This is a genomic window from Sphingobium fuliginis, assembly GCF_015074805.1.
GTDB lineage: Bacteria > Pseudomonadota > Alphaproteobacteria > Sphingomonadales > Sphingomonadaceae > Sphingobium > Sphingobium fuliginis.
In genome coordinates, this window is record NZ_CP060035.1 from 1,311,404 (window position 1) to 1,758,651 (window position 447,248).

Annotated in this window: 442 protein-coding genes, 11 tRNA genes and 1 pseudogene (2 of these 454 running past the window's edge); 224 read left to right on the top strand and 230 right to left on the bottom strand. The window is 64.7% G+C overall.

Features of this window, described 5'->3' with window-relative positions:
• Positions 1–927 carry the 3' portion of an amidophosphoribosyltransferase gene (purF, locus tag H5V43_RS06115; RefSeq protein WP_025547430.1) on the top strand. 534 nt of this gene lie to the left of the window's left edge, so only the last 927 of its 1,461 coding nucleotides appear in the window; the start codon falls outside the window, past its left edge; it ends in the stop codon at positions 925–927.
• Between the two features lie 81 nt (positions 928–1,008).
• Entirely contained in the window at positions 1,009–1,734 is a 726-nt protein-coding gene (locus tag H5V43_RS06120) for an SDR family NAD(P)-dependent oxidoreductase (RefSeq protein ID WP_025547432.1), read from the top strand.
• A 201-nt stretch (positions 1,735–1,935) separates the two neighbouring features.
• Here H5V43_RS06120 and H5V43_RS06125 read toward each other — a convergent pair whose 3' ends face one another.
• Positions 1,936–3,201, bottom strand: coding sequence for an SAM-dependent methyltransferase (locus H5V43_RS06125; protein ID WP_025547434.1), 1,266 nt, complete (start codon positions 3,199–3,201; stop codon positions 1,936–1,938).
• A gap of 35 nt (positions 3,202–3,236) precedes the next feature.
• Positions 3,237–4,613 (bottom strand): cryptochrome/photolyase family protein, encoded by a 1,377-nt coding sequence (locus H5V43_RS06130; RefSeq protein WP_099185979.1) that lies wholly within the window; start codon positions 4,611–4,613, stop codon positions 3,237–3,239.
• Positions 4,614–4,808: 195 nt separating this feature from the next.
• Between H5V43_RS06130 and H5V43_RS06135 the strand changes: the two genes are divergently transcribed.
• The 9 genes from H5V43_RS06135 (at position 4,809) to H5V43_RS06175 (ending at position 14,842) form a co-directional block, all read left to right on the top strand.
• Positions 4,809–5,294 carry an RNA pyrophosphohydrolase gene (locus H5V43_RS06135; RefSeq protein WP_044663162.1) on the top strand — a complete coding sequence of 162 codons (486 nt, stop codon included), beginning with the start codon at positions 4,809–4,811 and terminating at the stop codon, positions 5,292–5,294.
• 44 nt (positions 5,295–5,338) lie between these two features.
• The gene (locus H5V43_RS06140; protein WP_025550074.1) at positions 5,339–6,238 is read left to right on the top strand and encodes a DUF481 domain-containing protein; all 900 of its coding nucleotides are present in this window, start codon (positions 5,339–5,341) and stop codon (positions 6,236–6,238) included.
• Between the two features lie 63 nt (positions 6,239–6,301).
• Positions 6,302–7,525, top strand: coding sequence for a hydrolase (locus H5V43_RS06145; RefSeq protein ID WP_025550073.1), 1,224 nt, complete (start codon positions 6,302–6,304; stop codon positions 7,523–7,525).
• Positions 7,522–8,541 carry an arginine N-succinyltransferase gene (locus H5V43_RS06150; protein ID WP_173676444.1) on the top strand — a complete coding sequence of 340 codons (1,020 nt, stop codon included), beginning with the start codon at positions 7,522–7,524 and terminating at the stop codon, positions 8,539–8,541. The genes H5V43_RS06145 and H5V43_RS06150 overlap by 4 nt, the downstream gene beginning before the upstream one ends.
• Entirely contained in the window at positions 8,538–9,821 is a 1,284-nt protein-coding gene (locus tag H5V43_RS06155; RefSeq protein WP_025550072.1) for an N-succinylarginine dihydrolase, read from the top strand. The genes H5V43_RS06150 and H5V43_RS06155 overlap by 4 nt, the downstream gene beginning before the upstream one ends.
• Before the next feature lie 24 nt (positions 9,822–9,845).
• Positions 9,846–10,064 (top strand): hypothetical protein, encoded by a 219-nt coding sequence (locus H5V43_RS06160; protein ID WP_025550071.1) that lies wholly within the window; start codon positions 9,846–9,848, stop codon positions 10,062–10,064.
• Positions 10,065–10,101: 37 nt separating this feature from the next.
• Positions 10,102–11,553 (top strand): cobyric acid synthase, encoded by a 1,452-nt coding sequence (locus tag H5V43_RS06165; RefSeq protein WP_025550070.1) that lies wholly within the window; start codon positions 10,102–10,104, stop codon positions 11,551–11,553.
• A 187-nt stretch (positions 11,554–11,740) separates the two neighbouring features.
• Positions 11,741–13,453 (top strand): type I secretion system permease/ATPase, encoded by a 1,713-nt coding sequence (locus H5V43_RS06170; RefSeq protein WP_099185766.1) that lies wholly within the window; start codon positions 11,741–11,743, stop codon positions 13,451–13,453.
• A 6-nt stretch (positions 13,454–13,459) separates the two neighbouring features.
• The gene (locus H5V43_RS06175) at positions 13,460–14,842 is read left to right on the top strand and encodes an HlyD family type I secretion periplasmic adaptor subunit (RefSeq protein WP_025550068.1); all 1,383 of its coding nucleotides are present in this window, start codon (positions 13,460–13,462) and stop codon (positions 14,840–14,842) included.
• Positions 14,843–14,851: 9 nt separating this feature from the next.
• Here H5V43_RS06175 and pelF read toward each other — a convergent pair whose 3' ends face one another.
• From pelF to H5V43_RS06215, 8 genes are read right to left on the bottom strand one after another with little or no spacing between them, the layout of a single operon-like run.
• A complete protein-coding gene (pelF, locus tag H5V43_RS06180; RefSeq protein ID WP_025550067.1) occupies positions 14,852–16,345 on the bottom strand; it encodes a GT4 family glycosyltransferase PelF in 1,494 nt (497 codons plus the stop codon).
• On the bottom strand, positions 16,342–17,211 hold the full coding sequence (locus H5V43_RS06185) for a hypothetical protein (RefSeq protein WP_025550066.1): 870 nt from the start codon (positions 17,209–17,211) through the stop codon (positions 16,342–16,344). Before H5V43_RS06185 ends, pelF begins: the two co-directional genes overlap by 4 nt.
• Entirely contained in the window at positions 17,208–18,155 is a 948-nt protein-coding gene (locus H5V43_RS06190; RefSeq protein WP_025550065.1) for a hypothetical protein, read from the bottom strand. The genes H5V43_RS06185 and H5V43_RS06190 overlap by 4 nt, the downstream gene beginning before the upstream one ends.
• On the bottom strand, positions 18,155–19,675 hold the full coding sequence (locus H5V43_RS06195; protein WP_193666792.1) for a hypothetical protein: 1,521 nt from the start codon (positions 19,673–19,675) through the stop codon (positions 18,155–18,157). The genes H5V43_RS06190 and H5V43_RS06195 overlap by 1 nt, the downstream gene beginning before the upstream one ends.
• Complete coding sequence (locus H5V43_RS06200) at positions 19,672–21,411, bottom strand: tetratricopeptide repeat protein (protein ID WP_025550064.1); 1,740 nt, start codon at positions 21,409–21,411, stop codon at positions 19,672–19,674. Before H5V43_RS06200 ends, H5V43_RS06195 begins: the two co-directional genes overlap by 4 nt.
• A complete protein-coding gene (locus tag H5V43_RS06205; RefSeq protein WP_025550063.1) occupies positions 21,408–22,271 on the bottom strand; it encodes a glycoside hydrolase family 191 protein in 864 nt (287 codons plus the stop codon). The genes H5V43_RS06200 and H5V43_RS06205 overlap by 4 nt, the downstream gene beginning before the upstream one ends.
• Complete coding sequence (pelG, locus tag H5V43_RS06210; protein ID WP_025550062.1) at positions 22,268–23,677, bottom strand: exopolysaccharide Pel transporter PelG; 1,410 nt, start codon at positions 23,675–23,677, stop codon at positions 22,268–22,270. Before pelG ends, H5V43_RS06205 begins: the two co-directional genes overlap by 4 nt.
• 16 nt (positions 23,678–23,693) lie before the next feature.
• Complete coding sequence (locus H5V43_RS06215; RefSeq protein WP_025550061.1) at positions 23,694–27,989, bottom strand: cadherin domain-containing protein; 4,296 nt, start codon at positions 27,987–27,989, stop codon at positions 23,694–23,696.
• Between the two features lie 619 nt (positions 27,990–28,608).
• Between H5V43_RS06215 and H5V43_RS06220 the strand changes: the two genes are divergently transcribed.
• Positions 28,609–29,469 carry an endo alpha-1,4 polygalactosaminidase gene (locus tag H5V43_RS06220; protein WP_274599458.1) on the top strand — a complete coding sequence of 287 codons (861 nt, stop codon included), beginning with the start codon at positions 28,609–28,611 and terminating at the stop codon, positions 29,467–29,469.
• A 28-nt stretch (positions 29,470–29,497) separates the two neighbouring features.
• Here H5V43_RS06220 and H5V43_RS06225 read toward each other — a convergent pair.
• Positions 29,498–29,574: transfer RNA gene (locus H5V43_RS06225), tRNA-Arg, on the bottom strand.
• 145 nt (positions 29,575–29,719) lie between these two features.
• Positions 29,720–29,796: transfer RNA gene (locus H5V43_RS06230), tRNA-Arg, on the bottom strand.
• A 139-nt stretch (positions 29,797–29,935) separates the two neighbouring features.
• On the opposite strand from H5V43_RS06230, the gene H5V43_RS06235 reads away from it, so the two are divergent.
• Positions 29,936–30,433 (top strand): hypothetical protein, encoded by a 498-nt coding sequence (locus H5V43_RS06235; RefSeq protein WP_025550164.1) that lies wholly within the window; start codon positions 29,936–29,938, stop codon positions 30,431–30,433.
• A gap of 38 nt (positions 30,434–30,471) precedes the next feature.
• On the opposite strand, the gene ppdK is transcribed toward H5V43_RS06235, so the two are convergent.
• The 3 genes from ppdK to H5V43_RS06250 form a co-directional block, all read right to left on the bottom strand.
• Positions 30,472–33,174, bottom strand: coding sequence for a pyruvate, phosphate dikinase (gene ppdK, locus H5V43_RS06240; RefSeq protein WP_025550163.1), 2,703 nt, complete (start codon positions 33,172–33,174; stop codon positions 30,472–30,474).
• Positions 33,175–33,319: 145 nt separating this feature from the next.
• Positions 33,320–35,413 (bottom strand): glycine--tRNA ligase subunit beta, encoded by a 2,094-nt coding sequence (glyS, locus tag H5V43_RS06245; protein WP_025550162.1) that lies wholly within the window; start codon positions 35,411–35,413, stop codon positions 33,320–33,322.
• Between the two features lie 97 nt (positions 35,414–35,510).
• A complete protein-coding gene (locus H5V43_RS06250; RefSeq protein WP_025550161.1) occupies positions 35,511–36,383 on the bottom strand; it encodes a glycine--tRNA ligase subunit alpha in 873 nt (290 codons plus the stop codon).
• A 179-nt stretch (positions 36,384–36,562) separates the two neighbouring features.
• On the opposite strand from H5V43_RS06250, the gene H5V43_RS06255 reads away from it, so the two are divergent.
• The 10 genes from H5V43_RS06255 (at position 36,563) to H5V43_RS06300 (ending at position 45,992) form a co-directional block, all read left to right on the top strand.
• Entirely contained in the window at positions 36,563–37,477 is a 915-nt protein-coding gene (locus H5V43_RS06255; protein ID WP_025550160.1) for a TraB/GumN family protein, read from the top strand.
• Between the two features lies 1 nt (position 37,478).
• The gene (locus H5V43_RS06260) at positions 37,479–38,363 is read left to right on the top strand and encodes a TraB/GumN family protein (RefSeq protein ID WP_025550159.1); all 885 of its coding nucleotides are present in this window, start codon (positions 37,479–37,481) and stop codon (positions 38,361–38,363) included.
• 122 nt (positions 38,364–38,485) lie between these two features.
• Complete coding sequence (locus H5V43_RS06265) at positions 38,486–39,100, top strand: 50S ribosomal protein L25/general stress protein Ctc (RefSeq protein WP_025550158.1); 615 nt, start codon at positions 38,486–38,488, stop codon at positions 39,098–39,100.
• Positions 39,101–39,244: 144 nt separating this feature from the next.
• The gene (gene pth / locus H5V43_RS06270; RefSeq protein ID WP_025550157.1) at positions 39,245–39,814 is read left to right on the top strand and encodes an aminoacyl-tRNA hydrolase; all 570 of its coding nucleotides are present in this window, start codon (positions 39,245–39,247) and stop codon (positions 39,812–39,814) included.
• A gap of 122 nt (positions 39,815–39,936) precedes the next feature.
• Positions 39,937–41,565 (top strand): alpha-D-glucose phosphate-specific phosphoglucomutase, encoded by a 1,629-nt coding sequence (locus tag H5V43_RS06275; protein WP_025550156.1) that lies wholly within the window; start codon positions 39,937–39,939, stop codon positions 41,563–41,565.
• 204 nt (positions 41,566–41,769) lie between these two features.
• A complete protein-coding gene (locus tag H5V43_RS06280) occupies positions 41,770–42,447 on the top strand; it encodes a DUF2490 domain-containing protein (protein WP_193666793.1) in 678 nt (225 codons plus the stop codon).
• Positions 42,448–42,523: 76 nt separating this feature from the next.
• Positions 42,524–43,624: a redox-regulated ATPase YchF gene (gene ychF / locus H5V43_RS06285; RefSeq protein ID WP_025550155.1), complete on the top strand. Its 1,101-nt coding sequence runs from the start codon at positions 42,524–42,526 to the stop codon at positions 43,622–43,624.
• 6 nt (positions 43,625–43,630) lie between these two features.
• Positions 43,631–44,155, top strand: coding sequence for a DNA-deoxyinosine glycosylase (locus H5V43_RS06290; protein WP_025550154.1), 525 nt, complete (start codon positions 43,631–43,633; stop codon positions 44,153–44,155).
• Positions 44,156–44,201: 46 nt separating this feature from the next.
• A complete protein-coding gene (locus H5V43_RS06295) occupies positions 44,202–45,476 on the top strand; it encodes an alkaline phosphatase family protein (RefSeq protein ID WP_099185761.1) in 1,275 nt (424 codons plus the stop codon).
• A 51-nt stretch (positions 45,477–45,527) separates the two neighbouring features.
• The gene (locus H5V43_RS06300; protein WP_025550153.1) at positions 45,528–45,992 is read left to right on the top strand and encodes a MaoC family dehydratase; all 465 of its coding nucleotides are present in this window, start codon (positions 45,528–45,530) and stop codon (positions 45,990–45,992) included.
• A 1-nt stretch (position 45,993) separates the two neighbouring features.
• Here the strand turns inward: H5V43_RS06300 and H5V43_RS06305 are convergent, their stop codons facing one another.
• Together H5V43_RS06305 and mutL are read right to left on the bottom strand one after the other, a co-directional pair.
• Positions 45,994–46,500, bottom strand: coding sequence for a hypothetical protein (locus H5V43_RS06305; RefSeq protein WP_025550152.1), 507 nt, complete (start codon positions 46,498–46,500; stop codon positions 45,994–45,996).
• Between the two features lie 87 nt (positions 46,501–46,587).
• Positions 46,588–48,360: a DNA mismatch repair endonuclease MutL gene (gene mutL / locus H5V43_RS06310; protein WP_025550151.1), complete on the bottom strand. Its 1,773-nt coding sequence runs from the start codon at positions 48,358–48,360 to the stop codon at positions 46,588–46,590.
• 146 nt (positions 48,361–48,506) lie between these two features.
• On the opposite strand from mutL, the gene H5V43_RS06315 reads away from it, so the two are divergent.
• The 7 genes from H5V43_RS06315 to H5V43_RS06345 all read left to right on the top strand — a co-directional run bounded on the left by H5V43_RS06315 (position 48,507) and on the right by H5V43_RS06345 (position 54,493).
• Positions 48,507–49,553, top strand: a complete 1,047-nt coding sequence (locus tag H5V43_RS06315; RefSeq protein WP_007685698.1) for a rod shape-determining protein — start codon at positions 48,507–48,509, stop codon at positions 49,551–49,553.
• A gap of 9 nt (positions 49,554–49,562) precedes the next feature.
• Entirely contained in the window at positions 49,563–50,480 is a 918-nt protein-coding gene (gene mreC / locus H5V43_RS06320; RefSeq protein WP_025550150.1) for a rod shape-determining protein MreC, read from the top strand.
• Positions 50,477–51,004 carry a hypothetical protein gene (locus tag H5V43_RS06325; protein WP_025550149.1) on the top strand — a complete coding sequence of 176 codons (528 nt, stop codon included), beginning with the start codon at positions 50,477–50,479 and terminating at the stop codon, positions 51,002–51,004. Before mreC ends, H5V43_RS06325 begins: the two co-directional genes overlap by 4 nt.
• Positions 51,001–53,070, top strand: coding sequence for a penicillin-binding protein 2 (mrdA, locus tag H5V43_RS06330; RefSeq protein WP_025550148.1), 2,070 nt, complete (start codon positions 51,001–51,003; stop codon positions 53,068–53,070). The genes H5V43_RS06325 and mrdA overlap by 4 nt, the downstream gene beginning before the upstream one ends.
• Positions 53,067–54,179, top strand: a complete 1,113-nt coding sequence (rodA, locus tag H5V43_RS06335; RefSeq protein WP_044662416.1) for a rod shape-determining protein RodA — start codon at positions 53,067–53,069, stop codon at positions 54,177–54,179. Before mrdA ends, rodA begins: the two co-directional genes overlap by 4 nt.
• A 124-nt stretch (positions 54,180–54,303) precedes the next feature.
• Positions 54,304–54,379: transfer RNA gene (locus H5V43_RS06340), tRNA-Lys, on the top strand.
• Between the two features lie 38 nt (positions 54,380–54,417).
• Positions 54,418–54,493, top strand: a tRNA-Lys gene (locus H5V43_RS06345).
• Positions 54,494–54,564: 71 nt separating this feature from the next.
• Here H5V43_RS06345 and H5V43_RS06350 read toward each other — a convergent pair.
• A complete protein-coding gene (locus H5V43_RS06350; RefSeq protein WP_025548786.1) occupies positions 54,565–55,035 on the bottom strand; it encodes an Lrp/AsnC family transcriptional regulator in 471 nt (156 codons plus the stop codon).
• A 161-nt stretch (positions 55,036–55,196) separates the two neighbouring features.
• Here H5V43_RS06350 and H5V43_RS06355 point away from each other — a divergent pair, with 161 nt between their 5' ends.
• The 17 genes from H5V43_RS06355 (at position 55,197) to H5V43_RS06435 (ending at position 73,037) form a co-directional block, all read left to right on the top strand.
• Positions 55,197–55,430, top strand: a complete 234-nt coding sequence (locus H5V43_RS06355) for a hypothetical protein (RefSeq protein WP_025548787.1) — start codon at positions 55,197–55,199, stop codon at positions 55,428–55,430.
• A gap of 281 nt (positions 55,431–55,711) precedes the next feature.
• The gene (locus tag H5V43_RS23570) at positions 55,712–57,103 is read left to right on the top strand and encodes a sugar transferase (protein WP_025548789.1); all 1,392 of its coding nucleotides are present in this window, start codon (positions 55,712–55,714) and stop codon (positions 57,101–57,103) included.
• A 269-nt stretch (positions 57,104–57,372) separates the two neighbouring features.
• The gene (locus H5V43_RS06365) at positions 57,373–57,570 is read left to right on the top strand and encodes a hypothetical protein (protein WP_128830729.1); all 198 of its coding nucleotides are present in this window, start codon (positions 57,373–57,375) and stop codon (positions 57,568–57,570) included.
• A 301-nt stretch (positions 57,571–57,871) separates the two neighbouring features.
• Positions 57,872–59,047 (top strand): hypothetical protein, encoded by a 1,176-nt coding sequence (locus H5V43_RS06370; RefSeq protein WP_025548790.1) that lies wholly within the window; start codon positions 57,872–57,874, stop codon positions 59,045–59,047.
• Positions 59,048–59,074: 27 nt separating this feature from the next.
• Positions 59,075–59,890, top strand: coding sequence for a polysaccharide biosynthesis/export family protein (locus tag H5V43_RS06375; protein ID WP_025548792.1), 816 nt, complete (start codon positions 59,075–59,077; stop codon positions 59,888–59,890).
• Positions 59,887–61,314, top strand: a complete 1,428-nt coding sequence (locus H5V43_RS06380) for an ATP-binding protein (RefSeq protein ID WP_025548793.1) — start codon at positions 59,887–59,889, stop codon at positions 61,312–61,314. Before H5V43_RS06375 ends, H5V43_RS06380 begins: the two co-directional genes overlap by 4 nt.
• Before the next feature lie 2 nt (positions 61,315–61,316).
• Positions 61,317–62,669 carry a GNVR domain-containing protein gene (locus H5V43_RS06385; protein WP_226870245.1) on the top strand — a complete coding sequence of 451 codons (1,353 nt, stop codon included), beginning with the start codon at positions 61,317–61,319 and terminating at the stop codon, positions 62,667–62,669.
• Positions 62,666–63,583, top strand: coding sequence for a P-loop NTPase family protein (locus H5V43_RS06390; protein WP_025548797.1), 918 nt, complete (start codon positions 62,666–62,668; stop codon positions 63,581–63,583). Before H5V43_RS06385 ends, H5V43_RS06390 begins: the two co-directional genes overlap by 4 nt.
• Positions 63,580–64,404 (top strand): WecB/TagA/CpsF family glycosyltransferase, encoded by an 825-nt coding sequence (locus H5V43_RS06395; RefSeq protein ID WP_025548798.1) that lies wholly within the window; start codon positions 63,580–63,582, stop codon positions 64,402–64,404. The genes H5V43_RS06390 and H5V43_RS06395 overlap by 4 nt, the downstream gene beginning before the upstream one ends.
• A complete protein-coding gene (locus tag H5V43_RS06400) occupies positions 64,397–65,686 on the top strand; it encodes a polysaccharide biosynthesis protein (RefSeq protein WP_099185748.1) in 1,290 nt (429 codons plus the stop codon). Before H5V43_RS06395 ends, H5V43_RS06400 begins: the two co-directional genes overlap by 8 nt.
• Complete coding sequence (locus H5V43_RS06405; RefSeq protein WP_025548799.1) at positions 65,656–67,053, top strand: O-antigen ligase family protein; 1,398 nt, start codon at positions 65,656–65,658, stop codon at positions 67,051–67,053. Before H5V43_RS06400 ends, H5V43_RS06405 begins: the two co-directional genes overlap by 31 nt.
• Positions 67,046–67,975 carry a glycosyltransferase family 2 protein gene (locus tag H5V43_RS06410; protein ID WP_025548801.1) on the top strand — a complete coding sequence of 310 codons (930 nt, stop codon included), beginning with the start codon at positions 67,046–67,048 and terminating at the stop codon, positions 67,973–67,975. The genes H5V43_RS06405 and H5V43_RS06410 overlap by 8 nt, the downstream gene beginning before the upstream one ends.
• The gene (locus H5V43_RS06415; protein ID WP_025548802.1) at positions 67,972–68,928 is read left to right on the top strand and encodes a glycosyltransferase family 2 protein; all 957 of its coding nucleotides are present in this window, start codon (positions 67,972–67,974) and stop codon (positions 68,926–68,928) included. The genes H5V43_RS06410 and H5V43_RS06415 overlap by 4 nt, the downstream gene beginning before the upstream one ends.
• The gene (locus tag H5V43_RS06420) at positions 68,928–69,896 is read left to right on the top strand and encodes a glycosyltransferase family 2 protein (protein ID WP_025548804.1); all 969 of its coding nucleotides are present in this window, start codon (positions 68,928–68,930) and stop codon (positions 69,894–69,896) included. The genes H5V43_RS06415 and H5V43_RS06420 overlap by 1 nt, the downstream gene beginning before the upstream one ends.
• Positions 69,893–71,020, top strand: a complete 1,128-nt coding sequence (locus tag H5V43_RS06425; RefSeq protein ID WP_025548805.1) for an endo-1,4-beta-xylanase — start codon at positions 69,893–69,895, stop codon at positions 71,018–71,020. Before H5V43_RS06420 ends, H5V43_RS06425 begins: the two co-directional genes overlap by 4 nt.
• On the top strand, positions 71,017–72,102 hold the full coding sequence (locus tag H5V43_RS06430) for an acyltransferase family protein (protein WP_025548807.1): 1,086 nt from the start codon (positions 71,017–71,019) through the stop codon (positions 72,100–72,102). The genes H5V43_RS06425 and H5V43_RS06430 overlap by 4 nt, the downstream gene beginning before the upstream one ends.
• On the top strand, positions 72,102–73,037 hold the full coding sequence (locus H5V43_RS06435) for a glycosyltransferase family 2 protein (RefSeq protein ID WP_025548808.1): 936 nt from the start codon (positions 72,102–72,104) through the stop codon (positions 73,035–73,037). Before H5V43_RS06430 ends, H5V43_RS06435 begins: the two co-directional genes overlap by 1 nt.
• Here H5V43_RS06435 and H5V43_RS06440 read toward each other — a convergent pair.
• A complete protein-coding gene (locus H5V43_RS06440) occupies positions 73,022–74,167 on the bottom strand; it encodes a glycoside hydrolase family 16 protein (protein WP_065845992.1) in 1,146 nt (381 codons plus the stop codon). The genes H5V43_RS06435 and H5V43_RS06440 overlap by 16 nt on opposite strands.
• A 43-nt stretch (positions 74,168–74,210) precedes the next feature.
• Here H5V43_RS06440 and H5V43_RS23575 point away from each other — a divergent pair, with 43 nt between their 5' ends.
• A complete protein-coding gene (locus tag H5V43_RS23575) occupies positions 74,211–74,459 on the top strand; it encodes a hypothetical protein (protein WP_128830730.1) in 249 nt (82 codons plus the stop codon).
• 213 nt (positions 74,460–74,672) lie between these two features.
• On the opposite strand, the gene H5V43_RS06445 is transcribed toward H5V43_RS23575, so the two are convergent.
• Together H5V43_RS06445 and H5V43_RS06450 are read right to left on the bottom strand one after the other, a co-directional pair.
• Positions 74,673–76,016, bottom strand: coding sequence for a UDP-glucose dehydrogenase family protein (locus H5V43_RS06445; RefSeq protein ID WP_025548811.1), 1,344 nt, complete (start codon positions 76,014–76,016; stop codon positions 74,673–74,675).
• Positions 76,017–76,334: 318 nt separating this feature from the next.
• The gene (locus tag H5V43_RS06450) at positions 76,335–79,388 is read right to left on the bottom strand and encodes a TonB-dependent receptor domain-containing protein (RefSeq protein ID WP_025548813.1); all 3,054 of its coding nucleotides are present in this window, start codon (positions 79,386–79,388) and stop codon (positions 76,335–76,337) included.
• 391 nt (positions 79,389–79,779) lie between these two features.
• Between H5V43_RS06450 and H5V43_RS06455 the strand changes: the two genes are divergently transcribed.
• Positions 79,780–81,165 carry an MFS transporter gene (locus tag H5V43_RS06455; protein ID WP_037482288.1) on the top strand — a complete coding sequence of 462 codons (1,386 nt, stop codon included), beginning with the start codon at positions 79,780–79,782 and terminating at the stop codon, positions 81,163–81,165.
• A gap of 10 nt (positions 81,166–81,175) precedes the next feature.
• A complete protein-coding gene (locus H5V43_RS06460; protein ID WP_037482292.1) occupies positions 81,176–82,651 on the top strand; it encodes an aldehyde dehydrogenase family protein in 1,476 nt (491 codons plus the stop codon).
• 122 nt (positions 82,652–82,773) lie between these two features.
• On the opposite strand, the gene H5V43_RS06465 is transcribed toward H5V43_RS06460, so the two are convergent.
• Positions 82,774–82,965 (bottom strand): ferredoxin, encoded by a 192-nt coding sequence (locus H5V43_RS06465; protein WP_025548817.1) that lies wholly within the window; start codon positions 82,963–82,965, stop codon positions 82,774–82,776.
• A gap of 13 nt (positions 82,966–82,978) precedes the next feature.
• Positions 82,979–84,205, bottom strand: a complete 1,227-nt coding sequence (locus H5V43_RS06470) for a cytochrome P450 (RefSeq protein WP_025548819.1) — start codon at positions 84,203–84,205, stop codon at positions 82,979–82,981.
• Between the two features lie 267 nt (positions 84,206–84,472).
• Between H5V43_RS06470 and H5V43_RS06475 the strand changes: the two genes are divergently transcribed.
• From H5V43_RS06475 to H5V43_RS06505, 7 genes are read left to right on the top strand one after another with little or no spacing between them, the layout of a single operon-like run.
• Positions 84,473–85,654, top strand: coding sequence for an acyl-CoA dehydrogenase family protein (locus H5V43_RS06475; protein ID WP_025548821.1), 1,182 nt, complete (start codon positions 84,473–84,475; stop codon positions 85,652–85,654).
• Positions 85,655–85,686: 32 nt separating this feature from the next.
• Positions 85,687–86,832, top strand: coding sequence for an acyl-CoA dehydrogenase family protein (locus H5V43_RS06480; protein WP_025548823.1), 1,146 nt, complete (start codon positions 85,687–85,689; stop codon positions 86,830–86,832).
• Between the two features lie 10 nt (positions 86,833–86,842).
• Positions 86,843–87,859 (top strand): NADP-dependent oxidoreductase, encoded by a 1,017-nt coding sequence (locus tag H5V43_RS06485; RefSeq protein WP_025548824.1) that lies wholly within the window; start codon positions 86,843–86,845, stop codon positions 87,857–87,859.
• A 6-nt stretch (positions 87,860–87,865) separates the two neighbouring features.
• Complete coding sequence (locus tag H5V43_RS06490) at positions 87,866–89,074, top strand: CoA transferase (protein WP_025548825.1); 1,209 nt, start codon at positions 87,866–87,868, stop codon at positions 89,072–89,074.
• Positions 89,071–89,895 (top strand): HTD2 family dehydratase, encoded by an 825-nt coding sequence (locus tag H5V43_RS06495; protein ID WP_025548826.1) that lies wholly within the window; start codon positions 89,071–89,073, stop codon positions 89,893–89,895. The genes H5V43_RS06490 and H5V43_RS06495 overlap by 4 nt, the downstream gene beginning before the upstream one ends.
• 25 nt (positions 89,896–89,920) lie before the next feature.
• Entirely contained in the window at positions 89,921–91,075 is a 1,155-nt protein-coding gene (locus H5V43_RS06500; protein ID WP_025548828.1) for an acyl-CoA dehydrogenase family protein, read from the top strand.
• Positions 91,076–91,100: 25 nt separating this feature from the next.
• Positions 91,101–92,297 carry an acetyl-CoA C-acetyltransferase gene (locus H5V43_RS06505; RefSeq protein ID WP_025548829.1) on the top strand — a complete coding sequence of 399 codons (1,197 nt, stop codon included), beginning with the start codon at positions 91,101–91,103 and terminating at the stop codon, positions 92,295–92,297.
• A 71-nt stretch (positions 92,298–92,368) separates the two neighbouring features.
• On the opposite strand, the gene H5V43_RS06510 is transcribed toward H5V43_RS06505, so the two are convergent.
• Entirely contained in the window at positions 92,369–93,130 is a 762-nt protein-coding gene (locus H5V43_RS06510) for a competence/damage-inducible protein A (protein ID WP_025548830.1), read from the bottom strand.
• An 80-nt stretch (positions 93,131–93,210) separates the two neighbouring features.
• Here H5V43_RS06510 and map point away from each other — a divergent pair, with 80 nt between their 5' ends.
• The 4 genes from map (at position 93,211) to H5V43_RS06530 (ending at position 97,484) form a co-directional block, all read left to right on the top strand.
• Positions 93,211–94,041: a type I methionyl aminopeptidase gene (gene map / locus H5V43_RS06515; protein WP_025548831.1), complete on the top strand. Its 831-nt coding sequence runs from the start codon at positions 93,211–93,213 to the stop codon at positions 94,039–94,041.
• Between the two features lie 242 nt (positions 94,042–94,283).
• Positions 94,284–94,622, top strand: coding sequence for a P-II family nitrogen regulator (locus tag H5V43_RS06520; RefSeq protein WP_007685085.1), 339 nt, complete (start codon positions 94,284–94,286; stop codon positions 94,620–94,622).
• A 96-nt stretch (positions 94,623–94,718) separates the two neighbouring features.
• Positions 94,719–96,131 carry a type I glutamate--ammonia ligase gene (gene glnA, locus H5V43_RS06525; protein WP_025548834.1) on the top strand — a complete coding sequence of 471 codons (1,413 nt, stop codon included), beginning with the start codon at positions 94,719–94,721 and terminating at the stop codon, positions 96,129–96,131.
• Positions 96,132–96,431: 300 nt separating this feature from the next.
• Positions 96,432–97,484, top strand: a complete 1,053-nt coding sequence (locus H5V43_RS06530) for an NAD(P)H-dependent flavin oxidoreductase (protein ID WP_025548835.1) — start codon at positions 96,432–96,434, stop codon at positions 97,482–97,484.
• On the opposite strand, the gene H5V43_RS06535 is transcribed toward H5V43_RS06530, so the two are convergent.
• Both H5V43_RS06535 and H5V43_RS06540 read right to left on the bottom strand, forming a co-directional pair.
• Positions 97,481–98,134, bottom strand: coding sequence for a histidine phosphotransferase family protein (locus tag H5V43_RS06535; RefSeq protein ID WP_044662436.1), 654 nt, complete (start codon positions 98,132–98,134; stop codon positions 97,481–97,483). The two genes, H5V43_RS06530 and H5V43_RS06535, sit on opposite strands and share 4 nt — an antisense overlap.
• A gap of 81 nt (positions 98,135–98,215) precedes the next feature.
• The gene (locus tag H5V43_RS06540) at positions 98,216–98,617 is read right to left on the bottom strand and encodes a M67 family metallopeptidase (RefSeq protein ID WP_025548837.1); all 402 of its coding nucleotides are present in this window, start codon (positions 98,615–98,617) and stop codon (positions 98,216–98,218) included.
• 17 nt (positions 98,618–98,634) lie between these two features.
• Between H5V43_RS06540 and H5V43_RS06545 the strand changes: the two genes are divergently transcribed.
• The 3 genes from H5V43_RS06545 to mtgA all read left to right on the top strand — a co-directional run bounded on the left by H5V43_RS06545 (position 98,635) and on the right by mtgA (position 101,491).
• Positions 98,635–99,600, top strand: coding sequence for an RluA family pseudouridine synthase (locus H5V43_RS06545; protein ID WP_025548838.1), 966 nt, complete (start codon positions 98,635–98,637; stop codon positions 99,598–99,600).
• 75 nt (positions 99,601–99,675) lie between these two features.
• Positions 99,676–100,590, top strand: a complete 915-nt coding sequence (rpoH, locus tag H5V43_RS06550) for an RNA polymerase sigma factor RpoH (protein WP_025548839.1) — start codon at positions 99,676–99,678, stop codon at positions 100,588–100,590.
• 205 nt (positions 100,591–100,795) lie between these two features.
• Positions 100,796–101,491: a monofunctional biosynthetic peptidoglycan transglycosylase gene (gene mtgA, locus H5V43_RS06555; protein WP_025548841.1), complete on the top strand. Its 696-nt coding sequence runs from the start codon at positions 100,796–100,798 to the stop codon at positions 101,489–101,491.
• A 48-nt stretch (positions 101,492–101,539) separates the two neighbouring features.
• Here the strand turns inward: mtgA and H5V43_RS06560 are convergent, their stop codons facing one another.
• The 6 genes from H5V43_RS06560 to H5V43_RS06585 all read right to left on the bottom strand — a co-directional run bounded on the left by H5V43_RS06560 (position 101,540) and on the right by H5V43_RS06585 (position 109,536).
• Positions 101,540–104,026: a TonB-dependent receptor gene (locus H5V43_RS06560; protein ID WP_099185746.1), complete on the bottom strand. Its 2,487-nt coding sequence runs from the start codon at positions 104,024–104,026 to the stop codon at positions 101,540–101,542.
• 364 nt (positions 104,027–104,390) lie between these two features.
• Entirely contained in the window at positions 104,391–105,659 is a 1,269-nt protein-coding gene (gene clpX / locus H5V43_RS06565; protein WP_007685071.1) for an ATP-dependent Clp protease ATP-binding subunit ClpX, read from the bottom strand.
• A 135-nt stretch (positions 105,660–105,794) separates the two neighbouring features.
• On the bottom strand, positions 105,795–106,430 hold the full coding sequence (clpP, locus tag H5V43_RS06570; protein ID WP_007685070.1) for an ATP-dependent Clp endopeptidase proteolytic subunit ClpP: 636 nt from the start codon (positions 106,428–106,430) through the stop codon (positions 105,795–105,797).
• 113 nt (positions 106,431–106,543) lie between these two features.
• Positions 106,544–107,521 carry a glycosyltransferase family 2 protein gene (locus H5V43_RS06575; protein WP_099185744.1) on the bottom strand — a complete coding sequence of 326 codons (978 nt, stop codon included), beginning with the start codon at positions 107,519–107,521 and terminating at the stop codon, positions 106,544–106,546.
• Positions 107,522–107,768: 247 nt separating this feature from the next.
• Positions 107,769–109,382, bottom strand: a complete 1,614-nt coding sequence (gene tig, locus H5V43_RS06580) for a trigger factor (protein WP_099185743.1) — start codon at positions 109,380–109,382, stop codon at positions 107,769–107,771.
• 69 nt (positions 109,383–109,451) lie between these two features.
• Positions 109,452–109,536, bottom strand: a tRNA-Leu gene (locus H5V43_RS06585).
• A gap of 145 nt (positions 109,537–109,681) precedes the next feature.
• On the opposite strand from H5V43_RS06585, the gene H5V43_RS06590 reads away from it, so the two are divergent.
• The 3 genes from H5V43_RS06590 to H5V43_RS06600 all read left to right on the top strand — a co-directional run bounded on the left by H5V43_RS06590 (position 109,682) and on the right by H5V43_RS06600 (position 111,568).
• Positions 109,682–109,873 (top strand): hypothetical protein, encoded by a 192-nt coding sequence (locus tag H5V43_RS06590; RefSeq protein ID WP_044662444.1) that lies wholly within the window; start codon positions 109,682–109,684, stop codon positions 109,871–109,873.
• Positions 109,874–110,019: 146 nt separating this feature from the next.
• Positions 110,020–110,625: a sigma-70 family RNA polymerase sigma factor gene (locus tag H5V43_RS06595; RefSeq protein WP_048575718.1), complete on the top strand. Its 606-nt coding sequence runs from the start codon at positions 110,020–110,022 to the stop codon at positions 110,623–110,625.
• Positions 110,543–111,568 (top strand): FecR family protein, encoded by a 1,026-nt coding sequence (locus H5V43_RS06600; RefSeq protein ID WP_025549202.1) that lies wholly within the window; start codon positions 110,543–110,545, stop codon positions 111,566–111,568. Before H5V43_RS06595 ends, H5V43_RS06600 begins: the two co-directional genes overlap by 83 nt.
• Before the next feature lie 169 nt (positions 111,569–111,737).
• Here the strand turns inward: H5V43_RS06600 and H5V43_RS06605 are convergent, their stop codons facing one another.
• Positions 111,738–112,436 carry an NAD-dependent deacylase gene (locus tag H5V43_RS06605; protein ID WP_025549201.1) on the bottom strand — a complete coding sequence of 233 codons (699 nt, stop codon included), beginning with the start codon at positions 112,434–112,436 and terminating at the stop codon, positions 111,738–111,740.
• 187 nt (positions 112,437–112,623) lie between these two features.
• On the opposite strand from H5V43_RS06605, the gene dapB reads away from it, so the two are divergent.
• The 4 genes from dapB to H5V43_RS06625 all read left to right on the top strand — a co-directional run bounded on the left by dapB (position 112,624) and on the right by H5V43_RS06625 (position 114,675).
• Positions 112,624–113,388 (top strand): 4-hydroxy-tetrahydrodipicolinate reductase, encoded by a 765-nt coding sequence (dapB, locus tag H5V43_RS06610; protein WP_025549199.1) that lies wholly within the window; start codon positions 112,624–112,626, stop codon positions 113,386–113,388.
• 6 nt (positions 113,389–113,394) lie between these two features.
• Positions 113,395–114,045, top strand: coding sequence for an endonuclease III (gene nth, locus H5V43_RS06615; RefSeq protein WP_025549198.1), 651 nt, complete (start codon positions 113,395–113,397; stop codon positions 114,043–114,045).
• Between the two features lie 95 nt (positions 114,046–114,140).
• Positions 114,141–114,524, top strand: coding sequence for a hypothetical protein (locus H5V43_RS06620; protein WP_025549197.1), 384 nt, complete (start codon positions 114,141–114,143; stop codon positions 114,522–114,524).
• Positions 114,525–114,598: 74 nt separating this feature from the next.
• Positions 114,599–114,675: transfer RNA gene (locus H5V43_RS06625), tRNA-Arg, on the top strand.
• A 14-nt stretch (positions 114,676–114,689) separates the two neighbouring features.
• Here H5V43_RS06625 and H5V43_RS06630 read toward each other — a convergent pair.
• From H5V43_RS06630 to H5V43_RS06645, 4 genes are all read right to left on the bottom strand, one after another.
• Entirely contained in the window at positions 114,690–115,175 is a 486-nt protein-coding gene (locus tag H5V43_RS06630) for a methylated-DNA--[protein]-cysteine S-methyltransferase (RefSeq protein WP_025549195.1), read from the bottom strand.
• Between the two features lie 81 nt (positions 115,176–115,256).
• Positions 115,257–116,657 (bottom strand): efflux transporter outer membrane subunit, encoded by a 1,401-nt coding sequence (locus tag H5V43_RS06635; protein ID WP_099185728.1) that lies wholly within the window; start codon positions 116,655–116,657, stop codon positions 115,257–115,259.
• 5 nt (positions 116,658–116,662) lie between these two features.
• On the bottom strand, positions 116,663–119,839 hold the full coding sequence (locus H5V43_RS06640; RefSeq protein WP_025549194.1) for an efflux RND transporter permease subunit: 3,177 nt from the start codon (positions 119,837–119,839) through the stop codon (positions 116,663–116,665).
• Positions 119,840–119,842: 3 nt separating this feature from the next.
• Entirely contained in the window at positions 119,843–121,003 is a 1,161-nt protein-coding gene (locus tag H5V43_RS06645) for an efflux RND transporter periplasmic adaptor subunit (RefSeq protein ID WP_099185727.1), read from the bottom strand.
• Positions 121,004–121,121: 118 nt separating this feature from the next.
• On the opposite strand from H5V43_RS06645, the gene H5V43_RS06650 reads away from it, so the two are divergent.
• Together H5V43_RS06650 and H5V43_RS06655 are read left to right on the top strand one after the other, a co-directional pair.
• Positions 121,122–121,709 carry a TetR/AcrR family transcriptional regulator gene (locus H5V43_RS06650; protein ID WP_025549192.1) on the top strand — a complete coding sequence of 196 codons (588 nt, stop codon included), beginning with the start codon at positions 121,122–121,124 and terminating at the stop codon, positions 121,707–121,709.
• A 131-nt stretch (positions 121,710–121,840) separates the two neighbouring features.
• Positions 121,841–122,005, top strand: coding sequence for a hypothetical protein (locus tag H5V43_RS06655; RefSeq protein ID WP_165363355.1), 165 nt, complete (start codon positions 121,841–121,843; stop codon positions 122,003–122,005).
• A gap of 13 nt (positions 122,006–122,018) precedes the next feature.
• On the opposite strand, the gene H5V43_RS06660 is transcribed toward H5V43_RS06655, so the two are convergent.
• The 3 genes from H5V43_RS06660 to H5V43_RS06670 form a co-directional block, all read right to left on the bottom strand.
• On the bottom strand, positions 122,019–124,910 hold the full coding sequence (locus H5V43_RS06660) for a M16 family metallopeptidase (RefSeq protein ID WP_193666794.1): 2,892 nt from the start codon (positions 124,908–124,910) through the stop codon (positions 122,019–122,021).
• Positions 124,911–125,046: 136 nt separating this feature from the next.
• On the bottom strand, positions 125,047–126,432 hold the full coding sequence (locus H5V43_RS06665; RefSeq protein ID WP_025549191.1) for a DEAD/DEAH box helicase: 1,386 nt from the start codon (positions 126,430–126,432) through the stop codon (positions 125,047–125,049).
• A 249-nt stretch (positions 126,433–126,681) separates the two neighbouring features.
• A complete protein-coding gene (locus tag H5V43_RS06670; RefSeq protein WP_025549190.1) occupies positions 126,682–127,152 on the bottom strand; it encodes a pyridoxamine 5'-phosphate oxidase family protein in 471 nt (156 codons plus the stop codon).
• A gap of 114 nt (positions 127,153–127,266) precedes the next feature.
• Here H5V43_RS06670 and H5V43_RS06675 point away from each other — a divergent pair, with 114 nt between their 5' ends.
• From H5V43_RS06675 to H5V43_RS06720, 10 genes are all read left to right on the top strand, one after another.
• On the top strand, positions 127,267–127,839 hold the full coding sequence (locus H5V43_RS06675) for a NifU family protein (protein ID WP_025549188.1): 573 nt from the start codon (positions 127,267–127,269) through the stop codon (positions 127,837–127,839).
• A gap of 100 nt (positions 127,840–127,939) precedes the next feature.
• Complete coding sequence (gene tsaB, locus H5V43_RS06680; RefSeq protein ID WP_025549187.1) at positions 127,940–128,569, top strand: tRNA (adenosine(37)-N6)-threonylcarbamoyltransferase complex dimerization subunit type 1 TsaB; 630 nt, start codon at positions 127,940–127,942, stop codon at positions 128,567–128,569.
• Positions 128,566–129,045: a GNAT family N-acetyltransferase gene (locus H5V43_RS06685; RefSeq protein ID WP_025549186.1), complete on the top strand. Its 480-nt coding sequence runs from the start codon at positions 128,566–128,568 to the stop codon at positions 129,043–129,045. The genes tsaB and H5V43_RS06685 overlap by 4 nt, the downstream gene beginning before the upstream one ends.
• A 112-nt stretch (positions 129,046–129,157) precedes the next feature.
• Positions 129,158–129,583 carry a Ros/MucR family transcriptional regulator gene (locus H5V43_RS06690; RefSeq protein WP_025549185.1) on the top strand — a complete coding sequence of 142 codons (426 nt, stop codon included), beginning with the start codon at positions 129,158–129,160 and terminating at the stop codon, positions 129,581–129,583.
• A 123-nt stretch (positions 129,584–129,706) separates the two neighbouring features.
• The gene (locus H5V43_RS06695) at positions 129,707–130,129 is read left to right on the top strand and encodes a Fur family transcriptional regulator (RefSeq protein WP_025549184.1); all 423 of its coding nucleotides are present in this window, start codon (positions 129,707–129,709) and stop codon (positions 130,127–130,129) included.
• 6 nt (positions 130,130–130,135) lie between these two features.
• Positions 130,136–130,894 (top strand): lysophospholipid acyltransferase family protein, encoded by a 759-nt coding sequence (locus H5V43_RS06700; RefSeq protein ID WP_025549183.1) that lies wholly within the window; start codon positions 130,136–130,138, stop codon positions 130,892–130,894.
• A 9-nt stretch (positions 130,895–130,903) separates the two neighbouring features.
• Positions 130,904–132,253: a tRNA (N6-isopentenyl adenosine(37)-C2)-methylthiotransferase MiaB gene (gene miaB / locus H5V43_RS06705; protein ID WP_025549182.1), complete on the top strand. Its 1,350-nt coding sequence runs from the start codon at positions 130,904–130,906 to the stop codon at positions 132,251–132,253.
• Positions 132,254–132,375: 122 nt separating this feature from the next.
• Positions 132,376–133,380, top strand: a complete 1,005-nt coding sequence (locus H5V43_RS06710) for a PhoH family protein (RefSeq protein WP_025549180.1) — start codon at positions 132,376–132,378, stop codon at positions 133,378–133,380.
• Positions 133,381–133,520: 140 nt separating this feature from the next.
• The gene (gene ybeY / locus H5V43_RS06715; RefSeq protein ID WP_025549179.1) at positions 133,521–134,021 is read left to right on the top strand and encodes an rRNA maturation RNase YbeY; all 501 of its coding nucleotides are present in this window, start codon (positions 133,521–133,523) and stop codon (positions 134,019–134,021) included.
• Positions 134,022–134,124: 103 nt separating this feature from the next.
• Positions 134,125–135,072 (top strand): hemolysin family protein, encoded by a 948-nt coding sequence (locus H5V43_RS06720; RefSeq protein WP_025549178.1) that lies wholly within the window; start codon positions 134,125–134,127, stop codon positions 135,070–135,072.
• Positions 135,073–135,145: 73 nt separating this feature from the next.
• Here H5V43_RS06720 and H5V43_RS06725 read toward each other — a convergent pair whose 3' ends face one another.
• Positions 135,146–135,520 (bottom strand): hypothetical protein, encoded by a 375-nt coding sequence (locus H5V43_RS06725; RefSeq protein WP_025549176.1) that lies wholly within the window; start codon positions 135,518–135,520, stop codon positions 135,146–135,148.
• Between the two features lie 411 nt (positions 135,521–135,931).
• Between H5V43_RS06725 and H5V43_RS23580 the strand changes: the two genes are divergently transcribed.
• Positions 135,932–137,419, top strand: a complete 1,488-nt coding sequence (locus H5V43_RS23580) for a DUF2142 domain-containing protein (RefSeq protein ID WP_025549175.1) — start codon at positions 135,932–135,934, stop codon at positions 137,417–137,419.
• A 51-nt stretch (positions 137,420–137,470) separates the two neighbouring features.
• Here the strand turns inward: H5V43_RS23580 and H5V43_RS06730 are convergent.
• The 4 genes and pseudogenes from H5V43_RS06730 to H5V43_RS06745 all read right to left on the bottom strand — a co-directional run.
• A pseudogene (locus H5V43_RS06730) lies at positions 137,471–138,052 on the bottom strand (phosphatase PAP2 family protein); the annotation flags it as partial.
• A complete protein-coding gene (gene lpdA, locus H5V43_RS06735) occupies positions 138,009–139,406 on the bottom strand; it encodes a dihydrolipoyl dehydrogenase (protein WP_025549172.1) in 1,398 nt (465 codons plus the stop codon). The gene lpdA and the pseudogene H5V43_RS06730, both read right to left, overlap by 44 nt.
• A gap of 10 nt (positions 139,407–139,416) precedes the next feature.
• Positions 139,417–139,821, bottom strand: a complete 405-nt coding sequence (locus H5V43_RS06740) for an acyl-CoA thioesterase (protein WP_025549171.1) — start codon at positions 139,819–139,821, stop codon at positions 139,417–139,419.
• Positions 139,821–141,119 carry a pyruvate dehydrogenase complex dihydrolipoamide acetyltransferase gene (locus H5V43_RS06745; protein ID WP_025549170.1) on the bottom strand — a complete coding sequence of 433 codons (1,299 nt, stop codon included), beginning with the start codon at positions 141,117–141,119 and terminating at the stop codon, positions 139,821–139,823. The genes H5V43_RS06740 and H5V43_RS06745 overlap by 1 nt, the downstream gene beginning before the upstream one ends.
• A 203-nt stretch (positions 141,120–141,322) precedes the next feature.
• Here H5V43_RS06745 and H5V43_RS06750 point away from each other — a divergent pair, with 203 nt between their 5' ends.
• Complete coding sequence (locus H5V43_RS06750) at positions 141,323–141,778, top strand: universal stress protein (RefSeq protein WP_025549169.1); 456 nt, start codon at positions 141,323–141,325, stop codon at positions 141,776–141,778.
• Positions 141,779–141,991: 213 nt separating this feature from the next.
• Here H5V43_RS06750 and H5V43_RS06755 read toward each other — a convergent pair whose 3' ends face one another.
• From H5V43_RS06755 to H5V43_RS06770, 4 genes are all read right to left on the bottom strand, one after another.
• Positions 141,992–142,762 (bottom strand): ABC transporter permease, encoded by a 771-nt coding sequence (locus tag H5V43_RS06755; RefSeq protein ID WP_025549167.1) that lies wholly within the window; start codon positions 142,760–142,762, stop codon positions 141,992–141,994.
• Complete coding sequence (locus H5V43_RS06760; protein WP_025549166.1) at positions 142,759–143,691, bottom strand: ABC transporter ATP-binding protein; 933 nt, start codon at positions 143,689–143,691, stop codon at positions 142,759–142,761. Before H5V43_RS06760 ends, H5V43_RS06755 begins: the two co-directional genes overlap by 4 nt.
• A gap of 67 nt (positions 143,692–143,758) precedes the next feature.
• Positions 143,759–144,388 carry a class I SAM-dependent methyltransferase gene (locus tag H5V43_RS06765; RefSeq protein ID WP_025549165.1) on the bottom strand — a complete coding sequence of 210 codons (630 nt, stop codon included), beginning with the start codon at positions 144,386–144,388 and terminating at the stop codon, positions 143,759–143,761.
• Positions 144,389–144,458: 70 nt separating this feature from the next.
• A complete protein-coding gene (locus H5V43_RS06770) occupies positions 144,459–145,373 on the bottom strand; it encodes a LysR family transcriptional regulator (RefSeq protein WP_025549163.1) in 915 nt (304 codons plus the stop codon).
• A gap of 111 nt (positions 145,374–145,484) precedes the next feature.
• On the opposite strand from H5V43_RS06770, the gene H5V43_RS06775 reads away from it, so the two are divergent.
• From H5V43_RS06775 to mmsB, 3 genes are all read left to right on the top strand, one after another.
• Entirely contained in the window at positions 145,485–146,627 is a 1,143-nt protein-coding gene (locus tag H5V43_RS06775; RefSeq protein WP_025549162.1) for an acyl-CoA dehydrogenase family protein, read from the top strand.
• Between the two features lie 28 nt (positions 146,628–146,655).
• Positions 146,656–147,714, top strand: coding sequence for an enoyl-CoA hydratase/isomerase family protein (locus H5V43_RS06780; protein ID WP_025549161.1), 1,059 nt, complete (start codon positions 146,656–146,658; stop codon positions 147,712–147,714).
• Between the two features lie 77 nt (positions 147,715–147,791).
• Entirely contained in the window at positions 147,792–148,676 is an 885-nt protein-coding gene (mmsB, locus tag H5V43_RS06785) for a 3-hydroxyisobutyrate dehydrogenase (RefSeq protein WP_025549160.1), read from the top strand.
• 218 nt (positions 148,677–148,894) lie between these two features.
• Here the strand turns inward: mmsB and H5V43_RS06790 are convergent, their stop codons facing one another.
• The 3 genes from H5V43_RS06790 to folE all read right to left on the bottom strand — a co-directional run bounded on the left by H5V43_RS06790 (position 148,895) and on the right by folE (position 151,208).
• Positions 148,895–149,671: an enoyl-CoA hydratase-related protein gene (locus H5V43_RS06790; RefSeq protein ID WP_025550998.1), complete on the bottom strand. Its 777-nt coding sequence runs from the start codon at positions 149,669–149,671 to the stop codon at positions 148,895–148,897.
• 89 nt (positions 149,672–149,760) lie between these two features.
• Positions 149,761–150,603, bottom strand: coding sequence for an SDR family oxidoreductase (locus tag H5V43_RS06795; RefSeq protein ID WP_025550996.1), 843 nt, complete (start codon positions 150,601–150,603; stop codon positions 149,761–149,763).
• Positions 150,600–151,208, bottom strand: coding sequence for a GTP cyclohydrolase I FolE (gene folE / locus H5V43_RS06800; protein WP_025550994.1), 609 nt, complete (start codon positions 151,206–151,208; stop codon positions 150,600–150,602). The genes H5V43_RS06795 and folE overlap by 4 nt, the downstream gene beginning before the upstream one ends.
• A gap of 153 nt (positions 151,209–151,361) precedes the next feature.
• Here folE and H5V43_RS06805 point away from each other — a divergent pair, with 153 nt between their 5' ends.
• Positions 151,362–151,952, top strand: a complete 591-nt coding sequence (locus H5V43_RS06805) for a nucleotidyltransferase family protein (RefSeq protein WP_025550993.1) — start codon at positions 151,362–151,364, stop codon at positions 151,950–151,952.
• A gap of 4 nt (positions 151,953–151,956) precedes the next feature.
• Here the strand turns inward: H5V43_RS06805 and H5V43_RS06810 are convergent, their stop codons facing one another.
• Positions 151,957–153,627, bottom strand: a complete 1,671-nt coding sequence (locus H5V43_RS06810) for an MFS transporter (RefSeq protein ID WP_099185977.1) — start codon at positions 153,625–153,627, stop codon at positions 151,957–151,959.
• A 205-nt stretch (positions 153,628–153,832) separates the two neighbouring features.
• Here H5V43_RS06810 and H5V43_RS06815 point away from each other — a divergent pair, with 205 nt between their 5' ends.
• From H5V43_RS06815 to pgl, 5 genes are all read left to right on the top strand, one after another.
• Positions 153,833–155,041: an acetyl-CoA C-acetyltransferase gene (locus H5V43_RS06815; RefSeq protein WP_025550992.1), complete on the top strand. Its 1,209-nt coding sequence runs from the start codon at positions 153,833–153,835 to the stop codon at positions 155,039–155,041.
• Positions 155,042–155,175: 134 nt separating this feature from the next.
• A complete protein-coding gene (locus H5V43_RS06820; RefSeq protein ID WP_025550990.1) occupies positions 155,176–157,353 on the top strand; it encodes a 3-hydroxyacyl-CoA dehydrogenase NAD-binding domain-containing protein in 2,178 nt (725 codons plus the stop codon).
• A gap of 139 nt (positions 157,354–157,492) precedes the next feature.
• A complete protein-coding gene (gene galE / locus H5V43_RS06825) occupies positions 157,493–158,512 on the top strand; it encodes a UDP-glucose 4-epimerase GalE (protein WP_025550988.1) in 1,020 nt (339 codons plus the stop codon).
• A complete protein-coding gene (locus tag H5V43_RS06830) occupies positions 158,509–158,997 on the top strand; it encodes a YbaK/EbsC family protein (RefSeq protein ID WP_025550986.1) in 489 nt (162 codons plus the stop codon). Before galE ends, H5V43_RS06830 begins: the two co-directional genes overlap by 4 nt.
• A 5-nt stretch (positions 158,998–159,002) precedes the next feature.
• Entirely contained in the window at positions 159,003–159,692 is a 690-nt protein-coding gene (gene pgl, locus H5V43_RS06835) for a 6-phosphogluconolactonase (protein WP_025550984.1), read from the top strand.
• Positions 159,693–159,694: 2 nt separating this feature from the next.
• On the opposite strand, the gene H5V43_RS06840 is transcribed toward pgl, so the two are convergent.
• A complete protein-coding gene (locus H5V43_RS06840; RefSeq protein ID WP_025550982.1) occupies positions 159,695–159,958 on the bottom strand; it encodes a hypothetical protein in 264 nt (87 codons plus the stop codon).
• 54 nt (positions 159,959–160,012) lie between these two features.
• Here H5V43_RS06840 and H5V43_RS06845 point away from each other — a divergent pair, with 54 nt between their 5' ends.
• Positions 160,013–161,158, top strand: coding sequence for an aminotransferase class I/II-fold pyridoxal phosphate-dependent enzyme (locus tag H5V43_RS06845; RefSeq protein WP_025550980.1), 1,146 nt, complete (start codon positions 160,013–160,015; stop codon positions 161,156–161,158).
• Positions 161,159–161,436: 278 nt separating this feature from the next.
• On the opposite strand, the gene H5V43_RS06850 is transcribed toward H5V43_RS06845, so the two are convergent.
• From H5V43_RS06850 to H5V43_RS06895, 10 genes are all read right to left on the bottom strand, one after another.
• Positions 161,437–161,521 (bottom strand) — tRNA-Leu (locus H5V43_RS06850).
• 34 nt (positions 161,522–161,555) lie between these two features.
• Complete coding sequence (locus H5V43_RS06855; protein WP_025550978.1) at positions 161,556–162,695, bottom strand: tyrosine-type recombinase/integrase; 1,140 nt, start codon at positions 162,693–162,695, stop codon at positions 161,556–161,558.
• A 3-nt stretch (positions 162,696–162,698) separates the two neighbouring features.
• Entirely contained in the window at positions 162,699–163,016 is a 318-nt protein-coding gene (locus H5V43_RS06860; protein WP_025550976.1) for a helix-turn-helix domain-containing protein, read from the bottom strand.
• Between the two features lie 258 nt (positions 163,017–163,274).
• Positions 163,275–163,535, bottom strand: coding sequence for a hypothetical protein (locus H5V43_RS06865; protein WP_025550974.1), 261 nt, complete (start codon positions 163,533–163,535; stop codon positions 163,275–163,277).
• The gene (locus tag H5V43_RS06870; protein WP_193666795.1) at positions 163,532–165,166 is read right to left on the bottom strand and encodes a tail fiber domain-containing protein; all 1,635 of its coding nucleotides are present in this window, start codon (positions 165,164–165,166) and stop codon (positions 163,532–163,534) included. The genes H5V43_RS06865 and H5V43_RS06870 overlap by 4 nt, the downstream gene beginning before the upstream one ends.
• 48 nt (positions 165,167–165,214) lie before the next feature.
• The gene (locus H5V43_RS06875) at positions 165,215–165,640 is read right to left on the bottom strand and encodes a DUF4376 domain-containing protein (protein ID WP_128830846.1); all 426 of its coding nucleotides are present in this window, start codon (positions 165,638–165,640) and stop codon (positions 165,215–165,217) included.
• Positions 165,641–165,748: 108 nt separating this feature from the next.
• A complete protein-coding gene (gene istB / locus H5V43_RS06880) occupies positions 165,749–166,609 on the bottom strand; it encodes an IS21-like element helper ATPase IstB (protein ID WP_013041154.1) in 861 nt (286 codons plus the stop codon).
• Entirely contained in the window at positions 166,606–167,868 is a 1,263-nt protein-coding gene (gene istA, locus H5V43_RS06885; RefSeq protein ID WP_013041153.1) for an IS21 family transposase, read from the bottom strand. Before istA ends, istB begins: the two co-directional genes overlap by 4 nt.
• 242 nt (positions 167,869–168,110) lie before the next feature.
• Complete coding sequence (locus H5V43_RS06890) at positions 168,111–168,869, bottom strand: hypothetical protein (RefSeq protein ID WP_157846883.1); 759 nt, start codon at positions 168,867–168,869, stop codon at positions 168,111–168,113.
• Positions 168,796–169,248, bottom strand: coding sequence for a hypothetical protein (locus H5V43_RS06895; protein ID WP_128830860.1), 453 nt, complete (start codon positions 169,246–169,248; stop codon positions 168,796–168,798). The genes H5V43_RS06890 and H5V43_RS06895 overlap by 74 nt, the downstream gene beginning before the upstream one ends.
• A gap of 82 nt (positions 169,249–169,330) precedes the next feature.
• On the opposite strand from H5V43_RS06895, the gene H5V43_RS06900 reads away from it, so the two are divergent.
• A complete protein-coding gene (locus tag H5V43_RS06900) occupies positions 169,331–169,531 on the top strand; it encodes a hypothetical protein (protein WP_025551370.1) in 201 nt (66 codons plus the stop codon).
• On the opposite strand, the gene H5V43_RS06905 is transcribed toward H5V43_RS06900, so the two are convergent.
• Complete coding sequence (locus H5V43_RS06905) at positions 169,528–171,108, bottom strand: hypothetical protein (protein WP_037483868.1); 1,581 nt, start codon at positions 171,106–171,108, stop codon at positions 169,528–169,530. The genes H5V43_RS06900 and H5V43_RS06905 overlap by 4 nt on opposite strands.
• Complete coding sequence (locus H5V43_RS06910) at positions 171,105–172,688, bottom strand: hypothetical protein (RefSeq protein ID WP_193666796.1); 1,584 nt, start codon at positions 172,686–172,688, stop codon at positions 171,105–171,107. The genes H5V43_RS06905 and H5V43_RS06910 overlap by 4 nt, the downstream gene beginning before the upstream one ends.
• 530 nt (positions 172,689–173,218) lie before the next feature.
• On the opposite strand from H5V43_RS06910, the gene zwf reads away from it, so the two are divergent.
• From zwf to H5V43_RS06935, 5 genes are all read left to right on the top strand, one after another.
• Complete coding sequence (gene zwf / locus H5V43_RS06915) at positions 173,219–174,679, top strand: glucose-6-phosphate dehydrogenase (RefSeq protein ID WP_025551376.1); 1,461 nt, start codon at positions 173,219–173,221, stop codon at positions 174,677–174,679.
• Complete coding sequence (gene edd / locus H5V43_RS06920) at positions 174,672–176,513, top strand: phosphogluconate dehydratase (protein ID WP_099185724.1); 1,842 nt, start codon at positions 174,672–174,674, stop codon at positions 176,511–176,513. The genes zwf and edd overlap by 8 nt, the downstream gene beginning before the upstream one ends.
• 101 nt (positions 176,514–176,614) lie before the next feature.
• Entirely contained in the window at positions 176,615–177,580 is a 966-nt protein-coding gene (gene glk / locus H5V43_RS06925; protein WP_025551378.1) for a glucokinase, read from the top strand.
• On the top strand, positions 177,580–178,197 hold the full coding sequence (gene eda, locus H5V43_RS06930) for a bifunctional 4-hydroxy-2-oxoglutarate aldolase/2-dehydro-3-deoxy-phosphogluconate aldolase (protein WP_037483871.1): 618 nt from the start codon (positions 177,580–177,582) through the stop codon (positions 178,195–178,197). Before glk ends, eda begins: the two co-directional genes overlap by 1 nt.
• 37 nt (positions 178,198–178,234) lie before the next feature.
• Positions 178,235–178,747, top strand: coding sequence for a hypothetical protein (locus tag H5V43_RS06935; protein WP_025551382.1), 513 nt, complete (start codon positions 178,235–178,237; stop codon positions 178,745–178,747).
• Between the two features lie 21 nt (positions 178,748–178,768).
• On the opposite strand, the gene H5V43_RS06940 is transcribed toward H5V43_RS06935, so the two are convergent.
• From H5V43_RS06940 to H5V43_RS06950, 3 genes are read right to left on the bottom strand one after another with little or no spacing between them, the layout of a single operon-like run.
• A complete protein-coding gene (locus H5V43_RS06940; protein WP_025551384.1) occupies positions 178,769–179,353 on the bottom strand; it encodes a gamma carbonic anhydrase family protein in 585 nt (194 codons plus the stop codon).
• Positions 179,354–179,355: 2 nt separating this feature from the next.
• Positions 179,356–180,351 (bottom strand): porphobilinogen synthase, encoded by a 996-nt coding sequence (gene hemB, locus H5V43_RS06945; protein WP_025551386.1) that lies wholly within the window; start codon positions 180,349–180,351, stop codon positions 179,356–179,358.
• A 49-nt stretch (positions 180,352–180,400) separates the two neighbouring features.
• Positions 180,401–181,981: a M28 family metallopeptidase gene (locus tag H5V43_RS06950; RefSeq protein WP_025551388.1), complete on the bottom strand. Its 1,581-nt coding sequence runs from the start codon at positions 181,979–181,981 to the stop codon at positions 180,401–180,403.
• A gap of 119 nt (positions 181,982–182,100) precedes the next feature.
• Here H5V43_RS06950 and H5V43_RS06955 point away from each other — a divergent pair, with 119 nt between their 5' ends.
• The 3 genes from H5V43_RS06955 (at position 182,101) to H5V43_RS06965 (ending at position 185,332) form a co-directional block, all read left to right on the top strand.
• Positions 182,101–182,802, top strand: a complete 702-nt coding sequence (locus H5V43_RS06955) for a GIN domain-containing protein (RefSeq protein ID WP_025551390.1) — start codon at positions 182,101–182,103, stop codon at positions 182,800–182,802.
• 392 nt (positions 182,803–183,194) lie between these two features.
• On the top strand, positions 183,195–184,463 hold the full coding sequence (locus tag H5V43_RS06960; RefSeq protein ID WP_025551281.1) for an ammonium transporter: 1,269 nt from the start codon (positions 183,195–183,197) through the stop codon (positions 184,461–184,463).
• A gap of 2 nt (positions 184,464–184,465) precedes the next feature.
• Positions 184,466–185,332, top strand: a complete 867-nt coding sequence (locus H5V43_RS06965) for a glycosyltransferase family A protein (RefSeq protein ID WP_025551283.1) — start codon at positions 184,466–184,468, stop codon at positions 185,330–185,332.
• A gap of 98 nt (positions 185,333–185,430) precedes the next feature.
• Here the strand turns inward: H5V43_RS06965 and H5V43_RS06970 are convergent, their stop codons facing one another.
• Positions 185,431–186,762 (bottom strand): MFS transporter, encoded by a 1,332-nt coding sequence (locus tag H5V43_RS06970; protein WP_025551285.1) that lies wholly within the window; start codon positions 186,760–186,762, stop codon positions 185,431–185,433.
• Between the two features lie 187 nt (positions 186,763–186,949).
• Here H5V43_RS06970 and cyoA point away from each other — a divergent pair, with 187 nt between their 5' ends.
• From cyoA to H5V43_RS07010, 8 genes are read left to right on the top strand one after another with little or no spacing between them, the layout of a single operon-like run.
• Complete coding sequence (gene cyoA / locus H5V43_RS06975) at positions 186,950–188,083, top strand: ubiquinol oxidase subunit II (RefSeq protein WP_025551287.1); 1,134 nt, start codon at positions 186,950–186,952, stop codon at positions 188,081–188,083.
• A 5-nt stretch (positions 188,084–188,088) separates the two neighbouring features.
• Positions 188,089–190,092, top strand: coding sequence for a cytochrome o ubiquinol oxidase subunit I (gene cyoB / locus H5V43_RS06980; RefSeq protein ID WP_025551289.1), 2,004 nt, complete (start codon positions 188,089–188,091; stop codon positions 190,090–190,092).
• 5 nt (positions 190,093–190,097) lie between these two features.
• Positions 190,098–190,721 (top strand): cytochrome o ubiquinol oxidase subunit III, encoded by a 624-nt coding sequence (cyoC, locus tag H5V43_RS06985; protein WP_025551291.1) that lies wholly within the window; start codon positions 190,098–190,100, stop codon positions 190,719–190,721.
• Entirely contained in the window at positions 190,718–191,155 is a 438-nt protein-coding gene (gene cyoD / locus H5V43_RS06990; protein WP_025551292.1) for a cytochrome o ubiquinol oxidase subunit IV, read from the top strand. The genes cyoC and cyoD overlap by 4 nt, the downstream gene beginning before the upstream one ends.
• The gene (locus H5V43_RS06995) at positions 191,152–191,877 is read left to right on the top strand and encodes an SURF1 family protein (protein ID WP_025551293.1); all 726 of its coding nucleotides are present in this window, start codon (positions 191,152–191,154) and stop codon (positions 191,875–191,877) included. Before cyoD ends, H5V43_RS06995 begins: the two co-directional genes overlap by 4 nt.
• Positions 191,874–193,196, top strand: a complete 1,323-nt coding sequence (locus H5V43_RS07000; protein ID WP_025551295.1) for an ATP-binding protein — start codon at positions 191,874–191,876, stop codon at positions 193,194–193,196. The genes H5V43_RS06995 and H5V43_RS07000 overlap by 4 nt, the downstream gene beginning before the upstream one ends.
• Positions 193,193–193,723, top strand: coding sequence for a response regulator transcription factor (locus tag H5V43_RS07005; protein WP_025551297.1), 531 nt, complete (start codon positions 193,193–193,195; stop codon positions 193,721–193,723). The genes H5V43_RS07000 and H5V43_RS07005 overlap by 4 nt, the downstream gene beginning before the upstream one ends.
• Positions 193,724–193,774: 51 nt before the next feature.
• Positions 193,775–193,924: a hypothetical protein gene (locus H5V43_RS07010; protein ID WP_157846882.1), complete on the top strand. Its 150-nt coding sequence runs from the start codon at positions 193,775–193,777 to the stop codon at positions 193,922–193,924.
• On the opposite strand, the gene H5V43_RS07015 is transcribed toward H5V43_RS07010, so the two are convergent.
• Together H5V43_RS07015 and H5V43_RS07020 are read right to left on the bottom strand one after the other, a co-directional pair.
• Positions 193,890–193,963, bottom strand: a tRNA-Gly gene (locus tag H5V43_RS07015). The genes H5V43_RS07010 and H5V43_RS07015 overlap by 35 nt on opposite strands.
• Positions 193,964–194,025: 62 nt before the next feature.
• Positions 194,026–194,988: a sugar kinase gene (locus H5V43_RS07020; protein WP_025551298.1), complete on the bottom strand. Its 963-nt coding sequence runs from the start codon at positions 194,986–194,988 to the stop codon at positions 194,026–194,028.
• Positions 194,989–195,162: 174 nt separating this feature from the next.
• Here H5V43_RS07020 and H5V43_RS07025 point away from each other — a divergent pair, with 174 nt between their 5' ends.
• The 3 genes from H5V43_RS07025 to H5V43_RS07035 all read left to right on the top strand — a co-directional run bounded on the left by H5V43_RS07025 (position 195,163) and on the right by H5V43_RS07035 (position 199,240).
• Positions 195,163–197,124 carry a hybrid sensor histidine kinase/response regulator gene (locus H5V43_RS07025; RefSeq protein ID WP_025551299.1) on the top strand — a complete coding sequence of 654 codons (1,962 nt, stop codon included), beginning with the start codon at positions 195,163–195,165 and terminating at the stop codon, positions 197,122–197,124.
• Between the two features lie 138 nt (positions 197,125–197,262).
• Positions 197,263–198,135, top strand: coding sequence for an alpha/beta fold hydrolase (locus H5V43_RS07030; protein WP_025551301.1), 873 nt, complete (start codon positions 197,263–197,265; stop codon positions 198,133–198,135).
• A gap of 344 nt (positions 198,136–198,479) precedes the next feature.
• Positions 198,480–199,240 (top strand): IS5 family transposase gene (locus H5V43_RS07035; protein ID WP_099185988.1). Its coding sequence is split into 2 segments (ribosomal slippage): positions 198,480–198,804 and positions 198,804–199,240, totalling 762 coding nucleotides; the frame shifts between segments, so codons are not numbered across the junction.
• 81 nt (positions 199,241–199,321) lie between these two features.
• Here H5V43_RS07035 and H5V43_RS07040 read toward each other — a convergent pair.
• From H5V43_RS07040 to epsC, 3 genes are all read right to left on the bottom strand, one after another.
• Entirely contained in the window at positions 199,322–200,254 is a 933-nt protein-coding gene (locus H5V43_RS07040) for an NAD(P)H-dependent flavin oxidoreductase (protein WP_044662490.1), read from the bottom strand.
• 295 nt (positions 200,255–200,549) lie between these two features.
• A complete protein-coding gene (locus tag H5V43_RS07045; protein WP_025550037.1) occupies positions 200,550–200,909 on the bottom strand; it encodes a DUF2794 domain-containing protein in 360 nt (119 codons plus the stop codon).
• Complete coding sequence (epsC, locus tag H5V43_RS07050; protein ID WP_061935260.1) at positions 200,909–201,619, bottom strand: serine O-acetyltransferase EpsC; 711 nt, start codon at positions 201,617–201,619, stop codon at positions 200,909–200,911. The genes H5V43_RS07045 and epsC overlap by 1 nt, the downstream gene beginning before the upstream one ends.
• A 160-nt stretch (positions 201,620–201,779) precedes the next feature.
• Here epsC and H5V43_RS07055 point away from each other — a divergent pair, with 160 nt between their 5' ends.
• Positions 201,780–202,553 (top strand): sulfite exporter TauE/SafE family protein, encoded by a 774-nt coding sequence (locus H5V43_RS07055; protein ID WP_044662493.1) that lies wholly within the window; start codon positions 201,780–201,782, stop codon positions 202,551–202,553.
• A gap of 39 nt (positions 202,554–202,592) precedes the next feature.
• The gene (locus H5V43_RS07060) at positions 202,593–203,519 is read left to right on the top strand and encodes a hydrogen peroxide-inducible genes activator (RefSeq protein ID WP_025550038.1); all 927 of its coding nucleotides are present in this window, start codon (positions 202,593–202,595) and stop codon (positions 203,517–203,519) included.
• An 81-nt stretch (positions 203,520–203,600) separates the two neighbouring features.
• Here the strand turns inward: H5V43_RS07060 and H5V43_RS07065 are convergent, their stop codons facing one another.
• From H5V43_RS07065 to pgsA, 3 genes are read right to left on the bottom strand one after another with little or no spacing between them, the layout of a single operon-like run.
• Positions 203,601–204,041, bottom strand: coding sequence for a molybdenum cofactor biosynthesis protein MoaE (locus H5V43_RS07065; RefSeq protein ID WP_025550039.1), 441 nt, complete (start codon positions 204,039–204,041; stop codon positions 203,601–203,603).
• Positions 204,038–204,298 (bottom strand): molybdopterin converting factor subunit 1, encoded by a 261-nt coding sequence (gene moaD, locus H5V43_RS07070; RefSeq protein WP_025550040.1) that lies wholly within the window; start codon positions 204,296–204,298, stop codon positions 204,038–204,040. Before moaD ends, H5V43_RS07065 begins: the two co-directional genes overlap by 4 nt.
• A gap of 3 nt (positions 204,299–204,301) precedes the next feature.
• The gene (pgsA, locus tag H5V43_RS07075; protein WP_025550041.1) at positions 204,302–204,865 is read right to left on the bottom strand and encodes a CDP-diacylglycerol--glycerol-3-phosphate 3-phosphatidyltransferase; all 564 of its coding nucleotides are present in this window, start codon (positions 204,863–204,865) and stop codon (positions 204,302–204,304) included.
• 155 nt (positions 204,866–205,020) lie between these two features.
• Here pgsA and H5V43_RS07080 point away from each other — a divergent pair, with 155 nt between their 5' ends.
• Entirely contained in the window at positions 205,021–206,316 is a 1,296-nt protein-coding gene (locus H5V43_RS07080) for an MFS transporter (protein ID WP_025550042.1), read from the top strand.
• Between the two features lie 24 nt (positions 206,317–206,340).
• Here H5V43_RS07080 and H5V43_RS07085 read toward each other — a convergent pair whose 3' ends face one another.
• On the bottom strand, positions 206,341–206,541 hold the full coding sequence (locus tag H5V43_RS07085) for a hypothetical protein (RefSeq protein ID WP_025550043.1): 201 nt from the start codon (positions 206,539–206,541) through the stop codon (positions 206,341–206,343).
• Positions 206,542–206,650: 109 nt separating this feature from the next.
• On the opposite strand from H5V43_RS07085, the gene H5V43_RS07090 reads away from it, so the two are divergent.
• From H5V43_RS07090 to H5V43_RS07125, 8 genes are all read left to right on the top strand, one after another.
• Entirely contained in the window at positions 206,651–208,729 is a 2,079-nt protein-coding gene (locus tag H5V43_RS07090; RefSeq protein ID WP_025550044.1) for a transglycosylase domain-containing protein, read from the top strand.
• Positions 208,730–208,847: 118 nt separating this feature from the next.
• The gene (locus H5V43_RS07095) at positions 208,848–209,270 is read left to right on the top strand and encodes an iron-sulfur cluster assembly scaffold protein (RefSeq protein WP_025550045.1); all 423 of its coding nucleotides are present in this window, start codon (positions 208,848–208,850) and stop codon (positions 209,268–209,270) included.
• Positions 209,270–211,090: a monovalent cation:proton antiporter-2 (CPA2) family protein gene (locus tag H5V43_RS07100; RefSeq protein ID WP_025550046.1), complete on the top strand. Its 1,821-nt coding sequence runs from the start codon at positions 209,270–209,272 to the stop codon at positions 211,088–211,090. The genes H5V43_RS07095 and H5V43_RS07100 overlap by 1 nt, the downstream gene beginning before the upstream one ends.
• Positions 211,087–211,413, top strand: coding sequence for a DUF423 domain-containing protein (locus tag H5V43_RS07105; protein WP_025550047.1), 327 nt, complete (start codon positions 211,087–211,089; stop codon positions 211,411–211,413). The genes H5V43_RS07100 and H5V43_RS07105 overlap by 4 nt, the downstream gene beginning before the upstream one ends.
• A 52-nt stretch (positions 211,414–211,465) precedes the next feature.
• Positions 211,466–211,936 carry a Fur family transcriptional regulator gene (locus H5V43_RS07110; protein ID WP_025550048.1) on the top strand — a complete coding sequence of 157 codons (471 nt, stop codon included), beginning with the start codon at positions 211,466–211,468 and terminating at the stop codon, positions 211,934–211,936.
• Positions 211,937–212,042: 106 nt separating this feature from the next.
• A complete protein-coding gene (gene dxs, locus H5V43_RS07115; protein ID WP_193666797.1) occupies positions 212,043–213,977 on the top strand; it encodes a 1-deoxy-D-xylulose-5-phosphate synthase in 1,935 nt (644 codons plus the stop codon).
• A 65-nt stretch (positions 213,978–214,042) separates the two neighbouring features.
• Positions 214,043–214,498: an SRPBCC family protein gene (locus H5V43_RS07120; protein ID WP_025550050.1), complete on the top strand. Its 456-nt coding sequence runs from the start codon at positions 214,043–214,045 to the stop codon at positions 214,496–214,498.
• On the top strand, positions 214,485–214,814 hold the full coding sequence (locus tag H5V43_RS07125) for an ArsR/SmtB family transcription factor (RefSeq protein ID WP_025550051.1): 330 nt from the start codon (positions 214,485–214,487) through the stop codon (positions 214,812–214,814). Before H5V43_RS07120 ends, H5V43_RS07125 begins: the two co-directional genes overlap by 14 nt.
• A gap of 16 nt (positions 214,815–214,830) precedes the next feature.
• Here H5V43_RS07125 and H5V43_RS07130 read toward each other — a convergent pair whose 3' ends face one another.
• From H5V43_RS07130 to gpmA, 8 genes are all read right to left on the bottom strand, one after another.
• Complete coding sequence (locus tag H5V43_RS07130; RefSeq protein WP_025550052.1) at positions 214,831–215,241, bottom strand: DUF3035 domain-containing protein; 411 nt, start codon at positions 215,239–215,241, stop codon at positions 214,831–214,833.
• Positions 215,241–215,756, bottom strand: coding sequence for a signal peptidase II (gene lspA, locus H5V43_RS07135; RefSeq protein ID WP_025550053.1), 516 nt, complete (start codon positions 215,754–215,756; stop codon positions 215,241–215,243). Before lspA ends, H5V43_RS07130 begins: the two co-directional genes overlap by 1 nt.
• A 58-nt stretch (positions 215,757–215,814) precedes the next feature.
• Positions 215,815–218,712 carry an isoleucine--tRNA ligase gene (ileS, locus tag H5V43_RS07140; protein ID WP_025550054.1) on the bottom strand — a complete coding sequence of 966 codons (2,898 nt, stop codon included), beginning with the start codon at positions 218,710–218,712 and terminating at the stop codon, positions 215,815–215,817.
• Positions 218,713–218,834: 122 nt separating this feature from the next.
• Entirely contained in the window at positions 218,835–219,773 is a 939-nt protein-coding gene (locus H5V43_RS07145; RefSeq protein ID WP_044662502.1) for a bifunctional riboflavin kinase/FAD synthetase, read from the bottom strand.
• 8 nt (positions 219,774–219,781) lie between these two features.
• Positions 219,782–220,309 (bottom strand): dihydrofolate reductase, encoded by a 528-nt coding sequence (locus tag H5V43_RS07150; protein WP_025550055.1) that lies wholly within the window; start codon positions 220,307–220,309, stop codon positions 219,782–219,784.
• Positions 220,310–220,441: 132 nt separating this feature from the next.
• A complete protein-coding gene (locus tag H5V43_RS07155) occupies positions 220,442–221,512 on the bottom strand; it encodes a 5-(carboxyamino)imidazole ribonucleotide synthase (RefSeq protein ID WP_025550056.1) in 1,071 nt (356 codons plus the stop codon).
• A 1-nt stretch (position 221,513) separates the two neighbouring features.
• A complete protein-coding gene (purE, locus tag H5V43_RS07160) occupies positions 221,514–222,008 on the bottom strand; it encodes a 5-(carboxyamino)imidazole ribonucleotide mutase (protein WP_037483210.1) in 495 nt (164 codons plus the stop codon).
• Positions 222,009–222,107: 99 nt separating this feature from the next.
• A complete protein-coding gene (gene gpmA, locus H5V43_RS07165) occupies positions 222,108–222,794 on the bottom strand; it encodes a 2,3-diphosphoglycerate-dependent phosphoglycerate mutase (protein ID WP_025550058.1) in 687 nt (228 codons plus the stop codon).
• 155 nt (positions 222,795–222,949) lie between these two features.
• Here gpmA and sppA point away from each other — a divergent pair, with 155 nt between their 5' ends.
• On the top strand, positions 222,950–224,851 hold the full coding sequence (gene sppA / locus H5V43_RS07170) for a signal peptide peptidase SppA (protein ID WP_025550059.1): 1,902 nt from the start codon (positions 222,950–222,952) through the stop codon (positions 224,849–224,851).
• A gap of 362 nt (positions 224,852–225,213) precedes the next feature.
• Positions 225,214–227,523, top strand: a complete 2,310-nt coding sequence (rnr, locus tag H5V43_RS07175; RefSeq protein ID WP_025551393.1) for a ribonuclease R — start codon at positions 225,214–225,216, stop codon at positions 227,521–227,523.
• 156 nt (positions 227,524–227,679) lie between these two features.
• Here rnr and H5V43_RS07180 read toward each other — a convergent pair whose 3' ends face one another.
• The 5 genes from H5V43_RS07180 to H5V43_RS07200 all read right to left on the bottom strand — a co-directional run bounded on the left by H5V43_RS07180 (position 227,680) and on the right by H5V43_RS07200 (position 231,116).
• Complete coding sequence (locus tag H5V43_RS07180; protein ID WP_025551395.1) at positions 227,680–228,000, bottom strand: hypothetical protein; 321 nt, start codon at positions 227,998–228,000, stop codon at positions 227,680–227,682.
• 101 nt (positions 228,001–228,101) lie between these two features.
• On the bottom strand, positions 228,102–229,478 hold the full coding sequence (locus H5V43_RS07185) for an MATE family efflux transporter (protein ID WP_025551397.1): 1,377 nt from the start codon (positions 229,476–229,478) through the stop codon (positions 228,102–228,104).
• Positions 229,479–229,481: 3 nt separating this feature from the next.
• A complete protein-coding gene (locus H5V43_RS07190; RefSeq protein ID WP_025551398.1) occupies positions 229,482–230,411 on the bottom strand; it encodes a DUF808 domain-containing protein in 930 nt (309 codons plus the stop codon).
• Positions 230,412–230,529: 118 nt separating this feature from the next.
• Positions 230,530–230,778 carry a hypothetical protein gene (locus tag H5V43_RS07195; protein WP_025551399.1) on the bottom strand — a complete coding sequence of 83 codons (249 nt, stop codon included), beginning with the start codon at positions 230,776–230,778 and terminating at the stop codon, positions 230,530–230,532.
• Positions 230,775–231,116, bottom strand: a complete 342-nt coding sequence (locus tag H5V43_RS07200) for a hypothetical protein (protein WP_025551401.1) — start codon at positions 231,114–231,116, stop codon at positions 230,775–230,777. The genes H5V43_RS07195 and H5V43_RS07200 overlap by 4 nt, the downstream gene beginning before the upstream one ends.
• Before the next feature lie 132 nt (positions 231,117–231,248).
• Here H5V43_RS07200 and H5V43_RS07205 point away from each other — a divergent pair, with 132 nt between their 5' ends.
• The gene (locus H5V43_RS07205) at positions 231,249–231,554 is read left to right on the top strand and encodes a plasmid stabilization protein (protein ID WP_193666798.1); all 306 of its coding nucleotides are present in this window, start codon (positions 231,249–231,251) and stop codon (positions 231,552–231,554) included.
• Positions 231,555–231,581: 27 nt separating this feature from the next.
• On the opposite strand, the gene H5V43_RS07210 is transcribed toward H5V43_RS07205, so the two are convergent.
• Genes H5V43_RS07210 through H5V43_RS07225 form a run of 4 tightly spaced genes read right to left on the bottom strand, consistent with a single transcriptional unit; the run spans position 231,582 to position 235,369 of the window.
• Positions 231,582–232,214 carry a trimeric intracellular cation channel family protein gene (locus H5V43_RS07210; protein ID WP_025551404.1) on the bottom strand — a complete coding sequence of 211 codons (633 nt, stop codon included), beginning with the start codon at positions 232,212–232,214 and terminating at the stop codon, positions 231,582–231,584.
• A 16-nt stretch (positions 232,215–232,230) separates the two neighbouring features.
• Positions 232,231–232,770, bottom strand: coding sequence for a glutathione peroxidase (locus tag H5V43_RS07215; RefSeq protein ID WP_025551406.1), 540 nt, complete (start codon positions 232,768–232,770; stop codon positions 232,231–232,233).
• Positions 232,771–232,805: 35 nt separating this feature from the next.
• Complete coding sequence (locus H5V43_RS07220; protein ID WP_044662513.1) at positions 232,806–233,531, bottom strand: VIT1/CCC1 transporter family protein; 726 nt, start codon at positions 233,529–233,531, stop codon at positions 232,806–232,808.
• Between the two features lie 59 nt (positions 233,532–233,590).
• Positions 233,591–235,369 carry an ABC-F family ATP-binding cassette domain-containing protein gene (locus H5V43_RS07225; RefSeq protein ID WP_099185721.1) on the bottom strand — a complete coding sequence of 593 codons (1,779 nt, stop codon included), beginning with the start codon at positions 235,367–235,369 and terminating at the stop codon, positions 233,591–233,593.
• 139 nt (positions 235,370–235,508) lie between these two features.
• Between H5V43_RS07225 and H5V43_RS07230 the strand changes: the two genes are divergently transcribed.
• The gene (locus tag H5V43_RS07230) at positions 235,509–236,249 is read left to right on the top strand and encodes an SIMPL domain-containing protein (protein WP_025551408.1); all 741 of its coding nucleotides are present in this window, start codon (positions 235,509–235,511) and stop codon (positions 236,247–236,249) included.
• 100 nt (positions 236,250–236,349) lie between these two features.
• On the top strand, positions 236,350–237,615 hold the full coding sequence (locus tag H5V43_RS07235) for a DUF445 domain-containing protein (RefSeq protein WP_025551410.1): 1,266 nt from the start codon (positions 236,350–236,352) through the stop codon (positions 237,613–237,615).
• 227 nt (positions 237,616–237,842) lie between these two features.
• Here H5V43_RS07235 and H5V43_RS07240 read toward each other — a convergent pair whose 3' ends face one another.
• From H5V43_RS07240 to acnA, 5 genes are all read right to left on the bottom strand, one after another.
• Entirely contained in the window at positions 237,843–238,196 is a 354-nt protein-coding gene (locus H5V43_RS07240) for a YbaN family protein (RefSeq protein WP_025551412.1), read from the bottom strand.
• Positions 238,196–239,500, bottom strand: coding sequence for a sensor histidine kinase (locus H5V43_RS07245; RefSeq protein ID WP_025551414.1), 1,305 nt, complete (start codon positions 239,498–239,500; stop codon positions 238,196–238,198). Before H5V43_RS07245 ends, H5V43_RS07240 begins: the two co-directional genes overlap by 1 nt.
• Positions 239,501–239,602: 102 nt before the next feature.
• Positions 239,603–240,268: a response regulator transcription factor gene (locus H5V43_RS07250; protein ID WP_044662519.1), complete on the bottom strand. Its 666-nt coding sequence runs from the start codon at positions 240,266–240,268 to the stop codon at positions 239,603–239,605.
• 38 nt (positions 240,269–240,306) lie between these two features.
• Positions 240,307–240,645, bottom strand: coding sequence for a hypothetical protein (locus H5V43_RS07255; RefSeq protein WP_025551820.1), 339 nt, complete (start codon positions 240,643–240,645; stop codon positions 240,307–240,309).
• A 229-nt stretch (positions 240,646–240,874) separates the two neighbouring features.
• The gene (acnA, locus tag H5V43_RS07260) at positions 240,875–243,544 is read right to left on the bottom strand and encodes an aconitate hydratase AcnA (RefSeq protein ID WP_025551821.1); all 2,670 of its coding nucleotides are present in this window, start codon (positions 243,542–243,544) and stop codon (positions 240,875–240,877) included.
• A 415-nt stretch (positions 243,545–243,959) separates the two neighbouring features.
• Between acnA and H5V43_RS07265 the strand changes: the two genes are divergently transcribed.
• The gene (locus H5V43_RS07265) at positions 243,960–244,226 is read left to right on the top strand and encodes a hypothetical protein (protein WP_044662520.1); all 267 of its coding nucleotides are present in this window, start codon (positions 243,960–243,962) and stop codon (positions 244,224–244,226) included.
• A gap of 21 nt (positions 244,227–244,247) precedes the next feature.
• Here H5V43_RS07265 and H5V43_RS07270 read toward each other — a convergent pair whose 3' ends face one another.
• From H5V43_RS07270 to H5V43_RS07300, 7 genes are all read right to left on the bottom strand, one after another.
• Positions 244,248–244,451, bottom strand: coding sequence for a DUF5818 domain-containing protein (locus H5V43_RS07270; RefSeq protein ID WP_193666799.1), 204 nt, complete (start codon positions 244,449–244,451; stop codon positions 244,248–244,250).
• A 3-nt stretch (positions 244,452–244,454) separates the two neighbouring features.
• Positions 244,455–244,643: a DUF1328 domain-containing protein gene (locus H5V43_RS07275; protein ID WP_025551823.1), complete on the bottom strand. Its 189-nt coding sequence runs from the start codon at positions 244,641–244,643 to the stop codon at positions 244,455–244,457.
• 77 nt (positions 244,644–244,720) lie between these two features.
• Positions 244,721–245,635, bottom strand: coding sequence for a copper resistance protein B (locus tag H5V43_RS07280; RefSeq protein WP_025551825.1), 915 nt, complete (start codon positions 245,633–245,635; stop codon positions 244,721–244,723).
• On the bottom strand, positions 245,632–247,386 hold the full coding sequence (locus H5V43_RS07285; protein ID WP_037484133.1) for a copper resistance system multicopper oxidase: 1,755 nt from the start codon (positions 247,384–247,386) through the stop codon (positions 245,632–245,634). Before H5V43_RS07285 ends, H5V43_RS07280 begins: the two co-directional genes overlap by 4 nt.
• A gap of 30 nt (positions 247,387–247,416) precedes the next feature.
• Positions 247,417–247,998 carry an RNA polymerase sigma factor gene (locus H5V43_RS07290; RefSeq protein WP_025551829.1) on the bottom strand — a complete coding sequence of 194 codons (582 nt, stop codon included), beginning with the start codon at positions 247,996–247,998 and terminating at the stop codon, positions 247,417–247,419.
• Positions 247,995–248,450: a periplasmic heavy metal sensor gene (locus tag H5V43_RS07295; RefSeq protein ID WP_025551831.1), complete on the bottom strand. Its 456-nt coding sequence runs from the start codon at positions 248,448–248,450 to the stop codon at positions 247,995–247,997. Before H5V43_RS07295 ends, H5V43_RS07290 begins: the two co-directional genes overlap by 4 nt.
• Positions 248,451–248,470: 20 nt before the next feature.
• The gene (locus H5V43_RS07300) at positions 248,471–248,749 is read right to left on the bottom strand and encodes a hypothetical protein (protein ID WP_025551832.1); all 279 of its coding nucleotides are present in this window, start codon (positions 248,747–248,749) and stop codon (positions 248,471–248,473) included.
• A gap of 202 nt (positions 248,750–248,951) precedes the next feature.
• Between H5V43_RS07300 and copC the strand changes: the two genes are divergently transcribed.
• Both copC and copD read left to right on the top strand, forming a co-directional pair.
• Positions 248,952–249,344 (top strand): copper homeostasis periplasmic binding protein CopC, encoded by a 393-nt coding sequence (copC, locus tag H5V43_RS07305; RefSeq protein ID WP_025551834.1) that lies wholly within the window; start codon positions 248,952–248,954, stop codon positions 249,342–249,344.
• Positions 249,345–249,349: 5 nt separating this feature from the next.
• Positions 249,350–250,198, top strand: a complete 849-nt coding sequence (gene copD / locus H5V43_RS07310) for a copper homeostasis membrane protein CopD (RefSeq protein ID WP_025551835.1) — start codon at positions 249,350–249,352, stop codon at positions 250,196–250,198.
• Positions 250,199–250,472: 274 nt separating this feature from the next.
• On the opposite strand, the gene H5V43_RS07315 is transcribed toward copD, so the two are convergent.
• On the bottom strand, positions 250,473–251,471 hold the full coding sequence (locus tag H5V43_RS07315; protein ID WP_025552184.1) for a 2-hydroxyacid dehydrogenase: 999 nt from the start codon (positions 251,469–251,471) through the stop codon (positions 250,473–250,475).
• A gap of 118 nt (positions 251,472–251,589) precedes the next feature.
• Here H5V43_RS07315 and H5V43_RS07320 point away from each other — a divergent pair, with 118 nt between their 5' ends.
• Positions 251,590–252,060 (top strand): SH3 domain-containing protein, encoded by a 471-nt coding sequence (locus tag H5V43_RS07320; RefSeq protein WP_061935501.1) that lies wholly within the window; start codon positions 251,590–251,592, stop codon positions 252,058–252,060.
• Between the two features lie 6 nt (positions 252,061–252,066).
• On the opposite strand, the gene H5V43_RS07325 is transcribed toward H5V43_RS07320, so the two are convergent.
• Positions 252,067–253,587 (bottom strand): peptide MFS transporter, encoded by a 1,521-nt coding sequence (locus tag H5V43_RS07325; protein WP_025552186.1) that lies wholly within the window; start codon positions 253,585–253,587, stop codon positions 252,067–252,069.
• A 138-nt stretch (positions 253,588–253,725) separates the two neighbouring features.
• Between H5V43_RS07325 and H5V43_RS07330 the strand changes: the two genes are divergently transcribed.
• Positions 253,726–254,304 carry a nitroreductase family protein gene (locus tag H5V43_RS07330; protein WP_025552188.1) on the top strand — a complete coding sequence of 193 codons (579 nt, stop codon included), beginning with the start codon at positions 253,726–253,728 and terminating at the stop codon, positions 254,302–254,304.
• Positions 254,305–254,376: 72 nt separating this feature from the next.
• Positions 254,377–254,721, top strand: a complete 345-nt coding sequence (locus H5V43_RS07335; protein WP_025552190.1) for a GntR family transcriptional regulator — start codon at positions 254,377–254,379, stop codon at positions 254,719–254,721.
• 290 nt (positions 254,722–255,011) lie between these two features.
• Here the strand turns inward: H5V43_RS07335 and prsR are convergent, their stop codons facing one another.
• The 7 genes from prsR to H5V43_RS07365 all read right to left on the bottom strand — a co-directional run bounded on the left by prsR (position 255,012) and on the right by H5V43_RS07365 (position 262,086).
• Positions 255,012–256,376, bottom strand: coding sequence for a PEP-CTERM-box response regulator transcription factor (prsR, locus tag H5V43_RS07340; protein WP_025549515.1), 1,365 nt, complete (start codon positions 256,374–256,376; stop codon positions 255,012–255,014).
• Positions 256,376–258,445 carry an XrtA/PEP-CTERM system histidine kinase PrsK gene (gene prsK, locus H5V43_RS07345; RefSeq protein ID WP_025549516.1) on the bottom strand — a complete coding sequence of 690 codons (2,070 nt, stop codon included), beginning with the start codon at positions 258,443–258,445 and terminating at the stop codon, positions 256,376–256,378. The genes prsR and prsK overlap by 1 nt, the downstream gene beginning before the upstream one ends.
• Entirely contained in the window at positions 258,442–259,830 is a 1,389-nt protein-coding gene (locus H5V43_RS07350; RefSeq protein ID WP_025549517.1) for a TIGR03013 family XrtA/PEP-CTERM system glycosyltransferase, read from the bottom strand. Before H5V43_RS07350 ends, prsK begins: the two co-directional genes overlap by 4 nt.
• A 161-nt stretch (positions 259,831–259,991) precedes the next feature.
• Positions 259,992–260,243, bottom strand: coding sequence for a hypothetical protein (locus H5V43_RS07355; RefSeq protein ID WP_025549518.1), 252 nt, complete (start codon positions 260,241–260,243; stop codon positions 259,992–259,994).
• Between the two features lie 48 nt (positions 260,244–260,291).
• Positions 260,292–260,948, bottom strand: coding sequence for a sigma-70 family RNA polymerase sigma factor (locus tag H5V43_RS07360; protein WP_025549519.1), 657 nt, complete (start codon positions 260,946–260,948; stop codon positions 260,292–260,294).
• Positions 260,949–261,064: 116 nt separating this feature from the next.
• Positions 261,065–261,199: a hypothetical protein gene (locus tag H5V43_RS23765; RefSeq protein WP_025549520.1), complete on the bottom strand. Its 135-nt coding sequence runs from the start codon at positions 261,197–261,199 to the stop codon at positions 261,065–261,067.
• Between the two features lie 92 nt (positions 261,200–261,291).
• Positions 261,292–262,086, bottom strand: coding sequence for a response regulator (locus H5V43_RS07365; protein ID WP_025549521.1), 795 nt, complete (start codon positions 262,084–262,086; stop codon positions 261,292–261,294).
• 95 nt (positions 262,087–262,181) lie between these two features.
• Between H5V43_RS07365 and H5V43_RS07370 the strand changes: the two genes are divergently transcribed.
• From H5V43_RS07370 to H5V43_RS07380, 3 genes are all read left to right on the top strand, one after another.
• A complete protein-coding gene (locus tag H5V43_RS07370) occupies positions 262,182–262,403 on the top strand; it encodes a hypothetical protein (RefSeq protein ID WP_128830766.1) in 222 nt (73 codons plus the stop codon).
• Positions 262,404–262,439: 36 nt separating this feature from the next.
• On the top strand, positions 262,440–262,694 hold the full coding sequence (locus tag H5V43_RS23585) for a NepR family anti-sigma factor (RefSeq protein WP_044662533.1): 255 nt from the start codon (positions 262,440–262,442) through the stop codon (positions 262,692–262,694).
• A 231-nt stretch (positions 262,695–262,925) separates the two neighbouring features.
• Positions 262,926–264,434 (top strand): sensor histidine kinase, encoded by a 1,509-nt coding sequence (locus tag H5V43_RS07380; RefSeq protein ID WP_025549522.1) that lies wholly within the window; start codon positions 262,926–262,928, stop codon positions 264,432–264,434.
• A gap of 21 nt (positions 264,435–264,455) precedes the next feature.
• Here the strand turns inward: H5V43_RS07380 and tgt are convergent, their stop codons facing one another.
• Both tgt and H5V43_RS07390 read right to left on the bottom strand, forming a co-directional pair.
• Positions 264,456–265,586 carry a tRNA guanosine(34) transglycosylase Tgt gene (gene tgt, locus H5V43_RS07385; protein WP_025549523.1) on the bottom strand — a complete coding sequence of 377 codons (1,131 nt, stop codon included), beginning with the start codon at positions 265,584–265,586 and terminating at the stop codon, positions 264,456–264,458.
• Between the two features lie 53 nt (positions 265,587–265,639).
• A complete protein-coding gene (locus H5V43_RS07390; protein WP_025549524.1) occupies positions 265,640–265,819 on the bottom strand; it encodes a hypothetical protein in 180 nt (59 codons plus the stop codon).
• A gap of 238 nt (positions 265,820–266,057) precedes the next feature.
• Here H5V43_RS07390 and H5V43_RS07395 point away from each other — a divergent pair, with 238 nt between their 5' ends.
• Positions 266,058–267,014 (top strand): crotonase/enoyl-CoA hydratase family protein, encoded by a 957-nt coding sequence (locus tag H5V43_RS07395; protein ID WP_025549525.1) that lies wholly within the window; start codon positions 266,058–266,060, stop codon positions 267,012–267,014.
• Positions 267,015–267,016: 2 nt separating this feature from the next.
• Here H5V43_RS07395 and H5V43_RS07400 read toward each other — a convergent pair whose 3' ends face one another.
• Positions 267,017–268,960: a putative bifunctional diguanylate cyclase/phosphodiesterase gene (locus tag H5V43_RS07400; protein WP_025549526.1), complete on the bottom strand. Its 1,944-nt coding sequence runs from the start codon at positions 268,958–268,960 to the stop codon at positions 267,017–267,019.
• A 215-nt stretch (positions 268,961–269,175) separates the two neighbouring features.
• On the opposite strand from H5V43_RS07400, the gene H5V43_RS07405 reads away from it, so the two are divergent.
• On the top strand, positions 269,176–269,856 hold the full coding sequence (locus tag H5V43_RS07405) for a GNAT family N-acetyltransferase (protein ID WP_025549527.1): 681 nt from the start codon (positions 269,176–269,178) through the stop codon (positions 269,854–269,856).
• A 259-nt stretch (positions 269,857–270,115) separates the two neighbouring features.
• On the opposite strand, the gene H5V43_RS07410 is transcribed toward H5V43_RS07405, so the two are convergent.
• The 23 genes from H5V43_RS07410 to thiE form a co-directional block, all read right to left on the bottom strand.
• Positions 270,116–270,376 carry a DUF1467 family protein gene (locus tag H5V43_RS07410; protein WP_025549528.1) on the bottom strand — a complete coding sequence of 87 codons (261 nt, stop codon included), beginning with the start codon at positions 270,374–270,376 and terminating at the stop codon, positions 270,116–270,118.
• 11 nt (positions 270,377–270,387) lie between these two features.
• Complete coding sequence (locus H5V43_RS07415) at positions 270,388–272,025, bottom strand: ribonuclease J (RefSeq protein WP_025549529.1); 1,638 nt, start codon at positions 272,023–272,025, stop codon at positions 270,388–270,390.
• Complete coding sequence (locus H5V43_RS07420; RefSeq protein ID WP_025549530.1) at positions 272,022–272,804, bottom strand: type III pantothenate kinase; 783 nt, start codon at positions 272,802–272,804, stop codon at positions 272,022–272,024. Before H5V43_RS07420 ends, H5V43_RS07415 begins: the two co-directional genes overlap by 4 nt.
• Before the next feature lie 15 nt (positions 272,805–272,819).
• Entirely contained in the window at positions 272,820–273,527 is a 708-nt protein-coding gene (locus H5V43_RS07425; protein ID WP_255308888.1) for a biotin--[acetyl-CoA-carboxylase] ligase, read from the bottom strand.
• Positions 273,524–274,960, bottom strand: coding sequence for an NADH-quinone oxidoreductase subunit NuoN (gene nuoN, locus H5V43_RS07430; protein ID WP_025549532.1), 1,437 nt, complete (start codon positions 274,958–274,960; stop codon positions 273,524–273,526). Before nuoN ends, H5V43_RS07425 begins: the two co-directional genes overlap by 4 nt.
• Positions 274,960–276,516 (bottom strand): NADH-quinone oxidoreductase subunit M, encoded by a 1,557-nt coding sequence (locus H5V43_RS07435; protein ID WP_025549533.1) that lies wholly within the window; start codon positions 276,514–276,516, stop codon positions 274,960–274,962. The genes nuoN and H5V43_RS07435 overlap by 1 nt, the downstream gene beginning before the upstream one ends.
• Positions 276,516–278,615, bottom strand: a complete 2,100-nt coding sequence (nuoL, locus tag H5V43_RS07440; protein WP_025549534.1) for an NADH-quinone oxidoreductase subunit L — start codon at positions 278,613–278,615, stop codon at positions 276,516–276,518. The genes H5V43_RS07435 and nuoL overlap by 1 nt, the downstream gene beginning before the upstream one ends.
• Before the next feature lie 6 nt (positions 278,616–278,621).
• Complete coding sequence (gene nuoK / locus H5V43_RS07445) at positions 278,622–278,927, bottom strand: NADH-quinone oxidoreductase subunit NuoK (protein WP_004211745.1); 306 nt, start codon at positions 278,925–278,927, stop codon at positions 278,622–278,624.
• Positions 278,924–279,535 (bottom strand): NADH-quinone oxidoreductase subunit J, encoded by a 612-nt coding sequence (locus tag H5V43_RS07450; protein WP_025549535.1) that lies wholly within the window; start codon positions 279,533–279,535, stop codon positions 278,924–278,926. Before H5V43_RS07450 ends, nuoK begins: the two co-directional genes overlap by 4 nt.
• A gap of 30 nt (positions 279,536–279,565) precedes the next feature.
• Complete coding sequence (nuoI, locus tag H5V43_RS07455; protein ID WP_007684868.1) at positions 279,566–280,051, bottom strand: NADH-quinone oxidoreductase subunit NuoI; 486 nt, start codon at positions 280,049–280,051, stop codon at positions 279,566–279,568.
• Positions 280,048–281,097: an NADH-quinone oxidoreductase subunit NuoH gene (gene nuoH, locus H5V43_RS07460; RefSeq protein ID WP_025549536.1), complete on the bottom strand. Its 1,050-nt coding sequence runs from the start codon at positions 281,095–281,097 to the stop codon at positions 280,048–280,050. Before nuoH ends, nuoI begins: the two co-directional genes overlap by 4 nt.
• Entirely contained in the window at positions 281,094–283,100 is a 2,007-nt protein-coding gene (nuoG, locus tag H5V43_RS07465) for an NADH-quinone oxidoreductase subunit NuoG (protein ID WP_025549537.1), read from the bottom strand. Before nuoG ends, nuoH begins: the two co-directional genes overlap by 4 nt.
• Positions 283,101–283,102: 2 nt before the next feature.
• Positions 283,103–284,419, bottom strand: coding sequence for an NADH-quinone oxidoreductase subunit NuoF (nuoF, locus tag H5V43_RS07470; protein ID WP_025549538.1), 1,317 nt, complete (start codon positions 284,417–284,419; stop codon positions 283,103–283,105).
• Positions 284,416–285,084, bottom strand: a complete 669-nt coding sequence (gene nuoE / locus H5V43_RS07475) for an NADH-quinone oxidoreductase subunit NuoE (RefSeq protein ID WP_025549539.1) — start codon at positions 285,082–285,084, stop codon at positions 284,416–284,418. The genes nuoF and nuoE overlap by 4 nt, the downstream gene beginning before the upstream one ends.
• The gene (locus tag H5V43_RS07480) at positions 285,084–286,319 is read right to left on the bottom strand and encodes an NADH-quinone oxidoreductase subunit D (RefSeq protein ID WP_025549540.1); all 1,236 of its coding nucleotides are present in this window, start codon (positions 286,317–286,319) and stop codon (positions 285,084–285,086) included. The genes nuoE and H5V43_RS07480 overlap by 1 nt, the downstream gene beginning before the upstream one ends.
• Positions 286,319–287,155, bottom strand: coding sequence for an NADH-quinone oxidoreductase subunit C (locus H5V43_RS07485; RefSeq protein WP_025549541.1), 837 nt, complete (start codon positions 287,153–287,155; stop codon positions 286,319–286,321). Before H5V43_RS07485 ends, H5V43_RS07480 begins: the two co-directional genes overlap by 1 nt.
• 1 nt (position 287,156) lies before the next feature.
• Positions 287,157–287,711, bottom strand: a complete 555-nt coding sequence (locus H5V43_RS07490; protein WP_013847137.1) for a NuoB/complex I 20 kDa subunit family protein — start codon at positions 287,709–287,711, stop codon at positions 287,157–287,159.
• Positions 287,702–288,076 (bottom strand): NADH-quinone oxidoreductase subunit A, encoded by a 375-nt coding sequence (locus H5V43_RS07495; protein WP_025549542.1) that lies wholly within the window; start codon positions 288,074–288,076, stop codon positions 287,702–287,704. Before H5V43_RS07495 ends, H5V43_RS07490 begins: the two co-directional genes overlap by 10 nt.
• Positions 288,077–288,206: 130 nt before the next feature.
• Positions 288,207–289,019, bottom strand: a complete 813-nt coding sequence (locus H5V43_RS07500) for an inositol monophosphatase family protein (protein WP_025549543.1) — start codon at positions 289,017–289,019, stop codon at positions 288,207–288,209.
• A 151-nt stretch (positions 289,020–289,170) separates the two neighbouring features.
• The gene (gene efp / locus H5V43_RS07505; protein ID WP_025549544.1) at positions 289,171–289,734 is read right to left on the bottom strand and encodes an elongation factor P; all 564 of its coding nucleotides are present in this window, start codon (positions 289,732–289,734) and stop codon (positions 289,171–289,173) included.
• 99 nt (positions 289,735–289,833) lie between these two features.
• Positions 289,834–290,394, bottom strand: coding sequence for a M23 family metallopeptidase (locus H5V43_RS07510; protein WP_025549545.1), 561 nt, complete (start codon positions 290,392–290,394; stop codon positions 289,834–289,836).
• Complete coding sequence (locus H5V43_RS07515) at positions 290,391–291,470, bottom strand: L,D-transpeptidase family protein (RefSeq protein ID WP_025549546.1); 1,080 nt, start codon at positions 291,468–291,470, stop codon at positions 290,391–290,393. Before H5V43_RS07515 ends, H5V43_RS07510 begins: the two co-directional genes overlap by 4 nt.
• A 70-nt stretch (positions 291,471–291,540) precedes the next feature.
• Entirely contained in the window at positions 291,541–292,236 is a 696-nt protein-coding gene (gene thiE, locus H5V43_RS07520; protein WP_025549547.1) for a thiamine phosphate synthase, read from the bottom strand.
• 75 nt (positions 292,237–292,311) lie between these two features.
• Between thiE and H5V43_RS07525 the strand changes: the two genes are divergently transcribed.
• Positions 292,312–293,034, top strand: a complete 723-nt coding sequence (locus H5V43_RS07525; protein WP_099185717.1) for a DUF72 domain-containing protein — start codon at positions 292,312–292,314, stop codon at positions 293,032–293,034.
• Between the two features lie 97 nt (positions 293,035–293,131).
• Here the strand turns inward: H5V43_RS07525 and H5V43_RS07530 are convergent, their stop codons facing one another.
• From H5V43_RS07530 to tkt, 4 genes are all read right to left on the bottom strand, one after another.
• A complete protein-coding gene (locus H5V43_RS07530; protein WP_025552067.1) occupies positions 293,132–294,028 on the bottom strand; it encodes a fructose bisphosphate aldolase in 897 nt (298 codons plus the stop codon).
• 125 nt (positions 294,029–294,153) lie between these two features.
• Positions 294,154–295,356: a phosphoglycerate kinase gene (locus tag H5V43_RS07535; RefSeq protein WP_025552065.1), complete on the bottom strand. Its 1,203-nt coding sequence runs from the start codon at positions 295,354–295,356 to the stop codon at positions 294,154–294,156.
• Between the two features lie 75 nt (positions 295,357–295,431).
• Positions 295,432–296,442, bottom strand: a complete 1,011-nt coding sequence (gap, locus tag H5V43_RS07540) for a type I glyceraldehyde-3-phosphate dehydrogenase (RefSeq protein WP_025552063.1) — start codon at positions 296,440–296,442, stop codon at positions 295,432–295,434.
• Between the two features lie 28 nt (positions 296,443–296,470).
• The gene (tkt, locus tag H5V43_RS07545; RefSeq protein ID WP_099185715.1) at positions 296,471–298,438 is read right to left on the bottom strand and encodes a transketolase; all 1,968 of its coding nucleotides are present in this window, start codon (positions 298,436–298,438) and stop codon (positions 296,471–296,473) included.
• Positions 298,439–298,611: 173 nt separating this feature from the next.
• On the opposite strand from tkt, the gene H5V43_RS07550 reads away from it, so the two are divergent.
• The 4 genes from H5V43_RS07550 to H5V43_RS07565 all read left to right on the top strand — a co-directional run bounded on the left by H5V43_RS07550 (position 298,612) and on the right by H5V43_RS07565 (position 300,161).
• Positions 298,612–298,818 (top strand): hypothetical protein, encoded by a 207-nt coding sequence (locus tag H5V43_RS07550; protein ID WP_244968675.1) that lies wholly within the window; start codon positions 298,612–298,614, stop codon positions 298,816–298,818.
• The gene (locus H5V43_RS07555; protein ID WP_025552059.1) at positions 298,811–299,146 is read left to right on the top strand and encodes a cell division protein ZapA; all 336 of its coding nucleotides are present in this window, start codon (positions 298,811–298,813) and stop codon (positions 299,144–299,146) included. The genes H5V43_RS07550 and H5V43_RS07555 overlap by 8 nt, the downstream gene beginning before the upstream one ends.
• Positions 299,147–299,343: 197 nt before the next feature.
• Positions 299,344–299,922 (top strand): 5-formyltetrahydrofolate cyclo-ligase, encoded by a 579-nt coding sequence (locus H5V43_RS07560; protein ID WP_025552056.1) that lies wholly within the window; start codon positions 299,344–299,346, stop codon positions 299,920–299,922.
• Positions 299,919–300,161 carry a DUF2842 domain-containing protein gene (locus H5V43_RS07565; RefSeq protein ID WP_025552055.1) on the top strand — a complete coding sequence of 81 codons (243 nt, stop codon included), beginning with the start codon at positions 299,919–299,921 and terminating at the stop codon, positions 300,159–300,161. The genes H5V43_RS07560 and H5V43_RS07565 overlap by 4 nt, the downstream gene beginning before the upstream one ends.
• A 201-nt stretch (positions 300,162–300,362) precedes the next feature.
• Here the strand turns inward: H5V43_RS07565 and H5V43_RS07570 are convergent.
• From H5V43_RS07570 to H5V43_RS07580, 3 genes are all read right to left on the bottom strand, one after another.
• Positions 300,363–300,439: transfer RNA gene (locus H5V43_RS07570), tRNA-Asp, on the bottom strand.
• Positions 300,440–300,521: 82 nt separating this feature from the next.
• A tRNA-Asp gene (locus H5V43_RS07575) sits at positions 300,522–300,598 on the bottom strand.
• Between the two features lie 41 nt (positions 300,599–300,639).
• Positions 300,640–301,794, bottom strand: coding sequence for an AI-2E family transporter (locus tag H5V43_RS07580; RefSeq protein WP_025550918.1), 1,155 nt, complete (start codon positions 301,792–301,794; stop codon positions 300,640–300,642).
• A gap of 173 nt (positions 301,795–301,967) precedes the next feature.
• Here H5V43_RS07580 and H5V43_RS07585 point away from each other — a divergent pair, with 173 nt between their 5' ends.
• On the top strand, positions 301,968–302,435 hold the full coding sequence (locus tag H5V43_RS07585; protein ID WP_025550920.1) for a hypothetical protein: 468 nt from the start codon (positions 301,968–301,970) through the stop codon (positions 302,433–302,435).
• A gap of 74 nt (positions 302,436–302,509) precedes the next feature.
• Here H5V43_RS07585 and H5V43_RS07590 read toward each other — a convergent pair whose 3' ends face one another.
• Entirely contained in the window at positions 302,510–303,256 is a 747-nt protein-coding gene (locus tag H5V43_RS07590; protein WP_025550923.1) for a glutaminyl-peptide cyclotransferase, read from the bottom strand.
• The gene (ygfZ, locus tag H5V43_RS07595; RefSeq protein ID WP_044662556.1) at positions 303,253–303,990 is read right to left on the bottom strand and encodes a CAF17-like 4Fe-4S cluster assembly/insertion protein YgfZ; all 738 of its coding nucleotides are present in this window, start codon (positions 303,988–303,990) and stop codon (positions 303,253–303,255) included. Before ygfZ ends, H5V43_RS07590 begins: the two co-directional genes overlap by 4 nt.
• 62 nt (positions 303,991–304,052) lie before the next feature.
• Between ygfZ and H5V43_RS07600 the strand changes: the two genes are divergently transcribed.
• On the top strand, positions 304,053–305,378 hold the full coding sequence (locus H5V43_RS07600; protein ID WP_099185713.1) for a dihydroorotase: 1,326 nt from the start codon (positions 304,053–304,055) through the stop codon (positions 305,376–305,378).
• Here H5V43_RS07600 and rarD read toward each other — a convergent pair.
• Entirely contained in the window at positions 305,375–306,241 is an 867-nt protein-coding gene (gene rarD / locus H5V43_RS07605; protein ID WP_076605722.1) for an EamA family transporter RarD, read from the bottom strand. The genes H5V43_RS07600 and rarD overlap by 4 nt on opposite strands.
• A 41-nt stretch (positions 306,242–306,282) precedes the next feature.
• The gene (locus H5V43_RS07610; RefSeq protein WP_025550926.1) at positions 306,283–306,504 is read right to left on the bottom strand and encodes a hypothetical protein; all 222 of its coding nucleotides are present in this window, start codon (positions 306,502–306,504) and stop codon (positions 306,283–306,285) included.
• Positions 306,505–306,664: 160 nt separating this feature from the next.
• Between H5V43_RS07610 and H5V43_RS07615 the strand changes: the two genes are divergently transcribed.
• Entirely contained in the window at positions 306,665–307,360 is a 696-nt protein-coding gene (locus tag H5V43_RS07615) for a hypothetical protein (RefSeq protein WP_025550927.1), read from the top strand.
• 57 nt (positions 307,361–307,417) lie between these two features.
• On the opposite strand, the gene H5V43_RS07620 is transcribed toward H5V43_RS07615, so the two are convergent.
• The 4 genes from H5V43_RS07620 to thyA all read right to left on the bottom strand — a co-directional run bounded on the left by H5V43_RS07620 (position 307,418) and on the right by thyA (position 312,107).
• The gene (locus tag H5V43_RS07620; protein WP_025550929.1) at positions 307,418–308,704 is read right to left on the bottom strand and encodes a dihydrolipoamide acetyltransferase family protein; all 1,287 of its coding nucleotides are present in this window, start codon (positions 308,702–308,704) and stop codon (positions 307,418–307,420) included.
• Between the two features lie 9 nt (positions 308,705–308,713).
• Positions 308,714–309,718 carry an alpha-ketoacid dehydrogenase subunit beta gene (locus H5V43_RS07625; protein ID WP_025550931.1) on the bottom strand — a complete coding sequence of 335 codons (1,005 nt, stop codon included), beginning with the start codon at positions 309,716–309,718 and terminating at the stop codon, positions 308,714–308,716.
• Positions 309,719–309,768: 50 nt separating this feature from the next.
• The gene (locus H5V43_RS07630; protein WP_025550933.1) at positions 309,769–311,064 is read right to left on the bottom strand and encodes a 3-methyl-2-oxobutanoate dehydrogenase (2-methylpropanoyl-transferring) subunit alpha; all 1,296 of its coding nucleotides are present in this window, start codon (positions 311,062–311,064) and stop codon (positions 309,769–309,771) included.
• A 107-nt stretch (positions 311,065–311,171) separates the two neighbouring features.
• On the bottom strand, positions 311,172–312,107 hold the full coding sequence (gene thyA / locus H5V43_RS07635) for a thymidylate synthase (protein ID WP_025550934.1): 936 nt from the start codon (positions 312,105–312,107) through the stop codon (positions 311,172–311,174).
• A gap of 156 nt (positions 312,108–312,263) precedes the next feature.
• Between thyA and H5V43_RS07640 the strand changes: the two genes are divergently transcribed.
• From H5V43_RS07640 to H5V43_RS07655, 4 genes are all read left to right on the top strand, one after another.
• Positions 312,264–312,557, top strand: a complete 294-nt coding sequence (locus H5V43_RS07640) for a JAB domain-containing protein (protein WP_025550936.1) — start codon at positions 312,264–312,266, stop codon at positions 312,555–312,557.
• Positions 312,558–312,661: 104 nt separating this feature from the next.
• A tRNA-Pro gene (locus tag H5V43_RS07645) sits at positions 312,662–312,738 on the top strand.
• Between the two features lie 58 nt (positions 312,739–312,796).
• The gene (locus H5V43_RS07650) at positions 312,797–313,291 is read left to right on the top strand and encodes an Lrp/AsnC family transcriptional regulator (protein WP_025550938.1); all 495 of its coding nucleotides are present in this window, start codon (positions 312,797–312,799) and stop codon (positions 313,289–313,291) included.
• A 66-nt stretch (positions 313,292–313,357) separates the two neighbouring features.
• Positions 313,358–314,404, top strand: coding sequence for a LacI family DNA-binding transcriptional regulator (locus tag H5V43_RS07655; protein WP_025550940.1), 1,047 nt, complete (start codon positions 313,358–313,360; stop codon positions 314,402–314,404).
• Positions 314,405–314,530: 126 nt separating this feature from the next.
• On the opposite strand, the gene purB is transcribed toward H5V43_RS07655, so the two are convergent.
• The gene (gene purB / locus H5V43_RS07660) at positions 314,531–315,844 is read right to left on the bottom strand and encodes an adenylosuccinate lyase (RefSeq protein WP_025550942.1); all 1,314 of its coding nucleotides are present in this window, start codon (positions 315,842–315,844) and stop codon (positions 314,531–314,533) included.
• A gap of 255 nt (positions 315,845–316,099) precedes the next feature.
• On the opposite strand from purB, the gene H5V43_RS07665 reads away from it, so the two are divergent.
• On the top strand, positions 316,100–316,489 hold the full coding sequence (locus tag H5V43_RS07665; RefSeq protein WP_025550944.1) for an EF-hand domain-containing protein: 390 nt from the start codon (positions 316,100–316,102) through the stop codon (positions 316,487–316,489).
• 109 nt (positions 316,490–316,598) lie between these two features.
• Here H5V43_RS07665 and H5V43_RS07670 read toward each other — a convergent pair whose 3' ends face one another.
• From H5V43_RS07670 to ku, 3 genes are all read right to left on the bottom strand, one after another.
• Positions 316,599–316,787 carry a hypothetical protein gene (locus tag H5V43_RS07670; protein WP_025550946.1) on the bottom strand — a complete coding sequence of 63 codons (189 nt, stop codon included), beginning with the start codon at positions 316,785–316,787 and terminating at the stop codon, positions 316,599–316,601.
• Positions 316,788–316,949: 162 nt separating this feature from the next.
• Positions 316,950–319,445 (bottom strand): DNA ligase D, encoded by a 2,496-nt coding sequence (gene ligD, locus H5V43_RS07675; RefSeq protein ID WP_099185683.1) that lies wholly within the window; start codon positions 319,443–319,445, stop codon positions 316,950–316,952.
• A gap of 3 nt (positions 319,446–319,448) precedes the next feature.
• Positions 319,449–320,351, bottom strand: a complete 903-nt coding sequence (gene ku, locus H5V43_RS07680) for a non-homologous end joining protein Ku (protein ID WP_025548903.1) — start codon at positions 320,349–320,351, stop codon at positions 319,449–319,451.
• 138 nt (positions 320,352–320,489) lie between these two features.
• Here ku and H5V43_RS07685 point away from each other — a divergent pair, with 138 nt between their 5' ends.
• Genes H5V43_RS07685 through pyrF form a run of 7 tightly spaced genes read left to right on the top strand, consistent with a single transcriptional unit; the run spans position 320,490 to position 326,605 of the window.
• Positions 320,490–321,614, top strand: coding sequence for a fumarylacetoacetate hydrolase family protein (locus H5V43_RS07685; RefSeq protein ID WP_025548902.1), 1,125 nt, complete (start codon positions 320,490–320,492; stop codon positions 321,612–321,614).
• Entirely contained in the window at positions 321,611–322,369 is a 759-nt protein-coding gene (gene xylB / locus H5V43_RS07690) for a D-xylose 1-dehydrogenase (RefSeq protein WP_025548900.1), read from the top strand. The genes H5V43_RS07685 and xylB overlap by 4 nt, the downstream gene beginning before the upstream one ends.
• A 4-nt stretch (positions 322,370–322,373) precedes the next feature.
• A complete protein-coding gene (locus tag H5V43_RS07695; RefSeq protein ID WP_025548899.1) occupies positions 322,374–323,246 on the top strand; it encodes an SMP-30/gluconolactonase/LRE family protein in 873 nt (290 codons plus the stop codon).
• Between the two features lie 22 nt (positions 323,247–323,268).
• Positions 323,269–324,681, top strand: coding sequence for a sugar porter family MFS transporter (locus H5V43_RS07700; protein WP_025548897.1), 1,413 nt, complete (start codon positions 323,269–323,271; stop codon positions 324,679–324,681).
• A gap of 14 nt (positions 324,682–324,695) precedes the next feature.
• Positions 324,696–325,568 (top strand): aldose 1-epimerase, encoded by an 873-nt coding sequence (locus tag H5V43_RS07705; protein ID WP_025548896.1) that lies wholly within the window; start codon positions 324,696–324,698, stop codon positions 325,566–325,568.
• Between the two features lie 30 nt (positions 325,569–325,598).
• On the top strand, positions 325,599–325,934 hold the full coding sequence (locus tag H5V43_RS07710) for a lipopolysaccharide assembly protein LapA domain-containing protein (RefSeq protein WP_025548894.1): 336 nt from the start codon (positions 325,599–325,601) through the stop codon (positions 325,932–325,934).
• Complete coding sequence (gene pyrF / locus H5V43_RS07715) at positions 325,931–326,605, top strand: orotidine-5'-phosphate decarboxylase (RefSeq protein ID WP_025548893.1); 675 nt, start codon at positions 325,931–325,933, stop codon at positions 326,603–326,605. The genes H5V43_RS07710 and pyrF overlap by 4 nt, the downstream gene beginning before the upstream one ends.
• 23 nt (positions 326,606–326,628) lie before the next feature.
• On the opposite strand, the gene H5V43_RS07720 is transcribed toward pyrF, so the two are convergent.
• The 7 genes from H5V43_RS07720 to H5V43_RS07750 all read right to left on the bottom strand — a co-directional run bounded on the left by H5V43_RS07720 (position 326,629) and on the right by H5V43_RS07750 (position 336,509).
• Entirely contained in the window at positions 326,629–327,048 is a 420-nt protein-coding gene (locus tag H5V43_RS07720) for an acyl-CoA thioesterase (protein WP_425281075.1), read from the bottom strand.
• Between the two features lie 81 nt (positions 327,049–327,129).
• Entirely contained in the window at positions 327,130–327,783 is a 654-nt protein-coding gene (locus H5V43_RS07725) for an outer membrane protein (RefSeq protein ID WP_025548890.1), read from the bottom strand.
• Between the two features lie 172 nt (positions 327,784–327,955).
• The gene (locus tag H5V43_RS07730) at positions 327,956–329,350 is read right to left on the bottom strand and encodes an L-serine ammonia-lyase (RefSeq protein ID WP_025548888.1); all 1,395 of its coding nucleotides are present in this window, start codon (positions 329,348–329,350) and stop codon (positions 327,956–327,958) included.
• Between the two features lie 2 nt (positions 329,351–329,352).
• Positions 329,353–333,534 carry a translocation/assembly module TamB domain-containing protein gene (locus H5V43_RS07735; RefSeq protein ID WP_025548886.1) on the bottom strand — a complete coding sequence of 1,394 codons (4,182 nt, stop codon included), beginning with the start codon at positions 333,532–333,534 and terminating at the stop codon, positions 329,353–329,355.
• A complete protein-coding gene (locus H5V43_RS07740) occupies positions 333,534–335,597 on the bottom strand; it encodes an autotransporter assembly complex protein TamA (RefSeq protein WP_025548885.1) in 2,064 nt (687 codons plus the stop codon). Before H5V43_RS07740 ends, H5V43_RS07735 begins: the two co-directional genes overlap by 1 nt.
• A gap of 146 nt (positions 335,598–335,743) precedes the next feature.
• Positions 335,744–336,214: a DUF1465 family protein gene (locus H5V43_RS07745; protein WP_025548883.1), complete on the bottom strand. Its 471-nt coding sequence runs from the start codon at positions 336,212–336,214 to the stop codon at positions 335,744–335,746.
• A gap of 115 nt (positions 336,215–336,329) precedes the next feature.
• Positions 336,330–336,509 carry a YdcH family protein gene (locus tag H5V43_RS07750; RefSeq protein ID WP_037482328.1) on the bottom strand — a complete coding sequence of 60 codons (180 nt, stop codon included), beginning with the start codon at positions 336,507–336,509 and terminating at the stop codon, positions 336,330–336,332.
• A gap of 191 nt (positions 336,510–336,700) precedes the next feature.
• On the opposite strand from H5V43_RS07750, the gene H5V43_RS07755 reads away from it, so the two are divergent.
• Positions 336,701–336,859 (top strand): YdcH family protein, encoded by a 159-nt coding sequence (locus tag H5V43_RS07755; protein ID WP_007684009.1) that lies wholly within the window; start codon positions 336,701–336,703, stop codon positions 336,857–336,859.
• A gap of 146 nt (positions 336,860–337,005) precedes the next feature.
• On the opposite strand, the gene H5V43_RS07760 is transcribed toward H5V43_RS07755, so the two are convergent.
• Together H5V43_RS07760 and dksA are read right to left on the bottom strand one after the other, a co-directional pair.
• A complete protein-coding gene (locus H5V43_RS07760) occupies positions 337,006–337,371 on the bottom strand; it encodes a PilZ domain-containing protein (RefSeq protein WP_025548880.1) in 366 nt (121 codons plus the stop codon).
• A 65-nt stretch (positions 337,372–337,436) separates the two neighbouring features.
• On the bottom strand, positions 337,437–337,901 hold the full coding sequence (dksA, locus tag H5V43_RS07765) for an RNA polymerase-binding protein DksA (RefSeq protein WP_193666811.1): 465 nt from the start codon (positions 337,899–337,901) through the stop codon (positions 337,437–337,439).
• A gap of 429 nt (positions 337,902–338,330) precedes the next feature.
• Between dksA and H5V43_RS07770 the strand changes: the two genes are divergently transcribed.
• A complete protein-coding gene (locus H5V43_RS07770) occupies positions 338,331–339,161 on the top strand; it encodes a hypothetical protein (protein ID WP_025548878.1) in 831 nt (276 codons plus the stop codon).
• A 64-nt stretch (positions 339,162–339,225) separates the two neighbouring features.
• Here H5V43_RS07770 and H5V43_RS07775 read toward each other — a convergent pair whose 3' ends face one another.
• Positions 339,226–339,666, bottom strand: coding sequence for a host attachment family protein (locus tag H5V43_RS07775; protein ID WP_025548877.1), 441 nt, complete (start codon positions 339,664–339,666; stop codon positions 339,226–339,228).
• 97 nt (positions 339,667–339,763) lie between these two features.
• Here H5V43_RS07775 and serS point away from each other — a divergent pair, with 97 nt between their 5' ends.
• The 4 genes from serS (at position 339,764) to rimO (ending at position 344,495) form a co-directional block, all read left to right on the top strand.
• Positions 339,764–341,041: a serine--tRNA ligase gene (gene serS, locus H5V43_RS07780; RefSeq protein ID WP_025548875.1), complete on the top strand. Its 1,278-nt coding sequence runs from the start codon at positions 339,764–339,766 to the stop codon at positions 341,039–341,041.
• A gap of 34 nt (positions 341,042–341,075) precedes the next feature.
• Positions 341,076–341,849 (top strand): 5'/3'-nucleotidase SurE, encoded by a 774-nt coding sequence (gene surE, locus H5V43_RS07785; RefSeq protein ID WP_025548874.1) that lies wholly within the window; start codon positions 341,076–341,078, stop codon positions 341,847–341,849.
• Positions 341,850–342,017: 168 nt separating this feature from the next.
• Complete coding sequence (locus tag H5V43_RS07790; RefSeq protein WP_025548872.1) at positions 342,018–343,076, top strand: potassium channel family protein; 1,059 nt, start codon at positions 342,018–342,020, stop codon at positions 343,074–343,076.
• A 36-nt stretch (positions 343,077–343,112) separates the two neighbouring features.
• On the top strand, positions 343,113–344,495 hold the full coding sequence (gene rimO / locus H5V43_RS07795) for a 30S ribosomal protein S12 methylthiotransferase RimO (RefSeq protein WP_025548871.1): 1,383 nt from the start codon (positions 343,113–343,115) through the stop codon (positions 344,493–344,495).
• 92 nt (positions 344,496–344,587) lie between these two features.
• Here rimO and H5V43_RS07800 read toward each other — a convergent pair whose 3' ends face one another.
• On the bottom strand, positions 344,588–345,442 hold the full coding sequence (locus H5V43_RS07800; protein ID WP_025548869.1) for a DUF4163 domain-containing protein: 855 nt from the start codon (positions 345,440–345,442) through the stop codon (positions 344,588–344,590).
• On the bottom strand, positions 345,442–345,645 hold the full coding sequence (locus H5V43_RS07805; RefSeq protein ID WP_007684028.1) for a hypothetical protein: 204 nt from the start codon (positions 345,643–345,645) through the stop codon (positions 345,442–345,444). The genes H5V43_RS07800 and H5V43_RS07805 overlap by 1 nt, the downstream gene beginning before the upstream one ends.
• A 139-nt stretch (positions 345,646–345,784) precedes the next feature.
• On the opposite strand from H5V43_RS07805, the gene H5V43_RS07810 reads away from it, so the two are divergent.
• From H5V43_RS07810 to argC, 4 genes are all read left to right on the top strand, one after another.
• Entirely contained in the window at positions 345,785–347,182 is a 1,398-nt protein-coding gene (locus H5V43_RS07810) for a leucyl aminopeptidase family protein (protein ID WP_025548867.1), read from the top strand.
• A gap of 61 nt (positions 347,183–347,243) precedes the next feature.
• Complete coding sequence (locus H5V43_RS07815) at positions 347,244–347,651, top strand: MarR family winged helix-turn-helix transcriptional regulator (RefSeq protein WP_025548865.1); 408 nt, start codon at positions 347,244–347,246, stop codon at positions 347,649–347,651.
• On the top strand, positions 347,611–348,519 hold the full coding sequence (locus H5V43_RS07820; RefSeq protein ID WP_025548864.1) for a C40 family peptidase: 909 nt from the start codon (positions 347,611–347,613) through the stop codon (positions 348,517–348,519). The genes H5V43_RS07815 and H5V43_RS07820 overlap by 41 nt, the downstream gene beginning before the upstream one ends.
• The gene (gene argC, locus H5V43_RS07825; RefSeq protein ID WP_025548862.1) at positions 348,516–349,460 is read left to right on the top strand and encodes an N-acetyl-gamma-glutamyl-phosphate reductase; all 945 of its coding nucleotides are present in this window, start codon (positions 348,516–348,518) and stop codon (positions 349,458–349,460) included. Before H5V43_RS07820 ends, argC begins: the two co-directional genes overlap by 4 nt.
• Before the next feature lie 94 nt (positions 349,461–349,554).
• Here argC and H5V43_RS07830 read toward each other — a convergent pair whose 3' ends face one another.
• Positions 349,555–349,758 (bottom strand): hypothetical protein, encoded by a 204-nt coding sequence (locus H5V43_RS07830; RefSeq protein WP_037482318.1) that lies wholly within the window; start codon positions 349,756–349,758, stop codon positions 349,555–349,557.
• A gap of 227 nt (positions 349,759–349,985) precedes the next feature.
• Between H5V43_RS07830 and H5V43_RS07835 the strand changes: the two genes are divergently transcribed.
• Together H5V43_RS07835 and H5V43_RS07840 are read left to right on the top strand one after the other, a co-directional pair.
• Positions 349,986–350,159, top strand: coding sequence for a hypothetical protein (locus H5V43_RS07835; protein WP_165363299.1), 174 nt, complete (start codon positions 349,986–349,988; stop codon positions 350,157–350,159).
• 60 nt (positions 350,160–350,219) lie between these two features.
• Positions 350,220–351,548 (top strand): PQQ-dependent sugar dehydrogenase, encoded by a 1,329-nt coding sequence (locus tag H5V43_RS07840; protein ID WP_025548860.1) that lies wholly within the window; start codon positions 350,220–350,222, stop codon positions 351,546–351,548.
• Between the two features lie 229 nt (positions 351,549–351,777).
• Here H5V43_RS07840 and H5V43_RS07845 read toward each other — a convergent pair whose 3' ends face one another.
• On the bottom strand, positions 351,778–352,596 hold the full coding sequence (locus H5V43_RS07845; RefSeq protein WP_025548859.1) for an ATP-binding protein: 819 nt from the start codon (positions 352,594–352,596) through the stop codon (positions 351,778–351,780).
• 111 nt (positions 352,597–352,707) lie between these two features.
• Here H5V43_RS07845 and H5V43_RS07850 point away from each other — a divergent pair, with 111 nt between their 5' ends.
• Entirely contained in the window at positions 352,708–353,664 is a 957-nt protein-coding gene (locus H5V43_RS07850) for an L-threonylcarbamoyladenylate synthase (RefSeq protein ID WP_065846747.1), read from the top strand.
• Positions 353,665–353,761: 97 nt separating this feature from the next.
• On the opposite strand, the gene H5V43_RS07855 is transcribed toward H5V43_RS07850, so the two are convergent.
• The 7 genes from H5V43_RS07855 to H5V43_RS07885 form a co-directional block, all read right to left on the bottom strand.
• Positions 353,762–354,028: a hypothetical protein gene (locus H5V43_RS07855; protein WP_025548857.1), complete on the bottom strand. Its 267-nt coding sequence runs from the start codon at positions 354,026–354,028 to the stop codon at positions 353,762–353,764.
• 74 nt (positions 354,029–354,102) lie between these two features.
• Positions 354,103–354,639 carry a peptide-methionine (S)-S-oxide reductase MsrA gene (msrA, locus tag H5V43_RS07860; protein WP_025548856.1) on the bottom strand — a complete coding sequence of 179 codons (537 nt, stop codon included), beginning with the start codon at positions 354,637–354,639 and terminating at the stop codon, positions 354,103–354,105.
• Between the two features lie 43 nt (positions 354,640–354,682).
• Positions 354,683–356,389: a long-chain-fatty-acid--CoA ligase gene (locus H5V43_RS07865; protein WP_025548855.1), complete on the bottom strand. Its 1,707-nt coding sequence runs from the start codon at positions 356,387–356,389 to the stop codon at positions 354,683–354,685.
• Between the two features lie 137 nt (positions 356,390–356,526).
• Positions 356,527–357,210 carry a DUF1013 domain-containing protein gene (locus tag H5V43_RS07870; protein WP_025548854.1) on the bottom strand — a complete coding sequence of 228 codons (684 nt, stop codon included), beginning with the start codon at positions 357,208–357,210 and terminating at the stop codon, positions 356,527–356,529.
• 126 nt (positions 357,211–357,336) lie between these two features.
• Entirely contained in the window at positions 357,337–358,365 is a 1,029-nt protein-coding gene (locus tag H5V43_RS07875; protein ID WP_025548853.1) for a glycosyltransferase family 4 protein, read from the bottom strand.
• 14 nt (positions 358,366–358,379) lie between these two features.
• Positions 358,380–359,243: a UDP-2,3-diacylglucosamine diphosphatase gene (locus H5V43_RS07880; protein WP_025548852.1), complete on the bottom strand. Its 864-nt coding sequence runs from the start codon at positions 359,241–359,243 to the stop codon at positions 358,380–358,382.
• A gap of 336 nt (positions 359,244–359,579) precedes the next feature.
• Positions 359,580–360,596 carry an NAD(P)H-quinone oxidoreductase gene (locus H5V43_RS07885; protein WP_025548851.1) on the bottom strand — a complete coding sequence of 339 codons (1,017 nt, stop codon included), beginning with the start codon at positions 360,594–360,596 and terminating at the stop codon, positions 359,580–359,582.
• Positions 360,597–360,693: 97 nt separating this feature from the next.
• On the opposite strand from H5V43_RS07885, the gene H5V43_RS07890 reads away from it, so the two are divergent.
• The 3 genes from H5V43_RS07890 to H5V43_RS07900 all read left to right on the top strand — a co-directional run bounded on the left by H5V43_RS07890 (position 360,694) and on the right by H5V43_RS07900 (position 364,212).
• Positions 360,694–360,891: a DUF1192 domain-containing protein gene (locus tag H5V43_RS07890; protein ID WP_025548849.1), complete on the top strand. Its 198-nt coding sequence runs from the start codon at positions 360,694–360,696 to the stop codon at positions 360,889–360,891.
• Between the two features lie 157 nt (positions 360,892–361,048).
• Positions 361,049–363,367, top strand: coding sequence for an ATP-dependent Clp protease ATP-binding subunit ClpA (clpA, locus tag H5V43_RS07895; RefSeq protein WP_044662585.1), 2,319 nt, complete (start codon positions 361,049–361,051; stop codon positions 363,365–363,367).
• A 215-nt stretch (positions 363,368–363,582) separates the two neighbouring features.
• Positions 363,583–364,212, top strand: coding sequence for a glutathione S-transferase family protein (locus H5V43_RS07900; protein WP_099185680.1), 630 nt, complete (start codon positions 363,583–363,585; stop codon positions 364,210–364,212).
• A 70-nt stretch (positions 364,213–364,282) separates the two neighbouring features.
• Here the strand turns inward: H5V43_RS07900 and H5V43_RS07905 are convergent, their stop codons facing one another.
• On the bottom strand, positions 364,283–365,020 hold the full coding sequence (locus H5V43_RS07905; protein WP_025548846.1) for a Bax inhibitor-1/YccA family protein: 738 nt from the start codon (positions 365,018–365,020) through the stop codon (positions 364,283–364,285).
• 120 nt (positions 365,021–365,140) lie between these two features.
• On the opposite strand from H5V43_RS07905, the gene thpR reads away from it, so the two are divergent.
• Entirely contained in the window at positions 365,141–365,689 is a 549-nt protein-coding gene (gene thpR / locus H5V43_RS07910) for an RNA 2',3'-cyclic phosphodiesterase (protein ID WP_099185679.1), read from the top strand.
• 31 nt (positions 365,690–365,720) lie between these two features.
• Here the strand turns inward: thpR and H5V43_RS07915 are convergent, their stop codons facing one another.
• The 11 genes from H5V43_RS07915 to H5V43_RS07965 form a co-directional block, all read right to left on the bottom strand.
• A complete protein-coding gene (locus H5V43_RS07915) occupies positions 365,721–366,269 on the bottom strand; it encodes a superoxide dismutase family protein (RefSeq protein ID WP_099185678.1) in 549 nt (182 codons plus the stop codon).
• Between the two features lie 369 nt (positions 366,270–366,638).
• Positions 366,639–367,697, bottom strand: coding sequence for an OmpA family protein (locus H5V43_RS07920; protein ID WP_193666800.1), 1,059 nt, complete (start codon positions 367,695–367,697; stop codon positions 366,639–366,641).
• Between the two features lie 190 nt (positions 367,698–367,887).
• Positions 367,888–368,391, bottom strand: coding sequence for a DUF2793 domain-containing protein (locus tag H5V43_RS07925; protein WP_025551972.1), 504 nt, complete (start codon positions 368,389–368,391; stop codon positions 367,888–367,890).
• 33 nt (positions 368,392–368,424) lie between these two features.
• Positions 368,425–370,620 (bottom strand): phage tail protein, encoded by a 2,196-nt coding sequence (locus tag H5V43_RS07930; protein WP_025551973.1) that lies wholly within the window; start codon positions 370,618–370,620, stop codon positions 368,425–368,427.
• An 8-nt stretch (positions 370,621–370,628) separates the two neighbouring features.
• Entirely contained in the window at positions 370,629–370,988 is a 360-nt protein-coding gene (locus H5V43_RS07935; RefSeq protein ID WP_013039658.1) for a hypothetical protein, read from the bottom strand.
• 8 nt (positions 370,989–370,996) lie between these two features.
• The gene (locus H5V43_RS07940; RefSeq protein WP_025551975.1) at positions 370,997–371,815 is read right to left on the bottom strand and encodes a DUF2163 domain-containing protein; all 819 of its coding nucleotides are present in this window, start codon (positions 371,813–371,815) and stop codon (positions 370,997–370,999) included.
• A complete protein-coding gene (locus H5V43_RS07945; protein ID WP_025551977.1) occupies positions 371,812–374,139 on the bottom strand; it encodes a DUF2460 domain-containing protein in 2,328 nt (775 codons plus the stop codon). Before H5V43_RS07945 ends, H5V43_RS07940 begins: the two co-directional genes overlap by 4 nt.
• A complete protein-coding gene (locus tag H5V43_RS07950) occupies positions 374,136–374,678 on the bottom strand; it encodes a tail tape measure protein (protein WP_099185676.1) in 543 nt (180 codons plus the stop codon). The genes H5V43_RS07945 and H5V43_RS07950 overlap by 4 nt, the downstream gene beginning before the upstream one ends.
• A gap of 82 nt (positions 374,679–374,760) precedes the next feature.
• Complete coding sequence (locus H5V43_RS07955; protein WP_099185675.1) at positions 374,761–374,958, bottom strand: phage tail assembly chaperone; 198 nt, start codon at positions 374,956–374,958, stop codon at positions 374,761–374,763.
• Positions 374,955–375,281: a gene transfer agent family protein gene (locus tag H5V43_RS07960; RefSeq protein ID WP_229742428.1), complete on the bottom strand. Its 327-nt coding sequence runs from the start codon at positions 375,279–375,281 to the stop codon at positions 374,955–374,957. Before H5V43_RS07960 ends, H5V43_RS07955 begins: the two co-directional genes overlap by 4 nt.
• Complete coding sequence (locus H5V43_RS07965; RefSeq protein ID WP_025552304.1) at positions 375,278–375,685, bottom strand: phage tail tube protein; 408 nt, start codon at positions 375,683–375,685, stop codon at positions 375,278–375,280. Before H5V43_RS07965 ends, H5V43_RS07960 begins: the two co-directional genes overlap by 4 nt.
• Before the next feature lie 58 nt (positions 375,686–375,743).
• Here H5V43_RS07965 and H5V43_RS07970 point away from each other — a divergent pair, with 58 nt between their 5' ends.
• Positions 375,744–376,073: a hypothetical protein gene (locus tag H5V43_RS07970; protein WP_025552306.1), complete on the top strand. Its 330-nt coding sequence runs from the start codon at positions 375,744–375,746 to the stop codon at positions 376,071–376,073.
• Between the two features lie 245 nt (positions 376,074–376,318).
• Here H5V43_RS07970 and gp17 read toward each other — a convergent pair whose 3' ends face one another.
• The 9 genes from gp17 to H5V43_RS08015 form a co-directional block, all read right to left on the bottom strand.
• Positions 376,319–376,714: a tail completion protein gp17 gene (gp17, locus tag H5V43_RS07975; protein WP_025552241.1), complete on the bottom strand. Its 396-nt coding sequence runs from the start codon at positions 376,712–376,714 to the stop codon at positions 376,319–376,321.
• The gene (locus H5V43_RS07980; RefSeq protein ID WP_025552243.1) at positions 376,711–376,914 is read right to left on the bottom strand and encodes a hypothetical protein; all 204 of its coding nucleotides are present in this window, start codon (positions 376,912–376,914) and stop codon (positions 376,711–376,713) included. The genes gp17 and H5V43_RS07980 overlap by 4 nt, the downstream gene beginning before the upstream one ends.
• Positions 376,915–376,933: 19 nt before the next feature.
• Complete coding sequence (locus H5V43_RS07985) at positions 376,934–377,419, bottom strand: head-tail connector protein (protein WP_025552245.1); 486 nt, start codon at positions 377,417–377,419, stop codon at positions 376,934–376,936.
• Positions 377,420–377,543: 124 nt separating this feature from the next.
• Positions 377,544–378,656, bottom strand: a complete 1,113-nt coding sequence (locus tag H5V43_RS07990; RefSeq protein ID WP_099185674.1) for a phage major capsid protein — start codon at positions 378,654–378,656, stop codon at positions 377,544–377,546.
• A 128-nt stretch (positions 378,657–378,784) separates the two neighbouring features.
• A complete protein-coding gene (locus tag H5V43_RS07995) occupies positions 378,785–379,177 on the bottom strand; it encodes an HK97 family phage prohead protease (protein WP_044662600.1) in 393 nt (130 codons plus the stop codon).
• A complete protein-coding gene (locus H5V43_RS08000) occupies positions 379,170–379,490 on the bottom strand; it encodes a DUF6127 family protein (RefSeq protein ID WP_025552246.1) in 321 nt (106 codons plus the stop codon). The genes H5V43_RS07995 and H5V43_RS08000 overlap by 8 nt, the downstream gene beginning before the upstream one ends.
• A gap of 23 nt (positions 379,491–379,513) precedes the next feature.
• Entirely contained in the window at positions 379,514–380,644 is a 1,131-nt protein-coding gene (locus H5V43_RS08005) for a phage portal protein (protein ID WP_099185673.1), read from the bottom strand.
• A 113-nt stretch (positions 380,645–380,757) separates the two neighbouring features.
• Positions 380,758–381,096, bottom strand: coding sequence for a hypothetical protein (locus H5V43_RS08010; RefSeq protein ID WP_044662602.1), 339 nt, complete (start codon positions 381,094–381,096; stop codon positions 380,758–380,760).
• A 126-nt stretch (positions 381,097–381,222) separates the two neighbouring features.
• Positions 381,223–382,548, bottom strand: coding sequence for a DNA-packaging protein (locus H5V43_RS08015; RefSeq protein WP_025552161.1), 1,326 nt, complete (start codon positions 382,546–382,548; stop codon positions 381,223–381,225).
• Between the two features lie 65 nt (positions 382,549–382,613).
• On the opposite strand from H5V43_RS08015, the gene H5V43_RS08020 reads away from it, so the two are divergent.
• On the top strand, positions 382,614–383,060 hold the full coding sequence (locus H5V43_RS08020; RefSeq protein WP_037484348.1) for an acetyltransferase: 447 nt from the start codon (positions 382,614–382,616) through the stop codon (positions 383,058–383,060).
• 121 nt (positions 383,061–383,181) lie between these two features.
• The gene (locus H5V43_RS08025; protein WP_128830892.1) at positions 383,182–383,529 is read left to right on the top strand and encodes a hypothetical protein; all 348 of its coding nucleotides are present in this window, start codon (positions 383,182–383,184) and stop codon (positions 383,527–383,529) included.
• A 181-nt stretch (positions 383,530–383,710) separates the two neighbouring features.
• On the opposite strand, the gene H5V43_RS08030 is transcribed toward H5V43_RS08025, so the two are convergent.
• From H5V43_RS08030 to H5V43_RS08045, 4 genes are all read right to left on the bottom strand, one after another.
• Complete coding sequence (locus tag H5V43_RS08030; RefSeq protein WP_128830893.1) at positions 383,711–384,259, bottom strand: hypothetical protein; 549 nt, start codon at positions 384,257–384,259, stop codon at positions 383,711–383,713.
• Positions 384,260–384,389: 130 nt separating this feature from the next.
• Positions 384,390–384,953: a hypothetical protein gene (locus tag H5V43_RS08035; protein ID WP_044663186.1), complete on the bottom strand. Its 564-nt coding sequence runs from the start codon at positions 384,951–384,953 to the stop codon at positions 384,390–384,392.
• A gap of 161 nt (positions 384,954–385,114) precedes the next feature.
• The gene (locus tag H5V43_RS08040) at positions 385,115–385,903 is read right to left on the bottom strand and encodes a hypothetical protein (RefSeq protein ID WP_173676438.1); all 789 of its coding nucleotides are present in this window, start codon (positions 385,901–385,903) and stop codon (positions 385,115–385,117) included.
• Positions 385,904–385,947: 44 nt separating this feature from the next.
• Positions 385,948–386,190, bottom strand: coding sequence for a hypothetical protein (locus tag H5V43_RS08045; protein WP_025551538.1), 243 nt, complete (start codon positions 386,188–386,190; stop codon positions 385,948–385,950).
• A gap of 90 nt (positions 386,191–386,280) precedes the next feature.
• Between H5V43_RS08045 and H5V43_RS08050 the strand changes: the two genes are divergently transcribed.
• From H5V43_RS08050 to H5V43_RS08085, 8 genes are all read left to right on the top strand, one after another.
• Positions 386,281–386,802 carry a GNAT family N-acetyltransferase gene (locus H5V43_RS08050; RefSeq protein WP_025551536.1) on the top strand — a complete coding sequence of 174 codons (522 nt, stop codon included), beginning with the start codon at positions 386,281–386,283 and terminating at the stop codon, positions 386,800–386,802.
• 12 nt (positions 386,803–386,814) lie between these two features.
• On the top strand, positions 386,815–387,450 hold the full coding sequence (locus tag H5V43_RS08055) for a YqaA family protein (protein ID WP_025551535.1): 636 nt from the start codon (positions 386,815–386,817) through the stop codon (positions 387,448–387,450).
• An 11-nt stretch (positions 387,451–387,461) separates the two neighbouring features.
• Entirely contained in the window at positions 387,462–389,105 is a 1,644-nt protein-coding gene (gene lnt / locus H5V43_RS08060) for an apolipoprotein N-acyltransferase (RefSeq protein WP_025551533.1), read from the top strand.
• 60 nt (positions 389,106–389,165) lie between these two features.
• Positions 389,166–390,371 (top strand): methionine adenosyltransferase, encoded by a 1,206-nt coding sequence (gene metK / locus H5V43_RS08065; protein WP_025551531.1) that lies wholly within the window; start codon positions 389,166–389,168, stop codon positions 390,369–390,371.
• Between the two features lie 245 nt (positions 390,372–390,616).
• On the top strand, positions 390,617–391,327 hold the full coding sequence (locus H5V43_RS08070) for a methyl-accepting chemotaxis protein (protein WP_025551529.1): 711 nt from the start codon (positions 390,617–390,619) through the stop codon (positions 391,325–391,327).
• A 126-nt stretch (positions 391,328–391,453) separates the two neighbouring features.
• Positions 391,454–391,633, top strand: a complete 180-nt coding sequence (locus H5V43_RS08075; protein WP_025551528.1) for a hypothetical protein — start codon at positions 391,454–391,456, stop codon at positions 391,631–391,633.
• Between the two features lie 221 nt (positions 391,634–391,854).
• Positions 391,855–392,550 carry a tRNA (guanine(46)-N(7))-methyltransferase TrmB gene (gene trmB / locus H5V43_RS08080; RefSeq protein WP_025551526.1) on the top strand — a complete coding sequence of 232 codons (696 nt, stop codon included), beginning with the start codon at positions 391,855–391,857 and terminating at the stop codon, positions 392,548–392,550.
• Between the two features lie 257 nt (positions 392,551–392,807).
• Positions 392,808–394,349 carry a right-handed parallel beta-helix repeat-containing protein gene (locus H5V43_RS08085; protein ID WP_025551525.1) on the top strand — a complete coding sequence of 514 codons (1,542 nt, stop codon included), beginning with the start codon at positions 392,808–392,810 and terminating at the stop codon, positions 394,347–394,349.
• A gap of 266 nt (positions 394,350–394,615) precedes the next feature.
• Here H5V43_RS08085 and H5V43_RS08090 read toward each other — a convergent pair whose 3' ends face one another.
• The 3 genes from H5V43_RS08090 to H5V43_RS08100 all read right to left on the bottom strand — a co-directional run bounded on the left by H5V43_RS08090 (position 394,616) and on the right by H5V43_RS08100 (position 396,245).
• Entirely contained in the window at positions 394,616–395,164 is a 549-nt protein-coding gene (locus H5V43_RS08090; protein WP_025551523.1) for a hypothetical protein, read from the bottom strand.
• A 504-nt stretch (positions 395,165–395,668) separates the two neighbouring features.
• On the bottom strand, positions 395,669–395,920 hold the full coding sequence (locus tag H5V43_RS08095) for a hypothetical protein (protein ID WP_025551521.1): 252 nt from the start codon (positions 395,918–395,920) through the stop codon (positions 395,669–395,671).
• Positions 395,921–395,999: 79 nt separating this feature from the next.
• Entirely contained in the window at positions 396,000–396,245 is a 246-nt protein-coding gene (locus H5V43_RS08100; RefSeq protein ID WP_229742423.1) for a hypothetical protein, read from the bottom strand.
• A 161-nt stretch (positions 396,246–396,406) separates the two neighbouring features.
• Between H5V43_RS08100 and H5V43_RS08105 the strand changes: the two genes are divergently transcribed.
• Complete coding sequence (locus tag H5V43_RS08105) at positions 396,407–397,516, top strand: sensor histidine kinase (RefSeq protein WP_025551518.1); 1,110 nt, start codon at positions 396,407–396,409, stop codon at positions 397,514–397,516.
• A gap of 268 nt (positions 397,517–397,784) precedes the next feature.
• Positions 397,785–398,528 (top strand): LytR/AlgR family response regulator transcription factor, encoded by a 744-nt coding sequence (locus H5V43_RS08110; RefSeq protein WP_025552126.1) that lies wholly within the window; start codon positions 397,785–397,787, stop codon positions 398,526–398,528.
• Positions 398,529–398,693: 165 nt separating this feature from the next.
• On the opposite strand, the gene H5V43_RS08115 is transcribed toward H5V43_RS08110, so the two are convergent.
• The 3 genes from H5V43_RS08115 to H5V43_RS08125 form a co-directional block, all read right to left on the bottom strand.
• Positions 398,694–399,014 (bottom strand): UrcA family protein, encoded by a 321-nt coding sequence (locus tag H5V43_RS08115; protein ID WP_037484333.1) that lies wholly within the window; start codon positions 399,012–399,014, stop codon positions 398,694–398,696.
• Between the two features lie 364 nt (positions 399,015–399,378).
• Complete coding sequence (locus H5V43_RS08120; protein WP_157846890.1) at positions 399,379–399,543, bottom strand: hypothetical protein; 165 nt, start codon at positions 399,541–399,543, stop codon at positions 399,379–399,381.
• Positions 399,544–399,559: 16 nt separating this feature from the next.
• Positions 399,560–400,132, bottom strand: a complete 573-nt coding sequence (locus H5V43_RS08125) for a septal ring lytic transglycosylase RlpA family protein (RefSeq protein WP_044662614.1) — start codon at positions 400,130–400,132, stop codon at positions 399,560–399,562.
• 163 nt (positions 400,133–400,295) lie between these two features.
• Here H5V43_RS08125 and uvrA point away from each other — a divergent pair, with 163 nt between their 5' ends.
• The 10 genes from uvrA (at position 400,296) to H5V43_RS08175 (ending at position 408,215) form a co-directional block, all read left to right on the top strand.
• A complete protein-coding gene (gene uvrA, locus H5V43_RS08130) occupies positions 400,296–403,208 on the top strand; it encodes an excinuclease ABC subunit UvrA (protein ID WP_193666638.1) in 2,913 nt (970 codons plus the stop codon).
• A gap of 52 nt (positions 403,209–403,260) precedes the next feature.
• Positions 403,261–404,646 carry an AAA family ATPase gene (locus H5V43_RS08135; RefSeq protein ID WP_102999744.1) on the top strand — a complete coding sequence of 462 codons (1,386 nt, stop codon included), beginning with the start codon at positions 403,261–403,263 and terminating at the stop codon, positions 404,644–404,646.
• Entirely contained in the window at positions 404,630–405,124 is a 495-nt protein-coding gene (locus H5V43_RS08140; RefSeq protein WP_128830804.1) for a hypothetical protein, read from the top strand. Before H5V43_RS08135 ends, H5V43_RS08140 begins: the two co-directional genes overlap by 17 nt.
• Before the next feature lie 21 nt (positions 405,125–405,145).
• Positions 405,146–405,340, top strand: coding sequence for a hypothetical protein (locus tag H5V43_RS08145; RefSeq protein WP_025550210.1), 195 nt, complete (start codon positions 405,146–405,148; stop codon positions 405,338–405,340).
• A gap of 112 nt (positions 405,341–405,452) precedes the next feature.
• Positions 405,453–405,629, top strand: coding sequence for a type II toxin-antitoxin system RelB family antitoxin (gene relB / locus H5V43_RS08150; protein ID WP_025550211.1), 177 nt, complete (start codon positions 405,453–405,455; stop codon positions 405,627–405,629).
• Positions 405,630–405,732: 103 nt separating this feature from the next.
• Complete coding sequence (locus H5V43_RS08155) at positions 405,733–406,731, top strand: hypothetical protein (RefSeq protein WP_025550212.1); 999 nt, start codon at positions 405,733–405,735, stop codon at positions 406,729–406,731.
• A gap of 170 nt (positions 406,732–406,901) precedes the next feature.
• The gene (locus H5V43_RS08160) at positions 406,902–407,114 is read left to right on the top strand and encodes a cold-shock protein (protein WP_007684722.1); all 213 of its coding nucleotides are present in this window, start codon (positions 406,902–406,904) and stop codon (positions 407,112–407,114) included.
• Positions 407,115–407,176: 62 nt separating this feature from the next.
• Complete coding sequence (locus tag H5V43_RS08165; protein ID WP_165363300.1) at positions 407,177–407,353, top strand: hypothetical protein; 177 nt, start codon at positions 407,177–407,179, stop codon at positions 407,351–407,353.
• A gap of 128 nt (positions 407,354–407,481) precedes the next feature.
• Positions 407,482–407,700 carry a hypothetical protein gene (locus H5V43_RS08170; RefSeq protein WP_025550213.1) on the top strand — a complete coding sequence of 73 codons (219 nt, stop codon included), beginning with the start codon at positions 407,482–407,484 and terminating at the stop codon, positions 407,698–407,700.
• Positions 407,701–407,870: 170 nt separating this feature from the next.
• Entirely contained in the window at positions 407,871–408,215 is a 345-nt protein-coding gene (locus tag H5V43_RS08175; RefSeq protein ID WP_025550214.1) for a glycine zipper 2TM domain-containing protein, read from the top strand.
• A gap of 57 nt (positions 408,216–408,272) precedes the next feature.
• On the opposite strand, the gene H5V43_RS08180 is transcribed toward H5V43_RS08175, so the two are convergent.
• The 4 genes from H5V43_RS08180 to H5V43_RS08195 form a co-directional block, all read right to left on the bottom strand.
• The gene (locus tag H5V43_RS08180) at positions 408,273–409,205 is read right to left on the bottom strand and encodes an electron transfer flavoprotein subunit alpha/FixB family protein (protein ID WP_025550215.1); all 933 of its coding nucleotides are present in this window, start codon (positions 409,203–409,205) and stop codon (positions 408,273–408,275) included.
• Entirely contained in the window at positions 409,202–409,951 is a 750-nt protein-coding gene (locus tag H5V43_RS08185; RefSeq protein WP_025550216.1) for an electron transfer flavoprotein subunit beta/FixA family protein, read from the bottom strand. The genes H5V43_RS08180 and H5V43_RS08185 overlap by 4 nt, the downstream gene beginning before the upstream one ends.
• A 126-nt stretch (positions 409,952–410,077) precedes the next feature.
• Positions 410,078–411,277 carry an ADP-forming succinate--CoA ligase subunit beta gene (gene sucC, locus H5V43_RS08190; RefSeq protein WP_025550217.1) on the bottom strand — a complete coding sequence of 400 codons (1,200 nt, stop codon included), beginning with the start codon at positions 411,275–411,277 and terminating at the stop codon, positions 410,078–410,080.
• 140 nt (positions 411,278–411,417) lie between these two features.
• Positions 411,418–411,750, bottom strand: coding sequence for a hypothetical protein (locus H5V43_RS08195; protein ID WP_025550218.1), 333 nt, complete (start codon positions 411,748–411,750; stop codon positions 411,418–411,420).
• A gap of 70 nt (positions 411,751–411,820) precedes the next feature.
• On the opposite strand from H5V43_RS08195, the gene H5V43_RS08200 reads away from it, so the two are divergent.
• The gene (locus H5V43_RS08200; RefSeq protein WP_025550219.1) at positions 411,821–412,219 is read left to right on the top strand and encodes a low affinity iron permease family protein; all 399 of its coding nucleotides are present in this window, start codon (positions 411,821–411,823) and stop codon (positions 412,217–412,219) included.
• Here H5V43_RS08200 and H5V43_RS08205 read toward each other — a convergent pair.
• Positions 412,216–412,395: a hypothetical protein gene (locus tag H5V43_RS08205; protein WP_025550220.1), complete on the bottom strand. Its 180-nt coding sequence runs from the start codon at positions 412,393–412,395 to the stop codon at positions 412,216–412,218. The two genes, H5V43_RS08200 and H5V43_RS08205, sit on opposite strands and share 4 nt — an antisense overlap.
• A gap of 93 nt (positions 412,396–412,488) precedes the next feature.
• Here H5V43_RS08205 and H5V43_RS08210 point away from each other — a divergent pair, with 93 nt between their 5' ends.
• The 5 genes from H5V43_RS08210 to H5V43_RS08230 are packed head-to-tail and all read left to right on the top strand — an operon-like array spanning position 412,489 to position 416,955.
• Entirely contained in the window at positions 412,489–412,746 is a 258-nt protein-coding gene (locus H5V43_RS08210) for a hypothetical protein (protein ID WP_128830805.1), read from the top strand.
• A gap of 40 nt (positions 412,747–412,786) precedes the next feature.
• A complete protein-coding gene (locus tag H5V43_RS08215) occupies positions 412,787–414,175 on the top strand; it encodes a glycosyl transferase family protein (RefSeq protein ID WP_025550222.1) in 1,389 nt (462 codons plus the stop codon).
• The gene (locus H5V43_RS08220) at positions 414,172–415,233 is read left to right on the top strand and encodes a hypothetical protein (RefSeq protein ID WP_025550224.1); all 1,062 of its coding nucleotides are present in this window, start codon (positions 414,172–414,174) and stop codon (positions 415,231–415,233) included. The genes H5V43_RS08215 and H5V43_RS08220 overlap by 4 nt, the downstream gene beginning before the upstream one ends.
• 49 nt (positions 415,234–415,282) lie before the next feature.
• On the top strand, positions 415,283–416,197 hold the full coding sequence (locus tag H5V43_RS08225) for a sulfite exporter TauE/SafE family protein (RefSeq protein WP_025550226.1): 915 nt from the start codon (positions 415,283–415,285) through the stop codon (positions 416,195–416,197).
• On the top strand, positions 416,194–416,955 hold the full coding sequence (locus H5V43_RS08230; protein ID WP_025550228.1) for a TIGR02186 family protein: 762 nt from the start codon (positions 416,194–416,196) through the stop codon (positions 416,953–416,955). Before H5V43_RS08225 ends, H5V43_RS08230 begins: the two co-directional genes overlap by 4 nt.
• On the opposite strand, the gene H5V43_RS08235 is transcribed toward H5V43_RS08230, so the two are convergent.
• Positions 416,952–417,422, bottom strand: coding sequence for an Lrp/AsnC family transcriptional regulator (locus H5V43_RS08235; protein ID WP_025550230.1), 471 nt, complete (start codon positions 417,420–417,422; stop codon positions 416,952–416,954). The two genes, H5V43_RS08230 and H5V43_RS08235, sit on opposite strands and share 4 nt — an antisense overlap.
• Before the next feature lie 117 nt (positions 417,423–417,539).
• Here H5V43_RS08235 and alr point away from each other — a divergent pair, with 117 nt between their 5' ends.
• From alr to H5V43_RS08275, 8 genes are all read left to right on the top strand, one after another.
• Positions 417,540–418,682 carry an alanine racemase gene (gene alr, locus H5V43_RS08240; RefSeq protein WP_099185659.1) on the top strand — a complete coding sequence of 381 codons (1,143 nt, stop codon included), beginning with the start codon at positions 417,540–417,542 and terminating at the stop codon, positions 418,680–418,682.
• Positions 418,679–419,932 carry a D-amino acid dehydrogenase gene (locus H5V43_RS08245; RefSeq protein ID WP_025550232.1) on the top strand — a complete coding sequence of 418 codons (1,254 nt, stop codon included), beginning with the start codon at positions 418,679–418,681 and terminating at the stop codon, positions 419,930–419,932. The genes alr and H5V43_RS08245 overlap by 4 nt, the downstream gene beginning before the upstream one ends.
• A gap of 19 nt (positions 419,933–419,951) precedes the next feature.
• Positions 419,952–420,302, top strand: a complete 351-nt coding sequence (locus H5V43_RS08250) for a RidA family protein (protein ID WP_025550234.1) — start codon at positions 419,952–419,954, stop codon at positions 420,300–420,302.
• 170 nt (positions 420,303–420,472) lie between these two features.
• Positions 420,473–422,572 carry a TonB-dependent siderophore receptor gene (locus H5V43_RS08255; RefSeq protein ID WP_025550236.1) on the top strand — a complete coding sequence of 700 codons (2,100 nt, stop codon included), beginning with the start codon at positions 420,473–420,475 and terminating at the stop codon, positions 422,570–422,572.
• Between the two features lie 8 nt (positions 422,573–422,580).
• Positions 422,581–423,159: a hypothetical protein gene (locus H5V43_RS08260; protein WP_128830806.1), complete on the top strand. Its 579-nt coding sequence runs from the start codon at positions 422,581–422,583 to the stop codon at positions 423,157–423,159.
• Complete coding sequence (locus tag H5V43_RS08265; RefSeq protein ID WP_025550240.1) at positions 423,156–424,502, top strand: PepSY-associated TM helix domain-containing protein; 1,347 nt, start codon at positions 423,156–423,158, stop codon at positions 424,500–424,502. The genes H5V43_RS08260 and H5V43_RS08265 overlap by 4 nt, the downstream gene beginning before the upstream one ends.
• Before the next feature lie 104 nt (positions 424,503–424,606).
• On the top strand, positions 424,607–425,446 hold the full coding sequence (locus H5V43_RS08270; protein ID WP_025550241.1) for a shikimate 5-dehydrogenase: 840 nt from the start codon (positions 424,607–424,609) through the stop codon (positions 425,444–425,446).
• A 134-nt stretch (positions 425,447–425,580) separates the two neighbouring features.
• On the top strand, positions 425,581–426,588 hold the full coding sequence (locus H5V43_RS08275) for a class 1 fructose-bisphosphatase (protein WP_025550243.1): 1,008 nt from the start codon (positions 425,581–425,583) through the stop codon (positions 426,586–426,588).
• A 234-nt stretch (positions 426,589–426,822) separates the two neighbouring features.
• On the opposite strand, the gene H5V43_RS08280 is transcribed toward H5V43_RS08275, so the two are convergent.
• The 7 genes from H5V43_RS08280 to H5V43_RS08310 all read right to left on the bottom strand — a co-directional run bounded on the left by H5V43_RS08280 (position 426,823) and on the right by H5V43_RS08310 (position 436,278).
• Complete coding sequence (locus H5V43_RS08280; RefSeq protein ID WP_025551712.1) at positions 426,823–427,863, bottom strand: rod shape-determining protein; 1,041 nt, start codon at positions 427,861–427,863, stop codon at positions 426,823–426,825.
• A 114-nt stretch (positions 427,864–427,977) separates the two neighbouring features.
• Positions 427,978–428,358, bottom strand: a complete 381-nt coding sequence (locus H5V43_RS08285; RefSeq protein ID WP_025551710.1) for a TadE/TadG family type IV pilus assembly protein — start codon at positions 428,356–428,358, stop codon at positions 427,978–427,980.
• Complete coding sequence (locus H5V43_RS08290) at positions 428,355–428,828, bottom strand: TadE/TadG family type IV pilus assembly protein (RefSeq protein ID WP_025551708.1); 474 nt, start codon at positions 428,826–428,828, stop codon at positions 428,355–428,357. Before H5V43_RS08290 ends, H5V43_RS08285 begins: the two co-directional genes overlap by 4 nt.
• Entirely contained in the window at positions 428,825–430,081 is a 1,257-nt protein-coding gene (locus H5V43_RS08295) for a pilus assembly protein TadG-related protein (RefSeq protein ID WP_025551706.1), read from the bottom strand. The genes H5V43_RS08290 and H5V43_RS08295 overlap by 4 nt, the downstream gene beginning before the upstream one ends.
• Before the next feature lie 287 nt (positions 430,082–430,368).
• Complete coding sequence (locus tag H5V43_RS08300; protein WP_099185658.1) at positions 430,369–433,950, bottom strand: error-prone DNA polymerase; 3,582 nt, start codon at positions 433,948–433,950, stop codon at positions 430,369–430,371.
• Complete coding sequence (locus tag H5V43_RS08305; protein ID WP_037484011.1) at positions 433,947–435,536, bottom strand: Y-family DNA polymerase; 1,590 nt, start codon at positions 435,534–435,536, stop codon at positions 433,947–433,949. Before H5V43_RS08305 ends, H5V43_RS08300 begins: the two co-directional genes overlap by 4 nt.
• Positions 435,433–436,278, bottom strand: a complete 846-nt coding sequence (locus H5V43_RS08310) for an ImuA family protein (protein WP_025551703.1) — start codon at positions 436,276–436,278, stop codon at positions 435,433–435,435. The genes H5V43_RS08305 and H5V43_RS08310 overlap by 104 nt, the downstream gene beginning before the upstream one ends.
• 223 nt (positions 436,279–436,501) lie before the next feature.
• On the opposite strand from H5V43_RS08310, the gene H5V43_RS08315 reads away from it, so the two are divergent.
• Genes H5V43_RS08315 through H5V43_RS08340 form a run of 6 tightly spaced genes read left to right on the top strand, consistent with a single transcriptional unit; the run spans position 436,502 to position 441,397 of the window.
• Complete coding sequence (locus H5V43_RS08315; protein ID WP_025551701.1) at positions 436,502–437,371, top strand: cytochrome c oxidase subunit II; 870 nt, start codon at positions 436,502–436,504, stop codon at positions 437,369–437,371.
• Positions 437,371–439,101, top strand: coding sequence for a cytochrome c oxidase subunit I (locus tag H5V43_RS08320; protein ID WP_099185657.1), 1,731 nt, complete (start codon positions 437,371–437,373; stop codon positions 439,099–439,101). The genes H5V43_RS08315 and H5V43_RS08320 overlap by 1 nt, the downstream gene beginning before the upstream one ends.
• Positions 439,098–439,673 (top strand): cytochrome c oxidase subunit 3, encoded by a 576-nt coding sequence (locus tag H5V43_RS08325; protein WP_193666639.1) that lies wholly within the window; start codon positions 439,098–439,100, stop codon positions 439,671–439,673. The genes H5V43_RS08320 and H5V43_RS08325 overlap by 4 nt, the downstream gene beginning before the upstream one ends.
• Positions 439,674–439,685: 12 nt before the next feature.
• On the top strand, positions 439,686–440,372 hold the full coding sequence (locus H5V43_RS08330) for a heme-copper oxidase subunit III family protein (RefSeq protein ID WP_025547800.1): 687 nt from the start codon (positions 439,686–439,688) through the stop codon (positions 440,370–440,372).
• A gap of 8 nt (positions 440,373–440,380) precedes the next feature.
• Entirely contained in the window at positions 440,381–440,719 is a 339-nt protein-coding gene (locus H5V43_RS08335; protein WP_025547798.1) for a cytochrome C oxidase subunit IV family protein, read from the top strand.
• A 3-nt stretch (positions 440,720–440,722) separates the two neighbouring features.
• Positions 440,723–441,397 carry a c-type cytochrome gene (locus H5V43_RS08340; protein ID WP_025547796.1) on the top strand — a complete coding sequence of 225 codons (675 nt, stop codon included), beginning with the start codon at positions 440,723–440,725 and terminating at the stop codon, positions 441,395–441,397.
• 101 nt (positions 441,398–441,498) lie between these two features.
• Here the strand turns inward: H5V43_RS08340 and H5V43_RS08345 are convergent, their stop codons facing one another.
• Positions 441,499–441,738: a hypothetical protein gene (locus H5V43_RS08345; RefSeq protein ID WP_025547794.1), complete on the bottom strand. Its 240-nt coding sequence runs from the start codon at positions 441,736–441,738 to the stop codon at positions 441,499–441,501.
• 153 nt (positions 441,739–441,891) lie between these two features.
• Here H5V43_RS08345 and H5V43_RS08350 point away from each other — a divergent pair, with 153 nt between their 5' ends.
• A complete protein-coding gene (locus tag H5V43_RS08350) occupies positions 441,892–444,216 on the top strand; it encodes an arylsulfatase (protein ID WP_025547793.1) in 2,325 nt (774 codons plus the stop codon).
• Positions 444,217–444,331: 115 nt separating this feature from the next.
• Here the strand turns inward: H5V43_RS08350 and H5V43_RS08355 are convergent, their stop codons facing one another.
• A complete protein-coding gene (locus H5V43_RS08355; RefSeq protein ID WP_025547791.1) occupies positions 444,332–445,024 on the bottom strand; it encodes a TetR/AcrR family transcriptional regulator in 693 nt (230 codons plus the stop codon).
• Positions 445,021–446,604, bottom strand: a complete 1,584-nt coding sequence (locus H5V43_RS08360) for a Na+/H+ antiporter (RefSeq protein ID WP_025547789.1) — start codon at positions 446,602–446,604, stop codon at positions 445,021–445,023. Before H5V43_RS08360 ends, H5V43_RS08355 begins: the two co-directional genes overlap by 4 nt.
• Positions 446,605–446,916: 312 nt before the next feature.
• Here H5V43_RS08360 and H5V43_RS08365 point away from each other — a divergent pair, with 312 nt between their 5' ends.
• A protein-coding gene (locus H5V43_RS08365) for a TonB-dependent receptor (RefSeq protein WP_397586986.1) crosses the window boundary here: on the top strand, positions 446,917–447,248 show its 5' end (the start). It continues 2,446 nt past the right edge of the window; the window shows 332 of its 2,778 coding nt (coding positions 1–332); the start codon lies at positions 446,917–446,919; its stop codon lies off the right edge, out of view.

Here is a 447,248-nt window from a genome sequence, read left to right on the forward strand (position 1 = left end):
ACGCCCGAAGGCATGGTAGCCTGCCGCGACCCGCTGGGCATCCGGCCGCTGGTCATGGGCAAGCTGGGCGATTCGATCATCTTCGCCTCTGAAACCGTCGCCTTCGACGTGGTGGGCGCGGAGCATGTCCGCTCCATCGAACCGGGCGAACTGGTCATCGTCACCCATGACGGCGAGGTGCGCAGCCACCGTCCCTTCGGCGACACCCATGCCCGGCCCTGCATCTTCGAACATGTCTATTTCAGCCGTCCCGATTCGGTCGTGGACGGCTCCAGCGTCTATTCGGTCCGCAAGGCGATCGGCGCGCAACTGGCCATCGAAAATCCGGTCGAGGCGGACTTCGTCATCCCCGTGCCCGACAGCGGCGTTCCGGCAGCAATCGGCTATGCCCAGCAATCGGGCATTCCCTTCGAGCTGGGCATCATCCGCTCGCACTATATCGGGCGCACCTTCATCCAGCCGGGCGACAAGGTCCGCCATCTGGGCGTGAAGCTGAAGCATAACTCCAATCGCGCCCTGATCGAGGGCAAGCGGATCGTCCTGATCGACGATTCGATCGTGCGCGGCACCACTTCGCTCAAGATCGTGCAGATGATGCGCGAGGCAGGCGCCAAGGAAGTGCACATGCGCATCGCCAGTCCGCCGACCAAGCATAGCTGCTTCTATGGCGTCGACACGCCGGAACGGACCAAGCTGCTGGCGCACCGTCTGGACATTGGCGGGATGCAGGACTTCATTCATGCCGACAGCCTGTCCTTCATCTCGATCGACGGCCTGTACAAGGCCTTGGGCGAGGCGAAGCGCGCCGACATACGGCCGCAATATTGCGACGCCTGCTTCACCGGCGACTATCCCACCACTCTGACCGACCAGGACGAAGCCGTGGTTCAGAACCAGCTCGAACTGCTGGCCGAACGAGTGGTCTGAACGCCTTTCCTACCGCTGGACGGACAGCCCGACGCTTTGCGGCCTCGGGCTTGCTCCTTCCTGACCCCATGAGGGACATTCATGTCGACCCAACCCCTTTCCGGCCAACCCCTTTCCGGTAAGCTCGCCCTCGTCACCGGAGCGAGCCGCGGCATCGGCGCCGCCACGGCGGAAGCACTCGCCGCCGCCGGCGCCCATGTCATCCTGACCGCCCGCACCACTGGCGGGCTGGAAGAGGTGGAGGATCGCATTCACGAGGGCGGCGGCAATGCGACCATCGCGCCGCTGGACCTCATCGACGGCGAAAGCATCGGACGATTGGCGCATGCCATTTCGGGTCGCTGGCAGGCGCTGGACATATTGGTCCTGAACGCGGCGACGCTGGGCAGCCTGGCTTCGGTTCCAGCCATCGACGCCAAGGAATTCGCCCGGTTGCTGACGCTCAATGTTGCCGCGCCCCAGGCGCTGATCGCGGCGTTCGACGGCATGCTGCGGGCGAGCGGCGATGCGCGCGTGGTGGCGATCACCTCTTCGGTCGGCGCGACGCCGCGCGCTTATTGGGGCGCCTATGGCGCTTCGAAGGCGGCGCTCGAAACCCTGGTCGGCGCCTATGGCGAGGAAGTGAAGAACATTTCCGCCATCCGCACCCATATCGTCGATCCCGGCGCCACCCGTACAGCGATGCGGGCGCGGGCCTTTCCGGGTGAAGACCCGGCGACGCTCAAGGAACCGGCTGCCGTGGGTCAGGCGATTCTCGACCTGGTGATTGCGGACACGCCCGACGGATACCGGACGCGTATCGATTAGAGGCTGAGCCCTGGGGATGACTGGACTGGCCGGTTGCGGGCATAGCACTTCCCCCATCCACCCGCCAAGGCCGCTAGAGCAGATTCCGATCCGATTGCATCGGCTCGACTGCTCTAAATTTTTGTTTTGTCGCGTTTTCCGGGTCAGCAGATGATCCCATCTGCTTGGAAAACGCTCTAGCCGAACCGAATTCCTCCCGCCCTAAGCCGGCTTCACCAGCGTGACCTGCGCGACATCGATGGTGCCGCCGCGAAAGCCGCCTTCGCAATACATCAGATAATAGCGCCATAGATCGACGAAATGCTGGTCGAAACCGGCCGGCAACCATCCCCTGTCGACCGCCCGATCGAAGCGTTCGCGCCACCGCCGCAGCGTTTCGGCATAGTGCAGGCCGAAGCGGCGTACATCACGCCACTCCAAACCACTCGCTTCGGCCAAGGCCCGGAAACGGCTTTCCGAAATCAGCATGCCGCCTGGGAAGATATAGGTCTGGATGAAATCCGCGCCCCGGGCGTAGCCTTCGAAGATCGCGTCATCGATCAATATATATTGTATGGCTGCCCGCCCACCGGGCTTGAGCAGACGCTCGATCGCCCCGACATAGGCCGGCCAGTAACGTTGCCCGACTGCCTCCACCATTTCCACGCTGGCAATGGCGTCATATTGCCCCTGCGCGTCGCGATAGTCGCGCAATATGATGTTCGCTCCCGACCCCAGGCGGTCACGTGCGAAATGCGCCTGTTCCACAGACAGGGTCAGCCCGTCATAACGGATCGGGCAACGCGCCATCGCCTGTTCGGCCAAGCCGCCCCAGCCGCAGCCGATTTCCAGCAGCGAATCGCCATCGCCGATGTCGAGCCGGTCGAGAATGGCGTCGACCTTCCGCTGCTGCGCCCGCTCCAGGCTTTCGATCCGGTCGTCCGGGTCGCGGAACAGGCCGCTGGAATAATGCATGCCCTTGTCGAGCCATGGCTGGTAGAAATCATTCCCCAGATCATAATGATAGGCGATGTTGCGCCGCGAACCCTTGCGGCTGTTGCGGCGCGCCCAATGGAACGCGCGCCCGATCCAGCGTGCCGGCCCATGCGGCCGGGCGACATTGCCCAGGCTGGCTGCATTGGCCATGAACAGGGCGAAGAGCGGAACCGGATCGGGACTGGTCCACTCTCCCCGGGCCCAGGCCCTGTACCAGCCGGCCGATCCCCCGGCGATCAGGCGAATCAGCGCCCGCCAGCGCAGCAGATGAACCTCGCATTCCGGTCCCGCTGCGCGGCCGCCGAGCAGGCGCTGGCTGCCGTCCGGCAGAATGGCGAGCAAAGAACCCTGTTCGAGCCCAAGGTCGATGCGGTCGAGCAATTTGTGGAACTGCCGGGCGGCGAGACGATCCGGCCAGCCATGGCTGCGGCGCTCCAGCGGTCGCCTGACCGGCACTGCGGCCCGGCCACGACGGGGTTCAATGGCGTTCATGCTTCCACTCTGCCCGATGGTTTAACGCGTCGCAATCATGGCCTGATCCCGCGCCATGCGGCGAGAGCCCGTTCACGCCCCTCCCGATGACCGATGCACTTGGCCGGATAATCGGACGGACGCGCGTCATGCGCTTCGGGGTCGTGAATGATGTCATCGTTCAGATGCGCCAGTTCCGGCACCCAGGCCCTGATATAGTCCGCGGCGTCGAACTTTCCCGACTGGGTCAGGGGCGCCATGATCCGCGAGAAGATATTGGCATCGACGCCGCTGCCTGCAACCCATTGCCAGTTGACGCTATTATTGGCGTAGCTCGCATCGACCAGCGTATCCCAGAACCAGCGCGCCCCATGCCGCCAGTCGATCAGCAGATGCTTGATCAGGAAGCTGGCCGCGATCATGCGCACCCGATTATGCATCCAGCCCGTCGTCCAGAGCTGCCGCATGCCGGCATCGACAATGGGATAGCCCGTGCGCCCTGTCTTCCACGCCTTGAAATCGGCACCAGCCTCGCGAAGATCGCGCCAGGGCATCGCGTCGAAGGCTGGCCGCGCATTTTCCGATCCATAGGCGGGCATGGCCCATATCTGCGTATGGGCATAGTCGCGCCAGATCAGTTCCTTGAGGAAGGTCGTCGCATCGCCGGGCGCTCCGGCAACCCGGCGCCAGACATAGGCGGGGGAGACCTCCCCGAAATGGAGGTGCGGCGACAGGCGAGAGCTCCCCTCCAGCGAGGGCAGGTTCCTGGCCCTGTCATAATCCGCCACCTGGTCGAGAAAGGCGGCGACATTGGCCCGCGCCCCCGCTTCCCCAGGAGTCCAGTCGCGTGAAAAGGCCCTGGCCCAATCGGGCTTGGTCGGCGAAAGGCCCCATCGGTCCAGCGAATCGCTTTTCGGCCAACGTCCTGGCGCATCGATGCGCGAAGGCGCGCGAACCGGTTCGGCCGGCGGCATATGCTCCATCACGGCGCGGGCGAAGGGGGTATAGATCCGATAGCTGTTTCCTTCGCCCGTCCGCACCGCGCCGGGCGGCAGCAGCAATGCGCCGTCATGCAGGCACAGCTCCAGCCTTTTGACGAGCGCCTTCTCCGCATTGCGCCACCAGGGTTCGTAATGATGCAGGGCATGCACGCGCCGGGCGCCCGTTTCCTCAGCGATCTGGACGATCTGATCGATGCAGTTTCCCTGCCTCAGGATCAGGCGCGATCCCTTCTCCCGAAGATTTTCGTCCAGGCTCTTCAGGCTATGGTGCAGCCACCAGCGCGACGCTCCGCCCACCTTCCATTGGCGCGGCGCCTGATCGTCCAGCACATAGACGGGAATCACCGGCCCTTCCTGCACGGCGGCTGCCAGTGCGGCCTGATCGGCAAGGCGCAGGTCCTGACGAAACCAGAGAATTACGGGGTCTGACATGCGATCGGGCATGCCATGGGCCGCCCGATGTTCCAAGCCCCCGCCCATTTGAAGCGATGCACAGCACAAATCGCCGCGTCAGGATTTTTCCGGCATGGACGCGCCGCCCCGCCCCGCTTATTCTTGCACTGCACAAAGCGACGGGCGGGCTGGAGCCTCCGGACGGCTTGTCGGGATTAACGACCAGGGACTATGATGGCTTCGATGCCGAATGATTCAGAACTCGCCTACCGGCCATGCGTCGGTGTCATGCTCGTCAACATGGATGGCAAGGTTTTCGTCGGTCAGCGGATCGATAATGCGGTGGAAGCCTGGCAAATGCCACAGGGCGGCATCGACGACGGCGAAGATATGAAGGCGGCCGCCCTTCGGGAACTGAACGAGGAGACCGGCATCGTTCGCGAGCATGTGGAGATCATCGCCAAGGCGCGCGAAGAGCATTTCTACGATCTGCCGCCGGAACTGATCGGCAAGCTGTGGGGCGGCAAATATCGCGGCCAGCGGCAATATTGGTTCCTTGCGCGTTTCCTGGGGTCGGATGAGGACATCGACATCCAGACGGCGCATCCTGAATTCCGCGAATGGAAATGGACGGAGCCGGAGAGCCTGCCTGACCTGATCGTGCCGTTCAAGCGCAAGCTGTATCGGGATATTTTGCAGGAATTCAGGGATTTGATCTGAAAACAAGGGTTAAAATCCGCCGCCATGCCAGTATGAGAAGGCGCATGCGTTACTGGCTGGCCGTTCTGCCCCTCTTCCTCTCCACCCCGGCGCTCGCCGATTACCCCGTGCTCCTGCCGCCATCGGTGCGGGAAATGCTGGAGGCGGCCATCGCCAACGGCAATGAGACCGAGATCGCGACCGTCGCGAAGATCGCCAAGCAGACCAATCCCGGTTCCGCCGACGAGATTCAGCGCATGGTCAACAGTTGGAAGGAACGGACCAGGGCGACGCAGGAAACTGTGATCCGCGAGGCGCGCTTCACGGAATTGTGGACGGGCAAGATCGAAGCGGGCGGCTTCCGCTCCACCGGCTCCACAAGCGAAATCGGCATCAGCGCCAGCGCAGCGGTCAAGCGCACCGGCATCCAATGGTCGCACAAGCTGGCCGCCAGCGTCGATTACCGGCGCGCCAACGGCGTGACCTCGCGCGAACGCTATACCGCCAGCTATGAGCCGCGCTACGAATTCGATCCACGGGGCTTCGCCTATGGATTGACGCAGTTCGAGCGGGATACGTCGATCGGCTATGACGCGCGCTACACCGCCTCGGCCGGCATCGGTTACAAGCTGATCGTCAGCGATCCGGTCGACCTCTCGCTGGATGCCGGTCCTTCGATCCGCCACGCCAAATATGTGACGGGAGAGCGGGAGACCAAATTGGGCGCCCGTGCGTCCATGGACTTCGCCTGGCGCCTGACCCCTGCGCTGACCTTCAGGCAGACAGCCTCCGGCTATGCCGAAAGCGACGTCTATACGCTGAATTCGCTGACCTCGCTGGTGACGAAGGTGGGAACACGCTGGTCGGCTGCCTTTTCCTACAATGTGCAATATGAATCGGAGACGCTGCTTTCAGCGCGGGATTCGGACACGATGAGTCGCCTGACCCTCACTTATGATTTCTAGGCGGTCGCCGACTTTCAGGACCAGGGGTGGAGGCGCGCCCTCCGCTCTGATAGGGTCGTTAGGATGAGAGGCATTTCGTCGTTCGAACGGAGCGTCATGGAAAGCGCCGCCGACGCGCCCATGCTCGCCCAGACTGAAAAATGGGCGGCGGTGAACAGCGGGTCGCGCAATCTTCCCGGTCTTGCGGCCATGGCGGCCATGCTTGCCGATGCCTTCGCCGGCCTGCCGGGCGCGATGTCCCTTGTCGATCCAGAGCCGGTGGAAACCGTCCGGCCCGACGGTCGTCTGGCGATGGTCGCGCATGGCAGCCACCTGCGCCTCTCGGTCAGGCCGGAGGCTCCGGTGCAGATCCTGCTCACCGGGCACATGGATACGGTCTTCCCCGCCGACCATGGCTTTCAGGCGCTGCGGTGGGTCGATCCTGCGACGCTGAACGGACCGGGCGTCGCGGACATGAAGGGCGGGATCGCCGTCATGCTGGCCGCCCTGCGCGCGGTGGAAGCCGCACCGGATGCAAGGCGGCTGGGCTATGACGTCATCATCAACAGCGATGAGGAGGTCGGCAGCCCTTCCTCGGCGGCGCTGTTGCGGCAGGTTGCGACGGGAAAGATCGCGGCCTTCACCTATGAACCGGCCCTGCCCGACGGCACGCTGGCCGGGGCCCGCGCCGGCAGCGGCAACTTCGCCATCGTCGTCACCGGACGAAGCGCCCATGCCGGGCGCAATCCGCAGGATGGCCGCAACGCGTTGCTCGCGGCCGCCGACCTGGCGTTGCGGCTGAAGGCGGCGAGCGGCGGCGGCTTTTCCTGCAATCCCGCGCGGATCGAGGGCGACAGTCCCAATAATGTCGTGCCGGACCACACGGTTCTGCACGTCAATTTCCGTCCGAAGACGCCTGCCGACGAGCAGGCCGCGGACGAACTGCTGAAGGACGCCATGGCGCGGATCGCCCTGGAGCATGAGGTGACGCTTCATCGGCATGGCGGCTTCGGCCGGCCGCCCAAGCCGATGGATGGGCGGGCGGAAGCCTTGTTCGGGCTAGTCCGGCAATGCGGCGCGGACCTGGGCCTTTCCATCGCCTGGCGGGATACCGGCGGGGTGTGCGACGGCAATAATATCGCGGCCTGCGGCGTGCCCGTGGTCGACACCATGGGCGTGCGGGGCGGCAACATCCACAGCGATTCGGAATATCTGATCGTCGACAGCCTGGCCGAACGGGCGCAACTATCGGCCCTGGCGCTGCTCCGCATCGCCCAGGGGCATTTCACCGGGGGGATGAAGGCGTGAGTTTTTTCATGCGCACGGCGCGCGCCGACGATTTGCAGACCCTTTATGAAATGGCGAAGCTGACCGGGGGCGGGTTCACCAACCTGCCGCCGGACCGGAAGTCGCTTGCCGCCAAGCTGGAGCGGACGGAACAGGCGCTGGCCCGGCAAGGCGAAGGGGTCGAGGACGAACTGATCGTCATGGTGCTGGAAAACAGCCAGACGGGTCAGGTCCGCGGCACTTGCCAGATATTCAGCAAGGTCGGGCAAAGCTGGCCCTTCTATTCCTATCGGCTGGGCGTTCTCACCCAACATAGCCGGGAGCTTTCGCGCACCTTCAGGGCGGAGATGCTCTCGCTTGTCACCGATCTCGAAGGGTCGACGGAAGTGGGCGGCCTGTTCCTTCACCCCCGCGAGCGTGCGGAGGGGCTGGGTCTGCTGCTGGCGCGCAGCCGCTATCTCTATATCCGCAACCATCGCGCCCGCTTCGGAGAGCGGATCATCGCGGAACTGCGGGGCGTGATCGACGAGGCAGGCGGTTCCCCCTTCTGGGACGGCCTCGCGGGGCGCTTCTTCGGCATGAGCTTTCAGGAGGCGGACGAGTTCAACGCGGTGAACGGCAACCAGTTCATTGCCGACCTGATGCCGAAGACGCCGATCTACACCGCCATGCTGACCGACACCGCGCGCGGCGTCATCGGCATGCCCCACCCCAATGGCCGCGCGGCCATGCGCATGCTGGAGACGGAGGGCTTCACCAATCCCGGCTATGTCGACATATTCGACGGCGGACCGACGATGGTGGGGCAAATCAATTCGCTGCGCACCATCGCCCATGCCTCCGACGCGGTGCTGGGCGCGGTGCACGAGAAGGGCGGAGACAAGATGCTGGTGACCACCGGACGGCTCGCGGATTTCCGCTGCACCTATGGCTTCGTGACGGAACGGGAGGATGGCGGCATATCGCTCGACCGGGCTTCCGCGGAACTGCTGGGGGTGGAACCGGGACAGACATTCACCATGGCGGAACGGGCATGACGGCAAGGGAGATCAATTTCGACGGCCTGGTGGGTCCCAGCCACAATTATGCGGGCCTCAGCCTGGGCAACCTTGCCTCCGCGCGCAACGCGGGCGCCATCTCCTATCCCCGAGCGGCGGCGCTCCAGGGGATAGAGAAGATGCGGTCCAACCTTCGCCTCGGGCTGCCGCAGGGGCTGTTCCTGCCCCAGTGGCGGCCGGATGGCGCCTGGCTGTCAGCTCTCGGGACCGATGTCGGCAATGCGGAGCCGCATATCCGCGCCGCCGCCATGTCGGCCTCCTCCATGTGGGCCGCCAATGCCGCGACCGTTTCGCCGGCCGCCGATACGGCCGATGGGCGCACGCACCTGACCGTCGCCAATCTCGTCACCATGCCGCATCGCAGCCATGAATGGCCGCAGACGCTGGCCCAGTTGCGCCTTGCCTTTTCCGACCGGAACGCCTTCGCCGTGCATGGCCCTGTCCCCGCCCCCTTCGGCGACGAGGGCGCGGCCAATCACATGCGCCTGTGCGACAGCCATGGCGAGGCAGGCGTCGAGGTGTTCGTCTATGGCCAGTCCGGCGGCCCCTTTCCCGCCCGCCAGCATGTCGAGGCGAGCAAGGCCGTCGCCCGGCTGCACCGGCTCGATCCGGATCGCACGCTGTTCGTCATGCAGTCGGAGGAAGCGATCGCGGCGGGCGCCTTCCACAATGACGTGGTCGCCGTCGCCAACGAACGCGTGCTCTTCACGCATGAACATGCCTTTGCGGACAAGGAGCGCTTCTACGCCGATCTCCGCGCCAGGCTGCCGTCGGTGGAGATCGTGGAGGTTCCCGCCAGCGCCATCAGCCTGTCAGACGCGATCCGCAGCTATATCTTCAATGCGCAGCTCGTCACCTTGCCCACGGGCGACCCTTCGAATTTGCCCGGGACAGGCATGGCGCTGATCCTGCCGACGGAGGCGCGGGATATGCCCGCCATCTGGAACTGGCTGGAGAAGATGGTCGCGGGCAACGGCCCCATTCGCAAGCTCGTGCCCGTCGACGTTCGCCAATCCATGGCCAATGGCGGCGGTCCTGCCTGCCTGCGCCTGCGCGTGGTGGCCGATCCTGCCAATATCGATCCCCGCTTCCTGGTGGACGAGGCGAAGCTGGACGGCATTGCCGACATCGTCCGCAACTATTGGCCAGAAGCCATAGCGCCAGAGGATCTGGCCGATACCCGGCTGATCGCCCGCATCGAACAATCATGGTTAACGGTTGTTGACCATTTGCAACTTTCAGGCGATCTAATCCCCTGACGGCGGGCAAGCCGAGTGGGACCGATGGAACGGATCAAGCGCCTCTTCACGATCAAGACCAAGTTCGAGGCGTTTCTGGTGATTTACGCCCTGGCCCTTGGCGCGACCGAGCGCGGCTTCGTCTACATGCAGCAATATCCCGGCACCGGGGGGCATTTGCTGGCGCTGGCCTGCACCGGCAGCGTCTTCATGGCCGGCGGCATGATCCTGGACGCCGTGGAGATGCGGCACAGCGCCATTTAACTTGTATCTGCCGCCCGCTCCATGCAGGAGCGGCGTCATGGCTGCGATCATGCTTCAGGGAACGGGTTCGGACGTCGGCAAATCCTTGCTGGTGGCGGGCCTTTGCCGCGCGCTGGTGCGGCGCGGATACAGCGTCCGGCCCTTCAAGCCGCAGAACATGTCCAACAATGCCGCCGTCACCGCCGATGGCGGAGAAATCGGGCGGGCGCAGGCTCTTCAGGCCATGGCGGCAGGAATCGAACCGCATACGGACATGAACCCGGTGCTGCTGAAGCCGCAGGCCGACCGCACGTCCCAGCTTGTCGTCCATGGCCAGGTGCGCGGCAAGCTGGGCAGCGAAAATTTCCGGTCTGCGCGCGGCGAATTGCTGGAGGCCGTGCTGACCAGCTACCGCCGCTTGCAGGCGCAATGCGACATTGTCGTGGTGGAGGGCGCCGGATCGCCCGCAGAGGTGAACCTGCGCGCCGGCGACATCGCCAATATGGGCTTTGCGCGGGCCGCGAATGTGCCGGTGATCCTGGTGGGCGACATCGATCGCGGCGGCGTGATTGCGGCCGTCGCCGGAACAAGGACAGTCATCGATCCCGCCGATGCGGCGATGATCCGGGGATTCCTGATCAACAAGTTCCGGGGCGACCCCGCGCTGTTCGAGGACGGTTATCGCCATATCGAGCAGTTGACCGGCTGGAAGGGCTTTGGCGTCATCCCCTGGCTGCGACAGGCCAGCCGCTTACCCAGCGAGGATGCCGTGGTGCTCGAACGCCGACAGGGCGGCGGCCACGAAAAGCTGCTGATCGCCTGCCCCATCCTGCCCCGGATCGCCAATTTCGACGATCTGGACCCGCTGAAACTGGAGCCGGGCGTCGAAGTCATGATGGTGCCGCCGGGCCAGCCCATTCCGGCGGAGGCCGCGCTCATCATCCTGCCGGGTTCCAAGGCGACGATCGCCGACCTGCAGGCGGTCCGCGATCAGGGATGGGACATCGACATTCTCGCCCATCGCCGGCGCGGGCGGCCGATATTGGGGATATGCGGCGGTTACCAGATGCTGGGCCGCAGGATAGACGATCCGGACGGAATCGAGGGGCCGCCCGGCGGCATCGAGGGGCTTGGCCTGCTAGACGTGGAAACCCGGCTGACACAGGTCAAGACATTGGAAAGGACCGGCGGAACCGCCATGGGCCGGGCCTTTTCGGGCTATGAGATGCATGTCGGACGGACGGACGGCGCCGATTGCGCGCGCCCGTTCGCCATGCTGGAGGGCGGTCGTCCCGATGGCGCATCGAGCGGAGACGGCGCGGTGATGGGCACCTATGTCCACGGCCTGTTCGCCAGCACCGCGCTGCGCGCCGCCCTTCTGTCCCGCCTGGGGCATGAAGCCGCATCGGAGGATTATCAGGCTTCGGTGCATGAAGCGCTGGACCAGATCGCAATGCAGTTGGAAGAGCATGTCGATGTGCAGGCGCTGATCCGGATCGCCACCGCCTGACCCGGTTGGAGCCTTGCCGGCGGGCCGGGCCATTACGGCACGCATGCGCACCTATGCTATTGGTTATATTTACCGAAAATCAGCAGGATAGTATAAGCAAAGCATAGGACATAGCGCCGACAGTATGGCGCGACATGGGGGCGAGGCGGAACTTATGTTGCGTGACCTTCATAAACCATCCGCTCCGATGAAGGCTGCCCTGTTATCATGCAGGCGCCACTTTCTTTCTTCCTTGATATTCAGCGCATTGATGAACGTCCTTTATATCGGACCCGTTCTCTACATGCTGCAAATCTATGACCGGGTCGTGACGGGACAGGGCAGACTTACCCTGTTCTTCCTGACAATCATCATCATCTTCGTGATCGGCACGCTCGCCCTGCTGGAGCAGGTGCGCTCCCGCCTGCTGGTGCGGGCCAGCATCCGCTTCGACCGGCAGCTTTCGGGGCTGCTGCTCGACACGACGCTCAGTGGACGCGGCTCGACGGGCGAGGCGATGAACCGACAGGCCCTCCGGGAATTCGACACGCTCCGCCAGACGCTGACCGGGCCGACGATCCTGTCGATCTTCGATTTTCCCTGGAGCCCCATCTATGTCGTCGTCTGCTTCCTGATCCATCCGGCCATTGCAGCCATGGCGGTGGCCGGCGGCGGCGCGCTCCTCTTCATCGCGCTTTGCAATGAAAGGCGGACAAATTCGCCGCTGAAGCAGGCCAATGACGCCGCCAACAAGGCCTATGTCAGCCAGGAACAGACGATCGCGGGCGCGGAGGTGATCCGCGCGCTCGGCATGCGGAACGCGCTGGTCCGGCGGCACCTGCTCGAACGCCGGGCGATGCTGAACCTTCAGGCCCATGCCAGCTTCGCGGGCGGGCATTATGTCGCCATCAGCAAGTTCATCCGCCTCGCCCTGCAATCGCTGGCGCTGGGCCTGGGCGCGTGGCTGGCGATCAACGACCAGATTTCGGCGGGCGCGATCTTCGCTTCCTCCTTTCTGGTCGGCCGGGCGCTGGCGCCGATCGACCAATTGCTGGGCGCGTGGCGCAGCGTCGTCCATGCGCGGGCGAGCTATGCGACGCTCAACGATCTGCTGGCCGCGAGGGATGCCGACATCGCCCTCACCCGGTTGCCCGCGCCGAACGGCCATATCGCGGTCGAACATCTGACCTGTTTCAACCCAGGCCAGGAAAGACCTGTGCTGGCCGACATCAGCTTCACGGTGGAGCCGGGGGAGGTCATCGCCATTGTCGGACCCAGCGGCGCGGGCAAATCGACCTTGCTGCGCATGCTGTCCGGCGCGGCGCGGCCGCTGCGCGGATCGATCCGCTATGACGGCGCGGACATCCAGGACTGGGAATCGGAACGACTGGCGAGCTTCGTCGGCTATCTGCCGCAGGACACGTCCCTGTTCGCAGGGACCATCAAGGAGAATATCGCCCGCTTCGGCAATTTCCTGTCGGACGATGAGGAAGCGATAGACAATGCCGCCATCGAAGCCGCCCGGCTGAGCGGCGCGCATGACATGATCCAGCATCTGCCGGGCGGCTATAATCTGACGCTCGGCTGGGGCGGACGCGGCCTTTCCGCCGGGCAGGCGCAGCGCGTCGGTCTTGCGCGGGCGCTCTACGGTGCGCCGCCGCTGGTCTTTCTGGACGAACCCAATGCGCATCTCGACGCGGAGGGAGAGGTGCGGCTGGTCGCGACGCTGGCCGACCTCAAGAAGAGGAATGCGTCCGTCATTATCGTCGCCCATCGCATGGGGATATTGGGCGTGGTCGACAAGATCATGGTGATGCGTGACGGAAGGGTCGAGGCCTTTGGCGCACGCGACGACGTGCTGGGCCGTTTGAAGGCGATCCGGTCGGAAGAACGTCCCGCTCCCCAGACGGCGGAGGGGTAAGGCGCCATGGGAACTATTCAGATCAGGGATGCGGCAGGCGCCGTCGAGCTTTACTATCCCGCCGGAAACGGCGCGGAGATCATCGATGATCGGCCTGAGCGCGACATGCGCGCCGGCATGATCATCGCGGCGCTGTTCTTCGTCCTGTTTCTCGGCTGGGCGGCCTTTGCGCGGCTCGATGCGGCCGCCTATGCGCCAGGGCGGCTCACCGTGTCGGGCCAGCGGCAATCGGTGCAGCATCGCGACGGCGGCGTGGTGGGCGCGATCTTCGTGAAGGAAGGCCAGCATGTCAGCCAAGGCCAGCCGCTGATGGAACTGGCCTCCGCCGAGGTGCGGGCGCAGGCGCGCATATTCGGCGCGCAATATATCGAGTTGAAGGCGCAGCGGGCCAGGCTGATTGCCGAGCAGCTTGGCGCAAGCCATGTCCTGTGGCCTGCCGAATTTGCGATGCTGAAGGGACAGGAGAAGGCGGATGCGGAGGAGGCGATCCGCCTTCAGCTGACCCAGTTCAACGCGCGTAGCTCCGTACTGGCGGCGCAGACCGGCGTGCTGCGCCAGCAGGCCAGTCAGGTGCAGCAGACGGCGCGCGGCTATCGTTCGCAACTGGCGGCCTCGTCAGAGCAGGCCCGTCTGATCGGAGAGGAACTGGAGAGCCTGCGCGGCGTGGCGGAAAAGGGGTTTGTGTCCCAATCCCGGATCAGGGCCCTGGAACGCGCAAGGGCCGATCTTCAGGGACAGGAGGGGCAATTTTCCGCCAGCATCGCCCGGTCCGGGGCGGAAGCGGGGGAAAACCGGCTGAAGGCGCTCGAAGCGGAAAAGGCCTATAAGGAACGCGCCTCATCGGAATTGCGCGACGTCGAATTCTCGCTCAACGAAGTGCTGCCCAAATATCGCGCCGCCAAGGATCAGCTTGCCCGGCTGCAAATCCGCGCACCCGCCACCGGCACCATCGTCGGCCTCAACGTCTTCACTGTCGGCGGCGTCATTTCCGCCGGCCAGAAGCTGATGGACATCGTTCCCGACCGGGCGGGCCTCGTCATAGAGGCGCGGATTTCGCCGGAAGACATTGACGACCTGAAAGTGGGGCAGCAGGCGCAGATCAAGTTCAGCAGCCTGCATGAACGCGACCTGCCGATCATGGACGGCCGGATCACGCGGCTTTCGGCCGACAGCTTCCAGGATGAAAAGGCGGGAGTCTCCTTCTACACCGCAGAGGTGATGGTGCCGCCGATGGAACTGGACAGGATCAGGAGCGTGCGGGGGAAGGATTTCAGCCTGAAGGCGGGGATGCCGGTGCAGGTTCTGGTGCCGCTGCGGCGGCGGACTGCGCTCCAATATGCGCTGGAACCGCTGACCCAGTCGCTCTGGCTGTCCTTCCGGGAGCATTGAGCCAGACGGTCATTGCAGTTCGGAAAAGCGGACCCGCGCGCCCAGCGCCTCGTAGATGTGCCGATATTCGGCGATGATGGCGCTACGGTCATAATCCCGCACGACCCGCTCGCGCAGCGCTTCGCCCATCGCCCGGCGCAAGGAAGGCGAGCGCAGCAGGTGCAGGATCGCCGCCGCCGTGCCCTCCGGGTTGACCAGTTCGGTGACGATGCCGCCCGGCCGGTCGATCCCAGGCGCCCGCCCCTCGATCATTTCCCGGCAACTGCCGACATCGGGCGCGACCACCGGCACCCCGCACGCGCCCCCTTCCAATATGACGAGCGGCTGGGCTTCCGACAGGCTGGTGAGGACGATCAGGTCGATCCGGGGCAGCCATTCCGCGACATTGACCCGCCCGGCAAATTGCACCGCATTGCCGATGCCCAATTCAGCGACCAGCGCCTCGCAATCCGCGGCATAGTCAGCATCCTCATCGAGCGGCCCCAATATGGCGAAGCGGACTTCAGGCATGTCCGTCAGGACCAGCGCCGCCGCCCTGATGAAGGTCTTGACGTCCTTGATCGGCACGACCCGGCCGATCAGCGTCACCAGCGGCCGGGCGGGATCGCAGGCGCGCTCCATCGACGCGAAGCGCTCCGCGTCGATGCCGTTGGGAATGACTCGCAGCCGTTCCTGCCGGGCGCCCAGGCGGCGCTGCGTCTGGTTGTTGGCTCCGTACAGCGCGATGATCGGGTCGCAGGCGTCGTAACAGGCGCGGGTATAGGTCTGGAAGACCGCCAGCCACAGGTCGCGCAGATCATGCCCTTCCCGGTCGAGCGTCAGCCCGGTTTCGATCTGGTCCCCGATCCAGTCGGCCATCATGATCTCTATCTGCCGTTCCAGCATGTAGATTCCATGTTCGGTGATGAAGGCGGGATGGCCGGTCTCATAAGCGGCCCGTGCAGCCAGCAGGCCCGCAAAGCCGGTGGATATGGTGTGATAGACACGCGCTTTCGGCAAGGGCGCGAGCAGCATCTTGAGCAGCCCGCCCAGCAGCACCCGCATCGCCCAGAAGAAATGATGGAAGGAGGCCGAGCGGAAAGCCGTGTCGTAATAATGGGTGAAGAGGTCGAATATCTCCGGATTGGAGAGGAGATCGCCCGCGCCGGGGCACGGCTTCAATCCTTCCAGCGCCTGCCGCAGACGGATCAGTTCATCCTTGCCGCCCGTCGACAGGAAGGCGAGCAGCAGGCGGCCGATCCGCTTCATCTGCGACGCCGGATAGCGGCGCGGCAGGCAGGGTTCGATCAGCAGCGGGATTTCCACCACTTCGACGACATTGGGCGGCGGCGCCATGCGCCAGGGCTGCGCGCCATTGCCCGCCTTGATGGCGACGAGCGAAAATCGCAGGTCGGGCATGCTGAGGATCAGGTCCTGCAACCAGCTGGAAACGCCCCCGACCACAAATGGATAAGCGCCTTCGACGATCAGGCATATGTCGCTGTCCTGCCCCTCGGACATCATGACGCCGGCTCCACGTCCCCCCTACGCGTGGGCCGGGCTTTGCCTGCCAGATGCCGTTCCAGCGCGCGCCTTATCCGGGCGCGCGCCGCCTGCAATGACCGACGCCTTATGTCACCGCTCTTCAGCAAGCCGGCAATCTCATCCAGCTTCCTGTTCGCGTCCTGACAGAGCCGAAGCCTCTGCCCCTGCGGCAGCAACTGGTTGAAGCAGCCATGATCGGCCAGCAGCATGGCAAGGGCATAGCGATCGTCCAGATGCTGGGCGGGGGCGATCCTCGCCTGCAATTCGCTGCGTTGCTGCGCCAGATTATAGCTGACCTGCGCGGCCGCAGCGGCGGCGAGCGCCCGGATGGTCTGGTCCTCGTCCGACAGGGCCATGACGATGAGGGGGGACAATCGCGGCTCGAAAGAGATCACGGCGGTTTCCAGGGCCCGATAGCGGGCCTGCAGATTTCCGTAGCGGAGCATGGTGGCCAGTGAACCGATCTCGTCGCTTTCGGGATAACGCACACGATCGTCGAGTATCCGGCCCAGCCGCTCTACCGGCGACAGGTCGTTGACGTCCCGCCGCTTACTCGTTCGGACGTCCCGATAGGCAATCTGCCTTTTCCGTCTCGACGGCCGGACCAGCGGGGCCAGAATCAGGCAGGCCAGCATACCGGCAGGCCCAATGGCGGCACCGATCGGCAGGGCGAAACGCTGGCGCACGCCCAGCCCATCCAGCCCTTTCATCATGATCAGCAGCGCGGCGCAGGAGAGCGCCAGATGGATGGGCGCGAACCAGAGGATGCTCCCCTCTCCCACCGCCAAACCGGTGAACAGCAGGAACAGATCGGCAGCCGAAAACAGGATGAGCAGGGCGATCAAGCCACTTTTCCTTCCGGGACCAGCCATTTCGGCGCAAAGGCCTGTTCACGCCCGAACAGCGCCGGGCATTTGCCGAGCAGGTCTGCAACCTGTAGCAGTTGCGCCACATAGGCCTCCGTGATCCTGATCCCGGCGGCGCTGTGGACGAGAATGATGGCCGCCAATCCTTCCTCCGCCCCCGCGACCGGCACGGCCAGAAGACCCCATTCCGACAGCAGCGGCCGGTCGGCGGCACGATCGGCCCGCAACGGCCTGGGCGTCGCCAGCATCGCCTGCGCCATCGGCGAGCGCGAAAGGTCCGGGGCCTGCCCCTGGGCCGCCTTGCCGCCGAAGCGCGCCGTCACCTGGGCGCCGCGCACATCGTAGAAGGTGAAATCCTCCGTCTGCGCGGCGAGCGCGATCAGGCGGGCGACCGCGTCGGCCTGGCTTTCCGGATCGGGTTTGGAAAGGTCGAGGCCGGCAGCCATGGCCTGTACGATCGTGCGCTGCCCGATGGCGATCCGGACCTGCAGCTTGCGGTTGGTGTCGGTAAGACGGGCGATGATTTCCGCCAGCTTCTTCCAGTTGCGGTCCATCGCCTGATGCTGCCGTTCCTGATCGGCAATGCGGTTCCTGCGGCTCGCGGTCACCTCGCCCGTCACCAGGGCCGTCACCATCCACAGCATGGGCTGGATGGAGAGGCGCAGCTGCTGTTCGATATGATCCGTCGCGCCCGACCATGGGTTCGACCAGCGGAACCAGATGGCGGAGGCGATCGCGGCGGCGGCTAGCCCCGATCCGGTGCCATAGGTCGTCGCCATGACCAGCACCGGCAGCCAATAGGGATTGGGGTTGATGTCGGAAAAGGCATTGCCGCTCATCAATCCCTGGTCGATCGCCATCAGCGTGGCGAACAGGATCAGCATTTCCGCGCATTGCAGCAGGATGGGCCGCTTCTTCAGCATCAATGCCTCCCAAGAAAGCGAGTGAGCGCCACGCGCAGATAGAGTTGGCGTCCCGAAATGCCGGGCCGGCTGATCGAACTGATCCCGCCGCTCGCCTGAAGGCGCCAGCCCTCGCTCAGCCGCCCGGTCGCGCTGACGTTCGCGGTGGGACCGTCGGTCTTGCCCTTGCGGTCGAAGGTCCAGCCTGCCGCGCCGCTGAGCTGCCAACCTGTCCAGGACATGCCGGACAGCAGTTGGAAGCTGTGATTTTCCCTGTCGCTGAGAGGGATATAGGCAAGGCCATTGGGCCGCAGCGCCCTGCGGCCGACATATTCCGCATCCAGCCGGTAGCTGACCGCCAGCGATGGCGATCCGCGGCGGAGCAGATAATCGAGGCCGCCCGCCACGGTGATGCTGCGCGTCCGGACGCCGGTGCCGGTCAATCCATAGCCATTCCAGCCGCCATCCGCCTGCACCGCCAGTTCCGGCGTCAGGCGGATCGTCCCCCCGATCCCCACGCGGCTGATATGACCGCCGAAGGTCGATTGTTCCGGCGTGGCGAGATCCGGCAGGCGGTAGGCGAGGACCAGCCTTCCCTGCCTTTCGGGAGGACCGGTGAACAGCCGAAGGCCGGCGCCCGCCACCTTTTCGTCCAACTGGGCACTGCCCTGAAACTCGATGCGGGAAACCGCGCCGAGATTGACGGTCGCGAACAGGTCCCCGATGGCGGAGCGGGACGTGCGGTTGGCAAGAATGCCGTTGGCGCCATGGACGGTGTCCGCTTCGGAGCGGAACCAGCGGACGCCAGCGCCGAGCGAGAGGCGGTTGTTGAACGGCACCAGCGCATTGAGGCCTGCCTCCGCCTGCCAGAAGACCTTGCCGCCGCGCGCCGTCACGGCCCCGGCGACATTGCCGCCCGATTCGGCCAATGTCTGCCGGGCGAAGGGATCGTCCGCGGCGAGATTGCGATAACGGGCCGCGCCAAGGGCCAGCGCGCCCTCCGCAACCTCCATGTCGCCCAGCAGGCGCTGGATTCGCTTGTCGCCGGGATATGCCGCCGCCAGCGGAGCAAGCCGCCGCCGCGCCAGGTCGGGATAACCGGCGGCGGCATCGGCTTGCGCCCGGGCGATGGCGAGTTCGACGTCGAGATGCGACGTTTGCGGTTCGCCTGCGATGGGGGAGACAGGCGCTGGCTCCCCATCGGGCAGGAAACGCACGTGCAGCCCATGCTTGTCCGCCACCGCCTCCAGCTTCCGCCCCTCGGCGGCGCGCAGAACCAGACTCTCGTCATTCCAGCGCAAATCCGCCAGGTCCGCCCCGGCGTCGGCGGCGAAGTCCTTGAGGACGGCATCGGCAATCGGCCGGTCGAACCGGACGACCAGCTCATAGCCGCTGTCTTCCAGTTCGAGATGCACGTCCCCGCTCCATTGCAGGTCCACAGTCCTGACTTCCGATGCCGTCACATCCGTGTCGGGCGGCAATGCCGCGACCATGAGCGGCGGCGGCCCCATCAGCAGCAAGGCGGCGGCCAGTGGCGTCATGGCCGCAACACCTTGCGCGCGCGTCCCGGATCACCCGAAGCGATAAGCAAGCGGGCCAGCATGATGTCGAGCTTGCGGTCTGCCGGAGTGGCCCGGCGCAGTGCTTCGACCATGGCCGTCGCCTCCGACGTCCGGCCCAGCCGGGTCAGCAGTTCCGCCCGCTCCACCGAAAGCGGCGGGGTGAGCGCCAGCGATCTTTCGATCCAGGGGCGGGCCCCGGCTTCGCCCTTCAGCTTCGTCTGCGCATCGGCCATCAGGCTCAGCGCTGCCCGGTCGTCGGGACGTTCGCGAAGATAGAAATTCAACTGGTCGGCGGTCGCCCGCGCATCCCCCCTGTTCCAGCCGTCCCAGGCAAGGCGAAGGCGATCCGACGGCTCAGCGGCGCTGTTGGCGACGCGGGCGTTCGCAAGCGCCAGATCATAATAGGCCGCTCTATCGGGCGGAACCTGCGCGCCGGCTGCCGCCTTCAACTGCTGGGCGGAAAGGGTGCGGCCGTCGAGCAGCCGGTCGAGCGCCCGCGCCGCCGCCGCCCTGTCGCGCGCCGCATTGGCCAGTGCGATGCGCTGGACCAGCATGTCGCTGCTGTCGGCGGCGTCAGTCGCTTCCAGAAACGCCAGCGCGTCCGCAGGCCTTGCGCGCTCGACATAGGCCTGCGCCCATTTCGGATCGGCCAATGCCCGCGCCTTCAACCAGGCAAGGTCCTGCGCGACAGGGCGCGGCCCCATGAGGTACAGCATGCGCGCGTCGGATGGGTCATCGCTTTTGGCCGTCGATTGCTGCCGAAGCAGCGCGATGGCGTCCGACCGGAAACCCTTCTCCAGCAGGCGTTGCGCGATGGCGGGGCGGTCGGCGCCTGTCTCGGCCGCCCGACCCAGCAGCCATTGCCGTATTGCATCCCTGTTTCCGGAGCCCATGATGATGCTTTCCCGCGCAGCATCGCGCCCCGTCAGCAGCATTGCGGCATAGCGAAGCGCCGAACGGATGTCGCCGGACCGCTGCGCCAGCGTCATGGCAAGCCAGGGGTTCCGGTCGCGCCAGCCCGGCGTCCCGGACCGGTCGATCCGAGCAATGAGGTCATAGCGCCCCGCCCCACTCGCCCAGGACGCCAGATCGAGCGACTGTGCCGGGTCGAGCGGCGCTATGGCGCCATGCTCCGCCGCCAGGATCAGCAGATCGGGCTGGCAGAGCGCATAGCTGGCCTCGACCAGATCCTTGGCCGGAGCCGTTCCGGGATTCATGGCCGCCGCCCGAACCATGTCGGCGGCACCCTGCGCGTCTCTGGCCTTGCGACGCAGGTCGAAGCGGAGGCGCCAATGGGCGGGGGCGGCGTGGTCCGGACGGCCCTCCAGAAAGGCAAGCGCGACCTCCGGACGGCCGCCCGCCATGATGTCATAGGTCAGCCTTGCGCTCGGAACCGGCGCGCCCTTCCCCGCCAGCGCATCCGCAAGCTGCCCCAGAACCTTCGCGTCGGCCGTCGTCACGGAAGCGTTCAACAACCGTTGAAGGTCCGGAGGAGAAAGCCTTTTCCCTTGCGCGAAGCGCTGCATCAGCATGGCCGCATCGGGTGGAGGCAAGGGGATGGCGACCGGCGGCGGCGCGAATGTCGCTCGCCGGATCGCATCGGCAATCTGCCAGTGGCTGGGCATCAGCAGCACCGCAGCGGCGAGCAGCAGCCCACCTCCCGCGATCGGTCCGATGACCGCCATGTTCGGGTGGCGCAGCGCTTCGATCTTCATGACAGGGGCTCCGGTATGAGCCGGTCGAGGGCCAGGGTGGACACATAGGGCTGGAATCCGGCGGCGCGCTCCCGCGCATAGAGGCTGGCGATGGTGGCCTTGTCGCGCGGGTCCCAATAGTCGAGCGTGGCAAGCCCCAGACGGGGATTGATCCGCCGGGCTGCGAAAAGATGGTCCGCCTGCCATTGCCAGTCGTCGGCGGAGGTCATCTCATAGCGCCCCTCCGCGAAGTTCCAGCGCGACGCCATGGCTTCCGCCAGCACGAGGTCGATCTGACCCGCAACCTGCGGCAGCAGGGCATAGCCCCGGTTCATCATGATCGCCATGTCCGGGAAGCGCGTGCGAATGGCCTGCACCAGCCGCGCGGCGCCGGCCACCATGCCCTTGTTGCGGTCGGCATCCTGCCGCTCCAATGCCTCCGCATTGTCGAGCGTGTCCATGAAGATGCCGTCATAGCCCTTGCGCAATATGGCGGGGATCAGGCGATCGACCACAAAGGCGGTCCAGGCCGGATCGCGCAGGTCGACAAGCCGCGCCTGCGGCCAGTTCGGATTGGCCTGCCGCAGCGCGCCCGCCTTTTCCAGTTCTGCGGCGAAGGGACGACCGTCATGGACCTCCCCCAGGCTGATATAGCCCAGCAGGCGGCTGCCGGGGCCACGCAGCGGGGCAAGCGGGCGGGCGAAGTCGGGCTCCAGCACCAGAAGGCCGAAGCGGCGGGCGATGGCGGGATCGGTCGCTTCGCCATAATCCACCCCCCAGGCGTTGGCCCCGCCGATTTCGGGCAGGGCGCGGGCCGAAAGGCCGAACACCATGAGGGACAGCGCCAGCAGATCGCGGCGGCGGAAGGGAAGAACGCTCATGGCCAGAATCTCGCCCACAGGCCGCTATTGCCCGCCACCGCCGGATTATTGCCGACGAAGAGCAGATAGGTGAGCTTGCCCGTCGCCTCCGCCACCAGCGCGACGGCGAGCGAGGCTGCCGTCACCGCACCCGCCAGATAGCCGAAGCCGAAGCCCGCGAAGCCGCTGTCGCGAAACAGCAGCGTGCCCGCCGCGCTCGCCAGCAGGAAGCTGCCCCAGACCGCCACGATCCGGCCGGCAAGGTCATAATAGGACAGGATGATGCTCATCTGGATCGCGACGAGGTGAAAGACGACGCCCACCGCGGTCAGCCGAAAGCCGAATATGCCGCGCGCGTTCATGTCGAGCAGGCGGATGATCTCCGGCGCGAGAACCCAGCAGAAGCCGGCCAGGATCGCCTGCTCGACCATCAACAGGCGCAGGTCCAGCCGGATCGTCATGCCGACCTTCTGCCGCGCCTTTTCGATCCGGCGCCGGTTGGCCGTGCCCATGCAATGGCTCATCAGCGCCGCAAAGGCCCGGTCGAACCGCGTCTCCGTCGTGACGAGGATCAGCGTCAGGCCGGGAATCATCGTGAGCAGGCCGAGGAAGCTGGCCTGATCGTTGACCGGATTGACCCGCAGGGCGCCAACGGCCTGGACGCTGCCCGGCGCCCACCAGAGCAGCCATTTGTCGATCCAGATCGCCAGCGCGTTGGTCAACCCCGCCGCGCCCAGCGCCAGGACGCCGGGCGTCCTGCCGATCCAGCCCGGCCGCCATTCGGGACTGTTGGGAAAATCATCCCGAATCGCGGCGATCAGCAGCGCCAGCGTCACGATCAGACCCGCCGCGATCGCCGCAAGGACAGCGGCGGGCGCGGTCGGCCGGACCAGCGCCAGGCACAGGGCCACCATCGCGATCCCGCAAAGATAGGCCAGGAATATCGGCCGGTGCCGCCATGTCGCGTGCAGGAAGGGACTGGCGATCCAGATTTGCGAGAACAGCGTCAGGATCGCGGTGGCCAGCAGGAACAGGTCCGGCCGCATCCCGCCGGCAAGGCCGAACAGCAGGCCCCCCGCGATCAGCGACGCCAGCGTCGCCCAGACCAGCGCCGCCAGCAGGATGGCGGGGATCGCGTCGCGTTCCCCCAGGTAGAAGCGATCCGACGCCATGCGGGTCGCGATCATCGCCAATGGCGCGGTGATCACCGTTGAAACGCCGAAGGCATAGACCAGGCTGGTCTGGATGATCGCATGATCGGCCGCAACCATGGTGGACCGCGTCCAGCCCTGTAGCAGGAAGACCGCGAGCGCGGTCATCAGCCACGGGCCGGAACTGACAACGGCCCCGTGGAAGGCGGCATTGGCGATCCCGCCCAAGCCGTCCTCCCGGGCTATCCGGTCCAGTCTGAAGCCGATGCCAGCCATTCCCCCGGCCCCGTCGCTAAAGCAGGAAGTCACTCGCGGTCAGGTTGTGCACCCCGATCAGCCTGATCGCGAAATCCACCGTCGCCGGATTATTGTCGACATTCGCCTCGACAAAGCTGTCCGTACCGTTGGAATAGACATGAAGCTGGCCCGGCCCTGAAAAGGCCGCATTGCCGATGAAGCTGAAGGCCTGGTTTCCCGACAGCGCCGGCATGGCATCGATTGCGGACAGGTCGATCCGGTCGATCCCCTGCTGGAAATCCATGATCCGATCCATGATCGCAGGCGTGCTGTTGCCTGTGGCGTTATAGATGAACAGGTCGGCATCGGCGCCGCCGGTCAATATGTCCGCGCCCGCCCCTCCCGTGATGCGGTCGGCGCCTGCCCCGCCATCGATAATGTCGTTGCCGCCCGCGCCGTTCAGCGTGTCGGACCCGCCATTGCCGATCAGCGTGTCGTTGCCGCCGGCGCCCCTCAGCGTGTCTTCCTCCCCCTGACCGATGAGCGTCGATCCACCGCTTGCCGCCGTCAGCGACAGGCCGGAGACATTGTTGACGACGACCGTCAGGTTCTGGGAATCCTGCGCGCCCAGGCTATCCGTGGCCAGCACCTGCACCTGATAGCGGTTGTCCAGGTTGGAATCTGCGGGCGCCTCGAAATCCGGAGCGCTCTTGAAGGTCAGGACGCCGGTCTGGGGATCGATGGAAAAGAGTGCGCCGTCAACGGCTGACCCCAGCGAATAGGTGATTGTCTGGCCCAGATTGACGTCCGTCGCCACGACCTTCGTCACGGCCGTGCCGTTTTCGGCCATTCGGATGGTTGCGGACGCGCCTCCGCCATTCGAGATGATGATCGGCGCGGCGTTGAGGATGGTGACGGTGACGGCGATGGCCTGGTCGTCATAGAATGTTCCGTCGGACGCGCGGACGATGACGTCATAGACATTGTCCTTGCCGGTGTCCGTCGGCAGCAGATAATTGGGCGTGTTGACGAAGTTGAGCTGCCCTGTCGAAGCGTTGATCGTGAATTTGCTCGCATCCACGCCGCCCGCAATGGAATAGGCCAGCGTCGTGTTGGCATCCGGATCGACCGCCGTCACCTTCATCACCGGCCGCGTGCCGGTGGAGACGGAAACGGCAGCCGTATCGCCGCCGCCGCCGGAAGTGATCACCGGCGCATGCTCGTTCACATTGGTGACGGTGACGTTGATGGCCTGATCGTCGAACAGCGCGCCGTCGGACACCCTTACCGTCAGGCTATAGACATTGTTCGCGTTCGCATCGCCGGGCAGGTCGTAATTGGGCGGGCTGAGGAAGGCGAGCGCGCCGGTCGATGCATCGATCGAGAAAAGCGCGCGATCGGGTCCGCCGACGATCGAATAGGCGAGAACCGTAGCCGCATCGGGATCGGTCGCGGTCACGCTGGTCACGGCGGTTGTGTTTTCGGCGACGGAAATAGCCGCGGACGCGCCACCGCCGTTGGAGGTTATGACCGGCGCCTCGTTCACATTGGTGATCGTGACCGCGATCGCCTGATCATCGTACAGCGTGCCGTCGGACGCACGCACCACGACGTCATAGACATTGTTCGTCCCGGCATCGGTAGCCGCTTCGAAATTCGGCGCGGTGAGGAAAGCCAAAGCGCCCGTCGCGCTGTCGATCTTGAATTTCGCGGCGTCCGCTCCGCCGGAGATGGAATAGCCGATCACCGTTCCGACATCCGCGTCGGTCGCGACAACGGTCGTCACCGCGGTGCCGTTCTCCGCCATGGAAAGCGCCGCTGTCGGACCGCCGCCACCGGAGACGATCACCGGCGGATTCTTATATTCCAGCGTGACATTGTGCAGGCCATAGCCGCCCAGATCGACCGTCACGATCTCCCCGACCCGGCTATAGCCCAAGGCTCCGGTGACGACGATCCCGTCCGTGCCCGGATTGGCGATGTCGATGACGACCTTCCCCTCCCCCTGAACGGAAAAGGCAAGATTGTGACCGTCGCCGGCGACGCTCAGCAGCACGGCCCGCATCGGCAGGTCGGTGATGTGCGTCACATCGTCCGCCGCTGCTCCCAGATTGATCCTGAAGGTTCCGCCGCTCTGGGGAAGGAAGACGCTGTCGCTGTCATAGGCGTACCAGCCGGTCACATTCTGGATGACCAGAGCGCCTTGGCGGTCGACGTCCAGCGACAGATTGCCGACATTGGCGCCGCCGACGCTGGCGGTGATGCTGTTGCCCGCCACCGTGGTCGTGATCGTCGCATTCCTGACCGCCGTCATGCGCGCGGCCAGATCGTCCAGGGTGACGAACTCCATGTTCGCCGCCACCGCATGCTGCAACCAGCTCGCGAACATCGAAATATCATAGGGACTGTCCACCGTCGGGCTGCCCGACAGGAAATCCGCAGCGCCATAATCATGCCAGGGCCAGACGATCACCGGCGTCTGCGCATTGGCGACCAGCTTGTCGAACTCCCCGATCCAGGCGGCTGTCGCCTCCGCCACGGTCTTCTTCTGAAATTCGATGAGTGTGTAGTCGAAGGAGGTGTTGGGCGCGAAATAGATCTGGTTCTGATTGTCCGGCGTCAGATAGCCGAAGGCATTGGGATAGCCCGCCCCCTGCGCCGCATAGCCGCCGGTCAGATAGTCCGACACATATTTCATGATCTCCTGCGAGGTCGGCAGCAGTTCCGGCGCGCCGGGCACGGCCGCGCCCGTGATCTGGAACGGCTGGTTCAGATAGGCGCCGATCTGCTGGTTGAGGATCGTGATGCTGTTCTGGAATTCGGTCTGGATCTGCTGCGCGCTGAGCAGGTTGGTGTTTTCCGGATGCGTCAGGCTGTGCGTGCCGATCTCATTGCCAAGGTCCAGCAGCGCCTTGTAATAAGGCAGGGACACCGCCCAGTCGGTACCGGTGCCGTTCGTGCCGTCGCCGACGTTCAGATAAAAGCTGCCGACGAAATTATAATCCGCCTTCCACTGCGTCAGGATGGGCAACAGCTTGTCGTAGATGCCGGGCGTGCTGCCCGCGGGATTGACGTCTTCCAGTTCCTGGCTCTGGTCCATGTCGACGCGGGCCGCGACGATGCCGGAATCTCGCGACAGGTGCAGGCCGACCGACAGGCCGGTGCCGTTCGTCGCATAGGAGATCGCCTGCTGCAGCATATTGGCATCGGCCATGATGCCTTCGCTGGAGAACAGAATGTTGCGCGCCGCCCCGGTCTGCGTCGCGAGCGCGGCCGAATAGACGGAGCCGCCATCGATGGTCTCGGTCGCGATCTGGTGGCCCGTGCCGCTGACGCTGGTAAAGGCGTTCCAGCCGACGCCGGTGTAGCTGTTCACCTGCTGGCCATTGGCATAATGGTCGAGGACGAGGCCTGTCGCGTCGGTCGCATTCACCACCACATTGCCGGTGCCTCCGGTGACGCGGGTTGCGTCGAACAGCAGCTTCATCTGCGCATAGGGATCGCCGGGCAGCGGATCGCCGCCGATCGTGCCGCCCTGCACATGGGGCTGGTTCGTCATGAACTCGCCCGCCGTGACCAGGCCGATGCCCAGTTGTTTGCTCGCCATTTCCAGCGTGTGGGAAATCGCCTCCACCTTGTCGACGGGCACGTTGCGGAAGGACGGGAACACCAGCGCATCGTAATGGGACAGCTTGGCAAGGTCGGTCAGGTCCGCTTCCGTCAATATGTCGAAGGGGATGCCGGCCTGGATCGCCTGCGCCTGAACCGACATGAATAGCTGCGAATAGGCGGTGGGGCTGAAATAGGCGTCGGCTGTCGTCTGGGAGAAGACGATGCCGATCCGCATGTCAGGCGCCTGCGTTGCGGTCGTCTGGTTGAAGACCGTGAACGGCGCCGACAGATAATTGGACGGCATGAAGCTGTTCGACAGGTTGTTGATGTCGTAATAGGTGTACATCGCCGCCGGATTGCCCACCGCCGAAGTGGGGAGGCGGAATTCGACCGTGGTCCGGTCAGCCGACCAGGCCGCCTGCAGCCCGGACAGCACCAGCGTCTCCCCCGCTGCGCCAGTGTAGAGGTTCACCGTGCCGTCCGCCGCGAAGTTCACATTATATTCGGCGCCGCCGGCAAAGCCGAAAATCTGATAGCCCGTGGCGGTCCTGCCGTCCGTGTTCAGCCAGACGGTGGTGTCCGCGCCTATGGCGACCGGGGCCGTCAGGGCGAAGACGAAGGCGTCATTGTCCAGGGTCGCATAAACCTGATAGCCGGGGGCGCTGTTGTCGTCGATCCGGTCGGTTGCGAGCCAGTCATTCAGAGAGCCGTCGATGGTGACGCTGTGGCCATAGGTCATGACAAACCCCCAAACTTATGGATGCCGAAATCATTTCATAAGTTTGCGACCGAATATCTTTTGGTTTTTCCAAGTAAAAACCAGCCACGCCTGCACATCGGGTAATGAAGCACAACGCTTTTGCCCGATACCCAAGACAAAGGATGCCGTTCCGGGTCATGCCCAGCCATTATCCATGTCGATGAGGCTGTATCAGGGTATAGAAGTCATCTTCTCATGCCCGTAGCAGTTCCCATGACCGGGATTCCGCCCAAGGCTACAGTCACACCGCGCATCTATCTGGGGCGACTCGGTTTTTGAAGTTTTTACCCATGGTTAATTTGCGGTTAGGCATGTTCCAATGTCAACTTCAATGAACAGAATCTCCGGAAAAATCCAAAATAACGGCAAATATGACGACAATTAACGACGTTACTTCGTTAAGTATAGCTGACGGTTTATATCCATAGCCATATCCCTACCTTCTTTATTTTACTTTATACCGCTTCCGCTTCGACCACCTGTCCCGCCGGAGGCCGTTCATCAGATCGGGATCGATGTTCCGCGAGAAGGGACTGGGATTGTGCTTGGGGCGTGCGAAAAACTATCGTCGATCGGCCTTCTTGCCGTCGCAACGCTGATGCTGGCTGCATGTGGAGGCGGAGATGAAGGTTCGCCAACCCCCGCACCCACGCCGACCCCGGTCCCGACACCATCACCCTCCCCCAGCCCTTCCCCCACGCCCACGCCCACTCCGGCGCCCGCGACGCTTTCCAGTTGGGACTGGATATTGCAGAGTCAGGGCCTGCCCCCGGCGCCGCCTGCCGTTGCCTATCTCGACGTCGACGGGTTCGACACGGCCGCATCCTATGTGGCGCTGGCCAAATCCCGTGGAACCAGGACGATCTGCTATCTCGATGTCGGATCGGCGGAGAGCAACCGGCCCGACTATGCCAGCCTCTCGGCCATATCCGGACTATTGGGCAACAGCTATCCCGGCTTTGCGGGCGAACGTTATATCGACATTCGCCGCTACCCCGAATTCATCCAGATCATGGACGACCGGCTGCGCATGTGCCGGGACAAGGGTTTCGACTATGTCGAATTCGACGTGATGGATGCGTTCGAGGATGGAGCCGCGACGACGGGGTTCAACCTAACCGAACAGGACATGATCGCCTATGTGACCGCCCTGTCCGCCCGGGCGCGCGGCTATGGACTGAAACCGGTGCAGAAGAACGCCAGCGGTTCGTCCGCGGCGCTGGTGCCGCTGTTCGACGCCATATTGTTCGAAGGATGCGTGCTGGGCGATTTCTGTGCCGACAGCGCGCCCTATGTTACGGCGGGCAAGCCGGCGTTCAATGCCGAATATCCGGAGGAATGGCCCGCCGGAACCTTCGACCGCGCCAGAACATGCAGCGTGTCCGCCAGCGCCACCGTCTCCACGATCATCACCGTCGTGGACCTGGACAGGCCCGCACCGGACCGCTGCGTTCCTTGAAACGGGTTTCGCAGGAATGTGAAGGGAATGGCGCACCCGGAACGATTCGAACGTCCGACCCTCAGATTCGTAGTCTGATGCTCTATCCAGCTGAGCTACGGGTGCGTTGTGGAGGGGCAGATAGAAGGGGGCGGGCAGTCTGGCAACCCCTAAACTGGACAATCTTGAATTTAAAAGATGCCGTGCGACCGAGCCTGAAGACAAGCGGCTTCACGCCCGTGCGAGCAAGGGAAAACGGAATTTGGGGAAATGGCGCACCCGGAACGATTCGAACGTCCGACCCTCAGATTCGTAGTCTGATGCTCTATCCAGCTGAGCTACGGGTGCGTTGGAGTGGCGCAGATAGAAGCGGCCAGACATTTGGGCAAGCCCTTTTTACACTTTTTTGGCGGACTGCCTGATCGAAGGCGCCGTACCGCAACCTTGTCCCGCTCCGGTCGTTCGAGAGGCAGGAAAGGATGCTGAGATGACCTTCACTCCCAACGAAATTGCGCTGCTGGTGATCGCGCTGCTGATCGGGCTGCTTCTGGGCCTCATCATGAGCGGACGCGGCAAATATAAGCGCTACTGGCGTGATGAGCAGCTTGCCCACGCCCAGGCGGTCAAGGACCGCGACGCCCGCCTGACGGCGGCGCAGGAGCGGATTGCCGAACTGGAACGTCAGTCGGTTCCTCCACGCTCCGCCACCCTTGGGACCGCCGGAAGCGCGCATGAGCGGGATGATTTCAGCCGCATCCGGGGCATCACCCCTCAGGACGAGATCGCGCTCAATCAGGCGGGCTATCATCGCTACGATCAGATCGCGGCGATCAGCAGCGAGCAGGAGGCAGCGCTTGAAACGCGCCTCGGCCTGCGAAGCGGCGTGATTTCCCGGGAGGAATGGCGGGAACAGGCCCGCCTGCTGGATGCGCGTCAGGATCATGAACATGCGCGGCTCTACGACCAGCGCGCCACGCCTGTCTGAAAATGAAGGGGGCGGGATAATCTCCCGCCCCCTTCCTGTCATTTCCGGTTCGCCAGCGCCGCCTGAGCCGCAGCCAGTCGCGCGATCGGCACGCGATAGGGCGAGGCCGACACATAATCGAGACCGGTCTTCTCGCAAAAGGCGATGGAGGCCGGGTCGCCGCCATGTTCCCCGCAAATGCCGAGCTTGATGCCTTCGCGGGTCGCTCGACCGCGTTCGGCGGCCAGTTCGATCAGTTCGCCAACGCCTTCCACGTCGATGCTGACGAACGGGTCGCGGGCGAAGATGCCCTTGTCCACATATTGCGTCAGGAAGCGGCCGGCATCGTCGCGACTGATGCCGATGGTGGTCTGCGTCAGGTCGTTGGTGCCGAAGGAGAAGAATTCGCCCACTTCCGCGATCTCGCCTGCCTTCAGCGCGGCGCGCGGCAGTTCGATCATCGTGCCGACCAGATAGTCGACGCTGGCGCCCTGCTCCTCGAAAACCTGCTTGGCTACGCTGTCGACGATCGCCTTCATCAGTTCCAGCTCTTTCTTCGTGGCAACGAGCGGGATCATGATTTCGGGGATCGGCGCCTCGCCGCTGCGCTGCTTGATGATCAGCGCGGCTTCGAAGATGGCGCGGGCCTGCATCTCGTAGATTTCAGGATAGGTGACGCCCAGACGGCAACCGCGATGGCCAAGCATCGGGTTGAATTCGTGCAGTTCGGCAGCGCGGCGCTTCAATGCTTCCACGCCGACGCCCGCAGCCTTGGCCACTTCCTCGAACTCCGCTTCGCCATGCGGCAGGAATTCGTGCAGCGGCGGATCGAGCAGGCGGATGGTGACGGGCAGGCCCGCCATCACCATGAAGATCTGCGCGAAGTCGTCGCGCTGTTCCGGCAGCAGCTTGTCGAGCGCGATGCGGCGGCCCTTTTCCGTGTCCGCGAGGATCATCTCGCGCACGGCGGTGATGCGGGCCGCGTCGAAGAACATATGCTCGGTACGGCAGAGGCCCACGCCTTCAGCACCGAAATCGCGGGCGGTCTGGCAATCCAGCGGCGTTTCGGCATTGGCCCGGACCTTGAGGCGGCGGACCTTGTCGGCCCAGCCCATCAGCGTGCCGAAGTCACCCGCCAGTTCCGGCTGCACGGTCGGCACTTCACCCGCCATCACCTCACCGGTCGAACCGTCGATGGTGAGGATGTCGCCTTCCTTGAGCGTGCGGCCTTCGATGCGCAGCGTCTTGGCGGCGTTGTCGATCGACAGGCTGCCCGCGCCGGAAACGCAGGGACGGCCCATGCCGCGCGCCACCACGGCCGCGTGGCTGGTCATGCCGCCGCGCGCGGTCAGGATGCCCTTGGCCGCATGCATGCCGTGAATGTCCTCCGGAGAGGTTTCCACACGAACGAGGATCACCGAATCGCCCAGCTCGTTGCGGCGCTCCGCAGTGTCGGCGTCGAACACGATGGCGCCCGAAGCCGCGCCCGGAGAGGCGGGCAGGCCCTTGGTCAGCACATCGCGCGGCGCCTTGGGATCGAGCGTCGGATGCAGAAGCTGGTCAAGCGCAGCGGGATCGACGCGGGCGACGGCTTCTTCCTCGGTGATCAGGCCCTCATTCGCCATGTCGACCGCGATCTTGAGCGCGGCCTTGGCGGTGCGCTTGCCGGAGCGGGTCTGGAGCATCCAGAGCTTGCCCTGCTGCACCGTGAACTCGATGTCCTGCATGTCGCGATAATGGGTTTCGAGGATCTGGAACACCCGCGCCAGTTCGGCATAGGTTTCCGGCATCGCCTCTTCCATCGACAGCGGCTTGGCCCCTGCCCGCTCGCGCGCCTGCCTGGTAAGGTATTGCGGCGTGCGAATGCCCGCCACCACATCCTCGCCCTGCGCATTGATCAGATATTCGCCATAATAGGCATTCTCGCCGGTCGCCGGGTCGCGGGTGAAAGCGACGCCGGTGGCGGAAGTATCGCCCATATTGCCGAACACCATCGCCTGCACGTTGACGGCCGTGCCCCAATCATGGGGAATCGAGTTCAGGCGGCGATAGACCTTGGCCCGGTCGGCCTGCCAGCTGCCGAAGACGGCGCTGACCGCGCCCCAGAGCTGGTCGTTCACATCCTGCGGAAAGGGCTTGTTCCAAAGTTTTGAAACAAGGCCCTTATATTCGGTGACGAGCGCCTTCCAGTCGTCGGCGGTCATTTCCGTGTCGAGCGTGTAGCCCTGGTCTTCCTTGGCGACTTCCAGCGCTTCCTCGAACGCGCCATGGTCGAGTTCCAGCACCACGTCCGAATACATCTGGATGAAACGGCGATAGCTGTCCCAGGCGAAACGTTCGTCGCCGGAAGCGGCAGCCAGACCCAGCACGGTTTCGTCGTTGAGGCCGAGGTTCAAGACCGTGTCCATCATGCCGGGCATCGAGATGCGCGCGCCGGAACGAACGGAAACCAGCAGCGGGTCGGCCTTGTCACCGAACTTCTTGCCGGTGATGCCCTCGATATGGGCGATGCCGTTGGCGACTTCCGCTTTCAGGCTTTCAGGATAGACCCCGCCGTCCTGATAATAGCGGGTGCACATCTCCGTGGTGATGGTGAAGCCCGGGGGCACCGGCAGGCCGATCGCAGCCATGCCGTCCAGATTCGCACCCTTGCCGCCGAGAAGATTCTTGTCCCCTTTGCCGCCATCATCGACGCCGCCGCCGAAACGATAAACATAACGGGTTGCGGTCGTGCTCATGCTGGCCTCTTCCATTGTCAACATAATCGCGGCTCTCCTGCACTGATTGCCGTGTATTTGTGCGATGCAACAAAACTTAAACAACAGGCGGGCGACAAACGCACCCGCTTTTACGACGATTGCTCTCCGATTCCACTGATTTTCCCGCTTGTGCGGGTATGTTTTGGTATTAGCCCGTAATTTTCGAGAAGTCGGCCACCGCGTGGACGGCGTTCCGCACCCGCGCAAGCAGCGCGAGGCGAGCGGAACGTTTCGCCGGATCGGCATCGTTGACGGTGACGGTTTCGAAAAAGGCGTCGATCGGCGCCCGCAATGTTGCAAGTGCTGCCATGGCCCCTTCGAAATCTTCCGCCGCCAGAGAGGCGTCAGCGCGAGGCTCCGCGGCGTCCAGCGCGGCGATCAGATCCGCCTCCGCCTGTTCGGGGGCATGGGAGAGTTCGACCTGCCCGGCTGTTTCGGCGCCTTCCTTCTTGAGGATGTTTGCCGCACGCTTGTAGCCGGCGAGGAGGTTGGCGCCGTCGTCCGTGGCGATGAAGGACTGGAGCGCCTTCACGCGGGCTAGCAGACGGACCAGATCGTCTTCGCCGCCCAATGCGAATATGGCGTCGATCAGGTCATGGCGGACGCCGGCTTCACGCTGCTGGACCTTCAGACGGTCCGCGAAGAAGTCGAGCAATTCACCCTCCGCCACGGACAGACGCAAATTATTGGCGGTGACGATCTGGATGACGCCCAGCGCTGCCCTGCGGAGGGCGAAGGGATCGCGCGAGCCGGTAGGCTTCTCATCGATGCCGAAGAAGGAGCGGAGCGTATCCAGTTTGTCGGCCAGCGATACAGCCACGGTCAGCGGCGCGGTCGGGACTTCATCTCCCTGCCCGACCGGCTTGTAATGGTCGCGGATGGCATCTGCCACGCCATCGGGCAGGCCTTCGGCCCGGGCATAGTAGCCGCCCATGATGCCTTGAAGTTCGGGGAACTCGCCTACCATTTCGGTGACAAGGTCGGCCTTGGCGAGACGGGCAGCCTGTTCGGCCAAGTCCGCCAGCGCCTTTTTCCCTTCGTTATTCCCACGCAGGCGGGAATCCATCGCCGATGTTGCGTCCGGGTGAGAGGTCTGGGGATGGGCCCCCGCCTTCGCAGGGTCGACGATGCCTTCTTCCACCAACCGGCGCGCCAGCTTTGCGACACGCTCCACCTTATCGGCCACGGTGCCGAGCTTTTCGTGGAAGGTGATGCGTTCCAGCTTCTTTGCGTGATCCTCCAGCTTCGTCCTGCGATCCTGCTCCCAGAAGAAGCGGGCATCCGACAGGCGGGCGGCGAGAACCTTGCGGTTGCCCGCCACGATCGCCGCGCCGCCATCCTTCGCCTCGATATTGGCGGTGCAGATGAAGGCCGGGGCCAGCTTGCCGTTCGCGTCGCGCAGGACGAAATATTTCTGGTTGATACGCAGGGTTAGCTGAATGACTTCAGGCGGCACCTCAAGGAAGGCCGGGTCGAAATCGCCCAAGAGCGGGACCGGCCACTCGGTCAGCCCCGCATTTTCCGCGACGAGGCCCTTGTCCTCGATCACCGCGTAGCCGCGGGCTGCTGCGGCTTCGGCAGCCCTTGCCTCGATGATCGACTGGCGTTCCTGATGGCTGGCGATCACATGGTATGCGCGCAGCTTTTCGGCATAGTCATGCGCGCCGCCGATGGTGATCTCGCCGGGATGGTGGAAGCGGTGTCCCAGCGTTGCGTAGCCGCTGCGGATGCCTTCGATTTCGATGTCGACCAGATCTTCGCCCAGGATCGCGACGATGCCTTGCAGCGGGCGGACCCAGCGCAGGCTTTCCGTAGTCTGCGACGCGGGGCCCCAGCGCATCGACTTGGGCCAGGGGAAGCTGCGGATAATGGCAGGGACGGCTTCGGCCAGAACCTCGGCAGTGGCGCGGCCGGGCTTGTTGACCGTGGCGAACCAGACGCCGTCACGATCCTCAAGCTGATCCTGGGTCAGGCCGGTCTTGCGAAGGAAGCCCTCCAGCGCCTGCGCGGGCGCCGAGGTGCGGGGCCCCTTGAATTCTTCGCTGACAGCGGCGGTTTCCAGCGGCAGGTTGCGGGCTATCAGGGCCAGGCGGCGGGGGGTGACGAAGCTGTCGATTCTTTCAGGCTGCAGGCCGGACCTTGCCAGTTCCTCGGTGAAGAGGCGGGCAAGGTCTTCCGACGCCTTGATCTGCATGCGCGCGGGGATTTCCTCGCAGCGCAGTTCGAGGAGGAAATCAGTCATGCGGCTTCCTCCAGGTTGGGCGCGCCGCGCCGCAAGTGGGACGCCGCCGGGTCCGAAATCCCGGCTTTGGTGGGCATGGCGGAGATAACCGAGTCCATCATGCGGCCCACCCGTTCACTTCCATCCACTTTTCGCAGGCGCCCTTGGCGAGGTCGCGAACGCGGCCGATATAGCTGGCACGTTCCTGCACCGAGATGACGCCACGCGCTTGCAACAGGTTGAAGACATGGCTCGCCTTGATCGCCTGATCATAGGCGGCGAACGGAACGCCTGCCTCCAGCGAAGCCTTGCACTCCGCCTCCGCATCCCTGAACCAGCGGAACAGCTTTTCGGTATCGGCTATCTCGAAATTCCATTTCGACATCTGCCGCTCATTTTCCAGGAACACTTCGCCATAGGTGACGCCCGCATCGTTGAACTTCAGGTCATACACGCTGTCGACGCCCTGGATGTACATGGCGAGGCGTTCCAGGCCATAGGTCAGCTCACCCGCGACCGGCTTGCAGTCGAAACCGCCCATCTGCTGGAAATAAGTGAACTGGGTGACTTCCATCCCGTCGCACCACACTTCCCAGCCAAGCCCCCAGGCGCCCAGCGTCGGGCTTTCCCAATCGTCCTCGACGAAGCGGATGTCGTGGACCAGCGGATCGATGCCGATCTCCGCCAGCGAACCCAGGTAAAGTTCCTGGAGGTTTGCCGGGCTGGGCTTCATGATGACCTGATATTGATAATAATGCTGGAGACGGTTCGGGTTCTCGCCATAGCGGCCATCGGTCGGACGGCGGCTGGGCTGGACATAAGCGGCGTTCCAGGCATTGGGGCCAAGACTGCGCAGCGTCGTCGCGGGGTGGAAGGTGCCCGCGCCCACTTCCATGTCATAGGGTTGCAGGATCACGCAGCCCTGCCGTCCCCAATAGGCATGCAGGGTCAGGATCAGGTCCTGAAAGGAAAGCGCTTTACTTGTCGCCACCGGTGGTCCCCAGAAATCACGGCTTTAAGAAAATGACGGATCGATTGCGGCGCGCCTTGGCGCAGCGAGGGCGCAGGGTCAAGGGAAAGAGGGCGGGCTTAACCGTAAATCCGCTTGCTCTGGCGGCCGGTGGCCCGCATGGAAGGGAAAACCCTTAAGGAAACGGACCCGCAATTCAGATGAGATGGCCCTCTTTCCGCTGGCTGGCCCCCGCCATGATGCTGCTTGGCGGATGCGCGCTGGAACAGCCCGCCGCCGCCCGCGGTGCGGCGACGCGCTCCGCCTATGTGACGCCGGCCCTGTGGGAGGTGAAGGACGCCGACACCACCATCTACCTGTTCGGCACCGTCCATGTGATGAAGCCGGGGGTCGACTGGTTCAAGGGCGGGGTCAGATCGGCCTTCGATCAGTCGGACGAGCTGGTGCTGGAGATCGTCGAGCCGGAAGATCCCAATGGGCTGGCGTCCACCATGGCGGGCGCGGCGCTTGCGCGGGACGGCGTGAAGCTGTCGGACCGCCTGGGCGCGGACGACCGCGCCAAATATCAGGCGGCGATGAGCACGAACGGGCTTCCCTGGCAGGCCTTCGAGATGTTCAATCCCTGGATGGCGGGCATGGCGCTGTCGGTGAAGCCCCTGGAAGCGCTGGGCTACAAGTCGGACCTGGGCGCGGAGAAGGTGCTGACGTCGGCGGCCAGGGCTTCGGGCAAGAAGGTCGGCGCGCTGGAGACGGTGGAACAGCAGCTCGGCTATTTCGCCGGCCTGCCGATGGAGCAGCAGGTGAACTTCCTGACCGCGACCATAGAGGGCCTGCCGGACATGGACCGGGAGTTCGCCAGCCTGGTCGCGCACTGGCAGGGCGGGGAGCCGGACAAGCTGGCGGCGGAGATGAACGAATCGCTGGAGGCGACGCCGGAACTGGCCCAGGTGCTGCTGATCCAGCGCAACGCCAACTGGGCGAAATGGATCAAGCGGCGGCTCGACCAGCCGGGCACCCTGTTCATTGCCGTCGGCGCCGGGCATCTGGCGGGCAAGGGCAGCGTGCAGGACCAGTTGGCGGCGCTGGGCATCGCGTCGGCAAGGGTGAAACAATAGGATGATCGGCCTTCTGGCGCGCTGGCTGGGGCTGGCCGTCCTATGCCTGATTGCCGCTTGCAGGGAGAATCCCCCTGCCCCGCCGCCCGGTGGAGGGCCCGCGCTCTGGCGGGTGGAGGGCAAGGGCGTCGACGGCTGGCTGTTCGGCACCATCCATATATTGCCGGGCGGCGTGGAATGGCGGACCGGGCCGATCGGGGAGGCGATCGGACGAGCGGACAGGCTGGTGCTGGAATCGGCCGGAATACAGGATCAGGCGGGCACTTTGGCGCAGTTCGAGAGGATGGGGCGCAGTCCGGGGCTGCCCCTGCTGGAGACGCGCGTTCCGGCGGGAGACAAGGCGACGCTGGAGGAGATCGTCGGGAATGGCGGCACCAATATGCAAACTCTCTCCGCTTATAAGGATTGGGCGGCGGCGATGCTGCTTTCGGCGGCGGCGCAACAGGCCCTGCATGTCCGCCAGGATCATGGCGTTGAGCCCGCGCTGATCGCGATATTCGGAAAGGCGGGCAAGCCCATAAGCGGGCTGGAGACTGTGGAGCGGCAGTTTCGGGCCTTCGATACGCTCCCCCCGGATGCGCAGCGGCGGCTGCTGGTCGATACGGTGCGCGAGGCGAAGGAGATGCGGCGGCTTTACGATCATATCCTCAACGCCTGGATCAGGGGCGATCTCGCCACCCTTGCGCGGGACGGCAGGTTGGGCGAGACGCCCGATCCAGTGGTGGAACAGGCGGTGCTGGTGGACCGGAACCGTGACTGGGTGAAGTCGGTGGAGACGCTCAAGGGGCGGCCCTTCATCGCGGTGGGCGCTGGACATCTGGCGGGCAAGGACAATCTGGTCGACCTGCTTCGGGCCGGTGGATACAGGGTGACGCGGATGCAGTAGCACCCATCCCGCTTCCCGGCCCTTGCTTTCCAGCGCCTTTCTGCTATTGGGCCGCGGTCCCGACATGGTCATCCCTGGAGGCGTGGCGGGCACCTACATCAATTTGCTTTTGGAGACACGCAATGAGCGAGCAGCTTACGCTGTCGGCAGAGGCACGCGATCGGGCAGGCAAGGGAGCCTCCCGCGCTCTCCGCCGTGAGGGCCGCGTACCCGCCGTCATCTATGGTAACAATGAAGAACCGCAGTCGATCCACGTCGAGGAAAAGCTTCTCAACAAGCTGCTCGGCACCGGCCATTTCTTCAATTCGGTCGTCTTCGTCGAAGTGGGCGGCAAGAAGGTCCGCACCCTCGCCAAGGATGTGGCTTTCCACCCCGTGACCGACCGTCCGCTGCACGCCGACTTCCTGCGCGTTTCGGAACATGCCACCGTCCACGTCAACGTGCCGGTTGTCTTCAGCAATGAAGACGCTTCGCCCGGCCTGAAGAAGGGCGGCGTGCTCAACATCGTCGCGCACGAGATCGAACTGATCGTCGATGCGGCCGAGATTCCGGACGATGTCGTCGTCGACCTGACCGGCCTGGATGTCGGTGAGTCGATCCACATCGGCGCCGTGAAGCTGCCCAAGGGCGCCAAGGCTGCCCATGACGAAACCGACTTCACCGTCGCGACCATCGTTGCCCCCTCGGCTCTAAAGAGCGCCGAAGGCGACAATGAGACGCCGGCTCAGGGCGAATAAGCCCCTAGTCTGGCTGGCCGTTTATCGGTTCGCTCAACCCCCGTTCGGGCTGAGCTTGTCGAAGCCCCGTTCTTTTCGAAGAAGTGAGGCCGTTCGACAGGTTCAGGACGAACGGGGGTTTGTCTTATCGGGAGTATCGACGCGATGCAGATCTGGGTGGGCCTGGGCAATCCCGGAACCCAATATGCGATGAACCGGCATAATGTCGGTTTCATGGCGGTCGACCTGATCGCGGACATGCATCGCTTCTCTCCGCCGAAGAAGCAGTTCCAGGGCTGGGCGCAGGAAGGACGCATCGGCCCTGAGAAGATCGTCCTGCTGAAACCGGCAACCTTCATGAACGAGAGCGGACGCTCGGTTGGGGAAGCCATGCGCTTCTACAAGCTGACGCCGCAGGACGTGACGGTCTTTCACGACGAACTGGACCTTGCGCCCATGAAGGTCAAGGTGAAGCGCGGCGGCGGCAATGCGGGACATAACGGCCTGCGTTCGACCGATGCGCATATAGGGGCGGAGTTTCGCCGGGTGAGGATCGGCATCGGCCATCCGGGGCACAAGGACCGGGTGCACGGCTATGTGCTGGGCAATTATCACAAGAGCGAGATGGACGCGCTGGCCGATATGCTGGGCGCGATCGGGGCGGAGGCGGAGTGGCTCGCCAAGGGAGAGGATGCGCGGTTCATGAATGAGGTGGCGCTGCGGCTGGCGGACTGAGACGGGCGAATTGCGCGTCCGTCCGCCCTGCCCTCACGGTGAAATGGCCAGGGTGGATTGCGGACTGTCGCAGTCCCACGCCATAGAGTAGGCCTGACTTTCCACTGACCAAGGGGATCCGGGTGATACAGACCTTCGCGACGCAGCCTTTCGACGACCAGAAGCCGGGCACGTCCGGCCTGCGCAAGAAGGTGCGGGTCTTCCAGCAGCCCCATTATGCCGAAAATTTCGTCCAGTCGGTCTTCGACAGCCTTGAAGGGTACGAGGACCAGACGCTGGTGGTCGGCGGCGACGGCCGCTACCTCAATCGGGAGGTTATCCAGACCGTTTTGAAGATGGCGGCCGCCAATGGTTTCGGCCGTGTTCTGGTGGGACGGGACGGAATTCTCTCCACTCCGGCGGCCTCGCATCTGATCCGGTCGTCGGGGGCCTTTGGCGGACTGGTTCTGTCCGCCAGCCACAATCCGGGCGGGCCAGACGAGGATTTCGGGATCAAATATAATGTCTCGAACGGCGGCCCGGCGCCGGAGAAGGTGACCGACGCCATTCATGCGCGGACCCTGGCCATCGACAGCTATCGCTTTTTCGAGGCGAACGATGTCGACATCGACACGCTGGGCAGCACGACCCTGGGCGACATGACCGTCGAGGTGGTCGATCCGGTCGCGGGCTATGTCGAACTGATGGAGACGCTGTTCGACTTTACCGCGATCCGGGCGATGATCGCGGACGGCTTCACCCTTTCCTTCGATTCGATGAGCGCGGTGACAGGCCCCTATGCCGTCGAGATTTTCGAAAAACGGCTGGGCGCGCCTGCGGACACCGTGCGCAACGCCACCCCCCTGACCGACTTCGGCCATCATCATCCCGATCCCAATCTGGTTCACGCCAGGGAGCTGTACGACCGGATGATGGCGCCGGACGCGCCGGATTTCGGCGCCGCTTCGGATGGCGATGGCGACCGCAACCTGATCATCGGGCGACATTGTTACGTCACCCCTTCGGATTCGCTCGCCGTGCTGGCGGCCAATGCGCATCTGGCGCCAGGCTATGCGGCGGGCCTCAAGGGCATTGCGCGCTCGATGCCGACCAGCGGCGCGGCCGATCGCGTGGCGGAAAAGCTGGGCATTCCGCTCTATGAAACGCCGACGGGATGGAAATTCTTCGGCAATCTGCTGGATGCCGGCATGGCAACCATCTGCGGGGAGGAAAGCGCCGGCACCGGGTCCGACCATGTGCGGGAAAAGGACGGCATCTGGGCGGTGCTGCTGTGGCTCAACATCCTGGCCGTCCGGCGGCAAAGCGTGGCGCAGATCATGGCCGAACATTGGGCGACCTATGGCCGCAACTATTATGCGCGGCATGATTATGAAGCGATTGCCAAGGACAGGGCCGATGCGCTGATGGCGGCGCTGCGGGACCGACTGGAGGCGCTGCCGGGCACGACAAACAGCGGCGGCACGGTGCAAAGCGCCGACGATTTCGCCTATAGCGATCCGACCGACCAGTCCGTCAGCCGGAACCAGGGCGTGCGCGTGCTGTTCGAGGATGGTTCTCGGGTGGTGTTCCGGCTTTCGGGGACGGGCACGGAAGGCGCGACCCTGCGCGTCTATATCGAGCGCTATGTGGGCGCGGATGGCGATCTGGCGCTGGAGACGGGCGAGGCGCTCGCACCGCTGATGAAGGCGGCGCAGGAAATTGCCGACATTTCGGGCTTTACCGGGATGGAACGGCCGAGCGTGATTACCTGAGGATAGTCGCCAAAGCTTACCATGGGGAAATGGACCGGAAATGAGGGCACGCTAAAGGGCGGGCAATCGACCGACGCTCTTCGTGCTTCTGCGAAGGCAGTAGCCCAGTCCGGCCATTTGGAAGACGAATAACCGTCTGAACTGGACTCCTGCCTTCACAGGAGCAGCATCATCAAGAGCGGCGCTTTTTTTTGCGAGGACGTGATGCGTCGCCTGTTGCCTGCCCTCTCCTGCGCGCTGATCGCCATGGCCGCCCCTGCCCAGGCCCGGACGGCGGAGGATGAGCAATTCTGGCTGAACCTCACCGCCATGGGCCCGATCTCCGGCGATCTCGTCTATTTCGCGGAGATTCAGCCACGCTTCGGGGATGGCGTTTCAGGGGTCGATCAGACCATCCTGCGCGGTGGCCTGGGCTGGAAACTGTCCCACCGCGTGACTGTCTATCAGGGCTATGCCCATGTCGTGCTGCCGGTCGACAATGGGCGCGACGTCAATGAGGAGCGAAGCTTCCAGCAGGTCAACTGGACCATCGGCAAGCCCTGGGGCGGCGAGCTTTCGTCGCGGACCCGGCTGGAGCAGCGCTGGCGTTCCGACGGCGACGACATGGGCTGGCGACTGCGGGAGATGCTGCGCTACGAAAAGCCGCTGGGCAGCAAGGCGGTGAGCGCTCTCGTCTATGGCGAGGGCTTCGTGGCGCTCAACAGCACCGACTGGGGCGCGAAGGGCGGGTTCGATCAGTTGCGCAGCTTCATCGGGGCCGAGATCGCGCTGGGCGGCGCATCCACGGCCGAGATCGGCTATCTGAACCAGTGGATCGACCGGCGCGGCGGCAATGCGCGCGTGAACCATGTCGCTTCCGTCACGCTCTTCTTCCGTCATTGAGACCGCACGGACTCTGGCCAAGCCGCCGGGAAAGCGCTATCGGCGCGGCCATCGGATTTGACGTGAAGGCAGTATCATGGGTTTTCGTTGCGGTATCGTCGGGCTTCCCAATGTGGGCAAGTCCACCCTGTTCAATGCGCTGACGGAGACGCAGGCGGCGCAGGCGGCGAACTATCCCTTCTGCACGATCGAGCCCAATGTCGGGCAGGTCGCCGTGCCCGACCAGCGCCTGCAGACGATCGCGAAGATCGGCGGTTCGGCCAAGATCATCGAGACGCAGCTTGCCTTCGTCGACATTGCGGGGCTGGTGCGCGGCGCGTCCAAGGGCGAAGGCCTGGGCAACCAGTTCCTGGCGAACATCCGCGAGGTGGACGCCATCGTCCATGTGCTGCGCTGCTTCGAGGATGACGACATCACCCATGTCGAGGGCAAGGTGGACCCCATTGCCGACGCCGAGACGGTCGAGACCGAGTTGATGCTGGCGGACCTCGAATCCCTTGAAAAGCGCGTGCCGAACTTCGCCAAGAAGGCGGCGCAGGGCGACAAGGAGGCGAAGGCCGCGGCGTCCGTGCTGGGCAAGGCGCTGGACCTGCTGCGCGAGGGCAAGCCGGCGCGGCTGACCCGGCCGGGCGACGATGAGGAGGAGCGCATCTTCCGCCAGGCGCAACTGCTGACGGCCAAGCCTGTCCTCTACGTCTGCAATGTCGAGGAAGAAAGCGCGGCACAAGGCAACGCCCATTCGGCCCGCGTGTTCGAAAAGGCGGCGGCGGAAGGTGCGAAGGCGGTGATCGTCTCGGCCGCGATCGAAGCCGAACTCATCACCATGCCGGTCGAGGAACGGGCTGAATATCTGGAGGCTCTGGGGCTGGAGGAAGCCGGCCTCGCCCGCATCATCCGCGCCGGTTATGAACTGCTTGGCCTCATCACCTTCTTCACCGTTGGACCGAAGGAGGCGCGCGCCTGGACAGTGGCCAAGGGATCGAAGGCGCCCCAGGCGGCAGGGGCGATCCATACCGATTTCGAAAAGGGCTTCATCCGGGCGGAAACCATGGCCTATGCGGATTACGTCCAGTATAATGGCGAGGCCGGGGCCAAGGAAGCGGGCAAGTGGCGTTCCGAAGGCAAGGAATATGTGACGCAGGATGGCGACATCATGCTGTTCCGGTTCAACGTCTGAGGGCCGATGCTGCGTCCGGGACAGATGGCTGCGCGACGCAAGGCGGCCTTTCCCCCCAGCGTAGACGAAGCGACGCGGCTGCTGATCCTGGGCAGCCTGCCGGGTGACGTATCGATCAGGCAGGGCGAATATTATGCGCATCGCGGCAACGCCTTCTGGGCGCTGATGGGCGATGTGCTGGGCGAGGATCTGCGCGGCCAGCCCTATGCGATGCGGTTGAAGCGGCTGAAGGCAAGGGCAGTGGGCCTTTGGGACGTGATCGAAAGCGCTGACCGGGAGGGCAGCCTGGACAGCGCGATCCGGGGCGCGGAGTTGCGCGACCTGTCGGCCTTCGTGGATCGGCTTCCCGCGCTGGAGGCTGTGGCCTTCAACGGCAAGACCGCCGCGCTGCATGGGCGGCGCCAGATCGGTGCGCGACCGGGACTGGCTCTGATCGACCTCCCCTCCTCCAGCGGCGCTTTCGCCAGCATGTCGCGGGAGGCGAAGCGGAACGCCTGGATGGCGATGATGCCCTATGTGAGCGGGGCATAGGGCGCTCGTCACTTTACCGTCATGGTCCTTCTGCTAAGGCAGGGGCATGTTTTTCCGCCGCTTTTCCTTCGCCGGCCTTCTCCTTCTACAGGTGCTCGGCGGCTGCGCGCGACCGGACGAGCGGCTGGTGTCCAGTTCCGCACTGGCCGAGCGGCGGGAAGCGGTCACGATATTGATATCCATCGACGGCTTTCGCCCGGATTATCTGAAACGAGGCGTAACGCCGCATTTGTCCACGCTGGCCGCGAGCGGGGTCGAGGCAGCGATGCGCCCCTCCTTCCCCACCAAGACCTTCCCCAATCATTGGGCCATAGTGACCGGCCAGCGTCCCGACCGCAGCGGCATCGTCGCCAACAGGATGGAGGATGCGGCGCGCCCCGGTGAGACCTTCACCATGGCGACCGACGATCCCTTCTGGTGGAACGGGGCCGAGCCGATCTGGGTGACGGCGGAGAAGGCCGGCGTACGGACGGGGACATTGTTCTGGCCCGGGTCCAACGTGGCCTGGGGCGGGACGGAAGCGGCGGAGTGGCCGCACAGGATCAGCGGCGGCACCCGGCCGGGCGACTGGGCACAGTTCAACCAGGAGATTTCGGGGACGCAGCGGGTGAACGGCGTGCTGGACCTGTTGCGGCGGCCGGCGGCGATCCGCCCGCGCTTCCTGACGCTCTATTTCGATGCGGTGGACACGGCGGGCCATGCAGCCGGACCGGAAGCGGCCGAGACGACGCAGGCGGCAGCGGAGGTCGATGGCGAGATCGGCATGCTGGTCGACGGGCTGAAGGCCATGGGCCAGCCGGCCAATCTCGTGATCCTGTCCGACCATGGCATGGCGCAGAAATCGAGCGAGCGGGTGGTCGCGCTGGACAAGGTGGCGGACCCGGCTGACTACCGCATCGTCGAAAGCGGACCTTATGCCAGCCTGGCTGCGCAACCGGGTCATGAGGCGGCGCTGGAAGCGGACCTGCTGAAGCCCCATGCGCATATGCAATGCTGGCGGAAAAGCGCGATCCCAGCGCGTTTCCATTATGGCGCGCATCGGCGCATCCCGCCTTATTTCTGCCTTGCCGAGACCGGCTGGGTGATACAGCCGAGCGGTCCCGTCAAACCGTTCGTCGGCGGCGATCATGGCTGGGACAATCAGGCGCCGGAAATGCAGGCCCTGTTCATCGCCAATGGCCCGGCTTTCGACAGAGGGTTCACGCCGCCTTCGGGTTTCGACAATGTCGACATCTATCCGCTGCTCGCAACGATTCTGGGAATCGCGCCCCGCCCGGGCGACGGCAATTCCGCCACATTGGCAGGTCTTGTCAGGCATTGACGTTCGCGTAAACGGAAACTACTCCTTCACCCGTTGCGGAAGGAAACGGGCATGAGCGAGATCGTCTATTTCGAAGATGTGCAAGTAGGTGACAGGAACGAATTCGGTCCGCTCACCATCAGCCGGGAGGAGATCGTCGCCTTTGCCAGCGAATTCGACCCTCAGCCCTTCCATCTGTCCGACGAGGCTGCGGCGGGCACGCATTTCGGCAGCCTGGCCTCCAGCGGGTGGCATACCACGGCCCTGTCGATGAAGATGATGGTGGCGGAATGGCAGCGCAATCCGGGCATTCAGGCCGCCAGCCTGGGTGCGATGGGCGTGGATGAACTGCGCTGGTTGCAGCCGGTTCGTCCGGGCGACACGCTGCGCGGCGTTTCCGAGGTGATAGAGGTCAAGGCGTCGCGCAGCCGCCCCGAAATGGGGATCGTGAAGACCCACATCACGCTCTTCAACCAACGCGACGAGCCGGTGCTGTCGATGAAGCCGATCGCCATGTTCCGGACGCGCCCGACTTGAGTCAACGGGGCTGGTTGGCGCGGGCGTCGGCGGCCATGATGCGGATCGAAGGCTTTAAGGCGCTGGCGATCTGGATGGTGTGAAGGCCCGGCGACAGGTCGAACCACAGGATCTTGCGGATGCCGGAACAGGCCGGCCCATGCTCATGGGCGACGGAGGTCAGCGCGGTCGTGCCGGTGGCGGCGTCCACCCAGGCCCCTTCCGACAGAGCGATGCCAATGCGCGCCGCATCCTTCACGGCCAGGGTGAAGAGGCCGGCATGGCTTTTCGGAAGGGACTTGCCGGGCGGGACGATGAACTGAACCTGCCGACCGGGTCGCAACTCAGCGACGACAGGCTTGCCCAGGATGATGCGCGGCGCGGTGGATGCCGTCGCGCCCGCGGTCACGGTGCCGCTCTGGGTCCAGCTTGTCCAGGGTTCCGGCAGGGATGGCGCACCGGCGCAGGGATCAGCTGCGGCTTGGGCGTGTAGCGGGGCGAGGGCAAGAAGGAGGAGAAGCCGCTTCATCGGTGCTTCCTTCACAGGCGATGGGATGGCGTCCGGACCGGATTTATCGCGCGCACGCATTGCGCTGAATGGTCGATCCCCGTCATCCTATTTCCTCCCGAACAGCTTTTCTATGTCGCCATGGCCCAGCTTCACCCAGGTCGGGCGGCCATGATTGCATTGGCCGCTGCGGGGGGTGATCTCCATCTCGCGGAGCAGGGCGTTCATCTCCGTGACGCTCAGCACCCGCCCGGCGCGGACGGAGCCATGGCACGCCATGGTGGCGGCCACCAGATCCAACCGTTCCTTCAGGGAGAGCGCACTGTCATAGGCGGCGAGGTCGTCGGCCAGATCGGACACCAGTCCCTGCACATCCCCCTGCCCCAGCATCGCAGGCGTTGCGCGCACCAGCATGGCGGCGGGACCGAAGCGCTCCAGTTCCAGCCCGAATTCCTTCAGTTCCTCGATCCGCGCCTCCAGCCGGTCGCAGGCGGGCTCGTCCAGTTCGACCACTTCGGGCAGCAACAGCGTTTGGGCGGCGACCCCCTGCCCTTCCATGGCGCGGCGCATGCGTTCGAGGGTCAGCCGTTCATGCGCGGCATGCTGGTCGACGATGACCAGCCCATCCTCTGCTTCCGCGACGATATAGGTGCGGGCGACCTGCCCACGGGCGACGCCCAGCGGAAAGCTGGTTCCTTCAGGCGCGGGTGCGGCGGCAGGTTCGGCGCGGGCCTGCGGCGGGGGCGTCAGGAAGCCGGGACGGCGCTCGGCCACAGAATAGGTCGGAACGGACGCGCCGGCGGCTTCGAATATCGGCATGGCGCCGATCGACGTGGGGGAAACCGGTTCGGGCTTCCATGCCGAAAGGCCGGCGGGGTCGGCATGCTGGACAGCGCGGAAACCCTCCGCATCCAGCGCGCGGCGCAGGCCGGAGACGATCATGCCCCGGATCAGCGCCGGATCGCGAAAGCGGACCTCCGTCTTGGCGGGATGGACGTTGACGTCCACCTCCAGCGGCGGAACGTCAAGGAACAGCGCCACCACCGGATGCCGATCCCGCGCCAGCATGTCGGCATAGGCGCCCCTCACCGCTCCGACCAGCAGCCGGTCGCGCACCGGACGGCCGTTCACGAACAGGAACTGATGATCGCCCACCCCCCGATTATAGGTCGGCAGCGAGGCCACGCCCGACAGGCGCACCCCCTCTCTTTCCAGCGCCACGATGACATGATTGTCGGCCAGCGCCCGGTCGGTGAGCGCGGCGACGCGATCCTCCCGCGCCTCCCCCGCCTGCACGCCCAGCACGCGCCGTCCGTCATGCTCCATGCTGAAGGCCACGGAAGGATGCGCCATGGCAAGGCGACGGATGACATCGAGGCAGGCGGCATATTCCGCCTTGGCGGAGCGCAGGAACTTGCGGCGGGCGGGGACGCGGGCGAAAAGCTGTTCGACCGTGACGCGCGTGCCGGGGGGCAGCGCGGCGGGGCCTTCGCTCACCACCACGCCATTGTCGACTGTTCGGTTCCAACCGTCCTGCCCCTGCGGCCGGCTGTCGATGGAAAGACGCGCGACGCTGGCGATGGAGGGCAGCGCTTCGCCCCGGAAACCCAGCGTTGCGACATTTTCGATGGCGTCGTCGGGCAGTTTGGACGTGGCGTGGCGTTCCAGCGCCAGCGCCATATCATCCCGGGTCATGCCGCAGCCGTCGTCGCTCACCTCCATCCGGTCGAGCCCGCCATTGGAGATGCGGATGGCGATCCGGAGAGATCCGGCATCCAGCGCATTTTCCACGATTTCCTTGAGCGCGCTGGCGGGCCTTTCGACCACTTCGCCCGCGGCGATGCGATTGACCAGATGTTCGGGCAGACGGCGTATTGACATTGATTAGTGACTAGCCCAAGCGAGCGCTTTCCGCGAGACACAAGCCTTATAAAAATTGACATCCAGGGGGCGGGTGGAACGTGGGGCGAACTTTCCGACTGTCCCGGTTCGCTTCGCCGGGGCATGCGGGCTGAACAGGAACAGGCATGTCGATCTTCTCGCGTCTCTTCAAACTCTCCTCCCAGGACATGGCCATCGACCTCGGCACGGCCAACACCGTGGTCTATGTGCGGGGCCGCGGCATCGTGCTCAACGAACCGTCCGTGGTGGCGGTCGAGACGCTGAACGGCGTGAAGCGGGTGAAGGCGGTCGGCGACGACGCCAAGCTGATGATGGGCAAGACCCCCGATTCGATCGAGGCGATCCGTCCGCTGCGGGACGGCGTGATCGCGGACATCGACGTGGCGGAGCAGATGATCAAGCATTTCATCACCAAGGTGCACGGCGGCAAGTCGCGGCCGTGGCGCTTCCCGGAGATCGTGATCTGCGTGCCTTCGGGTTCGACCAGCGTCGAGCGCCGCGCGATTCGCGATGCGGCGAGCAATGCGGGCGCATCCCAGGTCTTCCTGATCGAGGAACCCATGGCGGCCGCCATCGGCGCCGACATGCCGGTGACGGAGCCCATCGGTTCGATGGTGGTCGACATCGGCGGCGGCACGACCGAGGTCGCGGTGCTGTCGCTGCGCGGTCTGGCCTACACCACTTCGGTTCGCGTCGGCGGCGACAAGATGGACGAGGCGATCGTCTCCTTCGTGCGCCGTCATCATAATCTGCTCATCGGTGAAGCGACCGCCGAGCGGATCAAGAAACAGTTCGGCGTCGCTCAGCCGCCCGAAGACGGCGTGGGCGAGACGATCCATATCAAGGGCCGCGACCTGGTGAACGGGGTTCCCAAGGAAATCTCGATCAACCAGGGCCAGATTGCCGACGCGCTGGCGGAGCCGATCAGCACCATTGTCGAGGGCGTGCGCATCGCGCTGGAGAATACCGCGCCGGAACTGGCGGCGGACATTGTCGACCAGGGCATCGTTCTGACCGGCGGCGGCGCGCTGCTCAAGGGGCTGGACGACGAGCTGCGCGACGAGACCGGCCTGCCCGTCACCATCGCTGAAGATCCGTTGACCTGCGTTGCGATCGGCACCGGCCGCGCAATGGAGGATCCGATCTTCCGGGGCGTGCTGCAAACCGCTTAAGGGGACAAGATGGCGCGGCCACCCAGCCGACGCCCCGGGCATAACCGGAAGGCGCAATATAGCCTCTTCGCCAGCTATGTCGTGGCGATGACGGGCGCCGCCGTGGGCCTGCTTCTGGTGGTCGTCGCCATTTTCGATCCCACCGGCTTCGCCGCGATCCGCATCGCGACGGCGGAGATTACGCGCCCCGCGTCGGTGACGCTCAAGAATATGGTGAGCGGCGTCGCCTCCATCGACGAAGTGCTGGCCAGCTACTGGCGTGCCGGTTCCCAGAACGTCGCGCTGCGGCGGCAGGTGGAGGCCGACCGCAACCGCATCATAGAGGCGAAGGCGGTGGCGCAGGAAAATCTGCGCCTCAAGAAGCTGTTGAAGCTGGTCGAGGATGACGGCAGCGAATTGCTGACCGCGCGGCTGATCGCATCCTCCTCCACCAGCACCCGTCGGCTGGCGCGGCTGAACGCGGGACGCTGGCAGGGCGTGCGGCCGGGCATGCCGGTGCGCGCGCCGGAAGGGCTGATCGGGCGCATCCATACCACCACGCCCAACACGGCCGAAGTGCTGCTGCTGACCGACACCAGCAATATCGTGCCGGTGCGGCGGGCCAATGACAGCGTACCCGCGATTTCGACGGGACTTGGCGACGGCACGCTGGAGGTCCGCGCGCTGGCGGCCGGGCGTAATCCGTTCAAGCCGGGCGACCTGCTCGTCACCTCCGGCGTCGGCGGGGTCTATCAACCCAATATTCCCGTGGCGGTGATCGTGCGCATCGCGGGCGAGATCGCCTATGGCGTGCCGCTCGCCAACCCCTCCAGAGTGGATGCGGTTGTGGTGGAGCGCTCCTTCGAGGAGGCTGTGACCCGGCCGGAGGGCAATGGCCCGCCGGCTCCTGTCGAACCGGGCGCCGCGCAGAATTCGGTCACGCCATGATCGATCCCCATTTGCAGCATGTGCCGCGCCTTGGCCGTCATCCTTCGCGATTTCGGCTGGCGGGAACCCCGGTCATCACGGTGATGCTGGGATCTCTGGTGACGACGCTGCCGGTGATCGCGCAATCGCCGGTCATGCCGCCCTTCGGCCTGTTGCTGCTTCTGTCCTGGCGGCTGCTGCGCCCCGAATTATGGCGCACCTGGATCGGCGTGCCGCTCGGCCTGTTCGACGACATCGCCAGCGGCCAGCCCATCGGATCGGCCATGTGCCTGTGGACCGTCACGCTGATCGGCATAGACGCCATCGAACATCGCATGGTCTGGCGCAGCTATCGGCAGGACTGGTTAATCGCCTCCTTCGCGATTATCTTCTGCATCGCCGGCGGCGTTTTCTTCGCGCGGATCACCGGCGGAGGAGACATCAAGCTGCTGTTGGTCGCGCCGCAAATTCTCTGGACGGTCCTGCTCTTTCCCTTTGTCGTCCGGCAATGCGCCCGGATCGACCGTTGGCGCGTGATGGCATGAAGCTGCCCCTGCTCAAGAAGAAGACCGTCACCGAAGCCTCCTTGTCCTTCACCTTCACGCGCCGGGCGATGGTGGTGGGGGGCCTGCAAGGGGCGATCGGGGCGCTGCTGGTCGGGCGCATGGGCTGGATCAGCGTCGCCGAGAATGAGAAATATAATCTGCTGTCGGAAAGCAATCGCGTCAACCTGACGCTGATTCCGCCGCGACGCGGGTGGATCATCGACCGCAACGGACGGCCGCTGGCGAACAATCGCACGGACTTCCGCGTCGACCTGATCCCGGAGCGGGCGACGGACGCGGAGAACACCATCCGCAGCCTCGCTCATCTGCTGGCGCTCAGCGATGACGAAGTGGATCGGATCAAGGAGGAACTGGACAAGTCGGCAGGTTTCCGCCCGGTGCAGGTGGCGGAAAAGTTGACCTACGATCAGTTCGCGGCGGTCAGCGTCCGGCTGCCCGACCTGCCGGGCGTGGCCCCGAGCCAGGGCTTTTCCCGCAATTATCCGGCAGGTGCGACCGTCGGGCACCTGCTCGGCTATGTCGGCGCAGCGTCGGCCAAGGACTATGAGGAGCGCAAGGACCCGCTGCTGATCACGCCCGGCTTCAAGGTCGGCAAGGACGGGCTGGAGCGGTCTTTCGACAAGGAACTGACAGGCAAGCCCGGCGCGAAACGGGTGGAGGTGACGGCGCGGGGCAAGATCGTGCGGGAACTCACCACCCGGCCCGACACGCCGGGCAACGCGATCAAGCTGACCATCGACGCGGGCCTCCAGGAATATGCCGGGCGGCGGCTGGCGACGCAGAGCGGGTCGGTGGTGGTGATCGACTGCCATAATGGCGACGTGCTGGCCATGGCGTCCATGCCCAGTTTCGATCCGAACAGCTTTTCCGACGGCATCAGCCATCTGGAATGGGACATGCTGTCGAAGGACGACCATGTCCCGTTGCGCAACAAGACGTTGCAGGGGCTGTACCCGCCGGGATCGACGGTGAAGCCGATGGTGGCGCTCGCACTGCTGGAGGCGGGAGTTTCACCCATGGAGACGGTGAACTGCGCGGGTGCGATCCGGGTCGGCAACACGCTGTTCCACTGCCATAAACGGCGGGGCCATGGCGGGCTCAACATGCGGGGCGCCATTGCCCAAAGCTGCGACATCTACTTCTACCAGATGGCGCAGCGGATCGGCATGGACCGGATCGCCAGCATGGCGCGGCGCGTGGGCATGGGGCAGAAATTCGCCCTTCCCTTCCCCAGCCAGAGTTTCGGCACCGTTCCCGATCCGGCGTGGAAGCTCAAGAAATACAATCAGAAATGGCAGGTCTACGACACGGTCAACGCGACCATCGGCCAGGGCTATATGCTCATCAACCCGTTGCAGATGGCTGTAATGGCGGCGCGGCTGGCGACGGGCCGGCAGTTGATGCCCAACTTCATCTTCGGCGCGCAGCGGCCCACGCCTGCGTCCGTGGGGGTGAATGAGGAGCATCTGGTGACCATCCGCGACGCGATGAGCGCGGTGGTGAACGGCGGCGGCACGGGCGGCGCGGCCCGCATCCCCCTGCCCGGCGTGATGATGGCCGGCAAGACCGGCACGGCGCAGGTCCGCCGTATCACCATGGCCGAACGCGGGGGCGGCGTGCGCAGCAACGCATCGCTGCCGTTCAAGCTGCGCGACCATGCGCTGTTCCAGGGCTTCGCGCCGTTCGACAATCCCCGCTATGCCATTGCCTGCATCATCGAGCATGGCGGCCACGTCAACCGCATCGAGGACGCTCCCATGATCGCGGCGGACACCATGACTTTCCTGTTCGACCAAGCGAAGGCTGTCGAGAAGCTGGAGACCATCGAAAAGGACTGGGGCGGTCCGCCGGCCGAACGGCTGGCGCGGCAGATGGCGGCCTACAGGCTGGCGAAGGCGATCGAGAAGGGCGAGGCGCCTCTTCCCGAAGCCGCCAATGCGATGAACGCATCCACCGGCAATGGCGCGACCGCGACCGCCGCCCCGCCTCCGGCACCGGCTGCCGAAGCGGACGACGCCCCGCCCCCGGCGGACAGCGCGCCATGAGCATCGTTCCCGAACCCCTGACCGAATTCCCCTGGCGCGTGCTGGGCATATTGCTCGCCATCGCCGGGTTCGGGACGTTGGTGCTCTACAGCGCCGCCGGCGGCAGCATCACCCCCTGGGCGATCAACCAGGGCGTTCGCTTCGTCATCTTTTCGGGCATGGCGCTGGTGCTGAGCCGGATACCGCTGGAGACCTTCGCACGCCTCGCCTTCCCGGCCTATGGCGTCGTGCTGACCGCTCTGTTCCTGGTCGAACTGATCGGCGGGGTGGCGGGTGGCAGCCAGCGATGGATCAACCTTGGCTTCATGCAGTTGCAGCCTTCCGAGTTCATGAAGCCGGTGATCGTGCTGGCGGTCGCGCGCTTCTACGCGCTGCTTCCGGTGGGGGAGATCAGGCGCTGGAACGCGATCTGGCCGGCGCTGGTGCTGATCGGCATTCCCTGGGCGCTGGTGCTGGTTCAGCCTGACCTCGGCACCGCGACCATGATCGCCGCGGGCGGGGTGACGGTGATGTTCCTCGCCGGTCTGCCGCTGCGGCTGTTCGTGGGATCGGGACTGACGCTGGCCGCCATCGTGCCCATCGCCTTCAGCTTCCTGCACGATTATCAGAAGAACCGCGTCCTCATCTTCCTGGACCCGGAAAGCGATCCGCTGGGCGCCGGCTATCATATCAGCCAATCGAAGATCGCCATCGGGTCCGGAGGCATTTTCGGCAAGGGATTCCTCAAGGGGACGCAAAGCCATCTGGACTATCTGCCGGAGGGGCATACCGATTTCGTCTTCGCCACCATGGCGGAGGAATGGGGGCTGATGGGCGGCGTGCTGCTGATCGGGGCCTTCATGCTGCTGTTCCGCTGGGGCATCGGCGTGTCTCTCCGCGCGCAGGACAAATATGCGCGGCTGGTGGCGGCGGGGCTGACCACGACGATCTTCTTCTATGTCGCGATCAACCTGATGATGGTCATGGGACTGGCGCCGGTGGTCGGCATTCCCCTGCCCTTCATGTCCTATGGCGGGTCGTCCATGCTGACGGTCATGCTGTGCGTCGGAATCATCATGGCCATTGAGCGTTCGGGCCGGCGGCGCAGCCGGCCGGGAAACTGGGGATGAAACAGGCTTGCGCGCAAAAATTTGCCGGCAGACGCGATTTCCTGTTTGCAAAGTCCGATGCGGCTGCTAACAGCCCGCCCACGCCAAAGCGACGGCCCATCCGGGACTAGCCGAAAGCGGATGTGGACGCATAGCTCAGTTGGTAGAGCAGCTGACTCTTAATCAGCGGGTCCTAGGTTCGAGCCCTAGTGCGTCCACCAAATTCCCGGCGATCGAGGCACAAGCCGAAAGCGGGCGTGGACGCATAGCTCAGTTGGTAGAGCAGCTGACTCTTAATCAGCGGGTCCTAGGTTCGAGCCCTAGTGCGTCCACCAAAAAACTGCGTCCACCAGATCCTCCCCACCCTTGATGCATCGCCGCACGGCTTCTCCCGTCGCCCTCAAGGTCAGACCGGCAGGGCGGTGGTGAACTTCGTCATGGACAGGGCGAAGTGCGACGCAGCACCGGCGACCGAGGGATGCCCCAAAAGGGTCATCATCAGGAAGCGATTATAGTCCGCGACATCCGCGACCACGATGCGCATCAGATAGTCCCATTCCCCCGACATCGAAAAGCATTCGACGATTTCCGGACGACCCTCGACAAACTGCTCGAAGGCGCGGCGGGCCTCCTGAGCGTGGCTTCGCATGCGGATGTTGCAAAGGACGTTGACGCCCCGCCCGACCTTTTCCGGATCGACCAGCCTGACCGTCCCGGCGAGAACGCCCGCGGCCTCCAGCGCCTTGATCCGACGCCAGCAGGAAGCGCTGGAAGCCCCAACCCGCTCCGCCAGCTCGGCATGGCTGAGCGTCGCATCCTCCTGAAGGGCTGCGATGATCTTTCGGTCGACGGCATCGATCTGTCGGTCCTGTTTCATGAGGGGCAGGATAATCGCCGCATCCCTTTCATCCAAGCGTCCAGTTGAACGATCCGACGCGGATGATTTTGCCGAAACGAAAAGCCTGAATCCGCTTTCCTTTTCGGCCAACCGGGCTATTCTGTCGACAGGTCGCATCAGGGATGGTTGGGACTGCGGACATGATCGACCTTTCTCCCCAACCACAGGACAAGGGCAGCGGCGCAAAAGCCGCTCCTGCCGCGCCCCAGCATGATCCTGTGCAGACGAACAGCCGGGAGGATGGAAATCCTGCTTCCTGGTGGCATGTTCCGCAAGAGCAGATGGAGGGCGCGATCCAGCGCCTGTCGCGCTGGGCAGGCCCCTTCGCGCTGCTCGCCACGCTGTTTTTGCTGGGGTGGTGGATAATAGGCTGATCCTGCTGGTGATTCGGATCGGGCGGCGTTCTTCGCGCCCCGAAAGCGCCGCATGGCAACGCTCGCCATTTCAGGTCGTCGCAAATCTGGGGCAGAGCATCTTCCAGGAGAAACGGATCATCGGAAAAGCGGGTCCGCGCACCCCAAGCCCGATTGTCAGTCCACGGCATTTATGCCCTGCTGCTGCGCAACATAAATCAAAACGCTGCGGATGTCTGATGGTTAACACACTGCCGCGCGGCGGTGCCCGGCTTGACGTCAAGACATAAAAAGGGTTGCAGATGTCGAAAATTGATCTGGCGATCGAAGGTGTTCCCAGTCGCCAGCCCGCTACGGCCTCAGGGCAGCGGAATGCGCGGCTTTGGCTGTGCCTGCTCCTGCTGGTTGCCGATATGGCCGCGCTTGCCACGGGCTTCGCCTTCGGGCTGCGCGCCGCCGGCCTGCAATGGCTGGCGGACGGGCAGTGGCAGCCGCTGGCGGGCGGCATGATCGTTTACGCGGTTCTGGCTTTCCATAACCAGGCCTATAATCCCCATTGCCTGATGCGCATGACGCAGTCCTGCCGCAGCGCCACCATGGCTTTCGCAGGAACATTGCTGATCTTCCTGCTGGTTGTCTTTTCGCTGAAGGCGACGGGACAATTGTCGCGGCTTGGCATTTCGGCCGGTATCTTGTGCAGCGGCACCTTGCTCGTCCTACAGCGGCTGATGATCGTTCATATGGTGCGCCGCAACTTTGCCGACGGCCTGTTCGCCCAGCTCCTGATCATCGATGACGGCGCCATTCCCGACGACGTCAGTGGCATGGTGATCGTCGATGCGGCGGCCATCGGGCTGAAGGCCGATCTGGACGATCCCTATATGCTGCATCGCCTGGGCACCCTGCTCCGCGACTATGATCGCGCGGTGATCTCCTGCCCAGCCGAACGCAAGGCGGATTGGGCCCAGATGCTGAAAGGCGGCAACATATTGGGTGAGATCATCGTGCCCGAACTGGACCCGATGGCGCCGCTGGCGGTCCAGTCTTACCGCGGCACGCCCACGCTGGTGGTGTCGCGCGGGCCGTTGAACCTCGCCAACCGAGCCAAGAAGCGCCTGCTGGACATCGCCTTGACCGTACCTGTGCTGATCCTTCTCGCGCCGCTGATGGCGGTGGTGGCGATCCTCATCAAGCTGGACTCCCCGGGCCCCGTCTTCTTCAAGCAGGAACGGATCGGGCGCGGCAACATGCTGTTCCACATCCTGAAATTCCGCAGCATGAAGGTGGAGCAGTGCGACAGCGCGGGCGCGACTTCGACGCAGCGGGACGACAATCGCATCACGCGCGTCGGCGCATTCATCCGCAAGACCAGCATCGATGAACTGCCGCAGCTCATCAACGTATTGCTGGGAGAGATGAGCTTGGTCGGCCCCCGCCCCCACGCCCTGGGATCGACGGCGGAGGAACAGCTATTCTGGCAGGTGGACCGGCAATATTGGCACCGCCATGCACTGAAGCCGGGGATCACCGGCCTGGCGCAGATCCGCGGCTTCCGGGGTGCGACGGAAACGCGCCGCGACATATTGAACCGGGTCGAGGCAGATCTGGAATATCTGCATGGCTGGAGCCTGACCCGCGACATTGCGATCCTGTTCGGAACGCTGAACGTGCTGGTCCACAAGAACGCTTATTAGCGCCCGCCGAATGCGAAATCTGGAGCGCGAATCGGCGGAGCGGCCAAGACGCGGGAGAGCGAAAAAGGTTCCGCCGAAAAAATGATATTTGCGACGAAATGTCGCCGAAAACGCTTCGTCGCAAAAAATCTTATCCCAGGTTAAGAATTTGGCGCTGTCGCATGGTCATATGCGACGAATCGATGTCAGCAGGCCTTCCTTCCCAACTATTTGTTAACCGCAAAATCGGATATTAACCCCATCACCAATCGGGCGGCGGGAATATCGACGTGGCGGAAGAATTTGCAGCAGTTGCGACGGCACCCTCTTTGATCGAGACGGCGGAGTTGCGCCGTGAGCTTCCCGCTCGCATCGACGGCATGACTTTTGCCGATCATGCCGAAAGCGGCGTACAGCTCCTGTCACGTTGGGCCGGCATCGTGGCCTTTGTCGGCGCGGTCGCAGCCATCGCCTGGCTGATCTTCTGACCGGACTCGCAAGGCTCAAGCTTTCTCCCAGATTAACAGCTGCAGGGTGCGCCGGGACTGGTCCCGCCGCGCCCTGTTTGCGATGAACCGAGCCGTTGTTTTGACGCGACAAGCTGCTTTCCGGGCAGTGGTTTTACGTAGAAATACTTCTAGCATGCCTTGATTGCTGCAATGCAATAAGGGTCGATTGGTTTTGAACAAATATAATAATCCGCGATTGCGGGGCCGCATTTCCGCGCCCTGCGATCGACAGACTTCATGGTCGCGCACCTGTTTTGCGGCAGCGCTAAGTGGTGCCGCAATGGTCGCGGCCATGTCGACAGTTTCGCAGGCGCAGGATAATGACGGTACGACTGAGCCAAAGCGCGTCAGCAATGCCATGGAGCAGAAGCGGATCAGGGATTACGGTCTTCATCTGACAGCCGGCCTCGATCTACTCTATGACGACAATGTCTATCGCGTGGACGACCGCGTCGAAAACCCCACCGACGACCTGATCGTCACGCCCTCTCTGGAGGCGACCTATGGCATGCCGGTGGGCCGTCACGACATCCTGCTGCGGGGGAAGATCGGCTATGACCGTTTCATTTCCGAAGGACAGCGGAGCAAGTTGCGTCTGGATACGGAGGCGAAGGCCAATATCCGCTTCGGCGCGACCTGCCTGATCACCCCTCGCGCCTCCTATCGCCAACAGCGCGCTGATTATGGCGACATCAATTCCGCGACCGAAAACCTCCAGAAGTTCGCCACGGTCGGCGCGGATTTCACCTGCGAGCGCCCGGGGCTGTTCCCTGTGGCGAGCTATGAGCATGACAGGACGCGCAATGCCGACCAGTTCGACTATGCCGACCAGACCAGCGATATGTTCATGGGCGGGATCGGCTATGCCATGCCCAGTCTTGGCACGCTGACCGCTTATTATGAGCGGGTGAACAGCAAGCGCGACACGCTGGGCATAGAGAACCGCATCAACAGCTATGGCCTGCGGTTCCAGCGCGCGGTGACGCCGATCACGCAGATCGACGCGGATGTCCGTTGGCTCGACGTCAGCAGCGACAGCGCGGCGGTGGGCGGCTATGACGGGCTGGGCTGGAAAGTCAGCCTGTCGACGCAAGCCATTCCGCGCCTGAAGCTGACGGCCATGACAGAGCGCGCCATCGTCAACGACAGCCTGATCGCCAGCGGTTTCGCCATCGATACCAGCTACCGCATCCAGGGCGAATTTTCGATTTCCGAACTGACGTCCGCCGGCCTTTATGCGGAATGGGACCGCAGAAAGTTCCGTCAGGATGCGGCGCTTCGTCCCTATTCAATAACGGCCGACCGCAATCGTCGCTTTGGCGGGCTGTTGACCAGGAAACTTTCGGATCGTTTCGATCTTACGCTGGATGCCCAGCATTACACCCGCAGAACGGACACCAGCGTCTCCAACTATAGCGGCACGCAAGTAACGTTGGGCGCTGCCCTGCATTTCTAGACCCTCAATATATTGGGAGCATGAGCTGTGAAAGCCGATACTCTCCTGAAATCCATCTCGACCCTGCTCATCATTGCAGGTCCGATGGCTGCGACTGCCCAGACCGCCGCCGGAAACGCGGCGGCGACTGCAACTGCCGCGCAGGCGGCCAGCGCAGGCTATCAGCTCGGTCCGAATGACGAGCTGAAAATCTCCGTCTTCGGACAGCCCGACCTGTCGACGACCACGCGTATCAAGGAGGACGGCACCGTCCTGCTCGCGCTGGTCGGGCCGGTTTCCGCCAAGGGGAAGACGACCTCGCAACTGGCGCAGGACATTGCGGCCGGCTACGCCAGCGGCGGCTATCTGACCAAGCCGTCCGTCAGCGTGGAGGTCAGCAATTATGTCAGCCGGTTCGTCACCGTGCTCGGCAATGTGCCGGAAGCGGGCAATTATCCGCTCGACCGGGATTATACGGTGGCGTCGATGCTCGCCAAGGCCGGCGGTTCGACCAAGGACGGCGCCAATGCCGTCATCCTGACGCCTGCGGACGGCAGCGGGCCAGTACGCATTTCGCTGGCCGATATGGGCGCGGGCGCGATGCGGCCGCTGAAGGCGGGCGACACGCTGTTCGTGCCGCCGGCGGAAAAAGTCTATGTCTACGGCCAGGTCCAGCAGCCCGGCGCCTTCTCCTATGTGCCGGGGCAAAGCTTCCGGCAGGCATTGGCGTTGGCGGGCGGACCGACGCTGGCGGGTTCGACCAAAAGGATAAAAGTCCGGCGGGAGGGGAAGGAAATACAGGCCAAGCTGGACGATCCGGTCAAGCCTGAAGACGTCCTCATCATCCGGGAGAAGCTGTTTTGACGACACTCGATCAAGGCTTCGCGCACTCACGCTCCAGCCAGAAATCCGGTATTTTCGACAGGTTTCTGTCCCTTACGCGCAGCGGCGAAAAGCGCAACGAGCGCGTCATACCCGACGACGTGCCGTTGCATCTGGACGTGCCCGCCCTGCCCGGCTTCCGGCATGACGCGCCGGAAGCGCAGCCGGAGGAAGCGGCGCACCGGCCGCTCTCCATGAGCGCCATGGCCGCGCCGATCAAACCCATCAGCCTGCGCCGCGACAGCATCTATGCGGCGTTCAACACCGCCATGCCGGTGACCGACCGCCATGGACTGGCAGGGCGCAACAGCGAACTGGAAAAGCTGGTCGAGGCGATCGTCGTGCAACGCAAGCATGCCGTGATCTTCGGCACCCGCGGATCGGGCAAGACCTCGCTCGCCCGCGTGTTCGGGGATCTGGCGGACGAGGCGGGATGCGTCGCGCTTTATGCATCCGCCAATGGCGAAGCGGATTTCGACTCCCTCTTCCGTCCCTTCCTGACCGAATTGCCGATGAGCAGCGCGGGACAGGAACGGGCACGCAAGATGATGAGCGAGCCGCTGGACGTGTCCCGCCTCTCCGCCCTGCTGGTGGAGGAAGTGCGGGAGCGTTCCATCCTCATCATCGACGAATATGACCGGGTGCAGTCGGAAACGGCCAAGCAGGACGTCGCGACGCTGCTGAAGCTGCTGACCGACATCCACTCGCCGGTACAGGTCGTGCTGGTCGGCATCGCCAGCGACATTGACGGGCTGATTGCCGCCCACCCCTCGCTGCGCCGCCATCTGGTGCCGCAGCGGGTCGCGCCGATCCCCAAGCCGGAGCTGGAGCGGCTGCTGCTGTCCTGCGCCTCCAACGCCCGGCTTTCCATCGACGAGGATGCGCTCGACGCATTGTCGAGCGCGGCCATGGGATCGCCCTATCATGCGCGGCTGTTCGGCATGTCGGCCGCGCTGGTGACGGAATCGGCCGCGCGCGACCGGATGCTGCTGTCCGATGTCGAGCAGGGGCTGCTCTCCGCGCTGGAGGATTGGGAGGAAATGAGCGGCCAGACCCATGCGCTGTTCCGCCGCATCCTGTGGGAAGCCGGGTCCACGCGGCGGATGATCGCTCTTGCCGCCGTCGTCGCCTCCCAAATGTCCGCCATCAGCTATGAGCGGCTCGTGAAGCTCGGCCATGAGGTGCTGGGTGGCGGGTCGGTGAACGAAGGCCAGGCGCGCGACGCGATGATGCGGCTGCAACCCGCGCTGGTGGCGACGCCCAATGGTGAGCTCTGGATGTTCGAGGATACGCTGGCGCCGCAATTTCTGCTGCTGATGGCGAAGCAGCCGGTGCAGAGCGCACCGCCTGTGCAATCGCCCGCGGAGGAGATGCGCGCGCTGCTCAAGGGAGTGGACGGGCTATGACCATGAACCCGATGGATTTGCTGGCGGCGCTTCAGGCGCGCTGGCGCACGGCGGCGATGATCGGGGGCATATTGTTCCTGCTCGTCGCGATCACCGCTTTTCTGCAACCGCGGCAATATATGGGCACGGCGTCGCTGCTGCTCGACCTTTCGCAGACCGATCCGACCGACACCAATACGGCGCAGGGGCCCAAGCCCGACACGGATTCCATCCTGGGCACGCAGACGGACATCATCCGCAGCGGCAAGGTGATGAACGCCGTGGCAAGGGAAGCGGGCTTCGTCGATGCGATGCCGACGGACATGCCCGCCGATGCGCGGGTGCAGGCGGCAGCCGCCACGGTCGCGAAGAACATGACCATCACCACCGGCCGGCAGAGCAACGTGCTCCAGATCCAGTATCTGGACGCCGATCCGCAGGTCGCCGCAAAGGTCGCCAACCTGATCGCCCGGATCTACATGCGCGAACAGGTGGAACTGCGCGCCTCCCCGGCGCGCGGATCGGCCAAATGGTTCGACGAGCAGACGGAGGAAGTGCGCCGTCGCTATGAGATCGCGCAAAAGAAGCTGTCGGACTTCCAGCGGGCGCACGACATCATCGGCATCAACCGCATGGACCTTGAGGCGGAGAAGCTGAAGAACCTGTCCTATCAGCTTACCCAGGCGCAGGCGGAAGCGGCGGCCGCACGGTCCAAGGCCGGTGCGGGCAGCGTTTCCGACATCGAAGGATCGCTGATCGTCCAGAATTTGCAGGAACAGGTGGCGGCGCAGTCCGCCAGGGTATCCGAACTGCAAAAGACCCTGGGCCCCAATCACCCGACCATGGCGGCGGCCGCCGCCCAGCTGTCCGAACTCCAGTCCAAGCTGGCGGCGGCGCGCGCCAGCCAGGCCGGCGCGGTCAGCGCCAACAGCGTGGCGGCCAGCCGGCGGGAGGGCGACCTCAAGTCCAACATGGCGGGGCAGGAGGATCGCATGATCCGCATGTCGGACGTTCAGGACCAGCTCATGGTCCTCCAGCGCGACGTGGATGCCGCGCGGCAGACCTATGACACGGTGCGGCAGCGCTTCAACGAGGCGGTGCTGAAGAGCCAGATATCCCAACCCAATGCCAGTCCGCTGGATGAGGCCACCGTGCCCCTGCTGCCTGCCAAGCCCAATATCATGCTGTGGCTGATCGGCGGGATCGCGCTTGGCCTGGTCGGCGGCGTAGCTGCCGTCATCCTGATGGAGATCGTCCATCCCCGCGTTCGTTCCGCGGCGGGCGTCGCCCGCGCCACCGAGGTCGATGTCATCACCGAACTGGTGCCGGTCCCTGCGCGCCAGGCCAAGTTCTTCAAGCAACAGGAGGCCGCATGAGACTGCGTTCCACGGCGGGCGCCCCGCATCAACTGGCCTCGGGCGGCATGGCAGGCGGCGGCGCCGCGCTGCGTCCCCGCGCCCGCGACAGCCATAATTTCGCCCGACTGGCGGTGGAGCACGGTTTCCTGGCCGAAGCCGATGTGCACAAGGTCGAGGCGCATGCCCGATCCCAAGGGCTGGCGCTGCATGACGCGGCGGTTGACCTGGGGCTGCTGAACCCGGAGGATGCGGGCATGCTCGCGGCCTTGCAGGGCGGCTTCGCCCTGCTGCCGGAGGGCGACCAGCGGGTCGATCCGCTGGTGGTCGCGGCCTTCGACCCCGCCAATGCCTATGCCGCCAAGGTGCGGACGATCCGCGCCAAGATGCGCGCCGCGGCCAAAGAGGGCGATCCCGCTGCCCTGCGGCTGGCGGTGCTGGCCATAGAGGCAGGCGACGAGGCCGCGATCATGGCGGCGAACCTTGCCGTCGTGCTGGCCCAGATGGACGGGCAGACGATGTTGATCGACGTCGACATGGGCCGGCCTTCGCTCGACCGGCTGTTCCGCATCGCGAACAAGGCAGGACTGGCAGAGCAATTAATGGGCAGCGCCGCGCTGCTGCCCGCGGCCAGGACGGCGGTGGAGGGCCTGTGGCTGATGACCGCCGGTCGCGCATCCGGCAGCGCGGCGAGCCTCGTGACGCGCGGCCCGCTGGCGGAAACGGCCAATGGCTGGGGCCTGCGCGACACGTCGATGCTGTTCTACCTTGCGGAGCGGAAGGGCGACCAGACGCCCTATGGCAGCATATTGGCGGGCTTCGACGCCGTCGTGATCGTCGCGCGGCGCGGCGATACCGCCATTGCCGACATGCGCCGGGTCATCGACGATCTGGACCGGCATGGCGTACCGATCGCCGGGACGGTGATTGCATGAGCGCCGAACAAGCGCTGGCGCGTCCCCAGCCCCTTCCTTCCCCCGGCATCGGTCCGGGCATAGGGAATGAAGCCCCCGTCGCGCATGTCGGCGGCCTGCCCGTATCCACCCTGTCGCTGGATGCGCTGATCGCGAAGATGCTGGTGGAAGCGCCCCTGCGCCGCAGCCTGGAGCAGCAGCCGTCGCTGGTGTTCGACGCCAACGGCCAGGGCCTGTCGATGAACGCCACCGATCCGGACTTCCGCGCCAATCTGGCGCAGGCGGACCTGATCCATGCCGACGGACAGATCATCGTCGCGGCCTCCCGCTGGTTCGGCGGACCGCAGATCGCGGACCGCTCCAGCACGACGGACATGTTCATCGACAGCCTGAAACCGGCGGCGGAGGCCCAGGTCAGCTATTATCTGCTCGGCGGCGAGGAGAAGGTGAACGCCGCCTGCGCGAAGGAGATCCTCGCGCTGGCGCCGGGTCTTCAGCTCGCCGGACGGCGCAACGGCTTCTGGAAGCCGGAGGAAGAGGATGCGGTGATCGACGCGATCAATGCCGCCGCGCCCGACGTCCTCTGGGTCGGCACCGGCAAGCCGCGCGAGCAGGCCTTTTGCGTGCGCAATCGCGACCGGATCAAGGCCGGCTGGATCGTCACCTGTGGCGGCCTGTTCAACTATATCACCGGCGACTATCCGCGCGCGCCGCTCTGGATGCAGAAGTCCGGTTTCGAATGGCTGCACCGCATGGCGACGCGGCCCAAAGAACTGGCCTGGCGCTACATCACCACCAATCCGCACGCCCTCTGGCTGATCTGGAAACATCGCCATGGCTGAAGCCCAGGTGGCTGAAAATCTTCCGACGGGCCGCGTCCGGCGCCTTGGCAGCCTGTTCGGCCGCTTCGGGCTGGCGAGCCTGTCGTCGGCGATCGTCTCGGTCAGCCATCTGCTGGTCCAGCTCTTTTCCATCCACCATCTGGAAACGGCGGCCATCGGCACGCTGGCATTCCTGCTGGTGATCATCCAATTCGGCTATGGCCTGTCCAATGCGCTGGTGTCGACGCCCTATACCATCGCAGTGAACCAGGGAGACGATGCCGATGCCCGGAGCTTCGACTTCTTCTTCCCGGTCAACCTGATGCTGGCGGCCAGCCAGGGACTGATCTGCGCCGCCATCGCCTGGGCAACCGCCTCTCCCGCCGCAGCCCTGCTGTTCGGGATGGCGGGCATGCTGTCGCTGATCCGCTGGTTCGGGCGCTCCAATGCCTATGCGCATCATGCTCCGGCAAGGGCTGCACGATCGGACCTCGCCTATGCAGGGACGATCCTGGCGGGACTTTTGATCGCGATGCGGACCGGCGCGGACATGCCCGCCATCGGCGGCATGCTGGTGGCGGCCAGCCTGGTCGGACTGCTCCCCTTCGGCCTCGCCTATCTGCGGCGGCACTTCGCCATGGCGCCCGCCCGCGCGCTGGGCGCCTATCGCCCGGTGTGGAAGGAGCAGTCGGCCTGGACGCTGGTCGGCGTGCTGTCGACGGAGGCGACCTCCAATTCGCACAGCTATATCGTGACGCTGCTCGCCGGGCCGACCGCCTTTGCGCCGATCGCCGTGGGGATGCTGTTCTTCCGCCCGGTCAATGTCTGCATCACCGCCCTCACACAGTTGGAGCGGCCCCGCATGACCCGGGCCGTGGCGCGCGGCGATCATGACGCGGCGATCAGGTCGGAACGGGTCTTCATGGCCGCGCTGGTCATGCTGTGGCTGGCGACCTGCGCGGTGGCGGCGATTGCCCTCTATGCCTTTCCAGGCCTGATCCTGAAGCCCACGCTGGACCACCGGCTGGTGATGATCGCGGTCGGCCTCTGCGCCCTCCTCTCCCTCGTCCAGTGCGTGCAGACGCCGATGAGCGTGATGACCCAGGCGCGCAAGGCCTTCCGCCCGCTCGCCGCACAGAGCATGCGCAGTTGCGGCGTCGGGCTGGTCGCCGTGACGCTGCTGGTGCTGGGCACCGCGCCCGTCCTTTCCATCGGCGGGGTCGTGCTGTCGCAGCTCGTCATGATGCTCGGCATCTGGCAACTCGACCGCAAATGGCGGCGCGATCAGCGGGGAGCCGCCTGACCATGGCGACAAGCTGGCATCGCGGCGGTGTCGCCGCCATCCCCGCACAGACGGGCGGCGGCCAGAGCATGCGCATGATCTGGATCACCCAGATCTTCTATTTCGTCTTCCTGATGATGGTCTTCATCGGCCAGCAACCCTTCGCCTCCCGCACGCAGGACGAGCTGGTGGCGATGGCGCAGGAAAATGACGGGTCGGACCTGTTCAAGCAGATGCTGTTCATCGGCTTCGCCCTGCTGCTGACCGGCGTGCAGATCATCCGCAAGCATCCGCTGCAATATAGATTCACCTTCTGGCCGCTGGCGATCATGCTGGTCTGGTTCTTCATTTCCTGCACCTGGGGCGTGGACCCGTTCGTGTCCTTCAAGCGGGCGATGCAGCAGCTCATCGTGATCTACATCACCTTCTGCGCGCTCTCCCTGATGGGGCCGCAGCGGCTGTTCGACGCGCTGCGCGCGGCGCTGATCGTCTCGCTGATCATCTGCTGGGTGTCGCTGCCGCTGACACCCGCCGCCGTCCATCCACCGACCGAAAGCGACAAGGCGCTGATCGGCGCATGGCGCGGTTTCTTCTTCCACAAGAATATCGCCGGGGCCGTCATGGCGCTGACCTTCATCGTCTGCGGCAATGCATGGATCGACCGGCGCAAATGGTATTATGCGCTGTTCGCGGTCATGGCGTTCGTCTTCGTGATCGGGACCAAGAGCAAGACTTCGCTCGCGCTGTGCGTCGGCATGCTGGCGATCAGCAACATCTATCGGGCGCTGAGCGACAACACGCAGAAGCGCGCGATATTGCTGCTGATGCTGGGTTTCGGCATGGTGGGTTTCCTGGCGCTCTACATCGCCTATCAACCGACCATCGAGCGGCTGTTCGCCGATCCGACCAGCTTCACCGGACGGGTATCGATCTGGCGGGTGGTGTTCGATTATCTGGCCGATCATCCCTACCTGGGCGCGGGCTTCGGCGGCTTCTGGCAGGTGGGCGTGAACAGCCCCGCGCATGACTATCTGAACCAGCAATTCCAGATGCTGACCGCCCATTCGCATGACGGCTATCTGGAAATCTGGGTGACGACCGGGCCGCTGGGCCTCATCATGCTGCTGGTCAGCTTCCTTGCCTTGCCCGCCTATTGGTTCCTGACCGGCTCGACCAGGGAGAACCAGGCGCTGATGGTGCCCGCTTTCGCCATCTGGGTGTTCGTCATGTACCAGAACCTGCTGGAAACCAGCTTTTTCGACAAGGATCGCCAGGTCTGGGTGATCTTTCTCGCGGCCATCGCGGCCGCCCACGCCACTTTCAAGGCCAAGCCGCGCCCGCAATGGACCCGGCGCCACCATCTCCAGCAGGAGAGCGTCCATGGCTAATATCATCGTCTGCATCGCCACCTGCAACCGGCCACAGGGATTGCGCCGGACCCTGGAATCCCTCGCTGCGCAACAAACGCGGCACCATCTTGAAGTGCTGGTGGCCGACAATGACGCGGCCCGTCAGGAAGGGCTCGCCGTGGTCGAGCAGCTCGCTTCCCAAGGCTATCGCTGGCCGATCGAAGCCCTGCTGGTTGCGGAACGCGGCATTCCGCTGGTGCGCAACGCGCTCGTCGCCGCCGCGCTGGCGCGGCCCGGCGCGACCCATGTCGCCATGCTGGACGATGACGAGGCCGCTTCCCCCGGGTGGATCGACGCCATGGCCGATACGGCGCAGCGCTGGGAGGCGGACGTGGTCGGCGGCGCCGTGCTGCGGGAGATGGACAGCGCCATCGCTCCCTGGGCGGCGCGCCATCCCCTGCTCGCCCCCAAGCAACGCGGGCAGTCCGGCCCGGTCGCGCTGGTGGACAGCACCGCCAATGTGCTGATCGCCGCCACGGCCCTGCGCGCCATGGGGGAGCGCCCCTTTGACGAGCGCATGGCGCTGACCGGCGGGTCGGACAAGCAACTGTTCACCCGCATGCAGCGCGCCGGCTTCCGCTTCGCCTGGTCGGAGGAGGCGGTCGTGACCGAACTCATCCCCGCCAGCCGCGTCACCGCCCGATGGCTGCTGATGCGCGGCTATCGCGTCGGCATGACCGACATGATGGTCGAGCGTTTCCACAAGGGCCGCCTGCGCACGCTGCTGGGCGAAGCGCCGCGCATTGTCGCGGGATTCCTCGTCGGATCAGTGGGCGCTGCCGCCACGTTCGACCGGGGCAAGCGGGTCGAACGGCTCGGCAAGCTTTATCGCGCGGCCGGCAAGATCGCCGGGCTCGCCGGATTCCACTATGAAGAATATCGAAAGGTGCATGGCGCATGAGCGATGCCGCGCTGGGCAAGCAACCCTTTTTCTCCGTCGTCATCCCGCTCTACAACCGTGCGGAAATCGTCGGCGACACCATCCGGTCCGTGCTGGCGCAGGACTGGCAGGATTTCGAGGTCGTCGTGATCGACGACGGTTCGCGGGACAATCCCGGCCCCGTGATCGACGCGATAGGCGATCCCCGCGTCCGCTATATCCGGCAGGATAACGCCGGCGGCGGCGCGGCGCGCAATGCCGGCATCATGGCGGCCGACGGGCGCTATATCGCCTTTCTGGACTCCGACGACCTGTTCCTTCCGCGCAAGCTTTCCATCATGGCGAAGGCGCTGGCGGGAGATGACGGGCGAACGGTACTCTATTCCCGCATGAAAGTGGACCGGGGCGTCGACCGCTACTGGATCAGGCCCGACCGCGGCATTCGCGAGGGCGAGGATGTCGGGGAATATCTGTTCTGCGCCAATCAGTTCATGCAGACCAGCACCATGGTCGTGCCGACCGGCATGGCCCAGCATGTGCTGTTCGACCCGGCTTTGAAGAAGGGACAGGATCTCGACTTCTGCGTCCGGCTCCAGGGCGCGGGGGCCCGGTTCCGGATGATCGACCAGCCGCTGACCATCTGGCTCGACGCGACGGAGGCGGGCCGGACATCCTATGTGAAGGGCTATGAAACCTCGCTCGACTGGCTCGACCGCTGCGGCCACATGCTCACCAACCGGGCGCGGCGGGGCTATCGCGCAACCGTGCTGGCCTATCATATGGCGCCGATCAGGCCGGTGGTGGCGATCAAGGATCTGGCGGTGGGCATGGTGGCGGGCGGCGTCCCTCCCCGCGTGATCGCCCGGCAGGTGCTGCGATCCTATCTGCCCAAGCCGCTCTACCGATCGCTGGTCAACGGCTTCGTCCTGCGCTTCGGCAAGGCCGAGGCCGCCACAAGTGGAGCCGGTTCGTGATGACCGCCTGGCAACCTCCGTCCAGCCTGAAGGCTGCCACCGCCGCGCCGCTGTTTTCCGTGGTGATCCCCACCTATCAGCGGCGCGACGCGGCGGTGGCCGCCGTCATGTCCGCCCTTGAACAGACGGTCGCGATCATCGAGGTGATCGTGGTCGTGGACGGATCGACGGACGGGACGGAAGTTGCCCTGGGCGCGATCAACGATCCGCGTCTCAAGGTCATCGTGCAGGAAAATCGCGGTGCGGCGGCCGCGAGGAACAAGGGCATCGACCATGCCCGCGGGCGCTATATCGCCTTTCTCGACTGCGACGACCGGTTCCTGCCGCACCATCTTGCCGACCTGCTGCCCCTGTTGCAGGAGAGCGAGGATGTCGTCGCCTATGGCCAGGTGCTGGCCGACCGTGGCGAAGGACGCAATTTCCTCAAGCCGCCGCGCGCCATCGCCCATGGGGAAACCATGGACCGCTATCTGATGTGCGATCGCGGCTTCATCCAGACCAGCAGCATGGCCCTCAGCCGGACGCTGGCTGAGAAGGTGCGCTATCGCGAGGATGTGAAATTCGGCGACGATACCGACTTCGCCCTGCGCCTGTCGCTGGCCGGGGCGCGCTTCCTGATGACGGAACGGCCCGGCACCATATGGGCCGACCGCGATGCCGACGACCGGCTTTCGCAGGTGCGCGGCAGCATCGGCAGCCTGACCTGGCTGCGGGACCTGCGCCCCCATATCAGCCCGCGCGCCTTTTCCGCCTATATGGGCTGGCACGCCGCGAAAAGCATCTGGCCGACCAGCAGGCGGCAGGCGATGCGCTACTATCTGGGCGCCGTCTGCCGGGGCGCCTTCGGTCCCCGGCTGGCGGCGACCGTGCTGTTGCAGATCGTGATGCCCGACCCGGTCTATCGCCGCATTTCCGACCGCTGGATCGACCTGTCCCACATGCTCGCCGGCAAGGGGCAGAGGCTGTGAGGCGGCGTGAATTCCTGGCGGGCGCGGCGGCGCTTTCCGCCTGCTCCCCCATCCAGCCGAGCGCCGCGCAGGTCGGCGGCACGGCAGGGCTGGCCGCCCATGCCCGCAAGTCGGGCCGCTATTTCGGCGCGGCGATCAAGTCGCGCCAGTTGCGCGAAGACCCCGATTTCACCGCCGCCGTCGCCCGGGAGTGCGACATGGTCGTCCAGGAATATGAACTGAAGCGCGGCACGACCGAGCCGAAACCCGGCAAATATGATTTCAGCGGCGCCGACCAGATCATCGCCTTCGCACAGCAGCATGGCATGCGCGCGAGGGGGCATGCGCTGGTCTGGTACGCCGCGCAACCGCCTTGGCTGGAACCGGCGTTGAAGGCCGCCGGCCGTGCCGAACGCGAAACGCTGATGACCAGCTATATCGACACCGCCATGCGCCGTTACGCAGGCAAAATCCGCGAATGGGACGTCGTCAACGAAGCCATCGAGCCCAATGACGGCCGCGCCGACGGCATGCGCGCCAAAAGCATGTGGATGGATGCGCTGGGCGAGGATTATATCGACATCGCCTTCCACCATGCGCGGGAAGTCGATCCCCGGCCCATGCGGTTCCTGACCGATTTCGGGATAGAACATGACTCCCCCCGCTGCGAGCGCCGCCGCACTGCTCTGTTGAAGCTGCTCGACCGGTTGATGGCGCGCAACGTGCCGGTGGACGCGGTGGGCATACAAGGGCATCTGAAGCCCTATAGGGAAGGTTTCAACCAGGCCCTGTTCGCGCGCTTTCTGGAACAGCTCAGCGGCTATGGGCTGGCCCTCTCCATCACGGAATTCGACGTCGCGGACCGGGGTGGGCCACCCAATCCGGACAAACGGGACAAGGAGGTCGCCTCCGTCGCCAAGGCCTTTCTGGACGTGGCGCTGGACAATCCGGCGATGCGGTCGGTGCTCTGCTGGGGGCTGTCGGACCGCTATAGCTGGCTGTCCAGTTTCAAGGATTACAAGTGGCCCGACGGCCAGTTGTCGCGCGGCCTGCCGCTGGACGGCGGGATGCGCCGCAAGCCGCTGTGGGACGCCATAGCCGCCGCCTTCGACGCGGCCCCCGCCATGAGGAGCGCAGGCGCATGAGAATTTCCTCGCTGACCGGCCTTCGCGGCGTGGCGGCGGTGTCGGTGCTGCTGTACCACATCCCGCATAATCCGGCGTTCGAGGCGTTTCGCCTGCCGCTTTTTTCCCGCGCCTATCTGGCGGTCGACCTGTTCTTCATCCTGAGCGGCTTCGTCATCTCCTTCGGCTATCACGACCGGGTGGTGAACCATCTGGGACGGGCAAGCTATGTCGACTTCCTCATCAACCGCATGGCGCGCGTATGGCCGCTGCACCTGATCGTGACGCTGGTGTTCATGGCGCGCATCGTCCTGAACATCTCCGGCAGCCAGGCGATCGCGCTCGATGCGCCGAACATCCTCACCAACCTGCTGATGGTGCAGAGCTGGGGTTGGGGAACGGAGCCGATCGCAGGCAACAGCTGGTCCGTCAGCACGGAGGTCGCGGCCTATCTCATCTACCCGCTGATCGCCATCATCGCCTTCTCGCGATGGGCGTGGGTGCAGGGGTTGCTGTGCGTCGGAATATTGGGCCTGGTGGCGCTGTCGGGCCGGGGTTCCAGCGGTCCGCTGGACGTCAATGACAGCGACAGCGTGCTCACGCTGCTGCGCTGCCTCGCCGGTTTCTCGTTGGGCGTTCTCAGCTATCGCTGCGCAGAGAAGGCGTGGTGCCGGCGGCTCATCGACCGGACGGGCGCATTCGCCATGATCTGCGGGCTCATCGCGCTCGCGCTGCTGCTGCCTGGAAAGGCCGATCTGCTGGTGGTCTGCCTGATGCCGGCGCTGGTGCTGAGCTGCTATTATAACGGCGCTGCGGCGCGGGCGGTGATGGCCAATCCGGTCAGCTTCCATCTGGGCCTGATCAGCTATTCCATCTATCTCTGGCATCCGCTGGTGCGCGACGTGTTCGCCCGCGGCATGGGCGTGGCGCACAGGCATGGGATCACCGGCTCCGACGGACTGATCGTCCTCGCCATGCTGGTATCGACCTGGCTGCTCTGCTGGGCGAGCTATGCGCTGGTGGAGGTGCGCGGGCACCGCTTCATCAAATGGCTCCAGCGCGGCGGACGGAGCCGCAAGCCCGTGGTCGAGGCTGCCGCCTGATGCCCGCGGTCTGGATCGCCATTCCCACCTTCCGCCGGCCCGAACAGCTCCGCCACCTGTTGGAGGTCCTGCCCGGCGTGACCGACCGCCATGACGTGATGGTGCTGGTGGCGGACAATGATCCGGTCCGGCAGGAGGGGGCAGCCGTGGTCCGGTCGCTGCTGGCGGAGGGATATGGCCTGCCCGTGACGCTGCTGACGGTGGCGCAGCCAGGGCTCTGCGCAGTTCGCAATGCCATCGCCGCCGCCGCTCTGGACGACCCGGCGATGCGTTTCCTGGCGATGATCGACGATGATGAGTGGCCGCAACCCGGCTGGCTCGACGCGCTGCTGATCTGTCAGGCGCAGGTGGGCGCGGATGTCGTTGCCGGGCCGGTGGACAGTTGCTTCGTGGGGCAGCCGCCGCGATGGGCGCGCGAAACGCTGGTCTTCCGCGCGGAGGAACGCCCATGGGGGGCGACCGGCATGCTCTGGGCCAGCAACAACCTGCTGGTCGGCCGGCGCGCCTTTACAATGATCGGCGTGCCCTTCTTCGATCCGCGCTTCAACCGCAGCGGCGGAGAGGATCTGGATTTCCTGGCCCGGCTGCATGAGGCAGGCGCCCGCTTCGGCTGGTCGCCCGATGCACGGGTCAGCGAATGGGTGCCGGCGGAGCGGGCGCGCCTTTCATGGGTGCTGAAACGCATGTGGCGCATCGGCTGCACCGAAACCATGGCGCGGCGCAAGGCCCTGCCCGGCCGCATCGGCGCCGCGAAGCTGCTGGCCCGGTCGATTGCGATATTGGGACTGCGGACCGCAGGACTGGCGGCCCTGTTTCTGCCCGGCGCGCGTCGGGTGGACATCGCCGGACAGTGGGTCAAGAGCTGGGCGCGCCTCTATGCCCTGGCAGGAGGCGCGCGCAGCTATTACGGGGCGAGCCATTATGGCGCGCTGTAGATTTTGAAGCTCTTGACCACCATGTCGCCCGACCCGTCATCATAAGCGCCATCGGTCTTCACCGCGACGTCCATGATGGGATAGAAGCGGAAGCCCCGGAAGGGATTGACCGACTGATAGGTTTCCACCCCATCCACGAACCAGGTGATGTAATCGCGCTGGATGTCCACGGCGAAACGATGGAAACCCTGGGAATAGCCGCTGAGGCCATAGGCCTGCTGCGTCTGGATCGTGACGCCCCGCTGATCGTAACGGGTGCCGTTGGCCCCGATATGCAGGGTATGGGCGACATGGCGGTCGAAATCCCAATAGCTTTGATAGCCGAACCCTTCATAAATATCGATCTCGGGCGGCCAGCCGCTGGTCGAAACCAGCCAGAAGGCAGGCCATGACCCGCGCCGGCTGGGCATTTTGGCTTCCCATTCATATTGGCCATAGCCGATCTGCGTCGCCAGGAAATTGCGCCCGTCGAGCACCGACGATCCATAATACCATGTCTGGCCGCCATAGCTGATCGGCGTCTTCAGCTTTTGCGTATGCAGGACGAGTCCGTTCGTCCCCCAATAGACCGGCCCTTCGATGCCGGGGAAAATGCTGGAATCGAGATAGAGACCGGTTTCCCCATTGGCGATCTGCGTCCGGCCATGGGCAAGCGAAGTCGCCCACCGGTCCCAACCGCCATCGGGGGACCGCCTATGCGTGTCCTTGAGCAGTTCGAACTGAAGCGTACCGGTCGCCGCGAAGCTGCGCGGCTCGCGAAACATACCCGTCGCCCTGGCGGTTGCGATGGCCGTGCTGCTGGCCATGATCGTCGCGGTCGATTGACCCTGAAGGCCGCCCCACGGCGCCTCCCGCAGCTTGACCTGGAACTGCTGGCCTTCCGTGGCGCCGATGATCGGCACCGCGACGGTCTGCACCAGCGGATCGCCGGGGCGGAAGATCACCACCGTGTCGACCGTCTGGTAATTATAGCCCGACAGTGCGCGATAGGTGCCCGATCCGTTGACCGTGATGATCCGCGCGATCACCGTATTGGGCGTCGGCCGATCCAGCGTCACCGGCACATAGGCCACGCTGCTGCCCGGACGAAAGCTCGCATTGCCCAGCGACAGCGTCGCCTTTGCCGGCAGCTTCGTCCCATTGGCGAAGTCGAAATCGGAAAAATCAGAGACAATGTTCATCGTCGTGGAACCGCTGATCGTCGACGACGTTATCGTTGTGGAGTTCGTGGCGGAAAGAGGCTGCGAACTGGTGCTGGTTGCGGTCGACGTCATATTCGATGTCGACCCCCCAGTCATGATCGTAGCGGCTCCCGCTGCGAAAATACAAAGCATTCCGGCTCCAAAAATGGAGCCAGTCATTTTGACAGGCATGGTTGCGACCCCCGCAGTTATCCCCGATAGGGTCTCCCAAGAAGGTTAACAAAAACTTCGGGTCAACGACGACTCGTCGTATCCTTTCGGAATTTGCGACGAGTTGTTGGTGGACATGCCGGAAACTGGCTGAACCTGGCCATGTTTTCGGAATCGATATGACCCGGGATTTCCACGCCGGAAATGAAAAGCGCTCCCGACACAAGGCCGGGAGCGCGCCTGTTCCAGCCCTTCCCGCGAGGGAAGGGATTTCGGTCGCGGCTTATTCCGCCGCCTGAACCAACTCTTCTATCTCGGGCGTGGCGCCGCGGCCGACGCTGACATAGGCGAAGCCGGCCGCCTCGGCATCGGCCGGACGATAGATGTTGCGCAGGTCGACCAGACCGTCACCGCTCATGATGCCCTTGAGGCGCGGCAGATCGAGCGCCCGCAGCGCATCCCATTCCGTGACGATGACGACCGCCGCAGCCCCCTGCGCCGCGACATAGGGATTATCGCAGAATTCGACATTGGCCATCATCGTACGGGCGGCATCCATCCCCTCCGGATCATAGGCCCGCACCTGCGCGCCTCCGTCCTGCAGGGCCTGGATGATGGCGATCGACGGTGCATCGCGCATGTCGTCGGTATTGGGCTTGAAGGTCAGGCCCAGCACGGCGATCGTCTTGCCGCGCACCGACCCGTTGCAGACCGCGACCACCTTCCGCGCCATGGCCCGCTTGCGGCTTTCGTTGATCGCCACGGTCGTTTCGATCAGGCGGATCGGCGCGCCGGCGTCTTCGGCCGTCTTGACCAGCGCCAGCGTATCCTTCGGGAAGCAGGAGCCGCCATAGCCCGGCCCGGCATGAAGGAATTTCGAACCGATCCGGTTATCGAGACCGATGCCGCGCGCCACCTGCTGGACGTCCGCGCCGACATTCTCGCACAGTTCGGCAATTTCGTTGATATAGGTGATCTTCATCGCCAGGAAGGCGTTGGCGGCATATTTGATGAGTTCGCTTGTCCGGCGGCCGGTGAACTGGATCGGCGCCTGGTTGAGGTAGAGGGGGCGATAGACCTCCTCCATCACCGGGCGGGCGCGCTCATCCTCTATGCCGACGACGATGCGGTCAGGACGCTTGAAATCCTGGATCGCCGCACCCTCGCGGAGGAATTCGGGGTTGGAGGCGACGGCGAACTGCGCATCGGGATTGGTTTCGCGGACAATACGGTCGACCTCGTCCCCCGTACCGACCGGAACGGTGGACTTGGTGACGATGACGGTGAACCCGCTCAGATTGGAAGCGATCTCCTGGGCGGCGGCGTAGACATAGCTGAGGTCCGCATGCCCATCGCCTCGCCGCGCGGGGGTGCCGACGGCGATGAACACCACATCGGCCTGGCTAACCGATCCGGCAAGATCGGTGGTGAATGTCAGGCGACCCGCCTTCACATTGCGCGCAATCAGATCGGCAAGGCCCGGCTCGTAGATCGGAACGCCCCCGCCCTGCAACAACTCGATCTTGCGCGCGTCCTTGTCCACGCAGATGACATCATGGCCGAAATCCGCGAGACACGCGCCGGATACCAGGCCGACATAGCCCGAGCCGGTCATAACGATCCGCATCACTATTCTCCTTCTTCAAACGGCTTTCGACCGACGGCCAACCGATCATGAAAGGACGCAGGAATCCATTCCGGGAAACCCCGGATGCACGGACCCTCATCCCTCATCATGGGTTGGGCGCCAGGCGACCGAGCCCGATGCCCAATTGGCCGGAACCAGCCGGCGATTGACGCAGCGCAGCATACCGTCCTGCGCGGGCTGGATGCAACGCAGCCTGCCGCTCTTCCCACACATATGGGCGCGGATCAGGCGCTTAGCCCATGGAAAAGGGCGGGAGCATCGCTGCTCCCGCCCCTCGCCCTCGCCCTGAGGAACCGGTCAGAATTTGACGCGCACGCCGGCCGTGAAGGCGCGGCCGACAATGTCGTACACCGCGATATTGGTCGGCGGGTTGACGCCCGGCACGGTGCCGGGAATCAGCGGCGGCTTCTTGTCGAACAGGTTGTTGACCGTCGCGAAGAATTCGAAATTGCCGCCATCGCCATGCGGAATGGTGTAGCGCATCGTCAGGTCGGTGTACCAGACCGGCTTCACCTTGGGATTGACGAACTGGATCGGCGTCGCGCCGCCCGGAATATCGAGCCGCATCTTGCCGATATATTGTTCGCCGATGGTGAGGCCGAAGGGGCCATTGGTATAGTCCACCGTCAGGTTGCCGCGCCAGCGCGGAAAACCCTGCGGGTTGCTGGTGACGACGCTGACGCCCGCATAATGGGCGATCGGCGCGCCCGCATATTGCTGGGCATCGAACTTGTCGAGATAGTTGAGGTAGAGCCGCACGCCCAGCCCGCCATTGCCGACCGCCGTGCGATAGGTGAAGTCGAAATCGATGCCCGCCGTCTTCAGGAAGGCGATGTTCGCAGGGGTCAGACGAATCAGCGACGGGAAGCTGGTCGGGCTCGCGCGCTCGATCAGATTGCATTCCGCAACGCCCGATCCGCCGGCATTAAGGCAGTTGGTCAGGATCTGCTGCGCCGACAGGGAGTCGATCAGCTTGTCGACCTTGATGTTGTAATAGTCGATCGAGGCCGAGAAACCGCGCAGGAAGCTGGGCGAGAACACTGCGCCGAAGGTGTAGGTGTCCGCCACTTCCGGCTTCAGATTGGGATTGCCCGACGTCACCGTGTTGGCATTGACGTTCTGGCCGCTGCCATAGCTCCCGTCCGCACTCCTGACGTCATTGACGATGCCGATGCCGCTCTGCGCGCCGGCATAAAGTTCGAACAGATTGGGCGCGCGGATGTCATGCGAATAGGTGCCGCGCAGCAGCAGGTCGTCCACCGGCTTCCAGGTGCCGCCCACCTTCCAGGTCTTGACCGTGCCGGAGGTGGAGTAATCGGTCACACGGATCGCGCCGTTCACGCTCAATTCGCGGAAGAAGGGCGTGTCCTTCAGGATCGGCACCGCAAGTTCGGCATAGGCCTCCTTGACGTTCAGCTTGCCCGCTGCCGATCCGACATTGGTCAGCCAGTAGAAGAGCGTGTTGATCGAGCCGGTAGGATAGGGAACCGTTGCCGATTCCGCCCGAGGGACGCCGCGCAAGCCGGCGAAATAGGCTTCCCGCTCCGCATCCGTGTCCAGCAGCGACGGATCGGCATTGCTGGTGAGGCGCAGGGACTGGCGCCGATATTCCACGCCCACCGCGATGTCGACCGGGCCTGCCGGCAGTTCGAACAGGCTGCCGCTGATATTGGCGGCGATCGCATCCTGCTTGAAGCGCGCCCGATAGCTGGAGGTGCCGGTCGCATAGGCATAGCCCTCCGGCGTCGATTTCGAGGGATCGCCATGCATCACGTCGATCGGCTTGCACCCGGCATATTGGCTGGCATAGGTCGGGTTCAGCAGCACGCGGCAGGTGACCTGCCCGGTCGAGGGATCGCGCACGGCGTCGAGCGCGGCATAGAGCTTCTGGTTGTCGTACAGCCCCACATTGTCCATCGAATGCTTCGAATCGCCGTGGCTGTAGGTCACCTGCCAGTTGAAGTCGTCGAACTTGCCCGCAAGGCCGGTCGTCGCCGTCCAATAATCGGTCTTTTCATAGGCGATCGGCTTGGGCTGGCCTGCATCCTGCTGACCGACGACATAATAATCGTTCGCGCCTGTCAGCGCGCCGTCGAGCGCAGTGGAGAGATAAGGATTGCCCTTGTAGATGCGCGCCGATTGCGTCGCCGGAATCAGCGAATTGCCCTGTGTGAAATAATGATATTTGCTGCGGGCGTAGAGCCCCTGGACGAAGAAATTGATGTCGTCCGTCAGGTCGTAGCTGACCCGGCCGAAACCGTTATAGTTGGTGAGCGGCGAAATCGCATTGGTGTCGTCGGGAATCTTGTAGCCGTCGCCGCCCTGCTGGAAGCCGGTGGTACCGACCACGGTCCCCAGGTTGAACGGGCGGGTGGAGCCGTCATTGTTGATGACCCGTCCGACGAACGGATTGCCGGCCACGCTGGACCCCACGATACGGCCGTTGGCGGCCAGGGCGGAGATGCGGATGTCCGGCGCAACCACATAGGGATTGGCAACCGTGCCCGGCGCCGCCGTGCAGGTGCGCGACTGGCCGTTGGCGGAAAGAGCGCAGGTGGATGTCACGCTGCCGACGAAATTATAGCCCTGCGTCGCGAAGTCGCGGTCCTGCCGCAACATGCCGTCGCTGTTGGAATATTCCGCGCTCAGCAGCACATGGCCGCGGCCGCCGGCGAAATCCGCGCCGAATGCGCCGCCCAGCCGCTGGTTGCCGTTATTGCCGCGCTGGTCCACGCCGGCCTGGGCCACGCCCTTGAAGCCCGTGAACTTCTTGTCGAGGATGAAGTTGACGACACCCGCGACCGCATCCGAACCCCATTGGGCCGAAGCGCCCCCCGTCACCACGTCGACGCGCTGCATCAGCAGTTGCGGCAGGACGTTGGTATCGATGGTGCCGACATATTCGGTGGGCGAAACCCGCATCCCGTCGAACAGGATCAGCGTACGCAACGGACCCTTCGGATTGTTGCTGGGCGTGCCGAGGCCGCGCAGGTTCAGAACATTGCCGTGGATCGGCAGGTTGGAGAAATTATTCGCCGACTTGGACGGGCTCAGCGAATTGTTGAACTGGGGCAGCTTGTTGAGCGCGTCGGCCACGCCCGAGGGCGTGGTCTTGGCCAGTTCCTCCGTCGATGCGACCGTCACCGGAGTCGGCGCGGTATAGCCGTCGCGCACGATGCGCGACCCCGTCACGACGATGTCGGCATTGCTCGCGGGCGCCGCGGCCTGGGGCACGGCATCTTCCTGCGCGGGCGCCGCCGCGGCCATTTCCTGCGCCCAGGCGGGCACTGCCATTGCGATGATGCTGGCGCCGACGGCCAGCGACGATATGAACAGCCTGTCCTTCGTCATCTTTCCTTTTCCTCTCCCTGCACGATCTTTGTCCGGCAACGTCACCGGGCGCGATCATTATTATCCCCGTGTGCACTTTTATAGTTATCCCAGCCAACGCCGATGTCAATAAATTTTGCACTAGTGGGAAAAGTTAATTGCAGATATTCCTCGCCCTCCTTCACCGGAATCCCCCGGCATAATTTCCCCGCGCCGCCCCGGCGGTCCGACGTTTCCGCGCACATGCCACGAACATATATTGACCCACTGTGCAGAAATGTGCGTTATAATGGCTGGAGCGGCAGTGCGCCGGCAGACCTTGCCGGCCGCTACAGGGCCGAGAGATAGGGAGAGTGGCCTTGCCGCACGATCGTCAGTCAGACAGCGCCATTTGCGCCCGGGCAGCGCAACCATGACGCAGATTTCCGCGACGATGGCGTCATCGTCAGGATCAGGCGGCGCGCACGGAGATGTCGAAGCCACCATCGCCTCACCTCTCCCCGAACAGGCCGCCTATCCTTCGCCCCTGATGGGCTGGCTGACCGTGGCGATCCTGTTCCTGCTGTACATATTATCACTGACCGACCGAAACATCATGGCCCTCATGGTCGGGCCGATCAAAAAGGATCTGGGCCTGTCGGACCTCCAGATCAGCCTGTTGCAAGGACCGGCCTTCGCCATTCTCTTCTGCCTGTGCGCGATTCCGCTAGGCATGGCGCTGGACCGCTTCAGTCGCCGAGTCGTCCTTTATCTGTCGGTGACGGTGTGGAGCATCGCGGCGGCGAGTTGCGGCCTTGCCGGCAGCTTCGCGGCGCTCGCCATGGCACGGGCAGGCGTCGGCGCGGGCGAGTCGGGCTTCGGCACCGGCAGCTATTCGGTGGTCGGGGACAGCTTCCCGCCGCACAAGGTTTCGCTCGCCATGTCCGTCTTCATCATGGGCGGGGTGATGGGCGCGGGCATCGTGTTCCTGTTCGGCGGCCCGATCGTCGCCGCCGCGATGAAGGCTGGCCCCGCCGTCTGGCCGGTCTTCGGGTTGCTGCAACCCTGGCAACAGGTGTTCATCATGACCGGCGCGCCCGGCATAGCGCTCGCCTTCCTGGTCTTCGCCTTCCGCGAACCGCCCCGGCGCAGGGCGATCAGCGCGGGCGCGGGCTATGGCGAGGCATGGGCTTTCATGCGCGAATATAAGCCGCTCTATCTGGCGACCTTTGTCGGCTTCGGCCTGGCCTATGCCGCCACCATCGGTTTCCAGCTGTGGACGCCAGTCTATCTTGCGCGGGTTCATGGTTGGGAACCGGGACGGATCGGGCCGGTCATCGGCCTCGCCCAGATCGGGGCGGCGGCGATGATCCCTCTGCATGGCTGGACGGTCGACCGGCTCTATCGCCGGGGGAGGCGCGACGCCCATCTGTTCTGGTGCCTGCTGACGGTGCTGGCCTCGGCGCCCTTCGGCATCGCCGCCTTTCTGGTCAGCAGCCCCTGGACGACCGTCGCCTGCTACTGGTGCTTCATGGCGCTGATCCTCTCCACCTCCAGCATGGGGCCTGCCACGGTGCAGGTGGTGACGCCGCAATATCTGCGCGGGCGCGTGTCGGCGCTCTATGTGCTGGCGTCCGGCCTGATCGCCATGGCGGGCGGGCCCGCCTTCATCGGCCTTGTCACCGACAAGTTGCTGGGCGACGAGATGAAGGTCGGCCTGTCGCTCGTCATCAGCGTGTTCTGCGTGCTGCTGCCCGCCGCGCTTCTTTTCGCCTTCGGTCGCGCCTCGATGCGGCGCGCCCATGAAGCCATTGCTTGAGGATGATCCGATGATCGAGACACGCCGCCCCACCTTCATCGACGGCAAGCCCAAAAAGCTGCTGATCGACGGCAAGCCTGTCGACGCCCTGTCCGGCGAGACGTTCCAGAGTTTCAGCCCATCGACCGGCGAACTGGTGGCCGAACTGGCGCTGGCGGGCGCGGAAGATGTGGACCGCGCCGTCCGCGCCGCCCGCGCCGCCTTTGAAGGGCCATGGAGCCGTTTCAAACCGGCCGAGCGGCAGGCTGTGCTGTTGAAGCTGGCCGATCTGGTGGATGCGGAGTTCGACGATCTCGCCCTGCTCGACTGCATCGAAATGGGCCGCCCGATCACGGCTGCTCGTGGATTGCGGGGCATGCTGCAACGTTCGCTGCGTCATTTTGCGGGCGCTGCAACGGCGATCCATGGGGAGACGTTGTCCAACAGCTTCCCGGTGGACCTGCTGTCCTACACGCTGCGCGAGCCGGTGGGCGTGGTGGGTGCGATCATCCCATGGAACGGCCCGCTGTTCAGCGCGGCGTGGAAGGTCGGGCCTGTACTCGCGACCGGCTGCACCATCGTCCTGAAACCCGCAGAAGATGCATCGCTCAGCCCGCTCCGCTTCGGGCAACTGTGCCTGGAGGCGGGTGTGCCGCCGGGCGTCGTCAATGTCGTGACCGGCGCGGGCGAAACCGGAGGCGCCCTCTCCGCGCATCCCGATGTGGACAAGATCGCCTTCACCGGCTCCTGCGAGACCGGCCAGAGGATCATCGCCGCATCCGCCGGGACTGTGAAGAAGGTGACGATGGAACTGGGCGGCAAGTCGCCCAACATCATCTTCGCCGATGCCGATCTCGACATGGCTACGCCAGCAGCGGCGATGGGGGTATTCAACAATTCGGGTCAGGTCTGCGCGGCCGGCACGCGACTGTTCGTGGAACGTCCTGTCTATGAGGAGATGGTCCAGCGCATCGCCGCCTTCGCGAAGGCCCTGAAGATCGGCCCCAGCCTCGACACCGACACCCAGATCGGTCCGCTGGTGTCGGCCAAGCAATATGCCCGCGTCTCCTCCTATCTCGAACTGGGGCCGACGGAAGGCGCGCGGCTCGTGACGGGCGGCGGACGCGTGACGGGCGGCGCCTTCGACAAGGGCCACTGGGTCGCGCCCACCATCTTTGCCGATGTGAAGGATGAGATGCGGATCGCGCGGGAGGAGATTTTCGGCCCCGTCTCCTGCATAATGCCGTTCGACGATTTCGATGAAGTGATCGCTCGCGCCAATGCGACGCGCTTCGGCCTGGCGGGCGGCGTGTGGACGAAGGACATCGGCAAGGCCATGGCGGCGGTGAAGCGCATCCGGGCGGGGTCGATCTGGGTCAACCATTATTTCGCGATGGACCCGTCCGTCCCCTTTGGCGGCTACAAGATGAGCGGTTTCGGACGGGAGGGCGGCGCCGAACATATCGACGCCTATTTGCAGACCAAGGGCGTGTGGATCAGGACATAAGCTGGAGCCCCTTCCCGCTCCCGCGAAGGCATTGGAGCGAGATGGGGGGCTCGCGGCAGCCCAGTCCTGTCGCCGGAACTGCCCCCTGCCTCAGCAGGAGCGCCCCCTTCCCTGCCTCGTGTTCACTTGCCGATTTCCAGCGCCCTTTCCGGGCAGGATTTCGCACCCTTCCAGGCAAGCTTCTCATCCGCCTCCGCCACGTCGATGTCGCCGGGCTTGATATAGCCCTCATCGTCCAGCTCGAAGATATTCGGCGCCATGGCCCAGCAACGCGCATGGCCCTGGCATTTGTCATTGTGCACGATGATTTTCATGGAAAGTCCCTCCTCAGGACCAGTCGAGGACCAGATTTTCGATGCCGAACACATGCCCGCCGAAAGTGACCGGCGCCGTGCCTTGCTTGATGCGGAAGGGCGGAATGCGCTTCAGCCATTCCTCCAGCCCGACCACGATCTCCCGCCGGGCGAGATGCGATCCCAGGCAGCGGTGCGGGCCATAGGCGAAGGCGGTGTGGCGATTATCCTCCCGCGCCAGGTCGATCCTTTCGGGATGCGGGAATTCCAGCGGGTCGCGATTGGCGATCATCGTCGCGCAGGACACATAGTCGCCCCGGCGGATCGGCGCGCCTTCGAAATCGATGTCCCGGGTCGCCACGCGGATCATCTGCACGGTGGGATAGGCGCGCAGCAGTTCCTCCGCCGCCAGCACGATCCGAGACGGATCGCTGCGCAGCAATTGCTGGTCGTCCATATGCCGCGCCAGATAGTTGAGGTCGAAGCCTATGGCGGCTGCCACCGTATCCAGCCCTGCGATGAACAGCAGCACGCCGGTACCGCGAATTTCCATGTCGGTCAGCGGCCGGTCATCGATCTTCGACTGCACCAGGAAGGACATGAAGTCATCGACCGGCCGCCTGCGCCGTTCGGCGGACAATTCGTCGATGAAGCCGATGATGGTCCGCGCGGCGGCGGGACGCTGCACATTGTCGCCATGCAGCAGTTCGTTCGCCCAGCGGACGAATTCATCCAGCCGGTCGTCGGACAGCCCAAGGAAGCGCAGAAAGATGTTCACCGCGAAGGGAAAGGCGAAATCCTCCATGACGTGGCAACTGGTGCCCGCCGCCGCGATCCTGTCGATCAGGAAGATCGCACGTTCCCGCACGGCGCTTTCCAGCGCCATCACCCGCTTGGGCGAGAGCAGCGGGTTGAGCAGCGAGCGGAACTTGCCATGGTCCGGCGGGTCCAGTTCCAGCGGGATCATCGGCCAGCTTTCCCCCAGTGCGGAGGCGAAGATGCTGCGATGGCTGGAGAAGGTTTCCGGGTCCTGCAACACCTTCCGCTGGTCCTGCGCGCGGGTGATGACCCATGTGCCGCGCCCGTCGCGGGTATTGACCGGCGAATAGAAGATGCGCGGACCCTGATGCACGACGGCGGCGGCCGCCTGCGGATCGCCATTGGGCGTCGGCTGCATGCCGGGCGAGGAAAACAGGCTGAAATCGCCGACCATATCGGGCGGAACATGCGCCGGAATGGGTCGGGCCGCGAAGGTCTCCATATGCGCGCTCTCCTATGTACGAGCCGCCCGCCGCCGAATCGCAAGGCTGCGGCTGATCTTATCAATTTTGCATTTGAGTATAGTTTATGACCTGTGGCAAAGCTGTCAACCATCACGGTCATGATCGATGAAGATGCGACTAATTTTACCCACCTGTGCAATTTATACCTAGCCAGCGGTGCAGAATTGGCATAAGGATTCGGTCATGGAGGCGGGATGCTCCATCGGAAGGCCGCGTGGCTTTTGCGGGAAACAGGGACAGGGTGCATGGCCGAGTGGGATGGAATGGAAGCGCAGTCGTTCCGGCAGGAAGCGCGCGCATGGCTGCGGGCGAATTTCCCGCCTTCGCTGACCAATGCTCCATCCATTCACTTCGTCAGCGACCGGCATGCGGCGGAATCCAATGCCGACTGGCGCCTGTGGCGCGAACGCATGGCGGAAAAGCGGTGGGGCGTGCCCACCTGGGAACCGCGCTATGGAGGCGCCGGCCTTAGCGAGGCGCAGGCCAAGATCATCGGGCAGGAACTGGCTGCGATCGGCGGTTTCAATCCGATCCGCAGCTACGGTACGATGATGCTGGGCCCGACGTTGCTGGAATATGGCAGCGAGGAACAGAAGCTGGAGCATCTGCCCTTCATCGCCACCAATGAACGGCGCTGGTGCCAGGGATTTTCGGAACCGGGCGCTGGGTCCGACCTTGCTTCGCTCCAGACCAAATGCATCGACATGGGCGATCATTGGCTGGTCAACGGGCAGAAGATCTGGACATCGGGCGCCGACCAGGCCGACTGGTGCTTCGCCCTCGTCCGCACCGACACCAGCCGAAAGCAGGGCGGCATCAGCTTCCTGCTGATCGACATGAAATCGGAGGGGATCGAAACCCGCCCTATCGTCCTCATCAGCGGATCGACCCATTTCTGCGAAGTCTTCTTCAACGATGTGAAAGTGCCCAAGGGCCATCTGGTTGGCGAAGTCAATCAGGGCTGGGCCATCGCCAAGCGCCTGCTCCAGTTCGAACGCAACAGCCTGTCGGATGTGAAGGCGGAGATTACGCCGCTGGCGCCGCTGGCTCATGAATATTGCGGCACGGACAGCATGGGACGGATCGACAATCCCGACCTCAGGGTGCGCATGGTCCGCAACGCCATGCGGCACGAAGCCTATCTGGCGACGGTTGCGCGCCTGACGCGGGAGGCGAAAAGCGGCGGCCCCAGCAATGGGGTCTCGGCCCTCAAGAATCTCTGGTCCGGGATCATCCAGGAAAGGGCCGAACTGCTGGTCGAGCTGATGGGCGCGAACGGACTCGGCTGGTCGGGCGAACATTATACCGACGCGGAACGGGAAGCGACGCGCGCTTGGCTGCATAGCAAGGCCTTCTCGATCTACGGCGGCAGTTATGAAGTCCAGAACAACATCACGGCGAAGCGCACGCTGGAACTGCCGGCCTGACAAAAGAGACGAATAAGGATGGGATCGGGAGGATGCTGAACGAAGAACAGCAGATGCTGAGGGACATGGCGGCGGAATGGGTGCGTGATCGCCTGCCCTTGACGGCGCTGCGGTCGCTCTATGGCCATGATGGCGGCGGCCGGCCGGATGCGGAAGGTTTCGATCCGGCGGCCTGGGCCGAAATGGCCCAGATGGGCTGGACTGGCATTTTGGTGCCGGAGGCGCAGGGCGGCTCCGATTTCGGCTGTCGCAGCATGGGACTGGTGCTGGAGGAACTGGGTCGGACATTGGGCGCTTCGCCGCTGCTGAGTTCGGCGCTGGTGGCGGCATCGGCGCTGCGGCTGGGCGGGACGGAGGCGCAACAGGCGCGCTGGCTGCCGGGCATTGCCGACGGATCGGCCATAGGCACGCTCGCGGCGGAGGAAGGGGCGCAGCATGAGCGCGAGAAGATCGCGCTCGCCGCCATGGCGGTGGGCGACGGGTGGGTGCTGAACGGCATCAAGCGGCCCGTGCAGGATGGCATGGCGGCGACCTTCGCCATCGTCGCGGCGCGCACCCATGGCCTCCCCGGCGACAGGGACGGGATCACCCTGTTCCTGGTGGAAAGCGATACGCCCGGCCTCTCGCGGGAAGCGCTGGACCAGATCGATGCGCGGCGGCCCGCTCTCTTCAGCTTCGACAATGTGCCGGTGAGCGCTGACGCCGTATTGGGCGAAGTGGGCAAGGGCATCGACCTGCTCGACAGCTTGTTCGACCGGGCGGCCATCGGCCTGGCGGCGGAAATGCTGGGCAATGCATCCCAGGCCTTCGACACCACGCTCGATTATCTCAAGACGCGGGTGCAGTTCGGCGCAATCATCGGCTCCTTCCAGGCCTTGCAGCATCGCGCGGCGGAGATGTTCGGGGAATTGCAGCTCGCCCGATCGGCTGTGGAGGCGGCGCTGGACGCCATGGACGCGAACGATCCCGCCCTCCCCGCCCTCGCCTCCCTGGCCAAGGCGACCGTTGGGGAAACGCTGCACGGTATTTCATCCCAGATGGTCCAGCTTCACGGCGGCATCGGCATGACCCATGAGCATGATGCGGGACTTTATCTGAAGCGGGCGCGGGTGGCGGCGCAATGCTATGGCTCGACCGCCTGGCATCGCGAGCGCTGGGCGCGGCTCAACGGCTATTGAGGCGACCGGCATGCAATCGCGTGAAATCCACCTGAAGCGCCGCCCGATCGGCACGCCGGTCGCGGAAGACTTCGCCATGGTCACGGTCGACGCACCGCCGCCCAGTCCGGGCGAAGTGCAGGTCCGCAACCTGTGGATGGCGGTCGATCCCGCCATGCGCGGGCGGATGAGCGACGCCAAGAGCTATGTCCCGCCCTTCGCGCTCGATGCGCCGATGGAGGGGCCGGCGATCGGAGAGGTCATCGCTTCCAATGATCCGGCCTTCGCGCCGGGCGATCTCGTCTTCTCCCGCCTTGGATGGCGGGAGGTTTTCAGCGCCCCTGCCAGTGCGCTTCAGCAGCGGGACAGGAGCGCCCTCCCCACCCAGGCCTGGCTCTGTTTCGCCGGGATGCCGGGCCTGACGGCCTATGCCGGGCTGATGCGGATCGCACGGCTGCAACCTGACGAGGTCGTATTCGTCTCGGCAGCGTCCGGTGCGGTCGGCTCGATAGCCTGCCAGATCGCCCGCAACATCGGATGCAAGGTAATCGGATCGGCGGGCGGCCCGGAAAAGACCGCCTTCCTGCGCGATGTGCTGAAGGTCGACGCCGCCATCGATTACAAGGCGGAGCCGAACCTCACCAAAGCGCTCGCCCGTGAGGTCAAGGCGATCGGCGCGACGGGCATCGACGTTTATTTCGAAAATGTCGGCGGCGATCATTTGCAGGCCGCGCTGTCGCTAGCTCATAATTTCGCCCGTTTCGCGGTGTGCGGGATGATCTCCCAATATAACGTCACCGATGCGCCGGTCGTACCGCGCAACCTTACCATGATCATGACCAAGCGCATCCGCATGGAAGGCTTCATCGCACTCGACCATATGGACCTTGAGACCGAGATGGTGGAGCGGATGACGGCCTGGAACGCCGCAGGGCAAATGGCTTCGGCGGAAACGGTCTATGAAGGGATCGACAAGGCGCTGGATGCCTTTTGGGGTCTGTTCACCGGTGCGAATATCGGCCGGACCCTTGTCGGATTCCTGGGGTGAAACTGCATGTATGATTTGCTGAAAGGCCTGCGCGTCGTCGAAGGCGCCGCCTTCATAGCCGGGCCATCCTGTGGCCTGCACCTCGCTCAGATGGGCGCGGAAGTGATCCGCTTCGACGCCATCGGCGGCGGTCCGGACTACCGCCGCTGGCCGGTCGCGCCCAGTGGGGACAGCCTCTATTGGGAGGGGCTGAACAAGGGCAAGAAATCCATCGCCATCGACCTTGGCCGTCCCGAAGGCCGCGAACTGGCCGTGGCGCTGGCGACGGCGCCGGGCGACAATGCCGGGCTGTTCCTCACCAACTATCCGGTAAAGGGTTTCCTCAGCCATGAAGCGCTGGCGGCGAGGCGCGCCGACATCATCACCGTCCGGGTGATGGGCTGGGCTGACGGATCGCCAGCGGTCGACTATACGATCAACGCGGCGGTCGGCGTACCGCAGATGACGGGGCCGGCCGATGACGAACGGCCCGTCAACCATGTGCTGCCGGCGTGGGATTTGCTGGGCGGAGCCTATGCCGCCTTCGCGCTGACATCGGCCCTCCTCCGCCGCAGGATCAGCGGCGAGGGCGCGGAAATCCGCATTCCCCTGTCCGATCTGGCGGCGTCCAGCCTGTCGCATCTGGGTTCGGTGGCGGAAGTGCTGTCCGCCGGAGACCGCCCCCGCATGGGCAATGACCTGTTCGGCGCCTTCGGACGCGATTTCGTGACGGCGGACGGCAAGCGGCTGATCGTCGTCGCCATCACGCCGCGCCAGTGGAGCGGCCTGCTCAAGACGCTGGACCTTAGCGATGCGGTCGGCGCCATCGAAACGGAACTTGGGACCAGCTTCGCCAGGGATGAAGGCGCCCGCTTCACCCACCGCGCCCGCCTCTTCCCGCTGTTCGAGGCTGCCTTCGCAAGCCGCACGGCCGAAGCGCTGAAACCCGCCTTCGACGCGGGCGGCGTCACCTGGGGCGAATATCAGACGCTGCATCGGGCGGTGACGACCGACGCGCGCCTGTTCACCGCCAATCCGCTGTTCGAGACGCTGACCCATCCGAGCGGCCTCAGCTATCCGACATCCGGTCCGGCGGGCACGCTGGCGAACGAAGCGCGCGGTACCGTCGCCATCGCGCCGAAACTGGGGCAACATACCGACGAAGTGCTCGCCACTGTGCTGGGCCTGGACAGCGGCGCGATCGGACGGCTGCATGATGAAGGGCTGGTGGCATGACCGTGACCGAAGCCGACATCGCCCATTGGCGCAGCTGGATCGGCAAGACAGAAAGCCGCACTGAAATTCTGGATAGTCAGGCGCTCACCCGCTTTGCCGCCGCCATAGGCGAACCGCTGAACGTCGGGGAAATCCAGCCGTCCCTCGCTCATTGGGCCTTCTTCCTGCCCGTCGCCGCAGCGGACCGGATCGGTCCCGACGGCCACCCCAGACGTGGAGGCTTCCTGCCCCCGGTCAGCCTGCCCCGCCGCATGTTCGCGGCATCGGACATGGCATTCGGTCCCTCTCTGCTGCTCGACAGAGAGGCGACCCGCATCTCCACCGTGCGCGATGTCGCGCATAAATCGGGACGCAGCGGCGAGCTGATCCTGCTGACCGTGGACCATCGCATCGTCCAGGGGGACGATGAATGCGTGCGCGAGACCCAGACCATCGTCTATCGCGATGCAGGCGGCGCGACTCCCGCCATCGTTCCGGCCCCATTCCCCCCGGGGGAGAAGGACGCTGTCTGGACGCCGTCCACGGTCGATCTGTTCCGCTTTTCCGCCGTGACCTTCAACAGCCACCGCATCCATTACGACCTGCCCTATGCTTGCGCGGACGAAGGTTATCCGGGGCTGGTGATCCACGGTCCCTTCACCGCCGCCAAGCTGTTCGGCCAAGCCCGCAACGGAGGGCGCAAGCCCAGCCGCTTCTCCTTCCGCGCCGTCGCCCCGGTCTTTTGCGGCCAGAGCGTGCTGCTGCGCGAGGATGAGGGCGGTCGCTTCCGCGCCATTCGCTGTGACGGCATGGACGCCATGGTGGCGGACGTCGCTTATTGAAGTTCTGAGAGAGGAGTTTTTCGAGATGGACGCCGAGACGTTCGACCTGTTCCGCACCACCGTCCAGCGCTTCGTCGCGGAAAAGCTGATCCCCGCCGAAGATGCGGTCGAGGAGGCCGACGCCGTACCCGAAAGCATCATCCAGCAGATGCGCGACATGGGCCTGTTCGGCCTTTCCGTGCCGGAGGAATTTGGCGGCCTTGGCTGCACCATGGCGGAGGAAGCGGCGATCATCCGGGAGATCACCCGTGCCTCGGTCGTGTTCCGCTCGGTCATCGGCACCACGGTCGGCATCGGCAGCCAGGGCATCGTCATGGACGGCACCGAGGAGCAGAAGCGCGAATGGCTGCCCAAATTCGCGACCGGCGAAGCCATCGCCAGCTTCGGCCTGACAGAGCCGGAGGCGGGTTCCGACGCGGGTTCGCTGCGCACGGTCGCGATCAGGGACGGCGACAATTACCGCATCAGCGGCACCAAGCGCTACATCACCAATGCCCCCCGCGCGAGCGTCTTCACGCTGATGGCGCGCACGGAGCCCGATGTGAAGGGCGCGGCGGGCATCTCCGCCTTCATCCTGCCCGCCAGCACGCCCGGCATCAGCTTCGGCAAGCCCGACAAGAAGATGGGGCAGAAGGGGTCGATCACCACGGACGTCATCCTGGACGATGTGGTCGTGCCAGCGAGCGCCATCATCGGCGGCGTGCCCGGGCGCGGCTTCAAGACCGCGATGAAGGTGCTGGATCGCGGACGCATCCACATCGCGGCCGTCTCGCTCGGCATGTGCCAGCGGCTGATCGACATGGCGCTCTCCTACGCGCTGGAGCGCAAGCAGTTCGGCCAGCGCATCGCCGACTTCCAGCTTGTCCAGGGCATGCTGGCCGACATGAAGGTCGACATGCTGACCACCGAAGCGCTGATGCAGTCGGTCGCGGCGAAGTTCGACGCGGGCGAGCCCGTCAGCCTGGAATGCGCCGCGCTCAAATATCATGCATCTGAAGCTGTGGGCCGGATCGCGGACCGCGCCGTGCAAATCTATGGCGGCGCCGGCTATATGGCCGAATATAAGGTGGAGCGCTTCTATCGCGATGTCCGTCTGCTGCGCATCTATGAGGGCACCAGCCAAATCCAGCAGACCATCATCGCCAGGCAGATGATCCGCCAGGCCGAATCCGCCCGCTGATTTTTCATCCGAAGGACTTATCCCCATGCGCAGAGCCGCCATCGTCGCCCCCATCCGCACCGCCGTCGGCAAATATGGCGGGTCGCTCAAGTCGATGACGGCGGGCGATCTGGGCGCCATCATCATCAAGGCGCTGGTGGATCGCACCAGGATCGACCCCGAGCGGATCGACGACGTGGTGTTCAGCCAGGGCTATGGCAATGGCGAGGCGCCCTGCATCGGCCGCTGGTCGGCGCTGGCGGCGGGGCTGCCCGAATCCATTCCCGGCGTGCAGCTCGACCGGCGCTGTGGCTCCGGACTTCAGGCGGTGATCGACGCCGCCATGCGTATCCAGACCGGCGCCGCGGACATGGTGATCGCGGGCGGCGTGGAAAGCATGTCGAACGTCGAATATTATTCGATCGATCATCGCTGGGGCGCCCGGTCCGGCTCGACCCAGTTCCACGACCGCCTGACGCGGGGCCGGGTGATGTCCCAGCCGATCGAACGCTATGGCATCATCAGCGGCATGATCGAGACGGCGAACAATCTCGCCAAAGACTATGACATCTCGCGGGAAGCCTGCGACGAATATGCCGCGATGAGCCACCAGCGCGCCGCCGCCGCATGGGAAGCGGGCAAGTTCGACGACGAACTGGTTCCCGTTCCAGTGCCGCAGCGCAAGGGCGAGCCCCTGATGTTCGTGAAGGATGAGGGCATCCGCGCCGACGCCACGCCGGAATCGCTGGCCCTGCTGAAGCCCATCGAGAAGGACGGCGTCGTCACCGCCGGCAATGCCAGCCAGCAGAATGACGCGGCGGCGGCCTGCCTCGTGGTGGCGGAGGACAAGCTCAGCGAACTCGGCCTGGAGCCCATGGGCTATCTGCATAGCTGGTCGGCGGCGGGCTGCGACCCCTCGCGCATGGGCATCGGGCCGGTTCCGGCGGTCGAACGGCTGTTCGCACGCACCGGCCTCGGGTGGAAAGACATCGATCTGGTCGAACTCAACGAAGCCTTTGCGCCACAGGTGCTCGCCTGCCTCAAGGGCTGGAACTGGGACGACCGGGACAAGCTGAACGTCAATGGCTCGGGCATTTCGCTGGGCCATCCCATCGGGGCTACGGGCGGACGGATTCTCGCCAATCTGCTGCGCGAATTGCAGCGACGCGATGGACGCTATGGACTGGAGACGATGTGCATCGGCGGCGGCCAGGGTCTGGCCGCCATATTCGAGCGAGCCTGACAAAGGAGCATGGCCGCCCAAGGGGGAGCGTCAATGTCCGCTCCCCATCCGAAGCACCTATGGGACGCGGCTCAAATTCCGCCGGCCACCACCGGCCAGCCGCCCTGCTCCAACCCGGCGCTCAAGTCCGCCACGCACCGATCCAGCCCTTCCGCGTCGACTGAGCGGATCACGAAATTAGCGCCCGTCCTCCCCTCGCGGAAGAAGGGATAGCTGCCGATCTGGCAACCCTCATGCGCCCGTTCCGTCGCGCCGAGAAGGTCGGCGATCTCGCTTTCCGCCACCCAGCAACCGATGGTGGCGGACAGCACCGGCAGCCCCCCCTCCAGCTTCCCCGTCAGGCTATCCAGCATCCCGGCGGTGATGTGCGGCACGCCGGCCATGATGAAGATATTGCCATGCCGAATGCCCGGAGCGCCCGACATGCGATTTTCGATCAGGCTTGATCCGGCAGGTGCGCGGGCCATGCGCAGACGCGCCTCGGTCAAGCCTCCGCGCGTTTCATAATAGGCCGACAGCATCGCCTGCGCCTCGGGGTGGATTTCAACGTCGACGCCCAGCGCCGCGGCAATGGCGTCCACGGTAATATCGTCGTGGGTCGGCCCGATGCCGCCGGTCGTGAACAGATAATCGTTGCGTGCGCGAAGCGCATTCACCGCTTCCACAATTGCGTCGCTGTCATCGGCGACCACCCGCACTTCGCGCAGGCGGATGCCCTGCACATTCAGCCATGTCGCAATCTGCGACACATTCTTGTCCTGGGTCCTGCCCGAGAGAATCTCGTCGCCGATCACGATCAGCGCTGCGGTCCATATGCGGGTCGGGTCGGCCATAGGCTGGCCATAGCTTCTGCCGCGCGCCCTGCCTAGCCGCCCTCTCGCATTATGCGGCATCCCCGCCTATAATCACGTCCATGACCGAATATATGACGATGACGGCGGACGCGCCGATTTCCCGCTCGACCGCGATCAAGCTCTATGACGCGGCCGGTTTCGAAGGCATGCGCAAGGCCGGGCGGCTGGCCGCGGAGATACTGGACGCGCTGGTGCCCCACGTCGTGCCGGGCGTCACGACCGGAGAGCTGGACGACATCGTCCGCCGCATGACGCTGGACGGCGGCGGCGTACCCGCGACTTTGGGCTATCGCGGCTATACCCATAGCTGTTGCATCTCGCTCAACAATGTCATCTGCCACGGCATTCCCGGCGATCAGAAGCTGAAGGAAGGCGACATATTGAATATCGATGTGACGCCGCTGGTCGATGGCTGGCACGGCGACAGCAGCCGCATGTATATTTGCGGCGAAGCCCCGATCAAGGCGCGGCGCCTGGTCGAAGTCACCTATGAATGCCTGATGCTGGGCATTGAGCAGGCTAAGCCCGGAAATATGCTGGGCGACATCGGCCATGCCATCCAGCGTCATGCGGAAAAACACCGCTATGGCGTCGTGCGCGATTTCTGCGGCCACGGCCTGGGCCGCGTGTTCCATGACAGCCCGGAGGTGGTCCATGTCGGCCGCCCCGGCACCGGCCCGGAACTCAAGCCCGGCATGTTCTTCACCATCGAACCGATGATCAATATTGGCAAGCCGGGCGTGAAGATGCTGGAGGATGGCTGGACGGCGGTCACGCGCGACCGTACCCTGTCCGCGCAGTTCGAACACAGCATCGGCATCACTGAAACCGGTTGCGAGATATTCACCAGAAGCCCTGCGGGTCTCGACGCGCCGCCCTATCAGCGTTGATCATATCAGCCATGCCTAAAAAATGGGCAGCTCATCATGATATTGCCCGGAATCCGGGCAATATGGACAAAAGTTGCTGCATCGCAGAAAGCAGTTTCCAGCGATTCGCTATTTGGCACGGTAATTGATTAGGAAGAGAGGCGGCTCTTGCCTTCGGGGGGCATGACGGTCGTCGCTCGATCAGGACGAAGGGCGGGATCATACCCGCCATTTGGCGCGCGTTTGAGTTGGGATATCTAGAGATGAAGAAGATCGAAGCGATCATCAAACCGTTCAAGCTCGACGAAGTGAAGGAGGCCCTGCACGAAGTGGGCGTGTCGGGCATCACCGTCACCGAAGCCAAGGGTTTCGGCCGCCAGAAGGGCCATACGGAACTTTATCGCGGCGCCGAATATGTGGTGGATTTCCTGCCCAAGGTGAAGCTGGAGGTCGTGGTGGACGATTCGCTCGCCGAACGGGTGGTGGAGGCGATCTCTGCCGCGGCGCAGACCGGCCGCATTGGCGACGGCAAGATCTTCATTTCCAATATCGAGGGTGCGGTGCGCATCCGCACCGGCGAGCGCGACAGCGACGCCATCTGATTTTCACCAAACTTCTCGCCGGCTTCAGCGGTCTGGCGGCTGACCACATCAACTTACCCCTTCGGGGGGGTATCATGAAAGAAGGGCAAGGTTCACATGGCTAACACGCCTAAAGACATCCTGAAGATGATCGAGGAAAAGGAGATCGAATGGGTCGATGTCCGTTTCACCGATCCCAAGGGCAAGTGGCAGCACCTGACCATGGTGTCTTCGGTGCTGGGCGAGGATGAACTGACCCAGGGCCTGATGTTCGACGGTTCGTCGATCGAAGGCTGGAAGGCGATCAACGAGTCGGACATGATCCTGAAGCCCGACCTGGACGCCGTCTATGTCGATCCGTTCAGCGCCACGCCGATGCTCATCATCTTCTGCGACATCGTGGAACCCGATACCGGCGAACTCTACAGCCGCGACCCGCGTTCGACCGCGAAGCGCGCCGAAGCCTTCGTCAAGTCGGCCGGTTTCGGCGACACCGTCTATGTCGGCCCGGAAGCCGAATTCTTCATGTTCGACGATGTCCGCTTCAACTCGGACTATAATGAATCCTTCTTCAAGATCGACGATGTCGAGCTGCCGACGAACACCGGCAAGGAATATGAAGGCGGCAACCTTGCCCACCGTCCGCGCGCCAAGGGCGGCTATTTCCCCGTCGCGCCGGTCGATCCCTGCACCGACATTCGCGCCGAGATGGTGTCGACCATGCTGGAAATGGGCCTGCCCTGCGACAAGCACCACCATGAAGTGGCCGCTGCCCAGCACGAACTCGGCCTGACCTTCGGTACGCTGGTCCAGACCGCCGACCGCATGCAGATTTACAAATATGTCGTGCAGATGGTCGCCCAGGCCTATGGCAAGACGGCGACCTTCATGCCGAAGCCGATCGCGCAGGACAACGGTTCCGGCATGCACACCCACATGTCGATCTGGGAAGGCGGCAAGCCGCTCTTCGCGGGCGAAGGCTATGCCGGCCTCAGCGAAACCTGCCTCTACTTCATCGGCGGCGTCATCAAGCACGCCAAGGCCCTGAATGCCTTCACCAACCCGACCACCAACAGCTACAAGCGCCTGGTGCCGGGCTTCGAAGCCCCGGTTCTGCTGGCCTATTCGGCCCGCAACCGCTCGGCCTCCTGCCGTATTCCCTACGGCGCGGGCGCCAAGGCGAAGCGCGTCGAATTCCGCTTCCCCGACGCGATGGCCAACCCCTATCTGTGCTATTCGGCGCTGCTGATGGCCGGCCTTGACGGCATCGAGAACAAGATTCATCCCGGCGCCGCGATGGACAAGAACCTGTACGACCTGCCGCCGGAAGAACTGAGCCAGGTGCCGACCGTTTGCGGTTCGCTACGTGAAGCGCTGAACTCGCTGGCCGCCGACTACGACTTCCTGCTGAAGGGCGACGTGTTCACCAAGGACCAGATCGAGGCCTATCTCGAACTGAAGTGGCCCGAAGTGTACCGCTGGGAAATGGCTCCCTCGCCGGTGGAATTCGACATGTACTACAGCGCCTGAGCCATTCGGGACTGTTGGAAAGGGGCTCGGTCGCACAGGCGACCGGGCCCTTTTCATTTGGGATGTGGGAATGGACGGAAGCAGAACGCCATTATCCGATCCAACCGGGCCATGCTCCTCCGAAAGCCGACGCACAGCTCAAACGATGTTCAAGCGCCGGACAGAGCCCTCATGAGCCACTTGCCTCATTCCGCTGCCTTTGCAGAAGCATGATGCGCTTGATGGCGACAATTGGCGAATTCAGCTTCAGCCCAGATCCGCCCATTGCCCGCCTGCCGCAAAACTCCGACAATCGATCCCATGTCGATCATCGAATCGCTGGGCCTGTCCCATCCCATCATCCAGGCGCCGATGGCCGGTGTCTCTACGCCCGCCATGGCGGCAGCCGTCTCCAATGCAGGAGCGCTTGGTTCCATTGCCGTGGGCGCCACCGACGCGGCGGGTGCCCGCGCCATGATAGAAGCCGTCGGCGCCCAGACCAGCCGTCCCTTCAACGTCAACCTTTTCACCCATCGGCCCGCGCGCAGCGACCCCGTCAGGGAAGCGGCCTGGCTCGCTGCACTGACGCCACTGTTCCAGGCCTATGATGCCCAGCCTCCGACCGGCCTCCGCGAAATCTACCGCAGCTTCGTGGAGGACGACGCGATGCTCGCCACCTTGGTCGAACTTGCGCCGCCGGTCGTCAGCTTCCATTTCGGATTGCCCGATCCAACCAGCATCGCGGCGCTCAAGCGAGCCGGATGCCTTCTCCTCGCAACCGTCACCAGTCCGGTCGAAGCGCGGGCTGCGCGGGAAGCGGGCATCGACGCCATAGTCGCACAGGGATATGAGGCAGGAGGCCATCGAGGCGCCTTTGATCCCGAAGCGCCTGACGACCAGCTCGGCACCTTCGCCCTCACTCGCCTGCTTGCAGTCCAATGCGACCTGCCCGTGATCGCAGCGGGCGGCATCATGGACGGGCAAGGCATTCGTGCCGCGCTCGCCCTCGGCGCGGTCGCGGCACAACTGGGCACAGCCTTCATCGCCTGCACGGAAAGCAGCGCCGACGCAGCCTATCGCGCCGCCCTCACGAGCCCCGCTGCCCATCACACCGCGATGACCCGCGCCATTTCAGGTCGTCCGGCCCGCTGCCTTGCCAATCGCTTCACCGCCTGGGGCGCCGAGGCAGCATTGCAGCCGCCCGCCTACCCCATCGCCTATGATGCGGGCAAAGCGCTGAACGCCGCGGCAAAGGCCAAGGGCGAAGGCGGCTTCGGCGCGCAATGGGCCGGCCAGGGTGCACCGCTGGCTCGCGCCCTCCCCGCCGCCGAGCTGATCGGCCTTCTGGCGAGGGAAATGCAGGAAAGCGCTTAGCGCGCGTCGGGAATGGACGCCCCGAACAGCAAGATCGGCTCGCCAGCAGGCGACAGCGCAATCTCCCCGCCGACGCTCGTCACCAGGGTGCGCACCATCCATGCCGCCGACGTGCGCGAAGCCAGCCCCTCCGGCGGCAAAGTCCCCGCCAGCGCGGCGCGCAGGTCGGGATCAAGCACCAGTTTCGGCCCTTCCGCCCGCACGACGATCTCCGTCACGCCCGGCCGCTTTTCCGCCCCGATGTCGAGCTGGCCGCCCCGCACCAGCGCATCGCCCGCGATCAGCGCCAGGTTCAGCAACACCTTCACCGGCAGCTTTTCCAGCATGTCGTCCTCGACCAGCCAGCCGATCTTCACCCGGCCCGAAGCCGCGAACATACCCTCGATCGCGACCCGCGCCTCATGCGTCGGCACGGCATCGCCAAAGCCGCCCGCCGAACCGAAGGCCAGGCGGAAGAATTTGAGCTTGTTCGCAGAGGTCTTCGCGCTGTCCGCCAACAGGTCCAGACAACGCTGACGCATTTCCGGGTCCGTTTCGTCCGCCATCAGCTCAAGCCCGTTGTTGAGCGCGCCGACCGGGCTCAAAAGGTCATGACAAAGGCGCGAGCAGAGCAGGCTGGCAAAATCGATGCTGTCGATCGGATTGGTCATGAAGGTTCGCTGCCGCCGGAGAAATGAACAGGAAGGAATGAACGGCTAATGCGCTGCCCTGCATCGCGATGCAACCCTCACTCACATGATGTCGAGCAAAGCCTCGACAAATTGCACCTGTCCGTCTCTCCCCGCCTTGGCAAGCCACAGGCGGGCCGCGCCGCCGCCGACGATCAGCCAGAGGCTGCCGTCGGGCGTCGCGCAGGCCGCGTCGGTTTGGGATGGCACGGCCTGACCGCCCGGGTGCGAATGATAATGGCCGACGATCGCCGCCCCGCCCGCCCGCGCCGCGCGATGGGCAGCGATCAGTTCGACCGGGTCCAGTTCGAAATGCCGCGCCGGATCGGCGGCGACATTGGCGGCGGGCCGAACCGCCTCGATCCGGCCCGCCTTCCCCAGCAGCAGCCCGCAGACCTCATGCCTGTTCGCCGCCGCTTCGGACATGATTTGTTCCAGCAGCCCTCTTGAAATCCCAACCCTCATTCCTACATTCCTACCCAATGGGTTCGGGGGTTTCCATCATTGAAGCGACAATCGGTGAAGCGCAGGCTGGCATGCGGCTAGACAAGGCGCTTGCCGAGTTGGTTCCCCATCTTTCGCGCGAGCGGCTGAAGGCGCTGATCGTCGAAGGCCAAGTGACGGAAGACCCGGGCAAGGGGGGTGCGCGATCTCCCAATCCTTCCATGAAGGTCGCCGCAGGACAGGCTTTCGCCATCACCCTTCCGCCACCCGTCGAGGCCGAGGCCGTGCCGCAGGACATCCCGCTGGTCGTGGTGTATGAAGACGCAGACCTGATCGTCATCGACAAGCCGGCGGGCCTGGTCGTCCACCCGGCGGCGGGCAATCTGGACGGCACGCTTGTCAACGCGCTGCTCCATCATTGCCAGGGCCAGCTTTCCGGCATCGGCGGGGTGGCGCGGCCAGGCATCGTCCATCGCATCGACAAGGATACTTCGGGGCTGTTGGTCGTTGCCAAATCCGACCGCGCGCATGAAGGGCTCGCGCAGCAGTTCAAGGCACATTCGATCGATCGGCTCTACGCCGCGATCGTCTATGGCGTGCCGCAGCCGGCGACGGGCACCATCGACACATGGATCGGCCGCTCCGACGCCGATCGAAAGAAGATGGCGGTTCATCGGGAAGGGCGCGGCAAACATGCCGTGACGCATTACCGGACGATGGAAAGGCTGCGCGGCGCGGCCATGGTTGAATGCAGGCTGGAAACCGGACGAACCCATCAGGTCCGCGTCCATATGGCGCATCTGGGACACCCCTTGATCGGCGACCCGGTTTACGGTAAAGAGAGAAAAGGTTTCAAATCGATACTGGAAACGCTGGGTTTCGAAAGGCAGGCATTGCACGCGAAAAGGCTGGGGTTCATACATCCGTTAACGGGTGAGGCGCTCAGCTTCGACAGCAAACTCCCTGTCGATATGCAGGAACTGTTAAGCGAGCTTCACGTATAGTTTTGGACAAGTTTGCGACGGCGCCTTGGACGCCTCTTCTGGGTCCCGCCGCGCATGAAAGGGAAAGGTGACGACATGGCTGATAAAAGCAATGTCCCCGCGGTTCCGGCGCTGGGCGGTGAAGCCAGCCTCAACCGCTATCTGTCGGAAATCCGCAAATTTCCGATTCTGACGCCCGAGCAGGAATATATGCTCGCGAAGCGCTATGCCGAGCATGCGGATTCCGAAGCCGCTGCCCAGCTCGTGACCTCGCATCTGCGCCTCGTGGCGAAGATCGCCATGGGCTATCGCGGCTATGGCCTGCCGGTCAGCGAGCTGATCAGCGAAGGCAATATCGGCCTGATGCAGGGCGTGAAGAAGTTCGAGCCGGATCGCGGCTTCCGTCTGGCGACCTATGCCATGTGGTGGATTCGCGCATCGATCCAGGAATTCATCCTGCGGTCCTGGAGCCTCGTGAAGATGGGCACCACCGCTGCGCAGAAGAAGCTGTTCTTCAACCTGCGCCGGATGAAGAACAATATCGAAGCGTTCGAAGATGGAGACCTGCACCCCGACGACGTCAGGAAGATCGCGACCGATCTGGGCGTTACGGAGGAGGATGTCATCTCCATGAACCGCCGCATGGCGATGGGCGGCGACACGTCGCTCAACGTGCCGATGCGCGAGGATGGCGAGGGCCAGTGGCAGGATTGGCTGGCTGACACCGATCCGCTCCAGGACGAACGCGTCGCCGACCAGCAGGAGAGCGAACTGCGCCACGACATGCTGGTGGAGGCAATGGACGACCTCAACGATCGGGAGAAGCATATTCTGGCCGAACGGCGCCTGGCGGAGGAACCCAAGACGCTCGAGGAACTCTCGCAGGTCTATGGCGTCAGCCGGGAGCGCGTCCGCCAGATCGAGGTCCGCGCTTTCGAGAAGCTGCAAAAGGCGATGATGCGGATTGCAGGCGACAAGCTGGGCAAAATCTCCCGCCTCGCTGCTGTCTGACCGGATGGCAAAACGCAAAGGAGCCCCGGAGTGAAATCCGGGGCTTTTTTTTTCGCTCACCCACTCAATAATCATTCGTGATCCGCGCTAAACCGGGATCTCAGGCAGCAAAAGTGCACCTGGCGTCATGAGCCCGGCTTTCGTCGGCACGAAGAGTGGCCTTCTCCCATCTTGAACCGCCCGGCATCCGCGCTACCACGGCAGTATGAACGCCAAGTCCGCTTCCCCTCGCCGCCGCTCCCGCTGGATCGGGATCATCCTCAAGATCATCGGTGGTTTCGTTGCCCTCTCTCTGTTGATGGTGGTGATTTATCGCTTCGTGCCGCCGCCCGTGACATGGACGATGTTGCTGGACCCCAACGGCATCACCAAGGATTGGATGAGCCTGGACAAGATGGACCCGGACATGGCGCGCGCCGCCATCGCCGCGGAGGATAGCCGCTTTTGCAGCCATCATGGCTTCGACGCCGTCGCCATCGCTCAGGCCATGCGGCACAATGCGAGCGGCGGCCGCATCCGCGGCGGATCGACCATCAGCCAGCAGACCGCAAAAAATGTTTTCCTGTTCCAGGGCGGCAGTTTCGTCCGCAAGGGGCTGGAGGCCTGGTTCACGCTCCTGATCGAAGCGATCTGGGGCAAGCGCCGGATCATGGAGGTGTATCTGAATGTCGCGGAAACCGGCATCGGCACTTATGGCGCGCAGGCTGGCGCGATCCGCTATTTCCACCACGGCGCCCAGCGACTGACCCGTGCAGAGGCCGCCCGCATCGCCGCAGTCCTGCCTCTTCCCAAGAAGCGTAAAGCCATCGACCCCCATGGCTTCACCCGCCGCTATGGCAACAGCATCACCGCCCGCATCGGTATTGTCCAGCGCGACGGGCTGGATAGCTGCCTGAAATGAAAAGGGCGCGGATCTCTCCGCGCCCTTTCTTCCATAAGGTACCAAACCTTAGAAGCTGACGACCAGCGATCCCACGAAGGTCCGCGGCGCGCCAATCTGCGCGAAGGTGATGCTCGTATTCGACAGGGTGCCATCGAAACCGCCCACATAGAGCTTGTCGAACACATTGGTCACGTTCAACTGAACCGCGACGCCGGGCGCACCGAATTTCTCCAACGAATAGCGCGCGTCGAGATCGATGAGCGTATAGCCGGGCGCCTTGGCACCATAGACCTGCGCTCCGTTCTGGAATACCGGCAGGTTCTGGTCGTTCACATAACGTGAGCCGGTGCGCTTCGCCTGAACACCCAGACGAACTCCTTCGATCTCGCCCTGAATGCGGCCGCCGAGCGTATAGATGGGAGCACCCGATTCACGTTTCCCCGAGGTTTGCGCCTGGGTGGTCGCCGTCAGTTCGACATCATCCTTGATCTTCGACTTCAGGTAGGAACCGAAGACATAGAACATCAGCTCCGGCATCGGCTGATATGTAATGCTGCCATCTATGCCATATTTATCGACACGACCCAGGTTGCGATAGATGGTGGTGTCCAGATCGCGATCATAAGCGGATGCGAGGCGATCCTTATAGATCGTGTACCAACCCGACAGCTGCGCCTGTAGCGTAGCCGTCCGATAACGAATGCCAAGGTCGAAATTATCCGTTGTTTCAGGCGAAGGATTGGCGTTGGGATTTGCCGGATCGTAATAGAAGGACTGATAGAGGTTGTCGGTCCCCGGGACCTGGAGGCCCTTTGAATAGTTGCCGAAAATGTCCAGCGCCTGGTTGGCGTTGAAAACGAAACCAGCGTTCGGCAGCAGTTTGTCATATTTGAAGATGCGCTGCTGCGGTCCCTGCACTGTTGGGTTCGCAACCGCATAGGCAGCCTCGATCGACGATCCCGGCTCGAAACAGCGAAGGTTGCCCGACGCACTCTGAGTGAAGCAGTAGTTGTTAAGGTCGCGCTTGAAGAAAGGCGCCCGCAACCCGACATTGACAGTGAAGGCATTGAATTTGCCGCGATATTCACCCGAAACCTGATGCAGGATGGCATAGGACAAGCGATTGCGCTTCTCCACCGCCGCACCGTTTACGTCCTTGATCGGATGATTGACGGGAAAAGGTTCGGCGCCGAAGCCGATCGTCTGAAGATAGCCCGCTTCGCCGGTCTGCCGATGCCGGCCACGATCATAGCTGTAGGCCACGCGCAACGTGTTGTTGTCATCCAGATCGTAGCGAAGCGAAGCGATCAACCCATAGCGATGGGTCTGCGTCTGGCTGGGCGAATGAACACGAACGGTGTCGCGCATATCACCATCGCCATTCAGGTCGCGCCCGAAATAATATTGGGTTGAGCTCGACGAACCCTGAATGAAGCCGACCGCGCCTGCAATGCCCGAGCTTGCCGGGGTAAGACCTTCAGAAGCGATGCTGGTACCGCCGCCGTTCGCCTTTGTATATTGGTAGCTGGGATCGACGGTAAGGATCAGTCCGTCCGCCAACGTAAAGCGTGAATTGATGCGGATGTTGCCTGTATTGGACGGGTTGTATCGATACTCATAATCGGAACCACAGGAACTGGCGGTATCGACTGCACCAGTAACTCCGGCCGGAATGGTACAACGAGCGGTTTCGTAAAAGCGTTCATCCTTCGTGATTGGAAAACGGTTGGCGCTCGCGCTGCCAGCCACTCGCCCGCCGTCTACCCGCAAGGGAACTGAGCCAAAAAAATTGTTCCGATTTTCATTATAGTGCCCGGCGAGGGAGATGAAGTCGCCATTGCTGCCGATCGGCTGGTAAATTTTGGCGTTATATTGCTGCTTGTCGATTTCACCTATACCGCCGTAGATGGCATTGTTTGTCGCACGGCTGGCAGAAACGAATGCACGAGTGCCCCACGGCGTGAGATTGCCCGTCTGAACCATGCCAAACAGACGAAAGAAGCTGAAATCCCCAACGGAAGCGACCATCTTCGCGCCAAAATCTTCGCTTGGCGTGATCGAACGGTAATTTACCGTTGAACCGCTGGCAGCAGCCGTTGGGCTGTCCACATCGGTAGAACCTAAGTTCACGTTCACTTGGTCGATGATTTCAGGATCGAGCTGCTGGTTCGAATAGATCGAGTAACCGCCCGTGTCGTTGAGGGGAAGACCGTCGAAGGTTTGGGAAATGCGGCTGTCGTCGAAGCCGCGGATTGTCATGGTGCCGCCAGCAGAACCAAAGGGATCGTTATTCTGGAAGCTAACGCCCGGAAGCTGGTTGATCACCTCGTTGATCGACTGGCCGGGTGTCTGGGCTTGGATGAACTCAGCGCCGAGCACGGCCTTGGCCTTGCTGGTATCAGGTACGATTACGCCGCCTAGGCCCTTGTCCACACTAGCGCCAGTCACAACGATTTCATTTTCAAAGTCGATCGACCCCGTCGACTGCGCAAACGCGGCAATGGGCGCAGCCACGGCGACAAGCGCAGCGCTACACATAAGAAGCTGTTTCATCTGATTTTTGTCCCTTTGAAAGTTTGGCGCGTCGCGCCTGCTTTATTTTGCTCTGTGGAGCTGGCGCCGCCTGTGGCGGCCGATGGCGACGGCCCTGTGATGCTCTGATTGCAATTTTACTACAATATAACAGCATTCACGTGACGGCCGCGCATGCAGCATGGACAATGCTTACAAGGGACGTTGCAAGATGACATCAAGCTATTGATTTATATAGAATAACTGATCTCTCGGAGCAGCTATTTGACAGTGGTGCAATTTTGCAACGCAGCAAGAATTTTTACCGAGCCAATATTAAGACGCGAAAAAGGCCAGCGAAACTCGCTGGCCTCTCCCTGATTTAACCTGTTGCAGCGCGCGAAAGTCAGGCCGCGTCTTCGGCCCGCTTGTCCTTTTCGCTGAACACGCGAATCGGCTCCTTGCTGCCGGCGACCACATCCTTGTCGACCACCACTTCTCCCACGCCCTCCATCGAAGGCAAGTCGAACATGGTGTCGAGCAGGATGGCCTCCAGGATCGAGCGAAGCCCGCGCGCGCCCGTCTTCCGCTCGATGGCCTTCTTGGCAATGGCGGTCAGGGCATCGTCCGTGAAGCTGAGTTCGACATTCTCCATGTCGAACAGCTTGGCATATTGCTTCACCAGTGCGTTCTTCGGCTCAACCAGAATCTTGACCAGCGCAGCCACGTCCAGATCTTCCAGCGTCGCTATCACCGGCAGACGACCGACGAACTCAGGGATGAGCCCGAATTTCAGCAGATCCTCCGGCTCGCTCTGGCGCAGCAGTTCGCCGGTCTTTCGCTCCTCGGGCGCGGCGACATGAGCACCGAAGCCGATCGACTTGGCCTCCAGACGGTCGCCGATGATCTTTTCCAGGCCTGCGAACGCGCCACCGCAGATGAAAAGGATGTTGGTCGTATCGACCTGGAGGAACTCCTGCTGCGGATGCTTGCGCCCGCCCTGCGGCGGAACCGAAGCCGTCGTACCTTCCATCAGCTTCAGCAGCGCCTGCTGCACGCCCTCACCCGACACGTCGCGCGTGATCGACGGATTTTCGGCCTTGCGGCTGATCTTGTCGATCTCGTCGATGTAGACGATGCCGCGCTGCGCCTTCTCGACATTATAATCCGACGCCTGGAGCAGCTTGAGGATGATGTTCTCCACATCCTCGCCCACATAGCCCGCCTCGGTCAGCGTGGTCGCGTCGGCCATGGTGAAGGGCACGTCGAACGTCTTGGCCAGCGTCTGCGCCAGCAGCGTCTTGCCGCAGCCGGTCGGACCGACCAGCAGGATGTTGGACTTGGCCAGTTCCACCTCGCCCGGCTTGGTGCCGTGGTTGAGGCGCTTGTAATGGTTGTGGACGGCAACCGACAGGACGCGCTTCGCCCGGTTCTGGCCGATCACATAATCGTCCAGCACATCGCAGATTTCCTGCGGGGTCGGCACGCCGCCATCCTTCTTGCCGACGAGACCGCCCTTGGTCTCCTCCCGGATGATGTCGTTGCACAGTTCCACGCACTCGTCGCAGATGAACACGGTCGGCCCCGCGATCAGCTTACGCACCTCATGCTGCGACTTGCCGCAGAAGGAGCAGTAAAGCGTGCTTTTAGAATCGGAGCCCGTAAGCTTAGTCATTCGCCAATCTCTCTTCCCTCTTTTGAGGCGAACAGCCGCCCCATGCCGAGGGATATTCTGGTCCTAGGATCATCCTAGACCGCGACGCGCCCGTTTCACAAGGGGAGAAAAGGGCGCGTGCGGTAAACATAGGTTTTAGCCCTCGGGGGTTTCCGCCATGGCCGGCCGGCGGTCGAACACTTCGTCGACCAGACCGAAGGCCTTGGCTTCCTCCGCCTCAAGGAAGGTATCGCGGTCCATGGCGCGCTCCACTTCCTCCAGCGAACGCCCGGTATATTGGACGTAGAGGTTGTTGAGGCGGCTGCGGATGCGCAGGATTTCCTTGGCCTGGATTTCGATGTCCGACGCCATGCCCTGCGCGCCGCCCGATGGCTGGTGCACCATGATGCGCGCGTTGCTGAGCGCGATGCGCTTGCCCGGCTCGCCTGCCGCGAGCAGGAAGCTGCCCATGGAGGCAGCCTGGCCGATGCACACGGTGCCCACCTGTGGACGGATATATTTCATCGTATCGTGGATCGCCATGCCGGACGTCACCACCCCGCCGGGCGAGTTTATGTACATCCAGATGTCCTTCTTCGGATTTTCCGACTCAAGGAACAGCAACTGGGCGACGATCAGCGAGGCCATATGATCCTCGACCTGGCCGGTGACGAAGATGATCCGCTCCCGCAGCAGGCGCGAATAGATGTCGAAGCTGCGCTCGCCCCGGTTCGACTGTTCGATGACGATAGGGACCAGAGCGGCCATGGGATCGGACATGATATCGGTCATTTTGCTCTTTCAGGGTGTGTTGCTTTTGCCCGTTCTCTACATCGGCACAAAAAGCGGACTGTTCAAGGGGTCGCGTGAAACGCGGTCTGTTTACCCGGCCGAACGGGGCGCAATCAGTCGCGCCGGGCGAAGTCGGATGGCGCCTTGAAGGCGAGATAGGCAAGCCGGCGAACCTCCCGCCGCCCGCGCACCACGGTGTCCAATATAAGGCCGCACATGCCCGAAAGCGTCGCGAGGATCATGAGGCCCGTCACCAATATGGCGGTCGGAAAGCGCGGCACAAGCCCCGTTTTCATATAGGTGAGGATCAGCGGCGCTGCCAGGACCAGTCCCGTCAATGCCAGCAGGGCGGCGATGATGCCGAAGAACAGGATCGGCCGTTCGATGCGATAAAGGGTGATGATCGTCCGCAGGATGCGCCAGCCGTCGCGATAGGTGCTGAGCTTGCTGACCGATCCTTCCAGCCGCGCGCCATAGGCGGTGACCACCTCCGACACGGGCATGGCGAGTTCCAGCGCGTGGACGCTGATCTCCGTCTCGATCTCGAACCCGGCGGAAAGGACGGGAAAGCTCTTGACGAACCGTCGGGAGAAGACACGGTATCCGGAAAGTATGTCCGTGAAGCTGCGTCCGAACAGCCGCTTGAGTAGGCTGGTCAGCGCCCAATTGCCGAAGCGATGCCCGCGCCGATAGGCCTCCTCTATCTCGCTCCGCCTTGCGCCCACGACCATGTCGAGATTATCTTCCAGCATTGCCGCCACCATCTTTGGAGCGGCCGCAGCCTCGTAGGTCGCATCGCCATCCGCCATGATGTAGATATCGGCATCCACGTCCGCGAACATGCGGCGCACCACATGGCCCTTGCCCTGTTGCGCCACGCGGCGGACGATAGCCCCAGCCCCAGCTGCCAGTTCGCGGCTGCCGTCCGTGCTGTTGTTGTCGAACACGTAAATTTCGGCGGAGGGGAGCGCCCGGCGGAAATCCCCCACCGTCCGAACGATCGCACCGGCCTCATTATAGCAGGGCAGGATGACGGCGATCCTCGGCGTGGCAACGCCCTCCCCGCTTTCCACTGCCGGAAATTCCTTCATCGACCCGAAACCTTTTTAGCGCCGCCGCATCACCTCGGAAACACGGCATGTTCCTGCGAAGGCAGGACCCAATTCAAACGGCGGGACTGGAATCCTGCCTTGGCAGGAGTTCGACTCCCCCCGATCCTGCCCCCTCTCGACATGAACGGACCTCATTAACATTTCGTCTGCCATGCCGCGCCCGAAATGAAAAGCGCCCGGGCTTCCTTGCGAAGCCGGGCGCTTGTCCAGTCAGACCGAAAAGGCCTTATTCAGCCTTGGTGGCAGCCTTCTTGGCCGGAGCTTTCTTGGCCTTGGGCTTCTCCTCGGCAGCGGCTTCCTCAGCCACGGCCTCATCCTTCTTGGCGGCGGCCTTCTTGGCCGGAGCCTTCTTGGCCGGGGCCTCTTCGGCGGCAGCCTCGGCCGGAGCCGCTTCCTCGGCCTCGGCAGCCTTCTTCTTCGGCGCAGCCTTCTTCGCCTTGGGCTTTTCGTCATGATCATGGTCATGATCATGACCACAGCCCGGACCGTGGACGTGCGGCTTCAGATCGCCATCCTCAGCCTCGATCGCGGCTTCCAGCTCTTCCCGGCTGACGGCCCGGTCGGTGATCTCCGCCTTCTCGAACAGGAAGTCCACCACCTTGTCCTCATAGAGCGGCGCACGGAGCTGCGCGGCCGCCATCGGGTCCTGACGCACATATTGCACGAAGCGCTCGCGGTCCTGCGGGCTGTACTGCTGGGCTGCCTGCATGATCAGGCGGTTCATTTCCTGATCGCTGACGACAACGCCATTGGCCTGGCCGATTTCCGAAAGCAGCAGGCCCAGGCGGACGCGGCGCACGGCGATGGCGCGATAGTCTTCCTTCTCCGCTTCCATCTCCTTGAGGGCCGCTTCGGGGTCTTCCTCATGGCTGGCTTCGTGCTGGAGCTGCGCCCAGATCTGGTTGAACTCGGCCTCGACCATGCTCGGCGGCACGTCGAAATCGTGGGCAGCGGCGAGCTGGTCGAGCAGCTTGCGCTTCATATGGGTGCGGGTCAGGCCATTATGTTCCTGCTCGATCTGGCCCTTCAGCAGTTCCTTGAGCTTGTCCAGACCCTCCAGGCCCAGCGACTTGGCGAAATCATCGTCCAGCTTGGGCTTGTCGGCATTCAGGATCGCCTTGACGGTGATGTCGAAGGTCGCTTCCTTGCCGGCGAGGTGCGCAGCGCCATAATCTTCCGGGAAGGTGACGGTGATGGTCTTCTCGTCACCCTTCTTGACGCCGGCAAGCTGCTCCTCGAAGCCCGGGATGAACTGGCCCGAGCCGATCTTGAGCTTCACGTCCTCGGCCGAACCGCCCTCAAAGGCCTCGCCGTCGATCTTGCCGACGAAATCGATGGTCAGCGTATCGCCGTCCTTCGCCTTGTGGCTGGCGGCATGCTCTTCCAGCGCGCCCTGCTGGGTCGCGATGCGGCCAGCGGCTTCATCCACCTGCGCATCAGCGACCTCGACGGTCAGACGCTCCAGCTTCAGCCCTTCGATGCTCGGCGCCGCGATCTCGGGCAGCACTTCCAGCTCGACCTTCACCTCGGCGTCCTTGCCGAATTCGAAGGCCTCGTCCAGCTCGACCGAAGGCTGCATCGCGGGGCGCAGCTTCTGGTCAGCGATCAGCTTCTGGATGCTGTCCTGGATCGAGCTGTTGAGCGCATCGCGCTGCAGCGATTCGCCATGCATCTTCTTGACGAGGTTGGCGGGCACCTTGCCGGGGCGGAAGCCGGGCATGCGGACCTGCGGCGCGATGGCGGCCACTTCCTTTTCCACGCGGGCGTCGATGTCCTTCGACGTGATGGTCACGGTGTAGGCGCGCTTCAGGCCCTCGTTCAACGTCTCGACAGTCTGCATCTCTTCTCTCAAACGCTTTCTAAAGCTGAATTTCGTTGGCGCCTGCGCATCCTATAGAGTCTGGCGCACTGGTGCGGGCGAAGGGACTCGAACCCCCACATCTTGCGATACCAGAACCTAAATCTGGCGCGTCTACCAATTTCGCCACGCCCGCATCGGTCGCCGGTCGGCGCGGCATAGAGAAAAGCGACCCATGAAGCAAGGCCCAGAGGTCCAGCCTGTGGATAACCGGTGGATAAGTCCGAACGGAACCCATCCGCCCGGCCGGGCGTAACCCCTCATATCAAGGAGAGACAGCCATGGCCACCCACCCCGACCCGGCGCCCGACGGCGTGCCGCCCCCCGACAGGATCGACCCTCAATCGCCGCCGGAAACCCCTGCGCCCCTCACGCCCGACGAAACCCCCGCCGGCGAGCCGCCGGAAATCGTGCCCAATGGTCCCGATTTCGACCAGCCGGACAGCGCGCCGCCCGAACTCCCTCCCGTCTGATCGACATTTTGGTCACAGACCGCGGGTTTTCCACAGAAACGGGAAATAATGCCTGCGCAATCGCTGGACAGGCCCCTGCATCCATGATTGAACTATGACAAACAGATGAATTCGGGAGAGGCGCGGCTGACAGCAAGGGGGTCATCGTGCACAGGGTTCGCGCTAAGCTGGAATGGTTCAAGACAGTGATCCTACCACAGGAAGCTGCTCTCAGAGGGCGCCTCCGGAGGATCCTGCCTGCCAATCAGGAACTGGAAGACATGGTCGCGGAGGTACTCGCCCGCGCCTATGCCACTGAAAATTGGGAAAATGTGACGACCGGTCGGGCTTATCTCTTCACCATAGCCCGCAATCTGGTGATCGACACCGCGCGCCGTAACAAGGTGGTGAGTTTCGAAACCATTGCCGACCTGGAACTGCTGCAGGGCGAAAATAATGTGGAGGCTCAGCTTCACGCCCGCGAGGCCCTGCGCCAGGTCGAGACGATCGTCGATTCGCTTCCGACACAATGCCGCCGGGTCTTCATTCTCCGCCGTATCCATGAAAAATCGATGCTGGAAATAGCGGAGGAAATGTCCCTGTCCGTTTCTACAGTTGAAAAACATCTGGCCAAAGCGATCGCAATAGTTATGCGGGCCTGGGCGGAACGTGAGGAAACGGATTTCGAACGTGCAGGCGTCGGGACCAGATTCGGGCTACGAAAGCAGGGACAAGATCGAGGCGGAAGCCGCGCGCCTGCTGGCAAGGCTTAATGGCGATCCTCGTCCCGAGGTCGAAGCGGAAATCTGTCGCTGGGTCGAAGCCGATCCCCGTCATGCCGTAGCGTTCGCGCGGGCCGAAGCCGCTTGGGAAGCGGCCGAACGGCTCAAGAGCGCGGCCGCCGAAGTCAACCTGCCCCCGCTGGAAGCCATCGTCAGCGAGGAACAGCAGCGCCGCCTGTCGCGCAACATCATGATCGCCGCCGCCGTCGCGGTGATGCTGTTCATCGTCGCTGCCATCGTCACGGTCCGCACCTTCAGCGGCGTCGACCATTATGAAACGCGGATCGGCCAGATCAGCGACATCGCGCTGGACGACGGCTCCACCCTGCATCTCAACAGCGACAGCGCCGCCGAGGTCCGCTTCACCGATCATGGCCGCAAGGTCCGCATCCTGAAGGGCGAAGCCTCTTTCGACGTCGCCCACGACCGCTCCCGCCCCTTCGACGTCGAGGCCCGCTCCGCCGTCATCCGCGCCGTCGGCACCGCCTTCAACGTGCGGTTGCGCCCTTCATTGGTCGAACTGACCGTCACGCAGGGCACCGTCACGGTGCATTCCGGCAACGATCTGGCCCAGCAGATCAGCGCCGGCAGCGGCGCCGTCATCCAGCCGCGCAGCGTGTCGCTCACCCATCTCGACTCGCGCTTCATCGGCCAGCGGACCGCCTGGCGCGAACAGATGGTGGAACTGGACGGAGAGACCATCGAACAGGCCGCGAGCGAGTTCAACCGCTACCGTGCGGCGCCGATCCTGATCGGGGACACCCGGGTCTCATCGCTCCGCATCGGCGGCCGCTTCCGTATCACCGACAGCAAGGAATTCCTCTCCGCCCTGCAACTCAGCCTGCCCATCCGGGTGGTCGCCGGACAGGACGGCTCGGTCATGCTGCTCTATCAGGATGAGCCGGAGCCAGCGGACAATGCCGCCGGCGAATAGGAGCGGGAAGCAAAACACTCCCCCTCATCCGCAGACATTATCGCCATGGTCCCCCGGCCTCTCACCCCATCATCCGGACGAACGCCGGGATCTCAGGCGAGATGGCACGACCGGACCGCAGAAGAATCCGCTTTCGGTCCAATGGCCATGCGAAGCGGCCCGTTCCGGACTACCCCAATAATTCCCGCACCAATTGCGGCACCAGGATACTCGCCGCCCCCATACGGCTTTCCTCGAAATAGAAGCTGCCCGCTGATGGCTCCAGATTCAACTCCAGCGTCCGGGCGCCCACATGGCGCGCGGTCTGCACGAATCCCGCCGCCGGATACACCGCCCCGGAAGTGCCCACCGAAACGAACAGGTCGGACCGCCGCAAGGCATCGTCGATCAGATCCATCCGATAGGGCATCTCCCCGAAGAAAACGATGTCGGGGCGCAGGGCCGGACGCCCGCACCCGTCGCAGGCCGAGCCGGGGGGCAGAGCCGGCGTCCATGGCACCGCCTTGCCGCAAGCCGCACAGAGCGCCGACCGCAACTCGCCATGCATGTGGACCAGCCGCTTCGCCCCGGCCCGCTCGTGCAGATCGTCCACATTCTGCGTGACGATCAGCAGCTCGCCCGGCCATGCCGCATCCAGCGCCGCCAGCGCCTCGTGCGCGGCATTGGGCTTCACCTCGTTCAGCCTGGCCCGCCGCTCGTCATAGAAGCGATGCACCAGCGCGGCATTCCGCGCCAGAGCTTCGGGCGTGCACACATCCTCGACCCTATGCCCCTCCCACAGGCCATCGGGCCCGCGAAAGGTGGCAAGGCCGCTTTCCGCCGAAATTCCCGCGCCGGTCAGGATCACGATATTGCGAATGTCGTCCATCTCTTCTTCCGGCGCCATGGTTGCATGTCATGGCTATGCCGCATTCGGGATCATCCGGACATCGTTTTTGCAGAACGGATCATTGGCTTGGCCTCACCAGCCATTTATCGTCCATTTCCGTACCGCGGGGATGACAAGCCCGGCCCGTTCTGGCATCGGCCATCCGACCTTTCAGGGAATGAGGCTGATGACACGGATCGGGATTTTCGGCGCGGCTGGCCGCATGGGACGCGCCATCGCGCAGGTCGCTCAGGAGGCTGGGCTGGAAATCGCCGGAGGCACTGACCGCGGTGGCGCGGGAGAGCTTGCCCCCGGCATCGCCATCACTGCCGATCCGCTTGCCCTGGCCGAGCAAAGCGACGTGCTGATCGACTTTTCCGTGCCCGCCGCCCTGTCGGCCCATCTGGACGCCTGCATTGCGGCGAAGAAGCCGATCCTCATCGGCACCACCGGACTGGAATCCGCGCACCATGCGCTGATCGACGAAGCGTCAAAGCAAGTCCCGATCCTCCAGACCGGCAATACCTCTCTGGGCGTCAACCTGCTGGCGGCGCTGGTGGAACAGGCTGCGGCGCGCCTCAACGACGATTGGGACATAGAGATCGTCGAAATGCACCATCGTCATAAGGTCGATGCGCCTTCCGGCACTGCGCTGTTGCTGGGCGAAGCCGCCGCGCGCGGGCGCGGCATCGCTCTTGCCGACCATAGCGAACGCGGGCGCGACGGTATCACCGGCGCACGGGCCAGGGGTGCGATCGGCTTTGCGGCATTGCGCGGCGGATCGGTGGCGGGTGACCATCAGGTGATCCTCGCGGCCGAGGGCGAGCGGATCGAAATCGGCCATCGCGCCGAAAACCGCGTCATCTTCGCGCGGGGCGCGGTGAAGGGGGCCGAATGGCTGATCGGCCAACCCGTCGGCCGCTACGACATGAAGGGCGTGCTGGGCCTGTAAACGCCGATGAAGAAGGACCAGATCTTCGATTTCTTCAGCCGCCTCGCTGAAGCCAATCCGGCGCCCCGAACGGAGCTGGAATATGGCAATGTCTATCAGTTGCTGGTCGCGGTGCTGCTTTCCGCGCAGGCGACGGACGTGGGCGTCAACAAGGCGACCCGCGCGCTCTTCCGCGATGTCCACACGCCGCAGCAGATGGTGGAACTGGGCGAAGAAGGCCTGAAGCAGCATATCAAGACCCTCGGCCTCTTCAACGCCAAGGCGAAGAACGTCATCGCCCTGTCCGAAATCCTCCTGCGCGATTTCGGCGGAGAAGTGCCGCAGGATCGCGATGTCCTGACCACCCTGCCCGGCGTCGGGCGAAAGACCGCCAATGTCGTGGTCAACACCGCGTTCGGGCAGGAAACATTCGCGGTCGACACCCACATCTTCCGTGTCGGCAATCGTACCGGCCTCGCGCCGGGCAAGACGCCGCTTGCCGTCGAACTGAAGCTCGAGAAAAACGTTCCCGGCCCCTTCCGCCGCGATGCCCATCACTGGCTGATCCTGCATGGCCGCTATGTCTGCAAGGCGCGAAAGCCCGAATGCTGGCGCTGCATCGTGGCCGACCTCTGCCGCTTCAAGCCCAAGACGCCCGCGCCCGGCACCAGCCCCTGATTATTGCGCGGTTCAGCCGCCGCGCGGTAGAAGGAGCGACAGGACGGATGACGGGTTCCCGCGACGTCATCCGGACAGTCAACAGGAGAGACGATATGTCTGCCCCCCTTATCCGCCAATTCGCCCTGGCCGCGGCACTCGCCTGCACGGCTGCCCCTGCCCTAGCCGGGAAGGCTCCGGCCAATCTGGTCCCCGCCGGCAAGCCGGTTGATTGCGTTCAACTGAATGCGATCCGCTCCACCGAGGTCCGCGACGACAGGACCATCGATTTCATCATGAACGGCAACAAGGTCTATCGGAATATCCTGCCGATGAGTTGCCCCAGCCTGGGTTTCGAGCGGCGCTTCCTCTACAAGACCAGCTTGTCCCAGCTCTGCTCGGTGGACATCATCACGGTGCTCTATCAGACCGGCGGATTGCAGCGTGGACCGAGCTGCGGCCTTGGGAAATTCCAGCCGATGCAGAAAATGGCGAAATAACTTTGGCCTGAGGCGATTTTGATGCTGGCGCGAGCGATTGGGCTTTGCTAAGCGGCCCTTCGCACCAGCGACACGCACCCATAGCTCAGCTGGATAGAGCGTTGCCCTCCGAAGGCAAAGGCCAGAGGTTCGAATCCTCTTGGGTGCGCCATTTTCGAATGGATGTCAGAGAAATTTTGTCTCCAGACCAAGCAGATAGCTTTTGGCCTTCAAGCCGCCTGCAAAGCCCGTCAGTGCGCCGTTGGCGCCCACCACCCGGTGGCACGGCGCAATGATGGAAATCGGGTTGCGCCCATTGGCGGCACCCACTGCGCGGCAGGCGGACGGTCTCCCGATCTGACGGGCAATATCGGCATAGCTGCGCGTTTCTCCAAAGGGGATGGTCAGCAGCGCGGTCCAGACGCTTTTCTGAAAATCCGTGCCGTTGAAATGCAGCGGCAGGTCGAACGTCTCCCGCTGCCCGGCGAAATATTCATTCAGTTGCCGTCCCGCTTCCTCCAGCACCGGATGATTGCCCCTTTCGGTCCGCTGCCCCATGGGCACCCGCCGGGGATCGTCATCCTGCCACAGGACCGCCGCCAGTCCCGCCTCGCACGCGACCAGCGTCAGTTCACCGACGGGCGATGCCAGCGTCCGATATGCATAAGTCATGCCCTGTCCTTTCAACCCTTTGCCGACGCCAGCATGGGGCATGACATGCATGGCCGCCTTCCCGCCGCTTGCGGTCAAAGATCATTTCAGGCCGCCACCCATCGCGCGATACAGTTCGACCATGTTCGCGGCGCGCGCCAGCCGTGTCGCCAGCAGGCTCTGTTCGGCATTATAGAGCGTCCGCTGCGCATCCAGCGTGGTCAGGAAGGGATCGACGCCGGCGCGGAACCGCGCTTCCGACAGGCGATAGCTTACCCGCGCCGCATCCCGCAGCGATGTCTGCGCCTCCATTTGCTCCGTCATCGTGCCGCGCCGGGCAAGCGCATCGGCCACTTCACGGAAACCCGTCTGCACGCTCTTCTCATAGGTGGCGACCATCGCGTCATAGATGGCCCGCGCATAACGCAGATTGCCCATGTTCCGGCCGAAATCGAAGATCGGCAGGCTGGCGGACGGCACCACCGACCATGTGTCGCTGCCCGACTTGAACAGATTGGACAGGCCAAGGCTCAACGTCCCGAACGCCGCAGTCAGGGAGATATTAGGGAAGAAGGCCGCTCGCGCCGCGCCGATATTGGCATTGGCCGCCAGCAACTGATGTTCGGCCGCCATGATGTCCGGGCGGCGCAGCAAAGCCGTGGAAGGCAGGTCGGCCGGCAGGTTGGAGAGGGTGACGTCGCCATCCGGCATCGCCGCCGGCAAGTCCTCCGCCGCCACCGTCATACCGGCCAGCAGGTTCAGCGCATTCTGGTCCTGCGCCACCAGGGTCGTCGCTTCGGCAATGTCGGACCGCGCCCGGTCATGGCTGGTCTGCGCCTGCCGCACTTCCAGTTCCGACGCGATCCCGTTGGCGAAGCGGGCCTTGGTGAGGTCCAGCGTCTGGCGGAAGGCTTTTTCCAGATCGCGCGCAATCCTCAGCCGCTCCTGATCCGCCGCCATGGCGAGCCAGGCGTTCGCGACCTCTGCGACCAGCGCGGTCTGCGCCGCATTCCGGTTCTCGACCGATGCGAAATATTGTTCCTGCGCCGCCCTGCTGAGGTTGCGCACCCGGCCGAACAGGTCGACTTCCCAGGCCGACACGCCCACGGACGCCGAATAGATGTCCATCCGGCCCGTCCCGACTTGCGAGAAGGGCGTGTCCTGATAGGTGGCGCTGCCGCTGGCGTTCACAGTGGGAAATATGTCCGCCCGCCGCACGCGATATTGCGCCCGCGCCTGCTCGACATTGGCAAGGGCGACACGCAGGTCGCGATTATTGGCCAGCGACGTCTCGATCACCCGCGCCAGGCGGGGATCGACGAAGAAATCCTTCCAGGCCGTATCCGCCGGAACGATCGCCTGCCCCTGCCCAGCCGGATAGGCCGGCCCCTGCGGGCTCCCGCCCGGCACCGGCAAGGCAGGGCGCACATATTTGGGTGCCATGTCGCAGGCCGCGAGCGTCAGCGCCAGAGCAGCCGCCGAGAACGGCTTCATCTTGTTCATTATCCTCATGCCTCCTGCGGACCCAGCCGGGCGCCGCCCTCATGCCCGCCCTGATCCTTGCCATGATGTTCGCGGAACAGCCGCTTCACGACGGTGAAGAAGACCGGCACGAAGAAGATGGCCAGCACCGTCGCGGACAGCATGCCGCCGACCACGGCCCAGCCTATGGCGTTCTGGCCGCCTGCGCCCGCGCCCTTCGCCACCGCCAGCGGCAGCACGCCGAAGACGAAGGCGAAGCTGGTCATCAGGATCGGCCGCAGGCGCAGCTTGCCCGCCTCCAGCGCCGCCCGCGCGGGTGGCAGCCCCTCGCGCATCTTCTCCTCGGCGAATTCGACGATCAGGATGGCGTTCTTGGCCGACACGCCGATGGTCGTGATCAGGCCGACCTGAAGGTAGATGTCGTTGTTGAGGCCGACCAGCATCGCGGCGACCACCGCGCCGAACACGCCCAGCGGCACCACCAGCATCACGGCGATGGGCACGGACCAGCTTTCATAAAGCGCGGCCAGGCACAGGAACACGATCAGCATCGACAGCGCATAAAGCGCCGGCGCCTGCCCGCCGGAGGTCTTCTCCTCATAGGAAATGCCGTTCCATTCATAACCGACGCCTGCCGGCAGCTTGGTCGCCATTTCCTCCATCGCCTTCATCGCCTCGCCGGTCGAAACGCCCGGCGCGGGCGCACCCATGATCTGCATCGACGGCACGCCGTTGAACCGCTCCAGCTTCGCCGGGCCATGGGTCCATTCGGTCGTCGCAAAGGAAGAGATCGGCGCCATCGCGCCGCCGCTTCCCCGCACATGCAGCACGCCGATCGAATCCGGCGTGGTCCGGAACGGCGCATCGGCCTGCACATAGACGCGCTTCACCCGGTCGCGGTCGATGAAGTCGTTGACGTAGCTGCTGCCCATCGCCGTGCTGATCGTATCGTTGACGTCGGACTGGGCGATGCCCAGCGCGCCCGCTGCCGCCTGATCGACGTTGAGCTTGAGCTGCGGCGTATCCTCCAGCCCGTTGGGGCGCACCTGCGCCAGCCGCTTGTCGGCCATGGCCATGCCCAGCAACTGGTTGCGCGCCTCCAGCATCCTGTCATGGCCCAGCCCGGCGCGGTCCACGAGCTGAAAGTCGAAGCCGGTGGCATTGCCCAGTTCCTGCACGGCGGGCGGCACGAAGGCGATCGCCATGCCTGCGGAAATCCGCTGGAACGCGCCATTGGCGCGCAAAGCGATGGCGGACACCTTGTTGTCGGCGCCCTCGCGCTGCGACCAGTCCTTCATCCTAACAAAGGCGAGGCCGACATTCTGGCCCTGGCCCACGAAGCCGAAGCCGGAGATGGTGAAGACGGCGGCAACATTCCGCTTCTCGTCCGTCATATAGTGATCGCGCACCTTCGCCAGCGTCCGTTCGGTCTCCTCCAGCGTCGACCCGGTCGGGAGCGACACCTGGTTGATGATGATGCCCTGATCTTCATCGGGCAGGAAACCGCCAGGCAGGCGCAGGAAGACCAGCGCCATCCCCGCGACGATCAATGCATAGACCAGCATCGTGCGGCCCCAGCGCCGCTCGACCTTCTCCACGGTCGCGCCGTATCGCACGACATTGCGGTCGAAGGTCCGGTTGAACCAGTCGAAGAAGCGGCCGAAGCGCGACCCCAACGGGCCGGTCCAGACATGGCTGTGCCCCCGGGGACGCAGGATCGTCGCGCAGAGCGCGGGCGTCAGGATCAACGCGACCAGCACCGACAACACCATGGCGGAAACGATGGTGATGGAGAACTGGCGGAAGATCACGCCCGTCGACCCGCCGAAGAACGCCATGGGCAGGAACACCGCCGACAGCACTAGGCCGATGCCGATCAACGCGCCGCTGATCTCGTCCATCGACTTCTTCGCGGCTTCCTTCGGGCTAAGCCCCTCTTCCTGTATGATGCGCTCGACATTCTCGACCACGACGATGGCGTCGTCGACCAGCAGGCCGATCGCCAGCACCATGCCGAACAGCGTCAGCGTGTTGATGGTGAACCCCGCCGCATAGAGGATCGCCAGCGATCCCAGCAGCACGACCGGCACCGCAATGGTGGGGATCAGCGTGGCGCGCCAGTTCTGAAGGAACAGGAACATCACCACGAAGACGAGCAGCGTCGCTTCGAACAGCGTGTGGATGACCTGCTCCACCGACAGTTTCACGAAGGTCGAATTGTCCACCGGGAAGTCGTATTTGACCCAGCTCGGGAAGGTTTTCGACAGTTCGTTGACCCGGTTCTTCACGCCTTCCACCGTATCGAGCGCATTGGCGCCCGGCGCCAGCCTTACGCCGAAGCCGGCGGCCGGATGGCCATTGAACCTCGCGCCGAAGCTGTAGCTTTCCGCACCCAACTCCACCCTGGCGACATCTGCCAGATAGACGACCGATCCGTTGCTGTTGCTGCGCAGCCGGATCTGCCGGAACTCTTCGGGGGTCCTGAGGCGCGACTGCGCCGTCACGGTGGCGTTCAGCGCCTGGCCGCGGGGCGACGGCGTGCCGCCGATCTGGCCTGCGGAAACCTGCGCATTCTGGGCGCGTATGGCGGATTTGACGTCGCCGGTGGTGACGCCCAGATTGGCCATCTTATAGGGATCGAGCCAGATGCGCATCGCATATTGCGCGCCCAGCAACTGGGTATCCCCCACGCCGTCGACACGGCTGATCGGATCCTGCAGGGCGGAAGCGACGAAATCGCCCGCATCCTGCTGATCATGAATGCCGTCATCGGCATAGACGGCCATGATCATCAGGAAGGTCGAGGTGGATTTGGTGACGCGCAGCCCCTGTTGCTGCACTTCCTGCGGCAACAGGGGGGTGGCCTGGGCCAGCTTGTTCTGGACCTGGACCTGCGCGATGTCGGCATCCGTTCCCTGCTCGAAGGTCAGGGTGATGGTGAGGTTGCCCGCCGAATCGCTGCTGGACGAGAAGTAGCGGAGATTGTCGATGCCCTTGAGCTGCTGCTCGATGATCTGCGTCGTCGTGCTTTCCAGCGTTTCCGCATTCGCGCCCGGATAGGTGGTCGCGATCGTCACCGCGGGCGGCGCGATCTCCGGAAACTGCGCCACGGCCAGCGAGCGCAGGGCCAGAATGCCGGCCAGCATGATGACGATGGCGATGACCCATGCGAAGATGGGCCTGTCGATGAAATAGCGGGCCATGGCTTAGTTCGCCCCGCCGGCATTCGCCTGCCTGCCCGCCGTCACCTGCTGCGGCGCGCCCGGCTTCACGACCGTTCCGGGCCGCAGGTTCACCAGGCCCTCCACGACCAGCCTGTCTCCCGCCTTCAGCCCCTTGGTGACGATCCATTTGTCGCCAATGGCCCGGTCGGTTTCGACCTGACGCAGTTCGACCTTGTTGTCCGCACCCACCACCATGGCGGTGGCCCGGCCCCGCGCATCGCGGGTGATGCCCTGCTGCGGCGCAAGGATCGCCTGGCTGCGTTGGCCCTCGACCAGCCTGGCCCGCACATACATGCCGGGCAGCAACAGGCCGTCCGGATTGGCGAAAGTCGCACGCAGCGTTACCGCGCCCGAACTGGGATCGACCGTCACCTCGGAAAATTGCAGACGCCCCTCGATCGGATAGACGCTGCCATTGGGCAGCAGCAACTGGACCCGCGCGCCGTCGGCGGCACTGACGCCGCCTGCCTTCATCGCCTGCTTGAGGTCGATGATCTGCGCGGCCGACTGGGTCACGTCGACATAGACGACGTCGGTCCGCTGGATCGTCGCCAGCGGGTCGGCCTGTCCTGCCTGCACCAACGCGCCCGGCGTGAACAGGGAACGGCCGATCCGCCCGGAAATGGGGGCCCTTATGCGGGTGAAATCCTGGTTCACCTGGGCGGCCTGCACCGCCGCCCGCTGCGCGGCGACATCGGCGCGCGCCTGCTGGGCCGAGGCGGCGGCATTGTCGGCCTCCTGCCGGCTGACGGCGTTGATGCCGACCAGTTCCTTATAACGCTGCGCCTGCAGTCCCGTCGCCCGGATCGATGCCTGCGCCCGAGAGAGAGCGCCCTGCGCCTGCCCCAGGGCGGCGCGATAGGGCGCATCCTCGATCTCGTAGAGCAATTGGCCCGCACGCACCACGGCGCCCTCGGTGAACAGGCGGCGGCGGATGACGCCGCTGATCTGGGGCCGGACCTCTGCCGTTTCCACTGCGGCGATGCGGCCAGGAAGCTCGGTCGTCAACGGAGCGTTTTCCACCGTCAATTTCACCACACCGACCGCGGGCGGCGGCGGCGCAGGCTGCTGCTGCTCGCCACAGGCGCCCAGCGCAAGGGCCGACGCGCAGGCGAACAGTCCGACAAAAATCCCCTTTTGCATCGGTCGATGCTCCGTTTCCACTGGTGGCTTCAATTGGAATGAACGTTCATTCCGCTTGCGCGGCAGGTAGGAACATGCCACAATTTGTTCAAGAGTAAAAAAGACGGGACGAAGATTTTTGGCTGCATTGCAACATGAACGGAATGCCAGGGACCGCATATTGGATGCGGCCCGCGATCTGTTCGCCGCCAACGGTTTTCATCAGAGCGCGATGGCCGAGCTGGCTGCCGCGGCGCATGTGTCCGTCGGCCAGATCTACCGGCTGTTCAAGGGCAAGGAAGACATTATCGAAGCGATCGTGAATAGCGATACGCGCGAACGCGAAGCGACGATCCTGAGCTTGCAGAACCGGCTCGAGGCAGGGGAGATCAGCATAGAGCGGACCTTCGAACTGCTGTTGCTGGAGGTGATGGACAACCCGCACGAGGCCCTGTCCTTCGATATTCTGGCCGAGGGATTCCGCAACGCGCGGGTCGCGGGCACGATTGCCGACATGTGCAACGGCCTGCGGAAATCCCTGGGGGATTTCGCCTGCGTCGCAAACCCCGGATTGTCGGGCGAAGCGCTGAAAAGCGCCGAAGAAATGATCCTGGCCTGTTTGTTCGGGTTGGGCCATCGCAGCCTGTCGGCACCGACCATCAGCGCTGAGCGTACCGCCAAATGCGCGGCCTTCATGATCGTCGCCGCGCTTCGCGCCATGGACTGAAGGGGCGGGCTTCGGTCCGGCTCGGCTTCCGGTCAGTCTGCCGCGTTGCAGCAGAAATGCCTGAAATCAGCCGCAACTTTCGGCCGCTGGAAACATTCCTGCCCCCAAATCGTTCCCCCGGGAGGCAAGAAATGGGTATCAACATGTCGTTCGACCGCAGCTATTTCGAGGCGCGGCTGGACCGCAATCGCAGGCTGGCCGCCCGCTCCCGCAATCCGGAAATCCGCGCGATCCACATGGAATATGTCCGGCTCTACAGCCAGTTGCTGGAACAGACGGAGCGCGTCCCGGCCTGAGCCGCCGGTCCGGCTATTGGGCGGCGACGCCATCGGGCAGCACCACCGCAGACCAGCTCTTGCCGGGCACCAGATATTTGGCCGCCAGCGCCTGAATATCGGTTGGCGTGACGGTCAGCATGTCCTGCGCCATGGTCTGCATCGCCTGTACATAGCGCGGGTCGTGGGTAGCGCCCTCCATCTGGTTCATCCAGAAGGCATTGCCTGTCCCTGCCCGCATCAGCAATTGCCGCATCGGCGCGACGGCGCGCTGCAATTCGTCCTCGCTCACCGGATTTTTGACGAGGTCCGCCGCCGTGTCCTTCACCACGCCGTAGAAATAACGGACGCGATCCGGGCGCACCTGGCTCGTCACCAATATGTAACCGCCGCTTTCATAGGAAAATGGCCAGTTGTTCTGGACGCTGGGCGAATAGGCCGCGCCTTCGGTCGAACGCAGCTTGTCGAACAGCCGATCGTTGAAAATCTGCGTCAGGATTTCAAGCTGCCGCGCTTCCTTCGTCAGTGCGAACCCGCCTGCCGTGGGCCATGCCATGACCGCCGCCGCTTGCTCCTTGTCGCCCTTGTGCCGCAGGACCACCGGGCTTTCGACATGGGCGGGAAAGCGCATCAGCTTGTTGGCGGCGGGAACCGGGACATCCACCCGCTGCGGCAGCGCACCGAAGGTCGCCGCCACGGCTGCAATGGCATCGTCCGCCTTCACCTGCCCGAAAATCTGTATCTCGACGGGCCCGGATGCCAGCAGCGGTTCCCATGTGGCGCGGAAGGCTTGTGGAGTCAGCGCGTCGATCTCCGCCCGCGAAGGCGTGCGGAACCGCACATCCCTGTCGTGCAGCAACCAGTTGAGGTCCCGCGCCAGCACGGAATCCGGCGCCCGCTCCATCGCGTCATAGGCGACCCCTGCCCCCGTCTTCACGCGCGCGATCGGCGCGGGGTCCCATCCCGGCGCAAACAGCTTGGTCGCGAACAGCAGCAATTGGTCCTTATAATCCGCCGGACGCGTTACGGCCTGCATTTCAAAGGCATCGTCGTCGATGGCGAAATCCATCCCCATGCGGCGGCCATTGGTCAGGTCATCGAGTTCCCGCTGGCCCAGTTTCCCTATTCCACTCGCCACCAGCGCATAATCCGCCGCCCAGCCCGGCACGGGCCGGGTCGGGGAAAAGGCCTGCTGGCCATGACCGAAGCGGACGTTGATCCGCACCTTCTCCGTTTCCGCATCATTGGCGAACAGGGTCAGCTTGACGCCGTTGGAGAAGACAATGCTTTCCATCCCCGGCAGGCCGATAGGCGTACGCGAAACGACCTTCCCCGGCGCGCCGAGCTTCGGCAGGTCGGCCATGGTCACAACCTTGTCCGCCAGCCGCGCGTTAGTCGCCGCCTTGACCGGCGCGGCGACAGCGGCGGCCAGCTTCGCGTCGACGCCGGGCTGGACCTTGCCAGTGATCAGCTGCGCGCGGAAGACGCCGGCGGAGAAGAGCCGCCGGGTCGAATCCAATATCTTCTGCGGCGTCATGCCCGTCTTGCCGGAGCGGAAGATGTCCAGCGCCGCCTGCGGGCTGACCGTGGTTTCGCGAATGTCGACCGCGCTCACCAGGTCGCTCGCCTGCTTGGCGCCCGCCTCCGTATCGGCATTCTCAACCTGAATCGCGAGTGCGGTGTCCATCTGCGCATATTCGCGGTCGATCTCTATCTGGCTTGGCGGCGCGGCCTTGGCGTCCTCCATGATCGCGCGCACGTCTCCCAACGCCTTTTCCCAATTCTCGCCCGTGGGCACGATGGTGACGAAGGTGCCATCGGCGGACCGGCTGACATCCTGCTGATCCACGCTTGCCTGCAGGAAGCTGCCGCCGCTGCGCGCAACCTGTTCCAGACGGCGGCTGATGATCTGCAGGGCCAGCATGTCGGTCAGCTTGTCCTGATTGTAGACGATGGTGTCGGCATGCGGCTTCCACGGGCGCAGCCAGGCCATGGTGAGGCCGGTGGGCGCGCCGGGCTCCACCGTCACCCTGGTGGCAGGGGCCCTGGGGTCGGGCTCCCCGAAATCGGGTAGCGGCGCGCCCTTTCCGGGGACGGTCCAGGAGCCGAAATTATCCTTGATCAATTGCTCGGCCATGGCCGGGTCGATGTCGCCCGCAATAGAGATCACGGCATTTTCCGGGCGGTACCAGCGCTGGTGAAAAGCTTCCATCTTCGCCGCCGTGACGGCATTCAGCGTTGCCACCGTGCCGATGGGGCTATGGTCGGCCAGCGGCTGGCCAGCGAAGAAATGCCGTCTTGTCGCATCGGAAATCCGCATCTGCGGCCCATCGCTCTCCCGCTTTTCCGCAAGAACCACGGCGCGCTCGGCATTCACGGCGCTCTCGACGATATTGGGGTCGGCCATCATGCCGGCGAGTATCTTCATGCTTTCGCCCAGGCTGGCCTGCGTCGCCTGCGGCAGGTCGAGCGCATAGGTGGTCCCGGTCGGCGTCGTCTGCGCATTGCTGTCGCTGCCGAAGGTGACGCCCAGCCGCTGCCAGATGCGCTTGGATTCCCCGTCGGGTACATGGCGGGAGCCACGGAAGGTCAGATGCTCCATGAAATGGGCATATCCCAGCTCATCGGACTGCTCCATCAGCGAGCCGGCGTCGATCCGCAGCCGGACCGACACCTGACCCGGCGGCACGCCATTGCGGCGGACGGCATAGCGCACGCCATTGGACAGGGTGCCGAAGCGCCAGGCCGGATCGATCGGAACATCGCTGTTCTCGTAGAGCCATGGCCTGACCTGCGCCTTGGTCGAGCCCGGCGCCGTGGATGTGGCAGTCGGGTCCGTCTTCGCCCCCAGAGGCGCGGGCGTTCCCGAAAGCAGCAGGGCAAGGACGGACAGCGAAGCGGCGGAACGCCGGAAGGAAAAGCTCATGGCCGCGCAGCCTAAAGAGATTTTCCTGAATGGCCACTGACAAAGAGGAAGGAACCCCATCTTCCCGCGAAGACGGGAATCCGGTCAAACGGCAGGACTGGGCTCCAGCCTTCGCAGGAGCCCATCATATCTGGGATTACCGCCCGCCGGTCTTCTGCACCGCGCCCTTATGCGCGCCGACATTGCTGCCGCCGCGACGGCGCCGGAAATTCTTCTTTGCCGGCTTCGCAGCTTCGCCATCCGGCCGATGCGCCCGTTCGGTATTGCCGCGCTGCTGCTTCTGCTGGTCCTGATAGCGGCGTTGCCCGTCGGCGCGCCGCGTCTTCTGCTCCGGGGTCTGCTCCCGACCCTTGCGCTGCGGCGCGGCCTTGGGAAGATTGCGCACCACCTCGACGAAATTCTCCGGCAGCGGGACGACGTCCAGCTTCACCTTGGTCGTCCGCTCGATGGCCTTCAGATAAGGCCGCTCGTCGTCCGCCACGAAGCTGATCGCAACGCCCTCCGCCCCTGCCCGCGCCGTGCGGCCGATGCGGTGGACATATTGTTCCGGCACATTGGGCAGTTCGAAATTGATGACATGGCTGACGCCCGACACGTCGATGCCGCGCGCGGCGATGTCGGTCGCCACCAGCAGCTTCACATGGCCATGGCGGAAGGCCTGGAGCGCGGTGGTCCGCTGCGCCTGGCTCTTGTTGCCATGGATCGCCACGGCCTGGATGCCCGCGCCCTCCAGAAAGCGCACGACCCGGTCGGCGCCATGTTTGGTCCGGGTGAAGATCAGCGCGCGGTCGATGTCTTCCTTCTGGATCGTCAGGTTGAGCAGCGCCTGCTTCTCCATCTGGTTGACGAAGGTAGCCTGCTGCCGGACCCGCTCCGCCGTGGTCGACTGCGGCGCGACGCTCACCTTGACCGGATCGTGCAGGAACTGGCTGGCCAGCGCCTCGATCTCGCCCGGCATGGTGGCGGAGAAGAAGAGGTTCTGCCGCTCCTTCGGCAGCAGCTTGGCGATGCGCTTCAACGGGTGGATGAAGCCCATGTCCATCATCTGGTCGGCTTCGTCGAGGACGAAGATCTCGGTATCCTTGATGGTGAAGGCGCGCTGGTCGATCAGGTCGAGCAGACGGCCCGGCGTCGCCACGACGATGTCGACGCCGCGCCCCAGCGCCCGGATCTGCCGGTTGATCGGCACGCCGCCGAACACGACCTCCACGGACAGCTTCAGGAAGCGGCCATAGTCGCGGAAGCTCTGCGCGATCTGCGCGGCGAGTTCGCGCGTCGGCGACAGCACCAGCATGCGGCAGCCCTGGAGCGGCGTCGGCTTGGGATTTCGGGCGAAATGGTCAAGGCTGGGCAGCGCGAAGGCAGCGGTCTTGCCGGTGCCGGTCTGCGCGATGCCGCACAGGTCCTTGCCCTTCAGCAGCACGGGGATGGCCTGCGCCTGGATCGGCGTCGGCGAGGCATATTTCTTGGCGGCGAGCGCCTTCAGGATCGGCTCGGCAAGGCCAAGGTCGGTAAATTGCATGGATGATAACTCACGAATGGGCCCCGGCGTCTTCCGGCACGGCCGGGACGCAAGGCGGGTTACGAAACGACCCGCGTGAAAAGGGAAGCCTCAAAGCTTGGCGCAGACTTTCATTGGCCGGCCCCGATGCCCGTTCGGGCCGAAGCGATCACGCTGCCAATCGCTGGAAGGGGCGTGAAGCCCGCTGCTGCGTTGCAGCGCATATGGCGGGAATGGCGGGAAAAAGCAAGTGGCGGCTTTCGCCTACCCCTACAACGTCACCTCCACATGCTTGCTCCGCATCTCTTCGCGCACGTCTCCGCCGAACATTTGCCGGAACATGCCGCCAAGCGACATGTCGGCACGCCAGATTTCCGCGCGGCCAAGATCGAAACGGAGCATCGTCAGATGCGGGTCCTGCCGTCCGCCGGGATACCAGCTCGCTACGTCATGGGTCCAGTACCGGTCGATCACCGCCGGGTCCGTCTCCTCGACCAGAGTGCCGTCGATGCAGGCGAACAGGAAATGTCCCTTGCCTGCGAACTGGGCCATGGCCGGTCCGCCCCTGGCCAGCCGGTTCTCCCGCGTCGTATAGAACCAGAAGCAATGGTTCGCGCCGGGATCGAGCTGCGCCGTCATGGGCATGCTGTGATCGGGCGACCCTCTCAACCCGACCATCAGGAACGGGCTTTGCGACAATTCCGTCCAGAAGCGGTGGCGGATGTCGGCCTCATTGCTCATCTTCTCTCTCCCTTCGATCTCAGGCGGGACTCAATCGACGGCGCCAAGCGATTTGCGGGAGTCAATTTAGCACGAAAGCTTGATCTTGCGCAGTCTTCTCTCCACATAGCGCGCATGTTGATCGAGACCGAAGCGACGCCCAATCCGGCAACCGTCAAGTTCATTCCCGGCCGCGTGGTCATGGGCATGGGCACCCGCGATTTCGCCACACCGGAAGAAGCGGAGGCTTCACCGCTGGCCGATGCGCTGTTCGGCCTGGGCGACGTGACGGGGGTCTTTTTCGGCGGGGACTTCATTTCCGTCACCATCGCGCCCGGCGCACAGTGGAGCGATGTGAAGCCCGACATCCTTTCGATCCTGCTCGAACATTTCTCCGCCAACATGCCGCTGTTCGCGCCCGGCTCGGCAGGCGAAATCTTCGTCCCCGAGGAGGAGGAATTTGCGGACGATCCGGAAGATGAGGAGATCATCGCCCAGATTCGCGAGCTGATCGACACCCGTGTCCGGCCGGCCGTGGCCAATGACGGCGGCGACATCATCTATCGCGGCTTCGACAAGGGAACCGTCTATCTGCGCATGCAGGGCGCCTGTTCCGGCTGCCCCTCCTCCACGGCGACGCTGAAGAACGGGATCGAACAACTGCTCAAACATTATGTGCCCGAAGTGACGGAGGTCCGCGCCGTCTGAGCGGCGAAACAGTTGGCCGGGAACAATTGGCAAACCCGTGCCGATCGATTAACCGCAGAGCCGGGCATCGCATCGGGCGAGCGGTCAACAGGGGTTTTCTTTGCGCATATTGGTCATCGACACCGCGACACAGGCGCTGTCCGTGGCGCTGCTCGATGACGGAGCGCCCCTGGGCCATTTTCATGAAATCGTCGGGCGTGGCCATGCCGAAGCGCTGCTGCCCGCCATCGCTGCCCTGCCCGACGGCGGCCGGGCCGATGCGATCGCCGTCGATGTCGGCCCCGGCAGCTTCACCGGCGTGCGCATCGGGATCGCCGCCGCGCGGGCGCTGGCGCTGGCCTGGAACATTCCGCTGCATGGCTATGGCGCGCTCGCCATGATCGCGGCCAGGGCGGCGGCAGGGGATCATAAGGACGAGTCCCTGGCCGTCACCATTACCGGCGGTCATGGCGAGTTGTTCTGGCAGGCCTTCTCCACTGACGGGCTTGCGCCCCTCGGCCCGCCTGCCTCCACGCCGATTGCCGAACTGGCGAAGCAATTGACGCAGCCCACGCTCTACGGCACCGGCGCCGAAGCGCTGGTGACGGCGCGCGGCCATGGCACGGCGGTGAGCCTGTATCCCGATGCCGCGGACTATCCGCTGGTCGCCGGGCTCCCGCCGCTCCCCCCCTCCCCCCTTTATTGCCGTGGCGCGGATGCGCGTCCGATGGCGGAACGCGCAGCGTCATGACGCCGGGCCTGACGCTCCAGACCTATGAGGATGGAGAGCGCAACGCGATGAGCGATGCCATGGACGTCATGGTGCGCGCCTTCGACCCGGCCTTTGGCGAAGCATGGACATTGCCGCAGCTCGCCGGGGTGATGACCATGCCGGGAACCTGGCTCACCATCGCCCGGATCGACGCCGCGCCGGTCGGCTTCGCGCTGGTCCGTTCCGTGCTTGACGAATGCGAATTGCTGCTGTTGGCCGTCAGCCCGCTCTGGCGCGGGAGGGGCATTGGCGAGGACCTGCTGCTCGACAGCCTCAGGACGGCGCGCAAGCGGGGCATTACGTCGATGAATCTGGAAGTTCGCGCGTCGAATACGGCAATAAGGCTATATGAAAAAGCCGGGTTCGAATATGTACACCGCCGTCCCGGTTACTATCGCGGCAACGATGGACAACTTCACGACGCGCTAAGCTTTCGTATCGACATGCTTAGATGATTTAAATCCGCCCTTGCAAAACAGAAACCATCGGTATAGCTGACCCATACCGCTCCTGAAATGATTTTCCTCGGGCGGGTCGCGCAACCAATAGCCTTCGCAGGGAAAAGAAATGGAAACTGAATCAGCGCAGAGCGAACTGCTCATTACTTTGACGTCGGATATTGTCGCGGCCCATGTCTCGAACAACAGCGTTGCCGTCTCTGACGTATCTACCCTGATCCAGAATGTGCACGCCGCGCTTTCCGGTCTGGCCACTCCCGCCGCCGCGCCGGAGGTGAAGCCCGAACCCGCCGTCTCGGTCCGCTCGTCGATCAAGCCCGACTACATCATCTGCCTGGAAGACGGCAAGAAGCTGAAGATGCTGAAGCGCCACCTGATGACTCATTATCAGATGACGCCCGAAGATTATCGCGCCAAATGGGGCCTGCCGGCCGATTATCCGATGGTCGCGCCCAACTATGCCGAACAGCGCCGCAGCCTGGCCAAGAAGATCGGCCTCGGCACCAAGCGCCGTCGCGTCCGCGCTCCCAAATAACAGCGCAAACCGCAGGCAAACGCCCATGCAAGGGGTGCGCGTATCGCGCGCCCCTTTTATACTAGGACGAAAGCCGCTAGGCTCTTTTCCGAACTTACGCACATTCCAGCCAAGTGAGCCTGCATGAACCGCAAGATCGACGTCGAAGCCCTTTGCCATGAAAAGGGCCTGCGCATCACCGAACAGCGCCGCGTCATCGCCCAGGTGCTGAGCGACGCCACGGATCACCCGGATGTGGAGGAACTGCACAGGCGCTCCGCTGCCATCGATCCGGGCATTTCCATCGCCACCGTGTACCGCACGGTCCGCCTCTTCGAGGAAGCGGGCATATTGGATCGTCACGATTTCGGTGACGGCCGCGCCCGATATGAGGCGGCGCCCGAATCCCATCACGACCATCTGATCGATGTCGAGACGGGCAATGTCATCGAATTCGTCGATCCCGAACTGGAGCAGCTTCAGAAGCAGATCGCGGAAAAGCTTGGCTTCCGCCTAGTCGACCACAGGATGGAACTTTACGGCGTCGCGCTCGACCGCAAGAGCTGAGACAGCTTGGCCGCACTTCGCCGCTTCATGCGCCTGACGGCTTTGGCCGTCAGCCTGCTGCTCTGCCTCATCCCGCATCTGCTTTGGCGCGCGGCCCGGCGCCGGTCGCCCTGGCCGCCGCGCTTTCTGGCGCTGGCGGCGCGTTCCGTCGGCGCCCGGGTGCGGATCGACGGCCATCCCTTTCAAGGGGACAGCTTCATCATCGCCAATCATGTCAGTTGGGTGGACATATTGGCGCTGGGCGGTGCGACGGGTGCGGCCTTCGTCGCGCATGACGGCATTGCGCGCTGGCCCGTCATCGGCTGGCTGGCAGCGCAGAACAACACGCTCTTCGTCGCCCGCGAGCGCCGCGGCGCGCTCTCTTCGCAACTCGACGCCTTGCGCGCCGCGCTGGCGGGGCATCAGCCGGTGGCGCTTTTCCCAGAGGGCACCACCAGCGACGGCACCGGCCTCCTGCCGTTCAAGCCATCCCTGCTCTCGGTCCTGCTGCCTCCTCCGCGCTCGGTGCGGATTCAGCCTGTCCATATCGACTATGGTCCGGCCACCGCCGAAATCAGCTGGCACAGTGACGAGCCGGCGGGTGCGAACGTCAGGAGGTTGCTGGAACGCAAGGGCAGGCTGGAGGTCACCCTGCGCTTTCTGGAACCGTTCGATCCGGCAATCTGTCCTGATCGCAAGGCCTTGGCCGCGACGACCCGCGAAAGAATAGCCGCCAGCATCGCCGCGCACCTGCCGCCTTTTACTTGCGGCGCACCCCTTGTATAGCTGGACCGCATGAATCGGTACGACGCCCAAAAGACTCCAGCGACCTTCCACGTCAAATCCTTCGGCTGCCAGATGAACGTCTATGATGGCGAGCGCATGGCCGAAATGCTGGGCGAGCGCGGCATGACCGCCGCGGCCGACGGCGCCGAGGCGGATCTGGTCATCCTCAACACCTGCCACATCCGCGAAAAGGCGGTGGACAAGGTCTATTCCGACATCGGCCGCATGACCCGCGAGGACGGCAGCCGACCGATGATCGCGGTCGCCGGCTGCGTGGCCCAGGCGGAGGGCGGCGAAATCCAGCGGCGCGCCCGCAATGTCGACATCGTCGTCGGCCCACAGGCCTATCACCGCCTGCCCGACCTGATCGACAAGGCGGGCCGTGGCGAACAGGCCGTCGACACGGACATGCCGCTGGCGTCGAAGTTCGGCGCCCTTCCCGCGCGCACGAAGCAGGCGCGCCCCACCGCCTTCCTGACGATCATGGAAGGCTGCGACAAATTCTGCACCTATTGCGTGGTCCCCTATACACGCGGCGCGGAAATCAGCCGCAGTTGGTCCGCGATCCTGGACGAGGCGAAGGCGCTGGTCGACGGCGGCGTGCGGGAGATCACCCTGCTCGGCCAGAACGTCAATGCCTGGACCGGCGAGGATGACAGGGGCCGGACGCAGGGCATGGACGGGCTGGTCCGCGAACTGGCGAAGATCGACGCCCTCAAGCGCATCCGTTACACCACCAGCCATCCCAACGACATGAGCGACGGGCTGATCGCGGCCCATGGCGACGAACCCAAGCTGATGCCCTTCCTCCACCTGCCGGTGCAGTCGGGGAACGACCGTGTGCTGAAGGCGATGAACCGCAGCCATGACGCCGACAGCTATCTGCGCATCATCGAACGCGTGCGCGAAGCCCGGCCGGACATCGCGCTCTCCGGCGACTTCATCGTGGGCTTCCCCGGCGAGACCGACGCCGAGTTCGAGGATACGCTGAAGATCGTGGAGCAGGTCCGCTACGCCCAATGCTACAGCTTCAAATATAGTTCGCGCCCCGGCACGCCCGCCGCCGACATGGACGGACAGATCCCCGCGGAGGTCATGGACGAACGGCTCGCCCGCCTGCAGGCGCTGATCAACCGCCATCAGGTGGAATTCAACGCGGCCACCGTCGGCCGCCGCACCGGCATCCTGCTGGAGCGCAAGGGCCGCCATCCCGGCCAGCTCATCGGCAAGACGCCCTGGCTTCAGTCCGTCCACGTCACCGCGCCGGAACTTTCCATCGGGGACATGGTAGAAGTCGATATCATCAGCGCCGGCCCGAACAGTCTGGCCGGACAACCCAGCAGGAGGAAGGCCGCTTGAACCTAATCACAGTCGTTCCCGTGGCAACGGGAACCCATCTCCAGCCCTGTCCACCAGGCTCAAACGACAGGAGATGGATACTCGCCCGCGCGAGTATGACTGACGAACAGGGAGGCTGCTGAATGTCCAAGAAACCCAATCATAACCACCGCACCGAGGTCGCAGAACGCGCCCGGCTGGAAGTCACTTTCGACCGTCCGCACCTGCTGGGCGCGCTGTTCGGCCAATATGACCAGAATCTGGTGGCCATCGAAAACCGCTTGGGCGTCTATATCGCGGCGCGCGGCAACAAGCTCCAGATCGAGGGGGACGCCGAGGCGGCCGCCCGCGCGCGCGATGTCATGACAGGCCTCTACAACCGTATCGTCGCCGGCCAGGAAATCGATGCCGGCGCGGTGGAAGCGGTGATCGCCATGTCCGCGGAGCCCACGCTGGACGGCATCATCCGCCATGACGTGGCCGAACCGCCCAAGGTCATGATCCGCACGCGCAAGAAGACCATCGTCCCGCGTTCCGCAACGCAGGTGACCTATATGGAGGCGCTCACCCGCAACGACATCATCTTCGCGCTGGGCCCGGCGGGCACCGGCAAGACCTATCTCGCCGTCGCGCAGGCCGTGAGCCAGCTCATCACCGGCAGCGTCGACCGCCTGATCCTCTCCCGCCCCGCCGTGGAAGCGGGCGAGCGCCTGGGCTTCCTGCCCGGCGACATGAAGGAAAAGGTCGACCCCTATCTCCGCCCGATCTACGACGCGCTCTACGACACGCTCCCCGCAGAGCAGGTCGAACGCCGCATCGCGTCGGGGGAGATCGAGATCGCGCCCCTCGCCTTCATGCGCGGCCGCACCCTGTCCAACGCGTTCATCGTGCTGGACGAAGCGCAGAACACCACCGTCGCCCAGATGAAGATGTTCCTGACCCGCTTCGGTGAAGGCAGCCGCATGGTCATCTGTGGCGACCCGCGTCAGGTGGATCTGCCGCAACCGGGCATTTCCGGTCTGGCGGACGCCGTCGCGCGGCTGGAGGGGGTGGAGGGCATTTCCGTCGTGCCCTTCGGCATCAGCGATGTGGTGCGTCACCCGGTCGTGGGCCGCATCGTCCAGGCTTATGAGGGCCCGGATGCCTGAGATGCACGCCCGGCACCCTGCCATTTCGAGCCCTTCGAACGCCCGCCAAGGCAGGCGTCCGGGACAGCCCAGGGTCGAGGAACGACATTTCGACCTTCACCATGTCTCGACTACCCCCGGCGCGAACGGAAACCGTCATAATGATTGAAGTCGCCGTTCTCCACGAACAGGGCTGGCCCGATACCGACTGGGAATTGCTGGCCCAGCGGGCCGTCGTCGCGGCCATCACGCACAGCCCCTATGCCGCGTTCGCCGCGGACGAAGCCTTGTACGAGGTCGCGGTCAAACTCACCACCGATGAGGAGGTCCACCAGCTCAACCGCGCCTATCGGGACAAGGACAGGCCGACCAACGTCCTGTCCTTCCCGATGGTGCAGTCGGACCTGCTGGAAACCACCGCCAACACCGACGATGGCGAGGTGCTGTTGGGCGACATCGTGCTGGCGGAAGGGGTCTGCGCCAGCGAGGCCGCGGAAAAGGGCATCTCCATAGCCGATCATGCCACGCATCTGATCGTCCATGGGACTTTTCATTTGCTGGGATATGATCATATGGAGGACGCCGAGGCCGAAGCGATGGAAGCGCTGGAGACGCAGTCGCTGATCAGCCTGGGCATTTCCGATCCCTATGGGGATCGATAATATTTTGTGGCATCGCTTTTAGCGGAAAGCCGGCGCCCACCGTCAAACGGGTTCAGGACAGGCTTTCTCGGGCGATGCCGTGAACAGGGAAACGGGAACTACGATGGCGGAAGGCAGTCCCAAGGACGGCAACGGTTCGAAGGAATCGGACAGTAGCAGCCATGAGGGCGGTTTATGGAGCGGCCTGAAATCGCTGCTCTTCGGAGATGAGGAAAGCCACAGCCTTCGGCGCGAGCTGGAGGATGCGCTCGACGAATATGATGAGGAGGAGCAGGAGGAAGGCGCGGCGCCCCCTGCCAAGGGCGACCTGTCCGCCATCGAACGCCAGATGGTCCGCAACCTGCTGCACTTTTCCGAACATACGGTCGATGACGTGGCGGTCCCTCGCGCGGACATCATCGCCATAGAGGAAAAGGCCAGCTTTGCCGATCTGGCCGCGCTGTTCGCGGAGGCGGGACACAGCCGCATCCCCGTCTATCGCGAAAATCTGGACACTATCGTCGGCATGATCCACATCCGCGACGCCTTCGCCATATTGGCGGGCAAGGCGCCGGTGCCCGATACGCTGGAACCGCTGATCCGCCAGCCGCTCTATGTTCCCGAAAGCATGGGGGCGCTGGACCTGCTCGCGGAAATGCGCGCCAAGCGCACCCATCTCGCCATCGTGCTCGACGAATATTCGGGTACGGAAGGGCTGCTCACCTTCGAGGATCTGGTCGAGGAAATCGTCGGAGAGGTGGAGGACGAGCATGACGAGGAACCGGAAGCGATGCTGGTTCCGCTGGATGGCGGCCTTTGGGAAGCCGACGCCCGCGCCGAACTGGAGGATGTGGCGAAGGAAATCGACGAAAAGCTGGCGGACATAGAGGAAGATGTCGACACGCTGGGCGGCCTGGCCTTCGTGATCGCGGGCCGCGTTCCCGAGCCCGGCGAGATCGTCGAACATGCACAAAGCGGCTGGAAACTGGAAATCCTCGACAGCGACGGACGCCGCGTCAGCCGTCTGCGCCTTCACCCTCCGGCGGAACGGGAAATCGAGGAAGAGGGCTGATTTTGCTTTGAGCTGGGTTGAAGCGGTAGGAATCGGACCTGAGCAAGTGATGCGAAGGTCTCAGGATGGCCCGCTATAGCCCAGCCACCGCTGCTTCATCCTCCAGCAGCCACTCCAGTGCCGGCTCAGCCCATGGAAATATCCGCAGATAGGATTGGGTCATCACCCGGCGCACCTGCATGCTTGCAATGGCGCTGGGGGTGACGATGGCGATCCGCCTCGCCTTGGGAAAATCGCCGAGATGGCGACCGAAGGATGCAACCGCATCCTGTGTCTGGACGGCGCTGTCGGTCATGTCCATGCGCAGCAGATAGCCCGGCTGGAACCCCTGCTCAACGAACTGGCGCTTCAATATGCGCGCATATTCCGCAATCGCCCCATCGGTGAAGATGCCGCGCCATCGGATGTCGAGCAGGTTCAGATCATGCCGGAAATCAATGATATACATGGAGTTCTCCGCTAGGCTCAGGACCCGTTACTGGCGGGTTCGAGGCGTCGAAATGGCGACCATATCGGGCCGGAATGCGCGCCGCGAAGGCTCATTGCCTTTGCCAGCGCATGTCGGTTCGAGATGGAAGCCATTTCGGCGTCCCGCAGAAATTTGACCGAAATGACCCCAGTGCTGCGTCGGCAAGGCTGGAAATATCGACATATTCCTGCGCCTTGCCTTCTGGCCCTGAGCCATTTTGCCTCAAACCTCGACCCGGCCAGCATTGGGTCCCGAGCCTGACGACACTGGCGCGGAAATATTACGGAAGACTTACGCGATCCCCACCCGATATGTTGATGCAGATCAGAAATAGGCGCGAAATATTAAGAGCTTGCCGCTAGGTCATCATGCCCAGACAGGGGGCGATCGATGCGACAGGAAAGACGGACATCCGGCCGGGCGAATCCGCGGACGACGAGCTATATGCCATGGACCAGCCTGGAAAAGCGGCTCTACGCCCTGATCTGCATCGCAACCCTCTTCTTTGCCTGCGTCACGCCGCCCTTTCAGGCTCCCGACGAGAATCAGCATTTTATGAAGGCGCTCCTCCTTTCCGAAGGCGGCATGCTGACCAAGCAGCAGGGCGCGATGATCGGCGCCGAGCTTCCCCGCGCCGCCATCGACCTGCACGACGCCCATTTCCCGACGCGCGCATCACCCGAGGCCCGCCTGTTCCGGCCGTCCATGCTGATGACCGTGTGGGATGCCGGGAAATCCCGTGCCGATGAGCGTCGCTTTGCCGATTTCCCCAATGTGGCGAACTATGCGCCCACCCTCTATTTGCCCGGAGCGACCGGTCTGGCGATCGGCAAGAGCCTGGGCCTGCCGCATCTGGGAGCTTTCTACAGTGGCCGGATCGTCAACGCCCTGTTCGCACTGGCCATGCTGGCCGCGGCGCTCGGCCTTGTTCCCTTCGGCCGCAATGCCCTGCTCGCCACGGCGCTGCTGCCGACCTTCTGCTATCAAAATGCTTCGCTCTCCCCCGATGCGGTCATCAACGGCACGGGCTTTCTCGGCCTTGCCTTGGCGCTGCGGGTCGGCTTCATGGGGTGGACGGCGAAACGCGGCCTGGCGCTCTACCTGACCGCTCCCGTGCTGGCGCTTGCCAAGGGCGTCTATCTGCCGTTGATGGCGGCCGGATTGCGCTGGCCGGAAAGCCGCCGCGATCTTCGGCCCCTGCCCCTCCTTGCCGCAATGGTCATCGGCGCTTTCGCCTTCCTTCTGTGGATGAAGCTCTCCGGCGGCACCCAGGCGCTCTACCATATCGTGTCGCGCAAGACGGGCGAGACGGTCATGACCGCGCCTCTCGGTCAGCAATTGGCGGTTATCCTGCACGATCCGCTTGCCTATCTCCATATCCTTGTCACCAGCGTCACCGAACGCGCGCCGGTCTATGCGCTCCAGATCGTGGGCCGTTTCGGCTGGAATGCGATTTTGCTGCCTCTTCTCGCCTATCCGCTGGCGCTGGCAATGCTCGGCGCGGCGATTGGCAGCGGATCGGCCATGCGCGTCTCATGGGGGCAAAGGCTCTGGTGGCTCGCCATCGCGGCCGGGGTGGCGCTGCTGATCGAAACCGCCATGTATCTGACGGGCACGCCGCTTGGCGCCGACTATATCCAGGGGACGCAGGGTCGCTATTTCCTGCCCGTCCTGCCACTCGCATTGCTCGCCTTTATGCCGGCGGCGCCGCTGCGCGGCGCCCGGCCCCTGTTCGCCGGATCGGCCCTGCTGCTACTCGCCATTGCCGCCGCCACGGTTTTCGACAGCTTCTGGGTCCATGGCTTCGTCACCGCCGACGGCATGCCCCCGCACCATGACCCCATCCGCCGTCTCTTCCTGCCCTCTCCGCGCTGGTAGCCAGGCACCGCACAGCGCCAGCCAACCCAGTCCTTCGATCCAACCCGCCAGCACGTCGCTCGGCCAATGCACGCCCAGCCAGACCCGGCTGATCCCGATCAGCGCAATCGCCAGTCCCATGGCGACATAGGCGGAGCGCCGCCCGCCCAGCATGGCCAGGGCCCCGAAGAAGACCATGTTTCCCGCCGCATGGCCGCTTGGAAAACTATAGCTGTTCACCAGGTCAAGATGCGGCAACAGATCGGGCCGGGGCGCGGCAAATATCTGCTTGAGCGCCAGGTTGAGCAATGTCCCGCCGAACGCCGCCCAGAACAGCCAGAGGGCACGCGCACGCGCCATCCCCCAAAGCGCGACGAAGCAGGCGCCCAGCAGAGCGAAGCGCCCGGCCGTTCCGCCCACGGCCGACGCCAGTTGCATGATCCAGGTGACGATGGTTCCGGCGCCGCTGTCCCGCGCGCGCCCCGCCATTCCCATCAACCCGGCATTCAGCCCATCCAGCCATCCCTGCCGCTGGACCAGCGCAATCCCCAGGACGCAAAAAAGCGCGAGGACAAACGCCCCCGCGCCTTTAGCCACGGCTTTGCGCCGATCAGATATGGAGTGCGCGCCCATAAGCGGCGAGCACGCTTTCATGCATCGATTCCGAGATGGTCGGATGCGGGAAGACGGTGTGCATCAGTTCCGCCTCGGTCGTCTCCAGCGTCTTGCCGATGGTATAGCCCTGGATCATCTCGGTCACTTCCGCACCGACCATATGCGCGCCAAGCAATTCGCCGGTCTTGGCATCGAACACCGTCTTGGTGAAACCTTCCGCCTCGCCCAGCGCGATGGCCTTGCCATTGCCGATGAACGGGAACATGCCGACCTTCACCTCATAGCCGGCTTCCTTCGCCTTGGCTTCAGTCAGGCCAACGGAGGCGATCTGCGGATGGCAATAGGTGCAGCCCGGAATATTGCGCGGGTCCATGGCATGGGGATGATTGCCGGCAATGGCTTCCGCCGCGATCACGCCCTCATGGCTCGCCTTGTGCGCCAGCCACGGCGGGGCAGTGATGTCACCGATCGCCCAGAGGCCGTCGACATTGGTGCGGCACATCGCGTCGGTCTTCAGGAAACCGCGCTCGTCCATGGCGACGCCCAGTTCCTTGAGGCCGATATTCTCCGTATTGGGGACGATGCCGATGGCGACGATCATGTGGCTGAATTCGGCGGCGCTCTCCTTGCCCGCCTTGTCCTTCAGCTTCGCCTTGACGCCATTGGCGCCGACCTGGATGTCGCTGACGCCGGCACCGGTCAGGATGGTCATCCCCTGCTTCTTCAGCGCCTTTTCGAGAAAGGCGGAAACATCCGCATCCTCGACCGGCACGATGCGGTCCATCATCTCGACCACGGTCACGTCGGCGCCCATGTCATTGTAGAAGCTGGCGAACTCGATGCCGATCGCGCCCGATCCGATGACCAGCAGCTTGCCCGGCATTTCCGGCGGGGTCATGGCGTGGCGATAGGTCCAGACGAGCTTGCCGTCGGCCGGGCTGCCCGGCAGGTCGCGCGCCCGCGCACCGGTGGCGACGATGATGTGCTTCGCCGTCAGTTCCTCCGTCTTGCCGTCCCTGGTGACGCTGAGCCTGCCCTTCCCGGTCAGCTTGCCCTCGCCCATATGGACGGCGATCTTGTTCTTCTTCATCAGGTGCGTGACGCCCTGGTTCAGTTGCTTGGCGACGCCGCGCGAACGCTTCACCACCGCCGCGATGTCGGCGCTGATCTTCTCGGCCGCCAGTCCATAGTCCCCGGCATGCTGCATATAATGGTAGATTTCCGCGGAACGCAGGAGCGCCTTGGTCGGGATGCAGCCCCAGTTGAGGCAGATGCCGCCCAGATTCTCCCGCTCGACAATGGCGGTCTTCAGGCCCAGTTGGGCGGCGCGGATCGCGGCCACATAGCCGCCGGGGCCGGAGCCCAGAACGATGAGGTCGTAATTCTCAGCCATATCGGTCTCTCTAGTCTTGGTCCGCCAAGGGCGGCACGGAACGGGGCTGGCGATCCTCACCGATCGCCACGAATGTGAAGGTCGCGCGGGTGACGCGATAGCTGCGGTCGTCGTGCCGGGCACGGCGCCACGCTTCCACGTCGATCTTCATGGACGTGCGCCCGACCGATTTCAGCGTCGCAAACACCGACACCTCATCGCCCACAACGACCGGGCGCAGGAAAGTCATGCCTTCGACCGCGATGGTCACGGCACGGCCATGGCTGTGTCTGGCGGCGACGGAACCCGCCGCGGAATCCATCAGGCTCATCAACCAGCCGCCGAAAATATCCCCATAGGGATTGGTGTCGGCGGGCATCGCGATGACGCGCACCGCCGGGTGGTCTGCCGGCGGCTGCTCGTCCATCCGGCTCATCAGGCCAGCAAGCCGATCGGATTTTCGACCAGCTCCCTGAAGACCTGCATCAGGCGGGCGCCGTCCGCGCCGTCAATGGCGCGATGGTCGAAGCTGCCGGTGGCCGACATCACGGTCGCGATCTGGAGGGCGTCGTCGATGACATAGGGCCGCTTCTCGCCTGCGCCGATGGCCATGATCATGCCCTGCGGCGGGTTGATGACGGCCTCGAACTGCTTGATGCCGAACATGCCCATGTTGGAGAGCGAGGCAGTGCCGCCCTGATACTCCTCCGGCTTCAGCTTGCCATCCTTGGCGCGGCTGGCGAGGTCCTTCATCGCGGTCGAGATGGCGGCGACGCCCTTGCTGTCCGCTTCGGTCACGATCGGCGTGATCAGCCCGCCGGGAATCGACACGGCGACCGAAATGTCGGCGCGCTGGAATTTCAGCATCTGGTCGCCGGCGAACTGTACATTGCATTCCGGCACCTGGACCAGCGCGACGCCCAGCGCCTTGATCAGCAAGTCATTCACCGACAGCTTGACGCCCCGCGAAGCAAGGCCGGCATTGAGTTCTCCGCGCAGCTTCAACAGCTTGTCGAGCCGAACGTCCACGGTCAGGTAGATATGGGGCACCTGCTGCTTGGATTCGGTCAGGCGGCGCGCGATCGTCTTGCGCATGCTGCTGAGCTTGATGACCTCATGCGGGATGCCGAAGTCCTGCGCCGCAGCCGGAGCGGCGACGGGTGCGGCCGCAAGCGCGGAGGCAGGCGCCGGAGCAGCGGCCTTGGCGGCCGGCGCAGCACCGTCGAGGTCCGCTTTCACGATGCGGCCATTGGGGCCGGAACCGGTGACGGCGGCAAGATCGAGCCCCTTGGCCTCGGCCAGACGGCGAGCGAGCGGGCTGGCCTTCACCCTGCCATCGGTCCCCTGGGCCGGCGCCGGATCAGCCTTGGCGGCAGGTGCGGGCGCTTTGGCGGGAACGGGGTCGGCCTTGGGCGCAGGACTCTCTGCACTCTCTGCGGGAGCAGCCGCCTTGGGCGCGGCATTTCCAGCAGCGGCCTGCGATACATCCTCGCCCTCCTCCGCGATGATGGCGATGACCGTGCCCACCTTCACGCCCTCCGCCCCTTCGGCCACCAGTATCTTGGCCACTATGCCTTCATCGACGGCTTCGAATTCCATCGTCGCCTTGTCGGTCTCGATCTCTGCGAGCAGGTCGCCGGAGGAGACGGCATCGCCCTCCTTCACCAACCACTTTGCCAGCGTCCCTTCTTCCATGGTCGGGGAAAGGGCCGGCATCTGGATCGTCTTGCTCATGGGTGGAAGGCCTCTCATCTTATCGGGCATGGGGCAATGAAGTTCGTTTCGGCGCTTTGGCCGGAACGGTCAAGGCCAAGCCTTGCGCACCCGCCGATAATCGGCCACATTTCACCACTCTGGTTCACGGCTAACCATATGGGTTCAGCTGGCGCCTGTGACGATGAAGACCAAAAGGTCGTTACCCTGTAAGGACGCGGCAGATGCGGACATATCTGGTTGTCGTGGACGAATCGCCGGAGGCGGAGACGGCGCTTCGTTTCGCTGCGCGGCGCGCCGCCAAGACGGCGGGCGCGATCCGTATCCTGGCCCTCATCCCTCCCGCCGAGTTCGTCCAATGGGGCGGCGTGCAGGCGACGATGGAGGATGAAGCCCTGCAACGGGCCGAAGCGCTGGTGACGAGCGCGGCGGGCACGCTGACCGACGAGTCCGGCATCCGCCCCAGCATCACCGTCCGGCAGGGCGATCCGGTGACGGTCGTGCGCCACACGCTGGAGGAGATGGACGATGTCGCGGCATTGGTGCTGGGGGCCGCCGCCAGCGGGCACCCCGGCGTCCTCGTCTCGCACTTCGCGGGCGCCGACGCGGGCAAGCTGCCCTGCCCGATCATGGTCATCCCCGGCGGTCTGGATGCCGAGGCCATCGACCGGTTGAGCTAGCGCTTTTCCAAGCAGATGGAATCAGCTGCTGACTCGGAAAGCGCGACAAAACAAAGACCTAGAGCAGTCGAGCCGATGCAATCGGATCGGAATCTGCTCTAGGGGCATTGATCCGTGTTCCTGCGCGGAAAGGAATCCGGTTCGAACGGCAGGACCGGGCCCTTGCCTACACAGGAGCAAAGCTTGTTAAGCCGGACCCGGACGCCTTACGCCTTATTTCTTGAGGCGATAGCCCGTCCGGAACATCCAGCCAATGATGGCAAGGCAAAGCGCCAGCATGCTCGCAACGAACAGCAGGCTGAACTCGATGCCCACATCGCCCCGCCCGAAGAAGGTCCAGCGGAAACCGGAGATCAGATAGACGATCGGGTTGAACAGCGTGATCGTCCGCCACGGCTCCGCCAGCATGTGGATCGAATAGAAGGCGCCGCCCAGAAAGGTCATCGGCATGATCAGCAGTAGCGGGATCACCTGCAACTGCTCGAAACTCTGCGCCCATATCCCCAATATGAAGCCGAACAGGCAGAAGCTGACCGCGATCAGCACCATGAAGGCGACCATCGCGAGCGGATGGGCGACCCGGATGTCCACGAACAGATGCGCGGTCACGAAGATGATGGTGCCGACGATCAGGGATTTGGTCGCCGCCGCGCCGACATAGGCGATGATCGTCTCCACCGCCGATACCGGCGCCGACAGCAGTTCATAGATGGTGCCGGTGAATTTGGGCATATAGATGCCGAAGCTGGCGTTGAAGATGCTTTCGGTGAACATCGACATCATGATCAGGCCGGGCACGATGAAGGCCGCATAGGGTATCCCGTCGATCTGCGTCATGCGCGAACCGATCGCGCCGCCGAACACCACGAAATAGAGCGAGGTGGTGATCACCGGCACCAGCAGCCCGGTCAGCAGCGTGCGGCGGAAGCGATGCAGTTCGAACTTATAGATCGCCCATATGGCCCGATAATTGAACCCGCTCATGCCGCCTTCTCCTGATGGACCAGGGAGACGAAAATATCCTCCAGGCTGCTCTGCTCGGTATTGAGGTCCTTATAGCCGATGCCAAGATCACCCAGCTTGCGCAGCAGCGACGATACGCCGGTCCGTTCCGCCTGGGTGTCGAACACATATTCGATCTCATGGCCGTCCGCCTTCAGCGCGACCTGCCATTCGCCAAGCTCCGGCGGCACGGCGGACAGAGGTTCCGCCAGCACGATGGTCAGCGTCTTCTTGCCGAGCTTCTTCATGAGGGCGGTCTTTTCCTCCACCAGCACCAGTTCGCCCCTGTTGATGACGCCGACCCGGTCGGCCATTTCCTCCGCTTCCTCGATATAATGGGTGGTGAGGATGATGGTGACGCCGGTCTGGCGCAGTTCCCCGATCAGCTTCCACATGTCCCGGCGCAGTTCGACGTCGACCCCGGCGGTCGGTTCGTCCAGGAACAGCACCCGCGGTTCGTGCGACAGCGCCTTGGCGATCATCACGCGGCGCTTCATGCCGCCCGACAGCTCCAATATCTTGCTGTGGCGCTTGTCCCAGAGCGACAGGTCGCGCAGGATCTTCTCGATATAGGCGTCGTTGCGCGGCTTGCCGAACAATCCGCGAGAGAAGGTGACCGTGTCGATCACCCGTTCGAACGCATCGGTATGCAGTTCCTGCGGCACCAGGCCGATGGCGGAACGCGATCCGCGATAGTCGCGGACGATGTCATGCCCGGCGACGGTGACGCTGCCACCCGTCGGCCGGACATTGCCGCAGATGATGGAGATCATGGTGGTCTTGCCGGCGCCATTCGGCCCAAGCAGCGCGAATATCTCGCCCTCCTCGATCTCCAGGTCGACGCCCCTGAGCGCCTGGAAACCCGAAGCATAGCTTTTGGTCAGGCCCGAAACGGTGATGATGGACGCCATGCGCGGCAGTGCCCCCTTTTTTCTGAAGCGCAAAGATAGGGTGCCGCCCGCGCGGCGCAACCGCAGTCTATTCGCCCTTGCGGAAAAAGCGGAAGACCGTGGCAGGCGGGAAGTTGCGGACGGTCTGGCCGGCCCTGACGACCTCCAGGCCGAGCGCGTCGAGAATCTCCCGGCTCACGGGCGGACGCATCGAATAAGTGAACTGGATGAAGGCGCCGCCGGGCCGCAGCATGCGGAAGCTTTCGGAAAGAATGTCGGCATGCATCTGCCGATCCATCGCCAGCAGGGGCAAGCCGCTGATGACCGTCTGATATTCCCCGGCCTCGCCGGCGGTTGCGGTGGAAACGATCTGCGCCGGTGTCTCCAGCACCGAAACATGGGGAAAATGACGCCGCAGCCCGCGCGCAAAGGCTGGGTTGATCTCCACCACCTCCAGCTTGTCCGGGGGAAGGCCGGTGCCCAGGATCGCTCGGGTGAAGACGCCCGTGCCGCCGCCCAGTTCGATTACCCGGCCGTCCTCCGGATCGATATGTTCGACCATCAACCGCGCGAGATAACGGCTGCTGGGCACCACGGATGCGGTCTGGCGCGGTTTCTTCACCCAGGCGGCCAGGAAATCCAGATATTCGGTCGCCCGGGTGCGAAACTCGCTGTTGGGCAGGGTCATCGCCCGGCTGCGCTTGGACTTATGCTGCATGAGCGAACTGCGACCATTTCACTGTCATGCCGACTCCCTTAGCGGCCCGGACGGGCCGCGTCGATATGGCCTAGAGGCGATTTCCCGTCGGCTGGTCGACCTCGGCGGCGCTTTTCAGGGTTTCGATACGCTCCTGCAACCATAGCGCCACGGCCGCGATGCGGGGCAGCTTCTTAAGGTCGCCATGCGTCACCAGCCAGAAACTGCGCATGATCTCCACCTCGCCGGCCATCACCGGCACCAGCGAGGGATCGCCGCCCGCGATGAAATCGGGCAGCACGCCGATCCCCGCCCCTTCCGCGATCATGCGATGCTGCATATTGATGCTGGTGGCGCGCAGACTGGCTTCCAGCCCCGCCTCCACCTCGTCCAGATAGTCGAGTTCGGGCGAGAAGATGAATTCCGGCACATAGCCGATCAGCACATGATCGCGCAGGTCAGCGGTGCCTTCGGGCACGCCCGCCTCCGCCAGATAGTGGGGCGCGGCATAAAGGTGCAGCCGGTAATCGCCCATCCGGCGAACCGACAGCCGCCCCCGCTGCGGCCGGGCCAGCATGACCGCCATGTCGGCCTCCCTCTTGGACGGATTGAGGAAACCGGATGCGGTGATGAGGTCCAGCCTGATGGCGGGATGGCGCCTGGCGAAGTCGGCAAGCCCCGGCGCCAGCACCCAGGTGCCAAAACCCTCGGCCACCGAAAGGCGCACCTGGCCGTTCAGATGATGCTCCCGCCCGGTGGCCTCCTCCATCGCGGCGAGCGCTGCGCTCTCGATGCTTTCGGCATGGCTCAGCAACGCCTGGCCATGGGCGGTCAGCGTGCGCTCCCCCGCCCCCACTTCGAACAGTTCGGGCCCCAGCGCCTTCTCCAGCCGGGCAAGCCGCCGCGCTATGGTCGTCGCATCGATCCCCAGGGCTCGCGCGGCGGGCGCGATCTTTCGCGTGCGCGCCACCGCCAGAAAGACCCTGAGATCGTCCCAATCGAACATTCATCACTCGCCAAATCTGCAAAATCGCTGCAATGCTATGCAGAACTGCGTTGTTGCGTGCAATTCCGCATCGTATCTAGAAGCAACCCAAAGCGAACGTCAGGAGAGTTTGTGAGCCAGTTCGATCTCACCGAGGACCAGTTGGCCATTCAGGAGATGGCGCGCCGGTTCACCGCCGATGCGATCACCCCTTTTGCGGCGGAGTGGGACGAAAAGCATATCTTCCCCCGCGACACCATCCGCGCCGCGGCGGAGCTGGGCTTTGGCGGCATCTATGTGTCGGAGGAATCGGGCGGCATTGGGCTCGGGCGGCTGGAGGCGGCGCTGGTCATGGAGGCGATGGCCTATGGCTGTCCGTCGACCAGCGCGTTCATCTCGATCCACAATATGGCCGCCTGGATGATCGACCGGTTCGGATCGCAGGCCGTGAAGGACAAATATCTGCCCTCCATGGTGCCGATGGAGCGGATCGGCAGCTATTGTCTGACCGAAGCGGGATCGGGGTCCGACGCGGCGGCGCTCAAGACGCGGGCGATCAGGCAAGGCGATCATTATGTCGTCACCGGCTCTAAGCAGTTCATCTCCGGCGGCGGGGAGAATGAAATCTATGTCGTCATGGTCCGTACCGGCGACGACGGGCCGAAGGGCATATCCTGCCTCGTCATCGAGAAGGACATGCCCGGCGTCAGCTTCGGCGCGCAGGAACGCAAGCTCGGCTGGCATTCGCAGCCGACGGCTCAGGTCAATTTCGACGGCGTGCGGGTGCCGGTCGAGAATCTGGTCGGCGGCGAAGGCGAAGGCTTTCGCATCGCGATGATGGGGCTGGACGGCGGGCGGCTCAACATCGGCGCCTGCTCGCTGGGCGGAGCGCAGCGCTGCATCGACGAAGCGCTCACTTACACCAAGGATCGCAAGCAGTTCGGGCAGAGCATCGCGGATTTCCAGAACACGCAGTTCACGCTGGCGGATATGGAGACAGAGCTTCAGGCCGCCCGTACGCTGCTCTATGCGGCGGCGGTCAAGGTGACGGAGAATGCGCCGGACAAGACGCGCTTCGCCGCCATGGCCAAGCGGCTGGCGACCGACACCGGATCGTCGGTGGTCGACCGGGCGCTGCAACTGCATGGCGGCTATGGCTATCTGATGGACTATCCGATCGAGCGCTTCTGGCGCGATCTGCGCGTGCATTCGATCCTGGAAGGCACCAATCAGGTGATGCGCATGATCATCGCCCGCGACATGCTGCGGCCCTAAGCCCGAGAGAGAATGCGCAGGAGATTTTATGACCGATCAGGTGCTGATTTCCGTCGATAATGGCGTGGGGCGGATAAGGCTGAACCGGCCCAAGGCGATCCATGCGCTGACCACCGAGATGTGCGGCGCGATCATTGAGGCGCTGCTGGCCTGGCGGGAGGATGAGAGCGTCGTTGCGGTGATGCTGGATCATGCCGAAGGGCGCGGTTTCTGCGCGGGCGGGGACATCGCCATGATCGCCGACAGCGCCAAAGGCGACTGTTCGGAGGCGGAGCAATTCTTCTTCACCGAATATCGGATGAACCATCTGCTGTTCGTCTATGAAAAGCCGATTATTGCCTTCATCGATGGCATCGTCATGGGCGGGGGCGTGGGGATTTCCGATCCGGCACGCTATCGCGTGGCGACAGAGCGGACCACCTATGCCATGCCGGAGACGGGCATTGGGCTGTTTCCCGATGTGGGCGGCGGCTGGTTCCTGCCGCGCATGCCGGGGCGAACTGGGGCATGGCTGGCGACGACGGGCGCGCGGATCAAGGGCGCGGATTGCGCCGCCATCGGCATCGCGACCCATTATATGGCGTCGGACAAGCTGGATGCCGTCAAGGCGCGGATTATTGCCGATCCCGACGGATTGGCGGAAATACTGGACGAAATGGCCGATGCGCCGCCGCCATCGGCCTGGCAGGCGCATCGGGAGGAGATCGACCGGCTGTTCGCTTCGGACCGCTTCGAGGATATTCTGACTGCATTGGAAGCCGACGGATCGGACTGGGCGCGCGAGCAACTGGCAACGCTCGCCACCAAGTCGCCGCAGACGATCAAGGTGGCGCTGCGCCAGATGGTCGAGGGCGCTGCCTTCACCGATTTTGCCGACAATATGCGCAACGAATATCGCATCGGCCATCATGTCATCCGCCGTCCCGATTTCGTGGAGGGCGTGCGCGCGGTGATCTTCGACAAGGACAATGCGCCGCGATGGAATCCCGCGCGGCCGGAGGATGTGACGGACGAGCTGGTGGACAGCCTGTTCGCGCCCTTGCCGCCGGAAAGGGAATGGACGCCGCTGCCCGAACTGCGCGGCTGAACATGCTTTGTTTTCCGTGATTTCCAAGCCGTCAGATGGCCTATCTGACATGAAATCGCTCTAGAGGAGTGCCTGAAATGAGCCAGACCATCGCCTTCATCGGCCTGGGCAATATGGGCGGTGGGATGGCCGCAAATCTGCTGAAGAACGGCTTTGCCGTGCGGGCCTTCGACCTTTCGGAGGAGGCGCTGGCCAAGGCGGCCGAAGCGGGCGCCGTGCGCTGCGCCAGCGCGGCGGAGGCGGTCTCAGGCGCCGATGCGGTGGTCACGATGCTGCCAGCGGGAAAGCATGTGGAAGCCGTCTATACAGGCGAAGTCTTCGGGGCGGCCAAGGCGGATGCGCTGTTCCTCGACTGTTCGACCATTGACGTCGCGACGGCGCGCCGGGTGGAGGAAGCCGCTGCGGGCAAGGGCTTCGAGATGGTCGATGCACCCGTTTCAGGCGGCATCGCGGCGGCCAATGGCGGTACGCTGACCTTCATGGTCGGCGGCTCGGACCAGGCTTTCGGCCGGGCCAAGCCGATCCTGTCGACCATGGGCAAGGCGGTGATCCATGCCGGCGGCGCGGGCAATGGTCAGGCCGCCAAAATCTGCAACAACATGCTGCTGGGCGCGACCATGGTGGCGACCTGCGAGACCTTCGCCATGGCGAAGAAGCTGGGCCTCGACCCGCAGACCTTCTACGATATTTCCAGCGTATCGTCGGGGCAAAGCTGGTCCATGACCAGCTATTGCCCGGTGCCGGGCGTCGGGCCGCAAAGCCCGTCGGACAATGGCTATCAGGGCGGTTTCGCTGTGGGGCTGATGCTGAAGGATTTGAAGCTAGCGACGGAAGCCGCCGCTTCGGTCGGAGCGAGCGTGCCGATGGGAAATGCGGCGGAGTCGCTTTACCAGCTGCTCGCCAATCAGGGTGAAGCGGGGCGCGACTTTTCGCTGATGATCGAGATGTTGGAGGGGAAGTAAGGGGTTTCCATCTCCAAGCGTCTCGTAAATGGGTGGATTGCGGACATTCCCCCTCCCGAAGGCGGGAGGGGGTTAGGGGGTGGGCTGGCGCGGCATCTGCGCTGTTTTGCACCGGCTAAGTCAGAAGCTCGCTACGCTCGCGCCCACTCCTAACCCCTCCCGTTTACGGGAGGGGAATGTCCTGAATTGGCCATCATCAGCCTCCATCCGCTCATCAATCAGCGGCCTTTCCAAACCCCCGGACGCTTGGCGACGAAGGCTTCCATGCCTTCCTTCTTGTCCTCGGTCGCGGTCAGGATCTGGAACAGGCGGCGCTCGGTCAGGATGCCCTGAGCCAGCCCGGTCTCGAAAGCCAGATTGACCATTTCCTTGTTCACCATCGCGGCCATGGGCGGCATCCCCGCTATGGTCGCGGCCGTTTTGAGCGCGTCCTCCAGCAGATCAGCCGCCGGAACGATCCGCGCGACCAGACCGGCGCTTTCCGCTTCTTCGGCGCCCATCATGCGGCCGGTCAGGCACATTTCCATCGCCTTCGCCTTGCCGACGGCGCGGGTCAGGCGTTGCGATCCGCCCATGCCCGGCGCGACGCCCAGCTTTATTTCGGGCTGGCCGAATTTCGCGGTGTCGGCGGCCAGGATGAAATCCGCCATCATCGCCAGTTCGCATCCGCCGCCCAGCGCGAAGCCGGCGACCGCCGCAATCCACGGCTTGCGGGTGGCGACGACCTTGCTCTGCCAGCCGGAGAAGAAATCCTCCAGGAAGAAGTCCGCCGAATCCTTCTCCACCATTTCCTTGATGTCGGCGCCGGCGGCAAAGGCCTTCTCGCTGCCGGTCAGGACCAGGCAACGCTGCGACGGATCGGCATCATAGGCAGCAAAGACCTCGCCCAGATCCTTCAGCACCTGGCTGTTCAGCGCATTCAACGCCTGCGGGCGGTTGAGCGTGACCAGCGTCACCGCATCGCGCTGTTCCACCAGGATCGTTTCATATGCCATTGCCGTCTCCCTTCATTGACCCATTGCGATCCGCTCTATGCAGCGCGACGGCCCTTGGCCAGCCCCGGCAAGCCGCATCTTCGCAGCCGCTATCGGCACAGATGCATGAAGTCCCGGTCATAGCTGCGCAGATGCGCGCCGCCATCGATATAGAGCGTCTGACCCGTCACCGCACTGGCGCCCGCCAGATACAGCACGGCTTCGGCAATCTGCTCCGCCTGCGGCAGACGCGCCAGCGGCATCATCGCGGACAGCCTTTCCATCTGCCCTTCGTCATAATCGGGCGTCGCGATGGTGAGTCCAGGGGCGACCGCATTGACCCTGATCTGCGGCGCCAGGGTGGAGGCGGACAGCCGCGTCAGCCCCGCCAGCGCCATCTTCGACAAGGTATAGGCCAATTGGTCGCCATGCGGATGGTCGATCCTCTGATCCAGTATATTGACGATGCACCGGTCGCCTGTGCCGGCCGGAATGGTGGCAAAGGACTTGGTGAGCAAGGTGGGCGCGGCGCAATTGACCGCATAATGGCGCATCAGGTCGTCGGCATTGACGCTGTCGAGCCGATCCTGGCCGAAGATCGCCGCGCTGTTGACCAGGACATCGGGCGGACGGCCGAAACGCTCCGCGACCAGCGCCACCAGTTCCTCCGCCCCTTCCGGATCGCTGAAATCGACGGTGAAGCCGTCCCATTCGGTCCCATTCTCCTCCAGCGTCAGCGCCAGATGGGAATCGAGCCGGGTATCGTGGCTGCCATGGATCGCCAGCGAATAACCTGCCCGCGCGAAGGCGGCGGCGATGATGCCGCCCAACCGCCGATGGCCGCCCGTCACCAGCGCCAGCCGCTTTTGCGCCAGCGGCCGTGCGCCCGCCTGTTCGGCGCGCTTCCCAGTGCCCCCGAGGGGCCGATAGGCGGGAGCTTCCTCTTCGCTCACGATCCGATCAGCTTCAGCACTTCTTCACGGCTCTTCTCATCGTCGCGGAAGACGCCGAGCATGCGGCTGGTCTTCATGACGACATTGGGCGTGCGCACGCCACGGCCGGTCATGCAGCCATGGGTCGCCTCGACCACGACCGCGACGCCCTGGGGCTTCAGATGTTCCCAGATGCAGTTGGCGACTTCCGAAGTCAGCCGTTCCTGCACCTGAAGCCGGTGGGCGAAGGCGTGCAGCACGCGCGCCAGCTTCGATATGCCGACGACATATTGGCCGGGCAGATAGGCGATGTGCGCGACGCCCACGATGGGCGCCATATGGTGCTCGCAGTGCGACTGGAACGGTATGTCCTTCAACAGCACGATGTCGTCATAGCCGCCGACTTCATGGAAGATGCGCGAAAGATGATAGGCCGGATCGTCGTCATAGCCGCGGCAATATTCCTTCCACGCCCGCGCCACGCGCTGGGGCGTTTCCACCAGCCCTTCCCGTTCCGGATCGTCGCCCGACCAGCGGATCAGCGTACGGATCGCGTCGGCCACGTCCGCCGGAACCGGAATCTTGATCGACTCGCCCGCAGTTTCGGCATCGGGATCATATTCCATGGACGGCACCACTCCTTTGTTGCTTCCGGGCATATGGCGACTGATTTACAGGAACGCCAGCCCCTTCGCCCTGCTGGACAGGACATGCTGGCGGTGGCACATGCAGGGGAAACCGGGTCAACCGGGGTCGCCTCAAATCATCACAGCGGAACCATGCGGACCGAACAGATCGCCGCCGTCCTCCTTGCAGCGGGCACATCCTCACGATTCGGGGAAGAAGACAAGCTGATGGCCGATTGGCGGGGCAAGCCCGTCGCGGTGCATGCGCTGGAAACCATCGCCTCCATGATCTTTGCGGAACTGGTTGCAGTGGTGCGTCCTGTCGGCCAGGCGCCGGTCCTGCATCGCCGGCTGGAACGGCGCGGCTATTCGATCCTGGTCAACGATCGTCCGGAAGACGGCATATCGGGCAGCATCATCCGCGCCGTGGAGCATGTCATGCCGATGCGGAAATGCCGCGGCATATTGATCTGCCTGGCCGACATGCCCGACGTGCCGCAGACGCATTACAACCGCATCTGCATGGCAGCGGAGGACATCCGCTCCGTCGTCGCCAGCACCGACGGATTTTCCTCTTCGCCGCCCGCCTTCATCGGGCGGAAGCATTTCCCCGAACTGCTGGCGCTGCGGGGAGACCAGGGGGCGCGGGCGCTGCTCAGCCATGGCGTGCAGATCGAAACCATGGGCGCCAGCCTGCGCGATATCGACACGCCGGAGGATCTGGCCGAACGGCGGCCCGAATAGCGCATCAGCTCGACCGGGTGGGATCGGTCATGGGATCGCCCATCTCGCGCGGGTCGGCCGAGCGGCCCAGCGGCAGAGAACCCGTCTGCCGCTCCAGCATGCGGTGGACGACCGGCGGATTGGGGCCGCTGTGCAGGGCGTGGATGGCTTCGCTGTTCGCCATGTCGGCAACGGTCCGGCGGCTGTTGTGGCGGACATAGTCCAGCCAGGTCGACACATGATAGCGCTCCACCCACAATTCCGGATCGCCCAGATCGCGCAGCAGCGACCAGCCATGGGCGCCGTCGCGGCGACGGATGCGGCGGCGTTCGCTCATCGCCGCCAGGAAGGGGACGACAGATCCGGCGGCTATGCGATATTCTATGGTGACGACCACCGGGCCGCTGCGGGGCTCGATCGGAACGGCGGTCTGCGGCTCACGCCACAGGTTCTGGAGGTCGAGATTCTCCTCGCCCGTCTGCGCCAGCGGACGCGCATAGCCGATCAGGGCCGAGGCGAACTGGACAGCTGCCGCGCCATAGAGGGCGGTGACGACGCCATGATCCTCCGCCATGGTGCCGAACAGCCATGCACCCCCGGCCATGCCGCCGAAGGCGACCATCTGATACAGGGCAACAGCCCGCGCCACGACCCAGCGAGGCGCCGACATCTGGACCGAAACGTTGAAGGTCGAAAGCGCGATCACCCAGCCCGCGCCCGCCATCAGCAGCCCCAGCAACGCAACGACCAGCCAGTCGCTGACCGCCATCAGCACCGTCCCGGCCGCAAGCGCCATGGCGGCCGAGCGCACGATGGTCTCGACCGAAAAGCGGCGGCGCAATTGCCCCGTCGACAGCGCCCCCAGCACCGCGCCGATGCCGAAGGCGCCGCTGAGCGCGCCGAATGTCAGCGCGCCGCCGCCCAGCAGCTCGCGCGCCACCAGCGGCATCATCGCTGAAACGGCGCTTGCCCCGATGCCGAATGCCGCGCTTCGGAGCAGCACGACCTGGATATTGGGCGACATGGCGACATAACGAACCCCTGCGCGCATCGCGAGGCCGATGCGTTCGCGCGGGAGGAGTTGAGGCGGCCGTTCGGGACGCCAGCGGGCAAGCACGGCGACCAGCCCCACATAGCTGATGGCGTTGACCAGAAAGGCCGTCGCCGCACCGGCGGCCGCGACGATGACGCCGCCCAGCGCCGGGCCGATGCTGCGCGCCATGTTGAAGCCCATGGAATTGAGCGAAACGGCATGGGGCAAGGCGGCGCGCGGCACCATGTCCCCGACCGACGCCTGCCAGGCCGGTCCGTTGATCGCGGTGGCGCAGCCGACGAGGAAGGTGAAGCCCAGCAGGGCCCAGGGCGTCACCCAACCCATCCAGGCGAACAGCGCCAGCAGGGCGGAGACGATGAGCATGAACAGCTGGCAGATCAGCATGACCACCCGCCTGTCGCTATTGTCCGCCACCGCGCCTGCCCAGAGCGACAGCAGCATGATTGGCAGGGTCGTCGCCGCCGGAACCAGCGCGATCATCTGGGGCGAGGCGGAGAGCGAGGTCATCATCCACTGCGCGCCGACGGACTGGATCAGCCCGCCGAAGTTGGAGGCGAGGCTGGCCCACCAGATCGCGCGGAAGATCGGGATCGACAAGGGCGACGGCGCTTGGGAGGGGTCCGACTCTGACACGCTTTCCATGAAGCGGAATAAGGCGGGCGGGTCAAATCCGCGAATCATTAAAAGAATTGAAAAGGGTTGAAACGTCCGCCGGAGGACGAGGCGGGGCCCCTTTGGCGGGATGACGTTACGGTCGGGCGGGCTGACGATTGAGGCTTGCACTTTACGTAAACGTAAATACATTCGCAGCGAACATCCGGCGCCCAGCGGAGAGGAATGGAAAGCCATGGAAGCCTTTATCTACGATGCCGTCAGGACGCCCCGGGGCCGGGGCAAGGCCGACGGGTCGCTGCACGAAATCACCCCGATCCAGCTGGCGACGCAGATGCTGCAGGCGGTGCGGGACCGGACGGAGATCGACACCGCCGATGTTGATGACGTCATACTGGGCTGCGTCAGCCCGGTGGGCGAACAGGGCGCGGACATCGCCCGCGTGGCGGTGCTGAACGCCGATTACGCCCAGACCGTGCCGGGGGTGCAGATCAACCGTTTCTGCGCTTCGGGGCTGGAGGCCGTGAACATGGCCGCCGCCAAGGTCTATTCCGGCGAAGCGGGCCTTGCCATCGGCGGCGGCGTCGAGTCGATGAGCCGCGTGCCCATGGCTTCGGACGGCGGCGCATGGGCGATGGACCCGGCGGTCGCCTACAAGACCTATTTCGCGCCGCAGGGCATCGGCGCCGACGTGATCGCGACCAAGTTCGGGATCAGCCGCGACGATGTCGACGCCTATGCCGTGGAGAGTCAGAAACGCGCCAAGGCCGCCTGGGACGAGAAGCGCTTCGCCAAATCCATCGTGCCGGTGAAGGACGTCATCGGATCGGTCGTGCTCGACCATGACGAGCATATGCGGCCTGACGCGACGATGCAGTCGCTCGGCAGCCTGAAGCCGAGCTTTGCCGCGCTGGGTGAGGAGATGCCGGGCTTCGACACGATCGCCCTGCTCCGCTATCCCGAGCTGGAGAAGGTCAATCACGTCCACCATGCCGGCAACAGCAGCGGCATTGTCGATGGAGCGGCGGCAGTGCTGGTCGGCAACAGGGAAATGGGCGAGAAATATGGGCTGAGACCCCGCGCCCGGATCAAGGCCATGGCCTCTATCGGGTCGGAGCCGCTGATCATGCTGACAGGGCCTGAGTTCGTGGCGGGCAAGCTGCTCAATCGGGCGGGGATGAGCAAGGCCGACATCGACCTGTGGGAACTGAACGAGGCCTTTGCCAGCGTCGTCCTGCGCTACATGCAGGCGATGGACCTCGACCATGGGCAGATCAACGTCAATGGCGGCGCGATCGCCATGGGCCATCCGCTGGGCGCGACCGGGGCTATGGTGCTGGGCACGGCGCTGGACGAGCTGGAACGCAGCGGCAAGGGCACCGCGCTCATCAACCTGTGCGTCGGCGCGGGCATGGGCACGGGCATCATCATCGAGCGCGTTTGAACATTGGAGCCGTTCGTCCTGAGTAGCCATTGAGCCCGTCGAAATGGCGTATCGAAGGATCAATGCTTCGATACGGGTCTTCGACAAGCTCAGCCCCTACTCAGCACGAACGGAGGTAGGAAAGGTTGCCTCAAATGCAGACCATCAATTTCGACATCGACGCCGACGGCATCGCAACCCTCACCATTGATGTTCCCGATCAGTCGATGAACGTCATCGGCCCGGATTTCCTGGCCGATCTGGACGCGGCGATCACGCGCATTTCCTCCGAGGAGGAGATCAAGGGCGCGGTCATCGCGTCGGGCAAGAGCAGCGGCTTCATGGCGGGCATGGACCTCAAATATTTCGGGTCGATGCTGGTCAGCGAAAATGGGAAACGCCCCTCCCCCGCAGCGATCTTCGACAAGGTTTTCGTGCTGAACCAGTTGTTCCGGCGGCTGGAGACCTGCGGCAAGCCGATCGCCTGCGCCATCGAGGGGACCTGCGTCGGCGGCGGGTTCGAACTGGCGCTGGCCTGCCATCGCCGGATCGTCGGGGACAGCCCGAAGACGCAGTTGGGCCTGCCCGAAATCCTGATCGGCCTGTTCCCCGGCGGCGGCGGGTCGCAGCGCCTGCCGCGCATCATGGGGGTGCAGGCGTCGCTGATGTACATGTTGCAGGGCAAGCTGTTCCGTCCCGCCGACGCAGCGATGATGAAGGTGGTCGATCAGGTCGTGCCGCAGGGCACGGCGGTCGAAGCCGCGCGCGAATGGGTGAAGGCCAATCCCAACGCCTTCGTGCAGCCCTGGGACGTCAAGGGCTTCAAATTCCCCGGCGGCGCGGGCGGCTTCAATCCGGCCTTCGTCCAGACCATGGCGGGCGCCCTGCCGATGACGCTCAAGCAGACCCAGCGCAACATGAACGCGCCGATCGCGCTGCTTTCGGCGGTCTATGAGGGGGCTTTCCTGCCCATCGACCGGGCGATCCGGGTGGAGAGCAAATATTTCGCCAAGGTCGCGGCCGACCCGCAGGCGGCGAACATGATCCGCAGCCTGTTCGTCAACAAGCAGGCGGCTGAGCGCGGAGCGCGGCGGCCCAAGGACCAGCCCAAGGCGCCGACGAAGAAGCTGGCCATGCTGGGCGCGGGCATGATGGGCGCAGGGATAGCCACCGTGGCCGCGCAGGCGGGGATCGAGGTCGTGCTGTTCGACCGCGACCAGGCCTATGCCGAAAAGGGCAAGGCGCATGTCGAGGAGGTGCTGAAGAAGCGGCTGGGCCGGGGCATGACGCCGGAGAAGATGGCGGAGACCCTGGCCCGCGTGACGCCGACGACGGATTATGCCGCGCTGGCCGGAGCGGACTTCGTGATCGAGGCGGTGTTCGAGGATGTCGCGATCAAGGCCGAAGTGACCAAGAAGGTCGAGGAGGTGCTGGGCTCGGATACGATCTTCGGGTCGAACACCTCCACTTTGCCGATCACCAAGCTGGCGAAGGCGTGGAGCAAGCCGGAGAATTTCATTGGCATCCACTTCTTCTCGCCGGTCGAGAAGATGCCGCTGGTGGAGATCATCCTGGGCAAGGAGACCGGGCCGGCCGCCATCGCTAAGGCGCTGGATTTCGTGGCCCAGATCAGGAAGACGCCGATCGTCGTCAATGACTCGCGCGGCTTCTATACCTCGCGCTGCTTCGGCACCTATGTGCAGGAGGGCGTGGAGATGGTGGCGGAGGGGATCAATCCCGCGCTGATCGAAAATGCCGGGCGGCAACTGGGCATGCCGGTGGGGCCGCTGGCGGTGGGCGACGAGGTTTCCATCGAGCTGGGCCACAAGATCGTCGTCGCCGCGCAGAAAGAGCTGGGCGACGCCTATGTCGCGCAGCCGTCCGACGCGGTGATGGCGCGGATGGTCGAACTGGGGCGGCTGGGGCGGAAAAGCGCCAAGGGCTGGTATGACTATCCCGAGGGCGGCAAGAAGCATCTCTGGCCGGGACTGGAGGAGATGTTCCCGCGCGCCGCCGTGCAGCCCGATGTCGAGGAAGTGAAGGAGCGGCTGCTCTACCGCCAGTTGATCGAATGCGCGCGCTGCTTCGAGGAAGGCGTGCTGGAGACGCCGGAGGATGGCGACATCGGGGCGATCTTCGGCTGGGGCTTCGCGCCCTATACCGGCGGACCGTTCAGCCATATGGACACGGTCGGCATCGGCCATGTCGTCGCGGTGCTGGAGCGGCTGGCGGCGACGCATGGGGATCGCTTCGCGCCCACGGTCCAGTTGCAGGACATGGCGGCAAGCGGCGCGACTTTCTATCGCCCCGTTTCGTCCCGCGCCGCGGCATGAATGGGGTGGGAATCGTCACGAAGCTGATCTAGTCCTGACAGGCAAAGGGCTGTAACCTTCTCATTCGTCATGCTGGACTTGTTTCAGCATGACGGGGGAGAATGGCGGCGGCCCTGATCTATCGGGAGACCTTCATCTTATGAGCGAAAAGCCGTCGGTTCTGGTCACGGGCGGGGCCGGCTATATTGGCAGCCATGCCGTATTGGCGCTGCGCGACGCGGGCTATGGCGTCGTGGTGATCGACAATCTGGTGACGGGGTTCCGTTGGGCGGTGCCGGACGATGTGGCTTTCGTCGAGGGCGATATTTCGGATCAGCCGCTGGTGCAGAAGGCCCTGCGCGATCATGGCGTGAAGGCGGTGATGCACTTTGCCGGATCGGTGGTGGTGCCGGAATCGGTCGAGAACCCGCTCAAATATTATCATAACAACAGCGCCAAGACCCGCGACCTGATCGAGAGCGTCGTCACGGTAGGCGTGCCGCATTTCATCTTCTCCTCGACGGCGGCGACCTATGGCATTCCGGAGGAAAGCCCGGTCCGGGAGACCACGCCGCAGCGGCCGATCAATCCCTATGGCATGTCTAAGCTGATGACCGAATATATGCTGCGCGACGTCAGCGCGGCGCATGCGATGAATTTCTGCGCGCTACGCTATTTCAACGTGGCGGGCGCCGATCCGGCCGGGCGGACGGGACAGTCGACGGCGGGGGCGACGCATCTGATCAAGGTCGCGGTCGAGGCGGCCTTGGGCAAGCGGAGCCATGTTTCGGTGTTCGGGACCGATTTCGACACGCCGGACGGGACCGGGGTGCGCGACTATATCCATGTCACCGATCTGGCGGCGGCGCATGTGCTGGCGCTGGAGGCGCTGATGGTCAGGCCGGAGCAGAATTATCTGCTCAACTGCGGCTATGGCCGGGGCTTTTCCGTGCTGGAGGTGCTGGACGCGGTCGACCGGGTGACGAACCTGAAGATCGACCGGCGGATGGAGGGACGGCGCGCGGGCGATCCGGATGCGCTCATTTCCGACAATCGGGCGATCATGGGGGAATTCCCATGGAAGCCGCTTTATGCCGATCTGGATCAGATCGTCACCCATGCCCTCGCCTGGGAGCGCAAGCTGACCGAGATACAGCAAAGGGGGAATGGAGGGGAATGAGCGCGGAGTCGGTCCGGGCCTTTTTCTCCGTCCATGCGCCGGATGTCGCCATCATCGACCAGGGGGTGAGCACCGCCACGGTCAATGAGGCGGCGGAGGCCCTGGGCGTGGTTCCGGCGCGGATCGCCAAGACGCTGTCGTTGCGGGTCGGGGATGAGGTCGCGCTGGTGGTGGCGCGGGGCGATGCGCGGCTGAATAACGGGAAGGCGAAGGCGGCGCTGGGCGCCAGGCCGCGCATGCTGGGGCTGGAGGAGGTGGAGGGGCTGACCGGGCATCCGGTGGGGGGCGTCTGTCCCTTTGGGCTGACCTCTCCCCTGCCCGTTTATTGCGACATTTCGCTGCGGGATTTCGAGACGGTGTTTCCGGCGGCGGGATCGCGGACGACTTCGGTGGAGTTGACGCCGGAGCGGCTGGCCGAGCTGACCGCCGCGCGATGGATCGACATCTGCACGATCCCTGAAGACAATCTGGCCGAAGAGAATTGAACGACATGCCTACCGAACATCTTTTCGTCGATGGCGCGCTGGCGGCGGCGGACATGGCGCGGCGGATCGCCGCGATCCTCGGGGATGCCATCGCGGCGCGGGGGGTGGCGACGATCGCGCTGTCGGGCGGGCGCTCGCCAAGGCCCGTGCTGGAGGCTTTGTCGGCGATGGCGCTCGACTGGGGCAAGGTGATCGTGACGCTGGTCGACGAGCGCTGGGTGGCGCCGGACCATGCGGACAGCAATGAGCGGCTGGTGCGCGGGACTTTGTTGCAGGGGAAGGCCGGGGCGGCGCGGTTCGTGCCGATGAAGAATGAGGCGGCGGACGCCTATGCCGGGCAGGCCGAGTGCGAGGCGGCGTTCGCGGCCCTGCCCTGGCCGCTCGACATCGTGCTGCTGGGGATGGGGGAGGATGGGCATACCGCTTCGCTGTTTCCGGGGGCGAAGGAACTGGCGGAGGGGCTTTCCACCCATGCCCTGACGATCGCGGTCACGCCGCCCGCTGCGCCGCATCAGCGCATGTCGATGAGCGCCCGGGCGATCCTTGCGAGCCGGCATATCTTCCTCCAGATCGGCGGGGCGGCGAAGAAGGCGGTCTATGACCGGGCCTTGGCGGGGGGGCCGGTGGAGGAACTGCCTGTCCGGGTGGCGCTGTGCCAGCATGCGGTTTCGGTGGAGGTTTGGATTTCGGAATAGGTTCAGTCGCGCGGCTTGTGCCTGGAGATGAGATAGCGCCAGACGCCGACGAGATTGATCAGGAGCAGCGCGATATTCTGGAAGCCTATGCCTTCGCTGTCTTCCGACAGGAAACCCCAGCCGATCAGGGCGATGGAGGAGGTCACGAAGAGGACGAAAGCCCAGCCCGTGATGCGGCGGCCGAGATTGAGGGAGACGATGAAAGCGGCGATGGTGGCGGCGCCTGCGCCATAATATTGCAGCGCGTCGAGCATGGTTTCGTTCATCCATCGCCAACGCGGCAATTGTGACAAGGTTGCGGCGCGGGTAAGAGGCGACGCATGGTTGCCAATATCGATCCTTTTCACGCCATCGCCATCAGCCGGGAAGCCCACAGGCTGGAGGCCGAGGGGCGATCCATCCTGCATATGGAATTCGGGCAACCGTCCACGGGGGCGCCCTCTGCTGCGATTATGGAAGCGCATGCCGTGCTGGATCGCGACCCCATGGGCTATTGGGAAAGTCCGGCGCTGAAGGAGCGGATCGCGCTCCATTATCGGGAGCGCTATGGCGTGGCCGTGGAAGCGGAGCAGATATTGCTCACCTGCGGCGCTTCGCCGGGGCTGGTGCTGGCGCTGACCAGCCTGTTCGCGCCGGGTGCGCGGGTGGCGACGGCGCGGCCGGGCTATGTCGCCTATCGCAATACGTTGAAGGCGCTGTATCTGGAGCCGCTGGAGGTCGATTGCGGGCCTGCGGAGCGTTACCAGATCGGCGCGGCGGCGCTGGAGGCCCTGGAACCCGCGCCGGATGGGGCGATCATCGCCAGTCCGGCCAATCCCACGGGGACCATCATTCCCGCCGAGGAGATGGCGCGCATCGCAGAGGTTTGCCGGGTGCGGGGCATTCGCATCGTCTCCGACGAGATTTACCACGGGCTCAGCTATGGCGAACCGGCGCGGTCGATGCTGGAATTCGCGCCGGACGCCATCGTCGTGAACAGCTTCTCCAAATATTTTTCCATGGCCGGGTGGCGGCTGGGCTGGGTGGTGTTTCCGCCCGGCCTGATCGACACGGCGCGGGCGCGGATGGGCAATCTGTTCCTGACGCCGCCTTCCCTGGCGCAGCATGCGGGGTTGAAGGCGTTCGACTGCGTCGATGAGCTGGAGGGGCATGTCGCGACCTATCGGCGCAACCGGGAGTTGCTGCTGGCCGCCCTGCCCGCGCTGGGGTTGAAGGAGATCGCGCCGCCGGACGGGGCCTTCTACATCTATGCGGATGTGGGGCATCTGACCAATGACAGCCTGTCCTTCTGCCAGAGATTGCTGCGCGAAACGGGGGTGGCGACGGCGCCGGGGATCGATTTCGATCCGGTCGACGGGCACCGGCATATCCGCTTCAGTTTCGCGGTTTCCACCGATCGGGTGGAGGATGCCATCGCCCGGATGATCCCCTGGTTCAACGCGCAGGGCGGCGGGGCAAGGGATTGATCCATTCCGGCTGGATCGGCAAATTCCTCTGGTATCTTAAATATTTGCGGTTAATCGCTGGGGTGCGACCCGAAGCTTTTACCCTGTAAAAGCTCGCCTGCCCGGCAGCCATGCTGCCGGGCTTTTTAGTGCATGGCCATGTCTGGAAAGAGGGCATCGAACCCGGCGGGGTTCGCAAGGGCGAACCGAACGGCCGCCCGAGCTTATGCGAGGATAGCCAGCGCCGCGGATGCGGCCGCCCGGCGCTTGAGGCAAAATAAGCTTGAGGCTAAATAAGATGGTGCGGGCGGTCGGAATCGAACCGACACTCCTTTCGGAACCGGATTTTGAGTCCGGCGCGTCTACCAGTTTCACCACGCCCGCGTTCAGAACCCCTTGGATTTCCGAGGGTCTAAAGTCAAGCCGCTTCGTCGAACTCATCCATTTCCCCATCGGTGGGGAGCTGGTGGGGAGCACGATAAAGCGCAGAAATGCTGGGGTTCTCAGCGACCAGTTTGAGATGATCCCCCACCTTACGCAGTGCATCCTCTAGTTTTTGAGGTTTCACATGTGCGTAACGTCGGGTCGTCTCGATCACTTTGTGGCCCATCCATTCCTGGATCACGAAGATGTTGACGTCGGCGTCAACCATCCGTGAAGCGCATGTATGTCGGCAGGCGTGAAACACAAAGTCCGGGTCATTTGCAAGCCCCATGTGCACACGGGCCTTCTCCCACCAAGTCCGCAGGCTGCGGCGGGACGGCATGTTCCCAGACTTAATCAAATTGACCAGGAGGTTCCGCACATGCGGACTAAGCGGGATAGTCCGATGGGCTTCCGTCTTGGTCTCCCAGAGGGTCAGGCTGCGCCCGTTGAGCTGGTCGAGCTTGGCCGTCAGGATTTCGTCGCGACGGCAGCCGGTCTCCAAGGCGATCTGGATGACATCCCAGACGTGCTTGGCAGCTCCAGCCTTCTCGTGCTCTCGGCTCAACAGGAAGTCCCTGAGGGCGTTCTCCTCGTCCAAGGTCAGCCACCTGATGCGGCCCTTCTTGGCCTTCTTCCAGGCGAAGGTGATGCCCTCCTCTCCGTCCACTGGGAGCGTCCGGTACTTCCGCTCCTTGCAGAACTTGAGGAAGACGTGGAGGTGCGAGAGGTAGCGGTTGATGGTCCCGGTTGACCGCCCGCTGGCCTTCAGCTTCTTCGCGAGGCTGTCGATCATCTGCGTATCGATCGCATCCAGCCGGGTGTTGCGGCCTATCATCTCCGCAACGATCTCCAGGCGCTGATAGCACAGCTCCTCGGTGTCCGCGCCGTCCCAGAGGATGCCACGGGCCAATTCGATCGTGCTGCCGATGGTGTGGACCTCAGGGGCGCCAGGAGCCATCCCAGGGGCCGGAGGAGCCTCCCCGGATGCCCAGGAGGCCAGGACGGCCTTCTCGTCTGCCTCGGCCTCGGCGTGGGTGTCCCAGCGCTTGCGGTAGCGCTCCTTCCCCCGCTGAAGCTCGACCCGAAAACGTCCGGTCAGCTTTCCGTTTTTCTTGTCCGCATAGATTGCCATTGCTCACTCCAATAGATCGAGCAGCGTGTTGCGTAGGACCTTCCCTTTGGGGGTCAGCGTGTACACAACAGACCGCATGTTGCTGGGGTCCTGGGTGCGTTGGAGCAGCTTGTAGCCGTCCGCGCCGGACCGGAGGCTCTCCGAAAGGTCCAGCAAGTGCCTGCTCATGGTCGTTCGGGAAGACCCGACGATCTCAGCAAGCTCCACCACGCCCTTCCCTTCATTCTCGCAGACCGCGATGAACGACTGGACGAGCGAGAGCGGGGCGCTTTCGCTGATGCTGTTCCTGAATGCGTCGATGATGCGCTTTATCGTCTTCATCGATGCTTGTTCCTTTGCCATCGCTTCGTTTCCCTATAGCATTAGCGGATAGTCCGCAAGTGAGTAACGTCGTCACTTGCAGATCGTTCCTTGCAGGATTTCATAACGGGGACAACGAGAACGAAAAAAGAACCCTCCAGAAAGGAGGGTTAAGGCGAGGGAAAATTGTGGATAACTTTTTGGAAACGAATCTTAACTGCCGTGCCAAATCGCGCCACATTCGCAGCACGACTCGGGCAGGGCGAGCTATGGCAGCGGTCAGAAGAGCGAGAGGAGTTTGTCGCCGAAGATGGATGCGACAGTCACTGCCGCGCCCCCGAGGCCCATGAGGAGAGCCACGCGGGCCTTCTGGTTTGCCTGTTCGGTCTCCAGGGCGACGATACGCGCCTCGTGGTTCTCTTGCGTCTTTACGACGTCCTCCACCTTCTCGGCGGCGTTGTCCTGCTTGGTCTCGATTCGGACCAGCCGTTCCCTCATTTCGAGCATGAGGGTCACGGGGGTCAGGTCATTGGGGGTCATTCAGTGTTCTCAAGGGCCTCGAGCTGGGCCTCAATTCTATCCATGCGCCTACGCTGGTAGGCCGCTTCGAGCGCAAAGCACTCATCATACCGGAGGCCCCAACGGTCCCCGGCTTCCAAGGTCACGCGGGTTTCTCCGGTGTCCTGCTGTTCCGTTCGGGCCGGTTCGAGGACGTTGCCGTCATCGTCCAGTACCTCCGGGATTTCGACCGTCTCGTAAACCGGCTCGGTCTGCTCGTCCCACTGGTCGAAGCAGAGGAGGCCGATCCTCTCAGCGTCTAGGCCCTTCTCAGCGAAGGCATCGCGGACCGCCTGGGCTACAAGGCCCAAGTGCCACCGGGCGTTGTCGCCCTTGGCCTGCACGGCGTCGATGAACTTGTAGCGCTTCCAGTCTACAGCGGCCCAAGCGTCCAGCCATTCGTCAGGGATGGGCGTAATGTCTTGCTTGGCGCGTTCGTCGGACGTGTTGATAGTGCCGGTTCCTGCAAAAAGCTGGTTCCACCGATAAGACGGATGCCCCAACCAAGTATTGTTGTCGCCTCCGGGTCTAAACGCACCATCCCAAACAAAACACAACGCGGCAGAAGTATAAGCGTCATTCACCTTTTGCAAACTGAAACCGCCGTCGTTGCCTCCTACAAGCCTATAGTATCTTGAACCTGATGGAGCATTTGTGTTGTATGTCTGCATGATCGGCTCGCCGCCACCATTGTTACGCACTTGCGCACCCGCAGCAACATTCAAAAACGCATTTGGCGCAGTTGTTTGAGTACCGATCGTTAAAGAGCCGTTACTGGAAATCCGCATGCGCTCAGCACCCGCAACAGCATCATACCAATAGAAATTGTTATCTCCGACATTGCCAATGTCAGAACCCATTTCCCATTTTACCGCTGCGTTCCCGAAGGTTATCCGCGCTTTCCAAGAAGCCGCATCGCTGCTTTGGATCAGGAACTCCGGTGACGACCTTCCGCCAATATGCAGCAAGCGGGAAGGAGTTACGCCGATCCCGGCATTACCGTTTACCAAACGCATCCATTCCGACCCGGAACCACTAAAAACATGTTCAGCGGCATCGTTAACTTTAGCGGCATATGCATTTGCGGAGGCATTGGTTGCGGTTTCTCTCACGATGCCGTCCGTCAATTGCCAGCGGATGCGCGAGACGTTCGCAACGTCTAACCGGGCCACGGGAGCCACGCCGACCCCGACGTTGCCGCTCGCGTCAACGCGGAGCCTTTCGGTCCCATTGGTAGTGATGCCGATGACATTGGCCCCGATCCGGTAAATGCCGGTGTCCTCGTCGTTGGCGAAGCGGATACCTGGCGCCCCCACCGTCCCATCGGGGAATTTGCCCTGCCCTACCCCATCGCGGACGGAGGAGAACGAAAGGAGCAAGTCGGACGCGGAGAGCGCAAGGTCCCTTACGTACCCTTGTACCGGCATGATCCGGTAGGCCTGCCCCGAGGCCGTGGCGCCCTTGTAGGCACTCGCGAGGGTCAGGGAGGTGGCGGAGACGACCGCCGCGATTTCGTAGGCGAGACCGTCAGGTCCCACAAAGGCCTGTCCGGCATCAACGTAAGTGGTCCAGGAGGTCCCAGCGCCCGTTACGGTCGTGCCATTGTTCGTCACGGACACTGTGCCCGTGTTATACCATGTCAATTTAAAATCCTTGGGGAATTAGGAGGCCGTGGGCCACCCTCGGAAGACGTCCACCGCTAGGACCTCTTGGGCCGTCTGGGCTGCGTCCAGAGCCTCACGAAGGCCGCGAGCGTGCGCATAGATGCCGTCCACATATTCGAGAGCCTCGCCCACCATCTGGAGCGCGTCGTCCGGAGAGAGCGTTACGACCGAATTGTCCTGGAGGGTGAACTGGAGGGGCGAGCTGTCGCCAAGGTGCTTGCGGTGAAACGCAACGCCCGCCTTGAGCTGTAGGGCCTGGATACTGAGAGGCTCGGAGTCCACGACGCCCCAGGAAGTGGCAGCGCCGGAGATAGAGAACCGGGTCCGTATCGTCTTCGTGAAGTCCCACAGGGACGATCGTAGCGCTGCCGGGTCGATTTCGAGGAGAGGCGTCTGCGCGAGGTAGGCCTCGGCTGGGATTATGACTACCCCCCGGTCGTCTGAAAGAAACTGGTGTCAACGGGCACCGAAGATTCCGCAAAAGTGGGCATCTAAAATTCCCTAGTTTGGCGGGACGGTCTGTGCCGGTGATCAGCCGTGATGGAGATCTGGCTTTTCCTTTGCTGGTGGTCGGCCGCGCCGTTTCGGCAAGGGCGGTGGGTTGATGGATGGAGTTGCGCGCGCATGCTCAGGCAGCAGGTCGGCGTGCTGTCGCATACGATAGCTCGAGCCCTCGATCTGGATGACAACGGCATGGTGAAGGAGGCGGTCCAACAAGGCCGTCGCCACCACAGGATCGCCAAAGACATCCCCCCATTCCGCAAAGCCGCGGTTGGATGTGAGGATCATGGCGCCCTTTTCGTATCGGGCGTTGACGAGCTGGAAGAACAGGTTGCCGCCGCCCGGCGTGACAGGGAGATATCCGATCTCATCGACGACGAGCAGGGAGGAGCGGCACAGGAAGCGGATCCTTTCGCGCAACGTTCCTTCGCGTTCAGCCTTGGCCAGCGCAGCGATCAGATCGGCAAGCGGGATGAAGTAGACGCTTTTGCCTGCCTTCACGGCTTCGACTGCGAGGGCGGTCGCGATGTGGCTTTTCCCGGTGCCCGGCGGCCCCAGCAGATGCACGACCTCGGCCCGGTTGATGAAGTCGAGGCCGGCCAGCGCCAGGATCCGGTTGCGGTCGAGCGATGGCTGGAAGGAGAAGTCATATCCGTCCAGCGTCTTGATGATCGGCAGCCTGGCCATGCGCAGGGCCGCCTTGATCCTGCGGTTCTCCCGCAGCGACAGTTCTTCGTTCAGCAATATGTCGATCGCCTCAACGCCATCGATCTTGCCCTGCTCGATCCCGCGCAGGGTGGCGTCGAGCATTTCCAGGGCGCGCGGCATTTTAAGATGGACCAGACTGCGGCGGATATTATCAACGCGAGACGCAGCACCCCCATGGCTCATGGCCGTTCTCCTCGGGCCAGTTGGCTGCCGATCGCCTGATAGATCGCCAGGGAGCGCACAGCGACATGCTCGCCGATACGGCCAATGGTGATTGCATCCTTTGCGTGGTGACGACGCTTGGCCCCGCTGCCTCCGGTTCGATGCACAGGATCGATCCTGTACTGTCGGCGCCCCTCCAGGACAGGATGCTCGGCAATGACCTGGCCCAGGTCGATGATCCGGATCTTGTCGGGCAACTGCTGGATTTCGACGACGCGGCGGGTGCGATCGGGAACGCTGTAATAGTTGCCGCCGACGGAGACCATGCCGTCGTGGCTGACGCGGCGCTCCAGCTTCAGCACGGCATCGAAGCGCTCTGCTGGGAGCAGTTGCAGCTCAGGCTGCTCGGCGGCAAAGGCTTCGAGAATGATCCGCTGCGTCGTGCCATGGACACGGACGTTGGCGACGGTATCGAGCCAGTCTATCAGCTGGACATTGAGATCTTCCAGATTGCGGAAGCTTCGGCCCAGGAAGAAGTCCTTGCGGATATAGCTGAACGGCCGCTCGACCTTTCCCTTGGTCTTGGCCCGATAGGGGCGGCAGGCGCGGGGTACGAAGCGGTAATGCCGCGCCAGGGCCAGCAATGATCGATTGTAGATGATATGGCCCTGATCATCCTCCCCCGTCACGGCGGTTTTCATGCGATCGTAGAGGATCTCGATCGGAACACCGCCGATCGTTTCAAAAGCCTGCATATGGCAGCGCAACAGGGTTTGGAGATCCTGGTGCATGACATAGCGTGCAAACAGGAAGCGCGAATGCCCCAGCACCAGGCTGAACAGCCAGACGATCCGGCTGACGCCAGGCTCATCGGTAAAATCAACGACGAACCGGGCGAAGTCGATCTGCGCCTGCACGCCTGGCGGCGTCTCGAACCGCACCTCGAAGGGCTTGGGGCCGTTTTCCGGCCGGATCGCGGCCAGGAACCGCTTCACGGCAGTATAGGCGCCCATATAACCCAGCTCACGGATTTCCCGCGTCAGGCGCGCCGCTGTCAGATCGGGAAAGGCCGCCACCCGCTCGCGCAGAAATTCCAGATAGGGCGCCAGCTTGTTCGGCCGTCCCAATGCGCGTGGGCCATAGACCGGAGCTTCGACGCCCCGTTCGATATATTTGCGGATGGTCTTGGGATCGCGGCCAGTGCGTCGGGCGATGGCTGATATGGATACGCCCTGCCGATGTAGCTCGAGGATCATCATCAATTCTCCAAGTCGGATCATCGGCCCCGTCTCCGCGTCTGCAAAGGAGATGAGGACGATGTCGGCTCATCTCATTCTGCCGGGGCTAGCCCCGGCAGAATGAGATGAAGGGGCCACCAACTAGGGAATTTTCAAAGCCCACTTTTGCGGAGAATTGCAGGACCGATGACAACTGGAGACGGGCGGTCCCATCCGGACCGGAGCCGCGTATGTATTCCTGCCCGGTCCCCGTGGAGTAGATGACGAAAAACTCGTTCATTGTTTTACTTTTTCACTTCGGTGATTTGGAAGTTGGAGCCTTCGCCCACGTTGAGAGCCTGTCCGCCTGTCGGGAAGTTGTTGAACACCCGGAAGCTGATCGTGTGACTGCCTGCGGAAAGCCCGGAGATGCGATAGCGGGAGGACATGAAATCCGAGCCGGTGCTCGCTCCCATGCCGGGGACATTGAGCCGCCTGAACCACGAGACGCCCCCGTCCACGTAGATGCGCATCCACAGATTGAATGCTGTAGCGGTCATGGCCAGGGAGCACTCAAACTCGATGTCTGAGGCGCCCTCGTCCTTTACAAACGTCGTGGTATAGAGGGCGACCTCCGAGTTTGTCGGGACGTCGATCCCAGGAGCGGAGAGCTGGGCGTAATTGGTCTTGGATACGGCCTGATTGGTGATCTTGCCGGTACTGATCGTCCCGTCCACCACAAGGTTTCCGCTGATCCGAACGTCCCCGACAATGTCCACGCCACCGCCTCCGTTGGCGTCCGCATAGACCTTGAGCTGCGCCCGCCCGCCTGCCACGGCATCCACTTGCCAGAAGGCTGACGTGCGGCCCTGTAGGGTCGCTATGGCCCCCGATTGGGTCGTGAGGGAGGCTGTGTGTCCGTTCACCGTGCCGGTCAGGGACGTAATGGCATTTGCGTTCGCGGTGTCGCCGTTGGCCCTTGCGGTCGCCTCAGAGGAGACTGCGGCATTCACGGCCGCCGACACTTGCCCCGCGTTCTGGTAGTTGGCCTCGACCGTCGTCACGCGGGAGGCCAAGGCTCCGTCCGCATTCACGCAGGGTCTTGACGGTCTTCTCCAACGCCTCGACTGCCATCGGGTCGTCGGGGAGCTGACCGGCTTCCTTGATCTTCTTCATAATTCTCTTGGTGTCGAGGCGTGCCGCCTCCTGCACCTCGGCCCATTGGGCGTTGGTGAGTTTTGCGGGCTTGCCTGGAATGGGCTTGTTCGGATGATTGCCCTTGCGGGCTGCGATGAGCTTCTGGCTGTACGCCTTACGCTCCTCAGGGGTCATATTGGCCCAGGGTCCCCGAGCCGCCATTTTAACCGGACGCGGGGGCGGCGGTGGAGGCGCTGTGATCGTCTGGAAGACGAACTCTTCGATGGACTTGGGCTTGTTTTTCACCCCTTTTGGGCGTCCCCGAGGGCGCCCGGTGGGCTTGGTGGGCACGGGTTGATCTCTACAGGCTTGGTGCTAGAATCGGCCGATGGCACTTGAAGTTGATATGAAGCTCGTCGATGAGGATGCGATTGCTACGTACAATGCGATCGGCAGGAACGTGACGGCCCTTCTGCGCCTCGGCAACGTGACCAGGACTCCGGAAATCGACGAGATTATCGCCAATATAAACGCGCTCACGGTATACGCCCTGGGAACCCGAAAGTATCGCCAGGGCGGAACCAACTAACGCAGATAGTCGCGGATGCTCGTGAGCGCCCCCAGGATCGCGGGGGTGTCTCCATTGTTAGCACTGGACAATCTGCCGCGCTGCGGAGTGAGCTTCACGCCCTCCGGCGTCCTCGGAAGGGAGCCGTCACGACTTCGGATCAGGACCGGAACTTTGGTCACGCCCTGGCGCTGAAGAGTGGCCATGCGGTGACGTCCGTCATGGTCCATTACGAGGCTTGGGAGCTGCTCGACGCCCATTGACTTCTGGACCGCTGAAGGCTCCCCTCCGTACTTAACGCCCAGAGTGATCGGACCCGCCTCGTGGTATTTTGTAGGGTCGAAATCACCAAGATAGTCGGTCGTATGGAGCGCCTCGCGGCCCTGACGGCTTGCGGTGAGGCCGAGGAACTCTTCAGGAGACATATGGGCGACGTGGGCCACCTCATCCTCGGGCGAGGATTGGAGCAGCTTGGCGACGTTCTCCATATTCCACTCGGCGCTGGGAGGCATCCCGGTCGCGTCGAGGGTCCACTCTGGCAGAAGGCCGATCTTCTGGTCCGCAAAGACCGTGTCTGCGGTGCTCGCGGTGCGATTGGCTTCGCCGTGGGGGCCGTAGTTCAGCCAGCTATTTTGACCTCTGGTCTCTGACGTGAGCGCCCTCTGGGCGTCCCGGCTGAACATTGGCATATGGCTGGCCCAGGCGGTCTCCTCACCATCGGCTCGGAAGCCCACTCCGTCCTTGGCGTGCCCGAAGGCATCATGGACGGCTCTAAAGGCGTCATTGAGTAGGACCGGGCGGCCGCTCCAGGTTTCCCCTGGGATGGCAGAAAGCATCGGGTTTGCAGCAATTTCCTCAGGGGAAATCGCCCCGTCTCCGTAGCCTTCCACCGTTGGGTATACCTTCATGCGTCGGTTGTTCTGGAGGTCCATCACGGCATCCCAGGGGCTGGGATACGGGTCCGTCCCGTCCGTGGGGTAGAAGTCGAACTCGTAACCCCGATCCCGGAGGTACTGATATTGTCCTAGGGTTTCCTCGGCGAGAGCCTGATAGGCCTTACGTACGTCGGGGTTGGCCGGATCATGGGGCATGGCGTCGAACGCGGCGGCTATTGCCTTGGAGCGCTCGGGGTCCACCTTGAGGTAGCGATCGAGTGGCTTGTAGCCCATGCCGACGTCCTCGGCGTAGTCCATGGCGGTCTGCCGAAGGTCAGGCGAAGGGCCGATGTATTTACGGGTCGCGGTCGATGTCGGAGCGCCAGGAAGCGGCGTCTTAAGGTCGAGGCTATATGGTCTCAAGGCCCGCACCACTTCCTTAACGGGTTTGGACCGGAAGGCAGCGCGGGCCAGAGGGGCCAGGGCAGCGCCTCCCGCCTCCAGGGTAAGGTTCAGGGCACCTTCGGTGAGGGCATCCTTGCGGAACTTGTCGCTCCTACGCGAGGCGTGCCCGAGCTGTGTGCCAACCTCGTCGGCGGCGGACAGGGGGTTCCAGTCATAGTTGATCTCTTCGAACCGGCGTGCCCGCTGGGCCGCTGTCGCCTCGGTACTGCCCAGGGCGCGGGAGCCTGCCTCAACCACTCGGGAAGCGAGGCTCGTCAATGCGCCCTTTGGCGCCTGGGCGGGCTTGAGTGAATTGTTGGGGTCGATGCCGAGCTTTCGGAGCTTAGCGTCTTCCTTTTGGCGAGCCTCATGGTTCTCTTGCAGTTGTTGGAGAATGGGCTTGCGAATGAGGTCCCGAATAGGGTCGGTACCGGGTCCATAGCGGCGCCGATCACCATATCCTCGTTGTCCTTCACCCACTGGACCCGCTCGGCGAACTCGTCCTTCGAGGCCTTGCGGCCCGTGCGGGTCTTGAAGTCCCCACAGTTGGCGAGGTGGATCGAAAGCCAGTAGCCACCGTCAGGACCCATCGGGACTGCGTCAGCGAACCGGAAGAGCGCCTTGACATGGTCGGAGCGCTGGGGGTTGAAGTGTGGGACGGCGTAGACGCGGCCCCGGAAGTCCATGGAGTGCGGGAGGTAGAAGCATGGAAGGTCCTTCAGCCGGTCGGCCTCCTCCAGGTCCGTGCGGAATACCGCGAGGTTCACGCTGGCGGCCGCCCGAATGTTCATGACGGACTTACGCTGGCGGGACTTGGCTGTCCGCACTTCCGCCTCCAGCGTCTCCCATTCCTCCTTAGCGATCTTGACCGGCTTCTCTGGGAGGTTCGACAGGGGGAAGGACTTGGCGGGCTGGTAGCCCTCCCCCTGGACCCACTTCATTACCTCAAGGACGCGGGTGTCGATCGCGAAGCGGGTGCCTTGAATGCCGTTTAGGGCGTCCAGCTCCTCCTGCATCGTCCCGTCCTTGATCGCCTGTCGGATCATCTTCTGGTGTTCGCGGTTGAAGGTGCGGACCATCGGTACTGTCCTGCTCACCTGATACTCCAGGTAGCAGCCGGTGTCGAAATGCTCCCACTTGCGGGGTTCGACCATCATGGGCTTCAGGAGGGGCTGCATCCAGGCGGCGGCCTGGGCCATGTCGGCGATTTGGTCCAGGGCCTCCTCGGTCAGGGCAACGACCAGGACCGTCCCGCGCTGATCAATGATGGTCTTGATCATGAAGATGTCCGGCAGGGCCTTAAGGAGCACATGGAGGACCGTCCCGCCGACGAGGACCTGCATTCGGCGAGACCACTCCAGGCCGATCTCCAGGGCCGCCTTGAGGGACTCGTGGCGCTTGGTGGTCGAGCGTTCCGATGGATCACCCTCGGCCATCTTCAGGAACCGCTTGGCAGCCTTGGGGTCCGCCTCCTGGATCATCAAGGCCTCAATCTCGACCTGGACTACTTTCCCGATGGCCTCGGCGGTCGTAGAGAGCGGCAGGGCCTTCGCGAGGGTGCTGAAGGTCCGCGAGAGAGCTGCGAGGGCCACCACGTCCGGGTCCAGCTCCTGCAGGGGCGCTAGGGCGGACGAGGGGCGCCCCTTCTTCGGCTGCGAGGCCTCTTCGATCCACTTACGGAGACCGGCGGCTACCAGCGGGACCGCACCTCGGATGATTTTCTGAACGTCAGCGCGGCGATCGAAGCCCTCCTGCTTGGCCTTGCGATCCTGGGCGTCATAGTAGCGCTGGGCGCCCGCCTCGGCGTCCTGAAGCTCGAAGCTGCGCTGGGCTGCCACGAGGGTCTCTGGGTGGATCATCTGGAGGCTCCTTCTCGTTAGTGCGTTGATGCGGATAGTCCGCTGTTGTGTACTGTCTAGGCAAGCGCAGAGTCCCCGTCAAGCGCGGGGTGAGCACTAAATGCCGAAATTCATAGGAATTGAGGGCGAGAAAAAGTCCCCCACCGGAAGCCGATGGAGGACGTTAATAGGATGATGCTATCGGGAACGAAACAACGGCGATATTCCGCCATTGTGGATAGTCTGCATGTGCGGACTGTCTGCAATTGCAGAACCGTCTTTTGAGTCCGGCGCGTCTACCAGTTTCACCACGCCCGCATGCCCTTCAGCCGCGTTCCGGACGGAGGATGATTCCATCTTCCGTCAAAAACGCCAGGGTGGAGCGCCAATGGCAAAATCGGCGGCCAGCGTCCAGCCAAAAATCGACGCTTTCATCCTCTCGCGGTTGCGGGATGGGCCCCACAGGGATAGCCTGCTTGCGTAACGAGTGCCGCTGGGTATAAGGGCGGCTTCGTGCAGACCTGATAACACTAACGGAAAAGGGACAACCTTTGACCGAACCGTCTGCCACGTTCCTGTTGTTCGGCGCCACCGGCGACCTGGCGCACAGGATGATCTTTCCCTCGCTCTACAATCTGCTGGCCGATGGCCTGCTGCCGGAGGATTTCCTGATCATCGCGTCAGGGCGTTCCGAATTCACCGACGAGCAGTTTCGCGCCGACATCGACAAGGCGCTGCGGAAATTCCTGGCCGCAGACCGTTATGACGCGGACATCGCGGAGCGGCTGCGCGACATCATCGTCTACCAGCCGGTGGAGGCAGGCAACGCCGCCCAGTTCAGGGCGCTGGCGGAACGGCTGGACGGGCGACTCGACAAGGGCGTGTCCGTCTATCTCTCCACGCCCCCTTCCCTCTTCGCGCCGACCGCGCAGGGGCTGGCCGAGGCGGGGCTGATCACGCCGAAGACGCGAATCGCGATGGAAAAGCCGATCGGCAAGGATCTGGCCTCTTCCAAAGAGGTCAATGACGGCATCGGCGCGCTGTTCGCGGAGGACCAGATTTTCCGCGTCGACCATTATTTGGGCAAGGAAACGGTCCAGAACCTGCTCGCCCTGCGCTTCGGCAATGTGATGTTCGAACCGCTGTGGAACGCCACCGCCATCGATCATGTGCAGATCACCGTGGCCGAGACGGTGGGCCTGGAAGGCCGGGTTTCCTATTATGACGGCGTCGGCGCGCTGCGCGACATGGTGCAGAACCACGTCCTCCAGATCCTGTCGATCATCGCCATGGAGCCGCCCGCGCGGATGGACCCGACCGCCGTGCGCGACGAGAAGGTGAAGGCGCTCCGTTCGCTGCGCCCGATGACGGCCGAGGCGGTGAAGACGCACAGCGTGCGCGGGCAATATACGCCCGGCGCGGTCGGTGGGCAGATCGTCACCGGCTATGCCGACGAACTGGGCAGGCCGTCCGACACCGAGACCTTCGTGGCGCTGAAGGCCCATATCGACAACTGGCGCTGGCAGGGCGTGCCCTTCTACCTGCGCACCGGCAAGCGCATGCCGACGCGCCAGTCGGAAATCCTGATCCAGTTCAAGCCGGTGCGCCATTCGATCTTCGGGCGCAATGGCGGGTCGGGTCTGGAGCCGAATACGCTCATCATCCGGTTGCAGCCGGAGGAATATATCCGCCTGCTCATCATGAGCAAAAGGCCGGGGCTGGAGCGCGAGGTGCATCTGGAGGAGGTGACGCTGGACGTGTCGCTGACCGCCGCCTTCGCCGGGCAGCGCCGCCGGATCGCCTATGAACGGCTGATCCTGGACCTGCTGGCGGGCGACGCCACGCTGTTCGTGCGCCGGGACGAGGTCGAGGCGCAATGGACCTGGATCGATTCGATCATCGACGGGTGGAAGGAGGCCGGGGTGAAGCCATCCTCCTATTCTTCCGGGAACTGGGGGCCGTCCTCAGCCATTGCCCTTATCGAACGAGACGGAGCGAGCTGGAATGACTGACCTTCATCCGGTGATCGAAAAGGTCACCGAACGCATCGTGAAGCGCAGCGCGGCTTCGCGCCTCAAATATCTGAGCCTGATCGAGCGCGGGCGGGACGCGGGCACCAACCGCGCCCAGCTTTCATGCGGGAACCTGGCCCATGGCTTTGCCGCGAGCGGCGAAGACAAGGCTGTCATCCGCACCGGCGCGGCGATGAATTTCGGCATCGTCACCGCCTATAACGACATGCTGTCGGCGCATCAGCCCTATGGCCGCTATCCCGAGCAGATCAAGCTGGCGGCGCGGGAGGTGGGCTGCACCGCGCAGGTCGCGGGCGGCGTTCCGGCGATGTGCGACGGCGTGACCCAGGGGCAGGCGGGCATGGACCTGTCGCTCTTTTCCCGCGACACCATCGCGCTGGGCACCGCCATCGCCCTGTCCCACGCCATGTTCGAGGGCGCGCTGCTGCTGGGCATCTGCGACAAGATCGTGCCGGGGCTGCTGATCGGGGCGCTGCGTTTCGGGCATCTGCCGACCATATTGATCCCCGCCGGGCCGATGCCGTCCGGCCTCGCCAACAAGGAGAAGGTGCGCATCCGCCAGCTCTATGCCGAAGGCAAGGTCGGCCGGGAGGAACTGCTGGAGTCCGAAAGCGCCAGCTATCACGGCGCAGGGACCTGCACCTTCTATGGCACGGCCAATTCGAACCAGATGATGATGGAGATGATGGGGCTCCACATGCCCGCCGCCTCCTTCGTGCATCCGGGCACGAAGCTTCGGCAGGAACTGACGCGGGCGGCGGTGCATCAATTGTCGCGCATCGGCTGGGACAGGGACGGGCAACCCAATGACGATTATCGGCCGCTGGGGCATTGCGTGGATGAAAAGGCGATCGTCAACGCCATCATCGGCCTGATGGCGACTGGCGGATCGACCAATCATGCGATCCATCTGCCGGCCATCGCCCGGGCGGCGGGGATCGTCGTCGACTGGACCGATTTCGCGGAAATTTCCGATGTCGTGCCGCTGCTGGCGCGGGTCTATCCCAATGGATCGGGCGATGTGAACAATTTCCATGCGGCAGGCGGCATCAGCTATGTGATCCGCGAACTGCTCGGCAACGGGCTGCTGCATGGCGACATCCTCACCGTCGCGCGGCAGGGACTGGCCGATTATGGCAAGGAACCGGCGCTGGAGAATGACGCGCTGGTCTGGAAGGACGTGCCCGAATCGCGCGACCTGTCGATCCTCCGGCCGGTGTCCGACGCCTTCAATCCCGACGGCGGGATGCGATTGCTGGCCGGCAATCTTGGCCGCTGCGTCATGAAGGTGAGCGCGGTCGACCGGGAGCGCTGGACCATCGAAGCGCCCGCGGCGGTCTTCCACGATCAGGACGATGTGCTGCGCGCCTTCAAGGCCGGCGAACTGGAGCGCGATGTCGTGGTCGTGGTGCGGTTCCAGGGGCCAAGGGCGAACGGCATGCCCGAACTGCACAAGCTGACCCCGGCGCTGGGGGTGTTGCAGGATCGCGGCTTCCGCGTCGCGCTGGTGACGGACGGACGCATGTCCGGCGCATCGGGCAAGGTGCCCGCGGCGATCCACCTGTCGCCGGAAGCGTTGGGCGGCGGCCCCATCGCCAAGCTGCGCGACGGCGACATGGTGCGGGTCTGCGCGGAGACGGGCCTGATCGAGGCGCTGGTCGACGCGGCGGAATGGGACGGCCGCGACACGCCCGCGCCGCCCCCCGCCCCCTATGATACGGGCCGCGAGCTGTTCGCGCTGTTCCGCCATCATAGCGATCTGGCGGAAAGCGGCGCATCGCCCATTCTGGCGGCCATGGAAACCGAAGTTTAGAACCGAAACATTCCCGTTCGCCCGAGATTTTCGGAGGAGCGCTTTTCCTGAGGAAGAGTGAAGGACTTCGACAGGCTCGGCCCGGACGGGAGGAGAGTAGCATGACCGAGATCATCGCAGCCGACATTGGCGGCACAAACGCCCGCTTCGCCCGTGCCAGACTGAATGCGCGCAATGTGCCCACGCTGGGCAAGGTGCGCAAATATAAGGTGGCCGATTATCCGACCCTCCAGGCCTGCTGGGCAGCCTTCGTCAAGGATGAGGGCGGTCATCTGCCCACATCCGCCTCCATCGCCTTTGCCACCGCGATCGGGCGCGAAGTCATCAAGCTCACCAACAGCGCATGGGTCATCCGGCCCGATACGCTGGACGAGGAACTGGGCCTCAGGCATCTGCGGCTGGTCAATGATTTCGAGGCGGTCGCCCATGCCGTGGCGCGCCTGCCGAAGGAGAATCTGCCGCTGCTGTTCGGGGAGGACAGGCCCTTTCCGCGCGACGGCGGGGTGACGATATTGGGACCGGGCACCGGGCTGGGCGTGGCGATGATCGCCTTCGACGATGGCGAGCCGCATGTGATCGCGACGGAGGGGGGGCATCTGGACTTCGCGCCGCTGGACCCGCTGGAAGAGAAGATCCTCGCCTATCTGCGCGACAAATTCCTGCGCGTGTCGACCGAGCGCATCGTGTCGGGACCGGGGCTCAACAACATCTACAAGGCGATGGCGACCATCGGCCATGATCGGGTCATGCTGATGGAGGATGCCGAGCTTTGGCAGGCCGCCATCGACGGGACCGACGAATTTGCGCGCAGGGCGCTGGCGCGGTTCTGCATGTCCTACGGCTCGGTCGCGGGCGACCTGGCGCTGGCGCAGGGACCGCATACGGTGGTGCTGGCGGGCGGCCTGACCCAGCGGATGAAGGACATATTGCCGCAATGCGGTTTCCACCAGCGCTTCACCGCCAAGGGACGGTTCGAAAGCCTGATGAAGTCGGTGCCGATCCGGCTCGCCCTGCATGACGAAATCGGGCTGTACGGCGCCGCCGCGGCCTTTCGGGAGAAGAAATGATGGCGTTGAGCGTTGAACAGGTGATGGAACTGGCCCCGGTGATCCCGGTGCTGGTGGTGGACCGGGTCGAGGATGCGCTGCCGATCGCGCGGGCGCTGGTGAAGGGCGGGCTTCCAACATTGGAAGTGACGCTGCGGACGCCGGCGGCGCTGGACGTGATCAGGGAGATGGCGAAGGTCGAGGGCGCCGTCGTCGGAGCGGGCACGGTGCTGAACCCGGCGCAACTGGACGCCGCGATGGAGGCGGGGGCGCGCTTCATCGTCAGCCCCGGCCTGACCGAGCCGCTGGGCAGGGCCGCGATCGCCGCGGGCATTCCCTTCCTGCCGGGCACGGCGACGGCGGGCGACATCATGCGCGGGCTGGACATGGGGCTGTCGCACTTCAAATTCTTCCCGGCGGAGACTTCGGGCGGGCTGCCCGCGCTGAAGGCCCTGGCCGCGCCGCTGCACATGGCGCGCTTCTGCCCGACCGGCGGGATCACGGCGGAAAGCGCGCCCAGATGGCTGGCGGAACCCGTCGTCAAATGCGTCGGCGGAAGCTGGGTCGTGCCCAAGGGGCCGGTCGATCCGGCGAAGATGGAGGCGCTTGCACGGGAAGCCGCCGCGCTGCCACGCTGAACTTGCCTCCCGGCGCGGCTCATCCTAGATGCGAAGCATGAATCCGCGTCGGCTGCTTCCTTCCCTGGCCCTGTTCCTGTCCGGTTGCGCCAGCACCTTCCAGGGCTATCCGTCCCTCGCCAAGCGGGCGATAGAGGACGCCCCCATAGCGGAGGCGGCGCCCGCGCCCTCCCCCGTCGCGCCCGAACCGGAGCTGGTCCAGAATGTCGACCGGCTGACGGCGCAGGCTCAGGCGGGCGGCACGGCATTCGACAAGGCCTGGCCGGCGGCGGACAGGGCGACGCGGGCAGCATCCGGCGCGGCGGTCTCCAGCGAGGCCTGGGTGGCGGCGCAGACGGCGCTCAGCGCATTGGAATCGGCGCGCAACGACAGCGTATCGGCGCTTGCGAGCCTGGACGTGCTCTTTGTCGAGCGCAGCAACGCGGCGGCCGAGGGGAAGGCCAGCGGCGGGATCGAGGCGATCGATGCGGCGCGGGCTTCCGCGCTGGCGATTGTCGATGGGCAGAACGACCGGCTGGACGTGCTCAAGGGGCGTCTGGCGCAGCCCTGATCCGCCCGCAGCCCTGCTGATTCAATCGGGCGAAAGCGCCGCCTTCACCGCGCCCTTGTGCGCCTTTCCATTATGGACATAATGGTCGACGCCCTCCCGCATGTCGATCAGCACTTCGTCCGACAGGTCGCGCATATATTTGGCGGGGCGGCCGGCCCAAAGCTGCCTGTGAGGCACCGTCTTCCCCGGAGAAAGCAGGGCCCCGGCCGCGAGCATGGCGTCGCTTTCCACCGTCCCGCCGCTCATGACGATGGCGCCCAGCCCCACGAAGGCGCGGTCCTTCAATATGCAGCCATGGACCATCGCCAGATGCCCGATCAGCACATCTTCCCCGATGATCGTGGGCCAGCCTTCGGACGGGCGGCCGTCAATATGGTCGCCGGGGCTGTCACAATGCACGATCGAGCCGTCCTGGATATTGGTGCGGGCGCCGATATGGATGAAATTCACATCCGCCCGGATCACGCAATTATACCAGATGCTGACGTCCGGGCCGATCTCCACATCCCCGATGATGCGGCATCCCGGCGCGATGAAGGCGCTGGGGTGGATCTTCGGCGTCTTGCCGTTGAAGGGGATGATGGAGACTTCGGGATGATCGGTCATGTTCAGGCTCCCAGCAGCCGCGCCGCATGGAGCGCATGATAGGTGAGGACGCCCGAGCAGCCTGCCCGCTTGAACGCCAGCAGCGTTTCCAGCACCAGCGCGTCGCGCTCCCCCGCCCCCGCGGCGGCCGCGGCCTCCAGCATCGCATATTCGCCCGACACCTGATAGGCGAAGACGGGCACTTCGAACCGGTCCTTCACCCGGGCGATGATGTCGAGATAGGGCAGGCCCGGCTTCACCATCACGCTGTCGGCGCCTTCGGCAATGTCCAGCGCGACTTCGCGCAGCGCTTCCTCGCTGTTGGCGGGGTCCATCTGATAGGTCTTCTTGTTGCCCTTCAGCAGCCCGCTCGATCCGACCGCATCGCGGAACGGGCCGTAGAAGGCGCTCGCATATTTGGCGGCATAGGCCATGATCTGCACATTGGCATGGCCTTCCTGCTCCAGCGCCTCGCGGATGGCGCCGACGCGGCCATCCATCATGTCGCTGGGGGCGATGATGTCCGCGCCCGCCGCCGCCTGGTTCAGGGATTGGCCGATCAGCACGTCGATGGTCGCGTCGTTGACGACATAGCCCGCCTCGTCCAGCAGGCCGTCCTGGCCGTGCGCCGTATAGGGATCGAGCGCCACGTCGGTCAGGATGCCGATGTCGGGCACCGCATCCTTGATGGCGCGGATGGCGCGGCACATCAGGTTATCGGGATTGAGCGCCTCCGCCCCGTCATCGCTGCGGCGGTCGGCCTGCGTATTGGGGAAAAGCGCGAGGCAGGGAATGCCCGCCGCCTGCGCTTCCCTCGCACGCTCCACCATCAGGTCCACCGACCAGCGCGACACGCCGGGAAGGGAGCCGATCGGTTCCTCCACTTGCCTGCCCTCCGTGACGAACAGCGGCCAGATGAAGTCGCTGGGCGTGAGGCGGGTTTCGGCGTGCAACGCCCGGCTCCAGGCCGAGGCGCGGGTGCGGCGCAGACGAAGCGCCGGATAGGAGGCATGGGTCATGGCCGGGGGTTTAGGCCCCTGCCCTCGCCGGATCAAGCAGGAGGGGACGCTATTTGGCGAAGCGGCGGAAGAAGCTGTCCTCGTTCCAGGCCGGGCGCTGCGGCGCATTGGCGACGCGCAGCGTGACGGCGGCGACATAGTCGTTGAGCTTCACCGATTCGGCCGGCATCACCGGCTGGTTCGCGTCGTCCCTGGGCGAATGGTAGATGTTGGCGCGCCAGGCCCTTTCGACCGTCGCCTCCGGCGTGCCCGCCTTGAAGCCATATTTGAAGAACAGCGCGGGGATGCCCGCCCGGATGAAGCTGTACTGATCCGACCGGACGAAGACGTTGCGGTCCGGGAAGGGATCGGGCGTGATCGGCAGGTTCATCGCCGCGCTTACCGCTTCGGCGTCCTTGCCAAGGCTGCTCTGGTCATAGCCGATCGGCGTCACGGTGGTCAGCGGGAAGATCGGCAGGGCCATGTCGAAATTGAGGTCGGCCACCATCGCCCTTTGCGGCACGGTCGGACGGCGCGCGAAATAGCTGGACCCGAGCAGCCCCTTCTCCTCCGCCGTGACGATGGCGAAGAGGATCGACCGCCGGGGCTTCACCTTCCCGTTGCGCAGGGTCCGGGCGATTTCCAGCAGGCTCGCCACGCCCGATGCATTGTCGAGCGCCCCATTGTAGATCGCGTCCCCATCGATCGGCGTGCCCACCCCATAGCCGTCGAGATGCGCGGACAGGACGACATATTCCCTGCTGAGCTGCGGGTCCGTCCCGGGCATGAGCGCGATGATGTTGGGCGAGGTCAAATCGGCGCGCCTCGCCGCCACCTTCGCGTCCAGCCGCTGGGCGAGCGGAAAGGACGGCACCGGACCGGAACTGTCGGCGGCGGCGGAGATCTGCGCGAAATCATGGCCCGATCCGGCAAAGAGCAGCGCGGATTTGGCCGGGTCGAACTGGGCGTTGAGGAAGGGGGTCGCCGTATCCCGCAGGGCCGGGTCGCGGAAGAACAGGGCCGGCTGGCTGGCCAGCGCCATGCGCCGGTCCCACGGAATTTCAACCTGTTTCGGCGTCACGAGCTGGATCAGTCCAAGCGCGCCCTGTTTCGCCAGCCACGCCGCCCGCTCCGATCGGGCATGGGACTTCAGCGCGCCGGAGAGGGTCGCCGGTCCGCCCGAGACGACCACCACGATCCTGCCCTTGAGGTCCAGCCCGGCGAAATCGTCATGCCCCGCTTCCGGCAGGTGCAGGCCGTAGCCGGCGAAGACCAGCGGGGCGCCGACGGTTTCCGGAGCGGGGCCGCCGCCCCCTGAGAAGATGATGTCGGCGGGCGCCGCCAGCGCGGCATGGCCGCCCGGCCCCGTCAGCGAAGCGCTGCTCTGCTGCGACAGGATCACCTGCTCGACGAAGGCGACCGGCTGTTTATAGCCGTCGGTCCCGGCCGGCTTCAGCCCAAGCGCCCGAAGCTGTCCGATCACATAATCAGCCGCCCTGTCATAGCCCGGCTTGCCCGTTCCCCGCCCTTCATAGCCATCGTCGGCAAGGGTGCGGACATGCTTCCACCAGGCTTCGCCCCGGTCGTCGGGCGCAGCCGGGGCCGCGATGCTGATCGAAGCCAGGAGGAGTCCGGAAATCCATTTGCGCATCAGCCACATGCCCCTTTTGAAAACCTGACGATCTTGCCTGATCCGGTGCGACGAACAAGGGGGCTTGGAACCGCTACGGCCCATCCCTATCAGGATCGGCAAAAGACTGGGAGATCGTCATGCCGCTGCCCCGTTCGCTCGCCCTGCCGGTCGTCATCATGCTATGGGCCGCCCCGGCGGCGGCGGCGACGCGCGGGTTCACCATCACCAGTTTCGACGCCATTCGCGTGGATGCGCCGGTGGAGGTGACGATCACCACCGGCGCGGGCGCTTCGGCGCGGGCGGATGGCGATCAGGCGGTGCTGGACCGGCTGAAGGTGGACATATCCGGCCGCCTGCTTGCGGTGACGGTGGAGCGGGCGCGGCCCGGCGAGAAATCGGGCGGGCGGGCGGTGCTGCGGCTGTCGACCGGCGACCTCAGCCGCGTGGTGCTGACCGGCGGCGGATCGGTGTCGGTCAGCCGGATGAAGGGTCTGCGCGGTGAGATCGTGCTGGGCGGCAATGGCGATGTCAGCGTGGCGGCGGTGGATCTGGACCAGCTGAGCCTGGGAGTGGCCGGAGCCGGACGGGCGAACCTGTCCGGCCAGGCGGGCGTCGCGACCATCCGCGTCACCGGCCCCGGAGCGGTGATGGCGGAAGGCCTGCGGGTGCGGCAGGCCGCGGTGGCGAATGACGGTCCGGGAAATGTGGCGGTGACGGCAGAGGTTTCGGCCCGGGTTTCCGCATCCGGATCGGGCGATGTGACGGTGGCGGGGAAGGCCGCCTGCAGCGTCGACAATCGGGGGACGGGGCGGATCAGTTGCGGTGGGGAAGCCTATTAGGCGATGGGGACGAGTTCGGGATGCCGGGGGATGGCCAATTCGAGACCATCCTTCTCCCTTGAGGAAGAAGGATGGGAAGCCCTGGCGGCGGAGGAGCCTAAGGCTGATCTGGATGAGGGGGAGCGGGCCTGCGGTCCGCGCGATCCGTTGGATCGCACCCCCTCACCCAGCTACGACTAGGCAGCAAGCTGCCAAGTCTGCGCAGCCCTCTCCCTCAAGGGAGAGGGATGAAGCGGGTGTACGCTTCCCGCCCAAATCAACTGGTCCGGCGAGTCCTGAATTTGTCGGCGCTGCCCAAGGCATCGGCTGCGTGGCGGGAAACGATCAGGGTTAGGCAAGTCTTTACTTCGCATGCGTTACGACGGCCCGGATATGGACTGCCGGATTAACTGATGCCTCGCCTCCTTGCCATTCTCCTTCTTTTCCTGTCGGCGGCCCCGCAACCCGCGGCGGCGCAGGTGGCCGTGGCCGACAGCGGCGATACGGCATGGATGATGCTGTGCGGTCTGCTGGTGTTGCTGGCGGCGCTGCCGGGACTCGCGCTGCGTCATGCCGGTCTGGTCCATGTGCGCAACGCCCTGTCGATCGGCGTGCAGGGGCTGGTGGTGGCCGCCGGCGTTTCGCTGCTCTGGGCCCTTGTCGGCTACAGCCTGGCCTATGCGCCGGGGAGCGGGTGGCTGGGCGGCCGGGCGCATCTGTTGCTGGCCGATCTGGGGGCGCTGCGTGACGGGCTGACCGTGCCGGAATCCACCTTCGTGCTGTTCCAGATGGCCCTTGCGATCCTTGCCGCCGGCCTGCTGCCGGGCGCTGTGGCGGAAAGGGTGCGCCTGGGGTGGATGGCGCTGTTTGCGCTGCTCTGGCTGCTGCTGGTCTATGCGCCGGTCGTCCATTGGGTCTGGGGCGGCGGATGGCTCGCCAATCTGGGCGTCATGGATTTCGCGGGCGCGCTGGTCGTTCATTTGAGCGCGGGATTTTCCGCGCTCGCATTGGTGCTGGTCGTGGGCAGGCGGCGCAGCGTTTCTGCCGGACATGCGCCGGTGCTGGGCGTATCAGGCGGGCTGCTGCTGTGGATCGGCTGGGCCGGCATAGTGGGCGGATGGTCCTTCGGCGCGACGGACAATGCCGCGACCGCCATTCTGAACGGCCATTTCGCCGCCTGCGCAGGCCTCTTCGGATGGATGCTGGTGGAACGGATCGACAAGGGGCATGTCACCGCCAATGGGCTGGTTTCCGGCGCATTGGCCGGGCTGGTGGCGATTTCCGCCTCCGGCGCTCTGGTGGGGCCGGGCGGCGCGATGGCCATCGGGCTGATCGCCGCCGTCATCTGCCGACTGGCAAAGGGATTATTGGGCGACCGCATCGACGACGCGGCGGATATTTTCGTGATCCACGGACTGGGCGGGCTGACGGGCGCGCTGTTGCTGCTTCCCTTCGTGCTGCCGGCGCTGGGCGGCGTCGGTTTCGCGGCGGGGATCAGCCTTGCCGGCGCCTTCTTGGCGCAGTGCATCGGCATCGCGGCGGTGGCGCTCTGGGCGATGGCGGGAGCGGCGATCATCGCGCTGATGCTGTCGGTCGTGACGCCCGCCCGGATCGGCGCGCGGGAAGAAGCGGAGGGGCTGGACATCCCCCGCCATGGACAGCAGGGCTGGGATTTCCGCTAGGCATGGGCGTCGCGGTCGGCATATTCGCGCATCAGGAGGAACGGCGGATCGGGCGTTGCCTTGCATCGCTGCCGCTGGACCGGGCCGACACCGTCTTCCATGTGCTGGTGAACGGATCGACCGATGCCACGGCAGGACGGGCGCGCGAAGCGGCCGCAGGACGGACGAATGTCATCGTCCACGATCTGGCCGCCGGGGGCAAGGCGCGCACCTGGAACCATTTCGTCCACCGCCTGCTGACCGGCGGAGAAGATGCCGTGATCTTCATGGATGGCGATGCGGAGATCCTTGCCGGGTCGATCGATGCGCTGGTATCGGACCTCGCGGCGCGGCCGGAGGCGAATGCGGCGGCGGGGATGCCGATGAACGGGCGGTCCGCGGACGCCTATCGCCGGACCCTGCGGGAGGAACGGGGATTGTTCGGCGATCTCTACGCCCTGTCGGGGCGCTTCTTGGCGGCGATCCGGCTCAGGGGCTTGCGGCTGCCCGAGGACCTGATCGGAGACGACGGTTTGGTGGCGGCATGGGCGCATACCGATCTGGGGCGCGATGCCGACTGGCGGCGGGAGCGCATCCTGGCCTGCGAGGATGCCGGCTTTCGCTGTGAGGCGGTCAGCCTGTTGCGGCCCACCACCCTGCGCATGCAATATCGGCGGATGATCAATTATTCGGTGCGCTTTTTCCAGAACCGGATCATTTCCGACATCATGGGCCGGGATGGCGTGGACGGGCTGCCGGTGCGGATGGATGCGGTCTATGGGGAATGGTTGCCGCGCTTTGCGCCGCGCGCGCTGCCCGTGGGATGGTTCGACCGGAAGGCGTTGGCGCGCATGCGGGATTTTGCGCGGGGGAGTAGAGCGTCGCTCTGAGCTTGGCTTAACGTGCTCCTGTGGGCACGTCGGGGACAGAAAAGGGCCGGAGAGGACAAACCCCCTCCGGCCCCTTTTCAAAGATGGCGGATGCCCCCTTAACGGTCGCGGGCCGCCAGTTCCTTGTTGATGTAGAGCGCCACCATCGTCGCCACCGCACCCGACAGCAGGTAGATGCCCGAGGCGGCCAGACCGAATTTCACGGACAGCAACAGGGCCACCAGCGGCGCGAAGCCGGCGCCGACCAGCCAGGCCAGGTCCGACGTCAGGGCCGACCCGGTATAGCGCGCCTCGGTCGCGAAATTCGACGCGACGACGCCGGACGACTGGCCGAAAGCCAACCCCAGCAGCATGAAGCCCAGGATCATGAAGGCGACCTCTCCCAGATCGCCGCCGTTCAGCAGCAGCGGCGCCATGATGCTGAAGATCGCGATGCCGAGCGCCGACCATGCCAGCAGGGAGCGGCGGCCGATCTGGTCCGCGATGAAGCCGGAAACGACGATGGCCAGCAGGCCCACGGACGCGCCGATCATCTCGATGATCAGAAACCGTTCCAGCGGCTGGTTGGTGAACAGCGCGACCCAGCTCAGCGGGAATACGGTGACCATGTGGAACAGCGCGAAGCTCGCCAGCGGAGCGAAGGCGCCGATGATGATGTTGCGGCCTTCCGCCTTGACCGTCGGCAGGATTTCGGACGGCTGAAGGTCCTTCTGCTCGAACAGGCGTTCGAATTCATGCGTCACCACGATGCGCAGCCGGGCGAACAGCGCGACGACGTTGATCGCGAAGGCCACGAAGAAGGGATAGCGCCAGCCCCAGTCGAGGAAGTCCGCACGCGACAGCGTGAGCAGGAAGAAGGCGAACAGCCCGCTCGCCACCAGCAGGGCCAGCGGCGCGCCGAGTTGCGGCACCATGGCGTACCAGCCGCGCTGATGCTGCGGCGCGTTGAGCGACAGCAGCGACGCCAGCCCGTCCCATGTGCCGCCCAGCGCGATGCCCTGTGCCGCGCGCAAGATGATCAGGACTAACGCAGCATAATGGCCAATCGTCGCATAACCGGGCATGAAGGCGATGGACGCGGTCGAGCCGCCGAGCAGGAACAGCGCGACGGTCAGCTTCGTTCCGCGCCCGTAGCGGCGATCGATGGCCATGAAGATCAGCGAACCGATGGGCCGCGTGATGAAGGCGACGGCGAAGATCGCGAAGGAATAGAGCGTGCCGGTCAGGGCATCCACATAGGGGAACACAAGGCTCGGGAACACGATGACCGAGGCGATGGCGTAAACGAAGAAATCAAAGAATTCGGAGGTGCGACCAATGATCACACCAATGGAAATATCACCCGGCGCGATCTTGTGGTCCCGCGCATTGATCAGGCGCGCATCATCCTCCAGCGATCGGGAGGTGAAGGTCATGGCCTGTGAACTCATAGGCATCCGCTCCTTGGCTAAGCCACCGGAACCCTCTTCTGTTCTGCCGGCGGCCACGGATAGGCAACATAGCAGAAAACCCGCAGAGTATAAGCAGTATCCCACCGCTGAAGCATTTTTTGCATCTGCGCACAATGGGACAAATTGCCCACTGTTCGACTCCCTGCGGAAGCGGTAGGCGGCCCCCATGCCACACCCCATCCCCCTCGACCGGACCCGGATTTTCCGCTGGTCCGCTCCGATTCTGGCGCTGCCGCTGACGGCCTGCGACTGGGTCGTGATGAACCCGTCGGGCGATATTGCGGTGCAGCAGCGCGACCTGATCCTGATCTCGACCGCGCTGATGCTCCTCATCGTCGTTCCCGTCATGGCGCTCGTCCTCTTCTTCGCCTGGCGCTACCGCGCGGCGAACAAGGCCGCGGACAAGGATTATGACCCGGACTGGGACCATTCCACCAAGCTGGAACTGCTGATCTGGTCCGCGCCGCTGCTGATCATCATCTGCCTTGGCGCGCTGACCTGGGTCAGTACGCACAAGCTCGATCCCTATCGGCCGCTCGACCGCATCGACGCCAGGACGGCGATCGATCCCAGGGTGAAGCCGCTGACGGTCGAGGTCGTGGCGCTCGACTGGAAATGGCTGTTCATCTACCCCGAACTGGGCATCGCGACAGTCAACGAGCTGGCGCTGCCGGTCAATGTGCCGGTGCGGTTCGACATCACCGCCTCTACCGTGATGAACAGCTTCTACGTGCCTGAACTCGCCGGCCAGATCTATGCCATGCCCGGCATGAAGACCCAGTTGCACGCCGTCGCCAACCGGCCGGTGGCGGGCACCGGCATTTCCGCCAACTATTCGGGCGCGGGCTTCACCCACATGCGCTTCGCCTACCGGGCGCTGGACAGGGCCGGGTTCGATGCCTGGGCAGCCGGGGTGAAGGCCAGCCGCGCCCATCTCGATCGCGACGTCTATCTGACCCTGGCCAAGCCCAGCGAAAAGGCGCCGGTCGCCTATTTCTCCGCCGTCGACCCCAAGCTGTTCGATGCCGTCGTCAATCTGTGCCCCCGGCCCGGCCAGCGCTGCATGGGCGAGCTGATGCACGTCAACATGATGGGCGGCGCGGGCAAGGAATCGGCGCGCGACACCAAAGGTCTGCGCTACGACTTCCCCGACAGCCATGTGATCGAACAGTCGGACCGGAACAGGGGGCAGGAGACTGCTCCCGACGCACCGGCCGCGGACGGCGCGAAGGGCGCCGCGCAGGCGCCGGGCGATCACTCTTCCCACAGCGGCGCTGACGCGCACGCGCAGCATCGGTAAGGCCCATGACTGGCACAATGACAACCGCACAGATGATCTTCGGTCGTCTGACATGGGACAGCTTCCCATGGCATGAGCCCATCGTCGTCGCGACCTTCGTCGCGGTGGTGCTGGGCGGCACCGCCCTTGTCGCGGCGCTCACCTGGTTCCGGCTCTGGGGCTATCTCTGGAAGGAATGGTTCACCAGCGTCGATCACAAGAAGATCGGCATCATGTACATGGTGCTGGGCCTCATCATGTTCCTGCGCGGATTTGCCGACGCGATCATGATGCGCATCCAGCAGGCCTGGGCCTTCAACGGTTCGGAAGGCTATCTGAACGCCCATCACTATGACCAGGTGTTCACCGCGCACGGGGTCATCATGATCTTCTTCGTGGCGATGCCGTTCATCACCGGCCTGATGAACTACATCGTGCCGCTCCAGATCGGGGCGCGCGACGTCAGCTTTCCCTTCCTCAACAATTTCTCCTTCTGGATGACGACAGGCGGCGCGGTGCTGGTCATGATGTCGCTGTTCCTGGGCGAGTTCGCGCAGACCGGCTGGCTTGCCTATCCGCCGCTGTCAGGGCTTGCCTACAGTCCCGCGACAGGCGTCGATTATTATATCTGGGCGCTGCAGGTGGCGGGCGTCGGCACGACATTGTCCGGCATCAACCTGATCGCGACCATCGTGAAGATGCGCGCGCCGGGCATGTCGCTCATGAAGATGCCGGTGTTCACCTGGACCTCGCTCTGCGCGAACGTCCTGATCGTCGCCTCCTTCCCGATCCTGACCGCCACGCTCGTCCTGCTGTCGCTCGACCGCTATGCCGGCACCGCCTTCTTCACCAATGATTTCGGCGGCAATCCGATGATGTACGTCAACCTCATCTGGATCTGGGGCCATCCGGAGGTCTATATCCTCATCCTGCCGCTGTTCGGCGTCTTCTCCGAAGTGGTCTCCACCTTCTGCGGCAAGCGCCTGTTCGGCTACACCTCCATGGTCTATGCGACCTGCACCATCATGGTGCTGTCCTACCTGGTGTGGCTGCACCACTTCTTCACCATGGGTTCGGGCGCCAGCGTCAACAGCTTCTTCGGCATCACGACGATGATCATCTCGATCCCGACGGGCGCCAAGCTGTTCAACTGGCTGTTCACCATGTATCGCGGCAAGATCCGTTTCGAGCTGCCGATGATGTGGGCCGTCGCCTTCATGCTGACCTTCACGGTCGGCGGCATGACCGGCGTGCTGCTGGCGGTTCCGCCCGCGGACTTCGTGCTCCACAACTCGCTGTTCCTGATCGCGCATTTCCATAATGTGATCATCGGCGGCGTGCTGTTCGGCCTGTTCGCGGCGATCAACTACTGGTGGCCCAAGGCCTTCGGCTTCAGGCTGAACGTCTTCTGGGGCAAGGTCAGCTTCTGGTGCTGGAACATCGGCTTCTGGCTGGCTTTCGGTCCGCTCTACGTGCTCGGCCTGATGGGCGTCACGCGCCGCCTGCGGGTGCTGGACGATCCGTCGCTGCAACCCTGGTTCGTCATCGCGGCGATCGGCGCCGCCATCATCGCCATCGGCATCGGCGCCATGCTGATCCAGTTCGCGGTGTCCATCTGGAAGCGCGACGAGCTTCGCGATCCCACCGGCGACCCCTGGGACGGCCGTACCCTGGAATGGGCGACCAGCTCGCCCCCGCCGGAGTATAATTTCGCCTTCACCCCCGTGGTGTACGATGGCGACACCTGGGCGGACATGAAGAAAAACGGCTATCAGCGTCCGCTGAGCGGCTACAGGCCGATCCACATGCCGAGCAGCACGGGCGCGGGCGTGATCCTGGCCGGGCTGGCGACGCTGTGCGGCTTTGCGCTCATCTGGTACATCTGGTGGCTTGCGGGGCTGAGCTTCATCGGCATCGTCGCCGTCGCCATCGGCCACACCTTCAACTACAAGCGCGACTTCTACATCCCTGCGGAGGATGTGACGCGCACCGAGGAAGAGCGCACGCAAATCCTCGCGGCGGGAGTCTGACACGCATGAGCAGCGCAACTGCACATAGGGAACCCCGGGCCTATCACCTGCCCGAGGAGCCGCACCTCCACGAAGGCCACAGCACCATGCTGGGCTTCTGGATGTATCTGATGAGCGACTGTCTCATCTTCGCCATCCTCTTCGCCACCTATGCGGTGCTGGGCGGCAGCTATGCCGGCGGGCCGGGGCCAAAGGACCTGTTCGACCTGCCCCTCGTCGCGCTCAACACCGCGATGCTGCTCTTCTCCTCGATCACCTATGGCTTCGCCATGCTGGCGATGGAGAAGAACAGGGTCAGCGCCACGCAGGGCTGGCTGGTCGTCACGCTGCTGTTCGGCGGGGCGTTCCTGTTCATCGAACTCTACGAATTCGCGCACCTCATCCATGAGGGCGCGGGTCCGTGGCGTTCGGCGTTCCTGTCCTCCTTCTTCACGCTGGTCGGAACGCACGGGCTGCACGTCACCTTCGGTTCGATCTGGCTGGTCACGCTGATGGTGCAGGTCGCGAAGAAGGGCCTGATCCCCGCCAACAAGCGGCGGCTGATGTGCCTGTCGATGTTCTGGCACTTCCTGGACGTCATCTGGATCGGCGTCTTCACCTTTGTCTATCTGATGGGAGTGCTCCGGTGAGCGATGCCGTCCATCCGCACGGTGGCCACGACCACCATCATGACGATCATCATGACGCCCATTCGCACGGCAGCTTCGGCAGCTACATGATCGGTTTCGGCCTGTCGGTGATCCTGACGGCCATTCCCTTCTGGCTGGTGATGAGCGGCGCGCTGAACGACCCGCAACTGACGGGCATCGTCATCATGGGCTTCGCCGCGGTCCAGGTCGTCGTCCACATGATCTACTTCCTGCACATGAACACCCGCGTCGAAGGCGGCTGGTCGTTCATGGCGATGATGTTGACGGTGGTGCTGGTCGTCATCGTCCTGTCCGGTTCCCTGTGGGTCATGTATCATCTCAATGCGAACATGATGCCGCACGCGCAGATGGAGATGGACATGGGTCCGACCCAGGAAATGCGCGTCATGCACAATATGAGCGAGATGCCGTGACAACGGCCCAAGACGGGGAGCGCTCCCGGCGCTCCCCGGCCTTTCCGATCGGCCTGACGCTGATCGCCCTCTTCTTTTTTGCCGGATTTTGCGCACTGGGCGCCTGGCAGGTCCAGCGCCTCGCCTGGAAGCGCGACCTGATCGCCCGCGTCGATGCGCGAATCCATGCCGCCCCCGTCCCCGCTCCCCGCATGGCCGCTAAGGCCGACGAATATCGGCGCGTCAGGATTTCGGGCCGTTTCCTCCATGACAAGGCCGCGCTGGTGCAGGCCGTCACGGTGCGCGGCGCCGGTTTCTGGGTGCTGACGCCGCTCGTCACCGATCAGGGCTTCACGGTCATCGTCAATCGCGGCTTCGTGCCGCCCGACAAGCGACGGGACTATATGCGTCCTCCGGGCGAAGCGCGGATTTCGGGACTGCTGCGGCTCAGCGAACCGGGCGGCGGTTTCCTGCGCTCCAACGATCCGGCAAGCGACCGCTGGTTCTCCCGCGATGTGGCCGCCATCGCAGCAGCGCGCGGGATCGGGCGGCCGGTGGCCGATTATTTCATCGACGCCGATGCGGCGGCCGATCCCGGCGCCTTGCCTGTCGGCGGCCTCACCGTCGTCGCCTTTACGAACAATCATCTGCAATATGCGATCACATGGTTCGCGCTGGCGGCAATGGTCGCGGGCGCGTACATATTCGTGATGCGCCAGGAGCGGAAAGACCGCCGGGGATGAACCGGAACCTGCCGATCAGCACCCTCTGGCAACCCAGCCAGTGGCCTGCCGACGCCGCGGGCCGCAAGAATCTGGCGCTGCTGGTGCAGTTGCGCTGGCTGGCGATCGCGGGGCAGCTCATCACCATCCTCGCCGTGCATTTCATCATGGGCATCCGCCTGCCCATCGCCCCGATGCTGCTGATCGCGGGCATGGCGATATTGATGAACGGCCTCAGCTTCGGCGCGCTGCGCAAGCGGACCGACGTGTCCCATGCCGAACTGTTCCTGTCGCTGCTGTTCGACGTGCTGCTGCTGACGGCGCAGCTCTATCTTTCAGGGGGGGCGACCAATCCCTTCATCTCGCTCTATCTGGTGCAGGTGGCGCTGGGGGCGGTGCTGCTCGACCGGTGGAGCATCTGGGGCATCGTCTTCGTCTCTGCGCTCTGTGCGGGGCTGCTGGCGCTGCATTACCGGCCGCTGGACCTGAACGGCGCGCTGGAAGGCCATTTGTTCGACCTGCATATCGTCGGCACATGGATATGCCTTACCATGATCGCCGTGCTGCTGGTGCTGTTCGTGCTGCCGGTGACGCGCAACCTCCAGGCGCGGGACGCCTATCTCGCCCGGTTGCGTCAACAGGCGGCGGAGGAGGAGCATATCGTCCGCATGGGCCTGTTGGCGTCGGGCGCGGCGCATGAACTGGGCACCCCCCTCTCCCAGCTTGCGGTGGTGCTGGGCGACTGGCGGCACATGCCGGAGATCACGGCCCACCCCCCTCTGGTCGAGGAAGTGGCGGAGATGCAGGCGGCGGTCCAGCGCTGCAAGGAGATCGTCACCGGCATCCTCCTGTCCTCCGGCGAGGCGCGGGGCGAGGCTCCGGAAGTGACCAATGTGCGCGATTTCATAGAGGGCATCGCCATGGAGTGGCGCAGGGCGAATCCCGGCATGCCGCTGCGCTGCGATTTCGGGCCGCACGACTATCCCCGCATCGTGGCCGATCCGGTGATCCGGCAGGCGATCGGCAATCTGCTCGACAATGCGCGGGAGGCGGGCGCGACCTATATCGACCTGCTGGCGGGGCGCGACAGCAGTTCGCTCAACATCGCGGTGCGCGACAATGGCAGCGGCTTTTCGGAGGCGATGCTGGAGGATTTCGGCAAGCCCTATCGATCGAGCAAGGGCAAGGAAGGCCATGGCCTGGGCCTGTTCCTTGTGGTCAATGTGGTGCGCAAGCTGGGCGGCAGCGTCAGCGCGAGCAACGGCGCGGATGGCGGGGCGCTGATCCTGCTGCGGCTGCCGCTGGGCACGGTGGCGCTGGAAGAGGAGACGGCCCCATGACTGAGCGCCTGCTGGTGATTGTCGAAGATGACGAGGCGTTCGCCAAAACGCTCAAGCGCTCCTTCGAACGGCGCGGCTATACGGTGCTGGCGGCCGACAGCCATGCGGCGCTGGAAACGGTGCTGGCGGGCAGCAAGCCCGGCTTCGCCGTGGTCGACCTGAAGCTGGGCGCGGAATCCGGCCTCGTCTGCGTGCAGACATTGCATGCCCATGATCCGGCGATGGTGATCGTCGTCCTGACCGGCTTCGCCAGCATCGCGACGGCGGTGGAGGCGATCAAGCTCGGCGCGTCCAACTATCTCGCCAAGCCGTCCAACACCGACGACATAGAGGCGGCCTTCGCGCGTTCCGCCGGCGACCCTTCCACCCCCCTCGCGCCCCGCCCGACGTCGATCAAGACGCTGGAATGGGAACATATCCATGAAGTGCTGAAGGACAGCGACTTCAATATCTCCGAAGCGGCACGGCGATTGGGCATGCACCGGCGCACGCTGGCAAGGAAGCTGGCGAAGCGGCAGGTGGGTTGAAGAGGATATGGGGTGGATGGCGGTCGGCGCGGCCGTTGGCGGCAGGAGTTGATGCCCGCCATTGACCGGTTCGCGATTCGCCGGTCGCTACTGGCCGGTTCGCGGCTGGCCCATCAGGAATGCGCCCGGGGCGAACTCGACATAGCCGTCATGATGTCAGGAAATCTGGAGCGGGTGAAGGGAATCGAACCCTCGTCGTAAGCTTGGGAAGCTTCTGCTCTGCCATTGAGCTACACCCGCCGGGGTGAAACGCGGCTTAGCCTTTGATCCCAATGCCGTCAACGAGGTCGCAGCGGAGAATTTCAGAGGTCGGCATAGGGCGCATCACCATCGCGGGCCGGTATCGCGCCCCGGCGGCCGATATTCCAGCCGGCCAGGCGATGGCCCGCAAGCGCCGCCTCGCGCGCGGAACGACCGGCGAGGCGGGCATGGAGATAGCCGCCGTTGAACGCATCGCCAGCGCCGCTCGAATCGACGACGGAGAGCCTGGCGGGCGGCGCGACGATCTGCCCATCCAGCAGACAGCCGTCGGCGCCCAGTTTCACCACGATCTCGCGGCCTTCGCCAGCGCCCCAGCGGCGGGCCGCATCCTCGGCATCGTCCGCCTCGCCCATTTCGACCTCATCGGCCAAAGTGGGCAGACCCATGTCGCTGAGCGCGATGGCACGGTCGCGCCAGTGGCGCGCGGTCGCGGCATCGGGCCACAGCCGGGCGCGGTAATTGCCGTCGAACGCCACCCTGCCCCCCTTTGCGCGAACCGCCGCGCACAGGGCGAACAGCTTTTCGCGCGCCTCCCCGGACAATATCGCAAGCGTGATCAGGGAAAAATAGAGCAGTTCCGATCCGGCCGCTTCTTCCACCATGGCGGCGCTTTCCGGCAGGTCGAACATGCGCCTGGCGGCGGCCTCCCCCCGCCAATAGTGGAAGCTGCGTTCGCCCTGCGCATCGGTCTCTATCGCGTAAAGGCCCGGCAGCTTTCCCTCGGCGGAGAGCAGCAGCGACGTGTCGACGCCCTCTGCTTCCCAGGCCGCGCGCAGTTCAGCGCTCATCGGATCGGCGCCGATCGCGCTCGCAAAGCGCACATGGTCGCCACAACGGGCGAGATGGATCGCCGTGTTGATGACGTCGCCGCCATAGCGCAGGTTCCAGCCCCCGCCCGATCCAACCTGGCCCGAACCAACCTGGCCCGAACCGACCCCGTCCGACGCGCGGCTCAGTTCCAGCATCGCTTCGCCCACGACGGTGATTCCTGCTGTCTTGCCCATATGCGTTCCGTCTTCCTGGCCATCCTTGCCGAAGGCGCCTCCTTGGCGCGGAGGGCACGGCGAAGTCAATGCCGCGCCCGGCCCGGCACGCCGGACAATCGCTTTCGCAAGCGGAACGTCCGGAACGCATGCGCGTTGTGGACGACGAACATGTCAATTCGACGGGAACCCCTCATGAGCACGGCGGCACCGGAAGGATCTGGAAACCGCTTCGAGCTGCTGGTCCAGAACGTCACCGACTATGCCATCTACATGCTTTCCGCCAACGGCATCGTCGTCAGTTGGAATGCCGGCGCGCGGCGCTTCAAGGGCTATGAGGCCGATGAGATCATCGGTGAGCATTTCTCCCGCTTCTACACGCCGGAGGATCAGGCGGCCGGCCTGCCCGCGCTCGCGCTGGACACCGCCGAAAATGCCGGCCGGTTCGAGGCGGAGGGATGGCGCGTGCGCAAGGACGGCTCCCGCTTCTGGGCGCATGTGGTCATCGATCCCATCCGCGAACCCGGCGGCCAGCTTATCGGATTCGCCAAGGTCACTCGCGACCTGACCGAACGCCGCGCGGCGGAGGAGGAATTGCGCCGCAGCGAGGAACGGTTCCGCCTGCTGGTGCAGGGCGTGACCGACTATGCCATCTACATGCTCGACCCCATGGGGACGATCACGAGCTGGAATCCGGGGGCCGAACGCTTCAAGGGCTATACGACCGAAGAGATATTGGGCCAGAATTTCGCGCGCTTCTATTCGGAAGAGGACCGCATGGCCGGCCTGCCATCCCGGGCGCTGGACACGGCGGCGCGCGAAGACCGGTTCGAGGCGGAGGGATGGCGCATCCGCAAGGACGGCTCCCGCTTCTGGGCGCATGTCATCATCGATACGATCCGCAGCGCCGCCGGCGAACTGATCGGCTTCGCCAAGATAACGCGCGACCTCACCGAACGGCGGGAGACGCAACTGGCGCTCGAAGAAGCGCGGGAGGCGGTGTTCCAGGCGCAGAAGATGGAGGCCATCGGCAAGCTGACGGGCGGTGTCGCCCATGATTTCAACAATCTGCTGGCCGTGATCGTCGGCAGTTTGGACCTGGCGCGGCAGCGGCTGGCGACCGGGGCGGACGTGTCCCGCTATATCGACAATGCGATGACGGCGGCGGAACGCGGGGCGACGCTGACGCAGCGCATGCTGGCCTTTGCGCGCAAGCAGGAACTGAAGTTGCGGAGCGTCGATTGCGTAGCGCTGGTGCGGGACATGGCCGACCTCCTGAAGACGACGCTGGGCAGCGGGATCGCCATCGAAACCCGCTTTCCCCTGCACCTGAGCGCCGCCCATGCCGATCCGGCCCAGCTTGAACTGGCGCTGCTCAATCTGGCGGTGAACGCCAGGGACGCCATGTCCGGCGACGGACGGATCATCATAGAAGGGGCGGAGGCCACTCTGCCCAAGGCGCAACGCCCCGGACTGGAGGGCGGCCCCTATGTGCGCCTGTCCGTCATCGATGAGGGCGAGGGCATGGACGCAGCGACGCTGGAGCGGGCGCGCGAACCCTTCTTCACGACAAAGGGCGTCGGCAAGGGCACGGGCCTTGGCCTGTCGATGGTGCACGGCTTTGCCGAACAATGCGGCGGTTCCCTGACCATCGTCAGCGAACCGGGCCAGGGAACCACGGTGTCGCTGTGGCTGCCGATGGCGCCCGCCGAACCGGCGGAGGTGGCCGTGGCCGACATTCCCGATGCCCTTGCCCTGGCGCTGACGGAGCCGCTGGTGATCCTGGCCGTCGACGATGACGATCTGGTGCTGACCAACACCGCGGGCATGCTGGAGGAACTGGGGCACACGGTATTCCAGGCGACGTCGGGACCGGATGCGCTGCGCATATTGGAACAGGGCAGCGTCGACCTGGTGATCAGCGACTATGCCATGCCGGGCATGACCGGCACGCAGCTGGCCGACGAGATCGAGCAAAGGCTGCCCGGCCTGCCGGTGGTCATCATCACGGGTTTTGCCGAACTGCCGCCGAACATGACGCAACGGCCCCGACTGGACAAGCCGTTCAAGCAGGCGGAACTGGCGCGCATCGTGACCGCGGTGGCGCAGGACCACCAGAAGCTCGTCAGGCTGGCCGCCCATTCGGACGATCTGTAGAGCGGCGATCTTTACCAAAGCTTGACCAAACAGGCGTAAAACAGGGATTTTCCTTTTCTCGCCCCTTGCATGCGCCGGGGAGTTCGCCAAAGAGGCATGAACCTTGTCCCTCCCCTGTCCACCCGCTCGCAGGATCGCATGAACACGCAAGCCGCGCCGACTTCCCATTTCTACACGTCGCTGCGGATGCGCCTGCACTATCTGGACTGGGGCAACAGCGCCGCGCCGACGCTGGTTCTGGTGCATGGCGGCTTCGACCATTCGCGGAGCTGGGACTGGACGGCACGTGCGCTGGCGAAGGATTATCACGTCGTCGCGCCCGACCTGCGCGGCCATGGCGACAGCGCCTGGTCGGCCGAGGGTTCCTACATGATGGCGAACTATGTCTACGACCTGGCGCAGTTGATCGAGCAACTGGGCCGGGAGCCGGTGATATTGGTCGGCCATTCGCTGGGCGGATCGATCGCGCTGCGCTATGCCGGGCTGTTCCCGGAAAAGGTCGCCAGGATCGTCGCCATAGAGGGACTGGGCCTGTCGCCGGGCCGGATCGAGGAACAGGCGCAAAAGGCCGAGCCCGACCTATGGCTGCAATGGATCGAGAAGCGGCGGAACCGGGCGCGTCAGGCACGGCGGCATTATCCGACCCTGGAGGCAGCCGTCGCGCGCATGCGGGAACGCAACGACCATCTGTCGGTCGAACAGGCGATGCACCTCACCATCCACGGCGTCAATCGCAACGAGGATGGCAGCTATCGCTGGAAATTCGACCCCTATCTGCACGATGCGGCGCCCCAGGCCTGGTCGGACATGGACCTGCCGCAATTCTGGAAGCGGATCACATGTCCGACGCTGCTGTGCCTTGGGCTGGATAGCTGGGCGTCCAATCCGGTGAAGGATGGGCGCGCCGCGCATTTCCGGGATGCCCGGCTGGTCGAATTCGCGGATGCCGGTCATTGGCTGCACCATGACCAGTTCGACCGCTTCATCGCGGAACTGCGCGCCTTCCTGTGACCCGGCCATTCGGAATTTCAACCCTCACCCCGGCGAAAGCCGGGATGAGGGTATGAAGGGCGCCGCCTGGAGCCAATCGACATTCAGAAGATGACGAGCCGAGCCGAAGGCCACCGAAGGTAAAATGCTGGTTTTCCGTGACCCGGAGCGCAGCCTGCTCAAAATAGGTGAGCACCGGAAGCACGGAAAAGCGTCATTTGCAGGCCGTCAGGGCTGAATGTCGATTGGCTCTAGAGCAGATTCCGATCCGATTGCATCGGCTCGACTGCTCTAGGCCGTAGTGACATTTTAGGGATTCACGACGGTTTGGATTTGTGATTCAAGGCTGGCTTTTGGAGGCTGGCGTGGAAGGCGAAGTGCTGCGGGATGATCAGTGGGAGCGGCTGCGGGAGTTCGTTCCGGGCGGGCGCAAGGGCAAGCGTGGTCCTCGCAGTGACGGACGGTTGTTTCTTGACGCCTTGCTCTGGCTGGCGCGTTCAGGAGGACGCTGGCGCGATCTACCCGAGAAGTTCGGTCCCTATCAGACCGCTAAACGGCGTTATTATCGCTGGGTTGAGCAAGGCGTGATCGACCGGATCTTCGAGGCTGTGTCGGATGATCCCGACATCGAATGGCTGGCGATCGATGCGACGGTGATCCGCGCCCAGGCCCAGGCGGCTGGGGCACGGGTAAAAAGGGGGGCGCTCAAGCCCAGGCTCTCGGGCGCTCGCGAGGCGGGTTCGGCACCAAGATCCATGCCGTAGTCGATGCCTTGGGCTTGCCGATCCGCTTCATCCTCGGCCCCGGACAGCAAAACGACATGGCGCCCGCCTGCGATCTGATCCGCGGCATCCCGGCTGGCAAGGTTCTGGCTGATCGGGCCTATGACGCCGACAGTTTGCACGATCTCATCTACGAGCAAGGCGGCGAGCCGGTCATCCCACCTCGCCGCCATCGCAAATATCAGCACCACTATGATCGCATCGCCTACAAACAGCGTTGGGGCATCGAGGGCTTCTTCGCCAAGCTCAAGCAGTGGCGCCGTATCGCAACACGCTATGACAAACTCGCCGCAAACTTCCTCGGCTTCGTCAAACTCGCCAGCATCATGCTATGGCTCAAATGATTAAATCGTCACTACTGCCTAAGTTTTTGTTTTGTCGCGTTTTCCGATTCAGCAGATGATTCCATCTGCTTGGAAAACGCTCTAGGCTCCGAAGGCGGCGACGGCTGCCTGATATTCCGATTTCAGTTGCGCGATGAAGGTCGTGGCGGACTGAACCTTGCGGATCGCGCCGATCCCCTGACCCGCGCCCCAGACATCGCGCCACGCCTTCTTGTCGCCGCCCGCGTCGCTGGAGAAATCCATTTCCGACGCCTTGGGCAACTTGTCGGCGTCCAGACCTGCTGCGGCGATGCTGGGGCGCAGATAATTGCCGAGCACGCCGGTGAAATAATCCGAATAGACGATGTCCGCCGCGCCGCTGTCGACGATCATCTGCTTATAGGCCGGTTCGGCATTGGCCTCCTCCGTCGCGATGAAGGGGGAACCCATATAGGCGAAGTCAGCCCCCATCATCCGCGCGGCCGCGATCGACCGGCCCGTGGCGATCGCGCCCGACAAGGCCAGCGGCCCGTCGAACCAGGCCCGGATTTCCTCCACCAGCGCGAAGGGCGACAGGGTGCCGGCATGCCCGCCCGCCCCCGCCGCGACGGCGATCAGGCCATCCGCGCCTTTCTCGATCGCCTTGCGCGCGAAGACATTGTTGATGACGTCGTGCAGCACGATGCCCCCATAGCTGTGCACCGCCCGGTTCACATCCTCCCGCGCGCCCAGCGACGTGATCACGATGGGCACGCGATATTTGACGCAGAGGGCGAGATCCTCCTCCAGCCGGCTGTTGGTCCTGTGCACGATCAGGTTGACCGCGAAGGGGGCGTCCCTGTCCGTCAGCGCCTCGTTCAATTGCTGGAGCCATTGTTCGAATACCCCGGACGGACGGGCATTGAGCGAGGGAAAGGAACCCACGATCCCGGCACGGCACTGGGCGATCACCAGCGCAGGCTGGGAGATGATGAACATCGGCGAACCGATCAACGGCAGGGACAAACGGCCTTCCAAAAATGCCGGCAAGCTCATAGGCGAAGCCTCTCCTTCATGATTTCCATGACGGCGCTATCATTTACACGAGCGGCTAAAAAGGCGGAATCTTGGCGCGGTTGGCGGGAGAGCGGCATCTTCCGCAATGCCGTAGGGTTAAGGATGATCGCTCTTCTGATGATTACGGTCCTGCCGAACCGGAAATCGCAGGGTTTCGCGGGAAGGGGTCAATAAGGGACGTCAGGCACATGATGCTCCCGCGAAGGCAGGAGCCATAGCGGGACCGCCAACGTCCGCTCCCTACCCGCCCATGCCCTGGCGGGGCGCGGGGGCGTCAATCCCCCACGATCTTGAGCAGCCGCCGTTCCACCGGCGCGAGTATCCCCTGCAGTTCCGCGCCACGCTTCAACACGTGCCCGGCCTCCCCGATCAGCGCCCACATGCCCTGGCGGTTCCGCAGGGAGGGGCGTTTTTCGATGCGGAATTCCGGGCGTTCGGCGGCGCGGCGGAAGGCGGAGAAGATCGCGGCTTCGCGGCCCAGGTCGATGGCATAGTCGCGCCAATGGCCCGCCGCGACCATGCGGCCGTAAAGATCCATGATCCGCTGGAGTTCGAGACGATCGAAACCGGTCTGGCTGGCCGCCCCCCTTGCACCCTGGGCCGCTTGCGACGGGAACGGCGTCACGTTGCTCATCAGGCGCGGCCACGCTCCTTGACCAGGCGAACGTCATCCACGGGCGCACCGCCCCGTTCGGCAAGCAGTTCGGCCACGCGCTTCTGCAACTGGTCGATTTCAAGCTGGAGCAGTTCCAGCTTCTGCTTTTCCGGATCGACGCAGTCGGAGCATGGCGTGCCATAGGGCAGGAATTCGCGCTGATAGGCCGTCACGTCGACCAGCATGGGCCGCGCGGGAATGCCGACCATGGTCGCGCCTTCCTTCACATCCTTGGTCACCACGGCATTGGCGCCGATGCGGGCGCGGGCGCCGACGCGGACGGGGCCCAGAACCTGAGCGCCGGAACCGACGATCACGCCGTCTTCGAGTGTCGGGTGGCGCTTGCCCGCGATGCCGTTGGCGGGATCGGTCCCGCCCAGCGTCACGTTCTGATAGAGGGTGACGTCGTTCCCGATCTCCGCCGTCTCCCCGATCACGGTGAAGCCGTGGTCGATGAAGAAGCGCCTGCCGATGCGGGCGCCGGGATGAATGTCGTTGCCGGTCAGAAATCGCGAAAAATGATTCACCGCACGGGCCAGGAAATAGAGCCGCGCGCGGTAGAGGCGGTGCGCCACGCGGTGGAAAGCCAGCGACCAGACGCCCGGATAGAGCAGGATTTCAGCGCGCGAGCGCGGGGCAGGGTCGCGTGATTTGACCGAGTCCAGATAAGCAATAAGATTGCGCAGCATGAAGCGCCCCTGATGAAACCGACCAGACGGTACATAAGCGCAAAAGGATGAATTTTCCAGATGGCGGGCTATTTCGGCTTCGCCCGATAAAACAGAAAGTTTCTTGGCGGCCCGTGATATACCAATCAAGGCGGTAGACAATCATAACAGGGACCAATGAATGATCGACATCTTTATCGCCCATTTCGGCGAAATCCTGCCTTTCATTCTCATCGGTTTCGGCGCCCAGATGATCGACGGCGCTTTGGGCATGGCCTATGGCGTCATTTCCAGCACGCTGCTTCTGGCGCTCGGCGTGCCGCCCAGCAGGGCATCGGCCAGCGTCCATGCGGCGGAAACCTTCACCACCGGGGTGTCGGCCATCAGCCACATCATCCATCGCAATGTCGACTGGCGCCTGTTCGCGCGCCTCATCATTCCGGGCGTGATCGGCGGGGTGGCGGGCGCCTATCTCCTGTCCAATGTGGACGGGGCGATGATCAAGCCGTTCGTCCAGGCCTATCTGACGGCCATCGGCATCTATCTGGTGTGGCGGGGCTTTCATTATCCGCCCCAGGCGCGCAATCCCAAATGGGTGGGGCCCCTGGGCCTGGTCGGCGGCTTCATGGACGCCACCGGCGGCGGCGGCTGGGGGCCCGTGGTGACGTCGAACCTGCTGATCCAGGGGTCCAGCCCCCGACACACCATCGGCACGGTCAACAGCGTCGAATTCATCCTGACCACCTCCATCAGCATCACATTCCTGCTGCATCTGGGGTGGGAAACCTTCACCACCTACACGGTCGGCCTGCTGATCGGCGGCGTGATCGCGGCCCCGTTCGGCGCGATGCTGGCCCGGCACGTCTCGCCCCGGACGCTGTTCATCGCCGTGGGATCGATCCTGACCCTCACATCCTTGTTCGGCGTGGCCAAATGGCTTGGATATATCGGCTAAGACAATTATATTGGGCTTTCCAATCGAGGAAGGCGATCAATGTCGAGTTACATGCCGACGCTCAAGCAGCTGCAATATCTGGTGGCGCTGAAGGAGCATGGCCATTTCGGCAAGGCGGCGGATAGCTGCTTCGTCACCCAGTCGACGCTGTCGGCCGGCATTCGCGAGCTGGAATCGCTGATCGGCATCACGCTGGTCGAGCGGACGCGCCGCGTGGTGCGGTTCACCGCCCTGGGCGACCGCATCGTGGAAAAGGCGCACCGGGTGCTGCGCGAAGCCGAAGAACTGGCGGCCATTGCCGAAGCGTCGGGAAAGCCGCTGACCGGCGAATTGCGGATGAGCGTCATTCCCACCATCGCGCCCTTCCTGCTCCCTCGCCTGCTGCCCAGGTTGCGGGGCGAACGGCCGGAACTGAAGCTGTACCTGCGCGAGGAAACGACGCAGGCCGCCATCGAATCGCTGCGGCACGGCAATGTGGATTGCGTGCTGCTCGCCCTGCCCTTTCCCACCGGCGAGCTGGACAGCGAATTTCTGTTCCAGGACCGGCTTTATGTCGCCTTTCCCCGGGACGATCCGCGCGATCCGCCCGAATGGATCGCGCCGGAAATGATCGATGAAACCAAGCTGCTGCTGCTGGAGGACGGACATTGCCTGAAGGATCACGCGCTGGCCGCGTGCAACCGGCCGGAAATCCGGGCGAGCGCCATGATGATGGGCACGTCGTTGCATACGCTGGTGCAGATGGTGGACAATGGCCTGGGCATGACGATCATGCCGGAAATGGCGATTGCGAGCGGCCTGCTCGACCATACGCAGATCACCGCCCGGCCGCTCCGGTCGGAACGGGCCCATCGCGACATCGCCCTGGTGTGGCGCAAGAACAGCCCGCGCGACAAGGAATTCCGGCTGCTCGCGGAATTGCTGCGCGACGCGGCGGACTTGCCGGAGGTCAGCGCGGCGGCTTAGGCTCAGGACCCATTGCTGGCGGGCGATGGCTGGAGAGAAACATGCTGTTCCCGCGAAATCAGGAACAGGGCAGATTTTTGCTCAACGCTTCCAGCTCTCGGCCTTCGCATCATCCTCGACGCGGGCTTCGACCCATTCCGTCCGATCCGCAAAATGTTCCTTCTTCCAGAAGGGCGCCCGGGATTTCAGCCAGTCGATGAGGAAGGCGCAAGCCTCCAGCGCGGCGGCGCGGTGGCGCGAGGCCGTGCCGACGAACACGATGCGTTCGCCCGGCTCCAGCCGACCGAAGCGGTGGACCACCCGAACCCTCAGCAGGGGCCAGCGGTCGCTCGCCTCCGCGACGATGCGTTCGACCTGCGCCGTCGTCATCGCCGGATAATGTTCCAGTTCGAGCGCGACCAACCCGCCTTCCCCCCGAACGATGCCGGTGAAGCTGGCGACGCCCCCGCCGCCGCTGGCCTCCAACGCGGCCAGTTCCACCGCCGGATCGAAATCCTCGGCCTGGATGGAGACGCGGTTCATCCGCCCGTGACCGGCGGGAAGATCGCCAGTTCCTTCGCGTCCCCGATCGGGCTGTCCATCGGCACGAAATGCTGGTCCAGCGCCGCGCGCAGCCTGTCCGGCCGGGCGAAGGCCTCGGCATAACCGCCGCCCCGTGCGGCCAGCGCGGCGATCAACGCGGCGACGGTGGCGTCGGCGGCAGGCCGCTCCACCCGCTCCTCATCCCGGCCGATGGCCTCCCGGACCCAGGCGAAATAGACGAGCGTGAGGTCGGCCATGGTTCAATCCATATGCTTGATGCCGACGCGCAGATAGTCCCAGCCCGTGACCAGCGTCAGTATCGCCGCCGCCCAGAGCGTGGCGATGCCGACCAGTTGCACGAACGGAAATTGCGGTACGGCGCCGGCGAGAATCAGCGCGCCCAGCGCGATGAGCTGGAAGGTCGTCTTCCATTTGGCGAGGCGCGACACCGGCACGGAAACCTGGAGCCCCGCCAGGAATTCGCGCAGGCCAGAAACCGCGATCTCGCGCAGCAGGATGATCATCGCGGCGGCGATATGGATGCCCGAAATGTCGCGCGTGGCCGACAGCATCAGGATCACCGCCCCCACCATGATCTTGTCCGCTATGGGATCGAGGAAGATGCCCAGTTTCGATACGGCGCCCTGAGCGCGGGCGAGGTAGCCGTCGAAATAATCGGTGATCCCCATCAGGCAATATAGCGCGAAGGCCAGCATATAGCCGGTCGTCCAGCGCGCGCCGATCTCCGCCGGCCACAACAGGGCGACCAGCAGCGGCACGGTCAGGATGCGCGAAAGCGTCAGCAGATTGGGCAGCGTCAGCATGGCGGCGGACTGCCACAGTCGGGGCCGGCGCACAAGCGGATGCGCAACATGGGAGAGGACGGGGGGCAAGGTTTCGCGCAGAGGGGTTGTGCTGACCCGTCTTCTATCGCTAGACCCCGCCACGCTCATCCACAGCGAAGAAGACCCCCTCGCCCATGCAAGCCTCTCTAAGGCTCCTCAACAAGCGACGTTTTCTGCCGCTTTTCATCACTCAGCTCCTTGGCGCCTTCAACGACAATCTGTTCAAGAACGCGATGGTGCTGTTCGTCGTCTATACCGTCTATAATGACGAGAAGTCGGAAACCTGGTTCAGCGCGCTGGCGACCGGCGTCTTCATCCTGCCCTTCTTCCTGATGTCCGCCCTGTCGGGCCAGCTCGCCGACCAGCGGGACAAGGCGGCGATCATCCGCATCGTCAAGGCCGCCGAAATCGTCATCATGACGGTCGGCGCGGCCGGGCTGGCGCTGATCTGGAGCGGGATCGCCGTCCACCTGCTCGCCATTCCGCTGCTGCTGGTCGCGCTGTTCGCCATGGGGGTGCATTCGACCTTCTTCGGGCCGATCAAATATGCGATCCTTCCCCAGCACCTGCATGACGAGGAAGTGCTGGGCGGAACCGGCCTGGTCGAGGCCGGAACCTATATCGCCATCCTTGCCGGGACCATATTGGCCGGGATCATCCCCGTGCAGGCGGCGGCGGTCTGCATCATCCTGACGGCGGTGATAGGCTGGCTGGCGGGGCGCAACGTGCCCGCCGCGCCGTCGCTGCTGGAGCGGCAACCGATCGATTTCCACATCATCCGATCCTCGATCGCGCTGGTGCGGGGAACGATGCACATCCGGCGGCTCTACCTCGCCATCATGGCGATCAGCTTTTTCTGGGCGGTCGGCACGGTGCTGTTCATCCAGTTCCCGCCGCTGGTCAAGAATGTGCTGAGCGCCGACAAATCCGTCGCCAGCCTGTTCCTGGGCATTTTTTCCATCGGCATCGCCATCGGTTCGGTGGCGATCAACCGGTTGCTGAGCGGCCATGTGTCGGCCCGATATGCGCCCGCCTCCGTCATCGGCATGGGGATCAGCATCGTCGCCTTCCACATCGTTTGCGACCTCTGGATGGCGGGATCGGATGGGAAGATGCTCTCGCTGGCGGGATTCCTCTATCACCCGCTGGCGATCCCGCTGTCGCTCTGCCTGCTCTGCGTGGCGACCTTCGGCGGGATGTTCGTGGTGCCGCTCTACGCCTTCCTCACCACGACGGTCGAGAAGTGCGAGGCGGCGCGCACCGTCGCGGCGAACAATATCGTCAATTCAGGGGCGATGGTGTTGGGATCGCTGCTGACCATCAGCCTCAGCATCGCGGGCCTTTCCGTGGTGAACCAGTTGCTGCTGGTGGCGGCGCTGTGCCTGCCCTGCGCATGGATCGCCTGGACGCTGCACAAGGCATGCGATTGACGGTGCGTGGCTGATAAGAAGCGATTAAAAGATAAAGCTGTAGAAGGCCGTGAAGAAGGCACCGAAGCTCAGCACAAACAGTTTCCAGTCATTGTCGTCGGAAACCGGCGGGCGTTCGCGCGCGGCGGGGGCCGGTTCGACGACGCGCAGGACATGGCGCGGCAGCCGCTGGCGGAACGGATGGCGCGCCGACTCGCTCGTCAGGACTAGAGGTCTGCTTCTCATGACGCACAGGTTAAGAGATTCTTTACCTTTTGGAATATCGCGATTTAAAGTTAACCCCCGATTGTCCCGCGACGGGACACGCTTGACCGTGTCAGGCAAATAACACAGCATGACCGAAGCGATGAAAGATCCCCTGCCCCTTTCCGACCCTGACGCCCTGCCGCCCCGCGCCTTCGGCGCGGGACCGCCCAGCGCCTTCGCGCCGCCGCGGCCATGGAAGCGCCGGGTGCAGATAGCCGGATGGGTGGTCGCGGCGCTGCTGGCCCTGCTGATGATCCTCATCGCCTGGCTCGCGGTGACGGCCCCCATGTCCCGATCCCTGAAGCCCATCGCGCCCCCCAGCATCAGCCTGATGTCGGCGGACGGCCATCTGATCGCGCGGCGCGGCGCGATCATCGACAAGCCCGTCACCGTCGCGGCCCTGCCCAAGCATGTGCCGCAGGCCTTCATGGCGATCGAGGACCGGCGATTCTATGACCATTGGGGCGTCGATCCACGAGGCATAGCGCGGGCGGCCTGGCACAATCTCTGGTCCAGCGGCTCCTCCCAGGGCGGCAGCACGATCACGCAGCAGCTTGCCAAGGGCGTGTTCCTCTCCAGCGACCGGACCTTCGGGCGCAAGGCGCGGGAGGCGCTGATCGCCTTCTGGCTGGAGGCGTGGCTGACCAAGGACCAGATATTGGAGCGCTATCTGTCCAACGTCTATTTCGGGGACAATGTCTATGGCCTGCGGGCCGCGTCCCTGCACTATTTCAACCGCCAGCCGGAACGGTTGACCATCCCCCAGGCGGCGATGCTGGCGGGGTTGCTGAAGGCGCCATCCCGCCTTGCGCCGACCACCAATTTGAAGGGCGCGCGCGACCGCGCCGCCCTGGTGACGCAGGCGATGGTCGAGGCAGGCTACATCACCAAGGCGGAACGCGACGCCCTGCCCCCGGCGCGGCTCAACGTGCATGAAGCGCCCGATCCGACCAGCGGCACCTATTTTGCGGACTGGGTGCTGCCGCAGGCGCGGGACAGGGCCGGCGCGGTCTATGGCGCGCAGAATGTGGCCACCACGCTCGACTGGCGCATCCAGCGGCTGGCGGAGGCCGCGATCCGCCGCGCGCCGCTGGGCAAGGCGCAGGCCGCCCTGGTCGCGATGAAGCCCGATGGCAGCGTGGTCGCGATGGTCGGCGGCAGGAATTACGGCGAGAGCGCCTTCAACCGCGCCGTCCAGGCGAAGCGGCAACCGGGTTCCACCTTCAAGCTGTTCGTCTATCTCGCCGCCTTCCGGGCCGGCATGACGCCCGACGACTTCATCGAGGACACGCCGATCACCACGGGCAGCTATCGCCCGACCAATCATGGCGGCAAATATCGCGGGCGGATCACATTGCGGCAGGCCTTCGCCGCGTCCAGCAATGTTGCCGCGGTACGGCTGACGCAGAAGGTGGGTGTCGACAATGTCATCAAGGTGGCGCGCGATCTGGGCGTGACGGCCCCCTTGACGGAGGATTTGAGCCTGGCGCTCGGCACGTCGGAAATACCGCTCGTCGAACTGACGGAGGCCTATGCGGCGGTGGCTGCGGGCGCCTATCCGGTGCTGGCGCACGGCCTGCCGCCGGAGGAGCAGGGCTGGTTCGACCGGCTGATGAGCCGCCAGAAGCATTTCAGCGACGACCAGTTGGAGATGATCCGCGACCTCCTGTCCTCCGCCGCCAATCGCGGCACCGGCAGCGCGGCCGCGCTTCGCACCAGCACCTTCGGCAAGACGGGGACGACGCAGGACAGCCGCGACGCGATCTTCGTCGGCTATGCGGGCGGGCTGGTGACGGCGGTGTGGATCGGCAATGACGATAATACGCCCCTGCCCGGCGGCGCGGCGGGCGGCGGCGTGCCCGCCCGCATCTGGCGGACCTTCATGGCGGGCGCGATCAACGAACCGGTCGAGGATGCGCCGGAGGAAAGCAGGGACAGCGATCTGGTCAACGCCATAGCCAATGTCGCGACGGAGGCCGGGCTCGGCAATATGAGCGTGGGCCTGGATACGGAGGGGGTGACGGTGAATATCGGCGGCGGCCAGCTTCGCCTGCCCATCGACCAGCCGCAGGGGCCGCCGCCCGGCGTGCCCGGACCGCAGCCGGGCGCGCCGCCGCCGCGCGTGATCGTTCCGGCCAGTCCCGGGACCACCGATCAACAGCCCTGATGGCGGCGGAATGGATGCGCGCCCGCCTGCGCCGACGCATGCAATATTTTCCCGCCGGCGCCATGCACGACCCCTTCCGCCCTTTCTCCTGAACGCATCCTGCCCTACATGGATCGGAATGAGCGCCCCCCTCTACAACAAGGACATTTTGCGGCTGGCCGCGAACATACCCCATCACAAGCGGCTGCCCGACGCGCAGGCCAGCGTCGAGAAGCGCTCGCCCACTTGCGGGTCGCGCGTGACCGCCGACGTCAGGATGGAAGATGGCCGGCTGGCCGATATGGGGCTGGACGTGAAGGCCTGCGCGCTGGGGCAGGCCTCCGCGGCGCTGATGGCCGCGCAGGCGATCGGCCTCACCGCCGGCGAACTGGCGGAGGCGCGGGACCGGCTGACCGCCTATCTGGCGGGGGAAAGCGATGAGCTGGATTTCTGGCCGGGGCTGGCCGTGCTCGCGCCCGCCCGCGATTATCCGGCCCGCCACGCCTCCATCCGGCTGGGCTTCGAAGCCATTGCCGAAGCCGCGCGCATGGCCGACGCCTGATGCAGGGGCAGACTGGGCCAACTGCTGCGGTACCTGTTTCCGCCACCGATATATTGTTGTCGGAGGGCGTGATCCTGCTGGGCGCGGCAGTGCTGTTCGTCATGCTGTTCCGTCGCCTTGGGCTGGGCGCCGTGCTGGGCTATCTGGTTGCGGGCGCACTTGTGGGTCCGCAGGGCCTGAGGCTTGTCGGCGGAGCGGAATCGAAGCTCGCCATAGCCGAGATCGGCATCGTGCTGCTGCTGTTCCTGGTGGGCCTCGAACTGCATCCGGCCCGGCTCTGGCGGCTGAAGCGCGACATCTTCGCGCTCGGCATGGCGCAGGTGGTGCTGTGCGGATGCGCGCTGACGGCGATCATCTTCTACACGACCGGCTTCACCTGGGGGGCGGCCATTGCGCTGGGGCTGCCGCTGGCGCTTTCCTCGACGGCGCAGGTGCTGCCCGGCCTCAAGAGCAGCGGCCGGATCAATTCGCCCTTTGGTGAAAAGGTGTTCTCGATCCTGCTGTTCCAGGATCTTTCCATCGTCCCGCTGATCACCATCGTCGCCGCGCTGTCCCGCAACCCGGCCGATGCGGCCGGTCCGCCGGGATGGCTGATGGCGGGCTATACGGTGGCCGCCATCGCCGGGCTGGTCCTGACGGGCCGCTTCATCCTGCGGCCCCTGCTCCATCTGGTCGGGCGGCTGGGGGAGCGGGAGCTGTTCGTCGTCGTCGGCCTGTTCACCGTGCTGGCGGCGGCCGCGCTGATGCACGCGCTGCACCTTTCGACCGCCCTCGGCGCCTTCGTGGCGGGCGTGATGCTGGCCGATTCGCCCTATCGCCATGAGATAGAGGCGGATGTCGAACCCTTCCGCTCGATCCTGCTCGGCCTGTTCTTCCTGGCGGTCGGCATGGTGCTGGACCTGTATGCGGTGGCCGCCAATCCGCTGTTCGTCATCGGCATGGCGGCGATATTGGTGCTGACCAAGGCGGCGCTGATTACCGGCCTTGCCCGATTGTTCGGCATGGAATGGAACCAGGCCATCGGCTCCGGCCTGCTGCTGAGCCAGGGGGGCGAATTCGGCTTCGTGCTGTTCGCGCAGGCGCAGAGCGCTTTGCTGATCGCTCCCCAGGCCGCCAGCCTGTTCAGCGCCATCGTCACCTTCTCCATGGCGACGACGCCCTTCCTGATGCTGTTCGCGCGCAAGCTGGAATTCGCCAGGCCCAAGGCAAGGCCGGACCTGCCCACGCCCGAGGAGGCGCCGCGCGGCACGGCGATCATCGTCGGCTATGGCCGTTTCGGGCAGACCGTCGCGCAGATGCTGATGGGCCATGGCTTCGGCGTCGTGCTGATCGACAAGAAGCCGTCGCAGATCGAAGTGTCCAGCCGCTTCGACATGAAGGTCTATTATGGCGACGGCACGCGCATCGACCTGCTGCGCCGTTCTGGCGCGGAAGAGGCGCGGCTGATCGCCTTCTGCATCGACGATCCTTCGCTCGACGGCCGGGTGCTGGAACCGATAGCCGAGGCTTTTCCGCAGGCGGCGCTGGTGGTACGCGCCTTCGACCGGCGGCAGTTGCTGGCGCTCAAGGACATGGATCTGGCCGGCGTCGTGCGCGAAGTGTTCGAATCCGCCATCTGCATGGGCGTTTTGGCGATGCAGGCGCTTGGCGTTCCGCCGGAAGAGGTCGAGGAAGTGGAGCGTCAATATCGCCGCAATGACGAACAGCGCATGGCGCTCCAGATGGAGCATGGCAATCTGATGGCGGCGAAGGAGCTGATGTATCGGCCCGGCAGGCAAATGCGCCTGCTGGCGCGCGGCGATGGGGAGGAAGAGGCATGATCGCGGTTCTGGCTGCATTATCGGCGGCCGTGGCGATAGCGGCGGGCGCCTTCGGCGCGCATGGCGCGGCCAGCCCGCAGGCGGCGGAGTGGCTGCGCACCGGCGGGCTCTATCAGCTCGTCCATGCGGTAGGCGCGCTCGCCATCATGGGGGTGGCGCGGGGTCCGGCGGCGCTGCATCTTGGCGGAGCGGCGATCTTCGCCTTCACCCTCTACGCCATGGCCCTGGGCGCTCCCAAATGGCTGGGCGCAGTCACGCCCGTCGGAGGGACGCTGATGATCGCCGGCTGGATATGGGCGGCGTGGATCTACTGGCGCGGCTGACGGACCGCGCCCGCCACTTGCCCCCGCATTAACCCAGGCTTAGATTGAACCCATGGCCGACCATCATCATCACGACCATCATGAACCGTCGAGCGACAGTCTCGCGGATGCCGCCCGCGCCACGCTGGAGGCGAGCCAGGAACAATGGACGCCGATGCGCGCGGCCATTTTCGATGCGCTGGCGGCGGAGGAAACCCCCGCATCCGCCTATGACATAGCCGACAGCGTGTCCAAGGCGCGGGGCAAGCGGGTGGCGCCCAACAGCGTCTATCGCATCCTCGACCTGTTCGTGAACAACAACATCGCGATGCGGGTGGAAAGCGCCAATGCCTATATCGCCAATGTGCATCCGGGCTGCCATCACGACTGCATCTTCCTGGTATGCACCCGCTGCAGGCAGGCGACGCATGTCGACGACGACAAGGTGACCGACAAGGTCCGCGCAGTGGCCCGGGGCGAGGGTTTTCAGCCGGATCGCCCCGTCATCGAGATATTGGGCATCTGCGCCAAATGCGCCGCGTGATGGCGTTGCGCTTTCGCCCGGAACGGCCCAGAGCATTTTCGAAGCGGATGCGATCTGCTGACTCGGAAAATGCGGCAAGCAGGGAACTTCCTGCGTTCGGGAGTCTATGTCTTTCATGAACGATCGTCCTTCCACCCCGCTGCTCGACCAGGTCGTCTGGCCGGCGGACCTGCGCAAGCTGCAACCGGGCCAGCTTCGGCAACTGGCCGACGAGCTGCGGCAGGAGGTGATTTCCGCCGTCGGCGTGACCGGCGGTCATCTGGGTTCCGGCCTGGGCGTGGTGGAACTGACGACCGCCATCCATTATGTGTTCGATACGCCGAACGACAGGCTGGTCTGGGACGTCGGCCATCAATGCTATCCGCACAAGATCCTGACCGGACGGCGCGACCGCATCCGCACGCTGCGTCAGGGCGGCGGTCTCAGCGGCTTCACCAAGCGGGCGGAGAGCGAGTTCGATCCCTTTGGCGCGGCGCATAGCTCGACCTCGATCAGCGCGGCTCTCGGCTTTGCCGTGGCGAACAGGATGAAGGGTCAGCCCGGCAAGGCGATCGCCGTCATTGGCGACGGCTCCATGTCGGCGGGCATGGCCTATGAGGCGATGAACAATGCGCGGGAGGCCGGGAACCGGCTGATCGTGATCCTGAACGACAACGACATGTCGATCGCGCCGCCGGTCGGCGGGCTGTCGGCCTATCTGGCGCGGCTGGTGTCGAGCCGGGAGTTCCTTGGCCTGCGCGACCTTGCCAAGCGGCTGGCCCGGCGGCTGCCCCGCCCCCTTCACAATGCGGCGCGCAAGACCGACGAGTTCGCGCGCGGCATGGCGATGGGCGGCACGCTGTTCGAGGAACTGGGCTTCTATTATGTCGGCCCCATCGATGGGCATAATCTCGACCAGTTGATCCCGGTGCTGGAGAATGTCCGCGACGCGGCGGAGGGGCCATGCCTCGTCCATGTCGTGACGCAGAAGGGCAAGGGCTATGCCCCGGCGGAGGCGGCGGCGGACAAATATCATGGCGTGCAGAAGTTCGACGTCATCACCGGCGCGCAGGCCAAGGCGCCTCCCGGTCCGCCCAGCTATACCGGCGTCTTCGCCCAGGCGCTGATCGCGGAGGCGGAACGCGACCCGGCGGTATGCGCGATCACCGCCGCCATGCCGTCGGGAACGGGGCTGGACAAGTTCGGCGCCGCCTTTCCCGACCGGACGTTCGACGTCGGCATTGCGGAACAGCATGCCGTGACCTTTGCCGCCGGGCTTGCCGCGCAGGGCATGCGCCCCTTCTGCGCCATCTATTCGACCTTCCTGCAACGCGCCTATGATCAGGTCGTCCATGACGTGGCGATCCAGAATCTGCCGGTGCGCTTCGCCATAGACCGGGCCGGCCTCGTCGGTGCCGACGGATCGACCCATGCGGGCAGTTTCGATGTGACCTATCTTGCCAGCCTGCCCAATTTCGTCGTCATGGCGGCAGCGGACGAGGCGGAACTGGTCCATATGGTCCACACCTGCGCCCTGCACGACGATGGGCCGATTGCGGTGCGCTACCCGCGCGGCAACGGCACGGGCGTCGCCCTGCCCGCCACGCCGGAAAGGCTGGAAATCGGCAAGGGCAGGATCGTGCGGGAAGGACGGCAGGTCGCGATCCTGTCTCTCGGAACCCGGCTGGAGGAGGCGCTGAAGGCGGCGGAAACGCTGGAGGCCAAGGGACTGTCCACGACCGTGGCGGACCTGCGCTTCGCCAAGCCGCTGGACGAAGCGCTGATCCGCAGGTTGCTGACCACGCATGAGGTTGGCGTCACCATAGAGGAAGGCTCGGTCGGCGGGCTGGGGGCGCATGTGCTGACATTGGCTAGCGATCAGGGGTTGATCGACAACGGTCTCAAGCTGCGCACCATGCGCCTGCCCGACATCTTCCAGGATCAGGACAAGCCGGAAAAGCAATATGCCGACGCCCGTCTGGACGCGAGCGCCATAGTCGACACGGTGCTGACGGCCCTGCGTCATAACAGCGCCGGGATCGGAACCGAAGTCCGGGCATAATAAGCAACCAAAAGGTTGCATGATGGAGGTTATGAGTGCATATGGGCAATCCGGAGGTTGCCTATATGCCTGATTCCATCACCAAGACCATCGAGATCGCCGCCCCTGTCGAAAGGGTGTGGGACGCGCTGATCGATCATGAGAAGTTCGGAAGTTGGTTCCGGGTCGCTCTCGATCAGCCCTTTGCCGTGGGGGCGGCTTCGACCGGATATATGACCTATCCGGGATATGAGGATTATCGCTGGGAAGCGCGGGTCGTGGCGATCCAGCCGATGACGCGCTTCGCCTATGAATGGCCGGCGACCGGCGGCGACAAGGAATTGATGGAAAGCGGTGTGGCCGTGTCCGAATGGACGCTGGTCGAATTCATGCTGGAGCCGACCGCCCTGGGCACCCGGCTGACGGTCACGGAAAGCGGCTTCGACAAGGTTCCCGAACCCCGGCGAAGCAATGTCATGCGGGACAATGAAGGCGGCTGGGCGGAGCAGGTGAAGAATATTCGCGACTATGCCGAGCATTGACGCTGCCCCAGCCCGACTTTTCGCGGCCTTGGGAGATGCGACGCGGCTGGGCATGATCGGGCGGCTTGCCGACGGCGGAGAGCGTTCGATCGGTCAGTTGGGCCATGGATTGCCGATCAGCCGCCAGGCGGTGGCCAAGCATCTGGATGTGCTGCTTGGCGCCGGACTCGTCACGCGGACCAGGGCCGGGCGCGAGGCGCTGTTCAGCCTGCGGCCCGAGGGTATCGCAGAGGCCAGGGACTGGCTCGCCAAGGTCGGCAGTCAATGGGATGGGACTTTGGGCCGGCTCAAGGATTTCGTCGAGAGCCAGCCCTGAATTCCGGTTTTTCCGATTATTGCGGAGTGGCCGCGCGGGCGTCCTGACCGTCGCCTTCGGGGGCGGCGATGATGTCGCGGGTGGTTGCGCCCTTTTCGACCACTTCGGTCGCCGGATCGCCGGCGGAGGAACGAATGCCCGCGGCGGCATTGGCGCGGCCGGCCGCGTTCAGAGTGGCGCTTTCGCCCGGGCTGCGGGCAGCGGGGCCGCCGAACATGGCGTCCATTGCAGCCTTGCTCGAATCGACCGACGCGGCGGCAGGCGTGCCGGGCGCGGGCGGAACCAGCGCGAAATCAGGCGGGATCACGAGCGGAGCCTGGCGCGAAACGGCAAATTCGTCGGGACGCGACCGGTTGAAAAGGCCGCCGCCACCGCCGCAAGCGGACAGCATGGAAATCAGGCCAGCGGCGAGGATCAGTTTACGCATCAGTTCATTGACTCCGTCTTTGCGCCCTTCTCGCGCAGCAGAAGCGCCCGCGCAAGCAGGATCAGCACGCCGAAAGTGATGGCTGCATCGGCCAGGTTGAAAATCAGGAAAGGCCGCCACTCCCCGAAATGCAGGTCGGCATAGTCGACCACATAGCCCAGGCGCATGCGGTCGATGATGTTGCCGATGGCGCCACCCAGGACGAGGCCGAGCGCCGCGACGTCCTGACGCGCCTTTTCGCGCCACATCCACACGGCCACGAAACCCGCGATCAGCATGGTCATGCCGACCAGTATCCAGCGCATCATGTTCGTGTCAGCGTGGAAGAAGCCCATGGAAACGCCGCGATTTTCCAGCCAGCGCAGGCGGAAGATCGGCAGGATTTCAATGCCGTCGTCCATCCGGCTTTTCAGCGCGAGGGGATAGGTGACGGTATACTTGACGAGCTGGTCGAGCACGAGCGTAACGGCCGCGACGATCAGGCCCAGAGGGCGATGGTGGACGGAATTTGGCATCAATTAGTGCTCAACCTGCATAACTTGGTCCCCCCGTGCACTGGCAAGCGCTTCATGCTCACGCCGACAAAAGCTCGTCGCAGCGGTTGCAGAGCGCGCCGTCTTCCTCGACCTCCGGCAGCAGGCGCCAGCAGCGGCCGCATTTGTGCCAGTCGCTGGGCTTGACGACGATGCCGTCGCCCTTGCCCATTTCGATGCGGGCGACGATGGCGATTTCAGCGAAGTTCACACCGTCACTGGGGACCAGTTCACCCATGGTGACATCGGCTTCCAGGCTGGAGCGGATGACCTTTTCGCGGCGGAGAGGCTCGATGGCTTCGTTGACCTGATCGCGCTGGTTGCGGATCTCCGCCCATTTGTCGTCCAGGCTCTGGTCGAGCCATGCCGCATCGACGGTCGGCCATTCCAGGAAATGCACGCTTTCTTCGGCATTTGGATAGCGGCTTTGCCACACTTCCTCAGCGGTGAAGGGGATGATCGGCGCGGCGTAGCGGACCAGCGCGTGGAACAGCGTGTCGAGCACGGTGCGGTAGGCGCGGCGCTTCGGGTCCGACTTCGAATCGCAATAGAGGCAGTCCTTGCGGATGTCGAAGAAGAAGGCCGAAAGGTCGCTGTTCGCGAAATCCATCAGTGCGCGGGTGTAGCGGCTGAATTCCAGCCAGTTCTCGCTGCCGGCCGCCTTGTCGACCACGCTGCGGAGATCGGCGTCCAGCCTTGCCAGCAGATGGAGCATGTAGCGCTCCAGTTCCGGCATTTCAGCGACGGGCAGCCTTTCCTCTTCGGAAAAGTCGGAAAGCGCGCCCAGCAAGTAACGGAAAGTGTTACGGAGTTTGCGATAGGCGTCGGACGAACCGGCCAGCACTTCCTTGCCGATGCGGACGTCGTCGAAATAGTCGGTGCTGGCGACCCAGACGCGCAGGATGTCGGAGCCGCTTTCGGCAATGACCTTCAGCGGATCGACGACATTGCCGAGGCTCTTCGACATTTTGCGGCCCTGCCCGTCCAGCGCGAAGCCGTGGGTGAGGACGGCGTCATAGGGCGCGCGGCCGCGCGTGCCGCTGCTTTCCAGCAGCGAGGACTGGAACCAGCCGCGATGCTGGTCGGAGCCTTCCAGATAGAGGTCGGCGCGGACGCCTTCGCCGTAACGGCCCTCCACCACGAAGCTGTGGGTCGAGCCGCTGTCGAACCAGACGTCGAGAATGTCGTTCACCACCTCATAGTCGTTGAGGTCGTAATCGGGGCCGAGCAGCGCCTGGTGGTCGGCGCCGAACCACGCATCGGCTCCCGCACCCCTGAACGCTTTGAGGATGCGGGAATTAACTGATTTATCAACCAGATAGTCGCCGGTCTTGCGATGGATGTAGAGGGCGATCGGGACGCCCCATGCGCGCTGGCGGCTGATCACCCAATCCGGGCGGCCCTCCACCATCGAGCGGATGCGGTTGATCGAGCGTTCCGGCACCCAGCGGGTGTGTTCGATGGAGTTGAGGGCGAGTTCGCGCAGGGTGGCGGCGTTGTCGCCCTCACCCTTCCCACCCGCTTGCGCGAGCGGGGCCCTTCCCTCTCCTACAAGGGGAGAGGGATTCTGGTCCATGGGGATGAACCATTGCGGGGTGCAGCGGAAGATGATCTTCGCCTTGGAGCGCCAGCTATGGGGATAGCTGTGTTTGAAGTCATCGGACGCAGCCAGAAGCCCGCCTGCTTCGCGCAGGTCGGTGCAGATGGGCCCTTCCCTGCCGACGAATTTCGGGTTGATGACGCTGCCCTGGCCGCCCAGCCAGAGCCAGTCTTCGCGATATTTGCCGTCATTTTCGACGGCGAAGACCGGGTTGATGCCGTTCGCCTTGCAGAGCGCGAAGTCGTCCTCGCCATGGTCGGGGGCCATGTGGACGAGGCCGGTGCCCGCGTCGGTGGTAACGAAATCGCCCGCGAGGAACGGGCGGGGTTTGGCGAAAAAGCCGCCAAGGGCGTGCATCGGGTGGCGGGCGACGGCTCCGGCGAGGTCGGCGCCTTTGCCGCGCCAGAGGATTTCTGCCTCAGGCGTCGCGGTGGAGGCGGCGTCGGGAGATGGGTTCCCGCCTTCGCGGGAATGACGCAGGAGGACGGAGGGGACGAGGGCTTCGGCCAGCAATAATTTGCGGCCGTCGCTTTCCACGAGGACATAATCGACTTCGGGGCCATAGGCCAAAGCCTGATTGACCGGGATCGTCCAGGGCGTGGTCGTCCAGATCACTGCATGCGCGCCGACCAGTTCGGGCGCGTTCGGGGCTTCGACAATCTCGAACGCTACGTCGACCTGGGTCGACACGATGTCCTCATATTCGACCTCCGCCTCGGCCAGCGCGGTCTTTTCGACCGGGGACCACATGACGGGCTTCGCGCCGCGATAGAGCTGGCCGCTTTCCGCGAATTTCAGCAGTTCGCCCACGATGGTGGCTTCGGCGTCGAACTTCATGGTGAGATAGGGATCGTCCCAGTCGCCCATGACGCCAAGGCGCTTGAACTGTTCCTTCTGCACGCCCACCCACCTGTCGGCATAGGCGCGGCATTCGGCGCGGAATTCCTGGGCCGGAACCTCGTCCTTGTTCTGCTTCTTCTTGCGATATTCCTCCTCGATCTTCCATTCGATGGGAAGGCCGTGGCAGTCCCAGCCGGGGATATAGGGCGCGTCATAGCCCAGCAACGACTGGCTGCGGACGATGATGTCCTTCAGCACCTTGTTCATCGCATGGCCCATATGAATGTCGCCATTGGCATAGGGCGGGCCGTCGTGGAGGATGAAGCGCCGGCGGCCCTTCCGCCGCTCCCGCAGCTTGCCGTAGAGGTCCATTTCCTCCCAGCGGGCCAGGATCGCCGGTTCCTTCTGCGCGAGGCCCGCCTTCATCGGAAAGTCGGTGACGGGCAGGAAGACGGTGCTCTTGTAATCCTGGGTTTCTTGGCGAGGCTGATCGGTCATTTTGGGTCCGGCGGTGAAATAATCCGTTCGTTCCGGCCTGCCGAACGATCGCGCTCTTCCTCAAGGAAAGAAAAGGGCTTCGACAGGCTCAGCCCGAACGGGTGAGAAATATGCCCGGTGCATTAGGCGAGGTGCGGCGTTCCCGCAAGGATTTGCCGCGCATCGTCGCAATCCTTCGCGATGGCGGCCATCAACGCGTCGAGGCCGTCATATTTCGCTTCAGGACGAAGATAGTGGATCAGTTGAACCTCGATCCGCTGGTCGTAGAGATTTTCGGCGAAGTCGAGGAAATGTGGCTCCAACAATTCCTTGGGCGGATCGAAGCTGGGACGGATGCCGAGATTGGCCGCACCGTCCAGCACGCGCCCGTCGGCCAGCAGCCCGCGCACGGCGTAGATCCCATAGGCCGGGCGCAGATAATGGCCAAGATCGATATTGGCCGTTGGAAAGCCGATGGTGCGGCCGAGCTTGTCGCCATGCTGGACCACGCCTTCAATGGCGAAGGGGCGGGTCAGCAGGCGGGTGGCGGTTGCGCAGTCGCCGGACTGGAGCGCCTTGCGGATGCGGGTGGAAGAGATGATCTCCCCATCCGCGCCGGTGACCGGGGGTACGGCTTCGGCGGCAAGGCCGAGCGGCGCGCCCAGTTGCGCAAGGCTCCGGGTGGAGCCCGCGCGGTCCTTGCCGAAGGTGAAATCCTCCCCCGTCACGACTCCGGCTACGCCCCAGTCGACCAGCAGGCGAACGAAGGAGAGCGGGTCCAGCGCGGCCAGTTCGCGGGTGAAATCGAACACCAGCATCGCGTCGGCGCCCGCGCGGGCGAAGAGGCGTTCCCGCTGGTCGAGGGTGGTCAGGCGGAACCAGGGGGTTTCCGGGCGAAAGAGCCGCATCGGATGCGGGTCGAATGTGGCGATGACAGCGGGCCTGCCCTGCGCGCGGGCAAGCTCTATGGCGCGGCGGGCCACGGCCTGATGCCCGGCATGAAATCCGTCGAAATTCCCCAGCGCCATGATGCTGCCGCGCAGATGCGCGGGCATCGGGGCGCCGCTGTGCAGCCGCTCCATGAGGGGCGCTATAGGCATGCGTCCGGCCGCTGGCAATGCGCGGCGGCGCGGAGGAAAGTGACGAAGCTGTAGGCGGGGCGGCCATTTTCGGCCGGATGGTCCTGCCGGGCGACTTCCCGCCAGTCGGCGGGATCGGGATAGGCGATGCGGGTGTCGCCTTCCGCATCCACATGGACCTCTGTGAGTTCGATGCGATGGGAGAAAGGCAGGAAGAGGCTGTAGATTTCCGCGCCGCCGATGACGGTGACGGTGGGCGATGCGGCCCTGGCGATGGCGTCCCGCGGGCTGTGGGCGGTTTCGGCGCCCTCCCCCCTCCATGCGCTGTCGCGGGTCAGGACGATATGGCGGCGGCCGGGCAGCAGGCCGGGAAGGCTGTCGAAGGTCTTGCGGCCCATGATCATCGGGTGGCCGAGGGTAAGCGCCTTGAAATGCCGGAGGTCGGCGGGCAGGCGCCAGGGCAGGTCGCCGTCCCGGCCGATCACGCCATTGTCGGCGCGGGCCAGGATGAGGAGGATTTCGGCGGTGGGACTGGTCATGCGGTTCGGGCCAATATTTGATCGATCACGACACCCATCCTGCGTTCGGGCGGAGCCTTTCGAAGCCCCCATCGCCTCCCCCTTTAAAGAGAAGTGAAGCCCTTCGACAAGCTCAGGGCGAACGATGAGAGGTTAGAGGGTCAGGCGGGTGACATGACCCATCTTGCGCCCGGGGCGGGCTTCATGCTTGCCATAGAGGTGCAGGTGATTGGCCGGATCGGACAGGATCTGCAGCCAGTCATTGGCCTCGACGCCGATCAGGTTGCGCATCTCCACCTTCGTCGCGGCGAGGCCGGTGTCGCCCAGCGGCAGGCCGCAGATCGCGCGGACATGATTTTCGAACTGGCTCGTCACCGCTCCTTCGATGGTCCAGTGGCCGCTATTGTGGACGCGCGGGGCCATTTCGTTGAAGACCGGGCCATTGGCGCTGGCGAAATATTCCAGCGTCAGGACCCCGACATAGTCGAGCGCGTCGGCGACTTTCGACGCCAGGGCGCGGGCTTCGGCAAGCTGGCCTTCGATCCGCGCGCCGGCGGGAACCGTCGAACTGTCGAGAATGCCGTCCCTGTGGACGTTGGCGGCGCTGTCCCAGAAGCGGATGTCGCCATGGGCGCCGCGCACGAGGATGACGGAGAATTCCTCCGCAAAGGTGACGAAGCCTTCGAGGATGGCGCTCTGGCGGCCAATGGCGTTCCACGCGCCGACCGCGTCGCCGGGATCGGAGAGGCGCGCCTGCCCCTTTCCGTCATAGCCCATGCGGTTGGTCTTGAGGATCGCCCTGCTGCCGATCTGGTCCAGCGCCTCTTCGAGATCGTCCAGGCTTTCGACCGGGGCGAAGGGCGCGGTGAGGCCGCCAAGGTCGCAGACGAAGCGCTTTTCCGCGAGGCGGTCCTGCGCCACGCGGAGCGCCTCCGCGCCGGGGCGGACGAGACCGTGGGTGGCGAGGACTTCGACCGCCGAGGGGTCGATATTCTCGAACTCATAGGTGACGACGTCGACGCTGTCTGCGAAGGCCGCCAGTGCGTCGGCATCCTCATAGGCGCCCTGCGTCCAGCGGGGAGAGACGTCGGCGGCGGGGCCGCTCGATTCCGGGGCGTATATGTGCGTGCGATAGCCAAGCTGCGCGGCGGCGATGGCGATCATCCGGCCCAACTGGCCGCCGCCTAATATGCCGATGGTGGAGCCGGGCGGGATGATGGTCATCTTATTCGGGGGTGTCCGCTACGTCGTTGGTCTGCTTTTCGCGCCAGGCGTCGAGGCGCTGCGCCAGCGCTTCGTCGGTGGTGGCGAGGATCGAGGCGGCGAAGAGCGCGGCGTTGATCGCGCCGGGCTTGCCGATGGCGAGCGTGCCGACCGGAACGCCGCCGGGCATCTGGACGATGGAAAGCAGGCTGTCCATGCCCTTCAGCGCCTTGGATTCCACGGGCACCCCCAGCACTGGCAGGCGCGTCATGGAGGCGGCCATGCCGGGGAGATGTGCGGCGCCACCGGCTCCGGCGATGATGACTTTCAGGCCCCGGCCGACCGCGCCGGTGGCATAGTCGTAGAGGCGCTGAGGCGTGCGGTGGGCGGAGACGACCTTGCATTCATGGGCGACGCCGAGGGCCTTCAGCGTCTCCGCCGCGTGGCGCATCGTTTCCCAGTCGGATCGGCTGCCCATGATGATGCCGACTTGCACGGCTTCGAGTGCCCCGGTCATTTCGCTTCGCACTTTCCCTGATATGCGGAAAGCAAAGCCCCTTAGCGGGAGGTTCGCGGAGGGGCAATGCTTCTTTCTTCCCCTGCGGGAGGGGCCTTTCTAGCGTTCCGACAGGTAGTAGCGGTCCCTGGCGGTCAGGTCGTCGGCGAGTTCATAGACGATGGGCTGACCGGTCGGGATTTCCAGTTCGGTGATCTCATCGTCGGGAATGTTCGAGAGATGCTTCACCAGCGCGCGCAGGGAATTGCCGTGGGCGGAGATGACGACGCGCTTGCCGGCCTTGAGGTCGGGGGCGATCCGCTCTTCCCAATAAGGCAGCACGCGGGCGATCGTGTCCTTCAGCGATTCCGTCGAGGGGATCGGAATGCCGGCATAGCGGCGGTCCTTCGACAGGTCGAACTCGCTGCCCGCCTCCAGCGGCGGCGGCGGCGTATCGAAGCTGCGGCGCCAGATCTTCACCTGCGCGTCGCCATGCCTGGCCGCCGTCTCCGCCTTGTTGAGGCCGGTAAGGCCGCCATAATGGCGTTCGTTGAGGCGCCAGTCCTTTTCGACCGGCAGCCACAGGCGGCCCATTTCCTCCAGCACCAGGTTCAGCGTCTTGATCGCGCGGGTCTGGACGGAGGTGTAGCACTGGTCGAAGTCCAGCCCCTTTTCCCTGAGCATGCGGCCGGCGGCGCGGGCTTCCTCCGCGCCCTTTTCGGTCACGTCCACGTCCCACCAGCCGGTGAAGCGGTTTTCGAGGTTCCAGGCCGACTGGCCGTGGCGGATGAGGACGAGCGTGGGCATGAAGCGTGTCTCCTGCACGAGAAACCAAGAATTGCGCCCTCCCATAGCGCGGGAAATATCCGACGCAAGCTTGCGCGGCCCCGGCCTGCCCCCACATTGCAGTCGGTCCGTCGATGGGATAGCCCACGCAGAAGCTGAAGGAAGGAACCGGCAACTTGGCATTTGTGAAGGGCGTGTGGCGCATATTGGTCGCCATCAAGGACGGGCTGGTGCTGTTGTTCCTGCTGATGTTCTTCGGGGCGCTCTATGCCGCCCTGTCCTGGTCGCCCAAGCCAGCGCAGAGCGTCGGCAGCGGCGCGCTGCTGCTGAAACTGGACGGGACCATCGTCGAACAGCCGTCGGAAATCGATCCGATGGCGCTGCTGTCGGGCGGGAGCGACCGGGCGAAGGAATATGGGCTGGCCGACATCGTTGCCGCACTGGATGCCGCCAGAGACGACAGGAAGGTGAAGGCCGTCGTGCTGAACCTGGACGGTTTCATGGGCGGCGGTCAGGTGGCGCTGGCGCGGGTGGGCAAGGCGCTGGACGCGGTGCGCGCGGCGAAGAAGCCGGTCTTCGCCTATGCCGCCATCTATAGCGACGACAGCTATCAACTGGCCGCGCATGCGAGCGAAAGCTGGGTGGACCCGCTGGGCGGCGTGGCGATCACCGGGCGCGGCGGATCGGGGCTGTATTACAAGGGGCTGATCGACAAGCTGGGGGTCAACACCCATGTCTATCGCGTCGGCACCTACAAGAGCTTCGTCGAGCCCTTCACGCGGACCGGCCAGTCGCCGGAAGCGAAGCAGGCCAATCAGGCGCTCGCCGATGCGCTGTGGGAGGATTGGCGGCAGGAAGTGGCCAAGGCGCGGCCCAGGGCGCGGCTGGCGGCCTATGTCGGCAATCCGGCGGCTCTGGCGGAGGCGGCTGGCGGCAATCTGGCGAAGGCGGCCTTGGGCGCCGGGCTGGTCGACCGGGTGGGCGACGAAGCGGCCTTCGGCGCGCGGGTGGCAGAGGTTGCGGGCGATGCGCCGGACGACAGGGCCGGGAATTTCGCCGCCATCGATCTTAAAAACTATATGAGGGCGCACAAGCCCGCCAATGACGGCGAGATCGGCGTGCTGACCATCGCGGGCGACATTGTCGATGGCGAGGCCGGGCCGGGCACGGCGGCGGGCGACACGATTTCGGCGCTGCTGCGCAAGGCGTTGGCGGACAAGGACCTGAAGGCGCTGGTGGTCCGGGTCGATTCGCCGGGCGGATCGGTGATGGCGTCGGAGAAGATCCGCAGCGCCATCATGGAAGCGAAGTCCGAAGGTCTGCCGGTGGTGGTGTCCATGGGCAATGTGGCGGCCAGCGGCGGCTATTGGGTATCGACGCCGGCCGATGTGATCTTCGCGGAGCCGGATACGATCACCGGTTCGATCGGCGTGTTCGGCATCATACCCAGCTTCGAGGGCACTCTGGCGAAGATGGGCGTCACCACCGACGGCGTGAAGACGACGCCGCTGTCGGGCCAGCCGGACATTGCCGGGGGCACCACGCCGGAGTTCGACCGGATCATGCAGATGGGGGTCGAGGATATTTACGGCCGCTTCGTCGGGCTGGTCGCGCAATCGCGCCGCAAGACCCCCCAGCAGATCGATGCCATTGCGCAGGGGCGCGTCTGGGACGGCGGCACGGCGCGGCAGATCGGCCTGGTGGATCGCTTCGGCGGGCTGGAAGAGGCGATTGCCGAGGCGGCGAGGCTGGCGAAGATCGATCCGGCCAAGGCCAGGCCCTATCGCATTGCCAAGGAACCGGACAAGTTCGCCGAATTCGTCCAGTCGGTCATGGATCGGGAGGATGAGGACGATGCCGGGGCCCCGTCAGCCATGGTCGGGCGCGACCTGCTCGGGCGGCAGGCGATCGTGCAGCGGAACTGGGCTTTGCAGGCCGTCGCCGATGTGCGCGCGCTGGTGAGCGGCGCGGGCGTGCGGGCCGATTGCCTGGAGTGCCGGGGCTATGGCGCGCCGCGGGTGGCGACGGCGGCGGATGAACGGGGGATGATGGCGCTGCTGCTTGGGCTGTGGCGGTGATGTGCGGTGCTGCTTGATGTGGCATGGGGATTGATGGGCAGTGGCGGACATTCCTTCTCCCTTGAGGGAGGGGGGTGGGAAGCCCTGGCGGCGAAGGAGCGTGGGCGGGGTTGGATGAGGAAGGGGCGGGCCTGAGGCCCGCGCGATCCGTTGGATTGCAACCCCCTCACCCAGCTACGACTAGACAGCAAGCTGCCAAGTCTGCGCAGCCCTCTCCCTCAAGGGAGAGGGATAAAATGGGTTTCCGCTTCGTACCCAGCCCAGACGCCACAAAGGCCCTTCCCTGCAGCCGTTATCTTTTCACATCGACCCTCCGCCATGGAGCACTGGCGCGGGGGAGCCCCTCTCCCTATAGCTGGTCCATGGCATCCACCGAAAAGAAGAAGAAATCCGACTCCGCCCGGACCAAGGTGCGGCCCGCAGGTTTCCCGACGCGCGAGCAGGTGATGGATTTCATCGCCACGTCCGACCAGCCGGCCGGAAAGCGGGAGATCGCGAAGGCCTTCGGTCTCAAGGGGCAGGAGAAGATCGCGCTCAAGGCGCTGCTCAAGGACATGGCGGACGAAGGGCTGATCGACATCGGCCCAGCGCGGGCCTTCCACAAGATGGGCGGCGTGCCCAAGGTCACGGTGCTGCGGATCGTGGATGTCGACGACACCACCCTGATCGCCACGCCGGAACGCTGGGAGGCGGAGGGGCAGCCCGCGCCCCGGCTGCGCGTCATGGAGCGGGGCAAGCGCGGCGCGCTGACTATTGGCGACCGCATATTGGCGCGGACGGAGGAAGCGGGGCGCGGCTGGGTCGCGCATCCGATGAAGAAGCTTGCCAAGGCGAGCGAGGAATTGCTGGGCGTGGTCGAGGAAGCGGATGGCGGCAAGCTGTGGCTGCGGCCGGTCGACAAGCGCATCCGGCGGGATACCCCGATTTCGGACGCCGGCACGGCGAAGAAGGGCGATCTGGTGCTGGCCGAGCCGGTGGGGCGCCCGCCCCGGATCACGGCGCGGGTGACGGACATATTGGGCGATCCCTTCGCGCCGCGCAGTTTCAGCCTGATCGCCATCCACAAGCATGGCATTCCCCACGTCTTTTCCGAGCGGGTCGAGGAGGAGGCGGTGACGGCTTCCAGCCTCGCCTTGCATGAGGAGAAGCGGGAGGATTTGCGGCACCTGCCCATCGTCGCCATCGATCCGGTCGATGCGCGGGACCATGACGATGCGGTCTGGGCCGCGCCGGATGATGATCCGGCCAATGAGGGCGGCTACAAGGCGATCGTCGCGATCGCGGACGTCAGCTATTATGTGCGTCCGGGCAGCGCGCTGGACCGCGAGGCGAGGAAGCGCGGGAACAGCGTCTATTTCCCCGATCTGGTCGTGCCGATGCTGCCCCACCAGCTTTCTTCCGACATGTGTTCGCTGCGGGCGGGCGAGGATCGTGCGGCCATGGCCTGTCACCTCGTGCTGGATGCGGCGGGCAAGGTGAAGAGCTGGCGCTTTTCCCGCGCGGTGATCCGGGTGGCGGCGGTGCTGGCTTATGAGGATGCGCAGGCGGCAATCGACGGCGAAAAGCCCCTCGACCTGTTGGAACCGGCATTAAAGCCCCTCTGGGCCTGCTGGGCGCTGCTGCGCAAGGCGCGGGACAAGCGGGAGCCGCTGGCGCTGGACCTGCCGGAGCGGCGGGTGGTGCTGGACGAATATGGCAAGATCGTCAGCGTGGCGGTGCGCGAGCGGCTGGACGCGCATATGCTGATCGAGGATTATATGATCGCCGCCAATGTCGCGGCGGCAAAGGCGCTGGAGGCCAAGAAGGCGCCGGTCATGTACCGTGTCCATGAGCCGCCGAGTCGGGACAAGCTGGTGGCGCTGAAGGATTATCTGGCGACCTTCGACATCGAATTCGCCCTGGGGCAGGTGGTGAAGCCCGCCACCTTCAACCGGCTGATCGCGCGGATCGGGGAAGCGGAGGAGAAGCCCCAGATCATGGAGCAGATCCTGCGCAGCCAGACACAGGCCTATTATGCGCCGTCCAATATGGGGCATTTCGGGCTGGCGCTGGGGTCCTATGCGCATTTCACGTCGCCGATCCGGCGCTATGCGGACCTGCTGGTGCATCGGGCGCTGGTGGGCGCCTATGGGCTGGAACTGCCGGCGCCCAAGGGGGATATTCCCGACCGATCATCGCTGAGCGGCGAGGATATGGAGAATATGGGCCGCGTGGGCGAGATGATCAGCCAGCATGAGCGCCGCGCCATGGAGGCGGAGCGGGAGACCATCGACCGCTATGTCGCGGCGTTCCTGGCGGCGCATGTGGGCGATCTGGTGGAGGCGCGGATCACCGGGGTGCAGAGCTTCGGCTTCTTCGCCACGGTCGAGGGGCTGGGCGGCGACGGGCTGGTGCCGGTGTCGACGCTGGGCGACGAGCGTTTCTTCTTCGACGAAGCCGGGCGGGCGCTGGAAGGCGTGGAGAGCGGGGACCGCTATACGGTCGGGCAGCGGCTGCAATTGCGGCTGGCCGAAGCGGACCCGATCAACGGCTCGTTGCGCTTCGAACTGCCCGACGCCCTGCCCCAGCGGCCGAGCTTCAAGAAGGACCGCGTGCGGCCCGGCAGCGTCAGGCGCGGGCGGCCGACCAATATCCGCCACATCGGATCGAAGCGGGGCAAGCATCGGCGGTGAGAGCCCCTTTGCGATGAAGCTTCCACGGCGCAGGTTGACGCGAGTTCCTGTCCTTGCAGGAGCAGATGGCGCTGCAACCTCCACGGCGTCACCGTGAACGAAAAAGGGCGGCCCCGCAGGACCGCCCCTTTTTCCTCTTCAACCGTCAATGCGGTTTCAGGCTGCCGCGCTCTCCGGCTCGACCGCGAACAGGGTCACGCCCTTATATTTGCTGTCGCCCTGATCATAGAGGCCGTGCATCGCCTCGAACTTTTCATCGACCAGGCTGACGTCGTTCAGTCCCGCCAGCTTGAAGGTGCCGAGCTTCAGCTCCCGCGGCGGGCGGCCGTCGCGCTCTATCGTCACCGCGTCGATGAACATTTCGTCATGGCGCGTGTAGAGGATGTGCGGCGCGAGCTTCACGACCATCTTGTTGTAGGTCGCCATCAGACATTTCTGAAGCGCTATCGCCTCGAAGAACATGGTAGGAGCGTTCATAATGCGTTTTTCATTACCGATTTGACGCGCCGGTTCAATTGCTTTGTGCGTCGCACCATCGCACGGCGACGCAACCCGGCCCATGCCCGCGACAAATGGATTCAGGCGTTTCGCCTGCGCGATAGAAGATGCAGCCGCTCACGCAAGGCCCAGCGCGCCACCAGCAGCAGCGCGACGACGCCCAGCCCGCTCGCGAGTCCCAGCCAGATGCCAAGGCCCTGTAACCCCAGCGGAAAGGCCAGGACGATGCCGATTCCGATGCCGATCACCCAATAGCCGATCAGGGCGAAGATCATCGGCACGCGGGTATCCTGTATGCCCCTCAATACCCCTGCCCCCACCGCCTGCGCGGCGTCCACCAACTGGAACAGCGCCGCGACGCCCAGGAAACCGACCGCCAGCATCGCGGTCCGCGCATTGGCGGGATCGGCAAGGTTCAGGAAAGCGGAGATCAGCATGCGCGGAAAGGCGATGAGCATCGTCGCGGCGATCAGCGCGAATCCGGTCCCGATCGCCAGCGCCAGCCAGCCCGCACGGCCGACCGCTGCCAGATCGCCCTTTCCATAGGCGAGACCCACGCGCACGGTCGCCGCCTGGCCGATGCCCATCGGCACCATGAAGACGAGCGCGGCGATCTGAATCGCGACGGCGTGCGCCGCCAGCGAGTCGCGGTCGATCAGCCCCATCAGGAAGGCGGAGGCGTTGAACACGGTGGTTTCCAGCCCCAGGGTGATCGCGATCGGCAGGCCCAGCGCCCAGACGGCCCGGTGCCGTTCGCGATCACGGGTCCAGAATCGCCCCAGCAGGCGATAGCGGCGGAACCGCCGGTCGATCAGGATGACCGACAGCAGCCCGAGGAACAGGAAGGAGGAGGACAGCGTGCTGGCGATGCCCGCGCCGAAAATCCCCAGCGCGGGAAAACCCAGATGCCCGAAGATCAGGGTCCAGCCCGCCAGCAGGTTGAACGGGATGGCGCAGACCATGATGATCAGGCCCCAGACCGGCCGTTCCAGCGCGGAAATGAAGTTGCGCAGCGTGGTGAAGCCCAGAAAGGGCAGCAGCGCCCATTGCAGGCCGCGCATCAGTTCGCCCGCCTGCGCCGCCAGGTCCGCCTCCTGCCCCATCAGCAGCAGGATGGATTCGCTTTCCCAGAGCAGCGCCCAGGCGGGCAGTACGAACAGGGTCGCCGCGCGCAGCGTCTGGTGCACCGTCCGCCTGACGTCGCGCACCGAATGCCGCCGACGCCCCCGTTCCGTGGCGATCAGCGGCGCGGCGGCGGTGACAAGCCCCATGCCGAAGATCAGCAGCGCGTTGAACAGGTTGATCGCCAGCGCCCCCGAAGCCACCGCGCCCGCGCCGAGCCGGCCCAGCAGCAGCAGGTCGGTCGCCGCGATGCCGGCCCAGGCGATATTGCCCGCGATCATCGGCAGCGCGAGCGCGGTCAGCGCCCCGGCCTCCAGACGCCAGGGTGAACGCATCGATCAGTGCTTTTTGAAGAGGTGCAGCACCGCCACGACGATGCCGCCGACGACCAGCCCGACGATAGCCGCGCCCGCCGCGTTCACGACCCATTCCACCGCCGGCGCGATGGCGGGCAGCCCCCGGCCCGCGGCTTCCGCGACATGATGGATGGCGCCGGGGATGAGATCCCAGTGAAATTCGTGCAGTCCGTGGACGATCAGGCCCCCGCCGACCCAGAGCATGGCCGCAGTGCCGACGACGCCCAATATCCGCATCAGCACCGGCATGGCCTTCACCATCGCACGGCCCAGCACCCGTGCGCCGGCCGAACGCCGTTCCGCCAGATGCAGGCCGATATCGTCCATCTTCACGATGAAGCCGACGACGCCATAGACGCCGGCGGTGATCAGGAAGGCGACGACGATCAGGACGATCGCCTGCTCCCAGATCGGTTCCGCCGCCACGGTGCCGAGCGCGATCGCCATGATCTCGCCCGAGAGGATGAAGTCGGTGCGGATCGCGCCGGAGACCTTCTGGTCCTCCAGTTCCTTCGAACTATGCGTTTCCAGCGCCTCCTCCGCCAGATCATGGCCGCCCTGCACTGCCTCCAGCAGCTTTTCGGCCGCTTCGAAACAGAGAAAGGCACCGCCCAGCATCAGCAAGGGGGGCAGAAGCCAGGGCGCGAGGGCGCTCAGAACCAGCGCGGCGGGGAGCAGGAACAGCAGCTTGTTGCGCAGCGATCCCTTGGCGATCTTCCAGATGATGGGGAGTTCGCGGTCCGGCGTCAGGCCCATGACATAGCGCGGCGTGACGGCGGTGTCGTCGATCACGACGCCGGCCGCCTTCGAGCCCGCCTTGCCCGCGGCGGCGGCGACATCGTCCAGCGAACTGGCGGTAAGCTTGGCAATCCCCGCCACGTCGTCGAGCAGCGCGATCAGACCCGAAGGCATTGATGTTATTCCCCTGTTGGCCCCGGCATGGGACCGGCAGCCGCCTCAATAGAGGCGGGGCACAAGCGGTGCAATGGATTGGGAAGCGATCGGATCGATAAGGGAGCGAGCCGGCGGCTCAATGCAGCCCGCGATAATTGCCCGGCGGGTCGCTGGCGGGGAAGCTTTCATCGACCTGCTCGTCCACCATGTCCCAGTCGCGCGCGTCGATATGCTGCTCGTCCGGCCCGGCATCGCGCACCGGGCCGGAGGAGAAGCCGGTCCCGCGATAGTCGCCCGCGTCGCGCTGCGCCTGCCACTCCTTCCATCCCCTCCACGCCACGGCGCCCAGTCCGGTGAGGAATGCGAGTTTCAACAACCCCTTCATTTCGGCTTCTCCTGTGCTTGGTGCAGATGGACCCATTCGGCCCGGTTGCCGCTGACGGTGTCCGGCGTCAGCGGGATGTCGCCTTCCTCGTCGGTGCCGCCCGGCGGTTCCACGGACGGCGCGGAGGCAACGGCCCAGCGCTGGCGCAGCGCGGCGTCGATCATCGCCTGCCAGACCCGTTCGTCACCCGCCTGCCGCATGGCATCGTCGGGGTCCTTGATGATGGCGAGCAGGCCTGCCGCGGTTTCCACCTGTTCCTGCCAGCGATCCGGACCCAGGTCGGGATTGCCGGCGGCCAGATGCCGCGCCAGCCGTTCGAGAAGAATGCGCTGCTCCATGCGCTGGTGAACGCGGGCCGGACCGCCCTGTTCCCCCCGTCGTTCGGTTCCCGCGTCGTAACGCCTGTGCAGCGATGTGAACGGCCCGCCGGTTCGATCGTTAGCCTGGAATGCAAGGAAAAGGAGACGATCATGCCCCAGGGCGACAAGAGCAGCTACACCGACAAGCAGAAGCGCAAGGCGGAGCATATCGAGAAGGGTTATGAGGATCGCGGCGTGTCCCGCAAGGAAGCGGAACGGCGCGCCTGGGCGACCGTCAACAAGGAATCGGGCGGCGGCAACAAATCCGGCTCCGGCCGGGGCAAGCCGGACAGCCATGCCTCCTCGCGCAAGGGCGGGAAGAAGGGCGGCGCGGCGTCGGCCCGGCGCCCGCCCGCCGATCGGTCCGCCGCCGCCAGAAAGGGTTGGGAAACCCGGCGGAAAAAGGCGCATGGGTGACGGCGGAGGCTATCCGCGGAGGCCGGTTCAGTCTTCCGTCTGGTAGTGCGGCAGCCCGAGCCCTTTTCGCATCGCGACGGCCCGCAGCAGGAAACCGAGCAGCGCGGCGATGACGCCCGCGACGGGGACGTCCAGCCCGATCCAGCGCAGGGCGACGAACAGGCCCGACGCGAGCGCCGCCGCCGTCACGTACAGTTCCGGCCGCAACAATATGGACGGCTCCCCCGCCAGCAGGTCGCGCATGATGCCGCCGACGCAGCCGGTGACGACGCCCATCATCGCCGCCACCAGCGGCGGCACGCCATAGCTCATCGCCTTGGCCGCGCCATAGACGGCGAAGGCGGCGAGCCCCACCGCATCCAGCCAGTCGAGAGCGCTGTCGCTCCACAAACGGCGCGGGGTGAACCAGACGAGCAGCGCCGCCATCATGCAGGCGATGGCGGGCACGGCGTCGCGGACCCAGAAGACCGGCGCGCCGATCAGCAGGTCTCGGACAGTCCCGCCCCCTACCCCCGTCACCAGCGCGAAGAAGGCGAAGGTGACGAGCGTCTGGCGCAGGCGCGCGGCGGCCAGCGCCCCGGACGCGGCGAAGACGAAAGTGCCGACGATGCCGAGCGTCTCCAGCACCGGGCCGATTTGCGGCAGCAGCGTCTGGTTCATGGGGCGGCGCTGGGCGCTATTTCGCCAGTTCCGCCTCTATGGCCGCGATCAGCCCGGCATCGTCGGGCGTGGTCGAGGGCGCGAAGCGGGCGGCCACGCCGCCATCCTTCGCGATCAGGAACTTCTCGAAATTCCAGAGCACTTCGGGTTCGCGATTGGGCGTGATGCCATAGCCGATCAGCTTTTCGCGGAACTCGGCCCCCTCCCCCTGCGAACTCGGCTGCGCGCCGGTCAGCGCTGCGTAGAGCGGGTGCTTTTCCGGCCCGGTGACGACGATCTTCTCGAACATCGGGAAATCCACGCCGAAATTGGTCGTGCAGAAGGTCGCGATCTCTTCATTGCTGCCCGGTTCCTGCGCACCGAAGTCGTTGGCGGGGAAGCCGGCGACGACCAGCCCCTTGTCCCTATAGTCGCGATAGAGCTTTTCCAGTCCCTCATATTGCGGGGTCAGGCCGCATCGGGAGGCGACGTTGACCACCAGAACCACCTTGCCCGCATAGTCGGCCAGGCTGGCGTCGGCGCCCTTGATGGTCTTGAGCGGGATTTGCTGGATCATGGCATGCTCTCCTTGCGAATGGACGGCTTCCCCCATCATATGGCGGCGCCGAAGAGCTTTCCTACCCCGGAGGTCGCAAGCATCGCGAAAACGCCCCAGAAGACGACGCGAGCCACCGCCCGCGCTACCCCGCCGCCACCCAGGCGGGCGCCGACATAGCCAAGCACCGCAAGGCACAGCAGCGACGTGACGGCGACGGCCGCGATGGCGTGCGACGGATTGGCGACGGCGGCCAGCACAGGGGCGACCGCGCCTGCGGAGAAGGTCGCGGCGGAGGTCAGCGCCGCCTGGACGGGCCGCGCGGTGCTGATGTCGGAAATGCCCAGTTCGTCCCGCGCATGGGCGGCGAGCGCGTCGACATTCATCAACTGCGTCGCCACCTGGCCCGCAAGGTCAGCCGTCAGGCCGCGATCGACGTAGATGTCGCGCAATTCCTCCCATTCCACATGGGGCTGTTGGGCGAGCGCCTTCTTTTCCTTGGCCAGATCGGCGCGCTCTGTATCGGACTGGGCGCTGACGGACACATATTCGCCCGCGGCCATCGACATGGCGCCCGCCACCAGCGCGGCGATGCCCGACAGAAGGATGGTATCCCGCGACGCCCCCGACGCAGCGATGCCGGTGAGCAGGCTGGCGGTGGAGACGATGCCGTCATTGGCGCCCAGAACGGCCGCGCGCAGCCAGCCGACGCGGTTGACATAATGGACCGCATGATGGCCGTCGATCATGTCATTGTCCTGCATCGTCGCGGATTGTTCCATGCGCCTGTCCCCTTTTTCCGCCATCTGGCTACCAGATGAGGAGGATGGCGCAAGGCATTCTAGGCACCCAGCCCTTCCGCCTTTTCCGCCAGTTCCAGCCAGCGTTCCTCCGCGGCTTCCTTTTCGGCGCGAGCCTTTTCGATCGCCTTGCTGAGCAGGTCGAACCTGCCGGGATCGCGGCTGTAGAGATCGGGATCGGCCAGCGCTTCCTCATCGCGGGCAATGGCCGCCTCCATCTCCTCTATCCGCTTGGGCAGCAGGTCGAAATCGCGCTGGTCCTTGTAGCTGAGCTTGGTCGACGCGCTTTTCGGCGGGGGCGGCGGCGCAGCCTTCCTCTCTTGCCTGGGCGCGTTCCTCGGCTGGCGCTTGGCGACCCAATCCGCATAGCCGCCGACGATCACGTCGACGGTGCCGGAGCCGTCCAGGCCAAGCGTGACCGTCACCGTGCGGTCGAGGAAGTCGCGGTCGTGGCTGACGATCAGGACGGTGCCCTCATAATCGGCAATGACTTCCTGAAGCAGGTCGAGCGTTTCGAGGTCCAGGTCGTTGGTCGGTTCGTCCAGCACCAGCAGGTTCGATTCGCGGGCGAATTCGCGGGCGAACAGCAGCCGTGAGCGCTCGCCGCCCGACAGGGTGCCGACGCGCGCCTCCGCCAGCGAGGGGTCGAAGAGGAATTCCTTCAGATAGCCGTGGACATGCTTGCGCGTGCCGCGCACGTCGATCCAGTCGCCGCCTTCGGCCAGAACGTCGCGCACGCGCCTGTCGGCCTGCATCAGGCTGCGCTGCTGGTCGATGAAGATCATGTCGAGCGATTTGGCCTGACGGACCTGTCCGCTGTCGGGCGCGAGTTCACCGGTCAGCAGTTTGAGGAGCGTGGTCTTGCCCGCGCCATTGCCGCCGACGATGCCGATCCGGTCGCCGCGCTGGATGCGCAGCGAGAAATCCCTGATGACGGTGCGGTCGCCGAAATTCTTCGTGACATGCTCAGCGGTGATGACGCTTTTCGTCTTGTTGTCGTCGCTGGCGACGGCGATTTTCGCGACACCCTGCGGCCCCACCATGGCGGCGCGCTGGGCCCGCATTTCGTGGAGCTTGGCAAGGCGGCCCTGGTTGCGCTTGCGCCGGGCGGTGACGCCGCGTTCCAGCCAGTGCGCCTCGATCTTGAGCCGGGCGTCGAGCTTCTCTGCGGCGCGGGCTTCCTCGGCATAGACCGCTTCCATCCACTGCTCGAAACCGCCGAAGCCGATCTCGTTGCGGCGGATGCCGCCACGGTCCAGCCACAGCGTCTGGCGCGTGAGGCGCGTCAGGAAGGCGCGGTCATGGCTGATGACGATGAACGCGCCATTATAGCGGCCGAGCCAGCCCTCCAGCCAGTCGATGGCGTCGATGTCGAGATGGTTGGTCGGTTCGTCCAGCAGCAGCAGATCGGGTTCGCTGGCAAGGGCGCGGGCGATGGCGGCGCGGCGGCGTTCGCCTCCCGAAGCGGTCGCGGCCTCTCGGTTGAGGTCCGTACCGAGCTGGCTGGCGATGGCGTCCACCTCATGCGCGGGCGGCGCGAACTGGCCCGCCAGCGCGAAGTCGCGCAGCGTGGCGAAGCCGGAAACGTCAGGGTCCTGCTCCAGCATGATGACGCGGGCGCCCGGACGGACGGAGCGCGTGCCCTCGTCCGGTTCGATCTGGCCGGCGATCAGTTTCAGCAGCGTGGTCTTTCCCGCGCCGTTGCGGCCGATCAGCGCCAGCCGGTCCCGATCCCCGACGAAAATATCGAGATTGCGGAAAAGCCAATGGGTGCCCTGGGACAGGCCAAGATTTTCGAAGGAGAGAATGGGAGCCGCCATGGCCGTGCAGCTAGGGCTTTGACGCGCCTGGGGCAAGGGGGGGGAACCGGAAGCTGTCTGACGGCTTTCAACGCATGTCAGCGTCCATTCATCGCAGCCGTCACAATGTCGCTGCATCGCTTCTTGAGGAGAAAGCCCTGTGAAATCCACGTTCGCCCTGATGGCATCCGCTGTCGTTGCCGCCGCCGCTCTGCCGATCGCGGCCGCTGCGCAGACCAGCGTGACCATCGCAGAAACCGCGCCGGTCGTGACGTTGAACGTCACCGAGACCGTGGAGGCGGCGCCCGACATGGCGACGGTGGGTACCGGGGTCCAGACGCGCGCCCAGACCGCCGCGCAGGCGATGCGCGACAATGCGGTGCAGATGGACAGGCTGGTCGCCGCGCTGGTGAAGGCGGGCATTCCGAAGAAGGACATCCAGACCAGCGGCATCAATCTGAGCGCGCAATATGACTATAGCAACCGCGACGGCCAGCCCGCCGGGCCGCGTTTCATCGGCTATGAGGCTTCGAACCAGCTATCGGTGAAGCTGCGCGACATCAGGAAGGTGGGAACCCTGCTCGACACGATGGTGGAGGCCGGAGCGACCAATGTGAACGGGCCGAGCTTCTCGATCAGCGATCCCGCGCCGATGCTGGCGCAGGCCCGGGCGGCGGCGTTGAAGACCGCCAGGGCGCAGGCCGATTTCTATGCCCAGGCGGCGGGTTATCGCTCGGCAAGGCTCGTCTCGCTGGCGGAGAGCAACAGCGGCGGGCAGCCGCCCATGCCGGTGATGGCAGCGGCGCGGTTCAAGGCGGACTCAGCGCCGGCGACGCCGGTGGAGCCGGGACAGGTCGGGTCCTCGGTGACGCTGACGGTGCAATATGCGCTGGAAAGATAAGGTGGCGGGGCGCCCTTCGGCCAGTTGCCGGCCTTCCATCCCCTTCCCCGGAAAAGAAGCGCTTGCCTGAACGAAACGGCGGCGTAACCGTTAGCTGGTCATGAAGATGCTTGCTCCGCCCCGGCCCGCCGTCGCCAGCCCTGTCCATCCGGCGCGGCGCATGCAGACGGTGGCGACGGGCATGCTGCTGGTCATGGCGGCGCTGTTCCTGGCGGCGCGGGCGACGGCGCACCTCCACCCCGCCATCGGCTTCGTCCAGGCCTTTGCCGAGGCGGCGATGGTCGGCGGACTGGCCGACTGGTTCGCCGTCACCGCCCTGTTCCGCCACCCGCTGGGCCTGCCGATCCCGCATACCGCGATCATCCCGCGCAACAAGGATCGGATCGGGGATACGCTCGCTTTGTTCCTGCGCGACAATTTCCTTACCCCCGCCGTGGTGGCGCGGCGGATGCAGCGGCTGGACATGGCGGCCGCCGCGGGACGCTTCCTGTCGAGTCCCTCCAGCGGCGACGGCAGGCTGCGCGAGGGCGCGTCCCGGCTCGCCGCCGATATATTGGAAGCGCTGGACCAGGAACGGCTGGGCGGCATGGTGAAGGGCGCCATCGCCCAGCGCCTGCGCGCCATGAACCTTGCCCCCCTGATCGGGCAAGCGCTGGAAGCCGCGATGCGGGACGGGCGCCACGCCCCGGTGATGGACGGCATCATCCTATGGGCGGATCGCACGCTGGAGGCGAACGACCATTTGATCCGGCAGATGGTGCATGACCGGTCGGGCAAGATAATGCGCTGGACCGGCCTTGACGAGAATCTGTCCAACGCGATCATCGACGGGCTGCGCAAGCTGCTGGCCGACATGGCGCAGGACCCGGCGCACAGCCTGCGCCTGAAGGCCGAGGAGGGCCTGACGAAGCTCGCCGCCGACCTGCAATTCGATCTGGAGATGCAGGCGCGCGTGGCGCGCATCCGTGACGAGGTGGTCGACAATCCGGCAATGCAGCGCTGGATCGATGGCCTGTGGGAACAGGCGCGCGGCGGGCTGTTGCGCGCGGTGCGCGATCCCGGCAAGGCGATGGCGGGGCGTCTGGGCGAAGCGCTCCATCAGCTTGGTGCGACCTTGCAACAGGACGCGCGGCTGCGGTTCCTTATCAACCGCTTCGTGCGGCGTGCCGCCGTGGGGGCGACGGCAGCCTATGGCGATGCCATCGTCAAGCTGGTCAGCGAGACGGTGCGCGGATGGGATGCGGGGACCGTCACCAGCCGGCTTGAGCATGCGGTCGGCCGCGACCTGCAATATATCCGGGTCAACGGCACGCTGGTGGGCGGGCTGGTGGGACTTGCCATCCATAGCGTCGATACGCTGCTGTAGAAAATGCGGGATTTGGCGGATGAGGGCCAGGGACGGACACAAGAGCACGGTTCGGGCCGAGCCTGTCGGAAGCCCTTCGCCTTTCTCCTGAAATGACCTCTTTCAAGAAGAGCTGAAGCGCCCTTCGACTGCGTGCAAGGCCGGCTATCAGCACAGGTCTGACGGGCTCAGGGCGAACGGGGGAAGAAAAACGGCCTGCCCGCTTTCTGCGCGGAAAAGGTCGCGCTTCAAGCTTCGGGCCGCGTCCATATCCATGTCCCGCCGATCGCAGCGGCCGCCGCAGGGACCAAGAACCACGGAAATGGCGAAAATATGAGCGCCAGCACCATGCTGAAAGCAAAAGCCGCCAGCGCCGCCTTCTTTCCTCGCCGGCTGATCGCGCCCTTTTCCCGCCAATGCCGGATATGCGGGCCGAAATGGCGGTGCTCCAGCAGGCGCGACTCCAGCGCCGGGCTCGACCGCGCGAAGCAGAAGGCCGCCAGGATCATGAATGGCACTGTCGGCAGGAGCGGCAGGAAGGCTCCGACCGCCCCCAGCCCAAGCGACAGGAAACCGCAGGCAAGATAGAGATGCCGCCGCATCAGGCCGCGGGCAGCCGCAGCCGGACCAGCGCTCCGCCCAGATCGTCGCTTTCCTCCAGCGCGACGGACCCGCCATAGATTTCCGCGACGTCCCGCACGATGGCGAGGCCAAGGCCTGTCCCCGGCTTCCCCGAATCCAGCCTTACGCCCCGGTCGAAAATGCGCGTGCGGTCTGCCTGCGGAATGCCCGTGCCGTCATCCTCCACCAGGATTTCGACCATCGCCCCCTTGCGCCCTACGGTCGCGAACACGCTGCCTCCGCCATATTTGGCGGCGTTCTCGATCAGGTTGCCCAGCATTTCGTCCAGGTCCTGCCGTTCGACCCGCACGGCGGCTTCCTTGTCGCCATCCATGTCGATGCGGACTTCGGGATAGAGCCGCTGGACGGCCCTTTCCACCGCATCCAGGCTGGCCCATACTTCCGCCCGGCTCTGCGCCGCGCCGCGCCGTCCGACCGCGCGCGCCCGCGCCAGATGGTGGTCGACCTGCCGCCGCATCGTCGTCGCTTCCCGGATGACCGTATCGCCCAGATCGGGCGATTGCGCGGTCGCGGCGTTCATGATCACGGTCAGCGGCGTCTTGAGTGCATGGGCGAGATTGCCCGCATGGGTCCGCGCTTCCTCCGCCTGCCGCTCATTATGGGCGAGCAGGGCATTCAGTTCCTCGACCATGGGCAGCACCTCGGCGGGCATCGGCTCGGTCACGCGATTCTTTTCGCCCGCGCGCATCCGCACGATTTCATGCCGCACCTTGCGGAGCGGCCGCAGCCCGTAAATGGTCTGCAACGTCGCCAGCACGATCAGCCCCAGCGCCAGCAGGGCAAAGCTCTCGAACAGGGTCGATCGCAGCGTCTTGATCTGCGCGTCCAGTCCCTCGCGCGCCTGCGCCACCATGAACATCCAGCGCGTGTCCGATCCGGGCAGGATGATGCTGCGTTCCATCACGCGCAGATCTTCGCCCGGAAACTGGTTGCTGTCGTAGATGTGCGGGGCGTCGTCATGATGCTCCGGATTGACCTTCAGCGCCCGGTCCCACAGCGAACGCGACCGCCAATCCTCATGCCCCTTGCCGCTGATCTGGTAATAGATGCCGCTATTGGGCTCCAGGAAACGCTGGTCGGCAGGCTCGCGGTTGAACAGCACCTCTCCGTCCGGCCCGATCTCGGCCGACGCGATCATGGCGGTCAGGACATAGTTCATGCCATCGTCGAAATTGCGCGTGATCGCGTCGGAAAGCACCCGATCCAGCGCCAGCCCGCCGCCCAGCAGCAGCAGGCTGATCCACAGCGCCGCGATGCCGATCATGCGGCGGCTGAGCGATCCGGTCGAGCTAACTTGCGGCTGGTCAGTCAAAGACGCAAAAGCCTTTGTTTCCGTTCGCCCGAAGCCCGAACGGAAGATGAGCGATTACCGCCCCGGTTCATCCAGGCTGTAGCCCAGGCCCCGGATCGTCGTGATGACGTCCGCGCCCAGCTTCTTGCGGATGCGGGTCACGAACACTTCGATCGTATTGGAATCGCGGTCGAAATCCTGATCGTAGATATGCTCGATCAATTCGGTGCGGCTCACCACCTTGCCCTTGTGGTGGAGGAGGTAGGACAGCAGCTTATATTCCTGCGCGGTGAGCTTCACCGGCTCGCCCTTCAGCGTCACCTTGCCCGAGCGCGTATCCAGCCTTACGTCGCCCGCGGTCAGTTCGCTCGACGCATTGCCCGATGCGCGGCGGATCAGCGCGCGCAGGCGGGCGATCAGTTCCTCGCTCTGGAAAGGCTTGGCAAGATAATCGTCGGCGCCCGCGTCCAGCCCGGCCACCTTGTCGGACCAGCTGTCGCGCGCCGTCAGCACCAGCACCGGGAAGCTGCGTCCCTCCTTGCGCCAGCGGTCCAGCACGGTAAGGCCGTCGATGGTGGGCAGGCCGAGATCCAGGACGACCGCGTCATAGCTTTCGGTCGCACCCAGAAAATGCCCGTCCTCGCCATCGTCGGCCAGATCCACGGCATAGCCCGCGCCTTCCAGCGTGTTGCGGAGCTGTTGCCCGAGGCTAGGTTCATCTTCGACGATCAGCAGACGCATATGGCCCCGTTTCTGTTGTTATGCCCGACGCGCGCCTGTCAGCGCGCCCAGCCGATTATATCGCCCGTGCGACCGTCCGCATCAACCCATAGCACCTTGCCGTCCTTCACATATTTCAGGCGGTATCGATTGGTGGACGGATTGAATTCGCTGCCCAGATAGGTGGCGCCGCCCATGGCGGCATCCACCCGGCGCTTGATGACGGAAAATGGCATGACCTGCCCGTCCAGCATCGCGCGGCGCGCGGCATCCTGCTCATCGCGCTGGCTGCTGGCATAAGCGGAAGGATTCGCGGCGAAAAGCACCGCCATGGCCCCCAAGCCTGCTATCAGTCTGAACCGCTTCATTTCCATGACCTTGGCATAGCCGGGAGCCATTGAACAGGTGGTGAATGACGATGAAGGGTGGGTGGCGCGCGTTCCGCCTGCCGCCCTCTTCCTGGGGCGCACCCTGCCCTGCCCGCGCAGGAGCCCGACACGGTCGATGATGGGGATTGACCTGAAAGCGGCCATGCGGCGGCTCTTGCGATCTCGGCCTTGCCTCCAAAGGAAAAGGGCTCCCTCCTCATGGAGAGAGCCCTTTTCATCATCCTTATGCGTTGGCCGGTCAGGCGGCGAGCTTGCGCAGCACATATTGGAGGATGCCGCCGTTCAGGAAATAATCCAGTTCGTTGACGGTATCGATGCGGCAAAGCGCGGTGAAGGTGAAGGTGGAACCGTCCGCGCGCTTCACGATCACTTCGACATCCTGGCGCGGCTTCAGGCCGGCGACATTCTGGATGGTGAAGGTTTCGTCGCCGGTCAGACCGAACGTGTCCTTGTTCTGGCCGTCCTTGAACTGGAGCGGCAGCACGCCCATGCCGACCAGGTTCGAACGGTGGATACGTTCGAAGCTCTCTACGATGACGGCGCGCACGCCCAGCAGGTTGGTTCCCTTCGCCGCCCAGTCGCGCGACGAACCGGTGCCATATTCCTTGCCGCCGATGACGACCAGCGGGGTGCCGTCGGCCTTGTGCTTCATCGCCGCGTCGTAGATCGGCATGACTTCGCCTTCATAGCGGGTCATGCCGCCTTCCACACCGTCCAGCATCAGGTTCTTGATGCGGATATTGGCGAAGGTGCCGCGCATCATGACCTCGTGATGGCCGCGGCGCGCGCCGTAGCTGTTGAAGTCGGCCTGCGCCACCTGACGCTCCTGCAGCCACTTGCCCGCCGGGCTGGTCGCCTTGATCGAACCGGCCGGGGAGATGTGGTCGGTGGTGATCGAGTCGCCGAAGATCGCCAGCGGCTTGGCCTCCACGATGTCGGTGACCGGCTTCGGGGTCATGGTCAGGCCCTCGAAATAGGGCGGGTTGGCGACATAAGTAGAGCCGGCGCGCCAGCTATAGGTGTCCGAACCGGTGACATCGATCGCCTGCCAGTGGGCGTCGCCCTTGTAGACATTGGCATAGCGCGCCTGGAACATCTGGCGGTCCATGCAGCCCGCCATGGTCGAGGCCACTTCGTCGTTGGTCGGCCAGATGTCCTTCAGGAACACCTGCTGACCGTCCTTGCCAGTCCCGATCGGCGTGGTGATGAAGTCTTCGACCACCGTGCCCTTCAGCGCATAGGCGACGACCAGCGGCGGCGAGGCCAGGAAGTTGGCGCGCACGTCGGGCGACACGCGGCCCTCGAAATTGCGGTTGCCGGAGATGACGGCGGCGGCGACCAGGCCGTTTTCGTTGATCGCCTTGCTGATCGGCTCGGCCAGCGGGCCGGAGTTGCCGATGCAGGTGGTGCAGCCATAGCCGACGAGGTTGAAGCCGACGGCGTCGAGATGCGACTGGAGCCCTGCCTTTTCCAGATAGTCGGTGACCACCTGCGAGCCGGGCGCCAGCGAGGTCTTGACCCAGGGCTTGGGCTTCAGGCCCAGTTCGTTCGCCTTCTTGGCGACGAGGCCCGCGGCGACCAGGACGCCGGGGTTCGAGGTGTTGGTGCAGCTGGTGATCGCGGCGATGGTGACGTCGCCGTCGCCAATGTCGAAATCCTTGCCCTCGACCGGAACGCGCGCCTGGGCCTTCTTGTAGACCTTTTCCATGTCGGCGTTGAACACATCGTCCACTTCCGGCAGCGAAACGCGGTCCTGCGGGCGCTTCGGCCCTGCGAGGCTGGGGACGACGGTGCCGAGGTCCAGTTCCAGCGTGTCGGTGAAGACCGGTTCGACCGACGGATCGATCCAGAAGCCCTGCTCCTTGGCATAGGCTTCGACCAGGGCGATATTCTCTTCGGTGCGGCCGGTCAGGCGCATATAGTCGAGCGTCTTGTCGTCAATGCCGAAGAAGCCGCAGGTCGCGCCATATTCCGGCGCCATGTTGGCGAGCGTCGCGCGGTCGGCCAGCGACAGGGTGGCAAGGCCGGGGCCGAAATATTCGACGAAGCGGCCCACGACGCCACGGGCGCGCAGCATCTGGGTGCAGGTGAGGACGAGGTCGGTGGCGGTGACGCCTTCCTTCAGTTCGCCGGTGAAGCGGAAGCCGACGACTTCGGGAATGAGCATGGAGACGGGCTGGCCCAGCATCGCGGCCTCAGCCTCGATGCCGCCCACGCCCCAGCCCAGCACGCCCAGGCCGTTGATCATGGTGGTGTGGCTGTCGGTGCCGACGCAGGTGTCGGGATAGGCGACGGTGACGCCGTCGGGGCCTTCGCTCGACCAGACGGCCTGCGCGATATTTTCCAGGTTCACCTGATGGCAGATGCCGGTGCCCGGCGGCACGGCGTAGAAGTTGGCGAGCGACTTCGAACCCCATTTCAGGAAGTCGTAGCGCTCCATATTGCGCTGATATTCGATTTCCACATTCTGCTCGAACGCCTTGGGCGTGCCGAATTCGTCAACCATGACCGAGTGGTCGATGACGAGGTGGACGGGCACCTGCGGGTTGATCTTGCCGGCGTCGGCGCCCAGCGCGGTCATCGCGTCGCGCATGGCGGCCAGGTCGACCACGCAGGGAACGCCGGTGAAGTCCTGCATCAGCACGCGGGCGGGGCGATACTGGATCTCCCGCTCCGCCTTGCCCTTGTCATTCTGCCAGTCGACGATCGCCTGGATGTCGTCGGTGGTGACGGTGACGCCGTCTTCGAAACGGAGCAGGTTCTCCAGCAGCACCTTCATCGAGAAAGGCAGGCGCGAAACGTCTCCAAGCTTCGCGGCGGCCTTCTTCAGCGAATAATAGGCGATGTCCTTGCCGCCGACCTTCAAAGTGTCGCGCGTGCCGAGTGTGTCCTGTCCGATGGCGGTCATGAGTCGTGCGTCTCCTCGCAGTTGCCCGGCCAGGAGCAGGCAGGATGACGCTATTCCACCAGAGGCTCGCCGGACGGCGAAAAAAGACCGGACGGCAAGGTGGCGGGATGCGCCCCAACTCACGGCCGAAGCGGATATGTCCCGATGCGCGCCGCCATAGCGCCTGCGCGCCTCAAGTCAAATGCGAAGGCGCGAAAATGGGACGGTCCTCGATAATCTTTCTTGTAGACGCGGTCCTCCGGGGCGGGATACATTGGGTTGCAGCCGCGTTCTGGTGCAAGGAGCGGGCTTTGCAGAGATGATAAAGGGTCGCTCGCTCTGACGTTCGTCGTTGCATCAATGCTGATGTGAAGCTCGGGGGAAATTTCCGAATTTTACGTCGATGCCGAGATATATGTCTGAGGAGGAAGAGACGATGCGCCCAGTTTCCAGCCTCGCGACCGGCAAGTCTTTCGACCCGGCCTTAAGGGGTTACATCATCCACTATCATCCGGGGGAAGCCAATCACTGCCCCAGTTGCGGCCGCAGCCAGTGGATGGTCGGCCGGCTGATGGCCGAATGCGCCTATTGCGAAACCGCCCTGCCACTGGAGAACAACCGTGGTTTCGGAGCCTGCGCCCGTTTCGTCAGCACGCATGACGTCATGGCGTCAGGCGATCCGCGCGACTCGATCAATCCCTGATCGGAGGAGGGCTGCGCGCCGTCAGGCCGCGGCCACCCCCTCCACCTCCACTATGCCGTCGCCGGCATAATAGCCCTGAACCCGCACCCGCTTTTCCACATGGTCGACGGGTACCCGCAGCAACACCAGGCGGAAACTGCCGCCCAGATCGCGCTGGAGCAGAAAACCCGCCTCGTCGCGGACCAACCGCCCGGTTTCATCCACTCTAGCACCGATCTCCGTCATGGGTCATCGGTCTATCGCGTTCTTGATCCCCTTGCCAGCCATCAGGCCAAGGACGAGGAAGATGACGAACAGTGCGATCGCCAGCACGAACAGGAACTTCGCGATACCCACGAAGGCGCCCGCCGCGCCGCCGAAGCCCAATATGGCCAGCACGGCGGCGATCACGAGCGAAATAATGGCCAGACGGATCATGCGACACTCCTTCCGGTGAAAGACCTGCTCCTTCCAACGGATGGCGGGACCGCCGGTTCCTGACCGCGGTCAGGCGATCAGAACCAGAAGCGCACGCCCATCACCAGGCTCGTCGTTGCAGCCCGCTCTCCATCCCGCCGGGTGAAGCGGGCGGTGTCGCCCAGCTTGCGTTCCCAGTTGACCCCGACATAGGGCGCGAATTCACGCGCGAATTCATAGCGCAGGCGCAATCCCAACTCGATGTCGGAAAGACCCGAACCGATGCCCAGTTCCGGCACGTCCTGCGCCGCGAGGTTGATCTCCGCCGCCGGTTGCAGGATCAGGCGCTGGGTAATGCGTTGGTCGTAGCTGCCCTCCAGCCGCAGATGCGCGTCGCCCTTATCGGACAGAAAGGCCTGCGCGCCGACCTCGAACCAATAGGGGGCGAGGCCCTCTATCCCCACCACCGCATAGGTCCGCTGCGGATCGGGGCGAATGTCGTGGCGGACGCCGGCTTCCAGGTTGAACCAGGGATCGATGGAGTGGCTGTAAAGCGCCTGCACCTCCGCGCTTTCCAGCGGGCCGCCGAATTCGCCCTCTCCTTCGGTCTTGAAGGCGAAACGGTCGATGTCGCCGCCTATCCAGCCCTCCCCTTCCCAATGATAGCCGTCGGCGCCCCTGCCCATGCGATATTCGAGCCGGTCGAGCATCAGCCGGGAGAAGGTCATGCCGCCGCTTTCCTTGAGCATGGCGGCACGGGCGCGCGCCATTTCGGCGGGGTTGTAAAAGGCTTCCGAGGCATGATCGGACGGCATGGGAGGGGCCACCCCCTTGGGCACGCCGTCATCGGGCGCGGGCTGGCCGTGACCGGCATGGGCGTCCCCGGCAGGCGGATGGTCGGAATGATCGTCCTGCTGCATGGCGCCGTGGTCCATCCCGCCATGATCCTGCGCCCAGACCGGCAAGGCGGCGGAAGCGAGCAGCAGCGCGGCCAGGCAAACCGGCGCCTTCATGCCGCGTCCCCCGCGTGCCGCACGGTCACGACGCGCATCATCCCCGTGTGCATGTGCATCAGCATATGGCAGTGGAAGGCCCAATCGCCCAGCGCGTCGGCGGTAAGGTCGAAACTCACCTTTCCCCCCGGCAGCACGTTCACCGTGTGCTTGAGCGGATTATGGTCGCCCGCACCGGTCACCAGTTCGAAGAAATGGCCATGAAGATGGATCGGGTGCGGCATCATCGTGTCGTTGATCAGGTTGACGCGCACCCGCTCCCCATGGCGGAAGGGAATGGGGTCCGCCCCATCCGACAGCTTCACCCCGTCGAAGGACCACATATAGCGCTCCATGTTCGCGGTCAGGTGGATGTCGAGCGTCCGGGTCGGCGGACGCCTGTCCGCATGGGGCGTCAGCGATTTGAGATCGGCATAGGTCAGCACGCGATGGTCGACGGTCTCCAGCCCCGTCGGGCGGTCGGCGGTCCTGTCGGCCGGCATGGGCGAGAGCGTCGCGACGCCCGGTCCCATCTTCACCTGCGGCGCCACCGACCTGTCGCGCATCTTCATCGAATGGCCGGCCATGCCTTCATTGGCGGGCTGGCTGAGATCGATGACTCCGCCCTGCCCCATGTCCATTCCGGACATGTCCATGCCCATGTCCTTCATGCCGAGCAGCGGTCGGGCGCGCAGCGGCGGCACCTCCGCCGCAAGGCCCATGCGCGGCGCCAGGGTCGCCCGAACGAGGCCCGATCGGTCTATCGCTTCCGCGATCAGGGCGTAGGGCTTCGCTTCCCCGGGCTGCACCACCACATCATAGGTTTCCGCGATGCCAATCTGGAACTCGTCGGTCTCGACCGGCTGCACATACTGGCCGTCGCACTGCACCACGGTCATCGGCAGGCCCGGCAGCCGCAGGTTGAAGTTGGTCATGGCCGCCGCATTGATGATGCGCAGCCGCACCCGCTCGCCCGGCGTGAAGAGGCCGGTCCAGTTCTCCGCCGTGCCATGGCCGTTCACCAGAAAGCTGTAGGTCGATCCGGTGATGTCGGATATGTCGGTCGGGTCCATCCGCATTGCGCCCCATTCCATGCGCTCCTTCGCGTTCTGGTCCTTCCCGGCCAGCAGCCCCGCCAAGGTCTGCTTCTGCATGTTGAAATAGCCGCCCATCTGTTTGAGGCGCTTCAGCAGGACGTGCGGGTGGACCGGGCTCCAGTCGGACAGGATGACGACATGCTCGCGCGTGGCTTCCACCGGATCGGTTCCCGCCGGATCGATCACGATCGGCCCATAATGGCCGACGGCCTCCTGCATGCCGGAATGGCTGTGATACCAGTAGGTGCCGGACTGCCGGATGGGGAATTCATAGGTGAAGGTCTCGCCGGGGCGGATGCCGGGAAAGCTGACCCCCGGCACCCCGTCCATCTGGAAGGGCACGATCAGGCCGTGCCAGTGGATCGACGTATCCTCCCGCAGCCGGTTGGTGACGGACAGGCGGACATTCTGCCCTTCCTTGAGGCGGATGAGCGGCGCGGGCAGCGTGCCGTTGATCATCACCGCGTGCGCCGAACGCCCGCCGGTCGAAAAATGCCCTTCCGCCACGGTCAGGGCGATGGCCTCGCCGCTCAGCACTTCCGGGGCCGGCGTCAGGCCGGCCGTTCCGCTTCGCGCCCAGGCGGGGAAAACCCGGCTCAGCGCCAGCGCGCCGCCCAGTCCGGCAAGATTGCGGACGAGGGTGCGGCGATCGACATCGGGAAGGGTGAAGGGCATGGACAGCTCTGCAATAAGGACGGTTTCCCCCTATACGCGGCCCGTCGCCCCATCCCTCAATCCTTCAGCCAATTTGTTGCGCGCCCTGTAGAGGCGTGTTTCGACGGCTTTCTCGCTGATGCCCAATATCTGCGCCGCCTCCGCCTGGCTCATTCCCTCGATGGCGCGCAGAACCAGCACGTCCTTGAGATTGCCGGGCAATGCGGCGATGGCTGCATGGATATGCGCCAGCTCCGCCCGGGACTGGACAGCCTCCTCCGGCGTCGGCATGCCGTCCGCCACGGCGCCTGCTTCCTCTATCGGCCGGGCGAAGGTGAAGAAGCGCCGCACCGCCCGCCGCCGCGCCCAGTCACGGCATTTATTCACCGCGATCCGCGCGATCCACAGCCGGAAGGGCCGCGCGCCATCATAGCGGCCAAGCGCGGCGAAGGCGGAGATGAACGTCTCCTGCGTGATGTCGAGCGCCTCCGTCGCATCGCCCGCATGTCCCCGCGCCAGACGGAACACGGCGTCGCGATGGCGGCGCATCAGCTCGCCATAGGCGCTCTGCTGCCCGGCGAGCGCCAGCGCGGCCAGCTCTGCATCGCCGCGTTCGGTGAGCGACGGGCTCACCGCTCCGGCGGGACGGGGGCTGGCCGGGTCAGCGCCTTGACGATGGCGGCGTCGAACTGCGCCGCCTGATCCGGCCGCAGCACGGCGCGCATCGCGAAGATATGCTTCAGCGTCTCCTTCTGAAGCATGCCCATGACGTGATGCGACCGGTCGACGGCCTCGGCCACTTTCGGGCCATAGCCATGCTCCGCCGCGATCGCCTGCGCCAGTCGCGCATTGTCGGCGCGCATCTCCGCCTCCATGGCCTCGCGCCGCCTCGCGAAATCCGCCTCCAGCGCGTGAATGCGCCGTTCCTGCGCCGCATCCAGTTCCAGCTTCTGGTGGATCAGGGCATGAACCTCGCTTTCGACGCGCGGTTCCGGCGCGATCCAGGCCCGCGCCACCAGCACCGCCGCCAGCGCCGCTGCAAAGGCGACCAGCGCGACCAGCCCATAGCGTGCGGTTCCCCTCATGCCCTTGCCCCCTGCATGACTCACTGCCCCAGCAGGCGGGAGGGTGCGTAATCCGACATGCCGATGATGGCGGGCCGGGACGCCGCCTGCGCCGGGCTGCCGGGCACCACGCTGCCGATCCACCCGATGCCGACCGCGACGATCCCCGCCAGCGCGAGGCTGCGCCGCGCCACGGCCCGTTCGCGGCGCGAGACGACGCCTGCCATCACGGCGTCCTCCAGCCTTTCCAGACGCGGATCGGCGGGGGTGTTCCGCATCTGGGCGGCCACCTGGCCCAATAGCTGATCGAGGTCGCTCATCACTTTCACTCCACATAGCGGCTTCAAGCCGGCGGGCATCATCCGCCACGCCGGAAATCACCACAAACAACCATGTCCTGTCGCCTGCAATACGCAGGGCGCTTACCGACCCCTCATGCAAAAATTCCTGCGCTCCGGTCGAGGGGTCGGAAAGCGCAATGCGTAATGGTCCGTAACCGCAATCTATCGGGAGCCTATCATCATGCGTCGCAACCTGTTCACCCCCGCCATGCTGGCCGCCGCCTTCGGCCTTGCCGCCCTCCCCTCCGCAGCGCTGGCGCATCCGAAGCTGCTTTCCTCCAGCCCGGCGGCGGACGCCACCGTCTCCAAACCCACCCGGCTGACGCTCAGCTTTTCCGAAAAGCTGCTCGCGCCCTTGAGCGGCGTGGACCTCATCATGACCGGCATGCCGGGCATGGCCGATCATGCGCCGATGCCGATCAAGGGCTTCAAGACAGCGGTCGACGGGGACGGGAAGACCATGATCGTCACCCTGCCCCGGGCGCTGCCGGCCGGCAGCTACGACCTCAACTGGCACATTGTCGGCGCCGACCAGCACAAGATCGCGGGCAAATACAGCTTCTCGGTCAAATAAGGTCGATGGACTGGCTTCTCGTCACTGCCCGTTTCGCCCTGTACGCCGATCTTGCAGCGCTCGCCGGCCTGCCACTGTTCTGGTGGAGCATGGGCGGAAGCGCGCCGCGCGGGGCGATCGGCGCGCTGGCGGTGGCCGGGCTTGCGCTCTCCGCCCTGTGGCTGCTCGCCAGCGCGGCGGCCATGGCGGGAACCCCGTTCCTGCCCCCCGACTGGGGCGTCGTCGGGATATTGCTCAAGGAAACGCCGCTTGGCATGGTGCTGGCGGTGCGGGCCGTCGCGCTGCTGTCGATCCTGCCGCTGCTGCTCCGGCAGGGCGCCGGATGGAACGCCGCCCTGGCCCTGCCCGCCGCCATCGCCGCCGCGACCCTGGCCTGGTCGGGCCATGCCGCCGCCAGCGAAGGCCTTGCCGGCAGCGCCCACCGCATCGCGGACGCGCTGCATGTGCTGGCCGCCGCCGGATGGTTCGGTGCGCTGCTGGCCTTGCTGCACGCCGTGCTGTCGGGAAGGGAGAGCGGACGAACCGCCCATATGCTGGAGCGTTTCTCCCTGTTCGGCACGATCTTCGTCGCGACGCTGATCCTGACCGGCGCATTCAACGCAGTGATGATCGTCGGTATAGCCCAACTGCCCGCGCTTCTGCATGGCCTTTATGGCTGGCTGCTTCTCACCAAGCTGGCGCTGTTCGCCGGCATGCTGCTGCTCGCCGCCGCCAATCGCTGGTGGTTGACGCCGATGCTGGAGAGGAACGGAGGCGTTGCCCATCTGCGCCTGTCGCTGCTGGCGGAAACCAGCCTGGCGGTCCTCATACTGGGACTGGTCGCGGCGCTTGGGACCCTGGATCCACTGGCTTGAAATGTGGGTGATGAGGGGAGGATTGGGATTGGCGATTTCAAGACCTTCCTTCTCCTTGAGGGAGGAGGATGGGAAGCCTTGGCGACGAAGGAGCCTGGGCTGATTTAGAGGAGGGAAGCGGGCCTGCGGTCCGCGCGATCCGTTGGATCGCACCCCCCTCACCCAGCTACGACTAGGCAGCAAGCTGCCAAGTCTGCGCAGCCTTCTCCCTCAAGGGACAGGGATAAGTGGGCGTCAGATTACCACCCATCTCCCCATCGCACCGGCGGTTGCTTCAGACCCAACCTTCCAGCACCTGATTGGGCGGCCGGTGGCCGTCGACCCAACTGCGGATATTGGCGATCACCCGTGCCCCGGTGGCGTCGCGCCCCTCGATTGTCGCGGACCCCATATGCGGCAGCAGCACCACATTGGAGAGGTCCAGCAACCGGGTGTCGACCGCCGGTTCATGCGTGTAGACGTCCAGCCCAGCCCCTGCGATCCGTCCTTCCGCAAGCGCCCCGATCAAGGCCGGTTCATCCGTGATCTCGGCTCGCGAGGTGTTGATCAGATAGGCGTCGGACCGCATCAGCGCGATCCGCCGGGCGTCGATCATCCCGCGGCTGTCGGCGTTGAGCGGGCAGTGGATCGACACGATGTCGCTGCCCGCCAGCAGAGACTCCAGATCGCCATGCCAGTGCGCCTGCAATTCCTGCTCCACTTCGAAGGGAAGGCGGTGGCGGTTGTGATAGGCGATGGAAAGACCGAAGGCTGCCGCGCGGCGCGCGACCGCACGGCCGATGCGGCCCATGCCGATGATGCCCAGCTTCTTGCCGCCGATGCGGTGCCCCAGCATGCCCGACGGGCTCCAGCCGGTCCACGCGCCAGAGCGCACCAGCTTCTCCCCCTCCGCCAGGCGGCGCGGCACCGACAGGATCAACGCCATCGTCATGTCGGCGGTGTCTTCGGTCAGCACGCCGGGCGTGTTGGTGACGATGATCCCCTTCTGCCGCGCGGCATTGAGGTCGATATGATCGACGCCGCTGCCGAAGCTGGCGATGAGTTGCAGCCTCTCCGGCGCGGCCTCGATCAGCGCGGCGTCGATCTGGTCGGTGACGGACGGCACCAGCACGTCGCATTGCGCCATGGCGCGGGTCAGCGCGGCGCGATCCATCGGCACGTCACCGATGTTGAAGACCGTATCGAACAGATCGGCCATGCGCGCCTCGACATTGGGAGGCAGGCGGCGCGTAACGATGACGCGCGGCGTGGCGGGGCGCGGTTTCTTGGCCATGTCTGGCCGCTATTCCCCGTGAGGACGATGGTCAAGCGCTTATCCATATCCGCAAGAGAGCGGTTGTCGGTCATGGCCGCGAGCGGCTATGGTCCGGCAGTCAGGCAATGGGGACGATATGGGCATGAAGGGCTATCTGGGCGCGGGCATGGTCGCGGCGCTGTGCTGGGCGGGCGGGGCATGGGCCGCGCCTGCGAAGCCGGTGCCCTATTGGGCGTCGCTGACCCAGGCCGAGGCGCGCATGCGCGTGGGCCCCAGCCTGGATTACCCGTCCAACTGGGTCTATCGCCGCCGCGACCTGCCGGTGAAGGTGGTGCAGGTGCTGGGCCTGTGGCGCAAGGTGGAGGATTCGACCGGCACGCAGGGGTGGATGCATGTCCGCCTGCTGAGCGACACCCCCACCGCCATCGTCACGGCGGACATCGCTCCGATGCGCGATTCCCCCAGCGAGGACGCCCGCGCCCTGTTCCGCGCGCAGAAGGGCGTGGTGGGGCGGCTTTCCTCCTGCGGCAAGGGCTGGTGCGCCTTCGACGTAGGGGGGCAGAAGGGCTTCATCCGCGCCAGCGACATATGGGGCGCGACGGGGTAGCGCCGCTCATTCGCCCTCTTCGTCGAACCGGTCGGCGTGCATCAGCCGCTTCACCAGGGGCGCCAGCGCCATGACGACCAGCCCCGCACCGACCGACCACCAGCCGATCCTGCCATAGACCGCCAGCACATCGCCGCGGGAGGCCGCGCCGCCCTCTCCGCCCGTCGCCGCCGCAATCAGCCCGGCGGCATATTCGCCCAGCGCCATGGCCAGGAACCAGATGCCCATCATCAGGCCGATCATCCGCGACGGCGCCAGTTTCGACATGGCGGACAGGCCGACAGGGGACAGGCAGAGTTCGCCCAGCGTGTGGCAAAGATAGAGCAGGAAGATGAACAGCACCGGCGTCAGCGTGCCGGGCGCGCCGGTTCCCGCCACCAGGATCAGGAAGCCCGCGCCCACCAGCGCCAGCGCAATGCCGAACTTGGCAGGAGTGGAGGGTTCCCAACCCCGCTCCGCCAGCCAGATCCACAAGCCCGCCATCACCGGTCCGAACATCAATATATAGGCGGCGTTGACGGACTGGAACATCGAGGCGGGCACGTTGAAGCCCCAGATGTTCCGGTCCGTATAGCGATCCGTGAAAAGGCTGAGCGACGATCCCGTCTGTTCGTACAGGCCCCAGAAGAGCGGATTGATGACCAGCAGGAACAGCGCCGCCAGCATCCGGTCGCGGCCGATCCGCTCCATCCGGCCGAACGCTTCCCAGAGGATGTACAGCACGACGGCGACGCTTGCCGCGGCCAGCATCCAGCCGACGATCACATGATTCTGGATCAGGAACCAGCACAGCGCGATGAACGCCAGGCTGGAAAGATAGACCAGCCATTCGCGGCTGAGGATGCCGCCGACACGCTGCCTGAGGCGTTCGGGATCGCGCGGCTCGCCCTTGCCCTGAAGCAGCGGCCTGCACAGCATGAAGCCGATCACGCCCGCGATCATGCCGACCGACGCCGCGCCGAAGCCCCAGTGCCAGCCCCATGTCTGGCCCAGATAGCCGCAGATGACCGGGCCTATTGTCGCACCCAGGTTGATACCCATGTAGAAGATCGTATAGGCCGGGTCGCGTCGCATGTCGTCGCGCGGATAGAGCTGCCCCACCAGTGCCGAAACGCTGGATTTGAGGAAGCCCGTACCCGTGATCACCGTCGCCAGGCCGAGCCAGAACAGGCCAAGGCCCATGGCCCCCGCATCGTCGCTTTCCATGCCCAAAATGATGTGCCCGGCGGCGATGACGACACCGCCGAACAGCACGGCCTTGCGCTGGCCGAGATAGCGGTCCGCCAGATAGCCGCCCATCAGCGGCGAGATGTAGATCAGCGACATATAGGCGCCATAGGCGTAGCTGGCGTCGCGATCGGAAAAGAGGAAATGCTGCGTCAGGTAGAAGATCAGCAGCGCACGCATGCCGTAGAAGGAGAATCGTTCCCACATCTCCACGAAGAACAGCAGGAACAGCCCACGCGGATGGCCGAGCCAGGTCCTGCCCGCTCCTGCCCCGGCGGGCGTTGAAATGGAGGTCGCCATCCGGCCCCTTATCCTATCTTGTTGCGGGCCCTGCGAAACGCATCCCTTGTCGCCGCCAGCCTAGAACCGAAATTATTCGTCTGTCAAAGAGCGGCCCTGCCCTTGCGTCCTGTCCGCCGCCGGGCCATCTGGACGGCCATGTTCAACGACCGCAGTTCTCCGCTCTCGCTTCTCCAGACCCGCCGATCGGGCAAGCCCCGCGACCTGATCGCGCCGGGACCGGACGAAGGCCAGCTCCGCACGATATTGGAGGTGGCGCAGCGCACGCCCGATCATGGTAAGCTGGCGCCCTGGCGCTTCGTGATCGTGCCGCTGGAGAAGCGGAACGCTCTCGCGGCATTGCTCGAGACGGCGTATCGCGCCGAAAAGCCCGATGCCGGGCGGCTGGAGATGGAGTCAATGCGCCAGTTCGCGCATCAGGCGCCCACGCTGGTCGTCGCGCTGTCCGCGCCGGTGGAGGGTAGCAAGATCCCTGTGTGGGAACAGGAACTGTCGGCGGGCGCGGCGATCATGAATCTGCTCCATGCAGCGCATGCGCTGGGCTTTGCGGCGGGCTGGCTGACGGGCTGGCCCAGCTATAATGAGGATGTGCGCGCGGCCTTTGCGAAAGCCGGGGAACGGATCGCGGGCTTCATCTTCATCGGCACTGCGGGACGGGAACAGGAAGAGCGTCCTAGGCCAGAATATGACAATATAGTTTCTGTCTGGGACAGATAGTTACACGCTCAACCGGATATGGCGCAAGGGCGTCGCTTGACCTGCCACGCTGTATTATGGCACTGATGCACCATGGCCGACGACTCAAAACCCGTCTATCTCCGCCTTCGGGAGATCATCGCCGCTTCTATTCTGGACGGGGAATTTCGCGACGGGGACATGTTGCCTTCCGTGCGCGCCCTGGCCGCGCAGCAGGGCGCCAATCCGCTGACGGTGGCGAAGGCCTATCAATGCTTTCAGGACGATGGGCTGATCGTGGTGAAGCGCGGCGTCGGCATGTTCGTCGCCGACGGCGCGACGCGGCGGTTGCGGGAAATGGAACGGGCGCGCTTCATGGAGACCGTATGGCCGCCTGTGGCGGATCAGATCAGGAGGCTGGGAATCAGCGCGGCGGATCTGGATTTGCAACGAGCCTAGGATTGCCCTGCGTTTTTCCATGAGCGCAGAGGGTGCGGGTGACGTGATAAGTTCGTGAGCCGCCGGGCTGGCTGATTTGGGTGGATTGCGGACATTCCCCCTCCCGCCTGCGGGAGGGGGCTAGGGGGTGGGCTGGCGCGACATCAGCGTGAATTTTCAACGGCTAAGCTGGAAGCTCGCTACGCTCGCGCCCACCCCTAACCCCTCCCGTTTACGGGAGGGGAATGTCTTGGATTGGCCATTTCCCCGCACTCCAATGGACGCGGCGCGCTTTGGTACAATCGGGGCCTTCAATTCTGCATCCGATATTGCTTCAGCAGATCGTAGAGCGTCGGCCGGCTGATCCCCAGCATCTTCGCCGCGCCGGAGATATTCCCGTCCGTCCGCGCAATCGCCCGGCGGATCGCGCGGCGGTCGGCCATTTCCCGCGCCGCCTTCAGGTTCACCACATCACCGCCTTCGGCGCGATCCCCGTCCAGATCGAGATCGGCCGCGGTCACATGCTTGCCGTCGGCCATGATGACGGCGCGCTTCATGCGGTTTTCCAGCTCTCGCACATTGCCGGGCCAGCCCCAGGCGTCGAGCGCCGCCAGCGCATCGGGCGCGAGCCCCTTGACCTGCGGATTCATCTCCTTGGCGAAGCGGTGGAGGAAATGCCGCGCCAGCAGCGCCGGATCGCCCGGCCGCTCCCGGAGAGCGGGAATGCGCACGACGATCTCCGCCAGGCGATAATAGAGGTCCTCCCGGAAAGTGCCTGCCGCGATCATGGCTTCCAGATCCTGATGCGTGGCGCAGACGATCCGCGTGTCGACCGATATGGGCTGGCGTCCGCCGATCCGTTCGATCACCCGCTCCTGCAGGAAGCGCAGCAGCTTCACCTGCAAGGCCAGCGGTATGTCGCCCAGTTCGTCCAGGAAGAGCGTGCCGCCCTGCGCCTGCTCGATCTTGCCGGGCGTGGTCTTGATCGCCCCGGTGAAGGCGCCCTTCTCATGCCCGAACAGTTCGGCCTCCAGCAATGTTTCGGGAATCGCCGCGCAGTTGATCGCGACGAAGGCCCCGTCCCGGCGCGGGCTGGCATCGTGCAGGCCCTGCGCCAGCAATTCCTTGCCGGTGCCGCTTGCGCCTAGCAGCAGGACGGAAACGTCCGCGGCCGCCACCCGTTCTATGGTGCGGGCGACCTTCATCATTTCCGGCGCGGCGGTGATCAGCCGGCCCAGCACGCGCCCGCCCTCCGGCGCGGTTTCGGCCAGCCGGGCATTTTCCCGCTCCAGCGCATGGACGTGGAAGGCGCGGCGGACGATCAGCCCCAGCTCATCGATGTCGACCGGCTTCTGGTAGAAATCATAGGCGCCGCCGGAAATGGCCTGCAGCGCGCTTTCCCGCGCCCCATGGCCGGACGCGACGATGACCTTCGTGTCCGGCTTGATCCGCAGCATTTCCGCCAGCGTCGCGAACCCTTCGCTGGTGCCGTCGGGATCGGGCGGCAGGCCCAGGTCCAGCGTCACCACATCGGGCGCCTGCTCGCGCAGCATCTCTATCGCTTCCTCCCGGTCGCCCGCGATGAAGAGCTGATATTCCTCATAGGCCCAACGCAATTGCCGTTGCAGGCCCGGATCGTCCTCGACGATCAGCAGTTTCGGTCGCATGTCGCTCATCAGGCGGCCTTCCCCCTAAGATCCTGTTGCGCCAAAGGCAGGCGCAGCGTGAACCGGCTCCCCACGCCGGGCTTGCTTTCCACATCGATCCGCCCGCCCATCGCCTGGGCCAGCGCCCGCGCCTCGAACGCGCCGATGCCAAAGCCCCCCGCCTTGCTGGAGGAGAAGGGCTTGAACAATTCGCGGCGGATGAATTCCGCGGTCATCCCCCGGCCCTGATCGACGACATCCAGCAGGGCGCAGGCATCATCGGCGGACAAGCGCAATTCCACGGGGCTGTCCGGCCGGCTGGCGTCGATGGCGTTCTGGAGCAGGTGGGTGACGATCTGCTCGACCCTGGCGGGATCGGCCAGCACGGGCGGCGCGTCGCCGGTCACGCCTATTTCGTGCTGGCGCGAGCGGGTGCGCGCGACCTGCTCCGCCACTTCGCGCAGCGCCATGGGCCGGGGTTCCTCCGCCCGGCCCTTGTTATGCTGCGACAGGCGCGCGAGCATGTCGTTCATCTTGCCCACCGATTCCTTCAGCGTCAGCACCATGTCGGTGCGGAAATCCGGATTGTCGGCGTGCCGCTCCGCATTGCGGGCGAGCAGCGAAAGCTGGCTCACCAGATTCTTGACGTCATGGATGATGAAGGCGAAGCGGCGGTTGAACTCCTCGAAACGCTGGGCGTCGTCCAGCGCCTGCTGGCCCTGCGCCTCGCTCAGATAGCTGGCCGCCTGCCGTCCGGCGGCGCGCAGCATGTCGAAATCCTCCCAATCGAGCCGGCGGTCGATCGGCGGGCGGGCAAGCAGGATCGCGCCGATCAGCCGGCCGAAATGGATCAGCGGCACCAGCGCCCAGGCGCGGCGGTCCAGGCTCATCCAGCCCGGCGCGCTGATTTCCCCGGCCCCGGAAGGCGGGCGGTCGATGTCGATGATCCAGCCGCTCTGTTCGATGAGGGCGGCGAGCGGGGCGGGCACGACCGATCCGTCCGGCCTGTCCCCCTGCCAGTTCCAATGCGTTTCGAACGCCAGCGCGCCGTCGTCCGCGCGCAGCATCAGCAGGGCGGCGGGAGAATCGGTGATGTCGGCCACCGCCTTCGCCACGCGCTCCCCCAAAGGCAGGGCATTGTCGCCGGGGCGGCCTATGGTGTCGCCGAAACGCATCCATTCGGTGCGATAGTCATAGCGGTGCTGGAAGAAATGCTTGGCCACCTGCACCTTCCAGAAGGCGCGGAGCCGGCGGGAAGGCAGCAGCACGAGCGCGCTTACCGCCAGGAAGAAGACGCAGCCGATCTCGACCGCGCGGGCATAGGGTCCGGCGACCAGTTCCACCAGCACCGCCGCCGCCGCCAGCACCACGATGTAGAGCGCGATGGCCGCGAGGGAGAGCGACTGGAATGTCAGGGTGCGGGACAGTTGCAGCCGTCCGGCCATGTCGGCGCGCATTCCCGCCGCGATCACCGGGGCCAGCAGCGCCATCATCGGCCCGCGCAGCGCGTAGAGATCGCTTGCCCGGTCGATGGCGAAGGTGGCGATGGCATAGAGATTGAGGTCATATGTCCACATCGCCGCCAGCGCCCCCAGCAGCAGCGCCACCCGCTCCCGTTCCCGAACCGGCCAACTGATATAGAGATGATGGACCAGCATCAGGCTGCCGATGGCGGTCATCAGGTGCAGCACCAGCGAGGCGTGAAGAAGCGCGCGGTGCAGGTCGCTAGGCTCCGGCAATTGCCGCCAGATGAGGTCGGTGAAGGTCTGAAGCAGGATGATTCCCGCCACGGCGGCATAGACCGATCCGATCGCCAGCAGGGATTCTCCCCGCACCGCGCCGTTCCGCCGCAGCATCGCGAACAGCAGCAGCAGCCAGGCCGCGTTTCGGATATTTTCTCCGATGCCGGTCAGCGGCTTGCCCACCCCGCCGAAGGAGACATAGAGCGACCAGCAGGCGGTCAGCAGCAGCGCGGCGGCCAGCAGGCGCTGTTCGGCGGCTTCTTCCCGGCGGCGCAGGACGAAAATGCCGAGCGCCGCGAACAGCACGGCGGCCAGCGCATGGCCCCAGTCCCCGACGAATTGCAGCAGGCCGCTCACCGCGCCCCCTCCGGCCAGAGGATGACGCGCAGCGTCTGGATGAGGATCAGCAGATCGAGGAAAGGCGTGTAGTTCTTGGCGTAATAAAGATCATATTCCAGCTTGTTCCGGGCATCCTCTATCGACGCGCCATAGGGATAGTTGATCTGCGCCCAGCCGGTGATGCCGGGCTTCACCATGTGCCGCTCCGCATAATAGCGCAGATGCTGTTCCAGATCCTCGACGAACTGGCGGCGTTCGGGGCGCGGGCCGACGAAGCTCATCTCGCCCTTCAGCACCGTCCATGTCTGCGGCAGTTCGTCGATGCGCAGCTTGCGCAGCCAATAGCCAAGGCGGGTGATGCGCGGATCGTCCTTTTCCGCCCAGACCGCCTGGCCGGACAGTTCCGCGTCCTGCCGCATGGTGCGCAGCTTCACGATCCAGAATTCCTCGCCATACAGGCCGACGCGCTGCTGGCGGTAGAAGGCGGGGCCCTTGCTGTCGAGCTTCACCAGGATCGCGGCGAGCAGGATGATGGGGCCGGTCAGCAGCAGCAGGATCGAACTGGCGAGGACGTCGAACAGCCGCTTGGCGATGCTGGACAGGCGGCGGCCGGCGGAAAAGCCGTCGGAGAAGATCAGCCAGCTCGGATTGACGCTGTCCAGGTCGACGCGGCCGGTTTCCCGCTCCAGGAAGGTGGAGATTTCGTTCACATGGACGCCGGTGGTCTTGATGCGCAGCAGGTCGCTCAGCGGCAAGGCGTTGCGCCGTTCCTCCAGCGCCAGCACCACCTCGCTCGCGGCCAGGCGGACGACGAAATCGGCGAGATTGTAGATGGCGCTGCGGTTGATCGCTTCCGGGATCACCTGCGTGCCGTCATTCATCGCGATGTAGCCGACGACGAGGAAGCCAGATCCCTTGCGCTGCTCGATCTCCCGGATGCGGTCGGCGCGATTGCCCGCGCCCAGCACGACCAGCCGCCGCTTGAACGCCTCGCCGCCGAGCATCGATCCCAAAAGGACGCGGATCGCCAGCAGCAGGGCAATGGCGAGTCCCATGGCGTAGAGCGAATTGGACCGCCAGAGCGTGATGTCCGGCAGCAGGAAATGCATGACCGACAGGAACAGCACGCCCAGCGATATGGCGACCAGCAGGCGCGCCAGCGCGTAGCGGATCGATTGCAGCGCCTCCGGCCCATAGACGCCGACCGCGATCATCGCTGTCTGTATGGCCAGGCCGAAACTGAGCAGCGGCGCGATGCGGGTCGACACATGATCGACCTCCATGCCGATCTGGCGGGCGCGCAGAATCCACCCGCCTTCAGCCGCCGCCATCAGCAGCATGAAGTCCAGAAGGCCGAGCAGCAGGACCGCATGCGGCACATAATGTTTGAACAATCTTATCATTCGTCGCGCGTTCCCGCTGCGCCCGGCGGGCAGGTGACAGCCGGATCAGCTTACAGGCGCTGTAAGGAAATCCGACACTGTCGGGGACAATGCACGACAATCACAAAGATTTTCTGAACAGGACCATCGGCCATGCCGGCGAAGCGGACCGGCAGGGGCGATCAATTCTGGTTGCGAAGCGCATCCGCGGCGTTCTTCGCCGCGTGCCCCACCACATGGGCGGCGCTGTCGACGGAACCGGCTGCCTTCATAAGGGCGTCGGCACGGCGGTCGTCGCGTTCCTTCGTCATGTAGAAAAAGCCGATCGCCAGCACCAGCGCCAGGGCGACCAGAAGGAATATGATCAGGCTTCCCCGCGACCGGCCCGGCAAGGAAGCCGGTTCGAAGGGTTCGTCCTTACGACCTTCGTCCATTCTCCTTCTCCCGATCCTCGCATACCGAGGCGGAGAGTATAGCACAGATCACTCCACGTCGGAGTCGGTATCTTCACCTGTTTCCCTGGATTCCCGGCCCCGGCTCAACCGGTCGACATCGTCCATGATCTCGTCCAGCACCGCGGCGTCGCTGCTTTCCTGGCTGCGGCGGGATGGCAGTTCGCCATTTTCCAATATCTGCTCCAGCGCGGCGCGGCCGCGGGCGACGCGGCTCTTGATGGTGCCGACGGCGACGCCGCAGATTTCGGCGGCTTCCTCATAGGCGAAGCCGCCCGCGCCGACCAGGATCAGCGCCTCTCGCTGGGGCTGCGGCAATTGCAGCAAGGCGCGCTGCATGTCGGACAGTTCGACATGCTTGTCCTGCCCGGCGGGCGCGGCAAGCAGGCGGTCGGCCGCCAGATCGTCCCAATCGCCCCGGAAGCGGGAACGGCGCATCTGCGACAGATAATGATTGCGCAGGATGATGAAGGTCCAGGCACGCATGTTGGTGCCCGCCTGGAAGCGGCTGCGCGCGGCCCAGGCCTTCAACAGCGTTTCCTGCACCAGATCGTCCGCGACATCGCGATTGCCGGACAGGGACCGTCCAAAGGCGCGCAGATGGGGGATGACCGCCGCCAGTTCCCGCTTGAAATCGGTGTCTGAAAGCGTTTCGCGCTCAACATCCTGGCCCACGCCGTCGCTCATGGTAACAACCCCTTCACCGGCTGTCGCCCTCGCTGCATGAACGGAAGTCGTCAAAGCCATATGTGCGTCCGCATCCCAATCTTTTTCTTCTCAAGGACCAATTGCCGCAACCGCGTTCAATGGCCCCACAATATCACAATCATCACGATGATCGCGAGTGTCAGTGAAACGCCGAGCACGTAACGCACGATATGCGGCGTCGAGCCCGCCCTGGCTTCTTCCGTCGCAATATGCTGCTCCTGTTCGACCATGGGTCGCTCCCGATCGTTACGCATCAATAACGCGGGTCGCGGACCGGGGTTCCCCTTCTTTCCAGCCTAATTTCAGAAAGCCGCGCGCGACGTCAGGCCGGCGCGGTCGCTTCGTCGAAGAACAGCGCCTGAGAAATCGCGGCCTTGACGGTCGAACGCTGGAAAGGCTTGGTGATGAGGAAGGTCGGCTCCGGCCGTTCGCCCGTCAGCAGGCGTTCGGGGAAGGCGGTGATGAAGATCACAGGAACGGAGAATTCGGCGAGGATGTCCTTCACCGCATCGATGCCGCTCGAATCGTCGGCAAGCTGGATGTCCGCCAGCACCAGCCCGGGCCGTTCCGCCATGGCTTCGCGCACAGCATCCTCGCGCGTGACGGCGATGGCGGTGACTTCATGCCCCAGGTCGCGAACGATGGTCTCTATATCCATCGCGATGATCGGCTCATCCTCGATGATCAGCACCTTGGCGCGGGTCTGCGCCTCGATCTCACTCAGCGCTTCCTTGACCAGCGCTTCCACGTCGTCGCTGTCCAGGCCGATCAGATAGCCGACGTCATCGACGGTAAATCCCTCCAGCGCCGTCAGCAGCAGCGCCTGGCGCGGCAGCGGCGTCAGGCGGGCGAGTCGTGCCTGCGCGATCGCCTCCTGCCCGTCGGCGCCGGTCAGCACCGGCCCGTCTTCCAGATGGGACGAGGACCAGATCGCATGGAAAGTCTTGTAGAGGCCAAGGCGCGGATCGACATTCGACGGAAATTCGTCGGGCGCCGCCACGATCGCCTCCAGCGTGGCGCGCACATAGGCATCGCCATGCGCCTGGCTGCCCGTCAATGCACGCGCGTAGCGCCGCAGGAAAGGAAGGTGGGGGTGCAGTTGCTGACCAAGCGACATCTGTAAAAATTCTCCCAGCCCATCGGGCGCCTTGTCCTATGTTAAAGCCACGCCTTAACCAAAATGCCGAAACATTCGCCGGAATGGGAGGATGGATGGACGATGCCGATGTGGCAAGCCCCCTTACCCCCTTTCAGAATGGAAATGCTTCGGGCATGACCGCCCGCGTCGCCTTCCATTCTCGCCGCCGACCTCGTGCGGCGGGCAAAAAATGCTTCGCCAAGGGAACCAACGACCAACGGATTTGTTTCACTGCCGTTCGGTTTTTTCGAAAATCTTTGGAATTTTGTGTTTTGATTTCCCTGACGCCGAATTGACGTCATAGGGGAAAGCCGCAAAAAGAGCAGGCTGGCATGACATTGATGGCTGCAGAGGGGCGTGTTTTGGTTGCTTCAACGACGGAACGGGATGTGACGGGAGGGGACAAGAAAGATGTCGGCACCAACACTCCGGATTCTGGCGTGAAGGGCAGTGTCGCCCGCAAGAAACGCACATCGGCCGCGAAGGACGACGGCCAGGTCGCCAATGCCCTGCGATCCGTCTATCAGCGCGCGGTTGACGAGGATATTCCCGCGGAAATGCTTGACCTTCTCAGCAAGCTCGACTGACTCTCCCTGATCGGCCGGACCGGGGGGGAGCCGGAAACAAGCGGAGGGGACATGGCGCATCTGGTAAAATCCGGCCGGCGAGCGACGCTCTCCCCGAAGAATCGGCGTTCGATGTTCAGCGTCAGGTAAATGGACAGAATATCCCCACCGCCGCCGGCCGAAGGCACGCTTCCCCCGGCCGCTTCCTTCATTCAGAGATTGAACGCCGTTTCCCATTCCACCGGCGTCAAGATGTTCCTCATCCTGACGCTGGCCCTGCTGCCGCTGGGACTGATCGCCCTGGTCGCCTCGCTTCAGGCGATCCGCACCACCGACCTGGAAAAGGAAGCGCTGCTGCGCGTGGCGGTGACGCAAAGTGCGCGCAAATTGTCCGCCGATCTCGCGTCCGACCGAACGGCGCTGATGCTGACGGCCAATGCCTTTGCGACATCCGGCCCCGATCCGGCGATGTGCGCACGCCTTTCGGCCTTCCTGACCTCTCACGACCGTGGCGGCGGCCGCTATTATATCTACGACCGCTCGGGCCGGCGGCTTTGCGGTTCCACCCTGCCGGAACCGCCGGGCCTTCCCCGGTCGGAACGTTTCGGCGATGCCGCCGCGCAGTTGTTGACGGATTCGCCCTATCTCATCAGCCGGGCGCGGAGCGCCAACGGCGCGGTCGTCGCCATCGCTTATTATCCGCGCGGCTATCTGGAGGCGATGACCAACCCTGCGGGCACGTTGCAGAACCGGCAGATCACCTTGAATGAGGGCGGCCGCAGCCTGCTCATCACCCGGCCTGCTGGCCTTTCGGGCGGGCATAGCACCACGCTTTCCGCCCGGCTCGACCCGCCCGACATCGTCCTCACCATGACGGTGCGCGATCCCCCGGTCACGATCGCGCGCATGTTGTCGCTGTTCCTGCCGCTGGTCATGTGGTTCGCCGCGGCGGCCATTGGCTGGTTCGTCGTCAACCGCCTTCTGATCCGGCCGCTGGTGCTGCTGCGCCGCACGGTGGCGGCCTATGAACCCGGTCAGGTGCTGGAACCGATGCGCCGCATCCGCACCCCGGCGCAGGAGATCGTGGCGCTGGGCGACACCTTCCGCGAAATCAGCGAAGATGTCGCCACCCATGAGGCGGAGATGGCGGAGGGCCTGGAAACCCAGCGAAAGCTGACGCGGGAGGTCCATCACCGGGTCAAGAACAACCTCCAGATCATTGCGAGCCTGATCAACCTGCACGCGCGATCCGCCCATGACGCCGAAGCGGTCGAGGCCTATGCGACGATCCAGCGGCGGGTCGATGCGCTGTCGGTCGTCCACCGCAACCATTATGCCGAGCTGGAGGAACATCGCGGCGTCGGCGTGCGGTCGCTGATCAGCGAACTGTCGGCCAGCCTGCGCGGCACCGCCCCGGCCGAGGCGCGCCGCTTCGGCATTCAGATCGACAGCGACAATCTGCACATCAGCCAGGACGTCGCAGTGCCCATCGCCTTCCTGCTGACCGAGCTGGTGGAACTTGCCATGCTGTCCAATCCGCGCACGGCGATGCGGATCTCCGTGCAACTGGAACCGGGCCGCACCGACCGGGCGGTGCTCCACATCCTCTCGCCGGCGCTGCGCGGATCGCCGGACATGACCGCCCGGCTGGAGGAGCGCTACGGACGGGTGCTCACCGGCCTGTCACGCCAGTTGCGCGCACCGCTGGACCATGATCCGGAGACGGGCGACTATGCGATCGTCATTACGGTGCTGGAGTAGGCGTTCGGGGAGCTTACCCCCTCAGGCCCGCTGATAATCCCGCCGGAAATCCGCTGCGAAGCCCTGAAAGCGCCCGATGGCGATGCTGTCCCGAATCCCCTGCATCAGCGCCTGGTAGAAATGGATATTATGCTGCGTCATCAGCATCGCGCCCAGCATCTCGCCGGCCTTGACCAGATGGTGCAGATAGGCGCGGCTCCAGGTCGTGCAGACCGGGCAACCGCAGCGCGGATCGAGCGGCCCCTTGTCCTCCGCAAAGCGCGCATTGCGGATGTTGAGCGGCCCGGCCCAGGTGAAGGCCTGACCGTTGCGCCCGCTGCGGGTGGGCAATACGCAATCGAACATGTCGATCCCCCGTTCCACCGCGCCGACAATGTCGTCCGGCTTGCCCACTCCCATCAGGTAGCGCGGCTTGTCGGCCGGCAGCATGCCGGGCGCGAAATCGAGCGTGGCGAACATCGCCTCCTGCCCCTCGCCCACGGCCAGCCCGCCGACGGCATAGCCGTCGAAGCCGATGTCGATCAGCTTTTCCGCCGAAATCCGCCGCAGGCCCTCGTCCAGCGATCCCTGTTGGATACCGAACAGCGCCGCCCGCTCCGCATGTTCCGCCCCTGCATCGAACCCGTCTCGGGAGCGTTTCGCCCAGCGCATGGAACGCTCCATGGACTTCGCCGCCTCGTCATGGGTGCAGCCGTTCCTGGTGCACTCGTCGAAAGCCATGACGATGTCGCTGTCCAGCAACCGCTGGATCTCCATCGAACGCTCGGGCGTCAGCATATGCCTGGAGCCGTCGATATGGCTGGAAAAGGCGACCCCCTCCTCGCTCATCTTCGTCAGCGCGCTGAGGCTCATCACCTGATAACCGCCGCTATCGGTCAGGATCGGCCTGTCCCAGCCCATGAAGGCGTGCAGGCCGCCCAGTCGCGCGACGCGCTCCGCCCCCGGACGAAGCATCAGATGATAGGTGTTGCCAAGAATGATGTCTGCGCCGGCTGCACGCACTTCGGCCGGACGCATCGCCTTCACCGTGGCGGCGGTGCCGACCGGCATGAAGGCAGGCGTGCGAATCTCGCCCCGGCGCATCTGGATGGCGCCCGTGCGGGCCTTGCCGTCGGTCGCGGCGATCGAAAAGGAGAAGCGGGGATTTGTCACAGCGCGCGCTGTACGGTCGAAAGAGGCGCCAGACAAGGCCGCAAAGCCGCGCTTCAGCCCTTCTTGCGCAGCCCGTCAAGCGCAACGATCGCGTCGACATCGAACCCTTCGACCCGGCGGTAATTGCCGATGAAACAAAGACAATCCGCAGCCAGGCTGAGCTGCCATGACTCACCTTGCAGGTCGTGCAGCAGCAGGGTCACAAGCTGCCTGTCGGTTCGGGGCGTGTTCATGGCGATGATCGTAATTAATAAAGGTTAACAAAGGCCTGCGCCCGATTTGCGACAAGTTTTCAAAGAAGCTATTTGTTGCATAAATACAACAAAACTCCGCGATTGACCAGTTTTTGGGCGACATCCCTGCAACAGTTGCTATTAAAAATGGTTAATTCCGGGGCAATGCCTTTCGGCGCGATTGCATAAGCGCGGCAACCCTGTTCTGCTTAACATCTGTTGCAGTTTGGGGGCTCAGATGGTTGATTCCGGACGATTTAATTCCGGCCGTGAACATATGGACGATCTGACTCCCGCCCCTCTTCCGGCGGAGGAAGATGTCGTGGCTGCCGTTACGGAAAGCATGGCCTCGACGCCGGACGTCGGCACCTCGACCATGTTCGACCTCGGCCAGATCGACATAAGCTGGGAGGCGGATGCCGCTACGCTCTGGGCGTTCATGACGCCATCGAATCGACCGAATTTCAGCCCTGCCATGTTGCGTGACGTCCGCTATTGGTATGTGGAGACCAAACGACTGTTCGATGCGGGCAAGCTGCCGGTCAAATATATGGTGGCCGGATCGCGTTTTCCCGGCGTTTTCAACCTGGGCGGCGATCTGGAACTGTTCGCCGGCTGCATCGAGCGTGGCGACCTGCCCGGTCTTGTCGACTATGGCCATGCCTGTATCGACGTGGTTCATCGCACCTGGCGCAATGGCGACCTTCCCGTGATTTCCATTGCGCTGGCACAGGGCGATGCGTTGGGTGGCGGCTTCGAAGCCTTGCTTTGCTTCGATGTCGTGATTGCTGAACGCAGTGCGCGTTTCGGTCTGCCCGAAATGCTGTTCGGCCTTTTCCCCGGCATGGGGGCTTATTCCATCCTCGCGCGCAAGCTGGGTCGGCTGGCGGCCGAACGGATGATCCTGTCCGGCAAGGTCTATACCGCGCAGGAGATGCACGACATGGGCATTATCCACACGCTGGTGGAGGATGGCGAGGGTGAGCAGGCCGTCCGCGACTATATCGCGGCCAGCCTGCCCCATCATGCCGGTCATGTCGGGGTGTTCCAGGCAGGTCGACGCGTCGATCCGCTGGAATATGAGGAACTGAAGGACATCGTCGAGAATTGGGCGGCCACTGCACTCAAGCTCGATCTGAAGGACGTGCGGATGATGCGTCGCCTGGCCTCGGCCCAAACCCGTCTGCATAGATAAGATCAGGCGCGCCGCCGGTCCTGGAGCATGGCGACGCTGCCGCTATCGTCATCCATCTGCCGCATCATCTCCAACACCTGCACCGCGGGGACTGGCCGGCTAAGCACGAAACCCTGCACATTGGTGAAGCCCATTTCGCGGGCGCAACGCAGTTGATCGTCGGTTTCAATCCCCTCCGCCACGGTTTCGACATCCAGGGCGTGGGCCAGATAGGCGACCGACTGGGCAATCGCCCTGTGGCGTGAATTCTCCTCGACGCCACGCATGAAGCTCTGGTCGACCTTGATCGTGTCGAAGGCATAGTCGCGCAGATAACCCAGCGAGGAATAGCCGGTCCCGAAATCGTCCAGCGCCAGCCGCAGGCCGATCCGCTGGAGATCGGACAGGATCAGGTTGGTCCGGCCGCTATCCTCCAGGAAGATCGACTCGGTCACCTCCAGTTCCAGCCTGCGCGCCCTCAGTCCCGATTGCATCAGCGCCGCGATGACCGCGCGGGGCAGGCTGTCGCTCTTGATCAACACCGGGGAGATATTGACCGCGACGCGGACATTCTCATCCCATTCCATCGCATCCTGGCAGGCCTGCTCCAGCGCCCAGGCCGTGATCGGTTCGATCATCGAGCAGCTTTCCGCGATGGGGATGAACTCCGCAGGGGAAATGCGGCCGAGCGTCGGATGATCCCATCGCATCAGGGCCTCGCAAATCGTGATCTTGCCGGTTTTCGTGTCGAAGATCGGCTGATAGTGCAGCACCAGCTCATTATTCGCCATGGCGCCGCGCAGGCCCATTTCCAGATCGTAGGTGCGGTTCTGCCGCTCCTTCATCGACCAGGCGAATTGCGCATGGCGGTTTCGGCCCGCATGCTTCGCCTGATACAGCGCCATGTCGGCATGCTGGAGCAGTTCGTCGCTGTCCTGTCCGTCCCCCGGCGCAACCGCGATCCCCATGGACGCGGTCACGCCGAGACTATAGCCGCCGACGTCGAAATCATGCGTGAATTCGGCCATTACATCGTCCGCGATCCGCTCCGCTTCGGCCCGGCTGGCGCCGGGGCAGATCAGCACGAACTCATCTCCTCCGAATCGCGCGACATGGCCGCGCCCGTCCAGCGCGCGAGACAGCCTTTCAGCGACCCTGCATAGAAGCTGGTCGCCGATCATATGTCCCAGGGAGTCGTTGATTTCCTTGAAGCGGTCCAGATCCATCCAGAACACCGCCATCGGATCCTGATCGGATCGTCGTCCATCGAACATCTCGCGCAGCCGCATCTGCATCGCCATGCGGTTTTCGACACCCGTCAGGCTGTCGAAGCGGGCCAAACGCTCAAACTTGGTGGCGAGCTGCGTCTTTTCATATTTGCCCTGCAATGCCTCCAAGACGATGCGATGCGTCGTCTTGGTAATGTCCGCCATGGCGAAGATCATCAGGAAGCAGAGAATTCCCAGAACCGTATAACTCAGCCCACCCGCGAGGACGAGGCCCAGCGAGGTAGGCAGCAGGGATAGACATGTCTGTCCCACCGCGACGTGAATGCGGCCAGCATTACGACCTGAAATACCGCCGGAATAGGACGCCACCAGGCAAACGGCCAATACGTGGAGCGTCGCGTCCTCCGAAAGCAGGAGAGTCGCGAAGGTCAATATTCCGAGGAGCGCGGCATAGGCCCAGGCACCCAATTCATAAGCCAGTCCCCAAATGGGCTGGGTTACACCGTTCTGATGGGCAAGCTGCCGCTCGAAATAGACGGCCGAGATCGACCGGCTGAGCCCGACGAGACAGATCAGGACCGCAATCGCGGTGATGGCGGGCAGCCGCGCATGCCATGCGATCACCAGCCCCAGCGCGCCGCCGGCAACCGCACCGATCATCAGCGAGGCGGGAGAAGCATAAAGGGATTTGACGAGATTCGCCTGCACTTCAGCGCTTTGCTGGGTGTCCGGCGTCATGCGCCCTCGCAGGGATGCGAGCAAGTTTCGTTCAGGGCGTGACACGTCATCGCCACCATTGCCGAAACATGATTTCCATTTGGTAAATCGCGCCGTCCAAAAGAAGCGGGAATTAGCGGATTGTTACGGAATCGACCGGCCATCGAGACCTATGCTCGCAAGGCAGGGCAAGAGGGGCTTGCTTTCCCCGGTCGCAGCCGGAAAATAGCGTCATCGTGTCATATCATCCTCTGCATCGCCCGGTCTGGAACGCCCTCAACAGCGGCTGGAAGCCCTTGGCCGAAGGGGATGCGCTCGCGCTGCGGATCGATCCACGCTACGGGCCCTTTGCCGCTGCGGCGGACGGCAATCCGGCGGCTCGATCGGCGTTGGCTGCGCTTGTGCCCGAACAGGGGGAGCTGTGGATCGTCGAACCCGATGCGCAAACGCCGCCGGCCGGCACGCGCCTGGTCCGCGAAGCGATGCTTGCGCAGATGGTGGCGGAAGAGATTCCGGGCGATGCGCCGTCCTGGGAGCCCGTCGTGCTGACAGATGATGATGCGACGGAAATGCGTGCTCTTGCATTGATGACGAAGCCTGGTCCCTTCCTGCCGCTGACCCATCGGCTCGGTCGCTTCATCGGCATCAAGGAGCGGGGCAGGCTGATCGCCATGGCGGGAGAGCGGATGCGTATGCCGGGCTTTGCCGAGGTCAGCGGTGTCTGCACTCATCCTGACCATCGCGGGCGGGGCTATGCGAAGGGCCTGATGCAGATCGTTGCCAGGGCCATGCTGGAACGCGGAGAAATGCCGTTCCTGCATGCCTATGCCGCACATGAGGCGACGGTGGCGCTCTACGAAACGCTCGGCTTTCGGATAAGGGCGCGGATGCACATGATGGTGGTCGCCCGGATCTGAGCCATCTCGCTGCGGAGCCTGTCCGAGGGTTCGCCCGCCCAGAATATGCGGGGATTCGGCCCATGGCGGGCTGCAAATGGCGGCTTTCTGCGCCTCCGGTGCTCACATATTGAAGTACGCTACGTCGAAACGAGTCGCGCGCCTCGTTCGAGTGCCTTCGCAGGAGCATGATGCGGCCTGGGGCGAACATCAAAACTCTGTCGTGAAGCCCCTACTCAAGCTTACCCAACAGCGTTGCCCGTCGGTTCCGGCCAGACACTCAGCCGATATGCGTCAACCGCTCCAACGTGATCCAGCCTTCCACATAATTGGCATAATAGAGGCCGAACAGAACCGCCGACAGGACCGTCGCCCGAAAGGCAACGACCCCTGGACGAAAATTGCTGGGCGCGCTGTCCGCCTGCCCCGGCCGCAACGCCTCGCCCGTTTCATCGGGCGTGCGAATGCCGAAGGGCAGCACGATGAAGGCGCTGATCACCCAGAACAGCACGTAAATGGCAAAGATCGCATACCAGTTCATGCGCAAAGGGCTTAGGCGCGAATGAGCAGCACGTCCACCACCGGCTTCTTGCCCGTCCAGCGGGTGGCCGTGCGCCGTACCGCCAACCTGACCCGTTCACGCAACGCCTCTTCCTCCTGCGATCCCTTGGCGACAGCGCCCGCAGCCTCCTCGGCCGCCTCCTCCAGAAAGGCGGCCTTGTCCTCTTCCACCGGCACGCCCTGGGTGCGCAAGGCGGGGGAACCGATCACCCTGCCCTTGCCGTCCAGCGCCACCGCGACGCTGATCTGGCCATGCAGCGCAACCTTGCGCCGCTCGTTCATCGTCGCTCCGTCAGCGGGCAGGATGACGTCGCCATCCAGCACCAGCCGTCCCGTCGTTTCGTTGCCGATGACCTCCGGCCCGTTGGGCGCCAGCCGCAGCACATCGCCATTGGACTGCACCACCGCATGGGGAACGCCGCTCGCCAGACCCAGCCGCGCCTGCTCGGCCATATGCCGCCGCTCGCCATGGACCGGCAGCAGGATTTGCGGCCGTACCCAGCGATACATGGCTTCCAGCTCGGGACGACCCGGATGGCCGGAAACATGCACCTCCGCCTGACGATCCGTCACCATCAGCACGCCCTTGGCCGCCAGCGCGTTCTGGATGCGGCCGATGGCGATCTCATTGCCGGGAATCTGCTTCGAGGAGAAGACGACCAGATCGCCCTCATCCAACTTGATGGGGTGGCTGTCGAAGGCGATGCGCGACAGGGCGGCCCGCGCCTCCCCCTGCCCGCCAGTAGCGATGATCATCACCTCATTATGCGGCAAGGCCATCGCATCGTCCCAATCGACGGTCGGCGGGAAATCCCTGAGATAACCCGCCGTCCGCGCCGTCGAGATGATCCGGTCGAGCGACCGCCCCGCCACGCAGAGCTTGCGACCCATGGCATTGGCAACCTCCCCCAAGGTCTGCAACCGCGCGGCATTGGACGCGAAGGTCGTGACCAGCACGCGCCCTTTAGCGCCCGCGATGGTCTGCATAAGCCCCACGCGCACATCGCCTTCGGAGCCGCTGGCTTCGGGATTGAAGACGTTGGTGCTGTCGCACACCAGCGCCAGCACCCCCTCGTCGCCAATGGCCGCCAGTTCCTCGGGCGTGGAGGGCTGGCCCAGCAGCGGCGTTTCGTCCAGCTTCCAATCGCCGGTATGGAAGATTTTGCCATAGGGCGTGTCGATCAGCACCGCATTGCCTTCGGGAATCGAATGCGCCAGCGGCACATAGCGGAAGCCGAAGGGCCCCAGGGCGAAGCTGCCCTCATTGTCGATCACGTTGAGCGCGACATCCTGGGTCAGCCCCTCTTCCTCCAGCTTCAGCCGGATCAGCCCCGCGGTGAAGGGCGTCGCATAGAGCGGCACGCCCAGATCGGCCGCGAGATAGGGAATGGCGCCGATATGGTCCTCATGCCCGTGGGTCAGCACGATGCCCAGCAGATCGTCCTTGCGATCCTCGATGAAGCTCAGGTCCGGCAGCACCAGTTCCACGCCGGGATAGGCGGGATCGGCAAAGGTCAGGCCCAAGTCGACCATCACCCATTTGCCCTGGCAACCGTAGAGATTGACATTCATGCCGATCTCCCCCGAGCCGCCAAGGGCCAGGAAGATCAGCTCATTTCCGGGTATCATTCTGTTTTCAAACTCCGTTCATACAGCAATGCGAGGCCCTGGATCGTGAGATCGGGCGCGATCGCATCGAAAATATCGCTATTGTCGTCGAAGAGGACCGCCAGGCCCCCCGTTGCAATCACCTTGGCGGGACGGCCGATTTCCGCACGTATGCGGGCGACCAGCCCCTCCATCATCGCCACATAGCCCCAGAAGACGCCGATATGCATCTGCGCTTCGGTGGTGCGGCCGATAACCGACCGGTTCTCCGGCGGCGCGATCGCGATCTTGGGCAGCTTCGCCGCCGCCGCGACCAGCGCATCCAGCGACAGGTTGATGCCCGGCGCGATGATGCCGCCCTTGTAAGCGCCGTGATAGTCGATGACGTCGAAGGTCGTCGCCGTGCCGAAATCGATGACGATCAAATCCTCGCGGTAGAGATGGTGCGCGCCGATGGCGTTTACAACCCGGTCCGCCCCGACCGAGGCCGGTTCGGCCACGTCGAGTTCGATGCCCCACTCCACCGGCGCCTGACCGGCGATGAGCGCGGTCGTCTTGAAATATTTATCGGCCAGCACCTGAAGATTGTGCAGGGCGCGCGGCACGACGGTCGCGATGATGACCGCCTCCACATCGGCAATCTTATAGCCCTCCAGCATCAGGAGCTGGTTCAGCCATACCGCATATTCGTCGGCGGTGCGCCGCGGATCGGTCGCGATCCGCCAGCGGGCGCGAATCTCCCGCCCCTCGAGCAGCGCAAAAACCACATTGGTGTTACCCGCGTCGATCGCGAGAAGCATGGCCGATCCCCGATGTCAGATGAGAAGGATGTCGCCGGCATGAATGGCACGGCTCTCGCCATTCGCCAAGCGCAGGATCAGCATCCCATGGCGGTCGAGCGTGTCGAATGTGCCTTCCACCGTCTCGCCATCGGGCTGCACCACGCGCATCGGCGTGCCGGCAGGATGGGCGTTGAGCAGCCAATGCGTCCGCACCGGCTCCAGCCCCTGCGCGCGCCAGATCGCCAGCCAGTGGGCGAACAATTCCGCAAGCCGCACCTGCAGAGCAGCCGCGTCGGCATCTCGCGCGCCCTGCGCGAAGAGGCTCGTCACCGGCCGGTCGAGCCCGGTCGGATGCCCGGTCACATTGACGCCGATCCCCGCAACAATGGCATCGCCCGCCCGCTCTAGCAGGATGCCGGCGATCTTCGCGCCGTCCACCAGCACGTCATTGGGCCATTTGATCCGCGCCTGCCCCTTGCAAAGCGGCGCCACCAGCGCATGCACGGCGTTGCCCGCGACCAGCGCCAGCGTATGCGGCAACGGGTCGCCCCCCCGCAACCGGATCAGCGTCGAACAATAGAGATTGCCGTCGGGACTTTCCCAGCTGCGCCCCATGCGCCCGCGTCCGCCGGTCTGCCGCCCCGCACGCAACCAGCAGCCTTCAGAAACGCCTTGCTCCACCAACGCCAGCATGTCGGCATTGGTGGAGCCAGTCTCCCCGACGAAGCGAAGCTCGGTCAGAACAGCGACGCCGCAGCCGCCGCGCTCGCCTTGTCGAGGACGGGATTGAGGAAATAGCCGAAGACGATCACCACGGCGCACGCCGTCAGGATGATATTCTCAACCGCCCCGCCCCGCGCTTCATAGGGCGCCGCCGGCTCGTCGAAATACATCGTCTTGATGATCTTCAGATAATAGAAGGCGCCGATCACCGACATGGCGATACCGAAGGCCGCCAGCGCCGTCAGGCCAGCCGCGACGGCCGCGTCGAACACCAGGAACTTCGCCCAGAAGCCGAAGAGCGGCGGAATGCCGGCCATGGAGAACATGAAGATCGCCAGCGCCGCCGCCAGACCCTGGCGCGAGCGCGACAGGCCCGCAAGGCTGGCGATGGTCTCGACCGGACGCCCCTCCGCATCGCGCATCTGCAGGATGCAGGCGAAACCGCCGATGGTCATGACGACATAGATCGCCATGTAGCTCATCGTCGCCGCCGCGCCCGCGGGCGTGCCGGTGGCAAGGCCGATCAACGCGAAGCCGACATTGTTGATCGACGAATAGGCCATCAGCCGCTTGATGTTGGTCTGGCCGATGGCCGCCACCGCACCGAAGAGGATCGAGGCGAGCGCAACGAAGATCACGACCTGCTGCCAGTCGAGGCCTGCCGGACCGAGCGCCTCTATCGCGACGCGGACGGTAAGGCCGATGGCCGCCACCTTGGGCGCGCTGGCGAAGAAAGTCGTGACCGGGGTGGGCGCACCTTCATAGACGTCCGGCGTCCACATGTGGAACGGCACGGCGCTGATCTTGAAGGCGAGACCGGCAAGCACGAACACCAGGCCGAAAAGCTCGCCCTTCGACACACCGTCGCTCAGCGCGACCGCGATGCCGTCGAAGCTGGTGCCGCCGGTAAAGCCATAGAGAAGCGCCGAACCATAGAGCAGGATGCCGCTCGCCAGCGAACCCAGGACGAAATATTTAAGGCCCGCTTCGGACGACCGCTCGTCCTGCCGCATGAAGCTTGCCAGCACATAGGCGGCAAGGCTCTGCATTTCGAGGCCGACATAGAGCGTCAGCAGGTCGCCCGCCGACACCATCATGCCCATGCCGATCGAGGAGAAGAGGATCAGCACCGGATATTCGGCCCGCAGCGCGCCACCCACCAGGAAATAGCGCGGCGCAAGCAGGATGGCCGCCGCCGCCGCGCCATAAATCAGCGCCTTGGCGAAGACGGAGAAGGCATCGGCGCGCACCAGCCCGTCAAAGGCATCGGGCCCATGCGCCAGCGAAGTGGACAGCGCCAGGCCTGCGATAGCCAGCGTCAGCACCGACAGCCAGTTCACCAGCCGCGCCGTCGCATCGCCGCCATAAGCTGCGATCAGCATCAGGATCAGGCCGCCGGCCGTCAGGATCAGTTCCGGCAGGACCGCCAGAAGGGAAGCGGAATCAATCATCAGTGCGCCTCCCCGTGCGCAGGGGCTTCTTCATGACGGGCAGCCTCGGCAGCCGGAATGGCCGCCCCCATCTTGATCTGGGAATCGCCCGCCGGCCTGGCGGAGGCGACGCGCGCTTCGAGCGCGCGGATATCGGAACGCATGGGCGCCAGGAAGCTCTCCGGATAGACGCCCATCCACAGCACCGCCGCCGCGATCGGCGCCAGCAGCCAGATTTCGCGCGCGGACAGGTCCGGCATCGCGGCCGCATCGGCATTCTTCTGCTCGCCATAGGCGATCCGGCGGTAGAGATAGAGCATATAGGCCGCGCCCAGGATGATGCCGGTGGTGCAGACCAGCGCCACCCAGCTCGACGCCTGGTAGATGCCCATCAGCGACAGGAATTCACCGACGAAGTTGCTGGTGCCCGGCAGGCCGACCGACGCCATGGTGAACAGTAGGAACAGCACCGCATATTTCGGCATGTTGATGCTGAGGCCGCCATAACGGCTGATCTCGCGGGTATGGAGCCGATCATAAATGACGCCGACACAGAGGAAGAGAGCGCCCGACACCAAGCCATGGCCCAGCATCACCATCATCGCGCCTTCGATGCCCGCCTGGTTGAAGGCGAACAGGCCGACGGTGACGATGGCCATGTGCGCAACCGACGAATAGGCGATCAGCTTCTTCATGTCCGACTGAACCAGCGCGACGAGGCTGGTATAGACCACCGCGACCATCGACAGGCCCCAGACCAGCGGCGCCAATTGCGCGGACGCCTCCGGGAACATCGGCAGCGAGAAGCGGATGAAGCCGTAGCCGCCCATCTTCAGCAGCACGCCCGCCAGGATGACCGAACCGGCGGTCGGCGCCTGAACGTGCGCGTCGGGAAGCCAGGTGTGGACCGGCCACATCGGCATTTTGACGGCAAAGCTGGCGAAGAAGGCGAGCCACAGCCATGTCTGGATATGCGGATCGAAATGATAGGCCATCAATGTCGGGATGTCGGTCGTGCCCGCTTCATGCACCATCCACATCATCGCGATCAGCATCAGCACCGAGCCGAGCAGCGTGTAGAGGAAGAATTTGTACGAAGCGTAGATGCGATCCGCGCCGCCCCAGATGCCGATGATCAGGTACATCGGGATCAGGCCGGCTTCGAACATGATGTAGAAGAGGTAGAGATCCTGCGCCGTGAAGACGCCGATCATCAGCACCTCCATGAACAGGAAGGCCGCCATATATTCCGGCACGCGCTTCTCGATCGCGATCCAACTCGCGCCGATGCAGATCGGCATCAGGAATACGGTGAGCGCGATCAGCAGCAGCGCGATGCCGTCGATCCCGAGCGCCCAGGCGAAACGGCCGAAGATCGGCGCATATTCCTGGAACTGCCATTGGGCGGCGGTCCCCGACTGGTCGAAATTCATCCAGAGGATGACGCCCAGCACGAGATCGACCAGCGTTGCGACCAACGCGATCCAGCGGGCCTGATTGGCGCCTGCGAACAGACAGGCGATGGCCCCCGCCATCGGCACTGCCATCATCAGGGAAAGGATGGGGAAGCCGCTCATTATCGTGTCATCGCCCAGGTTGCAGCCGCGGCGAGGCCGATCAGCATCACCAGCGCGTAAGTGTAGAGGTAGCCGGACTGAAGCCGACGGGTGACTTTGTTGCCCTGCACGACCAGCGCAGCCAGGCCGTTAGGCCCGAAGCGGTCGATCAAGCCCACGTCACCGAACTTCCAGAAGAAGCGGCCGATGGCGAAGGCAGGCTTGACGAAGATGAAATGATACAGCTCGTCGAAATACCATTTGTTGAGCAGGAACTGGTACAGCACGCCGAAGGTGGCGACGAAGCGCTGCGGCCAGTCGGTGTGCTTGATATAGGCCAGCCAGGCTATGACCAAGCCGGTCAGCATCACCGTGAACGGTCCGAACTTGACCCAGGTCGGCACTTCATGCGCGGCGTGCATCAGATGGCTGTCGAACGCCAGCGCGCCCTTCCAGAACTCTATGCCGCCTTCCGGCCCGATGAACTGGTCATGGAAGAGGAAGCCCGCAAACACCGCACCCAGGCTCAGCACCACCAGCGGGATCAGCATCACCCAGCCGCTTTCATGCGGATGATAGCCGCCGGTGCCGGTCGGCAGGGCATGGGCATCGGTTTCATGCCCGTGCGGATCGTGACCCGCATGCTCCTGCGCCGGTGCGTTGTCGTCCTCCGCGCCATGGCCATGGGTGGCATGTTCGTCATGACCATGGCCATGCGCGTCGTGGACGGCATGCTGGATATGCTCCGAAGCGGCCCAGCGCGGCTTGCCGAAGAAGGTCAGGAACACCAGGCGCCAGCTGTAGAAGCTGGTGAGCAGCGCCGCGAATACGCCGACCAGATAGGCACCGACGCCTGCGCCGCCCGAAGCATAGGCCGCTTCGAGAATGCCGTCCTTCGAATAGAAGCCTGCAAAGCCATAGCCGACCAGCGGAACGCCGACGCCAGTGATGGCCAGCGTGCCCAGCGTCATCGTCCAGAAGGTGATCGGGATCTCCTTCCGCAGCGCGCCATAGTAGCGCATGTCCTGTTCATGGTGCATCGCGTGGATGACCGAGCCCGCGCCAAGGAACAGCAGCGCCTTGAAGAAGGCGTGGGTGAAGAGGTGGAACATCGCCGCGCCATAGGCGCCGACGCCCGCCGCGAAGAACATGTAGCCGAGCTGCGAGCAGGTCGAATAGGCGATGACGCGCTTGATGTCGTTCTGCACCGTGCCCACGGTCGCCGCGAAAAGGCAGGTGGCCGCGCCGATGAAGGTCACGAAGCCAAGCGCCGTCGGCGAGGTTTCGAACATCGGCGACAGGCGGCACACCATGAACACGCCCGCGGTCACCATGGTCGCCGCGTGGATCAGCGCCGACACCGGGGTCGGGCCCTCCATCGCGTCCGGCAGCCAGGTGTGGAGGCCAAGCTGCGCCGACTTGCCCATCGCGCCGATGAACAGCAGCAGGCAGAGCACGGTCATGGTGTCGAAGCGGTGACCGAGAAAGCCGATGGTCGAACCGGCCATGGACGGCGCGGCCGCCAGGATTTCCGGGATCGAGATGGTGTTGAACACCAGATAGGTGCCGAAAATGCCCATCATGAAGCCAAGGTCGCCGACGCGGTTGACGACGAAGGCCTTGATCGCGGCGGCGTTTGCGCTCGGCTTCCGGAACCAGAAGCCGATCAGCAGGTAAGAGGCCAGACCCACGCCTTCCCAGCCGAAGAACATCTGCAGCAGGTTGTTCGCCGTCACGAGCATCAGCATCGCGAAGGTGAAGAGCGACAGATAGGCGAAGAAGCGCGGCTGGTCCGGCTCCTCCTCCATATAGCCCCAGCTATAGAGATGGACGAGGCTCGACACGCTGGTGATGACCACCAGCATGACCGCCGTCATGGTGTCGACGCGTAGCGCCCATTGCGCATCGAAGCTGCCCGACTGGATCCAGGTGAAGGCCGGGACCACATGGGGTTCGGCATGGCCGGTCAGGAAGCCGATGAAGATCGGCCAGCTCATCGCACAGGATGCGAACAGCGCGCCGGTGGTGACGATCTTCGCGGGCAGCTTGCCAAGGGCCTTGTTGCCAAGACCGGCGATGGCAGCAGCCAGCAACGGGAGAAGGACGATAAGCTGGATCATCGAGCTTTAGCCCTTCATCCGGTTGACATCGTCGACGGCGATGGTGCCGCGACCGCGGAAGTAGATGACGAGGATGGCAAGGCCGATGGCCGCCTCACCCGCCGCGACGGTCAGCACGAACATGCTGAACACCTGTCCCACCAGATCGCCCAGGAAGGCGCTGAAGGCGACAAGGTTGATGTTCACGCTGAGCAGGATCAGCTCGATCGCCATCAGGATGATGATGACGTTCTTGCGATTGATGAAGATGCCCAGCACGCCCATCACGAAGAGGATCGCGCTGACCACCATATAATGCTGAAGGCCGATCACAGCTCTACCCCCTGCCCGACGGGCTGATTGACGTTGCGCACCGCGTCTTCGGGACGGCGGCGGTTCTGGCGGGCGATGTTCTGGCCGCGCACGCCGCCACGGGCGCGATGGGTCAGCACGATGGCGCCGATCATCGCGACCAGCAGGACGATGCCCGCCGCTTCGAACAGGAAGATGTAGCGGGTGTAGAGCAGCGCGCCGATCGCCTGGATATTGCTGAGTTCCGGGTTCACCGGAGCCGCGCGCTGGGCCAGTTCTATGGGGCCCGCGCTCCACAGGCCGATGCCCAGCACGATCTCCGCCAGCAGCACCAGCGCAATCAGCAGCCCGAAGGGGAGGTAATCGACGAAACCGGCGCGCAGTTCGGCGAAATCGATGTCGAGCATCATCACGACGAACAGGAACAGCACGGCAACGGCGCCGACATAGACGATGACAAGGAGCATCGCGATGAATTCGGCGCCCAGCAGGACCATCAGCCCCGCCGCGTTGAAAAAGGCAAGGATCAGCCACAGCACCGAATGAACCGGATTGCGCGACAGGATCGTAAGCGCGCCGCTGCACACCACGATCGCGGCGAACAGATAAAAGGCAAGCACGTGAATCACAGGATCATGTTCCCCTTCGGCGGCTGCGGCTTAACGGTAGGGCGCATCGGCGGCAAGGTTCGCGGCAATCGCCCGCTCCCACTTGTCCCCATTTTCAAGGAGCTTGGCCTTGTCGTAGATCAGCTCCTCGCGCGTTTCGGTGGAGAACTCGAAATTCGGGCCCTCGACGATGGCGTCCACCGGGCACGCTTCCTGGCAGAAGCCGCAATAGATGCACTTCGTCATGTCGATGTCGTAGCGCGTCGTGCGGCGGCTGCCGTCATCGCGCGGCTGCGCTTCGATGGTGATCGCCTGGGCGGGGCAGATCGCCTCGCACAGCTTGCACGCGATGCAGCGTTCTTCTCCATTGGGATAGCGGCGCAACGCATGCTCCCCCCGGAACCGCGGCGAAATCGGGTTCTTCTCATAGGGGTAGTTGATCGTCGCCTTGGGCTTGAAGAAATATTTCAAGGTCAGGGCGTGCGCCTTCACAAACTCCCAGAGGGTGAAGGATTTGACATAATAGCCGAGGCTCATTGAGCGCCTCCGTAACGCGTGAACATGAGGAAGCCCGACACCAGGAAGACGAACAGCAGCGAGGTCGGCAGGAATATCTTCCAGCCCAGCCGCATAAGCTGGTCATAGCGGTAGCGGGGCACCGTCGCCTTCACCCAGGAGAAGACGAAGAAGAAGAAGAATATCTTGGCGAACAGCCAGATGATGCCGGGCACATAATAAAGCGGCGCCCAGTCGATCGGCGGCAGATAGCCGCCCCAGAACAGGATGGCGTTCAGGGCGCACATCAGGATCACGTTTGCATATTCGCCCAGCCAGAACAGCGCGAAGGCCATGGACGAATATTCGGTCTGATATCCCGCGACCAGTTCCGATTCCGCTTCGGTCAGGTCGAAGGGCGCACGCGCCGTTTCCGCCATGGCCGAGATCAGGAACATGATCGCCATCGGGAAGAGCAGCGGGTTGAAGCCGTTGCCGTTCAGGAAGCCATAATAGCCCTTCTGGCTCTCGACGATGGCCGAGATATTGAAGCTGCCGGCCCAGAGCACGACGGTGATCAGGATGAAGCCGATGGAGACTTCATAGCTGATCATCTGCGCGCTGGCGCGGATCGCCGAATAGAAGGGATATTTGGAATTGGACGCCCAGCCCGACAGCACCACGCCATAGACGCCGAGCGACGAGATGGCGAGGATGTAGAGCAGGCCGACATTGATGTTGGCCAGCACCACGCCCACCTGGAACGGAATCACCGCCCAGGCCATCAGAGCGACGGTGAAGGTGATGATCGGGGCGATCAGGAAAAGCGTGCGGTTGGCCGCCGAAGGGATGATGGTTTCCTGCAGGAAGACCTTGGCGCCGTCCGCGAAGGACTGGAGCAGACCGAAGGGACCGACGACGTTCGGGCCGCGGCGCAGCGCCATCGCCGCCCAGATCTTGCGGTCGGCGTAGATGATCATCGCCACCGCCAGCATCAGCGGCAACGCAATCACCAGAATGCCGATGATCGTCGAAAGCAGCCAGGCGCCTTCGAACGGCAGGCCGAGATTTTGGAAGAAAGCGGTCACTCTGCGGCCTCCGCATACGTCTCGCCGTGGATCAGTTCGGCCGAACATTGCTGCATCGTCGGACTGGCGCGGCAGATGGCGTTGGTCAGGTAGAAATCCTTGATCGGAGAGCCGAACTCACCACTGGCGCCGGTCGGCAGCGACGGAACGGACCAGCCATAATCGGCCAGACCCTCGATGCCCAGCGCCGGAACCGTCTTGGCCATTTCGGCGCGAAGCTGCTCGAAGCTGTCGAAGGGGAGCGTCGCGCCCAGCACTTCCGACAGAGCGCGCAGGATCGACCAATCCTCGCGGGCATCGCCCGGCGCGAACACAGCCTTTTCGCCGCGCTGCACCCGGCCTTCCAGATTGACGTAGGTGCCGGCCTTCTCGGCATAGCTTGCGCCCGGCAGGATCACGTCCGCCACATGCGCGCCCTTGTCGCCATGGTGGCCGACATAGACCTTGAAGCTGTCCTGGAAAGCCGAATAATCGACCTCGTCCGCGCCCAGCGAGAAGAGCAGCTTGGGCTTCGCCGCAGCCACCGCCTTGATGCCGCCCTGCGTCGCATAGCCGAGCATCAACCCGCCCATGCGCGCCGCCGCGAAATGCAGGACATTATAGCCGTTCCAGCCTTCTTTCACGAGGCCCAGCGTCTCGACCAGCACCAGCGTATCGCCATGGGCGCCGTCCTTCGCCAGCACGCCGCCGCCGACGATCATCGCCGGACGCGCGGCCTTGCCGAAGGCTTCCACAACCGCTTCGGGCAGACGGCCAAGCAGCGAGGCGTCATTGCCCAGCCACTCGACCTTGTAGGTGAGGTCGACCTGCGGACCGAGCGCAAAGACCTTCGCGCCCTTCTTGATCGCCTTGCGGATGCGGGTGTTCACCAGCGGCGCTTCCCAGCGCAGATTGGTGCCCACCAGCAGGATCACGTCAGCGGTTTCAAGACCGTTGAGCGTGGTGTTGAAGTTGACCGCGCTCAGGCTCGACACGTCATAGGCGAGCCCGGTCTGACGACCTTCGAGCAACGAGCCACCCAGCTTCTCGACCAGCGCCTTGCCCGCGAACATCGTCTCGCAATCGAGCAAATCACCGGCCAGCGCAGCCACCGACCCGCCATGCTTGACGGCGGCAATCGCCGCGAACGCCTCGTTCCAGGTTGCCGGAACCAGATTGCCGTCCTTGCGGACATAGGGTTTGTCGAGCCGCTTGCGGACCAGACCGTCGACATTGTGCCGGGTCTTGTCGCTGGCCCACTCCTCGTTCACGTCGTCATTGATGCGCGGCACGGCGCGCAGCACCTGACGGCCACGACTGTCGAGCCGGATATTGGTGCCGACCGCGTCCATCACGTCGATCGCGTGGGTCTTCTTGAGTTCCCAGGGACGCGCTTCGAACGCATAGGGCTTCGACGTCAGCGCGCCGACCGGGCAGAGGTCGACCACATTGCCCGACAGCTCGCTCTTGGCGGCATGTTCGAGATAGGTGGTGATCTGCATGTTCTCGCCGCGATAGATGGCGCCGATTTCCGGCACGCCCGCGACTTCCTCGGCAAAGCGCACGCAGCGGGTGCACTGGATGCAGCGGGTCATGACCGTCTTGACGATCGGGCCCATATATTTCTCGGTGACGGCGCGCTTATTCTCGTCGAAGCGGCTGCTGCCCTTGCCATAGGCGACCGACTGGTCCTGAAGGTCGCATTCGCCGCCCTGGTCGCAGATCGGGCAGTCGAGCGGGTGGTTGATGAGCAGGAACTCCATCACCCCTTCGCGCGCCTTCTTGACCATCTCGGTCTGGGTGAAGATTTCCTGATTCTCCGCGGCCGGCAGCGCACAGGAAGCCTGCGGCTTGGGCGGGCCGGGCTTCACCTCGACCAGGCACATGCGGCAATTGCCCGCGATGCTGAGGCGCTCATGATAGCAGAAACGGGGGATTTCCTTCCCCGCCAGCTCGCAGGCCTGGAGGACCGTGGCGCCCGCCGGGACTTCGAGTTCTACGCCGTCTACTTTGACCTTCGGCATGGTTACTCCGCTGCCTCCATGACCGGGGCGCTACCCTTGTTTTCGTTGATCCGGCGCTCGATTTCCGGACGGAAGTGCCGGATCAGGCCCTGGATCGGCCAGGCCGCCGCGTCGCCAAGCGCGCAGATGGTGTGGCCTTCGACCTGCTTGGTCACCTGGAACAGCATGTCGATCTCGCTCTGGTCGGCATCGCCGGTGCGCAGCCGCTCCATCACGCGCCACATCCAGCCGGTGCCTTCGCGGCAGGGCGTGCACTGGCCGCAGCTCTCATGCTTGTAGAAATAGGAGAGGCGCGAAATGGCGCGGACGATGTCGGTCGACTTGTCCATCACGATGACGGCGGCGGTGCCAAGGCCGGAGCCGAGCGCGCGCAGCCCATCGAAATCCATGGGCGCGTCCATGATCTCCTTCGCCGGGACCAGAGGCACCGACGAACCGCCGGGGATGACCGCCAGCAGATTGTCCCAGCCGCCGCGAATGCCGCCGCAATGCCGGTCGATCAGTTCCTTGAAACTGATGCCCATCGATTCTTCGACGACGCAGGGCTTATTCACATGGCCGCTGATCTGGAAGAGCTTGGTGCCCTTGTTGTTCTCCCGGCCGAAGCTGGAGAACCATTCGGACCCGCGCCGCAGGATCGTCGGCGCGACCGCGATCGATTCCACATTATTCACCGTGGTGGGGCAGCCATAAAGGCCCGCGCCCGCCGGGAAAGGCGGCTTCAGGCGCGGCTGGCCCTTCTTGCCCTCCAGGCTTTCGATCTGGGCGGTTTCCTCTCCGCAGATATAGGCGCCCGCGCCGCGATGGACGAAGACGTCGAAATCATAGCCGGACCCGCAGGCATTCTTGCCGAGGAAGCCCTTTTCATAGGCCTGCTCGACGGCGGCGAAGAGCACCTTCGCCTCATAGATGAACTCGCCGCGAATATAGATATAGGCGGCGCGCGCCCGCATCGCGAAACCGGCGACCAGCGCGCCCTCGATCAGCTTGTGCGGATCGTGGCGGATGATCTCGCGGTCCTTGCACGAGCCCGGCTCGGATTCGTCGGCGTTGATGACGAGGAAGCTCGGACGGCCGTCCCTGCTTTCCTTGGGCATGAAGCTCCACTTCATGCCGGTCGGGAAGCCGGCGCCGCCACGGCCGCGCAGGCCGCTGGCCTTGATGCGCTCTATGATGTCGTCCTGGCCGATTTCCAGCAGGGCCTTGGTGTTATCCCAATCGCCGCGTTTCATCGCCGCGTCGATGCCCCAATCCTGGAAGCCATAGACGTTAGTGAAGATGCGATCCTTGTCGCTGAGAGGCGCGATCACGTCGCTCATGCCCATTCGCCCCGATAGTCGTGATTTTCGTTGACCATATCCTTGAGCGTGGTCGGACCACCCTCCGGACAGCTGGTCTGACGATCGATCTGCGGCCCGATCTTGGGCTGCTTGCCAGCGGCGAGATCGTCGAGGATCGCGCTCATGCTGTCATAGGTCAGGTCTTCGAAATTATCGTCGTTGATCTGGACCATCGGCGCATTGGCGCAGGCGCCCAGACACTCGACCTCGGTCAGGGTGAACAGGCCATCGGGCGTCGTCCCGCCCTTCACCAGCCCCTTGTTCTTGCAGGCGGAGAACACATCGTCGGAGCCGCGCAGCATGCAGGGCGTCGTGCCGCAGACCTGCACATGATAGCGGCCAACGGGCGCGAGATTGTACATGGTGTAGAAGGTCGCGACCTCGTACACGCGCATATACGGCATTTCGAGTTGGTCGGCGATATATTCCATCACCGGCACCGGCAGCCAGCCCTGGGTCTGCGTCTCGGCACCCACCTGGCGCTGGGCGAGGTCAAGCAGCGGCATCACGGCCGACTGCTGACGCCCGGCGGGATAGCGGGCAATGACCTTCTTCGCCTGCTCGGCATTTTCGGCCGTCCAGGCGAACGCGCCCCAGCGCGCGCGCGTTTCGGCCTCGTCCGGGATATGAACTGCGTCAGCCATTAGCGGTCACATTCTCCAAACACGATGTCCATGGCGCCCAGGACAGCGGTGGTATCGGCCAGCATGTGGCCTTTCATCATGAAATCCATCGCCTGAAGGTGGCTAAAGGCGGTCGGGCGGATCTTGCAGCGGTAAGGCTTGTTGGAGCCGTCCGCGACCAGATAGACGCCGAATTCGCCCTTGGGGCTTTCGGTCGCGACATAGACTTCGCCCGCCGGGACATGGAAGCCCTCGGTATAAAGCTTGAAGTGGTGGATCAGCGCTTCCATCGAGCGCTTCATCTCGCCGCGCTTGGGCGGCACCACCTTGCGGTCGAAACTCGCCACCGGGCCTTCCGGCATTTCGCTGAGGCACTGCTTCATGATCCGCGCGGACTGGCGGACTTCCTCGACGCGGACCATGAAGCGGTCATAGCAGTCGAAATTGGTGCCCACCGGAACGTCGAATTCCATCCGGTCATAGACGTCATAGGGCTGCGCCTTGCGGATGTCCCAGGGGATGCCCGATCCCCGGATCATGGGGCCGGAAAAGCCCCATTTCAGCGCGTCTTCCTTGCTGACGACCGCGATGTCCACATTGCGCTGCTTGAAGATGCGGTTGTCGACCACCAGGCTCATCGCGTCCTCGAACAGGCGCGGCAAACGGGTGTCGAGCCAGTCGCCAATGTCGGTCAACAGCTTCAGCGGCACGTCCTGATGCACGCCGCCCGGCCGGAACCAGGCCGCATGCATGCGGGCGCCCGACGCCCGTTCGAAGAAGTTGAGGCAATCCTCCCGGATTTCGAACAGCCACAGGTTCGGCGTCATCGCACCCACGTCCATCACATGCGAGCCGAGGTTCAGCATGTGATTGCAGATGCGCGTCAGTTCCGCGAAGAACACGCGCAGATATTGCGCGCGCAACGGCACTTCCAGGTTCAGCAGCTTTTCGATGGCGAGGACATAGCTGTGCTCCATGCCGAGCGGCGAGCAATAGTCCAGCCGGTCGAAATAGGGCAGCGCCTGCAAATAGGTCTTGTGCTCGATCAGCTTCTCGGTGCCGCGATGCAGAAGGCCGACATGCGGGTCGCAGCGCTCGACGATCTCGCCGTCCAGTTCCATGACCAGGCGCAGAACGCCGTGCGCGGCAGGGTGCTGCGGACCGAAGTTGATCGTGTAGTTCTGGATTTCCGTGTCGCCGTAGGACGGGTCCGCCGCGTCGGTCACATGGTCCAGCTTTTCCAGATAGTCGGACATCAGGCCTTATCCTCAGGCTTGGCAGCGCCTTTGCCTTCGTCTGTGTGCTCTTCGGGCTTTACCGGAGCATTGGGCGACTTTTCCGCACCCTTGCTGTTGGCGGGTTCACCCGCACCGGTATCCTCGGACTTTTCGGTGACCTTGGGCGTGGCACCGGCCGGTTCGCCCTTGGGAGCCGCAGCGGCCGGCAACGGGGCTGTGACAGGTGTCGGCGCTCCCGGCGCCTGCGGCGCCTTCTCGTCGCCCGGCAGCACATATTGCGCGCCTTCCCACGGGCTCATGAAGTCGAACTGCCGGAAATCCTGCGCCAGCTTCACCGGCTTGTAGACGACGCGCTTGTCCTCTTCGGAATACCACATCTCGACATAGCCGGTCAGCGGGAAGTCCTTGCGCTGCGGATGGCCCTTGAAACCATAGTCGGTCAGGATGCGGCGCAGATCGGCGTTCCCCTCGAAGATGACGCCGTACATGTCGAACACCTCCCGCTCCAGCCAGCCGGCGACCGGCCAGATGTGCGTGACGGTGGGAACGGGCATGTCCTCGTCGGTCTGCACCTTCACGCGGACGCGGTGGTTCCGCGTGACGCTGAGCAGATGGTAGCAGACCTCGAAGCGCTCCGGACGATCCGGATAATCGACGCCCGCAATTTCCATGAGCTGCTGATATTGCGCGCGATCCCGCAGCAGCACCATCGCGTCGGCCAGCTTTTCCCGGACGACGGTGAAGCTCAGTTCATCGGCATGATCGACGGTTTCGACCAGCATCGGTCCCAGCAGACCGGCGATTTCCTGCGCGATCCCATCGATGGCCGCGATCCTAGGAGCAGAATGACCCATATCAGCGCTCAACCGTTCCGATGCGGCGGATTTTCCGCTGCAACTGCATCACGCCATAAAGCAGGGCTTCCGCTGTCGGCGGGCAACCCGGCACATAGATGTCGACCGGCACGATGCGGTCGCAGCCACGCACGACCGAATAGCTGTAGTGATAATAGCCACCGCCATTCGCGCAGCTGCCCATCGAAATCACATATTTCGGATTGGACATCTGGTCGTAAACCTTGCGCAACGCCGGAGCCATCTTGTTGCACAGCGTCCCGGCCACGATCATCACGTCGGACTGGCGCGGCGAGGCGCGCGGTGCGGCGCCGAAGCGTTCCATGTCATAACGGGGCATGTTGACGTGGATCATCTCCACCGCGCAGCAGGCCAGGCCGAAGGTCATCCACCAGAGCGAGCCGGTGCGAGCCCACTGAAACAGTTCCTCCGTCGAGGTGACGAGGAAACCCTTGTCACTGACCTCGCTGTTCAGCGCGTTGAAGAAATCCTGGTCGGGCTGGGTCCCCGCGGGCAACAAGGTGCCGGGCGCGGGCCGCTCAAGTTCTACTCCCAATCGAGTGCTCCCTTCTTCCACGCATAGACGAGGCCGAGCACCAGCTCCGCTATGAAGATCATCATCGTCGCCCAGCCGGCCCAGCCGATCTGGTCGAGGCTGACCGCCCAGGGGTAGAGGAACGCCGCTTCCAGGTCGAAGATGATGAACAGGATCGCGACGAGGTAGAATCGCACGTCGAACTGGCTGCGCGGTTCTTCGAACGCAGGAAAGCCGCATTCATATTCGCTGAGCTTGGCCGGATCGGGCTGATGCGCGCCGGTCAGGCGCCCCACCAGCATCGGCAGGAACACGAATGCGCTCGAAAGCAGCAAGGCGATCCCGAGAAAGATCAGGATCGGCAGATATTGGGCTAGATCGACCAACGGAATCCCCTGGGCGAAAATGATTTACGGGCGCGCTTTAGGCCCGCTGCATATGCGAAGCAAGGCCCGGAGGCATGAGAATGATTCGCAACAATGGCGGCGACCTGATCACGCTACCAAAAGCAAGCCGTCAGCGCAGCGCTCCAGCCACCAACTTATGTAATTTGCTGTGGATCGCATCATTGCCCGCGATGACTTCCTTGCGCTCGATCGGCTGGTCGCCGCCGCGGAAATCCGACACGAAGCCGCCCGCTTCCCGCACCATCAGCAGGCCCGCCGCCACGTCCCAGGGTTGCAGGCCGCTTTCCCAGAAGCCGTCATAGCGGCCGGAGGCGACATGGGCGAGGTCCAGCGAGGCCGCGCCGAAGCGCCGGATTCCGGCCACCGAGGGCCCTACGGCCCCGAAGATGCGCGTCCATTGCGCGAAATCGCCATGCCCCAGGAAGGGGATGCCCGTGGCGATCAGGCAGTCGCCCAGATCGCGCCGCGCCGAAACGCGCAGCCGCTGGTCATGCCGCCAGGCGCCCCGGCTCTTTTCCGCCCAATAGCTTTCGTCGGTCACCGGCTGGTAGATGAGGCCGGTCGTCACCTCCCGCTTGCCGCCGTAGAGCGGCTCCTCGACCGCGATGGAGATCGCGAAGTGCGGGATGCCGTGCAGGAAATTGCTGGTGCCGTCGAGCGGATCGATGATCCAGCGCGGCTTGCCCGGATCGCCCGCGATCTCGCCGCCTTCCTCAAGCAGGAAACCCCAATCGGGCCGCGCCTTCTGCAATTCCTCGACCAGCGTCTTTTCCGCCTGCTGGTCGGCCTTGGACACGAAGTCCGCCGGCCCCTTTCGGGACACCTGCAGATGTTCGACCTCGCCAAAGTCGCGGCGCAGCTTGGAGCCAGCCTTGCGCGCGGCGCGTTCCATGACGGTCAAAAGGCCCGAGTGCGATACCATTTTTCTTGTCTCCCCCCTCCCGCAAACGGGAGGGGCCGGGGGTGGGCATGCCGCAATAGCGGCACTCTGAAAAGGGAAAGGGCAGGAAGCTCGCTCATGCTCGCCACCCACCCCCTAAACCCCTTCCGCCTGCGGGAAGGGGGATCGAATATCAATCCGCGCGCTTCACATATTCGCGCTCATACACGTCGACGACGATGCGCGTGCCGGTGACGATGTGCGGCGGCACCATGACGCGCACGCCATTGTCGAGGATGGCGGGCTTGTAGCTCGCCGAAGCGGTCTGGCCCTTCACCACGGCGTCGGCTTCCACCACGGTCGCTTCGACCGTTTCGGGAAGCTGCACGGAGATCGGACGTTCCTCATACATTTCCAGCATGACCATCATGCCGTCCTGCAGGAAGGCCGACGCATCGCCCACCAGATCCTGCGGCAGATTGATCTGCTCATAGGTTTCCGTATCCATGAAGACGAGCATGTCGCCCTCTGCATAGAGATATTGGAAATCCTTGGTGTCGAGGCGGATGCGCTCCACCGTCTCGGCCGACCGGAAGCGGACGTTGTTCTTGCGCCCGTCGATCAGGTTCTTCAGTTCCACCTGCATATAGGCGCCGCCCTTGCCGGGCTGGGTATGCTGGATCTTCACGGCGCGCCACAGGCTGCCGTCATATTCGATGTTGTTGCCGGGACGAATCTCGACGCCGCTGATCTTCATGGGAAGAGCCTGCCTATATGTCTGAAGGTGAAAAGAGCCGGCCTCTGGAGGCTGGCCGCGCCCTTACATGGATGAGGGCGAAAGGGCAAGAGGCGGCGCCTATCGCGGTTTCGCCAGCAAGGGATAGGGATTGATCGCCCGCCCGCCATGCCAGGGCTCTCCCGGACGCAGTTCATGCACCGCGAAGTGCAGGTGCGGCGCTGCCGAATCGGCATTGCCGGTGCTGCCGACGGTCGCGATGCGCTGTCCGCGCCGAACCGCCTGCCCTTCCGCAAGGCCCGGCGCATAGCCGTCCAGATGCGCATAATAATAGATGCGCCGTCCATCGGGCGAGCGTTCATAGATCGTGCGCCCGCCTTCCTCGCTCCAGAACAGCTTTTCGATCCGTCCGTCCGCCGCCGCCAGCACCGCCCTGCCCCGCGCCGCCATGATGTCGATGGCGTCATGGGCGCGCGCGCCGCTCGCCCGCGCCTGGGCGAATGTATCGCTCAGCGCGGAGGGCGGCACGCCCTCGACCGGGATCAGCAGGGCACCGGCTTCCGCCGCCGCAGGCCGGGAAGGCTCAGGCGCGTCCGCCGGCACGATCCGCACGAAGGTGCGCAGGAGGGCCGCGCCGATCAGGACGGCCAGGCCGATGCCGGCCCAACCGCGCGCCCTCATGGCTGGAACACCGCCTTCACGCCGGACTTCACCATCTGGGCGAGCCGCGCCGCGTCCCAATTGGTGAGCCGGATGCAACCATGGCTTTCCGTTCGGCCGATGGTCTGCGGCTCCGGCGTGCCGTGAATGCCGTAATGCGGCTTCGACAGGTCGATCCACACCACGCCGACCGGGCCGTTGGGACCGGGCTTCAGCACCGCCTTCTGGTCGGTGGAGGACGCATCCCAGAACAGGTCCGGATTATAGTGGAAATCGGGATTGCGGCTCAACCCCTTGATTTCCCACGTTCCGATCGGCAGGGGATCATGCTGCGACCCCATGGTGGCTGGAAATTGCGCGATCAGCCGGTTCTGCGCGTCATAGGCCCGGAGCACCCCGTCCGACTTGTCCACGACGATGTGGTCGGCCTGCGGCTGCTCCTTGGCCACGCCCAGGCCGGCGAGCGTCTCGCCCCAGCCGCGCTCGTCGCCTTCGATCCGGGCAACCGGCTGGTTGGCGATGGCAGGTACGCGGATCGTGGCTCCCGCGCCGAGCTTCGTGTTCGGAGGATTGAGCGCGAGCAGCGCCTCCGGCCGGGTGTGGAAACGTTCGGCCAGCTTCTCCAGCAGGTTGCGATAGCCAAGGGCGGGCAGCTTCGCCTGATCGTTGAGTTCCCTGGGCACCGCAAAGAACGGTCCCTTGGCGAAATCCGCCGGTATCTTCACCAGCCAGGTCGCGGGCTGCGGCCGGTCGCCCAGCAGCGCCTTGGCCGTCGCCTCATCATATTTCCCGGTGGTCGGCAGGCCCTTCGCCTCCTGGAAACCCCTGAGCGCGGTGGTGAAGGACATGCCTTCCTTCCCATCCAATACGCCGGGCGAGAAGCCGGCCCGGTCCAGCGCCACCTGCGCCTGCAGCACCGATTCCACCCGCGCAGGCGCGCCTGTCGGCTCGGGCACCACGGTGAAGGCGTAGGGATCGCCGGCAGGCCGCGCAGCCTGCCCGGTCGCCTGGTTCGACGGTGCGCTCTCATTGGCTTCCGTCACCGTCATGTTGCAGGCCGCACAGAGCAGCGTCAGGATCAGCGGATTGGTTTTCAAGGCGATACTCTCCCATTTGTGGAAGGGAAAACGCCTGAAGTGCAGGAAAGCTGCCTGCCGCCTTATACCGTTATTCCTGCGCCAACACCGCCCGGAATGCCGCCACGCCGGCTTGCGGCCCATCCGAATGGCCCCATACCGCCCCGCTCACCGCCAGGAAATCCGCCCCGGCCTTCACCAGCGGCGCGGCATTGCCGGGCGTTATCCCGCCAATCGCCACGCAGGGCAGTTCGAACAATGCCGTCCACCAGCCCAGGATCGATGGGTCGGGGCGATGGATCGTTTCCTTGGTGGTCGTAGAATAGAAGGCCCCGAACGCAACATAGTCCGCCCCTGCTTCCCCTGCTTCCATCGCCAGATGGCGGCTGTCATGGCAGGTGACGCCGATCTGCACCGAAGGACCGAGCAGCTTGCGCGCCTCGCGAGGATCGCCGTCGCCCTGCCCCAGATGAACGCCGTCGGCCCCCAGGCGCTTCGCCAGGCTCATGCTGTCGTTGATGATGAACGCGACATCCCGTTCCGCGCAGAGCTTTTGCAGCGGCGCGGCGGCTTGGGCGATGGCGTCGTCACCCACGCCCTTCAACCGCAATTGGAACGCCGCGACGTCGCCCCCATCGAAGGCGGCGGCGAGACTGTCGACAAAGCCCGCATCGATCGCCGGCGGGGAGATCAGGTAGAGCTGACAGGGCGGCCGCCGGTCATCGCTGTCGAACCGGGCTGCGAAATTCGGGTCGAGAGCCAATTCTTCATCGGTAAATTCAGTCATGGGTCTCGCCTTAGCCGCTTTTGATGGCGTTGGAAAAGGGCGGAGCCGATCGGCCCTCACCCGCGTTCCTCCTGCATGATCAGGATCGGATGTTCGGGATGGAATTACCGGGATTGGCGCGGGCGCTTCTATCCGGAGAAGCTGGCGGCGAAAAACTGGTTCGCTTACTATGCCCAGCAGTTCGACACGGTAGAGATCAACAACAGCTTCTATCGCCTGCCCCGGCCGGAAACCGTCGACAAATGGCGCGAACAGGCGCCCGGGGGCTTTTGCTATGCGGCCAAGGCGAACCGCTATCTGACGCAGATGAAGAAGCTCAAGGATTGCGAGGAACCGCTGGCAAGGATGATGGAGTCCTTCGCGCATTTCGGCCCGACGCTGGGGCCGGTCCTCTATCAACTCCCGCCGCATTTCTCGCTCGATCTGCCAAGGCTGGAGGCATTCCTCCGCATCGCGCCGCGCGATCCCGTGCCGGTCTTCGAATTCCGCCATTCAAGCTGGTATGTGGATGAACTCTTTGCGCTGCTGGAGCGGTACGGAGCGGCTCTCTGCGTGCATGACATGCCCGGCTCGGCCAGTCCCCGGCTGGGTGTCGGCTCGACCGCCTATGTCCGCTTCCACGGCACGACGGGGAAATATCGCGGCGGCTATTCGCGTGAAAGGCTGGCGGACTGGGCCGAATGGATGAAGGCGCAGAGCAGCGACGGCCGGACCGTCTGGGCCTATTTCAACAATGACTATGACGCGCAGGCAATTGCCGACGCCCGGATATTGAAGGCGTTGACGCAGAAAGGCTAGTTTCACCCCGTCAGAACCGAACCGTGCTCCTGCGAAGGCGGGAGCACGGCGGACCGGCCGCGAGCGCCTTCCGGGCGCTCACGACCGTCACCGCAGATCAGGCCGCCTTGCTGGTGGAAGCGCCGTGAATCTCGTCGATTGCTTCGCCCAGCGAGGCGTTGAACTCCTCGTCGCTCATCTGGTGGCGCAGGTCGTTCAGCAGCGCGCGGCTGAAGCTGGCGATGATGCCGCGATTCCTGGCCAGCTCGATGCAGGCTTCGGACCGCGAGAAACCGCCGGACAAGGCGACGACGCGCAGCACGCGGGGATGGTCGACCAGCGGATCGAACAGACCGGCCTTTGTCGGCAGCGACAGCTTCAGCATCACCTTGTCGTCGCCCGGCAGCGCGTCGAGATTCTTGAGGATTTCCTCCAGCAGGATCTGGTCGGCCTCTGCGCGTTCCGGGCTCTTGATGTTGACTTCCGGCTCGATGATCGGAACGAGCCCTGCGGCCAGCACCTGCCGACCGACCTCGAACTGCTGCCTGACGACGGCGGCGATGCCCTCGCGGTTGGCGAGGTTGATGACCGAACGCTCCTTGGTGCCGAACACGCCCAGCGCCTTGGCGCGGTGCAGCAAGGTGTCGAGGCCGGGGTTCGGCTTCATCAACTGAACGCCGGCCGCTTCATCCTCCAGCCCCTTGTCGATCTTGATGAAGGGCACGACGCCGCGCTCGATCAGCGCCTGCGGAACCGACTTGCCGCCCGCTTCGCCGTCCATGGTGCGCTCGAACAGGATCGCGCCCAGCACCTTCTCGCCCGAAAAGACCGGCGAGGTGATGATGCGGCTGCGCATATCGTGGATCAGCCCGAACATTTCCTCTTCGGTGGACCAGGCGTCTTCCTCGATGCCATAGCCCTTCAGCGCCTTGGGCGTCGAACCGCCGCTCTGGTCGAGCGCCGCGATGAAGCCGTTGCCGCCCTCGATCTTCGCCTTCATGTCCTCGAACTGCATCTGCACATACCTCTTGGTTGGATGCGCCGCCCTCCCGGCAGCGCGTCTAGGGGGCGGACGCCCTTGCACGGCGTCCATGGTCGAGCGGAGCGCGCCACTCTCCAAGGCGCGCGCCGCAATCTGAATCAGGCCATCAGCGCCTTGACGCCGGGCAGCTCCTTGCCTTCCATCCACTCCAGGAACGCACCGCCAGCGGTGGAGACGAAGCTGAAATCGCCCGCCACGCCCGCATGGTTGAGCGCCGCGACGGTGTCGCCGCCACCCGCGACCGACGTCAGCCCGCCTTCCTTGGTGAGCGCCGCCGCGGTCTTGGCCAGCGCCACGGTCGCCTTGTCGAACGGCGCGATCTCGAATGCGCCGAGCGGGCCGTTCCATACCAAGGTCCGGCAGTTCTTAAGCGCATCGCCCAACGCCTCAACCGCCGCTGGGCCGACGTCGAGGATCATCTCATCCTCTGCCACCTCATGCACGTTGCATGTGCGCAAGGAGGGCGGGTTGGCGGCAAATTCCTTCGCCACGACGACGTCATAGGGCAGATGGATGGTGCAGCCCGCCGCTTCCGCCTTGTCGAAGATCGCCTCCGCGGTCTCCGCCAGATCCTTCTCGCACAGCGACTTGCCGACATCCACGCCGCGCGCGAACAGGAAGGTATTGGCCATGCCGCCGCCGATGATCAGATGATCGACCTTGGCGACGAGGTTGTTGAGCACGTCGAGCTTGGTCGACACCTTCGCCCCGCCGACGACCGCCGCGACCGGCTTCACCGGTTCGCCCAGCGCGGCCTGCAGCGCATCCAGTTCCTTCTCCATCGATCGGCCGGCAAAGGCGGGCAGCTTGTGCGCCAGCCCCTCGGTCGACGCATGGGCGCGATGCGCGGCGGAAAAGGCGTCGTTGACATACAGGTCGCCAATCGCCGCCATCGCCTCCACCAGCGCGGGATCGTTCTTTTCCTCGCCGGCATGGAAGCGGGTGTTCTCCAGGATCGCGATGTCGCCGTTGCGCATCACCTTGATGCCGTCGACAGCCGCCTCGCCCTGACAGTCGGGGATGAACTGCACGTCGCGGCCCAGCACGGCGGTCAGCGGGCGAGTGATCTTGGAGAGGGAGAATTCGGGGTTCTTCTGGCCCTTGGGACGGCCGAAATGGGCAAGGATCAGAACCTTGGCGCCCCGATCGGCCAGTTCCAGCACGGTGGGCATCGCCGCGCGCAGGCGGGTGTCGTCGGAGACGGAACCATCCTGCATCGGCACGTTCAGATCCTCGCGCACCAGCACCACCTTGCCCGTGATGTCTCCCATGTCGTCGAGTGTCTTGAACGGCTTTGCCATGATCGCTCCCTGCTGCGAAAATAAGGATGGTGATGAAAAACCCCGCCGGACGGTCCGGCGGGGCTGATGGTCTTTTTAGAGGAACTTCGCCACGACCCCGGTGGTGTCGATCATGCGGTTCGAGAAGCCCCATTCATTGTCGTACCAGCTCAGCACGCGGACCAGCGTGCCGTCGATCACCGCCGTTTCCAGGCTGTCGACGGTCGAGCTGCGCGGATCGCCATTATAGTCGATGGACACCAGCGGCTCCTCCGAATAGCCAAGAATGCCCTTCAGCGGGCCGGATTCCGAAGCGGCCTTCAGCAGTTCGTTGACTTCCTGGACGGTGGTGGCGCGCTTGGCGATGAACTTCAGGTCAACGACCGAAACATTCGGGGTCGGCACGCGCACCGACGAACCGTCCAGCTTGCCCTTCAGTTCCGGCATCACCTCCCCGACAGCGCGCGCCGCGCCGGTGGTGGTCGGGATCATCGACAGGGCAGCGGCGCGGGCGCGGCGCATGTCCTTGTGAAGCTGATCCAGCGTGTTCTGGTCGTTGGTGTAGCTGTGGATCGTGGTCATGAAGCCCTTTTCGATGCCGATGGCGTCATGCAGGACCTTCGCCAGCGGCGCGAGGCAGTTGGTGGTGCAGCTCGCATTCGAGATGACGACGTCGCCGGCGCTCAGCGTTTCATGATTGACGCCGAAAACCACGGTCTTGTCGACGCCGGTGGCGGGAGCGGAGATGACGACGCGCTTGGCGCCCGCGGTCAGGTGCGCGCTGGCCTTTTCCTTGTCCGCGAAAATGCCGGTGCACTCCAGCGCGACGTCCACGCCCTGGGCGGCATGGGGCAGCTTGGCGGGGTCGCGTTCGGCGGTCACGGCGATACGCTTGCCGTCGATGACCAGGAAATTGCCGTCGACGCTCACTTCGCCGGCCCAGTTGCCGTGCACGGAATCACGCTTGAACAGCAGGGCATTCGACTTGGCGTCGCCCAGGTCGTTGATGCTCACCAGTTCCAGATCATGGTCGGTGCGCGAGAGGATCGCACGGGCGACCAGACGACCGATGCGGCCGAAACCGTTGATTGCTACCTTCGTTGCCACTGCACTTGTCTCCCGGTTGGTTTGAATTTCAGTCGAGCGCGGCCACGATCTGCGGCGCGATCTTGGCGGCGGTCAGGCCGAAATGATCGTAAAGCACTTCCGCCGGAGCCGAGGCGCCGAACGTGTCGATGCCGAAACGCAGGCCGGCGATGCCGACATAACGCTCCCACCCGAAAGTGGTGCCTGCCTCAATCGAGGCGCGCAGGACATGGTGCGGAAGGAGATCATCCTTATACGCCTGCGGCTGCGCATCGAAATGCGCCCAGCTCGGCATGGAGACGACGTCCGCGCCGATGCCCTGCTCTTCCAGCAGCGCGGCGGTGGCGACGGCGATCTCGACCTCGGACCCGGTGGCGACCAGTACCACCTTGCGCTCGGCCGTGGCCGCCTTCAGGCGATAGGCGCCCCTGGCCGACAGGTTTTCACCCGCCTTCTCGGTGCGAAGCTGCGGCAGGTTCTGGCGGGTCAGCGCCAGCACCGACGGGCCGTCGGCATCCTTCAGCGCCAGTTCCCAGCACTCAGCCGTCTCGACAATGTCGGCCGGGCGATAGACGTCCAGGTTCGGAATCATGCGCAGCGACATGACATGTTCGATCGGCTGGTGGGTCGGGCCGTCCTCGCCCAGACCGATGGAGTCATGGGTCAGCACATGGATGGCGCGGATCTGCTGGAGCGCCGCCAGACGGATGCCCGCGCGCATATAGTCGGAAAAGACCAGGAAGGTGCCGCCATAGGGAATGACGCCGCCATGAAGCGCCATGCCGTTCATGGCGCAGGCCATGCCGAACTCGCGAATGCCGTAATAGACGTAACGGCCCGAATAATCGTCTTTGGTGAGCGGCCCGGTCGACTTGGTCTTGGTGTTGTTGGAGCCGGTGAGGTCCGCCGAGCCGCCCAGCGTCTCCGGCAGCAGGTCGTTGATCGCGCCCAGCGTCAGTTCGCTCGCCTTGCGGGTGGCGACCTTCTGCGGATTGGCGATCAGCGTGTCGATATAGGCGTCAAGCGAGAAACCGGCGGGCAGGTCGCCGGCCATGCGGCGCTCGAATTCGGCCCTTTGCGCGTTGGAACCAAGACGATCCGCCCAGGCCACATGGGCGTCGCCGCCCTTTGCGCCGATGGCGTGCCAGGCGGCGGCAATGTCTTCCGGGATCACGAAAGGTTCGGCCGACCAGCCAAGGAATTCACGGGCGGCAGCGACTTCGGCTTCACCAAGGGCGGAGCCGTGGACGCCCGAAGTGCCCGCCTTGTTGGGTGCGCCATAACCGATCTTGGTGGCGCAGGCGATCAGCGAGGGGCGCGGATCGGCCAGCGCCTCGTCGATGGCGCGGCGCACATCGGCCATGTCATGACCGTCGCAGGACACGACATGCCAGCCCGTCGCGGCATAGCGGGCGCGCACATCCTCGCTGCTCGAAAGGTCGACCGCGCCATCGATGGTGATCTTGTTATCGTCCCACAGCACGATCAGGCGGCCCAGGTTCAGATGCCCGGCAAGGCCGATGGCCTCGTGGTTGATGCCCTCCATCAGGCAGCCGTCGCCGGCCAGCACCCAGGTGCGGTGATCGACCAGATCGTCGCCGAACTGCGCATTCAGATGCCGCTCGGCAATCGCCATGCCCACCGCGGTGGCAAGGCCGGAACCCAGGGGCCCGGTGGTCGCCTCCACCCCCGCCAGCTCGAAATTCTCCGGATGGCCGGCGCAGGGGCTGCCCAGCTGGCGGAAATTCGCGATGTCCTGGATGGTCGGACGCGCATAGCCGGTCAGGTGCAGTAGCGAGTAGATCAGCATCGATCCATGGCCCGCCGACAGCACGAAGCGGTCGCGGTCCGCCCATTTCGGCGCCTTGGGATCGAACTTCAGATAATCCTTGAACAGCACGGTGGCGACGTCGGCCATGCCCATCGGCATGCCGGGATGGCCGCTGTTCGCGGCCTGCACCGCGTCCATGGAAAGCGCCCGGATGGCGTTGGCGAGGGACTTTTCGGAAACGGTCATCGAAGCGGCGTCTTTCCTGGCTTGTCTATGGCCCCCTGTTAAGGCCAGCGAATCGAAATTGCGCCCCCTTTGTCGCCTCAGGGACAAGGCGTCAACTACGGGTGGCCCCCAGGGTGCGCCAAGCCGCCGAATGACGGCTTTTGCGCGGTGAAAACTTTGTCTATGCGTGGAGCATGGCAAGTGACCGAATGATGCAGGCGATCCGCGCTCTGGAACGCGCGATCGACCGGCTCGAACAGGATGTGGAAGGCCTTGTGTCGGCCGCCTCCGGCCCCTCCCCAGGCATCGACGCCGCCGCCGCCCGCACGGCGCTGCGGTCGCTGGACAGTCTCATCACCGAATTGAAGGGGCAGGATGTGAAGGACCAGGTCGGTGGCTGAAACCACATTGCACATTGCCGGGCGCGTCTATGACCTGCGCTGCCGCGACGGGGAGGAGGCGCATCTGGCGCATCTCGCCAACCTGATCGAGCGCAAGGCGCGACTGGCACAGCAGAACACCCCGGGCCTGACCGAGGTGCGCACGCTGCTGTTCGCCGCGCTGTTCCTGGCCGACGAACTCAACGACCTGAAGCGCGAGGCGATAGGGCGGCAACAGACCCTGGCGCTGGAGCCGGAGGACGAGCCTGCCATCCGCGCGCTCGAATCCCTTGCCACCCGCATAGAAAAGCTGCGCGAGAGACTTGTCGTCGCCGCTCCTCAGGCCTAAATAGAGAGGCGACGGGCACTGCGCGGTATCGAGCTTTAGCGAACATCCCTGAGGCGATAATCACATCCACGGGGACTGTCCCTGGGCGGGCTCTGGCCCGATCTACATGGTTCCCACCTGACGTTGAGGCGTCAGAGGATTTTCCAGCACACGGCCGAGGCGGTCCCGTCACCCCCTCCCGCAATTCAAGGCCCCCGATGAGCGACGACACCGACAAGGCGACCCTGCGTGCCATCGCCCGGCAGAGGCGTCGCGCCTTCGTGGCTTCGCTCGATCCGCTGGCGCACCGGCTGGCGTTCAAGGTGGTCCCCTCCCCCCTTGCGCATCGGCTGGCGGACGCTGAGGTGGTGGCTCTCTATATGGGCCTGGACGATGAAGCCCCCGCGCAAAGGCTGGCCGCGCCCTTGCAGGCCATGGGCAAGACACTGGCCCTGCCCCGCGTGCTGGATCGGCTTGGCAGCATGGATTTCGTGCGCTGGAACCCGGAGGAACAGCTTTTCCCCGGCCTGTTTGGCACCAGCCATCCCGAACCGGTGGGCGATCCGGCTACCCCCGACGTCATCATCGCGCCGCTGATCGGCTTCGACCGGGCGATGAACCGGCTGGGGCAAGGGGGCGGCTATTATGACCGGGTGTTCGCACGCTATCCGGATGCCTTGAGGATCGGCCTCGGCTGGTCGGTGCAGGAGCATGACGATCTGCCCGCGGACCCATGGGATCTGCCGCTGCACCTGATCCTGACCGAAGTCGAACTGATCGAAGGATATGAAGCATGAGCACGGACCCCCGGCCCGCCTACAAGCCGAGCTGGCGCAAGCCGGTGGGCATGTTCGTGATCCTGGGCCTGATCGCGCTCTGGGCCGTGCTTGTGGGCAGCCTGTCGGCGCTGATCGGACGGCTGCCGATGATGGTGCAGGTGCCGGTCTATGTCTTCCTGGGCCTGATATGGATCTGGGTGCTCCCGTTGAAGCGCCTGCTCGCCTGGATGGAGACGGGACGCTGGCGGGGATTTTGAAGGCGGGGACGGGTGGAAAGCGGACATTCCCCTCCCGCAGGCGGGAGGGGGTTAGGGGGTGGGCTGGCGCGGCATCTGCGCTGTTTTGCAACGGCTAAGCTGAAAGCTCGCTACGCTCGCGCCCACCCTTAACCCCTACCGTTTACGGGAGGGGAAGGTCCTGAATTGGCCAAAACCAGCCATATCCATTATAAAGGAAAGTGGCGCGAGTGACGGGGCTCGAACCCGCGACCTCCGGCGTGACAGGCCGGCGCTCTAACCAACTGAGCTACACCCGCGCAGGGCGGCATCTTGGCATGACCTCAATGGCCACCAGACGATGCTGATCTGGAAAACCTTCCACTTCCCCCTTGAGGAAAATGGCGCGAGTGACGGGGCTCGAACCCGCGACCTCCGGCGTGACAGGCCGGCGCTCTAACCAACTGAGCTACACCCGCGTTCGGTGTGGGCGGGCATCTATGCGGCCCCGTTCCCCCTGTCAACTGCCTGCAACATCAGTTTCACGGCTTTCGTCATTTTCTTTGCGCGGGTCGACCGTCAGCGTGCCGCGCTCGAACAGGAAACCGGCGATGTCCGGTGTTCCGGCCGCCGACACGACTGTCTGGATGATGATCAGCAACGGCACGCCCAGCAAGGCGCCCGGCGTTCCCCACACCCACGCCCAGAAGGTCAGCGACACCAGAATCAGCAGGGGGTTCATGGTGAGCCGCCGTCCCAATATCGTCGGCGTGATGACATTGGCCTCAACCAGATGGAATCCGACCTGTAAGGCCGCAGGCAGCAGCGCCTTCCACACATCGTCGAACACCATGAGCCCGCCGAGCGCCAGCAAGGCGGCCGCCAGCATCGGCCCGAAATAGGGAACGAAATTCAGCAGCGCGACAATTCCGCCCCACATCAGCGGCGAAGGCATGCCGATCAGCCACAACGCCAACGCCACCGCCAGGCCAAGGCACAGGTTGATCGTCGCGATGGTGAGGACATAGGCGGATGTCGCGTCGACCACATTCTGGATCACCCGCGCCACCGCCATTGCGCCATCGAAACTGCCCCGGCTGTTGATCGTCCGCCGCCGCAGTCGCGTCCAGCCGGCAAGGAAGAAATAGATGATGAGCAACGCGAACACCATCTGGATGATCGCCGCGGGGGCGGAGGTAGCCGCGAACTGCAGGAGCGATCGGGGCGCATCCACCGCCGCCGTCTGCGCCGCCGCCACCGGCCCGGTCGCCAGCATCTGCACCGTTTCGTCGACGAAGCGCTGAAGCTGCGAATAGAAATCGATCAACGGGGCGAGATTATTCTGTATCTGGGGAAGGCGCTCGGGCAACAGCCGGAACCAGTCGGCCGCCGGGACGACGATCAGCACGAGGGCGGTATTCGCCACCAGCAGGAAGGCGATCACCGCCATCAGCGCCGCCAGTGCGGAAGGGACGCGCCGCCGCTCCATCCATTCCAGGAACGGAACCAGCGCAATGGCGATCACCAGCGCGGCGGTCAGCGGCAGGAAGAACTCCGCCCCCTCCCTCAACGCAAAGGGCAATGCCAGGACGAGCCCGATCCCGGTCGTCAGGGCGATCGACGCCAGCAGGCGGTCCCGCCGCCGGTTGATCTCCTGCTGTTCCTGGGGTGTCACGCCTGAAATGTCCTTGCCCGCCGCCCTTTTTCTGCACCGGCGGCACCGGTCCGTCAATTTAGGCCCGACGATTTACATCAGCGGAACAGGCGGATAGCAAGGGAAACAAGACCTTAACCAAATCTTCGGCACCTGCTGCCACATTCGGCCGGGAAACAGCTTGGGGGACTGGGATGAAATTGGGGGCTTGGCTCGTCGCTCTCGCCTGCACGGCGGCGCCGCAGCTTGCGTCGGCACGGCAGGAGATCCGTTTGGAGCGGCAGATGTTCGTGGAGCGGGTCAGCACCGACGTCAACGGCCGCGCCCGCCGCGTGCTGGAAAGCGCCGACCGTGCAGGATCGGGCGACCAGCTTATCTTCGTCGTCAACTGGCGCAATGAGGGCAACCGTCCGGTGCGCGGCCTGGCCGTCACCAATGCCGTGCCGCGCGGTACGCAACTCGACATCAGCGATCCGGCCATGCAGGTTTCGGTGGATGGGGGTGCTCATTGGGGGCGGCTTGCCGACCTCTGGCTGCCAACGCCGCTGGGCGGAACCCGTCGGGCCGTGCCTGCCGACATCACCCATGTCCGCTGGACCGTGCTGGACGAGATTTCACCGGGGGAGAGCGGCCGGCTAAGCTATCGGGCTACTGTTCGTTAACGGTACGGCGATCCGGGTGTAATTGGCCAATAGGCGCCCTTACCGCCCCGCTCCCAATACGCCCGCCACCCAATTCATTTCCCTATCCTGATCTCGAACAGCCTGGCCCAGTTCTTGCCCGTCACGAACAGCCGGTCGGTCTTCGCGTCATAGGCGATGCCGTTCGCCACCGCCTCGCTGTCCTTCGCGCCGCTCGCCTTCAGGAGCGGCGCGATGTCGAGCCAGTCGATCACCGCGCCCGTGCGCGGATCGATCCGGACGATATGGGTGTCGTACCAGATATTGGCCCAGATCTCGCCCTTCACATATTCCAGTTCATTGAGCCGCTCCACCGGGCGGCCGTTCCATGTCACCGTGATCCGGCGCTCTTCGGTCAGCCCGTCGGGGTCCAGGAACCGCAATTGCGCGGTGCCGTCACTCATGATGAGGCTGCGCCCATCCTGCGTCAGCCCCCAGCCTTCCCCTTCATAACGGAACTGGGAAACCGGCGAAAAATCATCGAGCTTCCAGACGAAACCCTGCCGATGCCGCCAGGTCAGGCTGATCAGCCGATCCTTCCAGTTGACGATGCCTTCCCCGAAATAAGGGCGGGGAACGATCCGGCGGTTCAGCACCTTGCCGCTTTTGGGATCAACCTTCCGAATCTCCGACTCGCCTTCCAGACCCGTGCTCTCGTACAGGGCGCCGTCATGGTAGAAGAGCCCCTCGGTAAAGGCGCCGGGATCGTGCGGATAGCTTCGGACGAGCGTCCAGCGCGTTTCCGCCTGAGCGGGAACGATCAGCAGCCACGCGCCCAGCAGCGCGAAAAGCGCGCGCTTCATCCGGCGGCCTGGTCCGCCACGGCGCCGGCTAGCCAGCCGGGCAGGAACGCGGGATCGACATCCTCCACCCGCCGCAATTCGATGGAGAGGCCAAGATCGGCCAGCGCGGCCTTCTGCCGTTTCTCGTCAGCCTGCGCCAGCGGCACCGCGACCAGGCGCCGGTTCACCTTGTTGCGATAATGCATGCGGGCGGTATTTTCCTGCCCGACATAGCATCCCTTGTCATAATCGACCCCGCCCAGTTCGCCGGCATTGGTTTCCAGCCATAGGATCTGGTCCTGTCCCAGTTCGCCCACCCCCTCGAATATGCCGAGCGACAGCCGGTGCGCCCGAAATGCCGCCGAAGCATCGCCCTCATCCGGCGGCGCGATCCAGCGATGGCCGAGTTGCGACAGACGTGGGTCGAAAGGCTTGCCGGACGCCTCCAGCGCCCAATGCACCGCCAGTTCATCGGCCCGAGCAATGGCGACCTTGCGCCGCAGCCGGTAAATCGTCAGACGCTTCGCCAAGGCTTCCGCCTGACTCGCCTCGCAATCGATCAGCACATCCTCGCCATCCGCCCACAGGATGAAGTCGAACAGCGCCTTGCCCTGTGGCGTCAGCAGCGCGGTCCAGCGCGGTTCGCCTTCCTTCAGCCCCAGCACATCGCGGGTGAGCAGGCCCTGAAGGAAGCTTTTCGCCTCCTCGCCGGAAATTCTGAGGAGAGCGCGGTCGGTAAGGGTGGTGCCGGTCATCGGCTTTAGGTAGGACAATCGCCCATCATATCCAAGCCCACCCCCAAGCTGGCGAGACCGACATGACTTTCGACCTTCTCCTCAAGAACGGCACCGTGCACACCCCCGGCGGGGCGGAAAGCGTGGATGTGGGCGTGCGCGGCGGCAGGATCGTCGCCATCGGCACGGCACTGGGCGACGCGGGAGAGGCGATCGACTGCACCGGCCTGGACGTGCTGCCCGGCTGCATCGACAGCCAGGTCCATTTCCGCGAACCGGGGCTGGAGCATAAGGAAGACCTGGAATCGGGCAGCCGCGCGGCCGTGCTGGGCGGCGTCACCGCCGTGTTCGAGATGCCGAACACCAACCCCAATACCGATACCGCCGACCGCGTGCACGACAAGCTGAAGCGCGCCCATCACCGCATGTGGTGCGACCATGCCTTCTATGTCGGCGCCACCGCCGACAATGCCGAGCGGTTGAAGGAGCTGGAGCGGATTCCCGGCACGTCGGGGGTCAAGATCTTCATGGGCGCCTCGACCGGCAGCCTGCTGGTGGACGATGACGACGCCCTGTCGCGCGTTCTGGCCAGCGGCACCCGCCGCGTCGCCATCCATGCCGAGGATGAGGCGCGGATGAACGCCCGCAAGGATCATCGCGTGGAGGGCGACCCGTCCTCCCACCCCGTCTGGCGCGACGATGAAAGCGCGATGATCGCGACGAAGCGGATCATCGACCTTGCCCGCAAGGCCCGCCGCCGCATCCATATCCTGCATGTAACGACGCCCGCCGAACTGGAATATATCGCTTGTCACAAGGACATAGCGACCTGCGAGGTGACGCCCCAGCATCTGACCCTGGCGGCGGAGGACGCCTATCCCCGCCTTGGCACCTATGCGCAGATGAACCCGCCGATCCGGTCCGGCGCGCATCGCGACGGTCTGTGGCACTGGCTGAACCAGGGCGTGCCCGATGTGCTGGGCAGCGACCATGCCCCCCACACGATCGAGGAGAAGGCGAAACCCTATCCCGGCTCGCCCAGCGGCATGCCCGGCGTCCAGACGCTGGTCCCGCTGCTGCTCAACCATGTGGCGGAGGGACGGCTGTCGCTGCGCCGCTTCATCGAACTGACCTCCTCCGGACCCCAGCGCGTCTTCGGCCTGGTGGGCAAGGGCCGCATCGCCCTAGGCTATGATGCCGACTTCACCGTGGTGGACCTGAAGAAGCGCTGGACCATCGGCAGCGACTGGCTGGCTTCGCGCTGCGGCTGGTCGCCCTTCGAGGGCATGGAACTGACCGGCAAGGCCATCGGCACCATCATCCGCGGGCATCGCGTGATGTGGGAGGACGCACTGGCCAACCAGGCGGTGGGCGAGCCTGTCCGGTTCGAAGCGACCGAGTTCGCCTAAACCGTAGCCAGGCGATTACGGCGGGCAGCGGTCAGGCCGTCCGCCGCGAACAGGATGAGGCTGAGCCAGATCAGCGCAAAGCTCGCCATCTGGCCCGCCGTCAGCTTTTCCCCGAACAGCAATATGCCGCACAGGAACTGCAGGGAAGGCGCCAGATATTGCAGCAGGCCGAGCGTCGCCATGGGCAGCCGGTGGGCGGCGGTCGCGAACAGCAGCAGCGGCGCCGTCGTTACCGCGCCGGCGGCGATCAGCAGGATGGTGGTCGGCATGTCCTGCCCGAAGCCGACGCCGCCATGCCCCGACAGCCAGAACAGATAGGCCATGGCCGGCGGCATCAGCAGCAATGTCTCGACACCCAGCCCCACCATCGGCGCCACCGGCGTCAATTTCCGGATCAGCGCGTAAAAGGCGAAGGTCAGCGCCAGCGCCACGCTGATCCAAAGCGTCGTGAGGGCGGTCGCCGCCATGATGGCGACGCCGACCGCGGCTATTCCCACCGCCGCCAACTGCCCTCGCCGCAGTCTTTCGTGGAGCAGCAGCACGCCCAGCCCGACGGTGACCAGCGGATTGAGGAAATAGCCCAGGCTGGCGGCAAGCACATGCCCGGCGTTCACCGCCCAGACATAGGTCAGCCAGTTCATGCCGATCAGGACGGCCGATGCGGCGAGGGCCGAAAGAAGCCGCCGGTCGCGCAATATCGTAACCAACTCGACAAGGTTGCGCCGCATCAGCAATAGCGCCAGGATCAACAGCAGCGACCAGAGCACGCGCTGGCTGACGATCTCCACTGCATTCACATGATGCAGCAGCTTGAAATAGATCGGCAGCAGCCCCCAGGCGCAGTAGGCGGCCACCGCCGCGATGAGGCCGCGGCGGGCCGCCTGTTCCGATGGCGGGGAGGAATTCAGAGGATGCCTCCGCCCAGGAACAGCCGCAGTGCACCGAAGGCCGCTACGACCAGACAGAAATTGCGCCCGCCATTCCTGGTCGAGAACATGCCGACAAAAGCGCCCAGCAGCGCGACCGGCACCAGCAGCCAGTTGAGCGCCCCCAGCAGCGGAAAGACCGCCGGGATCATCAGGATCAGGGTGACGAGGCCGATCAGAGCTGACAGGATATTGAGCATGGTTGCACAAATGGCGTGTCGGCAGGCCCAGGGCAAGGCGGCAGGCCGGGCCAGTTGGCAGAGACTGGCCCGCCCCAGGATCGAATTTCCGGATTCACCAATATCCCTAACGGAAAATTAACCTTTGCTCTTCATCCCCTGTTTACGAAGGAGTGAAGCCATGGCGCCTGTGCGGTCTTTCTATGTTCTGGCGATGCTTGTCGCCCTGCCGCTGGCGGGTTGCGGCAAGAAGGAGGATGATCTGAACGCGCTCGACGCCCAGCTCACCAATAATGCGGTGGACGCGCTCGCCAACCAGATCGTGGTCGATCCGCGGCTCGCCGGCCAGCCGCAGCGTACCGCCAAATTCCCTGCGCTGAAGGGCGAAGCCGCGGCTGCGCTGGCGGCATCCGTCAAGCTCGCCGGCGGCACGCTGCTCGCCACGCCTGCGCCGGCCGAAGGGGAGGCGAAGGAATCCGAATCGTCGCTCGCCGACGTCGCCAGCGAGCAGAAGAAGCCGGGCGGCAACGCCTTCTGCCGCGAGCGACTCATCCATGGTGCGCAATGGGCCAGCCGTCTGCCGGAACCGTTCACCGTCTATCCGGGCGCGCAGCTGACGGAAGCGGCGGGTGCGGAAAAGGACGGATGCACGCTGCGCGCGGCGACATTCGTGACCCCTGTCCCATGGCAGAGCGTGATGGACTTCTACTATACCCAGGCGCGCCGCGCGGGTTTCGATGCCGAACACAAGGTTATGGGCGGCGACCATGTACTGGGCGGCTCGCGCAAGGATGACGGCAGCGCCTTCCTGCTCCTGTTCACGCAAGCGGCCGACGGCAAGACGAGCGTGGACGTGCTGGCGGACAACGGCCGATAAGGGGGCCGGCAGCACGGAGAAGGCCGCGTTCCGCCATCTCTCACCACCACCAATAGCCTAATCCGCGAACAGCAGGACAGGCGTTTCCAGCAACTTCCGCACCGCCTGGACGAAGCTCGCCGCGTCCCAACCGTCGACCACCCGATGGTCGCAACTGATCGACAGGTTCATGAGCTTGGCAGGCACCACTTCACGGCCCCGGAACACCGGCCGCTCGATAATGCGATTCGGCCCGATGATCGCCACTTCCGGCCGATTGATGACCGGCGTCGTCGCCACCCCGCCCAGCGGCCCCAGCGAGGTGAGGGTCAGCGTCGAGCCGGACAGTTCCTCCGACTTCGCCTTGCCCGTGCGGGCCGCGTCGGCCAGCCTTTTTATCTCCGCCGCGAGCTGCCAGACATTGCGGTCCTGCGCATCGCGGATCACCGGCACCATCAGTCCAGCGTCGGTCTGGGTCGCAATCCCCATATGCACGGCGCCATAGCGCGTCACCACGCCCGCCTCATCGTCATAGCGCGCGTTCAGCATGGGAAATTCGGGCAGGGCGCGGCAGATCGCCACGATCAGCAGCGGCAGCAGGGTGAGCTTCGGCTTGTCGCCGCGATGGGCATTCAGTTGCTCGCGGGTTTCCTCCAGCGCGGTGACGTCGATCTCCTCGACATAGGAGAAATGCGGGATGGCGCGTTTGGAGGCGGCCATGTTCTCCGCGATGCGGCGGCGCAGGCCGATGACCTTGACCTCCTCGTCGGCGCGCCTTCCTGAGCGCCCGGCCGGCCGATAGCCCTGCCCCGATCCGTAAAGGAGAAAGGCGTCGAGATCGGAATGGCGGATATGATCGCCGCTCGGCTTCACCTGGGAAAGGTCGATGCCCAGTTCCCTGGCGCGGGCCCGAACGGCGGGCGAAGCCAGCACATCGGCCTTCGCAGCCGTCCTCCCCTGCTGGGAGAGGTTAGCGGAGGGCATGGGCGCGGCCGGCCTTTCCTCAGCAACGGCTGGGGCAGGATCGCCCCGCTCGCCGCCCTCCCCCGCCGCTTCAGGCAGGGGCTCCGTGATCGCGGGCGGCGGAGCTGCCTCGACGTTCGGAGCAGACGCTTCGCTCTCTCCTTCCGTCTCGATCTCCACCAGCATGGAACCGATGGCGATCTGCTGTCCCGGCTCCCCGGCCAGCCGGACCACCGTGCCGGCAACCGGCGATTCCATTTCCACCGTCGCCTTGTCGGTCATCATGTCGGCGATCGGCTGGTCTTCCTCGACCCGGTCGCCGACCTTCACATGCCAGCCGACGATCTCCGCTTCCGCAATGCCTTCACCAATGTCCGGCAACCTGAACGTAAAAAGCGCCATGACAGCCCCTCAATCCTTCAAAATCTTGTTGATGGCCTCGCGAATTCGCACCGGGCCAGGGAAATAGGCCCATTCCAGACTGTGCGGATAAGGCGTGTCGAAGCCGGTGACGCGCTCGATCGGCGCTTCGAGGTGGTAGAAGCACCGCTCCTGCACCTGCGCCATCAATTCCGCGCCAAAGCCGCTTGTCCGCGTGGCTTCATGCACGATCAGACAGCGCCCGGTTTTCCGCACCGACCGCTCGATCGCCTGGATGTCCAGCGGCACCAGCGTGCGCAGGTCGAGGATTTCCGCATCCACGCCCATTTCGGCAACCATATTCTCGACCACATGAACCATCGTGCCATAGCAGATTATGGTCAGCGCCTCGCCCGCCCGCGCCACCCGCGCCTCGCCCAGGCTTATGCGATAATAGCCCGTCGGCACCTGCGCCTGCGCATGTCCCGCCCAGCTCTTGGCCGGCGCGTCGTAATGCCCGTTGAACGGCCCGTTGTAGATGCGTTTGGGTTCGAAGAAGATCGTGGGATCATTATCCTCTATGGCCGCGATCAACAGGCCCTTGGCGTCATAGGGCGTCGATGGGATCACCGTCTTCACCCCCGACACATGGGTGAAGATGCCTTCGGGCGACTGGCTGTGCGTCTGCCCGCCGAATATGCCGCCGCCAAAGGGCGAGCGCACCGTCATGGGCGAGATGAACTCCCCCGCCGATCGGTAGCGGAGCCGCGCCGCTTCCGACACAAGCTGGTCCAGCGCGGGATAGATATAGTCGGCAAACTGGATCTCCGGCACTGGCCTCAGGCCATAGGCGCCCATGCCCACCGCGACGCCGATAATGCCGCATTCGGTGATCGGCGTATCGAACACGCGGTTCTTGCCATATTTCTGCTGCAAGCCCGCCGTTGCGCGGAAGACGCCGCCGAAATAGCCGACATCCTCGCCCATCACGACCACGTCGGGGTCGCGCTCCATCATCACGTCCAGAGCGCTGTTGATCGCCTGGATCATGTTCATCTGGACCGTATCGCCGTGGGTTTCCGTAACCGCTTCGCTCATCATGTCGCTCACAGGCCGGCCGCCTTCCATTCGTCGAGCATCTGCTGCTGCTGCTCGCGCAGGTGCCAGGGCATTTCCTCGAACACATCCTCGAACATCGATTCCATCGGGTGGTGCAGGCCGTGGCCGAGGATGCCGTTCTTCTCCGCTTCCCGCGCCGCGTCGCGGACCGTTTCGGCCAGTTCCCTGTCCATCGCCGCATGCCGCTCCTCGTCCCAGATGCCGAGCGCGATGCAATGTTTCCGCAGCCGTGCGATGGGGTCGCCCAGCGGCCAGTGGCTCGCCTCATCGGCGGAACGATAGGCGCTGGGATCGTCCGACGTGCTGTGCCCCTCGACCCGATAGGTGAAATGTTCGATCAGGGTCGGGCCCGCATTGGCCCGTGCCCTGTCGGCGGCCCAGCGCGTCGCAGCATAGACCGCCAGCGCATCGTTGCCGTCGACCCTGAGGCCGGCAATGCCATAGCCGATGGCCCGCGCCGCGAAGGTCGTCGCTTCGGCGCCCGCAAAGCCCGAAAAGCTGCTGATCGCCCACTGGTTGTTCACGACATTCATGATCACAGGCGCGCGATAGACGCTGGCAAAGGTGCAGGCGGAATGGAAGTCGCCCTCCGCCGTGGACCCTTCCCCGCACCAGGTCGCCGCGATCCGCGTGTCGCCCCGCGCCGCGCTGGCCATGGCCCAGCCCACCGCCTGCGGATATTGGGTCGTGAGGTTGCCGGAAATGGAGAAGAACCCCGCCTCCCGCGCCGAATACATGATGGGAAGCTGGCGCCCCTTCAGCCTGTCGCCCTTGTTCGAATAGATCTGGTTCATCATGTCGACGATGGGCCAGCCACGCGCGATCAATATGCCCTGCTGGCGATAGCTGGGGAAGCACATGTCGTCGCTGGCCAGCGCAGCCGCGGCGCCGATCGACACGGCTTCCTCACCCGTCGACTTCATGTAGAAGCTGGTCTTGCCCTGCCGCTGCGCGCGGAACATGCGCGCGTCGAACGCCCGGGTCAGCGCCATGGCCCGCAGCATCTTCAGCAGCGTTTCGGGCGGCAGCTTCGGATCCCAGGGGCCGACCGCCGCCCCTTCCTCGTCCAGCACCCGGACCAGCCCATAGGCAAGGTCGCGCATGTCGCCCGGCTGCGCGGTCTCGTCCGGCCTTGGCTGCGCACCCGCGGGCGGAATGTCGAAATCGCTGAAATCGGCGGTGTCGCCCGGCCTGAATTTCGGCTCCGGCACATGCAGCCGAAGCGGCGGCAGATTACGCCCCGCCCCTTCCATTCCGGCGTCCGAATCGATCCGGTCGCTCATCCTGCCTCCTTTTGTGCATTGCAATAATATTGCTCAGTGCAATTATTATATTACAACACCCGCAAAGGCAAGCCTTACTGACCCATTTGGCCGCGCCTCGTCCTCCGCTAGACGGCGACCGGGGCGGCGATATGCCTTTGCGGCGCATAATCGACCACTTCGAAATCCTCGATCCGATAGTCGAAAATGCTCGAAGGCCGACGGTTGATCCGCAATTTGGGGCTGCCCGATGGAATTCGCTCGATCTGCTCCTCCACCAGCGCGGCATGGTTGAGGTAGAGATGCACGTCCCCGCCCTGCCAGACGATCTCGCCTGCCTCCAGATCGCATTGCTGCGCCAGCATCCGGGTGATCATCGACAGGCCGAAGATATTGAAGGCGAATCCCAGCCCCAGATCGCAGCTCCGCTGGAACAGCAGCCCGTTCAGGCGCCCGTTCGCCACCTGGAACTGATAGGTCATGTGGCAGGGCGGCAGCGCCATGCGCGATACTTCCGCCACGTTCCAGCCAGTGAACAGCAAACGCCGCGATCCGGGACTGGTCCGGATCGCTTCGACCAGATCGGCAATCTGATTATGTCCCTGCGCGGCCCGGCGGTAGAGCCCATCCCCGACCTCCTCATAGCGCGGCCAATTCACCCATTGCGCGCCATAGACCGGCCCCAGATCGCCCCAACGCGCCGCGAAAGCCTCATCCTCGACGATCCGCGCCTCGAACGCATCGCGGTCGATATCCTCGCCCGTGGCCCGGCGATAGCTGTCGAGCGGCCAGTCGGTCCAGATATGCACGCCCTGCCGCACCAGTTCGCGAATGTTGGTGTCGCCGGTCAGGAACCAGAGCATCTCCCGCGCCGCGACTTTCCAGTAGACCCGCTTGGTGGTGAGCAGCGGCACCGCATCGTCGGCCAGGGAGAAGCGCATCGTCGCGCCCAATATCGACCGCGTGCCCACGCCCGTCCGGTCGATCCGCTCATCCCCATGCCGCCAGATATGCCGCATCAGGTCCAGATATTGCTGCTCATAATGGGGCGGGAAGGATGCCATGCGGACACTTTCATGATTCTGGCGAATGTCCCCTCCTGTAGCGAAGCGGCCCGCCGACGCCAAATGCTGCGAAACGGATCAAATTGTCCGCCATCCGGTCGGAAAGGGATCAGCCTTCCCCTACCGCTCACGCGGCGCAAGCCCATTCTGCCGCGCATGCGTGAATGCGTTTCCCTAAACCTCCTCGTCCTGGACGAGGAATGGCGCCCGCTCCACCGGCTGCGCGCCGATCAGGACTGGCACTGCACCGTGGGCGCGCTGCTGCAATGGGAAAGCCATTGGCTCGCGATCGAACGGCAACGGCCGGGCAGCCCCCTTCCCCGCTGGGCCGACATCCGGCTGACCCGGACCCTGTCGAAACGCCTGCGGCCGATCGAGATCGCACTGGCGGACCATGTGATCCACACCGGAAAAGGCCGTTTCAGCTTCCGCCAGGCGGGGCTTTTATAGGCTGCCCAAAAAAAACCGCATCGGCCGCTTGCCAGCCGGAAAAGCCGCCTCTATAGGCTGCGGCCTGCCCAGCGGGACCGCCTCGAACCGGACCCGCTATCGGTCGGGGAGTAGCTCAGCCTGGTAGAGCACTGTCTTCGGGAGGCAGGGGCCGGAGGTTCGAATCCTCTCTCCCCGACCATCATCCTTGTCGGAAAATGCATGGCTTTTCGCGACAACTTGCTCCCACGGCGCAATCCATGAAAAATCAGCCGACGACGATCGAAATGGACGAGTTCGATCGGAAGATCGTAGCCGCCCTGGTCGAGGATGGCCGCATGACAGTCACCGATCTTGCCCAGACGGTGGGCCTGTCCAAGACGCCCTGTCAGGTTCGCCTGCGTCGCCTCATCGACACCGGGGTGATCCGCGGGTTTCGCGCCATCGTCGATCCCGCGAAGCTGGGCATGGACCATGTCGCCTTTGCGGAGGTGAAGCTGTCCGACACGCGCGAAAAGGCGCTGGATGAGTTCAATGCCGCCGTCCGCCGCATTCCCGAGGTCGAGGAATGCCATATGATCGCCAGCAGCTTCGATTATCTGCTGAAGGTGAGGACCGCCGACATCCGCCGTTACCGCGCCGTGCTGGGCGAGAAGATCTCCAGCCTGCCCCATGTCGCCAGCACCTCCACCTATGTCGCGATGGAAACCGTGCTGGATGCGGGCGGCCATCCCCGGAACAGGGGCCGCGCCTGACCGGTCCGGAAGCGGGTTGGAGGATTTTGCTTAGTATCGGGCGAGCTTCCCGTTACCATTACGCTCATGGAACCGAGAAGCTCTAGGCGGCAGCGCAACGCCCCTACCATCAACGATGTTGCGAAACATGCGGGTGTGTCGCCCATGACGGTGTCCCGCGTCATCAACGGCGAACAGATCGTGAGAAGCGCCACCAAGGAAAAGGTGGAAGCGGCCATCGCCGCGCTCAACTATTCGCCCAGCGCCGCCGCGCGCAGTCTGGCGGGCGGGGACGAAACCCGTATCGGCCTGCTCTACAGCAACCCGTCGGCCTCCTATCTGAGCGAATTCCTGGTCGGCAGCCTGGACCAGGCCAGCCGCAGCGGGGTCGATCTGGTGGTGGAGAAATGGGATGAGGAAACCGCCATCGACACGGTGGTCGACCATCTGTTGCGCGGCCGGATCAACGGAGTCATCCTTCCGCCCCCATTGTGCGATCATCAGGCCATGAAGGATGCGCTGAAGGCGGCGGACATCGTCGCGGTCGCGGTCGCCACCGGGGAAGCGCCCGCAGACATGTCAGCCGTCAGCATCGACGACCATGCCGCCGCGCTGGCGATGACGCGCCATCTGATCGCGCTGGGCCACCGCCGCATCGGCTTCATCAAGGGCCACCCGAACCAGAGCGCCAGCCAGCGCCGGTTCGAAGGCTATGGCGATGCGCTGGCGGAGGCGGGTATCGAGCCGGACGAGACGCTGGTCGAGCAGGGTTATTTCACCTATCGCTCCGGACTGGATGCGGCGGAACGCATTCTGGCGCTGCCCGAGCCGCCGACCGCGATCTTCGCCAGCAATGACGACATGGCGGCGGCGGCCGTCGCCATCGCCCATCGCAGCGGACTGGACGTGCCGGGCGACCTGACCGTCTGCGGCTTCGACGATACGTCGCTGGCGACCACGATCTGGCCTGAATTGACGACGATCCGCCAGCCGATCAGCGCGATGTCACGTGCCGCCGTCGAATTGCTGGTGCGGCAGATCAAGGCGCGCAAGGGCAAGTCGGGGGAAAAGCCTTCGCATCTGCTGCTCGATTATGAGCTGATCCGGCGGCAGTCGGACGCCGTTCCGCATTGACGGCTTTTCCGTCATGAGGGACCGGGTTCTAGCGCGGCAGCGATCCACCAGGGCTGCACCGTGCTCCTGCTTTCACAGCAGCACGGAACCGGCAGGCCCGGCACGGCTTGCCGGGCCTGTTCGATCCTATTCCCCGAACACCCGGCGGAAGATCGTGTCGACCTGGCGGAAGTGATAGTCGAGGTTGAACTTCTCTTCGATCTGCTCCGCCGTGAGGGCGGCCGCGACGTCGGGGTCGGCCTTCAGCAATTCCATCAGCGATAGCTGGCCGTCCGATTCCCAGACCTTCATCGCATTGCGCTGGACATAGCGGTAGCTGTCCTCCCGCGAGACGCCCGCCTGCGTCAGCGCCAGCAGCACCCGCTGCGAGTGGACCAGGCCGCCCATCTTGTCGAGATTCTTCATCATCCGCTCAGGGTAGACGAGCAGCTTGTCGATGACGCCCGTCAGCCGGCCCAGCGCGAAGTCGAGCGTGATGGTCGCGTCGGGACCGATATAGCGCTCGACCGACGAGTGCGAAATGTCGCGCTCATGCCACAGCGCCACATTCTCCATCGCCGGCAGGGCATAGCTGCGCACCATGCGGGCAAGGCCGGTCAGATTCTCGGTCAGCACCGGATTGCGCTTGTGCGGCATGGCGGAACTGCCCTTCTGGCCGGGCGAGAAATATTCCTCCGCCTCCAGCACCTCGGTGCGCTGAAGGTGGCGGACCTCGACGGCGAGCCGCTCGATGGAGGAGGCGATCACGCCCAGCGTGGCGAAGAACATCGCATGGCGGTCGCGCGGGATGACCTGCGTCGACACCGGCTCGATGGCAAGGCCCAGCTTTTCCGCGACATGCTCCTCGACGCGGGGGTCGATATTGGCGAAGGTGCCCACCGCGCCGGAAATGGCGCAGGTCGCGACTTCGGCACGGGCGGCGATCAGGCGCGCCTTGCAGCGGCTGAACTCCGCATAAGCCTCTGCCATTTTAAGGCCGAAGGTCACCGGCTCCGCATGGATGCCATGGCTGCGGCCGATGGTCGGGGTCAGCTTATGCTCATAGGCGCGGCGCTTGATGACCTCCAGCAGCTTGTCGAGATCCTCGATCAACAGGTCGGCGGCGCGGCTCAACTGCACGGCAAGGCAGGTATCGAGCACATCGCTGGACGTCATGCCCTGATGCATGAAGCGGGCTTCGTCGCCCACCTGCTCCGCGACCCAGGTCAGGAAGGCGATGACGTCATGCTTGGTCACGGCCTCGATCGCATCGATGGCCGGCACGTCGATCGCGGGCTCGGTCGCCCACCAGTCCCAGAGCGCCTTGGCCGCGGATGTCGGCACGACGCCCAGTTCGCCCAGCTTTTCGGTCGCATGCGCCTCAATCTCGAACCAGATTTTGAAGCGGGCTTCCGGCTCCCAGAGGGCGGTCATTTGCGGGCGGGCGTAACGGGGGACCATCGGGCGAATCCTGCGTGCATGAGTTGAATGTCGCTGCGCCGCCTAGCAGCACCGCCTTTCCGGGGCAAATCGACCGCAAGGACAGGGCAGGAAGCGCCGCTTTCCCGTACTTCATCCCATTAATGGCAGGATCGGGCGGCGAAACGACGCGAATCGGAAGATGAGTGGAGCGGCATGAACAAAAAGTCAGGAACCACATGTTTTATCTGGCTATTACCCCATGTGAAATACGGACGATCGGTTCTGGAGCAGATGATGATCCGCGCATTTCTTCTGACGGGCGCCCTCCTGGCCGCAACGCCCGCCCTTGCGCAGGCGGGGGCAGCCGCGCCGCAGGAAGCCGCTCCGGCCTCTCCGCAGGGGAATGAGGCCCAGCCCGCCGCGTCGGGCGATGCGGTCGCATCCATCGTCGATACGGAATTTCCGGCCTATGACCAGAATCATGACGGGCAGCTCGACAAGGCGGAATTTTCGCGCTGGATGGTGGCGCTCAAGGATCAGGAGCTGAAGGCGACGGGCCAGTCCCTTCCGCCCGCCGAAGTGACCGCCTGGGCCGACGGCGCCTTCGTCACCGCCGACGCGGACAAGAGCATGTCGGTCAGCAAGCCGGAACTGATCGCCTATCTGAGCGGCAGCGCGGCATAGGATAATTCCCCGTCCGAGCGGGGACAGAGCCCTGGAAGGGTCGCATCATGAGGCGGCGTGGAGCGAAGGCCATGCCGCCTCCTTTTTTTCCGCTTTCCCGGAGGGAGCTTCAGCCCCGTTTCTTGTTCGCGTAGAGCAGCGCCGCGACGATGGCGGCCGATCCTATGCCGACGGCCGTTCCCATCCAGACCGCCTTGCCCGCCGATTTGCGCGCTGCGGAGGCCATGTCGGACGTCTCGGCGGTGGAGGCGGGGGCGGCGGCGCCGCTATCGGGCGCTTCTTCGGTCGGCTTCGTCATGGTGATTCCCGATATGCAACAAAGCACAGGCGCAGAAAAGGCGAATGCGGCAAAAATCCGCCCAAGCGCCGTGTGGGAAGCGCGAACCCGCTCTCCCTTCGCACCGATGCTACAGCAAAAATCCGGAGCGTAAGGTCCCCGTCGGATTTGACGCAGGCCGTCCTAATGCGCCGGCAGCGGCTGATGCGCCTCGCCCCAGCCGCGCAGGTCCCGCGAAGAGGCGCGGTCCAGCAGGACGGCAGCATCCTTCACCGTGAAGTGCGCGGCGCTGTCGATCCCGTCCAGCTCTTCCCAGGTGACGGGGGCGGCGACGGAAGCCGGCTCGCGGGCGCGCACCACATAGGGCAGCACAGCCGTCGCGCCGCGCTGGTTGCGCAGCCAGTCGATGAAGATGCGGCCCTTGCGCTTCGCCTTGCTCATCGTCGCGGTGAAGCGGTCCGGTTCCTGGGTGGCGAGGGCGCGGGCGAAGCGGTCCGCGAAATCCTTGACCTCCGGCCATTGCGCCTGCGGCGTCAGCGGCACGACGACGTGGATGCCCTTGCCGCCGGACAGCATGGCGAAGCTGGTGAGGCCCAGATCCTCCAGCGCCCGCCGGATGTCCCGCGCGGCCTTCTTCACATCCTCGAAGTCCAGCCCTTCGTCGGGATCGAGGTCGAAGATCATGCGATCCGGCCGCTCCACATCCGCGACACTGGACCCCCAGCCATGAAATTCGATCGCGCCCATCTGGACGCAGGCCAATAATCCCTCGCTATCCTCGATATAGAGATAATCCTCCTCATTCCCTTCCTTCTCGCGGATCGGGACATGTTTGACATGATCGCCGAAGCTGCCGCTGTCATGCTTCTGGAAGAAGCATTTCTTCGCCCGGCCCTGCGGACAGCGGACCAGACTGATCGGCCGGCGGGCGATCCAGGGCAGCATCGCCGCGCCCATGCGGGCGTAATAATCGGCCAGCTCGCCCTTGGTGATCTTCGCCTCCGGAAAGATCAGCCGGTCGGGATTGCTGATCCGGATCGAGCTATGGGCTTCGGGCGTCGGCATGGCTTCCTCGCGTCGAACGTCGCCGGCTGCCTTGTCCTCGCGCAGGCCAAGGAAGCTGGCATGGCGGACGATATTCTCCGCCGTGAATTCGGCAAAGGCGATTTCAGCGACCAGATCGGGGCGGACCCATTGGGCGCCTTTGCTTTCGCTGCGCGGCACGTTGAGCGCGGCGGCCTTGCGCCCGCGCTTGCCCAGGGCGGCGATCAGTCCGGCGCTGTTGGCGGCGTTGAAGCCCGTGCCGACCTTTCCCGCATAGACCAGGCCATCCCCTTCCCGCTGGCCAAGCAGCAGGTTGCGGATGGATCGGCCGCTGGCGCTGCTGGGAGTCCAGCCGACGATGACGAATTCCTGACGGCGGGTGCATTTGACCTTCAGCCAGTTCTTCGTGCGCGCACCGCGATAGGCAGCGTCGGCGCGCTTGGAAATAATCCCCTCCTGCCCTGCGCCGCACATGGCGTGGAACAGCTTTTCCCCGGCGCCGACGACGTGATCGCCGACATGGACATGGGCGGAACCCTCCCCCAACAGGCCCGCCAGCTTTTCCTTGCGGCCGATATTGGGCATGGCGGTCAGATCCTGCCCGTCCAGATGCAGCAGGTCGAAGGCGAACAGGTGCAGCGCCGCCTTTCCCTCTCCCTTCAACACCTGCTGAAGCGTGGAGAAATCCGGATTCCCATCGCTGCCGGGGGCGACGATTTCGCCATCGATCAGGGCTGCGGGCAGGTTCATCGCCCCGATTTCCGCCGGCAACGGCGCAAACCGATCCGTCCAGTCGAGGCCCGACCGCGTAAAGATCTTGACCTTCCCGCCCGATACGGAAACCAGACAGCGATAGCCGTCATATTTGATCTCGTGCATCCAGCCATTGCCCGTGGGCACGGCATCGACCAGCGTCGCCAGTTGCGGCGGCCGGAAGGCCGGCATGCGGCCCGTCCCTGCCTTGGCGCGCCTTTTCGCCGGGACGGCGCGGTCGGCCTGCGCCATCGCCGCGTCGAAGGCTTTTCCCCTCTTCCCCTTCAGCGACATGGGCGGCGTGCCGGCGGCGATTTCCGCCATGGTGCGACCGCTCCTGATGCTCGTCAGCTCGCGCGCGGTCAGTTCGTCCGCGCTGCCGGCATGGGCATCCTCGATCTTGCGCAGCAGCCAGTTTTCTCCCTTTTCCCTGCCCCGCGGCTTCAGTCGGATCAGCAGCCATTCGCCCCGCATCCGCTGCCCGTGCAGGATGAAATGGAGATGCCCTTTTTCGATGTCGCTCGCGCTCTTGCCCGGAACGGGTTCCCATGTGCCCTCGTCCCAGAGCATCACGGTGCCGCCGCCATATTCCCCCTTGGGAATGGTCCCCTCGAACGTCGCATAGGACAGCGGATGATCCTCCGTGCGGACGGCCAGCCGCTTGTCCGCGGGATCGATGCTGGGGCCGCGCGTCACTGCCCAGCTCTTGAGCACGCCATCCATTTCCAGGCGGAAGTCATAATGCAGGCGGGTCGCATCGTGCTTCTGCACGATGAAGCCGTTGCCATTGCCGTGGCTGCGTCCGCGCTTGCCCGCCGGCTCGCGGGTGCGGGTGAAATCGCGCTTGCGGTTATAGGTGCTGAGCGGATCGGCATCGGCCATGGGTCAGGCCCGTTTTCGGCTGGCCGGCTTGGCGGGGGTCTTTCGCGTCGTGGCCTTGGCGGGCGCCTTGGCGGCAGGCGCCTTCTTCGCCGCCGGTTTCGCGGCGGAAGAAGCCGCGCCGGAACCGACCGACTTCTTGAGCGCCGCCATCAGGTCGATCACATTGCTGCCGCGCGGAGCCGCGCCCTCCTCTTCCTCCTCTATGACGCGGCGGCCCTTCGACTTCTTCTTCTTTTCGATCAGCCTTTCCAGCGCGTCCACATAGCGGTCGTGGAAGCTGTCGGGCTTGAACGGCGCGGTCTTCTTCTCGATCAGCGTCTCGGCAAGGTCGAGCAGCTCCGCATCGGGCTTTGCATCCTCTATGTCGCGGAAATAGCTCTGGGCGCGGTTCACCTCATCGGCATAGCGCAGCGTTTCCAGAACCATGCCCCGGCCGCAAGGCTTCAGCGAGACGATATATTCCCGGCCCCGCATGGCAAGCTGGCCCAGCCCGACCTTCTTCGTCCGCCGCAGCGCCTCCCGCAGGACGATGAAGGCTTCCTCCGCCAGGTCGTCGGCGGGCACGACATAATAGGGCCGCTCATAATAGAGGACATCGATCTCGCTGGCGTCGACGAACTGGGTGAGTTCGAGCGTCTTCTTGCTCTCCAGCTTCACCGCGTCGATCTCATCGGGCTGAAGCAGCACATAGTCGCCCTTGGACAGCTCATAGCCCTTGACGATGTCCTCCGGATCGACCGGACCCAAGCCCGGAACGGTCTTTTCATAACGGACGCGCTTGCCGCTGGGCTGGTGTATCTGGTGGAAGGCGATCTGCGCGCCGGACTTGGTGGCGGCATAGATCTCCACCGGAATGGATACCAGCGCCAGACGAATCTGCCCCTGCCAATATGCGCGAGCGGCCATGAGCGTGCTGCCTCCTTTTTCAGGAGGAAATGCGCGGGCGATGGGGCGGTTCCGCGGCTACGACTCCCAGCACCCTTGACTTCGACCGCCAGTCGTGGTGGTAGCGCTATCAATAACGGACGTTCTTAGGAGTCGATGATGCCGGGGGTCTCCACTTTGCTCGATTGCCTTCCCGCCGACTGGCGGTCTGGCCTGTTCCTTGGCCGCGTGGAAACGGCGGATGGCCCAACCCCCATATTGGTCGAAGGCGGCATCGCCTATGACATGAGCCGCGTTGCCCCCACTGTCGCGCAACTGGTCGAAATGCTGCCTGCCGCAAGGACCGCCAATGGCGTGGCGCTGGGCGCGCTGGATAGGCTGGACCTGCCGCTGCTGAGCCCGGTCGACCTGCAATGCGTCAAGGCCTGCGGCGTGACCTTCGCCTTTTCCGCCATCGAACGGGTGATCGAGGAACAGGCGCGCGGCGAAGCAGGCGCGGCGGCGGAAATCCGGGCGCGGCTTGAGGAGCGGGTCGGCGGGTCGATCCGCGCCGTCGTGCCGGGTTCGGCCGAGGCGGCGGCGCTCAAGCAGGCGCTGATCGAAGACGGGCTCTGGTCGCAATATCTGGAGGTCGCCATCGGCCCGGATGCGGAGGTGTTCACCAAGGCGCCGGTGCTCTCGACGGTGGGCGCGGGCGCGGAGATCGGCATCCGTTCCGATTCCAACTGGAATAATCCGGAGCCGGAGATCGTGCTGATCGTCGATGCCGGCGGCCGGACCGTCGGCGCGACGTTGGGCAACGACGTCAATCTGCGCGATCTGGAGGGTCGTTCCGCCCTGCTGCTGGGCAAGGCCAAGGACAATAATGCATCCTGTTCGCTGGGGCCGCTCGTCCGGCTGTTCGACAATGATTTCACCATCGATGACGTGCGCAACGCCGTGGTCGAACTCACCATCGACGGCCCGGAAGGCTACAGGCTGGAAGGCACCAGCAGCATGAACCAGATCAGCCGCGATCCGCTGGAACTGGTGCGTCAGACGCTTTCCGAGCATCAATATCCCGACGGCCTGGCCCTGTTCCTGGGCACGCTGTTCGCACCCGTCCAGGATCGCGACGAACCGGGACGCGGCTTCACCCACAAGGTGGGCGACATCGTCGCCATCTCCACCCCGCGCCTGGGACGGCTGGTGAACCGGGTCGTGACGTCGAAGCAGGCGGCGCCGTGGAAATTCGGACTTGCCGCGTTGATGGCCAATCTCGCCAAGCGGGGCCTGCTCGCATGAGCGGCGCCATCTATCCCAGCCTGAAGGGCAAGCGCGTCTTCATCAGCGGCGGCGGCAGCGGAATCGGTGAAGGGCTGGTCGAAGCCTTTGCCGCGCAGGGAGCCAAGGTCGCCTTTTGCGACATTGCGCAGGAAGAAGGCCGGGCGGTCGCGGAACGGCTGAAGGACGCGGATTTCGCGCCCGTCTTCCACCCCTGCGACCTCAGGGACATCGAAGCCGTGCAGGCCATGATCGCCACGGTGGAAGCGCAGCTTGGCGGCGTCGACATATTGATCAACAATGCGGCCAATGACGACCGCCACGGCATCGAGGATGTCACGCCCGCCTATTGGGACGAGCGCATGGCGGTGAACCTGCGCCACCTCTTCTTCGCGGCGCAGGCGGTGGCCCCGGCGATGAAGCGCGCGGGCGGCGGAGTGATCCTGAACTTCGGGTCGATAAGCTGGCACCTCGCCCTGCCCGATCTGGTGCTGTACCAGACCGCCAAGGCGGCGATCGAGGGGCTGACGCGCAGCCTGGCCCGCGATCTGGGGCGCGACAATATCCGCGTCAACACCATCATTCCCGGCAATGTGAAGACGCCGCGCCAGATGAAATGGTACACGCCCGAAGGCGAGGCGGAGATCGTCGCCGCGCAATGCCTGGACGGGCGGATCATGCCGGCGGACGTGGCCGCGCTGGCCATGTTCCTGGCGTCCGACGACGCGCGCATGTGCACGGGGCATGATTATTTCATCGATGCGGGCTGGCGCTGAGGCCATGGCCCCGGTTCCGGAAAGCGTCCTCAGCGTCGGCGCGACCCTGGGCGAAGGGCCCGTCTGGGTGGCGCGGGATGCAGCGCTCTGGTTCGTCGACATCAAGGAGAAGCGCATCCACCGCTTCGACCCTGATCTGGGCGTCGCGCGCAGTTGGGACGCGCCGGGCCAGGTCGGCTGGATCGTTCCGGCGCAGGACGGATCGTTCGCCGTCGGGCTCCAGTCCGGCGTGCACCGGTTCGATCCCGATGCCGCCGGCTTCACGCTGCTGCACGCGCCGGAGGCCGACCGGCCCGGCAACCGGTTGAACGACGCCACTGTCGATCCGGCGGGCGGCCTCTGGTTCGGGTCGATGGACGATGGGGAGGAGGCCGATAGCGGGCGCTTCTACAGGCTGCACCAGGGCCGGCTGACTGAAAGCGGTCTGCCTCCGGTCTCGATCACCAATGGCCCTGCCGTCTCGCCGGACGGCACGCTGCTCTATCACACCGACACGCTGGGCAGGCGGATCTGGCGCACGCGGATCGCGGCGGACGGCACGCTGCATGATACGGCGCTGTTCGCGGAGATCGAGGATGGCGCCGGCTATCCCGATGGACCGACCGTCGATGCGGAAGGCTGCCTGTGGACCGGGCTGTTCGCCGGCTGGGCCGCGCGGCGGTACGATCCGGCGGGCGGGCTGATGACGGAGGTCCGCTTTCCCGTCGCCAATGTCACCAAGATCGCCTTTGGCGGACCGGACCTGTCGACCGCCTATGCCACCACCGCACGCAAGGGCTTGACGAGGGACCAGCTTCTCGCGCAGCCCTGTGCCGGTGATCTTTTCGCTTTCGATCCCGGCGCGCGCGGGCAAACATCCTATATTGCAGCCATCTAGAATATAAATCGGAGGAGCAGGAATGTCCGAAGGGAGTGCCGATAAGGTCAATATGGCCTTCATCGCCGCCATCGTCGCCGTGGCGACCATCGGCGGGTTCATGTTCGGTTATGACAGCGGCGTCATCAACGGCACGCAAAAGGGGCTGGAAAGCGCCTTCGACCTCGGCAAGCTGGGCATCGGCGTCAATGTCGGCGCCATCCTGGTGGGCTCCTCCATCGGCGCGTTCCTGGCCGGGCGCATGGCCGACCTGATCGGACGGCGCGGGGTGATGATGCTGTCGGCCGCGCTGTTCCTCGTCAGCGCGATATTGGCGGGGGCGGCGGGATCGTCCGTCATCTTCATCGTCGCGCGCATCGTCGGCGGCCTTGGGGTCGGCGCGGCGAGCGTGATCTCCCCGGTCTATATTTCCGAAGTCACTCCGGCGGCGGTGCGCGGCCGTCTCTCCAGCGTGCAGCAGGTGATGATCATCTCCGGCCTGACCGGCGCGTTCGTCGCCAATTTCGTGCTGGCGCGCTATGCCGGCGGATCGACGGCGCAGCTGTGGCTGGGCTTTCCCGCCTGGCGCTGGATGTTCTGGCTCCAGGCCATTCCGGCCGCGATCTACTTCCTGGCGCTGCTGGTGATCCCGGAAAGCCCCCGCTATCTGGTGGCGCGCGGGCAGGAGGAGCGCGCCCAGGCCGTGCTCACCCGCCTGTTCGGCGCCGAAGCCGCATCGCGCAAGGTGGTCGAAATCCGCAACAGTCTGGCCGCCGATCATCACCGGCCCAAGCTCAGCGACCTGATCGACAAGGCCAGCGGCAAGATCCGGCCCATCGTCTGGACCGGCATCGGCCTGGCCGTGTTCCAGCAGCTCGTCGGCATCAACGTCGTCTTCTATTATGGCGCTACCCTGTGGGAAGCGGTCGGCTTTTCGGAGGATTATGCGCTCCAGACCAACATCCTGTCGGGCGTGCTGTCGATCGGCGCCTGCCTTGCCACCATCGCGCTGGTCGACCGGATCGGGCGCAAGCCGCTGCTGCTGATCGGATCGGCGGGCATGGCGGTGACGCTGGCGACCGTCGCCTATGCCTTCTCCACGGCGGTCACGGCGGCCGACGGCGCCGTATCGCTGCCCGGCAATAACGGCGTGATCGCGCTGGTGGCCGCCAATCTCTACGTGATCTTCTTCAACATGAGCTGGGGTCCGATCATGTGGGTGATGCTGGGCGAGATGTTCCCGAACCAGATCCGGGGATCGGGGCTTGCCGTGTCCGGCTTCGCGCAGTGGATCGCCAATGCGCTGATCTCCGTCAGCTTCCCGGCGCTGGCGGTCTCGCCCGGCCTGGCGATCACCTATACCGGCTATGCCTTCTTCGCCGCCGTCTCCTTCTTCTTCGTTCGCGCCCTGGTGCATGAGACGAAAGGCCGCGAGCTTGAGGACATGGTCGGCTGAGCGGCCTGATCGCCTTGAAGGCGGGCGCGGTGGAAGCCGTACTCGCCCCCACCGTCGGCGGATCGCTGGCGGCGCTTCGCTTCGCGGGGACGGACATATTGCGGACCGCTCCGGTCGACAGCAGCGATCCGTTGCAGATGGCGAGCTTCCCATTGGTGCCGTATACCAACCGGATCGCCCATGGCCGCTTTCGTTTCGCAGGGCGCGACGTGCGGATGCCGCTCAACTTCGGCGACCATCCGCACAGCCTCCACGGCATCGGCTGGACCTCGGCATGGAGCGTCGCGGCGGCGGCGCAGGACAGCGCGCACCTCACGCACCGATATGACGGCGATGGCGGCTGGCCATGGGCCTATGAAGCGCAGCAGCATTTCACCCTGTCCGACCATGCCATCGAAATGAGCCTGACGCTGCGCAACATCAGCGATGAGGCCATGCCAGCGGGCCTTGGCTTCCACCCCTATTTCCAGGCGGACGAAGACACGTCGCTCCAGTTCCGGGCGGACCGGCTGTGGCTTGCGACAGCCGACATGCTGCCCGTGCGGCAGGTGGCGGCGGATGCGCTCGGCGACTGGTCGGCGGGCGCGCGGGTGCGGGGAAACAGCCTGATCGACAATGCCTATGGCGGCTGGGACGGCAGCGCCACCGTCCGGCGAGGGGATGGGACGCGGGTCGTGCTCAGCGCCGTGGGCGCGTCATGGTTCCATGTCTATCGCCCGCCCCTTTCCCCGGATTTCTGCCTGGAACCTGTCACCCACATGCCCGATGCCGTCAATCGTCCGGCGGGCATGGACAGCATCGAACCGGGCGCGGAAAAGACGCTTTCCCTGCGCATCGCCTTCCCTCCGTCCGACGAAGCGCTTCCGCAGCGCGACAAAATCGCCTAAGCTGCCCGCTCAGCAGCTATAGGAGCGTTGATGCAATTTCTGCGGACTGCCTTCTGGGTCGTCATCGCCGTCGCCCTCGCGCTATTCTGCGTCGCCAATTACACGCGCGTAGAAGTGAATCTCTGGGGCGACCTGGTCATGGAAACGAAACTGCCGGTCCTGCTGATCGGCGCCTATTTGCTGGGTGCGCTGCCCTTCTGGATCATGGCGCGGGCAACCCGCTGGCGCATGAAGCGCAAGCTGGAGAGCACCGAGCGCGCGCTCGTCGCGGCGACCGCCGCCCCCTCGCCTTCCGCCCCTCCATCCCTCGCCGTCGCGGACAACAAGGCCGCGACCCCTACCCTCTCCACCACAGGACCAGCATGACCAGCCCCATCTATGTCGCCATCGATACGCCCGACCTGCGCAAGGCCCAGGACCTTGCGCAGCAGGTGCGTCATCATGTGGGCGGGCTGAAGCTGGGCCTCGAATTCTTCTGCGCCCACGGCCATCATGGCGTGCATGAGATGATGAAGTTCGGCCTGCCGATCTTCCTCGATCTGAAGCTGCACGACATTCCCAACACGGTCGCCAAGGCGGTGCAGGCGCTGCATGTGCTGGAGCCTGCGATCCTGACCGTCCATGCCGCCGGCGGGCGCGCCATGCTGGAGGACGCGAAGGCGGCGGCAGGGGCCAAGACCCGGGTGGTCGCCGTGACCGTGCTGACCAGCCTGGACGATGGCGACCTGCTCGACATCGGCGTGGGCGGCAAGGCCGAGGATCAGGTGGCGCGACTGGCCGATCTGGCGCGCAGCGCGGGGCTGGACGGGATCGTCTGCTCCGGCGAGGAGGTCGCGCTGGCGAAGAAGGCGTGGCCTGACGGGTTCTTCGTGGTTCCGGGCGTGCGGCCGGCAGGCGGCGCGATGGGCGACCAGAAGCGCGCGGTGACGCCGCGCGAGGCGCTGGACCGGGGCGCCTCGATCCTGGTGGTCGGACGGCCGATCAGCCTGGCGGAAAAGCCGGATATTGCAGCGCGGGAGATAGAGGCGACGCTTTAGGCGGCCCGTTCAGGGTCGAAACGTCACGTTCCGTCCGGCGCGAAGAAATGCTGGATCACCTCCCGCGCCAGGCGCGCCGGACGCAGCGTGGAGGCGTCGAGGCAGCACCAGCTCGACTTCACCTCCGCCAGCACTTCCTCGCCACGGCGGATCACCGTTTCGTAGAAGGCGCGCGCGCCCTGCACCTTTTCCAGCAGGACGGTCGCGATGACGTCGTCGTTGAGGAAGGTCGGCTTGCGATAGGTGATCTCATGCTTGAGCGCGACCCATAGATGCTGGGCGACCGCCTCGGTGGGAGCGAGCGCCCGCCAATGGTCGAGTACGGCCGCCTGAACCCATTTCAGATAGCTCGCATTGTTGACATGACCCATGAAGTCGATGTCGTCCGGCTCTATGCCGACGGGATAAAGATGGGGAATGGCGTTGTGCACGGGCAGCGTCATAGCAGGTTCGAAGGCAGGGCGACAGGACGGCGCGCCATGCCGTGGGGCGAAGGGGCCGGAACGACCGGCCCCTCCCTCCCGTCAGAAGCGCCAGCCCAGGCTCGCGACGATCTGGTGCCGGTCGGTGTCGATGCCGAATTCGTCGGTCGTCGTGCCGTTGGCGAAGTCGATATGCGCATCCTCATATTTGGAATAGCGATATTCGAGCTTGGCGAAGGTATTGGCGTTGATGGCGCGCTCCACGCCCGCACCGATGCGCCAGCCGTCCAGCTTGAAATTGGTGTCGGTTTCGACATTGGTGTTGCCGGCCAGCACGTCCAGCTTCGTGTTGGTGTAGCCGCCCTTCACATAGACCAGCGTGTTCGGGCTGGCCAATATGCCCGCCCGCGCACCGATATAGAGGTCGCGGCCCTGCTTGACGCGGCCGAAGCCGAACTGGTCGGTGGGGTCCGATCGGCCGCTCTTCGAGGTGGAGTCGGTATATTCGCCCTCGACACCGACGACCGCGCTGCCAAGGTTCACGTCATAGCCGGCGCCCACGCCGTAGAGCAGGCCATCGATCGACTGGTCGTCGCGGCCATTGTCATTGTCCACGCTGCTGCCGGCACCGGTATGGTCGTAGCCCAGTATCGCCTCAACGCGCGGGCCGGTGAAGGTAGGATTGACGTCCTGCGCCAGAGCGGGGCTTGCGACCGCTGCACCGGTCAGGAGGGTTGCGGCCAGGATCTTACGCATATTCGGGTACTCCACTTTATCTTCTCAATCCCCTGTCAGCCGGGGAGACGGTGAAGTCATGGAAGTCCCTGGAGGTTGCATGAACCTGAGATAAACAACTGAATTTGTGTCCTTTATGCCACAGAACCAGCTCGGTTCGCCGCGTAGCTGAGGCGTGCAGGCGGTGAGTTGATCAACATTCCACGACATTGACGGCCAGTCCGCCAAGGCTCGTTTCCTTGTAGCGGCTCGCCATGTCCTCGCCGGTCTGGCGCATGGTTTCTATGACCGCGTCCAGGCTGACGATGTGGCGGCCATCGCTCTGGAGCGCGAGATAGGCCGCGTTGATCGCCTTCACGGCGCCCATGGTGTTGCGCTCGATACAAGGGATCTGCACCAGCCCGCCGATGGGATCGCAGGTGAGGCCGAGATTATGCTCCATGCCGATCTCCGCGGCATTTTCGACCTGCTGGTTGGTGCCGCCCAACACGGCGGCAAGACCTGCGGCAGCCATGGAGCAGGCGACGCCCACCTCCCCCTGGCAGCCCATTTCGGCGGCTGAGATGGAGGCGCGCTTCTTGTAGAGGAAGCCCATGGCCGCCGCGGTCAACAGGAAGCGGCGCTCCCCCTCCCGGTCGGCGCCGGGGACGAAGCGGCGATAATAATGCAATACGGCGGGGATGACGCCCGCCGCCCCGTTGGTCGGAGCGGTGACGACGCGCCCGCCGGCGGCATTTTCCTCATTCACCGCCAGCGCGAAGAGGCTGACCCATTCGAAGATCTGCGCCGGGCCGAGGGCATTTTGCTGGAGGACCAGCCGGTTATGGATGGCGCGGGCGCGGCGCCGGACCTTCAGCCCGCCGGGCAGCAATCCCTCTTCCTTCAGGCCGCGATCGATGGATGCGCTCATCGCGTCGATCACGCTGTCGAGGAAGGCTTCGGTTTCCCGCGGCGCGCGCCAGGCCCCCTCGTTGCGCAGGACCAGCGTGGCGATGCTGAGGCCGGTGCTCTCCCCCAGCGCCAGCATTTCCGCGCCGGAGGAGAAGGGATAGGGCTGGACGACATTATGGCCGAGCGGCGCGTCGGCGGCGATCGCCTCCGCGCCCGGCAGGACCGCGCCGCCGCCGACCGAATAATAATCGCGGACCAGCGGCTCCTCCTGCCCGTCGAACCAGGCTGAAAAGCGCATGCCGTTGCTGTGCGCCTCCAGAAACTCTCCCATGCGGAAGAGGAGGTCGGTCGTTTCGTCGAAGGGAAGGAAGCGGTCCTCCACGCTGCCCGCACGGATGCGGCGCTCGCTGCGGATGGTGGCGAGGATGCCGGCAATGGCGTCGGGATCGACGCTGTCGGGACGCTGGCCGGAGAGGCCGAGCAGGATCGCCATGTCGGTAGCGTGGCCCCTGCCCGTGAGGGCGAGCGATCCATAGAGTTCGCATTGCACGCGGGCCGGGATGGCGGGCAGCGAGTCCATGAACATCAGCGCGGCGCGCATCGGCCCGACCGTGTGCGAACTGGACGGCCCGATGCCGATGGTGAACAGGTCCATCACGCTGATCGCGGCGGCCGCATCGATGCGGGATTTGGTCACGTTCAATAATCCTTTGAGACACGGACGTTGGCGCTTTCGCGGCCAAGGGTGGAGATGGCGCCGAGCAGCGAGAGCCAGCGCGTGACCTGATATTCGATGCGGGTCGCGGAATAGCCCTGCCCGTCGGTGATCAGTTCCACATAGGTCTTGCGGGTCAGATATTTGCCCGCCGCGATGGAGGTGCCCTGCCCCTGCGTCGGATCGGCGGCGATGATGCGCAGCCGGTCGAGCCCTGCCGCCTTGCGCACGGCGTTGATCGGGTCGAGGCCGCCCTGCCCCTGAAGCGAACCCACGGCCGAGGCGAGTTGCAGCGCTTCGGGCGCGGACAGGTTGGTGATCGACGTGCCGAAGAGGATGCGGGACAGCAGTTCGTCCTGCGGCAGCGCGGGCACGCTGGTGAAGCTGATCACGGGCTTGAGGCCCGTGCCGCCGACATGAATGGTGGCGGTGAGGTCGCTGACATCCGCTTCCGCATCGATGTCGAGCGTCGGGTTGACGGGGGTGCGGCCGTCGAACTGGATCTTGCCTTCCTTGAGGTCGAAGCGGCGGCCGGCAAAGTCATAGGTTCCGCGAACGAGATCGGCGGTGCCCGCAATGGCCGGGCTCGTGACCGTGCCGCCGATGTCCAGATTGGCGCGCCACTCGCTCTCAAGGCCAAGGCCCGTGACGGTCAGGCGGTTGCGGGCGCGCGCCTTGATCGCAAGGTCCCAGGGAATGCTGGTGCGGGGCCGCTCTATCTCGTCGCCGCGACGGTTGATCTCGATCACGCGCAGTTCGGGAATCTGCGCCACGGCGGCGGCGCGCCCCATGGTGAAGCGGCTGCGGTTGAGGATCAGGTCGCCGCCGATGGTGCCGCCCTTGCCGGTGGAGGCGATGGTGATCGGGCCGGTGACGGTGGCGGCGATGTCGTCCCGTTCGAGGAGCGCGGCATTCTCCGCCTGGAGGCGCAGGTCCATGCCGACCCCCGCTATGCCGTTGAAGGTGAAGCTGCCCGTCCCGGTGACCGTGCCGCCATTTTGCGCGGCGGCGCTGAAGCCGGTCATGACGAGCTGCGCGCCGGAGAAGCGGCCCCGCGCCTTGACGCCGTGCAGCCGCATGCCCGTGACGGGGCTGTTGATCGCGGCATTGTCCGTCGCGAGAGACCCCGCGATGACGGGGTCGCCCAGCGTGCCGCGCGCGTCGGCGGTGACGCTGACCGGGCCGGATATGTCCACGATCTCCACCCCCGTCAGGCGCCAGAGCGTGTCGGCGGTGCCATTGTAGCGAAGCTGCGCGAACAGGGACGCGCGGTTGAGCCGCTCCACCAGAGTGCCTTCGGTGCCGAGCGGCATGAGCAGCGCCTGCGCCCGGCCGATGGTCTGGCCGTTCGCGACGAAGATCATGCGGGTGGCCAGACGGTCATGGCTGAGGACCGCGTTGACGCCCGCATCCACGGGACGGGAACTCAGCGACAGGCCGGAGCGGGAAAGGCCGCGCACGCGCAGTTCGGCCTTCCCCGTCGGCATGCCGCCGCGCGTATGCACATAGCTGAGCGAGCCGGTCGCCGTGCCGCCAAGGCCCAGATCGTCATAGGCGATGTCCAGCAGCGAAAGCGGCAGTTTCTGCAGCCGCGCCTCTATGCTGGTGGTCTGGCCGCTGAGTTCGCCGCCAAGCTGGAGCGATCCGCCCGCAAAGCCTATCGATGCGGGGTCCAGGCGCCAGCCGTCCTGGGTGCGGGTGAATATGGCGGGGCGATTGAGCTTGATCGGCCGCTTGTCGATGGTGCCGCCAGCCTGAAGCTGGATGCGGTCGGGCGTGACCTGCGCCTCCCCGCTGAGGTCGAAGAGGCGGCCGCGCTGGCCGGATAGGCTGGCCGTCACCTTGCCGCTGCCGTCGACCAGATCGGCATTGGCCGCAAGGCGGCCGATCTGGATCGCACCGATGCGCAGGCCTCGCGCCTGCGCCGTGGCGCCGATCGTCGTGCCGGAAGGGTCGAGCAGGATCGTGGCATCCAGCCTGCCCCGGCGCACGGCGATGCTGGTCGGACCGTCGAAACTGGCGTCGGTGGCGGTGAGGGCGAGCTTCAGCTGCTGAACGCCGTTTACAGGGGCAAAGGCGACGGTGCCGGTCACAGGGCCGCTGACGTTCAGCACGCCGTCCAGCCCGCCGGTCACCGGGCGCAGGTCGCCGCTGGCGCTGACGCCCGATGCGGCCACGCGGGCAATGCGGACGATCGCCTGGCCGCCGGGCGGCAGCAGGATCGCGCCGTTGCCGGTGAAGGGACCGAGCGTCGATCCCCCCTCCGCCGTGAAGGCGTAACCCGCCGCATCGGGAACCAGATGGGCGTGCATGTCAGTGACGCCAAGCGCCTTCAGCGGGCTCTGCAGCACGACATCGACGGTCGGACGGTCGATCCTGCCGTCCAGGATCAGGCGCAGCGGACCATAGCTTCCATGCTGGCCGTTGCCTTCGAAATGGAACGTGCCGTCGCGGCGGCGATAGCCCTTGGCCGAGAGCGTCAGCAGCGGCGCCTCCAGGCGGAGGCCAGTGAACTGAAGCTGCCCGTCCGGTCCGAGCGACAGGCCGCTGCGCAACACCGGAAGGCCGCCGCCCAGCGACCGCAGGAAGCTGTTGTCCAGCCGCCGCATCCGCGCCATCGCATTGCCGCTCAAGGTGAAGGCGCCACGGGGGCCGGGCACGGCGCGCAGCTTCGACGTCAGGTCGACGATGCCAAGGCCGCGAATGGCCAAGCCGCTGATCTGGCCGTCCAGGCCGATGTCGTAACGCCCCGATTTCAGGTCGGCGAGGAAAAGCAGCCTGCCGCGCAGCTTGTCGGACCGCACCGTCATCGGATTGCTGACGACCTGCTGGTTCCTGAGCTGCAACACGCCGTTCAGGTCGAAATTGCGGATGATCCCCTCTACCAGCGGGCCCTGGCCGTCGAGGCGCCGGGCGCGCAGATGGACGGGGATCAGCGCCGGGCCGCCCTTCGCCCTGCGTCCCTTGCCGTCGGCGCGGACATCGTGAATCACGGTCTTGCCAAAGGCGAGTTGCCTGGCAGTGAGCAGATATTCATAGCCGAAGGCCGAGAGCGAGCCATCCAGCCGGATGCGCGCCGCAATATCCCGGCCGCCCATCGACTTGAGCAAAGCCTGCGGGCGGGCGAGCTTCACATCGACCAGCAGATTGTCGAGCGCATTGTTGCGCAGGTCGATGGCGCCGTCCGCGCTGAGGTCGATCGCGGCGGAGCGGAGCGACAGCTTGCCGTCGATCACCCGGTCGGCCATCAATCCGCTCGCCTGGATGGCGAGGCGCGGCGCGGAAAGGCGCTGGACGAGGCCCTGTCCCGCCATGGCGGCTCCCTCGACGGTGCCGGCGGCCGTATAGGTGCCGCTGCGGGCCGCCAGCTTCAGGTCTATGGCGGGTTCGCTGTCCAGCGTGCCCGCCAGGCGGCCGTTCCAGCGGGTCCAGCTTCCCTGCCCCTGGATGCGGAGATTGGCGTCCTGCTTCAACCCGGCCATGATTCCCAGGACGCCGCCCCTGGGTGCGTTCACCGTGACGTCGAGGTCGAACTTGTCATCGTCGGGCCGGCTGTCGAGCGCGATGTTGAGCGCATCCTCTCCGTTCAACACCCGGGCGGAAAGATCGATAATGGCGCGGCCGCCGCGAATGTCCGCATCGCCGGAAAGCGTCGCCTGCTGCACCTTGCCCGTGATGCCCCGCTCGATGATGAGGCGCCCGACCGAAAATTGCATCAGCCGGATGTCGAAGCCGGGAAGGATCGGCCCCTCCCGCTCGCTGGGGTTGAGCTTGGGCAGCTTGTGCAGCGTCGCCTGCGGAATGACCAGGCGGTCTATATCAAGCCGGTTGGAGAGCCAGGCGAAGGGCCACCAGTCCAGCTCCACGCGCGGGGCGTCAAGGAACGCGCCCTTGGGATCGGACAGGGTCAGGCCATGGAGAACGGCCTTGCGGTAGATGCTGCCGTCGATCCGGTCGACATGGATGCGCAGGCCCGAAGGCGGACTGATCTTCGCAATGCGGGAGACGAGGAAGCGATGGCCCGGCACGGTGTCGAGCCAGGCCAGCGCGCCGGCGGCGATCAGCAGCAGCGTGGCGAGAATGCCGGCGACCCAACGCTGCCAGCGGCCGTCCCAGGCGCGGCGGCGGCGCGGCGGCGGCGGCGCGGCGGGCGTCTCCCCCGCCATCAGAAGGCCTGCCCCAGCGAGACATAGACGGCGATCTTCGGATCGCCCGACTGCGGATTGAGCGGCGTGCCGACATCGATGCGGATCGGGCCGAAGCTGCTGTAATAGCGCACGCCCAGCCCCGCGCCGATGCGCAGGTCGCGGAAGCGCGGCAGGAAACTGGTCGAGATGTTGCCGGCGTCGACAAAGGGCACGACGCCGAAATTGCCGAAGCGGATGCGCGATTCCAGCGAGAATTCCGCCAGGCTCTTGCCGCCGACCGGATCGTCGTTCGGGCCGTAGCGCGGGCCGATCGCCTGATAGCCATAGCCGCGCACCGAAGCGCCGCCGCCGGCATAGAAGCGCCGCGAGGGCGCGATCCGGTCGACCGTGGACCCCAATATGGTGCCGAAACGCGCACGGGCCGCGAGCACGATCCGGTCGTTCATCGGCTGATAGACGCTGCCGTCAAGCTGCACGCGGGCATAGCCGAAGGTGCTGTTCTGGAAGGACAGTTCGGGGCTGAGCCGGCCGCCCAGGCGGAACCCCCGGCTGGGGTTCAGCAGGTCGTCGCTGCCGTCATAGGTGAGGCTCAATGGAATGGCGCCGATCAGGAAGGTGCGCCGGCTGCCGTTGCTGAACGCATCCGCTTCGTCCGACGCGATCAGTTCGCCGCCGATGCGCCAGACCCATTTCTTCTGGAACAATATGTTGGTCTGCCGCTCCAGCGCGCCCGACAGGGTTATGGTGCGCGCGTCATAGGCGTCCCGCTTGATGTTGCTGACGGAGAGCAGGCCCGTCAGCACATTGTCGCGACGGCGGAAATTGTTGCGGCGATAGGTGAAGGACGCCGTCTGCTCCTGCGTGCCGATCACCCCGCGCACAGTCACCGCCCCTTCCGGCGGGAAGAAATTGCGGTGCGCCCAGCTCACCTCTGCGCGATAACCCTCCCCGGTGCCATAGCCCAGTTCGCCCGCTATGGTGCGCAGCGGCGCCGGGCGGGCGTCGATGGCCAGGTCGACATGCTCGCCGTCTCCCGCATCCCTGGGGGTCATGGTCAGGGATGAAACGAGCCCGGTGGCGATCAGCGCCTGCCGCAGATCTTCGACATCAGATGCCATATAGGTGTCGCCGGGACGGAAGCGGGCGATGCGCTGGACATGGCGGGCGCTGAACAGCGCATCATTGGCCATGACGATCCTGCCGAAGGTGCGGTAGGCGCCGGGATTGACGACGATGTCCAGATCGCCCTTGCGCTCCTCATGGTCGATGCGGACTTCCGGTTCCTCGACCTTGCCGAAGGGAAATCCGTTCTCGAGCAGCGCGACGGCCAGGGATTGCTGGCCGGCGAGGATGGCGTCGGCATCGACCGGATCGCCCGCCTTGGGCGGAAAGGCGGACCGTAATTCCGGTTCGCGCTCGCCGGTGTTCTCCAGGCCCTTCAGGTCGACGGACGACAGCAGATAGCGCGCGCCCGGCACGATCCGGAAGGTGACCGCCAGCCTGTCGCCGCCCGCCGCCGGCGGCGTCACGGCGCCGCGAATGCGCGCGGCATAATAGCCCTTGGCGCGCAGCAACCGGTCGAGCAGGTCGCTGTCCTCCTTGATCCGGCGGTTGATCTGGGCGAGATTTGCGGGCTTCCCCTCGCCCTGATGCAGCACCGACAGTTCGTTGAAGCGGGTGGTGAACTGGGCGTCGGCAATCTCCTCCACGCCGGTCATCGCGACGGTGTAGCGGCGCTCCTCACCCGCATCCGCGCCCGTATCCGCAAAGGTGACGGCCTCCTCAGCCTGTTCCTCCGCCGCTTCGGGCGCGACCGCCTGCTGCGGCACGTCGGAAGACTGGGGCGGCAGTTCGACCATGGGCGTGACGATGTCGGGCTGTCCCATGTCCGGCCAGTCGACGCCGATGTCGGGCATGGGGGCCAGATTGGGATCCAGATCGGGCTGATCGGGAACCGGCTGGGCGCCGGCCTGCGCCGCCGCCTGCGCATGAGCGACAGGCGCGAGCAGAAGCAGCGGCACGAGAAGAGCAGCTTGCGGCAGGCCTGAAATGCGGCGGCAGGTCCGCAAACCGGTATTCATAGCGCTGATCTAGACCAGAAATCGGGCGGATGGCCAGCCCCCAAGATCATGGCGGGACAGGCTGTGCGGGGATTTGGGCTGAAAGGCTGGATGGCGTGGAGATGTGTAACCCCGCTCCTGCCGACATGCCCCAGCGAACCCGCCTGTCAGAAGGCGGCGTTGAGCCGATCCATCAATGCCCGGGCCGGATTGGGTTCCGCCTGCGCCCGCGGACGCGCCATGCGATCCTGAAGGCGCGCGACCCTTTCGTAAAGGTCCTGGCTTGCCTCTATCAATGCGCGGGCGGCGAAGGGGAAGTTGCCGGCCACCGAAGGATCGGTGGTCGCGGCATGGCCGAGGCGGTATTTCTCGTCCAGCATCTCCGCATCGCTGAGTTCCCCCCGTTGCCAGGCGCGCTGGCTCAGCAACCAGGCGATGATGTGCATGAGGCGCGTCGTGACCTTGAGCGATTCGCAGGCGAAGGCGACGCGGCGAAGCGGATCGTCCGTCTCCGGATCGCCTCCCTCCCGCACATCGAAATAGGCGCGCGCTTCATCCGCCATCACCATGGCTTCGACATAGAGACCGTCGACAAGGCGGCGATGCAGGCCCTGTTCAAGAGAAGCGGCGAGTTTCATGGCCGATATGTGCCATAGAGCGGGCGCTTTGTCAGTCCCGATGCGGGCCCGTTAACCCCGAATTGTGTCATTCGGGATCAGTCGGGACCGCATTGGCCATAATCCGTTCCACCGTTCAGGCGATGATGTCGGGGACGAGCTGATCCTCCAGCAGGGCCATTTCGTCGCGCAGGCGCAATTTCCGCTTCTTGAGGCGCGCGACCTGCATCTGGTCGCCCGAACCGGAGTCCACCAGCGCGCTGATGGCGCTGTCCAGGTCGCGATGCTCGATTCGCAACAATTCCAGCCGACGCATGATGTCTTCGCGGCTCACCATACACCTACTTTCGCACCCATTGCCGTCCCATCGCCCCTTGATAGCCCGGCGGGCCGGCACGAACCATCGCAAATTTCAAAGCGGCCCGTCGCAAAGCGCGAATCGCCCGAAGACACGACCAGCGAATCGTGATCTACTCGTTCATCCATTGCCCTCGTAAGGAGAATGTCATGGAAAACAGCCACATTTCAGCTCTTTCGGCCAAGCATGCCGGGCTTGAGGCTCGAATCAAGGCGGAGACGAGTCGTCCCATGCCTGACGCGATCCTGGTGGCCTCGCTCAAGAAGCAGAAGCTTCGGCTGAAGGAGGAAATGGAGGCGCAACACTGACAGCGGTGACGCCTGTGTGAAAGGCATGGATCGGCGGTCCCTTGCCGCTGATCCTGCCCTTCCGGGAGAAGCTCCGGGGCCATGCCTTGCGGGGCTTTTTTGTGGGCGGCGGCAATCCGAGCCACCCTGTAATCCGCTTTGGACGCTCAGCGCATGAAGCGGCGCTGGCGCAGATAATCGGGCACCGCAAGCTGTCCTTCCGGCGCGGAAACCCGGCGGCGCGCGAGTTGGGGATCGATCGGCACGTCGAACGCGATGCCGATGCGATCCTCCCGTGACCAGACGACCGAACCATGGACCTGGCCGATGCCGCGCAGGTCGAAGCGAATGCGGATGCCATTGGGCACGGCGCGCTCACAATCGGCCATGAGGCCGGTGGCGGAAAGATTGCGGACGCGGGCGCGGCCGAGCGGAACCCCGTCGGCCGAGCTTAGATTGGTGAGCAGGAAAAGGCTGTCGCGCGGGCCGGAACGCGCCGGACCACGATCACCATCATCCTGATTGCTATCCATCGACAACGCCCTGCAAGATCACTGGAATTTCCCGGCGACCCTGCCATGGCGGCATGGATAAAAGGTTAATCGTCGCGAGAGACTTTTTCCTGCCGCTCGTGCCGTTCCTGCGCTTCGACCGTCATGGTCGCGATCGGGCGGGCTTCCAGGCGGCCCAGCGAAATCGGTTCGCCGGTCACTTCGCAATAGCCATATTCGCCCTCGTCGATGCGGCGGAGCGCGGCGTCGATCTTGGAGATGAGCTTGCGCTGGCGGTCGCAGGTGCGCAGCTCGATCGACCAGTCGGTCTCGCTCGATGCGCGGTCGTTGAGGTCGGGTTCGCGGAGCGGTTCGTTCTGCAGGACGGCCAATGTCCCTTCCGCTTCAGCCAGGATCTGCTTCTTCCAGTCCCACAGGCGCTGCCGGAAATATTCCAACTGAAGCGGGTTCATGAACTCTTCGTCTGCGGAAGGACGATAGTCGGGTGGGAGTGTTACAGCCGATTTCGGCGGATTTTGGCCGTCTTTATCGGAATTCAGGACCGATGCCATCTGGCTCTCCGACTCGCGGGACCCCCGATGCTGAAAGTGCCGGGGTATCCGTGACTTGTGGTTGACGGCGCCTAATAGCCAGCGCCAAGGCCTGAGACAAGCGGGCAATCGGTCGTCCGGCGCGCCGGCCGCGCATTGCGGCGCGCTTATCCCCAGAAAATTCGCGATTCCCGGCCATCGGCAGATCATAAAAGAAAATAGACCAGCCGTATCGCCCAAGCGGCCGGCCGCCGTATCACAATGGGACGTTAACCATATGAGTTCATAATTTGTTAGTTTTTTCCTCGACTTGACCCCGATATTCAGAGTTAACGCCATTGAAGTTAACGCTTTGTTTTGCGTTGTTAGCAATAGGGAACGGCCCCGCATCCGTTACTGCGCAACGCGGTGACGAGATCGTCAGGCCGAAGACAAACAAGAGTGGAACCTATGTCGGTACGGATGGCATTGGCTAAATTATGCGCTTGCGCCGCCGGCGGCGCGATCATCGGCGGCGGCGCCGTCCATGTCGCGGAAAGCGCGCGTCCGACAGGGGTCCAGAGCACGAAGAGCGTCAAGGCGGCGCCCCGCAAGCATTATGCGGTGCGCAAGGTGCAGCGCGTGGTGAAGACGGTTTCCTGCGCCCCGCAGACGGTGACGGTGACCACCCAGGCGGCGCCTATCCCCCTGCCGGCCCCGGTCGCGGCCGCGGAAATGCCGGTCATGTCCGGCGGTGGCGGCGGCGCGCCGGTGGTGCTGGCGGGTGGCCCCGGCTTTGGCGGCGGCGGGTTTTTCGGCGGCTTCTTCGGCGGCAGCAGCGGCGGTTCGGGCGGATCGGTGGTGATCTCCTCCACCAGCAGCTCGACCGGCGGCATCACCAGTTCCACCAGTTCGACCACGGGCGGCGTGTCCACCTCGACCGGCGGCGTTTCGACGTCCACAGGCGGGGTTTCCACCTCATCCGGCAATGTGTCGACATCCTCCGGTAATGTGTCGACCTCTTCGGGCAACGTCTCGACCTCCAGCGGCAATGTGACCAGCAGCTCCTCGACGTCGAGCTCCACGTCCAGCTCCTCTTCGACCAGTTCCTCGACCAGCAGTTCGACGTCGTCTTCGTCCTCGACTTCCTCTTCGTCCAGTTCCTCGGGCGGCGACCATCATCATCCGCCGCCGCCGACCGACGTGCCGGCGCCGCCGATGGTGCTGCTGTTCGGGGCGGGCGCGGCGGCCCTGCTGGCGCGCAAGCGTTTCGCGCGCGCCAAGGCGGGCGCCGAGGGTTAGCCGAGGGTTAACCGCGGGGCGATCCGGCCGGCGCGTCCGGGGGGAGCGCCGGCCGGGTCGGGTTTCAGCTCGTCGCGATGATCCGCTCGATTTCCGGCACCGGGTGGTTCGACAGGTCCTTCGCGATCTCACCCACTAGCCGGCTCTGCACTTCCTTGTGATAATGTTTGCGCATTTCGCCCAGGGCGGCGGGCGGCGCGACGACGATCAGCTTTTCGAAATCATTGGCGAGCGCGCGGCGCTTCAGCAATTCTGCAGCTTCCGCGGCGAAGCGCGCTTCCTCCAGATCGTGGAAATTGGTCTGCTCGACGGAGCCGCGATGGCTCGCGACCGAATTGGGCCCCCGTCCCGTGCCGTCGGAGGCCTGCTCGCGATCGGGGGGATTATCCTGTTCCTTCACCTCTTCCGTTTCCAGATTGGGAAAGGCCGGGCTGCCCTTGTTGCGAAAGAACAGCATCTTGCGCCCATCGGCCACCAGCACCATCGCGTCATGGTCTATCTGCATCGTCCCGTTCCTCTTTTCTCAACGCCTGATTTTACCACCAACGGACGGCGGTGTGCAGGGTTGCGCGGCTGGTCGCAGAACGGCATAGGGCTGACCCATGCACGACATTCGTTTCATTCGCGAAAATCCCGCCGCTTTCGACGCGGGGCTGGCCCGGCGCGGGCTTGAACCGCTGAGCGCGGAGTTGCTGGCGCTGGACGAACGGAGCCGCGCGATCAAGACCGCGCTGCAACAGGGTCAGGCGCGCCGCAATGAGGCGAGCAAGGCCGTCGGCCAGGCGATGGCGCAGAAGGACATGGCGACGGCCGACGCGCTGAAGACCGAAGTCGCGGCGCTCAAGGAAAGTCTGCCCGCCCTGGAGGCGGAGGATCGCGAGATTGGCGAAGCGTTGGCGGCGCGGCTGGCGGCGATCCCCAACCTGCCGGCGGACGACGTGCCGATGGGGGAGGACGAGGTCCAGAATGTCGAGGTGGCACGGTGGGGCGAACCGCGGAGCTTCCCCTTCACGCCGCAGGATCATGCTGATTTCGGCCCGGCGCTGGGGCTGGATTTCGAAGGCGGCGCGGTGCTTTCCGGGGCGCGCTTTACCGCGCTGCGGGGGCAGATGGCGCGGCTGCACCGCGCGCTGGCGCAGTTCATGCTGGACCGCCAGTCGGGCGAAAACGGCTATGAGGAGGTCAACCCGCCGCTGCTGGTGAAGGATGAGGCCCTGTTCGGCACGGGACAGTTGCCGAAATTCGCGGAGGACCTGTTCAGGACCACCGATGGCCGCTGGCTGATTCCCACGGCGGAGGTTTCCCTTACCAATCTGGTGCGCGAACAGATCGTGGCGGTGGAAAGCCTGCCGCTGCGGCTGACGGCGCTGACACCTTGTTTCCGGTCGGAAGCCGGATCGGCCGGGCGGGACACGCGCGGCTTCATCCGCCAGCACCAGTTCGAGAAGGTCGAACTGGTGGCGATCTGCAGGCCCGAGGAATCCGAGGCCGAGCATGAGCGCATGTGCGCCGCGGCTGAGGGGGTTTTGCAGGCGCTTGGCCTGCCCTATCGGAAGGTGCTGCTGTGCACCGGCGACATGGGCTTTGGCGCGCGCAAGACATGGGATCTGGAAGTCTGGCTGCCTAGCCAGCAGACCTATCGCGAGATCAGTTCCGTCTCCAATTGCGGCGATTTCCAGGCGCGGCGGATGAACGCGCGCTACAAGCCGGAGGGGGAGAAGCAGACGCGCTTCCTCCATACGCTGAACGGGTCGGGACTGGCCGTGGGACGGACGCTGGTGGCGGTTCTGGAAAATTACCAGCAGGAGGACGGCAGCGTGATCGTGCCGGAAGTGCTGGCCCCCTATATGGGCGGGGTGACGCGGTTGCGGCCCCAGTAGGCTGCCGGCCCCCAAGCGAAGGGATTCCAGACATATGCGCATCCTGCTCACCAATGACGACGGGGTCCATGCGCCGGGCCTGACCGTGCTGGAGGAGATCGCCCGGACGCTGTCGGACGACATCTGGATCGTCGCGCCGAGCGAGGAGCAGTCCGGCGCCGGCCACAGCCTGACGCTGACGCGGCCGTTGCGCGTCCGGCAGCATGGCGAGAAGCATTTCAGCGTGTCGGGAACGCCGACCGACGCGGTGATGATGGCGGTCGGCCATCTGATGAAGGATGCGAAGCCCGATCTGGTGCTGTCAGGCGTCAATCGCGGCGCCAACCTGGCGGAGGACGTGACCTATTCGGGCACGGTATCGGCCGCGATGGAGGGCGCGATCTCCGGCATCAGATCGATCGCGCTCAGCCAGGTCTATGTGCGGGAGGGGATGGGCGACGCCGTGCCCTTCGCGGCGGCGCGGGCCTGGGGCGAGCGGGTGCTGCGCCCGCTGATCGCCATGCCGGCCAGCCCCCGGCTGCTGTTCAACGTGAACTTCCCGGCCGTCGAACCCGAAGCCGTCAAGGGCATCCGCGTGGTGCGGCAGGGCTTTCACGATGTGGACCGGACGAAGATCATCCATGGCACCGATCCGCGCGGCTATGATTATTACTGGTTCGGCCTGGGCAAGAGCGACTCCGTGCCGGAAGGCAGCGATCTGGCTGGCATTGCCGAAGGCTATGTGACGGTGACGCCGCTGCATTACGACCTGACGCAGGACAGCGCGATCGCGGCGACGGCGCAGGCCTTCGGAGGACAGATCGGCTGACGGCATGTTCCTGCCCAGGCGGGGATATGGTTTTGCAGCCGACCGGAACGGAATCTGGCCATGGCGGGGCCAGCGCGTTAAAGATATGGCGATGTCGCGCGCATTCCTTCTTCCTGCCTTCACCATTCCCACGATGCCTCCCATCCACATCATCGAAGAAAAGGTCCGATGAGGATCGTTCCGGTAAGGCCGCCGTCCAGCGCGGCGGGCTTTCTGCGGCGGCGGTCTTCGCTGCCGATCTGGGCCGATCTCACCTGGCGGGTGGGACTGGTGTTCGGCCTGATCGGGCTGGTGTTGCTGATCCACTGGGTCGGCCGGGATGGATTGAAGGACAATCTCGACGACAGGATCAGCTTCGTCGACGTGCTCTATTTCACCACCGTCACCGTGACGACGGTCGGCTATGGCGACATCGTGCCGGTCAGCCCGGAAGCCCGGCTGTTCGAGGCATTGCTGGTGACGCCGATCCGCCTGTTCGTCTGGCTGATCTTCCTCGGCACGGCCTATAATCTCTTTTTCCGCAACATCCTCTACAGGTGGCGCATGGCTCGCATTCAGGCCGATCTGCACAATCATATCGTCGTGACCGGCTTCGGCACCAGCGGGGCCGAGGCGGTGCGCGAGCTACTGGCGCGGGGCGTCGACCCGCGCGAGATCGTGGTGGTCGACCCGGTAGAGAAGGCGCTGGCCGAGGCCGAAGCGTTGGGCTGCAACATATTGTGCGGCGATTCGACGCGGGACCGGACGTTGAACGATGTCGCGATCCACCGGGCGCGGACGCTGATCGTGTCGGCGGGGCGGGACGACACCTCGATCCTCATCACCCTGACGGCGCGGCATCTGGCCCCTCGCCTGCCCATCAGCATCGTCGTGCGCAACGAGGATAACGAACTGCCCGCGCGGCAGGCGGGCGCGACCACCGTGATCAACCCGGTCAGCTTTGCCGGGCTGCTGCTGGCGGGCAGCACCAGCGGCCAGCATATTGCCGACTATATGTCGGACCTTGCCGCTTCGGGCGGTCAGGTGAAGCTGAACGAACGCTTCGTTCTGCCGGAGGAGATCGGGCAATCGCTTTCCGCCATCGCCACTGGTCTGGGGGTACGCATCTACCGCGACGGGCGGGCCATCGGCTTCTGGGAAGAGGGCGCGGGGCGGCTCCAGACCGGCGACCTGATCATAGAGATCGTGCAGGGCGCGGCCGCCGGGGAAGCCCGGTCCCTGCCCTGATTTCCTGCCCCCGTGACATTGCGCGCAAAAATCCCTATGTGCGCGCCGATCATGGCAACCAAAATTCCCGAAGCGCCGAAGGTCGGCATGGTGTCGCTGGGCTGTCCCAAGGCGCTGGTCGACAGCGAGCGCATCCTGACCAAGCTGCGTTCCGACGGCTATCAGATGTCCGCCGACTATGCCGGCGCTGACGTCGTGCTGGTCAACACCTGCGGATTCCTCGATTCGGCCAAGGAAGAATCGCTGGAAGCCATTGGAGAGGCGATTGCGGAGAATGGCCGGGTCATCGTCACCGGCTGCATGGGCAATGAAGCGGAACTGATCCGTCAGAAATTCCCGCAGGTGCTGGCCGTCACCGGCGCGCATCAATATGAGGCGGTGGTGAACGCGGTGCATGAGGCGTCGCCGCCCATCCCCAACGCCTTCATCGATCTGGTGCCGGAGGGTGGGCTCAAGCTGACCCCGCGCCACTACAGCTATCTGAAGATTTCGGAGGGCTGCAACCATCGCTGCTCCTTCTGCATCATCCCCTCGCTGCGCGGCGATCTGGTCAGCCGGCGCATAGACGCCGTGCTGCGCGAGGCGGAAAAGCTGGTGCATGCCGGAACCCGGGAACTGCTGATCATCAGCCAGGACACCTCCGCTTACGGGGTCGACACCCGGCATGAGGCGCGCCAGTGGAAGGGGCGCGAGGTTCGCGCGCACATGACCGATCTGGCGCGCGAACTGGGGCAGCTTCGCACCGCCGATGGCACGCCGCCCTGGGTCCGTCTGCACTATGTCTATCCCTATCCCCATGTGGATCAGGTGATCCCGCTGATGGCCGATGGGCTGCTGACCCCCTATCTCGACATTCCCTTCCAGCATGCCGCGCCTTCTGTCCTCAAGGCCATGAAGCGCCCGGCGAACGAAGCGAAGGTGCTGGACCGCATCCGCAAATGGCGGGACATCTGCCCGGACATCGCGATCCGTTCCTCCTTCGTCGTCGGCTTTCCCGGCGAGACGGAGGCGGATTTCGACTATCTTCTCCAGTGGCTGGACGAGGCGCAGCTCGACCGCGTGGGAGCCTTCCGCTTCGAACCCGTGGAGGGCGCGGCGGCCAACGACCTGCCCGGCGCCGTGCCGGAGGAGGTCAAGGAAGAACGCTATCAGCGGATCATGGAGAAGACCGCCGCCATTTCCGCCGCACGGTTACGGGCGAAGGTCGGCCGCGTGCTGCCCGTCATCATCGACGAGGTGGGCGAAGCGGACGAGGACGGCTCCATCGGCGCCACGGCGCGCAGCCAGGCCGACGCGCCGGAGATCGACGGCAGTGTCTTCCTGCGCGATGTAGGAGAAGGGCTGGCGCCGGGCAGCATCCTGAACGTGCTGATCGAGGATGCGGACGAGCATGACCTTTACGGAGTGCCGTCGGTTTAGGGCACCATGTTCCTGCGAGGGCAGGAACCCAGTTCCGATGTCAGAACGGACCGCCCGCCTTCGCAGGGGCACGGCGCATTGTGGGGGCAGCGTCATTCTGCCGCCGCAAAGGCGTCCTGATATTCCGTCTTGATCGCCTTGCGCATGGCCCCGTCCACAGGCAGCGCGATCTCATAGCTTCCCTCGGCATAGGGCCCGGCGCTGTAGGGACCGACGACCACGGTGACGCCGTCGATCAGCTTGCCGTCCTTCGACGTCGGCACCAGCACCTGCTGCATCGGATCGATGCATTTGGTGAAGTCGTCGTCATCGCTCCGCTTCACCGGCTCGCCGCGCTTTTCGGCGCGAGCCTTGTCCAGTGCGTCGCAGAAGCGGTCATGGATGGCGGCCGCGAAGGCGGCAGGCGAAGTCATCAACGCCGTGACCGCCGTCTCCCGCTTGCGCGCCTTGTCCCACAGCAATGCGTCATATCCGGTCATGCCATGCGCCCCGCCGGTATAGACATAGCTTTCCGATTGGAGCGCAAGGAAACGCGGCGTATCGGCGGCGACCGTCCAATGGACGTCAAGCGCATGGGCGCGGAAGGGATAGCCGGACGCCCTGGCGGCCTTCTGGTCTTCGCGCGCCATTTTCAACGCATCCGCCTTGCCGACCTTCAGCGCGTTGCCGAACTTCTCCGCCAGGGCGGGTATCTGCGCGGCCTGGGCAGGGTAGCCATAGGCGAATTCGAGCAGATCGGTCTTCTCCTTCTGCTCGAAGGGTTGGGCGGGCGGCGGCGGCTCCGGCTGGCCGGACATGCGGTTCGCGAAATTGCTGGCCGCGACATCGTTGCCCGGCAAAGCCGCTTCGCCCGCATTCCGGGCATCTTTCGACGGCGAACAGGCGCAAAGCAGCAGGACCGCCCCCAGGGGCAGTCCCGCCAGTCCCCTCCCCTTTATCCGGCGCATCAATGGGCCTTGGCTGCCGCCATGCACCGTTCGCTGATCGCCTTGCGCGCATAGCTGCTCTGGAGCGCCGCGCCGGCATTGGGCCAGCCTTCCGCGATCAATGCCTGCTCCACCGCATGCGCTCCGTCGAAACGCCCGCTTTCCGCCAGCGCATAGGCACGGGCGCGCAGGGCCTGAAGGCGGCCATCGTCGCTGTGCATCATCATGTCTCTCCTTCTTTTAACTTCGTTCAATCTATGCCTGCGCTCCGCCCGACGCAAATGATAGCGCGGTCGAAGGAGGCGCGCGGACGACGAAAGATTGGGCTTTTCTTACCCGCCGCCTTTCTCCAGAACATAGGGCATGAGCGATTTTTCCGACCTGCTGAAAGCCGACAACAATCAACCTGCCCGTTCGATCCTGATCGTGGATGCGCCAGGGCTGGAAAGCTGGCTGGGAAGCCAGCCGGAGCGTGTGCGCGCGCTGGCCGCCGCGCAGAAATTCAAGGGCAAGGCGCACGAATTCGCCATTCTGCCTGGCGAAGATCCGGCGGACTGGTCGGTAGTGGCGGGCGTCGCTTCCGCCACGAAGCTGGGACCATGGTGCCTTGCCAGGCTGGCCGAGGCCTTGCCCGAGGGGACTTATCGGTTGGTCGAAGGCGCGGCCGGCGCGGCGATGCTGGGATGGCTGACCGCGCAATATCGCTTCGACCGCTATCGCAGCGAAGAAAATGGATCGGGAGCGCGCGTCCTGCTGACCGCGGAAGTGGCGCAGATCGATGCGGCCACGCGCCTGGCGGAAGCGGTGGCGCTGGTGCGCGATCTGGTCAACACGCCCGCCGCCGACATGGGGCCGGCCGAACTGGAAGCCGCAACCCGCAAGGTGGCGGAACGCTTCGGCGCCGACTGCAAGGTGACGAAGGGGGATGCGCTGGAACATGGTTTCCCGATGATCCATGCCGTGGGCAAGGCCGCGGACAAGGGCTTCGCGCCGCGCCTCATCGAATTGCGCTGGGGCGATCCCGGGCACCCGAAGGTCGCGGTCGTCGGCAAGGGCATTTGCTTCGACAGCGGCGGCCTGGACATCAAGCCGTCTTCCGCCATGCGCCTGATGAAGAAGGACATGGGCGGCGCGGCCCATGCCCTGGCGCTGGCGCAGCTTGTCATGGACGCGCGCCTGCCGGTAAGGCTTCACCTGCTGATCCCGGCGGCGGAGAATGCGGTGTCCGGCAATGCCTTCCGGCCCGGCGACATATTGCGGTCGCGCAAGGGGCTGACGGTCGAGATCGGCAATACCGATGCCGAGGGGCGGCTGGTGCTGGGCGACGCGCTGACGCTGGCGGGAGAGGACAAGCCGGACCTGATCATCGACTATGCGACGCTCACCGGCGCGGCGCGGGTGGCCGTGGGGCCGGACCTCCCCGCCCTGTTCGCCAATGACGAGGCGCTCGCCGCAGACATGGATGCGGCCGGGACCGCCGTCGACGATCCGACCTGGCGCCTGCCCCTGTGGGACGGCTATGCGGAAATGCTGAAGTCCGATGTGGCCGACATCAACAATGCGGGCGAAGGCGGCTTTGCCGGGGCGATCACCGCCGCGCTGTTCCTCAGGCGGTTCGTGCCCGACGCCGTGCCCTGGCTGCATCTCGACACCTTTGCCTGGCGTCCCGCCTCCCGGCCGGGGCGGCCCAAGGGGGGCGAGGCGCTGGGACTGCGCGCCGCCTTCCATATGCTGCAAGCGCGCTACGGCCGTAAAAAGTAAAAAGAAAGCGATTGTCCGAGGCCGTTACGCAACCGGATTGGCTATCGTGCGTTACGGGGTCATGGATGCCCATTCCGCACAGACTGAAGCCGCAGAGCTGAACCGTCCCGGCCTGAAGCCGCTCAGCCAATGGATGCGCACATTGGTCGATTATGTGCGGTCCGGCAAACCCGACCTCACCAACCGGCAGATGGCGCTGATGCTGACCGTCTACATCGGCGCGGGGCCGCATACGGTGCGGGGACTCGCGGAGGCGCTGAACGTCTCCAAGCCGGTCATCACCCGCGCACTCAACAAATTATCGGCGCTTGGCTATCTGCGGCGGGAACGGGACTCCACCGACCGACGCAATATTTTCATCACCCGAACCCCAAAAGGGGCGGAATTTCTTGACGCCTTTCACCATTTCATCGCAGGAACCGGCCGCGATGAACGCCTCAACTTCTCCCCTGCGGAACGCACCGCCTGAACGCATCCGATTCAAGCTGGACGGCCGATCGGTCAGGCTCGACACGCGCGTCCACGCGGCGCGCGGCGACCTGGCCGACCTGGCGCTGGCCGGCGTGCTGTTTTCCGCCCATTATGCCCGCGCCGTCGAACTGACCTGCGTCGCCGCCGGCGCACCGGTACTGGCGTCCGACACGCCCAAGGCGCAGGCGGTCAGCGAATTGCTGCGGGGCGAGAGCTTCCACGCGCTGGACGTGACGGCGGACTGGGCCTGGGGCTTTTGCGGGCATGACGGCTATGTCGGCTATGTCCGGCGGGAAGCGCTGGACGTGCGAGAGGTGGTGAACAGCCGCGTGATCACCGGCACGGCGCCGCTCTTCAGCGCCGCCGACATCAAGTCGCCCATTGCCGATTACTGGCCGCGCGGCGCGCAGTTCGCGGCAGAGGCGCAGGGCGATTTCTTCGCCTGTGCGGAAGGTTTCGTGCATCGGCGCCATGTTGCGGAGATCGACGCGCTGGAAAGCGACTGGGTTTCGGTGGCGGAGCGTTATCTGGGCCAGCCCTATGTCTGGGGCGGGCGCGGGCATCGCGGCGTCGACTGTTCCGGCCTGGTGCAGGTATCGCTCGGCCAGTGCGGGATCAAGGCGCCCCGCGACACCGATCTGCAGCGGGAGGGGATCGGTTCCCCCATCGCGCCGGATGCGCCGCTCCGACGAGGGGACTTTGTCTTCTTCCCCGGCCATGTCGGCATCATGACCGACGAGCGCAACATGATACATGCCAACGCCCATTGGATGAGCGTGGTGATCGAGCCACTGGCCGACGTCGTCGGACGGTTGGCGGCGGACCATGCGGAACCCGTGACGGCGAGGCGGAGAATCGGCACATGACACATCGGATATTCATCGACGGCGGCGTCGGCACCACAGGTCTGGAAATCAACGAGCGGCTGGCGGGTCGTCCCGAACTGTCGATCATCACGCTCGACGAGGACAGGCGCAAGGACGCGTCGGCGCGCAGGGAGGCGCTGAACGCGGCGGACATCGTCATCCTCTGCCTGCCCGACGATGCAGCGCGGGAGGCGGTGGCCCTGATCGACAATGGCCGGACGCGGGTGATCGACGCGTCGACGGCCCATCGGGTGGCGGACGGCTGGACCTATGGCTTTGCCGAACTGGAACCGGGGCATCGGGACAGGCTTGCAAATTCGCGGTTCGTCGCCAATCCGGGCTGCTGGCCGACAGGCTTCCTGGCGCTGGTGAGACCGCTGGTGCTCGCCGGTCTGCTGCCGGGCGACTGGCCGGTGACGGTATCCGGCGCATCCGGCTATTCGGGCGGCGGCAAGTCGATGATCGCGGAATATGAAGGCGCGGAGGGCGCGCCGAGCGCGTTCCGGCCCTATGGACTGGGGCTGGCCCACAAGCATGTGCCGGAAATGCTGCGCTATTCCGGCTTGCAGCACCCGCCCCTGTTCGCCCCGGCCGTCGCCAATGCCTATCGCGGCATGATCGTGGAGGTGCCGTTGCAGTTGCGCGCCCTGCCCGGCGCGCCTTCGGTGGCGGATGTGCATGGCGTGTTGGCCGCCGCCTATGCGGGATCGCCCATCGTCAGCGTGGAAGCGCTGGAGGACAGCGCGGCGATGACGCAGGTCCGGCTGGAGCATGTCGGCGCGACCGACCGGCTGGCGCTGTTCGTCTTCGGCAATGAGGCGGCCGGTCAGGCGCGGCTGGTGGCGGCGCTCGACAATCTCGGCAAGGGCGCGGCCGGAGCCGCCGTGCAGAACCTCAACATATTGGCGGGACTGCCGGAAACGGCTGGCCTGCGGCTATAGGCCGACATTCGATCTGCTCCATCCGTCATGCCGGACTCGTTTCAGCATGACGGATGGGAAGTCGGGGCAAGCGAAGCTTCGGAGATGCTCCGGATCAATGGATCGTGCCCAGCGGCCCTTCATGGGTCAGCAGCACGATCAGCCGCTCGATCTGCCGCCAATGGCAGAAGCGGATATGGTTGCCCAGATCGCGGCTTCGGTCGGCGCGCGCCGCGGCTTCATAGCCTGCATTGTCGCCAAACAGCGACATCAGCTCAGCTGCGTCCTCATAGCTCTTTCGATTGGAAAGATATGGCATGTTCATGACGAAGCCCCCCAAAGTCCCCACCCTGACGGTAAGGATCATGGTTCAATCCCCATGCCAACCATGGCCATCGACGGAGCAGCGCGGCCTGGAAGGGTGAACGGCCGGTTAGCCAAGTCCCGCCATGGCACAAACATCCCGTTGCGGCACAGACCTGTCCTGAAAAGGCGCAGGCGGGAAAGCGCTGGCCATGCATCCCCGCGCGTGGCAAGGACCGGGAAATGACCAATGCCAGAAAAGAACCGATCGGCGCAGGCGCCATTTTGGCGCTCACCATTTTGGGCGGAACAATCGTCGGCGGCCTGATGGGCCAGCCAAGTGCAGGCCTGCTGGGCGGCACCGCGCTGGGCATCGTGATCGCGGTGCTGCTATGGGTGCGGGATCGGGGAAAATAGCTCCGCACCCGGCACTTGCGCGCCTTGCCACCATCTGTGGGCCAGCATAAACGGATAGCCATGAAGAAGCATCTGATCGCGCTCACCCTCCTCACGCTGGCCGTTCTCATCGGCCTTTTCTTCTATTTCGCGCGGGGAGATACGGCGCGGCTTCCGGCCGGCGCGGATGTGGGCAAGGAGCCGGTTTTCACCAGCCCCCGCAGCGAAATGATCCCGACGATGAACGTCGCGGATGCCGTGCCGTGGAAGGGTGGGGAAAAGCCGGTTCCCGCAAAGGGGCTGAACGTCGATCGCTTCGCGGATGGGCTGGACCATCCCCGCTCGCTGCTGCGCCTGCCCAATGGCGATGTGCTGGTGGCCGAAACCAACAGCCCGTCACGCCCGACGGGCGGCATCGTCAACCGGGTGATGAACTATCTGATGAACAAGGCAGGCGCCGGCGTGCCGTCCGCCAACCGCATCACCCTGCTGCGCGACGCCGATGGCGACGGGCGGGCGGAAACCAAGACCGCTTTCCTCACCGGGCTCAACTCCCCCTATGGCATGGCGCTGGTGGGGAACACGCTCTACGTCGCCAATACGGATGCCTTGATGGCCTTTCCCTACAGGGAAGGGGACAGCAGGATCACGGCCAGGGGGCGCAAGATCCTGAACCTTCCCGCGCAGGCGCCCAACATGCACTGGACGCGCAGCCTGGCCGCAAGCCCGCAGGGGCTGCTTTATGTGGGCGTCGGCTCCAACAGCAATATCGGGGAAAATGACCTGGAGACGGAGGCCAATCGCGCCGCCGTGCTGGAGGTCAATCCCGATACGGGCGCTTATCGCATCTACGCTTCGGGCCTGCGCAACCCCGTGGGGCTGGCTTTCGAGCCCAGGAGCGGCGCATTGTGGGGCGTGGTGAACGAGCGCGACATGCTGGGCAGCGATCTGGTGCCCGATTATCTGACGCGGGTGGAATTCGGCGCCTTCTATGGCTGGCCGTGGAATTATTGGGGCGGTTATGAGGATCGCCGTGTCCAGCCGCAGCGGCCGGAGGTTCGCGAATATACCAAGCGGCCGGACTATGCGCTGGGCAATCATGTGGCGCCGCTGGGCCTCAGCTTCGCCGACAAGGTGACGCTGCGCGCGCCCTATGCCAACGGCGCCTTTGTCGGGCTGCACGGCAGTTGGAATCGCAAGCCTGCCGCGGGCTACAAGGTCGTGTTCGTGCCCTTTGGCGACAATGGGGAGGCGGGCAAGGCCAAGCCGGTCGATGTGCTGACGGGCTTCCTGGGAAGCAAGGGCGAGGCGCATGGGCGCCCGGTCGATGTGACGGCGGACGCCAGGGGCGCGTTGCTGGTGAGCGACGATGTCGGCGGTGTCGTCTGGCGGGTGACGGCGGCGAAGTGAGGTGATGGGTTCTTGCCGGGGCGTGCCCTTGATCCTCTCCCGTCGAGGGCCGGCAGAGAGGGACACTCCGCCAAAATACCCCGGCCGCAAACCCATGAATGGCGCGCTCAAGATTTGAGGCAAAAGGCTCGGCACAAGGAGAGAGGGCGCGGGAATATGTTTCAAGCCCTGCCGACGCCGTGATGGGCCTTTCTGGTCGAACCGCAGGACGCCCAGATGGGTTTACGGCCTAGATATTGAGGCCATGCCGCCCGGCCAGTTCCACCACATATTGCCAGGCCACGCGGCCTGAACGGCTACCCCGCTGCGTCGCCCACTGGATCGCGTCCAGCGGCTGGAAGCTGAGGCCGAGGCTGGCCGCATAGCCGCTGACAATAGCGACATAGGCATCCTGGTCGATCGCGTGGAAACCCAGGGACAGCCCGAAGCGGTCCGAAAGCGCCATCTTGTCGTCCACCACGTCGCGGGGATTGACGGGGTCGTCCTGCTCCGACAGGTGGCGGGGCACGATGTGACGGCGGTTGGACGTTACATAGAGGCGAACATTGGCCGGGCGGGCGGCGGTTCCGCCCTGGAGCAGCGATCGAAGCGCACGGGCGTCGCCCACCCCATTTTCATCGAAGCCAAGATCGTCGAGGAACAGGATGAAGGGCCGGCGCGTGTCGCGCAACAGGGTGAAGAGTTGCGGCAGGCTGGCCAGTTCATCGATCGCGCATTGCAGCAGGGCGATGTCCTGCCCCTCCGCCTGAAGCTTGCCGATGACGGCGGCAACGACGGCGGACTTTCCGGTTCCGCGTGCGCCCCACAGCAGCACGTCATGCGCCGCATGTCCGGCAGCATGGCGACGGCTGTTTTCAAGCAGCGCCTGCTTCTGCGCGTCGATGCCGGTCAACAGGGCGTAATCCACCGGCGCGAAGGCCTCCACCGCCCGGATCGTGGCGCCGTTCCACACATAGGCGGGCGCGGCGGCCAGATCGGCGGAAGAAGCGGGCGGCGGAGCGATCCGTTCCAGCGCTTCGGCAATGCGGGTCAGCAGGGCATCGTTCATGGAGCCCTCGCTTAGCCCGCATCCGCATGACGGGCAAGCGCGGCGCCCATGTCATTCTTCTGTAGCAATGGCCTTTTACTCCCGGAAATCGGGGCTTATATCGCTGGGGTCGTGACCATCCCAAATCCAGTCTTTTCCACCCGAATAAGCCGTTATGGCAGCGAAGCGCTGCGCGAGGCGGCGCTGCTGATCCGTGCGGGCGAACCGGTCGCCGTGCCGACGGAGACGGTCTATGGCCTGGCGGCGGACGCCACCGACTCCAACGCAGTGGCGGCGATCTACACCGCCAAGGGACGGCCAAGCTTCAATCCGCTGATCGTCCATGTCGCCGATCGGGAGATGGCCGGGCGTCTGGCCGATTTTTCGCCCGTGGCCGACAAGCTGGCGGAGCGGTTCTGGCCCGGCGCGCTGACCATGGTCCTGCCGGTGCGCCCGGATAGTGGGCTGTCCCCGCTGGTCATGGCGGGACTGCCGACCGTGGCGCTGCGCCTGCCCGCCCATCCGGCGATGCGGGCGCTGATCCGGGAAAGCGGGCGTCCGCTCGCCGCGCCTTCGGCCAATCGCAGCGGCGCGATCAGCCCGACGCGCGCCGAACATGTGCTGGCGAGCCTCAACGGCAAGATCCGCATGATCCTGGATGAGGGGCCGACCAGCGAAGGGCTGGAATCGACCATCGTCGCGCCGGAAAGCGACTGCATCCGCCTGCTGCGACCGGGCCCGATCACGGCGGCCATGCTGGAGGAGGCAAGCAGGCTGCCGGTGGTGACGGGCGCTGACAATGCGAAGATCGAGGCGCCGGGGCAGTTGGAAAGCCATTATGCGCCGTCCAAGCCGGTGCGGCTGAACGCGCTGAAGGCGGAGAAGGACGAATATCTGATCGGCTTCGGCCTGATGCCGTGTCATGTGAATCTCAGCCCCGACGCCGATATGCGGGAAGCGGCGGCGCATCTGTTCGCGGCCCTGCACATCGCGGATGCCAGCGCGGCGGAGCGGATCGCGGTGGCGCCGATACCCAATGAAGGGATCGGTGTAGCCATCAATGACCGGTTGCGGCGGGCGGCGGCTTAACATTCGCATTCATGCGGACCGCCTATGAATATGGTCATGCTGAACTTGTTTCAGCATGACGCGTGGGGATGGGCCGGATAAAAGGGCGAGAAATCACTCACCCGCAATTATCATAACCCGCATCGCGGCATTCGCGGCGACGGCGTTCTTCCTCCTTCTTCCGCTCGCGGGCTTCGCGCGCCTCCTGCTTGCGCATCTTGCGGCCGTAATTGCGGTCGGCCTCTTCCTGGCTGGTGGTGCTCCAGTCGACCACCTGGCTGCCAGCGCGCACCGGCGCCGTCACGATATTCGCCGCCGTCCGCGCGATGCAGCCCGGCAGGAACAGCAACAAAGCCGGCGCGGCCACCCATGCGATCTTGTTCATATCTCTTCCCCGGCTTGTCATGTCCGCCAGCTTAAAGACGCTGGCGGCCAGGGCAAGCCGTGGGCGACGAACCGTTAGGGCGCTTCGATCCGCTCGGCAAAGCCCTTGCGCAGCTTGGCGAGCTTGGGCGGGATCACCGCCATGCAATAGGGGTTCCGGTCCCCCACCCGCTCCCAATATTTCTGGTGATAATCCTCCGCCGGATACCAGGGCGCGTCGGGCTCTATGGCGGTGACGATCGGGTTCGCCTGATCCGCCTGAGCGCGCTCGATCCCGGCCTTCGCCTCCGCCGCCTGTTCGGGCGAATGGGGGAAGATGGCCGACCGATACTGGGTGCCGATGTCGTTGCCCTGCCGGTTGAGCGTCGTCGGATCATGGGTGGCGAAGAAAATGTCCAGCAGGTCGCCATAGCCGATCGCCGCCGGATCATAGGTGATGCGGATAGCCTCGGCATGGCCGGTCGCGCCGGAGCAGACCTGCTCATAGCTGGGGTTCGGCAGCGTGCCGCCGATATAGCCGCTTTCCACGGCCTTCACGCCCTTCAGATTCTGATACACCGCTTCCGTGCACCAGAAGCAGCCGCCAGCCAGGGTTGCGATCTCTTCGGCCATATAGGGAGTCCTTATCCTGAATTGGCCGCCGAGATAGGAAGGATCAGCCCGCGGTTCCAGTCTGCCGCATCGCCGCCTCCGCCTTGGCGCGTTCCTCGGCCACCAGTTCCTTGCGGGACAGCTTGCCGACCAGCGTCTTGGGCAGGTTGAGGCGCACCTCCACCTCGCACACCTTCTCATGCTTGCCCAGTTGCGGGTTCAGCCAGTCCTTGAGCGCGGCCCCGTCGATCCCGGAGCCCTCCTGAAGGGTGACGAAGGCCTTCGGACATTCGCCGCGATAATGGTCGGGAATGCCGATCACCAGCGCTTCCTTGACCGCCGGATGGTGGTAGAGAACCTTCTCGACCTCGCTGGGGAAGACCTTGAACCCGCCGACGGCGATCATGTCCTTCAGCCGGTCGACGATCTTCACATAGCCGTCCTCGTCGATCAGCCCGACATCGCCTGTGCGCAGCCAGCCGTCGACGAAAACCTCCTCGTCGGCGTCCGGCCGCTGCCAATAGCCCTTCATGATCTGCGGCCCGGAAAAGACCAGTTCGCCCGGTTCGCCCTCGGGCGGCGGACGGGTCGGGTCCTCGCGGTCGACCAGCTTGACGCGGGTGCCGGGCACCGGCTGCCCCACCGTGCCGGACTTGTTGAGGCCCTCATAGGGGTTGGAGCAGACGACCGGGCTGCTTTCGGTGAGGCCATAGCCCTCGACCAGCTGGGAGCCCGTCATCGCCTCGAACCGCTGCTTGACCTCCAGCGGCAGCGGCGCGCCGCCGGAAATGCAGAGGCGCAGGGAGGAGAAGTCGATATTGGGCGTCGCGGGATGATCCAGCAGCGCCTGGTACATGGTGGGCACGCCGGGCAGCGAGGTCGCCCTGGTCCGCTGCAGCGCGGCCAGAACCTGCGTGCCGTCGAAGCGGGGCAGCATCACCATCTCCCCGCCGTTCAGCACCGTCCGGTTGAGCACGCATGTATTGGCGAAGACATGGAAGAAGGGCAGCACCGCCAATATGCGGTCGGGCGCTTCGGGATGCGGATCGATCAGGCGGACCTGCCGCGCATTGGCGGTCAGGTTCTGATGGGTCAGCATCGCGCCCTTGGGCCGGCCGGTGGTGCCGCCGGTATATTGCAGCAGGGCGATGTCCTGCTCCGGATCGATGGCGACCGGCACGGGGTCTTCGCCATGGCGCAGCAGGTCCGCATAATGGGTAAGGCGCGGATCGTGCGGTACCGCGACCGTCTCCTTGCGCTTGAACAGCCGGAACAGCACCGACTTGGCAGGCGGCAGGACTTCCGCGACGCAGCCGACGACCAGCCGTTCCAGGCTGCTGTTGTCCAGCACTTCCAGCGCGGTGGGCAGCAATGCCTTGGCCGACAGGGTGAAGAGGATCTTCGTCCCGCTATCCTCGACCTGATGTTCCAGTTCGGCGGCCGTGTAGAGGGGGGAATAGTTGACGACCGTCGCCCCGGCCATCATCGCGCCATAATAGGCCGCGACATAATGAGGGACATTGGGCAGGAAAAGGCCGACCCGGTCCCCCTTCCCTATGCCCATGTCCTGCAATCCCCTGGCGACCCGCCGGATGCTGTGGAGCATTTCGCCATAGCTCGTCTTGCGGCCCATGAAATCGATCATCACCGCTTGCGGATTGGCCGCGGCGCTGTTCGCCACCATCTCCACCATCGACAGGGGCGGGAATGTCTGCTCCCAGGCAGAGGGATGATTATAGCGGGTTTTCCAGATTTTTTCGCTGCTCTCCATTTGTACAGGTGTAAGTTACGCCTTCCCTTTACGCAAGCGTAAAGCACGGCAAAAGGGCCGCGGCCCGTGGCAAGGCGCGGCCCTTTTCCCGGTCTCTGCCGTCGTCGCTCCGCACGGGGCGGATTGACGTTACGGCATCAGACGTGACCCTTGTTGTCGCTGAACGGATCGAGGATTTTCGCGGCGCCCGAAATCAGGTCGGACTCGCTCTTCAGCGCTTCTTCCGCGCGGCGGGTGGCGTCCTCGCGCTCCCGGCGCAGCTCGTTGATCAGCGCCTCGCGATCGCCGTCCAGGCGCGAATCGGTGGGGGCCTCGATGCCCGCCTTCTTCGCCGCCTTCGTCACCAGCGCGTCCAGTTCCCGCTGCGAGCAGAGGCCCAGCGTCACCGGGTCCTTCGGCACGATGTTGGAGATGTTCCAGTGCGTGCGGTCGCGGATCGCGGCGATGGTGGTGCGCGTGGTGCCGATCAGCTTGCCGATGGCGCCGTCCGAAATTTCCGGATGGTTGCGCAGTATCCAGGCGATGCCGTCGGGCTTGTCCTGACGCTTGCTGACCGGCGTATAACGCGGTCCCTTGGTGCGGCGGACCGGCTCGGGGCCCTTCAGCATCTTCAGGCGATAGTCCGGATTGGCCTCGCCCTTGTGGATTTCCTCCATCGTGATTTCATGGGCGCGCACCGGATCGCGGCCGGTATATTTGGTGCCGGCGGTATCGTCGGCAATCGCCTGCACTTCCAGGATATGCAGCCCGCAAAACTCCGCAATCTGGTCGAAGCTCAGCGCGGTATTGTCGACCAGCCAACTGGCTGTCGCATGGGGCATGAGAGGCTGGGACACGGGAATTCTCCGGCATAGAAACGGCGCTTAAAAACGACAAGGGCCGCCCAAGCAGGGCGGCCACGCCCGACCCGAGATAGTGCATCCCGCCGCGCCGGGCAAGGAAAAGCGTCAGGCCGCGCTGTCGAGCGCCTGGGGATCGATATTGTGCAGGCCGGTGAGGAATTCCCGCGCGCTGCGTTCCCAACTGAAGCTCTTGCCATAGGCGGCGCATGCCTGACGGTCGCAGAGGAGCGCTGCGGCGATGGCGTCCTCCAGCCGGTCCGACAAGGCGCCGCTTTCCGGGGTGACGATGTCGACCGGGCCGGTGACGGGATAGGCCGCCACCGGCGTGCCGCAGGCCAGCGCCTCTATCATGACCAGGCCGAAGGTGTCGGTGCGGCTGGGAAAGACGAAGACGTCGGCGCCGGCATAGGCGCCGGCCAGTTCCGCCCCGAACATGGGGCCCAGGAAATGCGCCTGCGGATAGGTTCTTTCCAGCATGGCACGGGCGGGACCGTCCCCGACGACGACCTTCGTTCCCGGATGGCCGCTGGCCAGGAAGGCTTCCAGATTCTTCTCGACCGCGACACGGCCGACATAGAGCTGGATCGGACGCGGCAGATCGGCAAAGAGGATGGGCGGCGTCGCCATGGGCGTGAAGGCGGCCAGGTCCACCCCCCTGCCCCAGGCACGCACCTGCGCCAGCCCATGGGCGCGCAATTGCCGCCGCACGGACCGGGTCGACACCAGCACCGCCTCGGCCGGTCCATGGAACCAGCGGATATAGCGCCAGAACCACGCCGCGGGCAGCCCGGTGCGCTGCGCCACATAATCCGGAAAATGCGTATGATAGGCAGTGGTGAAGCGGATGCCGCTGCGCAGGCACCAGCGCCGTGCGGCCAGGCAAAGCGGCCCTTCCGTCGCCAGATGGATCGCGTCGGGACGGAAAGCCGCGATCATCTGCCCCACGACGCTCGAACGGGCGAAGGCCAGCCGGATTTCCGGATAGGTCGGACAGGGGATGGAGCCGAAGAGATCGGGCGAGACCAGCTTCACCTCATGCCCCATCTTCTCCAGTTCCGCCTGCATGGTCTGGAGCGTGCGGACGACGCCGTTCACCTGCGGGCTCCAGGCGTCGGTGACTATGGCGACACGCATCGTTCGCCCTCCCGTCAGGCCGCGATCCGGGAAGGTTCTTCGGCGGCGCGCCCGGCGATCTCGTCGGCCCAGTGCAGCACCTCCATGCGCCCGTCGAAATGCTCGACCAGCGCCGTGCATCCCTCCACCCAATCGCCGTCATTATAATATTCGACGCCCGCGATCTCGCGGATTTCCGCATTGTGGATATGCCCGCAAACGACACCGTCGACGCCGCGGGAACCGGCCTCATGCGCCACCACCTCCTCGAAGCGGGAGATGAACTCGACGGCGTTCTTGACCTTGTGCTTCGCCATCTTGCTGAGCGACCAATAGGGCAGCCCCATGCGTTGCCGCACCGCGTTCACCACGACATTGACGCGCATCAGCATGGTATAGGCGGCGTCGCCCACAAAGGCCAGCCAGCGGTGCGCAAGCATGATCGTGTCGAACTCGTCGCCGTGCAGCACCAGCAGCTTGCGGCCGTCGGCGGTCTCATGGATCGCCTTGCGCCGAATCTCGACGCCGCCGAAGCTGAGGCCGGTGAACTGGCGGAACATCTCGTCATGATTGCCGGGGATGTAGACGACGCGGGTGCCGCGCTTGGCCCGCTTCATCACCCGCCAGACCACATCATTATGCGCGGCGGGCCAATAGAAGCGCTTCTTCAGCCGCCAGCCGTCGATGATGTCGCCCACCAGATACATGGTGTCGCTGTCGACGCTGTCGAGGAAGTCGATCAGCATGCTCGCATTGCAGCCGCGCGTGCCGAGGTGAATGTCCGAAATCCAGATCGTGCGATAGCGGCGACGCTTCCCTTCCCGTTCGGGAATGGCGAACTTGTCGTCGGCGCCATCGTCCAACTCCGCCAGGAAAGGCAGGCGAGTGATGGCGTTCATGATGCGACCCCTGAGCTGTTTCCCTCAGGAGCGAATCCATAGCCGCCCTATGTTACAACTCCGCAGCGAATATGACGGAAATGCTACGGTCTTGGCCAGTGCAGGACATTCCTTCTCCCTTGAGGGAGAAGGATAGGAAGCCTTGGCGACGAAGGAGCCTAGGCTGATTTGGATGAGGGGGAAGCGGGCCTGCGGCCCGCGTGATCCCATGGATCGCAACGCCCTCACCCCGCTGCGACTAGGCAGCAAGCTGCCAAGTCTGCGCAGCCCTCTCCCTCAGGGGAGAGGGATAAAGCGGGTGTTCGATTACCACCCCCAATCAGACCCACCCCCTCGTCAAACCGTCAGCACGATCTTCCCGAAATGCTCCCCCGCATCCATGCGCGCATGCGCGGCGGCCGCCTCCGCCAGCGGAAAGCGCATGTCCATCGCCGGCCGCAGCCTGCCCTGCTCGATGAAAGCCCACACCACCCGCATCAACTCGTCCGCCACCAGGCTCTTGAAGGCCACCGAGCGCGGGCGCAGCGTCGATCCGGTCAGCGTCAGCCGCTTGCCCATGATCGCGGGAATGAAGACCTCCGCCTTGGGCCCGCTCATGACCGCGATGGACACATGGCGCCCGTCTTCCGCCAGACACTGGATGTTGCGCGGCAGATAATCCCCGCCGACCATGTCCAGCACCGCCTGCACGCCCTGCCCGCCGGTGATCCGCTTCACTTCCTCGACGAAATCCTGGCTGCGATAATTGATCGCATGATCGGCGCCCCAGGCCTTCGCCTGCTCGCATTTCTCATCGCTGCCACAGGTCACGATGACGCCGATGTCGAACAGCTTGCAGAGCGAGATCGCCATGGTGCCGATGCCGCTCGTGCCGCCATGGACCAGCACCACATCGCCCTCCACCACATAGGCGCGCTCGAACAGGTTGCTCCACACGGTGAACAGGGTTTCCGGCAGGGCCGCCGCCTCGACCAGATCATAATCGTCCGGCACCGGCAGGCACTGGCCGGCGGGCGCCACCGCATATTCGGCATAGCCCCCGCCGGGCAGAAGCGCGCAGACGCGCCGGCCGATCAACAGTTCCGCGCTCCCGCCCGCGGCGACGATGATGCCGGAAACCTCCAGCCCCGGAATGTCGGGAGCGCCGGGCGGCGGCGGATATTTCCCCTGCCGCTGCATCACGTCGGGCCGGTTGACGCCGGCCGCCGCCACCTTGATCAGCACCTCTTCGGGCCCGGGCACGGGAACCGGCCGCCGCTGCGGCACCAGGGCCTCGGGCCCACCGGGAACCGCTATGCCGATCACCGTCATTTCCGTCGGCAGGTCGTTCGGCTTCACGCCCTCTATCGCCATTGCGGCCCCTCGCGGCAGATGTTGCACCGCACCTAAATCGACGGGCGGAATGCAGGCCTTATTGACAGACTGGCCCGCAGGGTCAACATTGCGATTCATGGACATGGAAGACGATCTGCCCCGAAAGGCCGATGATCCTCTGGCCCAGCTGATCCGGCAGGATCTGGGTCCGCTGTCCGTTGCCGATCTCGAAGCGCGCATCGCGGCGCTGCAGGGCGAAATCGCCCGCACCCGATCCAAGATTGAAAACGCCGTTAACCACAAAGCAAGCGCCGAGGCGTTATTCAAGCGATGAACCCGCGCCCCGCCCCACGCGACTCCGACAAGGGTCTTACCGGGCATGGGCAGTCTGGCAATTCCGGCGGTCAGGATGCCCATCTTGATCCGCCGTCGAGCAATGCCGACATATGGTTCAAGACAGCCCCTCATTGGGGGTCAGGAGTATAAGAGACATGCCATCTTTCGCACCCGCCCTTGAAACCACCCTGCATAATGCGCTGACCCACGCATCGGAGCGTCGTCACGAATATGCGACGCTGGAGCATCTGCTGCTCGCGCTGATCGACGACGAACATGCGTCGAAGGTGATGCAGGCCTGCGGCGTGGAGCTTGGCGAACTGTCCGACGCGGTGACGCAATATCTGGATACCGAACTCGACAGCCTGAAGGTGGAGGGGGCAAGCGACCCCTCCCCCACCAGCGGCTTCCAGCGGGTGGTCCAGCGCGCGATCCTGCATGTCCAATCCTCCGGAAAGGATGAAGTGACGGGAGCCAATGTGCTCGTCGCGCTTTTCTCCGAGCGGGAAAGTTATGCCGTCTACTTCCTCCAGCAACAGGATATGAGCCGCCTGGATGCCGTCAGCTATATCAGCCACGGCGTCGGCAAGGGCACGGCCGCCCCTGAACCGCGCGAAACCAAGGGCGCTCAGGAGGAGGAGAAGAAGGCGCAGGACAGCAAGGGCAAGAAGGACAGTGCCTTGGAGCAGTTCACCGTCAACCTCAATGAGAAGGCGGCGCGGGGCAAGGTTGACCCGCTGATCGGCCGCGCTTCCGAAGTCGACCGGACCATCCAGATCCTGTGCCGGCGATCGAAGAACAACCCGCTCTATGTGGGCGACCCGGGCGTGGGCAAGACCGCCATCGCGGAAGGCTTGGCGCGCAAGATCGTGGAGGGCGAGGTTCCCGACGTCCTCAAGGAAGCGGTGATCTACTCGCTCGACATGGGCGCGCTGCTTGCCGGAACCCGCTATCGCGGCGATTTCGAGGAGCGGCTGAAGGCGGTCGTCACCGAGCTGGAGAAGATGCCGCACGCAGTCCTCTTCATCGATGAGATCCACACGGTGATCGGCGCGGGCGCGACCAGCGGCGGCGCGATGGATGCGTCCAACCTGCTGAAGCCTGCCCTGTCGGGCGGCACGATCCGCTGCATCGGCTCCACCACCTACAAGGAGTTCCGCAACCATTTCGAGAAGGACCGCGCCCTGCTGCGCCGGTTCCAGAAGATCGACGTCAACGAACCCACGGTCGAGGACACGATCAAGATTCTCGCCGGGCTGCGCAGCGCCTTTGAGGAGCATCACAACGTCAAATACACCCCCGACGCGATCAAGGCGGCGGTGGAGCTGTCGGCGCGCTACATCAACGACCGCAAACTGCCGGACAAGGCGATCGACGTGATCGACGAGGTCGGCGCGATGCAGATGCTGGTCGTGCCGTCCAAGCGCAAGAAGACGATCACCCCCAGGGAGATCGAGCAGGTCATCGCGACCATGGCCCGCATCCCTCCCAAGACGGTCTCGGCGGACGACAAGTCGGTTCTCGAAACGCTCGACACCGACCTCAAGCGCGTCGTCTTCGGCCAGAACCGGGCGATCGAGGTGCTGTCCTCCGCGATCAAGCTGTCGCGGGCGGGCCTGCGCGATCCCGACAAGCCGATCGGCAACTATCTCTTCTCCGGCCCCACCGGCGTCGGCAAGACGGAGGTTGCGCGGCAACTCGCCCATCTGCTCGGCATTCCGCTCCAACGGTTCGACATGTCGGAATATATGGAACGCCATTCGGTCAGCCGCCTGATCGGCGCCCCTCCGGGCTATGTCGGCTATGACCAGGGCGGCCTGCTGACCGATGCAGTGGACCAGAATCCGCATAGCGTGCTGCTGCTGGACGAGATCGAGAAGGCCCATCCGGACCTGTTCAACATCCTGCTCCAGGTGATGGACAATGGCCGCCTCACCGATCATCACGGCAAGACGGTGGATTTCCGCAACACCATCCTCATCATGACCACCAATGCCGGTGCGTCGGACATGGCGAAGGAAAGCATCGGCTTTGGCGAACTGACCCGCGAGGATGCGCAGGAAGACGCGGTAAAGAAGCTCTTCACCCCCGAATTCCGCAACCGCCTCGATGCCATCGTACCCTTCGGCTATCTGCCGCCGGAGATCGTGGCGCGGGTCATCGACAAGTTCGTGCTGCAACTGGAACTGCAACTGGCCGACCGCGACGTCCACATCACCCTGGACGACGAGGCGAAGGCCTGGCTCACCAAGCGGGGCTATGACAAGCTCTATGGCGCGCGCCCGATGGGCCGCCTGATGCAGGAGAAGATCAAGCAGCCGCTGGCCGAGGAACTGCTGTTCGGCAAGCTGGTGCATGGCGGCGAAGTCCATGTCCGGCTGAAGGACGACGCCCTCGCCTTCGAAATCACCCCCGCCGCCCCCAAGAAGGGGAAGAAGGGTGGCAAGTCGAAGCCTGCGGAACGGGCGAAGTAAAATAGCGCATCAACGGCAATCATGACAAGGGCGGCCCCTCGGGGTCGCCCTTGATCATTCGTGCCTGCCGAAGAAACCGGCCACGGATCAGCACGGCCGATCCTCCCCGCGGCATCAAGCCTCCCGAACCGCTGGACCGCCTGCCGAAGCGAGAACTTGCGGATTGCTCTCCATCGGGCACAAGGATGGCTCACGCCAGATGCGGGAGAGTCGCGATGTCGAACGAAATCACCCTCTACACCAATCCGATGTCGCGCGGGCAGATCGCCCGCTGGATGCTGGAGGAAGTGGGAGAGCCCTACGACATCGTCGTGCTGGATTATGACGTCGGCATGAAGTCGGCCGATTACCTCGCGATCAACCCGATGGGCAAGGTTCCCGCCATCGTCCACGCAGGCAAGGTGGTGACCGAATGCGCCGCCATCTGCGCCTATCTGGCCGATGCCTTTCCCGCCGCCGGCCTGGCGCCCGCCACCGATGGTCGCGCCGACTATTATCGCTGGCTCTTCTTCGCCGCCGGCCCGGTGGAGGCCGCCATCACCAACAAGGCGCTCGGTTTTGCCGTTCCCGAAGGCCGCGAGCGTCTGGCCGGCTATGGCACGTTCGACCATGCGATCGATGCCCTGGAACGCGCCGTCTCCGGACCAGCCTGGATTTGCGGCGACCGGTTCACCGCCGCCGACGTCTATGTGGGAGCGCAGGTCGATTGGGGCCTCAGCTTCGGTTCGATCCCCAGCCGCCCCGTCTTCGAAGCCTATGCGGCGCGCCTGCGCGAGCGCCCGGCCTATAAACGGCAAAAGGAACTGGACAACACCCTGATCGCAAAGATGCAGAAGCCCGCCTGAAGCACCCCCAAAGCAAAAGGCCCGGCGAACCACTTCGCCGGGCCTTCCCTTATTTCAGCTAAAGCCGTCTTCAGTTGCGCTGATTGCCCATGAAGCGCAGCAGGAACAGGAACATGTTGATGAAGTCGAGATAGAGGTTCAGCGCCCCCATCACCACCGACTTGCCCATCATGTCCGTTCCGGCGACATAGGCATAGATGCTCTTGATCTTCTGCGTGTCATAAGCGGTCAGACCCGCAAACAGCAGCACGCCGACGAAGCTGATCACCAGATTCATGGCGCTCGACCGCAGGAACAGGTTGATGAGGCTGGCGACCAGCAGACCGACAACACCCATGATGAGGAAGGTGCCGAAACCCGAAAGGTCGCGCTTCGTCGTATAGCCCCAGAGGCTCAGCCCCGCAAAGGCAGCCGCCGTCGCGAAGAAGGTCTGGGCAACGGACGTGCCGGTATAGACCAGCAGGATGGACGAGAGCGACAGGCCCATCACCGCGGCATAGGCCCAGAACATCGCCTGCATCGCGAAGGTCGACAGACGGTTGATGCCAAAGCTCATCGTCATCACGAACAGCAGCGGCGCGAACATGATGACATATTTCAATATGCCGGGTCCGGCCAGTATCTGGTAGGCAAACCCGCTGGAGGCGAACAGCATGGCGACGACGCCCGTCAGCAGCACGCCGCTCGCCATATAATTGTAAACCGACAGCATATAGCTGCGCAGGCCAGCGTCATACGCCTCCCCGCGCGCAACGGTCGTGCCGCCAAAACCCGCAACGTCGGAACGCGGATCGGACCAATTGGCCATGAGATATTCTCCTTCACCGGCATCCATGCGGCCGGTTCCCTCATTATCGGCTTATCGCGCTTCCAATTCAAGCCGCGAGCGCAATCTGACTTATCGCCGCGAAACAGCTATAGGAAGGCGATGCACCGCCTGTTCGTCGCCATACGCCCGCCCGCCGACATCCGCGCCGGCCTCATCGCCCTGATGAACGGGATCAACGGAGCGCGCTGGCAGGACGACGACCAGTTGCACATCACCCTGCGCTTCATTGGAGAGGTCGACCGCCACCAGGCCAATGACGTCGCCGACGCACTGGCGAATATCCGCTTTTCGCCCTTCCGGACCGCACTGTCCGGCGTGGGCTGCTTCGACCGCAAGGGCCATGTCAACGCGCTCTGGGCAGGCATGGAGCCACGCGCACCCCTCGCCCGGCTTCATCGGAAAGTGGACCGCGCCTGCATCGCCGCGGGCCTGCCGCCGGACGATCGCAGCTATCTGCCGCATATCACCCTCGCCCGCTTCGGACGCACGGCCGGCCCGATGGACGCCTTCATCGCCCTTCATGCCGGCCTGGCAAGCGCCCCATTCACCGTCGATGAGTTCGCCCTCTATGAAAGCCATCTCAGCCAGAACGGCTCGACCTATCATTTGATCGAACGCTATCGGGCGGACAGGAACGATCCCGAATAAGACGCGATTGTCGCAAGCGTTCCCGGCGAATTCAGGTCGACAGCGCGCCGCAGGCCACCCGTCCACCCGCATTGCCGGCAGGATCGGTCTTGTTGTCGTCCGCCTGCGCATGGATCACCAATGCCGCGCCGTCGCCGTCCAGCAGCGGCGTCGCGCCTCCGCTGATGGTCCCGCCGGGGATGACATATTCCATTTCGCCCGAACCGTCGGCGCCGGCGATCATGTTCGGCATATCGCCCATGTGCATGCCCGCAGGATTATCCTTGCCATGCTTGTGACCCGTGGGATTCCAGTGCCCGCCAGCGCTCGTGAAATCGGGCGGCGTGCAGGTTCCGGTGCCGTGGATATGCACGGCATGCATGCCCGGCGTCAGCCCTTGCGCGCGCACCAGCACATGCAGGCCATCGGTCGCCTGCGTCACCGTCGCCTCTCCGCGCGGCGATCCGTCCGCGGCCAGCAGCTTCGCATGGGCCACAGGCGCGGCGGCGTCGCTTGCAGGGGCCGTCCCCGACGACCCGGTCGCACAGGCCGATGCCAGGGCAGCCATCGTCAATGCCAGAAGAATTGCGGCAATTTTCATGATGAACCAACTCCGAGAAGAACGCTGCAAGGCGAACGCAACATGACGGTCTTTGTTGCCTAAGCGATCCGAAATGTCACCGCTTTTCATCCTGATCATGCCTTTGGCCGGAGGGCACAAGCCGCTCCTCCAAGGGCGCTCGAGCAAGACAGCGGCTCGCCAGGGACCAATCCGTTGCACGCAACTTCCGCATTGCCAATGGCATTGGCAGCACCAGAGGCTGGCCGGGCGTGAACAGCATCTTCCCCGATTTGATCCGAAGCCCGCTACAGGCGAGTTCCCGGCCCTCCCTGTACAAACCGCATGGAAAAAGGGGCCGGTCTTTCGACCAGCCCCTCGATCCCTTCCCATCCCGAAGGATGGAAAATCTTACTGACCCGAACCCGGACCGTAGGTGATTTCCACGCGACGGTTCTGCAGTTCGCGGACGCCGTCGGCGGTTTCGACGCGGGGGTTCGATTCACCGAACGCCTGGGTCGTGATCACGCCGTCAGGAATGCCCTTCGACGAGATATATGCCTTGACGGCATCGGCGCGACGCTGGGACAGGCCGACGTTGTACGAGGCCGAACCCGAACGGTCCGCATAACCCGCCAGCATGACCTGCGCGCTGCCGCAGTTGCTGTAGGCCGAAACCGCATTGTCCAGAATGGTGGCGGCGTCAGGCGTGATGTCCGACTTGTCCCATTCGAAGAAGACGATGTACGGCCCAGGGCTGCACTCAGCGACCGGCGGCGGAGGCGGCGGGGGCGGAGGCGGCGGGGGCGGCGGCGGAGCAGCCGGTTCACCACCGAAGTTGTAGGTCAGGCCCAGCAGCAGGCTGTGGGTGCGCAGCTTGGTGTCGACCGACGAGCCGGCGGGGCCACCGATGGTGGTGTAGGCCGGGATCAGCTTGATGTCGTCCTGGTTGAAGAAGCGATACTTCAGCGAGACGTCGACATTGTTGGTCAGCGGATAGCGAACGCCAGCCAGCGCCTGCCAGGCGAAGCCGGTGTCGGAATCGTTCACCAGATCGTTGGCCAGCTTGCCGCGCGAAACGCCGACACCGCCGCCGACGAAGCCCTGCAGGCCGTCATCGGGACCGAAGTCCAGCAAGCCGTTCAGCATGAACGACAGAGCCGAAGCCGAACCGCCGAAGCCGCTCTTGTCCAGATCCACCTTGGCGCGCTTGTAAGCGGCCTCGGCCTCCAGACGGAAACCGCCGAAGTCATAACCGATATTGGCGTCACCATCGAAGCCCTTGTGGTAGTCCACGCCGGCAACCGTGTTGCTGGCAGCGCCGCCATTGCCGGGGGTGAAGGTGATGTCCTGATCTTCGACGAGAACAACGCCGGAATCGATACCGATATACCAGCTATTGTCACGCGCCAGGGCCGGGGTGGCCAGGGCGCTGGTCGCAAGCACAGCCGCGAGGGCAAGCTTCCGCATCTGAATTCCCCTTTCAAAAGTGTCACGAAGGACTGCTGAAACCCTGTATCGGGTAGAAAGTTTCATGGCAAGTCCACAATTGGCAAAACTGTTGCAAAAATAACGCAGTTAACCCTGTCGCCTTCCGTTGGCTCCTAATTCGAAAGGGCAATTCTGGTAAAAGGCGGACACAGCGAAAGTCACAGCAGGATCAGCTTGCGATCAGTCCATGTGTCCGCAGCGCGCCCAGAATTGCGGCAAGGGCCGAACGCGCCTCCACGTCGACTATGGCGCCGCCCGCCGGATTGGCGACGGCCGCCACGGCCGCGCCCACGACCCGCTGCCCACCGACATAGACGCCATCTGCCCGCACGGCGGAATCCTCCCAGCGCGCGCCGTCATGCCGCATGACATGCCCCCGGTCCGCGACCCATAGGGAAAGGCCCGCGCGGGGCGCGGCGAAACGCCATCCCCCTTCGGTCCAGCAGGCCAGGGCCCCATCCTGCCCTTCCCAGGCGCCACCTGCCCCGGCGGCCACGATCCAGCAGTCGCCAACCGTCGGCGACGCGGGCGGCTCATCCCGGTCGGCGCTTTCCACGGCACCATGCAGCAGCATGTCGATCCGCGCCAGCGCCTCGTTGTGAAACAGCTCCTTCTGCGCCTGCCCGGCGAAAAGCTGGGGCAAGGCCCAACGGAGCGTCGAGTCCATCACCATGATTCGATTGTCCTTTTCTTCAGAAAATGGCCATCAGCCGACCAGAACGATCCGCGCCGCACGCCCCAGCGCATAGGTGCCGATCTGACGGATCTCGACCGCCAGCCCGCCCGAATGGCCCATATCCTCCGCCACCGCGGCCGCGTCATAGGTCCAGGGCGAACGGTCGGTGACGATCCTGCGCAGTTCCGTCGACCCTGCCCACAGGCGCAGTTCATAGCTCTCCCGATCCTCGCCCAGGGGCACGTCGGCCCCGCCGGTCCAGCGCCACCCGCTCCTGCTGCGCCTGGTCCAGCCGACGATCCAGCCGCCATCTCCGTCCGCACGCGCCGTGACATGCACCGGGGAAGGCGGCGCCAGGGCTTCCCCCCTTATCGTCAACAGCGCATCGGCCGGCTCGCTGTCGCCGACCCCGATCGCGGAGACATGGAGGCTGCCGCCAATCTCCACCCCGCCATAAGCGGCGAGCTCGACCAGCCGGTCCTCCTCCAGCAGCAGGAAGGCCTCGCCCTCGCCGTGGGAATCCATCGCCCATTCGGTTCCGAACAATCCCCGCCGCAGCCCTTCCAGCCGGAAACTGGCCGCGCCGGTCTGCACCACATGGCTGAACTGGACCAGTTCCCGCCCGACGAGGCACAGATTGCGCCCCAGCCCCAGCGCCGCCTCGTCCGCCCCCGCCAATTCCATGTCCGCCGACAGCAGAGTGACATGGAGGGCATTGATCCGGTCGATCATCGTCACGCTCCCCGCGGCCAGTCCATTGTCCGTTCGCCCCATCACGGCGCGGCCGGCCGTCCGCCCGGCAGGCGAAGCCTCCCCCGTCGCACCGACCACGAAAAGCGCCGCGCCGCGCCACGCCTCGCCACCGCTCGCCGCCGCCACGATCAGGGGAGCGGCCGCCGCCCCTTCCCTGATCGTGGGCAGATCGGCCAGCATCAGCGTGGTCGGGCCATGCGGCGTGTCGGCCTGCCGCACCATCGCGCCGGAGGACGCCCCCGGCGGCATCGCGGCGCCCGCCCCCGGCAAGCGCCTCAAGGCGAGGCGCACGGCCATCGCCTCCCATTCGCGCTCCTCTATCCGCCACCGGCCCGGCACGCCTTCCACCGCGACGACATCGCCCGGCGCATGGCGCAGCGCATCCCATCCGCAGCGCAGCGTCATGGTCGATCGCCCCGCCCAGGCCATCCCCAGCTTCCGCGCCGCCAGCGACCGCGCCTCCTCGCCCGACAGCACCATCGGCAGGTCCACCCCCTGCTCCAGCCGTCCCGGCCCCGGCCGGCCGATACGCTGCACACCCGCCTGATAGTCGCGCGCCGGATCATGATAACGGATCGACAAGGCCGCCGGCACGCTGTCCGCCGCGCCGCCCGCATGCTCGAACCCGTCCAGCGCCCGCCCATTGACCGACCGGCACAGCGCCCCCGCCGCGATCGCCGCCGTCCCTTCTCCCTCCGCGGCCCGCAGGCGCAACCCCGCCTCTTCCGCCACGAAGGCCAGGCCGAACGCCTCCACCAGCGGCGCCAGCGCATCGCCCACATCCGCGCCGCCCGCCGCCATGCCGGCGACCGCGCCCAGCCCATCGCCGGTCAACATCCCCCCGCTCAACGCCGCCGCCAGACCGGCAATCGCGACCGGCCCCTCGTCCGCCTCCACCTCGAAGGTCAGTGAAGGAATGCGGTTGCCATAATCCGCCAGCGCCAGATCCTCGAACACGGCATAGGCGATCCCGCGATGCGCCGGCGTCGCTCCCACGCCCTCCGCTGCCGCGATCAGCGGATCGACCGCCTGATCCTCGCCTCCGCCATGCAGCCTGAACGCCCCCAGCTCGGTCTTGAAGTCCCCCGCCGCCCCGCGCAGCAGGTTGCCGTCCGCCCAGATGCGCCGCACCGACCGCACGGCCCGCGCCGACAGCGCCACGGCAAAGCTCGCCGAATAGCTGTAGCTGGTGACGCTGGGCCGCCCCTTGCCTCCGCCGCTCCTGTGCCTCGTCTCCTTGAGGTCCGTCGCCCAGATCACGGTTCCCGCCACCCGCAGCGTCCCGAACAGCCTCGGCACCTGCGACCCATAGGTCGACGTCTGGACCTGAACCTCGTTCAGCCGCCGCCCCTCCACGCCCTTGGGCCTGAACAGCACCGCATGGTCGAAGGCGTTGCCGATCAGCCCGCCGATGGCGCCCCCCAGCGGCCCGCCAATGGCCGTGCCAAGGGCGGTCAACACGATCGTCGCCATAGATTCTCCTATTCCGCCCGCCAGTAACCCAGCACCGGCCAGGGCGAAGGCCCCGGCATCTCCACGACGCGCCCCACGCCCGCATGGGCATGGACATGCCCGCCCGGCACGACGATCATCAGGTGCAGTTGCAACGGCCCCGGCCGCACCAGCGCCAGATCGCCCTCGCGCGCCGCATCGACCCGCCGCAGCCCCGCCGCGCGCAGCCAGTCCGCCGCCCGGCCCTCATCCCCGGACCGCAGCCCATATCCCTCCGGCGCCGCCCGCCCCAGCACCAGCGCCGCCAGCCCGACGCAATCCAGCCCCCGCTCGGGCAGCCGCCCGTGCAGGCGGAACCGCACGCCCACCAAGGCGCGGGCCGCCGCCACGACCCCGCTCACGCCGCCCCCGGATAGCGCGTCAGCAAATCCGTCCCCGGCAGATAGGGCTCCCCCCGAAAATTCACCGCATTGCCGAACCGGCCGACGCACGTCGCCAACTGCCGGTCGCACCCCTCGGTCAGCAGCGCCAGCGCGCCCGCCTCCACCGCAAAGGGCGGCGGATCGGTTAGGCCGACATCCTCGGCGCCATTGTCGATCACCCCCTGCACTATCCCGCCATTGGCCCCGGTCAGCCAGCGCAGCGTCCCGAAGGCGTAGGCCCCCGGCTCCAGCCCGGCCACGCTCGCCACCGCATCCTCCACCGCGCCGACGGCCACCACGCGCCGCCGCCCGGCCAGGTCGACCCGGCACTGCCTGTCCCCCAGCGCAGCCCGGCAGTCCGGCGAAGTGGACGGCGCGACAGAAGCCTTCAGCGCCGCCATCGCGCCCACCAGCTCCGCTGAAAAAGCCCCCGCCTTGCGCGTCACGGCCCCGATCTCCCCCCGCGCCAGCAGCAGCCACAGATCGCCCGGCGCCTCCCACTCGGTCAGCCGCAACTCCAGCCCGGCCCCGTCCCAGCGCCCCGCCATCAGGTCCGCCTCGCTGATCGCATCCGCCACCAGCGCGCCTTCGACATCGCTGTCCGCGCCCTCCACCCCGATGCCGCTGCGCACGGCGGAAGGCGTCATCCCCGGCGCCGCCCGATAGAGCAGATGGCCGATCTCCAGATCGCGATCATGGCTCGTCAGCCCGATCGTCACCCCGTCCCGCCGCTCGATCCGCCAGCAAAAGGCCAGCGTCGCCAGCGGCTTCTCCAACGCTTCCAGCCCGCTCATTCCCTGATCTCCACCAATGGCACCGACGGCGCCTCGCCCGCCGCGAAGGTCGCCCGGTTGATGTCCAGCCGGTCCTCGGCAAAGCGCACCGGCACGTCAAAGCGGAAACCGGCCGTCAGCACCGCCCCCTCGGCGGGCGCGACATCGAAGGCGATCACGCCCAGCCCGGCATGGCTCCAGCCGCCCATCATCTCCACGCCGTCCACGGCGACCCGGATGGTCCCCGCCACCGGCCGCGTGATCCGCCGCGCCTGCGCCTCCTCGCCCGCGCCGTAGAAGCGCTGCAAGGGAAACTCCGCCCGCACCCCGTCGCCCAGCCCCAGCCGCTGGTCCAGCGGCCCCGGCGCCTCCCCCATGCCGCAACTGCGGTCATCGAAGGGATCGCTGAACCGGAACCCCCGCGCCGCGCCGCGCCGCGCCCGGAAGAAGGCGATCAGCGCCGCCATGTCCGCCTCCGACCGCACGCCCGGCCCGGCATCGAAGGACAGGCGCGCATTCGCCCAGTCGCTGCTGCGCCGCTCATGCCCCGAAACGCTCTCCACGACCTGCGTCGAAAAGGCCGGCGCGACACTCGCTTCCCGTCCGACGCACAAAGGAAAGGACACATCGTCAAAGGCTTGCATATCTTCCTCCCCATTTAATCTGAAGCAGGTGAAGCCGTCCCGCGCCACCTGCGGCAGCGCCCAGATGAAGGTCGCCGCCGTCCCCCGCCGCACCGCCGCATCCGCCGCCGCCGCGATCTCCCGCCATTGCGCGGCATCCTCGCCGCGCAGCACGAAGCCCGAAAGATAATGCTGCGCCTCGACCGGATAGCCGAGCCGCTCCACCGCCAGTTCGACGCCCCGCGCCGTCAGCCGCTCGCGCCCCTGCGTCACCCAGTCATAATCTTCCAGTTGCAGCACATCGAAGGCGGGCGACGCCCATCCCAACGGCATGTTCGCCCGCTTGGCTTCCGGCGCCAGCGGATCGAGCACCGTGGGCAGATAGGCGAGCAGATGCGTCACCGCCCCCGGCGCCACCCCCTTCACCCAGGCGCAGAGCGCCGCCGTCGATGCCGCCAGCACTTCGCCCGCCCGGTTCAGCAACGCCTTCTGCCCGGCGCTCAGCGTCCCCCGCACATCCGGGATCGACACCAGCGCCGTCCCGAACGCCGCCCGCGCCGCATCGTCATACAGGCAGATGCGCCCGTCGGCGGGCATCACCCACCACCAGGGCTCGCCCACCTGAAATCCGATCTCGAGTCCAGCCGCCAACCCGATGGAAACAAAGGCCCCTGCCACCAGCCGCAAATAGCTCATCGCCCCGTCATGCGCAGGGGAAAGCAGGGTGGAGGGCGGCGACCAGCCCGTCAGCGCGGGCGCGCCATCCTCCGCCCGCTGCTTCCAGTCGTTCCAGCAATGCGCGTCGAACAATTCATAGGAAAGCGACCAGATCACCCCCAGCCCCAGCGCCTTCGCCCGCCGCGCGAAATCGGCATGCCAGGCGGCGCAGGGCGCGTTCAGCACCCCGCCGGCCTGGCTGATGTAAAATCCGCCGGCCAGCGGTTCCAGCCGGAAATAATGGCTCATCCCGACATAATGGTTGATGTCCCCGCGATAGCCCAGCGCATGGATCGACGCGACGATCCGCTCCGGCGTCTGGTTGAAGCAGTCGTCATAGCCGGTCGCCATCGACAGCCCATGTTCGGGCAGCACCGCATCGCCCACGCGCAGCACCGACCCGGCCCCGTCGCAGCGCATGTCGGAAAGCTCGCACCACCCCTCGACCCCGCCGGCAAAGGCGGCGCTCCCCGCATCGTAACCGGGCGCGGCGAGGGAGATGAACATCCGGTCCACATCGCCTGCCCAGACCTCTTCCCCTTCGCTCATCAGGAATCCGCTTCTGAGCGCGGCAAAATCCAGTGTGATGACAGCATCTTCCGGCCCGCCGCTCGCATAGTTCCACAAGCGCACATACCAGGCCCGCGCATGCCCCGCCGCGTCCCTCCCCTCGATGGTCAGCGTCGGCCCATGCGTCTGGTCCAGCCGCCGCAGCCCTCCGCTCCGCCAGCGGAAGCGCAGCACGCAATCGCGAAAATCCCGATCCGTCTCATAGGCCAGCAGGGCATGGCTCCACTTGTCCTCCGCCTCCCAGATCAGCCCCGCCAGATCCCCGGACCCGTAAAAGACGGCATCCACCCGAAGCGCGTCCGGCGCGGTGGTGACGACACCCGCCATCATCGGCCGGGGAAAATTGACGGTCCAGTGCGTCGGCGCGAACCGCTTCATGAACCGCGCCTCCTGCCCCCGCCGCGCATCGGCCAGCCAGTAAGCCAGTCTACTCATCCGCTTATCGCCCCCCTGACCGCCCGGGCCACCTGCCGCGCGCTGCGCGCCAGCAATCGGGCGCTATCCGCCCCCTGCCCCTGCACCGCGATGCTCACCCGCACATCCCGCGCGCCACCACCGCCATGGGGAACAACCTGCCCGCTCGCGGTGGGCACAAAGACCTCCGGCCCCCGCTCCCCCACGACATAGGCCCGCCCCGGCGCCACCGGCCCGCCGGTAGCCCGCCCCGGCAAGCCCAAGGCGGACGCCGCCAGCCCGATCAGCCCGCCATCGCCGCCGATGCCGTTCATCCCGGCCCGCAAGGCGCTGGCCGCGATGTCGTCCAGCACCCGCAGCGCAATGGCCTTCAGCTCCTCGAAACCGAACTGCCCGGTCCGCACCGCCCGCAACAACCCCTGCTCGATCCGCCGCCCGGCCCGCTCCGCTCCCGTCGCAAGAGGCCCTTCCAGCTCCCCCCGCATGGCCTCGACATCCCGCGCAAAACCCTGCCTATCCGCCCGCACCCGCACGACCAGATTGTCGATCTCCTCGTCCATCCCTCTCACCTCGCAACCGAAAAGAAAAAGCCCCTCCCTTCAGGGAGGGGTTTGGGGGAGGGGAAAGCCCCACATTCCAACCTCAATCCGGCATCCCAGCCCGCAACCTCTCCAACTCCCCGCGATCCATCCCCACGCGCGCCTCGTCCTCATCCCCATGAGCCGCCCGCAACACGCTCTCCAGTTCCGCGGGCGTCGACCGCCAGAACTCCTCCGGCCGCCATCCCAGCAACCACCCCGCGACCCCTGCCAGCCGCGCCGCCGTTTTGAAAAAGCTCATCGTCCCCCCAAAATCTGCCCGAGTATCCCGCGCAGAACCGGCGTCAGCTTCGCCAGCCCCGCCGCCACGATCGCCTCGCCCAAAGCCTCCCGCGTCAAGCCGGCCGGCGGCTCCGCCAGGCAATGCCAGAACAGCCCGGCCATCTCGCCCAGCGACAGCTTCCCGTCCGCCGCCCGCTCCACCAGCGCGAACAACGGCCCCAATTCCTCCTCGGCCGCCACCAAAGCCGCGAAACTGGGCCGCAGCACAAGGCGCTCCCCACCCAGTTCCAGCGCAGCCTCGCCCCGGGCACCGTTAGCGGGGGCGCCATTGCCCCCGCTCACAGCGACACCACCGGCCCGGAACTTTCCAGGCTCAGCGCATAGTTGCGCTCGCCATTATAATCCCCGGCATAGTCCAGCCGCGTCACCAGAAAGCGCCCGCGCATCTTCTCGCCGCTTTCGAAGCTCAGCTCATAATCCTCGATGGTCCCGGCCAGCGCATGGTTGCGCAGCCGCACCTCCGCCGCCGATCCGGTGAATATGCCCGCCGCCGACACGCTGACGGATCGCACGCCCGCACCCGACAGCAGCTCGCGCCAGCCGCCCGATCCCTTGTGCGTGACGTTCACCGCCTCGCCGTTGACGGACAGTTGCGTGGTCCGCATCCCGGCCACGGTCGCATAGGCCGCAGGCGCCCCGCCATCGCCTATTTTCAACAGAAACGCGCTTCCTTTTTCCACGCCCATGGCGCATTCTCCTCTACGATAAACCGTGCAAGATTCGGGATTTGGAGAGAGGCCCCCTATGTTCGTCACCGCCCCCCTGATGCTGTTGCTGGCCGCCGCTCCGCAGGGCGGCGTCGATGTCGGCACTGGCCGCAAGGACTATTCGCAGTGCCTGTCGAAACAGATTCAGCCCGCCATCGACAAGAAACTGTCGCTCGGCGATTTCCAGTCCGCGCTGAAGAGCGAATGCGGCGCCAAGGAAGCCGCCTTCCGCGCCGCCATCGTCGCCGACGACAAGTCGAGCGGCATGTCGGACAAGGACGCGCAATCGGACGCCGACGACCAGATCAGCGAATATCGGGACAAGATCGTCGGAGAATATGAAGACTATTCGAAGCCGGGCAGCTAAGCCCACCCCTCCCCCGCTTCACCGCCGTCCCCGCGAAAGCGGGGACCCATCCTCCCCCGCGACGCCGACGGGCCGCCTCGGCTAGAGCCAATCGACATTCAGATGATGACGAGCCGAGCCGAAGGCCACCGAAGGTAAAATGATGGTTTTCCGTGACCCGGAGCGCAGCCTACTCAAGGTAGGTGAGCACCGGAAGCACGGAAAAGTGTCATTTGCAGGCCGTCAGGGCTGAATGTCGATTGGCTCTAAGCCCGCACCACCCGCACCCGATAATCCGCCAGGGCCTGCCACCCGTCCCGCGCCGCCGTCCGCGTCACGCGGGACCGCACCAGCCGCGCGCCAACGACCCGCCAGCCCTCCACCGGCCCCAGCGCCCGCATCGCCGCATCCACGCGCTCCAGCAGGCCGCCCAGCCGCGCAGGCGCCTCCCCCACGTCGAACAGGCTGACCGCCACGGTCAGTTCCCGCCCCTCCACATCCTTCGCGCCCCAATCCAGCGCGATGCAGTCCCCCACCACCCCATAGGGCGCGCTGGCCCGTCCCGGCGCGCCGTCGAACAGCCCGTTCACCCCCGCCATCAAGACGGCATCCCCACGCAGGGCCGCAACCACGGCTCCACGCACCGCCACCTCCGCGCTCATCGCCGCCCCCCTCCCGAATGCCGCACCGCTTCCCGCAGCGCCAGATCGCCCATCCACCGCGCCTTCAGCCCGCGCCCGGACAGCCGCACAGCCTCACCCTCGACCTGCGCCTCCACGCCGGCCGCCGCCAGAGCCGCGGCAATCCCCCGCCGCCGCGCCTCCATCCGCGCCTCGACCAGCGCGCCCAGCCATCCCCTCATGCCCACCGCCCCCTCATGCTCATGCCAGCCGCATCCGCCGCCATGGCCGCCACAGCGCGCTCACCACGGCGGGCGGCGTCGCCACGTCCCCGCCCCGCGCCGCGAAATGCTCCGCCGCCAGCCGCACGATCCCCTGCCGGATCGCGTCGGGCAGCGCATCCTCATCGACCGCCAGCCCCGCGCGATAGCGCACCACGACCTCCCCCGGCCCATCGACCGGCCGCGCCCGCACCCAGCCATCGCCGGAAGCATCGATGTCGATCGCATGGGCCTCCGGCGCCAGCGCCACGCCGGCCGCCTCCACCCCCTCGATCGCCACCACCGGCCGCGCCGTCAGCCTCTGCCAGCTCCCGTCCGCGACGACCGTCTCCGACGCCTCCCGCACCACCAGCCACTGCCCGATAAACTGCTCGCATAGCCCCGAAGCGCTTCCCAAAAGCCGCTCCAGCACGCCATCCTCATCATCCGACCCGATCCGCAACCAGGCCTTGAGATCCGCCAACATGGCCCCTCCCACCAAAAAAGGGGACGCCCCGCAGGACGCCCCCAGTCTTTCCTTCTCCCCTTGTGGGAGAAGGATACGCAGCCTTAGCGGCAAGGCCGCTTAGGCGAAGTTGGATGAGGGGTGATCAGGAAGCCGCGAACTTCATCAGCTTGATCGCCTCCGAATTGGCCACGGCCCCGCCGATCCGCTTCACCGCATAGAAATGCACGAACGGCTTGTTGCTGAACGGATCGCGCAGGATGCTGGTCTCGCTGCGTTCGGAAATCACATAGCCCGCCTGGAAATTGCCGAACGCGATCGACAGCGAACCCGCCGCAATGTCCGGCATGTCCTCGGCCTCGACCACCGGATAGCCCAGCAGCGTCGCCGGCTGCCCCGCGCTCAGCGAAGGCTGCCAGATGAACGCCCCGTCGCTGGTCTTCATCTTGCGGATGACCGACAGCGTGGCCGAATTCATCACGAAGCAGGCCCCCTGGCGATAGGGCGCGCGCAACGCCTGCACCAGGTCGATCAGCCTGTCCTGCCCCGAAGCGGCAAAGGCCCCCGAAGCCCCCGACGCCACATATTGCAGCGACCCGAAGGCGCGCACGCTGTCCGCCTCATTGGTCGTCGTATAGGTCAGGAAGCCCTTGGGCTTGTTCGTCCCATTGCCGTTGACGAAGGCCGCGCCCTCCGCCGCCGCGAACTCGCGGGCGATCTCCCCGGCCAGCCAGCCCTCGACATCGAACTGCGCATCGTCCAGCATCGCCTGGCTCGCCGCCGGATTGGCGTAGAGCTCGCCCGAAGGCGGCACGATCTCGTTGAAGCTCGGCGTCGCCGTCTCCGCCCGCGCGCCCGTTTCGCTGGCCCAGCCGGACACGATGCCGCCCGACGTCACCAGCTTGCGATAGCCCGCCGTCCCCGTCCGCACGACATTGGCGATCGACCGGATGGGCGAAATCGCCTTCAGCGTCGCGCCGATGATCTGGTCGATCTCCCGCGGCACCGCATAGCCGCCCGCCGCGCCCGAAGCGCCGGAAAAGCTCTTGAGCTCGACCCCGGCCTCGAGCCCCTGCCGCACATAGCGCTCGACGAAGGCGGCCCGATGCGGATCGACCGCCCCGCCCTTCACGCCATCCAGCGCGGGCCTCTGCTGAACCAGCAGCGCCCCCCTCAACGCCGCGACCTCACTTTCCAGCCCGGCAATACGCTCACCCTGCGCCACCGCGTCAAAGCTCGCTTCCAATTGATCCGTCATCCACCACTCCCACGAAAAAGGGCGGCCCACCGGACCGCCCGAACAGCTCCTTCTCCCCTTGTGGGAGAAGGATACGAAGCCTTGGCGGCAAAGCCGCCCAGGCGAAGTTGGATGAGGGGTAAGGCCCCCTATTCCACCGCAATCACCCGAGCCAGATCCTGCATCGGATGCGTGACGACGCTCACCTCCACCACCTCCAGCTCCAGCAATTCCCGGGGCGAGACCCCTCTCGCCTCCCGCACCCGATAGCCAAAGGACAACCCGTCCACCGCCTTCTCCCGAAGCGCGCGACCCGCCTCCCGCCCCGCCGCCGTCCGCCCGGAAACCCGCCCGATCACGCGCAGGCCCCGCGCATCCTCCTCGACCTTCTCGACCGTCCCGATCACCTCGCCGGGCCGATGCTGCCACAGCAGCGGCACCCCCGCCGCCACCCCGGCAAAGGCCCCTGCCCGCACCACGTCGCCGCCCCGGTCCACCCGGTCGAACACCGCCGCATAGCCGGCGAACCGCACGTCACTCATGCGCCAGCCCCAGCAGACCCAGCTTCACCGCCATCCCCAGCAGCATCAGCGCGGTGACGATCCGCACGACCCAGGCGACGACCGCGCCCCGCGCAGCCTTCTTCGCATCGCGCCAGCCGCCCAGCAGCTCGCGCAGCTCCCGCACATCCGCCTCCGCCCCGCGATCCGCCAGCCCCAGCCGTTCCAGCGCCCGCCCCGCGCCCAGTTCGCTCGCCTCCTCGACCAGCGCGCGGATCATCAGCATGTCCGCCCCCGCCGGCTGCGCCTCGGCCTGCGCCACCAGCCGCGCCAGCATCTCCCCATCATATTTCATCACCTGCCTCCGCGCCCGTCGCCTCATCCCATGCCCAGCATCGCCTTCTTCTCCTCCGCCGACAGGAAGTCCGCGGCCGCCACCCGGTCCCACAGCGCGCTCCTCTCCTCGAACAGCGCGGGCACCGCATCCAGGTCGGCGCCCAGGCACAGCGCCGGCCACCAGCCCTGCAGACCCTGCGCCAACCCGCCCCAGATCTTCGCCAGCAGCGGCAGGATCGTCTGCCGCCACAACGCCCGATTGGCCTCGCGATAATTGGCGTAGCTATTGTCCCCCGGCAGCCCCATCAGCATCGGCGGCACGCCGAAGGCGAGCGCGATCTCCCGCGCCGCCGCCGCCTTCAGCCCCACGAAATCCATCTCGGCGGGCGTCAGGCTCATCGCCTTCCAGTCCAGCCCACCCTCCAGCAGCATCGGCCGCCCGGCATTGGCCGCGCCGGAAAAGGCGACCTCCATCTCCCGCTTGACCCGCTCGAACTGCTCGGGGCTCATCACCGACCCGTCGCCCGGATCGTAGACCATCGCGCCCGAAGGCCGCGCCGCATTGTCCAGCAACGCCTTGTTCCACACCGTCGCCGCATTGTGGATCGCCACCGCCCCGGCGGCCGCCCCCACGCAGCCCAGCCCATAATGATCGTCCAGCGGATGCAGCGCCTTCAGGTGCACGATCCCGGTCCTTCCAGCGCCATCCTCGGGCGACAGCCGCGTCACGCTTTCCCCGACGCGATAGAGATAGGCCGCCGGCCATCCCCGCGCATCCGCCTCCACGCCCACCCGCTCGGGCCGCAGCGCATACAGCTCGCCCGGCATCCCGTCCGCCCCCAGGATGATCTGCACATAGGCATTGCCATGCAGCAGCAGATGGCCCGCCACCGTCTCCACCAGCGACTGGCCGGACGAACAACGCGCCACCAGCGCCTTCACCCGCGCCCGAACCTCCTCCGCGACGCCGCCGACGACCAGCGCGGTCCCGCCAGCCCCCTCCGACACCAGCCGCAGCGCCCTCTGCGCCACCGGATTGCCGATCACCCCGGCCCGCACCTGCTGCTCATAGCTGGCCGGCCACTCGCCCAGCGCGACCCCGCCCGAACCCCAGGCACGCGCCAACACCGGCCGCGCCCCGCCGCGCGCCGCCTTCACCCCGAACAATTTCATGGACCCACCCACCGACAAAAAATCCTCCCCCCGGAACGGAGGGAGGATCGTGAAGGTCTGCAGCGCTCAGCCGCCTACCGAAAACCGGACGGGTCTGCCCCGTCCCCGAACTCTCAGGGATTGCGGGCCAATACCCGATCGCAGGCGGAATTGGTCCCCTCGCTCTTCCCGATCACGCGCCCCGCCACGGCGCCCGCCGCACCGGCCAGCAGGGATTCGCCCAGACTGCCGCCGGCCAGCGCGCCGACGCCGGCCCCGCCCGCCGCACCGATCACCGTGCCCTTGTCCCGCCCCTTCTTCGCCTGGAGCAGGCAATAGCGCACATCATCCCGATCGCGCGGCGCGGCCCGCGCCACCCGCGCCCGCTCCTTGCCGTTCAGCGAAGCCGCCAGCACCGGCGAACCCACCAGAGCCAGCCCCGCCGCAGCCATCGTCCATCCGGCCAGTTTCATGACCAATCTCCTTGCAAATCAGACGAAAGGACTACGCAAACACCAGGTCATTGTTCCCCCATTACGAACCGGCAATGTCGGTCGATCATGGCCATAGCGCTCCTGCCTCCGCAGGACCGCGCAGGATCAGGCATCCCCCCAAATCCCCCGCACCCGCGCATCCCCGCGCCGCCCCAGCATCAACTCGGTCAACCCCCACACCAGGGCGTCGGCCCGATCCGGCGACCGCCCCGGCCCCTCATAGCCGCCGCCCAGCATCATCCCGCACATCTGGTCCTCCAGCGCGGGAAAGCCGCCCCGATGCGCCACCCGCCCGGCCTCATAAAGGGCCGCCACCGGCTCGGCCCGCGCCACCTTCCCCCGGCTCGCATGCACCAGCCGCACGGGCAGCCCGGCCTCGGCGGCGCGCAGCACGCTCTCGACCATCGCCCCGCCATTATTCGCCTCGGCCACCACCCGGTCCGCGCCATGCACCAGCGCCGCCGCCGCCACCGCCCGCGCCCAGCCCTCCGGCGTCGCGCCCTCCACCGTCGCATCGGCAATCACATAGGCGCGCCGATCCGCCCCCAGCCCGACGACCACGATCCCGCAGGCATCGCCATGCGCGGAGGCGGGCGGATCGACCGCCACCACCACCCGCGCCAGCCCGCCGCGCACATGCGCCACCCGGCACCGCTCCAGCAGATCGCGGGTCCACAGCGCGCCCTCGACTTCCTCGATCAACTCGCCCTCCAGCTCCTGCCGCCCCAGCCGCGTCCCGCCATAGCTCCGCTCCATCGCCGCCAGGAACCCTTCCGCCAGATGCGCGACATTGTCCGCCGTCCGCCCCCGCGTCACCACCACGTCGCCGCCGTTGCGCGCCACCAGCCCCCGCACCAGGGCGACGGGCCGCGGCGTCGTCGTCGCCAGCACGCGCGGCGCGCCGCCCAGCCGCATCCCCATCATCAGATTGTCCCACACCGCCTCGCCGCCCGCCCATTTGGCGATCTCGTCGGCCCAGCCATGGCTGAACTGCGGGCCGCGCAGCCCCTCCGCCTCCGCCGCGCCGTAAAGCGTGGCGATCGCGCCATTGGGCCAGACCAGCTTGCGCAGCGCCGGCGCGAAGACCGGCCGGTTCCACCAGGGCGCGATGGACAACAGGCCCGACGCCCCCTCCACCATCACCGCCCGCGCCTCGCCCAGCGTCGCGCCGACCAGCGCGATGCGCGCCGCCGGATCGCTCTCCGCGACCGAGCGCACCCACTCCGCCCCGGCCCGCGTCTTGCCGAACCCGCGCCCCGCCATCATCAGCCAGATGCGCCAGTCCCCTTCGGGCGCCAGTTGCTCCGGCCGCGCCAGCCAGCGCCAGTCATGCGCCAGCGCATCGGCCGCCGCCGCGCCCAGCCCGGCCAGCACCCGCTCGCGCGCCGCCTCCGGCAGATGCGCCAGCCGCTCGAAATCCGAAAGGGCCATGCGCCCGCCTCCATTCATCGATTTTCCACGGCGGCCGATTTGGCCGATCAGCCCCACATCCCTATATGCCCGCCATGAGTTCCATCCGCCCCGCCCGCGCCGCCGACGGCGCCCGCCTGCTCGACATCTGGCGCAAGGCCGTCGACGCGACCCATGATTTCCTGACTCCGGCAGACCGCACCGCGATAGAGGCGGAGGTCGCCGCCTTCCTCCCCCACGCGCCCGCCTGGCTCGCCACCGACCCGGACGATCACGCCATCGGCTTCATGCTGATCGACGGCACGCATATGGAGGCGCTGTTCATCGACCCCGCATGGCGCGGCCAGGGGGTCGGGCGCCGCCTGATCGACCACGCCCTGTCGCTCCACCCCACGCTCACCACGGACGTCAACGAACAGAATGCGCAGGCGATCGGCTTCTACGAAGCCATGCGCTTCGCCCGCACCGGCCGCTCCGACCAGGACGGCCAGGGCCGCCCCTACCCCCTGATCCACCTCCGCTACGCCCCCTGACGAGATAGCTGAAACGACCAGTTTTTGTCGTTCTTCGAGCCGCTCTGCGTCCCGAAAACCTGCCGTTGCAGGAATTGCTCGAAAGCCTATGATCAGCAAGCGCTTGGTCTGAGGGAAAATAATGTTTGTTTTTTGGTGGATGGGTCGAGGCTATGTCACCGCGCTAACCATATTTGGCACAATGATGGTTTTTGCGCTCATGCTCCAAATTGCGCAGCCCCTACTACCAGATCAACGATGGTATTGGGGGCTGTCGTTAATTGCAGCGGCTATGGTCAACTGGAAAGCGGGCAGCTATTTTAATCGAAAACGTTTGGCGAAGACACCTAAAAGAAATTTGAAGGAACGGCTACTGTATAAAGCTCCAAATCGCTTTATGTCTGTCCCAATGGAGACGTTTTCGATCGCAATATTTGCCGCCGGTTTAGCCTTGACGATCTATGGTGTCCTATATCCAGATGTCGGATAATCATCTTGCGTTACCCCAAAGCCGACTGCCCGCAAACCACCCTCCATCGGCTTTCCCGGCCTACGAATCGCGTCCAGCTTCCTGTAACCCGCTGGTCCGGCTCGGGATTAGAAAACTGCCCAGCGGCAAGCGACCATTTGTTGCCGCTTGGATCAGTAATTCGGGTTCCCGATTGCCGCCACTAAACGACTTGGCCGTTTGGTAATCGATACGGCACATGCAGAGCAGGATCGGGACTTTCGTGCCACTTTACGAGAAAATCCCAAGCTGCCTTTTCATGTGGGTGCGCCAGCCATCCCAGTTCCTCCCGATTTTTTCGATAGGTTTCGAGTAGCCCAGTTAAGGATTGCGGTATGCGATCAAGCCGGTCCTTGATGAGTCCGACCCACAGGTCAGCCGGAACCGGCAAGCCGTGTTCGACTTGAAAACGGCCCAATACATCGTCGTTCGCTATGTAATAGCCGACGAAGCCTCCCTGAAAAATACCGCTCTCCGTTCCCGGCTTATGTTGGTTCAACCACTGCCGAAGAGCGGGAATGTCGATGCCCACAACACCGAGAAGTCGAAACCCCCAAGGCCTGCGTTGCGCATCGGGATCGAAATAGGACGCGATCTCGCCAGACGATTGTTGCATCCAAACTTTATTCGCACCTTTGAAAAGGCGTTTTTCGAAAAAGCCTTCAGATTGAAAGGCTCGTGACAACTCCGTCCGAAAACTGCGAATGTCCATCGCCTACACCTATTCTACCGAAGCTGAGCTACAGATAGTTTCCTATGCCGACAGCCCAGAATTTCAAATGGATCTTCCGCAATCGGGAGAAATTCCGCCAAAGCCGCCATCCCCCTACCCCCCAAATCCCCTACCCCCCACTCCGCTTCCGCACCTCATCCAGCGCCACCCGCAACCGCTCCACCGCATCCTCGCCATCGGGCCGCTCCACGCTCTCCAGCCGCTGCATCTCCTCCACCTCCTTCTCATGCGCCCTGAACAGCAGCGCCTGGATCATGTGCGGATGCCCCCGCCTGATCTTCCGGCTCTTGACCGCCCCTTCCCCGTCCAGCACGATCTCCTCATCCTCCGTGCCGAACAGCGCCTGCCGCAGCATCAGCGCCCGCAATTCCTCATGCCCGATGCTCAGCGCCTGCTTCCAAGCCCGCGCAAATGCCGGATCGCGCCGCTTCAGATAATAGACGGTCGACAAGTTCCGCCCGACGACCCGCGCCGCCTCGCTGACGTTGCAAGTCAGCGCCAGCGTCTCCAGGAACTTCTGCCGCAGCGCCGGCGTCCAGCCATTCCGGCGCACCGCGCGCATCTGCGGCGCGACGCCCAGCGCCCCCTGCGGCCCATTCTCCAGCGCCAGCACCCGCTCGGGCGCATCGGCCCGCCCGCCGAACCGGCTCCTCTTCCCTTCTCCGTCCGCCACAGCCAATCCCCCGCATGCAAAGCAAAGGGGCCGGCCCTGACGAGGACCAGCCCTTCACCGCCTCATCGGCGACTCACATTTTCCCAATGTCGACCTATGTGCCAGAACAGCGTGACGATGTCAACAAAAATGTTCCATATGGGTTAAAACCTCCTCGCGGTTCACCGCCCTGCATCGTCCCCGCCAGCCACGCTGCGCGTATAATCGATCCTGATCCGAACCCAGCTCCCGACCATCACCTTGCCATTCACCCGCGGCGGCAGCACCAGAAATTGCCACGCAGCCAGCCGAACCGCCTTGGCAAAGCCGGACCCCATGGGCGATTCCCCCAGCGCCTGGCAGTTCTCGACATGGTAATGATCCACCGTCTTGCACGCGACCAGACCCCAGCCGCTTGTCGGCGCATCGGCGGGCAGATAGCCTGCCAGTTCCGCATGGCTCGGCCGCCGGTACCATTCCGCATCGAACAACTGCACGCCCCCCGGCCCCTCGCCCGGCCCCGCCGCCGCCGCGCTGTTGCCCTGCCCCGTCGCGCCGTCGGCCGCGCCCTTCTTCGCCATCCTGCCGATGTCGGCGGACGCCATCTGCTGGCTGTCCAGCACCAGGAACGGCAGCGGCGAGGGCTGCTGCTCGGTCGGCTTCACCACGGGACGGTCGCGCTTGACCACCGGCTGCTGCACCTGCCGCCGCGCCGATTTCTCCTGCTTCTTCTTCTCGCTCTTCTCGGCCTTGCTCTGCGCCTTCTCCGCCTTGGGCGCGGGCGCCATCTCGAACGTCACCGGATTGCGCAGGTCGGGCAGCCGGATCACCGGATCGGGCGCCAGCGTCAGCAACGCCAGCAGCAGCAACCCGTTGAACAGCAGCGCGAGCAGCAATCCGCCGCCGCGCTCGCGCCATTGGGAGGGAAGGGATAAGGTCAAATTCACTCGGATGCGCCGGGCCGGACTCATAAGGGGTCATGCCCAGACGCCGCCGCGCCGTCAACGCCGTGGCGTCAACAGATATCCTCCTCCCGGACGACAGGACGGCTTTCCCGGGTCGCCCGCATCCGGCTGGCCTTGTCGTCTGGGTCCGACGTCAGCACGACATGATCCTCATGCACCTCCAGCAGCACGCCGGCAAAGGGCATGCCCTCCAGACTGCCCGTGACCCGGTAGCTGACCGAATCCCCGACCTTGAACGTCGCGGGATCGGTATTGAACTCAAAGGGACAGGCGCCCTCTCCCATGCCAAGCATATGCGTCTCCTACACGGCAAAGCTACCGTGGCGACGCCGCACCGATCAAGGCCCCTGTCGCTTCCATCACAAGGGCGTTACAGGCCGGCCATGGACATACGCCTCGCCCGCCCGTCGGACCTCCCCCGGCTCCACCCGATCATAGAGCGCGCCTATCGCGGCGACACCGCCCGGCAAAGCTGGGCCATAGAGACCGCCCCGCCCGCCACCCCCCGCACCAGCATCGCCGCGCTGGAGGCGATCCTCGCCGACCCCGCCGAACGCCTGCTGGTCGCGCCCGCCCCGGACGACGCTCCCGTCGGCTGCGTCCAGATCTCCGACCGGGGCGACGGCCGCGCCTGTCTCGGCCTGCTCTGCGTCGATCCCGCGCTCCAGTCGGGGGGCCTCGGCCACCGCCTCATCGCCGCCGCCGAACAGCTCGCCGCGACCGCCTTCGGTACCCGGCGGATGGAAATGACCGTCATCTCCACCCACGACAATCTCATCCGATATTATCGAAGACGCGGCTACCGACCGACGGGAGAGACGCGCCCCTATCCCGTACCGCTCGATCCGCCGCAGCAGATGGTCGTCCTGGCAAAAGCACTGGCGGCCCGAAAGCAGTTGGGCTAGGGCCTCAACCCGATGCTCACCAAGCTCTACCAATGGACGCTGGCGAAAGCCGCCCACGCCCACGCCGAACGCTGGCTCTTCGCCATCAGCTTCATGGAAAGCAGCTTCTTCCCGATCCCGCCGCACCCGCTGCTGGGCCTGATGTGCCTCGCCCGCCCGGAACGCGCGATCCGCTTCGGGCTGATCTGCACCATCGCCTCGGTGCTGGGCGGGCTGTTCGGCTATGCCATCGGCCATTTCCTCTATGAAACGGTCGGGCAGCAGATATTGCACGCCCTCGGCCTCGCCGCGAAATTCCCCGTCGCCGCCTGCTATCTGCGCGATTATGGGGCGGAGATCATCCTGATCAAGGGCGCGACGCCGATCCCGTTCAAGCTCATCACCATCACGGCGGGCTTCATCGGCCTCTCCCTCTTCACCTTCCTCTGGGCGAGCGTCCTCAGCCGCGCCTTCCAGTTCATGCTGGTGGGTTTCCTGTTCTGGAAGTTCGGCCGCCCGATCAAGGCGTTTATCGAAAAATATCTCGGCCTGCTCTCCGCCGGCTTCCTGGTCCTGCTGGTCGGCGGCTTCATCGCGGCCTCCGCCCTGTCCGGCGGCGGGGACAAGAGCGACAAGTGCAGCCACGCCACCATGGCCACCCTGCACTGATCCGCACCGGCATGAAGGACATTCCGGCCCGCTTTCCGAAGCTCACCGCCCTGCTCGCCGGATTCGCGGCGGCCACCGGCTTCGAACCGCTGAAGCTCTGGCCAATCACCCTCGCCTGCTTCGCGCTGCTCATCCTCCTGATCGAACAGGCTCCCGACCGCCGCAGCGCTTTCCTGCGCGGCTGGCTGTTCGGCGTCGGCCATTTCACCCTCGGCCTCAACTGGATCGCCCACGCCTTCACCTTCCAGGACGCGATGCCCCACTGGTTCGGCTATGGCGCGGTGGTCCTCCTGTCCCTCTACCTCGCCGTCTATCCCGGCCTGGCCACGCTGGCGGCCCGGTGGCTGTACCATCTACAGAACAACGTGTTCCTGCGAAGGCACTGGAACGAGACAAGCGACTCGCGACAGCCCAGTCCCGCCGTCAGAACTGGACTCCTGCCTCCGCAGGAGCACGCCACACTTCCTTTCACCCTCCTCTTCGCCGCCTGCTGGCTGGCCTCGGAATATCTCCGCGCCACCGTCTTCACCGGCTTCGCCTGGAACCCGCTGGGCGTCACCCTCCTCCCCACCGGCATGGCGATCGCCTCCACCCTGATCGGCACCTACGGCCTCGGCGCGCTCGCCATACTGGCGTCGGGCGCGCTCCTCCTCGCCCTCCGCCGCCAGTTCCGCCCCGCCGCCGCCCTCATTACACCCCTCATCGCCCTGACCCTGTGGGGCAATCTCTCCCCCGCCCCGCCCACTCCCGCAGGCGCCCCCAAAATCCGCGTGGTCCAGCCCAATATCGGCCAGGACGAAAAATATTCGCCCGAACTCGAACAGGCCCATTTCCAGACCCTCGCCACCCTCTCCGGCACGCCGCGCCCGGCCCCGCGCCTGATCTTCTGGCCCGAAGCCGCCATCCCCGCCTATCTCGACATGGAACCCGACTGGCGCGCCCGCCTCGCTGCATTGCTGGGCCCCGGCGACCTGCTCATGACCGGCGCGACCAAGGTCTATTTCAAACAGGTCGAGAAAGATGGCGTCCCGGAAAACGCGCTGGCCGGCGCGAACAACAGCCTGTTCGTCGTGAACGCCCAGGCCCGCCTGCTCGGCCGCTACGACAAGTCCCATCTCGTCCCCTATGGCGAATATCTGCCGATGCGCCAGATTCTCCAGCCGCTCGGCCTGTCCCGCCTCGTCCCCGGCGCCGTCGACTTCTGGCCCGGCCCCGGCCCGCAAAGCCTGGCCCTGCCCGCCACGCTGGGCCGCCCGCCGCTCAGGATGGGCGTGCAGATCTGCTACGAGATCATCTTCTCCGGCCAGGTGGTGGACGAAGCCAACCGTCCCGACTTCCTGTTCAACCCCTCCAACGACGCCTGGTTCGGCAGTTGGGGCCCGGTCCAGCATCTGGCGCAGGCCCGCCTCCGCGCGCTGGAGGAGGGCATCCCCATCATCCGCTCCACCCCCACCGGAATCTCCGCGGTGGTCGACGCCCGCGGCCATATCCTCGGCAGCATCGGCCACCACCGCGCCGGTTTTCTCGACACCGCGCTCCCCCCCGCGCTGCCGCCGACGATCTTCGCGCGATTCGGCAATCTTCTCCCCTTCGCCTTTGCAGCGCTGCTCGTCCTCGCCTGCATCCCACTTGCCCGGTTGCGCGGCAGCCGCTAAGGCATCCACTGCACATAAAGATTTCTTTATACGCAGACACAGCATCAGACTGGAGCAACCATGCGTTCGAACTACCTCTTCACCTCGGAATCCGTTTCCGAAGGCCATCCCGACAAGGTCGCGGACCAGATTTCCGACGCCATCGTCGACCTCTTCCTGTCGAAAGACTCCGAAGCCCGCATCGCCTGCGAAACGCTGACCACGACGCAGCTCGTCGTCCTCGCCGGGGAAATCCGCTGCAAGGGCGTCTATGAAAATGGCGAATGGGCGCCGGGCGCGCAGGAAGAGATCGAACGCACCGTCCGCGACACGGTAAAGCGCATCGGCTACGAACAGGACGGCTTCCACTGGGAAACTTTCCGCTTCGAAAACAATCTCCACGCCCAGTCGGCGCACATCGCGCAGGGCGTCGACGCCGCCGGCAACAAGGATGAAGGCGCGGGCGACCAGGGCATCATGTTCGGCTTCGCCTGCGACGAAACGCCCGACCTCATGCCCGCCACGCTGGACTACAGCCACAAGATCCTGGCGAAGATGGCCGCCGACCGCCACAGCGGCCGCGCCCCCTTCCTGGAACCCGACGCCAAGAGCCAGGTGACGCTGCGCTTCGAAAACGGCAAGCCCGCCGCCGCCACCGCCATCGTCGTCTCGACCCAGCACGCGCCGGGCTATGACGCGGGCGAAAAGGAAGCCGAACTCAAAAATTACGTGAAGGGCGTCGTCGCGGAAATCCTGCCCGGCGAACTGCTCTCGGATGAGACCGTCTATCACATCAACCCGACCGGCAGCTTCGAAATCGGCGGCCCGGACGGCGACGCAGGCCTCACCGGCCGCAAGATCATCGTCGACACCTATGGCGGCGCCTCGCCCCATGGCGGCGGCGCGTTCAGCGGCAAGGACCCGACCAAGGTGGATCGCTCGGCCGCCTATATCACCCGCTATCTCGCGAAGAACATCGTCGCCGCCGGTCTCGCGAAGCGCTGCACTATCCAGCTCGCCTACGCCATCGGCGTTTCCGAACCGCTGTCGCTCTATGTCGACACCCACGGCACCGGGACGGTCGGGGACGACAGGATCGAACAGGCGATCAAGAACATCAAGGAACTGGGCGGCCTCACCCCGCGCGGCATCCGCACCCATCTCGGCCTCAACAAGCCGATCTACCAGCCGTCCGCCGCCTATGGCCATTTCGGACGCAAGGCGGAGGGCGACTTCTTCCCCTGGGAACGCACCGACCTGGTGGAAAAGCTCAAGGCCGCCCTTTAAGGCGCGCGGGGATTCCGTTCAGGGCAAGGCGAAAAAAGCTCGAAGCGCAGTTCGGCAGGTAAGCGCCGGAAGCGCGGAAAGCCGCCATTTGCAGCCGCCATGGGCTGAATCCCACACACCCGATCCGGGTCGGGAAAGCACATCGCATCAGGGGTTGCCGGTCGCCCGGCAGCCCCTTTTTCATGGCCCCTTACCCTTCCTTAACCATGCTCCGCCTAGCGCCGGATGGATCAAGGAGACATGGTTTGGCCTCTTCCCTCTCTTACGGCGCCCACGGCGCCGAAGCCGCGTGGACAGCCCTCAACCGCAGCCAGGCGGTGATCGAATTCGCGCTGGACGGCACGATCCTGACGGCCAACGCCAATTTCCTGGCCCTGATGGGCTATGGGCTGGAAGAGATTGCGGGCAAGCACCACCGGATCTTCTGCACGCCGGACCATGCCGCATCCCAGGAATATGCCGATTTCTGGCAGAAGCTCGGTTACGGCGCCTTCGACGCCGGCGCCTATGAGCGCCGCGACCGCAACGGCCGCGAAATCTGGTTGCAGGCCACCTATAATCCCGTCTTCGAAGCCGACGGCACATTGCGCAAGGTCGTGAAGATCGCCACCGACATCACCCGCCAGGTCCGGCAGGAACGGGAGGCGCGTCATCGCCTGGCCGACAGCCATCGCCTCCAGCACGATCTGGAGCGGCAGAAGAATGCGCTGGAAAAGACGATGACCCAATTGGCCGACATCGTCTCGACCATCCGCGGCATCGCCGCCCAGACCAACATGCTCGCCCTCAACGCCCGGATAGAGGCCGCCCGCGCCGGGGAGGCCGGCCGCGGCTTCGCCGTCGTCGCGGGCGAGGTCAAGAAACTGGCCGACGACACCCGCATCGCCACCGAACGCGCCGCGGCCATGATGCAGCAGGAACGGATCGGCCTGACGGACCGGCAATCGGCGGCCTGACAGGCCCCCCGCATGGCGGCAACATGACGAAAAGTTCATTGGCATGCCGCCCGCAAAACGCCCATAAGCAGGGCGTCGGACCCGCACCCCTGTCGGGTCCGGCAACCTCTTTCCAAGGGGAATGCGATGACCAGGCCACTGACTTCCGCCCTCCTCGGCCTCGCCCTCATGACCGGCAGCGTAGCCCCAGCGTTGGCCGCGCCATGCAAGGACGCCAAGGGCAAGTTCGTCAAATGTCCGCCCAAGCCGGTCGCCAAGAAGGGACCGTGCAAGGACGCCAAGGGCCGCTTCGCCAAGTGCAAATGACCTGACGGGTTCGCATCGGTCCCGGCCCATCGCCTCCCAAAGGAACAAGCCCGACGCCGCCCACGGCGTCAGGCCTAAGCCTCCTGTCCCCGGCATCATCTCCTCAACAACGGGGACAGGAGGCGCCCCATGACGCTCCCCTCCTTACCCCATCCCCCTCCCGCATTTTTCGATCCGGCAGGTGATTTCACTCGCACCGAAAATGCTCTATCCGCCCGCGCATGACAGCGCATAAATCCGGCGATCCCACCACGCTCAACCGCCTCTACGGCCGCCAGTCCGGGCACAAGCTCCGCAAGGGGCAACAGGAACTGGTCGATTCCCTGCTGCCCGCCCTCTCCGTGCCTGAGGAAGGGGATGTCACCGCCGCGGGCCTGTTCGGCTACGACCGTCCCCTGCATTTCGAAATCGGCTTCGGCGGCGGCGAACATCTCGCCTATCGCGCCGACCTGCTGCCCGATCACGGCTTCATCGGCTGCGAACCGTTCCTGAACGGCGTCGTCACCGCGCTCGGCCATATCCGCGACAGGGCGCTGGGCAATGTCCGCCTCCACATGGGCGACGCGCTCTCCGTGCTCGGCCGGATTCCGGACGGCTCGCTCAGCTTCGTCTATCTGCTCCACCCCGACCCCTGGCCCAAGGCCCGCCACGCCAAGCGCCGCATGATGAACCCCGGCCCGGTCGCGATGATCGCGCGCAAGCTGAAGCCGGGCGGCGAATTCCGCTTCGGCACGGACCATCCCGTCTATCTGCGCTGGGCGCTGATGGTGATGAACGGCCATCCCGATTTCGAATGGCTGGCGGGCTCTCCCACGGATTTCCAGCGCCGCCCCGGCGGCTGGCCCGAAACCCGCTACGAAGCGAAAGCGCGCAGCCTGGGCCATGAAGTATGGTACTTCCGTTACCGCCGCCGCTGATCGCCGTCCCGGCCCTCTCCAAAAAGAAACCCCGCCGGAGCAAGCTCCACGGCGGGGCCAAGGTTCAGGGAGGTGTCACTCCAAGGGGGAAGAGTGACCACATCAATCTAGGGCTCCCATCCGGCAATTCAAGGGCTTGCCGGCCCTCCTTTCCCCGCGACACGCCATCGTCCCCGCAATCGCCACATCTTCATTGACCGTTCAGCCCCCCTCCATCAATCTCACGGCCAGATCGCAACGCCGTGAAAGACCGACAGGTGCCGAAGCCATATTGGGCGTTTCTTCTTCCGACGCTCCTGTTTCCCGCCTCCCTCGTCACCGCCGCCCACGCCGAAACCTATTATGTCGATTCCCGCCAGGGCGACGACAATGCGGACGGCACCGCCGGCAACCGGGCCTGGCGCTCGCTCACGCGGGTCAATGGCTGGCCGCTCCGGCCCGGCGACCGCGTCCTGCTGGCCGCCGGATCGGTCTGGCGGGAACCGCTGACGATCGCCCGCTCGGGCAAGGCGGGATCGCCCATCACGGTCGGCGCGACCGGCTCCGGCCCGCGCCCGCGCATCGATGCGGGCGGCGTTTCGGAATATGCCGTCGGCGTGATCGACGCCGATCACGTCACGATCAGTGGGCTGGAAGTCACCAACGCCGCCCCCTCGCCGGCCCCGCGCATCGGCATATTGGTGCGCGCCGAAAACCGCGGGGTGACGCGGGGCATCCGCATCAGCGACAATTATGTCCACGATGTCCGCGGCACCAACGACCGCAAGGACAATGGCGGCATCCTGTTCCGCGCCACCGGCCGGCAGCTCGCCACCCGCTTCCAGGACCTCGCGATCGAGCGGAACATCCTGTGGCGCGTCGATCGGTCCGGCATCGCCGGGATCAGCGACCGGGTATCCCTCCTCGACTGGTTCCCCAGCAGGAAGGTGGTGATCCGCGACAATTATCTGGAGGACATCGGCGGCGACGGCATCGTCCCCCGCGGCACGGACGGCGCCCTGATCGAACATAATATCGTCCTCCACGCCGGCAGCCGCGCGCCCGGCTACAATGCCGGCATCTGGCAGTGGAGCACCGACAACAGCCTGATCCAGCTCAACGAGGCGGCCCATACCCGCACCCGCTATGACGGCCAGGGCTTCGATTCCGACTTCAACTCGCGCCGGACGACCTTCCTCTACAATTACAGCCACGACAATGCCGGCGGCTTCCTGCTGATCTGCTCGCCCCGCCGCAACGACAAGGACAATCTGGGCAATCGCGGCACGCTGGCGCGCTTCAACGTCAGCCGCAACGACGGCGCCCGCATCTTCCAGCTTTCCGGCAATGTGTCGGACGCCCGGATCGAAAGGAACGTCATCCATGTCGGCCCGGCGATGGATGTGCAGATGATCGTCGCCACCGAATGGCAGGGCTGGGCGCGCGGAGTCCGCTTCGCGCGCAATGTCTTCAAGGTGGCGGGCACCGCCCGCTACGGCAGCGAGAGCGGGCGCAGCGGCCCCGACTATCTGATCCGGGCCGGCTTCGCCCCGGCCGAATCGATCCGCTTCCGGCGGAACAGCTATTTCGGCAGCCATATCGACCTGCCGGACGATGGCGCCGGCCAGACCATCCAGCCCTATCAGGAAATCGCGTCGGACTGGGACGTGCCCAGGTTCGATCCCGCCAGCCCCGACGCTTTCCCCGAATTCATCGACCGCCACCGGAACTGGATGCTGGCGATGCTGGGGCGCGAACTGGGAACCCCCGTCCGGCTCCGGCAACCACGGGCCAGTTCCGCCTTCGAAACCCGCCGCTGACCCGATCCCCCTCCGCCAAAGGCAAAGGAGCCCCGCCCCTTGCGAAGGAAGGCGGGGCTTCAGTTGGGTCGCACACAGGACGATGCCTGCGGACGGCAATAGGACATAGTTCAGCCGGGAAGTCGATTGCGATAATCTAGACCTGGATCAAGCGCATGGAGGGCCATGACGGCGGAAAAAGGCAACGGCGCGCCGGGTCCGGCCCGCCGCGCCGTCATCGCCGCGTCCCTCGCGCCCCTCCCCCCGGACGGGCCCGGACCGCTCGCTCAGTTCGCCTTGCTCAGATCCACCTTCTCGACCCATTCGGGATAGAAGGTCGGCTCCCGGTTCGACCATCCGACCGCCGTCGCCGCCGCTTCGCTGATCGACTGGAGCAGCGCCCGGCGCTTTTCGGGGTGGAGGTGCGGCAGGCTGGCCGCCGCGCAGAAGGCTCCCGGCAGCCATGGCCGCGATCCCGCACCCAACAGCCGCTCATACAGGAAGCGATAGGCGGAAAAGCTGCACAACCGGTCCTGCCCCAGGTCGAAGGCGGAAACCGTCACCAGCGGCGCCATGAAAGGCTCCATCTGGTCCAGGCCGCTGTCATCGGGCACCCGCGCCTTGATCTCCTCCAGCCGCCCGTAGATCCGCGCCTGCGCGCGAATGCTGGCTTCCTCCACCATGTCGCGCGACCACAGCTTCATGGCGTCGCGCCGATGAAGTCCGATGTCCAGCGATCTTCGGATGTAACGCTGCGTGGCGGCCGGGAAACTGGCGAATTCACGCAACTCCGCCAGGGTAATCGCCCCGTCCGCAGGTCTTGCACTCGTGCCCATGCTTTTGCCCTCCGACTTCAAGTCGTAAGCAGAACATGCGCCCCCGATGGTTACTGCAAGCTTAAGCGCCGGTTCTGCCGACAGACACAGGGAATCATTTTTCCTTGTGCAGCGCAACATGTAATTTTTATGAATGCGCCCAATCGAGTAGCATGAGCCGGTTCGCCGCCCATCCCCCGCCGGCATTGTCCGGCGGCAGACGCTTTCCTCGAAACGGGCTTCATTCCTGCGAGGCGCTCGAATGCGGCGAATGGCTCATGCGCGCACAACAAAGCGGTCCGATAATCCGCCAGGGCGGAGGCTCGGCTCCCGATCCCTTCGAGCATGACAGGCCGATCGGCAAGGGCAACCCAAACCCGGCCGCCGCCATGGAGCGCGCCATGTTAAACCGGATGCAGGCCGCGCGCTCGAATTTTCCGCTTTCGCATCGTTTTCAGCCGCATCCTTTTCAGCGCAAAACACCCATCCACGACCGGCTCAGGACAGGCGTTTCTGCGCGATGCCCTACCCGGCCCTGCGCTCCAGCACCGCGCCGATCATGCTGCGCCATACGGCCACGTCGCCCGCCTGCGCCATTTGCGCATCGGGCTCCCGCAGCGTGTGCAGGATCGCATAGGCATCGTCGACATGGTCCTGCCAACTGGCATCGACTGCGCTCGCCGCATGCGGATCGTTGCCCTCGCCGTTCAGGCTGAGCTGGCGCCCGGCCAGCACGCGGGCAATGCGTTCGATCGCGGGAGTGGCGGAAGTCGGCATATGAAGTGGCTCCTCTCACCTGCGGAGGGCAACGCGCGGCTGCCCTCCCAACCGATCATATCACGATTTCCCCTATCGTCTATCGCCCGTCCTTCCGATCCTCGCCGTCCGGCCGATCCCTGCCTTCCGGAAAACCGGAAGACGGGACCGGATCGCCATGATCGCCCGGCGCGGTCGCCGATGGCGGATCGGACGCATCCATGCTGTCCATCAATCCCTCGTCCAGCTTCTCCTCCGTCGTCACCGCATGGTCCTGCGCGTCGGTAGGCCGCCTGTCGTCGGCTTCCTCGCGGCTGTTGGGCCGAATATCGGTCTTGTCGCTCATCATGCTCTCCTTTTTTGGCGCGCCGGCGCCTCGAACCATGAAACGGACGGCGGCAAGGGCGGGTTCCGCCCGCCGCCCCTATCGACCAACGCATGGAACCCTTCGACCAGCTTCGCCGCCAAGGGGCGACAGACGCCGCGCCTTGTCCTAGACTTTCGCCCATGAGCATAAAAAACGAGGACGGCGAGCCTGGCGTGCCGCCGACGGTCGCACTTTATTCGATATTGGGTTTCTGGTTCTTCTACGCGGTGCTGGTGACGCTGCGCGCCTCCGTCATGGGGTTCGAGGCGCAGGGGGCCATGGCCGCGCGCCGCGCGGTGGTGACGGTGATCGGCATCGTCGTCACCTGGGTCCTCTATCTCTGCCTGCGCCGCTTCGACCGCCAGCCGCTGACGACGCGCATCGTCGCCGCCTTCTCGCTCGCCGCGCCCTTCGCGCTTGCGACGGCGGCGGCCAATTTCTACGTCTTCAACATCTACGACCCGGCCTCGCTGTTTCCTGACGCCGATTATCAGAAATATGCGAGCGAACAGGGCTTCGCCCTGATGCAGATCGTGGAGGACGCGATCAGCCGCTATTTCTTCCTCGCCGCCTGGGCCGGCCTGTACCTCGCCCTCTCCTACGCCAGCGAGGCGCATCGCGTCGAACGCCGCGCCGACCGGCTGGAACGCGCCGCCCAGCAGGCCGAACTGCGCTCCCTGCGCTATCAGGTGAACCCCCATTTCCTGTTCAACACGCTGAACTCGCTCTCTTCGCTGGTCATGAAGGACCGGCGCGACGAGGCGGAACAGATGATCCTTTCCCTCTCCAATTTCTACCGCACCAGCCTGACCGGCGACCCACTGGAGGACGTCTCGCTGGAGGAGGAAGTGCATCTCCAGAAACTCTATCTGGACATCGAAGCGGTGCGCTTCCCGGATCGCCTGTCGACCAGCATCCGCATCCCGGACACCCTGCTCAATGCCTGCGTTCCCGGCCTGATCCTGCAACCGCTGGTGGAAAATGCGATCAAATATGGCGTGTCGCGCACCTCCAGCCCGGTGACCATCGCCATCGAAGCGCGGGAGGAGGAGGGCATGCTCCACATCAGCGTCGCCGACAATGGCGACAAGCCGCCCAGCGAAGCGGACGCGGGCAGCGGCATCGGCCTCGCCAATGTGCGCGACCGCCTGACCGCCCGCTTCGGCGAACAGGGCCGGATCGACTATGGCCCGCGCCCCGGCGGCGGCTTCGCGGTGGACCTCACCCTCCCCATCATCCGCCGGAGCTAGGCCGTATCGACATTCAACTTGAAAATATAGGCGACGTCATGCTGAACTTGTTTCAGCTTCCATTTCTCCCCAGCAACCGCAGGTGGGTAGAGGCACAATGGATGCTGTCGCCGCAGCCTGGAGCGTTTTCCAAGCAGATGGAATCATCTGCTTCGAAAACGCGACAAAACAAAAACTTAGAGCAGTCGAGCCGATGCAATCGGATCGGAATCTGCTCTAGCGTACGGAATTTCCCCATCCTTGGCGCAATCCGTGAAAGGTCGAACCCATGCCCATCCGAACGCTGATCGTCGACGACGAACCATTGGCGGTCGAACGCCTCCAGATGCTGTGCGCCCGCGAACCGCGCATCGCGCTGGTCGGCACCGCCAGCGACGGGGAGGCGGCGCTGCGCCTGATCGAGGGGCTGGAACCGGACCTGGTGATGCTCGACATCGCCATGCCCCTGCTCGACGGCATCGGGGTGGCGCGGGCGACCTCGCGCATGGGCATCTGCCCGGCAGTGATCTTCGTCACCGCTTTCGAAGGTTTCGCGGTGGAGGCCTTCGACCTTGCCGCCGTGGACTATCTGCTGAAGCCGGTCGCCCATGAACGCCTGTCCCGCGCCATCGACCGCGTCGAACAGGCGCTGGGCAACCGCACCGTCCCCTCCCCCGCCACCAGCACGCAGGACGAACCCGAATGGGCGGAGGAATTCTGGGTGCCGCACCGTTCCGAACTGATCCGCATCGGCGCGGTCCAGATCGACCGGATCGAGGCGGAACGCGACTATATGCGGCTGCATGTGGGGGCCAACAGCTATCTGCTGCACCAGACGATCAGTTCGCTGGAAAACCGGCTGGACCCGCAGCAGTTCGTCCGCCTGCACCGCTCCCACATCGTGCGCCGCGACCATATCTCCCGGCTGCGCCACGACGGCAGCGGCGTCTGGTCAGCCTGCCTCGCGGACGGCACGGAAATCCGCATCGGCCGCACCTATCTCACCAACGCCCGCGCCATGGCAGGGCGCTGACCCTTCAATCCATCGCAGATGGGAAGGGAAACCGCCCAAGACGATGGAGGACAGCGCCCACGGGACGCCGCAACGCTCCGCGCCCACAAAAGGAAAGGCCCGGTGAATTCCGGGCCCTTTTCCAAAAACCGATTGAATAACTCAGGCGCTTGCGCCGACTGGCTTTTACTTGCTCAGATCGGCAAAGCGCTCCCCATCCTGAGCCTTGGCGACGGCAAGGTCCACAGCGCCGCGAACATGCGCGGCTGCAACCTGCTGGCACTTCTCGATCGCGGCCGTGGTATCGTTGAGCGGGCAGACCTTTGCCGCGGCACGCCGTATCCGGGCATTCAGGACGCGTTGGTCGCTCGTCTTCGACAGGTCCAGATCATGATAGCTGACCTCGACACTCTTTCCGTTGGACTCGAATTCGATGGCGGAAGCCGTGCCAGCGGCGCCCATGGCGGCCATGGCGGCGAGAGCAGCGGTGAACTTGATGGCGATCATGGCAATTGTCTCCTCAACGCTATGCTTTTGTCGGCCTGTCCGCGTGGGGCGCGGTGCAGACCTCAAGCGAAGAGAAGAGAAGGCCTCAACAGATCATCGTCTCTGTCTTCGCCCATTTTGTTTAGGCGCATTGCAAATGCATCGCTTTTCGCTTTCGACCGGCGCCTGTCCCTGTCGGCCAACGGCGCTCCTGTCGACCAAATACAGTCTGACAGGGACGAACGACAATTTTACGACAGAAAAACAACTGTTCCGTAGCGTAAAATTACAATTGTTCAACAATTCGCGCACATAAAAACACCCCCGGCGCAAGGGAAAGGCCGGGGGTGCATCCAGGAAGCTGTCGGGCTCTCCGGGATCTCTTTCAATCATCTTGCGGCGATACGGCCCGGGGCCAGTCGATCCATAGCCAGATCGTCGCCATGTCGAACCGCATCATAGCGCGGGTGCGCAACGACCGTTTTCCCCATTCGATGATCCGCCCATCCATCACGCCCGGCAACATCAGCCGGGGACGAACGGACGACATTCTTCCACGAACGACATCAGCGCCCCTGCGCGGCCAGCTGCGCCCGCAAATTGGCGAGCGTCCGCGCATCGACGACCGGCCGCTCCGGCGCCTCCTTCCCCTCGCGCAGCTTGCTGCGGTCCTTCTCCGGCGGCTCCACGACGCGCACCCTGACCGGCGCATGGCCCGTCGCCCTGATCCCCAGCTGCTCCGCCGCCCCGCGCGACAGGTCGATGATCCGCCCCCGCCCGGCAAAGGGCCCGCGATCGTTGATCCGCACCAGGATCGTCCGCCCCGTCTCCAGCGCCGTCACCTCGACATAGCTCGGCAGGGGCAGCGTCGCGTGCGCCGCCGTCACCGCCTTCGGCCGGAAGCGCTCGCCATTGGCCGTCCGGTTCCCGCTCTCCCCGCCATACCAGCTCGCATAGCCCAGATAATCATAGCCCGGATCGGCGGCAGGCACATAGGTCACGCCCCTGACGCTATAGGGCTTTCCCACCCGCACCGGCACGTCGCTCACGGGCCGATAGCGCACCCCCCCGCCACAGGCCGCCAGCGCCATCGCGACGCCCAGCGCGCCGAACCGCATCCGAACAAAAGTCCCGCTCATCCCCGCCCTTTACCCCAGCCCGGCGCGGGGGCAAAGCCGCCGCCTTTTCCTTTCGCCGCACAGTCCCTATCTTGCGCCCGACCGGCCCTTGCCTCCCAAGAACAAATCTGGAACAACACGCCCCCATGAGTCTCACGCAAATTTCTCAGCAGAGGTCTGCCGAATGCTGACCACCATAAGCGTCCGCGGCGCACGCGAGCATAATCTCAAGGGCGTCGACGTCGACCTTCCGCGCGACAGCCTGATCGTCATCACCGGCCTTTCCGGCTCGGGCAAGTCCTCCCTCGCCTTCGACACCATCTATGCCGAGGGTCAGCGCCGCTATGTCGAATCCCTCTCCGCCTATGCGCGCCAGTTCCTGGAGATGATGCAGAAGCCGGATGTAGAGCATATTGACGGCCTCTCCCCCGCCATCTCCATCGAGCAGAAGACGACCAGCCGCAACCCGCGCTCCACGGTCGCCACCGTGACGGAAATCTACGACTATATGCGCCTCCTCTGGGCGCGCGTCGGCATCCCCTATTCGCCCGCCACGGGCCTCCCCATCAGCGCCCAGACGGTCAGCCAGATGGTCGACCGCGTGATGCAGCTGCCCGAAGGAACGCGCTTCTACCTCCTCGCCCCCGTGGTCCGCGGCCGCAAGGGCGAATATCGCAAGGAACTGGCGGAGTGGCAGAAGGCCGGCTTCACCCGCGTCCGCATCGACGGCGAACTCTACGCCATCGAGGACGCCCCCGCCCTCGACAAGAAATACAAGCATGACATCGAAGTGGTTGTCGACCGCCTCGCCGTCAGCGACGACATGGCCACCCGCCTCGCCGACAGCTTCGAGCAGGCCCTGAAACTCGCCGACGGCCTCGCCTATGTCGACCTCGCGGACGGCGCCGTCCCCGGCCGCGAGGTCGAAGCGGAATCCACCGGCAACCTCAAGGGCGCAGGCATCCCCGCCAACCGCATCGTCTTCAGCGAGAAGTTCGCCTGCCCCGTCAGCGGCTTCACCATAGCGGAGATCGAACCGCGCCTCTTCTCCTTCAACGCCCCGCAGGGCGCCTGTCCCGCCTGCGACGGCCTGGGCGAACGGCAGGAGTTCGACCCCGAACTCGTCGTCCCCAACGAAGCCCTCAGCCTCAAGAAGGGCGCCGTCGTCCCCTGGGCCAAGTCCAACCCGCCCAGCCCCTATTATATGCAGGTCCTCGGCTCCCTCGCGAAGGAGTTCGGCTTCTCCCTCGACACCCCCTGGGCCGACCTGCCGGGGGAGGTGAAGCTCATCATCCTCCACGGCACCGCCGGCCGGCCCGTCACCCTGCGCTTCGTCGACGGCAAGAAAAGCTATGAGGTGAAAAAGCCCTTCGAAGGCGTCATCGGCAACCTCAACCGCCGCCTCCTCCAGACCGAATCCGCCTGGATGCGGGAGGAACTCAGCAAATACCAGACCGCCATGCCGTGCGAGACCTGCCACGGCGCCCGCCTCAAGCCGGAGGCGCTGGCGGTGAAGATCGCGGGGGAAGACATCTCCATGTCCACCCGCCGCTCGGTGGTGGACGCGCTCGGTTTCTTCTCCACCCTCCCCAGCCGCCTCAACGATCAGCAGAACCAGATCGCCCGCGCCATCCTCAAGGAAATCGTGGAGCGCCTCGGCTTCCTCAACAATGTCGGCCTCGACTATCTGAACCTGGACCGCACCAGCGGCACCCTGTCCGGCGGCGAGTCCCAGCGCATCCGCCTCGCCTCGCAGATCGGCAGCGGCCTGTCGGGCGTCCTCTACGTCCTCGACGAACCCTCCATCGGCCTGCACCAGCGCGACAATGACCGCCTGCTCGTCACGCTCAAGCGCCTGCGCGACCTCGGCAACACCGTCATCGTCGTGGAACATGACGAGGATGCGATCCGCACCGCCGACTATATCGTCGACATGGGGCCGGGCGCGGGCGTCCACGGCGGCACCATCGTCGCGCAGGGCACCCTGAACGAACTGCTCGCGCACAAGGACAGCCTGACCGCCGACTATCTGAACGGCGCCCGCCGCATCGAAGTCCCGCCCCGCCGCCGCAAGGGATCGGGCAAGAAACTCACCGTCCACAACGCCCGCGCCAACAACCTGCAAAATGTCACCGCCAGCATCCCGCTCGGCACCTTCACCTGCATCACCGGCGTATCGGGCTCGGGCAAGTCCAGCTTCACCATCGACACCCTCTATGCGGCGTCCGCCCGCACCCTCAACGGCGCCCGCATCGTCGCCGGCCCGCACGACAAGGTGACGGGCCTCGAACATTGCGACAAGGTGATCGACATCGACCAGTCGCCCATCGGCCGCACCCCCCGCTCCAACCCGGCGACCTATACCGGCGCCTTCACCAACATCCGCGACTGGTTCGCCGGCCTCCCCGAAGCGCAGGCGCGCGGCTACAAGCCCGGCCGCTTCAGCTTCAACGTCAAGGGCGGCCGCTGCGAAGCCTGCCAGGGCGACGGCGTGCTCAAGATAGAGATGCACTTCCTCCCCGACGTCTACGTCACCTGCGACGTCTGCCACGGCGCCCGCTACAATCGCGAGACGCTGGAGGTGAAGTTCAAGGGCAAGTCCATCGCCGACGTCCTCGACATGACGGTCGAGGACGCGGTCGAATTCTTCAAGGCCGTGCCCCCGATCCGCGACAAGATGGCGATGCTGGCCGAAGTGGGCCTGGGCTATGTCAAGGTCGGCCAGCAGGCGACGACCCTGTCCGGCGGCGAAGCCCAACGCGTCAAGCTCGCCAAGGAACTCTCCCGCCGCGCCACCGGCAACACGCTCTATATCTTGGACGAACCCACCACCGGCCTCCATTTCGAAGACGTCCGCAAACTGCTCGAAGTTCTCCACGCCCTCGTCGAACAGGGCAACAGCGTGGTCGTGATCGAACACAATTTGGATGTCATCAAGACCGCCGACTGGATCATCGACATGGGCCCGGAAGGCGGCGTCAAAGGCGGCGAAGTCGTCGCCGAAGGCACACCGGAGAAGGTGGCGAAGAACGCCCGGAGCTTTACCGGGCGGTACTTAGCGCCGTTGTTGGGGATGGAGGCTGTGGCGGCGGAATAAGAGACTTCCAATGGTGCTCTAGACGATTAACTTATCATGATTTAAATGGCCTATGCTCAAAAAGCTCAGCGTAAAAAATTTTAAATCATGGGCCGAACTTTCCGTTGAATTTCGGCCTATAACAGTTCTTTTCGGGGCGAACTCCTCGGGAAAGAGCAGCATCATTCAATTTCTGCTGCTCTTGAAGCAGACAAAAGATTCAACCAACAGCCAAGCTGTTTTGGAATTTGGCGATTCCTCCACGCCGGTTGAGCTGGGCTCCTATAAGGATTCAATTTTTAGGCATGAAGATGCCCGCAATCTAAAATGGCATCTGGAATGGAGTTTGGACAAGCCTTTATCATTTACTGATACTACGCAGAAAAGGAGGAAAGCCTACAACTTTCGGGAAATCGGGATCAAAGTTGAGCTATTATCCCGCGGTAGAAAAATTCTGACAAACGAGCTTACTTATACGACGAATATGGCCAGCTTTTCCTTGAATAGGAGAGAAGGAAAGCCCGGATATCAGCTAACATCTTCTAACGAAGAGTTATTTAGGTTCGTTCGTTCGATGGGGCGTCCATGGGATTTGCCGGAGCCGACCAAATGCTTTTCGCTGCCTGACCAAGCACAGACGTATTTTCAAAATGCTCAGTTTTTGGGGCTATTCGAGAACGCGTATGTCAACCAAATGGACTCAATTCTGCATCTCGGACCGCTTCGCGAGGATCCGAAGAGACAATATCCATGGTCGGGCTCAACTCCGGCTGATGTGGGTCGCCGGGGTGAACGCACCGTTGAAGCCATTTTAAGTGCTACCGAATTTGGCCTTCGACGGAATCTTAAATACAAGAGCCCTACAAAAAGCTTCCAAGAAATGATTGCTTGGTGGCTTCAAAAACTTGGCCTTATTTACTCTTTCCGGGTTGATGAAGTAGGCAAGGAGTCTGGTCTGTTCCGTGTGTATGTGAAAAAGGGACCACAATCCGTGGAGACGCTCATAACTGATGTGGGCTTTGGCGTTTCCCAAATTCTTCCGATGTTGACGTTACTGTATTATGTCCCGGCGGGATCAACAATTCTGATTGAGCAGCCAGAGATACATCTACACCCCCATGTACAGGCGGGAATAGCGGACTTAGTTATAGCAACTGCTATAAACAGAAAACTTCAGCTCATAATTGAATCCCATAGCGAACATTTTTTAAATCGACTTCTACGGCGAATTGCTGAACGTGAGACCGAATTTGGAAATATAACTCAGAATGATATCGCTTTATTCTTTTGCGAAAATGAAGGAGGGCAATCGAACCTCTCTCCGCTCCAAGTCAACCTCTTCGGGGGAGTGGAGAACTGGCCTAAGGATTTCTTCGGTGATCAGATGGGGGACATAATAGCGCGTGAGAAGGCAGCGTCGATATGGCGGATGAGAAATCGCAATGCTCAGAGTAGTTGATGAGAATGTTTTGGTTGTCGCCAACGACCTTACCAAGGAATCATTGGGACTACCCACAAACTTTCCAGATGCGTCAGAAGAGTGTCGAATTTCTTGCGCTGAATATCTTAGGGATATAGCCGAGAACGGCAGGATTATACTGGATAGCGAGTCAGAATATTTCGACAAATATCGAAATCATGCTTCATTTTCTGGCCAACCCGGCGTAGGCGACATGTTTTTACGTATGGTTTATGAAAGAGGCTATGTCTCGTCGTGGGCTACCCGTATAACTATCCGTGATGAGAAGGGTTATCTGCTCCCAGATTCTTTCACATCTTCACCATTTGATAACGACGACTATCTTTGGGTAGCAGGTGCTTACAATGCAACCTCAGCGGCAGAAATCGCAAATGCTTGTGACAGCGACTATGACGAGTGCGAGGATGACCTGAACGCCCTTGGCGTCAGAGTAAACCAGCTTTGTGCTGGACGATAGAGGCCCCTTCGGAAGTAGACGATGTCCTCAACCGACAAAATTGAAAACTGGCCCGGCCGCCGCATCGCCTTCAAGAGCTTTGCCGCCGACCTTGCACGCCGCCGCGCCGAACTCGGCATCACCGACGCCGACATCCCCCGCAACAGCGGCACCCGCCGCACCGCCAGCAAGAAGGTTTTGCTCAAAGCCATCAAGGACGCCGGGGGCAATTGGTAAAATCGCCCTCGCCAGAATTGGGTCTACGCTGCCCACATCCTACTCATCCAGACCGGACCAATAGCCACCCTCGCTGATTGGCACAGCCCGACATCGCTGACATTCTCCACCGATGCCCAAACTCGACCCCATCATATCCGAGTTCGCGACGACCGAGGAAGCCGAGGCCTATGATGCATGGTTTCGCGCAAAGGTGGAGAAGTCGCTTGCGTCCGATAAGCCCGGCATTCCTCATGAGGAGGTCATGGCGATGATGAAAAAGATCATCGATCGAAAGAAGCAGGCATGACAAGGTCACTGTCTTAGCGCACATGTTCCCATTTTGTTCTGTCCTACACCCCCTCCCCTGACATATCCTCCCGGCAAAGCACCTAACGGAAAAGGGCCTTGCCATGACCTGCCAATTCCCTCCCCTCCCCACCCCCGCGCAGCAGATCCGCGCCGACGGCTGGAGCCCCGCTCGCCAACGCGCCTTCCTTGAAACCCTCGCCGCCACCGGCATCATTCTCTCCGCCTGCGAAGCCGCCCACATCAGCCCGCGCTCGGCCTATGCCCTGCGCATCCGCCGCGACGGCGCGGCCTTTCGCCTGGGCTGGGACGCCGCCATCCTCATCGCCCGCGCCCGCCTCGCCGACGATCTGCTCGCCCGCGCCCTCACCGGCCATGAGGAGGTGATCCGCAAGGACATGGACGCAGGCGAAATCACCCGCCACCGCCACGACAACCGCCTCGCCATGTCGATGCTCTCCCGCCTCGACCGCATGGCCGACAGCCCGCCGCAGGGCAGCGACGCCGCCCTCGCCCGCGTGGTGGCGCAGGATTTCGCCGCCTATCTCGACATGCTCTGTCCGGAGGATCAGGCGCAGCCCGACCGCCCCGACGCCCCGCCCCACCCCATGGCCGCCGATGCGGACCACGCCGCCCTGCCCGACCCCGCCTCCGAAGAGGCGCCCGCCATCGAACAGGCCGCCGCCGCCTTGTCGCCCGGCGCCTCCGCCGCGCTGTTCGTCGCCGCGCGCCTGGCGCTGGGCGAGGGTGGCAAGGCCCCGCTCTTCCCCCTCGATGGACGGTGTGAACTTCGGCCCATTCCGGCCGCTCCGCCGGTCGACCGCGCCAGTTTCCCGCCAGACGAAGCCGCCGCCCGGCTGCGCGGCATCTGGTGGGATGAGGAAAGGGACGGCTGGCGCACCGACTATCCCGCGCCGCCCGGCTTCGACGGCGACGAAAGCGACGCCCTCTACGACATCGACGCCTATGAGCGCGACCTGACGACGGCGGAGGAACAGGCGCTGGCCCTGCGGGTGGAGGCGGAGCGCCGCCCCTATGAACATGCCGCCGCCCGCGCCCGCGACGCCTTTTTCGGCTTCGCCGCGCTGGCGGGAGCAGCATGATCGCACCCGCCGATTTGCTATTCCGCCCCCATGCCCCTATATGGGGAAGGCTATAGTCGCAAATCGACGGTCTTTCGGCGCTTTGCGGCACCAAACTTCCTTCTTTCCCTGCCCCTCTAGCGCAAGGCCCGTCCACACGGGACGCGCCCACGTAAAGAAGGAAATACCCCATGAGCATCATCGGAACCGTCAAATTCTTCAACGCCGACAAGGGCTATGGCTTCATCGCTCCCGATGACGGCAGCCCGGACGCCTTCGTCCACATCTCCGCGGTGGAGCGCGGCGGTCTCGCCACCCTGCGCGAAAAGGACCGCGTCTCCTACGATCTGGAGCAGGACAAGCGCGGCAAGATGGCGGCGGTGAATATCCAGCACGCGCAATGATGCGCCGCTGACAGGCCGGGCGCCGCCCACGCGGCGCCCGCCACTCTTGAAAGGAGCATCCCATGGCCAACCCCGATTTCCGCGCCCTCGCCCGTCAGGCCCGGAACGAAGCCGACGCCGCCACCCTGGACAATGTCCGCCAGCGCTGCCTGCGTTCCGAAGCCGCCTTTCTGGTCATGGCCCGACGACAGGAATATGTCGACGAAAGCCGCGCCCGCCGCGCCGCCGCCACCAACTGAACGGCGCCGGCCGGCCCTGCCACTCTTCGCATCGCCGGCCCCGCTCGCCCTGCCGCACCGCGCCGGAACCGATCCGCGCCGCCAATGTTATCCTTGCAAATTCCCCACGGAACAAGGAGCCCCCACCCATGATCCGCACCCTGATCTTCGGCGCGATCGCAGGCTATGTCGGCAAGAAACTCTATGACGAAGGCAAGCTGACAGAGTTCAAGGACGACCTCGTCGCCCGCTACAACCAGGCCAAGTCGGACCTCGACCAGCGCCGCGACAGCGACAGCACGGTGACCAGTCCCAACCTCGCCACGCCCGCCGCCAGCACCACCGGCGCCGCGCCCGTGACGCCCTGACGGCCCGACCCTTTCCTTTCCAGCGGTGAACACCCTCTCCCCGCTGGCATCACTGCCCGCCCGGCTGCCTTTCCCCCCTTTTGGTGCCGCGGCGGGCAGACTATTTCGCGCAACTTCCTCCCTTCCCAAGGGTTGTCACCCCAGCAGGGAAAGCACAGGAGAAAAGGACAATGCGCACCCCCCTATTGGCAGCGGCGCTGCTTGCAATGCCGTTGACGGCCTGCGTTTCGGACGGTGACGGTGGCCGCTACGGCTACGACCGCCCCGGCTACGGCCACCGCCCCGGCGGCCGGCCCATCGGCGACAACGACTATATCTACCGCGACAATGACGGCCGCTATTATTGCAAGCGCGACGACGGCACCACCGGCACCATAGTCGGCGCGATTGCGGGCGGCGTATTGGGCAACATCATCGCCCCCGGCGGCTCCAAGACGCTGGGCACCATCCTGGGCGGCGCCGGCGGCGCGCTCGCCGGCCGCGCCATCGACAAGAACGACGTCCGCTGCGAATAGAACGAAAAAGGGCGCGGACCCAAAGGCCCGCGCCCTCCTTCTGAACCCCGACAGGGCTTACAGCTTTTCGACCAGCTCCGGCACGACCTTGAACAGGTCGCCGACCAGCCCGATGTCCGCCACCTGGAAGATCGGCGCATCCTCATCCTTGTTGATGGCGATGATGGTCTTGGAATCCTTCATCCCCGCCAGATGCTGGATCGCCCCGGAGATACCCACGGCAATATAGACTTCCGGCGCCACGATCTTGCCGGTCTGCCCGACCTGATAATCGTTCGGCACATAACCCGCGTCGACCGCCGCGCGGCTCGCGCCGACCGCCGCGCCCAGCTTGTCCGCCAGCGGGAAGATCGTCGCCTCGAACGTCTCGCCGTCCTTGAGCGCACGGCCCCCCGACACGATCACCTTGGCCGAAGTCAGCTCCGGACGCTCCAGCTTGGCGATTTCGGCCCCAACGAAGGAGGAAATGCCCTTGTCACCCGTCGAAGCCACCGCCTCGACAGTCCCGTTGCCGCCTTTCTTGGCCGCCTTCTCGAAAGCGGTGCCGCGAACGGTGATGACCTTCTTGGCATCCTTCGACTTTACCGTCGCGATGGCGTTGCCGGCATAGATGGGCCGGGTGAACATATCCTCGCTCTCGACCGACAGAATGTCGCTGATCTGCATGACATCCAGCAGAGCCGCCACGCGCGGCGCGATATTCTTGCCATTGCTGGTGGCGGGCGCGACGAACGCATCATGATGGCTCATCAGCTCAACGACCAGCGGCGCGACATTCTCGGCCAGCGCATGACCGAAGGCGGCGGCGTCGGCGACATGGACCTTGCCCACGCCCGCGATACTGGCGGCTTCCGCGGCAACGCCGCCGACGTCCTGCCCCGCAACCAGCAGATGCACTTCACCCAGCTTCGATGCAGCGGTGACGGCGGAAAGCGTCGCGTCCTTGACCGCGCCGCCCTCATGTTCAACCCAAACGAGCGTCTTCGTCATGCTGCAACTCCCAGAGCCTTGAGCTTCGCGACCAGTTCATCGACATCGGCCACCTTCACGCCGGCCGAACGCTTGGCCGGTTCGGACACCTTGATCGTCTCCAGACGCGGCGCAATGTCCACGCCGTAATCGGCAGGCGCCTTGGTCGCGAGCGGCTTGCTCTTCGCCTTCATGATGTTGGGCAGCGAGGCATAGCGCGGTTCGTTGAGACGCAGGTCGGTGGTGACGATGGCGGGGACGTTGAGCTTCACCGTCTCCAGACCGCCGTCGACTTCGCGGGTCACGCTGACCTTGTCGCCTTCGACCTCCACCTTGCTGGCGAAGGTGCCCTGCGGCAGACCCAGCAGGGCCGCCAGCATCTGGCCGGTCTGGTTGCTGTCGTCGTCGATCGCCTGCTTGCCCAGGATGATCAGGCCAGCGCCTTCCTCTTCCTGCACCTTGGCGAGCAGCTTGGCCACGCCCAGCGGTTCGACCTCATCGTCGGTCTGGATCAGGATCGCCCGGTCGGCACCCATGGCCAGCGCCGTGCGCAGCGTCTCCTGCGCCTTGGCAACGCCGATCGACACCGCCACCACCTCGGTCGCCACGCCCTTCTCCTTCAGGCGAATGGCTTCCTCGACCGCGATCTCGTCGAACGGGTTCATCGACATCTTCACGTTCGCCAGATCGACGCCCGTCCCATCCGCCTTCACCCGAGGCTTCACATTATAGTCAATCACCCGCTTCACGGGCACAAGGATCTTCATCTCCAACATCCTTCCTTCATTCACGCCAAGCCCGCAAATGCGACGGCAAATGCAAGCAGGGGCGCGGGCAGCCCGTCTCCGGACCACCCGCACCCTTTTGGTGTCTTGTTCAGGCGAAAAGCTGCGTCAGGCTGCCTTCCTCACTTCCGCCACGATCTTCTTGGCCGCGTCGCCCAGATCGTCCGCCGGGACGATGGCCAGGCCCGACTTGGCCAATATGTCCTTGCCCTGCTGGACGTTCGTGCCTTCCAGGCGGACGACCAGCGGAACCGACAGGTTCACATCCTTGGCGGCGGCGACGATGCCGTCGGCAATGATGTCGCACTTCATGATGCCGCCGAAGATGTTGACCAGAATGCCCTTCACCGCCGGGTCCTTCAGGATGATCTTGAAGGCCGCCGTCACCTTTTCCTTGGAAGCGCCGCCGCCGACGTCCAGGAAGTTGGCCGGGAATTCGCCGTTAAGCTTGATGATGTCCATGGTCGCCATGGCAAGACCCGCGCCATTCACCATGCAGCCGATATTGCCGTCCAGCTTGATATAGGCGAGGTCATATTCCGAAGCCTCGACTTCCGCCGCATCTTCCTCGGTCAGGTCGCGCAGTTCGACGATGTCCTTGTGACGGAACAATGCGTTACCGTCGAAGCCGACCTTGGCGTCGAGGACGAGGAGGTTGCCCTGCTCGGTGACGGCCAGCGGGTTGATTTCGATCTGCGACGCGTCGGTCGCCAGGAAAGCGTCGTAGAGCGACGAAGCGACCTTGGCGGCCTGCTTGGCCAGGTCACCGGTCAATTCCAGCGCGGCGGCAACGGCCCGGCCATGGTGCGGCATGAAGCCGGTGGCCGGGTCGACGGCGAAGGTGTGGATCTTCTCCGGGGTCGAATGCGCGACTTCCTCGATGTCCATGCCGCCTTCGGTCGACACGACGAAGGCCACGCGGCCGGTCGCACGGTCCACCAGCAGGGCGAGGTAGAATTCCTTCGCAATATCAGCCCCGTCGGTGATGTAGAGGCGATTGACCTGCTTACCTGCTTCGCCGGTCTGCACCGTCACCAGCGTGTTACCGAGCATGTCGGTGGCGTGAGCCTTCACCTCGTCCAGGCTGAAGGCCAGACGGACGCCGCCCTTCGCGTCGGGACCGAGTTCCTTGAACTTGCCCTTGCCCCGGCCACCAGCGTGGATCTGCGACTTCACGACATAAAGCGGCCCGGGCAGCTTCTTGGCGGCTTCGACCGCTTCATCGACGGAGAAAGCGGCGTAACCGGCGGCGATCGGCGCGCCGTACTTCGCCAGCAGTTCCTTCGCCTGATATTCGTGGATGTTCATGGGGCTCGCCCGTCCTTTCCGCTGAAACTCTTGTGCCCAGCGGCTAAGCACAGGCAAAAGGGCAACACCAGCAAATTTCGCAAAATGACTTTGCAAAATTGCAAAACCTTTGCAAAGCGCAGGCCTTGTTTATTGCGAAATCAGCCGTCGATGGCGCAGACGATCGCCGCCTTGCTGGTCACGGCAAAGATCTCCGGATCCTCCAGCGCGCGGACCTTGAAGAGGAACCGGTCCACCGTCATGTCCCCCATGTGAGACTTGCGGAGCGATGCCAGCGACTGAAGCCTGCGGAGCTGCGTCAGACTCAGCCGATCAACCATCCTTTCGGCCATGCAGCCGGCCATGCGGGGCGATATACCCGCATCGATCAGCCCGGTGCGAAGGCGCGATTCGGGAGAGACCGTCGCGCAAGACATGAGGAGGAGCGAAGCGCCCAGCCCGCAGGCCAGCGAACGGAGGGGGATGGTTGTCATCCCTCCTTCATGGCAAGCATGGTCTGAACAGAGGCTAAATGCTGGCCGCGCCCAAGGGAGAAAAAGAGAGATGGACAGGATTTTCACGGCCTTTGCCCACCGGATCGCAAGCTGGTCGGGCCAGCCGGCCGCCTTCATCCTGGCCGTGCTGGTGATCCTGGGCTGGATCGTGACCGGCCCGATCTTCCATTATTCCGACACCTGGCAGCTCATCATCAATACGGGCACGACGATCGTCACCTTCCTGATGGTCTTCCTGATCCAGAATGCGCAAAATCGCGACGGCTCCGCCATACAGGCGAAAATGGACGAACTGATCCGCGCCGTATCGACGGCGCGGAACGAGTTCATCGGCATCGAACATTTGACCGAAGCGGAACTGGAGAAGATCAAGACGGTGCTGGAAAAGGAATGTGGCGACAATGAAACGCACCGCGAGTCGATAGAACGGCTGATCGAACGCCGCTAATGCGCCAGGTCGACCAGCCTTTCATTCTCACGGCGATAGGCGTCGATCTGATCGGTATAGCCGCGCGCAAGGCCTTCATAGGCCTCCCGGCCCTTCACCGACCGGCTCATCTGCGCGCGAATCAATGCAACTTGCTGTCTGTGCAGCAGATAGTTGACATCCATCTCCCCATTCATATTCACCCTCCTACCTGATCGCTGAAAGAGATTGGTTGGGGTTCGCATCCTGTGCGAGTCGCTCTACGGCGCGGTGACGATAGCATCGGCCCGATGGCCATGCGATTCCATCCGGCGCATGCGGAGAGCAGCCTGCCGGATATTCCCCCCCCTCAAAAGCGGGCCGCCTTGCAAAAGGAGGCTATCCACAATGGGTCAAAGCAGCAGCAAGCCAGCGAGAATGGCGGTCTTCGCCTGCTCGATGAGCAGCGAGGGCCTGAAAGCCACTGTTGGGGAAGGCTGGGGATCAATAAAAATTATTACGACTATGAAATGATTATTTGTTTGAGAATCAATTCTTTGCTGTCATAGCCACTCGTCGGGAACAGGGGGAGCTCGATCCGTGGAGGCAATGATCTTCGCTTATCTGGCGAGGGTTCATCATGAAATTCTGCTGTTCGCGGTGGTGGCGCTGGCGATCGGTGGCATGGACGATTTCATCATAGACCTGGTCTTCCTGTGCCGAAGGCTGTGGCGCAAGCTGATTGTCTATTCCCGTCATCGACGAATGACGACCCTCACCCTGCCCGCCTCCCCGCAACCCGGCCGCATCGCCATCTTCATCCCAGCCTGGCAGGAAGCCGATGTGATCGGCCCGATGCTCCGTAACGCGCTCAGCCACTGGAGGGACCAGGACTATCGGATCTTCGTGGGCGCCTATCCCAATGACCGGGCGACATTGGATATTCTCACGCCCTTGGCCGGTCGGGAAACGCGGTTGATCCTGTGCATCAACGAACGAAATGGGCCAAGTACGAAAGCCGATTGCCTGAATGTGGTCTGGCGCGCCATGCTGCGGGAGGAAGAGCGCACGGGGGTCCGGTTCAAGGCGATCGCCCTGCACGATGCGGAAGATGTCGTCCATCGCGACGAGATCAGGCTTTTCGACCTGATGATGGACCGGTTCCAGCTCGTTCAGCTCCCGGTCCTGCCCCTGCCCGGCCAGGGCGGCTGGTGGTCGAGGGCCATAGCCAATCATTACTGTGATGAGTTCGCGGAAAGCCATGGAAAGTTCCTGACCGTGCGCGAGGCCATGGGTGCGTCCATGCCCTCGGCCGGGGTGGCCTGCGCATTCGAGCGGCAAATGCTGGAAAGGCTTGTGAATCCGGCCAATGGCGGACCGTTCGATCCGAAATCGCTGACCGAGGATTATGAGGTCGGCCTGCGTATCAGCAATATGGGCGGGCGCGGCGTGTTCGTCCGCATGCGCGATGGGGAGGGCCAGCTTGTCGCGACCAAGGAATATTTTCCGGACAATCTGACGGATGCCGTCAAGCAGAAGGCGCGCTGGATGGTCGGCATCTCGCTTGCCGGATGGGATCGCATGGGCTGGCAGGGCGGCCCCGCCGAATGGTGGATGCGGATGCGGGACCGGGGTGCGGCGCTTTCCGCCTTCGTCCTGTTCACCGCCTATCTGGCGCTGCTGCTCTGGGGCGTGCTGCTTGCCGGGAGCCTGTTCAGCGCCTTCCCCGTGCCCAGACCCACGCCAGTGGTCGAAGCCCTGCTGTGGCTCAACTTCGGCTTCATGAGCTGGCGGATGGCGATGCGCGCGATTTTCTCGGGCATGGCTTATGGCTGGGCCTTCGGGCTGGGGGCGATACCGCGCACGCTGATCGCCAACATCATCGCGATGATGGCTGCCCGTCGGGCTATGTTCCTGTATCTTCAGTCGCTGTTCGGCAAGCCGCTGACCTGGGACAAGACGCATCACCGCTTTCCCGAGCTGGATTATCCGGGGTGAGCGAAGCCGCCACGGGGCGCCCGCTCCGCTTCTTCCTCCTCGTGATGGCGGGTTGGGTCGCGATCCGTCTGGCAGGTCCGGAGGGTGATCTTCCCCAAATGGCGAGGGAAATTGACGGCGAGGGGCGTTTTCACCCCACCGCCTATTCGAAGAAGAAGAAGAGCCCCGCAGCCGCGACGGGGCATGACGCACCGGCCTGGTTCGGTGAAATGCCGCAAAAGCGCCAGCATGCCGCCATCCAGCGCCCTATATTCAAGGACTCTCGACGCCTTGGGAGAAGGACAAGCGCGAACGCCGCCTTCCTGTCCATCGAAGAGAAGGCGGCGCCGGCAGCACAGAACCAGAGTGGCGGTCGCGTCGTTCCATCGAACAATCCTGCGCCAGCCTTGCCCCTCGCTTCCACGCCATCCGCAAGCGACGCCCGCTGGCATGGCAGCGCCTGGCTGCTCTGGCGCGACGGAAGCACGACCCGCGCCGATGCCGTGACGGGCGGCAGGCTGGGCGGATCGCAGGCGGGCCTACGCCTCGATTTCGACCTGACCCCGCGCTCATCGAGCCGGGCGGCCGCCTATGCGCGAGCCAGTGCCGCGCTGAACGAACCGGCATCTCCGGAAGGCGCGCTCGGTATCGCATGGCAACCGGCGCGCACCATTCCGGTCAGCTTCGCGGCGGAACGACGGATTGCACTGGGCAAGGGCGGGCGCAACGCCCATGCCCTGCTGGCGGCAGGCGGTTTCGGGCCGACGCCGGTGGCGCCCTCGCTGGAAGTCGAAGCCTATGCCCAGGGCGGCATGGTCGGCTTCCGCTCTCACGACCTGTTCGTCGATGGCAAGATGTCGCTGCTGTCGCCGCTAGGCCATTCGCCCATGCGGATCGGCGCGAGCCTTTCCGGCGGCGCGCAGCCGCAGGTCGAGCGGCTGGACATCGGGCCGGAATTGCAGGTCCGCCTGCCGCTCAGGCCGGTGAGCGCAAGGCTGAGCATCGAATGGCGGGAACGGATTGCGGGGCGCGCGGCACCGCCGTCCGGCCCGGCCGTTACGCTGGGCGCTGATTTTTAAGCGGGAGCGCCTTTATCTCTCCGCATATTGCGCTTAACCCAGGAAGCGCATGGATCTCTATCTGCCCATCGCCAACCTGTCGGTGAATGCGCTGGTCATCATCGCCCTGGGCGGCGTGGTGGGCCTGCTCTCCGGCATGTTCGGGGTAGGCGGCGGATTTCTGACGACGCCGTTGCTGATCTTCTACGGCATTCCGCCGACCGTCGCGGCCGCTTCGGCGGCGAGCCAGGTGACGGGCGCCAGCGTATCGGGCGTCGTCACCCATATGTCGCGCGGAACGGTCGATTTCCGCATGGGCGGCGTGCTGATCGCCGGCGGCGTGGTGGGCGCCGGCCTCGGCGTGCTGATCTTCCGCCTGCTTCAGGCCATCGGCCAGATCGACACGGTGATCGGCATCCTCTACGTGCTGATGTTGGGCGGCATCGGATCGCTGATGGCGAAGGAGTCCATCCAGGCGCTGATCGCGCTCAAGACCGGGCGGAAGATTCAGGCCCGCAAAAGACGGCACCATCCGCTGGTGGCGGCCATGCCGATGCGGTGGCGCTTCTATCGGTCCGGGCTGTATATTTCCCCGCTGGCGCCGCTGCTGCTGGGCATGGCGACGGGCATCCTCACCATGTTGCTGGGGGTCGGCGGCGGCTTCATCCTGGTTCCGGCGATGCTCTACCTGCTGGGCATGACGACCCAGTCCGTCGTCGGCACGTCGCTGTTCCAGATATTGTTCGTCACCATGGCGACGACGATGATGCACGCCATGACGACCCATGCGGTCGACCTGGTGCTGGCCCTGCTGCTGCTGATCGGCAGCGTCACGGGAGCGCAGGTGGGAACGCGCCTTTCGATGACGATCCGGCCGGAATATCTGCGCATCCTGCTTGCCGCGATCGTGCTGCTGGTGGCGGCACGCATGGCGCTGGGGCTGGGCTTTCGGCCCGATGAAATCTACACGGTGGAGATCCGGTGAGGCGGCGGGCGCTTCTGGCCCTGCCGCCGGCCCTGCTGCTGCTGACGGCGGCGGACGAACCGATGCTGGTGCCTGACGTGTCCCAGCGCGAGGTGGAAATACAATATAGCTTCACCGGCGCTGACCTGCTGCTGTTCGGCGCCATCGTCTATCCCGATGGGCGTCGGCCCAGCAAGCCGCCGGACATCATGGTCGTGCTGAAGGGTCCGGACCAGTCGATCACGATGCGCGAAAAGCAAAAGGTGGCCGGCATCTGGGTCAATGCCGACAGCGCGCGCTTCCGGTCAGCGCCCAGCTTCTACGCCATCGCATCGTCCCGACCGGTGGACAAGGTGGTCGATGAGCGAACGGCGGCGATCTATGAAATGGGCGTGGACAAGCTCCAGCTCTCCCCTTCCTCGCTCAACGACAGCGCGGAGCTGGACCGGTTCCAGAAGGGGCTGATCGACCTCAGGGAACGGGCCGGGCTCTATGTCGAGCGGCCGGGAACGGTGGAGATCACCGACGGCGTGCTCTACAGGGCGCGGCTGCCGCTTTCGGCGCGTGTGATCGTCGGCGACTATACGGCGGAAACCTTCCTCGTGCAGGATGGCCGCGTGGTGGCCGCCGCCGTGCGCGACATCACCGTCCGCAAGTCGGGCTTCGAACGCTTCATGGCCGTCGCGGCGGAACAATGGCCCTTCGCCTATGGTCTGGTCGCGATGATGCTGGCCGTTGGCATGGGATGGGCAGCAGGCGCAATAGCCAGGCGGGTTTAGCGCCGCGCCGCTTTCCTGGGCCGCAGCGCATCGCGCATGGCGATGCTGCTGTTGATCCGGGTGACGCCCGGCATGCGGGAGAGGATTTCGCTGTGGATCGCTTCATAGGCGGCCACGCTCTCGGTCTCGACGCGCAGCCAGTAATCAACGCCACCGGTCATCAGGAAACATTCGCGGATTTCAGGACATTGCCGCACGGCATGTTCGAAACGGGCGAGATAATCCTCCGTCTGCCGGTCGAGCGTCACCTGCACAAGGACATCGACGGCGCGGCCCTCCTTTTCCATCGGTGCGGTCACGATGGTATAACCGCGGATCACGCCGGCATCCTCCAGCATCCGGATGCGCCGGTGACAGGCCGAGGGAGACAAGCCGATCTCCGCCGCAATCTCCGAATTGGGACGCCGCGCATTGAGCCGCAGCAGGCGGATGATCGAGCGGTCCACGGCATCCAGCGATTCTGCCATTTTTTCCATTTCCTGCGAAGGATCGTTCAATTATCCCGTCACATTAGACGATCCTGCGGTCATTTGAGAGCATTTTTACCGAGCGCCGCGTTACCCTCCCTGCAAAAGGGGGCACATATGCAGTCCATCGATACCGCCGGAGCCGTGCTTCGCATCGACCTTGATGCACTCGTCGAAAACTACCGCACAATCCAGCGGCAGGTCGCCCCCGCCACCGTCGCCGGCGTGGTCAAGGCGGACGGTTACGGCCTGGGCGCGAACCTCGTCGCGCGCAGCTTGATCGGCGCCGGGTGCCGACACTTCTTCGTCGCGCATCTCAGCGAAGCCATGGCGCTCCGACCCATGCTGAGCGATGGAATGGTGCTGTTCATCCTCAACGGCCTGCAACCTGGCGCGGAAGGCGAGTGCGCAGCCATCGGCGCCATTCCGGTCCTGAACTCGCTCGACCAGATCGGGCGCTGGGCCAGGACGGCACGCACGCTGGAGCGGACCCTGCCCGCTGCGTTGCAGGTGGACAGCGGCATGTCGAGGCTCGGCCTTCCGCCCGAGGAGGTCGCCATTCTGCTTGCCCAGCGGGAAAGATTGGAGGGCGTGGACCTTCGCCTGCTGATGAGCCACCTCGCCTGCGCCGACGATCCCGATGCCCCCTCCAACGCGATGCAACGCCGGAAATTCGATGCGTTCAGCATGAATTTCCCCGGCGTGCCGCGCTCGCTGGACAATAGCGGCGGAAGCTTCCTGCCCGCCGATCATTTCGACATCGTCCGCGCCGGGATCGCGCTGTATGGCGGAGCCCCGCAGGGCGAGCGCCGGGAGATGCGGCCGGTGGTCTCGCTGGACGCGCGGATCATCCAGTTGCGGAACATCCCGGCGGGCGCAGCCGTCGGCTATGGCCTCACCTACCGTTGCGAGCGGCCGACGCAGATCGCGACGATCGCCGTGGGCTATGCCGATGGCTGGCCTCGCCACCTGGGCAACGGCGGCTCCGCCTATATCGACGGCCATCGCGCGCCGATAGCGGGACGGGTTTCGATGGACAGCATCACGCTGGACGTGACCGACGTGCCCGATGTGCTCCTCTATCCTGGCGCCCTGGTGGAACTTTTGGGGCCTCATCAGACAGTGGATCAGGTCGCCGCCGACGCCGGCACCATCGCCTATGAAATACTGACACAGCTCGGGCATCGCTATCACCGCTCCGTACGGGATGGCCGCGATCCGGCACAAGCGGAGCATCACGCCATGAAAGTCGCCATATGAGGGTCGCCATTCTGGGCAGCGGCGTCATCGGCGTCACATCCGCCTGGTACCTGGCACAGGCCGGGCATGAAGTGACGGTGATCGACCGGCAGGACGGGCCGGCGCTGGAAACCAGCTTCGCCAACGCTGGAGAAATCTCGCCCGGCTATGCCTCCCCCTGGGCTGCGCCGGGGATACCGATGAAGGCGCTGCGCTGGCTGTTCATGAAGCACGCCCCGCTGATCCTGCGGCCGCGGATGGACATGGCCATGCTACGCTGGATGGTGGCGATGCTGGGCAATTGCAACGAACGCGCCTATGCCATCAACAAGAGCCGGATGGTGCGCCTGGCGGAATATAGCCGTGACCGGCTGATCGACCTGCGGCGCGAAACCGGCATCGCCTATGATGAGCGGTCGCGGGGCACCTTGCAGCTTTTCCGCGAGCAGAAGCAGCTTGACGGCATCGCGAAGGACATCGCCGTGCTGAAGGCGGACGGAGTGCCTTTCGAAGTGCTGGATGCGGCAGGTTGCATCGCGGCGGAACCGGGGCTGGCAGGCAGCGGCGTGCCTCTGGCCGGGGGCCTGCGGCTTCCCAATGACGAAACCGGCGACTGCTTCAAATTCACCAACGCGCTGGCCGACATGGCGAAGGCGAAGGGCGTGACCTTCCTCAACGGACGGACCATCGGAAGGATCGCCGTCGACAATGGAAAGGTCAGCCATGTCGAAACCGACAGGGGCCATGTCGTGGCCGACGCCTATCTTGTTGCGACGGGCAGCTATTCCCCGCAGCTGCTGGCCCCGCTGGGGATCAGGCTGCCGGTCTATCCGGTGAAGGGCTATTCGATCACCGTTCCGATCGTCGATGAGGCAAGGGCGCCGGTGTCGACCCTGCTCGACGAAAGCTACAAGGTTGCGATCACGCGGCTGGGCGACCGTATTCGTGTGGGCGGCATGGCGGAACTGTCGGGCTATTCCAAAGGGCTGCCCAGGGCGCGGCGTGATACGCTGGAATATTCGGTGGGTTCGCTCTTTCCGGGCGCAGGCGATCTGGGCGGCGCCAGCTTCTGGTCCGGGCTGCGGCCGATGACGCCGGACAGCACGCCGGTCATCGGGGCGACGAAAGTCCCAAACCTCTTCCTCAACACCGGGCATGGCACATTGGGGTGGACCATGGCCTGTGGGTCGGGGCATGTGATCGCGGACATCATCGGCGGGGGCAGGCCCCGGATCGAAACCGCCGATCTTGCGATCAGCCGCTATTCATAACCGAAAAGGAGCCTTTCCCATGACCATCACCCGCATCGATCGCGGCCCGCGCATGAGCGAGGCCGTCATTCATGGCGACACCATCTATCTGGCGGGGCAGATCGGCGCGCCCGGCGAGAGCGTCACGGCGCAGACCCGGGCCGTGCTGGCCGAGATCGACGCCCTGCTGGAACGCACGGGCAGCAGCAGGAACCATATGCTGAGGGCGCAGATCTGGCTGGCGGACATGAACGACTTTGCCGAGATGAACGCGGTGTGGGATGCGTGGATCGCGGATGCCGAAGCACCCGCCCGCGCCACGGGCGAGGCGAAGCTCGCCAGCCCCGATTACAAGGTCGAGATCATCGTGACCGCCGCCAGGGCGAAGTGAATCGTGCAGGTGGAATGCCGTGCGGCAAGGCACGGCATTCCACCCAAAGCGTCGTCTGAAAAGGAGACGCACGACTTATATTCATATATTTATTGCGATTGACTTGCATTATTATGAGCAATAAGGCCCTTTCTGCCGGCTGCATCCGGCAAGAAAAAGGGTCCGTCCGCATGTCCATCGCTTTCCGTTCCGTTCTGCTCACCCCTGTCCTTGCCGCTTGCTGGGCGTCGCCCGCCCAGGCCGACGTGCTGGCGGAGGCAGACAATATCGTCGTCACGGGCACGATCACGGATGAGAATGCATCGGCCACCGGCCTTGCCCTGACGCTGCGCGAAACGCCGCAGTCGATCACCGTCGTCGACCGCGAACGAATCCAGGATTTCGCGCTGACCAATGTGAACGACCTGCTGACCCAGATGGTCGGCATCAATGTGGAGCGGGTGGAGACCGATCGGACCTATTATAATTCGCGGGGGTTCGACATCACCAATTTCCAGGTCGACGGCATCGGCCTGCCTTTGCGCTGGGGCATCCAGTTCGGGGACCTCGACACCATCCTGTTCGAGAATGTCGAGGTGGTTCGCGGCGCCAATGCGATCATGACCGGGGTCGGCAATCCGTCCGCCACGATCAACTATGTCCGCAAGAAGCCGACCAGGGAATTGCAGGCCTCCCTCTCCGCCATGCTGGGAAGCTGGGACGACCGCCGCGTGGAAGCCGATATTTCGGGCCCGTTGAATGCGTCGGGCACGCTGTCGGCACGGCTGATCTTCGCCCATGAGGACAGGGACAGCCACCTCCGCTACAATCATGTCGACCGCAACGTCTATGGCGCGATCTTGGATTGGGAGATCACGCCGCAATTAAGGGCGTCGGCCGGCTATACCCGGCAGGACAATGACGCGGACGGCGTGTTGTGGGGCGCGCTGCCGCTGCTCGACGATAATGGCGATCGGATCGCCTATCCGCGTTCGGCCAGCACTTCGGCCGACTGGACCTATTGGAACGTCAGCGACGAAAGCGCATGGGCGGAACTGGCCTATGCTTTCGGCAATGGCTGGAACGCCCGCGGCCGCTTCACCTATAATCATCGCAGTTCGGGGGCGGAACTGCTTTACGCCTATGGCTATCCCGATGCGGCGACGGGCGTCGGCGTGACGGGGATGGCGGGCAAATATCGCTCCCCCTCCGACCAGTATCTGGGCGATTTCTACGCTTCCGGCCCAGTGACGCTGTTCGGGCGCGAGCATCAACTCGCCTTCGGCCTCTCCACCGGCAGGACCGACGGCCGCGAATATGAGCAAAGCGGGCTGGCTGCCGTCGCCTACCCCGCTGTTGCCCAATGGGCGTTCAACCGCACCACGCTGATCGAACCCGACTTCACGCAGGAAAGCCTGGAGGAAGAGGTGACGGACCGGCTGACGCGGGCCTATGGCGCGCTGCACGCCAATCTGGCCGACAGGCTGAAGGCGGTCGTCGGCGCCAGCGCCTTCTGGCTCAAGACTACCGGCGCATCCTACGGCACGGACCAGTATCGCAAGAACAGCGCGGTCGGCCCCTATCTGGGCCTGGTGTTCGACGCCACGTCCAACATCAGCTTCTATGCGAGCTACACCGACATCTTCAATCCGCAGGACAAGGTCGACATCACCAACCGCCGGCTCGATCCTGCCAAGGGCAGCAGCATGGAGGGCGGCATCAAGAGCGAATGGTTCGACAAGCGGCTCTATGCCAGCGCCTCGCTCTTCCGCGCGAAGCAGAAGAACCTCGCGGAGCAGGCCGGCGTGTTCGGCGCGGGCGATCCGGGGCAGGTGGGCGACGTCTATTATGCGGGCGTCGACACCACGGCCAAGGGTTTCGAGATCGAGCTGACCGGCCGCGTGACGGACCGCTGGTCGGTAAGCGGCGGCTATACGGGCCTCAGGATCCAGGATCAGGCCGGGAACCGCGCCCGCACCTACCTGCCGCGTCAGTCGCTGAAACTTGCCAGCACCTATCATATTCCCGAGTGGCGCGACCTGAAGCTGGGCGCACAGTTCCGGTGGCAGAGCGACATCAGCACCCTCGACAGCACGGTCGGCCGCGACATCCGGCAGAAGGATTATGCGGTGTTGGACCTGATGGCCAGCATCAAGCCCATCGACAGGCTGACCGCCAGCATCAATGTGCGCAATGTGACCGACAGCAAATATCTGGGCAGCCTGATGTGGGGGCAGGCCTTTTACGCGGCCCCCCGCAGCGTGATGGGCACCTTGCGCTTCGATTATTGAGGATGATGGTGAACCAGCCTTCCCTTCTGCTCTGGACCAGCGCGCTTTTGGCGGCGGCGGCGGTGTGCCTGCTGCGCTTCTCATGGGGCAGGGCGCTACGATCGGCTCCGCTCAACGCTGCTGCCTGGGGGTTGCTCGCCTTTGCCCTGACGATGGGAATGGCGGGAGGCGGCGCCTGGGGCGTTGCCATGGTGACGCTGGCCGCGCTGGCAATGGCCTTCTGCTGCCTGGCCCTTGCCGCCGCGACCGCGCCACCTGGCAAGACCGGCGCCTCCAACCGCCGCGCCCATATGCTGCCGGAAGGACAGGAGCCGTTGCGCATCGGCGGGCGGATGGTCAGCTTTCTGCTCAGCGTGCCGGGTGCGATGCTGGTGGCGCTGATCCTGGGACTGGCGGCGCGGGGCACGGCCAGAGCGCTGGGCGCGCATGAGGCCGACGGCAATGTGCTGATGCTGTTCCTGATGCCGCTGCTCTGGGCGGTGATGGCCATGCTGATCCTGCTCTGGCCGCAACGGCGGCGGCAAGTGGGACTGCTGACGGCCCCTGCCCTGCTGGGTCTGGCCATGCTGTGGATGGTCCGGCCATGAACCTTGGCCTGTCCAAAACGCTGGTCCAACGGGGCCTGTCCGCCCATGCCGCCATCGGCCTGCTGGCAAGCGCATTGCTCTATATCGTCTGCCTGACCGGCACGGTGACGGTGTTCTACGAGGAATGGCAACGCGCCGAGCAGCCCGATGCTCCGGAAATGCAGCGGATCGCGCCCGATGCGGTGCAACGCGCCGTGGCTTCCGTGCTGGCAAGCGAGAAGGACCGGAAAGCGACCGAGCATCTCTACGTCCATCTGCCGACCGACGCGCTGCCCCGCACGACCGTCACCACCGACCATCAGGCGGTGCATGTCGACGATCAGGGACGGGTGGTCGCGAAGGAGTTGAACGGATGGTCCGAATTCCTGCTGAACCTGCACTATACGCTGAACATTCCCGGCATGGTCGGCCTGACGATCGTAGGCGGACTGGGGGTGATGACCATCGCCCTGTCATTGACTGGCCTGATCGCCCATCCCCGCATCTTCCGCGATGCCTTCCGCCTGCGGGCGCGGGACCGGGGTGGCCTCGGGCTGGCGGACTGGCATAACAGGCTGGGAGTGTGGACCCTGCCTTTCGCGCTGGCGATCGCCCTGACCGGCGCGATGATCGGCCTGGGATCGATCAACGTCTATGGACTGGCGCAAGGCTTCTACAAGGGCGATATGGAGGCGGCCTATGCGCCGATCTTCGGCGCTGAGGGCAAGCCGAATGCCAAGCCCGCCCCGTTGGCGGACGTGGCCGCCGCGTTGCAGACGATGACCGCCCGCTTTCCGGAGGTGCGTCCGATCTACGTCTTCATGCACGAACCGGGAACCGCGGGGCAGCAGCTACAGGTGCTTGCCCTGCCGCAGCGACGGCTGGTCTATGGCGAAACCTATAATTTCGATCAGGCCGGGCGCTTTCTGGGGACGGTCGGCCTGGCGGACGGCGCGACGGGACAGCAGGTGGCGGCGTCGGCCTATAATCTGCATTTCGGCAATTATGGCGGACTGCCGGTGAAGATCGCCTATCTGCTGCTGGGTGGAGCGCTTTGCGTGGTGATCGCGACGGGCACTTCGATCTGGCTCGGCAAGCGGGAGCGGCGCGGCTACCGGCAACCGCGCTTGCGCAACGGGTGGAACGCGATCGTCTGGGGTTCGGGACTGGCCCTGGCCCTGACGCTGCTGGCACGGCTGTGGATCGGCAATGCGGCGCCGTTCAAGACGATCTTCTGGCTTTCGCTGGCGGTGCTGGTGGTCCTGAGCACCGCCTTGCCGGAGCGGTACCGCGTGCGGCGTGCCCTGCAATGGAGCCTGGGCATCTGCGTCGCGGCGCTGGTGCCGGCGGTGCTGGGGGGATAAGCGCTCCTGCGCCGATCCGGCGGACAAAGGGCATGGATGGTCGCTCTCGTCATTGATCCCATGCCGGTGGCTGTCTAGGCCATGCGCGAGGAGACCATCAGCTTATGAAACCACCCATTGGGCGGGATACCCGCTTGTGCATGTCCCTGTCCGGACGGCCCGGCAATGCGGGATCGCGCCTGCACAACCGGCTCTACGAACTGCTGGGACTGGACTATGTTTACAAGTCTTTCAGCACGACGGACCTGCCCGCGGCCATCGGCGGCATCAGGGCATTGGGCATCCGGGGATGCGCCATCTCCATGCCCTTCAAGGAAGCCGTGATCCCGCTTGTCGACCGGCTGGAGGAATCGGCGCGGATCATCGACAGCGTGAACACCATCGTCAATGACGGGGGCGTCCTCACCGGCTACAATACGGATTTCGTGGCGGTTCGCGACCTTCTGGAGCGGCGGATCGCAAACCCCCAGCCCTTTCTGCTGCGCGGCAGCGGTGGCATGGCGAAGGCCGTTGCGGCGGCGCTGCGGGACGCGGGCTTCGACAAGGGCACCATCGTCGCCCGCAATGAGGCGGCGGGCCGAGCGCTGGCGGAACAATATGGCTATGCATGGCAGCCCGCCCTGCCCGATACGGGCGCGCCCCTGCTCGTCAATGTGACGCCGCTTGGAATGGAGGGGCCGGATAGCGAGGCGATGGCCTTTCCGGCCGACTTTATCGCCGCCTGCGACATCGCCTTCGACGTCGTGGCACAGCCGGTGGATACGCCGTTCGTCCGCGCCGCACGGGCGGCGGGGAAGGCGATCATCTCCGGCGGGGAGGTCATTGTGCTGCAGGCCGTCGAGCAATTCGCGCTCTATACCGGCATCCGGCCGACGCCGGAACAGGTGCGGGATGCCACGCTATTCGCGCATGGGCCAGAGGTCGCGGCCAGTCTCGAAGCGTGAACGGGTCGTCCTTCGTCACAGGGGCGTCACGAATTGGCGCTTTTCCGACGCCTGTCTGGCCGCTACGGCATTCCCTGGTTCCATGCATGGCGTGCGTTCGGCGCGCCATATTCTCTTGAGCGAGTAAACCGCCTATGCAGTCCGTCACCCTCACCCGCTTCCTGATCGAGCAGCAGCGCGAGGCCAATGCCATCCCGCCGCAATTGCGCCTGCTGATCGAAACCGTTGCGCGCACCTGCAAGACGATCAGCCACAGCGTGTCCAAGGGTGCGCTGGGCGAAGTGCTGGGCAGCCTGGGTAGCGAGAATGTGCAGGGGGAGGTCCAGAAGAAGCTGGACGTCATCGCCAACGAACTGCTGCTGGACGCCAATGAATGGGGCGGACATCTGGCCGCCATGGCTTCGGAGGAGATGGAAACGATCCATCGCATCCCCAATCGCTACCCCAAGGGCGAATATCTGCTGCTGTTCGATCCGATCGACGGGTCCAGCAATATCGATGTCGACCTGAGCGTGGGCACCATCTTCTCCGTGCTGAAGGCGCCGGAGGAATGTTCGGGCCGTGAGGTGACGGAACAGGATTTCCTTCAGCCGGGCACGCAGCAGGTGGCGGCGGGCTATGCGATCTACGGACCGCAGACGCTGCTGGTGCTGACCATCGGAACCGGCGTCTATGAATTCACGTTGGACCGGGAAATCGGCTCCTGGCGGATGACGGATGGACCGATGCAGATGCCGCAGGGCAATGCCGAATTCGCCATCAACATGGCGCGTCGGCGGCAATGGTCGCCCGGCATCGCACGCTACATAGAGGAACGCATCCAGGGCACCGAAGGGCCGCTGGGCAAGGATTACAACATGCGCTGGACCGCTTCGATGGTGGCGGATGTGCATCGCATCCTGAAACGGGGCGGCATCTTCCTCTATCCCGCCGATCACCGCTACGCCGACAAGGCCCGGCTGCGGCTGATGTATGAGGCGAACCCCATGTCCTTCCTGGTCGAGGAGGCGGGCGGCGCGGCCAGCAACGGCTATCAGCGGATCATGGACGTCAAGGCGACCGGACTGCACCAGCGCGTCGGCGTCGTGCTGGGCGACAAGGCCGAGGTGGAAACCGTGGTCGCCTATGGGCGCGAGGAATAGAATCCCGACGCACAGGCGCGGCCTGGAGGCATGTCCTGTTTGGCCAATCCAAGACATTCCCCTCCCGCAGGCGGGAGGGGTTAGGGGTGGGCGCGAGCGTAGCGAGCTTCCAGCTTAGCCGTTGCAAAACAGCGCAGATGCCGCGCCAGCCCACCCCCTAACCCCCTCCCGCCTGCGGGAGGGGGAATGTCCTGATTCCACCCCATTCCCGCCGTCACTTACGGCAGGTGGATGTCAAGAAACCGTCAGCACCCCGTCATAGGCGCGGTCTTCCAGCGCCCGGCCTGCGCCCATGGCCACGCAGATCAGCGGCTTGTCCGCGACCGTGACGGGCAGCCCCGTCGCGTCGGACAACGCTTCGTCCAGACGCCGGAGCAGCGCGCCTCCGCCGGTCAGGGTGATCCCTTCCTCGATGATGTCGGCGGACAGTTCCGGCGCGGTCTGTTCCAGCGCGGTCATCACCGCCATCTTGATCTGGCCGACCGGCTCGGACAGCGCATCCGCGATTTCCGCCTCGCTGATCGACATTTCGGCGGGGCGGCCGTTCACCAGATCGCGGCCCTTCACCGTCATCCGGCGGCCTTCGCCATCGGGTGAGGTCGCCGCGCCCAGTTCGCATTTCACACGTTCGGACGTCGCTTCACCGATCATCAGATTATGCGTGCGGCGAATGTGGGAGGCGATGGCATCGTCCAGCCTGTCGCCACCGACCCGTGCCGAGCTGCTATAGGCGATGCCCCGCAGGGACAGGACGGCGACCTCCGTCGTCCCGCCGCCAATGTCGACCACCATCGCCCCGCGCGGCTCGGTGACGGGCAGGTCGGCGCCGATCGCGGCAGCCATGGGTTCCTCGATCAGCTGGACCCGATAGGCCCCCGCGTTGGAGGCGGCGTCGCGCAGGGCGCGGCGTTCAACCATGGTGGAACCTGTCGGTACGCAGATCACCACTTCATGGCGGCGGCCGAAGCGGTTGGCGCCGTTCAGCGCCTTGTCGATGAAATGCTTGATCATCTGCTCGGCCACGTCGATGTCCGCGATCACCCCGTCGCGCAGCGGCCGGATCGCCTGGATGCCGGCCGGCGTCTTGCCCATCATCAGCTTGGCTTCGTTGCCGACCACCTTGACCTTGCGGATGCCGTCGCGCGTCTCGATCGCGATGACGGAGGGTTCGTTGAGGACGATACCCCGGTCGCGCACATAGATGACCGTGTTGACGGTGCCGAGGTCGATGGCCATGTCGCAGGCGGAAGAGGAAAAGAAGCGCGGCAGTTTCATGCGAATGGCGGACAATCTGTGCAGGGGAAGCGGGATGGCATCCCCTGCACAGCCCCCTCTCCAAGCAGAAGCAGGGTGCGACAGCCCGTCCGGTATCCGGGGCCAGTTGAGGCGTTAATAGGCTCGCCGGGTATAGCTGATCGATATGGCCGGGGTCTGGTAAAGGATGAAATTCAATGGCCGGGAATAGGTCATGGTGATTTCCCTGTAGGAAACGCCATATTGCGTGCCCTGCACGACCGTCGGATCGTTGGTGTAGGTCGGGTCGAGGCCGAATTCACGGCTCTTCACCTTGGCGATGATCTCAGCGTCGGTGGGCCTGGGAAAGATGCTGGCATAGCGCGCGCCTTCGTCGACCGCATGTTGCAGGCCGGTGCGCGCGCAGGCGATGATGCCGAGTTGCAGCGCGCCCATCAGCAGCATGATGAAGGGCGGCACGGCGAGAACGAATTCGATCGCCGCCGCGCCGCGCTGGTCGCGTATCAGGCGCGTCATTGCAGGCGCACCGAGGCCGAGCCGGTGAGCGCGATGCCCTGGGACGACCATCTGCTGCCGGGGGCAAGTTTCGCGAACATCGGCGTATAGCTTCCTGAAATGCTGATCGCGACATAGCGCTTCGTCTGCTGGCCGTCGGGGCAAGGAACCTCCGGGCTGGCGGTCTGCACAGTGGCATTGCAGAGCAGCGTGGGCGTGACGGTGACGTTGCCGGTTGGAACGCCGGCTGCCGCAGCGGCGTCTGCGGCCAGATTATTATAGGCCTTCGAAGTGTCTGTGGTGTCGTTGGTGTAGCCGCCCGCGGCCGCCAGTTGCGCCGTGCGCTCCGCCGCGCGCTGGAGCCCGATCTTCGCCTTGAACGCCATGGCGACATCCCCCGCCATGCAGGTCAGCAGGACCAGGACCGGCATGATGATCGCCAGTTCGACGGTGCTGTTGCCGTATCGGTCGGAGAGAAGCCGCTTCATCATCCCACCAGCTTCACCAGCGTGGCTGTGAATTTATCGACTCCCGTATCTTTGCATTGATTGACGATATTGCTGTTCCCGATGAAGGTGACGCGCTTGCCCACCATCTTCACGCAGTCGGTGGTCATGCCCGATGTGCCGCTGAATGACATCGCCTGGCCCGGAAAATAGAAAGCGCCTTGCAGGACGGAACTCGCATTTCCGTTGATCGTGTTGGTTCCCGAATCCAGCGCGCGCCGGTCCTGATAGAAGAGGACGCCATGATAAGGGTCACTGAGGTCCGTCGGCGCCTTCAGGTTGAGCGTCGCACCGCCATTGATATTGACGTTGGCGATGGAACTGGGGTTATTGGCTGCGTTACTGCTGGTCAGGATGATGGTGACGCCGGTGCCGTTGATCACCGCCTGCGAGCCCACATCGAAAGTGCCACCGTCGACATAATAGACGCCGGGTGCCATGGTCAGCGTGCCCTTGATGTCGAAGCCCTTGTAGCAGCCAGGTTGCAATGGTGGACTCACTACGCTTTGTTGTGGGTTAACGCTGACCTTGGCCGAACAGCCGGATACGTTGGGAGTAGGCAGCCCAGCATAGGGGTCCAGCACCGGGATGCTGTAGGGCAGCAGCGTGGTCGGCGAGACATAGTTGGAACTGGACGTCAGCCCGCCCACCGCCGCCACCGGCGTCGCCGTCACCGTGCTGCTGCCGCCTGCATAGACGGCGTTGGATGCCCGCGAATTGGTGGCGATGCCGCAGCCCAGATTGACCGTGGCATTGCCCTGGAGCGTGATGCCGACCGCACTCGTCTTTTCGAGCGAGACGACGCAATAGTCGCCGCTGCCCACCACGGCTGCGGTCGCTTCACCATAGATGACCGGCGCTTTCACCCCCAATATCTTCGAAAAGGGCAGCTCCGCCGAGGTTTGCAGCACCACGCGAACCGCCTTGCTGTTGCCGGCATAGGAACCTGTCGTCGGCGCATTTTCGATCGTAGGGGTTTGCGTCAGGGTGACCAATGACATGCGGTTGATGTCCGATGTCGCGCTGTCCGACGCGCTGAAGCCCTGCGCGACCGCATAGGCTCCTGCCAGCGCGGCGCTGTCCGCCTGGCGCTGGATCTGTCGTTTCCAGAGGGTCCATTGCACCGTGTCTGTCGCCAGGCCCGCCGCGCCGACCAGTACTGGCATGGAGGCTGCGGCCATCATCAGGACATTGCCCGTCCTGTCCCGCAGCAACCGCCCCACCGCTCTGCCGAACATTCCCATTCCCTTCCTGCGTGGAGCATCGCTCCAGATCACAGGCGGGGTTTTAAATATTATGGGTTAATGAAATATGATTTTCCAACATAAATTAGTTATATTGAATAGTATATAACTTTAGTTATATCAATATAGATAGAAATTAATTGATTTATTTTCGCATCTATATTCGAAATAATACCGATAAACTATAATATATTGTGAAATATTTCTATTTATTTTTGAAATAACTGAGATTTTCTCGCCTCTCTCCTCTCTGGAACGACAAGCTCAACCACCCTTCAGTCTCAATGAAAATCCCGCGATTGCGGCAATATCCGCACATTGCGCGGATGTCCTGAAGCGTGCCTCTGGCGCGTGCGGGAAGACTCCTGCACATCCGTTTGCGAAAGCCGTGACAATTCCGCGGTCCTGTCATGCACGCGGGAAGCCATCAGGTGGACGACGCCTTCCTTGCTGCGCTGCACTTCCCCTTCGACCAGCATCAGCCGCGACGCCATGACCGGACGCCGCTGCATTTCGAACAATCGCGCCCATAGAAGAATATTGGTGATTCCCGTCTCATCCTCGATGGTGATGAAGACCGCATTGCCCTTGCCCGGCCGTTGCCGCACCAGCACCACGCCGGCCGTCTTCACCAGGGCTCCGTTCTTCGCCGCCGAAATCTGGGCGCAGCTCAGCACGCCCTCCGCCTCGAAGATCGGGCGCAGGAATTGCATCGGATGCCCTTTGAGCGACAGGCGCGTCACCAGATAATCGGCCTCGACATGCTCGGACAAAGCCATGGCAGGCAGCATCGCATCAGGCTCCTCCCCCAGTTCCTGGGCCTTGGCGGCGGCGAACAGCGGCAATTCATCCGAAGGCGTCCGTCGCGCTTCCCACAGGGCAGCCCGCCGGTCCTTCCCCAGCGAGCGGCAGGCATCGGCGTCCGCCAGCAACCGCAAGGCCCGCGCCGGCAATCCCGCCCGCCGCGCCAGATCCTCCATGGTGGAAAACAGCCCTTCCTTTCGCGCCGCGACCAGTTGCTTCGCCCAATCCTCGCGAAAACCATCCACCTGCCGCAGTCCAAGGCGCAGCGCCAGGGCCCGCCCCGCCCCCTCGCCCCGACCGTCATCCCGCGACCGCAGCAGCGGTTCGAGCGCATTGTCCCACCCGCTCATATTCACATCGACATCATGCACGGTGACGCCATGCTCCCGCGCATCGCGCACGATCTGGGCCGGGGCGTAGAAACCCATGGGCTGCGAATTGAGGAGCGCGCAGGCGAACACCGCCGGCTGATGGCATTTGATCCAGGCCGACACATAGACCAGCCGCGCGAAGGACAGGGCATGGCTTTCGGGAAAACCGTAGCTGCCGAAACCCTCGATCTGCTTGAAGCAGCGTTCGGCAAACTCCGCCTCATAGCCGCGCTTCACCATGCCCCTGATCATCTTCTCGCGAAAATGATGGATCGTGCCGACATTGCGGAAGGTCGCCATGGCGCGGCGCAGGGCATCCGCTTCCGTCGGCTTGAAGTCCGCCGCCGTGATCGCAAGCTTCATCGCCTGTTCCTGGAACAGCGGCACGCCATAAGTCTCGCCCAGCAATTTCTCCAGTTCATCGGCTGGTCCATGATGGGGGGACGGCCGGGGATATTCGACCTTCTCATCCCCGCATCGCCGCCGCAGATAGGGATGGACCATATTGCCCTCGATCGGCCCGGGACGAACGATCGCCACCTGCACGGTCAGGTCATAGATGGAGCGTGGCTTCAGACGGGGCAGCATGTTGATCTGCGCCCGGCTTTCCACCTGGAAAACGCCGATGCTGTCACCCTTGCACAGCATGTCGTAAACGGTTTCGTCCGCCGCCTCCATATCGACCGTCAGCTGGTGATCGCCCAGCCCCTGTTCCCGCATCAGGTCGAACGCCCGGCGGATGCAGCTCAGCATCCCCAGCGCCAGCACGTCGACCTTCATCAGGCCGAGCGCGTCGATGTCATCCTTGTCCCATTCGATGAAGCTGCGATCCTCCATCGCCGCATGATGCAGCGGCACCGTCTCGTCCAGCCGGTTCTGCGTCAGCACAAAGCCCCCCACATGCTGCGAAAGATGGCGCGGAAAGGGCTCTGACAGCAACTGGTCGACAATCGCCTTCAACTGCGCGATCTGCGGATTGTCGAGCGCGAAGCCCGCCTCCACGATCCGCGCATCGTTCATGTCGCTCGAATAACTGCCCCACACCGTGCTGGAGAGGCGGGCCGACACATCCTCGCTAAGGCCCAGCGCCTTCGCCACTTCCCGCACGGCGCTGCGCGAACGGTAATGGATGACGGTCGCGGCGATCCCGGCGCGATGACGGCCATAGCGTTCGTAGATATATTGCATCACCTCCTCGCGCCGCTCATGTTCGAAATCGACGTCGATGTCGGGCGGTTCGTTGCGATCTTCGGATACGAAGCGGGAAAAGAGCAGGTCGTGCTTGAGCGGATCGATGGATGTCACGCCCAACAGGAAGCAGACCATGCTGTTCGCCGCCGATCCGCGTCCCTGGCAAAGGATGCCCTTGGTCCTGGCAAAGGCGACGATGTCATGCACGGTCAGGAAATAATAGGCATAGTTGCGCTTGGCGATCAGTTCGAATTCTTTTTCCAGTGTCTCGCGGGCCTTCAGGGGAAGACGCGCGCCATAGCGGGCATGGGCGGCGGACCAGGTCAGTTCCTCCAGCCATTGCTGCGCCGTCCATCCTTCCGGCACCGGTTCATGGGGATATTCATAGGCAAGCTGGTCGAGCGTGAAATGCACCCGGCTCAGCAAATGTCCGCTTTCCGCCACCGCCTCCGGGCAATCGCGGAACAGATGGGCGATTTCGGCAGGGTCATGGATATGCCTTTCCGCATTCGCCTCCAGCAGGCGCCCTGCCCTGGCGATGCCGGTGCCTTCGCGAATGCAGCTCAGCACATTCTGCAGGGGACGCTGCGCCGGACTGGCGTAGAGCGCGTCCATGGTCGCCAGCAAAGGCACGCCCGCCGCCACGGACAAGGCCTTGAACTGCGCCAGCCGCCGCGCATCCCGCCCATCCCGCCCCAATGCCGCCGCCAGCCAGACCCGGCGCGGCGCAAGACGCGACAAGCGCGCCAGCAATCCCTTCAGATCGGACGGAGCCGGCGGCGGCACAAGACTGAGATGGCCCTGCCTGATCGCTTCCTTCGGGGGCCGGTCGTCATAATCATAGTCCACCGGCTTGCGATGCGCGGTCTGTTGGGTGGCGGTGGAGCCAGGCATCACGATCAGCAGCAGATCGTCCAGATAGGCGGTCAGATCCTCATAGCGCAGGATACAGTCGCCCTTCACCGAACGGAGATTGCCGACGGTCAGCAATTTGGTGAGTTCGCCCCAACCCCGCCGCGTCGCGGGATAGGCGACGATGTCCGGCGTTCCATCCACGAAGACCAGCCTTGCGCCGACGACCAGCCGCAGGTCGGTCCGGCAGGCGCGCTCCTCCTCTTCGCTGAGTTCCAGCGGCTGCCCCGCTTCCTTGCGCGCCTCCAGCAAAGCAGCGCGCATCCGTTCGGGCCAGCGCTTGCGCGCGACATGGGCGCGGACCACCCCGGCGACGCTATTGCGGTCGGCTATGCCCAGGCCCACAAGCCCCTGGGCGATGGCGCGCGCCACCATGTCCTGCGGATGGGATGCGCCGCGCAGGAAGGAGAAATTGGTCGCCGCCACCAGCTCGGCAAAGGGAGGCGCCTCTGCCGGCCCGATCGGCGGAGATTCGCCGCGCGACCCGCGCCGCCCCTTTTCCCGCGCGGCCTCCAGCGCATTCAGTTCACGCCGGTCGATGGATTTGGGCCTGGACGGGTCTGGACCCTTGCCGTGGCGCTTCATGCGAACAGGCCATGGATGTACCAGCCGGGATGTTCCGCTTCGGAGCCGTAAAGCCCGTTGCGGAATATCCAGTAGCGCCGCCCGCGCGCATCCTCGACCCGGTAATAGTCGCGGGTCAGCCCCACGCTCTCGCCCTCCAGCGCGCCGTCCCTGGCCGTCCACCATTCGGGCGCGATGCGTTCGGGGCCTTCATAGCGCGTCACTTCATGCAATGCCTTGCGCCAGCGGAAGCGATGGGGCGGACCATCGGGCACCTCGGCCACCACGTCGATCGGCTGCGGCGGATCGAACAGATGCAGCGGGCGCATGGGCGGCTCCCCCTCCTGCCCCTCTTGCGGCCAGTTCATGGGGGCGCGGCTTTCCACGGCGGGCAGGGCAAGCTGGGCCTGTTCGGGGATATGGCTGTCCTTCGGGTGAAGCCGCTGGATGCGAGCCCGGCCTGCCCGAATCGACAGCCGGTCGACCAGAGCCGCGACGCTTTCCTCGCGACGCGCCTCTCCTCCTTCCAGCGCCAGTTGCGTCGGCGTCATCGGCTCCGCCTGCGGCACGGTGAGGCGCAGCATGTCGAAGCCGAAACCGGGATCGAGCGGATCGGACAGCGCATCGATCCGTTCCTGCACCAGCCGCATGATAGCGGGCGCGTCCCGCACCGGCAGGCTGGTTTCCACCCGCAAGGGAAAGGCAAGGCCGTCGCTGCGGAAGAACAGCGCCTCGAACCGTCGACCGCCTTGCCCGCGTTCGCTGAGCCGCTCCCCCGCCTCGGCCGCCATCTCCTCCAGCGTCCGGAGGGCAAAGGCGGTGCTGCCCATCGGCTCGGCAAAACGCCGCTCGATCCGGATCGCGGGACGCGACCGCCGGGGTGCAAGAGGCCGCCTCCCCAATCCCAGCAAAGCGTGCAGCGCGTCCACCGCCGCCTCACCGAAGCGCGACGCCAGAACCGCCGCCGGCCGCGCCGCCAGATCGCCCACGGTCCGCAGTCCCGCGCGGCGCAACGCCACCGCGCTTTCATCCTCCAGCCGCAACGCCTCGACCGGCAGGCGGCGCAGCGCCGCATCCTCGTCCGCCGCCGCGCCCACCGGAAAACGGCACAGCGCATGCGCACCCTCCGCCGTTCCGGCAAGGGCATGGCGCACCCGCATGCCATGACGCTCCAGCCGTTCGGCCGCCTCGCGCGCCAGCATCCCCTCCCCGCCCCAAAGATGCGCGCAGCCGGTAATGTCGAGCATCAGACCGAAGGGTGAATCCAGCGCCGCAACCGGCGTGTAGCGGGAACAACCGTCGCAGAGCCGCTCCAGCCAGTCCTGATCGCCATGGGGATCGGCATCGAACACGCGCAGGTCCGGTTCCCGCGCACGCGCATCGGCCAGCGTCATGCCCGGCGTCAGGCCCAGCGCGAGAGCGTCGGCGTCGAGCGTCGCCAGCCGCATCGCGCCGCGCACCTGTTCGACGACGGCTGCGGGACCTTCGCCCTGCGCCCAGAGATCAGGCCGCGCGATCCGAAGCCGGTCGATCGGCAGGAACGGAAACCACAGCGCCAGATAGCGGCGCTTGCCCATCGCGTCCTCCGCCCTCCCGTCCGCTGCCATCCTGTCCAAGGCCATGGCGTTCATCGCGCCCACCTCCACTTCCTTCAAACATGCCCCGGCCATTGTCCCAGACCAGCCGCCAGCCGAGCCCGTCCCGTCCCGCCCGCCGTCGCAACAGGCCAAGGTCGAAGGCGCTTCTGCCCGGCCCGTTTCCCGGCACGGGCAGAGAGGGCGCCGCCGCAATGCGCCAGCGCGTGTCCGCCGCGCTAGGCACCGGATCGCCGCCCACCCGCAGCAGGAAAGCGGTGACGCCGGACGACTCCGCCGCCAGCGCCAGCCGCCGGCTGGCTGTCAGGTCGAGCAAGGGCGCCGGCCCGCGCAATTCCACCACCAGTGCGCCCAAAGCGGGGCATCGCAGCGCGTCGACCGCCGCTCGCAGCAGCATGGCGTCATCGGCCATCGCGCCGATCAGCAACCGGGCGGGATCGATGCCCAATGCGGCCAGTCCGGGGCCATAGGGCATGCCCCCCGCCCGGCCCGCCGCCATCGTGCGCAGCCAGAGCAGGGGCGCCTCCCCCGCCGCCAGCCGCGCGAGGATCAGGGCCAGCCCAGCCCCCGCCCCCCCTTCCTCTGTCGCGGCGAAGAATTCATGCACCCGACCCCGCGCCAGACCGCCGTCCAGCGCCAGGTCGAGCGGCGCATAGCCGGTTTCCACCCGCGCATGGGGCTGGGAGGCTGGAACGCCCTCCAGCAATGCGATATGCCGCCTGAGGGCGGCGAGGGTCTTCACCGACTCAGCCATATATTCGTTCCCTGTTTGTTCTTTTCGCCGCAATGGCAGGCGCTGTCAATCGACCGTGAAGGCCCGAGCCGGAAAAGGCGCTGGCGACGCTCGCACCCCGCAATTTCCCAAACGCTTCCCCCGTCAGCGCTTTTTCTGTAAGTTGTCGCGGCGGGTGTTACCGAGGCGACTCGAAATGCCGGACTGAAAGGCTGCGAGCGCCTGCCAATGTGGGAGAGGGCTTGTGCCGGTTGCGGTAGCCATCGCCATGCTCGTGGTCGGTTCGGTCGCCTTTCACCTGTTCAGTCCATGGTGGCGCACGCCCATCGCCTCCAATTGGGGATCGATCGATTCCGCGCTCGACGTGACGCTCTGGATATGCGGGGCGGCCTTTGTCGGGCTGAACCTGTTCCTTGCCTGGGCGCTGGTCAAATATCGCCATCGCCCCGGCCATCGCGCCCATTATGAGCCGGAAAACCCTTCGCTGGAAAGGCGGCTGACATTCTGGACCGCCATCGGCATCGCCGGCATGCTGGCGCCGGGGCTCGCGGCCTGGGGCAAATATGTCTCGGTGCCGAAAGAAGCCACCGTCATCGAGGCGGTCGGCCAGCAATGGCAATGGTCCTTCCGCTATCCCGGTCCGGATGGCGTGCTGGGCGCGGCGGGGGTGAAATATATCACCCCCGACAATGGGCTGGGCCTCGATCCGCTCGACCCGTTCGGCCGGGATGACATATTGGTGGAAAGCGGCGACCTTCATCTGCCGGTCGGCAAGCCGGTGAAGATCGTGCTGCGCTCCAAGGACGTGCTGCACGACTTCTATGTGCCTGAATTCCGGGCCAAGATGGACCTTGTACCCGGCATCGTCACCTATTTCTGGTTGACCCCGACCAAGACGGGCACGTTCGACATCCTCTGCGTCGAACTGTGCGGCACCGGCCACCATGCGATGCGCGGCAAGGTGGTGGTGGAGACGCCCCAGGCCTTCGCGCAATGGCAGGCGCAGCAGAGCAGCTTCGGACAGATTCTGGCGGAGGCGCCGCCGGCCGCCATGTCGATCCTGCTGATCAAGGCCAATGCCTGTATCGTCCCTGCCTCCTGGAGCATTCGCTGATGGCTACCACCCTGGCCGACGACCTGCGCCCGCTGCATCATCCGCATAGCTGGGTCACCAAATATGTCTGGAGCCAGGATCATAAGGTCATCGCCGTCCAATATAGCGTGACGGCCATTTCCATCGGGCTGGTGGCGCTGGTGTTGTCGGCGCTGATGCGGTTGCAGCTTGGGTTTCCGGGGGCTTTTCCGGCGATCCAGCCTGATAATTATCTGCAATTCGTGTCGATGCACGGCATGATCATGGTGGTCTATCTGCTGACGGCGCTGCTGCTCGGGGGCTTCGGCAATTATCTGATCCCGCTGATGATCGGGGCGCGGGACATGGTGTTTCCCTTCGTCAACATGCTGAGCTTCTGGTTCTATCTGCTGTCGGTGATTGTGCTGGTGGCGGGATTCTTCGTGCCGGGCGGGCCGAGCGGGGCGGGGTGGACGCTCTATCCGCCGCAGGCGATCAGCGAGGGGACGCCGGGGCATCAATGGGGCATCGTGACCATGCTGGTCAGCCTCGCCATCTTCGTCGCGGCCTTCACCATGGGCGGGCTGAATTATGTGACCACGGTGTTGCAGGCGCGGACCAAGGGCATGACGCTGATGCGGATGCCGCTGTCGGTGTGGGGGATTTTCACGGCGTCCGTGATGGGCCTGCTCGCCTTTCCGGCTTTGTTCGTCGCGGCGATCATGATGCTGTTCGATCATCTGGCGGGCACCAGCTTCTTCATGCCGACGATGCAATCCATGGGGGCCATCACCCCGACGCAGGGCGGCAGTCCCCTCCTCTTCCAGCATCTCTTCTGGTTCTTCGGCCATCCCGAAGTCTATATCGTCGCCCTGCCCGCCTTCGGCATCGTGTCGGACCTGATCAGCGTCCATGCGCGGCGGAATATCTTCGGTTATCGCATGATGGTGTGGGCGATCGTGATCATCGGGGCGCTGAGCTTCCTGGTATGGGCGCATCATATGTATGTGAGCGGCATGAATCCCTATTTCGGGTTCTTCTTCGCCACGTCGACTTTGATCATCGCCATTCCGACGGCGATCAAGGTCTATAACTGGCTGCTGACCCTGTGGCGCGGCGACATCCATTTGCGGGTGCCGATGCTGTTCGCCATCGCCTTCATCTTCACCTTCATCCACGGCGGGCTGTCGGGGCTGTTTCTGGGCAATGTCAGTGTCGATGTGCCGTTGTCCGACACTTTCTTTGTCGTCGCGCATTTCCATATGGTGATGGGCGTGTCTCCGGTTCTGGTGATATTCGGCGCCATCTATCACTGGTATCCCAAGATATTCGGCAGGATGTGGAACGAAACTTTGGGGAAGCTCCATTTCTGGATCACTTTCCTGGGCGTCTATGCGATCTTCCTGCCGATGCATTATCTGGGGATTCTGGGGGTTCCGCGCCGTTATTACGCTCTGGGCGAGACGGCCTTCATCCCGCAATCGGTGCATCTCGCCAATGCGTGGATCAGCATTGCGGCGCTGGTCGTGTTCGCCGCGCAGGGGCTGTTCTTCTTCAACATGATCTGGAGCCTGTTCCGGGGGCCTCGCGCCGATCCCAATCCCTGGGGCGCGGCCAGCCTGGAATGGCTGACGCCCGACACGCCGCCGGCGCATGGCAATTGGGGGCCGCATCTGCCGGTCGTCTATCGCTGGGCCTATGATTATAGCGTGCCGGGCGCGGCGCGGGACTTCATTCCCCAGACGGAACCCCAAGCGGAACAGCGGGCATGACCATCCTCGCGCGCCTCACCGAAAAGAGCTGGGAGCCGGGCCCGCAGCCGGTGGAGCGGGATCGGCCGGCGGCGGGGGCGGTGGGGATGGTCGCCTATTTCGGCGTGGCCATGGTGATGTTCTCGCTGCTGCTGGCGGCCTATCTGATGCGCATGGGGCTGCATGCGGGCGCGGAGCATGTCCATGACTGGAAGCCGATGCCCGATCCGCCGCTGCTGTGGATCAATACGCTGGTGCTGGCGGCGAGCAGCGTCGCCTGGGAAGTGGCGCGGAGAGAACGGGCCGCGCGCGCGGCAATTGCCGGATCGGCGATGGGGGTGCTGTTCCTTGTTGGGCAATTGTTGCTCTGGCGGCATTATCAGGGGGCGGGCTATACGCTGTCGAGCAATCCGGCCAATGCCTTTTTCTATCTGCTGACGGCGCTGCATGGGCTGCACATCATCGGGGGGCTGTTTGCCGCCGGGCGGGCGCTGGCGGCGGCCAATATGCGCAATGTCGCCCTCTGCGCGCTCTACTGGCATTTTCTGTTGATCGTCTGGCTGGTTCTGGCCGCTTTGCTGCTGTCGACTTGAGGATGTTCCGCCATGGCTCAGGCTGTCCCAGATAGAGAAGTCATCGCTCCCACGTTGAGGGAGATCGCATCCGACTGGTCCGCCGATCAGGAAGTCTTCCGCCATACCCATTGGGGCAAGGCGATGATGTGGATATTCCTGCTGAGCGACACCTTCATCTTTTCCTGCTTCCTGACCGGTTACATGACGATGCGGGCGTCGGCTGTACTGCCCTGGCCCAATACGGCGGAAGTATTCGCCCTGAATATCGGCGGGCAGGATATACCGCTCGTCCTGATCGCGATCATGACCTTCGCGCTGATCAGTTCCAGCGGCACCATGGCGATGGCCGTCAACTTCGGCTATCAGCGCGACCGGCGGAAAACGACGGCGCTGATGCTGCTCACCGCTTTGTTCGGGCTTGTCTTCCTTAGCATGCAGGCGTTCGAATGGAGCAAGCTGATCTTCGAAGAGGGCGTGCGGCCGTGGTATAATCCGATGGGCGCGCCGCAATTCGGCGCGACCTTCTTCATGATCACCGGCTTTCACGGGCTGCATGTGACCTGCGGGGTCATATTGCTGCTGATCATCGCGTCCAAGGTGGCGCGGGGACATTATGACAAGGCCGGCGATTATTCGGCGGTCGAGATCGCCGGGCTGTACTGGCATTTCGTCGATCTCGTCTGGGTGTTCATCTTCGCCTTCTTCTATCTCTGGTGAGGGGCTCCATGCAGCATGATCCTTCAGCGACCCATAAGGGCCAGCAACATCCGATCAGCCTGTATCTGAAGGTCTGGGGCCTGCTGTTCCTGCTCAGCGCCATGTCCTATCTGGTCGACTATATGCATGTGCAGGGGATCGTGCGCTGGGTGCTGATCGTGACCTTCATGTTGCTGAAGGCGGGGCTGATCCTGTCCATCTTCATGCATCTGGCGTGGGAGCGGCTGTCGCTGATCTATGCGATATTGGTGCCGCCGCTGGTGCTGCTGGTGCTGGTGCGGATCATGACGATCGAGGCGAATTACGCCTTCTGGACCCGCGCCATCTTCATGGGCGGAGGGGGGTGAGCCATGGGCCGGATGCATGGGATGGCGGTGGGACTGTGCGTTGCGGGAGCGGCGGTGACGGCGCTGGGGCTGGGATGGTTCAGCGACAAGCTCTATACGCGGGTGCGGCCGGGGGAGCTGGCCTATAAGCCGATGGACGAGATGCCGCCGCGCGTCGACATGGCGTCGATCCAGCGCGACTGGCCCGCCAGTTTCAGCGAGGCGGGGGAAGGCAGCCGGGTGATCGCCTATCATCGGGACATGCGGGGGAAAGCGCCGATGCCCGGGACGGGCGGCGGCGGGGCGGCGGCTGCTCCTCCGGTCGATCTGGGCACCCTGCTCGCCAGCGCGGATGCGGGGGTGGGGAAGCAGAAGGTGCAGCTTTGCATGAGTTGTCACGACTTCACCCAGGGCGGACCCAACCGCATCGGGCCTAATCTGTGGGGCGTGGTCGGGCGGCCGGTGGCGAGCCATGCGGGCTTTGCCTATTCGCCCGCCATGCAGGGACATAAGGGCAGTTGGAGCTATGAGTCGCTGTTCGCTTTCCTCGCCTCTCCGGGGCGCGAGGTGCCGGGAACGAAGATGAGCTTTGCCGGGCTGCGCAAGCCGGAGGATCGGGCGGCGGTGATCAAATATCTGGCGACCTTGGGGACGGGGGCGCCGCCTTTGCCGCAGCCGAAGGTGGTTGCGGCGCGATAGGGCGGTGGCGGCGGGTCGCATACCACCCCGCTCTTTTCTTGAAGAGAAGTGAAGCCGTTCGACAGGTTCAGGGCGAACGGGGCGTGGAGATGCCCGTGGCTTCAGGGGCTGGGCCGCCGCCAGTCTTCCTCGACCAGATAGCGGCTGAGGAATGTCGATCCCTGCCGCGCCGCCGTTCGCGCGATGTGGCGGCGGATGTCATGATCGGTCGATCCGAGCACGGTGCGAAAGGCCTCCATGGCGCTGGCGGTCGGTTCGCGTTTCAGATCGACATAAGGCTGGAAAATATCGCCCAGCGCCTGTTCCCACGCTTTCTCGATCTGGAGCAGCCGGTTTTCCATGGCGCGCCTCGTTCTGCATGAACCTCATCACAATATGGGGCGACGAGGGCGGCGGGACAAGAGGAGGGAGGATGCGGATCGGGCTTGACTTCAATCAACTGCGTTAATATGAAATCTGCACCATAGGATAATAATATTGCAGCAGGAGAGCCCATGTCCTCCCTTCGCGCCAAGCTCGTCCGGCAATGCCTGCCAGCCCTCCCCCTGCTGGCGCTCGCCATGGCGCCGGCCACGGCGCAGGACGCGCCCGCGCAAAAGGTATATGGCCGCACGCCCGCCGAATCCTCTCCGCCCGCCTGGCCTCAACCGGTGCGCGCCGCCAGGGGCGCGCCCAATATCCTGCTGATCATGACCGACGATGTCGGTTTCGGGTCCAGCAGCACCTTCGGCGGACCGGTGCCTACGCCGACCTTCGACGCGCTGGCGAAGGCAGGGCTGCGTTACAATCAGTTCAACACCACCGCCATCTGCTCCCCCACGCGCGCCTCGCTGCTGACGGGGCGCAATCCGCAGGCGGTGGGCATGGGCTATGTCGCCAATTGGGCGACGGGCTATGACGGCTATAACAGCGTCATCCCCAAAAGCGCCGGGACGATGGCGCAGATATTGAAGGAAAATGGCTATAACACCGCCATGATCGGCAAGGGGCATGTGACCCCGGAATGGGAAATGAGCCGGGCCGGGCCGTTCGACCGCTGGCCGACCGGTCTGGGCTTCGAATATTTCTACGGCTTTCTGGGCGCCGACAGCAGCATGGCGGAACCCAATCTGGTCGAGAATATCAATCCGGTCACACCGCCCGCCGATCCCCGCTATCATCTGGAGCGCGATCTGGCCGATCATGCGATAGGCTGGATCGACAGCCAGCATGCGGCCGCCCCCGACAAGCCCTTCCTGCTCTATTACGCCACCGGCACGGCCCACGCGCCCAATCAGCCGCCCGCCGACTGGCTGAAGAAATTCCGGGGCAGGTTCGATGCGGGCTGGGACGTGCTGCGCGCCGAAACCGTGGCGCGGCAGAAGAAGCTGGGCGTCATTCCGCCCGGCACCGACGATGCGCCGCATCCGGGCACGCTGCCGCGCTGGGACAGTCTGACGCCAGACCGGAAGCGGCTCTATGCCCGCTATATGGAGGCCTATGCCGCTTCGCTCGCCTATGCCGACGAACAGATCGGGCGGGTCATCCAGAAGCTGCGCGACAATGGCGAACTGGACAATATGCTGATCATCTACATCCAGGGCGACAATGGCGCGAGCGCGGAAGGCAGCTTCGACGGCAAGCTGTTCGAGCAGTCGGCGCTGAGCGGGGTCAGGGAAGAACCGTCCTACGCCCTCGCCCATATCGATGAGATCGGGACGAAGGACGCCTATAATCTGATGCCGGGCGGCTGGGGCTGGGCGATGAACGCGCCCTTCCCCTGGGCCAAGCGCTATGGATCGCATTTCGGCGGCACGCGCAACGGCATGGTGATCGCCTGGCCGGGGCATATCGAGGATGCCGGCGGCCTGCGCAGCCAGTTCCACCATGTCAGCGACATCATGCCCACCATATTGGAGGCGGCGGGAGTGAAAGCCCCGGAGATACTGGACGGCGTACCGCAACAGCCGATCACCGGGATCAGCATGGCCTACAGCTTCAGGGCCAGGGACGCGCCCTCCCGCCGCACCGTGCAGGTGTCGGCCATGGCGCAGAATCTCAGCATCTACAAGGATGGCTGGGTGGCCGCGACCGCGCCCATGACGACCCCCTGGGAACGGACGCCGCCCCCGCCGGTGCCGCTGGATCAACGGACCTGGCAGCTTTACGACACCCGCAGCGACTTCAGCGAGGCCCATGACCTCGCCGCCGCCAATCCGCGGAAGCTGGAGGCGCTGAAGGAGTCGTTCTGGGCGGAGGCCGCGCTGTCCAACATCCTGCCCATCCACGGCAGCGAGGGCGGGCAGAAGGGCAGGCCAGACCCCAATGAGGGGCGGACGAACTTCGTCTACAGCGCGCCCGTCAGCCATATTCCGGAAAGCGCCGCGCCGGCCCTGGTCGGGCGATCCTTCGCGATCACGGCGAAGCTCGGCATAGCGGCGGAGGGCGGCAAGGGCGTCATCGTCGCGCAGGGCGGACGCTTCGGCGGCTACAGCCTGTTCTTCGACCGGGGGAGGATTGCCTTCACCTATAATCTGACGCCCGCGCATATGACGCGGATCGTGGCGCCTGCGCCATTGGCGGCCGGCGCGCATGTCGTCGGGCTGGACTTCGCGATGGACAGGGCAGCCCCGACCAGCGGCGCCACCGTCACGCTGACCGTCGATGGCAAGGCGGTGGCGCAAGGGCGGGTCGAACGGACCTTCGCGCAGGTGGTTTCGCATACGGAAGACTTCGACATCGGCATGGACCTGGTGAGCCCCGTCGACCCGGCGGCCTATGACAGCGCGGCGAGCCGGTTCAACGGGCCGCTGGACCGGGTCGAGGTGACGATCAGATAAGCTGGCGGGCGCCGCGCCTCCGCAAAGGGGCCCGAACGAGACAAGCGGCTCGCGGGAGCGCGGTTTCAACGGTGGGATTCGGCTTCATCGGCGCGTCCGGAACCGGAGGGCCGTATCAGCCGAGGCCGTCGAACCATTCCTCCACGGAGGCGGGCACGCCCTTGTCCTCCGGCCCGGCCAGCAGGCTGGCGCAGGCGGCTCGCATCACGTCGCGCACATGCGCCTGCAACGGCACCGCGCGATCCTGCGGCTCGCCATGGTCCCAGCGGACCAGCACGCATTGCAGCATCATGTTGCAGAGCAGGATGCGATTGCGGGCGATGTCCGGGTGCACATGCCCGGCCAGCGCCGTCAAATGCCCCATCAGGCGCATCAGGTTCGGCGCCTTGTCCCGCACCTGTGCAAGCAGGCCGGCGTTCAGCGACCAGTAGCGCGTCGCGAAATGCAGCATGAACGCCGCATAGGGATGGCGTCCCCGGCCATCGGCCAGATGAAGCTGCGGCAGGAACAATATGCCGAGCAGCGCCATCGGATCGTCCAGCCTGCCCTGCCGTTCCAGCCTGTCCAGCATCCCGCCCCGCACGCCCTCCATCTTCTCGGCACGGCTCGCGAAGATGGCGGAGAGCAGCCCTTCCTTCGATCCGAAATAATAGGTCACCGCATTGGTGTCGCCGCAACGGGCGGCGGCCGCGATCTCCCGCATCGAAACGGCGTCGATGCCCCGCTCCGCGAACAGCGCCTCGGCCGCCTCGATCAGCCGCAGCGCGGCGGGGATGGCATGGCGCCTGGGGTGACGTCGGTCGGTCATGCCTTGGCGGACAGGGCGCTCAGTTCCTCCAGATCGAGGTCGCGTTCCAGTTCCTGCAACGTATGTTCATCGATCTCTCCTGTGCGGTGGAGGCGCAGCAGTTCCGCCCGCCCGGCGGCTATGGCCTTCAGCACCAGGTCGAAATGGGCGTGGAGCGTCTCCGAAAACTGCGCCTCCTGCCCGGCATAATTGGCGGAAAGTTCGGCATGGCGCTGATAGCGCTCCAGCAGCCGGGGGTGGAGCAGCGTGCCCTGCTCATCATAGGCGTGCACCTCCACGACGCGGACCTGCGCCTGCGCCATGGCGGCTTCCGCCTCGCTCATCGTCATGCGCGGACGGTCGCTTTCCGGTTCCTCCAGCTTCACCAGCCGGATCACGGCGCCCAGGGTCGTCCCTTGCAGCAATACGGTGCCGATGATGACCGCGAAGGCGGCCGTCAGGATGAAGTCGCGTCCGGGGAAATCGGCCGGCACGCTGAGCGCGACCGCCAACGTCACCACGCCGCGCATCCCGGCCCAGCCCAATATGGTCGCCGCCCGGAATCCCAGCGGGCGATAGCCGCAAAGACCCGTCGCCCTGAGCCCCGCGATCACCGCGTCGGAACCGAAAACCCAAATGAAGCGTGCGGCGGTGAGCGCGGCCAGTATCGCCAATATCGGCAGCGCCATTTCGTCCAGCACGACGCCGAAACCGCCGACGCGATCGATCACGCCGCGCAGCGACGAACCGATCAACAGGAAGACGAACGCCTCCATCAGGAAGATCATCACCGCCCAGAAGGCCGTGCCGTTCATCCGCACCATCGCGGGGAAGACGACATGCTGGTACCAGCCGCAGATAAGGCCGGTGGTGACGGTCGCGATCACGCCGGAGGCATGGATGGATTCCGCCAGCAGATAGGACGCCCATGGCGCCAGCAGGGAGGAGGCGATCATCAGATATTTGTCGTCGAGCCGCTTGACCGTCAGCACCCAGAGCGCGCCGATGACCGCCCCGACCAGCGCCCCGCCCACGGCCAGCAGGGCAAAGCTCTGCAACGCGTCGACCATGCTGAAGGCGCCGGTGACGCCGGCGGCTATGGCGAAGCGAAAGAGCACCAGCCCCGTGGCGTCGTTGAACAGGCTTTCCCCCTCCAGCAGGATGGAGAGGCGACGGGGCAGGTGGACATGCTGCAACACCGCGCGGGCCGATACGGCGTCGGGCGGCGAGACGATGGCGCCCAGGGCTGCGCATGCCGCCCAGGGGAGGCCGGGCACCAGCCAGTGCGCGACCGCCGCGACCACGACTGTGGTGAAGACCACCGCGCCCAGGGCCAGCGCTAATATGCCGAACATATGCCGCCGCAAGTGACGCAGGGCGATGAACCAGGCGCCGTCCATCAGCAGCGGCGGCAGGAAGATCACCAGCACCAGTTGCGGATCGAGCGAGATCACCGGCAGGCCGGGCAGGAAAGCGAACAGCGCGCCCCCCGCCAGCAGCGCGACGGCGGGCGGCAGGCCCAGCCTGTTCGCGGCATAATGCAGGACGATGATCGCCAGCAGCATGACGATCACCAGTTCGAACAACTGCATCGGGTGCATTGGCCCTCCCCCCGTCCATCCGCATCATGGCCATATGACATGGAAATCCATCGGCCGACGATGAAAATGCCAGCAGCGCCAGCAGTTTCAAGAGGCGTCTTCCATGCAGCGAAATTCCCCGAAACCGTAGAGGAAAGCGGCGCGCCACTGGCTGCCGGACGGATGGAATTTCACGATAGTCATGATTTTTCAAATAGATAGCCGATCATACTGAATACGTATGTGGGATTCTGTGCAGACCATGGGCGGCGCGGCTATCGGTGACGGCAAGAAACACAAGCAATGCGTCTTGGGGAGGGTCCACAAATGCACATGTCCCATCATTCCATCCTGCGCGCGGCCCTTCTGGCCGGCGCTTCGCTGTCGGTCGCGGCGGCAGCCTCCGCTCAGACCGCGGCTGAGACCGCCGCCCCCGCCGAGCCGCAGGGAGAGGCCATCGTCGTCACCGGCATCCGCGCATCGCTCGCCTCCGCCGCGAAGCTGAAGCGGGATTCTGTGCTGATCGTGGATTCGATCTCGGCGGAGGATGTCGGCAAGCTGCCGGACGTGTCCATCGCGGACTCGCTCGCCCGTCTGCCCGGCGTGACGGCGCAGCGTCTGGAAGGGCGCGACCAGCGTCTGTCGATCCGTGGGCTTGGTCCCGA

Bases quoted from the DNA above. Each gene is read 5' to 3' on its own strand.
- nuoI (WP_007684868.1), bottom strand. From the start codon at position 280,051: ATGAGCCTCGGCTATTATGTCAAATCCTTCACCCTCTGGGAGTTTGTG.
- H5V43_RS07655 (WP_025550940.1), top strand. From the start codon at position 313,358: ATGGAACCGAGAAGCTCTAGGCGGCAGCGCAACGCCCCTACCATCAAC.
- H5V43_RS08170 (WP_025550213.1), top strand. From the start codon at position 407,482: ATGATCCGCACCCTGATCTTCGGCGCGATCGCAGGCTATGTCGGCAAG.
- H5V43_RS08025 (WP_128830892.1), top strand. From the start codon at position 383,182: ATGTTTGTTTTTTGGTGGATGGGTCGAGGCTATGTCACCGCGCTAACC.
- clpA (WP_044662585.1), top strand. From the start codon at position 361,049: ATGCCATCTTTCGCACCCGCCCTTGAAACCACCCTGCATAATGCGCTG.
- H5V43_RS06220 (WP_274599458.1), top strand. From the start codon at position 28,609: ATGCTGGCTGCATGTGGAGGCGGAGATGAAGGTTCGCCAACCCCCGCA.
- H5V43_RS07880 (WP_025548852.1), bottom strand. From the start codon at position 359,243: ATGAACGCCATCACTCGCCTGCCTTTCCTGGCGGAGTTGGACGATGGC.
- H5V43_RS07360 (WP_025549519.1), bottom strand. From the start codon at position 260,948: ATGAGCGACGGCGTGGGCCAGGATGTTGAGCGCGAAACGCTTTCAGAC.
- H5V43_RS07845 (WP_025548859.1), bottom strand. From the start codon at position 352,596: ATGAACGATGCCCTGCTGACCCGCATTGCCGAAGCGCTGGAACGGATC.
- H5V43_RS07320 (WP_061935501.1), top strand. From the start codon at position 251,590: ATGGGCATGAAGGGCTATCTGGGCGCGGGCATGGTCGCGGCGCTGTGC.
- H5V43_RS06470 (WP_025548819.1), bottom strand. From the start codon at position 84,205: ATGGAGACCTTCGCGGCCCGACCCATTCCGGCGCATGTTCCGCCCGAT.
- H5V43_RS07560 (WP_025552056.1), top strand. From the start codon at position 299,344: ATGAGCGACGACACCGACAAGGCGACCCTGCGTGCCATCGCCCGGCAG.
- H5V43_RS08005 (WP_099185673.1), bottom strand. From the start codon at position 380,644: ATGAAATTGTTCGGGGTGAAGGCGGCGCGCGGCGGGGCGCGGCCGGTG.
- H5V43_RS08100 (WP_229742423.1), bottom strand. From the start codon at position 396,245: ATGAGCGACAAGACCGATATTCGGCCCAACAGCCGCGAGGAAGCCGAC.
- H5V43_RS06665 (WP_025549191.1), bottom strand. From the start codon at position 126,432: ATGCAATTTACCGACCTTGGCCTTGCCGAGCCGATCCTGAAGGCGCTC.
- H5V43_RS07855 (WP_025548857.1), bottom strand. From the start codon at position 354,028: ATGAACAAGATCGCATGGGTGGCCGCGCCGGCTTTGTTGCTGTTCCTG.
- H5V43_RS07045 (WP_025550037.1), bottom strand. From the start codon at position 200,909: ATGAGCAACGTGACGCCGTTCCCGTCGCAAGCGGCCCAGGGTGCAAGG.
- glnA (WP_025548834.1), top strand. From the start codon at position 94,719: ATGGCTAACACGCCTAAAGACATCCTGAAGATGATCGAGGAAAAGGAG.
- H5V43_RS07295 (WP_025551831.1), bottom strand. From the start codon at position 248,450: ATGAGGGGAACCGCACGCTATGGGCTGGTCGCGCTGGTCGCCTTTGCA.
- H5V43_RS06780 (WP_025549161.1), top strand. From the start codon at position 146,656: ATGACCGATCAGGTGCTGATTTCCGTCGATAATGGCGTGGGGCGGATA.
- H5V43_RS07180 (WP_025551395.1), bottom strand. From the start codon at position 228,000: ATGAACGCTCCTACCATGTTCTTCGAGGCGATAGCGCTTCAGAAATGT.
- H5V43_RS07550 (WP_244968675.1), top strand. From the start codon at position 298,612: ATGGCAAGTGACCGAATGATGCAGGCGATCCGCGCTCTGGAACGCGCG.
- cyoC (WP_025551291.1), top strand. From the start codon at position 190,098: ATGAGCAGCGCAACTGCACATAGGGAACCCCGGGCCTATCACCTGCCC.
- H5V43_RS07370 (WP_128830766.1), top strand. From the start codon at position 262,182: ATGGACGATGCCGATGTGGCAAGCCCCCTTACCCCCTTTCAGAATGGA.
- H5V43_RS07395 (WP_025549525.1), top strand. From the start codon at position 266,058: ATGGTTGATTCCGGACGATTTAATTCCGGCCGTGAACATATGGACGAT.
- relB (WP_025550211.1), top strand. From the start codon at position 405,453: ATGCCCAAACTCGACCCCATCATATCCGAGTTCGCGACGACCGAGGAA.
- H5V43_RS07205 (WP_193666798.1), top strand. From the start codon at position 231,249: ATGCCCCAGGGCGACAAGAGCAGCTACACCGACAAGCAGAAGCGCAAG.
- purE (WP_037483210.1), bottom strand. From the start codon at position 222,008: ATGACCGGGGCACTCGAAGCCGTGCAAGTCGGCATCATCATGGGCAGC.
- H5V43_RS06190 (WP_025550065.1), bottom strand. From the start codon at position 18,155: ATGCTGAAGAAGCGGCCCATCCTGCTGCAATGCGCGGAAATGCTGATC.
- H5V43_RS07030 (WP_025551301.1), top strand. From the start codon at position 197,263: ATGAACACGCAAGCCGCGCCGACTTCCCATTTCTACACGTCGCTGCGG.
- H5V43_RS06170 (WP_099185766.1), top strand. From the start codon at position 11,741: ATGAAGGCTGCCCTGTTATCATGCAGGCGCCACTTTCTTTCTTCCTTG.
- H5V43_RS08165 (WP_165363300.1), top strand. From the start codon at position 407,177: ATGGCCAACCCCGATTTCCGCGCCCTCGCCCGTCAGGCCCGGAACGAA.
- H5V43_RS07150 (WP_025550055.1), bottom strand. From the start codon at position 220,309: ATGACCAGTCCCACCGCCGAAATCCTCCTCATCCTGGCCCGCGCCGAC.
- H5V43_RS08020 (WP_037484348.1), top strand. From the start codon at position 382,614: ATGCCCGCCATGAGTTCCATCCGCCCCGCCCGCGCCGCCGACGGCGCC.
- H5V43_RS06855 (WP_025550978.1), bottom strand. From the start codon at position 162,695: ATGGCAATCTATGCGGACAAGAAAAACGGAAAGCTGACCGGACGTTTT.
- pgl (WP_025550984.1), top strand. From the start codon at position 159,003: ATGCCTACCGAACATCTTTTCGTCGATGGCGCGCTGGCGGCGGCGGAC.
- H5V43_RS07040 (WP_044662490.1), bottom strand. From the start codon at position 200,254: ATGAGCTTGCCGGCATTTTTGGAAGGCCGTTTGTCCCTGCCGTTGATC.
- H5V43_RS07755 (WP_007684009.1), top strand. From the start codon at position 336,701: ATGGAAAACAGCCACATTTCAGCTCTTTCGGCCAAGCATGCCGGGCTT.
- gpmA (WP_025550058.1), bottom strand. From the start codon at position 222,794: ATGCCCACGCTCGTCCTCATCCGCCACGGCCAGTCGGCCTGGAACCTC.
- H5V43_RS07120 (WP_025550050.1), top strand. From the start codon at position 214,043: ATGCCTGATTCCATCACCAAGACCATCGAGATCGCCGCCCCTGTCGAA.
- H5V43_RS06200 (WP_025550064.1), bottom strand. From the start codon at position 21,411: ATGAAGATCGAAGCGCTGCGCCACCCGAACATGGCGGTCATCGGACCG.
- H5V43_RS07820 (WP_025548864.1), top strand. From the start codon at position 347,611: ATGAACGCCTCAACTTCTCCCCTGCGGAACGCACCGCCTGAACGCATC.
- hemB (WP_025551386.1), bottom strand. From the start codon at position 180,351: ATGACCCATGCCTCCTATCCGGCGCTTCGTCTGCGCCGCACCCGCGCC.
- H5V43_RS07155 (WP_025550056.1), bottom strand. From the start codon at position 221,512: ATGACCATCATCCCGCCCGGCTCCACCATCGGCATATTAGGCGGCGGC.
- H5V43_RS06455 (WP_037482288.1), top strand. From the start codon at position 79,780: ATGACGCAGATTTCCGCGACGATGGCGTCATCGTCAGGATCAGGCGGC.
- H5V43_RS07500 (WP_025549543.1), bottom strand. From the start codon at position 289,019: ATGGTATCGCACTCGGGCCTTTTGACCGTCATGGAACGCGCCGCGCGC.
- gp17 (WP_025552241.1), bottom strand. From the start codon at position 376,714: ATGAGCGCGGAGGTGGCGGTGCGTGGAGCCGTGGTTGCGGCCCTGCGT.
- H5V43_RS08215 (WP_025550222.1), top strand. From the start codon at position 412,787: ATGATCTTCGCTTATCTGGCGAGGGTTCATCATGAAATTCTGCTGTTC.
- ileS (WP_025550054.1), bottom strand. From the start codon at position 218,712: ATGACCGATCAGCCTCGCCAAGAAACCCAGGATTACAAGAGCACCGTC.
- H5V43_RS08175 (WP_025550214.1), top strand. From the start codon at position 407,871: ATGCGCACCCCCCTATTGGCAGCGGCGCTGCTTGCAATGCCGTTGACG.
- H5V43_RS06590 (WP_044662444.1), top strand. From the start codon at position 109,682: ATGGCCACCCACCCCGACCCGGCGCCCGACGGCGTGCCGCCCCCCGAC.
- H5V43_RS07720 (WP_425281075.1), bottom strand. From the start codon at position 327,048: ATGACGCTGCCCGTGCACAACGCCATTCCCCATCTTTATCCCGTCGGC.
- H5V43_RS07125 (WP_025550051.1), top strand. From the start codon at position 214,485: ATGCCGAGCATTGACGCTGCCCCAGCCCGACTTTTCGCGGCCTTGGGA.
- H5V43_RS06195 (WP_193666792.1), bottom strand. From the start codon at position 19,675: ATGACGCCACTGGCCGCCGCCTTGCTGCTGATGGGGCCGCCGCCGCTC.
- H5V43_RS06505 (WP_025548829.1), top strand. From the start codon at position 91,101: ATGCGCAGAGCCGCCATCGTCGCCCCCATCCGCACCGCCGTCGGCAAA.
- H5V43_RS07970 (WP_025552306.1), top strand. From the start codon at position 375,744: ATGTTCGTCACCGCCCCCCTGATGCTGTTGCTGGCCGCCGCTCCGCAG.
- H5V43_RS08205 (WP_025550220.1), bottom strand. From the start codon at position 412,395: ATGAATGGGGAGATGGATGTCAACTATCTGCTGCACAGACAGCAAGTT.
- H5V43_RS06140 (WP_025550074.1), top strand. From the start codon at position 5,339: ATGCGTTACTGGCTGGCCGTTCTGCCCCTCTTCCTCTCCACCCCGGCG.
- prsR (WP_025549515.1), bottom strand. From the start codon at position 256,376: ATGAGCGACATGCGACCGAAACTGCTGATCGTCGAGGACGATCCGGGC.
- H5V43_RS08320 (WP_099185657.1), top strand. From the start codon at position 437,371: ATGGCTACCACCCTGGCCGACGACCTGCGCCCGCTGCATCATCCGCAT.
- H5V43_RS07200 (WP_025551401.1), bottom strand. From the start codon at position 231,116: ATGGAGCAGCGCATTCTTCTCGAACGGCTGGCGCGGCATCTGGCCGCC.
- pyrF (WP_025548893.1), top strand. From the start codon at position 325,931: ATGACCAGCCCCATCTATGTCGCCATCGATACGCCCGACCTGCGCAAG.
- nth (WP_025549198.1), top strand. From the start codon at position 113,395: ATGAAGAAGGACCAGATCTTCGATTTCTTCAGCCGCCTCGCTGAAGCC.
- H5V43_RS08135 (WP_102999744.1), top strand. From the start codon at position 403,261: ATGCTCAAAAAGCTCAGCGTAAAAAATTTTAAATCATGGGCCGAACTT.
- H5V43_RS07955 (WP_099185675.1), bottom strand. From the start codon at position 374,958: ATGAGCTTTTTCAAAACGGCGGCGCGGCTGGCAGGGGTCGCGGGGTGG.
- H5V43_RS08010 (WP_044662602.1), bottom strand. From the start codon at position 381,096: ATGAAACTGGCCGGATGGACGATGGCTGCGGCGGGGCTGGCTCTGGTG.
- H5V43_RS06545 (WP_025548838.1), top strand. From the start codon at position 98,635: ATGGGTTCGGGGGTTTCCATCATTGAAGCGACAATCGGTGAAGCGCAG.
- edd (WP_099185724.1), top strand. From the start codon at position 174,672: ATGACTGACCTTCATCCGGTGATCGAAAAGGTCACCGAACGCATCGTG.
- H5V43_RS06845 (WP_025550980.1), top strand. From the start codon at position 160,013: ATGGTTGCCAATATCGATCCTTTTCACGCCATCGCCATCAGCCGGGAA.
- H5V43_RS07735 (WP_025548886.1), bottom strand. From the start codon at position 333,534: ATGGCGGGGGAGACGCCCGCCGCGCCGCCGCCGCCGCGCCGCCGCCGC.
- efp (WP_025549544.1), bottom strand. From the start codon at position 289,734: ATGAAGATCAGCGGCGTCGAGATTCGTCCCGGCAACAACATCGAATAT.
- H5V43_RS07965 (WP_025552304.1), bottom strand. From the start codon at position 375,685: ATGGGCGTGGAAAAAGGAAGCGCGTTTCTGTTGAAAATAGGCGATGGC.
- rimO (WP_025548871.1), top strand. From the start codon at position 343,113: ATGTGCGCGCCGATCATGGCAACCAAAATTCCCGAAGCGCCGAAGGTC.
- H5V43_RS06510 (WP_025548830.1), bottom strand. From the start codon at position 93,130: ATGGCCGACCCGACCCGCATATGGACCGCAGCGCTGATCGTGATCGGC.
- H5V43_RS07330 (WP_025552188.1), top strand. From the start codon at position 253,726: ATGTTCAACGACCGCAGTTCTCCGCTCTCGCTTCTCCAGACCCGCCGA.
- H5V43_RS06165 (WP_025550070.1), top strand. From the start codon at position 10,102: ATGGCTGCGATCATGCTTCAGGGAACGGGTTCGGACGTCGGCAAATCC.
- H5V43_RS06745 (WP_025549170.1), bottom strand. From the start codon at position 141,119: ATGAGCAAGACGATCCAGATGCCGGCCCTTTCCCCGACCATGGAAGAA.
- H5V43_RS07870 (WP_025548854.1), bottom strand. From the start codon at position 357,210: ATGCCCCATGCGACAGCCAGTTGGCTGGTCGACAATACCGCGCTGAGC.
- H5V43_RS06300 (WP_025550153.1), top strand. From the start codon at position 45,528: ATGAGCGAGATCGTCTATTTCGAAGATGTGCAAGTAGGTGACAGGAAC.
- H5V43_RS08160 (WP_007684722.1), top strand. From the start codon at position 406,902: ATGAGCATCATCGGAACCGTCAAATTCTTCAACGCCGACAAGGGCTAT.
- H5V43_RS08145 (WP_025550210.1), top strand. From the start codon at position 405,146: ATGTCCTCAACCGACAAAATTGAAAACTGGCCCGGCCGCCGCATCGCC.
- H5V43_RS08235 (WP_025550230.1), bottom strand. From the start codon at position 417,422: ATGGCAGAATCGCTGGATGCCGTGGACCGCTCGATCATCCGCCTGCTG.
- H5V43_RS06315 (WP_007685698.1), top strand. From the start codon at position 48,507: ATGTCGATCTTCTCGCGTCTCTTCAAACTCTCCTCCCAGGACATGGCC.
- H5V43_RS08285 (WP_025551710.1), bottom strand. From the start codon at position 428,358: ATGACGCGCCTGATACGCGACCAGCGCGGCGCGGCGGCGATCGAATTC.
- H5V43_RS07900 (WP_099185680.1), top strand. From the start codon at position 363,583: ATGTCGAACGAAATCACCCTCTACACCAATCCGATGTCGCGCGGGCAG.
- H5V43_RS07790 (WP_025548872.1), top strand. From the start codon at position 342,018: ATGAGGATCGTTCCGGTAAGGCCGCCGTCCAGCGCGGCGGGCTTTCTG.
- H5V43_RS06535 (WP_044662436.1), bottom strand. From the start codon at position 98,134: ATGACCAATCCGATCGACAGCATCGATTTTGCCAGCCTGCTCTGCTCG.
- ppdK (WP_025550163.1), bottom strand. From the start codon at position 33,174: ATGTTGACAATGGAAGAGGCCAGCATGAGCACGACCGCAACCCGTTAT.
- H5V43_RS07265 (WP_044662520.1), top strand. From the start codon at position 243,960: ATGCGCCCAGTTTCCAGCCTCGCGACCGGCAAGTCTTTCGACCCGGCC.
- H5V43_RS06485 (WP_025548824.1), top strand. From the start codon at position 86,843: ATGCAATCGCGTGAAATCCACCTGAAGCGCCGCCCGATCGGCACGCCG.
- H5V43_RS06755 (WP_025549167.1), bottom strand. From the start codon at position 142,762: ATGAGCGGGTTCAATTATCGGGCCATATGGGCGATCTATAAGTTCGAA.
- H5V43_RS06235 (WP_025550164.1), top strand. From the start codon at position 29,936: ATGACCTTCACTCCCAACGAAATTGCGCTGCTGGTGATCGCGCTGCTG.
- H5V43_RS07255 (WP_025551820.1), bottom strand. From the start codon at position 240,645: ATGGCTCCCGGCTATGCCAAGGTCATGGAAATGAAGCGGTTCAGACTG.
- H5V43_RS07090 (WP_025550044.1), top strand. From the start codon at position 206,651: ATGACCGAAGCGATGAAAGATCCCCTGCCCCTTTCCGACCCTGACGCC.
- H5V43_RS08300 (WP_099185658.1), bottom strand. From the start codon at position 433,950: ATGAAGCGCCACGGCAAGGGTCCAGACCCGTCCAGGCCCAAATCCATC.
- lnt (WP_025551533.1), top strand. From the start codon at position 387,462: ATGAAGGACATTCCGGCCCGCTTTCCGAAGCTCACCGCCCTGCTCGCC.
- H5V43_RS06305 (WP_025550152.1), bottom strand. From the start codon at position 46,500: ATGAAGCGGCTTCTCCTCCTTCTTGCCCTCGCCCCGCTACACGCCCAA.
- H5V43_RS07590 (WP_025550923.1), bottom strand. From the start codon at position 303,256: ATGAAGCGCGCGCTTTTCGCGCTGCTGGGCGCGTGGCTGCTGATCGTT.
- H5V43_RS08185 (WP_025550216.1), bottom strand. From the start codon at position 409,951: ATGAAGATCCTTGTGCCCGTGAAGCGGGTGATTGACTATAATGTGAAG.
- H5V43_RS08015 (WP_025552161.1), bottom strand. From the start codon at position 382,548: ATGGCCCTTTCGGATTTCGAGCGGCTGGCGCATCTGCCGGAGGCGGCG.
- glyS (WP_025550162.1), bottom strand. From the start codon at position 35,413: ATGACTGATTTCCTCCTCGAACTGCGCTGCGAGGAAATCCCCGCGCGC.
- H5V43_RS08295 (WP_025551706.1), bottom strand. From the start codon at position 430,081: ATGTTCGGCAGAGCGGTGGGGCGGTTGCTGCGGGACAGGACGGGCAAT.
- H5V43_RS23570 (WP_025548789.1), top strand. From the start codon at position 55,712: ATGTCGAAAATTGATCTGGCGATCGAAGGTGTTCCCAGTCGCCAGCCC.
- H5V43_RS06950 (WP_025551388.1), bottom strand. From the start codon at position 181,981: ATGCGCAAATGGATTTCCGGACTCCTCCTGGCTTCGATCAGCATCGCG.
- H5V43_RS07990 (WP_099185674.1), bottom strand. From the start codon at position 378,656: ATGACGGATCAATTGGAAGCGAGCTTTGACGCGGTGGCGCAGGGTGAG.
- copC (WP_025551834.1), top strand. From the start codon at position 248,952: ATGCGTCGCAACCTGTTCACCCCCGCCATGCTGGCCGCCGCCTTCGGC.
- H5V43_RS08340 (WP_025547796.1), top strand. From the start codon at position 440,723: ATGGGCCGGATGCATGGGATGGCGGTGGGACTGTGCGTTGCGGGAGCG.
- H5V43_RS06695 (WP_025549184.1), top strand. From the start codon at position 129,707: ATGAACCGCAAGATCGACGTCGAAGCCCTTTGCCATGAAAAGGGCCTG.
- rnr (WP_025551393.1), top strand. From the start codon at position 225,214: ATGGCATCCACCGAAAAGAAGAAGAAATCCGACTCCGCCCGGACCAAG.
- H5V43_RS08120 (WP_157846890.1), bottom strand. From the start codon at position 399,543: ATGTCGTCCGTTCGTCCCCGGCTGATGTTGCCGGGCGTGATGGATGGG.
- H5V43_RS07325 (WP_025552186.1), bottom strand. From the start codon at position 253,587: ATGGCGACCTCCATTTCAACGCCCGCCGGGGCAGGAGCGGGCAGGACC.
- H5V43_RS06395 (WP_025548798.1), top strand. From the start codon at position 63,580: ATGAGCGCCGAACAAGCGCTGGCGCGTCCCCAGCCCCTTCCTTCCCCC.
- H5V43_RS07930 (WP_025551973.1), bottom strand. From the start codon at position 370,620: ATGGCGACGATCGTGTTGACCGCCCTTGGCACGGCCATTGGCGGGCCG.
- miaB (WP_025549182.1), top strand. From the start codon at position 130,904: ATGAATCGGTACGACGCCCAAAAGACTCCAGCGACCTTCCACGTCAAA.
- H5V43_RS08075 (WP_025551528.1), top strand. From the start codon at position 391,454: ATGACCAGGCCACTGACTTCCGCCCTCCTCGGCCTCGCCCTCATGACC.
- H5V43_RS07915 (WP_099185678.1), bottom strand. From the start codon at position 366,269: ATGAAAATTGCCGCAATTCTTCTGGCATTGACGATGGCTGCCCTGGCA.
- pth (WP_025550157.1), top strand. From the start codon at position 39,245: ATGCAGATCTGGGTGGGCCTGGGCAATCCCGGAACCCAATATGCGATG.
- H5V43_RS06740 (WP_025549171.1), bottom strand. From the start codon at position 139,821: ATGAGCCGGATGGACGAGCAGCCGCCGGCAGACCACCCGGCGGTGCGC.
- H5V43_RS06690 (WP_025549185.1), top strand. From the start codon at position 129,158: ATGGAAACTGAATCAGCGCAGAGCGAACTGCTCATTACTTTGACGTCG.
- nuoE (WP_025549539.1), bottom strand. From the start codon at position 285,084: ATGGCTGACGCAGTTCATATCCCGGACGAGGCCGAAACGCGCGCGCGC.
- H5V43_RS06175 (WP_025550068.1), top strand. From the start codon at position 13,460: ATGGGAACTATTCAGATCAGGGATGCGGCAGGCGCCGTCGAGCTTTAC.
- clpX (WP_007685071.1), bottom strand. From the start codon at position 105,659: ATGACTAAGCTTACGGGCTCCGATTCTAAAAGCACGCTTTACTGCTCC.
- H5V43_RS06710 (WP_025549180.1), top strand. From the start codon at position 132,376: ATGTCCAAGAAACCCAATCATAACCACCGCACCGAGGTCGCAGAACGC.
- H5V43_RS07380 (WP_025549522.1), top strand. From the start codon at position 262,926: ATGTTCCTCATCCTGACGCTGGCCCTGCTGCCGCTGGGACTGATCGCC.
- H5V43_RS07285 (WP_037484133.1), bottom strand. From the start codon at position 247,386: ATGCCCTTCACCCTTCCCGATGTCGATCGCCGCACCCTCGTCCGCAAT.
- H5V43_RS08045 (WP_025551538.1), bottom strand. From the start codon at position 386,190: ATGCTTGGCATGGGAGAGGGCGCCTGTCCCTTTGAGTTCAATACCGAT.
- rodA (WP_044662416.1), top strand. From the start codon at position 53,067: ATGAGCATCGTTCCCGAACCCCTGACCGAATTCCCCTGGCGCGTGCTG.
- H5V43_RS06260 (WP_025550159.1), top strand. From the start codon at position 37,479: ATGATCGGCCTTCTGGCGCGCTGGCTGGGGCTGGCCGTCCTATGCCTG.
- H5V43_RS06390 (WP_025548797.1), top strand. From the start codon at position 62,666: ATGAGACTGCGTTCCACGGCGGGCGCCCCGCATCAACTGGCCTCGGGC.
- H5V43_RS07100 (WP_025550046.1), top strand. From the start codon at position 209,270: ATGCAGGGGCAGACTGGGCCAACTGCTGCGGTACCTGTTTCCGCCACC.
- H5V43_RS07615 (WP_025550927.1), top strand. From the start codon at position 306,665: ATGGCGCCTGTGCGGTCTTTCTATGTTCTGGCGATGCTTGTCGCCCTG.
- H5V43_RS06475 (WP_025548821.1), top strand. From the start codon at position 84,473: ATGGCCGAGTGGGATGGAATGGAAGCGCAGTCGTTCCGGCAGGAAGCG.
- copD (WP_025551835.1), top strand. From the start codon at position 249,350: ATGGACTGGCTTCTCGTCACTGCCCGTTTCGCCCTGTACGCCGATCTT.
- H5V43_RS06520 (WP_007685085.1), top strand. From the start codon at position 94,284: ATGAAGAAGATCGAAGCGATCATCAAACCGTTCAAGCTCGACGAAGTG.
- H5V43_RS08155 (WP_025550212.1), top strand. From the start codon at position 405,733: ATGACCTGCCAATTCCCTCCCCTCCCCACCCCCGCGCAGCAGATCCGC.
- H5V43_RS23585 (WP_044662533.1), top strand. From the start codon at position 262,440: ATGACATTGATGGCTGCAGAGGGGCGTGTTTTGGTTGCTTCAACGACG.
- pgsA (WP_025550041.1), bottom strand. From the start codon at position 204,865: ATGCTGACGCTGCCCAATCTGCTGACGCTTTCGCGCATCCTGACCGTG.
- H5V43_RS07420 (WP_025549530.1), bottom strand. From the start codon at position 272,804: ATGCTTCTCGCGATCGACGCGGGTAACACCAATGTGGTTTTTGCGCTG.
- H5V43_RS07055 (WP_044662493.1), top strand. From the start codon at position 201,780: ATGATCGACATCTTTATCGCCCATTTCGGCGAAATCCTGCCTTTCATT.
- H5V43_RS07280 (WP_025551825.1), bottom strand. From the start codon at position 245,635: ATGAAGGCGCCGGTTTGCCTGGCCGCGCTGCTGCTCGCTTCCGCCGCC.
- H5V43_RS07365 (WP_025549521.1), bottom strand. From the start codon at position 262,086: ATGTCGCTTGGTCAGCAACTGCACCCCCACCTTCCTTTCCTGCGGCGC.
- H5V43_RS07585 (WP_025550920.1), top strand. From the start codon at position 301,968: ATGAAATTGGGGGCTTGGCTCGTCGCTCTCGCCTGCACGGCGGCGCCG.
- H5V43_RS07770 (WP_025548878.1), top strand. From the start codon at position 338,331: ATGTCGGTACGGATGGCATTGGCTAAATTATGCGCTTGCGCCGCCGGC.
- H5V43_RS07875 (WP_025548853.1), bottom strand. From the start codon at position 358,365: ATGCGTGTCGCCATAGTCACCGACGCCTGGAGCCCGCAGGTGAACGGC.
- H5V43_RS08290 (WP_025551708.1), bottom strand. From the start codon at position 428,828: ATGATGAAGCGGCTTCTCTCCGACCGATACGGCAACAGCACCGTCGAA.
- serS (WP_025548875.1), top strand. From the start codon at position 339,764: ATGCACGACATTCGTTTCATTCGCGAAAATCCCGCCGCTTTCGACGCG.
- H5V43_RS07020 (WP_025551298.1), bottom strand. From the start codon at position 194,988: ATGGGCAAGACAGCAGGAATCACCGTCGTGGGCGAAGCGATGCTGGAA.
- H5V43_RS07925 (WP_025551972.1), bottom strand. From the start codon at position 368,391: ATGGTGATGGACTCGACGCTCCGTTGGGCCTTGCCCCAGCTTTTCGCC.
- H5V43_RS06290 (WP_025550154.1), top strand. From the start codon at position 43,631: ATGCTGCGTCCGGGACAGATGGCTGCGCGACGCAAGGCGGCCTTTCCC.
- H5V43_RS07525 (WP_099185717.1), top strand. From the start codon at position 292,312: ATGATCAGGATCGGATGTTCGGGATGGAATTACCGGGATTGGCGCGGG.
- H5V43_RS06135 (WP_044663162.1), top strand. From the start codon at position 4,809: ATGGCTTCGATGCCGAATGATTCAGAACTCGCCTACCGGCCATGCGTC.
- H5V43_RS07065 (WP_025550039.1), bottom strand. From the start codon at position 204,041: ATGAACCGCGTCTCCATCCAGGCCGAGGATTTCGATCCGGCGGTGGAA.
- H5V43_RS07105 (WP_025550047.1), top strand. From the start codon at position 211,087: ATGATCGCGGTTCTGGCTGCATTATCGGCGGCCGTGGCGATAGCGGCG.
- H5V43_RS07815 (WP_025548865.1), top strand. From the start codon at position 347,244: ATGGATGCCCATTCCGCACAGACTGAAGCCGCAGAGCTGAACCGTCCC.
- H5V43_RS07940 (WP_025551975.1), bottom strand. From the start codon at position 371,815: ATGAGCGGGCTGGAAGCGTTGGAGAAGCCGCTGGCGACGCTGGCCTTT.
- ku (WP_025548903.1), bottom strand. From the start codon at position 320,351: ATGGCCGCTCGCGCATATTGGCAGGGGCAGATTCGTCTGGCGCTGGTA.
- H5V43_RS06805 (WP_025550993.1), top strand. From the start codon at position 151,362: ATGCGGACCGAACAGATCGCCGCCGTCCTCCTTGCAGCGGGCACATCC.
- H5V43_RS06415 (WP_025548802.1), top strand. From the start codon at position 67,972: ATGAGCGATGCCGCGCTGGGCAAGCAACCCTTTTTCTCCGTCGTCATC.
- H5V43_RS07865 (WP_025548855.1), bottom strand. From the start codon at position 356,389: ATGGAGAGCAGCGAAAAAATCTGGAAAACCCGCTATAATCATCCCTCT.
- H5V43_RS07300 (WP_025551832.1), bottom strand. From the start codon at position 248,749: ATGAGCGACCTCGATCAGCTATTGGGCCAGGTGGCCGCCCAGATGCGG.
- mreC (WP_025550150.1), top strand. From the start codon at position 49,563: ATGGCGCGGCCACCCAGCCGACGCCCCGGGCATAACCGGAAGGCGCAA.
- acnA (WP_025551821.1), bottom strand. From the start codon at position 243,544: ATGACCGCCATCGGACAGGACACACTCGGCACGCGCGACACTTTGAAG.
- H5V43_RS06130 (WP_099185979.1), bottom strand. From the start codon at position 4,613: ATGTCAGACCCCGTAATTCTCTGGTTTCGTCAGGACCTGCGCCTTGCC.
- H5V43_RS06575 (WP_099185744.1), bottom strand. From the start codon at position 107,521: ATGAAGGAATTTCCGGCAGTGGAAAGCGGGGAGGGCGTTGCCACGCCG.
- H5V43_RS06955 (WP_025551390.1), top strand. From the start codon at position 182,101: ATGCCGCTGCCCCGTTCGCTCGCCCTGCCGGTCGTCATCATGCTATGG.
- H5V43_RS08200 (WP_025550219.1), top strand. From the start codon at position 411,821: ATGGACAGGATTTTCACGGCCTTTGCCCACCGGATCGCAAGCTGGTCG.
- H5V43_RS07630 (WP_025550933.1), bottom strand. From the start codon at position 311,064: ATGAGCGACCGGATCGATTCGGACGCCGGAATGGAAGGGGCGGGGCGT.
- H5V43_RS07640 (WP_025550936.1), top strand. From the start codon at position 312,264: ATGCGTGAATGCGTTTCCCTAAACCTCCTCGTCCTGGACGAGGAATGG.
- H5V43_RS07725 (WP_025548890.1), bottom strand. From the start codon at position 327,783: ATGCGTAAGATCCTGGCCGCAACCCTCCTGACCGGTGCAGCGGTCGCA.
- H5V43_RS06765 (WP_025549165.1), bottom strand. From the start codon at position 144,388: ATGCAGCATAAGTCCAAGCGCAGCCGGGCGATGACCCTGCCCAACAGC.
- H5V43_RS06465 (WP_025548817.1), bottom strand. From the start codon at position 82,965: ATGAAAATCATCGTGCACAATGACAAATGCCAGGGCCATGCGCGTTGC.
- H5V43_RS06445 (WP_025548811.1), bottom strand. From the start codon at position 76,016: ATGCGGATCGTTATGACCGGCTCGGGCTATGTCGGCCTGGTATCCGGC.
- H5V43_RS07415 (WP_025549529.1), bottom strand. From the start codon at position 272,025: ATGATACCCGGAAATGAGCTGATCTTCCTGGCCCTTGGCGGCTCGGGG.
- H5V43_RS07805 (WP_007684028.1), bottom strand. From the start codon at position 345,645: ATGATGCACAGCGACGATGGCCGCCTTCAGGCCCTGCGCGCCCGTGCC.
- H5V43_RS07210 (WP_025551404.1), bottom strand. From the start codon at position 232,214: ATGAACCAGACGCTGCTGCCGCAAATCGGCCCGGTGCTGGAGACGCTC.
- H5V43_RS07625 (WP_025550931.1), bottom strand. From the start codon at position 309,718: ATGAACATGATCCAGGCGATCAACAGCGCTCTGGACGTGATGATGGAG.
- trmB (WP_025551526.1), top strand. From the start codon at position 391,855: ATGACAGCGCATAAATCCGGCGATCCCACCACGCTCAACCGCCTCTAC.
- dksA (WP_193666811.1), bottom strand. From the start codon at position 337,901: ATGGCATCGGTCCTGAATTCCGATAAAGACGGCCAAAATCCGCCGAAA.
- map (WP_025548831.1), top strand. From the start codon at position 93,211: ATGACCGAATATATGACGATGACGGCGGACGCGCCGATTTCCCGCTCG.
- H5V43_RS07435 (WP_025549533.1), bottom strand. From the start codon at position 276,516: ATGAGCGGCTTCCCCATCCTTTCCCTGATGATGGCAGTGCCGATGGCG.
- H5V43_RS07985 (WP_025552245.1), bottom strand. From the start codon at position 377,419: ATGTTGGCGGATCTCAAGGCCTGGTTGCGGATCGGGTCGGATGATGAG.
- H5V43_RS06640 (WP_025549194.1), bottom strand. From the start codon at position 119,839: ATGGCCCGCTATTTCATCGACAGGCCCATCTTCGCATGGGTCATCGCC.
- H5V43_RS07080 (WP_025550042.1), top strand. From the start codon at position 205,021: ATGCAAGCCTCTCTAAGGCTCCTCAACAAGCGACGTTTTCTGCCGCTT.
- H5V43_RS06160 (WP_025550071.1), top strand. From the start codon at position 9,846: ATGGAACGGATCAAGCGCCTCTTCACGATCAAGACCAAGTTCGAGGCG.
- H5V43_RS06620 (WP_025549197.1), top strand. From the start codon at position 114,141: ATGTCTGCCCCCCTTATCCGCCAATTCGCCCTGGCCGCGGCACTCGCC.
- H5V43_RS07110 (WP_025550048.1), top strand. From the start codon at position 211,466: ATGGCCGACCATCATCATCACGACCATCATGAACCGTCGAGCGACAGT.
- H5V43_RS07315 (WP_025552184.1), bottom strand. From the start codon at position 251,471: ATGGCCAAGAAACCGCGCCCCGCCACGCCGCGCGTCATCGTTACGCGC.
- H5V43_RS06670 (WP_025549190.1), bottom strand. From the start codon at position 127,152: ATGAGCAATGAGGCCGACATCCGCCACCGCTTCTGGACGGAATTGTCG.
- nuoL (WP_025549534.1), bottom strand. From the start codon at position 278,615: ATGATCCAGCTTATCGTCCTTCTCCCGTTGCTGGCTGCTGCCATCGCC.
- H5V43_RS06265 (WP_025550158.1), top strand. From the start codon at position 38,486: ATGAGCGAGCAGCTTACGCTGTCGGCAGAGGCACGCGATCGGGCAGGC.
- H5V43_RS08140 (WP_128830804.1), top strand. From the start codon at position 404,630: ATGCTCAGAGTAGTTGATGAGAATGTTTTGGTTGTCGCCAACGACCTT.
- xylB (WP_025548900.1), top strand. From the start codon at position 321,611: ATGAGCGGCGCCATCTATCCCAGCCTGAAGGGCAAGCGCGTCTTCATC.
- ychF (WP_025550155.1), top strand. From the start codon at position 42,524: ATGGGTTTTCGTTGCGGTATCGTCGGGCTTCCCAATGTGGGCAAGTCC.
- H5V43_RS07220 (WP_044662513.1), bottom strand. From the start codon at position 233,531: ATGGAACAATCCGCGACGATGCAGGACAATGACATGATCGACGGCCAT.
- H5V43_RS06970 (WP_025551285.1), bottom strand. From the start codon at position 186,762: ATGAGTTCACAGGCCATGACCTTCACCTCCCGATCGCTGGAGGATGAT.
- H5V43_RS06405 (WP_025548799.1), top strand. From the start codon at position 65,656: ATGGCGGCGCGATCAGCGGGGAGCCGCCTGACCATGGCGACAAGCTGG.
- surE (WP_025548874.1), top strand. From the start codon at position 341,076: ATGCGCATCCTGCTCACCAATGACGACGGGGTCCATGCGCCGGGCCTG.
- H5V43_RS07800 (WP_025548869.1), bottom strand. From the start codon at position 345,442: ATGCGCCGGATAAAGGGGAGGGGACTGGCGGGACTGCCCCTGGGGGCG.
- H5V43_RS07830 (WP_037482318.1), bottom strand. From the start codon at position 349,758: ATGCCATATCTTTCCAATCGAAAGAGCTATGAGGACGCAGCTGAGCTG.
- H5V43_RS08360 (WP_025547789.1), bottom strand. From the start codon at position 446,604: ATGCACCCGATGCAGTTGTTCGAACTGGTGATCGTCATGCTGCTGGCG.
- H5V43_RS06500 (WP_025548828.1), top strand. From the start codon at position 89,921: ATGGACGCCGAGACGTTCGACCTGTTCCGCACCACCGTCCAGCGCTTC.
- H5V43_RS07535 (WP_025552065.1), bottom strand. From the start codon at position 295,356: ATGGCAAAGCCGTTCAAGACACTCGACGACATGGGAGACATCACGGGC.
- H5V43_RS07745 (WP_025548883.1), bottom strand. From the start codon at position 336,214: ATGAAACTCGCCGCTTCTCTTGAACAGGGCCTGCATCGCCGCCTTGTC.
- H5V43_RS07335 (WP_025552190.1), top strand. From the start codon at position 254,377: ATGGCCGACGACTCAAAACCCGTCTATCTCCGCCTTCGGGAGATCATC.
- H5V43_RS07480 (WP_025549540.1), bottom strand. From the start codon at position 286,319: ATGTCCGACTATCTGGAAAAGCTGGACCATGTGACCGACGCGGCGGAC.
- thyA (WP_025550934.1), bottom strand. From the start codon at position 312,107: ATGGCATCCTTCCCGCCCCATTATGAGCAGCAATATCTGGACCTGATG.
- folE (WP_025550994.1), bottom strand. From the start codon at position 151,208: ATGGAATATGATCCCGATGCCGAAACTGCGGGCGAGTCGATCAAGATT.
- H5V43_RS06400 (WP_099185748.1), top strand. From the start codon at position 64,397: ATGGCTGAAGCCCAGGTGGCTGAAAATCTTCCGACGGGCCGCGTCCGG.
- H5V43_RS06750 (WP_025549169.1), top strand. From the start codon at position 141,323: ATGCGGACATATCTGGTTGTCGTGGACGAATCGCCGGAGGCGGAGACG.
- H5V43_RS08245 (WP_025550232.1), top strand. From the start codon at position 418,679: ATGAGGGTCGCCATTCTGGGCAGCGGCGTCATCGGCGTCACATCCGCC.
- H5V43_RS06685 (WP_025549186.1), top strand. From the start codon at position 128,566: ATGACGCCGGGCCTGACGCTCCAGACCTATGAGGATGGAGAGCGCAAC.
- H5V43_RS07235 (WP_025551410.1), top strand. From the start codon at position 236,350: ATGAAGATGCTTGCTCCGCCCCGGCCCGCCGTCGCCAGCCCTGTCCAT.
- H5V43_RS08310 (WP_025551703.1), bottom strand. From the start codon at position 436,278: ATGGCTGAGTCGGTGAAGACCCTCGCCGCCCTCAGGCGGCATATCGCA.
- cyoA (WP_025551287.1), top strand. From the start codon at position 186,950: ATGCCACACCCCATCCCCCTCGACCGGACCCGGATTTTCCGCTGGTCC.
- H5V43_RS06965 (WP_025551283.1), top strand. From the start codon at position 184,466: ATGGGCGTCGCGGTCGGCATATTCGCGCATCAGGAGGAACGGCGGATC.
- H5V43_RS08125 (WP_044662614.1), bottom strand. From the start codon at position 400,132: ATGAGCGGGACTTTTGTTCGGATGCGGTTCGGCGCGCTGGGCGTCGCG.
- H5V43_RS23575 (WP_128830730.1), top strand. From the start codon at position 74,211: ATGTTCATCGTCGTGGAACCGCTGATCGTCGACGACGTTATCGTTGTG.
- H5V43_RS06155 (WP_025550072.1), top strand. From the start codon at position 8,538: ATGACGGCAAGGGAGATCAATTTCGACGGCCTGGTGGGTCCCAGCCAC.
- H5V43_RS06830 (WP_025550986.1), top strand. From the start codon at position 158,509: ATGAGCGCGGAGTCGGTCCGGGCCTTTTTCTCCGTCCATGCGCCGGAT.
- H5V43_RS06900 (WP_025551370.1), top strand. From the start codon at position 169,331: ATGGCACTTGAAGTTGATATGAAGCTCGTCGATGAGGATGCGATTGCT.
- H5V43_RS07620 (WP_025550929.1), bottom strand. From the start codon at position 308,704: ATGGCGCTTTTTACGTTCAGGTTGCCGGACATTGGTGAAGGCATTGCG.
- H5V43_RS07195 (WP_025551399.1), bottom strand. From the start codon at position 230,778: ATGAAGGGGTTGTTGAAACTCGCATTCCTCACCGGACTGGGCGCCGTG.
- H5V43_RS06255 (WP_025550160.1), top strand. From the start codon at position 36,563: ATGAGATGGCCCTCTTTCCGCTGGCTGGCCCCCGCCATGATGCTGCTT.
- H5V43_RS08055 (WP_025551535.1), top strand. From the start codon at position 386,815: ATGCTCACCAAGCTCTACCAATGGACGCTGGCGAAAGCCGCCCACGCC.
- H5V43_RS08050 (WP_025551536.1), top strand. From the start codon at position 386,281: ATGGACATACGCCTCGCCCGCCCGTCGGACCTCCCCCGGCTCCACCCG.
- H5V43_RS07400 (WP_025549526.1), bottom strand. From the start codon at position 268,960: ATGACGCCGGACACCCAGCAAAGCGCTGAAGTGCAGGCGAATCTCGTC.
- H5V43_RS08335 (WP_025547798.1), top strand. From the start codon at position 440,381: ATGCAGCATGATCCTTCAGCGACCCATAAGGGCCAGCAACATCCGATC.
- H5V43_RS06355 (WP_025548787.1), top strand. From the start codon at position 55,197: ATGATCGACCTTTCTCCCCAACCACAGGACAAGGGCAGCGGCGCAAAA.
- H5V43_RS08275 (WP_025550243.1), top strand. From the start codon at position 425,581: ATGCAGTCCGTCACCCTCACCCGCTTCCTGATCGAGCAGCAGCGCGAG.
- H5V43_RS07355 (WP_025549518.1), bottom strand. From the start codon at position 260,243: ATGGACGAAGGTCGTAAGGACGAACCCTTCGAACCGGCTTCCTTGCCG.
- H5V43_RS07005 (WP_025551297.1), top strand. From the start codon at position 193,193: ATGACTGAGCGCCTGCTGGTGATTGTCGAAGATGACGAGGCGTTCGCC.
- H5V43_RS06370 (WP_025548790.1), top strand. From the start codon at position 57,872: ATGGTCGCGGCCATGTCGACAGTTTCGCAGGCGCAGGATAATGACGGT.
- H5V43_RS07740 (WP_025548885.1), bottom strand. From the start codon at position 335,597: ATGAATACCGGTTTGCGGACCTGCCGCCGCATTTCAGGCCTGCCGCAA.
- H5V43_RS08000 (WP_025552246.1), bottom strand. From the start codon at position 379,490: ATGAAATATGATGGGGAGATGCTGGCGCGGCTGGTGGCGCAGGCCGAG.
- H5V43_RS06450 (WP_025548813.1), bottom strand. From the start codon at position 79,388: ATGACGAAGGACAGGCTGTTCATATCGTCGCTGGCCGTCGGCGCCAGC.
- H5V43_RS07995 (WP_044662600.1), bottom strand. From the start codon at position 379,177: ATGAGTGACGTGCGGTTCGCCGGCTATGCGGCGGTGTTCGACCGGGTG.
- dxs (WP_193666797.1), top strand. From the start codon at position 212,043: ATGTCTTTCATGAACGATCGTCCTTCCACCCCGCTGCTCGACCAGGTC.
- clpP (WP_007685070.1), bottom strand. From the start codon at position 106,430: ATGACCGATATCATGTCCGATCCCATGGCCGCTCTGGTCCCTATCGTC.
- nuoG (WP_025549537.1), bottom strand. From the start codon at position 283,100: ATGCCGAAGGTCAAAGTAGACGGCGTAGAACTCGAAGTCCCGGCGGGC.
- H5V43_RS06530 (WP_025548835.1), top strand. From the start codon at position 96,432: ATGTCGATCATCGAATCGCTGGGCCTGTCCCATCCCATCATCCAGGCG.
- istA (WP_013041153.1), bottom strand. From the start codon at position 167,868: ATGATCCGACTTGGAGAATTGATGATGATCCTCGAGCTACATCGGCAG.
- H5V43_RS08330 (WP_025547800.1), top strand. From the start codon at position 439,686: ATGGCTCAGGCTGTCCCAGATAGAGAAGTCATCGCTCCCACGTTGAGG.
- H5V43_RS06435 (WP_025548808.1), top strand. From the start codon at position 72,102: ATGCCCGCGGTCTGGATCGCCATTCCCACCTTCCGCCGGCCCGAACAG.
- nuoN (WP_025549532.1), bottom strand. From the start codon at position 274,960: ATGATTGATTCCGCTTCCCTTCTGGCGGTCCTGCCGGAACTGATCCTG.
- H5V43_RS07240 (WP_025551412.1), bottom strand. From the start codon at position 238,196: ATGCGGCGGCATCTCTATCTTGCCTGCGGTTTCCTGTCGCTTGGGCTG.
- H5V43_RS06840 (WP_025550982.1), bottom strand. From the start codon at position 159,958: ATGAACGAAACCATGCTCGACGCGCTGCAATATTATGGCGCAGGCGCC.
- H5V43_RS07600 (WP_099185713.1), top strand. From the start codon at position 304,053: ATGACTTTCGACCTTCTCCTCAAGAACGGCACCGTGCACACCCCCGGC.
- H5V43_RS08195 (WP_025550218.1), bottom strand. From the start codon at position 411,750: ATGACAACCATCCCCCTCCGTTCGCTGGCCTGCGGGCTGGGCGCTTCG.
- H5V43_RS06725 (WP_025549176.1), bottom strand. From the start codon at position 135,520: ATGTATATCATTGATTTCCGGCATGATCTGAACCTGCTCGACATCCGA.
- lspA (WP_025550053.1), bottom strand. From the start codon at position 215,756: ATGCCAAATTCCGTCCACCATCGCCCTCTGGGCCTGATCGTCGCGGCC.
- H5V43_RS07950 (WP_099185676.1), bottom strand. From the start codon at position 374,678: ATGGACGAGGAGATCGACAATCTGGTCGTGCGGGTGCGGGCGGATAGG.
- H5V43_RS08280 (WP_025551712.1), bottom strand. From the start codon at position 427,863: ATGAAACTGCCGCGCTTCTTTTCCTCTTCCGCCTGCGACATGGCCATC.
- H5V43_RS08180 (WP_025550215.1), bottom strand. From the start codon at position 409,205: ATGACGAAGACGCTCGTTTGGGTTGAACATGAGGGCGGCGCGGTCAAG.
- sucC (WP_025550217.1), bottom strand. From the start codon at position 411,277: ATGAACATCCACGAATATCAGGCGAAGGAACTGCTGGCGAAGTACGGC.
- H5V43_RS06430 (WP_025548807.1), top strand. From the start codon at position 71,017: ATGAGAATTTCCTCGCTGACCGGCCTTCGCGGCGTGGCGGCGGTGTCG.
- H5V43_RS06960 (WP_025551281.1), top strand. From the start codon at position 183,195: ATGCCTCGCCTCCTTGCCATTCTCCTTCTTTTCCTGTCGGCGGCCCCG.
- H5V43_RS06630 (WP_025549195.1), bottom strand. From the start codon at position 115,175: ATGACTTATGCATATCGGACGCTGGCATCGCCCGTCGGTGAACTGACG.
- H5V43_RS06410 (WP_025548801.1), top strand. From the start codon at position 67,046: ATGGCTAATATCATCGTCTGCATCGCCACCTGCAACCGGCCACAGGGA.
- H5V43_RS07835 (WP_165363299.1), top strand. From the start codon at position 349,986: ATGACCAATGCCAGAAAAGAACCGATCGGCGCAGGCGCCATTTTGGCG.
- H5V43_RS08040 (WP_173676438.1), bottom strand. From the start codon at position 385,903: ATGAGTCCGGCCCGGCGCATCCGAGTGAATTTGACCTTATCCCTTCCC.
- H5V43_RS06325 (WP_025550149.1), top strand. From the start codon at position 50,477: ATGATCGATCCCCATTTGCAGCATGTGCCGCGCCTTGGCCGTCATCCT.
- H5V43_RS07000 (WP_025551295.1), top strand. From the start codon at position 191,874: ATGAACCGGAACCTGCCGATCAGCACCCTCTGGCAACCCAGCCAGTGG.
- H5V43_RS06860 (WP_025550976.1), bottom strand. From the start codon at position 163,016: ATGAAGACGATAAAGCGCATCATCGACGCATTCAGGAACAGCATCAGC.
- pelF (WP_025550067.1), bottom strand. From the start codon at position 16,345: ATGATGTCCGAGGGGCAGGACAGCGACATATGCCTGATCGTCGAAGGC.
- H5V43_RS06635 (WP_099185728.1), bottom strand. From the start codon at position 116,657: ATGAACAAGATGAAGCCGTTCTCGGCGGCTGCTCTGGCGCTGACGCTC.
- H5V43_RS08110 (WP_025552126.1), top strand. From the start codon at position 397,785: ATGCCCATCCGAACGCTGATCGTCGACGACGAACCATTGGCGGTCGAA.
- H5V43_RS07190 (WP_025551398.1), bottom strand. From the start codon at position 230,411: ATGCCTTCGGGTCTGATCGCGCTGCTCGACGACGTGGCGGGGATTGCC.
- H5V43_RS08345 (WP_025547794.1), bottom strand. From the start codon at position 441,738: ATGGAAAACCGGCTGCTCCAGATCGAGAAAGCGTGGGAACAGGCGCTG.
- H5V43_RS06770 (WP_025549163.1), bottom strand. From the start codon at position 145,373: ATGTTCGATTGGGACGATCTCAGGGTCTTTCTGGCGGTGGCGCGCACG.
- H5V43_RS08305 (WP_037484011.1), bottom strand. From the start codon at position 435,536: ATGGCAGCGGACGGGAGGGCGGAGGACGCGATGGGCAAGCGCCGCTAT.
- H5V43_RS06350 (WP_025548786.1), bottom strand. From the start codon at position 55,035: ATGAAACAGGACCGACAGATCGATGCCGTCGACCGAAAGATCATCGCA.
- H5V43_RS06820 (WP_025550990.1), top strand. From the start codon at position 155,176: ATGCAGACCATCAATTTCGACATCGACGCCGACGGCATCGCAACCCTC.
- msrA (WP_025548856.1), bottom strand. From the start codon at position 354,639: ATGGCCGAAGAGATCGCAACCCTGGCTGGCGGCTGCTTCTGGTGCACG.
- H5V43_RS06560 (WP_099185746.1), bottom strand. From the start codon at position 104,026: ATGAAACAGCTTCTTATGTGTAGCGCTGCGCTTGTCGCCGTGGCTGCG.
- H5V43_RS06720 (WP_025549178.1), top strand. From the start codon at position 134,125: ATGGCGGAAGGCAGTCCCAAGGACGGCAACGGTTCGAAGGAATCGGAC.
- H5V43_RS07185 (WP_025551397.1), bottom strand. From the start codon at position 229,478: ATGCGTTCACCCTGGCGTCTGGAGGCCGGGGCGCTGACCGCGCTCGCG.
- H5V43_RS07650 (WP_025550938.1), top strand. From the start codon at position 312,797: ATGAAAAATCAGCCGACGACGATCGAAATGGACGAGTTCGATCGGAAG.
- H5V43_RS07670 (WP_025550946.1), bottom strand. From the start codon at position 316,787: ATGACGAAGCCGACCGAAGAAGCGCCCGATAGCGGCGCCGCCGCCCCC.
- H5V43_RS07890 (WP_025548849.1), top strand. From the start codon at position 360,694: ATGGACATGGAAGACGATCTGCCCCGAAAGGCCGATGATCCTCTGGCC.
- H5V43_RS06935 (WP_025551382.1), top strand. From the start codon at position 178,235: ATGAATCCGCGTCGGCTGCTTCCTTCCCTGGCCCTGTTCCTGTCCGGT.
- H5V43_RS08270 (WP_025550241.1), top strand. From the start codon at position 424,607: ATGAAACCACCCATTGGGCGGGATACCCGCTTGTGCATGTCCCTGTCC.
- H5V43_RS07565 (WP_025552055.1), top strand. From the start codon at position 299,919: ATGAGCACGGACCCCCGGCCCGCCTACAAGCCGAGCTGGCGCAAGCCG.
- H5V43_RS08210 (WP_128830805.1), top strand. From the start codon at position 412,489: ATGGCCATGCGATTCCATCCGGCGCATGCGGAGAGCAGCCTGCCGGAT.
- H5V43_RS08115 (WP_037484333.1), bottom strand. From the start codon at position 399,014: ATGATCGCCATCAAGTTCACCGCTGCTCTCGCCGCCATGGCCGCCATG.
- H5V43_RS06660 (WP_193666794.1), bottom strand. From the start codon at position 124,910: ATGAGCTTTTCCTTCCGGCGTTCCGCCGCTTCGCTGTCCGTCCTTGCC.
- H5V43_RS08105 (WP_025551518.1), top strand. From the start codon at position 396,407: ATGAGCATAAAAAACGAGGACGGCGAGCCTGGCGTGCCGCCGACGGTC.
- H5V43_RS07010 (WP_157846882.1), top strand. From the start codon at position 193,775: ATGCCCGCCATTGACCGGTTCGCGATTCGCCGGTCGCTACTGGCCGGT.
- H5V43_RS07060 (WP_025550038.1), top strand. From the start codon at position 202,593: ATGTCGAGTTACATGCCGACGCTCAAGCAGCTGCAATATCTGGTGGCG.
- lpdA (WP_025549172.1), bottom strand. From the start codon at position 139,406: ATGGCTGAGAATTACGACCTCATCGTTCTGGGCTCCGGCCCCGGCGGC.
- H5V43_RS07530 (WP_025552067.1), bottom strand. From the start codon at position 294,028: ATGCAGTTCGAGGACATGAAGGCGAAGATCGAGGGCGGCAACGGCTTC.
- thiE (WP_025549547.1), bottom strand. From the start codon at position 292,236: ATGACTGAATTTACCGATGAAGAATTGGCTCTCGACCCGAATTTCGCA.
- H5V43_RS07145 (WP_044662502.1), bottom strand. From the start codon at position 219,773: ATGGAGCGGCTGCACAGCGGCGCCCCGATGCCCGCGCATCTGCGCGGC.
- H5V43_RS07810 (WP_025548867.1), top strand. From the start codon at position 345,785: ATGAGCGATTTTTCCGACCTGCTGAAAGCCGACAACAATCAACCTGCC.
- H5V43_RS07840 (WP_025548860.1), top strand. From the start codon at position 350,220: ATGAAGAAGCATCTGATCGCGCTCACCCTCCTCACGCTGGCCGTTCTC.
- rpoH (WP_025548839.1), top strand. From the start codon at position 99,676: ATGGCTGATAAAAGCAATGTCCCCGCGGTTCCGGCGCTGGGCGGTGAA.
- H5V43_RS07920 (WP_193666800.1), bottom strand. From the start codon at position 367,697: ATGCGGAAGCTTGCCCTCGCGGCTGTGCTTGCGACCAGCGCCCTGGCC.
- uvrA (WP_193666638.1), top strand. From the start codon at position 400,296: ATGCTGACCACCATAAGCGTCCGCGGCGCACGCGAGCATAATCTCAAG.
- galE (WP_025550988.1), top strand. From the start codon at position 157,493: ATGAGCGAAAAGCCGTCGGTTCTGGTCACGGGCGGGGCCGGCTATATT.
- H5V43_RS08325 (WP_193666639.1), top strand. From the start codon at position 439,098: ATGACCATCCTCGCGCGCCTCACCGAAAAGAGCTGGGAGCCGGGCCCG.
- H5V43_RS06540 (WP_025548837.1), bottom strand. From the start codon at position 98,617: ATGAGGGTTGGGATTTCAAGAGGGCTGCTGGAACAAATCATGTCCGAA.
- argC (WP_025548862.1), top strand. From the start codon at position 348,516: ATGACACATCGGATATTCATCGACGGCGGCGTCGGCACCACAGGTCTG.
- H5V43_RS07410 (WP_025549528.1), bottom strand. From the start codon at position 270,376: ATGAACTGGTATGCGATCTTTGCCATTTACGTGCTGTTCTGGGTGATC.
- ybeY (WP_025549179.1), top strand. From the start codon at position 133,521: ATGATTGAAGTCGCCGTTCTCCACGAACAGGGCTGGCCCGATACCGAC.
- H5V43_RS06295 (WP_099185761.1), top strand. From the start codon at position 44,202: ATGTTTTTCCGCCGCTTTTCCTTCGCCGGCCTTCTCCTTCTACAGGTG.
- H5V43_RS07905 (WP_025548846.1), bottom strand. From the start codon at position 365,020: ATGGCCAATTGGTCCGATCCGCGTTCCGACGTTGCGGGTTTTGGCGGC.
- H5V43_RS07225 (WP_099185721.1), bottom strand. From the start codon at position 235,369: ATGGCGGCTCCCATTCTCTCCTTCGAAAATCTTGGCCTGTCCCAGGGC.
- cyoB (WP_025551289.1), top strand. From the start codon at position 188,089: ATGACTGGCACAATGACAACCGCACAGATGATCTTCGGTCGTCTGACA.
- H5V43_RS07695 (WP_025548899.1), top strand. From the start codon at position 322,374: ATGGCCCCGGTTCCGGAAAGCGTCCTCAGCGTCGGCGCGACCCTGGGC.
- H5V43_RS07750 (WP_037482328.1), bottom strand. From the start codon at position 336,509: ATGCGTCGGCTGGAATTGTTGCGAATCGAGCATCGCGACCTGGACAGC.
- mrdA (WP_025550148.1), top strand. From the start codon at position 51,001: ATGAAGCTGCCCCTGCTCAAGAAGAAGACCGTCACCGAAGCCTCCTTG.
- H5V43_RS08255 (WP_025550236.1), top strand. From the start codon at position 420,473: ATGTCCATCGCTTTCCGTTCCGTTCTGCTCACCCCTGTCCTTGCCGCT.
- H5V43_RS06790 (WP_025550998.1), bottom strand. From the start codon at position 149,671: ATGGCATATGAAACGATCCTGGTGGAACAGCGCGATGCGGTGACGCTG.
- thpR (WP_099185679.1), top strand. From the start codon at position 365,141: ATGCACCGCCTGTTCGTCGCCATACGCCCGCCCGCCGACATCCGCGCC.
- H5V43_RS06480 (WP_025548823.1), top strand. From the start codon at position 85,687: ATGCTGAACGAAGAACAGCAGATGCTGAGGGACATGGCGGCGGAATGG.
- H5V43_RS07095 (WP_025550045.1), top strand. From the start codon at position 208,848: ATGAGCGCCCCCCTCTACAACAAGGACATTTTGCGGCTGGCCGCGAAC.
- H5V43_RS07610 (WP_025550926.1), bottom strand. From the start codon at position 306,504: ATGCTCAATATCCTGTCAGCTCTGATCGGCCTCGTCACCCTGATCCTG.
- H5V43_RS06810 (WP_099185977.1), bottom strand. From the start codon at position 153,627: ATGGAAAGCGTGTCAGAGTCGGACCCCTCCCAAGCGCCGTCGCCCTTG.
- H5V43_RS23765 (WP_025549520.1), bottom strand. From the start codon at position 261,199: ATGGTCGAACAGGAGCAGCATATTGCGACGGAAGAAGCCAGGGCGGGC.
- H5V43_RS07980 (WP_025552243.1), bottom strand. From the start codon at position 376,914: ATGAGGGGATGGCTGGGCGCGCTGGTCGAGGCGCGGATGGAGGCGCGG.
- H5V43_RS06655 (WP_165363355.1), top strand. From the start codon at position 121,841: ATGGGTATCAACATGTCGTTCGACCGCAGCTATTTCGAGGCGCGGCTG.
- H5V43_RS06645 (WP_099185727.1), bottom strand. From the start codon at position 121,003: ATGCAAAAGGGGATTTTTGTCGGACTGTTCGCCTGCGCGTCGGCCCTT.
- H5V43_RS07085 (WP_025550043.1), bottom strand. From the start codon at position 206,541: ATGAGAAGCAGACCTCTAGTCCTGACGAGCGAGTCGGCGCGCCATCCG.
- purB (WP_025550942.1), bottom strand. From the start codon at position 315,844: ATGGTCCCCCGTTACGCCCGCCCGCAAATGACCGCCCTCTGGGAGCCG.
- H5V43_RS06675 (WP_025549188.1), top strand. From the start codon at position 127,267: ATGTTGATCGAGACCGAAGCGACGCCCAATCCGGCAACCGTCAAGTTC.
- H5V43_RS06910 (WP_193666796.1), bottom strand. From the start codon at position 172,688: ATGATCCACCCAGAGACCCTCGTGGCAGCCCAGCGCAGCTTCGAGCTT.
- H5V43_RS06205 (WP_025550063.1), bottom strand. From the start codon at position 22,271: ATGAGCGTTCTTCCCTTCCGCCGCCGCGATCTGCTGGCGCTGTCCCTC.
- H5V43_RS06865 (WP_025550974.1), bottom strand. From the start codon at position 163,535: ATGACCCCCAATGACCTGACCCCCGTGACCCTCATGCTCGAAATGAGG.
- H5V43_RS08265 (WP_025550240.1), top strand. From the start codon at position 423,156: ATGAACCTTGGCCTGTCCAAAACGCTGGTCCAACGGGGCCTGTCCGCC.
- H5V43_RS08355 (WP_025547791.1), bottom strand. From the start codon at position 445,024: ATGACCGACCGACGTCACCCCAGGCGCCATGCCATCCCCGCCGCGCTG.
- H5V43_RS06940 (WP_025551384.1), bottom strand. From the start codon at position 179,353: ATGACCGATCATCCCGAAGTCTCCATCATCCCCTTCAACGGCAAGACG.
- eda (WP_037483871.1), top strand. From the start codon at position 177,580: ATGGCGTTGAGCGTTGAACAGGTGATGGAACTGGCCCCGGTGATCCCG.
- mmsB (WP_025549160.1), top strand. From the start codon at position 147,792: ATGAGCCAGACCATCGCCTTCATCGGCCTGGGCAATATGGGCGGTGGG.
- H5V43_RS08030 (WP_128830893.1), bottom strand. From the start codon at position 384,259: ATGGACATTCGCAGTTTTCGGACGGAGTTGTCACGAGCCTTTCAATCT.
- H5V43_RS07250 (WP_044662519.1), bottom strand. From the start codon at position 240,268: ATGCGTCTGCTGATCGTCGAAGATGAACCTAGCCTCGGGCAACAGCTC.
- H5V43_RS07130 (WP_025550052.1), bottom strand. From the start codon at position 215,241: ATGCGTAAACTGATCCTCGCCGCTGGCCTGATTTCCATGCTGTCCGCT.
- H5V43_RS08225 (WP_025550226.1), top strand. From the start codon at position 415,283: ATGGATCTCTATCTGCCCATCGCCAACCTGTCGGTGAATGCGCTGGTC.
- H5V43_RS06125 (WP_025547434.1), bottom strand. From the start codon at position 3,201: ATGAACGCCATTGAACCCCGTCGTGGCCGGGCCGCAGTGCCGGTCAGG.
- H5V43_RS07760 (WP_025548880.1), bottom strand. From the start codon at position 337,371: ATGGATAGCAATCAGGATGATGGTGATCGTGGTCCGGCGCGTTCCGGC.
- H5V43_RS06495 (WP_025548826.1), top strand. From the start codon at position 89,071: ATGACCGTGACCGAAGCCGACATCGCCCATTGGCGCAGCTGGATCGGC.
- istB (WP_013041154.1), bottom strand. From the start codon at position 166,609: ATGAGCCATGGGGGTGCTGCGTCTCGCGTTGATAATATCCGCCGCAGT.
- H5V43_RS06215 (WP_025550061.1), bottom strand. From the start codon at position 27,989: ATGACCTATGGCCACAGCGTCACCATCGACGGCTCTCTGAATGACTGG.
- H5V43_RS07685 (WP_025548902.1), top strand. From the start codon at position 320,490: ATGCCGGGGGTCTCCACTTTGCTCGATTGCCTTCCCGCCGACTGGCGG.
- ligD (WP_099185683.1), bottom strand. From the start codon at position 319,445: ATGGCCGATGCCGATCCGCTCAGCACCTATAACCGCAAGCGCGATTTC.
- mutL (WP_025550151.1), bottom strand. From the start codon at position 48,360: ATGTCAATACGCCGTCTGCCCGAACATCTGGTCAATCGCATCGCCGCG.
- H5V43_RS06605 (WP_025549201.1), bottom strand. From the start codon at position 112,436: ATGGACGACATTCGCAATATCGTGATCCTGACCGGCGCGGGAATTTCG.
- H5V43_RS07775 (WP_025548877.1), bottom strand. From the start codon at position 339,666: ATGCAGATAGACCATGACGCGATGGTGCTGGTGGCCGATGGGCGCAAG.
- H5V43_RS07485 (WP_025549541.1), bottom strand. From the start codon at position 287,155: ATGGGTCATTCTGCTCCTAGGATCGCGGCCATCGATGGGATCGCGCAG.
- H5V43_RS08095 (WP_025551521.1), bottom strand. From the start codon at position 395,920: ATGCCGACTTCCGCCACTCCCGCGATCGAACGCATTGCCCGCGTGCTG.
- tkt (WP_099185715.1), bottom strand. From the start codon at position 298,438: ATGACCGTTTCCGAAAAGTCCCTCGCCAACGCCATCCGGGCGCTTTCC.
- H5V43_RS06280 (WP_193666793.1), top strand. From the start codon at position 41,770: ATGCGTCGCCTGTTGCCTGCCCTCTCCTGCGCGCTGATCGCCATGGCC.
- H5V43_RS07885 (WP_025548851.1), bottom strand. From the start codon at position 360,596: ATGGCGATAGAGGGCGTGAAGCCGAACGACCTGCCGACGGAAATGACG.
- ygfZ (WP_044662556.1), bottom strand. From the start codon at position 303,990: ATGACCGGCACCACCCTTACCGACCGCGCTCTCCTCAGAATTTCCGGC.
- glk (WP_025551378.1), top strand. From the start codon at position 176,615: ATGACCGAGATCATCGCAGCCGACATTGGCGGCACAAACGCCCGCTTC.
- mtgA (WP_025548841.1), top strand. From the start codon at position 100,796: ATGAACGCCAAGTCCGCTTCCCCTCGCCGCCGCTCCCGCTGGATCGGG.
- H5V43_RS06760 (WP_025549166.1), bottom strand. From the start codon at position 143,691: ATGGCGTCCATCATCACCGTTTCGGGCCTGACCAAAAGCTATGCTTCG.
- H5V43_RS06385 (WP_226870245.1), top strand. From the start codon at position 61,317: ATGAACCCGATGGATTTGCTGGCGGCGCTTCAGGCGCGCTGGCGCACG.
- H5V43_RS07215 (WP_025551406.1), bottom strand. From the start codon at position 232,770: ATGATCCAGCAAATCCCGCTCAAGACCATCAAGGGCGCCGACGCCAGC.
- H5V43_RS06460 (WP_037482292.1), top strand. From the start codon at position 81,176: ATGATCGAGACACGCCGCCCCACCTTCATCGACGGCAAGCCCAAAAAG.
- H5V43_RS07510 (WP_025549545.1), bottom strand. From the start codon at position 290,394: ATGAGGGCGCGCGGTTGGGCCGGCATCGGCCTGGCCGTCCTGATCGGC.
- metK (WP_025551531.1), top strand. From the start codon at position 389,166: ATGCGTTCGAACTACCTCTTCACCTCGGAATCCGTTTCCGAAGGCCAT.
- epsC (WP_061935260.1), bottom strand. From the start codon at position 201,619: ATGCTGCGCAATCTTATTGCTTATCTGGACTCGGTCAAATCACGCGAC.
- H5V43_RS08250 (WP_025550234.1), top strand. From the start codon at position 419,952: ATGACCATCACCCGCATCGATCGCGGCCCGCGCATGAGCGAGGCCGTC.
- H5V43_RS07665 (WP_025550944.1), top strand. From the start codon at position 316,100: ATGATCCGCGCATTTCTTCTGACGGGCGCCCTCCTGGCCGCAACGCCC.
- H5V43_RS07025 (WP_025551299.1), top strand. From the start codon at position 195,163: ATGAGCACGGCGGCACCGGAAGGATCTGGAAACCGCTTCGAGCTGCTG.
- H5V43_RS06490 (WP_025548825.1), top strand. From the start codon at position 87,866: ATGTATGATTTGCTGAAAGGCCTGCGCGTCGTCGAAGGCGCCGCCTTC.
- H5V43_RS07945 (WP_025551977.1), bottom strand. From the start codon at position 374,139: ATGAGTAGACTGGCTTACTGGCTGGCCGATGCGCGGCGGGGGCAGGAG.
- H5V43_RS07350 (WP_025549517.1), bottom strand. From the start codon at position 259,830: ATGATAAGATTGTTCAAACATTATGTGCCGCATGCGGTCCTGCTGCTC.
- H5V43_RS08090 (WP_025551523.1), bottom strand. From the start codon at position 395,164: ATGGGCACGAGTGCAAGACCTGCGGACGGGGCGATTACCCTGGCGGAG.
- alr (WP_099185659.1), top strand. From the start codon at position 417,540: ATGCAGTCCATCGATACCGCCGGAGCCGTGCTTCGCATCGACCTTGAT.
- H5V43_RS08350 (WP_025547793.1), top strand. From the start codon at position 441,892: ATGTCCTCCCTTCGCGCCAAGCTCGTCCGGCAATGCCTGCCAGCCCTC.
- H5V43_RS07245 (WP_025551414.1), bottom strand. From the start codon at position 239,500: ATGATCGGCATCGCGGCGCTGTGGATCAGCCTGCTGCTGCTGGGCGGC.
- pelG (WP_025550062.1), bottom strand. From the start codon at position 23,677: ATGGCTGGCATCGGCTTCAGACTGGACCGGATAGCCCGGGAGGACGGC.
- tig (WP_099185743.1), bottom strand. From the start codon at position 109,382: ATGCAGACTGTCGAGACGTTGAACGAGGGCCTGAAGCGCGCCTACACC.
- H5V43_RS07270 (WP_193666799.1), bottom strand. From the start codon at position 244,451: ATGACGGAGATCGGTGCTAGAGTGGATGAAACCGGGCGGTTGGTCCGC.
- dapB (WP_025549199.1), top strand. From the start codon at position 112,624: ATGACACGGATCGGGATTTTCGGCGCGGCTGGCCGCATGGGACGCGCC.
- H5V43_RS07710 (WP_025548894.1), top strand. From the start codon at position 325,599: ATGCAATTTCTGCGGACTGCCTTCTGGGTCGTCATCGCCGTCGCCCTC.
- H5V43_RS06420 (WP_025548804.1), top strand. From the start codon at position 68,928: ATGACCGCCTGGCAACCTCCGTCCAGCCTGAAGGCTGCCACCGCCGCG.
- H5V43_RS07390 (WP_025549524.1), bottom strand. From the start codon at position 265,819: ATGAACACGCCCCGAACCGACAGGCAGCTTGTGACCCTGCTGCTGCAC.
- H5V43_RS23580 (WP_025549175.1), top strand. From the start codon at position 135,932: ATGCGACAGGAAAGACGGACATCCGGCCGGGCGAATCCGCGGACGACG.
- nuoF (WP_025549538.1), bottom strand. From the start codon at position 284,419: ATGAGCGACGTGATCGCGCCTCTCAGCGACAAGGATCGCATCTTCACT.
- H5V43_RS07700 (WP_025548897.1), top strand. From the start codon at position 323,269: ATGTCCGAAGGGAGTGCCGATAAGGTCAATATGGCCTTCATCGCCGCC.
- H5V43_RS06120 (WP_025547432.1), top strand. From the start codon at position 1,009: ATGTCGACCCAACCCCTTTCCGGCCAACCCCTTTCCGGTAAGCTCGCC.
- H5V43_RS06815 (WP_025550992.1), top strand. From the start codon at position 153,833: ATGGAAGCCTTTATCTACGATGCCGTCAGGACGCCCCGGGGCCGGGGC.
- H5V43_RS07275 (WP_025551823.1), bottom strand. From the start codon at position 244,643: ATGATCCGTCTGGCCATTATTTCGCTCGTGATCGCCGCCGTGCTGGCC.
- H5V43_RS06145 (WP_025550073.1), top strand. From the start codon at position 6,302: ATGAGAGGCATTTCGTCGTTCGAACGGAGCGTCATGGAAAGCGCCGCC.
- moaD (WP_025550040.1), bottom strand. From the start codon at position 204,298: ATGGCCGACCTCACGCTCGTCTATTTCGCCTGGGTCCGGGAGGCCATC.